The following is a 450,490-nucleotide window of genomic DNA, read 5'->3' on the forward strand; positions in this document are numbered from 1 at the left end:
GCGTAGCGCAGCAGCGACCGCGCGTGGCCGAGCAGGTCGAGCGCGATGTTGCCGAGCGCGACGTCCTCTTCGAGCTCGGGAGCGCGCGAGATCCAGCCGGCGAGCTGCTGAGAGAGGATCAGAGCGTCGTCGCCCAGCCACAGCGCGTACTCGGCGGCATCGGCCGACGGGGCGCGGCCCTCGCCGCCGGCGAGCTCGTCGGAGAGGCGCAGCTCCTCGACGGAGACATGGACGTCATGGCTCATAGGTGCGGCACCCCCTCGGAGGCGGTGTAGTAGACCGCGTGCCGGTAGTTCTTGCCCTCTGAGGTCTCGAAGTAGGCATCCTTGGCATCCGGGTCGCTGGTGGTGATCGCGTCGGCCGGGACCACCCAGATCGACACCCCCTCGCCGCGCCGCGTGTAGAGGTCGCGTGCGTTGCGGACCGCCATCTCGGCATCCGGAGCCACGAGCGAGCCGACGTGGACGTGGCTGAGGCCGCGGTTGGCGCGGACGAAGACCTCCCAGAGAGGCCATTCGCTCGTCTCTGACATCACGCCACCTGCCCATCTGCTCGCGCGGCCTGCTTGCGGGCGTACGCGGCCGCGGCCTCGCGCACCCATGCACCTTCTTCGTGTGCGGTGCGGCGCCGCTCGAGACGCTCGGCATTGCACGGGCCGTTGCCCTTCAGCACCTCGAAGAACTCGTCCCAGTCGATCTCGCCCATGTCGTACCGCTGGGTCTCGTCGTTCCACTTCAAGTCGGGATCGGGCAGGGTGATCCCGAGGATCTCGGCCTGCGGCACGAGCATGCCGACGAAGCGCTGGCGCAGGGCATCGTTCGAGAAGCGCTTGATCTTCCACTTCATCGACTGCGCGGAATTCGGGGACTGGTCATCGGGCGGGCCGAACATCGCCAGGCTGGGCCAGTACCAGCGGTTCACGGCGTCCTGCGCCATCTCGCGCTGCTCCTCGGTGCCCTGCATCAGGCTCAGCAGGATCTCGAATCCCTGCCGCTGGTGGAACGACTCCTCCTTGCAGATGCGCACCATCGCGCGTCCGTACGGACCGTACGAGGCGCGGCAGAGCGGAACCTGGTTGACGATCGCGGCACCGTCGACCAGCCAGCCGATCGCTCCCATGTCGGCCCAGGTGGGGGTCGGGTAGTTGAAGATCGACGAGTACTTGGCCTTGCCGTCGATGAGCTGCCGCATCATCTCATCGCGGCTGATGCCGAGGGTCTGGGCTGCGGAGTAGAGGTAGAGCCCATGACCGGCCTCATCCTGCACCTTGGCCATCAGGATCGCCTTGCGCTTGAGGCTCGGAGCGCGGGTGATCCAGTTGCCCTCGGGCTGCATGCCGATGATCTCGGAGTGCGCGTGCTGCGAGATCTGCCGGATCAGCGTCTTGCGGTAGGCGTCGGGCATCCAGTCGCGGGGCTCGATGCGCTGCTCGTTCTCGACGAGCTCGTCGAAGCGCCGCTCGGCGTCTGAGACGTCGCCCTCGACGAGCGTGAGATCTGCGGGGCTGGTCATCGTCGACTCCTTTACTGACCGATCGTACGGTAATTCTCGCACGCTGCGGCCGGACGATCAAGACGATCGTCAGCGAGCGCGGCGCAGCAGGGCGAGAAGGGCCTGTCCGTAGGCCTCGGCCGGTTCGGGATGCTCGAATCGCATTCGCTCACCGGCGATCTCGATCTCGACGACGAAGGCGTCGGGCAGGCGCGTCAGCATCCGGAACGTGCCACGCAGCAGCTCGCGCAGCTGATCCTCTCGGGGAAGCCAGACGGCCTGCGACAGCTGCACGGCATCGAGCGCCCATTCGGTGGTCCCGTTGAACGCGAGATCGGTTCCCGACGGCGTCGTGCGCGCCTCGATCGTCATCTCGCTGACGGTGAAGATCTCCGCTTCGGCCTCGAGCTCGATCTCCTCAGGGAGATCGAGTGCGAAGCGGTCGCCGCTGCGCGGATGCCAGGTCAGGCCGGCATCACGCAGGGCGACGGCCAGTTCACGGCTGATCATGCCTCTACGGTAGGCGACTCGTGTGCGACGGGGACGGTGTCGGCGACGGTGTCGGCGACGTGAGGCAGAGTGGATGCATGACCTCTGCCACCTCGACCGACGTTCGGGATGCCGCGCTCGCCGCGCTGCGTGATCTGGTCGGGCGACCGGATGCCGTGTTCCACGACGGGCAGTTCGAGGCGATCGAAGCGCTTGTCGCCGGCCGTCGTCGGGCGCTCGTGGTGCAGCGCACCGGATGGGGAAAGTCGGCGGTGTACTTCGTCGCGACTCTGCTGCTGCGCCGGCAGGGCGCGGGGCCGACGGTGCTGGTCTCTCCGCTGCTCGCGCTCATGCGCGACCAGATCGCCGCGGCCGAGCGCGCTGGTGTGCGCGCCGTCGCCATCAACTCGACCAACGCCCACGAGTGGGCCGACGTGATCGCGAGGCTCGACCGGGACGAGGTCGATGTGCTGCTCGTCTCTCCGGAACGGCTCAACAACCCGGCGTTCCGCGAGAACCAGCTGCCCGCGCTGGTGCGCCGGATCGGCATGCTCGTGGTCGACGAGGCGCACTGCATCAGCGACTGGGGCCACGACTTCCGGCCGGATTACCGCCGGCTGCGCGAGCTGATCGCCGAGATGCCGCCGGGCGTGCCCGTGCTCGCGACCACGGCTACCGCCAACAGCCGGGTCGTCGCGGATGTGGCCGAGCAGCTGGGCGGAACGGGCACGGCGGCGGATGCCGGGGATCCGGATGCCGGAGTGCTGACCATCCGCGGGCCGCTGGCCAGGGCATCTCTCCGCCTGGGGGTGCTGCAGCTGCCGGGCTCCGCGCAGCGGCTCGCCTGGCTGCTGAGTTACCTGAACGATCTGCCCGGCTCTGGCATCATCTACGCGCTGACGGTGTCGGCGGCCGTCGACACCGCCAGGCTGCTGCGCGAGCACGGACACGAGGTGCGTGCGTACACAGGCCAGACCGACGCCGAGGAGCGCGAGGAGTCTGAAGGCATGCTCAAGCGCAACGAGGTCAAGGCCCTCGTCGCGACCAGCGCGCTCGGCATGGGGTTCGACAAGCCCGACCTCGGCTTCGTCGTGCACCTCGGAGCACCGTCGTCACCGGTCGCGTACTACCAGCAGGTCGGTCGTGCCGGGCGAGCCAGCGACAGCGCAGACGTGCTGCTGCTGCCGGGGCCGGAGGATCGCGACATCTGGCACTACTTCGCCACCGCGTCGATGCCCGACCGTGAGCGGGCGGAGCGCGTCATCGCGGCGCTGGGTGATCAGCCGCTCTCGACCCCGGCGCTCGAGGCGATCGTCGACATCCGCCGCACCCCGCTCGAGCTGCTGCTGAAGGTGCTCGACGTCGACGGTGCGGTGCGCCGCGTGCAGGGCGGATGGGTCGCCACCGGTGAACCGTGGGTGTACGACGCTGAGCGCTACGAGAGGATCGCCGCGGAGCGCGTCGCCGAGCAGCAGCACATGCTCGACTACCAGCAGACCGACCGCTGCCGCATGGAGTTCCTGCAGCGTTCGCTCGACGACGCGACCGCGGCCCCGTGCGGGCGGTGCGACAACTGCGCCGGCGTCTGGTTCCCGACCGAGATCGGCTCGGATGCCGGAGCTGCGGCGTCGGGGGCTCTCGACCGTGTCGGCGTGCCGATCGAAGCGCGCAGGCAGTGGCCGACAGGCGGAGATCGCGTCGGCGTGCCCGTGAAGGGGCGGATTCCCGCCGACGAGCAGGCAGGGGAGGGGCGGGCGCTGGCGCGCCTCACCGATCTCGGCTGGGGAGGCACGCTGCGGCAGATCTTCGCCGCCGGTGCGCCGGACGCCGAGGTCACCCCTCAGGTGCTCGACGCGTGCGTGCGCGTGCTCGCAGGGTGGGGCTGGGAGCGTCGGCCGGTGGCCGTCGTCGCCATGCCGTCGCGCTCGAAGCCGCTGCTGGTCGACTCGCTGGCCCGCGGCATCGCCGGCATCGGACGGCTGCCGTACATCGGCGCGCTCGATTTCGCGAACGGCGGACCGAGCGGTGGGCCGGGCGGCAACAGCGTGTTCCGCCTCGGCGGGCTGTGGGACCGCTTCACCGCAGACGGGCTGTCGATCCCCGAAGGGCCGGTGCTGCTCGTCGACGATCAGGCCGACAGCCGGTGGACCCTCACCGTGGCTGCGCGCGAACTGCGGCGGGCCGGCGCGACCGAGGTGCTGCCGTTCGTCCTGGCGCTGCGCGGCTGAGGCGGACAGGCTGAGATGCGCACCAGCAGCGCGGTCGTCGCGGCCATCGCCCTGACCCTCGTCGGATTCTTGGGCGTCATGATGCTCGCGGCATCCGGACTCAGCTGGGCCGGATCCGGATTCACGATCGCTGAGTACCCCGATTCGGACGATTCGGAGCGCGTCATCGGCCTCACCCTCGGCGCCCTGGGAGTGGCCCTCTGGGCGCTGGTGTCGGCTCTGATGGTCTGGGGCGGTGGACCGGCGGGCCAAGGCGACCGGCGCGCGGTGCGGGTTGTGGTCGGCGCAGGGGCGGTTCTCGTCGTGGCGCTTTTCGTCGCGGTTGTTCCCGTCCGCCCTTGACCCGGAAGCGCGCCGGTCATCGGGGTCCCAGATCGCCCCGAAAGGGGTCTTGACCGGGGCAAACGCGCGCATCGATGTCGGTGACGCTCGCCAGGATGGAGGTATGAACAGCCCCGCCGACGCTCTCGCGCAGGTCGCCGTCGACCTGCGCGAACTGCTGTGCGGCGATGCTCTCGCGGAGTTGTCTGACGCGGGGCGCGCGGAGGTGCTCGCCGGGCTGGGCGAGGTGTCGCGGCTGGCGGACGCCGGCGTCGTCGAGACCATCGCCACGGCAGATGCCGAGTTCGGACACCGGTTCGGATGCCGTGGCATGAACGAGATGCTTCGACGTACCGTGCTCGTCGAGGCGTCCGCGGCGGCGCGGATCGTACGCGCGGCAGAGGCCGTGCAGCGCGAGACGAGTCTCGTCTCGGGAGAGCGCATGCCGGCCCGCTGGCCCGCCATGCGCGAGGCTCTGCTCGACGGAGCCGTCGGTGTCGCCGGGCTGCTGAACGCCGTCGCGCCTTTCGACCGCGCGCGCGATCGCATCACAGCGGAGCAGCGGGTCTGGGCGGACGAGAACCTCGCGGCGTTCGCGCGCGGCGACGAGCTCCCGGATGCCGATGAAGATGGTCGGGGTCGGGCTCCGCGGGCGTCGGCGGAAGACCTCACGCAGTTCGCGGCCGCCCTTGCGATCGCACTCGACCCTGACGGCGCGGAGCCGGCGGATGAGCAGGCTCAGGCACGCCGATCGATCACGGTCGGGCGGCTGCGCGACGGTGTGCACCCGTTGCGCGGAAGCCTCACACCCGAGGTCGCTGCCCAGTGGAAGCTCATCGAAGACGCGTACAACAACCCGAAGGTGGGCGGCGCACCCGACGCCGGGGTCCGCTTCACTCTCGATCCCGCCGATGCCGATGCCGATGCCGATGCCGACGCCGATGCCGACGACGGCGACCTGTTCAACTGCGACCCGCGAAACGTGATCGACCCGCGCACCTCCGCGCAGAAGCGACACGATGCGTTCGCCGCGGCGCTGGGTATCGCTGCCCGACACAGCGATATGCCGTCGCTCGGAGGTGCGGCCCCGACCCTCGTGGTGCACGTCGACGCTTCTGACCTCGCAGCCGGCACCGGCTGGGCGACGCTGCCCCACGCCGAGGCAGCCGTCCCGCTGCACGTCGCGACTCACACAGCATGCACCGGAGCAGTTCAGCGAGTTCTCTTCGACGAAGGTCGCATCGTCGGGATCACGACCACCGATCGGGTCTTCACTGTGCACCAGAGACGTGCGATCGTGGCCCGAGACAAGGAGTGCCTGATCCCCGGATGTCATGTTCCGGCGACCTGGTGCGAGATCCACCATGTGACCGAGCATGCCCGAGGCGGCCCCACCCACACCGACAACGGCGTGCCGCTCTGCTGGTGGCATCACCGGTCTCTCGGTCAGTCGGGGTGGGAGATCCGCACGGACGGCGGGTTGCCGCAGATCCGCGGCCCCGCCTGGTGGGACACGGAGCAGAGATGGCGCACGCCGCAGCTCTCCGGTCTTGAGCGGAAGCGGAAGCGGAAGCAGAAGCGGGAGCAGAAGCGGGAGCGGAACCGCAGCGCGGTGCTCCAGCGATAGCTCTCGCAGGCACGCGCACGACAGACGCGTGCTGAGGGCGGATACCATCACGTGATGCCGAATCGATCACGACGCAGTTCCGCCAGGCAGCTGCTTCTGATGACGGTCGGGGTCGGCGTGCTCATGGTGGCGATGTGGATCGTGACCCTCTCCTTGCCCGATCCGCGTCCAGCGAGTGTGGGAGCGGCCGCATCGAAGATCGAGTCCTACTTCGACCGGATCGAAGGGTCGCTGCCTGCGGACGCCATCCTCGAGCGTTCGGAAGACATCGCGGAGAAGCCCTGTCCACTGGATGATCTCGGCGATCGAGCCTCGGTCCGGCGAAGCCTCCACATCGACGGCGACCTCGATCGCGTGGCCTGGGTGGCGAGCCTCGACGAGGTGTTTCCCGAGACGGACGGCTGGACGATGCGCATCAGAGCACTCGATTCTCGCGAGAATCTCAGCGTCCGGTTAGTGGCCGACGATCTAGCCATCATCGACATCACGGCCAGCGCGGCCAGCGGAGAGGCACGGATCACGTTGCAGTCCACGAGCGAGTGCGACCGGCCCAGCTGAGGTCGCTCGAAGTAGAGTGTCGGGATGCCGCGGATTCTCATCACCGGAATGTCGGGTGCAGGCAAGTCCAGCGTGCTCGCCGAACTCGAACAGCGAGGGTGGCGAACGGTCGACACCGACTACGACGGCTGGACCGACGGCGATGGCGGTGAGTGGGATGAGGCTCGAATGCGTGATCTGCTGGCGCGAGAGCTCGACATCGTCGTGTCAGGGGCCAGCGAGAATCAGGGCCGGTTCTACGACAGCTTCGAGCATGTAGTGCTGCTCAGCGCGCCCGTTGAAGTGCTGATCGAACGGGTGCGACGCAGAGCCAGCAACCCCTACGGGCAATCGCCAGAGCAGCAACAGCAGATCCGCTCTCTGGTGATCGAAGTCGAACCCCTTCTGCGACGCGGGGCAACCGCTGAACTCGATGCTCGGCTCTCGGTCGGGCAGCTCGCCGACGCCATCGAAAGCTTGTGAAGGTGCGCCCCGGCGATGGGGCTACCGGACGCTCGACCGATTCGTCGTCACCGAGCGTCCACGGAACTCCGCCACCACGTCGCCGAGCTCATCGCGCACGGTCACGTCGTACAGGCCGGTGCGGCCGTTGACCGCGCGCCGCACGGCGGTCGCGCGCAGCGTCTGCCCGGCCGTCGTCGATTTCAGGAAGGTGATGTCGGCGCCCGCGGCGACCGTCACCCGCTCGTCCTCATTGCAGGCGATGGCGAACGCCGTGTCGGCGAGAGCGAACACCAGCCCGCCGTGCGTGATCGCGAAGCCGTTGAGCATGTCGTCGCGGACGAGCATTGACACCACGGCGCGACCCGGCTCGTCGACCTCGACGCCCATGCCGAGCATCGCCGACGCCGCATCGCGCCGCATCATCTCCCTCATGCCGCGACGGGCTCCTTGCGCACCAGCGTCAGCACGTCGTAGGTCGCGACGATGTCGTCGTTCTGGTTGCGGATGACCGCATCCCAGCGCACCTCGCCATACTCGTCGGTCTCGCGCGGCGTGATCTGCTTGGCCGTCAGCTGCACCCGGATGCTGTCGCCCGGCGAGACGGGGGTGATGAAGCGCAGGTTCTCGAGACCGTAGTTCGCCAGCACGGGACCAGGCTCAGGGTCGACGAAGAGCCCCGCCGCCCACGACACGAGCAGGTAGCCGTGCGCCACGCGACCGGGGAAGAACGGGTTGGCGGCCGCCGACTCCTCGTCCATGTGCGCGTAGAAGGTGTCGCCAGTGAAGTGCGCGAACGTCTCGATGTCGTCGAGCGTCACCTCCCTGGCCGCCGAGGCGACCTGGTCGCCGACGCGCAGCTCGGCGAGCGACTTTCGGAACGGATGCCTGCCATCGGCGTTCGCGGTCGCGCCCGCGTGCCATACGCCGGTCAGCGCCGTGAGCATCTCGGGAGAGCCCTGCACGGCCGTGCGCTGCATGTGGTGCAGCACCGCGCGGATGCCCCCGAGCTCCTCGCCGCCGCCGGCGCGACCCGGGCCGCCGTGCACGAGCCCGGGCAGGGGAGAGCCGTGGCCCGTCGACGACCGGGCGTCGTCGCGGTCGAGCAGCAGCATCCGGCCGTTGAAGGGAGCTATGCGTGTCGCGAGCTCGACGGCCTGAGCCGGGTCGTGCGTGGCGATGCTCGTGACCAGCGATCCGCCGCCGCGGGCGACGAGCTCCGCCGCCTCCACGGTCGTCGAGTACGTGAGCAGCGACGACACGGGACCGAACGCCTCGACGTCATGCACGGCCTCGGTCGCCGCGTCGTCGAAGCGCAGCAGCATCGGCGCGACGAAGGCGCCGTCGGGGGCATCTCCGGTCGTGCCGTCCGCGCGACGCACCGACGGGGCGTCGGTGGAACCGACGACGACCTGCCCTCCGGCATCCTGCAGCTTCTGCACCTGCCGCAGCACTTCGTCGCGCTGCGCGGTCGATGCGAGCGGACCCATCGTGACGCCTTCAGCACGGGGATCGCCGAGCACGGTCTTCTCGGCGATGCGCTGCTGCACCGCGGCGACGACGGCGTCGGCGGTGCCCGCGGGAACGATCGCCCTGCGGATCGCCGTGCACTTCTGCCCGGCCTTCGTGGTCATCTCGACGACGAGCTGGCGCACATAGGCGTCGAACTCGGGAGTGCCTGCCACGGCATCCGTGCCGAGCACCGATGCGTTGATCGAGTCGGTCTCTGCGGTGAAGCGCACACCCCCGGTCTGCACGCTCGGGTGCCGGCGCAGCTTCTCGGCCGTCGACGCGCTGCCCGTGAAGCCAACGAGATCGCCGAGGCGCAGATGGTCGAACAGAGTCGGCACGCTGCCGCTGACCAGCTGCAGCGAACCATCGGGAAGCAGCCCTGACTCGACGAGGATGCGAACCATCGCCTCGGCGAGGTATCCGGTGGGCGTCGCCGGCTTCACGAGCGTCGGCATGCCGGCGAGGAAGGCGGGCGCGAGCTTCTCGAGCGAGCCCCACACCGGGAAATTGAACGCGTTGATCTGCACCGCGACGCCGGGCAGGGTCGTGTACACGTGCCGTCCGAGGAAGCTGCCGTCCTTCGACAGCGGTTCGACGGGGCCGTCGACATGCACGCGGCTGTTCGGCAGCTCACGCCTGCCCTTGCCGGAGTACGAGAACAGCACGCCGATGCCGCCGTCGATATCGACCCAGGAGTCGGTCCTCGTGGCTCCGGTGCGAGCCGACAGCGCGTACAGCTCGTCTTTGCGCTCGGTGAGCGCGAGCGCGAACTGCTTGAGCAGCAGCGCCCGCTGGTGGAACGTCAGCTCGGCGAGCGAGGCGTGGCCTGTGGTGCGGGCGTACTCGAGGGCCGCCGCGAGGTCGAGTCCCTCCGTGGACACCCGCGTGATGATCTCGCCGGTCGACGCATCGCGCACCTCGGATCCGTCGCCTCCGGCAGACGGCGTCCACCACTCGCCCTGGACCCAGCTCGGCAGGAAGTCAGTCATCTCTCCTCGTTCCACACGTAGAACCCCTCGCCGCTCTTGCGGCCCAGCCTTCCGGCATCCACCATCCGTCGCAGCAGCTCCGGCGGCTCGAAGCGCGGCCCCAGCTCACGGGCGAGCTCCTCGGCGATGCCGAGGCGCACGTCGAGTCCGACGACGTCGGTCGTGCGCAGCGGCCCCATCGGATGCCGGTAGCCGAGCTCCATGGCTGCGTCGATGTCGGCGGCGTCGCCGACGCCCTCCTCGAGCATCCGGATCGCCTCCAGCCCCAGCAGCACCCCGAGCCTGCTCGACGCGAAGCCGGGGGAGTCGCGGATCACGACCGGGGTCTTGCGCAGGGTCGCCACCCATTCGCGGGCGGCGTCGACGACGGAGCGCTCGGTGCGGGATCCGACCACCAGCTCGACGAGCTTCGACGCGGGAACCGGGTTGAAGAAGTGCAGCCCGAGGAAGCGCTCCGGCCGGGTGAGGGATGCTGCGAGCTCGTCGATCGAGATCGACGACGTGTTCGTGGCGAGCACCGCGTCGCGGGCGACCAGCTGCTCGATGCGGGCGAGAGCCTCGGTCTTGAGCTCTCGGTCCTCCGGCACGGCCTCGATCACCAGACCGGCGGTCGCGAACGTGGCGGGGTCGGTGCTCACCGCGAACGACTCGATCGCGTGCCCGGGATCGGGCAGCTCGCCGCGGTCCACCGACCTGCGGATGCTCGCGAGCACGCGCGCACGTGCGGCATCGGCCGAGGCATCATCGCGCTCGACGAGGCGCACGCGTGCTCCCGCCAGCAGGAACGCGTGCGCTATGCCGGCGCCCATGCGGCCGCCGCCGAGCACTCCCACGGTTCCGGGCACGCTCATCGGTCCTCCTCGGTGGGTGATGGTGGTGTGGTTCGCGGCGGGTCGGTTCGTCGCGCTCGACGCTCGAGGAACTCCGTCATGCGCCGGTGCTTCTCGTCGCTCTCGAACAGCTCGGCCTGCAGCTCGCGTTCGATGTCAGGATGCTCGCGTCGCGGCGCGCGCAGCGCCCGCTTGCTGTGCCGGGTGGCCAGTGGGTCGTTCGCGGCGATGCGGTCGGCCATCGCGTGGGCTGCGTACAGCAGCTCGTCGGCGGGGTGGATGCTCGAGATCAGACCCCAGTGGAGAGCATCGTCGGCGTCGAGGATGCGACCGGTGAGCAGCAGCTCGCTCGCGCGGGCGTGGCCGACGATCTCGGGCAGTCGCCAGGTGGCGCCCGCTGCGGCGATGATGCCGAGACCCGTCTCGGGGTTGCCGATCTTCAGGGTCGGCGATCCGATGCGCAGGTCGGCGGCGTACGCGAGCTCGGCGCCGCCGCCCAGGGCGTAGCCGCTGATCGCCGCGATCACCGGCATCGGCAGCTCGGCGATGCGAATGAAGGCCGTGGCGTTGATCGCGCGTCTCGCGTCCGCTGCGCGGCGGTCGCGCAGCTGCGCGATGTCGGCGCCGGCGGCGAACACCTCGTCGCCGCCGGTGATGATCAGCGTGCGCGGCTGGGCCTCCAGCTCTGAGCAGACGGCGTGCAGCGCGTCGATCATCTCCTGGTCGATGGCGTTGCGCTTGTCCGGCCGGTTCAGCGTCGCCACGACCCGGTCGGTACGGCTCTCGACGAGCAGAGGAGCGCCGGTCACGAGACTCGCTCCACGATCATCGCGGTGCCCTGGCCGACGCCGACGCACATCGTCGCCAGGCCGTAGCGCACGTTCTCGCGCTCCATCCGTCCGAGCAGGGTGACCAGCAGGCGGGAGCCGCTGGAGCCGAGTGGATGCCCGAGGGCGATCGCGCCGCCGTCGGCGTTCACGATCCCGGGGTCGAGCCCGAGGCGGCGGATGCATGCGAGCGACTGCGAGGCGAATGCCTCGTTCAGCTCGACAGCGCCGATGTCGGCGATGCTCAGCCCGGCCTTCTGCAGGGCCTTCTCGGCGGCGGGGACGGGACCGAGGCCCATGATCTCGGGCGCCAGCGCGGCGGTGGCCGACGCGACGATGCGCGCGCGTGGTCGCAGCCGGTGCCGTCGCACGGCATCCGCACCCGCCACGACGATGGCCGAGGCGCCGTCGTTGAGCGAACTGGCGTTGCCGGCCGTCACGACCTCGCCGCCCGCGACCACGGGGCGCAGCGCCGCGAGGGCCTCGAGCGAGGTCTCCCGCCGGGGCCCTTCATCGGTGTCGACGATGCCGCTGCGGCCGGTGTCGACGGCGACGATCTCGGGCGCGAGGCGCCCGGCGTCGATCGCCGCGAGGGCGCTCTGGTGGCTGCGGAGGGCGAAGGCATCGGCATCCGCCCTGCTGATCCCGTCGACGCGCGCGACCTCCTCTGCGGTCTCGGGCATCGAGAAGGTCGCCTTGTCGCGCGCGAGCAGGCGGGGGTGGGCGAAGCGCCAGCCGATCGAGGTGTCGTACGCCTCGCCCGGCTTTCCCCAGGCACGGGCGGGCTTCGCCTGCACCCAGGGAGCGCGGGTCATCGATTCGACGCCCCCGGCGATCATCACCTCTGCATCGCCCGCGCGGATCGCCTGCGATGCGATCGCGATGGCCGTCATTCCCGAAGCGCAGAGGCGGTTGACCGTCAGACCCGGGATGCTGTCGGGCAGCCCCGCGAGCAGCACCGCCATCCTGGCCACGTTGCGGTTGTCCTCGCCGGCCTGGTTCGCGGCCCCGAGGACGACCTCGTCGATGGCATCGGCAGGAAGTCCCGCCCGCGAGACGACCGAGCCGACCACGAGCGCGGCGAGGTCATCGGGCCGCACCGAGGCGAGGGCGCCGCCGTACCGGCCGACCGGGGTGCGCACGCCGTCGACGAGGAACGCGTCTGTCATCAGATCCTCCCGAAGGCCTGCAGTGGATGCTCGATCAGCTCGACCACTCGCCGCAGGAATCCGGCCGTGTAGCCGCCGTCGCAGACGCGGTGATCGAACACGAGCGAGAGCTGGGTCACCCGCCGGACGACGATCTGGCCGTCGACCACCCACGGCCGCTCGATCATGCGGCCGATACCGAGAATCGCGACCTCGGGGTGGTTGATGATCGCCGCCGAGCCGTCGACCCCGAGGCTGCCGTAGTTGTTGAGGGTGAAGGTCGACCCGCGCAGACGCTCGGCCGGCATGCGGCCCTCTTTCGCCGTCGCCGCGAGCTCGCGCAGCTGCGCGTCGAGCTCATCGATCGTCAGCTCGTGAGCCCTGGTGAGCACAGGCACCACCAGGCCGCGCTCGGTGTCGGCGGCGACCCCGAGGTTCACCCCGTCGAAGGCGATGATCTCCGACGCGTCGTCGCTGAGCCGTGACGCGAGCAGAGGGTACTCGCCGAGCGCCATCAGGGTGAAGCGCGCGACGAGCGCGGTGATCGACGGCGCCTTGCCGCCTTCGGGAGCCATGCGCGAGCGCGCCTCCCAGAGCTCGGTCGCGTCGACGTCGACCCACACCGTCGCCTCGGGGATCTCGGCACGGCTGCGGCTCAGCGTCGCGCCGATCGCCTTGCGCATCGGCGAGAGCCTGTCCCGAGAGGCCACGGCGAGTCCGTCCACGGTCTCGCGGGAGGTTCCGGACGCCGGCGCGCCGGTTCCGGATGCCTGCGGCTGCGCTCCTTCGAGCGCGTTCGCCGCGCGCAGGACATCAGCGCGCGTGACCGCCCCGTCGGCTCCCGTCGCCTCGATGCTGCGTACGTCGACACCGAGGTCGCGCGCCAGCCGCCGCACGATGGGCGAGCGCACGGCGACCGTGTGCGTCGCCCTCGCCTGGGACTCGGATCGCGGCTGCGAGGTGCCGGCGGCGGTCGCGTGGGAGGCACGGGCGCGGCGGCGACCGGTCGATGCGCGCTCTGTGGTGCCATAGCCGATCAGCACGTTGCCTGAACCCGCGCGCTCCTCGGACCGGTAGGCCTCTTTCTCGGGGTCGCCCGCTGCCTGCTCCGAGGCCGGGGGAGCGGCATCCGGAGCGGCGTCCGCGACCTCCAGCACCGGAGCGCCGACAGCGATCACATCTCCTGCCTCACCGTGCAGAGCGGTGATCACTCCGGCGAACGGAGAGGGCAGCTCGACCACGCTCTTCGCGGTCTCGACCTCCGCGATCACCTGGTCGGTGGTGATCGTGTCGCCCACCTTCACGAGCCACTGCACGAGGCCGGCCTCGGTGAGGCCCTCACCCAGATCGGGCAGCCGGAACACCTGCGCCGTCGCGGTCGTCATCGTGCCGTCTCCTCGTCGTCAGGGTAGAGCGAGTCGATGGCATCCAGCACCCGATCCGCGTCCGGCAGGTACCAGTGCTCGAGTTTGGGTGGCGCGAACGGCGTGTCGAATCCGGTGACCCGGCGCACCGGGGCCTCGAGGTGCGCGAAGCAGCGCTCGAAGACGCGCGCCTGGATCTCGCTCGCGACGCTCGCGTAGCCCGGGGCTTCTGCGACGACCACCGCGCGGCCCGTGGCGCGCACCGCCGCCGTGACCGTCTCGTCGTCGAAAGGCGAGAGCGAGCGCACGTCGATCACCTGCACGCTGCGGCCCTCTTCTGCGGCGATCTCGGCGGCTTCGAGAGCGACCGGAACCATGGCGGCATAAGCGAGGACGGTCACGTCGGTGCCCTCGCGCGCGATCCGGGCGGTGCCGAGATCGGTGGTGATCGACGTGTCGACCTCGCCCTTCGACCAGTACAGCTTCTTCGGCTCGAGGAAGATCACCGGGTCGGGTGAAGCGATCGCGGCACGCAGCATCGAGTAGGCGTCCTGCGGCGTCGAGGGTGAGACGACCGTGAGCCCCGGCGTGTGCGCGTAGTAGGCCTCGGACGAATCGCAGTGATGCTCGACGCCGCCGATGCCACCGCCGAACGGTATGCGGATGACCAGCGGCATCCGCATCCTTCCCCGCGTGCGGTTGCCGAACTTCGCGACCTGGCTGACCACCTGCTCGAACGCCGGCAGTGCGAACGCGTCGAACTGCATCTCGACCACCGGGCGCATGCCGTTCATCGCCATGCCGACCGCGGTGCCGACGATTCCCGCCTCGGCGAGAGGCGTGTCGAAGCAGCGATCCTCGCCGAAACGCTCGGCGAGTCCGTCGGTGATGCGGAAGACGCCGCCGAGCGCGCCGACGTCCTCGCCGTAGACCACGACCGCCGCATCGTCCTGGATCGCGTCGGCGAGGGCCCGGTTGAGGGCTGCGGCCATGGTCATGGTGCCCACCACGTGCGGGGCGGCGGGCATCTGCCGAACGTCGTGGGCGAGGGTCATGAGCGTTCTCCCGTCTTTGTCAGGGCATCGCGTTCCAGCTCGCTCTGCAGCATCCGCCACTGCTCCTCCAGCTGCGGCGACCGCTCGGCCGTGACGAAGCGGAACAGATCCTCGGGATCGTGCTCCGCATCGGCGTTCAGCGCCGCGCGCAGCTCGGCGGCTATGCCCTCGGCGCCCTCGGCGACGCGCTGCTCGTCTTCGTCGGAGAGTGCGCCCTGCGCGACGAGGTGCGCGCGCAGTCGGGTCAGCGGATCACGTTCGACCCAGGCCTGCACCTCCGCACGCTCCCGGTAGCGGGTGTCGTCGTCGGCGTTGGTGTGCGCCTGCATCCGATACGTGTGGGCCTCGACGAGCGACGGGCCGCCGCCCGAACGAGCGCGCTCGACGGCCTCGCCGAGCACCGCGAGCACGGCCGCCACGTCATTGCCGTCGACGCGCTGACCGGGCATCCCGTATCCGATCGCCTTATGCGCGAGCGACGGCGCGGCGCTCTGCCGCGACAGCGGCACCGAGATCGCGAACTCGTTGTTCTGCACGAAGAACACCACGGGCACGTGGAACACCGCGGCGAAGTTCATCGCCTCGTGGAAGTCGCCCTCGCTCGTGGCTCCGTCGCCGCACAGCGCGAGCACGACGGTGTCCTCGCCGCGCCGCTTGGCCGCCTGCGCGAAGCCGACGGCGTGCAGCAGCTGCGTCGCCAGCGGAGTGGCCTGGGGTGCGACGTGGTGCTCGGCCGGGTCGTATCCGCCATGCCAGTCGCCCTTGAGCAGCACCATGGCGTCGACCGGCGAGACGCCCCGCCCGATCACCGCGACCGAATCGCGATAGGTGGGGAAGAGCCAGTCCCGCTCGCCGAGCACGAGCGCCGCGGCGACCTGGCACGCCTCCTGCCCGTGCGAAGACGGGTAGACCGCGAGCCGCCCCTGGCGGACCAGCGCGCTGGCCTGATCGTTGAGGCGTCGTCCTTCGACGAGCGCGCGATAGGCGGTGCGCAGCCGATCGAGGTCCGGCGCCTGGTAGCGCTCGTCGACCATGCCCTCGCCGTTCTGGTCGATCAGACAGACGGGAGTGTCACGGGGGAGCAGATCGTCATGCATCATCCGGTTCGCCTTCCTTGCCGAACGTGGTGCCCTCAGCATGCCTCCGCTTCTGCAGTCGTCCAACCGATCCAGCAAATTCCTGAACGAATGGTCAACTATTGCGATCGGTGCAGCCAAAGTGTCAGGATGCACTGACAGAACGAGTGCTCCGATGTGACGAAGGAATGCCATGGCCGAGCTGGATGCCACGGATCACGCAATCCTCGCCGAGCTGCGTCGTGACGCGCGCGCATCGATGACGCACATCGCCGAGAGCGTGCACATCTCCCGGGCCGGTGCGCACGCCCGCATCAAGCGGCTCACCGAGACGGGGGTCATCTCGGGCTATACGGTGCGCACCGACCCCGTGCAGCTGGGCCACCACGCATCCGCGTACGTCATGCTCGCGATCGAGCAGGCGAGCTGGCAGGAGGTGCAGGCGCGCCTGCGCGCGATCCCCGAGGTCGAGCACATGGCGCTCGTCGGCGGGGACTTCGACGTCATCCTGCTTGTACGCGCGAGCGACGCGCGAGATCTGCGCCGCATCGTGCTCGAGGACATCCAGGCGATCCCGTCGATCCGCTCGACGCGGACGACCCTGATCTTCGAGGACTTCAGCCGCGAATGACGGTCACGACAACGTCAGGGTGAAGCCGTCCTCGGCGGCGGTGACGCTCACCTGCGTGAGATCGGCGACGGAGTAGGTGGCTCCGTGCGAGGCAGCGTGAGCACCGACGCCGATGACGCGCATCCCCGCGGCGAGCCCAGCCTGGACTCCCGCCTCGGAGTCCTCGAACACGACGCAGTCGGCCGGATCTATGCCCAGCGTCGAGGCCGCCGTCAGGAACCCCTCCGGGTGGGGCTTGGAATCGGTGACGCTCTCGGCCGTGATCGCCAGAGCCGGCACGGTGAGCCCGGCGGCCTGCATCCGCGCCGTCATCAGCGGCACGTTCGCCGAGGTGACGATCGCGTGCGGCAGCTCGCGCAGCGCGTCGAGGAAGGCCGCGGCTCCCGCGATCTCGACCACGCCCTCGACGTCTCCGCTCTCTCGCGCCAGCATCTCGTCGTTCTCGCGCAGGTTTATGGCGTGGTCGCGGTCGGGGAGCATGATCGCCATGCTCTGGTGCCCCTGACGCCCGTGCACGACACTCAGCACCTGCGCCGGATCGAGGCCGTGCGGCTTCGCCCACTCGAGCCACAGCCGCTCGACGACGGCGGTGGAGTCGACGAGCGTGCCGTCCATGTCGAGCAGCACGGCGCGGGCGTGAAGAGTGTGAGGCATGAGGCCAGGCTATCCGTGCATCCCGGACCGGCGGCCACCCTGGTCCTAGAGTTGGCGTGGAGCGGCCGCTGAGGGCGGTCGAACGCGAATGCGAGAGCTGAGAGTCCGCGCCGCGACGGCGCTGAAGGTCGTCAGGCGCCTCGCGCGATCCGGCGAATCGATCGAGACCGCCGCGCTGATCGCCGGTGCAGCGGCGTTCATCCTCGGATTCCCGATCTCGTGGCTGATCTTCGCCGGATCGCAGCTGTCGATCACCGGACCGGGGTCGATCGGCTGGTACGCAGCCGTCGGCGGGGCGGTCGTCGCGGGGCTGGCCTTCGCTCTCGGGCGGCTCGCGGTGCGCCCGGACGGAGGCAGCCGCGACCAGCAGCGCGACGGCTTCGTCGGACCGCCCGACAGGCTGCGCTGGTACGACCTGTTCGCGATCGGCGCCGCTTACGCCTCGATCGCCCTGCTCGGGTGGCTCGGCATCGCGCAGCTGCTCGAGCTCAGCTTCATCGGGGCCCCCGTCTACCCGTTCCCCGGCGCGATCCTCGTCGGCGTCGCCTTCGCGCTCACGGCATACGTGGCCTTCCTCGGGGCGCTGAGGCTGACGCCGATGTCGCTGTCGATGGACCTCGCGATCTTCCTCGTCGTCGGGGCGTTCTCGGCGATGCTCACGTCGAGCGATCCCCAGTGGTGGCAGAACAACCTCTCGGCGCTGGGGCAGAGCAGCAACAGCGCGGCGCCCGCGTTCAACGTCACCCTGATCCTGTCGGGCACCATCGTCACGACCATCGCGCGTTACGCCACAGCGGGTCTGCCCTTCGGCTCGCCGGCAGAGCGCCGCTCACGCCGGCTCACCCGGGGCGGACTCGTGATCGTGGGCATCTTCCTCGCACTCGTGGGCGTGTTCCCCGTCGACCGGTTCTTCGTCCTGCACAACACGGTCGCCACCGGCATGGCGGTCGTGTACGCGCTGCTCGTGTGCGCGCTGCCGAAGCTGCTGCCGGGCCTGCCGAAGGTGTTCTACGCTCTCGGCTACATCTACGTCGGGGTGGTCGCACTGCTCGGCGTGTTCTTCGCCACCGGCTACTACAACCTCACCGCCGTCGAGCTGATCGCCGGTGTGCTCATCTTCAGCTGGATCATCGTGTTCCTGCGCACGGTGAGCGTCGCGGTCACGCCGTCGGATGCCGTCGGCGACACCTCGCAGCGGGATGCCCTGGCCTGACGCCTCGCCGGCGCCGGCGATTCACGACAGCAGGGCGACCACCGCGATCGCGCCGATCACGATGATCAGGGCGCGCAGCAGCCAGCCGGGCAGGCGGCGGCCGATCATGGCGCCCAGCGCGGAGCCGGCCAGCGATCCGACCGCGATCGTCGCGATCGCGACCCACGGCAGCGGGCCCGCGAAGATGAAGATCACGCTCGCCACCGCGCCCGCGACAGTCTGCAGCACGTTCTTCATGGCGTTGACGCGCTGCAGGTTCTCTCCCGTGGTGAGCTCGAGGAAGCCCACGATCAGCACACCCTGCGCCGCGCCGAAGTAGCCACCGTAGACACCGGTGCCGAAGATGAGCGGGAACTGCAGCCAGCCAGGCCACAGGCCGCCCGGCCGTGACACGATCGAGCGGCGGTTCATCAGGGGCTGGATCGCGACGAGAGCGCAGCCGATCACGATCAGCACGGGAGCGACGATGCGGAAGACCTCGGCCGGCAGCACGAGCAGTGCCAGAGCGCCGATGACCGCGCCGATCGCGGTGAGCATCACGAGCGGCAGCAGCGGCCGCCAGTGCCCTCGCAGCTCCCGGCGATAGCCGACGACCCCGCCGATGTTGCCGATCGCCAGGCCGACCGTGTTGGCCATGTTCGCGGCCACCGGCGGCAGCCCGAGCGCCAGCAGGGTGGGGAAGACGATCAGGCTCCCCGACCCGACGACCGTGTTGATGACGCCGGCACCGAGGGCGGCGAGGGCCAGCAGGGCCAGTTCGAGAAGGGAGAAATCGGTGATCATCTGTTCAGCTCGTTCGTTAAGAATCGGGTTTCATGACTCAGAGACAGTCTGGCCGATTCTGCATGCCGGAATCGTCCTCTCGCTCCGAACGCCACCCTTTAGCCTGATTGAGGCGGATCCGCCCCCCTCAATCACCGCAGCGCCTGACCCGATGGCGCTCGAGCATCACGCAAGGACGCACATGGACGATGTCGTGACACACCGCGACGACTGGAAGGCACGTGAAGAGCTGGCAGAGCGGATGATCCCGCTCATCGGCGGACTCAACCGGGAGCGCGATGTCGTGACATCGCTGCACGGGCACCGGCTGCTCGGTCTCTCGACCACCGGCATCCTCGAGGTGCACGAGCGGGTGGCTCAGCTCGGCCATCAGCAGATCGCCCTCACCGACACGCTCGCCGTGCTCGAGGCACTTCGCGACCTGGCGCCCGGCGCCTCGTCTCTCGACGTCGCCCGCCTCATCGAGGGCCACGCCGAGAGCGGCGACGACCTCGCCGTCTACCTGCGGAACACGCTCGCTCCCGCCCTCGGCGCCGAGCTGTCCGAGCCCGTCGACGTGGTCCTGTACGGCTTCGGTCGCATCGGACGCCTGCTCGCCCGCATCATCATCGCCCACACCGGCGGCGGCAGCGGCCTGCGCCTGCGCGCCATCGTCGTGCGCCGCGGCTCTGACAACGACATCGTGAAGCGGGCGTCGCTGCTGCTGCGCGACTCGGTGCACGGCCGCTTCGCCGGCACGGTCACGGTCGACGAGGAGAACTCGCAGATCATCGCCAACGGAAACCGCATCCAGATGATCTACTCCGACGACCCGGCCACCGTCGACTACACCGCGTACGGCATCGACGACGCGATCATCGTCGACAACACCGGCCGCTGGCGCGACGAAGAAGGTCTCAGCCGCCACCTGCAGGCGAAGGGCGCAGCCCGCGTTCTGCTCACCGCCCCCGGCAAGGGCGAGCTGAAGAACATCGTGCACGGCATCAACGACGGCACCATCGAGCCCGGCGACCGCATCCTGTCGGCCGCATCCTGCACGACCAACGCGATCACCCCTGTTCTCGCCGCCATGGACGAGGCCTACGGCATCGTCCGCGGTCACGTCGAGACCGTGCACTCGTTCACGAACGATCAGAACCTGATCGACAACTTCCACAAGGGCGACCGCCGCGGCCGTTCGGCGGTGCTGAACATGGTCATCACCGAGACCGGTGCCGCGAAGGCCGTCTCGCGAGCGCTGCCGCAGCTCGCGGGCAAGCTCACCGGCTCCGCGATCCGCGTGCCGACGCCCGACGTGTCGCTGGCTGTGCTGCACCTCACGCTCGAGAACCCCGCCACCAAGGACGAGCTCAACGACTACCTGCGTCGGGCCTCGCTGCACTCCAAGCTGCGTCAGCAGATCGACTACGTCGAGAGCCCCGAGGTCGTCTCGACAGACTTCGTCGGCTCGCACCGCGCGGGCATCGTCGACGGTCTCGCGACCATCGCGAACGACAAGGACGTCGTGCTCTACGTCTGGTACGACAACGAGTACGGCTACTCGTGCCAGGTCGTGCGCGTGCTCGAGGTGATGGCGGGAACGCATCCGGTCGTGCTGCCCGCACGTCGCGAGGTCACGCTGCACGCCTGATCGCACTGGCGACGGACGGAGGCCGCGGGCGATCATGGAGATATGGATCCCCGCGGCCTTCTCGCTGCCCGCCTGAGCTCGCACCGGCTGACCGCGCCTGCGGCGACGATCGTCGACGCGGCACGGCACATGCTGGCCGTGCAGAGCCAGGACCTCCTGGCTGGCCGATGGGCGCTGGGCGTGCGCACCAGGAAATCGCCCACTCTCGATGCCGCCGACGCGGCGTTCGCGCGGGGAGAGCTGGTGCGCGCGTGGACGCAGCGCGGCACCCTGCACATCATCCCCGCTCGCGATCTCGCGTGGGTGCTCTCGGTGACCGCCGATCGTCAGCGGCAGCAGGCCGCAGGGCGGCACCGCGCACTGGGGATCGACGGAGACGTGCTCGACGCCGCCTGGAGAGTCATCGGTCCGTCTGCGCGCGACGGCGGATGCACGAGAGCCGAGATCTTCGCCCTTCTGCAGTCGGCGGGCATCGATCCGACGGGGCAACGGGGCGTCCATCTGCTCTTCGCGCTCACCGTCGCCGGACTCATCTGCCAGGGCCCGATCGAGGGAGGGCGGTCGTCCGGAGGAAGAGGCCCGATCGCGCGCGAGCAGCGGTTCGTCGCCGTCGAGGAGTGGATCGCCGCACCGGCGCATCCCGACGATCCGCTCGCCGAGCTGTTCGTGCGCTACGTCGACGGTCACGGACCGGCCGGCGTGCGAGATTTCGCGTGGTGGTCGGGTTTGACCATCGGAGCAGCGCATGATGCGGCCGAACGCGCGGCCGGCCGGGTCCGCGAGGTCGACCACGGCCTCTTCGCCGCGCTGCGCGCACCCCGGCGAAGCCTCGACGAGGCGACGGCGTTCGCGCTGCCGGCATTCGACGAGTACTACATCTCGTACGCCGACCGCACCCCTGTGTGCGATGCCCATCGGCTCGACACCGTCGGGCCGGGCAAGAACGGCATGGTCCGTCCGACGCTCGTCGAGCGGGGCCGCGTGGCCGGGGTCTGGTCGCACGCCGATGCCACGCGAGGGGCGCCGGCCGAGCTGTTCGATCCGGATGCGGACCCCGCGGCAGCGGCATCCGCCCTCGCGCGGTTCACGCGCTTCGTCGGCGACTGAGCCGCCGCCGGTCGTCACGCGTCCGTCAGTCCCGTCGGAATCCTTGGACCGGATGCCCTGCCCGAGGCGTGTCCCGCCGGGACGCGCCGTCGTCTGCTCGGCCCGTCCGGCATCTCCGACGTCGATCCCGTGCCTTGGCATGATGGACGGGTGCCGAGCTACTTCCTGCGCCTGTCCGAGACCTCTTTCGAACCCACCCAGCACGTCGGCGGGGCGTGGAATCCCGATGAGCAGCACGTCGCTCCCGTGCTCGGCCTGCTCGCCCATCTGGTCGAAGCCGAGCACGGCCGACGCCGGCCGGAGACGCCCCTGGCGCTCGCCAGGACGAACTTCGACATACTCGGCGTGATCCCCATGGACGCGTTCGACGTCGACGTGCGCGTGCTGCGGCCCGGGCGCACGATCGAACTGGTCGAGGCGACGCTCACGCATGGCGGCCGCGCGGCGCTCGTGCTTCGCGCCTGGATGCTGCAGCAGGGTGACACATCGGCGCTCTCCGGCAGCCCTCTGCCGCAGATGCCGCCGCGCGAGACGCTGCCGGAGTGGTCGCCGGCAGACGTCTGGCCCGGCGGCGCGATCCGCTCGATCGACGCCAGGCGCGAGCACATCGCACCAGGGCGTGCTCGTTGCTGGATCCGCCCCCGGCATCCGCTTCTCGCCGATGAGCCGGTCTCGAACCGGGCCCGGATGCTGGGCATGACCGACTTCGCCAACGGCATCGCCACGCGTGTCGCGCCCGAGGCCGCGCTCTACCCGAACGTCGACCTGACGGCCAGCATCTTCCGCGAGCCCGCCGGCGAATGGTTCGGCCTCGATACCTCGGTGTCGTTCGGCTCCGACGGCACCGGTCTCACCGAATCGGTGCTCAGCGATGAGAACGGACCGCTCGGCACCGTCTCGCAGACGCTCACCGTGCGCCCGCGAGTCGGCTGAGCGCGCTCAGCGACGCATCACTCGCCGGCGTGGCTGTCGAGGAACGCGTACACCTCGCTGTCGTCGACGCCGGGGAACGCACCACGAGGGAGTGGACGGAACATGTGCGTGTGCACGCGCGCACTCGGCCAGGCGCGCCCTTCCCACCTCTGGCTGACGGAGGCTGAGGCGCGGCGGCAGCACGATTCGTCGGGACACGTCGACTGCGCGCGGTTCTGCGTCTCGCGACCGCGCCACCAGCGCGCATCGTCGAACGGCACGCCGACGGTGACGGAGAAGCCCCCGTCGGTCGATGAGCCGGTCTGCGTGGCGCACCAGAACGTGCCCGATGGAGTGTCGGTGTACTGGTAGTGCTCGGTGGTGCGGTTGCGCTGCTCGAAGGCGGCGCGCGCGCCGAACCGCCGGCACGCGGGCTGACCCTCCACCGCCCCCGTGACGTCCATCGGCAGCGGCAGGTCGTCGTTCTCGTAGACCCGGGTGATGGCGCCGGTCTCATCGACGCGCAGGAAGTGCAGCCGCATGTCCAGGTGATGGGTCATCAGGTTGGTCATGCGCATGCCGGCGGCTTCGTGCGTGACGCCGAACGCGTCGCGGAAGTCCTCGACGGCCAGGTTGCGATCCTTCTTCGCCTGCTGCAGGAACGCGACGCCGGCTGTCTCGGGGATGAGGCAGCACGCGGCGAAGTAGTTGATCTCCAGGCGCTGCTGCAGGAAGTCGGCGTAGTCGGTCGGGGGCGTGTGACCGAGTATCCGGTGCGCCATGGCCTGGAGGGCCATGGATCGCAGGCCGTGGCCGCCCGGGATGGAGGCAGGGGGAAGGTAGATGCGGCCGTGCTCGAGGTCGGTGATCGAGCGCGTCGAGTGCGGCAGGTCGTCGGCGTAGATCAGCTCGAAGCCGAGCTTGGCTGCCATCAGCGTCACCGTGCGGTGCGTGAGCGCGCCTGACACGTGGCCGGCGGCCTTGAGATGCTTCTCGGCGAGAGCCTCGATCTCGGGCAGGTAGTTGTCGCGCGCCCGGGCGGTGAGGCGCATCTCTGTATTGGCGCGGCGCGCCTCCTCCGGAGTCGCGATCGCCTCGGTCTCCCGGCGATGCAGCTCACGGTGCAATCCGAGGATCGCCTCGATGGTCTCGTCGCTCATGGTCTTCGAGACGCGGACACCGGCGATGCCGAGCTGGCGGAAGATGGGACTCGACTGCGCCCGTTCCAGCTCGATCTCGAGGGCCGCGCGCCGGTTCGGCGGCTCTCCCGAGATCAGGTCCGCGACATCGGTGCCGCACGCCTCGGCGATGGCCTGCAGCAGCGAGAGCTTCGGCTCGCGCTTGCCGTTCTCGATGAGGCTCAGCTGCGAGCCGGCGATGCCGACCTTCGCACCCAGCTCGTCGAGCGTGAGATTCCTCGCGGTGCGGTGATGCCGGATGCGATGCCCGAGAGTGCTGAGTTCAAGTCCGCTGGTGGCCATTCCTTGATCATATCCGAAACTTTGCATTTTCTTTCAAGCCGATTGCGCCGCAAACAGCGCAAAACCTCGCGGAAGATAGAGATACCGCAATGCTTGAAGGAGCTCACACATGGCACTCGCCGAGACGTTCACCCCGCAGACAGCATCCGCCGCGCCGGCGCGGAGCTACGGGGACGTGCCCGCGTACGACACTCCGGCGATGGCCGAGCTGCGCGCGTGGGTCGACGGCATCGCCGCGCTGACCCAGCCCGAGCGGGTGCACTGGATCGACGGGTCGCGCGCGGAGAACGACGCGCTGCTGCACGAGCTCGTCGACGAGGGCAAGCTCATCAAGCTCAACCCCGAGTGGCGCCCCGGTTCGTACCTCGCCCGCTCGCACCCCAGCGATGTCGCCCGCACCGAGGGGCGCACGTTCATCGCGTCCGAGAATGAGAGCGACGCCGGGCCGACCAACAACTGGGCCGACCCCGCCGTCATCCGCGAGACGCTGAACGGCCTGTTCGAGGGCTCGATGCGCGGACGCACGATGTACGTCGTCCCCTTCTCGATGGGGCCCGTGGGTGGCAAGCTGTCGCACATCGGCGTGCAGGTCACCGACAGCGCCTACGCCGTGGCATCCATCGGCATCATGACCCGCGTCGGCGACGCGGTCACCCGCCAGATCGCCGATGGTGCCCCGTGGGTCAAGACCGTCCACTCGGTGGGCGCTCCGCTCGAGCCGGGCGAGCCCGATGTCGAGTGGCCGTGCAACGACGAGAAGTACATCGTGCACTTCCCCGAAACGCTCGAGGTCTACTCCTACGGCTCCGGTTACGGCGGCAATGCCATCCTCGCCAAGAAGTGCTTCGCGCTGCGCATCGCCTCCGTGATCGCGCGCGACGAGGGCTGGCTGGCAGAGCACATGCTGCTCATCCGCGTCACCGACCCCCAGGGCCGCGCGCACCACGTCGCCGCCGCCTTCCCCTCGGCCTGCGGAAAGACCAACCTTGCCATGCTGCGCCCGACCATTCCCGGCTGGAAGGTCGAGACGCTGGGCGACGACATCGTCTGGATCCGTCCCGGCGAAGACGGGCGCATGTACGCGATGAACCCCGAGGCCGGCTTCTTCGGCGTCGCGCCGGGCACCGGCGAGTCCACCAACGTGACGGCCGTCGAGACGCTGTGGGGGAACACGATCTTCACGAACGTCGCTCTGCGCCCCGACGGCGACGTCTGGTGGGAGGGGCTCACCGACACTCCTCCGGCCGAGCTCATCGACTGGCAGGGCAAGCCGTGGACTCCCCAGTCCGAGGGCCCGGCCGCGCACCCCAACTCGCGGTTCACGGTCGCGGCGGCGCAGTGCCCGCAGATCGCCGACGACTGGGAGAACCCAGAGGGCGTGCCGCTCGACGTCATCCTGTTCGGCGGCCGCCGTGCGAGCAACGTGCCACTCGTCGTCGAGGCGACCGACTGGAGCCATGGCGTCTTCATCGGCTCGACGATCTCGTCGGAGCGCACTGCGGCAGCCGAGGGCACGCTCGGAGAGCTGCGCCGTGACCCGTTCGCCATGCTGCCCTTCTGCGGTTACAACATGGGCGACTACTTCGGTCACTGGCTGAACGTCGGCCGGGGGCTGCGCTTCGACCGTGCGCCGCGGATCTTCCAGGTGAACTGGTTCCGTCGCGGCGCGGACGGCCGCTTCCTGTGGCCTGGCTTCGGCGACAACTCGCGCGTGATCGACTGGATCATCCGTCGCATCTCGGGCGAGGTCGACGCCGTCGACAGCCCGATCGGCCGTCTGCCGAAGCGCGAGGACCTCAACCTCGAAGGTCTTGATATCACCGACGCCGATCTCGATGAGCTGTTCGACGTCGACATCGACGCCTGGCTCGCCGAGGCGGACTCGACGGAGAAGTTCTACGCCATGTTCGGCGACGCGCTGCCCGCGGCGCTGCGCAGCGAGCTGGAGGCCCTGCGCTACCGGCTCAACGCCGCGCGCTGAGCGCTCGAGCTTCTTCGGTATCCTCGGGCGTGAGCTCAGAGGAGGGCACGTGATGCACATCAGCTCCCCGACTTCGGCGGATGCATCCACGACCGGCCGCACAGGCGTCGATGTCGTGCGACGCAACGCCGTCACGATCACGGGGGCAGAGGGCGCGCCTGTGATGGTCTTCGGTCATGGCTACGGCACCGATCAGACGACCTGGCGGGCGGTCGCCGACCGCTTCGCCGATGATCATCGGGTCGTGCTGTTCGACTACGTCGGGTCGGGCCGGTCGGACATCTCGGCATACGACGCCCGGCGATACGACTCGCTCGACGGGTACGCCGACGATCTCATCGAGGTGATCGACGCGGCCGGAGCGCGAGACGTGGTGTTCGTGGGGCATTCGGTCAGCGGCATGATCGGCGCTCTGGCGTCGATCCGCCGCCCCGATCTGTTCTCACAGCTCATCATGATCTGCCCCTCGCCGAGGTACCTGAACGACGGCGACTACATCGGCGGCTTCGACCGTGAGGACGTCCTCGATCTGCTCGCTGCGATCGAGACCAATCAGCCCGGCTGGGCGGCATCGCTGGCCCCTGCCGTCACCGCCCGTGACGACCTTCCCGAGGTCACGGAGCGCGTGCGCGATCTCTTCGCCACCACGGCCCACGAGGTGGCGACGCACTTCGCGCGTGTGGTGTTCCTCAGCGACGTGCGGCACAGGCTGGGCGAGATCTCGGTGCCCACCACGGTCGTGCAGTCGGTGGGTGACATCATCTGCCCGCCGCACATCGGCGAGTACCTCAGCGGGCGCATCGCGCAGTGCACGCTGGTGCGCCTCGACTCCGCCGGTCACTTCGTGCACCTGACCGAACCCGATCTGGTCGCTGAGCAGATCAGCCGGGCGCTGTGACCGGGGCCCGCCTGGACGATTCCCTCGATCTGCTGGAGCACACGCCGGTCGCGGTGTTCGTGCTGGGCGTCGACGGCACGATCCTCTCTCACAACATGGGGATGCAGGTGTGGCTCGGCCTTGGCGGGGTGACCGGCGATCGCGGGCTGCGCGGACGCAACATCGTGGAGTGGCTCACCGCGCCCTCGCGCATGCTGTACGAGACCCAGGTGATGCCGAGACTGCTCGAGACAGGACGCCTGCGAGAGGTGATGCTCGAGATCCGGGATGAGGCGGGCACGCGACGCGCGGCGCTCGTGGGCGCCGAGCTGCGTCACGACGGCGAAGGCCGGCCCGTCGCGTACGTGGCCGCGGTGGAGACCACCGCGCGAGCCGCGTTCGAGAGGGAGCTGGTGGCGGCGCGACGCGAGGCCGAACTCGCCCATCGCCGGCTCGTGCTTCTGCAGGACGCCACCAGCGCGCTGGCGGTGGCGAACGGGCTCGCCGATCTGGGGGACACACTCGTGACCGCTGCGGCCAGGGCCACCGCTGCTGCATGGACGGCCGTGAGGATCGTCGACAGCTCGGAGGGCGCGGACGCCGCGGTGCGACAGTGGGGCGATTCACCCGCGGGAGTGGTGCTCGACGGCCGGCCGGCTGCATCCGGCCGGCAGCTCGTCTGCCGTGATGCCGCGGAGATGGCCGATTTGGTCCCGGAGGACGTCGACGCTCTGCGGGCGGCAGGCATCGAGGCCCTGGTGACCACCCCGATCGTCCGCAACACGGGGGAGCGCACCGTCATCCTCGGAGAGATCCACTGCTGGTTCCGTCGTGCCCGCTCGCTCGAGGCCGACGAGCTCGAGAGCCTGCGAGCCCTCGCCGCCCAGGCCGAGCGGGTGGTCGACCACCTGAGGCTGAGCGACCAGCTGCAGCATCACGCCCTGCATGACGGTCTGACCGGGCTTCCGAATCGCGTGCTGTTCGCAGAGCGCCTGCAGCGCATGCTGCGCCGTGCCGAGGAAGCCGGCGAGCCATGCGCCGTGCTCTTCCTCGACCTCGACGGGTTCAAGGCCATCAACGACAGGCTCGGGCACGGCGTCGGAGACGAGGTGCTGCGCATCGTCGCGTCGCGCTTGCGGAGTGTGTGCCGCATGGGCGACACCGTGGCCAGGCTCGGCGGTGACGAGTTCCTCATCGCCACGAGCGGGATGGACGAGGGATCGACGGAGCATTTCGCCGAGCGAGTGCGGAACGTGGTGCGAGAGCCGCTGGACGGCGCCGCCGCGGGGTCGCACCTCTCGGCGAGCGTGGGGGCCGTGCACCTGCGGCCGGCTCCCGGGGCCGACACGCCTTCAGCAGACGAGGTCGTCGCCGCTGCTGATGCCGCGATGTACCGCGCCAAGCGGGCAGGCAAAGACGCTGTGCAGGTGACCGTTCTCGAGCGCTGAGCCCGCCGGCCTCACAGTCAGCCGGGTGCCCGCAGCTCGCCGGTCACACCAGAAGCTGATGCCGGGCGAGGTCGCGGTACAGCGGAGTCGACTCGATGAGCTCGGCGTGCGTGCCCTGGCCGACGACGACCCCGCCCTGAAGCACGACGATCAGGTCGCTGTCGACGACGGTCGACAGGCGATGGGCGATGACGACGAGCGTGCGGTCGGCGGCAGCGGCGTCGATGGCCTCGCGCATGCGCTGCTCGTTCACCCCGTCGAGCGACGAGGTCGACTCGTCGAGCAGCAGGATCGGTGCCTCGGTCAGCAGGGCGCGCGCGATCGCGAGCCGCTGACGCTCGCCGCCCGAGAGCATCACCCCGTCTTCGCCGACGGGAGCGTTCAGGGCGAGAGGGCTGCGCTCGAGCACGTCGCCGAGGTTGACCGAGCGCAGCACGCGCTCGCAGTCGGCATCCGTGGCATCCGGCGCCGCCAGCCGCAGGTTCTCGCCCAGGGTGCCGGCGAGCGTCGGAGCATCCTGCTCGACGTAGCCGAACTGCGCCCGCAGCTGCTCGCGCGGATACGTGCGCACGTCGTGACCGGCGAGGCGGATCGATCCACCGGTCGGGTCGTAGAAGCGTTCGATGAGCGAGAGGATCGTGCTCTTGCCCGCACCGCTCGGGCCGACCAGCGCCACGCGGGCGCCACGCGGGACGGCGAACGAGACGCCCTTCAGCACGTCGCGGTCGACCTCTGCCTGGTCGCCATCGGCCGGACGCTCCAGATGCGCATCGACCAGCAGGCTCTGCGCCTCGCGAGCCGCAGCCTCGCGGGCGGCGATCACGGCGTCGGGGTAGCGGAAGCGCACGTCGCGGAACTCGATCGCCGGGGCGCCGACGACGGCGGCGGCGGTCGCGTCGGCATCCGGCTCATCGCCCTGCGTCTCGGTCGGCAGGTCGAGCACCTCCTGGATGCGGCCCAGAGCGCCCAGCGCCTGATTGACCGAGGTGATCGCGCCGAACGCCTGCCCGAGGGGCATCACGAGCATGAACAGGAACATGACGAAGGTCACGAGCGACGCGATCGTGAGCGCCCCCGACGCCACGCGGAAACCGCCCACGCCCAGCACCACGAGCAACGACAGCTGCAGGGCGATGCCCGCCACGGGAACGACCATCGACGAGATCTTCGCGATGCGCACGCCGAGGCCGTACGCCTCGCCGGCGATGCCCTCGACCGCCGTCGTCTCGCGCTCGGTGGCGCCAGACGCGCGCACCGTGCGGATCGACGAGATGCCGCGTTCGACTCCGGATGCCAGCTCTCCCACCTTCTGCTGCTGCGCGGCCGATGCGGTGCGGATCCGCCCGCTCAGCAGCACGACCACGACCACCGACGCCCCGATCACGAGCACGATGAGCAGCAGAAGAAGCGGGTCGATGATCAGCATGGCGATGAGCGCGCCGACGAACAGGATCGCACTGCCCACCGCATCCGCGAGTCCCTGGGTGAGCACCGCGTACAGCAGCGTCGTGTCGGTGCCGACGCGCGAGACCAGGTCGCCCGTGCGCCGTGCATCGAACTCGCTGATCGGAAGGTGCAGGATGCGGGCGATGAGCTTGCGGCGACTGGAGTAGACGACCGCCGTGCCGGTGCGCTGCAGCAGGTAGTGCTGGTAGCCCGAGATGATCGAGGCGATGATCACGAAGCCGATCAGCAGCCAGACCAGCGAGCCGAGCCCGTCGCCCTTCTGCACCCGGTCGATGACCTGTCCGACCAGCAGCGGCTGCACCAGTGAGGCCGCAGCGCCGATGATGCTGAGCACAGCGACGACGATGAGCACCTTCTTGTGCTCGAACAGGAACGGGAGCAGCTGGCGGAACGTCGCGCGCGGGCCGTCCGGCTGCGCGCCGCGCCCGCGTCGGCGTGACGGCGCCGTGCGAGACATGAGGACCTTCTTCGGGGATGGGGACCGGTCCCATTCTGCGCCGCGCGGCTTATGCGTCACCTGTTCGCCCGCGGATGGCGACAGGATGGACGGATGCTGACCCCCGCCAAGCTCCAGCCCGGCGACCGCGTCGCCGTCCTCTCACCAGCCTTCGCCGCTCCCGCCGCAGGCCCCGAGGTGCACGATCAGGCCATGCGGCGTCTGCACGAGATCACCGGTCTGACGCCGATCGAGTACCCGACCACGCGGCAGCTCGATGCAAGCCCCGAAGCACGGGCAGCCGACGTGAACACGGCGCTCGCCGATCAGGGCATCCGGGCGATCCTGGCCACCATCGGCGGCAGCGACCAGATCCTCGTCACTCCTCACCTCGATGCGGCGCTGGCCGCAGCGGATCCCAAGCCGTTCCTCGGGTACAGCGACAACACCAACATCCTGAACTGGCTGTGGCGCAACGGCGTCGCCGGCTTCTACGGCGGATCCACTCAGGTGCATCTCGGCCCCGGCCCCGCGGTCGACGACGTGCACCTGCGCTCGCTGCGCGCGGCGCTGCTCGACGGCGGCGAGGTCGAGATCACCGAGCCGGGGGAGTCGGAGGACTTCGGGCGGCACTGGGACGACCCTGCCGCCCTGACCGAGTACGGCGACCGCGAGCCGACCGAGCCGTGGACGTGGGCCGGCCCCTCTGCCGCGGTGACGGCGCGCACCTGGGGCGGCTGCCTGGAGGTCGTGAACCAGCTCGCCCTCGCCGACCGGATGCCGTCGAACGAGGAGCTCGCCGGCACGATCCTGCTGCTCGAGACCAGCGAGCGGCTCACCCCTCCGCATCGGGTCGCCGAGCAGCTTCGCGCCTACGGCGAGCGAGGACTGCTGGCCGCCGTGGCCGGGGTGCTCTTCGCGCGCCCCGCGGTGAGCTCCTTCGACGTGCTTCCGACGGAGGCCGAGAAGGCCTCGCTGCGCGACGCGCAGCGCCATGTCGTACTCGAGACGGTCGGCCGGTACAACCCGGATGCCGTGGTGTGCGTCGGCGTGCCATTCGGCCACACGCGTCCGCAGTGGATCCTGCCCTATGGCGGCGAGATGACGCTAGACGGGGCGGAGCGAAAGGTCACCGCCAGGTTCTGACTGCTTGTAGGCGCTCCCTAGGATGGTGCCCATGCCCGCGAGGAAGTGGATCCTGTTCGACATCGGCGGCGTTCTCGAGATCGTCGACGACGACGCCTGGCAGGACCAGTGGTGGTCTCGATGGTGTGAGCGCACAGGGCTGGAGCGGCCAGAGTTCGACGCGCGAGTCGAGGGTGCCGATCTGCCGCCGATCGACATCACCGCCGGGCACGAGGCCGTCTTCTGGCAGCGTCTGGCAGTGGCGCTCGATCTCGAACCGGATGACAGCGATGCGATGCGGGCTGACTTCTGGGACGCCTACTGCGGCACGGCGAACACCGAGCTGATCGAGTACGCCCGGTCGCTGGCGCCTCGGGCCGGCGTCGCGATCCTCTCCAACTCGGCAGACGGCGCGCGCGAGGAGGAGGAGCGGCGCTTCGGCTTCTCGAGCATCTTCGACCCGATCTGCTACAGCCACGAGCAGGGCGTGAACAAGCCCGACCCCCGCGCGTACCGCGAGGCGCTGCGCAGGATGGGCGCCGACCCCGCTGACGTCTTCTTCGTCGACGATCGGCGGATGTCCATCGACGGCGCGGCGGCCGTGGGCATCCGGGGAATCCTGCACCGCGAGAACGCCGCGACGATCGCCGCCGTCGACGCGTTTCTCCTCGGGTGATCGCCCGGCGGCCTCAGGACTGGGCAGCGACCCCGAGATCCGCCTCGTAGTCGTGGTCCTTGGTCTCGGGAGAGAGCCAGAGGGCGATGAACGTCAGCACGGCCATCGCCGAGAGGTAGACGCCCACGAGCCACGGTGAGCCGTCACCGATCCGCCACAGCTCGACGGCGATCAGGGGAGCGACCGCGGCGCCGAGGATCGATGACACGTTGTAGGCGATCGCCGATCCCGAGTAGCGCACATTGGTCGGGAACAGCTCGGGCAGCAGGGCGCCCATGGGACCGAACGTGGCGCCCATCAGCAGGAAGCCGAGGATCAGGAAGCCCTGCACGACAGCCGTGGTCAGAGCCGGGTCGCCCTGCGGAGCCAGGAAGAGCCCGAAGGTGAGGCCGAAGGCGATGATGGCCCCGGTCACCCACAGCAGCAGCTTGCGGCGGCCGATGCGGTCGGCCCACGGGCCCGACAGGAGCGTGAAGATGCCGAAGAACACGACGCCGACGATCTGCATGATCACGAACTGGGTGTAGCCGAAGCCGAGGCCGGGGTAGAACTGCTCGGCGAACGCGGTCGGGTCGAACGGCTTCCCCGCGGCCTCCGCGGCCTTCTGCGCTGCGGCCGACGCGAGCTCGAGCGATGCGGGCTTGGTGCCGTACGCCAGCGTGAAGTTCGTCATCAGGTAGAACAGCACATACGTCGCCAGCATGATGAACGTGCCGAGGATCAGCTGCTTCCAGTGGTGGCGGAAGACCGTCGCGAGGGGAAGCTTGCGGATGCGGCCCGTGTCGGCGGCCCGCGTGAACGTCTCGGACTCGACGAGCTTCAGACGCACCCAGAGGCCGATGATCACCATGACGGCCGAGAAGAGGAACGGCACGCGCCATCCCCAGCTGAGGAAGGCCTCGGACTTCAGGGTGGGGTCGGACTCGTGGGGGAGCAGGGCGTTGATGCCGAGGAAGATGCCGTTGGCGATGATGAAGCCGAGCGGGGCGCCCAGCTGCGGGAAGGAGCCGTACCAGGCGCGCTTGCCTGCCGGGGCGTTCTCCGTCGCGACCAGGGCCGCTCCCGACCACTCGCCGCCGAGGGCGAAGCCCTGGGCGAGCCGAAGCACCAGCAGCAGCAGAGCAGCCCACCAGTTGATCTGCTGGAACGTCGGGAGCAGTCCGATCAGGAACGTCGCGATGCCCATCGTGAGCAGAGAGGCGACCAGGGTGGCCTTGCGGCCGAACTTGTCGCCGAAGTGACCGAAGACGACGGCCCCGATGGGGCGCGCGATCATCGCGGCACCGAACACGCCGAACGATGCGAGAAGAGACGTGGTGTCGTTCCCGGTGGGGAAGAACAGCACGGGGAACACGAGCACCGCAGCCGTCGCGTAGACGTAGAAGTCGTAGAACTCGATCGTCGTGCCGACGAGGCTGGCCAGGATCACCCGCGAGCGCGGGTTGGCCGGGGCGGTGGTCGTTGTCATGTGCTGCTCCTCCGGTGAGCGGTCGTCAGAACCTCCCGGAGTCTAGTTGCTCACGCAGCCCAGCGCGGACGGCGCGTCACCAGATGACGGCGATGCCCGCGTTCACCAGCGTCAGAAGACCGATGCCCCAGAACAGCGCGGGGGGCACGTGGCCGCTCTTGCGCTGGCGAGCCTGGCCGATGCCGAGGAACGCGCCGATGATCAGCAGCACGACGAGCTTGGTGCCGATCTTCGCGTAGTTCATCTCGGCGCCGTCGGGCAGACCCCACGGCGCCGCGAGAGCGAGTCCTGCGACGGCGGCGATCGAGATGCCGATGTGCATCAGACGCGTGATCTCGCGCTTGCCGCCGAAGGCCTGCACCGCCCATGCTCCGAACAGCACGGCGAAGCCGATGAGGTGCACGAGAAGGACGATGTGGCGCAGGGTCTCCATGACCCCAGGCTAGCCGGTCTGCCGCGTGCGGCGCGAAGGCCCGGCCGTTCTCGCTGGATGCGTCAGCCGCGCAGCGCGCGGATCACCTGAGCCGTGCGCAGGGCGGCGTCCGCTGCCTCAGCGCCCTTGTCCTCCTTCGAGCCCTCGAGGCCCGCGCGGTCGAGGCCCTGCTTCTCGTCGTCGAGGGTCAGCACGCCGAAGCCGACGGGCCTGCCGGCATCCAGCGCCACCCGGCTCAGTCCGTCGGTCGTCGCCGCCGACACGTACTCGAAGTGCGGGGTGCCGCCGCGGATGATCACGCCGAGAGCGACCACGGCATCCGCTCCTCCGGCGAATGCCGCCTGAGCCGCGACCGCGAGCTCGAACGAGCCCGGCACTCGCACCAGGGTGTGCGCGGCGCCTGCCTCGTCGAGCACGCGCTGCGCACCGGCGATCAGGCCGTTCGAGATCGTCTCGTGCCACGTGCCTGCGATCACGACGACGCGCAGTCCGCTGCCGTCGATCGGGGTGGTCGGGGTGGGGGCTCCGGCGCCGCTCATGCGTTGTCCTTTCCGAGGGCTTCGGCGAGTTCCGCCGCGCCGATGATGTGACCCATGCGGTCGCGCTTGGTCTCGAGGTACTGGTGATTGTTCGGGCCGACGCCGACGATCAGGGGCACCTGCTCCACCACGTCCAGGCCGAGGGCGCGCAGCTTCTCGACCTTGTCGGTGTTGTTCGTGAGCAGCCGCACCTTCGAGATGCCGAGATCCGTGAGGATCCCCGCGGCCGCCGCGTACTCGCGGGCGTCGGCTGGCAGCCCGAGGGCGAGGTTGGCGTCGACGGTGTCGAGGCCCTCCTCCTGCAGGGCGTACGCACGCAGCTTGTTGATCAGCCCGATGCCTCGTCCTTCATGGCCGCGCATGTAGATGACCACGCCGCCCTCCTGGTCGATGCGCTCGAGAGCGGCTTGCAGCTGCGGACCGCACTCGCACTTCTGCGAGCCGAACGCCTCGCCCGTGAGGCACTCCGAGTGCACGCGCACCAGCGCCGTCTCGCCCGGTGTGCCGGAGACGACCGCGATGTGGTCGGTGCCGCTGATGCGGTCCTTGTAGGCGAGGAAGCGGAAGGTGCCGTGATCGGTGGGCACATTGGCGTCTGCGCGCAGGCTCACCCGGCGCCCGGTGCGTTGCGCGAGGCAGTCGGCCTCGTCGCGAGGGTCGATCTCGTTCAGGTGCGCGATCAGCTGCTCGATGGTGATGACGGGCACGCCCTCCCGCGCCCCGAGCTCCATCAGCGCAGGCAGGCGCATCATGCTCCCGTCATCGGCGACGACCTCGGCGATGGCGCCGACGGGCTGCAGGCCGGCGAGGCGCATCAGCTCGACGGCGGCTTCGGTGTGGCCGCCGCGCTCGCGCACGCCGCCGTCGACGGCGCGCAGCGGCAGGATGTGGCCGGGCCGGATGAGGCTGGCGGGAGTGGATGTGGGGTTCGCCAGCACATTGAGGGTCAGCGCGCGGTCGTGGGCGCTGATGCCGGTGGTGACGCCTTCGGCCGCGTCGACGCTCACCGTGTACGCGGTGGTGCGGGCGTCCTCGTTCGTCTCGACCATCGGCGGCAGGTTCAGCTGGTCGGCGAGGTCGGCGGGCATCGGCGCGCAGATCAGTCCTGACGTCCAGCGCACCATCCAGGCCATCGTCTCTGCCGTGGCGAGCTCGGCGGAGATGATGATGTCGCCCTCGTTCTCGCGGTTCTCGTCGTCGGCGACGATGATCGGCTTGCCGGCGCGCAGCGCGTCGAGGGCGTCGGAGAGAGGGGAAAGGCTCACAGCGAGCCTCCTTCCGTGAGGGAGCGGAACGCGAGCAGGCGCTCCACATGACGGGCCAGGATGTCGGTCTCGAGGTTGACCACGTCGCCGGGCTCGAGCGCGCCGAGGATGGTCGCCTCGAGCGTCTCGGGGATCAGCGACACCTCGAACCAGTGCTCGTCGGGCGTGCCGATGGCGGGGCTGACGGCGCTGACGGTGAGCGAGGTGCCTGCGACGCTGATCGAGCCCTTGTCGACGACGAGGGGCGCGAGGTCTGCAGGCAGGCTGATGCGCAGCACACTCCACTGCTCGCCGGGCCGCACCTCGAGCACGGTGCCGACCCCGTCGACATGCCCCTGCACGATGTGGCCGCCCAGGCGCGCGCCGACCGGCATGGCCTTCTCGATGTTCACACGCGACCCGACCTCGACGGCGCCGAGCGCCGAGACGTCGAGGGTCTGCTTCATGACGTCGGCGTCGAAGGTGGTCTCGGTCGACCCGACCACGGTGAGGCACACACCGCTCACGGCGATGGACTCGCCATGCACGGCATCCGCCGCGGCCCTGGGCGCGTGCACCGTGAGCCGCCATCCGTCGCCCGATGCCGCGATGCCGGCGATCTCGCCGATCTCCTCGATGATTCCGGTGAACATCAGCTTCCTTCCTTTCCTGCGACGGCATCCGCCGCAGGACGTGCGATCGCGAGCAGGTCGTCGCCCAGCGGCATCCACTGCTCGACCTGAAGGCGTCGGGCGTCACCGATCGAGGCGACGCCGATGTCGGTGAGGGCGAGGCGGTCGCCGCCCAGCAGCACCGGTGCGAGGTACGCGAGCACGGTGTCGGCGAATCCCGCGGCGATGAACGCGCTCGCGAGCGTCGGCCCGCCCTCGATGAACACCCGCTGCACGCCTCGTTCGCCGAGGTCTGCGAGCACGGCGGCGAGATCGCGGGTGCCGTAGAAGAGGGGAGGGCGCGGATGCCGGTGGACCGCAGCGCCGGCGGGCGTCGCGCGCGATCCGATCACGATGGGGATCGGCTGACGCTCGTACAGAGACTGTCCTTCGCGGGCGGTGAGCGCGGGGTCGTCGGCAAGGATCGTCCCGGTGCCGACGACGATCGCATCGGCCTCCGCGCGCCGTCGGTGCACGTCGGCGCGCGCCTCGGGTCCGGTGATCCACTGGCTGGATCCGTCGGATGCCGCGGCGCGGCCGTCGAGGCTCTGTGCCCACTTCACGGTGACGTGAGGGCGGCCCAGCCGCTGCACGGTCAGCCATCCGTCGATGAGGTCGCGGGAGGCACCGGCCTGCTCGCCCGGCACGACGTCGACGCCGGCTCGGCGGAGGCGATCCGCTCCGCCGCTGGAGGCATCGCCCGGGTCGTCGAGCGCGTAGACGACGCGGCTGATGCCGGCATCGATCAGGGCCTGGGCGCACGGGCCCGTGCGCCCGGTGTGGTTGCACGGCTCGAGGGTGACGACCGCGGTCGCCCCTGCCGCCTGGCCCGGAGCCAGCTTCGACAGTGCGTCGACCTCGGCATGCGCGGTGCCCGCGCCGCGATGCCAGCCCTCGGCGAGCACGTCGCCGGCGGGGGAGAGGATGACGGCGCCGACCTGCGGGTTCAGGCCTCGAGGACCGTTCGCAGCGAGTTCGAGGGCGCGAAGCATTGCCTCGCGTTCGGCCTCGGTCACTGCCATCGGTCATCCTTCTCTGGGTTCCCGGGGTCTGCAGCGCACACGTACGCCACGTGCTGCCTCTCTTCCGGACTAGCGAGCAGATGCTCGCATCACCGTCGGTTCCGGATTTCCACCGGATCGGCGCCTATCGCCAGGCGTTCGCGGACTGTCACCGCCGGTTCGGATTCACACCGACCCCGGAGCACGTTGATGCTCAGAGTCTACTCAACGCCGGCTCCTGCGATTCATTCCCGGTAATGCATCTCGCTCACTTCAGCAGGCGCGAGAGTCTGCGGTCCGCGAGCACCTTCCCCCCGGTCTGGCAGGTGGGGCAGTACTCGAGCGACCTGTCGGCGAAGAACACGCTGCGCACGGTGTCGCCGCAGACGGGGCACGCTTCGCCGCGGCGGGCGTGCACCTGCATGCCGCGCCGCTTGGCGTCCTTCAGATCCGCGGGCGGCTTGCCTGCGGCCTCGTCGATCGCCTCACGAAGAGTGCGCTGCATGGCGTCGTAGAGCCGGTCGATCTCGGCGTCGTCGAGCTTCGCGGCCGGAGCGTACGGCGACATCTTCGCGGCATGCAGGATCTCGTCGCTGTACGCGTTGCCGATGCCCGCGATGAGTCCCTGATCGCGCAGCAGGCCCTTGATCTGAGTGCGGCGACCCGCGAGCAGGGCCGCGAACGCATCGCGGGTGAAATCGGCGTCGAGCGGATCGGGGCCGAGCCTGGCGACCCCCGGCACGTCCTCGGGGTCGCGCACGACGTACACGGCGAGTGACTTCTTGGTGCCGGCCTCGGTCAGATCGAAACCGCTGCCGTCGTCGAGTGCCACGCGCATCGCGATCGGGCTGCGTCCTGGCTTGATGAGGGTGGTCGGCAGCTCGTCGTACCACCGCAGCCAGCCGGCTTTCGCCAAGTGGAAGACGAGGTGAAGATCGTCGCCGAGGGAGAGGTCGATGAACTTGCCGTGCCGCGAGGCCGCCGCGATCCGGGCATCCTGAAGCGCCGTGACCGGCGGATCGAACGTCTTCAGGGCGGCGATGGCCGCGACGCTCACGCGCGTGATGGTGCGCCCGGCCGCTCGCGCGGCGAGGAAGTCGACCAGTCCCTGTACCTCAGGCATCTCGGGCATGCCGACATCCTGTCACGGGTGGGCGACATCGGGGCCGGTGCGGGAGATCTCGGACGATCCGGTGCACGGGCGGCGCGTCAGACCGCGGCGCGCCGCGCGACAGGCATCCGGTCCGAGATTCCCGACCGGTCCCGGATGCCGGATGCCGGATGCCGGATGCCGGAGTGCCCTGCTCAGAGCACCGGCCACTCCATGGGCGTGCGGTCATCGGTCGCGAGCAGGCCGGCGATCCAGCCGTCGTCGCGGCCGCGTGCCCCCGTGAGGGCCTGACGCAGCATCCCCTCGTACCGGAACCCGAGCGATCGCGCCGTGCGGGCGGAGGGGATGTTGCCCACTACGGCGCGCCAGCCGAGCCGGGCGAGCTTCAGCTCGTCGAACGCGTAGTCGACCACGGCGCGTGCGGCCTCTCCCATCACTCCCTGTCCGCGCAGCTCGGCGACTCCCCAGAAGCCGATCTCGGCATCGCCGCCGTGCGGGTGCTCAGTGATCCGGTGCAGGCCGATCATCCCGGCGAGCACCTCGTTCTTGCGGATGGCCCACACGGTCTCGACGCCATCGGCCCACCACTTCGCCACCAGCTCGACGAAGTCGACGGCGTCTTCACGGGTGTACGGGCTCGGAACGGTCGTCCACCGCGACACCTCCGGATCCTGGCAGGCGGCCGTGATCGCGTCGATGTCTGCTTCGGTCGGGATGCTGAGCACGAGCCTCTCGGTGTGCAGGGCGACAGGTTGCATCGCACCAGCGTAGTGAGCCGGTCGGTAGGCTGGTGCCGCGGCCGTTCGCTGTGGCAGCAGAGGAGGACGAGCCGTGACCGTGCAGCGCTCATCGCCGAGAGGCGTCGTGGCTTCGCTGGTGGCATCCGCGATGTTCGGCGCGATCTTCTACATCGCCGCTCAGCTGCAGTCATCGGCCGAAGTCGTCTACGCGTGGCGGGTCGTCGTGACCCTCGCCCTGTACGCACTCGCTCTGCTCCACCCTGCTGCCCGGCTGGGTGTCGCGATGATCTGGCGTCGACTGCGCGCCCGGTGGTGGATGCCGCTGCTGGCCCTGCTGCTCGCCTCGATCATCGGCATGCAGCTGTGGCTGTTCATGTGGGCGCCGATGCACGGCCATGGTCTCGACGCGGGGCTGGGCTATCTGCTGCTGCCCATCAGCCTGGTGCTGAGCGGACGGTTCCTCATGCGGGCTCACGTGAGCTCGATGCAGTGGGTGGTGGTCACGCTCGCCGCGATCGCGGTGGTGATCAAGGTCATCGCGACACCGCAGCTGTCGTGGGTGACCTGGGCTGTCTGCATCCCCTACGCGGTCTACTTCGTCCTGCGTCAGCGCTTCGGTCTCGACGGGCCGATGGTCTTCGGGTTCGAGCTGACGGCCATGATGCCGCTGGCCGCGTGGTTCCTGCTCTCGGCCGGCTCGGGCCCCGGATCCGCCGGCGAGCTCACGGGTCTGCTGGCCGTCGGGGTGATCGGCGGCGTCGCCATGGTGCTCTACCTCGCCGCATCGAACCTGCTCTCGATGCCCGTGTTCGGCCTGCTCAGCTACGCCGAACCCGTGCTGCTGGTGGTGGTCGCGGTGCTGCTCGGAGAGCGGATGCAGGGCGCCGACCTGCTCGTGTACGGCATCCTCGCCGTCGCGCTCGCACTGCTGGCGTTCGAGGGGTTCCGTGCGGGGCGCCGTCGCCGCTGAGCCCGCGCGGGCGCCGCGCGCACATCGTCGCACGGCTGCACTCCTCTGCTGAACCGCTGCGCGAGGGCCCATGTCGGTGGTCGGTGAGTAGACTTCTCCGGTGACTGTCCCAGGGATTCTGCGCGCCTTGGAAGAGGCGAACCTCTACCGCGACGCCCTCACCTGGGCGCAGACCGATGCCGAGATCTCGGCCGTCGACGGCCTCGACGCCCCGATCATCGCGGGACTGCTGCGCAAGCGCGCATCAGCGGGGCGTCCGGCATCCGCTCTCGTCGTCACGCCGACCGGCCGACGCGCAGAGTCGGTCGCGGCCGCGCTCGGCGCCTACGTCGACGACGCCGAGATCCTGACCTTCCCGGCGTGGGAGACGCTGCCGCACGAGCGGCTGAGCCCCAGTCCCGACACGGTCGGCAAGCGCCTCGACACTCTCCGTCGCATCGTGACGTGGACGGGCGAGAAGCCGCTCGTCGTGGTCGCCTCAGTGCGGGCGGCTCTGCAGCCTCTCGCCGCGAACCTCGGCGACGCCGCCCCTCTCGAGCTGCGGATCGGCGGGCGCGGCATCGAGCTCGAAGACGCTGTCGAGCAGCTGGTCGAGCGCGCGTACTCCCGCGTCGACATGGTCTCGCGCCGCGGCGAGTTCGCCGTGCGCGGCGGCATCCTCGACGTCTTCCCTCCGACCGCAGATCACCCGCTGCGCGTGGAGTTCTTCGGCGACGAGGTCGACCAGATCCGCGCGTTCTCGGTCGCCGACCAGCGCTCGCTGCCCGGTGACATCGAGTCGGTGTCGCTCGCCGCGAGCCGCGAGCTGCTGCTGACGGCAGAGGTGCGCGAGCGCGCAGGCGAGCTGATCGCCCGCTTCCCGGCGATGTCGGCGATGCTCGAGAAGATGTCGCAGGGCATCCCGGTCGAGGGCATGGAGTCGCTGCTGCCGGCAGTGGCCGGGCCGCTCATGACCCTCGTCGAGTACCTGCCCGAGGGTTCGGCGACCGCGATCGTCGATCCCGAGCGCGCCAGCACCCGCGCGCAGAACCTCGGTGAGACGAACCGCGAGTTCCTCGACGCGGCGTGGAGCGCTGCGACGTCGGGGGCCTCGGCTCCCATCGACCTCGGCGCCGGAGACTTCATCAGCCTCGGCCGCATGCGCGAGCTCGTGCACGAGCGCGACGGCGTCTGGTGGCGCGTCACCCCGTTCGCCGTCGACGACGACGCCGCCGAGAATCTCGATGCCTCGATCATCCCGTCGTTCCACGGCAACGTCGACGGTGCCATCGCGTTCGTCGAGGCGCGTCTCGGCGAGGGCTGGCGAGTCGTCGTCATCTCATCCGGCCACGGCCTGGTCGAGCGAGCGCGCGACGTGCTCAGCGATCGCGGCCTCGCCGCGCGCATCGTCGAGAACCTGGTCGACGAGCCCGAGGGCGGAGTGGCGACGCTGGTCGCCGGATCCGTCGAATCGGGCTTCCAGGTGCCGGATGCCCGGATCGCCGTGCTCACCGACAACGAGTTCTACGGTCGGACGATCGGTGGCGACCAGCGGATGGTCAAGAAGCTCGCCTCGCGTCGTCGCAACGTCGTCGACCCGCTGCAGCTGAAGCAGGGCGACTTCGTCGTGCACTCCACTCACGGCATCGGCCGCTTCGTCGAGATGACCAAGCGCGAGGTGTCGTCGGGCGGGCGCAATGCCGTCAAGACCACCCGCGAGTACCTCGTGCTCGAGTACGCGCCGTCGAAGCGCGGGTACCCGGGCGACAAGCTCTTCGTGCCCACCGATCAGCTCGACATGCTCTCGAAGTACGTCGGCGGTGAGGCGCCGAACCTGTCGAAGATGGGCGGCAGTGACTGGGCCGCCGCCAAGGGCAAGGCGCGCCGGGCCGTGCGCGACATCGCCGTCGAGCTCGTCAAGCTGTACTCGGCGCGGATGAGCTCGAAGGGCCACGCCTTCGGACCCGACACCCCCTGGCAGCGCGAGCTGGAAGAGGCGTTCCCCTTCGCCGAGACCCACGATCAGCTGCAGACCATCGAAGAGATCAAGGCCGACATGGAACGGCCGATCCCCATGGACCGCCTGCTGTCGGGCGACGTCGGCTTCGGCAAGACCGAGGTCGCGGTGCGGGCCGCGTTCAAGGCGATCCAGGAGGGCAAGCAGGTCGCGATGCTCGTGCCGACGACGCTGCTCGTCAAGCAGCACTTCGAGACCTTCACCGAGCGGTTCGCCGGATTCCCCGTGAAGGTGCGCCCGCTCTCGCGGTTCCAGACCGACAAAGAGGCCCGCCTCACCCTGCAGGGCCTCGTCGACGGCTCTGTCGACATGGTCATCGGCACCCACCGCATCCTGACCGATCAGGTGATCTTCAAAGACCTCGGGCTCATGATCATCGACGAGGAGCAGCGCTTCGGCGTCGAGCACAAGGATGCGCTGAAGAAGATGAAGACGAACGTCGACATCCTGGCGATGAGTGCAACGCCCATCCCGCGCACCCTGGAGATGGCGGTGACAGGCATCCGCGAGATGTCGACGCTGCAGACGCCGCCGGAGGACAGGCATCCGATCCTCTCGTTCGTCGGTCCGCGCAGCGACAAGCAGATCGCCGCCGCGATCCGCCGCGAGATCCTGCGCGAGGGTCAGGTGTTCTTCGTGCACAACCGCGTGCAGTCGATCCAGCGCGTCGCCTCCGAGCTCGCCGAGCTCGTGCCGGAGGCGCGCATCGCGGTCGCGCACGGCAAGATGGGCGAGCACCAGCTCGAGCAGGTCGTCGACGACTTCTGGGAGCGCAAGTACGACGTGCTCGTCTCGACCACCATCATCGAGACGGGCCTCGACATCTCGAACGCCAACACGATCATCATCGACCGGGCCGACAAGTACGGGCTCTCGCAGCTGCACCAGCTGCGCGGACGCGTCGGTCGAGGTCGCGAGCGCGCGTACGCGTACTTCCTCTACGACGACATGAAGCCGCTGAGCGAGACCGCCGCCGACCGCCTCCAGACCATCGCCGTGAACAACGACCTCGGCTCGGGCATGCAGGTCGCGCTGAAAGATCTCGAGCTGCGCGGAGCAGGCAATCTGCTCGGGGCGGAGCAGGCGGGGCACATCGCGGGCGTCGGCTTCGACCTGTACCTGCGCATGATCGGCGAGGCCGTGGCCACGTTCCGCGGTGAAGACACCAGCACCGAGGTCGAGCTGCGACTCGAGCTGCCGGTGGATGCCCGCATTCCCGAGCACTACATCGACAGCGAACGTCTGCGCCTCGAGGCGTATCAGAAGCTGTCGTCGGCGGCCACGGCATCCGCAGCCGACGACGCGATCGATCTCGTCGTCGAAGAGCTCGTCGATCGCTACGGTGCCTTCCCCGACGAGGTGACCACGCTGGTGAAGGTGGCACGTCTGCGTCGCCGGGCGGCGCGGGCCGGCCTCTCAGACGTCGTCGCCATGGGGTCGAACCTGCGCATCGCGCCGGCTCGCTTCGAGGATTCGATGAAGGTGCGCCTGCAACGGCTGTACCCGAAGGCGAAGCTCGTCGGCGGGGGAGAGGCGCTGGTCGTGCCGATGCCCGTCGACTCCGATCTGATCGAGTGGGTCGGCCAGCTGTTCACCGCGATGTTCCCCGAGCCCGTGAAGGCGGAGGCCGTCGACGTCTGATCGGGGCTGACTGGTTCTCGACCTGCCCGCCGTGCTCTCAGCGCCAGAGCCAGCGCAGCGGTTTCGGCGCTCCGACGGCCCACTCGGCGCGAAGCAATTTCTACGGCCGGTAGAATTGATGATGTGAGTGCTGACCAGAACGACCCGTGGGTGCTCGAGGCATCGCGTCCGCATGCGCCGGCGCGTCGCCCCGACCTCTCCCAGATTCCCAGGTCCGCCCTCTACGGCCTCGGCGTCCTTGCCGCCGCGCGGGCCCTGGGGCTCGTGCTCATCGCCGAAGCCGTCGCCAGGGGGATCGCCGGCCTCGCAGCATCCGGCGGGGCAGCATCCGGCCTCACGCCCGACGCCACCCGAGCGATCCTCATTCTCGGGGTGGCGGGCGCGCTTCTGCGCGCCGGGGCGGAATGGGCCAGCTCCGTCGTCTCCCGCCGCGTCGCGACCCGGGTCAAGCACCGCCTGCGGCGCCGGTTGTGGCAGCGCATCGCCGACGGCGATCCCGCGGGTGGCGGCACCGCCGTACTCGCCGCCGACGGCCTCGACGACCTCGACGACTACTTCATCCAGTCCCTGCCCGCACTGATCGCGGCGGCCATCGTGCCCCTTCTGGTCGGCGCCCGGATCCTCGGGGCCGACTGGCTCAGTGCCCTCATCATCGTGGTCACGGTTCCGCTGGTGCCGCTGTTCATGATCCTCATCGGCAAGCACACCCAGCAGCGCACCGACGCGGCGCTCACCGCGCTCACCCGCCTCGCCGACCACCTCACCGAGCTGGCGCGCGGGCTGCCCGTGCTGGTGGGCCTGGGCAGGGTCGAGGAGCAGACCCGCGCGCTCGACGGCATTCAGCGACGGTACCGAGAGCGCACGGAAGAGACGCTGCGCTGGGCGTTCCTCTCGGCGCTCGCCCTCGAGCTGATCGCCACGATCTCGGTCGCGGTGGTCGCGGTCTTCCTCGGGCTGCGCCTGCTCAACGGCACCATGGCGCTGGAGCCCGCCCTCATCGCGCTCATCCTCGCGCCCGAGTGCTTCACCGCGCTGCGCGATGTCGGCACCGCATTCCACGCCTCGCAAGACGGCCTGTCGGCGCTGGAGCGCGCCAAAGCGCTGCTGACGAGAGCCTCGCGTCGCGACGTGCGAACTCCTGCCGCTCGGGTTCGACTCGACGGACTGGCCGTCACCTACCCGGGCCGACGTGCGCCTGCTCTGCGCGCGGTGACCGCCGACCTCTCCGGGATCACCGCCGTCACCGGACCCAGTGGCGCGGGCAAGTCGACACTGCTCGGCGCCCTCGCCGGAGTGCTCCCCGCCGATGCCGAGATCGCCGGCGCGGTTCGCGGCGTGGACCCGGATGCCGTCGCCTGGGCTCCGCAGGCTCCGCGAGCGTTCGCGGCGACGCCGCGGGAGGAGCTCGCGCTGTACGGCGCCGGTCCCGACGCGCTCGATGAGCTCGGCCTCGGCCGCCTCGCGGATGCGGCGGTAGCCGAGCTGAGTCCTGGGGAGCTGCGCCGGCTCGCCGTCGCGCGCGCCCTGGCGCGGGTGGATGCGGGCGCCCGCCTTCTCGTACTCGACGAGCCGACCGCGCACCTCGACTCCGTCGCCGCCGCACTGGTGCGCGATGCCGTGCAGCGTCGCGCAGACAGGTGCGTCGTCGTGCTCGCCAGCCACGAGCCCGAGACGCTCGCTCTCGCCGACCATTCGATCCCCGTCGCCTCGTCGGATGATGACATCCGCGTCGACGAAGAGCCGTCAAGCATTCAGGACGATCCCACTTCTGAAGGACCCTCCGAGCTCGGGCATCCTTCAGAATCGCCATCCTCCTTCAGAAGTGAGCAGGCCCCGGCCGCCCGCACGCTCACGCTCGCCTCGCTGCTCCGTCCGCACGGATGGCTCTGGGCGGGGTCGATGGTGCTGTCTGCGCTCGCCGCGGGGCTCGCGGTCGCACTGACGGCGGTATCGGGGTGGCTGATCGTGCGGGCCAGTGTCGAGGAGTACATCATGTACCTGCTCGTCGCGATCGTCGGTGTGCGGGCGTTCGGCATCGGCCGCGCTGTCGGGCGATACGCCGACCGCCTGGTCACGCACCGTGCGACCTTCCTCGTGACCGACGCTCTGCGCCTCAGGCTGTGGCGGGCGATCGCTGCCCGAGGCGCCGGTTCCCGTCGGCTGCTCGAGGGCGGCGCCCCGCTCGATTACCTCGTGACCCTGGTCGACGATCTGCGTGATCAGCTGCCTCGGGTCGTCCCGCCGATCGGCGGGGGCCTGCTTGTGGTCGCCGGCACGATCGTCACGGCCGCGTTCGTCACGCCGCATCTCACGGTCTTCGTCGCCGCGGTGCTCATCGGTGCTGTCGCCGTCGCGTCGGCTCTCGCGGTCCTGAGCGAGCGCGATGCCTCGGCTGCCCGTGTCGACGCACGCTCGGCGATTGTGCGTCAGACGGCCTCACTCGCATCCGCCGCCGCCGATCTGCGCGGCAACGGGGTGACCGACGGTGCCCTCCGGCAGCTCGACGCGCACGGCCGGCGCCTCGCGATCGCTGAGCGACGATCCGCATGGTCAGCCGGGCTCGGCGCCGCAGTCATCACCGTCGCCACCACGATGCTCGCCGTCCTCGTGCCGGTGCTGTCGCCGGGTCTGCCAGCCGAGTCCGCATCGGTCGTCGCACTGCTCTCGCTCGCCCTGCTCGAGCCCCTCGCTGCGCTCGTGGCGGCCGTGTACCGCGCACCTGCTCTGCGCGCGCTTCTGGGCCGTCTCGACGCCGTGCTCCGCCCCGTCCCGGCGCCGGAGTGGGGTGCGTCGAACCCGGATGCCATCACGCGGCTCGCCCTGGATGAGGTGACGATCCGGTATCCGGGAGCGGCCGCTCCGGCGGTCGAGAACGTGACCGCCGAGGTGCACCGCGGCGGCTGGCTGGTGCTCGACGGACCGTCCGGCTCCGGCAAATCCACGCTGCTCTCGGCGATCATGGGCGCTCTGCCTGTGGCATCGGGAGCGATTCTCGCCGACCGGCAGCCGATCACCGGTTTCGCGGAGCGTGCGTGGCGTGACCGCGTCGCCTGGTGCCCTCAGGATGCGTACGTCTTCGACTCCACGCTGCGCGGCAACCTGCTGCTCGCCCGTGAGCGCGATGACGTGCCGGACGACGCGGCTCTGCGCGAGGTGCTCGCCCAGGCGGGTCTCGCAGAGCTTCTCGGAGCCCTGGACGGCGACCTCGATGCACCGGTCGGGCCGGGCGGCTCGGCGCTCTCGGGCGGCGAGCGTCAGAGGCTCGCCGTCGCGAGGGCGCTGCTGACCCGCGCCGAGCTGATCCTGCTCGATGAGCCCACCGCGCACCTCGACAGACCCACGGCGGCGGCGATGATGTGCGACGTGCGCGCGGCGATGGCCGACCGGATCGTCGTGCTCGTCTCGCACCGCTCCGCCGACCGAGGTGACGGCGACGCCGTCGTCCGACTGGGCGGTCAGGTCGCGCCGGTGGCGGACTGACCGCGAGGCGCGCTCACCGAGAACAGGAGAACACACGAACGCAGGCCGATCTCAGCCGAATTCTCCTGTTCTCGGGAATCCTCCTGTTCTCGGGTGGGCGCGCTGCCGCGACCCGGGAGATCGCGTGTGCGCGTGTGCGCGTGTGCGCGGGTGCTCGCGACCTCGGGCGCTCGCTCGCTCCCGTGCGGCTGCGGCGGCTGCGGCGGCTGCGGCGGCGGGCAGGCTGTGCGCAGAGCGCTCAGCCGGCGAGCCTGCGGAACCGGTCGCTCACGCGCATCGACCCTGAGACGGGCTGATCCGCGCCGGGAACGCCGCTCGCGCCGACCTGAAGGATCGCGCGAGCCAGCACCTCGTCGCGCACCTCGCGGCGCGCGTGATCGTCGGCGAGCATCTCGACCAGAGCCGCGACCTCGACCTCGGCCCGTGCGGCCGTCGGGAACCAGGGGAGCGCTGAGCGCCATGCGCGGAAGGCCAGCAGCAGCAGGTCGTGACGCTGCTCGACGTGCGCACGTTCGTGGGCGATGACGGCGACGAGCTCGTCGGCATCGAGACGGTCGAGCAGTCCCTGCGACAGCACCGTCACCGATCGCGGTCCGTTGGGCAGGCAGTAGGCCATCGGCACTGCGTCGTCGATCACGCGCGTGCGCGCGCGGGTGGGGTGCGGCGAGGTGAGCATCTCGAGCAGCGCGAGATGACGGTGTCGCTGCCTGGTCACCTGCACGATCGTCACGCCGAGGTGCGTGAGCAGGTAGATGGTGAACAGCACGGCGGGGATGGGCGCGAGCCACGGATGCCCTGGCAGGGCCGCATATCCGGCCAGGCCGAGCGCGCCGATCATCGACAGCCCGCCCGCGAGGCCGATCGCCTGCCACAGCAGCAGCGCCATCACGGGCGCGCGCATCGGCCATGATGCGCGCGAGAGCGCGACCGGTACGGGCCAGGCGAGTGCGATCGCGATGAGCCCGAACACGACCGCGCCGACGATGACGACCCCGTGCGGGATCACCAGCGCGCCGCTCTGCGCGGCGTCGGTCGCGGCCGTCAGCATGGCGGTCAGCCCGAGCGGCCCAGCAGCTGGCGCAGCACGGCGGCGTCTTCAGCGGACACGCCGCCGACGAAGCGCTCGAGCACCGCGGTGCGGTCGCCGGCGTCGCCGAGCACCGAGTGCATGAGTTCCGCGACGTGGTCGGCGCGCGAGGCGACGGCGGTGTAGCGGTGCGGGCGCGCCGAGCGGTCTGAGGCGACGAAGCCCTTCTTCTCGAGGCGCGACAGCACCGTGAGCAGCGTGGTGACGGCCAGTGCGCGTCCGCCGGCTTCGAGCTGCGCCTGGACGTCGTATGCGCTGAGTGCGTCATCGGCGTCCCAGATGGCGTCCATCACGGCCCGTTCGAGTTCTCCGAGCGTTCCCATGCGAGCATCCTTCCTTCGCCGAGATTTTGTCCGGCGCTTCGATTCTACTCTGTGTCGAATTTGTTCTATCGTGTGTCGAAGAAGTTCTACGAAGCGTAGAATAGCCGTGGCGGACGACCGCCCACCCCCTTCGCGAACGGAGAAACCCGTGGACGTTCTCGACATCGCCCGCTGGCAGTTCGGCATCACGACCGTCTACCACTTCCTGATGGTGCCGCTGACGATCGGCCTTGGCATGATGGTCGCGATCATGCAGACCCGCTGGGTGCGCACGGGCGACGAGCGATTCCTGCGCATGACCAAGTTCTGGGGCAAGGTCTACCTGATCAACTTCATCGTCGGCGTCGCAACCGGCCTCGTGCAGGAGTTCCAGTTCGGCATGGCGTGGAGCGAGTACTCCCGCTTCGTGGGCGACGTGTTCGGCGCACCCCTCGCCATGGAGGGCCTGCTCGCGTTCTTCGTCGAGTCGACGTTCCTCGGCGTCTGGATCTTCGGCTGGGGACGCCTGCGGAAGGGGGTCCACCTCGCGGCGCTCTGGTGCGCGGTGATCGGCTCATGGATCTCGGCGTTCTTCATCATCGTCGCGAACTCGTGGATGCAGCACCCTGTCGGCGTCGAGCTCGGCGCCGACGGCCGCCCCGTCATGACCGACGTGTGGGCAGTGCTCACGAACAACACCGCGATCGCCGCGTACACCCACACGATCTTCGGCGCCCTCGTGGTCGCCGGCATGTTCCTGCTCGGCATCTCTTGGTACCACCTGTGGCGCCGCCGCCACGACGGCATCGACACGGTCGATGAGAGCGGCCGTGTGATCGTCGGAGAAGCGGATGCTGCGCCGGGCCGCGACCGGAAGGACCACGGCGTCTGGCTCTGGTCGCTGCGCTTCGGCGCGGTCGTCGCGATCCTCGGCTTCCTCGGCACCGTGGCATCCGGAGACATCCAGGGCAAGCTCATGTACGAGCAGCAGCCCATGAAGATGGCGGCGGCGGAAGCCGCCTGCCACACCGGCTCGGCCTTCTCGGTGCTCTCGCTCGGCGACCCCGGCTCCACCGACTGCGCCGATGTCATCACGCTGATCGAGGTGCCCGGCGTGCTCGGCTTCCTCGGCACGGGGGAGTGGGGTGCCGAGATGCCGGGGATCAGTGACCTCGAGCCGCAGTACGTCGACCAGTACGGCAAGACGATCCCCGACGACGCGCTCTACGGCGACATGGCGGGAACCGACGTGCAGTACGTGCCGGTCATGTGGGTCACCTACTGGGGCTTCCGGCTGATGATCGGCCTCGGCGGTGTCGTCGCATTCGGCGGCGTGGTCGCGCTGTGGCTGACGCGCAAGGGCACCGTGCCGCGCTCGCCGTGGATCATGCGGCTCGCCCTGCTGGGGATCATCGCGCCGTTCGCCGCGAACATCGCCGGCTGGATCTTCACCGAGCTCGGACGCCAGCCCTTCGTGGTCGCGCCCAACCCTGACGCCACAGGCGTCGACGGCGTGTTCATGTACACCGCGGCCGCCGTGTCGCCAGGAGTGACCGCCGGTGAGCTGCTGTTCTCGGTCATCACGCTCAGCGCCGTGTACGGAGTGATGCTCGTGATCGAGCTGTACCTGATGGTCAAGTACGTGCGCGGCGGCGTCGCTGCATCCATGCCCGAGCTCGCGGCCTCCGGGCATCCCGGCGGCGGCCGTGACGATGACGACGAGACCGGCACCCACCCCGACAAGCGCGACGACGTGCTCGCCTTCGCCTACTGAGCCGTGCGTGCTGAAGACCTGAGAGGAATGACCTGATGGAACCGCTTCCCGTCGTCTGGTTCATCGCGATCGCCGTGCTCTGGACCGGCTACCTTCTGCTCGAGGGCTTCGACCTCGGCGTCGGCATGCACATGGTCTTCTCCACCCGATCCGAGCGCGATCGCCGCGTGATGCTCAACACGATCGGCCCGGTGTGGGACGGCAACGAGGTGTGGCTGATCACGGCGGGCGCCGCGATGTTCGCCGCGTTCCCCGCCTGGTACGCGTCGCTGTTCTCGACGCTGTACGTGCCGCTCACGATCGCGCTCGTCGGTCTCATCGTGCGCGCGGTGGGCATCGAGTACCGCGGCAAGATCCACACCGAGCGCTGGCGCACCTTCTGGACGTGGATGATCGGCCTCGGCTCGCTCATCGTCGCGTTCTGCATCGGCGCGGCGCTCGCGCTCACCTCGACGGGCCTGCCGATCGATGCGAACGGCGACCGGGTCGGCGGCCCCTTCGTGTGGCTCACGCTGCCCGCGGTGCTCGGCGGACTCGCGGTGGTCGGCTTCGCTCTGCTGCACTCGGCGACCTTCCTCGGGCTCAAGGCCGATGGTCCGGTGCGCGAGCGCGCCGGCGCCTTCGCCGCGCGCTGGGCGCCGGTGTGCATCGCACCCGCGGCGGTCTGGGCGATCTGGGTGCAGCTGGCGCATGGCGGCAGCGTGCTCGCCTGGGCGTTCATCGCGCTGGCTGTTCTCGCCGCGGCGTTCGGCTGGCTGGCCGCCCAGCGTCGGCACGAGGGGCGTGCCTTCATCGGGTTCGCCGGGTTCGGGCTGTTCGGCGCCGCGGCGATCTTCGCGGGTATGTTCCCGCGGCTGCTTCCCTCGACGGTCGACGCCGCCTTCGACCTCACGGTGTGGAACGCCGCCAACGGACCCTACACGCTGGGCGTCATGACCGTGGTGGCGGCCGTGTCGCTGCCGGTCATCGTGCTCTACCAGGCGTGGAGCTACTGGATCTTCCGCAAGAGGGTCACCCCCGGCATGATCCCCGAGGTGCACATCGTGCTGCCCGCGGTGCTGCGCGCCCGCTGACGCCGTGCGCAGCCGGCATCCCTCCTCCGGTCCGGATGCCGGCTGCCGGATGCCGGGCGCGACTCCGGCGATGCAAGGCGCCGGAGTCGCCAGACCGGATGCTGTGCGACCGGCGCGTCGCCGGCCGACACACCGCGCGACGACCGGATGGTCTGAGATTCCCGACAGTCCCCGGCGCCGCGAACCCACACGGGGCTAGTCTGTCCGCATGATGTACGAGCACCTCGGGGCTCGGCCCCGCATCCACGACACCGCCGTCGTGGCGCCGACAGCCGTGATCTCGGGCGATGTCGAGATCGGACCCAGCTGCCAGGTGCTGCACGGCGCAGTGATCACCGCCGAGGGCGGCCCCATCACGCTCGGAGAGCACGTGATCGTGATGGAGAACGCGCTCATCCGGGCCACCGCGGCCAACGCCGTTCACATCGGCGATCACACACTGGTGGGGACGCTCGCCAGCATCGCGGGCGCGATCGTCGGCGAGGAGGTGTTCCTCGCATCCGGCGCGCGCGTCTTCAACGGCGCGCTGATCGGACCGCGCTGCGAGGTGCGCGTCAACGCGATCGTGCAGCGCCGGGCCGTGCTGCCCGAGGGCAGCGTCGTGCCGATCGGCTGGGTCGCGGTCGGAGACCCGGTGCGGCTGCTCTCACCCGACCAGGCCGACGAGATCGCCGCCGCGATGCCCGACCTCGACTTCCCGGGGCACGTGTTCGGCGTCGACCGGGACACCCCCGACCTCATGGTGCAGCTGACCGAGCGCTACGCGAGCTCGCTGGCGCGGCACGCAGGCGATCACCGGCTCTGACCCGGGGTGACCCGGGCCAGAGCAATCGGGTCAGATGACGCCCTGGGCCAGCATCGCGTCGGCCACCCGCTCGAAGCCGGCGATGTTGGCGCCCGCGACGTAGTCGCCTGGGGTGCCGTAGCGCTCGGCGGCGCGGAACGATGCGTCGTGGATGTCGGCCATGATGTCGCGCAGCTTCTGCTCGCTGTTCGCGAAGTTCCAGCGCTGACGGGAGGCGTTCTGGCTCATCTCGAGTGCAGACGTCGCGACGCCGCCGGCGTTCGCGGCCTTGCCGGGGGCGAACAGCACCTCGGAGTCCTGGAACGCGCCCACGGCCTCGGGAGTGGAGGGCATGTTGGCGCCCTCGGCGACCGCACGCACGCCGTTGGCGATGAGCATGCGGGCCGACTCCTCGCTCAGCTCGTTCTGGGTGGCCGAGGGAACCGCGATGTCGACCGGGGTCTCCCAGACGTTGCCGCCCTCGACGAAGCGGGCTCCGGGGCGACGGTTCGCGTACTCGACGATGCGGCCGCGCTCGACCTCCTTGATCTGGCGCAGCAGGGCGAGGTCGATGCCGGCATCGTCGACGATGTAGCCGGACGAGTCGGATGCCGTGACGGCCCGCGCACCGAGCTGGGTTGCCTTCTCGATCGCGTAGATCGCCACGTTGCCCGAACCCGACACGGCGACGCGCTTGCCCTCGAGGCTCTCGCCGTGCACCGCGAGCATCTCCTGCACGAAGAACACGGCGCCGTAGCCGGTCGCCTCGGTGCGCACCTGCGCACCGCCCCAGCCGATGCCCTTGCCGGTGAGGATGCCCGACTCGTGACGGTTCGTCATCTTGCGATACATGCCGAACAGGTAGCCGATCTCGCGGCCGCCGACGCCGATGTCACCCGCGGGCACGTCGGTGTGCTCGCCGATGTGGCGGAAGAGCTCGCTCATGAACGACTGGCAGAAGCGCATGACCTCGGCCTCGCTCTTGCCGTGCGGGTCGAAGTTCGAGCCGCCCTTGCCGCCGCCGATTCCCTGACCGGTGAGCGCGTTCTTGAAGATCTGCTCGAAGCCGAGGAACTTGATGATCGAGATGTTCACCGAGGGGTGGAAACGCAGTCCGCCCTTGTACGGACCGAGGGCCGAGTTGTACTGCACCCGGTAGCCGCGGTTGACCTGGAGCCTGCCTGCGTCGTCGATCCACGGCACACGGAAGATGACCTGGCGCTCTGGTTCGACCAAGCGCTCGAGCACGCCGTTGTCGAGGTACTTCGGGTGCCGATCGAGAACGGGGCCGATCGAGTGCAGCACCTCGTGCACCGCCTGGTGGAACTCCGGCTCATTCGGGTTGAGGTCGCGCACGGCGTCGAAGACGGGCTGGGCGGCATCGCTGAGCGGATGGAAGTCGGCAGTGTTGTCGGTCACGCGGGGAAGCTTTCTGATGAGGGATAGAGGAGTGCGATCGTGTCGCGTGATTGCTTCGCCGGATCAGGCGGGAGCCTTCACCTTAGCTGGCGACCCGTGCCGTCTCCGACGAGAAGTCGCCGGGGGATGCTATCACCCGGTGTTCTGCAGGCCGGCGGCGACTCCACTGACCGAAAGCAGCAGCAGCCGCTGCAGATCGGGGTCGGTCTCGCCCTGGTTGTCGGAGCGCAGCGAGCGCAGTGCCCGCAGCTGCAGCAGCGAGAGGGCGTCGACGTAGGGTGTGCGCAGCTGCACGGCCCGCTGCAGCACGGGCTTGTTGCCGAGCAGCCGGTCGCCGCCCGTGAGGCGGATCACCCAGTCGCGCGTGAGAGCAAGCTCATCGAGCACGATCTTCGCCAGATCGTCCCTGTCGCCGAGCGAGAGGTATTCGCGGGCGATGCGCTCGTCGGTCTTCGCCAGGCTCATCGCGACGTTGTCGACCATGGTGCGCAGCAGCGGCCAGTCGCGGTACGCCTCGATCAGCCTGGCCTCGTCGCCGACAGCCGCCAGTGCCGTGCCCAGACCGAACCACCCGGCGAGGTTGATGCGCGCCTGTGTCCATGCGAACACCCACGGGATGGCGCGCAGATCTTCGAGCGACTCGACGGAGAGCCCGCGGCGTGCCGGGCGCGAGCCGAGCGCGAGCAGACCGATCTCCTCCATCGGGGTGACGGTCGCGAACCACGGCGCGAAGCCGTCGGCGGCGACGAGCGAGAAGAACCGATCGCGAGAGGCGGCGTCCATGGTCTCGGCGACGTCGGCGAACCGCTCGGCCGCACCGCTGGTGCGCTGCTCGTTGCTGGGTGACGAGGCGAGCAGCGTCGCGGCGGCGACCTGGTCGATGTGCCGCATCGCGATCGCCGGCTCGCCGTAGCGCGCGAAGATCACCTCGCCCTGCTCGGTGAGCTTGAAGCGTCCGTCGACGGAGTGCGGCGGCTGCGCGAGGATCGCGGAGTTTGCGGGTCCGCCGCCACGGCCGAGGGCACCGCCGCGGCCGTGGAAGAGGGTGAGCCGGATGCCCGATTCCTTCGCCCACGAGGCGATCTGGCGCTGCGCCTCGTACAGGGCGAGGTTCGCGGCGACGGGGCCGACGTCCTTCGACGAGTCGGAGTAGCCGAGCATGACCTCGAGGCGGTCTCCGGTGGCGTCCAGCCGGGCGCGGAACTCGGGGAACTGCACGACCTCGGCGAGGATCGAGGGCGCCGCCTGCAGATCGGCGAAGGTCTCGAACAGGGGTACGACGTCGAGCACGGGCGCCTGGTCGCCGAGTGCGTATGCGGCGAGGCGATGCACGTTGGCGAGGTCCTGCGCCGACTGGGTGAACGAGACGACATAGCGGCCTGCGGCGCGAAGACCGTAGCGCTGCTGGATGTCGGCCACCGCGCGGAAGACGTCGAGCACCTCCTCCGTCTGCGCGCTGAGCTCTGCGCCGGCGTCCAGCTCTTCGAGAGCCTGACGGTGCACCTTCGAGTGCTGACGCACCTCGAGCTCGGTGAGGTGGAAGCCGTAGGTCTCCACCTGCCAGATCAGATGCTGCAGCCCGCCGAACGCGTGCCGGCGTGCGCCGGCCTCCGCCAGCGACGACTGCACGGCGCGCAGATCGGCGAGAAGCTGCTCCGGGGCGCCGAACGCGCCGGGCTGCTCGGTGCGGGTCGCGTGCACGCGGTGCACGAGAGCGAGCATCACGCGACGATGCGGCTCGGAGGGCGAGCGGGTGGCGATGTCGTCTGCCAGTTCGGGATGCTCGTCGGCGAAGCGCTGCCAGATCGCGCCGACCTCGGCGCTCGGCGGCGTGTCCTCGGCATCGAGCGTCAGCGTCCGTCCGATGCGATCGAGAGCGCGCTCAAGGCCGCGCAGCACGTGCTCGGATGCGATCGCGGCCGCCTCGCGGGTCACCGCAGCGGTGACGAAGGGGTTTCCGTCGCGGTCGCCGCCGACCCACGATCCGACGCGGACGAACGCGGGGACGACCGGGGCGCTCGCGCCTGATTCCGCGCCGCGCAGCGCGTCGTCGATGCGGCGATAGACGTGCGGGACGGTGCTGAAGAGCGTCTCGTCGAACACGCCCATCACCGTGCGCACCTCGTCGGTCGGCGTGGGCTTCTGGGCGCGCAGGGGAGCCGTGCGCCAGAGCGTGTCGATCTCCTCCAGCATCCGACGGTGCGCGCGCCGCTGGTCGGCCCCGCCCTCGCTGGCTGCATCGTGCTCGCTGAGCAGGTCGGAGAGCCTGCGGATGCTGCCAGACACGGCACGGCGGCGCGCCTCGGTGGGATGCGCGGTGAACACCGGGTGGAATCGCAGTTCGGCGAGGCGCTCGCGAGCGGCATCCTCCCCGATCTCCTCGGTCAGCTGCGCGAAGGCGGTCGCGACCGTGTCGGTCGAGCCTTCGCGCGGCTTGCCGGAGCGCTCGCGAAGGATGCGCACGCGCTGATGCTCCTCGGCGAGATTGACGAGGTGGAAGTAGCAGGTGAAGGCGCGCGCGACCTCGTCGGCACGCTCGATGCTGAAGGAGTCGGCGATCTCCGCCGCGCGGTCGAAAGCGTCGTCGTCGGCGTCGGATGCCTGGATCGTGGCCAGGCGCAGCCTCTCGACGTCCTCGAAGAGGCCGGGGGTTCCGGATTCGCGCAGAACCTGACCCAGCAGGCCGCCGAGCATCCGCACGTCCGCGCGCATGGCGTCGGGAATGCCGTGCGAGGCTTCGAATCGGGTGATGACGCGGATGGCTTCGGTGTTCGTGGGCTCTTGCGACATGCTTCGAGGGTAGACCGCCCCATCGCGTGCTCCGTCCCCTGTGACAGAGTGGAGGGGATGCGTATCTCGGACAATCCTCTTCGCGGTCAGCAGTTCCCTGCGGCGCTCCTGCTCGCGGCCGCCGCGCTCGGTCTGCTGCTCGCCAATCTGCCCACGCACGACGCCATCGCCGACATCCTGCACGCGCATATCGCGATCCCCGGCACCGGGCTCGATCTGTCCGTGCACGAGTGGGTGGCAGACGGCCTTCTCGCCATCTTCTTCCTCGTCGTCGCGATCGAGCTGCGTCATGAGCTCACCCACGGTGAGCTGGACTCGCTGCACAAGGCGGTGCAGCCCGCGATCGCCGCGACCGGCGGCGTGATCGTGCCGATCGCGGTCTACCTGCTCATCGCGGGTCCTGCGGCGGGCGCGGGCACGACGGTCGGATGGCCGATCCCCACCGCCACCGACATCGCCTTCGCGCTCGGCGTGCTCGCCATGTTCGGCAAGGGGCTGCCGTCGGCGGTGCGCGTGTTCCTGCTGGCGCTCGCGATCCTCGACGACATCATCGGGATCATCTTCATCGCCGTGCTCTTCGCCCATGACGTGAACTGGGTGATGTTCGCGGCCGCGGTCGCATGCGTCGCGGTGTTCGCCGTTCTCAGCCGGATCGTCGCGAAGGGCGGCTCCTCGGGGATCGCGGTGCTCATGGGCGTCATCGGCGTGTTCGCGTGGGGCTTCATGGCGCTCTCGGGCATCCATGCCACCATCGCGGGCGTCATGCTGGGGCTGGCGATGTCGCCCGCGCCGGCCGAGAAGACGCGACACGCGCTCGAGCCCACCGTCAACGGCGTCATCCTGCCGATATTCGCGTTCGTCGCGGCGTTCGTCGTGATCCCGCAGGTGTCGCCGGCCCAGCTGTCGCCGGCGTTCTGGGGCATCCTCATCGCCCTGCCGGTCGGCAAGATCATCGGCATCGGCCTCTTCGGATGGCTCAGCATGCAGTTGCGCCCGAAGGGCACCGAGCCCGCTCTGCGCCTGCCAGACATCCTGGCGGCGGGAACCCTCGGCGGCATCGGCTTCACGGTGTCGCTGCTGCTGGCGAACCTGGCGTTCGCCGGCGCGGACGAGGTGCGCGACCAGGCCATCCTCGGCGTTCTCGGTGGCTCGCTGATCGCGCTGCTGCTGTCGGCGGTGATCGTCTCCTCGCGTGCCAGGGCCTACCGCACCCTGGCCGCAGCGACGGAGTGATGCGATGACCGATCCGCTGACGGAGACAGACGCGCTGCGCGCCGCCGCTGAGACCATGCGGCAGGTGCGCGAGCGATGCGTGTGGTCGCAGCGGATCACGCACCGCGACCTCGTGCCCTACCTGATCGAGGAGGCGCACGAGGTCATCGACGCCGTCGAGCGCGACGACAGGGCGGAGCTGCGAGAAGAGCTCGGCGACCTGCTGTGGCAGGTGCTGTTCCACTCGGCGGTCGCGGCACAGCATCCCTCCGCGCCGTTCGACATCGACGACGTGGCGCGCGGCCTGACCGAGAAGATGGTCCGCAGGCATCCGCATGTCTTCGCGGATGCCGTCGCGACGACGCCAGAAGAGGTGCTCGTGCACTGGAACGCGGCCAAGGCGGCGGAGAAGCGCGAGCGGACCAGCGTGCTCGACGGCGTTCCGGCAGGCATGCCGGCTCTCGCCCGCGCGCAGAAGGTGCTGGGTCGCGCCTCGCAGGTCGTCGAGATGCCGGTGCCGGCGCCGGCACCCTCTTCCGAAGCAGAGCTCGGTGACGTCCTGCTCGCGCTGGTCGCGCAGGCGCGGGCGAGCGGGTGGGATGCCGAGCGCGCGCTGCGAGAGAGGCTTCGCGCGCTCGAAGACGAGGTCCGTGCCGCGGAGTCCGCCTGACCGTCTCGGTCGAGAGGTCGAAAAGGCACCGGAGAGCGCCTGCAGCGGTGCTCTTCTGACCTCTCGGGCGCGTCTCCGCTTCGGGCGAGAAACGCACCCGTGCGCGACCTGGAAAGATGGACGGGTGGCAAACGTGAACCCGCCGCGCGGCATGCGCGACTTCCTCCCCGCTGACAAGGCCCGTCGCGAGCGCGTGCTCGCCGTCATTCGCGAGCGCTATCGCGCGCACGGCTTCGATGAGATCGAGACGCCGGTGGTCGAGGAGCACGGGCGCCTGCACGCGGGCATCGGCGGAGACAACGAGAAGCTCTCGTACAGCATCCTGCGCCGCGGGCTCGATGCCGACGGCATCCGTGCTGCGGCGGACGACCCGGCCGCGCTGAGCGATCTCGGCCTTCGCTACGACCTGACCGTTCCGCTGGCGCGCTTCTACGCGACCAATCGAGGTCAGCTGCCGACGGTGTTCCGCTCGATCCAGATCGGTCCGGTCTGGCGCGCCGAGCGCCCGCAGAAGGGGCGCTACCGCCAGTTCGTGCAGTGCGACATCGACATCATGGGCGACGAGAGCGCCCGCGCCGAGGCCGAGCTCATCGTCGCCTCGCTCGACACGATCGACGCGCTGGGCCTCGAAGGCGGCATGGTGCGGGTCAACGACCGCCGGGCGCTGGACTGGATGCTCGACAGCTTCGGCTTCACCGAAGACGAGCGCCCTGGCGTGCTGATCACGATCGACAAGCTCGACAAGGTCGGCCCGTCCGGCGTCGCCGCCGAACTGCGCGAGCGCGGCGTCACGGCATCCGCGGTCGACGCGTTCGAGGCGTTCCTCACTCGTCCGCAGACCATGGAGTACAACCCCTACGGTGAGCGGCAGATCCGCAAGGCGCTGCCGGACGGGGCGCCCGACGAGATCGTCGCCCACCTCGTCTCGCTCGGTGACGCGGTCAGCGCCGCGCGTCCGGATGCCGGTGAGCCGCCCCTCGTCTACGACCCGTTCCTCGTCCGCGGCATGGGTTACTACACGGGCACGATCTTCGAGCTCGCGCACCCCTCCGTCGGCTACTCGCTCGGTGGCGGAGGTCGCTACGACGGAATGATCGGCCGCTTCCTCGGCCAGCAGGTGCCTGCGGTCGGGTTCTCGATCGGCTTCGAGCGCATCGTCGACCTGGTCGCAGAGCACGAGGCCGAGCAGGCTCTGGCGGTCGTGCTCGTGCACGACGCCGACGTACCGGTCGCCGAGCTGCTCGCGCACAAGACGGCGCTGCTCGGAGCCGGCGTCGCACGCGTGCGTCTCGAGCGTCGTGCGAAGAACATGAAGGCGCTTCTCGAACGCTCGGCCGCAGACGGATACACGGGCTTCGTCTCGGTGCGCACCGGCGAGGCGCTCGGCGAGGTCAAGCCGCTCGCCTGACCCCGCACCCTCGGGCCGCGAGGCAGGCCAGCGGGATGTTCACGCGGCGTTCACGCCGACCGGCTGGGATCGGCATATGAACAGCGTCCGCTCTGTGGTCGTGCCCGTCGTCTTCTTCGTGGCGGCGGCGTTCGGCATCCGCCTCGGTCTCGCTCGTCAGGCGGCCATCGCCCGCCGCCGCATCGGCAAGCCGCTGGGAGAGGATGCCCTGGACGCCGAGCGCGTCTGGCGGCGCAAGCTGCCCGGCGACGCGGTGCGGCTGCTGATGGTGGGCGATTCGCTGGCCGCCGGTCTCGGTGCCACCAAGCCAAAGGAGACGCTGGGCGGACGCCTGGCTCGGGCACTGGCGAAGCAGATCGGTGCGCCGGTGGTGCTGCGCTCCGTGGCGGTCGTGGGCTCGGAGTCGTCCGACCTGGCCGCTCAGCTCGAGACCCTCACCCACGAAGACGAGGTGGATGTCGCGGTGATCGTGGTCGGCGGAAACGACGTCACGCACCGTATCTCTGCCGTCGATTCCGCCCGGCACCTGACCGAGGCCATCATCCGGCTGCACGAGCGCGGCGCGCGCGTCGTGGTGGGCACCTGCCCCGACCTCGGAGCGCTGCGCCCGGTGCCGCAGCCGCTGCGCGGATTGGCCTCGCGCCTCTCTCGGCGGCTCGCCGACGTGCAGGCCGAAGCCGCCGAGCGTTCGGGTGCGGCGCACGTCTCACTCCGGCGCACGGTCGGCCCGCTGTTCTTCGACGAGCCCGAGCAGATGTTCAGCCTGGACCGGTTCCATCCGAGCGCTCTGGGTTATCGGCGCACTGCAGACGCTCTGCTTCCGGCCGTCGTCGCCGCGCTCGGCGAACGCCGACGCGTCAGCGTGCGGTGACGCGCAGCCGCAGCATCCGGTAGCCCACGCCGGCCAGCACCACGCCCGTGCCGATCAGCGAGGCCACGACCGGCAGGGTCGAGACCAGCACGAGGCATCCGATCGCGCCGATCACCTGCAGCGAGCGAGGGTAGCGCCGCACGTCCGCCTGCTGACGGAAGGCCGCCGCGTTCGCGATCAGGTAGTACAGCAGCACCCCGAACGACGAGAAGCCGATCGCGCCGCGCAGGTCGGCGAGCACCACGATGCCGATCACGATCATCGCCACGACGATCTCCGCCCGCTGCGGCACCTGCCAGCGCGGGTCGATCACGGCGAGGAACCGAGGCAGATCCGATTCGCGCGCCATCGCCAGAGTCGTGCGGCCGATGCCGGTGATCAGCGCGAGCAGGGCGCCCAGCGATGCCGTCGCACCCGCGACGCGCACCACAGGTTCTGTCCAGCCCCAGCCTGCGACGGCGGCGACGTCGGCGAGCGGGTGCGCGCTGCCGATGGCATCCGCCCCCAGAGTCAGCATGACGGCCAGGGCGACGAGCACGTACACGACGACGGCGCCGCCGAGGGCGAGCACGATCGCGCGGGGGATGGTCCGTGCCGGGTCGACGACCTCCTCGCCCATGGTCGCGATCCGCGCGTAGCCGGCGAAGGCGAAGAACAGCAGCCCGGCGCCCTGCAGCACGCCGTACGCGGTCGCGTCGGGCAGGGGAGCAGGTGCGGCAGCGGGTGCGGCAGCGAACGCGGATGCCGTGACAGCGGCGAGCCCGAGCAGCGAGATCGCCACGAGGATGCGCGTGAGAAGCGCTGTTCGCGTGACGCCGAAGCAGTTGACGGTGGCGAGGGCGGCGACGGCGAGCACGGCGACGGTCGTGCGCCAGCCCTCGGGAGCGGCGTACGCCGCGAACGTCATGGCCATTGCGGCGCAGCTGGCGATCTTGCCGATCACGAAGCACCACCCCGCGATGAAACCCGACCATGGCCCGATCTCGGCTCGTGCGTAGGCGTAGGTGCCGCCGGCGACCGGATGCACGGTCGCCAGCTGCGCGGAGGAGGTGGCGTTGCAGAACGCGACCAGCGCCGCGATGCCCAGCGCGACGAGGATGCCCGATCCGGCGACGCCGAGTGCTGGGGACCACACGGCGAACACGCCGGCTCCGATCATCGATCCGAGTCCGATCGCGACGGCGTCGGTGAGGCTCAGGCGGCGGGCGAGGGGCATCCGTCCATGCTGGCACCCGACGGTGAACGGCGGGTGACGCGGCGCGCCGTGCGGTCGAGGGTCGCCCGGTGCAGACCGGCCGGGCGGTCAGCAGGCGATGACCACTCCATTGATCTAGTTGCGATAGTTGATCTAGTTTGATTAGAATAAGTGTCATTGGAGGTAGAGATGCTCATCAGAGTCGACCCGGACAGCCCTCGCCCGCTGTTCGAGCAGATCGCGGCGTCAGTCCGCGGCGAAGTACTTGCCGGACGGATCGGGCCGGGTGACCGGCTGCCGGCTGCGCGCGATCTCGCGGAGGCCGTCGAGGTCAACGTGCACACGGCGCTCCGCGCCTATCAGGAACTGCGAGACGAGGGGCTCGTCGAGCTGAGACGGGGCCGCGGAGCCGTGATCTCGGCCTCAGCGGCGCCCCTAGCCGACCTCGCCGAAGAGATCGCCGCGCTCGTGCGACGCGGAGCCGAACTCGGCGTTACCCCCACCACCCTCGCCGCTTTGATCAAGGAGATGAGTTCATGACCTCGCCTGCCCTCGACCCCGCCACGCAGCCCGAAGCCGCAGCCGAGGTGCGTCGCGCCCGGCGTGCACTGATCGTCGTCGGACTGATCATCCCCGCCGTTCTCACCGCGGCGGCCGTCGCCCTCGTCGCCCTGTGGATGCCCGAACTGCCCGACCCTGCAGCCATGCACTGGGGCGCCGATGGGGTCGACGGCTTCGCCCCGCCGGCCGCATATCTCTGGCTCGCCTCGGTTCTCGGACTCGGCCTGCCGCTGCTTCTTGTGACGGCCACCCTGTCGATGGCGCGCACGCAGTGGGGTGTGACGGCGCGTTTCCTCGGCGCTCTCGCGCTCGGTCTCTCCGGCTTCAGCGCAGTGATCGCCGCCGGGTCCGTGTGGATGCAGCGTGGCCTCGCAGACGCCGCGGCGGCGACGAATGTGCTCCCCGTCATGATCGGAGCGTTCTGCGCGCTGCTCGTGCTGTCCGCCGTGGGCTGGGTGCTGCAGCCTGATGTCGCGGCCACGCCGGCGCTGACGCTGAAGACCGCCCACCTGAGGTCGATCGCGGCGGGTGAGCGGGTGGTCTGGATGGGCACGGCGACCATGGCGCGCCCCGCTGTGCTCGTGATCGGACTGGCCGGCGTGATGCTGATCGGGGTGACATGGGTGATGCTGCTGCAGGCGCCCGACAAGGTCTGGATCCCCCTGCTCGTGCTGGTCGTAGTGGGAATCGCCCTCGCGGCGACGGCATCGTTCCGGGTGCGCGCGGGCGCAGATGGGCTGACCGTGCGCTCGCAGCTCGGCGCGCCACGGCTGCACGTGCCGCTCGAGGAGATCACCTCGGTGCGCGCGATCGAATGCCACCCGTTCGCGGAGTTCGGCGGCGTGGGCTGGCGCGTCGCGCTCGACGGCCGCACCGGCGTCGTCCTGCGCAGCGGACCGGCGATCGAGGTCGGACGCCGAGGCAAGGGCGCGGTGGTCGTGACCGTCGACGGCGCCGAGACCGCCGCCGCGACCCTGCAGGCGCACCTCGAGCACAGGGGTGCGGCTCGCTGACACCGCATCGCCGTCGGGGATCTCGGACCACTCGGCATCCGGCCGGCGTGTCGTGCGACTGAGTCGCGCGACACGCCTCCGTGCAGCCGGACGATCCGAGATCTCCGACGCGCAGGTGCCTTGACCGCAGCCCGCGGCCCCGGTTGGCTTGGGTCATGGTCGAATCCACCCCGCAGAACTGGCGCGCCGCAGACGAGTACCTGTCCGACCTGCTGGTCGGGCATGACCCGGAGCTGGAGGCCGCACTCGGCGCGCAGCGGGCGGCGGGGATGCCCGACATCGAGGTCGCGCCAGTCGCGGGAAAGCTCCTGAACCTGCTGGTGCGGATGAGCGGCGCGCGGCGTGTGCTCGAGATCGGCACGCTCGGCGGCTACTCGACGATCTGGATGGCGCGCGCGGTCGGCGAGCACGGGCGCGTGGTCACGATCGAGGCGGAGCAGGACAACGCCGACATCGCACGCGCCAGCATCGACGCGGCCGGCGTCGGCGACCGGGTCGAGATCCGCGTCGGACGCGGAGAGGATGTGCTGCCCACGCTCGTGGGCGGATTCGACCTGGTGTTCATCGACGCCGACAAGGAGTCGAACACGCTGTACCTCGACTGGGCCGCCAGGCTCGGGCATCCCGGCACCGTGATCGTCCTCGACAACGTGGGGCGCGACGGGGAGATCGTGAACGATGCGACCGAGGACACGAAGGTCATCGGCACGCGCGACGGACTGCGGATGCTGGGGGAAGACCCCCGGTTCGATGCGACGGCCCTGCAGACGGTCGGCGTCAAGGGGTGGGACGGCGTCGCTCTCGCGCTGGTCGTCTGACATGCGCCTGAGTCGCCACGGCGGTCACGGCTAGACTGAACCGCGGATCGACGTCGCTCCACCACCACCCTTTCCTCCCTTTCGAAGGAGCACTTCTGTGGCACTGATCGAGGCTGTAGGCGCACGCGAGATTCTCGACTCGCGCGGAAACCCGACCGTCGAGGTGGAGGTGCTCCTCGATGACGGCGTCGTGCAGCGCGCCGCCGTTCCCTCCGGTGCATCCACCGGTGCCTTCGAGGCGTACGAGCTGCGTGACGGCGACAAGAGCCGCTACGGCGGGAAGGGCGTGCTGAAGGCCGTCGAGGCCGTCATCGACGAGCTCGGCCCCGCCATCGAGGGCGTCGAGGCGAGCGAGCAGCGCATCGTCGACGAGATCCTCAACGAGGTCGACGGCACCGACAACAAGAAGCGCGTGGGCGCGAACGCGATCCTCGGCGTCAGCCTTGCGGTCGCCAAGGCTGCGGCCGACTCGGCCGACCTGCCCCTGTTCCGCTACCTGGGCGGCCCCAACGCGCACCTGCTCCCCGTGCCGCTGTTCAACGTCATCAACGGCGGCGAGCACGCCGACAACGGCATCGACATGCAGGAGTTCTTCCTCGCGCCGATCGGCGCCGACACCTACTCCGAGTCGCTGCGCTGGGGCGTCGAGACCTACCACGTGCTGCGCAGCGAGCTGAAGGCGGCGGGTTACGCGACCGGCCTCGGCGACGAGGGCGGTTTCGCCCCCGACCTGCCCAGCAACCGCGAGGGCCTCGAGTTCCTCATCAAGGCGATCGAGAAGGCCGGCTTCACCCCCGGCAAGGACATCGCACTCGGCCTCGACGTCGCAGCGACCGAGTTCTTCAGCGACGGCGTCTACCGCCTCGACAACAAGGACTGGACCGGCCCCGAGCTGATCGAGTACTACCAGGGCCTGGTCTCGGACTTCCCGATCGTCACGATCGAGGATGCCCTCGCCGAGGACGACTGGGACAACTGGAAGCAGCTCACCGACGCGCTCGGCAGCAAGGTGCAGCTCGTGGGCGACGACCTGTTCGTCACGAACCCCGAGCGTCTCGGCGACGGCATCGCTCGCGGTGTCGCGAACTCGCTGCTGGTCAAGGTCAACCAGATCGGCACGCTGACCGAGACCTTCGACGCGGTCAGCCTCGCGCAGCGCTCGGGCTACACGGCGATGCTGTCGCACCGTTCGGGTGAGACCGAGGACACGACGATCGCCGACCTCGCCGTCGCGACCAACGCGGGTCAGATCAAGACCGGTGCGCCCGCTCGCAGCGAGCGCGTCGCGAAGTACAATCAGCTTCTGCGCATCGAAGAGGAGCTGGGTGACGCCGCCGTGTTCGCGGGCGCATCCGCCTTCCCGCGCTTCCAGGCCTGAGCCGGAGCGCACGCGCTGATCTGAACGAACGAAGGAGGGGGAGCATGGCCAGACGACCGGTTCCCCCTCCTTCGTCGTCCCGGCCCGCGCCGCAGGAACGCAGTCGCACCACCGCGCGCCGCGCCGGCTCGGGTCGCTCGGTCGATGTGCGCGAGTGGGCGAGCGGCATCCGGCTGTCCGGCTTCGCGGTCATCATGCTCTCGCTCGTCGTGCTCGGCACCTGGGTGCTGGTGCCGACGATCGGCACCTACCTCGGACAGAAGCAGAAGATCGCGGCCCTCGAGCACTCGGTGCAGGTGACCCAGAGCCAGATCGCCGAGCTCGAGCGCGAACGCGAGCGATGGGACGACCCGGCGTACATCACCACCCAGGCGCGGGAGCGCCTGTACTACATCAAGCCCGGTGAGGTCGTGTATCTCGTCGACGATGATCTCGACCCCGCCGATCTTCCCCCCGAGCAGCAGCAGGTCAGCGACGAGCTCGAGGAGCGCCCGGCCGACTGGATGCCGCAGCTGCTGCGCGGTCTCACCTCCGCGGGGCTCTCGAAGACCGCTGTCGAGGCGCCGAACCGCTAGGGATAGGGTCGCACACAGCGACGCTCCCGTACCCTGGAGAGGTGACGACACCTCCCTTCCCGACGCCGACCGCCGCTGAGATCGACGTGGTCTCGAGCCAGCTCGGACGAGCCGCCCGCGGTGTCATCGGCATCGCCGCGCGCTGTGTCTGCGGCAACCCGACCGTGGTCGCCACGGCGCCCCGTCTCGACGACGGGACGCCCTTCCCGACGTTCTACTACCTGACGCATCCGGCGGCGACCGCCGCCATGTCGACTCTCGAGGCGACGCAGGTGATGCCGGAGCTGGCCGGGATGCTGGAGGACGACGCAGACATCGCAGCCGCCTACCACCGCGCCCACGAGGCGTACCTCGCCGATCGTGCCCAGTACGGCGAGGTGCCCGAGATCGACGGCATCTCCGCGGGCGGCATGCCCACCCGCGTCAAGTGCCTGCATGCGCTCGCCGGCCACGCTCTCGCCGCAGGCCCGGGTGTGAATCCGATGGGGGATGCCGCACTGCAGCGCTCCAGCTGGTCGCCCGAGCGCTGCGCGTGCGTCGACCCGGAGCCGCGCGGGGAGACAGCGCGGAATGACCGCTTACCGGGTGCTGCGAGGCATCGCCGCGGCCGCGGCGGTGACGGCATCCGTGATGCTCGCCGCCTCCTCGGCCGGCGCGGCGCCCGCGTCACCGGCGACGGCGCCCTACACGGCGACCCAGACCGCGACGCCCTCGCCCACTCCTCCGCCGATCCCCGACGACCCCAATGATCCGGAGCGGGCACGCGAGTACTGGCTCGACGGCGCGAAGATCCGCCAGGCGTGGAGCGTCACCCGCGGCAAGGGGGTCAAGATCGCCATCATCGACACGGGCATCGGCAAGCCGCCGGTCATCTTCGACGGTGCGGTCGCAGGCGGCACCGACGTGTCAGGCGTCGGCAGCCCCGACGGCCGCACGCCGGTCGGCGTCCGTGATCCGAACCACGGGTCCTGGGTCGCATCGCTCGCGGCGGGCCGCGGCAACCCCGACGGCACCGGCATGATCGGCGTCGCCCCCGAGGCCGAGCTGCTGTCGATCTCGCTCGGCTTCCCCGGATCGGCGTCGACCGTGCCGTTCGCCGACCAGGTCGTCAAGGCCATGAAGTGGGCGGTCGACAACGGCGCCGACGTCATCAACCTCTCGTTCACGACCAACACCCTCGACTGGGACGAGAGCTGGGACGAGGCGTTCCTCTACGCTCAGGAGCACGACGTCGTGGTCATCGTCGCGGCAGGAAACCGGGGCAGCGGCACGGCCATGATCGGTGCTCCCGCCACGATCCCGGGCGTGCTCACCGTCGGCGGCGTCGACCAGACCGGCGTCGCCAGCACCGGAGCATCCACCCAGGGCATCACGATCGGCATCTCCGCGCCGAGCGAGTCGCTGCTGGGGATGTCGGCCGACGGCACCCTGCGCTCATGGGACGGCACGAGCGGCGCAGCTCCCATCGTCGCCGGCGTCGCAGCCCTGGTGCGCGCGGCGCACCCCGACCTCGACGCGGCCAACGTCATCAACCGCCTGATCAGGACGGCGGTGAAGGTGCCCGACATGACCCGCACTCCTGATCCGCTCTACGGCTTCGGACTGCTCGACGCGGAGGCGGCGGTCACCGCATCCCTTCCCACGGTGAGCAGCAACCCGATGGGCGACCTGAAGGAGTGGATCCGCGTCTACCGGCGCGCCGACGCGCCTGAGCCGTCGCAGCCGCAGCCCACGTCGACACCGGTCGCCGTCCCGCCACTGCCCGCCGTCGAGCAGCCCGCCGAGCGCGGATCCCCCCTGCTGCCCACTCCCGAGTCGCTGCGGTACGGTACCCTGCCGCTCTTGGCCCTCACCGTGCCTGGTATCCTGATAGCGCTTGGCGTCACCGCAGCTGCCCGGCGCATCCGATTGGAGCGCGGTCGACGCACTCCCAACCCCTGACGACGAGGAGTTGTCCCCCTGTGCCTCAGAACAGCACTGCACCCCGCATTCTGATTGTCGGTGGAGGCTACGCAGGTTTCTACACCGCATGGAAGCTCGAGAAGCACCTTCGCAAGGGTGAGGCCGAGGTGACGATGGTGGATCCGCTGCCGTACATGACCTATCAGCCGTTCCTGCCCGAGGTCGCGGCCGGATCGATCGAGCCGCGCCACGCGGTGGTCACCCACCGCCGCCACCTCAAGAGCACGAACGTGATCACGGCGAAGGTGACGGGCATCGACCACGCCAACAAGGTCGCCACGATCACGCCCCCGATCGGCGAGCCGTACGAGTTCGCGTACGACCAGATCGTCGTGACCGCCGGCGCCGTGTCGCGCACGTTCCCGATCCCCGGCATCGCCGACAACGCGATCGGGCTCAAGACCATCGAAGAGGCCGTCGCCGTTCGCGACCGCCTGCTGTCGAACTTCGACAAGGCCGCTGCGATTCCGGCTGGCCCCGAGCGCGACCGCCTGCTGACCGTCGTGGTCGTCGGCGGTGGCTTCGCGGGCATCGAGGCCTTCGCCGAGCTGCGCTCGTTCGCCTCGTCGCTGATCTCCAAGTACCCGCAGCTGTCGTTCGATGACACGCACTTCCACCTCATCGAGGCGATGGGCCGCATCATGCCCGAGGTCTCGCTCGAGACCAGCAAGTGGGTCATGAAGGACCTCGGCAAGCGCGGCGCGTTCATCCACCTCGACACGCAGGTGACCAGCGCGGTCGACGGCAACGTCGAGCTGTCGAGCGGCGAGGTGATCCCGTCCGACCTGATCGTCTGGACCGCGGGTGTCATGGCGAACCCGACCGTCGTCCGTGGCGGCGACCTGCCCACCGAGCCCCGCGGACGCATCGCGGCGCAGGCCGACCTGCGCGTCATCGACGCCGACGGCAACCCCATCGAGGGCGCCTGGGCCGCGGGTGATGTCGCCGCTGTGCCCGACAAGACCGGCGGACTGCCCGACGGCACGTGCGTGCCGAACGCGCAGCACGCGGTGCGTCAGGCGAAGCTGCTCGCGAAGAACCTCGTGGCCGTGCTGCGTGGCGAGGGCACCAAGGACTACTTCCACAAGAACCTGGGCGCTGTGGCCGGACTCGGTCTCTACAACGGCGTCTTCCAGTCGGGCAAGATCGCGCTCAAGGGCTTCATCGCCTGGGTCGCGCACCGCGGCTACCACGGTCTCGCGATGCCGACCTGGGAGCGCAAGTGGCGCGTGCTGTGGGGCTGGTGGCACAACCTGTGGCTCGGCCGTGACTTCGCGAACCTGGCCGCTGTGCAGCACCCGCGTGCCGCGTTCGAGGAGTTCGCCGCGCGTCCGCGTCCGGCGGTCACCGAGACAGCTGCACCGGCCGCTCAGAAGGACGCCGCGAAGTCGGACGCGGGCAAGCCCGCGAAGCCGGATGCCGTGAAGCCGGCCGCGAAGGTCGACGCCGCGAAGCCGGCTGCCAAGAAGGCTCCCGTCAAGCCGGCGGCCAAGAAGGCCCCCGCCAAGAAGGCGCCGGCAAAGGCCGAGAGCGTTGAGGTCGAGGCCTGATCTGAGTCAGCGAAAAGGGTCCGTCCGAGTGTGAACTCGGGCGGACCCTTTCTGCATCCGGCTCTCAGCCGTGGAACTCGTCGGGGGTGCGGGCCGGTCCGGCCCACGCGCCGCTGCGCGTCGGCCGCAGCGGACCGAGTAGCTGAGATCCGGCGTGTCTCTGAGTGGCACGCCGCTTCGGGATCAGATGGTCCGAGAACTCCGACAGGCGCCCAGTGCGGTCACTCCGTGCCCCCACTGGGACTCGAACCCAGACTGAAGCGTGTTTAAGACGCCTGCCTCTGCCGTTGGGCTATGGGGGCCCGCGTGCTCAGCCTATCCACGGGCTGCGACCCCTGCGTCGTAGGGTAAGGGAGTGCTCGATCTCACTGCAGGCCGGCGCCCGGCATCCGAATCAGATGCACCCTGGCGTTCGCCCGACCGGTACTGGACCTCTCTGACCGAGGCGACCGCCCACCTTCCTGCACCGGTTGCGGTGATCGAGCGGGAGGCGCTGCGCCACAACGCCATGGACCTGCTGGTGCGCGCAGGTGGCATCCCGATCCGCGTCGCGACGAAGTCAGTGCGTGTGCGGGCGGTGCTCGATGCCGTGCTCGAGATCCCCGGGTACCGCGGGATCCTCGCCTTCACACTCGCCGAAGCACTCTGGCTCGCCGAACAGCACGACGACATCGTGCTCGGCTATCCGACCGCCGCCCGTGCAGCGCTGCGCGCACTGCTTGCTGATGACCGAGCGGCGTCGCGCATCACCCTGATGATCGACGACCTCGCCCACCTCGACCTGATCGACTCGGTCGCGGCCCCCGCGACGCGCCCCGAGGTGCGGGTCGCGATCGATGTCGACGCGTCGCTGCGCTCTGCGTCTCTGGGACATATCGGCGTGCGGCGTTCGCCCCTGCACTCCGCCGCCGACGTGGCGGCGTTCGCCCGCCGCGTCGTCCGACGCCCCGGTTTCCGTCTGGTCGGCCTGCAGATGTACGAGGCGCAGATCGCCGGCCAGGGGGATGCTGCGGGAGCCGACGCCCCCGTCATCCGCATGGTGCAGGCGCGTTCCCGCGACGAACTTCGCCAGCGTCGTGCCGAGATCGCCGACGCGGTGACGCAGGTGGCGCCGCTCGAGTTCCTCAACGGGGGAGGGACGGGCTCGCTGGAGTTCACCGGCAGCGACGAGTCGCTCACCGAGGCCACCGCAGGCAGCGGACTGCTCGCCGGTCACCTCTTCGACGGATACCGCTCATTTCGGCCCGCACCCGCCACGGCTTTCGCCTTCGACGTCGTCCGCAAGCCCACCGACGAGATCGCCACCGTCCTGGGCGGCGGGTGGATCGCGTCCGGCCCCGCTGCAGCATCCCGCCAGCCGCTCCCTGTCTGGCCCTCCGGGCTCCGCACGCTCGCCCGCGAGGCCGCAGGAGAAGTGCAGACGCCGCTGAGCGGTGCCGCCGCACGCGATCTGAAGATCGGCGACCGGGTCTGGTTCCGGCACGCGAAGAGCGGCGAGCCAGCGGAACGGGTCGATCGCTACCATCTGGTGTCGGAGGGCGTCGTCGTCGCCGAGCTGCCCACGTACCGAGGAGAGGGAAAGGCGTTCCTATGACTCGTCCGGGCGGAACCTGGCAGAACTGGGGTCGTACGGCGGCCGTACGTCCGGTGCGAGTGGAGCGCCCGCGCTCGCCGGAAGGCGTACAGCGCGCTGTCAAGGCGGCGTCGGCCCAGGGCCTCACGATCAAGGCCGTCGGCGCCGGACACAGCTTCACCGGCATCGCCGCGGCTCCAGGAGTGCTGCTCGAGCTCGACGACCTGCAGGGGCTCGTCTCAGCCGACACTGAGACCGGGATGGTCACCCTGCTCGCAGGCACGCGGCTGCACCGCATCCCTGCGCTGTTGAAGCCCTACGGGCTCGCGATGCAGAACCTCGGCGACATAGACAGGCAGTCGATCAGCGGCGCCATCTCGACGGGCACGCACGGCACCGGCGCCCGCTTCGGCGGGATCGCCACTCAGGTACGCGGTCTCACCCTGATCACGGCCGACGGAGAGTTCTTGCGCATCGACCAGCAGCACAACACCGAGCTGCTGGCCGGTGCCGTCGTCGGTCTCGGCGCGCTGGGCATCGTGGTCGACGTGACCCTGCAGTGCGTTCCGGCGTTCGTCTTGCAGGCGGTCGACGCCCCCGTTCCGCTCGACGGCACGCTCGGTTCGCTGACCGAGCGCGTGGCGGATGCCGACCATTTCGAGTTCTACTGGCATCCGCACACCGACGTCGCGCTGACAAAGACGCAGACCCGGATGCCCGAATCCACCCGTCGCCGTCCCATCCCGCCGTTGAGGCGCTGGCTCGACGAGAGCCTGCTCACCAACGGGGTCTTCGGTGCTTTCTGCGGCGTCAGCAGAGTCGTGCCGGCCGTCATCCCTCCGTTCAACCAGCTCGCCGTGCGTCTGACGGGCGACGCCGAGTACGCCGATCAGTCCCATCGCGTGCTCATCCATCACCGTGACGTGCGGTTCCGCGAGATGGAGTACGCCCTGCCGGCTGAGAACGTCGTCTCCGCGTTCGACGAGGTGCGCCAGCTGATCGCCCGGAGAGGGTGGCGCATAGAGTTCCCCGTGGAAGTGCGCTTCGCGGCGGCCGACGATCTGTGGCTTTCGACAGCCTTCGGGCGCGACACCGCGTACATCGCTGTGCATCGCTACTGGCGCGTCGACCCTCGCGAGTACTTCGACGCGGTCGAGCAGATCATGCTCGCCCACGATGGCAGGCCGCACTGGGGCAAGCTCCACGGGCTGACAGCGGCGCAGCTGCGCGAGCTGTACCCGCGGTTCGACGACTTCGTCGCGCTGCGTGATCGCCTCGATCCTGACCGCCTGTTCGGAAACCGTCATCTCGAGCGGATCCTCGGGGTCTGAGCCTGGCCAGTCATCCAGCCGACGCGCAGTGATCCGCGCATAGGATGGATGTCGATTCAAGAGGGGGGTCTGCATGGAATGGCTGTGGCCGGTACTGATCGTCGTGGGAGTGCTGCTGCTCGTCGGCATCTATCTGTGGTCGACGTACAACTCGCTGGTGCAGCTGAACGTGCGCGTCGATGAAGCGTGGAGCGGCATAACCGTCCAGCTCAAGCGTCGAGCGGACCTCATCCCCAACCTCATCGAGACCGTGCGCGGGTATGCCGCGCATGAGAAGGAGGTCTTCGAGGGGGTCACCCGCGCCCGAGCCGAGACTCTGGCTGCCACCGGGCCGGCCGAAGCGGGCGTCGCCGAGGGGCACTTGCAGCAGGCGCTTCGGAGCCTGTTCGCGGTAGCCGAGGCGTACCCGCAGCTGCAGGCCAGCCAGAACTACCTGCAGCTGCAGCACTCGCTGGTCGACACGGAAGACAAGATCCAGGCCGCGCGTCGCTTCTACAACGGCGGGGTGCGGGAGCTGAACACCAAGATCAAGGTATTCCCCAACAACCTGTTCGCCCGCGGCCTCGGCTTCACGGAACGTGAGTTCTTCGAGGTCAGCGATGACGGCGCTATCTCCGAACCGCCGCGCGTGCAGTTCTGACACGAAGAGGCTCGATGCGACGAAGTCGCGTTGAGCCTCTTGCGTGTCAAGGGTCGAGCGAGTGCGGGAATCGCCACGCGGGAAGCAGTGACGCCCCGTCCACGGACGGGGCGTCAGTCATTCCCTCGGGTGCACGTGCCGCCCGACAGCGGTGTCGGCGCCGTGCAGAGCGTGCGCGAGGGCATCCGCCGCATCTCCCCACCCCGACACGCTGATCCGCTCGAGGCCCTGCCAGAGAGCCGCACGCACGAGCTCCTCCGCGATCCGCTCTGCATCGGCCTCGGGGCGGGCGTGCGCCTCCCACCAGGCCGACTGCACACGCAGCGTCGAGGCGGCGCGGTCGGCCTTCAGATCGGCACGCCCCACGACACGGTCACCGACCAGCAGCGGCAGTGAGTAGTACCCGTAGCGTCTCTTGTCGGCGGGCACGTAGATCTCGATCCGGTAGTCGAAGTCGAAGACGCGCAGCGCGCGGTCGCGGAACCATACGACGGGATCGAAGGGAGTCAGCAGCGCGGCGCGGTCGATGCGCCGCGGCAGCACGGCCTCACGATGCCGCCAGGCCGCGATCGGTCTGCCGCCACGCTCCCAGCCGCGCACGACGACGGGCTCCAGCTCACCGGCGTCGACCAGATCCGACACCGCCGCACGCACAGCCGCCTGGTCGCGCAGGCGATAGTAGTCGTTGAGATCGGCGATCGTCGCGACACCGTACGAGCGCGCCGCGCGACGCACCAGCTCACGTTCAGCCTCGTCACGCGGGATCACGCTATGGCGCACCGGTGCGGGGATGATCTGCTCTGCGAGCCCGTAGCGGCGCTCGAAACCCACGCGGCCGGCGATGGCGACCTCGCCGCAGCGCCACAGGTGCTCCAGCGCGATCTTCGACTCGTCCCAGTCCCACCATGAGCCGCGCTCGCGTGGGGCGTCGTCGCGCAGGTCGGCCGGACGCAGCGGGCCGCGGGTGCGCAGTTCATCGCGAACCCAGTCGAGCGTGCGACGGTGCGCGTGCATCCAGGCGTCGGGGCGCGACGCACGCTCCTGCCAGTCGCGCATCCGAAAGCCCCACAGTGCCCAGTCGGCGATCGGCATGAACGTGGCCTCGTGGGCCAGGTACTCGACATAGTGAGTGGTGCGCGAGAGGAAGGTGCGGTCCAGCACGGCCGGGTCGTACGCGCCCAGCCGTGAGAACATCGGCATGTAATGCGAGCGGGCGAACACGTTCACCGAGTCGATCTGCAGGACCCCGAGGTGATCCATCGCCCGATGCAGATGGCGGGGCGCCACAGCATCCGGTCGGCGTCGGGAGAAGCCCTGGGCCGCCAGCGTCATACGACGGGCTTCGGCGGCGCTCAAGGTGTTCGAACCGAGGGTGTTCACGGGGCGGGACATCACCGCGTCAGCGTATCGGCAGCCGCGGACACGCAGCGCAGCGGGCATTCGGCGCGAACGTAGAATTGCACAATGAGCGACGACCCCAGACCGAGGTTCCGCAATCCGTTCCGCCAGTATCCGCCCGTCCTCGACCGCACAGTGACCACCGCGGCCGACGAAGCCGTGCCCGCGCCACTGCGCGTCACGGCCGCCTACTCCTGGCGACTGCTCGTGATCGCGGGCATGGTCGCGCTGTTCATCTGGCTGGTCATGCTGCTCAAGCTGCTGGTCATCCCGCTCATGGTCGCGATCCTCATCACCGCACTGCTGTGGCCGGCGTTCCAGCTCATGCTGCGCGCGCGGTTCCCTCGCTGGCTGGCGATCGCGCTGACCGTGCTGGGCACGCTCGGCGTCGTCACCGGTCTGCTCTGGCTCGTCGTCTGGCAGGTGCGCGAGCAGCTGCCGGACGTGCAGGCGAAGACGGCGGATGCCATCGCCCAGCTGCGCACCTTCCTGCTCGAGGGCCCGATGCACCTCACCGAGAAGCAGATCGACGGCTACATCCAGCAGGGCATCGGTCTGCTGAACGAGCAGGCCGATCTGCTGCTCAACGGAGCGCTGGCGGTGACAGGCACCGCGGCGCACATCCTCACCGGAGCGCTTCTCGCGCTGTTCATCCTCATCTGCCTGCTCGCCGACGGCGCCGGCATCTGGAGGTGGACCCTCAAGCTCTTCCCGCGCACGGCGCGGCCCGCGGCCGACGCGGCCGCGCGCAACGGCTGGGCCACCGTCGTCGACTACGCCCGGACGCAGATGTTCGTGGCCGGGATCGACGCCATCGGCATCGGCCTCGGCGCCGCGCTTCTTGGCGTCCCGATGCCCATACCTGTCGCCGTGCTCGTGTTCCTCGGCTCGTTCGTGCCGATCGTCGGAGCCGTGGTGACGGGCGCCCTCGCGGTGTTCCTCGCCCTCGTCTACAACGGCCCGCTCATCGCGCTCGCCATGCTGGGGGTCGTGCTGCTGGTGCAGCAGCTCGAGGGGCACATCCTTCAGCCGATCCTGATGGGCTCGGCAGTGAAGGTGCACCCGCTCGCCGTGGTGCTCGTCGTCGCAGGAGGAGCCATGATCGCGGGCATCCCCGGCGCACTCTTCGCGGTGCCGCTCGCCGCGTTCGTCAACGTCGCAGCCGTGACCATCGGCTCGGGCGCATGGCGCACCGGGCGTGAGCCCGCAGCCGAAGATCTCATCTGGAGCACAGTGCCGCGTGAGCGGCAGAGGAGGAATCGATGACCGCAGTCCCGAGCCTTGCCGCAGTTCCCAGCCTGGCTGAGTTCACCGCCGCAGCCGACAGCCTCTCCGGAGTGATCTCGCGCACCCCGACCGAGCTCTCTCGCGCGCTCAGCGACAGTCTCGGGTCGACGGTGATGCTGAAGATGGAGAACCTGCAGCGCACCGGGTCGTTCAAGGTCCGAGGTGCGACCTACCGGCTCTCCCGGCTGACCGCTGAGGAGCGGGCCAGGGGAGTGGTGGCCGCGTCCGCCGGCAACCACGCCCAGGGAGTCGCCCTGGCGGCGCAGATGCTCGGCATTCCCGCGACGATCTTCATGCCGCTCGGTGTGCCCGTGCCAAAGCTGCTCGCCACACGAGGCTACGGAGCTGAGGTCGTGCTCGAGGGTGAGACGGTGGCGACGTCACTGCGCCTCGCAGCCGAGTTCGCCGAGCGAACGGGCGCTGTTCTGATCCACCCCTTCGACCACCGCGACATCGTCGTCGGTCAGGGAACGCTCGGCCTCGAGGTCATCGAGGACGTCCCGGACGTCGACACGGTGATCATGGGCATCGGAGGCGGCGGTCTCATCGCCGGTGTCGCCGCCGCGGTGAAGGCGGCGGCAGCCGCAGCCGGTCGCACGGTGCGAGTGATCGGCGTGCAGGCCGAGAACGCCGCAGCCATGCCGCCGTCGCTCGCCGCCGGAAGCCCGGTCGAGATCCAGACGCATCCCACGATCGCCGACGGCATCCTCGTCGCGAGGCCGGGTGACGTGCCGTTCGAGATCATCCGCGAGCTCGTCGACGAGGTGGTCACCGTCTCCGAAGACGACATCGCCCGTGCGCTGCTCGTGCTGCTCGAGCACGCGAAGGTCGTGGTCGAGCCGGCAGGCGCCGTCGGCGTCGCCGCCATCCTCGCGGGGAAGGTGCATGGCACGGGCGTCACCGTGCCGATCCTCTCCGGCGGCAACATCGATCCCATGCTGCTGCAGCGGGTCGTGGCGCACGGTCTCGCAGCATCCGGTCGGTATGCGACGGTGCGCATCCCGCTTCCCGACCGCCCCGGTCAGCTCGCCAAGGTGTCGGACCTGCTCGCGCAGGCCGGGGCCAACGTCATGGAGGTGCTGCACACCCGCCACGGGCACGGACTGCAGATCAGCGACATGATCCTGCAGCTCTCGATCGAGACCCGCGGCCCGGAGCACACCGAACTGGCGCTCGACACCCTGCGGCAGGCCGGTTTCGAGCCGGTCATCGTGCCGGATTGAGACAGCCCGAGACCGCTGAGACGAAGAACGGCGGGATGCCCCATCCGGAGCATCCCGCCGTTCGCTGTCTCTGCGGCTGAAGCTGCCGCTCAGCCGGTGTAAGTCTCGACGCCGGTGATCTCGACGCTGATCGAGCGGCCGTTGGGGGCCTCGTAGCTGGACTTGTCGCCCACCTTCAGCCCGATGATCGCCTGCCCGAGCGGGCTCGCCTCGCTGTAGACGTCGAGGTCTCCGCCCGCGGCGATCTCGCGGCTGCCGAGCAGGAAGACCTCCTCGTCACCGGCGACGAGCGCGGTGACGACGGTCCCGGGTTCGACGATGCCGCGGCTGGTGGGCGCCTCGCCGACCTTGGCGGTCTTGAGCAGCTGCTGCAGCGTGCGGATGCGCGCCTCCTGCTTGCCCTGCTCGTCCTTCGCGGCGTGGTATCCGCCGTTCTCCTTGAGATCGCCTTCTTCGCGCGCCGCTTCGATGCGGGCGGCGATCTCATCACGACCGACGGTGGAGAGGTGCTCGAGCTCTTCGACCAGCCGGTCGTAGGCCTCCTGCGTGAGGAAAGGTACCTGAGCGTCTGTGGACACAGCGTGCTCCTTCGTAGCGGGCCCCTTCAGGGGCTTGTGGGACATCGGGTCTTGCGGCCCGAGGGATATGCGAAGACGCCCCGGCGTTGCCGGGGCGTCGGTCATCTTTCGGATGATTCTAGGTGACCCAGCAGGACTTGACCAAACCCGTGGTCGCCTCGGCGACTGTCGGGATGCTGACGGCGACGCCCTTCGTATGATGCTCGCCACCCGGGATCTCGACGATCTTCCAGCCGACGATGCCGAACTCCTCGTCCTGCGCCTCCACGGCGCAGGCGACGTCGGCGCCCTGGGGAGCGGTGAACTGGAAGTGCAGTTCGACGCTGTGCGCGTCGACGACGGTGAAGCCGAGGTCATCGGCATCCACCGCGCTCATCTGCTTGGCCACGATCGTCCAGCCGAGCGCCACGACGGCGGCCACGACGATCGCGCCGAAGACGATCCAGGGGAGGCGACGCGTCGGCGTGCGGCCGTATCGCTCATCGAGCTCGCGTGCGGTGGTCACGTCTCTCCCTGGTGTGGACGGCGGATAGGCTGGACTTCCAGGTTATTCGACCTGCGAGGAGAAGGCGGACCATGATCCTGTTCGGTGAGACCACCCCGATGCCGACGCCGTCGATGACGGTCGACCCGAACTCGGTGACTCCCGGATTCGCCGGGTTCGCCATGATCGTGCTGATCGTGGTCGCCGTCGTGCTGCTGATCTGGGACATGAACCGCCGCATCCGCCGGGTCCGCTACCGCGAAGAGGTGCGGCAGGAGCTGGATGCCGAAGAGGCGGCGCTGCGCGAGCAGACCGACCGCGACGACGACAGGCGCTGAGACCCGCCGACCTCAGACGCCGACGCGCTCGAATGCGTCGAGACTGATGCCCTGATCGAGGATCGTCTTCGACCACTCCTTGGCGCTGTGCAGGCTGTGGTCGCGGTAGTTGCCGCACTCCACGGCAGACACTCCTGGCACGTCGGCCCACTCGGCGTTCTCTGCGATGAACTGCAGGCCGCCGCGAACAGCGCCCACGACGTCCTCGACGGCCGGCTCGCCCCAGAAGATCGCGTGGAATCCGGTGCGGCAGCCGAACGGAGAGATGTCGATGAGACCGTCGATGCGGTCGCGCACCACGCTCGCCAGCAGATGCTCGATGGTGTGCAGGCCAGCCGTGGGGATCTCGCCCTCGTTGGGCTGCACGAAGCGCACGTCGAAGTTAGAGATCGCATCCCCCTTCGGTCCGCGCTCGACGCTGATCAGACGCACGTAGGGCGCCTTGACGGCGGTGTGGTCCAGGGTGAAGCTCTCGACTTCGGCCATTCTCGCTCCTCGGTTCTGATGGTCGTTTCGAGCGTATCCCGGGCTCGGGGCGGCGGGGTTCTCGCGTTACCTCGCGCGACGCGTCAGCGCACCCCGAGTGAGGGGGAGAGGGGCTCGAGGGAGATGAGCAGGCAGGCCGTCCAATGGCAGAGGAACGCGAGCACGGTGCAGACATGGAAGATCTCATGGAAGCCGAAGTGGCCCGGCCACGGGTTGGGCTTCTTCATCGCGTAGACGATCGCCCCGGCCGTGTACAGCAGACCGCCCACGCAGACGAGCACCATCATGGCGACGTTGGCCTGCAGCAGGTCGGCCATGTACATCACTGCTGCCCAGCCGAGGGCGAGATACAGGGCGACGTAGAGCCACCGCGGCGCGTTGATCCAGAACACGCGGAAGAGGATGCCCAGCACGGTGCCGCTCCAGACGACGATGAGCAGCACCAGGCCCTTCTGAGGGGGCAGCGCGAGCACGGCCAGCGGCGTGTACGTGCCGGCGATGAGAAGCAGGATGTTCGCGTGATCGATGCGCTTGAGCAGCACCTTGGTCTTCGGGCCCCAATCGAAGCGGTGGTAGAGCGCCGAGTTGCCGAAGAGCAGCAGCGACGTGGTCATGAAGACTGCTGCCGCGATCTTCGCCGGACCGCCCTGGGCGAGCGCGATGAGCACGATTCCTGCGACGATCGCGACCGGGAAGGTGCCGGCGTGGATCCAGCCGCGCCACGTCGGCTTGACCTCGACCGCGGCATCGACGGCCGCGGCGTCCATCAGGGGGAGCTGGGGGACATCTGCGTCGTCAGAGGCTCGGTTGCTCACTCGCTCACTCTACGTTTCGGCGCATGCCGCTGGCGGTACATGACCTGAGTGCTGCGGCGGCCTCGCGGCTCATGAGGGTAGCGTAGGCACGTGACTGCACGCGAGAGCTCGGGGCGGGGGCCCCTCTACTGGCTCTACGGGAATCGCCTTCGACGGCGCATCGACCCGGCGAAGGCTCCCCACCACGTCGCGATGATGATCGACGGCAACAGGCGATGGGCCCGGCAGCTCGGCTTCGACAGCGCAGCGGCTGGCCATCGGGCCGGAGCCGCGAAGATGCGCGAGTTCCTCGGATGGTGCGACGACCTCGGCATCGGTGTCGTCTCGCTGTACCTGCTGTCGGCCGACAACCTGCTCAAGCGCGACTCCAAGGAGATCGGCGACCTCATCGAGATCATCGCCGAGCTCGCTGACTCTCTCGCCGAGCACGGCGAGTGGCGTGTGCAGCACGTGGGCCGATCCGACATCCTGCCGACGGAGCTCTCGCGGGTTCTCGCGGAGGCGCAGACGCGCACGAGCGGGCACACCGGACTCCATGTGAACCTCGCGGTCGGCTACGGCGGCCGGAACGAGATCGTCGACGCGGTGCGCAGCATCATCGGCAAGCACAACGCGTCGGGAGGCACGCTCGAGGACCTCGCCGAGCAGCTCACCCCCGAGATGATCGGCGAGCACCTCTACACCGGCGGCCAGCCCGACCCCGACCTGGTGATCCGCACGAGCGGAGAGCAGCGACTGAGCGACTTCCTGCTCTGGCAGAGCGCGCACAGCGAGTTCTATTTCGTCGAGGCGCTCGGACCCGATCTGCGCGAGGTCGACTTCCTGCGGGCGATTCGAGACTTCGCCGACCGCGACCGTCGCTTCGGGCGATGAACGCGGTCCGTGACTACGTCGCCTCGTTCGCGGGCGAGACCGGGTACCTGAACTGGGCCGCGTTCGGCCCGCTCTCGCCGGCGGTGCGCGCGTCGCTCGGCGACGCATCGGATGCGCTGGCCTCGTTCTCGACCGCTGATCACGGCCGAGCCCATCTGCGCAGCGCCGCTGCCGTCGCCTCGCTCGCTCACCTGCTCGGCTCCCGATCCGACGAGGTGGTGCTTCGCCCGAGTTCGACGGATGCCCTGCAGCACGCCCTGTACGGACTCACCGGAACGGTGATCGCGGCCGCCGCAGACTTCCCGAGCATCACCCTCCCGCTGCAGCGGGCAGCAGATCAGTCGGATGGTCGGCTCTCGCCCCGGTGGATCGACCCGATCGGCGGATGGGTGACTCCGGATGCCGTCTCCGACGCGCTCACCGAGTCGGTGACCGCAGTCGCCGTCAGCCATGTCGACTATCGCACCGGGTACCGGGCAGACCTCGGGGCCTTGCGGGAGCTGATCGGTGGGAACCGGATGCTGATCGTCGATGCCGTGCAGTCCTTCGGCGTCGTCGACGAGGACTGGTCGGTCGCCGACGTCGTGGTCGGACACGGATACAAGTGGTTGCGCGCCGGTCGAGGCACCGGTTTCGCGCGGTTCTCCGACACGGCGCGTGAGCGCATCGGGCCCGTGCTGAGCGGCATCACCGGCGTCGCAGCCGACGGTCCGTTCCGCGGGGACGTGCCTCCACCCGCTGACGGGGCGCGGGCGTACACCACCAGCGTCCCCGATCACCTCGCATCGGCGCGGCTCGCGGCAGCGCTCGAAGAGCTGCAGCGCGTCGGTGTCGCCGCGGTCGAGGCGCGTGTCCGCTCGAATGTCGAGGTTCTCATCGACGTGGCGGCCCGCCACGGCATCCGCATCGAGACGCCGGTCGATCCCCGGAGGCGGGCGGGCATCGTCTCCCTGGTGCCCCATGATGCCGAGGCCCTCGGCCGCGTGCTCGCTGATGCCGGACTGGTGGTGACGGTGCGAGGCGGTGCCGTCCGGCTGGCTGCCCACGCCGGTACGAGCGCGGAGACGCTCGAGCTGTTCGAGCGCGCGCTCGCGGCATACGGTCGCTCCTCGTTCACCGCTTCTTAAGAGATCCGTCCTGCGTGTCGCCGCACGCGTGGGCGAGTGCGGACGTACGTTCATGGCATCGGACACCGTGTCCGGTCGGGTCGGCCTCAAGGTTCGCGACTCGTGGCCCCTGGTCGACTCGCTGCAGAGCCGGGAATGCGTCCCGGGTGGGAGTGGATCGTGACCACACGTACAGCACAGCAGCAGTCCACATCAGCAGTCGGAGCCGTGTCACACGATGACACGGCTCTTCGCACATATGTGCTCGACACATCGGTGCTGCTGAGCGACCCGCAGGCCCTGTTCCGTTTCGCGGAGCACTCGATCGTGCTTCCGGTGGTGGTGATCAGCGAGCTGGAGGGCAAGCGTCACGACCCCGAGCTGGGGTACTTCGCGCGGCGCGCGCTGCGTCACCTCGACGAGCTGCGTGTCGAGCACGGCCGGCTGGACTTCCCCATCGAGGTGGGCGACGGCGGGACGCTGCGCGTCGAGCTCGCCGGCGCCGATCTGTCGCTTCTGCCCGCTGGCATCCGGCTCGGCGACAACGACAGCCGCATCCTCGCGACCGCGGCCCAGCTCGCGAACGACGGCCAGAACGTCACCATCGTGTCGAAGGACCTGCCGATGCGGGTCAAGGCGGCATCTCTGGGACTGGCCGCGGAGGAGTACCTGGCGGAGCAGGCGGTGGATTCCGGGTGGACGGGCATCGCGACGCTCGACCTCTCGGGCGACGAGATGAGCGATCTCTACGAGAGTGAAGTCGGCCTCAGCGACGAGGTGCGGGGCGTGCCGGTGAACACGGGACTGATCATCCACTCCGAGCGGGGTTCGGCACTCGGTCGCGTCGTGGCCGACGGGGAGTTCCGGCTGGTGCGCGGCGATCGTGAGGTCTTCGGAATGCACGGCCGCTCGGCCGAGCAGCGTATCGCGATCGACCTGCTGCTGGATCCGGAGGTGGGGATCGTCTCGCTCGGTGGGCGAGCCGGAACCGGCAAATCGGCGCTGGCGCTGTGCGCGGGTCTGGAGTCGGTGCTCGAACGGCAGCAGCAGAAGAAGATCATCGTCTTCCGTCCGCTGTTCGCGGTCGGCGGGCAGGAGCTCGGCTACCTGCCGGGTGACCAGGGCGAGAAGATGGGCCCGTGGGGTCAGGCGGTGTTCGACACGCTTGGCTCCGTTGTGTCGGGCAACGTCCTGGAGGAGGTCGTCGCGCGAGGGATGCTGGAGGTGCTGCCGCTCACGCACATCCGCGGGCGTTCGCTGCATGACGCGTTCGTGATCGTCGACGAGGCGCAGTCTCTGGAGCGCAACGTGCTGCTCACCGTGCTCAGCCGTATCGGCCAGAACTCGCGGGTCGTGCTGACGCATGATGTCGGGCAGCGTGACAATCTGCGTGTCGGCCGGTACGACGGCATCGCCAGCGTCATCGAGACGCTCAAGGGCCATGACCTGTTCGGACACGTGACTCTGCAGCGCTCGGAGCGCTCGGCCATCGCGGCTCTGGTGACGGAACTGCTGGAGCGCGGGGAGCTGAGCTGATCTGCGGCGTTCCGGGGCCGGCGCTCTCAGTGCAGGACGTTTCGTGAGAATCGTCCGCCATCTGGGCGGCGGCCCTGGTGCGCGCCGCCGAGGTAGGACAGAGGTGTCACGGGCGCGGGAAGCCCGTGGCCTCGGCTGAGCGACGGTGCCCGCGGGGACGCGCGCTTCGTGGACCCTCTCGGTGTCAGCAGCCCGGAGCGGAGGGCTGCTCCGCGCAGGTGCGGGCGACAAGGGCGGTGTGCGCCTCGAAGATGCGGATCTGCTGCGTCGGTCCAGGGATGTCGAGTTGTCCCTCGATGGGGAACCATCCGACTCCGAGGTCGATCTCGGCGGTGTACGCGATGTCTACACGAGCATCGTAGGTTCCCCGCTCGGAGTAGGTGTGACTCGTGCCTGTGGGCGTGAACTGCGCCTGCCCGAGGCTCTTCCAGCTCGCCCCGGGCGAGGAGCTGGTCGTGGACTCGCCGTCGCCGTAGTGGAACGTGTACGACACCGGAGTGAAACGCACCTCGACAGGGAAGCCGAACAGGTCGCCGGAGCGCACATGCGGTGAGGCCTCGGTGACGAAGTTCGCCGGAAGACCCACCACCCCGAGGCTGTCGGGTTCACCCACGATCGTGCCCTCGGCGGGTGAGAAGGTCGCGAGATCCGTGATCGTGATCGGCGGCAGGCCTGGCGAATCCTCGCCCTTCTTGGGCTCTGCCTCTTCGCCGGGAACGCTGTTCTGCCAGCATCCCCGGTACGAATCCCAGTCGACCAAGCAGTTCTCGAACGGTGAGGGTTCGTCGTTAGGACTTACAACCGGCCGGTTGCTCCCGCCAGCATCAGAGCCAACGCTGTTCGGGTCGTCGCCGCCCTTCGACGATTGCCCTCCTGTGCTCTTGCTCGTAGTCGCGCTCACGCTGTCCCCGTGGTTGCCCAGCAGCACATCGCCTCCGCCGATCCCGCCGTCTCCTCGCTCGCCCATCGCGCCGGACGCGGCGACCAGTGAAAAGGACGCAAAGACGAGCAGGGCGAATCTCCCTATGCCGCGTCGCATTTGATGTTCTCGTCTCGCTCCGCGCGTGAGATCAGCATCGCGTCGCCTTGCGCCTCGAAGTCGACGTGCAGGGGGTTCATGTCTGATCGATCTGGGGCGACCCTCGAGTTGCCGCTTGAGTCAACTACATCGGATCGGCTGACGTCGATGCATACGTCAGCCTCAACACGTGCAGTCTTGGCGTCGAAGTCCTTCCCGCGAAACTTGACCAGCACAACTTGACCACTCATGCGGAGCCCTTCGGCGTGAAGCTGCGAAAATGTCTCCCTGTCAGCAGTCTCGAAGCCTCCGGTCGAGTACGCATAAAGGGATTCGAACGTCGCGGGATCCGCAAGGTCGACCTTGTTCATAGCGTCCGTGTACGCCTGATACGTTGCCTCCGCCGCGGCAAACGCCTCTTCATCCGTGGCGAAAGCTGCGGACGTCGTCGGCTTCGGTGTCGGCTCCGACTCCGGGGCACAGGCGGACAGCATCCCGACCAGCAAGCCGGCGGCGGCGAAGGCCGAACCTGTGCGCAGAAGCGTGATCGTCGTTTTCACGGCACCACGCTAGCCCGGATCGCGGAACCGCCTCTGGAGTTATCCACAGTACTCGACGACTGACGGTGCGCTCGGCGACGCGACAGCCGCCTGCACGCAGAAATCCCCGCCCTACATGCGGAATCAGGCGATCCGTATGCAGAACGGGGAGATCTGTGCAGGCGCCTCAGAACGCGACGCCCGAAAGACTCAGCCGGCGTGCGTCATCGACAGCAGGTCGAGCTTGGCGTCGAGCTCCTCTTCCGAGATCTCGCCGCGCTCGACGTAGCCGAGGTCGATGACCGCGTCGCGCACGGTGATGCCCTTGGCGACCGAGTGCTTGGCGATCTTCGCCGCGGCCTCGTAGCCGATGACCTTGTTGAGGGGAGTCACGATCGACGGGCTCATACCCGCGAACGCGGCCGCACGCTCGACGTTGGCCTCGAGGCCGTCGATGGTCTTGTCGGCCAGAACGCGCACGGCGTTCGAGAGCAGACGGATCGACTCGAGCAGCGCGGTGCCCATCACGGGGATCGCCACATTCAGCTCGAACGAGCCCGACGCGCCGGCCCAGGCGACCGTCGCGTCGTTGCCGATCACGCGCGCGCAGACCATGAGCACGGCCTCCGGAACGACCGGGTTGACCTTGCCGGGCATGATCGACGAACCCGGCTGCAGGTCGGGGATGTGCAGCTCGCCGAGGCCCGTGTTGGGGCCCGAGCCCATCCAGCGCAGGTCGTTGTTGATCTTCGTCAGGGAGACGGCGATGGTGCGCAGTGCGCCCGAGGTCTCGACGAGGCCGTCGCGGTTGGCCTGAGCCTCGAAGTGGTCCTTCGCCTCGGTGATGGGCAGCTCGGTCTCGGCTGCGAGCAGTTCGATGACCTTCTGCGGGAAGCCGAGCGGCGTGTTGATGCCCGTGCCCACTGCGGTGCCGCCGAGGGGCACCTCAGCGACGCGGGGGAGGGCCGACTGCACGCGCTCGATGCCGAGACGGATCTGGCGGGCATAGCCGCCGAACTCCTGCCCGAGGGTGACGGGCGTGGCGTCCATCAGGTGGGTGCGGCCCGACTTCACGACGCCCTTCCACAGCTCCGCCTTCGCCTCGAGGGCGACGGCGAGGTGGTCGAGCGATGGGATGAGGGTGTCGATGAGCGCCTGGGTGACGGCGATGTGCACCGACGTCGGGAAGACGTCGTTCGACGACTGCGACGCGTTGACGTGGTCGTTGGGGTGCACGGCCGAGCCGAGGATGCCGGATGCCAGGTTCGCGAGCACCTCGTTCATGTTCATGTTCGACGAGGTGCCGGAACCGGTCTGGTACGTGTCGACGGGGAACTCTGCGTCGTGCTTGCCCGACGCGACCTCGTCGGCGGCCTTCGCGATGGCGTCGGCGATCGCACCGTCGAGCGTGCCCAGCTCCTTGTTGGCGAGCGCAGCCGCCTTCTTGATGCGGGCGAGCGCGGCGATCTGGGTCGACTCCAGCCCCTTGCCCGAGATCGGGAAGTTCTCGACGGCACGCTGGGTCTGAGCGCTGTACAGCGCCTTGGCGGGCACGCGGACCTCACCCATGGTGTCGTTCTCGATGCGGTACTCGATGTCGGTCATGCCGATCCTTCCTCGAAAGCGGGCGCTGTGCCCTCGGTGTCGATGCCCACAGTGACGACGGGCACGGCCGTGCCCTCTGCGAGACGGTAGTTGGCGCCGACGATGCCCAGACGGCCCGCGGCGACCGCGTTGCTGATCATCTCGGACGAGTGCAGCAGGTCTGCCACGGTGTTGCGCAGGTGCTCGCGCCCGACGACCTCGGCGTCGATGTCGGCGACCGTGGTGCCGCCGGTCTCGGCGAGCACCTTGCGGGCGGCGGGAACGATCGGCGCGATGAGCTTCCAGATGCCGGCAGGCAGCGGAGCGGAGTCGATCGCGGTTCCGTCGATGGCTGCGCGCACCGCGCCGCACGAGTCATGTGCGAGCACGACGATCAGCGGGACGTTCAGGATGCCGACCGCGTACTCCAGGCTCGCGACGATCGACTCGCCGAGCACCTGTCCCGCATTGCGGACGACGAACAGGTCGCCCAGGCCCTTGTCGAAGATGATCTCGGCTGCGAGGCGCGAGTCCGAGCATCCGAACAGCGTGGCGATCGGCGCCTGTCCGTCTGCCAGCTCGTGCCGCTTGGAGACGTCCTGATGCGGGTGCGCGGGTTCGCCGGCGACGAATCGCCTGTTGCCGTCGAGCATCTCCCGCCAGGCCTCAGCGGGGGTGAGCGTTGCGGTCATTCGGCCTCCTTCAGGTCGTCGATCTGTGCAGACAGGCTCTTTGCGAGCTCGGCGGTCGCCTCAGGCGACTGCGAGCCGTACAGCAGGAGGTAGTCAGGGCCGGCCTGGGTCCCGATGGCGTAGGAGATGTTCGCGGTGCCGCGGTCGCGCAGGTCGAACTCGTCCCATTCGCGGCCGTCGATCGTCGTGGTGCCGTTGGGTGCCATGCCGTCGAGCACCTGCGGCGCCCAGCCGACGTCGGTGCTGAACGCCTGGGCGACGCGGATGAATCCGCGCTCGTCATCTGCGGCTGGTGCCAGCGTGATCGTCCAGACCCGCGTGCTGCCGCCGGCGAGATCAGCCTCGTTGACCCGCCAGTAGTCGTCTGCCTCGACGACCAGCGCAGGGCGCTGCATCGAGGTCTCGACATCGGCCGCGATCGCGGCGACGTCGATCTGGGGCCGGTCGGGCACCTTGCCCCGTGGCACGCCGAGCACGACGATGGCGACGACTCCGACCGTCACGATCAGCGCCGCGATGAGGTTGCGGAACGTCTGACTCGACCGGTAGACGCGGCTGGCCTCGGCCTTGCGGTCGGCGGTCTCCTGAGCGGTCTCGGGGCGACCGAGCCCGGCGACCACACGCGGCTCGCGGCTCATTCTCCTGCTCCGGATGCGGCGTCGCGGGCGGCATCGAGACGACGCTTCGCGCCGAGCAGCCACTCCTCGCAGCGGGCGGCGAGAGCCTCGCCGCGCTCCCACAGGGCGAGCGAATGCTCGAGGGTGGGGGAGCCCTGTTCGAGCTCGGCGACAACGCGCACGAGTTCATCGCGTGCGGCCTCGAACGACAGTTCTTCGACAGGGGAGTCGCTGGGGGCAGTCACGCCCCCATCCTACCGGCGTGTCGGACGCCGCCGATCCCGTCGCTCAGCCGTCCTCCGGTACCTGACCCTCGGACACCGCGCGCACCGACCCGCGGTCGACGGTGACGGTCATCGGGGTGCCGGCTGGGGCATCGACGGCATCCGTGAGGATGCGCCCGTCGTCGAGGTGCGCGATCGCGTAGCCGCGCGCCAGCGTCGCGGCGGGGGAGAGCGCCCGCAGCGAGGCGCGCAGCTCTGCGGTCGACCGGTGCGCGGCGTCCAGCGCTCGGGTGACGGTGTCGCGCCCGCGGGATGCGAGAAGCCACACCTCCTGCGCGCGGTCGTCGATGATCGGGTCGGGCGAGCGCAGCACCGGGCGCGAACGCAGCTGCTCGAGTTGCGCGATGTCGTGCGAGACACGCTGGGTCAGCCGGGTGGTCGCGCGCGCTCTCAGCTGCGCGACGATCGCACGCTGCTCTCCGACGTCGGGCACGACCCGCTTGGCGGCATCCGTCGGCGTCGACGCTCGAAGGTCAGCGACGTCGTCGAGCAGCGGATGGTCGTTCTCGTGACCGATGGCGCTCACGACGGGGGTGGATGCCGCTGCCACGGCGCGCACGAGACGCTCGTCGCTGAAGCCGAGAAGGGTCTGGGGGTCGCCGCCGCCGCGGGCGATGATGATCACATCGACGTCGGGATCGGCATCCAGCCGCTTCAGGGCGGCGAGCACCTCGGGTACGCAGCGATCGCCCTGCACCGCGACGTGCTGGGTGCGGAAGTGCACCTGGGGCCAGCGCAGCTCGGCGTTCCGATGCACGTCCTTCTCGGCATCCGACCGCTCCCCGGTGATCAGGCCGATGCAGTGCGGCAGGAAGGGCAGTGCCTTCTTGCGTGAGGAGTCGAACAGGCCCTCCTGGCGCAGCTGGACGCGCAGCTTCTCGAGCTTCTCGAGCTGGTCGCCGAGCCCGACGTGCTTCATCGCCGAGACGATGAAGCTGAAGTCGCCGCCCTTGACGAAGTAGTCGGCTTTCACCGCGGCGACGACATGGTCGCCGACTGCGATGTCGGAAGGGATGCGCGGACGCACGCTCGACCACACGCGGATGGAGATCTGCGCGTCGGAGCGCGTGTCCTTGAGGCGGGCGAACACGTTGCCGCCGCGCTGGTTCCACGACGTGATCTCGCCCTCGACCCAGACCGTGTTCCAGCGGGCGATGAAGTCGCGGATCGTCCCGTTCAGCCGTGCCACGGAGGTGGGGGCCGCGGGCGTAGAGTCACGCGGCGCCACCGAGTCGGCGGGCGGCGGCTCACCGGGGATCGCGGCGGCTTCGAAGACGGTCATCTTCTCATTCTTCCGGATGCCGCCGACGCCGCGCGTGCGGCAGGTGCCGCTCCCGGCCCGCGAACAGGTGGCGCCGGTAGACTGGAGGGGTGAGTTCAACCGCTGTCTCGCTGCCCGTGCCGCACATTCCGACCCGCCGTCGCGCCGCTGAGCGCGCGCGCCTCGAGAACCGTCCGGTCGGCGGTGACAAGCGTGTTCTGCTGGCTGCTCCCCGTGGGTACTGCGCCGGAGTCGACCGCGCTGTCGTCGCGGTCGAGAAGGCCCTCGAGCGCTACGGCGCCCCGGTGTACGTGCGCAAGCAGATCGTTCACAACATCCACGTCGTGACCGAGCTCGAGCAGAAGGGCGCGATCTTCGTCGAAGAGGTCGACGAGGTGCCAGAAGGGGCTCACGTCGTCTTCAGCGCGCACGGTGTCTCGCCGGCTGTCGTCAGCGCCGCATCCGACCGCGGCCTGCACGCGATCGACGCGACCTGCCCGCTCGTCACCAAGGTGCACCGCGAGGCCGTGCGCTTCGCGCGCGACGACTTCGAGATCCTGCTGATCGGCCACGAGGGGCACGAAGAAGTCGAGGGCACCGCCGGCGAGGCGCCCGACCATGTCACGATCGTCAACTCCCCTGAAGAGGCCGACACCGTCGTCGTGAAGGACCCGAACAAGGTCGTCTGGCTGTCGCAGACCACGCTCTCGGTCGATGAGACGATGGAGACGGTCAACCGCCTGCGCACCCGCTTCCCCGAACTGCACAACCCGCCGTCGGACGACATCTGCTACGCCACGCAGAACCGGCAGGTCGCGATCAAGAAGATCGCCAAGGACGCAGACCTCGTGATCGTCGTCGGCTCGGCGAACTCGTCGAACAGCGTGCGCCTGGTCGAGGTCGCCCTCGAGTACGGAGCCAGGGCCGCGTATCGGGTCGACTATGCCGACGAGGTCAAGCAGGAGTGGCTCGACGGTGTGCGGACGGTCGGAGTGACCAGCGGCGCGTCGGTGCCCGAGGTGCTCGTGCGCGAGGTGCTCGCGGCACTCGACGAGGCCGGCTATGCCGATGTCGAAGAGGTTCGCACGGCTGAGGAGGACCTCATGTTCTCCCTGCCGAAGGAGCTGCGTCAGGACACGTCGGGCAAGCGCGACGAGCGCGCGCTGGGCGGTCGAGTCTCACGCGCATGAGCGCCGACCGGCCGCAGTACGGCGAATATGCGTCTCCCGAAGAGCAGCGTGCACGCGCGGGGCTGCCCCCGCTGAACGCAGAGCCCACAGCATCCGCACCGCCGGCGGCACCGACGACGCCGGCGCCGGGCGCCGTCACGCCCGCCCGCCCCGTCGGCAGGCTCGTGACCTTCGTGCTGCTCGGTTTCGGCCTCGTGAACGTGCTCTCCTCGATCCCGCAGTTCGTGAACATGGCATCGACCCTCACCGAGTCGATGGAGATGCTCGGCCTCGACGGCGAGTTCACGAACTTCGCGGCCGCGCGCACCTGGGGCATCGTCGCCGTGGTCGTGCTGCTCGCCGGCTACGCGGCCACCGCCTGGCTGTCTCTCCGTCAGCTCAAGCGCAACAGGGCAGCGTGGTGGATCCCGCTGGTCGGCTTCGTGGTGACGATGTCGCTGGTGTCGGCTTGCATCTCGGTCGTGATGTTCAGCGACCCGGCGTTCACGGCCGGGCTCCTCACACCTCCTGCCCGGTAGCCTCAGAGGGTGTCAGCAGAGCAGATCGCCTTCCACGTCAGCTACGCCTCGGTCGAATCGGCGACGGGCGACGACCCGACCGTGCTCGCCGCAGAGCTCCTGCGGGAGGAGCGCGTGCTGGCGGCGTCGCGCGGCTTCGACGGCGACGAGTCCGTCTTCCTGATCCCGGTGACCGAGAGCGGTCACATCGTCGCGCTCGACGGCGACGATCGGCTGCGTTTCGAGTTGAGCACGCTCGCCCTGCAGCAGAGGTTCGAGGCGGCCGGTCTGACGCTTCACCTCGGGATGTCCGACGATGCCATCGAAGAGGTCGACCAGGAGCTCGACGAGGAGTTCGGAGCCGCTTTCGAGCAGCTCGACGATCCGGCGGCCGCCTCGGACGACCTGGGCGGGTTCGGGATGCCCGATTGGGGCGACTCCGATGACGACGCCTTCGCGATGCAGCCGGTGCGGGTCGCGGAGTTCTCGCGGCGCGGTCCGTGGGGTGCACGGATCACGGCGCAGATGACAGGTGCGGAGGTCGACTACCTCGAGGCGGGGACGTGGTCGCTGTATCGCTACGCGACCGATCAGCCGCACATGGCGGTCTCGGGCGGCGGCGCCGATGAGCCGATCATCGAGGTCAACCTGCCGCAGCATGGCGAGGCGTGGGTCGAGGTGAGCGTGCGCGGCCGCACCGGCATGTTCTGGCCGAACATCGAGCGGCTCACGCAGCCGGTGCTCGATCTCGACGCCATCACCGTGCCTGAGAGCGCGGATGTCTACCGTCGCATGATGCTCGAGGCCGACGGAGCAGATGAGGAGCTGCGCGGACTCGGTATGGGCGAGCAGATCGACCTCGAGACGGCTCGACGCGCGTGCGCTCCCGAGGCTCTTGGCGGCACTTCAGGAGAGCTCGAGCGCGTGCGAGCCTTCGTCTCGGCGTTCGGCGTGCCGGCCGCGCTGATCTCGGCCGGCGTCGACGACGTGGCGGCCGGCCGTCGGTTCACTCCTCGTGGCTGGCCGCGTACCGTGGCCGACCTGGCGGTGGGCGGAATCGGCGAGATCACCGCACTGACGAGCCGCGAGCGACCGCTGCCTCGCGCCGCGCGATTCCTGCGGAAGCGCCCGGGGATCGCCGCCGCTCTGAGCGTCGCCGAGCTCGCCGTCGGACTCGCGACGAGCAGGGCGAGGTCTCCGCTCGTGCGCGGACTGGGCGTGCTGGTGATCATCGACGCCGCACTCGACCTCGTCATCTGGGTGCGTCGCTCTCTCTCGCGCTGACGGCATCCTGCAGACGACGAGCCCGGTCCCGCAGCGCGGAACCGGGCTCGGTCTGTCAGTCGTCGATCAGTGGGCGTTGCCGTTGTTGAAGTGGCCGCCGCCGTGACCGAGCGCCTTGCCCTGGCCGCTGTTCACGCCGGGTCCCTTCGCGTCGGTTCCGGGCTCGACGTGATTCGTCTTCGTGTGCACGATGTCGTAGTAGGTGCTCGTGTCGCCTGCGGTCGGGAACACGCGGTAGGTGAACACGTTCTTGGTCAGCTCGGTGATCGGCACCACGCGCTGGAACAGCACGTCGCCCGCGGCGTTCTTGGCGTTGATCCAGCGCTCGGAGCCGTCGGGGGTGACAGTCCAGTCGCCGCGCAGCTTGGGGCTGTCGTCGAGGTTGTACATCGTGTAGGTGCCGTCGGCGTCGAAGTACGCCCAGCCCACGAAGCTCGACACCGCCGGGTCGTCGAGCGCGATGCGGTCGCCGTCCTGGTCGAACGCCGCGGTGGTCTTCCACGGCGTCGACGCCAGCAGGTCAGACGGGGTCATGGTGGTCTTCGAGAACGGGTGGGCGGATGCTGCGACGGGCGTGTCCGCGGCCATGGCCGAGCTCGGAACGACGGCGGCCACGGCGAGAGCGATGGCGGATGCGCTGAGGACGGAGCGTCGGGAGATCCGGGTGGTGATGTTCATGTCCTCAACGCTACGAAGCCGGGACGGACGCGCACATCATCCGATCGGCCAGGGATGCCCGGACCGATGGGCTGAGTGCTCAGACGCCCTCCCAGACAGCTCGGGCACCGGCGTCGCCCGTCAGCACCGTCACGGCGATCGTGCCGACGGCTGTGACCACCGCGAGAACCGGCACGATGATCGCGACAGCACGGGCGGTGGACGTATGGCGCAGCCGCGGCAGCATCCGGTCGCTCGCTGCCACCGCGACCGCGGCGACCAGCAGGGCGATCGTCCAGGGTATGAGCATCTCGCCCAGAGCCTCGTGACGCTCGATCGCGGGTGTCATGCCCACCGAGTCGGCGAGTTCTTCGCCTGCCAGAACCGTCACGGGAACGAGTCCGGCGACCAGCAGCGCCGCCACGGGCGGCGCGTAGCCCAGCCGGTGGCGCGCCGCCGGCCACACCCCGGCGATGGCGACCGCGAGGGCGGTGAGAGGAGTGAGCACCACGACGGCGTGCACCAGCAGCGGGTGCAGGGGAAGGCCGGCGATGCGGAACGCGTCGGCGTCGGCGAAGATGTCCATACCAGGAGAACGGCGTTCGCGCCGTTTCGGTTCATCGGTGAACCGAAGAGCTCTCCGCCTCGTTTCCCTGGTGAGGAGGCGATCTGTGACCCGAGACGACGACGAGCGGCTGACCGCGCTCTACGAGCTGCACGCGGGCCCGATACGGCGCTACGTCGTGAGCATCACCGGCAGAGGAGGCGGAGCGGATGACGTGGTGCAGGAGACGCTGCTGCGCGCGTGGCGCACGCCCCGCATCCTGGAGCAGGACCCGGCGACGTCCCGGGCATGGATGATCACCGTCGCCAGGCACATCGTCATCGACGAGGCGCGCAGTGCCAGACGGCGTCACGAGAGTCCTGTCGCCGAGCTGCCTGAGCGGGTCGCCGACGACCAGACGGATCGGCTGTTCGACGCTCTGCTTATCCAGGATGCGCTGGCGACTCTGAGCGCTGAGCACCGCGCCGTCGTCGTGGCGGCCTACTATCGGGGCCGCAGCGTCGCCGAGGTGGCATCGGAGCTGGGCATCCCCGCCGGAACGGTGAAGTCGAGGATGCATTACGGATTGCGGGCGCTGCGACTCGCGCTGCAGGAGAGAGGGGTGACCCGGTGAACGCGGAGCACGAACGATACGCCGCGTGGGACGCCGCCTACGCGCTCGGCGCTCTGTCGATCGCGGAGCGCGAGGAGTTCGAGCGCCATCTCGCTGACTGCGGGCGCTGCAGGGACGCGGTGGCGGAGCTCACGCCGACGCTCGCGCTGCTCTCCCGGCTCGATGCCGACGAGGCAGAGCGGGCGGCGACGAGCGGGAACGCGGGACCTATGCGCGTCCTGGCCGCCGCACGGGAGAGGCGCCGGATTCGCAGGCGGATCGGCGTGTGGGCGGCAGGGATCGCCGCCGCCGTGGTGGTGGCCACGATCGTGTCGGTGTCGGCGCTGTCCCCCCGGCCTGCGGAGATGATCGCCCTCGAGCCCGTCGACGGTGCCCCCGTGACCGCGACCGTCGCTCTGAGCGCGGTGCCGTGGGGTACGAAGCTCGACGTGGAGTGCGAGTACGACGGCAGTGCCCGGTACGCGGCGAAGCGCTCATACGCGCTCGCGGTCATCGATGCCGACGGAGAGACGACACTGCTGTCGAACTGGACGGTGACCCCGGGCGCAAGGGCGAAGCTGTCGGCCGGCACGGCGCTCACGACGTCGGAGATCAGTGCGATCGAGATCCGCGATTCCGATGGCCGGGCGATGGTCCGACACGATTTCGGGTGAACCGTCGCGCCGTTCGTCTCGTGTCACAGGGGAGCGCCCGGCAGCAGGCCAGGCAGACGAAGGGACGTCATCATGCGCAAGGAACTCGCGATCGGGGGCATCGCCCTCGTACTTCTGCTGTCTGGCTGCGGCAGCCCCGGCGCGTCAGGGCCGGCGTCGGACGGCGGCGACTCGGGCTACAGCGCCCCCTCGAGCGATCCGTCGGGCGAGGCGTCGGAGCCCGCGGCATCGGGCGCCGACCTCATGGTCGCCGAGACCTCCCTCGGCGAAGTCGTCGTCGATGGCAAGGGTATGACGCTGTACATGTTCGACAACGACACCCAGGGCGGCGACACGAGTGCCTGCACGGGCGCCTGCCTGCAGAACTGGCCGCCACTGATCGCGTCCGGCGACGAGCCGAAGGCTGACGGCGTCACGGGCGAGCTGGGCACGATCGAGACGGCCGACGGCAAGATGCAGGTCACCCTGAACGGCTGGCCTCTGTACTACTTCGCCGGCGACAGCGCGGCCGGTGATGTGAAGGGCCAGGGAGTCAAGGACGTCTGGTGGGTGCTGAGCCCGGCGGGTGAGCGCATGGCCGGCTGAAACGGGAAGAGGGATGCCGCGGACCGGCGGCCCGAGGCATCCCTCTGATCTCGTCGGAGTCGATCAGCTGCGCGACTGGCCGTGGGAGCCGAGCTGGCGGGTCGACTCGACGACGCGGGCGGCCATCGCCGACTCGGCGATCTTGCCCCAGGCGCGCGGGTCGTACTGCTTCTTGTTGCCGACCTCGCCGTCGACCTTCAGAACGCCGTCGTAGTTCTTGAACATGTAGTCGGCGATGGCACGCGTGTAGGCGTACTGCGTATCGGTGTCGATGTTCATCTTGATCACGCCGTTCGCGACGGCGAGAGCGATCTCGTCGTCGGTCGACCCCGAGCCGCCGTGGAAGACGAGGTCGAGCGGCTTCGGGCCGGTTCCGTACTTCACGGCGACCTCGGCCTGGATCTCACCGAGCAGCTCGGGGCGCAGCTTCACGCCGCCGGGCTTGTACACCCCGTGGACGTTGCCGAAGGTGAGGGCGGCGATGTAGCGGCCCTGCTCGCCGAGGCCGAGAGCCTGGATCGCCTGGTCGACGTCGGCGAAGGTCGTGTAGAGAGCCTCGTTCGAGCCCTCGTGCGCGACGCCGTCTTCCTCGCCGCCGACGACGCCGATCTCGACCTCGAGGATCGCGTTGATGGCCTTCATGCGAGGGAGCAGGTCCTTGGCGATCTCGATGTTCTCATCGAGCGGCACCGCAGAGCCGTCCCACATGTGCGACTGGAAGATCGGGTTGCGGCCGGCCTTGACCTCTTCCTCCGATGCCGCGATCAGCGGCTCGACGAAGCCCGCGAGGGCATCCTTCGGGCAGTGGTCGGTGTGCAGCGCGACCGTGATGGGGTAGTTCTTGGCGACCTCGGTCGCGTAGCGGGCGAAGGCGAGGGCGCCGGTGGCGCGAGCCTTGACGGTGTGGCCGGCGAAGTAGTCGGCGCCGCCCGTGGTGACCTGGATGATGCCGTCGGAGCCGGCTTCGGTGAGCCCCTGCAGCACGGAGTTGATCGTCTGCGAGCTCGAGACGTTGAAGGCGGGGTATGCGAAGCCACCTGCCTTCGCGCGGTCGAGCATCTCTGCGTACTGTTCCGGAGTGGCGACGGGCATGAGTTCTCCTGCTTCTGTCGGTCGGGGTGCATGCTCACTTTAGCCCGGAGGGGTGCGGAATCAGCCGTCGTTACGCGCGCTCGGGCGCGTATCTTTATCACGCGATAAGAACCGCTGTTTCTTCGTCGCCATATCGTGAAAACTCCCGATTTCCGACACGGTTCGTCACTAAGCTGACCGCATGGTGAGCCTCTCAGCCGATCTCAGCCCTCTGCACCCCGACCGCAACCTCGCGTTGGAACTCGTCCGCGCCACCGAGGCCGCCGCGATCCGCGCGGTGCCGTTCATCGGCCGAGGTGCGAAAGAGGCCGCTGACGGCGCGGCGGTCGACGCCATGCGGGCCTTCCTCGGCACGGTCGACTTCCAGGGCCGCGTCGTGATCGGCGAAGGCGAGAAGGACAACGCCCCGATGCTGTTCAACGGCGAGGTCGTGGGCACGGGGCGGGGGCCCGAGTGTGACATCGCCGTCGACCCGATCGACGGCACCACGCTGACCGCCGACGGAAGGCAGAATGCGCTCTCCGTGCTCGCGGTGTCCGACCGAGGCACCATGCTCGACGCCTCCAGCGTCTTCTACATGGACAAGCTCGTCACGGGTCCCGCCGGTGTCGGCGTCGTCGACATCCGCAAGCCCATCGGCGAGAACATCCGCCGGCTGGCGAAGGCCCTCGGCAAGCCCGTCGACGAGATGGTCGTGTCGGTGCTGAACCGCCCCCGCCACGAGAAGCTGATCGCCGAGATCCGCGAGGCCGGCGCCGGCACCCGCCTGATGAGCGACGGCGACGTCGCGGGCGGCATCAACGCGGCTCGCCACAACGCGCGCACCGACATGTGCGTGGGGGTCGGCGGCAGCCCCGAGGGCATCGTCACGGCCTGCGCGATCAAGGCGCTCGGTGGTCACATCCAGGGCGTGCTCTGGCCGCGTGACGACGACGAGCGCCAGCGTGGCATCGATGCGGGCCTCGAGTTCGACAAGGTCTACGAGGCGGACGACCTGGTGAAGGGCAACAACACGATCTTCGTCGCCACCGGCGTCACCGACGGTCAGCTCGTGCGCGGTGTGCGCCGCGAGGGCAACTACCTCTACACCGAGAGCGTCGTGCTGCGCGGCGCATCGGGAACCCTCCGCCGTATCACCTCGGACCACCTCGTCTCGAAGTGGCTCTGACACGGGCGTCCGCACCCCGCGTCCCTCGTTTCCCAGCGAGCGCTGGCAGAATGGTCGAGTACCGGCGTGATCTGCACACCGGCATGGTCATGAAGAGGAGTGCTCGGGATGCCGTCAATCGAGCCGTCTGAGAACGCGAGCCGCATCGAGCACATCACCACCAAGACCGGTCGCATCGTGCGGGTCACGGAGGAGCAGATCATGGCCGCGCAGCAGGCGAAAGCCGCTGTGCAACCGGGCTTCGACCCCGCGCGCCGCGCCGACGTTCTCTTCCGCGTGCGTCGCGAAGAGGGCCACGAGCTGAGCTCGTGGTGGTTCATCGGAGCCTTCCTGGCGACGTCGTGCGTCGTCATCGCGCTGCTCTCGTGGGTGCCCGGCGGCGCCTGATCGACTCTCGGGAGCTCTGAACAGAGCACCCGACCTCCCTGCGGCGGTATTCAGTCGGCGGGGTTCAGGCGACGGCGCGCTCGAGCGCTGAGACCAGCGGTGCGGTGCGGGCCACCCCGAGCGCATCGCCCAGGGCATCCACATCGCTGACGGCGGCACGACGGGCCGCGTCGATCACGATCTGGGCGCACGCGCGGGCATCGGCCAGCGCGTCGTGGTGCGGAAAGTCGCCGAAGCCCGCCGCGGCTGCCGCCATCGGCAGCCGGTAGGAGTCGAGGCTGTACGTCTTGCGCGCGATCGCCAGCGAGCAGAGCGAGCGGTACGGCGGAGCATCGAGACCGGTGACCTCGCACGCACGCCGCAGCACGTTCAGGTCGAAGCCCGCGTTGTGGGCGACGAGCACGTCGGCGCCGGCGAAGCCGCAGAGCCGATCGAGCTGCTGCGCCCAGGTGGCGGCTCCCATGACGTCCTGCGGACGGATGCCGTGAATGCGGACGTTCCACTCGTTGAACTCGTCGTGCCCGGCGGGCGGCTGGATCAGCCATCCGGTCTGCGCGACGACCTGGCCGTCACGCACGCGCACGAGTCCGACCGAGCAGGCGGAGGCGGGGCTGGAGTTCGCGGTCTCGAAGTCGATCGCAGTGAAGTCCAGGGGCACGGAGCCAGCTTCTCGCGGCATCCGGATGCGGCGCGGCAGACTCGCCGTAGGCTGGCGAACATGAGCGACTCACGTGCGACGTCCTTCGGTGCGCAGGCCGACAACTACGAGGCGGCACGGCCGGACTATCCGTTCGAGGCGGTCGCCTGGATGCTCGAGCGGCTGCCCGAGGGAACCCGTCGTCTCGTCGACGTCGGGGCCGGCACCGGCAAGCTCACGCGGGTGCTCGCCGAGGCTCGCGATGCCGAGGTCGTCGCGGTCGATCCGGATGCCATGATGCTCGCGAAGCTGCGCGACCACGTTCCCGGAGTCCCGACGTTCGTCGGCACCGCCGAAGCGCTGCCGCTTCCGGATGCCAGCGTCGACGCCGTCGTGCTGGGACAGGCGTGGCACTGGGTGGATCCCGTTTTGGCATCCGCCGAGATCGGGCGCGTGATGCGGCCAGGCGGAACCCTGGGGCTGATCTGGAACGCCCGCGACAACCGTGTCGACTGGGTGCGCAGGCTCACCGCGATCATGAACGCCAGCGCGGCGGAGGAGATGCTCGATGCGGGCGGCCCGACGGTCGCTGCTCCGTTCGGTGAACCGGAGTCTGAGCGGTGGGAGTGGCGGCGCCCGATGACGCGCGAGCAGCTGCATCGGATGGCCGCCTCGCGCAGCCACCTCATCACCGCATCGGAGGCCGAGCGCGGCAGCATCCGGAGCGACATGGACGACCTCTTCGACGAACTGGGCCTCGAGGGTGACGCGACCATCGACGTACCGTATGTGACCTGGGCCTTCCGCGCCCTTCGCGGCTGAACCGACCGGCTCACCGGGCGGCGCCGCGCCGGTAGACTCGTGTCCCGTGGCTCTCACTATCGGAATCGTCGGCCTGCCCAATGTCGGCAAGTCCACCCTCTTCAACGCGCTGACCAAGAACGACGTGCTCGCGGCGAACTACCCGTTCGCGACGATCGAGCCGAACGTCGGCGTCGTCAACCTGCCTGATCCGCGTCTGCAGGTGCTGGCGGGCATCTTCGGCAGCGAGCGCATCCTGCCAGCCACGGTGTCGTTCGTCGACATCGCGGGGATCGTGCGCGGTGCGAGCGAGGGAGAAGGTCTGGGCAACCAGTTCCTGGCGAACATCCGCGAGGCCGATGCGATCGCTCAGGTCGTGCGTGGCTTCGTCGACGACGATGTCGTGCACGTCGAGGGGACCGTCGACCCCAAGGGCGACATGGAGACCATCAATGCCGAGCTGATGCTCGCCGATCTGCAGACGATCGAGAAGGCTCTGCCGCGCTTCGAGAAGGAAGTGAAGCAGAAGAAGACCGATCCCGCGGTTCTCGACGCGGCGAACGCCGCGAAGGATGCGCTGGAGCGCGGTCAGCTGCTCTCGACGGCTGGCATCGATCTCGCGCCGATCAAGGAGCTCGGTCTGCTGACGGCGAAGCCCTACATCTACGTGTTCAACGTCGATGAGTCGGTGCTGACCGACGACGGGAAGAAGGCGGAGCTTGAGGCCCTCGTCGCGCCCGCGCAGGCGGTGTTCCTCGACGCCAAGATCGAGTCCGAGCTGATCGGCCTCGACCCAGAGGACGCCCAGGAGCTGCTCGAGGCGACGGGCCAGAGCGAGTCCGGTCTCGACCAGCTGGCCCGCATCGGATTCGCCACCCTCGGCCTGCAGACGTACCTCACCGCGGGGCCCAAGGAGTCGCGCGCGTGGACAATCCCCCAGGGGGCCAAGGCGCCGCAGGCAGCGGGTGTGATCCACACCGACTTCGAGAAGGGCTTCATCAAGGCCGAGGTCATCTCGTTCGAGGATCTCGTCGCGACGGGTTCGGTCGCAGAAGCGCGCGCGAAGGGCAAGGCCCGCCTCGAGGGCAAGGACTACGTCATGCAGGACGGCGACGTCGTGGAGTTCCGCTTCAACGTCTGAGGTCTGGCCGGCCGCTTCGCTCGAAGGCTGAGACGTCACGGCTGTACATTCGATCGAGTGAGCCCGTCGATCCGCGTCATCCGCCACGACGAGCTGACGCGCGACGACCTCGACGGACTGCGAGCCCTGTTCGATGCCGAGTACCTGAGCGCGTTCGGCGACTGGCATCCGGACCAGCCCTACGGCTACGCGCCACACGATGTGCACCTCATCGCGAGCCACGGCGGCACGACCGTCGGGCACGTCGGATGGGCGCGCCGCGTCATCGGCGTCGGGGCGCAGGAGATGGTGATCGCCGGCGTCGGTGGGGTTCTCATCGCCGAGAGCGCTCGCGGTCTGCGGCTGGGGGAACGGCTGATGCGCGCGGCAGCCGCGTCGATGAGCGAAGCGGGTGACATCGAGTTCGGCTACCTCGGTTGCCGGGAAGAGGTCGTGCCGTTCTATCGCTCCTGCGGGTGGACGCGTGTCGCGGCCGCTGAACGATCTCTGAACCGGGCGGGCCAGCCTGTCGACGATCCACCTGGACAACCGCTCCTCGTCCTGCCGGTCGACCCGTCGGCAGAATGGCCCCGCGGTGACATCGATCTTCGAGGGCGGGCGTGGTGAGCGGCGGCCAGCTTGCCGAGCTCCCTCAGACGCTGTGATCGGCTGAGAGCTCGGCCCTCGGGCGGTGGCGACCCAACGGAATGCGCCCGAGGGAGGCGATCCGGTGCGAGGATCTACGCATGCCCGAGTCTCCGGAGGTTCAGGCGCTCGTCGAATTCCTCGACGAGCGGATCATCGGCCGCGTCATCGCTGCAGTCGACATCGCCGAGTTCCGGGTGGTGAAGACGCGGGCTCGGCCGCCGGAGTCGCTGATCGGCGCGACGATCAGCGGGCTGCGCCGCTTCGGGAAGCACGTCGGCGTCGAGACGACCTCCGGCTGGCTGATGATCGGGCTCGGGCGCAACGGGTGGATCCGGTGGCAGGGCGTCGGTGATTCTCCTGCGGATGAGCCCGTGCCCGAGGTCATCCGGATCGGGCTGGATGACGGCGCATCCATGCAGATCGTCGACGCGGGTGATTTCCTCGGCGTCACGGCATCGGTCGTCGACGCACCGGCCGACGTCTCCGGCATCGCCGCTCTCGGACCCGATCCGCTCTCCGCGGACTTCATCCGGGACGACCTCGAGCGTGCGCTCGGCTCGCGCCGCAAGCAGATCAAGGCACTGCTGCAGGAGCAGTCGTCGCTCGCGGGAATCGGCAACGCCTACTCGGACGAGATCCTCCACCGAGCTCGTCTGCCGCTCGCCACGCACGCCGTCGCGCTGGATGCTGACGCGAGGGCGCGCCTGTTCGACGCGATCCGCGACGTCATGCGCGGCGCCGCCGATGACCGCCGGGGCCTGGCGCCTGACGTCCTCAAGCAGGCGAAGGTCGAGGCCATGGTCGTGCACGGCCGCGCTGGAGAGCCCTGCCCCGTGTGCGGTACGAGAATCGTCGACCAGACGTTCGCCGGAGCATCCGCCCAGTCATGCCCCCACTGCCAAGCCGAGGTCGTCGATGACTGAGGGGGAGAAGACCCGTCTCGTCGCCTGGGGCGCGGAGCTCACGGCTGTGCATGCGCGGCTGCGGCAGGCACTCGCCGTCACGCGGCAGGCGCTTGCCGAAGGCACGGCTCCTGACGCGGCGAGCCGCGACCTTCTGCTGTTCTGCCACGGATTCTGTGCGGCGCTCACCGGCCATCACCTGGCCGAGGACCGCGAGCTGTTTCCCGCCATCGCCGCAGATCATCCCGAGCTGCGCGAGACGCTGCGAAAGCTCGAACAGGATCACTCGATGATGTCGCACCTGATCGGCGGGCTGCAGGCCGCAGTCGACTCGCACGCGGCGCCCGCGGAGCTGACCCGGCATCTCGAGGGTCTTGCCGCGATCATGGAGAGTCACTTCCGCTATGAGGAGCGGGAACTTCTCACCTTGCTCGATGCCCTGCAGCTCGACGCCGATCCGACGCGCGTGCTCGGTCCGCTCTGAGCGCCCGTTGCAGATCCTCTGCAACGGGGCGACCATGAGGCATGGGAACTCTGAGCTTCACCGCGACCGTCTCACTCGACGGCTTCGCCGCCGGACCCGACAACGATTTCCAGTTCGGAGCGCCGAGCGAGGAGGTCTTCCGCTTCCACGTCGAGCGGATGGATGCCGTGTCCACCGAGATCCTCGGACGCAAGACGTACGAGCTCATGCGCTACTGGGAGTCAGAGCCCGACGGGGAGAACTGGGGTGCGGACGAGCACCAGTTCGCGCGGCGCTGGAACCAGCTCGAGATCGTCGTCGCGTCGTCGACGCTCACCCCAAGGGAGCTGACCCACGCGCGAAGCAGCGTCGTCGACGACCTGAACCTCGGACGCATCCGCCGCATCGTCGACGAGGCGGCTGGCGAGGTCGAGATCTTCGGCCCGACCACGGCGGCGCCGGCGATCCGAGCGGGTCTCGTGCGCGACTTCCGTTTCTTCGTCGTGCCGCGGATGCTCGGGGGCGGCCTCCGCGCGCTCCCGGATGGCGTGTCGCTGCAGCTCGATCTCGCCGAGAGCAGGGTCTTCGAGAACGGCTTCACGTTTCTGCACTACCGCGCGTCGTAGCCGCCCCGCGCTGCACGTGTCAGCGTTCGCAGGTCTCGTAGACATAGCCATGGTCACCCGGCACGACGAGGTTGCGGTCGCGCAGGATCATCGCCCTCGGCGAGGCAGGTTCGGCGCACATTGCAGTGAAGTCCCGCGTAAGCCGATCGACGTACTCGATGTCGATGACCTGATCGCCGTACACCGCCGTGTACGCACCGCACTCGTCGTACGCTGCGCATTCCTCGGCGATGGCGAAGTCGAAACGCGCCTCGTCGTGCAGAAGCCGGGCGAACTCCGCAGCATTCTTCTGCCCGGCCGACAGCCCTGCGTCGTGCGCCAGACGGGCGAGCCGGGTGGCGAGCGCCAGGTTGTCGCTCATCGTCAGGGCGCCATCCGAGCGCGTGAAGCTGTCGAGATTGTCGAATTCCACCCCGTCGAACCCGTCGGCAGCGCATCCCTCGATCCACGGAGTCAGCATCCGCGTGATTGCCTCGCGGTTCGTCGCTGTCGAGGTGTCGAGCAGGATCTCATCGGGCCAGTCGGGGTCGGTGACCGGTCCCTCCTCGTTCACGAGCAGCGTCTCGCGCAGCCAGAGATCCTTCTCTCCCGGCTGCGTCTGGAACGCGTTCACGTAGCAGATCGAGTACGCGCCGTCGGCAGGTTCCGCCGTGCGATCTCGCACCACCAGCGACACCCCCGGAGGCGGCGAGTAGGCACCGCCCAGCTGATAGTCGACTGACCCGTCACTTGGGAGGGCCGCCACCGCTTCGTCCTCAGGGGCAGAGGCAGCCGGACCGCATCCGACTGCCAGCACCCCCGCCGTGCACAGGACCGTGAGTGCGATCGCGCGACGCAGCGTCGGCGCTGAACGCGAAGTTTCGGGCATCCGGCCAGCATACGGACCGACGCTCAGGGCGTAGCCTGGCGGTGTCGACCCCAGGGAGCAGCCATGTCTGATCAGTCGCAGAACACCACCGACACGCACGGGCCCACCATCCCCGAGCTCGAAGAGGACGAGACCATCGCGCCTCGACCCGAAGAGGAGATCGCAGACGTGCTCAGGGCAGAGCCCGATGTCGCGGATCACTCGGCGCATCGACCGGACGAGAACTGAGGGCAGGGACGAACAACGCCTTCGGATGCAGCTCATCAGCGCGCCCCGGTACGCTGGTTCGTGGCCGTCTTCGCGCCGACCGCAGACCGGAAGTGAGCACTCATCGTGACCCAGCCCAGCATCTTCGAGCCCGAAGGCCGCGCCGTCCCCTTCGTCGATGAGGGTGAAGGCCCCGTCACGCTCGTGCTGGTCACGAACCGCAGCCTCGAGGCAGACGGCCTCGGCGTCATCTCCCACTACCTCGCGGAGGAGGCCGGATTCCGCGTCGTGCGCATCGGCTCCCGCGAGGCGAACGACGGCCTCACCGCGAGCGACCGCGCTGCGGATGCCGCTGCGGTGATCGAAGACCTCGGCATCGCCGACACCTGGATCGGCGGCCACGGACACGGCAGCACCATCGCCCGGACCTTCGCCGTCGAGCACCCGGAGCGCGTCAACGGCCTGCTGATGCTCGGTGTCGAAGACGAGCAGATCCCGCTCGCCGGTGGCATCCCCGTGCTGATCATCCAGGCAGAGAACGACGAGGTCACCCCCGCAACGAACGCCGAGGCGCTGCAGGCGACCGCGCCTGAGCGCGCGACCATCACCCGCATCCCCGGTGCCGACCACTACTTCGTCGCAACGCACCCGATCGAGACAGCCGTGGTGATCGAGGAGTACCTCGACTGGGACTGAGCGGGCTCAGCCCGCGCGCAGATCCTTCCGCATGAAGATCTGCTCGGTGCCGTCGTCGTGCGGCACCCGTTCGCTGATGCGGTAGCCGCAGCTCTCGTAGAGACGGATGTTGGCCTCGCTGAGGCTGCCCGTGAACAGCTCCGCCTCCTTCGCGCCGCTGTGCTGCTCGGCGGTGTCGAGCAGGCCGCGCCCGATGCCCTCGCCCTGCATGTCGGGGGCGATCGCGATGCGGCCGACGAGCAGCAGGTCTCCGTCGATGCGTCCTCGCAGCGCACCCACGAGCCTGCCGTCCACGCGCGCAGTCCAGCCGTAGCAGTCGGCGAGCTCCGCCTGCACCGCCTCGAGGGTCTGGGTCAGGGGAGGCATGTCGACGCTGCCGTAGATCTGCGCTTCTGAGACGAACGCCGCTCGCTGCAGGGTGAGCACCTCTCCGGCGTCATCTGTCGAGATCGGGGCATACGTCACTTCGGGGGAGGCCATGCCTCCATCATCCCTCTTCGCGCAGGCGCGGCTCGACGCGGTGCTCCGGCCGCAGTCCCGCCTTGTCCGCGTAGAACGCGCGGATGCGATCCATGTCAGCGCGGATGTCGCCGCTCAGGTCCATGGTCGGTCCGAGCCCGGACGTCATGGTGGTGCGGTCGACGTAGCCGAGGGTCACCGGCATCCCGGTCTCGCGGGCGATGCGGTAGAAGCCCGACTTCCAGTGAGTGTGGCCGCTGCGGGTGCCGTCCGGCGTGACCACCAGGCCGAAGACCTCCCCCTGCCGAGCCATCTCGACGACGTCGCCGACGACGCGACCAGGATCGTCGCGGTCGACCGGGATGCCGCCGAGCGCCCGCATGATCGGACCACGCCACCCACGGAACAGGCTCTTCTTTCCCAGCCAGCGCACATCGATGCCCAGGCGCCAGGCGATCGCGAGCATGAGCACGAAGTCCCAGTTCGACGTGTGCGGAGCCCCGATCAGCACCGACGGCCGCTGCGGTGCCGGTTCTGACCGCAGCGTCCAGCGGCTGAGACTCCAGAACAGACCGGCGATCACGCGACGAAGCATCCCTCAACGCTAGGGGAGCGACCATACTCAGGACGGCATGCAAATCAACCCCCTCGGGGCGGTCGCCGTCGCGATGGTACTTTCGCGACGCGTCCACAGCGCGGGCGCAGAACGGATGAGGTGATACGCATGGCAGAGAAGCGAAGCAGCAGCACGTCGACCAAGAAGAGCGGTGGCGGCAAGAAGGCCGCCGCTGTGACCACGACTCCGCGTCAGAACGCCGAGAGCGGCTTCAAGGCATCTGGCGAGCTGACGAAGAACATGCAGGCGGTGCTCGTCGACCTGATCGAGCTGTCGCTGCAGGGCAAGCAGGCCCACTGGAACGTCGTCGGCCGCAACTTCCGCGACACGCACCGTCAGCTCGACGAGATCATCGAGGCGGCACGCGAGTTCAGTGACGAGGTGGCGGAACGGATGCGGGCGCTGCACGCCGTGCCGGACGGACGCACCGCGACCGTCGCGAAGTCCACCACGCTGCCGGCCTACCCGACGGGCGAGGTGTCGACCACCGACACGATCGATCTGATCACCGAGCGGCTGGACGCCACGGTCGCCACCATGCGCGACGTGCACGACCAGGTCGACGAAGAGGATCCGACCTCGGCCGACATCCTGCACGGGATCATCGAGAAGCTCGAGCAGTTCGCCTGGATGGTCAGCGCCGAGAACCGTACGCCGGCTGTCTGACCTCCGCTGTCATACGACGAGGGCCGTCACCCACTGGGTGACGGCCCTCGTGTTGCGTGGATGGCGCTCAGGCCGGCTGCGGAAGCAGGCTGAACGACACGGCGCCCTGCTCGTCGACCGAGGCGTCGAGCACCTTGTCGTCGAGCGCGTCGGCGGCGGCCTTCTCGAGGAACACGCGGATGTCCTCGTCGCCGATGATGGAGTCGCCCGGTTCGGGCGTGGGGGCGACCGTCACCGCGAACCGCGGCTCGGTCTCGGTGCCGGACGAATGGATGCGGAGTCCGGCATCCGGCGTCGTGCTCTGCTGGGCGACGATGGTCGCCGCGATCGTGTTTGCGTTCTCGGTCAGGGTGAGCATCGGCTCTCCTTCCGGTTGCGGACACCACACCGTACGGCGCGATGTCCGTGCCACGATTCCGCACCTGCCCTGCGGGTTCAAGCTCAGAGCGTCACTCTGAGGGGTTTCACACCGAGCGCTTGCACGCCTCACAGAAACGCGCGAGGTCAGCGCTCGCGGCGCAGGAGCATCGGCAGTCCTAGCCAGAGCAGCAGGATGACGACCAGACCGATCCCGCCCGCGATGAAGGCGAAGACGTGGTTGAACGTGAAGTCGATGATGAGCACGGTGACCCCGACCGTGAGGGCTGCGATCACGACCATGTTCGCCTTGACGATGCGGTGCGCGACGTGGACCAGCTCGGGCTTTCGACCCTTGGCGAACAGGATCCGATGCATGCCCACGGGGGTGAGGGCGAGGATGGTGGCTGTCGCCGCGAGCAGCACGAGCACGATGTAGAGCAGGCGCTGCAAGTCGCTCAGGTCGCGGAACAGCGGCTGGAAGGCCACCGCAAGAAGGAAGCCGGTGAGTATCTGCGTGCCGGTCTGCATGACCCGCAGCTCCTGCATGAGCTCTTCCCAATTGCGATCAGCGCGCTCGGTCGTGGTCTCGTCACGTCCATCGTCCTTCGCGTCGGCATGTGGGTCCTTCATGACATCGGACGCTACACGGATGCACCGTGATGCGACGAGGGGCTTGCGCACGGTCCCGGGCTCGCTCCCGCGTCACTGCAGCGGGCGTACGATCGAGGGATGTCAGAGAACCAGGCCCCCGAGATCCCGTCGCGCGTCCTCTCCGCGCCGCCGGGTCTGCAGCTGATCGGCGCCGATGCCGCCGGGCTGTGCGCTGACGGCCACTGCGTGGTCCCCGCCGCGGGTCAGGATGCCGGATCGGCAGAGGCTGCGACGGCTGATAAGGCCGCTGCGTCGGCGCACCAGGAGCCGGATGCCGGCGCATCCGGTACGCACTCGGACTGACGAGGGTCTACCCGGCACCGCGCTCGGCGCGATGCTGCAACGCAGTGGCCAGCTCAGTCGCGATCAGAGGATCGTCGTCGAGCGGCACGGCGAGGGCGAGCAGTGATCGGCTGAAGTGGTTGCGCAGCCCTGCGGCGAGGGTGATGTCGACGATCTGCCGATCGGTGAACCCGTGTTCGCGGAGAGCCGCAGCATCGGCATCCGTCATCTCACGCGGTGACGACGAGAGCCGTGCGGCGTAGTGGATGACCGCCTGCTCGGCCGCAGTGAAGGCGGAGTCGTCGTCTGCGGCGAATGCGCGCAGGCCGGCCTCATCAGCCACGCCCGCGGTCATCGACTTGCGGGCGTGCGCGACGAGGCAGTGCGATGAGCCGATCGCGCGGGCAGCGCCCAGGGTGGCGGCCTCGTAGACGCGGATGCCTATCGACGGCACAACCGCCTTCACGAGGGCGACGAAGGCGTCATGCGCCTCGGGATTCACCGCCATCGCAGCGGTGTAGGAGTGCACGAAGCCGTCGGCGGCGATGTCCTCTTCGTACATCGCCGCGACGGCTCCGCTGGCGTCGTCCGACGCCGGGGTGCGGATGATCATGAACGGACGGTACTCCGCTGCGCACCCCGGCGGAAGAGGTGTCAGTGACCGCCGTGGACCGACGCGCCCTCGGTGTCATCCTCGGGCTTGCGAATGATGAACGCACCGATGATCGTCACGGAGGCGATGATCGCGCCGATCGTGACAGAGGTGCGCGTTCCCGCTGCGACGGCGGCGGGCACGTCCGTGCCGCCGCCGGCATTCACGACGGCCGTGAAGACGGCCATCATCACGGCGATGCCTGCAGCGCCCGCGACCTGCTGGATGGTGCCGATCACCGCGCTGCCGTACGAGTAGAACTTCGGCTTGAGCGAGGCGAGCGACGCCGTGAACAGCGGTGTGAACGACAGCGCCAGGCCGACCGAGAGCAGTGTCTGCGCAACCAGAACCAGCCAGATCGAGCTCTCGACGGTCAGAGTCGTGAACAGCCACAGCATCGACGCGGCGAGGATCGACCCGGGGATCAGCAGGATGCGAGTGCCGTGACTGTCGTAGATGCGGCCGATCACCGGCCCGAGCAGGCCCATGGCCAGGGCGCCCGGCAGCACGACGAGGCCGGCGTCGAGAGCCTTCAGCTGCAGGGCGTCCTGCAGGAACAGAGGGATGACCGTGATGCTGCCGAAGAACGCCAGCGACAGCAGGAACATCTGGATCATCGAGAGCGTGAAGTCCTTCGAGGCGAACACGCGCAGGTCGAGCAGTGCGTCATCGTCACGCTGGAGGCGCACCTGACGTGCCAGGAACAGCGCCAGACCGACGGCGCCTACCGCGAGGGCGATCGCCATCGGAGCCCAGCTGGCTCCCTTGCCCAGACCGCCGATCTGGCTCAGGCCGAACACCAGGCCGCCGAAGCCGAAGGCCGAGAGCACCACCGAGACCAGATCGATCGGGGCGTGCATGGTCTCGCCGACGTTCGTCAGCCAGCGCCATCCGATGAACATTGCGATCAGCGCGATGGGCAGCACCACGACGAAGATCGCACGCCAGCCGAAGTGATCGAGCAGGAACCCCGACATCGTCGGGCCGATCGCGGGGGCCAGCGACATGACGATGCTGACGCGGCCCATCATGCGCCCGCGCGAGGCGGCGGGCACGAGGTTCATGATCGTCGTCATGAGCAGGGGCATCATCACTGCCGTGCCCGAGGCCTGCACGACGCGGGCGACGAGCAGCACGGCGAAGCCGGGCGCGAGGGCGGCGATCAGCGTGCCGGTCGAGAAGAGCACCATCGCGCCGAGGAACATCTGCCTGGTCGTGAAGCGGCGCAGCAGGAAGCCCGTGATCGGGATCACGACGGCCATCGTCAGCATGAATGCGCTGGTCACCCACTGGGCGGCGATGGGAGTGATGGCGAGATCGCTGATCAGGTGCGGGATCGCCATGCCCATCGTCGTCTCGTTGAGAATCGCGACGAACGCGGCGGTGAGCAGCACCCAGATCACCGCCATGTCCTTCGCGGGGATGAGGCCGGCGGAGGGCGGGGAGACGGGAGTAGACCCGGTGTGAACGGCAGACATGAGTCTCCTCGAAGGTGATGCAGAAGGCGAATGGCCGCGCGAGACGGCAGGCGGCTGGCTGAGCGGCCGGCGGCGAAGGTCAGCCGTCCATCCTAACCTTTGCCGGCGGGACGGTATTCCCGCATCATCCGCGGACTAGCCTGAGGGGATGAGCATGGGTGGTGGCGCAGGCCGCGGCGGAGGATTCCGCGGCGTGGACGAAGCGGCACAACGGCGGCTCAACGCGGCCGCTCCGAAGGTGCCCGGTCTCGGGCGTCGCGTCATCGCGCTGTTCAGCCCGTACCGCGGACGTCTCGTGTTCACCGCGCTCCTGGTCGTCATCGGCGCGGGCCTCGCCGTGATCCCGCCGCTGCTGGTGCAGCGCATCTTCGATGACGCGCTGTTCCCGCTCGACGGCGGGGGTCCGCGCATCCCCCTGCTCACGATGCTGGTGAGCGTCACGATCGGCCTGTTCCTGCTCTCGGCGGTGCTGGGGGTGATGCAGACGTGGCTCACGTCGACCGTCGGAAACGAGGTCACGGGTGACCTGAGGGTGCGGCTGTTCGAGCATCTGCAGGCGATGGAGCTCGGCTTCTTCACCCGCACCAAGACCGGAGTCATCCAGTCGCGTCTGCAGAACGACGTCGGCGGCGTGTCGGGTGTGCTGACGAACACCGTCACCAGCGTGCTCGGCAACACTGTGACCGTCATCGCATCGCTCGTCGCGATGGTCCTCATCGACTGGCGCCTGACGCTGATCGCCGTGATCCTCATGCCCATCCTCGTCCTCGTGCAGCGACGCGTGGGCCAGGTACGGGCGCGGATCGCCGGTGAGACTCAGGAGTCGCTGTCGGAGCTGACCAGCATCACCCAGGAGACGCTGAGCGTCTCGGGCATCCTGCTGTCGAAGTCGTTCAACCGGCAGCGCACCGAGTCGGTGCGATACCAGAACGAGAACCGCAACCAGGTGCGTCTGCAGGTGCGCCGGGCCATGAGCGGTCAGGGATTCTTCGCGGTGGTGCAGGTGATCATGGCGAGCGTGCCGGCGATCATCTACCTCGTCGCGGGGTTCTTCCTCGTCGGCGATGCACCCGAGATCACCGCCGGGGCCATCGTCGCGTTCACCACCGTGCAGGCCAGGCTGCTCATGCCCCTGATGGGGCTGATGCGCGTGGCGCTGGACCTGCAGACCTCGGCCGCGCTCTTCGCCCGCATCTTCGAGTACCTCGACATGGTGCCGCAGATCCAGGACGCCCCTGGTGCGATCGACGTCGCCGACGCTCCTGGCCCCCGCGGTCGCATCGAGTTCAAGGATGTCGTGTTCCGGTATCCGGATGCCGCCGCAGACGCCCGCCCGACGCTCGACGGGGTCTCGTTCGTCGCCGAACCAGGCACGCACGTCGCCTTCGTCGGCCCCTCAGGCGCGGGGAAGACCACGATCCTGTATCTGGCTCCTCGTCTCTACGAGGCGACGGACGGCACTGTCGAATTCGCCGGGGCCGACGTGCAGAAGCTCACGCAGGAGTCGATCATCGATCAGATCGGCATCGTCTCGCAGGAGACATACCTCTTCCACGCCACCATCCGCGAGAACCTGCGGTACGCGAAGCCGGATGCCACCGACGAGCAGCTCGAGCGCGCGTGCCGCGCCGCGAACATCCACCACGTGATCACATCGTTCGAGCAGGGCTACGACACCGTCGTGGGGGAGCGCGGATACCGGCTCTCGGGCGGCGAGAAGCAGCGCATCGCGATCGCTCGGGTGCTGCTGAAGGACCCGCCCGTGCTGCTGCTCGATGAGGCGACCTCCGCCCTCGACACCGTCTCGGAGCGCGTCGTGCAGGAGGCTCTGGATGCCGCGGCGCAGGGCCGCACCACCCTGTCGATCGCGCATCGACTGTCGACCGTGATCGATGCCGACATCATCCATGTGGTGGAGGCGGGCCGCATCGTCGAGTCGGGCACCCATGCTCAGCTGCTCGCCGGGGGCGGACTGTACGCGACGCTGGCCGCGCAGCAGATGGCATCGACGCGGGTGCTCGAGGACGGGCAGCATTGACGGGCGCGCTGCCGCCCGTCAGTGCACCGACAGACCACCGTCGACGAACAGCGACTGGCCGGTGACGTAGCCCGATGACCGTCCGGCGAGGAACACCGCGATGCCCGCGAAGTCCTCGGGCACACCGTTGCGACCGACCATCGTCCGTGCCGCCAGCTGCCGCACCTTCTCCTGATCCTCCTGCAGGCGGGCGTTCAGGGGAGTGAGCACGAAACCGGGCACCAGGGTGTTCGCGGTGACGCCCTGGGATGACCATGCCTCGGCCTGCGATCGGGTGAGCGACTCGAGCCCGCCCTTCGAGACGCCGTACACCCCGCTGGTCACGAAGGCACGGTGCGCCTGCTGAGAGCTGATGTGGATCAGTCGTCCGAAACCGCGCTCGAGCATCCCCGGCGCGTAGCGGCGGCTCAGCAGGAAGGGCGCCTCGAGGTTGACGGTCATCGTGGCATCCCAGACGTCCATCTCGATCTCGTTCATCGGCGGACGCAGGTTGATGCCCGCCGAGTTCACGAGGATGTCCGGCTCGCCGAACGGCTCGGCTGCGGCGTCGGCGGCGGCGAGGATGCCGTCGCGGGTGCTGAGGTCGCCGACGACTCCGGCGGCTTGCCCTCCCGCCTCCGTGATCTCGCGCACCACCTCGTCGATCCGCTCGCCGCCTCTTGCGACGATCACCACCGACGCGCCCGCGCCCGCGAGAGCGATCGCGATACCCCGGCCGATTCCGGAGGACCCGCCGGTGACGACGGCGGTGAGGCCGTGCAGCGAGAAGAGACCGTCGAGGTTCACCACGCCAGCGCCTCCGCCATGGTCGGGTCGGGTGTCATATCGTCATACCCCGGCAGGGCTCGCATCGACGCCTCGAAGGCGTCGAGTGCAGCAGCGTAGGCGGGGTCGGGATGCTCGGAGGCGATCGTCTGCAGCGAGGGTAGATCCATGGCGAGGATGAGCGCGACCCGGGCGCGGACGGCGGCGTGCTGACCGGCGGCCATGAGCACGTCGATGCCGCCGAGCAGAGCCGCGAGGTAGTCGTGCAGCACCGGCAGCCGGGCCTTGCCCTGCGTGATCGAGGAACCGTCGTCCCGCACGCGCCAGTGCACGGCGACATCGGGGATGACGTCGAACGCGCGGGCCTCGGTGTACATCCGCTGCGCGACGACCTGGTCCTCGTAGGCGACGTTCTCGGGGAAGCGAAGTCGTTCCCAGAGAGAGGAACGGCTCAGCTTCGACCACGCGACGATGTTCGCCGAGGCCTGGGGATGCTCGGCGAGCGTCACGCCCAGTCGTCGCGGCGCAGTGGCGGCGGCCACCCATGGCTGCACACGGCCGGCGCGATAGGCGCCGTCGACGAGACGTGAGCGCACATAGGCCGCCGCAGCGAAGTCGCTGCCCGACTCCTCGAGTGTGCGCAGCCAGGTCTCGATGGCGTGCGGTGTCAGCTCGTCGTCGCCGTCGAGGAACCCGACGAAGGGCGTGTCCACGCGATCGAGGGCGACATTGCGGGCGGCGCCGAGGCCGCGGGCCTCGTCATGACTGAGCACCTCGAACCGGGCGTCGCGTGCCGCGGCCGCCGTGAACACGGCACCCGTGTCGTCGTGGGAGCCGTCATCGATGAGAAGAGCCCGCCATCGGCCTTCGGTCTGCGCCTGCAGGGAGGTGAGGGCGGCGGGAGCGAAGGCGGCGATGTCGCGTCCGGGCACGATCATCGTCGCGAGCGGGTTCACGAGCCGAGTCTACGGCGCGGAGCGCGACTCGAGACCGGCCACGGGCATCCGGAGCCTGTGCGCCTGCCGCGCACATCACGCCGCTCGCGGGTCGGGCCACGGCGCCGCTCACGCCCCGGCTACCGCCGCGACGGCGTCCGCGACGAGCGCCGCGAGGTGCTGCGCGGCACCTTCGGGCAGCGGTGCGCGACCGAAGGTGAAGCGCACCGAGGTCTGCGCCACCTCGGGAGCGACGCCTATCGCGAGCAGCACGGGCGAGGGGTCGTCGCTGCCGGCGGCGCACGCCGACCCGCTCGACGAGATCACCCCACGGCGCTCGAGCTCGAGCAGCACCGACTCGCCGCTCGTGCCGGCGAACGTGAAGCTCGCGAGGTTCGGCAGCCGCCGATCCGGCGATCCGGTCAGCGACGCCCGAGGCAAGGCATCCAGAACCGAGGTGATGAAGGTCTCGGTCTGAGCGGCCACCCATGCGACGCTCTGCTGGCGCTCCGCCTCGGCGAGGTCGAGCGCGGTGGCGAGACCGACGGCTCCCGCGACGTTCTCGGTGCCGCTCCGGCGGCCGCGCTCCTGACCGCCTCCGTGCAGCAGTGGCTCGAGCGGTACGCGCGAGCGCACGGCGACCGCGCCGATGCCCTTCGGCGTCCCGAGCTTGTGCCCGGCGATCGAGATCGCATCCGCTCCCAGCGTCCGCAGGTCGAGCCATCCAGCCGACTGCACAGCATCGACGTGCACCGGCACCTGCCGGGCATGGGCTGCGCTGATCAGCTCGGCCACGCTCTGCACGGTGCCGATCTCGTTGTTCGCGTGGCCGATGCTCACGAGAGCGGTGTGCGCGGCGTCCAACGCGGCGCGCAGATCCTCGACAGACACCGCGCCGGCGCCGTCGACCGGCAGCAGCCTCACCGGCACACCGTGCAGACGGCGCAGATACTCGGCCGACTGCAGGATGGATTCGTGCTCGATAGGGGTGGTGATGAGCCCGGCGGGCTCATGTGCCGCCTGCATGGCGCCGAGCACGATGCCCTTCACAGCGAGGTTGTTCGCCTCCGTGCCCCCCGAGGTGAAGATCACTTCTGACGTGCGCACGCCGAGCGCTGCGGCGACGCGCCCGCGCGCCCATTCCAGCGCCTGCGCCGCCGCCTCACCGACGGTGTGGTGGCTCGAAGGGTTGCCGAAGACGCCCGTCAGGTACGGGCGCATGGCATCGAGCACCTCGGGACGCACCGGCGAGGTCGCGGCGTGATCCAGGTAGAGCACCTCAGCCGACCCGGAGGTCGAGCCCGAGATCGAGCGCACGCGCCGAATGCGTCAGCGCGCCCACCGAGATGACCTGCACACCGGTCTCGGCGATCGCCCGAACCGCGTCGAGGCTCACCCCGCCCGAGGCCTCGACCGTCGCGCGCCCGGCGATCAGCGCGACTCCCGCTCGCAGGTCGTCGAGCGAGAAGTTGTCGAGCAGCACGGTGTGCGCCCCGCCGTCGAGCACCGCCTCGATCTGATCCAGCCGATCGACCTCCACGACCACGTGGGTGGTGTGCGGCAGTCGCGAGAGTGCCTCGCGCAGCGCGGTCGCGAGATCGTGTCCGCTCTGGCGGAGCACGGCGAGGTGATTGTCCTTCGCCATCACGGCGTCCGACAGCGAGCGCCGGTGGTTGCCGCCCCCTCCTGAGACGACTGCGTGCCTTTCGAACTCTCGGAGCCCCGGTGTCGTCTTCCGCGTGTCCGCGATGCGCGCGCCGGTGCCTGCGACCGCATCGACGTACGCCGCGGTGAGGGTCGCGATGCCGCTCATGCGCTGCGTGAAGTTCAGTGCCACGCGCTCGGCGGTGAGCAGGCTGCGGGCGCGTCCGGTCACGGAGGCGAGGGCGTCTCCGGGCTCGAAGCGGTCGCCGTCGGCGACGTGCAGATCGACCCGCACCTCGGGGTCGGTGAGGCGGAACGAGGCTGCGAACACCTCGCCGCCGCTGAACACGCCGGATTCGCGTGCGATGAGATCAGCGGTGGCGTCGGCCGACGCGGGCAGCAGCGCGGTGCTGGTCAGGTCGCCCCACGGGGCGTCTTCTTCGAGCGCGGCCGAGACGGTGCGTCGCAGAGTGGCTGGCGTGATCATGCGGCTCCGATCAGGGCGCGGGAGAGGATGAAGTGTGCGCCCAGCGAGTCGGTGCGGGCGAGTGCGGCGGATGCCATGGAACGCGCCACCGTGAGCAGATTCGCGTCCTCCTGATCGGCGGGCGATGCCGCGACGGGTATCCGCCACGCGTGCAGGCGGGCGAGGGCATCCCGCAGACCCTCCTCCGTGCGGATCAGCCCTACCTGCTCCCACATCAGCTCCTGCAGGGCCCTGCGCGAGAATCCCGAGGCCGTTCCGGCGCGGTCGGGTTCGCGACCGTGCACGTGCCGGGGCCCGGAACCCGGCCACCGGGCCGGCGGCGCAGGCAGCGCGAGCGACTCGGCGGCCCTCGCCCCGAACACGGCGCCTTCAAGCAGGGAGTTCGACGCGAGCCGGTTCGCACCGTGCACGCCTGTGCGCGCCGTCTCGCCGACGGCCCACAGACCGGGCAGGGTGGTGCGTCCGTCGACGTCGGTGACGACGCCGCCCATCAGATAGTGAGCGGCCGGCGTCACCGCGACCGGCTGCCGAGACCAGTCGATGCCGCGTCGGCGCAGCTCGGCATCGATCGTGGGGAACCGCTCGGCCAGTGCGGTGGCGCCCAGCGCGGTCGCATCCAGCACGATCGGCTCGCCCTGCTCCTCAGCACGGCGAGCGATGGCCCTCGCGACGACGTCGCGCGGAGCGAGTTCAGCATCCGGATGCTCGTCGAGCAGGAATCGGCGACCCGCGGCATCCCGCAGAACGGCGCCTGCGCCGCGCACCGCCTCCGAGACGAGGAACGAGCCGCCGTCGACCAGCACCGTCGGGTGGAACTGCATGAACTCGAGGTCGGCGACGGCGGCGCCCGCGCGCAGGGCGACGGCGATGCCGTCGGCAGTCGTACCCCGGGGATTGGTGGTGTGAGCGTACAGGCCCCCGGCGCCGCCGGTCGCGAGTACCACGGCATCCGCCCGCAGCGTCTCGCCGTCGATCGAGCGGATGCCGGCCACCCGGCCTTCGTCGACGATCAGGTCGGCGACGAACAGTCCCTCACGGACGGTGATGGGCGACGTCCGCACCCGGTGCGTCAGCGCCGCGGAGATCGCGGCGCCCGTCGCATCACCGCCGGCGTGCGCGATGCGCGGACGACTGTGCGCAGCCTCGAGTGCTCGGGCGACCTCGCCGTCGGGCGTGCGATCGAATGGCACGCCCGACGCGATCAACGCGTCGATCGCGGCGGGCGCGCCGTCGACGAGAGCGGTGATCGCCAATGAGTCGCCGTGTCCGTCACCGGCCTGCAGGGTGTCGAGAGCGTGCAGCGCGGGGGAGTCCCCTGGGCCGTAGACCCCGGCGATGCCGCCCTGGGCATGCGCCGTGCAGCCATCGCCAAGAGCTCCTTTGGACACGAGCGTCACGTCGTGCCCCAGCGCATCGGCACGCAGGGCGGTCGTGAGACCGGCGATGCCGCCGCCGGCGACGATGACGTTCATCGCGGCTTCGCCGCCAGCATGCGCTGCAGGGCCACCCTCGCGGGCTGCGCGACGGCATCCGCAACCCGGATCCGGTTCTGCACCCGTCCGGCGACGAGCTCTTCCAGCACCCAGGCGAGATATCCGGGGTGGATGCGGTACATCGTCGAGCACGGGCAGACGACGGGATCGAGGCAGAAGATCTCATGCTGCGGGTGCTGGGCTGCCAGGCGACGGACGAGATTGATCTCGGTGCCGATCGCGAACGTGGTGGGTTCGGTCGCCGCGGCGATCGCCTTGCGGATGTGGTCGGTCGAGCCCGCTTCGTCGGCCGCGTCGACGACCTCGGCGGGGCACTCCGGATGCACGATCACCCGTACGCCGGGATGCTCGGCGCGAGCCTTCTCGATCTGGTCGACGGTGAACCGGCGGTGCACCGAGCAGAATCCGTGCCAGAGGATCACCTGCCCGTCGCGCAGGTCAGCGGCGGTGGATCCGCCCAGTGGCCTGCGCGGGTTCCACATCGGCATCCGATCGAGCGGCACCCCCATCGCCTTGGCGGTGTTGCGGCCGAGATGCTGATCGGGGAAGAACAGCACTCGGCGACCGCGGGCGAACGCCCATTCCAGCACGGTCGCGGCGTTCGACGACGTGCACACGATCCCGCCGTGGCGTCCGACGAAGCCTTTGATCGCGGCGGAGGAGTTCATGTACGTGACGGGCACGACGGGCAGCAGGCCGTCGCCGTCCGGCTCGTCGAGCGGACCGAGGACCTCGGAGAGCTGCTCCCAGCAGTCCTCCACCTGGTCGATGTCGGCCATGTCGGCCATCGAGCATCCGGCAGCGAGGTTGGGGAGGATCACCGACTGGGCTGGGTCCGAGAGCAGATCGGCGGTCTCGGCCATGAAGTGCACGCCGCAGAACACGATCGCCTCGGCATTCGGATGCTCGAGGGCGGCGTTCGCGAGCTGGAAGGAGTCGCCGACGTAGTCTGCGTGCCGCACGACCTCCTCTCGCTGGTAGAAGTGCCCGAGCACGACCACGCGGTCGCCGAGGGCCTGCTTGGCCGCGCGGATGCGCGCATCGAGCTCGTCCTCGCCGGCTTCGCGATACTCGGCCGGGAGCTCGCCCTGGCGGGGAGCCCCGACCGGGATGACGTCGCCCATCGACGAGCCTGGTCCGTATCCGGGGCGGCTGTCGAAGTTCCAGGGGCCGTCCGCGAGGTCAGTGGTGCAGGTGGGATCGAGAGACGCGCCCGTGACGATCGCCTGCATGGCGTGATCCACGGAGGGGTCGATGGTGCGGAGGAGGGACACGCGGGACCGCCTTCTGGTCGATATGACATTTACTGTCTGTCGCTCAGATTAGGTCGATCTGACCAGAAGTGCAATCGGATGGCGGCTCTGTGACGAGCCGCCCGGGTCAGGCGCGGGCGACGTAGCGGTACAGGCGCGCCGGGCGGTGCTTGCCCGTGCGGAACGACTCGGTCGGCACGAGTTCGTCCGAGCCTTCGAGCAGACGACGGAAATTGGACGGGTCGAGACGCTGACCGAGCACCGCCTCGTACACCTCGCGCAGCTCGGTGAGCGTGAACTCATCGGGAAGCAGACCTGCCGCGATGCGGCTGTAGCCGACCTTGTTCCGCAGGCGCCACAGCGCATAGTCCGCGATGCGATTGTGGTCGAAGGCGAGGGGAGGCAGGGCGTCGACGTCGAACCACTCGACGTTCTTGGGCGCCCCCGCCCGCGAGCGCTGCGCGTCGACGAGGTCCGAGCGAAGCAGCGCCCAGTAGACGACCGAGATGGTGCGCGCGGGCGAGCGGTTCACGTCACCGAACGTGTAGAGCTGCTCGAGATAGCTCGGTTCGAGGGCTGTCGTCTCCGACAAGGTCCGGGACGCCGCGGCATCCAGGTCCTCGGCGGGGTCCAGCCAGCCGCCGGGCAGCGCCCACGATCCCCGATGCGGTTCGCGCGTGCGGCGCACGAGTGGGAGCATGAGACGTTCGCCGTCGTCGGCGCTGCGCAGCGAGAAGATCACGGTGGACACGGCGACGCCGATCGCATCGCCTCGTCCGGTCGTGACACTCACATCGACGAGCCTAGGCCGTCCACGCGGCGACGGCCTGCCATATCGCCATGCCGGCGCCGATGATCACCGCCCACATCAGCAGGGCCAGAGGCACCGCGAAGACGATGCCGCGAACGGCGTCCGGCGGACGGTGAGGGGGTCCGTCCGCCGGACCAGGGCATCCGAGAACGTCGTCCGATTCCGGGCGGGACGCGTCGTCCCGGCCTTCGGGTGTCGCGCGCGCCGGGTCGTGGAGGGGGTCCATCGAGTGCCCGGGGTGCGACGACGCGGATTCGACGCTCACTGTTGCCTTCCGTTCGGACGAGCGCACGGAGGGCACGGAGGGCGGAATCGCTCCTCGGTGCGGGCGCTGGGGAACGCCACGTCGCATCGTCCGCAGTCTATTCTGTTCGAAACCTCGTCGTACGCGGGCGAGGCAGGGGGTGAAAGTTGGTGTGAAATGCGCCGGCGCCCATGCCCAGCGTCCCCGTAGGGGAGTCGGCTAGATTGCACGGCGGGGAGACAGTCCCGGGTGACCGGCGGAAGAACGGAGAAGCGGGTGACCGACCAGCGGCGCGCGTCCTCACCTGCCGATCCGCCCGAACTGCCCGCGGCGTTCGTCGATGCGATCGCTCGCGGCGATGAGGTCGCCGCCGAGGCGGCGGCGCGCCTGACCTGGTTCGAGCTGTGCGGCCGATGCTCGACCGCTGCCGGTGCCGCGCTTCAGCAGCTCGACCAGAGGGCATACGAGCGCAGCCCGCTGCTGGGGATGCTCGCCGGCCTGTGCGCTGTCGAGGCGGGGCTCGATCCGGAGCGAGCTGAGCGACTGATCGGCCGCGCGGTCGCCGCCGCGCAGAGCGACAGCTCCGGACTCATGGCGATCGACCGAGCGCTCATCCTCTCCGCAGACAGTGCGCGACACCAGCGTGCGGGCAGCGCCGACCACGCGAGCAGCTCCGCGCGGGCGGCGATGACGTACGCCCGCGAGGCGACGAGTCGTCTGCAGTCCGTTCCGCTGGCCGATCTGTACACGCAGATCGGCGTCGCGCTGCACTACACCGGCGAGGTCGACCTCGCCCTGGAGGCGTTCGCGGCGGGCCAGGCGGTCGCGCCGACGGTGCCAGGGCCCGCCGACCCGACCGAGATCGCGGGCCTCGCGGCGGTGTTCGGCTACGAAGGAGACATCCGGCTCGCGAGCCGCTATCTCGAACATGCCCGGGCCGTGGCCGGTGCGGAGGCTCTCGGCTCGACAGGCGCGGTCAATGACTGGATCGCCGCCTCGATGATCGACCTCGAGAGCTTCGACGGAGAGGGCGTGCTGGCCCGGCTCGAGACGGTGGACACGGCCGTGCCCTTCGAGCAGCGCGTGGCGCTCGACACCGTGGCGGCCATGGCGCGCATGGTCTCGGGCGATCCGGCGACAGGTCTCGCGGAACTCGAGACGCAGATGCGCTCGATCGAGTTGCACACCGGACGCGCGGTGCCGTCGAGCGCGGTCGCCTTCGCGAGGTCGATGCTGCAGCTCAGCCTCGGAAACGTGCGCGTGGCATCGGCGATCGTCGAGTCCGACTTCGCGATCGGACCCACGCGCGAGGTCGCCCGGGCCCGCATCGAACTGATGAGAGGGCATCCCGGCTCAGCGCTCCGGCGGCTCGCCGCGTTGTCGACCGACCCGCTCCCGCTTCGTACGGCCGCGGAGGCGTCGTCGATCGAGGTCGCCACGCTGCTTCGCCGCAGCAGCGCCGCACGGGCTGGCTCCGCGGTCGACTACCTCGGCGCACTGCTGGCTCGCACCGGACTGCGGATGCCGCTGGCGTTCCTGCCGAGATCGGATTTCGACCGCGTGGTCGCGGCGCTCACCGCAGGCGGTCACAGCTCCCTCTTCGACGGCATCAGCGCCCGATCCGTGCTGCCCGACCTGGCATCGGCGCAGACCCTGACGGCACGTGAGCGCACGGTGCTGTCGGCCCTGATGGACAGCGGATCTGCGGCCGCCATCGCCCGCGAGCTCTACGTGTCGCCGAACACCGTCAAATCGCAGCTTCGCAGCATCTACCGCAAACTCGGAGCGGCCAACCGCCAGGAGGCCATCATGGTCGCCGTCGAGCGGCAGCTGCTCGCCGCTGACGGCGAGTCGGACATCGAGGACGACGCTCCGCGCTGAACCGGCGAGAGCGTGCGCAACCCGCCTACCGGAGCGCCTCCGTCCCGCTATGCTGGAGGCCTAATCGAACACAGGCCGCATGACCCGTGCGGGAGAGCCCGATGATGATGGTCGGGCACCGAAGGAGCAAGCCTCCCCGCCAATCTCTCAGGTACCCCTACCGCCCTGGTCCGGCCGCTCTGAAAAGAGATGCTCACGCATCCGCCGACGGTGAAAACCCCACCTCGAACGGCCTTGTGCCGGCCGAAGGGGCGAAGCTCTCAGGCCCGATGACAGAGGGGGAGTTCCGAGGATGCCGACGACGTCGTCCTGCCCGACCCTGACCGGGAGAACTCCGTGACCGAACCCCGTTACACCCCGCTCCGCGCGCGCCATGAGGCGCTCGGCGCGTCCTTCACCGACTTCGGCGGCTGGCAGATGCCGGTTCGCTACACCTCCGACCTGGCCGAGCACCACGCCGTGCGTCAGGCCGCGGGTGTCTTCGACATCTCGCACATGGCCGAGTTCACCGTACGAGGCGGTGCGGCTGCCGAGTACCTCGACTACGCGCTGGCCGGGCGGCTGTCCGCCATGAGCATCGGCAAGGCGAAGTACTCGCTGCTGCTCTCCGAGGACGGCGGGATCATCGACGATGTCATCGTCTACCGCCTGCAGGCCGACGACTTCCTGATCATCTCGAACGCAGGCAACCGCGACGCCGTCCGCGAGGCTCTGACCGCTCGCGTCGGGGAGGTCGAGGGCGATGTCGCCGTCGCTGACGTCTCGGACGACTACGCGCTGATCGCCGTCCAGGGGCCGAAGGCGGCCGAGATCGTCGCGTCGATCGAGGGCATCGACGACGTGAGCGTGCCGTGGGATGAACAGAAGTACTACGCGTGGGCGAGCGCCGTCTACCGCGGCAAGCCGCTGCTTCTCGCGCGCACGGGCTACACGGGTGAAGACGGCTTCGAGCTGCTCGTCGATGCCGCCGATGCAGCCGACCTGTGGGACGCCGCGCTCGCCGCGGGGACAGAGCACGGGCTCGTCCCCGCCGGTCTCGCCGCCCGCGACACGCTGCGCCTGGAGGCGGGGATGCCGTTGTACGGCAATGAGCTGAGCCGTGAGACGGTGCCGGCTCAGGCGGGACTCGGTCGCGTCGTCGTCTCAGACAAGGAGCGCTTCGTCGGCAAGGCCGCCCTCGCGGACGGAGCAACAGGCACCGGAACCCAGGCGGGCCGCACCCTCATCGGGCTCTCGGCCGAAGGCCGCCGCGCCGGCCGCGCCGGTTACCCCGTCGTGCTCGAGGATGGCACCGTCGTCGGCGAGATCACCAGCGGTGCTCTCAGCCCGACGCTCGGCCACCCGATCGCGATGGCCTACGTGAACCCGTCGCACGCCGAAGAGGGCGCCGACCTGTTCCTCGACGTCCGGGGGACGAAGATCCCCGCAACCCGCACCGCCCTGCCTTTCTACCGGAGGAAGAAATGACCGATCTCAACACCCTCAAGTACAGCGAAGAGCACGAGTGGGTCGCCCTCGACGGCACCACCGCGACGATCGGCATCACCGACTTCGCCGCCGACGCTCTCGGTGACATCGTCTTCGTCGAGCTTCCCGAGGTCGGCGCCGAGTTCAGGCGTGGCGACGTGTTCGGCGAGGCCGAGTCGACCAAGTCGGTCTCGGAGCTCTACGCCCCGGTGACCGGCACGGTCGTCGAGATCAACGACGCGGTCGTCGACGACCCCGCCCTGCTGAACTCCTCGCCTTTCGGCGACGCGTGGCTCATCAAGGTCGAGGTCGCCGACGGCGCACTCGACGGTCTGCTCGACCGCGACGCGTACGTGGCGCACACGGAGGCCTGAGAGTGACCTCATTCGCAGATCGCCACATCGGCATCACCGCCGACGCGCGCGAGCAGATGCTCGCCGCGCTCGGGATCTCCGCTTCGCCCGACGCTTCAGATGACCCGATGGCCGAGGCGCCGGTCGAGGCGCTCATGCGTCAGGCCGTGCCGGCATCCATCTTCACCGGCCCCTCCGAAGAGTCCGTGATCCCCGCCGCCGCGAGCGAGGCCGAGGCTCTCGCCGAGCTGCGCGCTCTCGCGAGCCGCAACACGGTGAACCGCCCGATGATCGGCCTCGGCTACTACGGCACTCTCACGCCGTCGGTCATCCAGCGCAACGTCCTCGAGAACCCCTCCTGGTACACCGCCTACACGCCGTACCAGCCGGAGATCTCGCAGGGCCGTCTCGAAGCGCTCATCAACTTCCAGACCATGGTCTCCGACCTGACCGGGCTCTCGACCGCGAACGCGTCGATGCTCGACGAGTCGACCGCCGTCGCAGAGGGCATGCTGCTCGCGCGGCGTGCGTCGAAGTCGAAGTCGAACGTCTTCGTCGTCGACGCGGATGCCCTTCCGCAGACCAAGGCGCTGCTGCGCACGCGTGCTGACGCCGTGGGCATCGAGCTCGTCGAGCGCGACCTCGCCGGCGGCGAGAAGCTGCCCGACGAGCTGTTCGGCGTGCTCGTGCAGTATCCCGGCGCCTCCGGTCGCGTGTGGGACCCCAGCGCGGTCATCGATGCCGCGCACCTCGCGAACGGCATCGCCGTCGCCGCCGCCGACCTGCTCGCCCTGACCCTGCTGCGCTCGCCCGGGTCGCTCGGCGCCGACGTGGGCGTGGGCACGACGCAGCGCTTCGGCGTTCCCATGGGCTTCGGCGGACCCCACGCCGGCTACATGGCCGTGCGCGCGGGTCTCGAGCGTCAGCTTCCCGGTCGACTGGTCGGTGTCTCGGTCGACGCGGTCGGCTACCCCGCCTACCGTCTGTCGCTGCAGACCCGTGAGCAGCACATCCGTCGTGAGAAGGCGACGTCGAACATCTGCACCGCACAGGTGCTGCTGGCCGTGATGGCGTCGATGTACGCGGTGTACCACGGTCCGGACGGTCTGCGCGCGATCGCCGCCGAGGTGGCGGGCAAGGCCGCGCTGCTGCGGGACTGGCTGGTCGAGGCCGGCGCCGAGGTCGTGCACGACGCGTTCTTCGACACGCTGAACGTGCGGGTCGAGGGAGGCGCGGAGGCTCTGGTCGCCCGGGCGCACGCCGACGGCATCCTGCTTCGCCTGGCGGATGCCGACACCGTGGGCATCGCGATCGACGAGACCACCTCGTTCACCGACCTGCACCGAGTGGCGGTGCTGTTCGGCGGCAAGCAGGAGCGGGTCTTCGGCTTCTTCGGCGCCGGTTCCGCGGGCGCCCTGCCCGAGGCACTGCTGCGCGACGACGAGTACCTCACGCACCCTGTCTTCCACGCCCACCGCTCCGAGACGGCCATGATGCGCTATCTCAAGCAGCTCGCCGACCGCGACTACGCGCTCGACCGCGGGATGATCCCGCTGGGCTCGTGCACGATGAAGCTCAACGCTGCAACAGAGATGGCCGCGATCACCTGGCCGGAGTTCGCCCAGCTGCATCCCTTCGCTCCCGCGGAGGACGTCGAGGGCTCGCTGGCCATGATCGACCAGCTCGAGGCGTGGCTCGCCGAGGTCACCGGCTACGACGCCGTGTCGCTGCAGCCGAACGCCGGCTCCCAGGGTGAGCTGGCAGGTCTGCTGGCTATCCGCGGCTACCACCTCGCCAACGGCGACACGCACCGCGACGTGTGCCTGATCCCGAGTTCGGCTCACGGCACCAACGCCGCGTCCGCGGTCCTCGCGGGCATGAAGGTCGTCGTCGTCGCCACCGACGAGCTCGGCAACGTCGACCTCGACGACCTGCGCGCAAAGATCGCCCAGCACGCCGAGACGCTGTCGGCGCTGATGATCACCTACCCGTCCACGCACGGCGTGTACGAGCAGCAGGTGGTCGACATCACCTCGGCCGTGCACGACGCCGGCGGGCAGGTCTACGTCGACGGCGCGAACCTCAACGCCCTGCTCGGCTACGCGCGCTTCGGCGATCTGGGCGGCGACGTGTCGCACCTCAACCTGCACAAGACGTTCGCCATCCCGCATGGCGGCGGCGGACCCGGCATCGGACCCGTGGCGGCCAAGGCGCACCTTGCGCCTTACCTGCCCGGTCACCCGCAGGCGCAGAAGAGCGAGCACGCGGGCGGCTTCGTCTTCGACGGCGGGCCCGTCTCGGGCGCTCCGTACGGATCGGCCGGCGTCCTGCCCATCTCCTGGGCCTATGTGCGCATGATGGGCGCAGAGGGGCTGCGCAGCGCGACCGCTGCCGCCGTGCTCTCGGCCAACTACATCGCGCTGCGTCTTCGCGATCACTTCCCTGTGCTCTACACCGGTGAGAACGATCGCGTCGCGCACGAGTGCATCCTCGACCTGCGCCCGCTCAAGGAGGCGACCGGCATCACGGTCGACGACGTCGCCAAGCGGCTGATCGACTACGGCTTCCACGCGCCGACGATGTCGTTCCCCGTCGCGGGCACGCTCATGGTCGAGCCGACGGAGTCGGAGGACCTCGCCGAGGTCGACCGGTTCGTCGAGGCGATGATCCAGATCAAGGCAGAGGCGGATGCCGTGGCCGCGGGCACCTGGCCCGCCGACGACAACCCGCTCGTGAACGCGCCGCACACAGCAGCGTCGCTGATCGCGGGGGAGTGGGACCACGCGTACTCGCGCGAGGTCGCCGCGTATCCGGTTCACGCGCTGATCGCGTCGAAGTACTGGCCACCGGTCCGACGGATCGACCAGGCCTACGGCGACCGCAACCTCGTGTGCGCCTGCCCTCCGATCGAGGCTTTCGCCTGATCACCGGCACCTGCCGCATCGCCCCTGTCGCTTCGCGACGGGGGCGATTCGGTTAAGGCTGGATAACAGTTGCCGCGGTGTGCTGTTGAGGCCCGCGGGGGGTCTTAGGATCGTAGGCGAGCGCGTTCGACGACGAACGCGTGCTTGTCCCGGTCCACAGGAGGACACTGTGAAGCACAAAAAGATCACACTCACGGGCGTCGCGCTGCTCGCGGCGGGTGCCCTGGCACTCACCGGCTGCTCCACCAGCAGCAACGAGAAGCCCGATGCAGAGAAGGGCTCGTCGAACGTCGACGCGTCCGCGATCATCAAGGTCAACGGCTCCGAGCCGCAGAACCCGCTGATCCCGACCAACACCAACGAGACCGGTGGTGGCAAGATCCTCGACGCCATCTTCGTCGGCCTCATCGGCTACGCGGCCGACGGTGCGGTGTTCAACGAGGTCGCTGAGGACATCAAGGTCGACGACCCGCAGAACATCACGGTCAAGCTTCGCAAGGGCCTGAAGTTCACCAACGGTGAAGAGGTCACCGCTGACAACTTCATCAAGGCATGGAACTACGGCGCGCTGGCGTCGAACGAGCAGCTCTCGAGCTACTTCTTCGAGGACATCGAGGGCTTCAGCTACGAGAAGGACTCGGAGCTGACCGGCCTGAAGCAGGTCGACGAGCACACCTTCACCATCAAGCTCAACAAGCCGGCCTCTGACTTCGCGCAGCGCCTGGGCTACTCGGCGTACTACCCGCTCCCGGACGTCGCGTTCGAGGACATGGAGGCGTTCGGCCAGAACCCCATCGGCAACGGGCCCTACATGCTCGACGGTGAGGGCGCCTGGCAGCACGACGTGGGCATCAACCTCGTCACCAACCCCGACTACGACGGCCCGAGCAAGCCCGCCAACGGCGGCCTGAACATCGTCTTCTACGCCTCGCAGGACAGCGCCTACGCCGACCTGCTGGGCGACCAGCTCGACGTGCTCGACGCTGTTCCGGACTCCGCGTTCGGCAGCTACGAGGCAGACCTGGGCGACCGCGCCGTCAACCAGCCGGCAGCCATCTTCCAGTCGTTCACCATTCCGGAGCGCCTCGAGCACTTCAGCGGCGAAGAGGGCAACCTGCGTCGCCAGGCCATCTCGATGGCGATCAACCGCAAGGAGATCACCGACGTGATCTTCCAGGGCACCCGCACCCCGGCCAGCGACTTCACCTCGCCCGTGATCGACGGCTGGACCGACGAGCTCAAGGGCGCCGAGGTTCTCGACTACAACGAGAAGAAGGCCAAGGAGCTGTGGGCCGAGGCTGACAAGATCAGCCCGTGGAGCGGCACCTTCCAGATCGCGTACAACGCCGACGGCGGCCACCAGGCCTGGGTCGACGCGACGATCGACTCGATCAAGAACACGCTCGGCATCGACGCCTCGGGTGCCCCGTACCCGACGTTCGCAGAGCTGCGCGGCAAGGTCACCGACCGCACCATCGAGACCGCCTTCCGCACCGGATGGCAGGCCGACTACCCGGGTCTGTACAACTTCCTCGGACCGCTGTACGCGACCAACGCGGGCTCGAACGACGGTGACTACTCGAGCAAGGAGTTCGACAAGCTCCTCTCCGACGGCATCTCCGAGACCGACCCGGCCGCGGCGAACAAGCTGTACCAGGAGGCTCAGGAGGTTCTGCTCAAGGATCTGCCCGTCGTTCCGCTGTGGTACTCGAACGTCGTCGGCGGCTACGGCAAGACCGTCGAGAACGTGAAGTTCGGCTGGAACTCCGTTCCGATCTTCTCGGAGATCGAGAAGACCAAGGCGGAGTAACCCTTCGCAGCGAGGCGGTGGTGCAACACACCACCGCCTCGTTCTCTTTGCCCTCGGGGCGCTCGATCCGCGCCCCGCACCCGAAGGGAGGTAGAGGATGGCCGTATACATCCTCAAGCGGATCCTGCAGGCGATTCCGGTGTTCTTCGGAGCGACCCTGCTGATCTATTTCATGGTCTTCGCCATGCCGGGCGACCCGATCGCCAGCTTGTTCGGAGACAAGCAGCCGAACCCCGCTCTGCTGGAGCGGCTTCGTGCGCAGTACCACCTCGATGAGCCGTTCATCGTGCAGTACGGCTACTACATCGCCGGCATCTTCCGCGGCGACTTCGGCACGAGCTTCTCGGGCCAGCCGGTGGGAGACGTCCTCGCCCGCACGTTCCCCGTCACCCTGCGCCTCGCCGTCATGGCGGTCGGGATCGCATTCGTGCTCGCGATCGTGATCGGCCTATTCTCGGCCCTCGACAAGGGCGGCATCTTCGACAACTCGATGCTCGTGCTCGCCCTCATCTTCATCGCCGTGCCGATCTTCGTGCTCGCGTTCCTCGCCCAGTACTTCCTCGCGATCCAGCTGGGATGGTTCAAACCCACGGTGGGAGCGGACAACGACTGGGGTGATCTCTGGCTGCCCGCCTGGGTGCTGGGCTTCAGCGTCTACGCGACCAGCATGAGGCTCACCCGCGCATCCACCATCGAGACGCTCGGCCAGGACTGGGTCCGAACCGCGTACAGCAAGGGTCTGCCGCGTGGACGCGTCATCCCCGTGCACGTGCTTCGCAACTCGCTCATCCCGATGGTCACCGACCTCGGCACCGTGTTCGGCATCCTCATGGTCGGCGCGACCGTCACCGAGGGGATCTTCAACGTCCCCGGCGTCGGCAACACCCTGTACCAGGCGATCATCCGCGGTGAGAACCCGACGGTCGTGTCGTTCGTGACGGTGTTCGTGGTCGTGTACGTGCTCATCAACCTCGTCGTGGATCTCATCTACGGCCTGCTCGACCCGAGGATCCGCTATGTCTCGTCCTGACCTCGACCGCGGCCACTACGTCGCACCGGCCGACACCACCTCGGTGCCGGTCGATGTCGTGCGCATCGACGCCAAGCCCAGCAATCTCTGGCTGGACGCCTGGCGCGATCTGCGTCGCCGCCCGCTGTTCTGGATCTCGGCAGCCTTCGTGCTGCTGGTGATCGTCGTCGCCCTGGCGCCGACACTGTTCACCCAGGTGCTGCCGAACGACGGCTGCGTGCTGTCGAAGAGCAACGCGGGGCCTGAGGCCGGGCACCCCCTTGGCTTCACGCGACGCGGATGCGACGTCTATGCGCGCGTCATCTGGGGAACGCGCACCTCGCTCATCGTCGGCGTGCTCGCGACTGTGATCAGCACCATCGTCGGCATCGTCATGGGCGCGCTGGCCGGCTTCTACGGCGGCTGGCTCGACTCGGTGCTCTCGCGCATCGGCGACATCTTCTTCACGATTCCGTACATCATCGCGGGCATCGTGGTCATGTCGGTCATGCCCGAGCGCAACGAGCTCGTGCTCGCGTTCGCGATCGGCGGCTTCGCATGGGCATCCACGGCGCGCATCATGCGGGCCGAGGTGCTGCGCGTGAAGCAGGCCGACTTCGTGATGGGTGCCGAGTCGATCGGCATGTCGAGGTTCAAGACGCTGCTGGTGCACGTGCTCCCCAACGCCATGGCGCCCGTCATCGTCGTCGCGACGCTGTCACTCGCCGGTTCGATCGTGGCCGAGGCGACCCTGTCGTTCCTCGGTGTCGGTCTCGGCAGCGACACGATGTCGTGGGGGCTCGACATCGGACAGGCGCAGACCACCGTCCGTATCGCGCCGATGGCGCTGTTCTGGCCGTCGCTGGCCCTGACCCTCACCGTGCTGGCGTTCGTCACGCTCGGTGAGCTCATGCGCGACGCCGTCGATCCGAAGGCGAGGGCTCAGCGATGACCGAACCTCTGCTCAGAGTGCGCGACCTGCACGTCGCGTTCCGCAGCGGCAAGCAGATCCGCGAAGTGCTGCACGGCGTCAGCTTCGACATGATGGCCGGCGAGACGCTGGCCATCGTGGGCGAGTCCGGCTCCGGCAAGTCCACGACGGCGGCGGCCATCATCGGCCTGCTGCCCGGCACCGGACACGTCACCGAGGGAAGCATCACGCTCGACGGGCGCGAGCTCACGACCGCGAAGCGGGCCGAGCTCGAGCACATCCGCGGACGTGAGATCGGCTACGTGCCTCAGGACCCGATGTCGAACCTCAACCCGGTGTGGTCGATCGGCTTCCAGGTCAAGGAGGCCGTCCGCGCCAACGGGCTGGCCCAGGGGCGCCAGGAGGTGCACGACCGCGCCGTCGAGGTCCTGCAGCAGGCCGGTCTCGCTGACGCGGCTCGCCGCATGCACCAGTTCCCGCATCAGTTCTCGGGAGGCATGCGGCAGCGTGCGCTGATCGGCATCGGCCTCGCGGCCGATCCGCAGCTGCTGATCGCCGACGAGCCCACCAGTGCGCTCGACGTGACGGTGCAGCGGGTGATCCTCGATCACCTGGCGAGCCTGACCAGCGAGCGCGGCACCTCGGTGCTGCTCATCACGCACGACCTCGGCCTCGCGGGCGACCGCGCCGACCGCATCATCGTGATGAACAAGGGCGAGATCGTCGAGGCCGGTCCGAGCGCCGAGATCCTCTCGCGTCCTCAGCACCCGTACACCCAGCGTCTCGTCGCCGCGGCTCCCAGCCTCGCGTCGAAGCGCATCGGCGCCACCACGACGCGTGAGGCGGAACCTGTCTCGACCGCACCCGCGGTCGTCGAGGTGCGCGATCTCGTCAAGGAGTACTCGATCCGCGGCGGTGGACTGCGCAGCGAGAAGTTCCTCGCTGTCGACGGCGTCTCGTTCTCCATCCCGCGCGGCAAGACGCTCGCGCTGGTGGGAGAGTCGGGATCCGGCAAGTCGACTGTGGCGAAGATGCTGCTGCAGCTCGAGAAGCCCACCGACGGCGAGATCCTCATCGACGGCGCTGCGACGAGCACGATGTCGCGAGCCGACGTGTTCAAGCTGCGTCGCCGGATGCAGCCGGTCTTCCAGGACCCGTACGGGTCGCTCGACCCGCTGCGCAGCATCGGGAGCCTCATCAGCGAGCCGCTGCACGTGCACGGCATCGGCACACGCGACGAGCAGCACAAGCGGGCACTCGAGCTGCTCGATCAGGTCGCGCTGCCGCGCGAGCTGGCCGAGCGGTATCCGAACGAGCTGTCCGGCGGACAGCGTCAGCGCGTGGCGATCGCCCGTGCGCTGGCGCTCAAGCCCGACATCGTCGTGCTCGACGAGGCGGTCTCGGCGCTCGATGTGCTCGTGCAGGATCAGATCCTGCACCTGCTGTCGGATCTGCAGAGCGACCTCGGGCTGACCTACCTGTTCATCACGCACGACCTGGCGGTGGTCCGCGTCGCCGCCGACCTCGTCTGCGTCATGGAGAAGGGGAAGATCGTCGAACAGGGCACGGTGGACTCGATCTTCACCAACCCGCAGGAGGAGTACACACGCCGACTGCTCGACGCGATCCCGGGTGCGTCGCTGCCCCTGGGCGGCGTGGGTCTGTGACACCCGAGAATCCCGCGACACCTGCCAGCGCCGCCTCGCCCCGTAACCGGGGCGGGGTGGCGCTGCTGGTGATCTGCTCGGTGCTGTCGGCGGTGATGCTGATCGACGCGGCGGTGCGAGCCGACGTCGGCACCGCGCTGCTGCTGGCGCCATGGATGCTGCTGGTGCTGTGGTTCGTCTACGTCGTCGGCGTCGCGTCACGCGTGCGGGCGCAGCGCGACGGTGTCTTCGTGCAGAACCTGCTGCGCACGACGTTCGCTCCGTGGGCGCGCGTGCAGAGGATCGACATGCGGTGGCAGATCGAGATCGCGCTCGATGACGGATCCCGGCTGACGTGCTTCGGCGGTCCGTCGCGGCGTCGGCCGCAGCGTCTCGGCCCCGGTCGCACCAAGGAGGACGCCAACGGCGACGCCGATGACGCAGTCGCGGCTCTGCGTCGTGCGAAGGCGAATGCCGAGAGCGTGTCGCCGGTCCCGCCCATCCGGCGCGGCTGGGACATCCCCGCGGTCGTCGCTCTGCTGGCGATCGTCGCGTGGGCTGTCATCGCGGTGCTCGTCACGCGCGGCTGACTCGCGCTCACCCCGGCAGGCCGAACAGCGCCGGCCAGGCGGCCGCCGCCCAGGGGTATCCCACGAAGGCGATCGCGTCGATCAGGAAGTGCGCCACGAGGAAGGGCAGCAGACGCCCCGTGCGGGCGTAGAGCCAGCCGAAGAGCAGCCCCATCGCCAGGTTGCCGAGGAACGCGCCAGGCCCTTGATACAGGTGGTAGCTGGCGCGCAGCACGCTCGTCGCGATGATGACCGGCCACGCGCCCCAGCCGAGCTGCGTGAGGCGGGCGAACAGGTAGCCGAGCACGACGAATTCCTCCTGGACGGATGCCCGAGCCGCTGACAGCAGCAGGATCGGCACCGTCCACCAGTGCGCGTCGAGACCGGCCGGATCGACAGCCACGAACCACCCGAGTCCGCGTCCGACGAGGTAGAGCCCGATGCCGGGGATGCCGATCGCGGCGACGAGCCCGATTCCCCAGCCGATGTCGCGCACCGGACGCGTGCCGTCCAGCCCCAGCATCCCGAGATGCGGCCTGTGCGACTGCCAGAGCAGGAAGCACACGAGAAGGACGGGCACGATGCCGAAACCGATCGACAGCAGCTGGTAGATGAGATCGAACACCTCGCGGTCGCTGCGCGACGGGTTCAGCGTGGCGGTCTGATCGGCCAGGGGAGTGGAGTCGGTGAGGCGGTAGGCGAGCTGCACGATCGCATAGACCGCCGCCTGCCCGAGCCCGAGCGCGAGCACGATCCCGATCTCCCACCACAGGCGCTTCCGATTCACCCTTCCGATGCTAGGTGCCTGCTCCCAGGTACGACGTGCGGCCATACGCTATTCTGGAACGTCGCTCACGTTCATTCGGTGCACGAACCGTCTCGCTGACGCTCGTCCGGTACAGCGGCATCTCTCACCTACGACTCCGCATTGGACTTCTTGAATGGCGCACGCCCTCCGCTCTGACCTCCGAAACGTCGCGATCGTCGCACACGTCGACCACGGCAAGACCACCCTCGTCGACGCGATGCTCCGCCAGACCGGCTCGTTCGGCTCTCACGAGCACATGGAAGAGCGCGCGATGGACTCGAACGACCTCGAGCGTGAGAAGGGCATCACGATCCTCGCCAAGAACACGGCGATCACGTACAACGGTGTCCACACCGAGACTCCGATCACGATCAACGTGATCGACACCCCCGGCCACGCCGACTTCGGCGGTGAGGTCGAGCGCGGTCTGTCGATGGTCGACGGCGTCGTACTGCTCGTCGACGCCTCCGAGGGGCCGCTGCCGCAGACCCGCTTCGTGCTGCGCAAGGCGCTCGAGGCCAAGCTCCCCGTCATCCTGCTGGTCAACAAGACCGACCGCCCAGACGCCCGCATCGCCGAGGTCGAGGAAGAGGCGCACGACCTGCTGCTCGGACTCGCCTCCGACCTCGTCGACGATGTTCCCGACCTCGACGTCGACGCGCTGCTCGACGTGCCGGTGGTCTACGCCTCCGGCCGCGCCGGCGCCGCGTCGCGCAACCGCCCCGCGAACGGCGACCTGCCCGACAACGACGACCTCGAGCCGCTGTTCGAGGCGATCCTCGAGCACGTGCCCGCGCCCTCGTACGACGACGAGGCGCCGCTGCAGGCTTGGGTCACGAACCTCGACTCCTCGGCGTTCCTCGGTCGCCTCGCCCTGCTGCGCGTGTTCAACGGCACCCTGAAGAAGGGCCAGACGGTGGCGTGGGTCCGTCAGGACGGCACCACGCAGAACGCTCGCATCACCGAGCTGCTCATGACCAAGGCCCTCGACCGCTACCCCGCCGAGTCGGCGGGCCCCGGCGACATCGCCGTGATCGCCGGCTTCGCCGACATCATGATCGGCGAGACCATCGCCGACCCCGAAGACGTGCGCCCGCTGCCGCAGATCACGGTCGATGAACCGTCGATCTCGATGACCATCGGCACCAACACCTCGCCGCTCGTCGGCAAGGTCAAGGGCCACAAGCTCACCGCCCGCATGGTGAAGGACCGCCTCGACCGCGAGCTGATCGGCAACGTGTCGCTGCGCGTGAACGACATCGGCCGCCCCGACGCCTGGGAGGTGCAGGGCCGTGGTGAGCTGCAGCTCGCCATCCTCGTCGAGAACATGCGTCGCGAGGGCTTCGAGCTCACCGTGGGCAAGCCGCAGGTCGTCACCCGGAAGATCGACGGCAAGGTGCACGAGCCCTACGAGCACCTGACCATCGATGTGCCCGAAGAGCACCTCGGCGCGGTCACCCAGCTGATGGCGAATCGTCGTGGCCGCATGGACAACATGATCAACCACGGCACCGGCTGGATCCGCATGGAGTTCATCGTGCCGTCGCGCGGTCTGATCGGCTTCCGCACGGAGTTCCTCTCGATCACGCGCGGCACCGGCATCGCGAATGCGATCTCGCACGGCTACGACGAGTGGGCCGGTTCCATCGTCGCGCGCCAGAACGGCTCGATCGTCGCCGACCGCGCGGGAGTCGTGACTCCGTTCGCCATGATCGCCCTGCAGGAGCGCATGTCGTTCTTCGTCAAGCCCACCGAAGAGGTCTACGAGGGCATGGTCGTGGGTGAGAACTCGCGCGCCGACGACATGGATGTGAACATCACCAAGGAGAAGAAGCTCACCAACATGCGCTCGGCGACCGCAGACTCGTTCGAGTCGATGACGCCCCCGCGCATCCTCTCGCTGGAGGAGTCGCTCGAGTTCGCTCGCGAGGACGAGTGCGTCGAGGTGACGCCCGAAGCCGTGCGCATCCGCAAGGTGATCCTCGACCAGACCACTCGCGGTCGCGAGGCATCGCGTCTGAAGCGCCAGGACGCGAACGCCAACGCCTGATCAGGCTGATCTGCGCGAAGACCCCGGCCCACGGCCGGGGTCTTCGTCGTCCGGCCCTCGCAAGGAGGGCGGGTGCAGGGGCTGAGATAACGAACTCATAACATACTTTCCCGAGAGCGATGAGGCGGCATTCTCGGGAAGCGGGCATGTTCTGCCCAGGTGGGCGCAGGGTTTCATCCAGGTGGGGCAGTCAGGCTTGTTCCTCGTGCCCGGGAAACGACGCTCCCATGAGCGCGCCCCGCGAGGGTCCGGGCCATCGACAACCCGAAGGTCGAACCCCCTCCCATGATCGATACCCTGAACACCCGCGCGTCTCAGCGCGTCTCCCATGTGGCAACAGCCCACTCCCGTATGCGTCGCCCTCTCATCGCCGTGGCCATCGGCGCGGTGCTCGCGGCCTCCGCCGCTGCTGGCGCAGTCTTCGCTCCGGCCGCTCTCGGCGCGATCCCGTCGGAGCAGGCGCTTGATCAGGCGGCGGACGCCGCGGATGACGGCAAGATCGCCCTGGTCAACGCGGAGTCTCTGAACAACGTGGTCGCCGGCGTCGACTTCCCGATGCAGACCGAGACGACCCGTGTCGACCTGACCGACCTGAGGACCGACGTGAAGCGTCTCGGCCGAGCAGATCAGCTGTCGTCGGAGCAGGTCTCCGAGCTGACCGCCGAGGTCGTGCTCGGCACGGTCATCGTGCAGTCCAAGACGTCTGACCTGCAGGACGCCCTGACCGCTGCGAAGGCCGCGGAAGCCGCCCGGGTCAAGGCGGAGGCCGAGCGCATCGCCGCTGAGAAGGCGGCCAAGGAGGCTGCAGAGAAGAAGCGCCGCGCGGCAGCGGCCCTCGCTGCGGCGAACACCCCCGACGGTGCGAAGGCCGTGGCCCGCGCCATGGCGGCAGAGCGCTACGGCTGGGGTGAGGGCGAGTTCTCGTGCCTCGCGAACCTCTGGACCAAGGAGTCGGGCTGGAACTACAAGGCCTACAACGAGAACGGTGGCGCCACGGGCATCCCTCAGGCCCTTCCCGGCAGCAAGATGGCCACGGCAGGAGCCGATTGGCGCACGAACGCCGCGACGCAGATCGCCTGGGGCCTCGGCTACATCGATCGCGCCTACGGCTCGCCGTGCGCCGCCTGGGGCCACTCGCAGGCCGTCAACTGGTACTGAGGCCAGCGGCCGCGGCGGTCAGCGCAGCTCCGACACCAGCACCGCGCTGGTGCCGGGGCTGCGCGCCTCGAAGATGTGGGCCGCGTCGCCCGCGTACGACAGGTAATCGCCGGGGTGCAGCAGCTCCGGAGCGTCGGCCGGGCCGATCAGCGCCTCGCCGCTGACCAGCACGACGTGCTCTGTCGTGCCGGTGTGGTGGGGGAGCGATCGCCTCGGCTCTCCTGGCTCGGCCTGGATGAGGTAGATGTCGCGACGTGTTCCGGGGGCCGCAGCCGAGAGCAGGGTGGCGAGGTAGGGGGATGCCGCTGACGGCACTCCGGCGTGATCGCCGAGCCGGATGAGCCGCGATGCCGGCGCACGGTCTTCGACCAGGGTTGCGAAGGGGACGCCCAGTGCATCGCCGATCGCCCAGAGCGTCTCGACGCTCGGGTTGCCTGCGCCGCTCTCCAGCTGCGAGATCGTCGCCTTCGACACGCTCGCGCGTCGTGCGAGCTCGGACACCGACAGTCCTGCCCCCTCTCGTTCGCGACGAAGAGAGTGGGCGAGGCGCTCCCGCAGTTCCATGCGTTCAGTATGTCAAACGATCGTTCAACTTGACTGCACGACGGTAGCTGTTCAGAATGATGATCATGCGTTCATCAGAGCGAACAGTGGTGCATGACCAGGCCCGCAGAGAGGTCTGGCGCGAGGGGCTTGGCGTGGCCATCGCCACGAGCGCCTATGGCATCTCTTTCGGCGCCCTGTCAGTGGCATCCGGACTCGACGTCTGGCAGACGTGCGTGCTCAGCCTGCTGATGTTCACCGGGGGATCCCAGTTCGCCTTCATCGGCGTCTTCGGTGCAGGTGGCGTCGCCGCCCTCCCGTCGGCGATCGCTTCGGCCGCTCTGCTCGGGGTGCGCAACGTCGCCTACGGCATGCGGATGTCGTCGATCATCGGCGACGGCTTCTGGCGTCGTGCTGCAGCTGCCCAGGTGACCATCGACGAGTCGACCGCCGTCGCGATCTCCCAGGAGCGCCCGCACCTGCGTCGTCTGGGGTTCTGGCTCACCGGGCTGGGGGTGTTCATCGGCTGGAACCTCATGACCCTCGCCGGGGCCCTGCTGGGCGACGTGCTGGGGGACCCGAAGACGTGGGGGCTCGATGCGGCCGCAGCCGCCGCCTTCCTCGCTCTGCTGTGGCCCCGCCTCAAACAGCGGCAGGCCATCGCGGTCGGTGTGGCTGCGGCCGTGGTGGCGGCCAGCCTCACGCCGTTCCTCATGCCGGGCCTGCCCGTGCTCGTGGCAGCGTTCGTCGCGATCCTCGTCGGGTGGTTCAACTGGCTCGGGCGTGACGCCCCGCAGCAGCCGCTGCAGGGGGTCGACGCGTGACGGTCTGGAGTGCGGTGCTGCTCGCCGCGTGCATCTGCGTGGGGCTCAAGGTCGCCGGCTACCTGGTTCCGGCGCGGCTGCTCGAGGCGCCCCGGCCGGCGCGGATCTCGGATCTGCTGACGGTGGCGCTGCTCGGTGCGCTGGTCGCGGTGCAGACGCTCGGCGCGGGGCAGGCCGTGGTGGTGGATGCCCGGGTGCCGGCTGTCCTCGTCGCCGCAGGCCTCCTGTGGATGCGGCAGTCCTTCCTCGTCGTCGTCTTCGCTGCAGCGGCCGTAGCCGCCCTGCTGCGGATGCTCGGGCTCGCGTCTTGACTCCGTCCCGTCGGCTTTCCCCCGCACAGCCGGGGGAAAGCACCGCGCAGTAGGCTGAGTCCGTGCGCAGAATGCTCTCTCGCGGCCTCTCATGGCTGGCCGCCGCCTTCGTCGGAGCCGTCTACGGCATCGCCGCGACCATCGCGCACAGCTTCACGATCGGACCGATCCCCGTCGGCATGATCCTCGGGTCGATCGCCTGCGCCGCACTGCTCGTCGCCCTGCGTGCCCTGACGCGCGATCGCTGGGCCGCACTGGCCGCGGGCCTCGGCATGCTCGCTCTGCTGCTCGTGATCTCGCAGCGGGGGCCCGGCGGGTCGATCATCGTGCCGAACACCCCGCTCGGCAACATCTGGATGTACGTCGCCGCAGGCATCGTGATGCTCGTCGTGGCCTGGCCCGACACGTCGCGGCTGCGTGCGCTGTCGGCGGGCACGGCCGCTCCTCGGGGCGAGGCGCGCTGAGGGGTCGTAGACTGATCACGTGACGTACGTGATCGCCCTTCCCTGCGTCGATGTCAAGGACCGCGCCTGCATCGACGAGTGCCCCGTGGACTGCATCTACGAAGGTGAGCGGATGCTGTACATCCACCCCGACGAGTGCGTGGACTGCGGCGCCTGCGAGCCCGTCTGCCCCGTCGAGGCGATCTACTACGAAGACGACCTGCCGGAGGAGTGGGCCGACTACTACAAGGCCAACGTCGAGTTCTTCAACGAGATCGGCTCTCCCGGCGGCGCCTCGAAGGTCGGCGTGTACGACTTCGACCACGCGGTGGTCACCGCGCTCCCCCCGCAGGGGGAGTAGGTGGGGGTCCGGGATCTCGCGGATTACCCGTGGGACGCGGTGGTGCCCTACCGCGAGCGGGCGTCCCAGCATCCGGATGGACTCGTCGACCTCTCGATCGGCTCGCCGGTCGATCCGACGCCCGAGGTGATCCGCCGTGCGCTCGCCGAGGCGACGGACGCGCATGCCTACCCGCAGACCGTCGGCACCGTCGACGTGCGACGCGCCATCGTCGACTGGTACGCCCGCCGGCGCGGCGTGCCCGATCTGACCGATGCCAACGTCATGCCGACGATCGGCTCGAAGGAGCTCGTGGCGCTGCTGCCCCTGCTGCTCGGCATCGGACCCGGCGACATCGTCGTGCATCCGCGAGTCGCCTACCCGACTTACGCGGTCGGCGCTGCCGTCGTGGGAGCGGCTGCCGTCGCCGCCGACGACCCCGCCGAATGGCCGGAGGGCGCCAAGCTCATCTGGATCAACACGCCGGGCAACCCCGACGGCCGCACCTGGAACGTCGAGGAGCTGAGTGCCGCCGTGCGTCGTGCGCGCGAGCTGGGTGCGGTGCTCGCGAGCGACGAGTGCTACGCCGAGCTGGGATGGGATGGACCCTGGCGGACCGAGTCGATCCCGTCGGTTCTCGACCCTCGGGTCACCGACGGCAGCCGGGCGAACCTGCTCAGCGTGTACTCCCTCAGCAAGCAGTCGAATCTTGCGGGGTACCGCGCGGCGTTCATCGCCGGATGCTCGAAGCTCATCGCCGAGGTCCTCGCGGCGCGCAAGCATCTCGGCCTCATGCCACCCGCCCCTGTGCAGCACGCCATGGCCGTCGCACTGCGCGACGACGAGCACGTGGAGACGCAGAAGCGGCTCTACCGTGAGCGGCGCGAGGTGCTGCTGCCCGCGCTCGTCGCCGCCGGCTTCCGCATCGACGGGTCAGAGGCAGGACTCTATCTCTGGGCCACGGAGGGGCGCGACGCCTGGGAATCGATGGACCGCCTCGCCTCTCTGGGCATCCTCGCCGGTCCAGGACACTTCTACGGCGATCACTCGGGCCGGCACGTGAGGCTCTCGCTCACCGCACCCCTAGAGCGGGTGCAGCAGGCGGCCGCCCGACTGGCGTCCGCTGCGCAGTGAGGTTTTTGTGCGCATCAGCCTCTGATGGCGCCGATCTCTTGGCGGATGTCACAGTAGGCCGACGGCACGACTAGGCTGTAGGGGCGATGGGGTCCCACGCGACCCGGCGCTGCGTGCGTCTCACATCGCCTACGACGATACGAACGCAGCAGGAGGTTGGCGTGAGCGCAGCTCAGCCCGAGAAGGCTACTCTTTCGATCGGCGACACCACAGCGGAATTCCCCGTGGTCCGCGGGACGAGCGGCACCGACAGCATCGACTTCTCCACGCTCACGCGTCAGACCGGCTACACGGGCCTCGACTACGGGTTCGTGAACACGGCGTCGACCAAGTCGGCTGTCACCTTCATCGACGGTGATCAGGGCATCCTGCGCTACCGGGGGTACCCCATCGAGCAGATCGCCAAGAACTGCAGCTACCTCGAGGTGGCGTGGCTGCTGATCTACGGCGAGCTGCCGACCGCGACCGAGCTCGCCGAGTTCGACGAGAAGATCCGTCGGCACACGCTGCTGCACGAGGACCTCAAGCACTTCTTCTCCGCCCTCCCGCACACCGCGCACCCGATGGCGGTGCTCTCATCGGCGGTGGCTGCGCTCTCGACGTACTACGAGGGCCAGACCGACCCGAACAACCCCGAGCACGTCGAGCTCAACATGGTGCGCATGCTCGCCAAGCTTCCCGTGATCGCGGCGTACGCGCACAAGAAGAGCGTCGGACAGGCGTTCCTGTATCCCGACAACTCGCTGAGCTTCGTCGACAACTTCCTCAAGCTGAACTTCGGGGTGCACAGCGAGCCGTACGAGGTCAACCCGGTCATGTCAAAGGCGCTCGAGCTGCTGCTGATCCTCCACGAGGACCACGAGCAGAACGCGTCCACCTCGACCGTGCGACTGGTCGGATCGACCGGCGCCAATCAGTTCGCGTCGATCTCGGCCGGCATCCAGGCGCTGTCCGGTCCGCTGCACGGCGGGGCGAACGAGGCTGTGCTGACCATGCTCGGACAGATCCGGGACTCGGGCCAGAGCGTGCAGCGTTTCGTCGAGAGCGTGAAGAACAAGGAAGCCGGCGTCAAGCTGATGGGCTTCGGACACCGGGTCTACAAGAACTACGACCCGCGCGCCAAGCTCGTGAAAGAGGCCGCAGACGAGGTGCTCGCCGAGCTCGGCGTGACCGACCCCCTGCTCGACCTCGCCAAGGAGCTCGAGGAGATCGCCCTCGCGGACGACTACTTCAAGGAGCGCCGCCTCTACCCCAACGTCGACTTCTACACCGGCGTCATCTACAAGGCGATGGGCTTCCCGACGCGCATGTTCACCGTGCTGTTCGCGATCGGCCGTCTGCCCGGCTGGCTCGCGCAGTGGCGAGAGCTGAACCTCGACCCGCAGACCAAGATCGGTCGCCCGCAGCAGCTCTACGTCGGCTCGCCCGAACGCAGCTACCCCGGGCGCTGAGTCGCCGCGAGAAGGGACGTCGACGCGCTGCGTCGGCGTCCCTTCCGCTGTCCCGGCCGGTCAGCCGACCTGAAGGCCGCGCACCACGCAGAGCGGCCCGCCGAAGAACCAGGTTCTTCAGCGGGCCGCTCTGCGGTCGGTGTCCTGTCGGTCAGCGTCCCTGGGGGCGGCTTGCACGACGCGAGCCGGCGCGCGCCCGGGCGGCACCCTGGTCGCCTTGACGCGAGTGGGTCGCCGGGGCGCCGGTCTGCGTGGAGTACCGGGCCTGGCTGCCCTGCGAGCGTGAGCGACCGGCGTCCGCACGGCCCGCTTCGTGACGCGATGATCCGCCCTGGCGCTGGCCTGCGTTCTGCCGCTGACCGCTGTCCGCCCGCTGAGCGGTGTCGGTGCGGCGGGCGGCGTCGCCGCCGTTCCCGCGGCCGCGACGGCGACGGCCGCCGTCACGTGAACCGGGCTGCGAGGCATCCGCTGCACCGCCCCTGGCGGCCGGCTTCGACTTCGGCTTGTTCTGCTGCTGCGCGACCGGAACCGTCTTGATCTTCGGTGCTCGCTCGCCGACGAGCTCCTCGACGATCGCCGGGGTCACGTCTTCGAGTCCGACGGTGATCTGGGCCTTCCGCAGAATGTCCTTCACGTCACGACGCTGCTCGGGCAGCATCAGCGTGACGACCGTGCCTGCGGCTCCGGCGCGCGCGGTGCGGCCCGAGCGGTGCAGGTACGCCTTGTGCTCGACGGGCGGGTCGACGTGCACGACGAGCTCGACGTCATCGACATGCACGCCACGGGCGGCGACGTCGGTCGCGACGAGAACCCGCACCCCGCCGTTCGCGGGGTCGGCGCCGAAGGCTGCGAGGTTGCGCTCACGCGCGTTCTGGCCGAGGTTGCCGTGCAGGTCGACCGACGGGATGCCCGCGGAGGTCAGCTGCTTGGCGAGCTTCTTGGCGTGATGCTTGGTGCGCGTGAACAGGATGCGGCGGCCGACGCCGGACGCGAGGTCCTCGACGAGCTTCTTCTTGGCATCCGCGTCCGAGGCGATGAGCACCCGGTGGGTCATCTCGCCCACAGGCACGCTCGCCTCGTCGACCTCGTGGCTGACGGGGCTGCTGAGGAAGCGCTTGGCGAGAGCGTCGATGCCCCGGTCGAGCGTCGCGCTGAAGAGCAGACGCTGGCCACCGGCGGGAGTCGCGGCGAGGATGCGGGTGACGCCGGGCAGGAAGCCCAGGTCGGCCATGTGGTCTGCCTCGTCGAGCACGGCGACCTCGACGGCGCCGAGCGAGACGACGCCCTGCTTCATGAGGTCCTCGAGGCGGCCGGGGCAGGCGACGACGATGTCGACGCCGCCACGGAGAGCCTGCTCCTGGGGACGCTGGCTGACACCGCCGAAGACAGTGGTGACGCGCATGCCGACGGCTTCGGCGAGAGGCTTGATCGTCGCGGCGATCTGGGTGGCGAGCTCGCGGGTCGGTGCGAGCACCAGACCGCGCGGGCGGCCGGCCTGGCGGCGGGCACCTGATGCGGAGAGGCGAGCGACCAGGGGCAGCGCGAACGCGATCGTCTTGCCGCTGCCGGTGCGGCCGCGGCCGAGCAGGTCACGACCGGCCAGGGAGTCGGGAAGGGTGTCGCGCTGAATGGCGAACGGCTCGGTCTTGCCGTCGGCGGCCAGCACGTCGGCCAGCGCGGCGGGCACGCCGAGATCGATGAAGGAAGGCATAGGAGTATCTCCGGGAAAGGCGCAGCGGGGCTGCGGGAATGGGCGACGGCGCTGGTTCACGCATCGGTTCGCCGCTCGAGATGTCCGCATACCGGATGCCGGTGCGGAAGGGTATCGACGACGCAGACGTCTCGCTTCGCGAGGGGCGTCGAGTCCACCCTAACAGTCGCAGCCCGCGCCGACCTGGACGAACGCCCGTTCCGGGTGCCTCGCCCGCTGCGTCAGCCCCTCTTCCGGGTGCTGTGGCGTATCAGGCGTGCAGCATCTCGTTCAGGGTCACACCGTGGCCCGAGCGCTGCACGACCTCGACCGCGCCGCTCAGCGAGTTGCGGCGGTAGAGCAACCCGCTGCGGCCGGACAGCTCGGCGGCTTTGATGGTCTGCCGAGCGCCGTCGGGGGTGACGGGAGCGTCGGCGATGACGACCTTGGTGCCGGCGGTGATGTAGAGGCCGGCTTCGACGATGCAGTCGTCGCCGAGCGAGATGCCGATTCCCGCGTTGGCTCCCAGCAGGGTGCGCGCGCCGATCGACACACGGTGCTGCCCGCCGCCCGAGAGCGTGCCCATGATCGATGCGCCGCCCCCGATGTCGCTTCCGTCGCCGACCACGACACCCTGCGAGATGCGTCCCTCGACCATGGACGCGCCGAGCGTGCCTGCGTTGAAGTTCACGAAGCCCTCGTGCATGACCGTGGTGCCGGGCGAGAGATGCGCGCCGAGGCGCACCCGCGAGGCGTCGGCGATGCGCACGCCCGCCGGCTGCACGTAGTCGGTGAGGCGGGGGAACTTGTCGAGCCCCTGGATCTGAATGGCGTGGCGCTGCAGCACGGGGCGAAGTCGCGCGGCGTCGTCGGGGTGCATGGGGCCTGCGGTCGTCCATGCGTTGTTCGGCAGGTGCGCGAAGATGCCGTCGAGGCTGAGCTCGTTCGGGCGCACGAGCAGACGCGACAGCGCGTGCAGACGCAGGTACGCGTCAGGGGTCGAGGTGACCGGCGCGTCGAGGTCGATGCTGAGCTGCACGAACTCGATCGTCACGCCGCGGCGCTCGTCCTCGTCGGCGAAGGCGCCCCATGTGGCGGCGGCCGCCGCGGCGTCATCGGGCTCCTGGGCTCCGAAGCCGGCCTCGGGGTACCAGGCGTCGAGGACGGTGCCGTCCGACGCGATCGTGCTCAGTCCGATGCCCCATACCGTGCGTGCAGTGCTCATGCCTCTACGGTACGCGGCCCGACACACGGCCGAGGAGTTGTGACGACGTGGCTAGGCTGGGGACATGGCGCTCGATCTGACCGCAACCTCTCTCGAACTCACTCGCACGATCTGCGACATCCCGAGCGTGTCGGGCGGTGAGGCGCGTCTCGCAGACGAGATCGAGGCGGCCGTGCGCGCGTACCCGCACCTCGAGGTCGTGCGCCACGGGAACACCGTCGTGGCCCGCACGGATCTCGGCAGGGCGCAGCGGGTCGTGATCGCGGGTCACATCGACACGGTGCCGATCAACGACAACGTGCCCACCCGCGACATCGAGATCGACGGAGTGCCGTTCCTCTGGGGACGAGGCACCGTCGACATGAAGGCAGGCGTGGCGGTGCAGCTGAAGCTCGCCGCCGAGCTCACCTCGCCCTCGGTCGACATCACCTGGATGTGGTACGACAACGAGGAAGTCGACGCCGCGCTGAACGGACTCAACGTGCTCGCGCAGGCTCGGCCAGACCTCTTCGAGGCGGACTTCGCGATCCTGGGCGAACCCTCGGACGGGCGCGTCGAGGGCGGCTGCAACGGCACGCTGCGCGCTGTGGTCCGCGTGCGCGGCGTTCGCGCGCACAGCGCCCGCTCGTGGATCGGCGAGAACGCGATCCACGCGGCGGCTCCGATCCTGTCGCGGCTCGCCGAGTACCGGGCGCGGGAGGTCACGGTCGAAGGACTCGGGTACCGCGAGGGACTCAACGCCGTCAGCATCCGCGGAGGTGTGGCGGGCAACGTCATCCCTGATCTGTGCGAGGTCGACGTGAACTACCGCTTCGCCCCGAACAAGAGCGTGGCCGACGCCGAGGCGCATGTGCGCGGCGCCTTCGCGGGCTTCGAGGTGGAGATCGTCGACGCGGCAGGCGGCGCGCGGCCAGGACTCGACGCCCCGATCGCCCAGCAGTTCCTTGCCGCCGTCGGGGGAGAGGCGCACGCCAAGTACGGATGGACCGACGTCGCGCGGTTCTCGGCGATGGGCGTACCAGCGGTCAACTACGGCCCCGGCGACCCGCACCTCGCGCACCACGACGAGGAGCGCGTACCCGTCTCGCAGATCGAGGACGTCGAACGCGGACTCCGCGCGTGGCTCAGCGGCTCCTGACCCCGGCCCTGCGCACCTGGATACGGATGCCGGTCGCCGGCCGCATCGCGATCATCTATCTGCTCGCGCGGCTGACCACGACCGGTTTCTTCGCGATCGCCGCCGCGTCATCCCCGCCGGGGTCGCGGTTCGGCATGCAGCCGACGCTCGGCGACTACGTTCTGGGCTGGGACGCGCAGTGGTACTGGACCGTCGCCGTGTTCGGCTATCCGTCGACGCTTCCGCTGAACGACGCCGGGCAGGTGACCGAGAACGCGTGGGCGTTCATGCCCGTGTACGCGTACCTGTCGCAGTTCGTCGGACTGGGGGACTGGGGCGCGGGTGCCCTGGTGGTGTCGCTCGTCGCCGGATTCCTCGCGTGCCTTGCCCTGCACAGGCTGCTCCGTCGCAGGATCGGCTCGACGGCGGCGCTGTGGGCCGTCGCCTTCTTCGCCTGCGGGCCGCTCGCGGCGCTCTTCCAGGTGGGATACGCCGAGAGCCTGTTCGTGCTGCTGCTGCTCATCGCTCTCGACCTCGCGTCTCGGCACCGGTACGGGTGGCTGTACCTGCTGATCCCGGTGATGGGCTTCACGCGGCCCGGTGTGCTCGCTTTCGCGCTCTTCCTCGGACTGCACGGAATCGCACGTTGGGCCGCACGAGAACGCGAACCGCTGCCGGCGAGGGATGTCGTGCACATCGTGGCCCTCGGCGCTCTCACCACAGCGGTCGGCTTCTCGTGGCAGGTGATCGCCGCAGCGGTGACGCGCGATCCCGGCGCGTACCTGAAGACCGAGCTCTCGTGGCGCCGGAACTGGCTGGTCGACCCGAGTGCCGACTTCGTTCCCTTCGACGGGTTCGTGCGCGGCGCCGAGTTCTGGGCCGCGCAGTGGGGGATGCCTGCATGGGCGGGCTGGGTGATCCTGGCGGTCCTGGTGATCGGCGCGGCATACGCTCTGCTTCGCGCCAGGAACGTGCGCAGCCTCGGCGTCGACATCCGGCTGTGGAGCGCGAGCTATGTGCTCTACCTTCTCGCGGTGTTCTTCCCGCAGTCGAGCACGTTCCGTCTGCTGTTCCCGCTGACGCCGCTCGCGGGAGCGCTCGCCGTGCCGCGCTCGCGGGCATACAGATGGGGTGTGCTTCTCGTCTGCCTGCTGCTGCAGCTGCTGTGGATCCTGGCGATGTACGGCTCGGCGCAGACCTTCTGGCAGGTGCCGTGACGTCCCGGTGACTCGCGGACGCCGAACCTGTGAGCCTACCGATAAACTTGACGCATACCACCGAGGGAAAGGGTGCCACGATGGCAGCGATGAAGCCGAGGACCGGCGACGGACCGATGGAGGCCGTGAAGGAGGGGCGACTCATCATCGTGCGGGTTCCGCTCGAGGGCGGCGGCCGACTGGTCGTCTCCGTGAACGACGCCGAGGCGAAGGAGCTTCACGACGTGCTGGCAGCCGTCGTGAACGCCTGACCTGCTTGACGAGAAGGGCGGTGGATCTTCGGATCCACCGCCCTTCTGCTGCGTCCTGAGGCCGCTGCGGGTCTACTCCGCGATGCGGGTGAGCTGCAGCAGCCCCTCGCCAACGGTCGACAGCGCGGCGAGCACGGCCTGCGATTCCTGCGTCTCCTGCACCAGTGAGCGGTACGCCGTTGTCACCGCGTCCCGCTGCACGGGGTCGGCCACGCGGCCGCCGTGCAGAACACGCGGCACCAGCACGAGCCCGCCCGTGCGCACGAGCCGCAGACCGTGCTCGACGTACTCGATGACGTTCTCGGCGTCGGCGTCGATGAGGACGATGTCGTACGCGCTCTCGTTCATGCGCGGCAGCACGTCGGCGGCTCGACCCGTGATGAACCGGCCGCGGGCTGCGGGGATGCGTGCGTCGGCGAACGCCTGGCGGGCGGCCGCGAGATGCTCGGGCTCATTGTCGATCGTGGTCAGCACCGCCTGCGGCGCGCCGCGCAGCAGCCACAGTCCGGAGACGCCGGCACCCGTGCCGATCTCGACGATCGAGCGCGCAGCGGTCGCCGCGGCGAGCACGGCGACCTGGGCGCCGACCGCCGGACTGATCGGGGCTGCTCCGAGTTCGAGTGCGTGGGCTCGCGCACGGGCGATCGCGGCGGGTTCCACGATGGTCTCGCGCGCGAATCGGGCGTTCGCGTCGTGCTCGCTCATGGTGTCTCTCCTCGGAAAAGCCGGTCATGACAAGCGTAAGCGGCCGAAGCGACTCGGAAGGGGAGGCGCGGCGGGTAGCCTGGGGGGATGGAACTGGGGTTGACCTTCGACAAGCTGCTGCTGATCGGCCTTGTCGCTGTCATCATCATCGGCCCTGAGCGGCTGCCGAAGGCGGCAGAGACGTTCGCGAAGTTCGTGCGACGCGCGGGGGAGTACCTGCGCGAGACCAAGAGCAAGATGCGCGATGAGCTCGGTCCTGAGATCGACGAAGTCGATTGGCGCAAGCTGGATCCTCGTCAGTATGACCCCCGACGGATCATCCGCGACGCGCTGTTCGAGGAGCCCGAGTTCGACGCGCATCCGGCTCCGGCGCCGACCGCCGTCGCGACCGATCCGGTCGCACCGGTGCGGCAGCGGATGGCCCGCACTCACTTCTCACGGCAGACTCCGCCGCCCTTCGACGTCGAAGCCACCTGACCGTCGGCGCGTGGCCGGTGATCAGCCGAGCCGCAGCGGCAGCGCACGGCCCGAGAGACCGCGCCCACGGTGGGCGATCCCCTCGGCGAGCGATGTGATGGCTCGGGCCGCGACGTCGTCGGGCTCTCCGAGCACGATCGGGATGCCCTGGTCACCGCCTCGGCGGAGGGCAGGGCTGAGCGGAATGGATGCCAGCAGCGGCACGTCCTCACCGTCGGCGCTGAGTGCCGACGCGACCTTGGCGCCTCCGCCTTCGCCGAAGAGGTCGAGCAGGGTGCCGTCGGGCAGGGCGAACGCGGCCATGTTCTCGATCACGCCGATGACGCGCTGGCCGGTCTGCCTGGCGACGAGCCCGCTGCGGATCGCCACGTCGGCGGCGGCAGGCTGCGGGGTGGTGACGACCAGCACCTCCGCGTGCGGCAGGATCTGGCCGATCGAGATCGCGATGTCGCCGGTGCCAGGTGGCATGTCGATCAGCAGCACGTCGAGGTCGCCGAAGAACACGTCGGTGAGGAACTGCTGAACCGTGCGGTGCAGCATCGGTCCCCGCCAGGCGACCACGGCTTCACCCTCGCGCAGGAACATCCCGATCGACACGGTCTTCACATCGTGGGCGACGGGAGGCAGCATCAGGTCGTCGATGCGCGTCGGCTGCGTGCCGGGTGCGATCCCGAGCAGACCGGGGATCGAGAAGCCGTGCACATCGGCGTCCACCAGGCCGACGCGCAGACCCTGCCGGGCGAGCGCCACGGCCAGGTTGGCGGTCACGGTCGACTTGCCGACGCCGCCCTTCCCGCTGGACACGAGGATGACGCGGGTGAGCGAGTCGGGGCCGAACGGCATCTGGCGTGCGGGGCGGCCTTCGCGGAGCTTCTCGGTGAGCGCGCGACGTTCGTCCGGCGTCATGACGCCGACGTCGACCGTCACGTCGTCGATGCCCATGACGGATGCTGCGGCATCCCGCACATCCTGCTCTATGCGCTGAGCGGCAGGGCATCCGACGATCGTGAGCACGATCGCGACCCGGGCGGTCGAGCCGTCCACGGCGATGTCGCGCACCATGTCGAGGTCGCCGATCGGACGTCGCAGCTCGGGATCGGTGACGGCGGCGACGGCGGTCCGGACGCGGTCAGCGAGCGTCATGGCTGTTCTCTGCTGCGCCCTCATCGTCGTTGAGCTCGGCGAGCAGCGCCTTCAGCTCCTGGCGCAGCACGTCGCGGGTCACCTGCTGGTTCGAGCGCTCCTCGAGCGACATGCGCAGCGCCACGATCTCGCGCGCCAGGTATTCGGTGTCTGCGAGGTTGCGCTCGGCGCGCTGCCGGTCCTGCTCGATCTGCACGCGGTCGCGGTCGTCCTGCCGGTTCTGTGCGAGCAGGATGAGGGGAGCAGCGTACGACGCCTGCAGCGACAGGATCAGCGTGAGCGCGGTGAAGCCGAGGGCGGCGGAGTCGAAGCGCCACCAGCCGTTCTGCTCGGCCAGCATCGTGTATGCGATCCAGAGCGCGCAGAACAGCGTGAGGATCGTGAGGAAGGTCGGCGTTCCCATGGCCCGCGCGACCCACTCGGTGAAGCGGCCGAAGCGGTCGCGCGACGGCGCCTGCGTGCGCGTGGTGCCGAGGGTGCCTGGAGTGTCGAGACGCGCCGCGCGCGACGGACGCGCCATCATCGGGCACCAGCCGTCGGCTCGTCGGCGTCATGGGTCCGCCAGTCGTCGGGCAGCAGGTAGTCGAGCACGTCGTCGACGCTGATCGCGCCGACGAGGCGGTGCGCGCTGTCGATCACCGGCAGCGAGACGAGGTCGTAGCTGGCGAGCATGCGGGCGACCTCGGCGGCCGATGCGGTCACGGCGACCGGCTCGACGGACTCGTCGAGGATCGCACCCAGGCGCTCATGCGGGGGATAGCGCAGCATCTTCTGGAAGTGCACCACGCCGAGCAGGCGCCCGGTCGGCGTCTCGAACGGCGGCAGCGTGACGAACACGGCCGCCGCGAGAGCCGGGTGCAGCTCGTGACGGCGGATGAGGGCGAGCGCCTCGGCGACCGTCGCATCGGCGGACAGGATGATCGGCTCCGGCGTCATCAGACCGCCGGCGGTGTCGGCGCCGTAGCGCAGCAGCGTCCGGACGTCCTCGGCCTCCTCCGGATCCATCAGGGCGAGGAGGTGCTCGAGGCGCTCTGGCGGAAGCTGGGCGAGCAGGTCGGCGGCGTCGTCAGGCTCCATCTCGTCGAGCACGTCGGCGGCGCGTTCGTCGCCTAGCCTGTCGAGGATGCCGACCTGATCGTCTTCGGGCATCTCCTCGAGGGCGTCTGCGAGCCGCTCGTCCGGCAGCTCCTCCGCGACTTCGATACGGCGCTCCTGCGGCAGGTCGAGCAGGGTCGTCGCCAGGTCGGCGGCGTGCAGTTCCGAGTAGGTGGCAACCAGCTGCTCGGCCGACTGCGCCTCGCCTGGTTTGCGCAGCTCGGCGACCTCGTTCCATGCGGCGAAGGCGGTGGGGCCCTTGGCGAACGGCGACGCGCTGGTCTTCGCCTTCCGAAGGAACAGCTGGGTGATGCCCCACTCTCCGTGGCGGTCCTGCTCGATGGCGACGTCTTCGATGACCGCAGTGCCACCGCCGTCGATGAGACTGACGCGGCGGCCGAGGAACTCTGCGACCACGCGCACCTCGCCGGGGCGGGGCTGGAAGCGACGCACGTTGATGAGGCCTGTCGTGATGACCTGGCCGGAGCGGATCGAGTTGACCCTCCCGATGGAGAGGAACACATGTCGGCGCCCGGGGATCTCGATCACGAGGCCGATCACGCGGGGCGATGCGGTCTTGCGATAGACGATGACGACGTCGCGGACCTTGCCGAGGCGATCACCGGCCGGATCGAACACGGCGCAACCTGCCAGACGTGCGACGAAGACCCGTTGTGTGCTCACTGTTCCAGCGTAGTCCGCGAGCATCGTGTCGTCCCGGCGGGTGACGACTCGCCGCCGTCGATGGGACAATGGCGGCATGAGCATGCTGAATCGACCGGTGAACGGGAACGACCTCGGCGAGGTGATCGCCTCGACGAAGGACTACGAGGCGGCCCAGAAGATCGTGTCGAAGCTGATCGCGGGTGAGGTGCCGGCGCGCGACATCGCCATCGTGGGCGAGGGCGTGCGCACGGTGGAGCGCGTGACGGGGAAGCTCGGGTACGCCGCGGCCGCGCGGTCAGGTGCGACGAACGGCGTGCTGATCGGGCTGCTGCTCTCGGCCATCATGCTGTTCGGCACGCCCGATGCGCCGATCTCGCTCTTCCTCGGGTTCCTGCTGATCGGCGTCGCGCTGGGCATGATCATGAGCCTGGTGACGTACTCGATCGTGCGTCGGCGCCGCGACTTCGCGAGCATGATGCAGATGCTCGCCGAGCACTACGAGGTGCGCGTGCAGGCTGCTTCTCTCGCCAAGGCCCGCGGGGTGGTCGGTCCCGGGCGGCCGCAGTCCGTGCGCCCGCCCGTCGACCTGAGTGAACCGCCCCGCTACGGCGAGCGGGTGCCCCCGGCGGGGCAGGGCGTCCCCGCGGCTCCGGTCGCGCCGCCCGTGGCCGACCCCGCACCGGCACCGCAGCCGCCCGTCGAGCCGGAGCAGGGCCCTGGTACGGAGCCGGCCCCCGGACAGGCGGGTGGCCCGGTCATCCCGCCGAAGCCGCCGCTTCCCGGCACCGAGCCGGGAGACGGCGCCCCGGCATCAGGAACCTCCGCGCATCCAGGAGCGGCTGCGGGCCCGGCATCCGGACCTGAATCCGGTTTCGAGGGTGAGACGTCGCCGCCGACCGATCTGCGATGACGGCGGAAGGTCGCGTGGCGACCGGCGCGTCGGCGTGGGCGCTGGGGATGCTGGTGCTCGTGCCGATCCCGTTCCTCGGCGCGCTCGCCGCAGGCGGCGGCATGATCGCGGCCTACGGCTCGCTGTCGAGGCAGGGGCCGCTGGCGAAGCGGAATGCCGCCGCGGCGCGTGCGTGGGGCCGGCTGTTCCTCGTATCGTCCACAGTGCTGCTGCTGGCCCAGCTGGTGATCGGGCTGGTTCGGCTGACGACGCCGAGTGCGCCCGCGACGGGTTTCTTCCCGCAGGGCATCCCGTTCGCGCTGTACATCGTCGTGTGCGTGACGCATCTGGTCGTCGTGCTCGTGGCGCTGCGTCGTGCGCGCCGCGGTGAGGTGGTGCGGGTGCCGTTCGTGAGGAGTGCGTGATGGGTGTCGAGGTCGACCTGCCGTCGGGGGCCGTGTCTGTCACCACCGCGTGGTCCGAACCCGACGATGACTCGCGTGGCGTCGTCGCGATAGCCCACGGGGCGGGTGCGGGCATGGATCATCCGTTCCTGGTCGGATTCGCCGAGGCGCTGCGCGTCTCGGGCTTCACGACGGTGCGATTCAACTTCCCGTACGTCGAGGCGGGTCGACGGATGCCAGGACCCGCAGCCCACGCCGTGCTGACCTGGCGTGCGGTGGTGGACAGCATCCGGGCGGAGCGACCGGATGCTGCGATCTGGGCGTGCGGCAAGTCCTACGGCGGCCGGATGGCATCGATGGCCGTGGCCGAGGGGCTGCAGGTCGATGGGCTGGTCTACCTGGGTTACCCGTTGCACCCGCCGGGAAAGCCCGAGAAGCCGCGAGTCGAGCACCTTCCCGCCGTGCGCCCGCCGCAGCTGTTCGTCGAGGGCACGAACGATCCGTTCGTGCAGCCGCTCTCGCAGCTCGAAGAGGCGGTCGCGTCGTGTCAGGATGCCACGATCGCCTGGATCGACGGCGGCGGGCACTCGTTCGAAGTGAAGGGCAGCACGCGTCCAGCGGATGCGGTGGGGGCAGGGCTTGCCCCGGTGGTGGTCGATTTCATCGCGGAGGTGCGCTCAGGAGGGTGAGGGCCGACGGTCGGGCGGGAGACTCCCTCAGGGGGCCCTGGCGACGTCCTGGTCTTCGAGCACGCGCCGCACGGTGCTGCGTCCCAGTCGGGCCATCGCCGGATTCGACTCCCGGTAGTACCAGACCAGACCCATCGCCTGCTGCAGCGCCCAGGCGGCGCCGCGTCGCCACTCGTCCTCGGATGGGGCGATGGCCGCCCGCAGGGCGCTCCGCGGTGCGGCATCCAGAAGATGCCAGGCGCACACGAGGTCCAGAGACCGGTCCGCGGGTCCGAACGAGCCGCCGTCGAGCACTCCGGTCAGTCGTGCGCCTGCGACAAGCAGGTTCGCGGGCGTGAGGTCGCGATGACTCATCACATGGTCGCCTGCGACGGGCACGGAACGAAGGGCTTCCCAGGCTGAAGCGACGCGGCCGACGTCCACGATGCCGGCGCTCTGAGAAAGACAGTGCGTCATCCACGCGTCGTGGTCGGCGAGCACTCCGCCACGACCATGTCCGTCGAACACGCGCCCGCCCACCGGAACCGCGCGCAGCGCGAGGATGAGTCCGCCGAGATCCGCGGCGAGCGACGACGAGCGCGCGGAGCGGATCGGATCGGCCACGTCGCCGGGCAGCCATGTCTGCAGCGACCACGCCGACGGGTACCGCTCATCGCCCTGGCCCACGCCGAGAGGCTCTGGCGCGGGGAGGGGGCAGGCCAGCGCGAACTCCGTCAGCGCCGCCGCCTCGGTCTCGAGATCGGCGGCGGACGCGGATGCCAGCGGGAACCGCGCCGCCGCGTCCGCGCCCACACGGAAGATCGCGTTCACCGTCCCGGCACCGGGCAGGGCGACGACGGGCAGCCCCCGGAGACGCGGGAACTCGCGGGCGATCAGTTCGCCCGCGAGTTCCTCGTCGACGGCCAGCTGGCCCTCATGCATCCGGATGCCGGTCAGCCCTTCAGCCGGGCGATCCAGGCCTCGACGTCCTCGACGGTGCGCGGGATGTCGGCCGACAGGTTGACGGCGCCGTCGGCGGTCATCAGGATGTCGTCCTCGATGCGCACGCCGATGCCGCGCAGTTCCTGCGGGACGGTGAGATCGTCGATCTGGAAGTACAGGCCGGGCTCGATGGTGAAGACCATGCCCTCCTCGAGGACGCCGTCGTAGTACATCTCACGGCGCGCCTGAGCGCAGTCGTGCACGTCGATGCCGAGGTGGTGCGAGGTTCCGTGCACCATGTAGCGACGGTGCTGGCCGCCGTTGTCGGCGTCCAGCGCCTCCTCTGCGGTCACCGGCAGCACACCCCACTCGGCGGTGCGCTTCGCGATGACCTCCATGGCGGCCTCGTGCACGGTGCGGAACCTCACGCCCGGCTTGGCGGCGGCGAACGCCGCATCCGCCGCCTCGAGCACGACCTCGTACACCCGGCGCTGCACGTCGGAGAACGTGCCGTTCACCGGCAGGGTGCGGGTGATGTCGGCGGTGTACTGGCTGTCGACCTCGACACCCGCGTCGATCAGGATGAGATCGCCCGGCACGACGGCGCCGTCGTTGCGCGTCCAGTGCAGGTAGCACGCGTGGTGACCAGACGCGGCGATCGTGTCGTAGCCCTCCCAGTGCCCATCGCTGCGGGCGCGCTGGTGGAACACGCCCTCGACGATGCGCTCGCCGCGGGGATGCGCGACCGCCCGGTCGAAGTCGCGGATGATGTCGTCGAATCCGGAGGCGGTGACAGCGACCGCGTGACGCATCTCGGCGATCTCGAACTCGTCCTTGACGAGTCGCAGCTCCGAGACGAAGCGGGTCAGCTCTTCGTCCCCGTCGACGACGAGGTCGTCGTCAGCCGGGACGAAGGTGTCGACGTGCGCGGTGGCGAGGTCGAGGTCGGCGGCGACGCCCGCGAGCGAGGGGCGGGGGCCGATCCAGAACTCGCCGATCGTGGCATCCGAGTAGAACTCGCTCGTGGTGCGGTCAGCGCGCTCACGGAAGTACAGGGTGATCTCGTGGCCGTTGTCGGTCGGCTCGAAGACGAGCAGCGAGTCGGGCTCCGACTCGTTGGCCCAGCCCGTCAGATGCACGAAGGCCGAGTGGGCGCGGAACGGGTAGTCGGTGTCGTTGCTGCGCTGCTTGAACGATCCTGCCGGCACGACCAGGCGCTTGCCGGGGAAGGCCGCCGACACCTTGGCGCGGCGGGCGGCCGCGAACGGCGCCTGGGCCCGCGGCGCGGGCATGGACTCGGGGCGGTCGGCCCATCCGGTGGAGATGGTGTCGAGGAACCCGCGGGGGAACGGCTGCTTGCGGGGATTCTTCTCTTCGGCGACGGCCTCGGCGGGGGTCTCGACGGCGGCGTCGTTGTCTGCGCTGGTCATGTGTCCATTCTCGCACCGGAGTACCGGCACCGGCATCCGAGGCGGCGCAGCGGTTGGCGATCGGGAGGAGTTCGGCTATCGTGAGCGCGTGTCCTTCACCTGTCGCTGTTGTCGCTGAGCGCCCCGCGCTCATCTTCGACGACCCCGACGGCATGCCGCACTCGCGCAGCGCTCCCGCTGCGCGCGGCCACACATCCAGGACCTTCTCATGCGTTACGCATCGCACATCGCCGACCTCGTCGGCGGCACGCCCCTCGTCCGCCTGAACCGCGTCACCGACGGCGTCGCCGCCACGGTGCTCGCGAAGGTGGAGTACTTCAATCCGGGCGGATCGGCCAAAGACCGCATCGCCCGCGGAATCATCGACGCGGCCGAGCGTGACGGGCTGCTGCGCCCCGGGGGCACCATCGTCGAGCCGACGAGCGGCAACACGGGCGTCGGTCTCGCGCTGGTCGCTCTGCAGCGCGGCTACCGGATGGTCTTCGTCGTGCCAGACAAGTTCGCAGGCGAGAAGGTGGCGGTTCTCCGCGCGTACGGCGCTGAGGTCGTCATGACACCCGCGAACGTGCCGCCAGAGCATCCGGAGTCGTACTACAGCGTCTCCGATCGCCTCGCTCGCGAGATCCCGGGTGCCTTCAAGCCGAATCAGTTCGCGAACCAGAATGGTCCACGCGGACACTATGCGACCACCGGCCCCGAGATCTGGCAGGACACCGACGGCAGGGTGACGCACTTCGTCGCCGGCATCGGCACCGGCGGCACGATCAGCGGCACCGGACGCTTCCTCAAGGAGCAGGGCGACGTCGTCGTCGTCGGCGCCGACCCCGAGGGGTCGATCTACTCCGGCGGTCCCGTGCACGGCTATGCGGTCGAGGGCGTCGGCGAGGACTTCGTTCCCGAGACCTTCGATCCGTCGGTCGTCGACCGCTTCGAGCGGGTGCCGGACGCCGAGAGCTTCGCCATGACGCGCAGGCTGGCCCGCGAGGAGGGTCTGCTCGTCGGCGGCTCATCCGGCATGGCCGTCGTGGCGGCCCTGCGCACCGCTCGAGACCTTCCCGCCAGCGCCGTGGTGGTCGTGCTGCTGCCCGATCACGGCCGCGGCTATCTCTCCAAGATCCACGACGACGGCTGGCTCGCCGATCACGGCTTCGCCGGTCTCATCCCATCCCAGACCGCACGCAGCACCGCCCCCGCAGGCACCGACCCCACCAGGAGCACACGATGACCACCGCAGCCCGCGCCTTCGCCAGCCTCGCCGTCCATGCGGGGCAGGAGTTCGACCCCACCACCGGTGCGGTCATCCCGCCCGTGCACTTCTCGACCACGTACGCCCAGGACGGCATCGGGGGTCTTCGCCAGGGCTACGAGTACGGCCGCAGCGCCAACCCCACCCGCACCGCGCTGCAGACCCAGCTGGCAGCGATCGAGGGCGGTGCGCATGCCTTCTCGTTCGCATCGGGGCTTGCGGCCGAGGACACCCTGCTGCGAGCAGTCCTCTCGCCGGGCGACGAGGTTCTGCTCGGCAACGACGTCTACGGCGGCACGTACCGCCTGCTCGCCCGGGTGCTCGGCCCGTGGGGAGTGCGCCTGCGCGTCGTCGACATGAGCGACGCCGAAGCCGTGCGCACCGCGGTAGCCGAGCGCGCACCCCGGATGCTCTGGGTCGAGACGCCGTCGAACCCTCTGCTGCGGATCACCGACATCGCCGGCCTCTCCGCGATCGGCCGCGAGGCGGGTGCGCTCGTCGTCGTCGACAACACGTTCGCGACTCCGGCACTGCAGCAGCCGCTGCTGCTCGGCGCAGACGTGGTCGTGCACTCGACGACGAAGTACCTCGGCGGCCACTCCGACGTGGTCGGCGGCGCGCTCGTGATGAACGACGATGCGCTCGCCGAGCGGGTGGGCTTCCTGCAGTTCGCCGTCGGCGCGGTGTCAGGCCCTCTCGACGCCTGGCTCACGACTCGCGGCATCAAGACGCTCGACGTGCGCATGCAGCGGCACAGCGAGAACGCGGTGAGGATCGCAGAGTATCTGGCCGGGCACGAGCGCGTCGCACGCGTGCACTATCCGGGCCTGGCCACCCACCCCGGCCACGAGATCGCCGCGCGGCAGATGTCGGCGTTCGGCGGCATCGTGTCGGTCGCACTGGAGTCGGGCGAGGCCGCGCGGCGCTTCGCCGAGTCGACGCGCCTGTTCCAGCTCGCAGAGTCGCTCGGAGGTGTCGAATCGCTGGTGAACTACCCCGACGCCATGACGCACGCGTCCGTGCGCGGAACCGATGCGGCCGTTCCCGAGGAGGTCGTGCGTCTCTCGGTCGGGATCGAGGACTCCGCCGATCTGCTCGCGGACATCGAGCAGGCCCTGCGCGCCTGATCCGCGCCGTCGGTGCCGTTCAGCGCTCGGCGCCGGCCGGCTCCAGCTGGGCGACGAGGGCGCGGTGATCGCTGCCGCCCGCGTCTGCGAGCACCAGGGTGCCGGTGGCCTTCCACTGCGGGCTCGACATGATGTGGTCGATGGGCGCGCCGGCCAGGCGCGGAAGCGTGGCGGGCCAGGTGCCGACCATGCCGTTGCCGGTGCGCGATGCGGCGTCGACGCAGCGTCCCATCGTGCCGCCGTCGATGCCGAACGACGACATGTGATCCAGCGTCGCATTGAAGTCGCCGGCGAGGATGAACTCGCCTTCCGGGCACTGATCAGCGATCCATTCCAGGTCGGAACGCCACTGGGCCATCGCGTCCTCGCGTGGGGCGACGGCGTGCACCGCGACGATCGTGGGGCCTGTGCCGTCGACCGGCATCGCGACGGCGCTCGGCACGGACCCGGTGTTGCTCGAGCCGTCGCGCGACGAGTCGATCACCGAGTACTCGCCGAGCTCGGCCGAGATGAGGATCGTCGTCTGCCATGCCTGCGGGCCGTTGGGCACGTCGGGACGGATGTTCACGTGGTGCACCCACATCGGCCGTCCGGACTCGCGCATCATGATCGCGATCTTCTCGCCGACCTCTTCGGATGTCTCCGGAAGGGCCACGATGTCTGCCCGCTGCTCGTCGATGACGCCGGCGATGGTCTCGGCCGACACCGCGGCGCCCGCGGTGTTCCAGCTCAGCACCCGGACGGCATCGTCGGTCTTCTCAGGCAGGGCGTCTGCACCGTACCCGCGCAGCGCGCCGATGAGGCCGATGGAGCCGGCGCCGACCAGCGACACGATGAGGATCGATGCGGCGAGACCGCGCAGCGGCCTCGCGAACAGCAGAAGCGCGGCGAGCACGGCGACGACCAGCAGGGCCACCAGGGCCGCTGCGCGTGAGGCGACGACCTGAGCGATCGGGTAGGTCATCTCGAGCTGGAAGAACTGCGGCCAGATCAGAATCGCCGTCGCGATGGCGAACAGCACGGTGAAGAGGATTCCGACGAGTCGTAGCATCGCCCGAAAGCCTAGGGGAGACGGCTGTGATGCCGCTGGCGGTACCCTCGGAGGATGACCACAGGCCCCTCCGCCCGCTTCGAGGGCCCGAGCGACCTGCATCTGCATTCCAACCACTCCGACGGCACAGAGCCGCCGGCTGAGGTGATGCGTCAGGCGCACGCCCACGGCATCCGCACTGCCGCCCTCACCGACCACGACCGCACGACCGGGTGGAGGGAGGCGGGAGATGCCGCCGTCGCCCTCGGCATGACGTTCCTGCCGGGGATGGAGTTCTCCGCCAAGCACGAGTGGCGCAGTGTGCACGTGCTCGGGTACCTCTTCGACCCCGACGACCCCGATCTCGTCGCCGAGACCGATCGCATCCGCAGCGACCGGATCGGTCGCGCGGAGCGGATCGTGCGCAGCATCGGCCGCGACTACGACCTGCACTGGGACGACGTGCTCGCGCAGACGACACCGGATGCCACGGTCGGCCGTCCGCATATCGCGGACGCGCTCGTCGCCCGGGGCATCGTCCGCGACCGAACAGAGGCGTTCGACGGCATCCTGCATCCTCGCGAGGGCTACTACGAACCCCACTACGCGCCCGACCCCCTCACCGCCGTCCGGCTCATCACCCGGGCCGGGGGAGTGGCGATCATCGCACACCCCGTCACCGCCGGGCGAGATCGCATGATGCCGTTGTCGTACATCGAGCGGCTCATCGGCGAAGGGCTCGCCGGTTTCGAGATCGATCACCGGGAGAACACGCCGGACGGCAAGCGACTGCTGCGCGGAATCGCCTCACGGCACGATCTCGTCGTCACGGGCTCGAGCGACTACCACGGCGCGGGCAAGCCGAACCGGCCCGGCGAGAACACGACCGCCGACGAGATGGTCGCGCGCATCGTCGAACGCGCGACCGGAACGCCGCCTCGCACGCCCTGACCCCGGACGCCCGATCGAGATGCTCGGCGTTCTGTCGGGCTTCTCCCTGCGCTCGCCCGGGCCCGGTCGATAGCGTCGCGGCATGCGATGGGGGACGCCGCTCGAGCAGCGGATCGACGAGACCGCCGACCGTATGCTGCGCGACGCCGCCGCAGGCGGTGTGCGAGCCGGAGCGATCGAGCTCGTCGTATTCGTGCTCAAGCAGGCGTGGGCGTGCGCTTTCGGCGCTGCGCTGCTGCTGGTCATCGTCGCGGCTCGGCTCTTCTATCCCGATGGCGCCGCGCTGGCGCGCAACGACCTGCTGACCCTCGCTGCAGTGCTGATCCAGATGCTCATGCTGATGCTGCGTCTCGAGACGCTGCGCGAGCTGCGCGTGATCGTGCTCTTCCACATCACCGGCACCATCATGGAGCTGTTCAAGACCGACGTCGGATCATGGTCGTACGCTGCTGAGGGCATGCTGCGCATCGGGGGTGTGCCGCTGTTCAGCGGGTTCATGTACGCGGCCGTCGGCTCGTACATGGTGCGGGTGCACCGGCTCTTCGATCTGCGCTTCGATCGGTACCCGCGCCGCTGGATGACTGCCGTCGTGGCGGCCGCGATCTACATCAACTTCTTCACGCATCACTTCTGGTGGGATGCCCGCTGGGTGCTGCTGGGCGCCGTGGTGCTGCTCTGGGGGCGGACCGTCATGCACGCGCGCATCCGCAGAATGGTCATCCGTCTGCCGCTGCTGGCGGTGTTCGCGGGAGTCGCATTCTTCATCTGGCTCGCCGAGAACATCGGCACATGGGCCGGGGCGTGGGCGTACCCGGGTCAGGTCGACGGGTGGGAGCTCGTGTCGATCAGCAAGCTCGGGTCGTGGTTCCTGCTGATGATCATCTCGGTGGTGCTCGTGACGTGGGTGTACCCGCCGCAGAAGCCGGAGCCCACGAGCCGCGAGACGATCGAGGCCCCTCCTGCCCGGCAGGAGAGGCCTCGATGAGCTGATCGGATCAGGCGCCGCTGGGAGCGGCACCACCGCTCCGGCGGCGTCGGCGACGGCGCTGCGGGGCCGGCTTGCCGTCGCGGTGCTCGCTGGTCGCATCGCCGTCGTGCGTGCCCGCGCCGTCCGCGTCCCGGTCGACGGCGGCTGCGTCCGAGTGGCCCGAGGCCTGCTGCTCTGCGCCCTCGGCGAAGGTCGAGCCGACTCTGTCCTCAGCCGAGCCGCGACGGCGGCGGCGACGACGACGGGTGGTGCCCTCGTCGGTGCCCTCGGCTGCGGCATCCGCTGCCTTCTGCGGCTGTCGCTGACGACGCTCGGTCGCGGGCTTCTCGGCCTTGGGTGCCGTCACGAGACGACCCTTCGTGCCGGCCGGGATGTCGAGGTCGCTGAACAGGTGGGGGCTCGACGAGTACGTCTCGACGGGCTCGGGCTGCCCGAACTCGAGAGCGCGGTTGATGAGAGCCCACTTGTGCAGGTCCTCCCAATCGACGAAGGTCACGGCCGTGCCCGTCTTCCCCGCACGGCCGGTGCGGCCGGCGCGGTGCAGGTAGGTCTTCTCCTCGTCGGGGATCGTGTGGTTGATCACGTGCGTGACGTCGTCGACGTCGATGCCTCGAGCGGCGACGTCGGTCGCGACCAGCACGTCGCGCTTGCCGGCCTTGAACGCCGCCATCGAGCGCTCGCGCTGCTCCTGGCCCATGTCGCCGTGCACGCCTCCGACGTTGAAGCCGCGGTCGCCGAGCTCATCGACCAGCTTCTGCGCGGCGCGCTTGGTGCGGGTGAAGATCACGGTCTTGCCGCGGCCCTCGGCCTGCAGGATGCGGGCGATGATCTCGTCTTTGTCGAGCGAGTGCGCGCGGTAGACGATGTGCTTGATGTTGGCCTGCGTCAGCCCCTCGTCGGGATCGTTGGCGCGGATGTGGATGGGGTTCGACATGAACCGTCGCGCGAGGGCGACGATCGGACCGGGCATGGTCGCCGAGAAGAGCTGCGTGTGGCGCACCGGGGGCACCTTCGAGAAGATCTTCTCGATGTCGGCGAGGAAGCCCAGGTCGAGCATCTTGTCAGCCTCGTCGAGCACGACCTCGGTGGCGTTCGACAGGTCGAGCAGACGCTGGTTGGCGAGGTCGATGAGGCGACCGGGCGTGCCGACGACGATCTGCGCGCCGGCCTTCAGCTGATCGATCTGGCCCTCGTACGCCTTGCCGCCGTAGATGGCCACGACGCTGGTCGAGCGGTTCGAGGTGAGCAGGTCGATGTCTTCATAGACCTGCACGGCGAGCTCACGGGTGGGCACCACGATCAGCGCCTTCACGCCGTGCTCGGGGTCCTTTCCGAGACGCTGCACCACGGGGATGCCGAAGCCGAAGGTCTTTCCCGTGCCGGTCTTGGCCTGTCCGATGATGTCCTGGCCGGGAAGCCCGAGCGGGATGGTCTGCTCCTGAATGGGGAACGCGTCGACGATGCCCTTCGCAGCCAGCGCGTCGATGATGTCCTGATCGATTCCCAGATCAGCGAATGAAGTCACGGTGTTCTCTTGCCTGTCCGGCGCGTGCGCGGTGCATGCCGCGCGAGCGGCGCCTCGTTGTGGATCCACGCCGTCTCATTGCATGCCACAGGCGCGGGGCCCTGCTCCGATGGCAGGACGGGACAAGCCTACCGGAGGACGGCCCTGGGCCCAGTAGTCTGGGCGGGTGGTCAACTGGTTGTGGAAGCGCAAGCCGCAGCGGCGCCCCCTGAAGCTGCGCAGCCGCGGCGAGACGGGCGACACCACGCGGGTCGACTTCGCCGAGCTCGCTCCCGAGCTGAACCGCTTCCTCGGTCAGGCCGCCTACCTGCAGCTCGGCTACTTCGAGACGCTCAGCCGCGGCATCAGGGGCACGCAGGAGCTTGGTCGCAAGGAGGCGCTGTCGCGCGCCGCCGGAGCAGCGCTCGACAAGCACCGCGCGATCGTGCAGGTGATCTCCGAACGCGGTGACGATCCGACCCAGGTCATGCTCCCGTTCCGGGAGAACCTCGACGAGTTCCGCCGCAAGACGATCGGCGAGCGACAGGAGGAGACGCTGCTCGCGGTGTATCTGACCGCCGGCATGCTCGACGACTTCTACCTCGCGCTCGCCGCGAGCTACGGCGAGACCGGGGAGCGCGTCGCGGCGATCCTCCGTCAGGATGACGGGGGCGAGGAGATCGTGTCGATCATCCAGCAGACCATCGAGAGCGACGATGAGTGGCGCTCGCTGCTGTCTATGTGGGGCCGTCGCCTCGTCGGCGACACCCTGCTGGTGTGCCGTGACGCGCTGCGGCCCGACCGCCTCGTCGCCGACGACCAGCGGATCGAGCCCGTCTACACCGAGCTGATGGGCGCGCACGCGCGGCGCATGGATGCCATGGGGCTCGCCTCGTAGCATCCGGACCCGGACGGGCCTCCGGCCCGCCTCGCGTCAGATGCCGAGCGACTGCTTCTCGGCGGCATCGCGACGCACGCGCCGGGCAGTGAGCGCCGCGGTGGCTGCCGCGGCGACGAGGATCCCCGACCCGATGCTCGCCACCCAGAGCAGGACGTCACCTTCGGTGACTCCCGTCCACTGCATGATCGTGTAGATCGCTGCGGTCGTCGCCGTCGCGATGGCCGGGGTCACCGCGGCGCCGCGCAGCTCGCGCCGCGGCATGGCGAAGTGCACGACGACGCCCAGCGAGCACGCCGCGATCACGGCGAGCAGGATGTACATGTCAGGCGACGAAGCCGACGCGGCGCGACTCCTCGGTGCCCAGCTCGATGTAGGCGAGGTTCGCGGTGGGCACGATGTACGAGCTGCCCTTCGCGTCGGTGAGGCTGATGTGGCTGGCGTTCTGCTCGAGAGCCGAGGTCACCTGGGCGCGCACCTCGTCGGCGCTGCTGGACGTGTCGAAGCTCAGCTCACGACCGGTGTTGATGATGCCGATGCGGATTTCCACGCGATCTCCTCAGGTTGGGCGAACACCGGCAACTCTACCCGCAGGCCCGACGGCGAGGCGGGCCCGCTGCCCGGATTTCGCCGTGGGCGCACACGGCGCGTCGCCGGAGCACGATGCGTGTCGGCAGCCGGATATAGCGTGGATGACATGACCCCGGATGCAGCTCAGCAGGCCGTCGTGGACGCCGACGCCGCGGCATCCGGCGTCATCATCGGGGCACCGGGCACCGGCAAGACGAGCACTCTCATCGCCCGGGTCGTGCGTCTGCTCGCGACCGGCGTCTCTGCGGACGAGCTGCTCGTGCTCACCCCGAGCCGCCAGGCGGCCACCGCACTGCGCGACCGCGTGGGGGTGCTCATCGACCAGGCGACCCCGGGGCCGCTCGCCCGCTCGCTCGGATCGTTCGCCTTCCAGCTCGTGCGCGGCGTGATGGTGCACCAGGGCCACGAGCCGCCGGCGCTGCTGACGGGGGCCGACCAGGACCGCATCCTCGCCGACCTGCTCGCAGGCGATGCCGAAGACGATGTGCGTCGCTGGCCCGACGCGCTGAGTCCTGCTGTGCGGGCGTCGAAGGGATTCCGCTCGGAGCTGCGCGCGTTCCTCGCCGAGTGCACCGAGCTCGGGGTCCGGCCGGGAGAGCTCGCCGCCTCAGGACGCGAGGTCTGGCGCGCCGCCGACGACTTCCTCGACGAGTACCGCGAGGTGATGGGCGGCATGCGCGTCGCGCATCGCGACGTGCCTGAACTCCTCGCTGAGGCGACGGCGATCCTGCGCACGGCCGACCCGGCAGCACTCGGCCCTCTCGCCAGGCTGCGCGTCGTGCTGATCGACGATGCACAGGAGCTCACCCGCGGCGGGGTGCGACTCGTGCGGGCGCTGCGATCGCGCGGGGTCGCCGTGCTGGCCTGCGGCGACCCCGACATCTCGTCGGGCGCCTTCCGTGGTGCGAGTCCCCAGCTGTTCGCCGACCTCGCCCAGGCTCTGGGAGAGGTGCACGTGCTCGACGGCGCGCACCGTCAGAGCCCTGCGCTGACCGCTCTGACCCGCACCGTCACGCAGGCGATCGGCGTCGCAGGACGCGTCGACCATCGTCGTGCCCCCGGCGAGACGAACGGGGCCGGCGTCCGCACGTTGATCGCGCCCTCGCCGCATGAAGAGGTCGATCGCATCGCCGCCGTGCTGCGCGACTGGCACCTCACCGAGGGCATCCCATGGAGCCGACTCGCCGTCATCGCGCACGACACGCGCCAGATCGTGATGCTCGAGGCAGAACTCGCAGCGCGCGAGGTGCCCACCAGGGCGGCGGGCGTGCCCCGTCCGCTCGGCAGCGAGGGCATCGTCCGCGAGATCGTCGAGATCGTGCGCCTCGGTCTCACCCCGCCGGACGAGCGTCCCTCCGATCTGCTGTCCGAGGCGCTCACCTCGCCGTTCGGCGGCCTTGATGCCGTTGGACTTCGGCGTCTGCGTGCGCGGCTGCGGCACGTCGAGCTCGAGCAGGGCGGCTCGACTCCCGCCCGTGAACTGCTTCGCGAGGCCATGCAGTTCCCCCATCTCTTCGACCGGGTGGACGCACCAGAGGCCCGCATCGCGCAGCGCTTCGCCGAGACCCTGCGAATGCTGCACGAAGAAGGATCCGCCGGGCGAACCATCCATGAGCTCCTGTGGACCGTCTGGGATCGTGCGCGCTCGGTCGCCGGCGGCTCGCTGCAGGCGGCATGGCGAGCGGAGGCCGATCAACCGGGCGGTGCCGAGATCGCGCGGTCGCTCGACAGCCTGGTCGCCCTCTTCGACGCCGCCAAGCGCTTCGTCGAACGCTCGCCGCAGGAGAAGCCGGCGCTCTTCATCCGCGACATCCTCGACAGCGAGGTGCCGGAAGACACCCTGTCGACGCCAGACCGGCCGGGCCTGGTGACGCTGCTGACGCCGGCCACGGCGCTCGGCACCGAGTTCGACGCGGTCGTCGTCGCCGGCGTGCAGGACGGCGTCTGGCCGAACGTGCGCCTGCGCGGCGGGATGCTCGAGACCTGGCGCCTTGCCGAGGCGATCTCGGCCGCGAGATCGGGGGAGCCGGAGACGGTGCCAGGCGTGCTGGACCGGCGCAGATCGGCACTGCACGACGAGCTCCGGCTGTTCGTGCGAGCGATCTCACGGGCGCGTACTAGGCTCGTCGTGTCGGCGGTGGACGACGACGATCTGACACCGAGTCCGTTCTTCTCGTTCCTGCCGGCGCCGCCTCCCGCCGAGGAGGACGAGCTGCGCTTCGCGCATCCGCTCACGCTGCGCGGGCTCGTGTCCCGCCACCGGCGCACGCTGACGACCTCGACCGATTCTGCGGATCGCGCCTTCGCGGCCGGGCAGCTGCGGATTCTCGCCGAGGAGGGGGTTCCTGGTGCGCACGTCGACGACTGGTACGGCGTCACAGAGACATCGAGCACAGCACCGCTGCACGACCTCCATCTCGCGCCGGTGCGCGTCTCGCCGTCGAGGCTCGAGGCCTTCGAGGAGTGCGGGCTGAACTGGGTCGTCTCCTCGCTCGGTGGTGACACGGTGATGCCGCCGTCCGCCGGCATCGGCACCATCGTGCACGAGGTCATGGAGAAGGTGCCGGACGGCGACCCCGATGCAATGCGCGCGATCATCGACGAGCACTGGCCGGAGCTCGACTTCGAGACCGCGTGGATCGGCCGCAAGGAGCGCAGGCGAGCGGACCTCTACCTCGAGCGGCTGCGCTCGTACCTCGGCGAGGTGGCGAGGGACGGCGGTCGGGTCGTGGGGGCGGAGGCGCCGTTCCGTTTCGCCGTCGACCTCGAACGCGGGGACGTCATGCCGGCCGACGCGGAGACCGGGGAAGCCGACGGCGCTCGTCCGCGGGCGCTGATCAGCGGGGTCATCGATCGTGTCGAGGTCTACCCGGCGGGTGCCGGTGAGCATGAGGGCGCCAGAGGGCAGAAGTGGGAGCGGATGGGCGGCGGAGAAGCCGAGCGGGTCGTCGTCGTCGATCTGAAGACGGGAAAGTACGAGCCCGACACCGAGGCCAATGTGCGCGAGCACGCGCAACTAGCCGCCTATCAGATCGCGGTGCAGGAGGGCCTGCTCGAGGGAGCACCCGCCGCGGCGCTCGCGGGCGCCCGCCTCGTGATCGTGTCGAAGACCGTGGGCAAGGCCCAGTACCGCGTCGCCCACCAGCACACGCTCGGCGAAGATGCCCGAGCGGCCTTCCTGCAGCGGGTGACCGCCGCCGGCCGAGGGATGGCGGCGAGCAGCTTCACCGCCCAGGTCGATGCGCACTGCGCCGACACCCAGGTGCGTGTCACGCCATGCCACATCCACACGGTTCCGGCGGTGAGCTCGTGACGATGACGACCACGGAGACGATCTCGGCCGAGACCATCGCACTCGCACTCGGTCTGCCCGTACCCACCGAGGCTCAGCAACGGGTCATCCAGGCGCCCCCGGCCCCGGCGCTCGTCGTCGCAGGTGCCGGCAGCGGCAAGACCGAGACGATGTCGGGGCGCGTGGTGTGGCTCGTCGCCAACGGTCATGTGCGCCCTGACGAGGTGCTCGGCCTCACCTTCACCCGGAAGGCCGCCGGCGAACTCGCAGAGCGCATCGGCATGCGCCTCGAGATGATCGACCACTTCGCGCGGCGCGGGCTGCTGCCGCACCTCACCGAGATCGTCGCCGATGGCGCCCTGCGGCGCATCCACGACGCCGTCGCGGGCGCGCCTCGCGAGGCCGTCCGCGTTCAGGTGCTCGACGAGCTCGCCGAGCGCTTCATGACGGGGTGGGACCCACGTACGCCGCGCTCGGCCGAAGACCTGCTGGTCCGGCCGAAGGTCTCGACGTACAACGCGTTCGCCGACAGCATCGTGCGTGAGCACGCGGCACGCATCGGGCGCGATCCGGAGGCGGCGATGCTGAGCCAGTCGGCGTCGTGGCTGATCGCGCGTGCCGTCGTGCTGCGCGCCGACATCCCCGACCTCGAAGAGATCGATCGCTCTCTGGGCGGCGTCATCGACGCCGTGCAGAAGCTCGCCGCCGAAGTGCTCGATCATCGAGTCGATATCTCCGCCGTCGAGCGCCTCGCCGCCGAGCAGGCAGCGGCCTTCGAGCCATACCGAACCAATCGCGACGTCGACACGGCGGCCGTCAACCTGCGCAGCATCCCGGTGCTGACGAGGCTCGTTCGCGACTACATGGCCGAGAAAGAGCGCCGTGGCGTGCTCGACTTCGCCGACCAGGTGGGTGGGGCGTTCGACATCGTCGAGAGCGCCCCCGATGTGCGGGCGGACCTGCGCGAGCAGCACCGGATCGTGCTTCTCGACGAGTATCAGGACACCTCGGTGATCCAGACCCGCTTCCTCGCGGCGCTGTTCCGCGACAGCGCCGTCATGGCCGTCGGCGACCCCCATCAGTCGATCTACGGCTGGCGCGGCGCGAGCGCCGACAACCTGTATGCCTTCAGCCGCGCGTTCGCGCATGACCAGCAGGCGACCACCTACAGCCTGATGACGAGCTGGCGCAACGACAACCGCATCCTCGATGTCGCCAACCGCGTCCTCGAGCCGCTCAAGAGGCCGGGGCTCGACGTGCCGGCTCTCGAACCGAGGCCAGGTGCGGGGCAGGGACGAGTCGAGATCCGCTTTCCGCACACCGTCGACGACGAAGCGGATCAGGTCGCCGAATGGTTCGCCGCACGGCGCCGGGAGCACGACGAGTCCCACCCCGATCGTGCGCATACCGGCGCGATCCTGTTCCGGTCGAAGCGGCACATGCAGACCTTCGCCGCCGCGCTGGCACGACAGGGCATCCCGCATCGCATCCTGGGCCTCGGCGGGCTCCTCTCCACACCCGAGGTGGTGGACGTCATCTCGATGCTGCGAGTCATCCATGACCCGACCGCGGGGTCGGCGCTCATCCGCGTGCTCGTCGGCCCCCGGTTCGCGATCGGGGTCGCCGACATGGCCGCCCTCTACGACCTCGCCACCGCGCTCGCCGGTCGCGATGCCGATCTCGCACCGCTGGCCGATGACGTGCAGCAGCGGGTGCGCTCGTCACGAGGAGCGGATGAGGCCGTGTCGATCGTCGACGCGGTCGACTTCCTGCGCGCGGCCCCTGATGACTACCGGCTGATCTCCGCGATCAGTCCGGAGGGACGCAGGCGCCTTCGGGCCGCGGGGGAGATCCTCGAGCGGCTGCGGCGCTCGGCGGGTCTGCCGATCCCCGAGCTGATCCGCCTCATCGAGATCGAGCTGCGTCTCGACATCGAGCTCGCTGCGAACGAATCCCGCGGACCCGCCCGTGTCGCGGCGACGCAGCTGCGGGCGTTCGCCGATGAGGTGCGGGCCTTCCTCAGCGCCGACGACCGCGGCACGATCGGCAGTCTGCTTGCCTGGCTCGACAAGGCTGAGAGCACAGATGAGCTGATGCCGCGCCCGGAGCCGCCCGAGCCGGGTGTGGTGCAGCTGCTCACCATCCACGGGTCCAAGGGCCTCGAGTGGGATGCCGTCGCGGTGGTGCGGCTCGTCGACGGCGAGCTGCCAGGTCGACCGCAGGACACCTCCGGGTGGTTCGGCTTCGGCGTCGTGCCCTTCGCCCTGCGAGGCGACCGCGACGCGCTGCCGGTGTTCCGCTGGGATCCGCAGGCCGAGATGGACGCTGCCGGCGACGAGCCGGCGAAGCGGCACAAGGCTGCGCTGGATGCGCTCGCTGCGAACGTGACGAAGGCCTTTCCACACGGCGGGGCACTGCGGAGATTCAAGAACGAGTACCGCGACTATCAGCAGCAGGAGGAACGTCGCCTCGCCTATGTCGCCTTCACGCGGGCGCGCAACGACCTCCTGCTCTCGGGCGCGCACTGGGCCGGACAGGTCAAGCCGCGCCAGGCGAGTCCGTACCTGCTCGACGCGATCGACGTGCTGGGCCTCGACCCGATCGCCGGGGTCGACCCCGATGACAACCCGTACGACGGCCCTGGCATGACCCGCTCATGGCCGATGGATCCGCTGGGCGACCGACGTGCCCGTGTCACCGCTGCCGCGGACGACGTCAGGGACGCCCTCGCGTCGGCAGAACGCCCAGAGCCCACCGCTCAGCTGCAGAGGCTGCTGGCGGAGCGCGCGGAGCGGCAGGCGGGGATCGTCGGCGAGGCGCCGACGCGCGTTCCCGCCTCCCGCTTCAAGGACTGGGTCACCGACTACCGGGGCACGCTTCGCGATCTCGGCCGGCCGATGCCCGAGAGACCTTTCACACAGACGAGGATCGGCACTCTCTTCCACGCCTGGGTCGAGCATCGCTCCGGCCTCGTGGGTGCCGGCTCAACGGTCGAGAGCGCGCTATGGGAGGTCGACGACGACGGGCATGACACGGCGCAGTCGGCCGAGACCGGCAGCGACGACGAACGCGCACTCGCCGAGCTGCGCGCGGTGTTCGAACGCAGCGAGTGGGCGCAGCTGCAGCCCATCGCTGTGGAGATCGAGATCGACTTCGCCTTCACCGGCGGGCATATCGTCATCTGCAAGCTCGACGCCGTGTACCGCCGTGATGACCGGGGCGGGCGAATCGAGATCGTCGACTGGAAGACCGGCCGGGCGCCCCGCACGGCCGCCGAGCGCGAGGAGCGGATGCTGCAGCTCGCCCTCTATCGGCTCGCCTACCACCGTCGGTTCGGCGTTCCGCTGGAGGACATCGACGTGGCGCTGTTCTACGTCGCCGACGATCTCATCATCCGGGGCGACCGGGTCTACTCGGAGTCCGACCTGGTCCAGCGCTGGAGCGCCGCTCGAGCAGCGCGCTGAGCCTCGTCGGCCGAGTCCATGTCGCTCGGCGCCGTGTCGCCGGCGGGGCGGGTCTTCGCCGACGCATCGGACTGATGCGACGATCCGCGCACGCCGCTGACATCGGTGAGGTCCTGCGTCGCCTCGTCCCACGACGCGGTCCCCGATCCGGTCACGGGGCCGGCGCGCCTGTCGCCCTGCTGATCGGCGGAGACGTCGATCGAGCCGGTCTCGTCGTCGTCGGCGAGACCGGTGTGCGACGCGTCGCCCGCTCGCTCAGAGGCGCCTTCGCCGGACGACGCGTCGTCCGCGACGTTCGCGGTCTCGTCGGGCTCGTCCTGCCAGAGGTCTTCCGGCCGGTACGCATCGGTCTGCATCGAGGTGTCGATGTCGGTCGCCCGCGTATCGGGCACACGGTCGAGCACGTCGAGCGCCGAATCCACTCCACCGGTGTACGACGCGACCACGCGCAGGTCGTCGCTGCGCAGCCCGGCGCTGAGCGACTCGAGCAGGCCGGCCGCGTCATCGACGATGTCGGGTCGGCGCAGTTCGTCGCCGTGCACCAGCCACCGGGCGAACTCGAGCTCGGCGTGCAGGCGGGCGCGCACCTGCAGCGCGTCGTCGGCCGCGCGCTGCGAGGCGGCGGCGTATGCGGAGAGAACGTCGGATGCCGCCTCGGGGGCACCCGAGAGCCAGCCGAGATCCTCGGCGGGGTCGCCCACCGAGAGACCGCGCCAGCCGAGCACGGCGACGACCTGCGGGCCGTCCTGCGGGTCGTCCTCGAACAGGAACGACAGCGCCTGGATGCCGCCCAGTGTCACGGCGCTCTCGAAGCGCCAGAGATCGTCTGCCGCCACAGCGTCCCGCCAGCGAGCACTCAGACGGGCAGGGACGCGGCCGGTCGCCGATGCGCGGTCGACGAGCTGGTCGGTCTCGGTGCGAACGGCCGCGGCGTCGCGCACGCCGAGGCCTGCCGAGCGCACGACCGACGGCGGAAGCGCATGCACAGCCGCGATGGCCTCTCCGATCGAGTGCGCGGCTCCGCGCCCGGCCGGGATGTCGGACGCCTCGATCTGGAACCCGGGCATGAGGTCGGTCACCAGTGCGCGGGCTTCGCCCACCCGGGTCTCGCCCATGGCGATCGGCACGCGGAAGCTCAGCATCTCTCTGGCACCTGCGGTCAGCGCCCTCAGAGCGAGCGCCTCCTCGGCAAGTTCGATCGCCGCGGCGTCGTCGGCGGCGACGCGGATCACGAGCTCGCTGCCGTCGGCGAGCGTCGCGACGGCCGAGTCGAACCTCCCGTCTCCGTCCGCGGTCAGAGCGCGAGCGCCCGTGACCTCCGCCCCGGGCACAGCGGCCGTGACCGCCGCCACTAGAGTGAAAGGAGAGCGTGCCATGCTCCCCAGCGTAGGTCTGCCCCCGCGCAGTTGGCGTCCACGCCACGCCCGTGCCGCGGCATACGTCACGCTCAGGAAGCCGAGCACGAGAGCAGGAGGACGCATGAGCCCCGGGTCCGACATCCTCGACAGGGCAGCCGAGCTGCGTACCGAGCCGGGCGTCATCGATCGGCTGCGCGCCGCCGCTGACACCCGCGTCGTCGTCGTTCGTGATCGTCGGCTGCGTGTCGCCGGGCGCTCGGTCGTGCGGGTCGGTGCCGCCGAAGTCGGTGAAGCCGAATGGGCGCTTCTGGGCCGGGATGCCGACGGTGCGGCCCTGCTGCTGGCATCTGTCGCGCCTGAGAGCGGAAGCATCGACGCGGCGCCCGAGGAGAGGTGGCTGGGGCTGCGCGAGGTCGGGGGTCTGCTCGACCCGCATGAGGGGGAGATCTTCGTGACCGCGGTCGCGGTCGCCGCCTGGCTGGCCGATGTGCGGCATTGCGGCCGCTGTGGCAGCCGCCTCGAGCTGCGCAGCGCGGGGTGGTCGCGGCACTGCGCCACCTGCGACACCGAGCACTTCCCGCGCACCGACCCGGCGGTGATCGTCGCGGTCGAGAGCCCCGACGGCGAGCGGCTGCTGCTGGGGGCGAACGCGGCGTGGCGGGGCACCATGTACTCCTGCTTCGCCGGTTTCGTCGAGGCGGGGGAATCGATGGAGGCGACGGTGCATCGTGAGCTCGCCGAAGAGGCCGGCGTGCGCGTGCGCGATCTGCACTATGTCTCGTCGCAGCCGTGGCCCTATCCCCGTTCGCTCATGGTCGGGTTCCGCGCCGTCGCCGCCGACGAGGACGTCCTCGCCGACGGCGAGGAGATCATCGATGTGCGATGGCTGACCCGCGACGAGATCGGGCAGGCGCTCGCCGGCACCGGTCCGGTCGGGCTGCCCAGCCGGTCGTCGATCGCCCGCCGCCTCATCGAGGACTGGTACAGGGATGCGCAGGGGAGCGCTGCGAAGTGAGTGCCCTCGACACGCTCGACGAGCGCCAGCGCGAGGCGGCGTCCGTGCTGCGCGGCCCCGTGGTCGTGCTGGCGGGTGCCGGCACGGGGAAGACGCGCGTCATCACCCACCGCATCGCTCACGGGGTCGACACCGGTGCGTACTCGCCGCAGCGCGTGATGGCCGTGACGTTCACCGCGAAGGCTGCGGGCGAGCTGCGCGGACGGCTCCGCGCCCTCGGTGTCGGCGGCGTCGCGGCCCGAACCTTCCACGCGGCGGCTCTCAAGCAGCTGAACTTCTTCTGGCCCACCGTCGCCGGCGACTCGGCGCCGTCGCTGATCGACAACAAGGTGCGAATGCTCGGGCAGGCGGCCGACGCGATGCGGCTGCGCCCCAGCACCGCAACGCTGCGCGACATCGCGTCGGAGATCGAGTGGCGCAAGGTCTCGATGCTCTCGATCGAGCAGTACGCCGAACTCGAGCGGCCGATCAGCGGCATCCGGCCGGATCAGCTGATCGAGCTGCAGACGGCATACGAGGCGCTGAAGGATGAGCGCCGTCAGCTGGATTTCGAGGATGTGCTGCTCGCGTGCGCCGGGATGCTCGAGGCGGAGCCGCGTGTCGCCGCAGCCGTTCACGAGCAGTACCGGCACTTCACCGTCGACGAGTTCCAGGACGTCTCTCCGCTGCAGAATCGCCTCCTCGAGCTCTGGCTCGGCGACCGGCGCGACATCTGCGTCGTCGGCGACGCGAGCCAGACTATCTACTCCTTCGCCGGCGCGCAGCAGCGCTACCTGCTCGAGTTCGAGCGCCGCTTCACCGATGCGACGGTCGTGCGGCTCGAGACCAACTACCGCTCGAAGAGCCCCATCCTCACCGCGGCCAACGCGCTGATGAAGGGGCGGCCCGGCGCGCTCGCGCTCACCCCCGCCGACGCTCCGGCCGACGCCGATGAGGCGCCGACGGTCACGGCCTATGACAGCGAGACCGACGAGGCGGCCGGCATCGCGGAGGCGATCGTGCGGCGCATCGCGGCCGGCGCCGATCCATCGGATATCGCGGTGCTCTATCGCGCGCACGCGCAGTCGGCGGTGCTGCAGCAGGCGCTCGCCGCACGCGGCATCGCGACCAGCGTGCTCGGCGGCACGCGCTTCTTCGACATGCCCGAGGTGCGTCAGGCCGTGCTCGCCCTGCGCGGGGCCGCCGTCGCACCGACGGACGCCGGGTTCCTGCCGACGGTGCGCGACGTGCTGCGCGGGCTCGGGCTCACCGACGAACCGCCGCAGGCAGGCGGAGCGCAGCGCGATGGGTGGGAGGCGCGTCGCGCCATCCTGCGCCTCGCCGAGGAGGCCCCGGCCGGTACGACCCTGCGCGTGTTCGCCGACGACCTCATGGCGCGGGCGAAGGACCAGCACGAGCCGACCCTGCAGACGGTGACGCTCTCGACGCTGCACGCGGCGAAGGGCCTGGAATGGCCGCACGTCCTGCTCGCCGGGTGGGCGGAAGGCTCCCTGCCGATCTCCTACGCCACGTCGTTCGAGAACATCGACGAGGAGCGCCGCCTCGCCTACGTCGGCATCACGCGAGCCGCGCGAACTCTTGCGGTGTCGTGGGCGCGTTCAGCGGGACGGGGGGAGCGGTCGCCGTCTCGCTTCCTGGCGGAGATCGGAACGACAGCTCGCGGCACGGGCATTCTCCGTGATGTCGCACCGACATCCAGGCGTGCCGTCCGTCAGGGCTGACCCGCACGATCAGGCCCGCCGAGGGCGTCGGCGTGCGCAGGATGCGCGCGGCGAGGGAGGCCGCCAGAGCGATGCGCGCCGACGTCACCGGCGACGCGCCGCCCACGAGCTGCGCATGCAGGCGAGGCCATGCGGGATCGCGATCGCGTTCATGCGCGTCGCGACATGACAGGCAGGGTGTGCGGCCGGGAACCACGAGCGGCCCGACGACGGCGGCATCCTTCTCGAATCCGATCGGCAGGTGGGGCAGATCGTCGCGCAGGAACGGCGCCAACTGCAGGGCGGCGGCCGCTCCGCCGACCATCACCACCGCCACCGCACCGTCGGAGCGAGGGTCGGCCTCGTCGAGACCCTCATCGACGAGCGACTGCCGCAGCCGATCCTGACCCCGGCCGTCGACCAGGTTGATCCCCTCGACCCAGAACGGCGGCGCGGGCAGGGCATCCTCGATCAGCACGGGTCGCAACGCAGCCAGCATCCGCCGCGCGTCCTGGCGCGGCGCTCCGACGCCGTGCGCGACGACGTCGAACGCGCTGAGCCGGATGCCAGCCTGCAGACGGTTGAGCAGCAGCTCGACCCACGCGCCGACGACTTCGACGCGGGCGATGCCCTCGAGTCCGAACTGCACCGTGTTCTCGTCGCGCCACAGCAGCGGATAGCGAGGATCGAGGCGGGTCAGAGTCGTCGGGCTCATCGGGCTCATGACCCGATTGTGTCCTGCGCGCTGCGGCCGGCGAGCGCAGTACGGCGATCTGTGGACGGATCGCCGATCGTCCGCTGCTGTGCAGGATGAGCCGCCGCGTCCGGCGCTCAGACCGGGCGGTCGCCCTCGGGCCGCCCCTCTCCGTCGCCGTCTGGCGCGGAGTCGTCGCCGTCGAAGCCATCGCCCTCGAGCAGGCGGGCCAGCGCCTCGTCGAACTCGTCGGCCACAGGCGTCTCGCCGCGCTGGAGAGCCTCGAGCCGAGCGATCAGGGTCGATGGGTCGTCGATGTCGGATGCGAGCGGCATGATGTCGGGGTAGTCCCACAGGGCGTCGCGGGCGGCGATGCCGACCGCATCCGTCACCGCTCGCCACATGGCCGAAGCCTCCCGGAGGCGACGGGGACGCAGCTTCAACCCGACGAGGGCGCCGAGGGCATCCTCTGCCGGACCGCCCACCGCACGGCGGCGGCGAGCCGCCTCCGCCAGGCGTGCGCCGTCGGGCAGGCGAGCAGTGGCCTCCTCGGTGACGACGTCGACCCAGCCGTCGATGGTCGCGATGAGGTTCTCAAGCCGCGCGAGGGCCTCGCGCTGCGTCTCGGTCTGCTCGGGAAGGAGTGCGCCGCCCTCGATCGCGGCGCGCAGCTCTTCGGGGTTCGACGGGTCGAGACGGGACGCGAGTCCCTCCAGTGCCTCGATGTCGACGGTCACTCCGCGGGCGAAGTCCGTGATCTGCGACAGCACGTGCAGGTGCAGCCACTTCGCATGGCGGTAGAGCCGGGCGTACGCCAGCTCGCGCACCGCGAGATACAGCGCGATCTGGTCTTCGGGGATCTCGAGTCCCTCGCCGAAGTCGGCGATGTTCTGCGGGATCACGGCTGCCGTCCCCGCGGGAAGCACGGGGATGCCGACGTCGCCACCGGAGACGACCTCGAGCGACAGGCGGCCGAGCACCTGGCCGAACTGCGCCGCGAAGAGCGAGCCGCCCAGTCCCCGCATCAGCTGACCCGCTCCCTGCACCATGCCCAGCATCTCGGGCGGCACCTGGGTCTGGAGGGCGTCGGTCAGGGCGTCCGCGATCGACGTCGAGACGGGATCAGCGATCTCCTTCCAGACCGGCAGAGTCTTCTCGACCCACTCGCCGCGCGTCATCGCCTGGGGCGGTGAGGCGAGCTCGGAGATCGTCGTCGCCTCGCCCAGCCACAGGTTGGCCAGGCCGAAGGCATCGGCCAGAGAGCTGCGGGAGCCGTCAGCGATGCCCATGCCGTCGCGGTTCGCGATGTGCAGCGCCTGCTGCCTCGCGCTCTGCCACGGGTCACCGCCGAACATGCCCTGCAGCTGCGACATGAATCCCGACATCTGCGCCGGGTCGATAGACGCGCCCCCCATGCCGGACAGCGCGTCGCGCAGCGCTTCGGGGTCGACCTGCCCGCCCGACATCATGCGCCGGAGCATCTCCTCGAAGTCGGACGGATCCCGATCGTCATCTGTCATGCGAATAGCCCTCTCAGCATGCCCGTAGCGTGTGCGCTCTACGCTAGTCACACGATCCTGTGCTCGTACCCGATGCGCGCGGATCCCTGTACGCCGCTCGCGAACGCCCCGGAGGTTCCGTGTCATCACGCCCCAGCAACGGCACGGTCACCGGCGTCGTCGCCCTCAGCGTCTCGCTGATCGCCCTCGTCGCCCTCACGTTCGTGCCGACGCCGTACGTCATCCAGCGACCTGGTCCCGTCTACGACACACTCGGCACCGCTCGCAGCGCAGACGGGGCGAAGGTGCCGCTGATCGAGGTGAACGGCGCCGAGACGTACCCCACAGCCGGAACGCTCGACCTCACCACCGTGCAGGTCGTGGGCAACCGCGAGCGCACTCCCACCTGGTTCGAGCTCGCCATGGCGTGGACGGACCCGACTCGGGCTGTCGTGCCCATCGACACCGTCTTTCCCCAGGGCGTCACCTCCGATGAGCGAGACGAGCGCAACGCGGCGCTGATGGTCGATTCGCAGCACGAGGCGACCGCAGCCGCTCTCACCGAGCTCGGCTACGACGTCGGGGCCACGGTGCGCGTCGTCGAGGCTGTCGACGACAGCCCAGCCCAGGGCCAGCTGGAGGCCGACGACCTCGTCCTGGCGATCGACGGCACCGCAGTGGATTCGGCCACTCGTCTGCGCGACGCCATCCAGAAGGCCGAGGGCGCCGAGGTCACCCTGACGATCGAGCGCGACGGTGAGGAGAAGGAGGTCGCCGTCACTCCCGAGGAGTCGACCGACGCGGCGGGCGGGGAGGTGTGGCTGATCGGCATCGTGCTGACCACCGACTACGACTTCCCCGTCGACGTGCGCCTGCAGCTCGACAACGTCGGCGGTCCGAGTGCGGGGATGATGTTCGCGCTCGGGATCATCGACACCCTCAGCCCCGGCGAGCTCAACGGAGGCGAGCAGATCGCCGGCACCGGCACCATCGACGCAGCGGGCACAGTGGGGCCGATCGGCGGCATCCGACAGAAGCTGTACGGGGCCCGCGACGCGGGAGCCACCGTGTTCCTCGCCCCGGAGGACAACTGCGACGAGGTCGTCGGGCATGTGCCGGACGGGCTCGAGGTCTTCCGCACAGGAACGCTGCAGGAGTCGCTCGACATCCTCGAGGTGGTGGCCGAGGGCGGCGACACGTCGAAGCTCCCGGTCTGCACGACGAAGCGCTGAACCGCCGGGCCGTCCGGGTCGACGTTTCCGCCCTGCGCGGATCCGGGGCCGCGTCATAGGCGGCCTGCCTAGGATGGAACGGTGACCTCGACCTCCGCGCCGCAGCCGGCCACACCCAGCACCTCACGTCGGATCCTCGCGATCTCGGTGGCGATCATCGCCGCCCTCATCGCGGCGTTCTTCGTGTTCTCCTCCCTCTACACCGAGTTTCTCTGGTTCGACCAGCTCGAATTCTCCTCGGTGCTGACGACCCAGTGGATCGCCACAGCCACGATGTTCGCCGTGGGGTTCCTCGGCATGGCGCTGCCGATCTTCCTCTGCATCCAGCTCGCGTACCGGCTGCGTCCGGTCTACGTGCGGCTGAGCTCGCAGCTCGATCGCTACCAGGAGGTCATCGAGCCCCTGCGTCGTCTGGCGATGTGGGGGATGCCGGTGTTCTTCGGCGTCTTCGCCGGCTTCGCCGCCGCCGGCAACTGGAAGACCGCCTGGCTGTGGGCGAACGGTGTCACCACCGACACGCTCGATCCGCAGTTCGGCGTCGACACCGGTTTCTATCTCTTCGCGATGCCGTTCTACTCTGCGCTGCTGGCGTTCGCCTCGGCGGTGCTGCTGCTCTGCCTCGTGATCACGGCGCTGGTCTCGTACCTGTACGGCTCGGTGCGCATCGGTCAGCGCGAGCTCCGGATCTCGAAGCCCGCCCGCATCCAGCTCGCGGTGCTGGCAGGTCTCTACCTCGCGGTGCAGGCGGTCAGCCTGTGGCTCGACCGGTACCTGACCCTCGTGCAGCCGGAGGGTCGCATCACCGGTGCGGCGTACACCGGTGCGAATGCGACCATTCCCGGTCTCGCGATCCTGTCGATCATCGCGGCCGTGGTCGCGGTGCTCTTCCTGGTGACGGCCGTCATCGGCCGCTGGCGCTTCCCGCTCGTGGCCACCGCCCTGTTCGTCGTCGCCTCGCTCGTCGTCGGCATCGGCTACCCGTGGGTGGTCACCACCTTCCAGGTGAAGCCGAACGAGAACGCCTATCAGGCAGAGTTCTACGATCGAAGCATCGAGAGCACGAAGGAGGCGTACGGGGTCGCCGACATGGAGGTCACGCCGTTCGCCGCCGCGACCGACACCGAGCCAGGCCAGCTGCGCGAGGACGCCGAGACCACGGCATCCGTCCGCATCATGGACCCCGCCATCATCAGCCCCACCGTTCGGCAGCTGCAGCAGTACCGCTCGTACTACCAGTTCGCACCCGAGCTCGATGTCGACCGCTACGAGATCGACGGCAAGTCGCAGGACACCGTCGTCTCGGTGCGAGACCTCGACATGACCAAGCTCGGTGGCGGCGACAGCTGGAACAACCGCGCCGCGGTGTACACCCACGGCTACGGTCTGGTGGCTCTGGCCGGAAACCAGCGCACCAGCGACGGCGAGCCCGTGTTCCTCGAGCAGGGCATCCCGTCGTCGGGATTCCTCACCGACAGCGAGAAGTTCCAGCCGCGCGTGTACTTCGGCGAGTCGTCGCCCGAGTACTCGATCGTCGGCGCACCGAAGGGCACTGAGCCCGTCGAGATCGACTACCCGCGCGGTCAGGACGGCGCGAGCGACACGAAGACGACCTTCGAGGGCGATGGCGGTCCGCGCATCGGCAACACCTTCGTCAAGCTGCTCTACGCGATGAAGTTCCAGTCGGAGCAGATCCTGTTCTCGAACCTGGTCAACCCCGAGTCGCAGATCCTCTACGACCGCGACCCGAAGACCCGTGTGGGCAAGGTCGCGCCGTATCTGACGCTCGACAACGACCCGTACCCGAGCGTGGTCGACGGTCGCATCGTGTGGATCGTCGACGGCTTCACCACGAGCGCGACCTACCCGTACTCGAAGACGGTGAGCCTGAAGGACGCCATCGCGGACTCCCGTACGCCGGCATCCGTCGTCTCGTTCGACAACATCAACTACATCCGCAACTCGGTGAAGGCCACGGTCGACGCCTATGACGGCTCGGTCAAGCTGTATGCGTGGGATGCCGAGGACCCGATCCTCAAGGCATGGCAGAAGGTGTACCCCTCGACCGTCGAGCCGATCAGCGAGATGTCGGGCGACCTGATGAGCCACGTCCGCTATCCGACCGACCTCTTCAAGGTGCAGCGCGACGTGCTCGGCGTCTACCACATCGACGATGCGCGCTCCTTCGCTCAGGAGGACAACCGCTGGCAGACGCCGGATGACCCGCGCGCCAAGGACCGCCTGCAGCCGCCGTACTACCTGTCGATGAAGATGCCCGGCCAGGAGGAGCCGCGCTTCTCGATGTTCTCGACCTTCATCCCGGCCTCGGCGCAGGGCGACACCCGCGAGGTGCTGATGGGATATCTCGCCGTCGATTCGGATGCCGGCAACAAGAAGGGCGTGAAGGCCGAAGGCTACGGGAAGATGCGTCTGCTCGAGATCGACACGAACACCACCGTGCCCGGCCCTGGCCAGGTGCAGAACACGTTCGACTCGGATACCGAGATCGCCAACAAGCTGAACGTCCTGACGCTCGGAAAGTCGGATGTGAAGTACGGCAACCTGCTGACGCTGCCGGTCGGTGGAGGCCTGCTGTACGTGCAGCCGATCTTCGTGCAGTCGTCCGAGGGCACCAAGCTGCCGAATCTGCGCAAGGTGCTGGTCGCGTTCGGCGACCGGGTCGCGTTCGAGGACACTCTGACCGAGGCGCTCGATGTGCTCTTCGGCGGTGACGCGGGTGCGTCCGGCGGTGACGGCGATGTCGAGCCGACCGATCCCGAGACGCCGGCCGATCCGGATGCTCCGGCCGATCCGGACGAGGGCGGCACGCCTCCGACCGGCGAGGCCGCGACCGCGCTCGAAGAGGCACGCGCCGCGCTGTCGGCCCGTGAGGCCGCGCTCAAGTCCGGAGACCTGGAGAAGTTCGCCGCAGAGGACAAGAAGCTCACCGCGGCGATCGAGAAGCTGCTCGCTCTCGAAGACGAAGCCGCGAAGGAGTAGGGGAGTGCCGGCAGGCGCGACACGCCCGTGTGCGCCTGCCGGCGGCCTCGATTCGCCCTCTGTCCGAAGCCGTGTTAGGCTTTAAGACGTGCCGCGGGGTGGAGCAGTTCGGTAGCTCGCCGGGCTCATAACCCGGAGGTCGCAGGTTCAAATCCTGTCCCCGCAACAAGAAGAAGGCCCGGTCCGAAAGGACCGGGCCTTCTGCATTTCGTGCTGCGATCGTGTCGCAGCGTGGCTGGATATCTGGGATCTCAGACAGAAAAGCCGCCGATCCGCCTGGAAGGCGATGAGTCGTGAGCTTTCATCGATGGAGCCGGTCGCCCTGCGACCGTCCGATTCCGTTCGAAGGAGAAGCGTGAGCATGACAGAGACGACCGGAGGCGGCCTCCGCCGCGGGCTCACCGCCCGGCACATCCAGTTCATGGCTCTCGGGTCCGCGATCGGCACCGGCCTCTTCTACGGTTCGTCGGCGGCCATTCAGACCGCCGGCCCCGCCGTGCTCATCGCCTACATGATCGGCGGCGCGGTGATCTTCCTGGTCATGCGCGCGCTGGGCGAGATGGCGGTGCGGCACCCGGTCGCGGGGTCCTTCGGTCAGTACGCGTCCCGCTACGTCGGACCCTTCGCCGGCTTCCTCACGGGGTGGACGTACACCTTCGAGATGTTCGTGGTGGCGCTCGCCGACGTCACGGCGTTCGGGGTGTACATGGGCTTCTGGTTCCCCGAGGTGGAGCGGTGGGTGTGGATCCTCGCCGTCGTCTTCGTGATCGCCGCGGTGAATCTCGCCAGCGTCAAGGTGTTCGGCGAGCTCGAGTTCTGGTTCGCCCTGATCAAGATCGTCGCCATCGTGGCGATGATCGCCGGAGGAATCGCGATCATCGTCTTCGGCTTCTCGAACCCGACGGGCCACGAGACGGGCGTGTCCAACCTCTTCGCCGAGGGCGGCTTCGCGCCCCACGGCCTGTGGGGTCTGCTCGCGTCGCTCACGATCGTCATGTTCGCGTTCGGGGGCACCGAGGTCATCGGCATCACCGCAGGCGAGGCGGAGAATCCGAAGAAGATCCTGCCGAGGGCGATCAACTCCGTGCCCGTGCGCATCCTGCTGTTCTACGTGCTCGCACTGGCCGTCATCATGATGATCCAGCCGTGGCACACGATCGACGGCGAGGCGAGCCCGTTCGTGTCGATCTTCAGCGGATTGGGCCTCGAAGGCGCGGCCAACGTCCTCAACCTCGTCGTGATCACCGCCGCGCTCTCGGCGATCAACGCCGACATCTTCGCCGCCGGCCGCATGCTGCACGGGCTGGCGGAGCAGGGGCAGGCCCCACGCGCCTTCGCGCGCACCACGAAGTCGGGCGTGCCCTTCCTGACGGTGCTGGCCATGGTGTGCGCACTGCTGCTCGGTGTGCTGCTGAACATCTGGTTCCACGACCAGATCTTCTTCCTCATCGCCGCGCTCGCGACCTTCGCGACCGTCGTGGTGTGGCTGATGATCCTGATCTCGCACGCGAGGATGAAGGCCGAGATCAGACGCCGGAACAGCCCGCCGTCCGAGTTTCCCGCGCCGCTGTGGCCGGTCGGCAGCTATCTCGCGATGGCCGTCATCGCCCTCGTCATCGTACTGATCGGGGTGATCCCCGACACCAGAGCCGCACTCGTGGTCGGCGCCGTGTGGATCGTCCTGCTCACCGTCGTGTACCTCGGATTCGTACGTGGTGCGGGGCGCCGTCGCATGGAGCTCGTCGACGAGACCGCCGCGATACCCGTGATCGGCGAAGCCTCCGCATCCGGAGACACGCACGCCACCGCCGACGACGGTCGAGACGGGCAGAAGCATCCGGATCGACGACGCTGACGACTGCTCGCGAATGCGGGAAGATGAGGACATGTCCGCACTCGTCGCCGTCTGCCAGTTCGCCCCCGCCGACTCGTCAGAGCAGAACCGCGGGCGGGTCGCCGAACTCGTCGCGCAGGCCGCAGCCCGGGGTGCCGGCGTCGTCGTGCTGCCGGAGTACTCGAACTACTTCGTGAACCCGATGGACGACACCCTCGCGGCGAACGCCGAGGGGCTCGACGGCGAGTTCGTCACCGTTCTGCGTGCGCTGGCCGCAGAGCACGGCGTCGTCGTGGTCGCCGGAATGGTCGAGACGGCCGATGCGGGTCGCGTGCGCAACACCGTCGTCGCGATCTCGGATGCCGGTGTGCAGGCGGTGTATCGGAAGCAGCACCTGTACGACGCGTTCGGACAGCGCGAGTCGGACTGGATCGAGCCGGGAGAACTCGGGGACGCCGCCGTCTTCGACGCATTCGGGATGCGATTCGGGCTCATGACCTGCTACGACCTGCGTTTCCCCGAGGTGGCTCGGACGCTGATGGACGCGGGCTCGGATGCCCTGATCGTGCCGGCCGAATGGGTGCGCGGTCCGCTCAAGGAGCATCACTGGAACACCCTGCTCACTGCGCGCGCCATCGAGAACACGGCCTACGTGATCGCCGCAGACCATCCGGCGCCCATCGGGGTGGGCTACTCCCAGGTGGTCGACCCGCTGGGCGTGGTCGTCGCCGGCGTCAGCGCGGGGGAGGGAGTGGCCGTGGCATCCCTGGACCCCGGCCTCGTCGCCCGCACGAGGGAGACGAATCCGTCGCTGCGGCTGCGCCGCTACCGGGTCGTGCCCCGCTGAACGCGTGCGAGCGTCATCGGAGGCCGGAGAGCCGCCTGGCGGCCTCTTCGATCACCTCGACGCGCTTGCACGCGGCGAACCGGACGAGCCCTGAGTACTGCGCCTGGTTCTCTCGAGCGACGAAGGCGCTGATCGGGATCGCCGCGACGCCGGCGCGCTCGGGCAGCGCGCGGCAGAAGGCGGCCGCATCCGCTCCGCCGAGCGCACTCGCATCGGCCACCGTGAAGTAGCCGCCCTGCGGGGCGAAGACCTCGAGACCGGCGGCGCGCAGCCCGTCGCCAAGAAGCTCATGCTTGCGCAGCATGATCGCCGCCGCGTCGTCGAAGTACGAGTCGGGCAGGCGGAGGCCGACGGCGATCGCCGGCTGGAAGGCCGACCCGTTCACGTAAGTGAGGAACTGCTTCACCGTCAGCACGGCGGTGATGAGGGCGGCGGGGCCGTGCATCCAGCCGATCTTCCACCCTGTCGTCGAGAACGTCTTGCCGGCCGACGAGATCGTCAGCGTCCGCTCGGCCGCACCGGGCAGCGACGCGATCGGCACGTGCGGCGTGTGGAACGAGAGATGCTCGTAGACCTCGTCTGTGACGATGACAGCGTCGAACCGGGACGCGAGACGAATGACTTCCGTCTGCACCTCGGGAGTGAACACGGTGCCGGTCGGGTTGTGCGGATCGTTGACCAGGATGACCCGCGTGCGGTCGTTCACGACCCCGGCCAGCTGGTCGAGATCGGGCTGGAAGTCCGGTCGTCGCAGGGGCACGGTGCGCAGCCGTGCGCCGGCCAGTGCGACGATCGCGGCGTACGAGTCGTAGTACGGCTCGAAGACGACGACCTCGTCGTCGGGCCCGTCGATCAGTGCGAGAAGCGTCGCGGCGAGTGCCTCGGTCGCCCCGGCGGTGACCAGGACCTCGGTGTCGGGGTCGACCTGCAGCCCGTAGAAGCGCCGCTGATGCTCGGTGATCGCAGCGAGCAGATCGGGGATGCCACGGCCCGGTGGATACTGATTCGCGCCGTGCGCGATCGCCTCCCTCGCCGCCTCCAGCACCTCGGCCGGCCCGTCTTCATCGGGGAACCCCTGGCCGAGGTTCACCGACCCGGTGCGGGCCGCGGCCGCCGACATCTCGGCGAAGATGGTGGGCGCGACCCGGCCGTCAGGGGACAGCAGGCCCGCGCCCGCTGCCGTGCGGCGCCAGGCACCTGAGATGACATCCATGCAAGACAGGCTAAGACCATAGGCGAATTTCATCCGCGGCATACGAAACGCACAGACTCGGTTGTCACTCTGATAGGGCCTTGAGAAGGAGCAGAAGATGAACGACAACAGCACCCCAGACCAGCCCTCGAACCCCGAGGCGGCGAACGCAGCTCAGACTCCGCCGTCGGCCGCGTCCGGGCAGCACGTCCCCCCGCATTTCGGCTCCGAACCGACCGCTCCCCGGACCGAGCCGGGGCCGGCCGGATCGGCTCAGCCTGGTCCGGCGCAGCCCGGCTCAGGGCAGGCATGGCAGCCGCCGGTTCCGGCGCAGCCGGGCACCTCCGCGCAGTACGGCACGCCGCCCACCGCTCCCGCCCAGCCGGGAGCGGGCGCGCGGCCGGGAGCGGGCTTCGGCCCCGCGCCGCATTCCGGACAGCCCTATGCCGGACAGTTCCACGGCGCGCCACGGCCGCCGCACGTCGGCGGGTTGGCCCCCACCGGCGAGCAGCAGACGCTCACCCTCGATCCGACGCTCATCGCGGCACCTGATCCCTCCGCCTCCTCCGGTCAGAGGAAGGGCGGCGGGCCGGTCAAGGTCGCCGGCCTCATCCTCGCCGCAGCGCTGGTCGGCGGTGTGGCCGGTTTCGGCGGCAGCGCCCTCGGCAACGCCGTATTCGACCAGCCCGCCTCGCAGTCGGCATCCGGCCCGCAGAGCGTCACCGTCAACAACCCGGGATCGGTCAACGAGACCACTGCGATCGCCAGCGAAGTGCTGCCATCCGTGGTCACCATCGAAGTCGCGGGCTCGAATGAATCCGGCAGCGGCTCGGGAGTCATCCTCGACAAGGAGGGGCACGTGCTGACCAACACGCACGTGGTCACCCTCGGCGGCGCCGCCGCCGACCCGACTGTGCGCGTCACCACGTCGGACGGGCGGATCTACGAGGCCAGCATCGTGGGCACCGACCCCGTCTACGACCTCGCCGTCATCAAGCTGAAGAACGCCAAGGATCTCACTCCGATCGAGTTCGCCGACTCCGGCAAGCTCAACGTCGGCGACACCGCCGTCGCGGTGGGAGCGCCCCTGGGGCTGTCGAACTCGGTCACCACGGGTATCGTCAGCGCGCTGAACCGCAGCATCGAGGTCGCGTCGTCGGCACTGCCCGACAATTCGGCGCAGCAGCCGGACAGCGAGGGCGAGCAGGGTGACAGCGGCAACCCGTTCCAGTTCGACATCCCCGGCATGGGCCAGCAGCAGGCGAAGCAGTCGATCTCGATCGCGGTGATCCAGACCGACGCGGCGATCAACCCCGGCAACTCCGGCGGAGCGCTCGTCGACAGCAAGGGCAGCCTCATCGGCATCAACGTCGCGATCGCGACGGCAGGCGGGTCGTCCGCGTCGAGCGAGGCCGGCTCCATCGGTCTCGGCTTCGCGATCCCCTCCAACATCGCCCAGCGCGTGGCTGACGAGATCATCGCAGACGGTGCGGCGACGCACGGTCTGCTCGGGGCGACCGTGCGCGACGCATCGACTGTCCAGGACGCCTCGGTCGCCGGTGCGGTTATCGACACCCCGACGCCGGGTGGCGCTGCCGCAGACGCGGGTCTCAAGCGCGGCGACATCGTCACGAAGTTCAACGGCGTGCCGATCACCGGAGCGAGCGACCTGACCGCACAGGTGCGTGCGGCGGCCGCAGGAAGCGACGCGACGCTGAGCTACGTGCGCTCGGGAAAGACCTACGAGGCAGAGGTGACGCTGGGCGAACTGCAGCTCTGAGCTGCGCTCAGCCGGCTCCCCGGTCAGGACGCCACCCCGCGATAGGCTCGCGGGGTGGCGTCCTTCTCTTTCGGCACCGGAAACGCGGCGAAGCTGCTCCGGATCCCGCTGTATGCCGCCGGACGCATCGCGGCGCTGCTGATCCCGCGCGGCGACCGGTGGGTGTTCGGCTGCGGAGCCGGCATCGGCGATGGCGCTCTCGCCCTGTACCGCGTCGCGACCGAGCAAGGGCACAGGGCGCTGTGGCTCGCGCGCTCCTCCCGGGATGCGGATGACGCCAGCGCCATCGGCATCCGCACGGTTCCGCGCGACAGTCTGCGCGGCTGGTGGGCGACCATCAGGGCAGGGGTCGTCGTCGTGACGCACGGTCTGGGCGACGTGAACCGCTACGGCAGCAGCGACGCCTTCGTCGTGCAGCTGTGGCACGGCATCCCGCTCAAGCGGATCGGACTCGACTCGCCGATCACCGCGCAGGTGCCGCAAGGGATACCGGGCGCAGCGGTTCTGCGCAGGCTGCTGACGGTGCTCTACCGTGGCGCCGCCCAGCGCATCCAGGTGCTGCCGGCCGCTTCGCACCGTTCGCGAGGTCGACTGGAATCGGCCTTCGGCCTGGGCGATGATCGCGTCGTCGTCACAGGGGAGCCCCGGGTCGACGTGCTCTCCGTCGGCATCCCTCAGCAGCGACGCGGGGATGCCGCACAGCTGCTCACCCGCACCGGGCCGGTCCTCGCGCACCAGCGGGTGCTGCTCTACGCCCCGACCTGGCGCGATGGCGCCCCGGACCCCGCCGTCCCCACGGCCGCGCAGTGGGTGGACATCGTGCGCCTCCTCGAGAAGCACGACGCGATCCTCTTCATCCGCTCGCACCCGCTGGGTGAGGGGGCGTACGCCCCGCCGTGGTCGAGCGGCCGGGTGCGGATGCTGAACTCGGACCTGCTGGCCGACGTGACGCCGGCACTGCCGCGCGTCGACATCCTCATCACCGACTACTCGTCGATGGCGTACGACGTAGGGCTGCTCGCGATGCCCGTCGTCTATCTCGCCCCGGATGCCGACAGGTACGCCCTCGAACGCGGATTCTACGGTCGGTACGCCGACGTCGCCGGCGACGACAGCGCGACCGACTGGGAGACGGCGCTCGATCAGCTCGACGCCGTGCTGTCGGATGACGCGGTGCGGGCCGAGCGCTCGGCGCGATCCGCTGAGCTCAGCGCTCACATGCACGCATACCGCGACGGGCAGAACGCCCGGCGCGTGTACCAGGCCATCCGCGCGCGCGGCATCCCCGCGCCGAAGGGAGCACGATGACCACCGCTCGGATCGATGAGCAGACGCAGACCCTGATCATCTCGGGAACGGGGGCACGCCCCGCATCCGCCGCACTCGTCGGGCCGCGTGCCCGGGTCTCGGCCCGTCTCACGGGCGGAGGGAAGACCTGGAAGGCGACTGTGCCCCTTCGGATCTCTCGTTGGGGAGGAGCGGAGCTGCCGCTGCCGGCCGGTCAGTACGAGCTGACCGTCGACGGCGCGGACATCGACGGAGCCGAACTCGAGCCCACCCTGCTTCCCGGGTTGCGCATCGAGGTGCGAGGCGCCGTCGTCACCATCGCGCCGCCGATCGCCCCGATCTACGAGACCATCGAGGGGCAGCGGACCCTCGAGCAGCGGTACGCGTCCCAGATCGGCGCCGGAGAGAACGCGGTGTTCTTCGAGAGCTTCTACGGCCAGACCGCCGGATGCAATCCCCGTGCGATCGACCGCGTGCTCGCCGAGCGCGCGCCATCGGTGGCCAGGTACTGGAGCGTCACCGACCTGTCGGTGGAGGTGCCGGAAGGCGCGATCGCCGTAGTGGAAGGCGGCCCCGAGTGGTGGCGCGCCCGCGCCGAATCACGGATCCTCGTCGTCAACGACTGGCTGCGACGCAGGTTCGTGCGCAAACCCGGTCAGATCGTGCTGCAGACCTGGCACGGCACGCCGCTCAAACGACTCGCCCTGCACCGGCCCGGCTTCGATCCGCGGCGCATGGCGGCGGTCGTGAAGGAGTCCCGACGGTGGGATGTGCTCCTCGCGCAGAACCCGTACGCCTCGCGCATCCTCAAGAAGGCGTATGCGTTCTTCGGCAAGCCGATCTGGGTCGAGGGGTATCCGCGCAACGACGTCCTGGTGAACGGTGACCCGCGGCCCGTCCGGAAGGCCCTCGAAATCGGCGCTGACGAGCGGGTCATCCTGTATGCGCCCACGTGGCGCGACGATCGCTCGGAGATGGTCGACTTCGTCGATCCGCAGCTGCTGGCAGAGCAGACCGACTCCGTCGTTCTCGTGCGGGGGCATTCGCGGACGATCCGCCCTGGGCGCGACCACGCGGGAGCGCGCGTGATCGACGTCACGGGCTACCCCGAGACGGCCCGCCTTCTGCTCATCGCCGACGTTCTCGTCACCGACTACTCCTCGGTGATGTTCGACTTCAGCGTGACCGGCCGGCCGATGTTCTTCCTCGTGCCCGACCTCGAGCACTACCGTGGCCAGCTGCGCGGGTTCTACTTCGATCTCGCCGAGCGGGCTCCCGGCCCCCTCGTGCACAGCCAGGATGAGCTCGTGCGCGCGCTCGACGACCTCGAGGTGCCCGAGGCCTTCCGTGAGCGCTATGCGGCCTGGCGATCGCAGTTCAATCGTCGTGACGACGGTCAGGCGGCCGATCGCGTCGTCTCGCGCATCCTCGATCAGGGCTGGCTGACCGTCTGATCGCCGAGCGTGCGACCCCTGACCCGCACGGCGGTCAGGGGAGAGGCGGCGGTCAGGGGAGCGGCGTGTTGCGCGAGCCGAGTCGTGAGGCGTCGACGGTGTCACGAGCCCCTCGAAGCGCCCCGCCGATGAAGCCCAGGCCCCAGGAGAAGTGCATCGTGGGCAGCACCGCCATGGTCCACAGTCGCTGGCGCACACCGCCTGGACCGGCGAGACCGACGCCGATGACGAGCAGCGCGTACGCGATCAGGGGCAGATAGACGATCGAGGCGACCAGGCCGGCGACGCCGCGCAGCAGGCCGACGAGCTGCAGGACGCCGACCAGCGCTGCCGCGGCGGTCACGATGACGAGCGCAGGCGGGGCGAAGTACCGCAGTCCGTTCCTGCGACCGAAGCGGCGCACGAGTTCACCGCGCCAGGCGCCGGTCGCACGGAACTGCCGTGCCAGTCGCACCCAGCTCTCCCGTGGCCAGTACGTGACCGACAGCGCGGGATCGAACCACACCAGGTGCCCGGCCTGTCGGATGCGCAGGTTCAGCTCCCAGTCCTCGCCGCGACGGATCGTCTCGTCGAAGAGGCCGACCTGTTCGATCACCTCACGGCGCATCACGCCGAGGTACGCCGACTCGGCCTCGCCCTCATGATCGCTGCCGTGGTACGCACCTCCGCCCAGCCCCACGGGCGAGTTGTACAGGCGTGCGACCGCGCGCTGGAACGGTGTGCGGCCATCGGCCCGCATCACACCGCCGACGTTCGCGGCTCCCGTGCGCTGAAGCGTCTCGAGAGCACGCCGCGCGTACCCGGGCGAGAGCTCGGAATGAGCGTCGACCCGGATGATCGTCGCGTGGGTGCTGGCGCGGATGGCCGCATTGAGGCCGACGGGGATGTGCGCCGCGGGATTGTCGACGAGAAGGATCCGCTCGTCCTCGGCTGCGAGGCGGCGTGCCAGCTCGGTCGTGCCGTCGCTCGACGGACCGAGGGCGAGGACCAGCTCGGTCGGTCCGTCGACGTCCTGCTCGAGGACCGAGCGCACCGCGTGCTCGAGGTACGCACGCTCGTTCAGCACGGGCATCACGAACGAGACGCCGGCGGAGGTGATCCTGTCGTCATCGTGCACGTGTCGATCATGTCATGCGCCCTCGGCAGCCCGGTTCGGACGATTCGGAGGTTCGACGGCTAGCGTCCCCCGGATGGACGCACTCCGAGATGCGAAGAAGGCGTACCGGCTGCTGCGCCGCGCGATACGGATCCGCGCGGCGCGTGAGAGCGTACGGCACATGCTGGCCGAGAGGCCGCCGCTGCCTGCGCACCGTTTCCGGATCGCGGTCTACTTCGCCGACACCGACGTGAACATGTACCAGATCCGTCAGTGGTACCGGCCGCTGCGACGGCTCACCGAGCGGTACCCCGTTGTCGTGATCTCGCGCTCGCCGCTGGGCGCCGAGGCGCTGCTGCGCGACGACGCGCTGCCCGTCGCCTTCGTGCCGGAGATCGCTGAGCTGGAGGCCTTCCTCGCCGAGCAGGACATCAGGATCGTGCTCTACGTGAATCAGAACACCCGCAACTTCCAGATGTTCCGGTATGGCCGCCGCACGCACGTGTTCATCAATCACGGCGAGTCCGACAAGGTCTACATGATCAGCAATCAGTACAAGGCGTACGACCATGCGCTCATCGCAGGAGAGGCTGCACGCGACCGCCTCGCGGATGCCCTGTGGGACTACGACGTCGATACCCGCACGACCATGATCGGCCGCCCGCAGGCGGATCACTTCACCGGCGAGCTGCCGTTCGCACCGGATGAGCGGACGGTGGTGCTGTACGCGCCGACGTGGGAGGGCGACAGGGCATCGATGGCATACGGGTCGGTGCGCACGCACGGAGTGGCGCTCGTCGAGGCGCTGGTGGCCACCGGCCGGCATCGTGTGATCTACCGCCCCCACCCCCGTACGGGGGTGATGGACGACGACTACCGGGCCGCGAGCGAGCGGATCGTGGGGCTGCTGACGGCGGCCAACGAAGCGGACCCCGCCGCGCACCACGTGCACGATGACGGGCCCGAGATCGGCTGGCAGCTGACGGCGGCCGACGTGGCCGTGCTCGATGTGTCTGCCATGATCTACGACCGCCTCGCCACGGGGCGCCCCCTCCTCGTGACCCGCCCGACAAGCTCCGAGGCGGAGATCGACGCGAGTGGATACCTCTCGGCGTGCGAATGGCTCACGGCCGAGGAGGCCGCCGGGGACGGGGCGGCGGCGATCGAGCGCGTGCGCGTCGACGCTGAGGCGATCGACAGGCTGAGCCGCTGGTCGGCACGGTATTTCGGCGATACGACGCCGGGGGCAGCGACCGCCCGGTTCGAGGCGGCGATCGACCGACTCTGGGAGGCCGCTGCCGGGCGTCCCGAGGCCTGAGATGCGCCGTCGTCGCCGGTATCCTGGAGGGATGGGTGTGGTCTCAGATGGCAAGAAGGCGTATCGACTGCTGCAGAAGGCCCTCGCCTCGCGTTCAGCCGTGCAGCGGGTGCGTCGACGGCTCGCCGCGCAGGGGCCGCATCCGCATCAGCACTACCGCATCGCGGTCTACTTCGCTGACGGGGCGGTCAACATGTACCAGATGCGTCAGTGGTACCGTCCGCTCGCGGAGCTCGCGAAGCGCTGGCCCGTCGTCGTGCTCTCGCGCAGCGCGACCGGCGCCGAGAAGCTGATCGAGGAGGACGGCCCGCCCGTGGCCTTCGTGCCCACGGTGCGCGATCTCGAGAAGTTCATCGCCAAGCAGGACATCCGCATCGTCCTCTACGTGAACCAGAACACCCGCAATTTCCAGATGTTCCGCTACGGCCGTCGCTGGCATGTGTTCATCAACCACGGCGAGTCCGACAAGATGTACATGACCACGAATCAGTACAAGGCATACGACTACGCGCTGATCGCGGGTCAGGCGGCGCGGGAACGGCTGAGCCGCACTCTGTGGGACTACGACCTCGACAAGCGCGCGATCGAGATCGGCCGGCCGCAGGCCGACCATTATTCGGGCACCCTCCCGTACACGCCGGATGAGCGTCAGGTCGTTCTCTACGCACCCACCTGGGAGGGGGACCGTCCGTCGGCGCACTACGGCTCGATCGTCTCGCACGGTGAGAAGCTCGTCACCGAGTTGCTGGCCACAGGGCATCACCGGGTGATCTACCGTCCGCACCCGCGCAGCGGCGTGGTCGACGACGAGTACGGCGCCGCGCACCGGCGGATCCTGGCGGCGATCGCGGAGGCGAACGCCGCAAATGCCGCAGCGCAGCACGTGTACGACGACGGACCGGAGCTCGGCTGGCAGCTCGCCGCCGCCGACGTCGCAGTCGTCGACATCTCCGCGATGGTCTACGACCGTCTCGCCGCAGGCAAGCCGCTGCTGATCACGCGGCCGGCCGACGAGCGCGCATCCATCGACACCACGGGGTACCTCTCGGCGTGCGAATGGCTCACCGTGGACGGCGCCGCCGACATCGTCGCCGAGGTCGAGCGGGTCGCGGCCGACGACGAGGCGGTCACGCGCCTGCGGACCTGGGTGCAGCACTACTTCGGCGACACGACGCCGGGGGCGGCGACCGCGAAGTTCCATGGCGCCATCGAGCAGCTCATGCAGAAGTGGGACGAGTGGCACGCCCGGGATGCGGGTGGCGACGCCCCCGACGATGACGACCAAGACGCCCCCGAGGACGACGACTGATGCAGCTGCCGCGCACACGCGCGCTCGCCGATCCGCTGATCGTCCTCGACACCTGCGGTTCGACCAACGCCGAGCTGCGGGGTCGTATCGAGGCGGGGGAGCGCCTGGGACACCCCGCCATGCTGCTCACCGACGCGCAGACGGCCGGCCGTGGCCGGCTGGATCGCACCTGGGCGACCCCGGCGGGCTCGGCGCTCGCCGCGTCGACACTGCTGCGCGACCTGCCGGCCGACATCGACGCATGGGGGTGGGTCCCGCTGGCGGCAGGTGTCGCGATGACGGATGCTGTGGCTGCGCAGCTTCCCGGGCGCGACGTGGGGCTCAAGTGGCCGAACGACGTGCTCGTCGACGGACGGAAGATCTGCGGCATCCTCGCCGAGGTCACCGCGCAGGGGATCGTCGTCGGCACCGGCGTGAATACATCGATGACCGAGGCCCAGCTGCCGGTGCAGACCGCGACCTCCTTCGCGGTCCTGGGCGTGAGCGTCGACGCCGACAGGCTGCTGGCCGAGTACCTGTCCGAGCTCATCGCTCTCGTCGACGGACTCATCAAGAGCGCCGACGCCGTCGCGTCCGGCCTGCACGCCGAAGCCGAACGGCGCTGCCTCAGCATCGGCCGGGATGTGGACGTCACGCTGCCCGGCGGAGACGTGCTGCACGGACGCGCTGTGCGGCTGCAGCACGACGGATGCCTGGTGGTGGACATCGGCGGGACGACGAGGGCAGTGGCATCCGGAGATGTCGTCCACGCCCGCCTCGCCTGAACGCGAGCGGGCACGCCCCGATCCGGCACGCCCGGCGGGCCTGCCGCGCCGACGCCGGGTCGCGGGCACAATGGAGGTGTGACCCAGCCCGTGACTCTCGGTGGTCGGCCGAAGATGCCGCCCCCGGGTGCGCCTGTCGAAGAGCTGCTGGTGGCGCGTTTTCGCAGCCACGCACGGCGGCTGTTCTGGCCGGCCCTGCTGCTCATCGCGACGACGGGTGCGACGGCGTACCTCTACGGCAATCTGCCCGCTCCGTTCGAGGACTGGATGCTGCTGGCCGCCGCTGGAATCGTGATCCTGCTGTTCGTCGTGCTGCCGTACCTGTTCTGGATCTCGCGCACCTGCACGATCACCACGCGCCGGGTCATCCTGCGCGAGGGACTCGGCTCTCGGCGCAGACGGGAGCTCTCGCACATGCGCGGCTACTCGATCGGCGTGCGCCGGGGCCCGCTGCAACGACTGTGGGGCGCAGGGACGATCACGCTGAGCAACGGCGTCGACGCACCCATGCGACTGCAGAACGTTCCGATGGCCAACCTCGTGCACGAGGTGCTCGCCGACCAGGTCGAGGTGAACCAGATCCTCGCTCATCGCGACGCCCAGGCGGCGAGTCCGTCCGTCTGACCTCGGGGCGTCCGAGGGCACTCGCGGAGTGCGCGAGAATGGATGCGACGAAAGGGGCGCTGCATGACCGTGCGCGTGGGTGTGATCGGCGGAGGACAGCTTGCTCGGATGATGATCGCTCCTGCGGTCGAACTCGGGCTCGACATCCGGGTGCTCGCCGAGGACGAGGGCATGTCGGCCCAGCTCGCGGCCACGGCGGTGGGCGACTACCGCGACCTCGAGACCGTGCGTGCCTTCGCCAATGACGTCGACGTCATCACCTTCGACCACGAGCACGTCCCGCAGGAGGTGCTTCGCGCGCTCGTCGCTGACGGTGCGCAGGTGCATCCGGGCCCCGACGCCCTGCAGTACGCGCAGGACAAGCTGGTCATGCGAGCGCGGCTCGCCGAGCTCGGCGTGCCGCAGCCCGACTGGGCGCCGGTGCGCGATGCCGACGAGCTGCAGCGCTTCATCGACGAGCACAACGGAGGCGCGGTGGTGAAGACGCCGAGGGGCGGTTATGACGGCAAGGGCGTGCGGGTCGTGCGCTCGGGCGCCGAGGCCGCCGACTGGTTCGACGCCGCAGCCGGCGAGGCCCTGCTCGTCGAGGAGCTCGTTTCCTTCCGTCGCGAGCTGGCGCAGCAGATCGCCCGTCGCCCGAGCGGCGACATGGCCGCCTACCCGGTCGTCGAGACCGTCCAGCGCGACGGCGTGTGCGCCGAGGTCATCGCGCCGGCGCCCGACACGACAGAGCGGCTCGTCGAGGTCGCCGAGCAGATCGGCCGGCGGATCGCCGAGGGCATCGGCGTGACGGGGATGCTGGCGGTCGAGCTCTTCGAGACCGATGACGAGCGGATCCTGGTGAACGAGCTGGCCATGCGTCCGCACAACAGCGGTCACTGGAGCCAGGACGGCGCCGTCACCGGGCAGTTCGAGCAGCACCTGCGGGCCGTCGCCGACCTTCCTCTCGGCGGCACCGAACCTCGTCAGCCGTGGACGGTCATGATCAACATCCTCGGGGGCCCGCAGGACGGAACCCTCGCGGAGCGATTCGCCCCCGCCATGCAGCAGCACCCCGAGGCGAAGATCCACACCTACGGCAAGGCTCCGCGCCCTGGTCGCAAGGTCGGTCACGTGAACGTCTCGGGCGACGATCTCGACGATGTCGCCTACATCGCACGGGTCACCGCGTCGCTCTTCCTCTGAGCCGATCGGGGGTGCCGACGAGCCGACGCGGCGCGTGCCGCTGCGAACTTCTCACAGAGGCGCCCCGTAACCTGTCATGGTGACTGAGCCACTGCACTCCTCGAGCTCGCCCCTGGTCGGCGTCGTGATGGGATCCGACTCCGACTGGCGCGTGATGGGCGACGCCTCACAGGCGCTCACCGACTTCGGCATCGCGCATGAGGTCGAGGTCGTGTCGGCGCACCGCACGCCAGACAAGCTGATGAGCTACGCGCGAGAGGCACGCAGCCGCGGTGTCCGCGTCATCATCGCGGGCGCCGGGGGAGCAGCGCACCTGCCCGGCATGATCGCCTCGATGACCGCCCTGCCGGTCATCGGCGTCCCGGTGCCGCTCGCATATCTCGACGGCATGGACTCGCTGCTGTCGATCGTGCAGATGCCCGCCGGCATCCCCGTCGCGACCGTGTCGATCGGTGGTGCGCGCAACGCCGGCCTGCTCGCGGCTCGCATCCTGGGCACCTCCGATGCGGCTCTCGCGGATCGCGTCGAGGAGTACGCGGCCGAGCTCGAGCGTCAGGTCGAGCAGAAGAACCATCGGCTGAAGGACTCCCTGTGACCTTGGCCGCTCCGCACGCCTCCGCGCGAGGCGGGCGGCCGCTCATCGAGACGCGCCCGCTGCGCTACCCCGACACCGCCGACGAGGCCACGATGGCGCGACGGGGCTGGTGGCTCGTCGTGCTGAACGCGCTCATCCCCGGGTCGGCGCAGGTGCTCGCCGGAAACAGGCGTCTCGGGCGCTTCGGCCTCGGCGCGACCCTGTCGGGCTGGCTCCTCGTGCTCATCGGCGCGGGCCTCGCGCTGTTCGGCCGCGGTGCGCTCGTCTGGCTCGTCGTCGGCCCGCTGTCGTGGTTCGTGCTCACCCTCGTGCAGGTGCTGCTCATCGGCTACGCGATCCTGTGGGTCGTGCTCACGATCGACGCCCTGCGCCTGGTGCGGCTGATCAGGGTGCCGACCGTGTCACGCTGGGCGCTGCCCGTGGCATCCGTCCTGGTGCTCTCACTGGCAGCATCCGGCGCCGTCTACGGGTCGACCGTCGCGGCCTCCAGCCGCGGCGCCATCGGAAGCATCTTCGGCGGCGGAGGACCGAGCCTGCCGCCCAGCGACGGCTACTACAACATCCTCCTGCTCGGTGCGGACAGCGGCGACGGCCGGGACTCCATGCGCTTCGACAGCATCTCCGTCGTCTCGGTCAACGCCGAGAGCGGTGCCGTGACGATCACCGGCATCCCGCGCGAGCTGCCCAACGCGCCCTTCAGCGAGGGCAGCCCCATGCAGGAGCTGTACCCGAACGGGTTCGAGGGCCACTCGAGCCGCACGTGCGGCTGGAACCCGTGGATGAACCACATCCGCAATGCCGCTGAGGTCTGCCGCGAGGATCATGGAACCGGGCTGTATCCGGACGCCGCGAAGCACGACTCCGCGCCAGGCATCGAGGCCACGAAGGACGCAGCGGAGGGTGCGCTCGGGATCGAGATCCCGTACTACGTCTTCGTCGACATGGATGCCTTCGCGGAGCTGATCGACGCACTCGGCGGTGTCGACATCGAGGTCACCGAGCGCCTGCCCAAGGGCGGCGGACCAGGTGACACGGGCCGCCCGGTCGAGGAGTGGGCGACCGGCTGGATCGAGCCGGGCATGCAGCACATGGACGGGGATACCGCGCAGTGGTACGCGCGGTCGCGCTACACCACCAGCGACTGGGACCGCATGAAGCGTCAGCGTCAGCTGCAGGTGGCCATCCTCGATCAGTTCACTCCCGAGAATGTGGTCGCGCGCTTCAACGAGATCGCGGCCGCCGGAACGGCTCTCGTCGAGACGGACCTGCCGCAGGACAAGCTGCCGGAGTTCTTCGGCCTCGTGATGAAGGCCAAGGAGCAGAAGGTCGCGCAGATCGAGCTCACACCCGAATCCGGTGTAGACGAGCACGAGCCCGACTACGCGCGCATTCGCGACATGATCCAGCAGACGCTGCATCCGCCGACGCAGACGCCGGCGACGGACGGCTCCTGATCCCGGCATAGGGGCTGCGCGGTTCGCCACGCAACCCCGTGGCGTCACCCGCCGAGCTGCGGTCGACTGGGGCAGTGAGCGCAGATGACATCGACCGTGTCGCACGGGACTCCTTCGGAATCGATCGGCTGAAAGGCGCGCAGCGGGATGCCATCGCGGCAGCCGTGCGCGGTCGGGACGTGCTCGGGGTGCTGGCCACCGGATACGGGAAATCGGCGATGTACCAGGTCGCGGCGACCCTTCGTGAGGGCGTGACCGTCGTGGTGTCGCCGTTGATCGCGCTTCAGGAAGACCAGCTGGTCGGCATGGAGAACTCTCCGGACGCCCCGGCCGGGGTCGTCCTGAACTCGGCAGGCGGGGTGCGCCGCACGCGCGAGGCATGGCGGATGCTGCGCAGCGGCGGCGCTCGGATCGTGCTGCTCGCGCCCGAGCAGCTGGCCAAGGATGACGTCCTCGAGGCGCTTGCTGAGCTCGACGTGACTCTTCTCGTGGTCGACGAGGCGCACTGCATCGCGTCATGGGGGCATGACTTCCGCCCTGACTACCTCACGCTCGGCGCCGCGGCCGACCGCCTCGGACGGCCGCCGATCATGGCGCTCACGGCGACGGCATCGACACCTGTCCGCGCGGAGATCGTGCGGCGACTGGACCTTCACGATCCTCTCGAATGCATCGGCGATCTCGACCGACCGAACATCTCGCTGGAGGTTCGCAGGCATACCGACGATGCCGCGAAGAGGGCTGCTGTCGTGGACGAGGTCGTGCAGCTGGCGAAGCCAGGGCTCGTCTACACGGCCACCCGGCGCGACACCGAGAGCTACGCCGAGCTGCTGCAGGCGCGGGGTCTGCGCGCGGCGGCGTACCACGCGGGCATGGCGGCGAAGCGCCGCGATCGGGTGCACGAGGACCTCCTCGAGGGCAGGCTCGACGTCGTCGTCGCCACCTGCGCGTTCGGGATGGGGATCGACAAGCCGGATGTGCGGTTCGTGGTGCACGCCGATGCTCCGGAGTCGCTGGACGCGTACTACCAGGAGATCGGTCGAGCCGGCCGCGACGGGCAGCCGGCAGTCGCCGTTCTGCACTTCCGCCCGGAGGATCTCGCGCTGCGCAGGTTCTTCACCGGGGGCGGGCCATCGGCGGGGGAGCTGCGAAAGGTGCTGCGTGCGCTGGGCGGCGGGGTAAGCAAGCGCACGGAGCTCGCTGAGGCATCCGGGCTGTCGAGCCGTCGCGTCACCGCCCTGCTGGCGCTGCTGTCCGACACCGGGCACGTGCGCATCGGCAGGCAGGGTGTGCGGCTGCTCACGCCGGGGGACCCCGCCGAGGCTGTCTCGGACGCGCGGGAGCGGGCGGACGAGCGCGAGCGCATCGAGCAGACCAGGATCGAGATGATGCGCTCGTACGCCGAGAGCCGCAGGTGCCGGCGTCGAACCCTGCTGCACTACTTCGGCGAGGATCTGGGCGAGAAGTGCGGCAACTGCGACCTGTGCGAGGAGGGCGAGCCCTCGACCCCGGACGGCGGGTGGGCAGAGGGCGCGTTCGGCGTGGACGATCGCGTGCGCCACGAGGAGTGGGGGCCGGGCACCGTCATGTCGGTGGAGGAGGACCGGATGACCGTCTTCTTCGAGGCGGAGGGGTACCGGGTGCTCTCTCTCGAGCTGATCGCCGAGAAGGATCTCGTCGAGCTCGAGAAGTGACAAGCGCTGCCGAGTGCGACGATCGCCGGTGGGGCGACCCGGGTGGCCGTGGCCGCGAGGTTAGGCTGACCTCATGAGTGTGCAGCTGCGTGTCGTGTTCGACCAGATCGGCGTCGATGCCGACCTGGCGAGAGCAGGGCTCGGACTCGCTGAGGGGCTGATCCGCACCGCGCCGCGCGGTTGCGGCGTCTCTGCCATCGCGCCGAGCGGCACGTCGGTGACGATGCCCGGCCTGCACGAGATCCGCACCCTGCCTCTGGCTCGGCGCGAGCTGGCCGGCGCCTGGCAGATGGGCATCACCGCCGGAGTCGGCGGCGGTCTCATCCACTCGCCGACGCTGCTGGCTCCGCTGGTCCGTCATGACCGCGTGCACGATCACGACCAGACCACCGTGACGCTCTGGGACCTGTGCGCCTGGGAGAGTCCGGACACACTGTCGAAGGCGAGTGTGGTGTGGCAGCGGTCGATGCTCAAGCGCGCCGTCAAGCACGCGGATGCGGTGATCGTGCCCTCCCATGCCATGGCGGAGCGCCTCGACGAGATCGCGCCACTGGGCGACCGCATCCGGGTGATCGCCGGTGCAGCGCCGACCGGGTTCCGCTCACCTGATGATGCCGCGGCGCTGCGCGCCGGCTTGCAGCTGCCCCGTGACTACGTGGTCCTCACAGGGGACGCCGCATCGCTCGAGCAGGGCTTCCGAGCGACGGCGCACGCCGGGACGGATGCGGTGGTGGTGGATGCCGAGGAGGGCACCGAGCCCACGCTCGCCGACCTGGCCGCGGCGGCGGGGCTGCCTCACGGACGCGTGCACATCAGGGGCGTGCTCGACGATGCATCGCGAGCGGCGACGCTCGCCGGGGCCCGGGCGGTCGTCGCCTCCTCTCCGGCGATGTGCTGGCCGTGGCGTCTGATCGAGGCGATGGAACTCGGTGTCCCGATCGTGGCGGTGGAGTCGGGCGTGCACCGCGACGTCCTCGCCGACGGGGGAGCGGTCGTGGCCTCGGACGAGTTGTCCGACGCGCTCGTCGATGCGCTCGGATCGGGTCGGGAGCGCCTGCGGGTTCTCGGGTCGGATCGGGCCAGGGCGTTCTCCTGGCCGAGCTCGGCCGAACGCGTCTGGGCCCTGCACGCGGAACTCTGAGAGAACGTTCAGAGTCGCGCGACACGCCGAGCGAGATCCCGCAATATACCGCCCCAGTGGCATCATCTCGCAACTTCAGTCACACTATTCACATGCATTCACGTGGATTGCGCCCCCGAATGGTGTCAAGGACGGCTCGTTGGGCGACGACGATCGTCGCCGTGCTCGCGCTGCTTCTCGGCACCGCCGTGCCTGCGACGGCCGCTGCGGCTCCTGTGGCGGCCGGCGTCAACGGCCCCGCGAAGATGTCGCTCAGCGGCTGGTCGGCGGGCAACATCATCAGCGATGCGGTCTTCACCGACCGCACGACGATGACCGAGGCGCAGATCCAGAGCTTCTTCAACTCGAAGGTCAAGACCTGCCGGGGCGGCACCGACAAGTACGGGCCGATCATCTGCCTGAAGGACTACAAGACGGATTCGGTGTCCCGCTCCGCGGATGCGTACTGCAAGGGCTACACGGGGGCCCGCGGCGAGTCCGCGGCGCGGATCATCCACCGCGTCGCGCAGTCGTGCGGCATCAACCCGCAGGTGCTGATCGTCATGCTGCAGAAGGAGCAGGGTCTGGTCACGCACACGTATCCGAGCAAGTGGCGGTACGACAAGGCGCTCGGCCAGGGCTGCCCAGACGACGCTCCCTGCAATCCCGCGTATGTCGGCTTCTTCCACCAGATCTACGGCGCAGCGCGCCAGATGCAGATCTACATGGAGGGCAGGTACTTCACGTGGTACAAGCCCGGCAACACCTGGAAGATCCGCTATGACGTCGAGATCTCCTGTGGCTCGTCGCCCGTCTACGTCGCCAACAAGGCGACCTCGGCCCTGTACTACTACACGCCCTATCAGCCCAACGCGGCATCGCTCAGGGCCGGCTACGGCACGGGAGACGGCTGCTCGAGCTACGGCAACCGCAACTTCTACAACTACTTCACCGATTGGTTCGGGTCGACGCAGAAGCCTGCCGTGACAGTCGACCCGCTGCGAGACATCAAGGCGCTGTACACCTCGCTCGGCGGATCCACCGGCGTCCTGGGCGCGGTCAAGACGAATCCGTCGTGCACGGCGACCACGGCGCGGTGCACTCAGACCTATGCCAACGGGATCATCACCTGGACGAAAGCACGCGGTGCGCTGACGGTCTACGGGCCGATATACAAGGAGTACCTCGTGCAAGGCGGCCTGGGCGGTGCGCTCGGGTACCCGAAGGAGACGCCGCGCGCCATCACGGATCCGAACGGGAACGGCGTCGGCCAGCAGTTCGACAGCGGATGGATCCACCAGTCAGCCGCAGGGACATTCGCCTCGTCGACCCGCTTCATGACGGCGTACAGCGCAGCGGGCTGGCTGCGCGGCTCGCTGGGCTGGCCGACCAGCCGCGAGACGTGCACCAGCGCATCGTGCGTGCAGGACTTCACCGGCGGTTTCATCGGCGCAGCCACGGGCAAGCCGGCATTCGCGACGCTGAAGGCCACGTCGAAGTCGATCGATGCGCTGCACGCCGCGCAGGGAGGATCGGCTGGCGTGCTCGGGGCGCAGGCGGGGGACAGGACCCTCGTCACCGACCCCAACGGCCATGGCCTCGCCCAGCACTACCAGAACGGGTACATCCATGCGTCGGAAGCAGGGACGTTCGCCACATCGGCGACCCTCATGACGACGTACAGCAAGGCCGGCTGGCTGCGCGGAGCCCTGGGATGGCCCGTGAACGCGGAGCAGAGGATCACCGACCCGAACGGCAACGGCGTGGTGCAGGGCTTCCAAGGCGGGTGGATCCACTCCTCGGCCTCGGGCACCTTCAGCACATCGAGCAGGATCATGACCGCATACAGTGCAGCGGGGTGGCTGCGCGGTGCGCTCGGCTGGCCGGCCAGCGCCGAGGTCTGCACCGGCGCGGTATGCGCGCAGGCGTTCGCAGGAGGCCTCATCAGCTTCTCCGGTTCCAGCCTGGCAGCCTCCACCATCGGCGTCAGCGCCGCCGCGATCACGAAGGTCCACACCGCCTCCGGTGGCATCAAGGGCCCGCTGGGCGCCGCCACCGAGAGCGCCGGTGTCGTCGCCAGCGAGAACGGCAGCGGTCTCACCCGTGGCTTCGCGGGCGGACGCATCCATTCCTCCGCATCCGGGACGTTCGCATCCTCGGCGACGATCATGACGGCGTACAGTGCGGCGGGGTGGCTGCGCGGCAAGCTCGGCTGGCCGACGGGCGCGGAGAGCTGCGCGGGAACGTACTGCTCGCAGGCGTTCCAGGGCGGTTCCATCGCCTACACCAAGGGCAAGGCGGCAGTGGCGCTGGTCGGCGTCGCGCCTGGCGCGATCGATGCGGCCTACAAGGCTGCCGGCGGTTCTGCCGGTGCGCTGGGGAACGCGGTGGCGGATGTCTCTGTGGTGTCGGATCGCAACGGCAACGGTCTCGCCAGGAAGTACCAGCGAGGCTTCATCCATGCATCCGCGGCGGGGACGTTCTCGTCGTCGACGACGATCATGACGGCGTACAGTGCGGCGGGGTGGCTGCGCGGCAAGCTCGGCTGGCCGACGGGCGCGGAGAGCTGCGCGGGAACGTACTGCTCGCAGGCGTTCCAGGGCGGTTCCATCGCCTACACCAAGGGCAAGGCGGCAGTGGCGCTGGTCGGCGTCGCGCCTGGCGCGATCGATGCGGCCTACAAGGCCGCCGGCGGTTCTGCCGGTGCGCTGGGGAACGCGGTGGCGGATGTCTCTGTGGTGTCGGATCGCAACGGCAACGGTCTCGCCAGGAAGTACGAGCGAGGCTTCATCCATGCATCCGCGGCGGGGACGTTCTCGTCGTCGACGACGATCATGACGGCGTACAGTGCGGCGGGGTGGCTGCGCGGCAAGCTCGGCTGGCCGACGGGCGCGGAGACCTGCTCGGCGACCTCGTGCTCGCAGGCCTTCCGCGGCGGCTCCATCACCTACGCCATCGGCAAGCCGGCCACCGTCTCGTACCGCTGACGGGCCGGCCATGAGAAGGCTCGGGACCGCCGTCAGATAGACTCGAGAGCATGAGAGTACTGCTCACGGGAGCTGACGGATTCATCGGATCGCACCTGGCGGAGCAGCTGGTTCGGGACGGACACGATGTGCGAGCCCTCGTGCTCTACAACTCGTTCGACTCCCGCGGCTGGCTCGACGGCATCTCCGACGATGTCGCGAGCGAGATCGAGTTCCTGCCGGGCGATGTGCGTGATCCCGCGCTGATGATGTCGGCAGTGCGTGACCGGGATGCTGTGCTGCACCTCGCAGCGCTGATCGCCATCCCCTACTCGTACGCGGCTCCGGATCTGTACGTGCAGACGAACATCCAGGGCACCCTCAACCTGCTCAACGCCGCACGCGCGGCGGACGTCTCGAGGTTCATCCACACGTCGACGAGCGAGGTGTACGGCACTGCCCGCTACGTGCCCATGGACGAGGGGCACCCGCTGCAGGGCCAGTCTCCGTACTCGGCCTCGAAGATCGGCGCCGACCAGATGGTCAAGGCCTTCCATTCCTCGTTCGGCCTTCCCGCTGTGACCGTGCGTCCGTTCAACACCTTCGGCCCGCGCCAGTCGGCGCGTGCGGTGATCCCGACGATCATCAGCCAGCTCGCCGCGGGCAAGCGGGAGGTGCAGCTCGGAGCACTCACCCCCACGCGCGACTTCACCTACGTTCCCGACACCGTCTCCGGGTTCACCGCGGCGCTCACCAGCTCCGCCGGGGCAGGCGAGGTCATCAACCTGGGCGTCGGATTCGAGGTGTCGATCGGTCAGACGTTCGATCTCATCGCGGAGGTGATGGGCGTCGACGCCGTCGCGACCGAGGACCCGGCGCGTCTGCGACCGGCCAACTCGGAGGTCGAGCGCCTGTTCTCGGACAACACCAAGGCTCGCGAGATCCTCGGGTGGGCGCCGAAGTACGACGGTGCAGACGGATTCCGGGAGGGTCTGCGCGCAACCGCCGAGTGGTTCACCGACCCCGCCAACCTGGCCCGCTACCGCACCGACGCGTACGTCGTATGAGCACCCCCGAGGACCTCGTCCGCACCATCCGCAGTGTCGTGGGCGACGAGCCCTTCGTCGGGCTGCACGTTCCCGACATCGGGGAGCTCGAGAAGCGGCGGGTCGAGGAGTGCCTGGACTCGACATTCGTCTCGAGCGTCGGCGCCTTCGTCACCGACTTCGAGCGAGGCATCGCCGATTTCACGGGGGCCGGGCACGCGATCGCGGTGTCGAACGGCACGTCGGCGCTGCAGGTCGCCCTGCAGCTGGCTGGAGTAGGTGCGGGTGAGGACGTCATCGTGCCGACGCTGTCCTTCGTGGCGACGGCCAATGCGGTTGCGCACACGGGCGCGCGGCCCTTCTTCGTGGACAGCGATGAGGCCACGCTCGGGCTTTCCGTCGAGGCGGTCGCAGACGTGCTGCGGTCGGCGCGCGTCACGTCCGAAGGTCTCATGAATGCGGTAACCGGTCGTCGCATCGCCGCGATCGTCCCGATGCACACCCTCGGACATCCCATGCGCATCGCCGAACTGGTGTCGCTCGCGGCCGAGTACGACGTGCCCGTGGTGGAGGACGCAGCCGAGTCGCTGGGCAGCCGTGTTGACGGGGTGCACACCGGAACCTTCGGCCGCCTGGGCATCGTCAGTTTCAACGGCAACAAGATCATCACCACCGGCGGTGGAGGCATGATCCTCACCGACGACGACGAGCTCGCCGGGAGGGCGCGACACCTGACCACGACGGGGAAGCTCCCGCATCGGTGGGAGTTCGAGCACGACGAGGTGGCCTACAACTACCGGATGCCGAACCTGAATGCAGCGCTGGGGGTGGCGCAGCTCGAACGGCTGCCCCGGTTCCTCGCCGACAAGCGGCGGCTGGCAGCGCGGTACCACGAGGCATTCGCAGACGTATCCGACGTCGAGTTCCTCTCCGAGCCGACGGGAAGCACGAGCAACTACTGGCTCTGCGCGCTGCGGGTGAGCGGCGGCGTCGCGCGTCGCGATGCGATCCTCGAGGCGACGAACGACGCGGGCCTGCAGTGCCGGCCGTTCTGGAACCTCCTGCATGCTCAGGCTCCGTACCGTGGGCTGCCGCACGGCCCGGTGCCGATCGCGGAGGCACTTCATTCGTCGGTGGTGTGCATCCCGAGCTCCCCGGCGCTGGCGACCGCATGAGGACGATCGCCGTCGTCACCGGAACGCGCGCGGACTACGGGCTGCTGCGCGGACTGCTGCGGGCGATAGAAGACGATGCGCAGCTCGATCTGCGACTGATCGTCACGGGTACGCACCTCAGCGACGCCTTCGGCCGGACGATCGGCGAGATCCAGAGCGACGGGTTCGAGGTGGCCGCATCCGTTCCGATCTGGAGCGGTGTCGACACGCCGCTCGCGGCGGCCGAGGACATCGGTCGGGCTCTGCCCGGCTACGCCAGGGCTCTGGTCGAGCTCGCCCCTGACGTGGTCGTCGTCCTCGGAGATCGGCTGGAGGCCTTCGCGGCCGCCGCGGCCGCGACCATCCTGTCTGTGCCGGTCGCCCACATCCACGGCGGAGAGCTCACCGAGGGTGCGATGGACGACGCCCTTCGGCACTCGATCACGAAGATGTCGTATCTGCATTTCACGTCGACGGCGGATCACCGTCGCCGGGTGATCCAGTTGGGAGAGGACCCCGAGCGCGTGTTCTTCCACGGGGCGCCGATCGTCGACATCCTCGACACGTTCGATGCGATGCCGCGCGAGGAGCTCGAGTCGCAGTTCGGCATCCGGATGCCAGATCCGACGGCGCTCGTGACCTTCCATCCCGCGGTCATGGACGTCGCTCCCGCGGAGCAGCTGGCCGAGGAGCTCCTCGAGGGCCTGCTCGCGGTCGAGGACCTGCACATCATCATCACGGGTTCCAACTCCGACATCGGCACCGAGGCCGTTCGCGAGAGGATCGCGCGCTTCGTCGCCGAGCATGCGGAACGCGTCGACTACGTCGAATCGTTCGGACAGCGCGGGTACCTGAGCGCGATGCGATGGGCCTCGGTCGTCGCGGGCAACTCGTCGAGCACCGTTCTCGAGGCGCCGGTACTGGGGACCCCCTCAGTGCTCGTCGGGGATCGGCAGAAGGGCAGGCCGATCGGTGCGAGTGTCGCCGTGCCGGACCCCACCGCTGGAGCGATCACCGCGGCGATCCGTGGCCAGATCGCCGCAGCATCCGGTTCCGACGGCGACACCCCCTTCGGGACGCCCGGCTTCGCCGTCCGCACGGCGGCCACCCTGAGGGACGCGCGTCTGCCGAGACCGCCGAAGAAGACCTTCCACGACCTGCCGGAGGAGCAGCATGATTCGCACTGAGCACGAGGTGTTCGTGATCGCCGAGGCCGGCGTGAACCACAACGGCAGCATCGACGAGGCGCTGGCTCTGGTGGACATCGCGGCGGACGCGGGTGCGGATGCCGTGAAGTTCCAGACCTTCTCGGCCGACGCACTGGCTCTCGAGACGGCAGGACTCGCCGAGTACCAGCGTCAGGCGGTGCCGGAGCGGTCGTCGCAGCACGATCTGCTCAAGGGCCTGGAACTGACTCACGACGAGTTCCGCCGGATCCGCGAGCACTGCGGTGCACGCGGCATCCAGTTCCTCTCCACCGCTTTCGACCTGGCAGGACTCGACTTCCTCGTCTCCGAACTCGGCATCCCGCTGGTGAAGATCGCCTCGGGCGATCTGACCTTCGCGCCGATGCTCGTGGCGGCGGGACGCAGTGGCCTGCCGGTCATCCTGTCGACAGGGATGGCCGACGTGCAGGAGATCTCGCGGGCACTGCGCTTCATCGCCGCCGGCGTGCAGCAGCACGACGGCAGGATCCCCCGCGACGCGCGTCTCACCGATGATGTGCTGGCGGATGCCTGGGAGCACCGCGACGACGTGCGCCCCTTCGCTGAGCACGTCACGATCCTGCACTGCACCACGGAATACCCGGCGGCCGATGAGCAGCTGAACCTCCGCGCTCTGCAGACGATCGCGACCACGTTCGGACACAGGATCAGCTATTCGGATCACTCGCTCGGCTCGCTGGCCTCCGTCATCGCCGTCGGACTGGGCGCTACCGTCATCGAGAAGCACTTCACACGCGACACCACCGCAGAGGGACCCGATCACGCGGCGTCGCTGACTCCGGAAGGACTCGAGCACCTCGTGAAGGAGGTGCGTCGCACCGGCGTGATGCTCGGCTCGCCAGAGAAGAAGGCGCAGTCCGTCGAGGAGGGCAACCGCGCAGTGGTGCGGCGCAGCCTGGTCGCGGCGCGGGACCTGACGGCGGGCGAGCTGATCGGCGAGGCCGATGTCGTGTGCTTCCGGCCGGCATCCGGACGAACATCGTTCGACTTCTGGGAGGTGGTCGGGGCACCCGCCCACCGCGACTACCGCCGTGGTGAGCTCATCGATGACTGAGCTGATCCTTCTCGGCGGAGGCGGGCACGCCAGATCTGTTCTCGCGGCGCTGCGCGAGCAGGGCAGGACCGTGCTCGGCCACCTCGCACCGCAGCCGGGAGACCTCGGCGACGACTGCCCGCACCTCGGCGATGACGAGTCGATGGACGCCTTCGACCCCGGCGCCGTCCTGTTCGTGAACGGGCTGGGCTCGGTAGCCTCCACCGACTCCAGACGCGCGCTGCACGAGAGGGCGGTGCGACGAGGCTTCCGAGCGGCGCGGGTCGTGCACCCGCGGGCATTCGTCGATCCCGGTGCGCGCCTGGGCGACGGCGTGCAGGTGCTCGCCGGAGCCATCGTCAACGTGGGGGCGGTCGTCGAGGAGGGCGCCCTGATCAACACCGGCGCGATCATCGAGCACGATGTGGTCGTCGGCGCCCATTCGCACGTATCGCCTGGAGCCGTCATCGCCGGAGGCGTCCGCATCGGAGACGGTGCGCATGTCGGTCTCGGCGCCCGCGTGATCCAGGGGGTGAGCGTGGGTTCCGGTAGCCTCATCGGGGCCGGCGCTGTCGTCATCGAGGACGTGCCCGAAGGGGCGGTGGTCGTCGGCGTCCCAGCCAGGGCGATCGCATCCGAGAAGAAGGGGCCGGCATGACCTCGAGCACCGATCTGTCCGTGCGCCCCGGCACGAGCATCCGCGACGCACTCTCCCGGCTCGACCGCAGCAGAGGCCAGGTGGTCTTCGTGGAGGATGCCGATGGTCGCCTCGTGGGCGCGGTCAGTGACGGCGACATCCGGCGGGGACTGCTGGCCGGCGCGACCCTCGAGGACGCGGTCGACCGGGTCATGAACATCTCCCCGGCCACCGTTCCGCCCACGGCGACGCAGGAGGCCGTCGACGAGCTGAAGGCCACGCGCGGCATCCGGGTCGTCGCCGTCGTCGACGACGGCCGCATCGTCGACATCGTCGGGGAGGGCGAGCGCATCGCCACGCCCCTGCCCACTCCTGTCGTCCTCATGGCCGGAGGGCGGGGTCAGAGGCTGTATCCGATCACCAAGGACATTCCGAAGCCGCTCGTGCCCCTGGGGGAGACCCCCATGATCGACATCATCCTCGGACGCCTGCACGGCCAGGGATTCCGCAGGGTGCACGTGTCGGTGAATCACCTCGGTCACCTCATCGAGGAGCACCTCGGTGACGGCAGCCGGCACGGTCTGGACATCACCTATCTGCACGAGCCGATGCCGCTCGGCACGGCCGGTGCGATGGCCCAGCTCCGCGACCAGATCGACTCGCCCTTCGTCGTGATGAACTCCGATCTGCTGACCGACGTCGACCTGCGCCGGATGCTGGGGTTCCACCGCGACGCCGCGGCCCATGCGACCATCGGCGCACGCGAGTACGGCTTCGAGATCCCCTATGGCGTGATCCGCCGAGACGGGCACCGGGTGACGGGCCTGGCGGAGAAGCCGTACCACAGCGAGCTCGTCAGCGCGGGCATCTACGTGATCGATCCGTCGGCGCTGCAGCTGCTCGAGCACGACGAGTACTGCGACATGCCCACGCTGCTGTCGCGGTTGATGGACGACGGCAGGTCGGTCACCGCATACGAGATCCACGAGGAGTGGATCGACGTGGGGCGGCCCGAGGACCTGGAGCGCGCCAGGGTGGCGTGGGAACGGAGAGGTCGATGAGAATCTGCACGATCACGGTGCGCGCCGGTTCGAAGGGAGTGCCGGGTAAGAACCTGCGCCTGGTCGCGGGCCGTCCGATGTTCGGGCACTCGGTCGCGCAGGCGGCGGCGACCGGCCTCTTCGACGAGATCGTCGTCTCCAGCGATTCGGAGGAGATCCTCTCCCTGGCGCCCCGGTTCGGCGCCACGGGCGTCGTGCGCCGCCCAGCCGAGATGGCCACGGACACCGCGGGCAAGGTGCCCGCCATCGCGCACGCCGTGAGCACCACGGAGCAGCGCACCGGAGAGACCTATGACGTCTGCGTCGACCTCGACGCCACCAGCCCTCTGCGGACGGTCGACGACATCCGCGTCGCCGTGCGCATGTTCGAGGAATCCGGTGCTGAGTCGCTGATCACCGGCGCCGAGGCCCGTCGCAATCCGTACTTCAACCTGGTCGAAGAGCAGCCGGACGGCACGGTCGCCGTCAGCAAGCAGCCCGATGATGCGGTTCTGCGACGCCAGGACGCGCCGCGCTGCTTCGACATGAACGGGTCCATCTACGTCTGGCGGCGGGCGTCGCTGCTGGAGGATCAGGTCGTGTTCCTCCCGTCGACGATCCTGTACGAGATGCCCGCGGAGCGGTCGATCGACGTGGACAGCGAATTCGACTTCCGCATCGTCGAATGGCTCATGGAGCAGCGGGAGGACCTGTGAGCTCCTCGGGGGCGTCCGACCGACGCGGCCCGGCCGTGCGTGCGCTGCTGGAGCTGGAGGATGCCTGCCCCGACGAGCTCTTCGAGACGCTGCCCGGTGCCACGGTCCCGCTGTGGGCGATCGTCCGGATGCGCTTCGCCTGGGCGCTCTCGGAGGCGCAGACCGGGAGCGTGGATGTCACGTCCGACAACTGGTCGCGCCGGGCCGAGGCGCGGCGGCTGGTGAAGGCGTATCTTCCGAATCGCTGGGATGCGGCCCGACGAGCGCGACCCCACGAGGTGCTCTTCTATGTGGGCGGCGGCACACTCGCCGCGAGCGACGGGCGAGCCCGTAACTGGCTGATCCACGATTTCGCAGAGGCTGCGGACGACGCGCTGGTGGTCCAGCGGCTCCCGCTGCCCGCCCCACTCGGCCCGCCCGAATACCGGCCCACTCTGAGCATGGAGGCAGGCATCGCGAGATCTCGGCTGCGCTCGCGTGGACAGCGGCCGTCCGACGAACTCGTCAGGGCTGCCGATCGTCTGCTCGGCCGGTTCGCCACCCATCTGCGCGTGCCCGAGTCGAAGGTCGCGGCTATCAGAACCCGTGTGCTTCGAACCGAGGTGGCCCGCCCGCACGAACAGGATGAGCTTCGCCGCATGCTCGAGCGCGTCCGACCACGGGTGGTGGTGATGGATACGGCTGCCTACACCTACAACGGAGAGACCGTGGGGCTGTTCAAGGACTTCGGCGCCTACGTGGCCGAGCCGCAGCACGGCTGGATCGGCCCCTCGCACGCGGCCTACAACTACGGCAGGGCCTTCCAGGATGAGCGGCTGCGCCGCGCGCTTCCCGATGAGGTGCTGACCTTCGGGCGACGCTGGTCCGACTCCATCAGCTTCCCCGGCGTGGCCACGGCCATCGGCAAGCCCCACCTCGAGCGGCTCGCCGCGAACGCGGGCCGTGAGCGGCGGCGCCAGGTGCTGGTCGTGTCGTCCCGAGCACGGCCGGAGGCGACCGACGAGTTCGTCACGCGGCTGCGAAGGGAGCTGGACGAAGGCTGGACGGTCGTGTTCCGCCCGCACCCGGCTGAGCGGGATGCCGCTGCTGCTCGCTATCCGCTCATCGCCTCTGCCGAAGGCATCTCGTTCGACACCGAGCCGGATGTATACGCGTCACTCGCGCGTGCCCGCGTCGTGGTCGGGGTCGCGAGCACCGTGCTCTTCGAGGCCGCGGCGTTCGGATGCGCTGTGATCGCGCGCGATGATGAGTTCGCTGAGAGGGTCATCGGGGACTCCTTCGGAGAGCGCGTGCAGTCGGCTGAGGCGGCGGCGCTGCGCATACGGGCCCTCGACGCCGATTCGGCTGCTCAGCCGGAAGCGGATCCTGCACTCTGGTCGCAGGGTGCCACGAAGAGATTCTCCGCGTGGCTGGATGGCCGCCTCCGGGCCGATCAGGAGGGTGTCATAGGATGATGACGTCCGCGACAGCGCCCGCTGTCGCCGCTGAGTGAGTGGGACCGTGACCGACACCCGAGATCTTTTCGACGTCATCCCGCGTGACCAGTTCGAGGTTCCAGGCAAGAGCCATGGGCTGATCGACGTGGTGCGCTGGCGTTATCTGCTGCGCTTGCTGGTGCATACCGGAGTGACCACCCGCTACCGGAACTCCGTTCTCGGCTGGACCTGGTCGTACGTGCGTCCGGCGGCGCAGTTCATGGTCTTCTGGGTCGTGCTCGGACTGTTCCTCAACATGAACAGGGGGATACCGAACTACGCCGTCTACCTGTTCTCCGGCATCGTCGTGATCAACCTCTTCTCGGAGGGGTTCAAGAACGCGACGACGTCGATCGTGGGAAACGCGGCCCTGGTTCGCAAGGTGTTCCTGCCCCGTCAGCTGTTCGCCGTGTCCGCCATTGCCGTTGCGTTCGTGCACTTCCTTCCGCAGGTGGGGCTCCTTCTGCTCGTGTGCCTGCTCATGGGGTGGGCGACGCACGTGTCCCTTCTCGCGGTGGGCGCCATCCTTGCGGGAATGCTCATCGTCATGCTGTTCTCGCTCGGCCTCGGATTGTTCTTCGGGGCGGTCAATGTGCGGTTCCGCGATGCCGAGAACATCGTCGAGCTGATGCTGCTCCTCGCCACCTGGGCATCCCCGGTGCTGTACGCCTGGACCATGGTCGAGACAGCTGTGGTGGAGAAGCTGCACTGGCCGTCCTGGCTCGTGGAGCTGTACATGCTCAACCCCATCACCCAGGGCGTGGAACTCTTCCACTTCGCGTTCTGGCTCCCGGTGTCCGAGGGAATGGGCGGAATGGTTCCCGTGCCCCCGGATCTGGCGTGGAACACGCTGTGGACCTTCCTGATCTCGGTCGGCACGCTGCTGCTGGGGCAACTGGTGTTCCGCCGTCTCGAGGGAAGGTTCGCACAGGATCTATGACAAGCAAGACGGCTGACAAGCCCAGCATCATCATCGACGGTGTCCGCAAGACGTTCACGCTCAACCATGCCTTCTCGTTGAAGGACACCGTTGTCGCATGGATTCGCAGGCGTAAGACGACCAGCACCTTCGCGGCGCTCAAGGGCGTCGACCTCGTCATCGGGGAGGGCGAATCGGTCGCCATCCTCGGGATGAACGGCTCCGGCAAATCGACCCTGCTGAAACTGATCTCCGGCGTGATGGAACCGGACGACGGCGAGGTGCTGACCCGCGGACGAGTCGCCGGTCTCATCGAGGTCGGCGCGGGGTTCCATCCCGAGCTGTCGGGGCGCGAGAACGTCTTCCTCAACGCCGCGATCCTCGGCATGAAGAAGGACGAGATCGAAGCGCGCTATGACGACATCGTCGCATTCAGCGAGATCGAGCAGTTCATCGACCAGGAGGTGAAGCACTACTCCTCGGGCATGTTCATGCGTCTTGCGTTCTCCGTGGCCATCCACGTCGAGCTGGACGTGCTTCTCGTCGACGAGATCCTCTCCGTCGGCGACGCCCCGTTCCGGGAGAAGTGCCGCCTCAAGTTCGAAGAGCTCATCGCCGCAGGCAAGACCCTCGTGGTCGTCAGTCACGATATGGAGATGGTGCGCGAACTGTGCACCCGCGGCGTCGTGATCTCCAAGGGCGAGGTCATATACGACGGTGAAGTCGAGGGCGCGATCGCGCTGGTGGACGCGTGATGGGGGAGTGGGTGGCCGCGCTGCCCGTGTCGATCGTCATCCTGCTGCTCCTCTTCGTTCCCGGTGTCGCCGCGTTGCGCGGTGCCGGGGTGCGCGGATTGGCGCTCTTCGCCTTCGCTCCGCTGCTGTCGGTCGCGGGGATCGCTGTTGCGGCGCTCGCACTGGGCGCCGCGCGGATCCCCTGGTCGCCGGTCAGCCTCGGCGCGTTTCTCCTCCTGCTCGTCGTGCTCGCGTGGATCCTGGGGCGCGTGCTCGGTCGCCCGGCGGATGACGCGGGCAGCCGCACCGAGACGCGCCGCTGGTTGCTTCCTCTCGGTCTCGGTCTGGGCGTCCTGTTCGGGGCGTGGAGACTGATCGCCTACATCCAGGACCCCGTCGGCATCTCGCAGACGAATGATGCCGTGTTCCACATGAACGCGATCCGCTACATCCTCGACAGCGGCAACGCCTCGTCACTGCACATCAGCGGAGTCATCGGCGGCGAGGGCTTCTACCCCGGGGCCTGGCACGCTGTGGTGTCAGCCGCAGTCGCCGTCACGGGCGCGCCGATTCCTCTCGCCGCGAACTCGTTCACGGTGGTGATCGGCGCGGTCATCTGGCCGCTCGGACTCGCGTGGCTGACCCGAGCGCTCACAGGATCGGCGCGCATTGCCGGGATCGCCGCCGTCCTCTCCGGTGCGCTTCAGCTGTACCCCCTCCTCATGTTCCAGTGGGGCGTGCTCTTCCCCAATGCGCTGTCGGTGGCGCTGCTTCCCGCGGCGGTGGCCGTCGTGATGGTGCTCCCGTTGTGGCATCGGCCCGGTGATGCGCTGCGATCGTGGGTCAGGGGCGTGCTGTTCGTCGGCATCGCGCTTGCTGCGCTCGCCCTGGCGCAACCGGCGGCACTGCCCGTGTGGGGCCTCGTCTGCGTGATCTGGTTCACGGATCGGCTGCTCCGTGCCCGGATCGGCCTTCGCCTGGCTACCCGGATCGCACTCATCGTCATCGGCTGGGTGGCAGTGGGCGTCGCGTGGCTGCTCCTCGCAGGAGGCACAGGCGGATCGCATTGGCCGCCCTTCCGTTCGAAGTTCGAGGCGATCGCCGACGTCCTCCTGAACTCTCAGCTGCGGGTCGCGCCGGCATGGGGCATCACCCTGCTGATGCTGGTGGGCATCTTCTTCGTCGTCCGAGCACCGGCACTGCGGTGGTTCGGTGTCGTGTGGCTCGCGCTGTCGGTCCTCTACGGACTGGTCTCGTCCGTGGGCATGCCGCTGGTCAGAGACGTGCTGCTCGCTCCGTGGTACGCCGACCCGTATCGTGTAGCGGCGTTCGCGCCGCTCGCGGTGATCCCGCTGGCCGCGCTGGGGCTGGATCTTCTGGTGGGCTGGGCCGCTCGCGCTCGCCGGCACGACGAGGGCCCGGTGCGGTCCGTCGCCGGCATCGCCGTCGCGGCCGTGGGCATGCTGCTCATCGTGTGCCTCAGACCGGTGCCGATGCCCGCATTCCTCGAGGGCACGTACGACGCGGAGTCGCGCTACATCACGGCCGACGACACCTACCTGAACGTGGATGAGCGTTCGCTTCTCGAAGCGCTTCCCGAATACGTCGAGCCGGGCTCACGAGTCATCGCCAACCCGAGCAGCGGAGCCGGGTTCGGGTACATGCTCAGCGGCGTCGATGTCTTCCCCCGCACCTGGTCGCCTCCGCGGAGCGCTGCCTGGGCCACCATCGCGTCCTCGCTCCGGGACGTCGGCACGGATGCCGAGGTCTGCGCAGCGCTGGATGCGTACGGGCACCCGGAATACGTCCTGGACTTCGGACCGGGCGAGAGGGCTCCAGGCCGATTCCGTATGCCCGGCATGACGGACTTCTCGGGCAAACCCGGATTCGAGCAGGTCGCCGAGCGCGGTGACGTGTCGCTCTGGCGGATCACCGCCTGCGCACGCTGACCGCACCTGCGTCAGTCGTGCGGGCGACGGCGGTCCGACTCGAGCTGCTCGGCCTCCAAAAGCGCGATCTTCCGTGCCAGCAGAGTCAGCTGGCGCTGCAACGCGATGTTGCGGCGGTACTGCGTGTAGACGAACGCCAGGAAGATCATGATGAGGCCGTAGAGGACGAGGTCCGTGCCGCGTCCGACGCCGACCAGGTTCGCCAGCCAGGACAGCCACTGCGGGAAGAGCACGGATGCCACTGCGACGACGACGAACAGCATCATGAGCAGTCGACGGATCGCCAGGTGGCTGTCGGCGCCCGTGCGGCGCATCATGAAGGCGGCGAGGACGACGATCGCCGTGATCAGGAGGATCTGGATCCACATGGGTCACCTCACCACCAGATCTACGAGGATGTTGACGGAGTTGAGCACGCTCTGACCTTTGGCCTTCGAGTAGTCGGTGTACAGGAGTTCGACCGGATACTCCCTCCAGGGGAGGCCGGTGCGACCCAGCTCCAGCACGATCTCCGTTGCATGCGCCATGCGGTCCTGCTTCAGATCGAGATGCTGAGCCGCGTCCCTTCGGATCACTCGAAGGCCGTTATGGGCATCGGTCAGCTTGAGGCTGGTGGTGAGATTCGTGACCCACACCGCCGTCTTCAGCACGACCTTCTTGATCCATCCCGGATCTGTCCTGTCATCGAGGAAGCGCGAGCCGAAGACGATCGCCATACCGTCTTCGCGGGCCAGGTGCAGCATGCCGAGGGCGTCTTCGATCCGATGCTGGCCATCCGCATCGAAGGTGACGATGAAGTCGCAGTCGGGGTGCTGAAGAGCGAAGGAGATACCGGTCTGCAGCGCGGCGCCCTGGCCGAGGTTCACGGGGTGTTCGACGAGGATCGCACCCGCCTGGGCGGCGGCCGCCCCTGAACCGTCGGTGGAGCCGTCGTCCACGCAGACGACGTGCGTGAACCTCTCTCGCAGCGCGGTGATCACGCCGCCGATCACCGAAGCCTCGTTGTAGAGAGGGATGACGACCCAAGCGCGATCGTCTGGGGTGTATGGCGCGGGAACGCTCGAGGACATGATTCCATTGTGTCAGGTGTGCTCGTGGACACCGTGAACGTACCGGTGAGGCGGAATGACGAGAAGACGACGCGTGGCGGTTGCGACCAGGCTGTTCACGCCCGAGGTCACAGCGGCGAGTTTTCGGATGGATGCTCTGGTTCGCGCACTCGCGGCGGAAGACGACGTCACGGTCCTGACGACCCGGCCCCCATCCGGCGCAGGCACGTCGACCGAGTATGGGCCGGACCGCGTGCGGGTCCGCAGGTGGCCGGTGCTCCGTGACGCCTCTGGAGCGATCCGCGGCTACGTGCAGTACATGTCCTTCGACGTCCCACTCGTCCTGCGGCTGCTGCTGAGCAGGTCCGATGTCATCGTGGCCGAGGCGCCGCCGACCACCGGATGCGTCGCCGCGATCATCGGTGGGCTCCTGCGTCGGCCGTTGGTCTACTACCCGGGAGACGTGTGGTCCGATGCCGTCGCCTCGACGGACGCGCCTGCGTGGGTCGTTCGTGTGATGACGGCGGTCGAGCGCTTCGTGATCCGTCGATCGGAGCGAGTGATCGCCGTCTCGCCCGAGGTGCGCGACAGGCTCGTGGCGCTCGGTGCGGCGGCATCCGCCGTGCGCGAAGTGGGGAACGGCATAGACACGGCCGTGTTCCATCCTGGCGTGGAGTCCGCGCGGGCTGACCGTCCGTACTTCGTCTACACGGGGACGATGTCGGAGTGGCAGCGGCCGGACGTCTTCATCCGGGCGCTCGCCGCGATTCCCGAGGCCGACGCGGAGATCCGCTTCTTCGGGCAGGGTTCTGCCGAGAAGGATCTGCGCGTGCTCGCGCAGGAGCTGCTGCCCGGCCGGGTTCATTTCGGAGGCGTCGTGCCGCCGCAGGCGTCCGCCTCATGGATCCGCGGCGCGGTCGCGGCTCTGGTGAGCATCGTGCCCGGCATCGGATACGACTTCGCTCGGCCGACCAAGACCTACGCGGCTGCGGCAGTCGGCACGCCTGTGCTCTTCGCCGGCCCGCGGACCGGCGCCGAGCTGGTCGGCTCGGCCGGTCTCGGAGAGGCCAGTGAGTTCACCGTCGAGGCCGTCGCCTCGGCGATGAGAGCTCTGCTCGCGCAGGCGGCCGACGGCACGACAGAGCGGATGCGAACACGGCGCGCGGAATGGGCTGCCGAGAACGTGTCCTGGACCAGGGTCGGAGCGCGGGCGGCGGAGGTCGTGCAGGGCGTCCTCCGAGGAACGGCAGACGCCGGCAGGTAGAATCGAGGGCGGTGCCACTCGGCGCCGATAGCGCTCAAGGAGCAGAGTGACTGAGAATTCCCGTGTGCGGATCGTGGACTCCGCCGACGTCTCCGCCGACGCCACGATCGGCGACGGCTCCTCCATCTGGCACCTCGCACAGGTCCGCGAGGGAGTGCAGATGGGACAGAACTGCATCGTGGGACGCGGCGCGTACATCGGCACCGGCGTCGAGATGGGCGACAACTGCAAGGTGCAGAACTATGCGCTCGTCTACGAGCCGGCCAAGCTCGCCGACGGAGTGTTCATCGGGCCCGCCGTCGTGCTCACCAACGACACCTACCCACGGGCCATCAACGCCGACGGCAGCCTGAAGAGCGCGCACGACTGGGAGCCGGTCGGCGTGACGATCGAGAAGGGCGCCGCGATCGGCGCACGCTCGACCTGCGTGGCACCCGTGACCATCGGCGCCTGGGCGACAGTCGCCGCGGGCGCCGTGGTCGTCAAGGACGTTCCCGCCTACGCCCTGGTCGCCGGCGTGCCGGCGCGCCGGATCGGATGGGTGGGGGAGTCGGGCGTCCCGCTCGTCGCGGGCGACGACGCAGGCACCTGGGTCTGCCCGGCCACGGGTGACCGCTTCATCGAGATCAACGGAACACTGACCAAGGAGGCCGCGTGAGCGAGTTCATTCCCCCGGCGAAGCCGATCATCGGCGACGAGGAGCGCGACGCCGTCGATCGCGTCATGCGCAGCGGCATGGTCGCACAGGGACCGGAGGTCGCGGCATTCGAGGCGGAGTTCTCCGCCCATTTCGTGCCGGGGCGCCCCTCGGTCGCGGTGAACTCCGGCACCGCCGGCCTTCATCTCGGTCTGCTGGCGGCCGGTGTCGGTGCGGGGGATGAGGTCATCGTCCCGTCGTTCACCTTCGCGGCGACGGGCAACTCGGTCGCGCTGACCGGCGGCACGCCGGTGTTCGTCGATATCGAGCCCGAGACGTTCACTCTCGACCCCGAGGCGGTTGAGGCGGCGATCACTCCTCGGACGAAGGGCATCCTGCCCGTCCACCTGTACGGTCACCCGGCGCGCATGCGCGAGCTCGAGAAGCTGGCTGCCGACCGTGGAGTCGCGCTGTACGAGGACGCCGCACAGGCGCACGGCGCCTCGCTCGACGGCCGTCCCGTCGGATCGTTCGGCGAGTTCGCGATGTTCAGCCTCTACCCGACCAAGAACATGACCAGCGGCGAGGGCGGAATGGTCACGACCGCGACCGACGACATCGCGCGCCGGGTGAAGCTGCTGCGCAACCAGGGCATGGAGCGTCAGTACGAGAACGAGGTGATCGGGTTCAACGCCCGCATGACCGACATCCACGCCGCGATCGGCCGCGTGCAGCTGACGAAGGTGGATGCCTGGACCAGGACGCGTCAGCAGAACGCCGCCTTCCTCGACACCAATCTGCAGGGCGTCGTTGTCCCGCCGGTCGCCGACGGAGCCGTGCACGTGTACCACCAGTACACCGTGCGCGTCTCCGAGGACCGGGATGGCTTCGTCGCGGCGCTGAAGGCCGAGCACAACGTCGGCGCGGGTGTCTACTACCCGATCCCGAACCACCGTCTGCCCTCACTGGCGCCGTACGCCCCGGGTCTCGATCTGCCCGTGACCGAGCAGGCGGCCAGGGAGGTCGTGTCGCTCCCTGTCCACCCGTCGCTGTCGCAGGCGGACCTCGAGCGCATCGTCACCGCGGTCAACACCGTCGCGAAGGCAGGCGCCTGATGGCGCTGCGCGCCGGTCTGCTCGGCGTCGGCATGATGGGACGTCATCACGCCCGCGTGCTGCGTGAGCTCGAGGGGGTGGACCTCGTCGCCATCGCCGACCCCGGCGGCGACCCTCATGGTGTCGCCGGCGACCTCGAGGTGCTGCCGGACATCGACGCGCTGATCGCCGCTGGCATCGACATCGCCGTCGTCGCCGTGCCGACTCGTTTCCACGAGGACGCGGCGCTGAAGCTCGCCTCCGCGCGCGTGCACACGCTCGTCGAGAAGCCGATCGCTCACTCGCTCGAAGCCGGTCAGCGCATGGTCGATGCGTTCGCCGCGGCCGGTCTGGTCGGAGCGGTAGGGCACATCGAGCGCTTCAACCCGGCGCTGCAGGAGCTGCGTCGCCGTATCGAGGGCGGAGAGCTGGGGGGGGTCTATCAGGTCGTCACCCGGCGCCAGGGCCCCTTCCCCTCGCGCATCGCCGATGTCGGCGTCGCAAAGGACCTCGCCTCGCACGACGTCGACCTGACGGCGTGGGTCGTGCAGTCCGACTACGACCGCGTCTTCGCGCAGACGGCCTTCAAGTCCGGACGCGAGTTCGAGGACATGATCACCATCACCGGGCGGACGAAGTCCGGGGTGATCGTGAACAACATCGTCAACTGGCTGTCGCCGATGAAGGAGCGCGTCACCGTCGTCACGGGCGAGAAGGGCGCGTTCGTGGCGGACACGTCCACCGGAGACCTGACGTTCTACGCCAACGGCACGATCCCTCTCGAATGGGAGTCCGTCTCTTCGTTCCGCGGCGTGTCGGAGGGTGACGTCACCCGGTACGCCTTCGCCAAGCGCGAGCCGCTGAAGGTCGAGCACGAGGCCTTCCGCGACGCCGTGCTCGGGCAGCAGACCGACGTCGTCACCATGGAGCAGGGGCAGCGCACCCTCGCGGTCGTCGAGGCTGCGCTGGAGTCCGCGCGCGCCGGGGAATCGGTAACCCTGTGACCTCCGACGGGTACCCCGTCGGACGCAGTGAAGGTGGATCTGAAGTGAGCGCCGCGGACAGCCGCACCGCCCTCGTGCTGACATACTCAGACGTCGCGTCCGACCCGCGGGTCCGCCGCGAGATCGACTGGCTGCTGGGCGACGGCTGGACGGTCGACACCCTGGGTCTCGGGGCAGACGGAGCCGCGGATGTGCGTCAGCACTTCACCCTGCGGGACCCGCTGAAGTGGACGACGGGGCGCCTGGGCACGCTTGTGGCTCACATTCTGCTTCCCGCTCGCCTGCGCTTCCGAGCGCTTCTCGTCTCGAGGATTCCGACTGAGCTCAGGGCCGCCGTGCGTGCCGGAGCCTACGACCTCATCGTCTTCAACGAGTGCGAGTTCACCCCGTGGGTCGAGGAGGGACGGGATTTCGGGCCTGAGGCCCTGCGGGGACTGAGGCATCTCGATCTGCACGAGTATCACAACCCCGACGTACGTCGGAACAGCCTCGGCGGGCGGATCACGGGCGCCCACTATCGTTGGGTGCGCGGTCACATCGCCTCCGACAGGTTCACCAGCCGAACGGTGGTGAACACGCCGATCGGCGAACTGTACTCGAAGGAGTTCGGCATCTCCGTGCCCGTCCAGGTGCGCAACGCTCCACCCTTCGTCGCCGGGCTGCAGCCGAGCACGGTCGATCCGGCAGAGATCCGGATGCTGTTCCACGGGCTGCCCAGCTGGGCGCGAGGGTTCGACGAGATCCTCCAGGCCATGCGCGAGCTCCCTGACCGATTCACGATGACTTTCATGCTGACGGCGAATCCCGCCGTTCACGCCAGGCTCCGCGCGGAACTAGAGACACACCCGGCTCGGGATCGCATCCGCATCGTTCCGCCCGCTCCCATGCGTGAGATCGCGCAGCGCATCAACGAGTACGACCTCGAGATCGTGTTCTACCGGCCGAACGGAACGTACAACATCAAGTACGCCATGCCGAACAAGTTCTTCGAGGCAGCGCAGGGACGTCTCGCGCTCGTCGTGGGGGAGACCCCGACGATGGCGCCCATCGTCCGCGAGTTCGGGAATGGCGTGGTCGTGCCGGAGTTCACCTGGGAGTCGCTGCGAGACACCCTCGCGGGGCTCGACGCCGAGGCCATCGCTGAGATGAAGACGAGGTCGTCGGTCGCAGCCGAAGCGATCAACTCGGCGTCCGAAGGAAGATCCTTCATACGGGCGATCACCGAGCACGGTGCACCGAGGGGTGTCGAATGAAGGCCAACTGGCGGCTCTACCGTGAGGTGCTGACCGTCCTCCCGCAGAGCGCGAGTCGATTCCTCGTCATGTACGCGGCCGTCATGGGTGCTCTGGCGCTCATGGACGGTCTGGCCCTCGGCCTCCTGGCAGTCGTCATCGCACCGCTGGTGAGTCAGAGCCCGGTCAGCCTGCCCATCGTCGGCACGCTCGAGGGTGCTCAGGTGCTGATTCCACTGGCGCTTGTCTGCGCGCTGATCGTGCTCAAGGGAGCAGGAGCCCTGACTCTCCAGTGGGTCGCGACCCGCCGATTCTCTCGGTACGAGCTCGAACTCGGGGTCCGGGTCTTCGACGGATACATCCGAGCGCCGTGGGTCGAACGACTCCGACGGAACTCATCGGATCTCGTGCGGATCAGCGACGGCAGCGTGAGCACCACGATCTCGGGATTCCTGCTGCCAGGAGCCTCGCTGATCGGCGAGTTCATGAGCTTCCTCTCCTTGATACTCGTGCTCGCATTCGCTCAACCCTTCGTCGGCGTCGTGACGCTCGTCTATCTCGGTCTGATCGCTCTGCTGCTGCAGTTCCAGATCTCCCGACGGGCCAAGCAGGCAGGGCAGGTCGCGCTGCGATACTCCATGCGCTCATCACGGCTCATCACGGAGATGATCGGCGCTCTCAAGGAGATCACTCTGCGCGGCAGCGCCGCCGAAGTCGCGGAGGTCGTGCGCTCGAACCGGGCGCGGTCGACGCGCGCCCGCGCGAACTCGCAGTTCCTGGCGCAGATCCCCCGGTACGTGCTCGACGTCGCTCTGATCGGCGGTTTCCTCGTGGTGGGCGCCGCCGGATTCATCACCGGCGGGGGCGATGTCACCGGCGCTATCGGCTCGATCGCCCTGTTCGGCCTGGCAGGCTTCCGGCTGGCACCGTCTCTGGTCCGGTTCCAGGGCGTCCTGCAGCAGCTGCACGTCAGCGCGCCGCATGCGAGAGCGGTCGTGGACGAGGTGCGGCGAGGCGATCGCTACACCGAGGTCGCCAACGCGAAGGACACGGGGGTCATCCCCGCTCGACCGAAGGCTCTTCAGCTGCGCGGTGTCAGCTTCCGGTACGCGCCCGAGGCTGCCGATGCTGTGCGCGACGTGACGCTGGACATCCCGTTCGGGTCGCAGGTGGCGTTCGTGGGAGCGTCGGGTGCGGGCAAGTCGACGATGATCGATCTGCTGCTCGGACTGGTCGATCCCACCAGCGGATCCATCGAGGTCGACGGGGTGCCGCTGCGGTCGGTGCTGAATGCCTGGCGCTCGCAGATCTCCTACGTCCCCCAGGAGGTATCGCTGTTCGATGCGACGGTGGCGCAGAACGTGGCGCTCACCTGGCGGGCGGACTTCGACCGCGATCGGGTGACGACGGCGCTCGACCGCGCCCAGCTGCTTCCGCTTATCCAGGCACGCGAAGGCGGGATCGACGGCCGCATCGGGGAGCGCGGCCTCGCCCTCTCCGGAGGACAGCGGCAGCGGCTCGGCATCGCCAGGGCGATGTACAACGATCCGCAGGTGCTGGTCATGGATGAGGCGACGAGCGCTCTGGACACCGCGACGGAGGCTGCTGTCACCAGGGCGATCGAAGAGCTGCGCGGCCGCGTCACCACGATCACCGTCGCCCATCGGCTCTCGACCATCCGCAACGCGGACATCGTGTTCTTCATGCGCGACGGCGAGGTCGCAGCGTCCGGCTCCTTCGAGCAGGTCGTGGCGGCCGAACCCGAGTTCGCGCTGCAGGCGGCCCTTGCGGGATTGATCGATCCGGACAAGGGAGTGGTCGATCAGGATGCCTGATCTGATGGTCGATGTGATCGTGGCGGTGCACAACGACCGACGACCGGTCGAGCGCGCGGTCGCCTCGGCGTTGCTGACCTCGCGCGAGGTACGGGCGACGATCGTCGCTCACAACGTGGACGCGGCTCGCATCCGAGAGCGACTGGGCGACCTCGGTCAGGACTCCCGCGTGCGGATCCTCGAACTGTCGGACGGAGTGCGTTCGCCCGCGAACGCGTTCAATCGTGGACTCGATGCTTCGACGGCGCGATACGTGGCGATCATCGGCTCAGACGACAGCCTGGAGCCCGGCGCCCTGGACGCCTGGGTCCACCTGGCAGAGTCCACCCATGCCGATGCCGTGATCGCGCCCATCGTCCGAGATGGCGGGCATGGTGTGCCGACTCCTCGTATTCGTCGCTCGCGGGCGCCACGCCTTCTCGACGCGGACCGTGACCGCCTCTACGAGAGGACTGCACCGCTGGGTCTGCAGCGTCGCTCCGCCACCGGCGCGCTTCGGTATGAGCAGGGCCTGGCGCGCGGCGTGGACCAGGTGTACGGCCTGCGGCTCTGGGCGAACCACCGAGTCGTCTTCGACCCCGACGGCCCCGCCTATCGCGAGCATGCAGATCAGGATGACCGGGTGACGCACGCCTTCGGTCCGATCGCTGACGACTTCGCCTTCCTGGCGACCTATCTCGACGAGATCCGACTCCTTCCGGCGGCCCTTCGCCGAGCAGCGGTCGCGAAGACCATTCGCGTGCACGTCGTCCCCGCCGTACGCAACCGCATCTCCGTCGGCACGCTCTCGCACGCTGACCTGGCGGCCGCAGCGGAGATCTTGTCCGCCCTCGAGAAGAGCGCTCCCCGAGCTCGAGGTCTGCTCCCTCGAACGGTGGGCGCAGACCTTCGTGCCATCGAGGCGATGTCGTCCGAGCGACTGTCCTCTGGTCGCGGGATCGCGCAGCGGATGGCCGAGCTGCTGCCGATGGATCTCCGTCTCGTCCTGCACAGGCATGGGCCATTGCGGAACGCCCTGGCCGGGCGCGCGCTGGCGCGCCGTGTGACCAGAGGATTCGCGACGCGCGAGGCCACTCGCGCCGGCGCCGTGACGTCGCCCGACGGAGGGGTGGTCGTTCTCTCGCCAGAGGCGACGTCAGCCGCACGCGACCTCAGCGACGAATGCGGTGGCATCGTGATCGGGTGGCGAGGAACGGCGGCGCACATCACCGTCGAGCGCCCGAGTCGATGGTCGATCCGCGCACAGCGCCTGCTCGGTGGCGGTTTCCCTACTCGGATCCTTCTCAGAGTGCTCGGAGCCGATGACGCCACTCAGTTCGCTCGTCGACTTCGGGGGACGCCCGCCGAGGCTGCTCTCCGTCGCGCGACGCTGATCGTCGCCGCGGAGGAAGATGGCGTCCTCGCCGCGTGGCGGGCGCAGCGCGCGAGCGGTGGGTCCGTGCGAGCGGTCCATGGGCTCGCCGCGGCACGGGAGATGCTGCAGAGACAAGGAAGACCATCATGACCCGTCCGCATCTGCTCTACACGGCGTGGAGCTTCCCGCCCAGCAGAGCGGGCGGCGTGTACCGAGCCGTGGCGACGGTGAACGCGTTCGCCGCCGCCGGCTGGGATGTCACCGTGCTGACAGTGCCGGAGCAGCTGTTCCGGATGTCGACCGGGATCGATGCTGAGCTCGCAGCGCAGGTCGACGACAGCATCCGGGTGATGCGTGAAGACCCCGATGTGCCGGCGTTCCAGAACGACCTGGCGAGCTGGCCGTGGCTGCGAGCACGGCATCCTGAGCTGTTCAAGCTCGTGGATCTGAGGCGCGACTTCCGAAGCTTCCCCGAGCCGAACTACGGTCGCTGGCGCAGGGGTCTCGAGGCGATGGCCGAGAGGGCGCATCGCCTCAAGCCTGTGGATCTCGCGATCGGCACGGCGAATCCTCACGTGGACTTCATCCCCGGGTGGCATCTGCACCGCACCCACGGGGTGCCGTACGTCATGGATTACCGCGATGCCTGGCAGCTCGACGTGTTCTCGGGAAGACGGCTCGTCACCGCCACCCCGGCCGTTCGTCGCTGGGAGCGCAGGCTGATCGGTTCAGCCGCTGAGGTGTGGTTCGTGAACGACGCGATTCGTTCCTGGCATGCGCAGCGCTATCCGGACTTCTCCGACCGCATGCAGGTCGTCGCGAACGGGTTCGACGAGTACAAGGAGTCGCTCCGGGTCCCCGTCCGTCCCGGTCGCGAGCAGGGGCTCACCTTCGGCTACATCGGCACCATCACCCCGAACGTGCCGCTCGATCTCATGCTCGAGGGATGGAGCCGGGCGCGCGCCACGGAACCCGAGCTCGCGGGGGCGGAGCTGGTGCTGCGCGGATACATCGGCCATTTCGGATCCGGCGATGCGACGGCGGCCAAGCGCATCGAGGCCGCAGCCGCAGACGGTGTGCGCTACGACGGGCCGGTCGGCAAGGCCGACATCGCGCGCACATACCGGGAGTTCGATGCGCTCGTGCTGGCTCTCGGCACGGGCCGATACGTCACCAGCGGCAAGGTGTACGAGTACGCCGCGACGGGCATACCCGTGGTCTCGGTGCATGACCCTGGGAACGCAGCGACGGATGTCATGGCCGGCTCACCCGCGTGGGTGCGCACGGAGACGATGACGGCTGACGGGATAGCGGCCGCCTTCGCGCAGGCCGCCAGAGTGGCACGCAACCAGGACATGGCTGCTCGCGAGGCGGCGCAGGAATGGGGAGCGAAGTACTCTCGTATCTCGCAGCTCGCCCCTCGCATCGAGGCTCTTTCGCCTGGGCGGACCTGAACCGGCTCGCCATCGCCCCGTGGCTCGGCAGCTGACAGCCGATCGGGTCAGCTCGGCCGGCTCTCGTCGATGGCGGCGATGGAGGTCACCCAGATCCCGACCTGATGCTCTGAAGAGAGTTCGGCGGCGGCTGCTGCTGCCGCGTTCTTCCAGGTCATCACGGTCGTCGGGTCAAGCGAATCCAGTACGTCCGTGAGGTCCTGAGCTGAGAAGCCCGCGGTCACCGCCCCGAAACCGTGCGTGCGCGTCATCCCCGCCATCGCCGCTGTCGGGCCCACGATCACCCCGAGCCGCGCCTGCACGAAGTCGAAGAACTTGTTCGGAAGGGCGAGTCGGTGATTCGTCGAAGTGGCAGGCAGGATGTGGATGCCGATGTCGTGCTGCGCGAGCGCGTCGGAGAGCTGGGAATGCGGGACCGGGTCGAGGATGCGGATGTTCGGCGAGTCCGATGCCCGCTCGCGGAGCTGCTGGATGTAGCCAGGGTCGTTGGGCATCAGGTGCATCGTGAACTCGATGTCGGCGCGGCTGCCGCGGACGCCGTCGATCATCGTGTCGAGATGCCGCCCGGCGAGAGCCGCGCCGGAGTGCACGAGGCGGATGGGAGAACCGACGGGACGAACGGGACGTTCCTGATAGGGGGACGCGTTCGTGACCACCTGGGGCTGCAGGCCGAGATCGCGGTATCTCTCTGCGATCTCGGGAGCGACCGTCGTGGTCGAGGCCGCCGGCGCGGCGAACTCCCGCACCTGCCAGGAGTTGAACGGAGCGCGCAGCGCAGCCCAGCGACGGTTGTCGTCGTGCAGGCCCGGAAAGTACTCGTGAAGATCGACATGGACCCTGTCGGGGGAGACGATCTCGTAGGCCAGCGGAGCCGCGTCGATGTCATTGGCGAGAACGATGTCGGCCCTCACGCCGCGCAGCGCCCGACGGGCGCCGCGGAACAGCGGAGAGGTCACGTGGATGAGGCGATATGCGCGCAGTCGCAGCAGCGCTGCCTCGACCCGCATGCGCCACTTCCGCCTGGCGCCGGTCGGCGCCTGCGGAAGGACGATGTGCTCATGGACTCCGTTCGGCGTCGTTCCCCACCCCGCCGTCACGACCTCGTACCGGTCAGCGAACGCAGCGATCTGCCGTTGGAGACGTGCGTCCGAGTTGAGATCCGAGAACGAGATGATCAGAAGTCGGGTCATGGGGCGCACCGGATTCACGAGGTCGAGGCAGGGGCGATCCACCTGCCGAGAAGGGCATCCGCGCTGAATCGGCCATCATGCACGGCGGAGACGAAGGCACGGCCTTCGTCCGCAAGTCTCTCACGTCGTCCTGGATCCGCGGCGAGGTCGAGGAGCACGGACTCGAGATCGGCGGCGGTGCTCTCGACGATGGGCAGTTCGAGGCCCGTCACGAGCTGCACGCGCTGGCGCACCGACGAGTGCACGTGGCTGACCACGACCTTCCCTGCAGCCATCGCCTCGCATGCTGCGGCGCCGTAGCTGCCGAGCCGGAACTGATCCAGCACGACATCCGCATCGGCATAGATCTGCGGCATCTCGTCGTGCGGCACGCCAGTGATCTCGGCGTACTCCACCGCGCCGGCCTCGGCCATCCGGGTCATGATGGGCCTGATCGCTGCTGTTCCCTTCACCGCGGCGCTGCTCGGTGCGTGCACGACACGGAGGCGACCGGCGGACGGCACCCTCTCGATGCCGGAGGACCACCGCTTCACGTCGATAGCGACGGGGACCCAGGTGGCCTCGGGCACGTCCTGCAGCAGGTCGGGTGTCGAGACGAACACGGGAAGCCCCAGTTCTGCGAGCAGAGCGCGGTTGCGTGCGGTCACGCGTACGGCGACGCGGTATGCGCGCTCGTTCGCGAACGCTTCGGGGCGGGGGCTCCGGATCTCCGTACCGTGGCACAGGATCGCGGCTGAGACCTGGGGACCGAGCAGCTCCAGCTGCACCTTCAGATCGCGGCCGCCCAGACGCCCGAAAGGAGGGATGAGGGACTCCACCAGGACGTGGGTGAAGGCGCGAGCGGCGTGCAGCTGGGCGCGCTGCCACGAAGCGGAGTTCTGGAACACGCGTCGTGCGACCACTGCATCCGCTGGATACCGGAAGGACGACTGCACCGCGAGGGTCCTCGCGCCGACATCCGGCGCCGCCTCCTCGAGTGCGGCAGCCCACCGGCCGGCCTGCCCGGCGTAGTTCGCCGGGGTGATCAGGATACGCGTCAGCGTGCTCGGGGCCTCGGATACATCGCGGCTGTCCGACCGGCGCGGAATCCCGAAGCGCAGAGCCGCGAGCCTGCCGGGGATGCTCGACGGATGAGTGGCGAGCCAGTCTGAGGCGCGTTCTCCGAGACCCTGGCGGTCGGGCGACCGGCGCTCCCGGCGTTCCATGAGGATGCGGGCGTATATGTCGGTCAGCTGCGCGGTCACGGTCTCGGCGCTGAAGCGGCCCTGGACCGTCGCCGCGATGGCCGTCGCCGTCATCTCACGCGTGGCGTCGTGGAGGTCTTCGACGGCGTCGGCATATGCCTCGCCGGTCTGCGTGGAGACGAACCTGCTCACCGTGGGGTCGGAGTAGTCGACAGCGCCGCTGGCGGCTCCGCTCACGATCGGCCGCCCGCTCGAGAGCGCCTCCGCCGCGACGATGCAGAAGTTGTCCCCCTGGGTGGGCAGGATGAACATGGTCGACGCAGCGAGCTCGCGCGCGACGCCGTCGTCGTCGAGCGCACCGGTCAGCCGTACGCGGTCAGCCACACCTCGTCGAGACGCCACCGTGAGCACCTCGTCGCGTTGCGCTCCCTCGCCGACCCAGGTGAGCTCGGCGTCGACGCCGCGGTCGACGAGTTCGGCGAGTGCGTGGACGGCGAGCACAGGACCCTTGCGCGGGATGATGCCGCCGATGCCGATCAGTCGGGGTCTGCTGAGATCGGTCCGCTCCTGCGGATCGACGCGGCGCACGATGCAGGGAACGACCTCCACCGCCGCGGGGCGGTAGCGGGCGATGCCCTCAGCCAGGCGGGTGCTCTCCGCGATGACGGCATCGGCACCGCGCAGTCGCGGGCCCAGGAGCGAGAGCGCGATCCGCTCGCCGCGCGCGAGCGTATCCGGTGCGGTGATCCCGGACCAGTGCTCCGAATGGACCCAGGCGGAGTCAGGGCCACCTGGACGACCTGTCAGCCACGGGAGGAGACCGGTGAGAGCGTGCGTGTGCACGACATCCGCTCCCGCCGACAGCTCGCCAACCAGGCGACGCGCCCGAAGATAGGAGCGAGGATCGCTCCTATTGAGCGGGACGTGGCGGTAGTCGTGGCCGCCCGGCGCTCTCGTGGCTGCCAGGGGTGCACCTCGCTGCCAGTCGAGATGCAGCACCGTCACGTCGTGGACCGTCGAGAGGGCCTCGACCTCGCGCCGGACGAACACCCCGGACACGGGTGAATCGGCGGTGGGGAACCACGGCGTGACGACCAGAATACGCACCGCTCAAGCGTATCCCGGGCCGAGAGGGAAGCATGCGGTGCGATACGATGCCGCGGTGAATCTGACCATCGGGATACCTACTTACAACCGTGCGGATGACGTCCGGAAGACCGTCCTCGACGTCCTGTCGCACGCGGATTCCGACTTGGTGCAGATCGTCGTCATCGACGACGGCGGAACCGATGGCACCTACGAGAGTCTCGTTCAGGAGTCCGAGATCGCGAGCCGTGTCCGTGTTCTGCGCAACGCCGAGAACCTCGGCTATGCAGGCACCTTCGCTCGTCTCTTCCGCGAGTGCACCACCGAGTACCTGATGCTGACGGCCGATGATGACCGCGTGATGATGGAGAACATTCGAGAGCTGATCGCGCACCTCGCCCATGTCGGACCGGCGTTCGTCTCGCCGCAGTTCATGCGCGGCGCACGAGTGGCTCGGGGTCGTGCCGCGACCGCAGAGGTCGCGCCGAAGGATTTCCTCCGAGCATCCGCGCACGCACCCGGTCTCGTCTACCGCGTCGCCGATTGTCTCCCGGCGCTCGACGAGCTCATGACGCGGGTCGCTGCGGAGAAGGTCGACGCCCTGGTCTACCCGCAGGTGCACGTCGTCATGCGGCTGCTGCTCGCGGGGCTCCGCTGCGAGTGGCTGGCCCTGCCCACCGTCATGGAGGGCGAGTATCGCCCGTCCGGAATCCGCGATGCCTCGGGTGGTGCGTACTGGTCGGTGGAATCGCGCTGGAAGCAGCTGAAATCCTACGATGCGCTGCTGGCGGAGTGGTCGGCAGACGATGAGACCGGGCGGGCGCAGGAGATGCTCGCAGCCCAGCGCGACCGTGCCTTCCACCTCATCGCCAGCGCAGTCCGTAACGAGAATCCGGCACTGGGCGACGCATTGGAGGCCGGAGCACGACGGCGCTACGAGCGCACGGTCCGCCAGTGGCTCGGCCAGGTGCCGGTCATCGCCTGGGCGGCACGTCGCAGCACGCGACTCCTGCGCCGCTGACCGTTCGTGCCGGCGCACCGACGTTCTTCTCAGAAGGGGAGCAATAGGATCGTCTCCGTGAAGATCGTCAGTGTCGTGGGCGCGCGCCCGCAGTTCGTCAAGCTCGCCCCGATCCACAAGGCCGCGCTGGCTGCCGGTGTGGAGCACATCATCGTTCATACCGGTCAGCATTACGACCCCATGCTGTCCGACGTCTTCTTCGACGATCTCGGCATCGGTGCCCCCCACGTGCACCTCGGAGTGGGAAGCGGCTCGCACGGCGTGCAGACGGGCGCCATGCTCGCCGCGCTGGACGGCGTGTTCGACGAGCACCGCCCGGACTGGGTCCTCGTGTACGGCGACACGAACTCGACGGTCGCCGCCGCGCTCAGCGCGGTGAAGATGCACATCCCCGTCGCCCATCTGGAGGCGGGACTGCGAAGCTTCAACCGTCGTATGCCCGAGGAGCACAACCGGGTCATGACCGACCACGCAGCAGATCTGCTGCTCGCGCCGACCCAGGTCGCCGTCGACCACCTTCGGAACGAGGGTCTCGAGGCGCGCACCGCACTGGTCGGGGACGTGATGACCGACGTGCTCTACGAGGTGCGCGACCAGGTCGGCTCTCAGCCGTCGGTGCTCCTGGAAGAGATGGGCCTGCAGGCCGGTGAGTACTACCTCGCGACCATCCATCGTGCGGAGAACACGGATGATCCCGCACGCCTCGCAGAGATCGCTGCAGCCCTGGGCGGTCTGGACCGTCCGGTCGTGCTCCTCGCCCATCCGCGCGTCGTCGCGAAGGCGGCCGCTCACGGCATCGAGCTGAATCAGGGAACGCTCATCGCGCATGCGCCGCTGGCGTACCCGGATCTGATCGCGGCGGCGCTGTCGAGCGCCGGAGTGGTGACAGATTCCGGCGGCCTTCAGAAGGAGGCCTTCCTGCTGGGTGTGCCATGCACGACCGTGCGCACCGAGACCGAATGGGTCGAGACGATCGAGCTCGGCTGGAACGTGCTGGCGAACACCGCCGAAGAGATCGCCGCAGGCGTGACCCGGCCCCGTCCGGTGAGCACGGATGCCGCTCCATACGGCGACGGGCGCGCGGCGCAGCGGGTCGTCGAAGTGCTCGGCGCACAGGCAGAGGGCTCTCAGCCGCGGTGACGACGACGACGGCGGAGGCGGGGCCTCTCGCGTCGCGTCGAGACCGCTTCCGGGCAGACATCCAGGGTCTTCGCGCCATCGCAGTGGGCGCAGTTCTGCTGTACCACGCGGGAGTGCCGTTCATCACCGGCGGCTACGTCGGCGTCGACATCTTCTTCGTGATCTCCGGCTTCCTCATCTCGACCCACCTCCTGCAGAGCCTCGAGCGTGAGGGGCGGATCGGTTTCGCGGATTTCTACGCGCGGCGCATCCGCCGGATCCTTCCGGCGTCACTCGTCGTCGCCATTCTGACGGCTGTCGCCATCGTCGTCTGGTACCCGCCACTGGGGGTCGAGCGCGTGCTCCGTGACGGCCTGGCCACAGTGCTGTACGTGCCGAACATATGGTTCGCCATCCAGAACACCGACTACTTGGCCGACCATTCGCCCTCGCCCTATCAGCACTACTGGTCTCTGGGAGTGGAGGAGCAGTTCTATCTGCTCTGGCCCCTGATCCTTCTGCTGATGTATCGAATCCTGCGCCGCACCCGCATGGCTCTCGTGATCGGCATCGCGGTGCTTGCCGCCGCGAGCATGGTCGCCGGGATCCTGCTCACGCCAGCGAATCAGCCGGCGGCCTTCTTCCTGCTGCCGACGCGAGCGTGGGAACTCCTCCTGGGCGGGCTCGTGGGGATCATGCTGCTGCGTGACCGCATCCCGTTGCCGGAATGGGTCCGCGCCGCAGGGGGTTGGGCCGGCCTCGCTCTCGTCGCAGCCAGTGTCCTCGTCTACGACGAGGACACCGTGTTCCCCGGCACTGCGGCGATCCTGCCGGCCCTCGGTACCGCGGTCGTGATCCTGTGCGGTGCCGCGCCCGCTCGATTCGGGCCGTCAGCGGTTCTGTCGATCAGGCCGATGCAGTTCGTGGGACTGATCTCATATTCCCTGTACCTCGTGCACTGGCCGCTGCTGGTCGTCACGCAGGCTGCCGTAGGGGAGCAGCACCCCCTGAGCCTGACGGCGCGGGTCGGGATGGGGATCGTGCTCGCTCTGCCACTGGCATGGCTGCTGTTCCGGTTCGTGGAGACACCGACGCGGTCTCCTCGCATCCTCACGTCCCGTCGCCCGCGCGTGACCCTGTGGACTGCTCTGGTCCTCACCGCCGCGCTCGCCGCGGGGCTGGGCGGTTCGGCGCACTGGGCGTCAGTGCGCGATGTGGGCACCGGGCCCGCCGTCGCTGAGGCTCCTGCCTTCCCTGATTCGCCTCCGCAGGCCACGGAGTACGTGCCCCGCAACATGCGCCCCGCGCTCGACCGCGTGTCCGCGGACGTGCCCGCTGTGTATGCAGACGGCTGCCACTGGGACGTGGCGCAGGAGGAGGTTCAGGAGTGCGTGTACGGAGACAAGGACGCAGACCATCGCGTCGCGGTCTTCGGGGACTCGCATTCCGCGCAGTGGCTCCCCGCGGTCCAGCACTTCTCGGACACCGCAGCGGGGATCGCCGTGTCCTCCTACACGAAGTCATCGTGCCCCGCGGTCGACGTCACCGTCCTCGATGACGGCGTTCCCTACCAGTCCTGTGACCGCTGGCGTGCATCTGTGCTCGAGCACCTCACCAACGCCCCGCCCGATCTCGTCGTGATCTCCAGCTACGCCTGGTACACCCTCGCCGATGCGACGGAGAGCAAGACGCGGGAGCAGGTGTGGGCGGCCGGCCTGTCGAAGACGGTCAGGCGTCTCGAGGATGCAGGCAGCGCAGTACTGGTGATCGCCGACACCCCGAGATTCTCGGTGCCCCCGGCGACCTGCGTCTCGGCATCCGTCATGGACGTGAGCGAATGCGACGGGAGGCGCGCAGACGCCCTCGATCCGGCGATGACCGAGACAGAGCGAGCGGCAGTGGAAGCCGAGGGTGGCACCTACCTGAACCTGAATGACGCGATCTGCGGCGCCGATCGCTGCCCGGTCATCATCGACGACCTGTTCGTGTACCGGGATGTCAACCATCTCACCGCGACGTTCGTGTCGTATCTGGGCCCAGCGGTGGCTGAGCCCATGGCATCCCTGCTGGGCGTCGCACCGCCGCCCGCCCCGTAGACTGGACCCCATGCGTATCGCCGTCGTGGCCCTCGGAAAGATCGGGCTTCCCCTCGCCGTCCAGTTCGCCTCCTCCGGTCACGACGTGATCGGCGTCGACGTCAATCAGAAGGCCGTAGACACGATCAACGCCGGCATCGAGCCGTTCCCCGGCGAGGCGCACCTGCAGGAGAAGCTCTCCGAGCTGATCCCGGCCGGCCGCCTGCGCGCGACCACCGACTACGCCGAGGCCATCCCCGGAGCGGATGCTGTCGTCCTGGTCGCTCCGGTCTTCGTCAACGACGAGACCTGGGAGCCCGACTTCAAGTACATGGATGCCGCGACCCGATCGCTCGCCGAGCACCTCACGCCGGGCACCCTGGTGTCGTACGAGACCACGCTTCCCGTCGGCACCACTCGCACGCGCTGGAAGCCGATGCTGGAAGAGGGATCCGGGCTGACCGAGGGCGTGGACTTCCACGTCGCCTATTCGCCCGAGCGGGTGCTGACGGGCCGGGTCTTCGAAGACCTGCGCAAGTATCCCAAGCTCATCGGCGCGCTCTCCGACGAGGGCAACCGCCGCGCCCGGGAGTTCTACGAGGCTGTGCTGCAGTTCGACGAGCGCCCCGACCTTCCCCGCCCGAACGGCGTCTGGGACCTCGGGTCCACTGAGGCGTCCGAGATGGCCAAGCTCGCGGAGACCACTTACCGCGACGTGAACATCGGCCTCGCGAACCAGTTCGGCGTCTTCGCCGCCAACCACGGGATCGACGTCTACAAGGTGATCGAGGCCTGCAACTCGCAGCCCTACAGCCACATCCACCGCCCTGGCATCGCGGTGGGCGGACACTGCATCCCCGTCTACCCGCGCCTGTACCTGTCGACCGACCCGGATGCCGACATCGTGCGCGTCGCGCGGCTGTTCAACGCCTCGATGCCCGAGCGCCTCGTCGCACAGGCGGCCGACATGCTGGGCGACCTGACGGGACGCCGCGCTGTTGTTCTGGGCGCCGCCTACCGTGGGGGAGTGAAAGAGACCGCCTTCTCCGGGGTCTTCCCGACGGTCGCCGCTCTCGCGCAGCGCGGGGCAGAGGTGTTCGTGCACGACCCGCTGTACAGCGACGACGAGCTGCGTGCGCTCGGCTTCGAGCCGTTCACGATCGGAGACGCGGCCGAGCTCGCCATCCTGCAGACGGACCACGCCGACTACAAGACCATCGCTCCCTCACAGATCCCGGGCATCAAGCTCCTCGTCGACGGCCGAAACGCCACAGATGCCGCCCTGTGGGCAGGTACGCCGCGGATCGTCGTCGGCACCGCTGGCTCGCGTCCCTGAACGGTCTTCGCTGGTCGCCCGGCTACGATTGACGCATGGATCTTCTCGTCGTAGGGTCGGGTTTCTTCGGCCTCACCATCGCTGAGCGTGCCGCAGAAGCCGGCCGTAAAGTCACCGTCATCGACCGTCGTGCACACATCGGCGGCAATGCCTACAGCGAGGCGGAGCCCGAGACGGGCATCGAGGTCCATCGTTACGGCGCGCACCTCTTCCACACCTCGAACGCCACGGTGTGGGAGTACGTCAACCGCTTCACGACCTTCACCGATTACGTGCACAGGGTGTACACGAACCACAACAGCGTCGTGTACCCGATGCCGGTCAACCTCGGCACGATCAACCAGTTCTTCAGCGCCGCCTATTCGCCCGCCGAAGCGCGTGCGCTCGTCAAGGAGCAGGCAGGCGAATTCGATGTGAAGACGGCCCAGAACTTCGAAGAGAAGGGCATCGCCCTCGTCGGGCGGCCGCTGTTCGAGGCGTTCTTCCGCGACTACACGGCCAAGCAGTGGCAGACCGACCCGCAGAAGCTCTCGGGCGATATCATCAGCCGTCTCCCCGTGCGGTACACCTACGACAACCGCTACTTCAACGACACGTGGGAAGGTCTGCCGACTGACGGATACACCGCGTGGCTCGAGCGCATGGCCGACCACCCGAACATCGAGGTCAAGCTCGGCGTCGACTACTTCGATGAGACCCAGCCGCTGAACAAGCGGGCCACCGTCGGTCAGCTCCCTGTGGTGTACACCGGTCCCGTCGATCGCTACTTCGACTATGCCGAAGGAGAGCTCAGCTGGCGCACGCTCGACTTCGAGCAGGAGGTGCTCGACATCTCCGATTTCCAGGGCACCAGCGTCATGAACTACCCCGACCTCGACGTGCCGTTCACCCGCATCCACGAGTTCAAGCACTTCCACCCCGAGCGTCGCGAGGTGTTCAACTCCGACAAGACGGTGATCATGCGCGAGTTCTCGCGGTTCGCGAGCCGCGGCGACGAGCCGTACTACCCGGTCAACACCGCCGCCGACCGCGACGGTCTGCTCGCGTACCGCGAGCTCGCGAAGGGCGAGTCCGACGTGCACTTCGGCGGTCGCCTCGGCACGTACCAGTACCTCGACATGCACATGGCCATCGGCTCCGCGCTGTCGATGTGGCGCAACGAGCTCTCGGGCGAGAGCGTCTGACGTGGCGACGACGGTGGGAGCGGCGGGGACTCCCCGGCGCTACCTCCACTCGCTGTGGCTGCTGTCCGCCCGTGATCTGAAGGTCCGCTACTCCACCAGCGCGCTCGGATACCTGTGGTCGATCCTCGACCCACTGGTGATGAGCGCCATCTACTGGTTCGTGTTCACGGTGATCTTCCATCGCGGATCGATCGGGGCTCAGCCCTACATCGTGTTCCTGATCGCGGCCCTGCTCCCGTGGGTGTGGTTCCAGACCGCCGTGACCGATTTCACCCGGGCGTTCAAGAAGGACGCCCGCCTCGTACGGTCGACCGCGATTCCGCGGTCGATCTGGGTGATGCGCCCGGTGCTCTCCAAGGGGATCGAGTTCCTCTTCTCGATGCCGGTGCTGATCGTCTTCGTCGTCGGCACGCGGATCTGGGGTGAGGGCGACAACGTCGCCCATGTGGGGTGGGGCATCCTGTGGCTGCCCGCGGCGATCGCGCTGCAGGCGGTCCTGCTCACAGGCCTGGGCCTGCTCGTCGCTCCGCTCTGCGCGCTGTACACCGATCTGGAGAGAACAACCGCGCTCATCATGCGCGCCCTGTTCTACGCCTCCCCGATCATCTACTCCGTACAGGACATCCCGGGCGTGCTCAGCGACCTCGCGCCGTTCAATCCGCTGGCCGGCATCTTCACCCTGTACCGGATGGCCTTCTTCCCCGACATGTGGGACGGGCGCACCGTGCTGATCAGCGTCGCGATGAGCCTGATCATCCTCGTAGTGGGCGTCTGGGTGTTCCGCAAGCTCGAGCGCCCCGTCCTGAAGGGACTGTGATGACCGCTGCGATCCAGGTCGACGGGCTCGGGGTGCGGTTCCGCCGCAACCGCCGAGGAACCCGCAACTTCAAGGACATCTTCGCGGGTGCGAGCCGGCGCGCTCGGCCCGGGGAGTTCTGGGCGCTGCGGGACGTCTCCTTCGACGTCGCGCCCGGTGAGTCGATCGGCGTCGTGGGCCGCAACGGCCAGGGGAAATCCACCCTTCTTCGTCTCGTCGCGGGGGTGCTGCTGCCGGACGAGGGCAGTGTGCGGGTGAACGGCGGGGTGGCGCCGCTGATCGAGCTCACCGGGGGTTTCGTCGGCGATCTGACGGTCCGTGAGAACGTGCGGCTCACGGCGGGCCTGCATGGCATGTCGAAGGCCGAAGTCGCCCGCCGCTACGACGAGATGATCGCGTTCGCCGAACTCGAGGACTTCCAGGAGACGCCGTACAAGCACCTGTCCAACGGCATGAAGGTGCGGCTCGCCTTCTCTGTGGTGTCTCAGCTCGACGAGCCGATACTGCTGGTCGACGAGGTGCTTGCGGTCGGCGACAAGGCCTTCCGTGACAAGTGCTACAAGCGCATGGACGAGCTGCTCGCCGAAGGCCGCACGCTCTTCTTCGTCAGCCACAACGAGCGTGATCTCCGTCGCTTCTGCAGTCGAGGACTGTACCTCGACAAGGGGCAGCTGGCCATGGATGGTCCGATCGAGGCCGTCCTCGACCGCTACAACGCCGATCACGGAACGTCATGAGTGAGACCGCCGCGCCGATCTGCGCGGCGGGACTTCGCCCGGCGAATCTCAGCCGGCGATGAGTTCGTTCAGAACCGCGAGCTTCGCGCGCGCGGTCGAGAGCTGGCTGCTCGTCGACCCACCCTGCACGAAGGCCGCCCGCAACGCGTCAAGAGCCTGACCGTACTCCTGCACACTCGCTCGCCACTCGCGGGCGATGGAGCTCGGGGCGACCACGTCCGACAACCGGCCGGCGTCGTCTCGCAGCTGATCGGTGATCTGCACGCCCTCGTCACCTGAGGCATCCTGCGCGTAGGTCAGGCCGGTCGACGCGTCGTCGAGCCGAGGCTGCACCTTATCGCGGAAGACCGGAAGCGCCGGGTCCGAGGGCGCCGGTGGTGACGTCGGTGCAGGCGACGCCGAAGACGGGGCGGGCGTCGGGCTGCTCGAGGACGTCGGGGTCGTCAGCGGCGTCGGCGAGGCGGAAGGGGAGGAGGGCGCCGACGCCGACGGTGTCGGCGACTCGGTGGACGAGGGACCCGCAGCGGTCTCCCACGGGCGCACGACGGCGAGGACGACAGCGACCGCCACGGTGATCGCGACGACGGCGAGGCCGATCATCAGCCACATGCGCGAGCGACGCGGTTTCTCTTCGGGAAAGGCCCAGACGTACTCGGGCTGCGGTTCGGTCATCGCTTCGCCAGCGCAGGCATCGGACGCCAGGTTCGATCGCGGCTGATCCGCGCGCCGTCCCGGAGGCCACGGAACAGGTTGCTCGTGCCACGCACGGTCCGCTCGACGAAGAACAGCCGGATCAGCTCCTTGACGAACGTGGCGGTCGTCCCCAAGCCGAACAGCACGGGGCTGTACGCGTCGTGCGTCCGGTAGTAGTGCTTGATATATGCACGGTTGCGCATGATGTAGTAGCGGTAGGCGTTGCTCGAGGCGTTCATGTGCCGGATGCCCATATCCCACTGCTTGATCTCGCGGGTGCGGCGAAGCACGAATTCGTCGACGATCACTGCCGTCGTCAGCCGCGACGCCAGCCAGCCGTACATCTGGTCGTCCCAGTAGATGAAGAATCGCGGGTCAGGCAGGCCGATGCGCTCGACGATGGAGCGGTGGATGAACATGCCCTCGAAGCAGCCGCTGTTCATCTGCTTGAAACCGGAGGAGTCGAACTTCGACGGCGCGAACGGGATCGGGATGCCCATGCGCTCGGCGATGCGGTACTGCCAGTAGAACTCGCTGCCGTCGTAGTCGTAACGGCGGCCCTGGATGCTCTTGAAGCGACGCGACCAGCGGCCCATCTTCGCCAGGCCGTCGGGGATGACCTCGACATCGTCGTCCATCATCCAGATCCACTCCGAGCCGAGGTCGTATGCGGTGCGCATGCCCTCGCTGAAACCACCGGATCCGCCCGTGTTGGTCTCGAGGCGTCGGTAGACGATCTCGGTGCCGATGCTGTCGCGGAACGACTCGACCACGTCCGTCGTGTCGTCCGCGGAGGCGTTGTCGACGATGACGACCCGACCCGGCTTCGGATCCATCGAGCGGATGCTGGTGAGCAGACCGGTCAGCAGGTGCGAGCGGTTGTAGGTCACGATGACGATCGCCGCGGTGGACGGATCGAAGCCCGCAGCGGTCATGCCTGCTCCTCGAAGATGGTGCGCCAGGAATCGTCGGACACGAGCTCCGGGAGGGCGGCGCGGTACTCGGACTGCAGCTTGGACCAGTTGCGTCGGAGCTTTCGATGCAGCCTGATGCTCTCGGTCAGCATCCTGCGGTACTGGGCGCGGTCGCGAGTGTAGACGTTCTTGCCCGAACCGTCGGCCGAGCTCACCAGCACGCTGTCGTACCGTGGCACGCGCCACCAGTGCGCGTCTCCCTTGCCGAATTCCACCTCGGGCTGCATCCTGTTGGCGGGGTCCGGGGTGCGCAGCCAGTGCGCGAGCAGGGTCCGCAGGGTGAACCAGCGCAGCATCAGACCGGCCGGACTGTCGAACTCGTGCTGCTTCATCCGCTTGAAGACCTGCCGTCCCTTCCGCGAATGCAGCACGCGGCTCGGGTCGCGGTGCACGACGGTCTCGGGGAAGTCCGCTGCGAGCTTGCGCGCAGCAGGCATCGCGGTCGCGAGGTTCTGCTTCATGTGCGCCGGTCCCGACAGCACATCGTGCAGAGCGCGGGCTCGCAGCGCCACGGGGTAGTACTGCATCATCATCAGGTGCTTGAGATCGACGCGGAGGCTGTGCTTGAGCAGCCGCCCGCCCTGCGGCGCATTGGAGTGGAGCAGCCCGGCGACGATGCGGTTGCGGGCGTGGAAATACGCCTGCCAGTCGATCGAATCGTCCTTGTTCACCCATGAGACGTGCCAGAGTGCGACACCGGGAAGCGAGACGGTCGGGAATCCGGCCGCTCCGGCTCTGAGACAGAACTCCGCATCGTCCCACTTGATGAAGGCGGGCAGCGAGAGCCCGACCTCGCGGATCGCGTCCAGCGGGATGAGGCACATCCACCAGCCGTTGTAGTCGGCATCCATCCGCATGTGCAGCAGCGGCGACTGGCGCAGGTTGGCGGCGCCGAAGTCGTGCGGCATCTTCTCCTGGTACAGGTTGCGCCACATGAACGGGTGCTCGTCCACGACCTCTGCCCAGCCGTGCAGCTTCGGGCGGTCGAGCAGGTCGAACATGTGCCCGCCGACGAGCACAGGGGTGGTCGCGTAGCGGGCGAAGACGATCGACCGCCGCAGCGACTCGGGCTCCAGGCGCACGTCGTCGTCAAGCAGCTGGACGAAATCGCTCTCGGGGCGCTGGAGGGTCTCGAGCATCGACCGTGCGAAGCCGCCTGAGCCGCCGAGGTTGGGCTGACGGATGACCTGCAGCGTCTCGCCGAGCCGCTCGGCGACGTCGTCGTAGCCGTCCTGCTCGGCCACGAGCTGAGTGCCCTGGTCGATGAGGAAAATGCGGTCGACGAACTCCAGTGCATCGGGCGATGCCGCCAGGGCGTTCAGCGTCTCGACGCAGTAGTCGGGCTTGTTGTAGGTGGTGATGCCGAGTGACGCCTTGCCGGCACGCGCCGGCTCCTGCTCGGTGGTCCACTGAGCGCCTTCGAGCACCGCGTGCTTCTCATCGGCGACCACATCGAACCAGATCCAGCCGCCGTCGCTGTACTCGGTGAGCGACAGGTCGAAGGAAGTCGTCGCGTGACCGGTCACCTCGCGCGTGTCGATGCGCTGCCGCACGCCCTGACCGTTCGAACGGTAGACGAGAACCGTGGCCGGTCCCGAGGTCTGGACGGTGAGGCGCACCTCGCGGACACCCGTCCAGTGCTGCCAGTACGAGGCCGGGAAGGCGTTGAAGTACGTGCCCAGCGACACTCGGCGGCCCGAGACGATGCGCGCGCGGTGACGACCGAGGATATTGCCCAGGTGCGCGCGGTTCGACACCCGCACGGGCTCTTCATCGATGACCGACCAGGTCTCGGGGTCCGCGTACAGGGGGAGCAGGTCGGGGTCGCGGTCGAGCGGGAAGACGACGTTCTGCAGCACGTGGGTCACGAGGGGAAAGCCTACCGGTCGCGCCTTGGGAACTCCGGTGACGGCCCGCCGTTCGCGGCTCAGCTGCGTCCGTGCTCCGGCCCGAGCGTCGGGATGGCACCGGTCTGCGCCGAGTCGATGCTCTCTCGCCACGATCGGGTCTGACCGGCGCGCAGGGCGCACAGGACGAGCAGCAGCCAGCCGATCCCCGTGAGCGCGAAGCTCTCGAACATCGACTCGACGGCGAGGGTCATGAGCACCAGGGGCGTCCACGCGTAGAGGACCGAACGACGCACGCTGGCCACGAGCCATGAGCGCACGATCGCGACGCCTCCCAGTACGAGGAAGAGCGCAAGGCCGGCCCAGCCGAGCTGCAGCAGAGTGTCGAAGTAGGCGTTGAGCGCCGACTGGTGGTGGTCGGAGAGCTGGAAGTTGATGTACGTGAACGGGAATTCGCCGCGAGGCCAGGGGCCGAACCAGCCATAGCCGGTGATGGGCCGCTCGGCGATGAAGTCGAGCATCATGTTCCACAGGTCCGCGCGGGTCGAGAAGTCGGAGCCCGCGTCCAGAAGGCGGATGATCTGATGCCGCAGCGCGAACGCGACGATCAGCCCGCCGACCACCAGGCCGCCCAGGACCCATTGCATGGCTGCGCGTCGATGGGCAGAGGTGTGCCGGACGATCGTCAGCGCGGTGGTGGCGACTCCCACTGCAGCGGCCAGCACGACGACCGAGGGCGATGCCGAGAGGAGGGCGAGGAATCCGCCCAGCGCGACCGACAGGATCCCTGCAACGCGGCCGATCGACTGAGTTCGCCACTCGATGACGAAGGTGATCAGCGCGACCACCGCGATGAACCCGAGCATGTTGCGGGTCCCGAAGACGCCCTGGATCGGGCCGCCGGCGGCGAGGTTGCCCTGGATCCCCAGCGCGGTGAACGGTGTGTCGAGCAGGATGCCCGAGAGTATCTCGAGACCGAGCGAGATGCTCAGCAGCCAGCGGAGGGTGTCGCCGATGGCGCGGACCGTCTGCAGCGTGTCGCGCACATGACCGATCGTGATGGCGATCAGTGCGTAGCCGAGCAGCGTGATCCAGCCCGCGATCGTCCCGGTGCGATCAGACGACCACAGCGCACTGATCAGGGCGAGCATCAGGAAGCCGAGCAGCGACGTCGGCGCGAAGCGGAGCGGGGTCAGCTCCTCCCGGCGCACGACGAGCACCGCGAGACCGAGAAGCGCGAGGGTGCCGATGATCACGGCGAGGCTGACCGGCGACATCATCCGCTCGATGAGCGCCGAGGTGAACGCGGCGGTCAGGGCCGTGAGGGTGTAGGCACGCGCGAACAACGCCGTGCCGAGCAGCGAGACGACGTATCGCCGCGGCGTCATGGCACCTGCCGCGACTGCGGACCGTGCGAGATGACAGGAGTGCGCTCGCCGACGCCGACGCCGATCAGAGGCACCGCCTTCATCTTGAACGACAGGAGGATGAGCAGCAGCCAGCCCCACAGCATGATCGGCGCCGATTCTGCGAGGCCCTCGACGAGCAGCACGGCCGCGAGCAGCACCGGCAGCAGAGACAGGGGGGAGTAGGGCCGTTCGGCGTCGAGGTCCCAGCGAGGACGGTCGACGGCGAAGAACCACGCGCGCCAGGTCAGCGCGAGCCAGGCGACGGCCATCAGGACCACTCCCACCACGCCGAGCTGCAGGAAGACGTCGAGCCACATGTCATGGGCGTGGAAGACGCTGAGGCCATGGTTCAGGATCCATCCGTCGAACGCCGGATCCCAGGGCACCCACGGTGACGAGAAGCCGTTCCCGAGCACAGGGCGGGTGATCGCCCGATCCCATACGGCCTGCCAGATCTCGATGCGACCGGTCAGGTCGGATCCCTTGCCCAGCAGCGCAAGGAGGCTGTCGCGCAGCAGCACCGCTGCCGTCACGCCCACGGCCGCCACGACTCCGAAACCGAGGTACAGCAGACCGCGTCGCCGGGTGACACGGGCGACCAGCGCCGCGATCAGCACGGCGACGACCACGGCGATGCTCAGATACACCGTCGCCGAGGCCGCCTTGACCAGCAGCACGACGGCCAGCGCGGCCCAGACGATCAGCATGGTGCGGCGGCGCACCTGCGTGGCGTAGAGCACGCCGAAGACGATCAGAGCGAAAAGGCACATCATTGCGAGGGTGTGGGCGTTGCCGACCACCCCCTGGATCCGTCCGCCGTCGAACAGGTTGCCGCGCACCCAGTAGAGGTGGGGATCGACCTTGCCGTCGGGGAGGTCGACGAAGTTGGGCAGCAGCGGGTGCCTGATCACCAGGGCCACCCACAGCTCGATCGCGAGCGAGAGACCGAGGATGAGCTTCAGCACGGTGGACAGGGCCCGCGCGATCTCCTGCCACGTGAGCATGGTCGCGATGAGCAGGGCCGTGACGGTGATGGCCGCGAGAAGCGACCAGGTGAGCAGGGTGGCCGTGGGCCAGCGGGACCACAGAGTGGAGACGAGGGCCAGGGCCGCATAGCCGAGCGCGGCCCACGGCAGCCGGCGCCAGGGGAATCTGGTCGGACGCTGCGCCACCACCGCGGGAACCCAGATCGCGAGCGCTCCTGCAGTGAGGATGGTGAGCAGGATGCCCGAGCCGACGGGTCCGACGAGGTTGTAGACGGCGGTGTGAGCGAAGATGCAGAACAGCGAGAGCACGCTGTATGCGCGCACCATCAGGTGCGCGGTCGTCTCCCGCGGCGGCGCCGCAGGAAGAGCGGCGACTGGATGCTTGGTGTACACGGCCATCGGGTTCAGGCTATCGCGCCGAAGCGGCGTCGTACCTGTCTCGACCTACGCTGGGATCATGCTTCTCTCGATCGCGAATGACCCCCGTGACTACGCCTGGGGCTCGACCACTCTGCTGGCTGCGCTCGAAGGGCGCGCACCCTCGGCATCCCCCGAAGCGGAGGTGTGGTTCGGAGACCACCCCGGCGATCCCGCCGACGTCAGCACGGGCGGCACCCTCGACGCCGTCACCGGCGGATCGCTGCCGTACCTCCTCAAGCTGCTCGCCGCCGCCGACCCGCTCTCGATCCAGGTGCACCCGACTCGTGAGCAGGCTCGCGAGGGGTTCGCCCGGGAGACCGGGATGGATGCCGGTGACCCTGCGCGCAACTACCGCGACGCGAATCACAAGCCCGAGCTCATCGTCGCGCTGAGCGACCGCTTCGAGGCGCTTGCGGGGCTCCGCCCGATAGCAGAGACCCAGCGGCTCCTGGCATCCCTTCCCGACTCGGACGGCGCGCGCGAGGTGAGCGAGCGCCTCGGCGCGGGTGACGAGGCGACGGCGCTGCGTGCCACGATCGGCTGGCTGCTGTCTGGCGACGCCGCCGACGAGGTGGCGGAGATCATCGCCGGTCTGCGGGCAGCCGAATCGGCGGAGTTCGCCGACGCTCTGCACGCTCTGCGCGGAATCGCCGAGCGCTGCCCCGACGACCCGGGGGTGGTCGTTGCGATGCTGATGAACTTCGTGGTGCTGGCCCCCGGCGAGGCGATCTTCCTTCGAGCAGGGCTGCTGCACGCGTACGTGTCGGGTCTCGGCGTCGAGATCATGGCGGCCAGCGACAACGTGCTTCGTGGTGGACTGACGCCGAAGCACATCGACATCGACGAACTGCTCGCGATCGTCGACACCACCCCGGGCGTGGTGTCCGTGCAGCCGAGCAGCGGGGAGGTCACCACCTATGACGTGCCGGTGAGCGACTTCGCGCTGCGCCGTGTCCTCGTCGACGGCGAGTACCGAGCTGAGGTCAGCGGACCCACGATGGTGCTCGCCACGCGCGGTGAGCTGACGGTCTCGGGAGTGTCCGACGCGGGTGTCCCCGTCGCTGTGGGCAGGGCGGTGTTCGCGACAGCAGACGAGCCCGAACTGCTGCTGCGCGGGACCGGGGAGGCATTCATCGCACAGCCGGGTGCCGTCGTCTGAGGGCCGCGACACGCCGATGCAGGTTCAATGAACCTTAAACGCACCCTTGAGGGTTTACGATCCGCGACTTGACCACGGCGAATGACACGGGTGTAATTAGTCGTGCACGGCCCGAGGGGGGCACGAGCAGGGTTGGGAGATCGAGATGACGGGTTACCGGTCAGACGTTCCCGAGAATTGGTTCGTCGATCCAGTGAATCTCGGCGTGCCCGGCGTACGCCGAGCAGACGCCGAGGATGACGGCGCACTCGCATGGCAGGCGGACGCGCTCTGCGCGCAGACCGACCCCGAGGCGTTCTTCCCCGAGAAGGGCGGCTCGACGCGAGATGCCAAGCGCATCTGCACGTCATGCGACGTACGGGGCGAGTGCCTCGAGTACGCGCTGAACAACGACGAGCGCTTCGGCATCTGGGGCGGTCTGAGCGAGCGCGAGCGCCGCAAGCTCAAGCGCCGCGCAAGCTGACGGCTTCGCGGGCGCGCCGAGTCCGATGACCGGCGCCCCGCGCATGCCTGTCTAGGCTGGCTCTGCCATGCCATCCCGAGTACACGCCATCGTCGTCGCACGCACCGGCGAACCCGCAGCCGCACAACTCGGCCGCACTCTCGAAGCCCTTCGCAGACAGTCCACCCCGCCCGATGCCGTCACGGTCGTCGTGCTGGGAAGCGGCGCGCAGGTGCGCGCGGTCGACGGGATCGGCCACAGCGTCGAGGCGATCGTCGAGGCGCGGGCGACCACGACCTTCGCGGAGGCTGTCGCGCTGGCGCAGCCGCGCATCGCACCGGGCTCCTCGGTCTGGATGCTCACGCACGACTCGGTACCCGAGCCGAGAGCTCTGCAGCTGCTCGCCGGCTCGCTCGAACGCTCGCCCTCCGCGGCCTTGGCCGCCCCGAAGCTCGTTCGTCATGACGACGACCGCGAGATCGTGTCGATGGGCATCAGCATCAGCCGGTTCGGCCGGACGGTCGAGCTGGCCGCAGGCGAACTCGACCAGGGGCAGCACGATTCCGACGAGGACACCCTCGGAGCCGACGTGCGGGGCATGCTGATCCGCGGAGCGGCACCGGTGGTGCTGCGTCCCGATCCCGGACTCGGCGGCGCCGACGAGGGTCTCGATCTCGGCGTGCGCGCCAGGCTCGGCGGCGCCCGAGCGGTTCTCGTGCCGGGAGCGCGAATCGGCGTGCGGCCCGACGGGGTGGCCGCCGCACCGCAGCGGGAAGCCGCTCGCGCATGGATGAGCAGGCGCGCTCAGCTGCACCGGCGGCTCGCGTATGCCCCCGCGATCGCGGTCCCGCTGCACTGGCTGAGCCTGCTGCCCCTCGCCCTCTGGCGGTCGATCGTGCATCTCATCGGCAAGCGTCCGGGCGCTGTCGCCCCCGAATGGGGTGCGGCGCTGGCAAGCATGGTCTCGGTCGGCGCGATCCTGCGTTCGCGGCGTTCGATCCGGTCCTTCCGGTCCGCTTCGTGGGCGAGCATCGCCCCTCTCCGCGTGAGCGCGAGGCAGCTGCGGCATCGGCTCGACGATGGTCACGGAAGCGAGCGCGGTGCGGTGAGCGAACTGCGCTTCTTCAGCGGGGGAGGCGCATGGGCCACTCTCGCGGCGCTCGTCGTCGGCATCGCCGTGTTCTTCCCTCTGCTGGCGTGGCCGAGCATCGGCGGTGGCGAGCTGCTGCCGATGCGACAGGACGTCGCCGACCTCTGGAAGGACGCGGGCTGGGGCCTTCGCGACCTCGGGCTCGGGGTCGTCGGACCTGCTGATCCCTTCGCCGGCGTGCTCGCGGTGCTCGGCACGCTCTGGCCGGGTGAGCCGTCGTTCGCGGTCGTGCTCCTGTGGCTCTGCGCGCTGCCGCTCGCTGTGCTCGGCGGATGGTTCGCCGCGACGCGCGTCACCGACCGGGCGGGCCTGCGCATTCTCGGCGGTGTGCTGTGGGCCCTGGCGCCGACCTTCCTCGCAGCGCTCGTGCAGGGCCGTCCCGCGGCTGTGCTGCTGCACCTGCTGCTGCCGTGGCTGTTCCACTCGGCAGCGGTCGCGCACCGCTCCTGGGGTGCGGCGGGCGCGGCATCGCTCATCGCCGCGGCGTCTCTCGCGTGCGCGCCGTCGCTGGCACCCGCTCTCGTGCTGCTGTGGTCGCTGACACTGGTCTTCATGCTCTCCACCGGAAGGGTGCGAGGGGCCGTGCGCGTCTTCTGGCTGCTCATCCCCGCAGCAGCGCTGTTCGCCCCCCTCATCCATCGACGGGTGAGTGACGGTGATCCGTGGGCGCTTCTCGCCGATCCGGGAGCGGTTCAGCCGCTCGCGCAGGCCACGGCGGATGCTCTGGGACGACTGCACATCGCGCAGGGGTTCCCCGCCCCTGGATTCGGCGGCTGGGACTGGCTGGTCGGCGACAGCCTCGCCCCGTTCGCGGCGCTGCTGCTCGCGCCGCTCGGGCTTCTCGCGCTCGTGTCGGCGCTCTCTCCGCGCTGGCGAGCGGGATTCGCGCTTCTCTTCACCACCGTCACCGGTCTCGTCGCGGCGATGCTCGCGGTTGGTGTGACCGTGTCGTTCGTGCACGGCGAAGCCGTGGCGATCTGGCCCGGCACCGGCCTGAGCCTCGCCTGGCTCGGCGCAGTGGGGGCGGCTCTCGTCACGCTCGACACCGTGGTGGCCATGACGGCCCTGCGCTCGGCGGCCGCACTCATCGCAGGCATCGCCGTCGCCGCCTGCGCGGTCCCCGGACTGCTGGCCGTGAATCTGGGCGAGGCGCAGATCCGCAACGGTGCGACCAGCACTCTGCCCGCACTCGTCGCGGCGCATGCGGTCGACGACGTCGAGAGCGGCACGCTCGTCATGACCCCGCTCGACGACGGATCCCTGGGTACTCAGCTCGTATGGGGCCCGAGCTCCACACTGAGCGCGCAGACGACGCTGCTCAGCACGGCGACACGGGTGCAGGGCGACGACATCGCGACTGACGCCGTCGATCTGCTGTCTGCGCGGGACTTCGATGCCGCCGCGGCGCTGGGAGACCGGGGCATCGGCTTCGTGCTGCTCACCTCCCGCCCCGGACAGAGCGACCAGGCTCGCAGCATGGTCGACGCTGCGATCACCGCGATCGACCAGCGAGCGGGATTCGTCAAGGCGGGCGAGACGCCGAACGGGATGCTCTGGCAGATCGACACCGCCGTCGGCACGCGCGTCCAGCCCTCCGAGGTGCAGAGCACGGTGGGGCGCCTGGTCGGACTCGCGCAGCTGGTGGTGATCCTGGCGGCTCTGCTGCTCGCGATCCCGACCAGAGCCTCCCGCCGTGAGGCTCGCGCGCGCTCACGGGTCGTGGGACGAGCGGCTGATGAGCCGCTTGTTCTTCCCCGACGCCGGAGTGAGAACCTCGCTGTCCGCACGGAACGCGGATCGGCAGCGTCCGCCGATCTGGAACAGCGTGACGCCGCCGCCGTGCCGGCGGAACCCGCGGGGGACACCGACGACCCTGACGCGCCCGCTGATCCGGGGCAGCCGGTCGCTGAGAAGGAGAGCCGATGAAGCAGCGCACCATCCATCTCGCCGCCACCGGAGCGCGGATAGCCACCGGAGCGGCCGTCGCGACGGCCTGCGTGCTCGGTGTTGCAGCGTCCGTCGCCGCGCCCTGGCCCGTGCTGCAGAGCACTCCCGCGTCCACGACGGTGACCCCCATGCCCGGTGACTCCACGATCGTGTGCAACGGCTCGTTCCGGGCTCTCGGACGCGATTCCAGCAGGGCGGATCTGCTGGTATCGGCTGGTGTGCCGCGTCTCCGTCTCGATGCCGGCGACCATCAGACCAGCACGGCACCGCTGCAGATGCCGGATGTGCTCGGCGGCGAGGGGGCGCAGAGCATCACGGGCGCCGTCTCAGACCGTACGGCCCCGCTGATCTCGGCCTCCGAGTCGCTCACCCTCGACGACGAGGACCTGCGCGGCTTCGCTGCCGCCCCCTGTCGCGAGGCGACCATGCGCTCCTGGCTGGTGGGCGGTGACGGATCCACCGGCTCCTCAGACGTGATCGTGCTGTCCAACCCCGCCGACGTGCCCGCGACCGTCGATCTCAACGTCTACGGGTCGCAGAAGGCGAGCACGGTGAGGATCGTGCAGCCGAAAACCCAGATGACGCTGTCTCTCGCGTCGGTCGCGGGGTCCGAGCCCCGCCCGGTCATCGAGGTGATCGCCTCCGGCGCCCCGGTGCGCGCGGCGATGCAATCGGCGCATGTGCGAACCCTCGACGCGGTCGGCATCGACGTGCAGGACGGCACCGGCGGCGCTCAGGAGAGCCTGAGGCTGCTCGGCGTGCAGTCGCAGCCGATCACCGAGGGCGACGATTCCACGGGCATCCTGCTTCGCATACTCGCTCCGGCCGACGACGCCACCGCGACAGTCCGAGTGCGAGGCGCTGCCGGCGCTGCGGGTTCGGACGAGTACACCGTGGAGCTGACCTCGGGCGTCCCGGCGGAGATCTCGCTGACCGGTATTCCCGCCGGGGCTCAGGACGTCGAGATCGATGCGACGGCGCCCATCGTCGCAGCCGCTCGCCAGGCCGTGCGAGCGGAGGGCCGCGAGGACTTCAGCTGGATGCTTCCGGCTCCGCAGCTGAGCGGCACCGTGCCGTTCACGGTGCCGGCGGGCGCTGCCGCCACCCTGTACCTCCGGAACACAGGCTTCGATCCTGTGTCAGTGACTCTCGAGGGGCCCAGCGGGCAGACCATCGAGCTGCCCGCTGACGGCGTCGAGACGGTCTCTCTGCGCGCCGGCGGTCATCGACTCCGCACAGAGGGGGCTGTGCACGCCGCGGTGGGACTGCTCGGGGATGGGGCGATCGCGGGGTGGCCGCTCTGGTCGCCGCCCGCGACGCAGAAGCCGATCGTCGTGCGTCCCTGACGGCGACAGGTCAGTGATCGCGGCCGTCCGGGCCGAGTTCCCATGGCTCTCGACCGACGTACTCCGCCGCCGCGTGGAACACAGCGCTCTCGATAGCCATCCGGCGGTGCGACGCGTCGTCGTGTCCTTTCGGCAGCAGACGCTCGATCGGCACTCGGTAGAGCGTGACCCGCTGTGTCGTCGTGTCGGCGCGCCAGAGGGGGATGCCGTCGCCGCGATCGTGCGCGGGCATCGCCGCGATCTCGAAGCGGACCTCTCGCAGCTCCTCCCACGCGCCCCGCAGATACTCGACAGCGCTGCCGACGGTGATCTCGAATCGGTCGAGACGGCCGTCGAGCGGTGGCAGGGGAGGGCGGACGACCTCACTGCGGCCGAGGCGACCGTGGCGCCCGTGACGTGCGCCGCGTCGCGGGACGGGGGTGGAGCGTCGGCCGGGCATGCCGAAAGTCTATGCGCTGCCGCGCGGCTGCGGAGCCCGCGGCCGGTGCGGTCGTAGGGTGGATGCGATGGATGAACCACTCCGGCTCGACGCGCACCTCGGCGTCGACGAAAGGCTCTGCTCGAAGGTCGCCTGTGCCCGTGAGGCCGTCGCGACGCTCACCTTCGACTACGGCGACCAGATGGCCGCCCTCGGTCCGCTGGGGCCCGGCGGCGACCCGCACGCCCACGACCTCTGTGCCGCGCACGCCGAGCGGCTCTCGGTTCCCGCCGGCTGGCTGGTCATCCGTCACGAGGCGCTGCGCGCCTGAGGTCGTCCGGGCTCGCGCGCCGCGCGGTCAGACCCCGATGCGCCGCCCGCTGAGTCGTTCCGCTCGCTCGTCGGCGATTCGCAGAGCCCTCTGCTCGCGCTCGCGACGCAGCACGGTGATCCCCATCAGCAGCTCCTCAGCCGAGACCGCCGGAACCGGGGAGATGAAGGGCCGAGCCTCGGCGGCCAGTTCCTGGGCGACGCTCGATCGCGCCGAGGGCGACAGTCGCTGCGCGTTGGCGAGGAACTGCGAAATGCGCCGCGCGAGCCGATCCGGCATGCGGGCGACATCGGCGATCGTCGCCCATCCGGTCAAGGAGGGCGGCAGATGCGGATGGTGGGAGGGCAGCGCGGGTGTTCGCACGCGCTGCGAGTACGTACCGGCGACGAGATCGCCGAGGCGCTGAGAGCGTGCGGTGAGCGCGCCCGTGATGACTGCAGCGCCACCGAAGGTCATGTAGATCTCGAGGACTCCGACGAGCGCGCGGATGAACGTGTGCCGGAAGGTGATCGCCCCGCCGTCGATCCGCACGATCCGCCCGCCTACCGCGAGCTTGCCGACGCTGCGGCCGCGCATCGCGACCTCGATCGTGATGGGCAGCACCAGGAAGCTCAGCACCGCGGCACTGATCATCAGGATGCGGAACGTGTGCTCGCTCAGCAGGCCCTCGGACATCAGCCACACCTGCACCCACGTCACGGCGAGGAACAGCGCGAAGCCGATGGCCATGTCGATCAGGGCTCCCGCTGCGCGAAGCACGAACCCGACCGGCTGAACATCGATCGCGACGGCTTCTCCGGACAGGATCTCCTGCTCGTCGGTGACCGTGCTCATCATGAGTACAGTAAATCAGCCCCGGCTGTCGTTGCAGCGCCGACAGTGCTGAGCAGGAAGCTCCCCTCCGCGGTCGGATGTCCACCGCAAGGGGGATGGCCGCCGTGGTCGGCGGTCCTAGGGTTGCGAACATGCGAGTGAGAATCGAAGATGGCGCCACGTACACGATCACCAGGAGAACGCGACCCGCCTCCGGCCAGAGCGAGTACTACTGGCTCGGCGACAACGGGCGAGAGCTCGACCTCAGCGAACAGGAGCGCAGCGAGCTTCGTCTTCGCTGATCCGGTCCGAACTCATGGCGACACCGCGTTGTGAGTACAGTGAATCAGGTGGATGCCGATGCCCTCACCGACGCCCGCCGCCCGGAATGGCAGCGGCTGGATGCGCTGAGCCGAAAGCGCAGGCTGAGCGGCGCCGAGGTCGACGAGCTCATCGTGCGCTATCGCGCAGCATCCGCCGATCTCGCCGAGCTGAAGACCTCTATCGGCGATTCGCCACAGGGCGCCTACCTCTCGACGATCCTCGCTGCAGCGCGGCTGAGGTTCACCGGGGCGGGTGACAACGTCCTCACCCAGGCAGCCCGGTTCTTCGCGCTGCAGCTGCCGGCAGCGCTCTATCGCATCCGCTGGACGACCGGGGTCATCGCGGTCGCCTTCGTGCTCGCCGTCCTGATAACCGGAGCCTGGATCGCCTCCGACCCTGCGCTGATCGCGACCCTGGGGCCGCCCGAGGTGCTGCAGAAGTATGCCGAGGAGGACTTCGTCGGCTACTACGGGCCGATGGCCTCGTTCGCAGGCATGGTCTGGCTCAACAACGCCTGGATCGCCATGCAGTGCGTGCTGTTCGGCGTCACAGGTCTCTGGCCTGTGTGGATGCTCATCCAGAACGCCTTCGGTCTCGGCGTCGCCGCAGCGGTCATGTCGGCGTACGGCCACCTCGACACGATGATCCTGCACATCCTCCCGCACGGGATGCTCGAGCTCACCGCGATCTTCGTCGCCTCCGCCGCCGGCCTGCACATCTTCTGGGCGTGGGCGGCACCCGGGCGTCGCACCAGGGCGGAGTCGCTCGCAGCGGGTGGTCGGTCGCTCGCCACTGTCGCGATCGGGCTGATCTTCGTGCTGCTGCTGTCAGGGCTGGTCGAGGGGTTCGTCACAGGTTCGAACCTGCCGTGGCCGGTGAAGATCGGCATCGGGGCGCTCGCACTCGCCGCGTTCCTGTTCTACATGCTCGTGATCGGCCGTCGGGCGGCGCGACGCGGGGAGAGCGGCGACCTCATCGAATACGAGGCCGGCACGCCGACGCTCACCGCAGGTTGAGGGCTGCGGGTTCGCCGCCATCCGAGCCTGCGGCGCCGTCGAACAGCGCCCGATAGGCGATCCCGATGGCCGCCGCACCCAGAGCGGGGAAGAGGAGGAAGACCCACAGCTGCGCCAGCGGGTCGATCCCGCCGTAGATCGCCGTCGCGATCGAACGTGCGGGATTCGCGGCTCCACCCGCGATCGGGATGGCGACGAGCTGGACCGCCGTGAACGCGAGTCCGATCGTCACCCCCGGGGAGCGGGTGGCGCGCTCGGGGTGCGTCACGCTGAGGTAGACGAGCACGAGCAGCACGGTGAGGACGAGCTCGATGACGATCGCCGCGGGCATCCCGAATCCGCCGGGGGAGAGCGAGCCCCAGCCCGTGCTCGCGAAGCCTGAGTCCTGCGCACCCTCCAGCCACGCGTCGGGCCCGAAGAGCCCGACGACGATCAGGGCTGTCGACGCGACCACCGCGCCGACCACCTGCGCGAGCAGGTAGGGGAGCACATCGCGCCACGGAAGGCGACCCGCGGACGCAGCGCCGATCGTCACGGCCGGCGTGAAGTGGCCGCCCGAAAGAGAGGCGAACGAGCTGAAGGCGGCGGCCATCGCAAGGCCGAATGCGAGCGCGACGGCGACGTATACCGCGGATCCGGCGCCCGGATCAGGGAAGAGGGTGGCCGTGAAGAGCGCGGCGCCGACACCGATGAACACGACCATGAAAGAGCCGAAGCCCTCTGCCGTGAGTCGGGCGCTCAGCGACGGAGCAGACGGGGGCGGGTTCACAGTCATCGCACTCTCCAAATCACACAGCAGTGCGCTTCATGATCCCTCCAAAGATCGCGTTTCGGGGTCAGGCTCGCCGGGTCGCGCCCGGGAGCGCGGGTGCGCCGGCGGTAGATTGTCGTCCGCGCGGCTTGTGCCGTGCGGACGACGGTGTGCGCACCGTCTCCTCGACCCGACACAAGAACGGATCCACTCATGAACGGCACCGCCCGTAAGGCAGTGGCAGAAGCACTCGCCACCTTCCTGTTCGTCCTCAGCATCATCGCCGCGGTCAACAGCGGCAGCCCCCTCACGCCCCTCGCCATCGGTATCGCGCTCGCCGTACTGGTGTACGCCACCGGCCACATCTCGGGCGCCCACCTGAACCCCGCGGTCTCGGTCGCCGTCTTCATCCGCGGCGGTCTCGCCGTGGTCGACCTCGTCGCATACATCGTGGCGCAGCTGGTCGGTGCGGTGCTGGCGGCTCTGGTCAGCTTCGCCGTGTGGCCGGCTGCCGGGAAGGCCGTCGAGATCGACCTCGGCAAGGCCTTCGTCGTCGAACTCGTCTTCACCCTCATCCTCGCCTACGTGGTGCTCAACGTCGCGACCTCCAAGGACACCGACGGCAACTCCTTCTACGGTCTCGCGATCGGCGGCGTCGTCTTCGTGGGCGCCACGGCGGTCGGCTCGATCTCGGGCGGCGGATTCAACCCGGCAGTCGCACTCGGACTGTCGGTGAGCGGCCAGTTCGACTGGGTCAACCTGTGGCTCTACGTCGTCGCACCGATCGTCGGCGCCGCGATCGCAGCTGTGCTGTTCCGTGTGCTGAACGCAGACGACAAGGTGTCTGTCTGATCGGCTCGCAGCCGCGCCATGGGGCCCTCGCTTCATCAAGCGGGGGCCCCTCTGCGCTCCGACACGCCAGAAGTCCCGTGCTCTTTTGAATTGATCAAATCAAAGTTAGGGTGGTGTGCATGACCGCACAGCAGCTCATCCCCGCCGAGGTCGCCATCCGCGCCCGCGGCCTGCGGGTGACCGAATCGCGTCGTGCGGTCTACGACGCGCTCGCCGGGCACGCCCATGCCAGTGCCGACGAGGTGTTCGAGCGCGTGCGATCGCAGCTCGAATCCACGAGCCGGCAATCGGTGTACAACGCGCTCAGCGACTTCACGACCGCGGGCCTTGTGCGACGCATCGAGCCCGCCGGGCATCCGATGCTCTTCGAGCTGCGGGTCGACGACAACCATCACCACCTCGTGTGCACCGGCTGCGGTGCGGTCAAGGACGTCGACTGCGCCGTCGGCCCCTCGCCGTGCCTGACGCCGGCGGACACACACGGCTTCGCGATCACGACGGCGGAGGTGACGTACTGGGGACTGTGCCCCGCCTGCTCCGCGAAGAACTGACCATCCACGAAGAAGGAGACCGATGACGGACGCGATCCAGAACCAGGCCGACAGCGCGCAGTGCCCTGTGGTGCACTCGTCCCCGCGCGAGAAGAGCACCAGGAAGGCGAGCCACGACTGGTGGCCCGACCGGCTGAACCTGCGGGTGCTGGCGAAGAACCCGCCGGCGACGAACCCCTACGGGCCCGAGTACGACTACCGTGCGACGTTCGCGACCGTCGACCTCGACGAGCTGCGCCGCGACATCGAGCAGGTGCTCACCGACTCGCAGGACTGGTGGCCGGCGGACTTCGGCAACTACGGGCCCGCGTTCATCCGCATGGCCTGGCACAGCGCCGGAACCTACCGTGTCACCGACGGCCGTGGAGGCGGCAGCACCGGTCAGCAGCGCTTCGCGCCCCTCAACAGCTGGCCCGACAACGCAGGCCTCGACAAGCCGCGTCGCATTCTGTGGACCGTGAAGAAGAAGTGGGGCGACCGCATCTCATGGGCCGACCTGATGATCTTCGCCGGCAACGTGGCGATGGAGCAGATGGGCTTCACCACCTTCGGCTTCGCCGGCGGACGGGTGGATGCATGGGAACCGGACGCCGACATCTACTGGGGTTCGGAGACGACCTGGCTCGCCGACGACCTGCGCTACTCGCCCGAAGGGCGACGTGAGCTCGAGAGCCCCCTGGCCGCCGTGCAGATGGGTCTCATCTACGTGAACCCCGAGGGCATCGGAGGAAACCCCGACCCCGTCGAGCTCGCGCACGACATCCGCGAGACCTTCGCTCGCATGGCCATGAACGATGAGGAGACCGTCGCCCTGATCGCCGGCGGCCACACGTTCGGAAAGACCCATGGCGCCGGCCCGGTCGATCTGGTCGGCCCGTCGCCCGAGGACTCGCCCATGGAGCACATGGGAATGGGGTGGAAGAACACCCACGGCACGGGGATGGGCGACGATCAGACCGCCAGCGGTCTCGAGGTCACGTGGACGTATCACCCCACGCGCTGGGACAACGAGTTCTTCCACATCCTCTTCGCGTACGAGTGGGAGCTCATGGAGAGCCCCTCGGGCGCGAAGCAGTGGAGGCCGCAGCACGGCGCCGGTGCCGACATGGTGCCGATGGCGCACGATGCGACCAAGCGCCGCGAGCCGCGGATGCTCACGAGCGACCTGTCGCTGCGGTTCGATCCGATCTACGGCCCGATCTCGAAGCGATTCCGTGACGACCCCGAGGCGTTCGCCGACGCCTATGCCCGCGCCTGGTTCAAGCTCACCCACCGTGACATGGGCCCGTCGAGCCGGTACCTCGGCAAGCTCGCTCCCACCGAGGAGCTCATCTGGCAGGATCCGGTTCCCGCGGTCGATCATGACCTGGTCACCCCGGAGCAGGCCGAGCAGCTCAAGAAGAGCATCCTCGAGTCCGGCCTGACGGTGTCGGAGCTCGTGGCCACCGCCTGGGCCGCCGCCGCATCCTTCCGCAGCAGCGACAAGCGCGGCGGCGTGAACGGCGCCCGCATCGCCCTCGAGCCGCAGCGGTCGTGGGCAGCGAACAACCCGGAGCGCACCGCGAAGGTTCTCGACGTGCTGCGCGGCGTCAAGGCGTCGTCGGAGGAGTCGGGCGTCCGCGTCTCGCTCGCCGACCTCATCGTGCTCGCGGGCAACGCCGGAGTCGAGAAAGCTGCTCGGGACGCCGGCCACGAGATCACGGTGCCGTTCCGTCCAGGCCGGACCGACGCCACGCAGGACAAGACGGACGTGCACTCGTTCTCTTTCCTCGAGCCGATCGCCGACGGATTCCGCAACTACGTCGGGCCGCTCGCGACCGCTGCGGAGGTGCCGGCCGAGAAGCTGCTGGTCGACAAGGCGAGCCTGCTCGACCTCACGGCACCGGAGATGACCGTGCTCGTCGGTGGCCTGCGCGCCCTCGACGCGAACTGGGACGGCTCGAAGCACGGCGTGCTCACCGACCGCCCGGGTGTGCTGACCAACGACTTCTTCGTGAACGTGCTCGACATGGGCTACGAGTGGACGCCGCTCGACCCTGGTTCGCACGCCTTCCTGGCGACCGAGAGGGCGAGCGGCGAGCGTCGCTGGGTCGGCACTCGCGCTGACCTCGTCTTCGGCTCGAACTCCGAGCTGCGCGCCGTGACCGAGGTATACGCCGCCGACGGATCGGGCGAGAAATTCGTCACGGACTTCGTCGCCGCATGGACGAAGGTCATGGAGCTGGATCGCTTCGATCTCGTCTGACCTTCTGTGACAGAACGTCGGCCCCCGTCCGCGAGGACGGGGGCCGACGTTCGTCATGCGGTCAGAGCCGCCCGGCGGCCTTCAGCTCGAGGTAGCGGTCGGCGATCCGCGGCGGCAGCTGCTCGGGGTCCGAGGCGATCGCCTCGCCGCCGGCGCGCCGGATCGCGTCGGCAACGACCTGGGCATCCGACATGGTCTGCTCGGCCGCGGCCGCGAGGTACACATCGGCGCGCGAGTCGCGTCGGCGAGCGAGCTCGCCGATCGCTTCATCGGTCACCGACCCCACGAGCACGGTCGTCGCCCTGGAGGCGCGCGGGAAGGCGCCGAGGAAGCCGCGCGCGGTCTCGGCAGCATCCTGCGCAGTGAGCACGACGATGAGCGATGGGCGGGTGGTGAGCGTGCGGATCGCCGCGAAGGCCCCTCCCCAGTCGGTGTCGACCAGTCGCGCGTGCACCGGCGCCATGGCATCCGTCAGCGCGGGAAGGAGCGCGGCGCCATCGACGCCAGTCACCCGGGCCCGAGCCCCCCGGTCGTACATGAGCAGATTGATGTGGTCGCCGGCCCGTGCGGCGAGCGCCGCGAGCAGCAGCGCGGCCTCGAGCGAGGCATCCAGACGGGTGCTGTCGCCTACCCTGGCGGCGGCCGTGCGACCGGTGTCGATCAGGATGACGACCTGACGGTCGCGCTCAGGACGCCACGTGCGCAGCATCGTCGTGCCTGCGCGTGCGGTGGCCCGCCAGTCGATCGAGCGGATGTCGTCGCCGCGCACATACTCGCGCAGCGAGTCGAACTCGGTGCCCTGACCGCGCACCTGGATCGACGTGTTGCCGTCGAGCTCGCGAAGACGTGCGAGTCGCGACGGAAGGTGCTTGCGGGAGCTGAACGCGGGCAGAACCCGCATGGTGCCGCGCACGTCGTGGCGAGCCTGGCGACCGGCGAGGCCGAGCGGACCGCGCGAGCGCACCACGACGAACTCGCTCACCAGCTCGCCACGGCGACGCGGATGCAGCAGCACCTCGACACGCCGTCGTTCGCCTGCCGGGATACTGATGCGGGGACGCTCGGCTGGGGCCCCCGCAGTCGGCTGCCACGCGTCGCGCAGCTGGCCGCGAAGAGTGCGCGAGCCGATGTTCTGCACGGCGACGCTCGTCAGCACAGGTTCGCCGAGACGGCCTCGCGCAGGGATCGAGCGCGTGACGATGAGAGCGCGCGGGCTCGGAGCGACGATGACGTCGATCGAGACCAGGACGACGCACAGCAGCATCCAGACCCCGAAGATCGCCCACGGCGGCGCGCCGGCGGTGCCGAGCAGCACCGTCGGCACGACGCCCAGCGCGATGAGCGGGGCGAGAAGCGCGGTGACGAACATGTCAGATCGGCACTCGCGTCTGCTGCACGACGGACTGCAGCACGGCGTCGGCCGACACGCCCTCCATCTGCGCATCCGGTCGCAGCTGCAGGCGGTGCCGCCACACGGGCATGAGCATGGTCTGCACGTGATCAGGTGTGACGGCACTCGAGGCGTTCAGCCATGCCCATGCCTTCGCCGCCGCCAGCAGTGCGGTCGAGGCGCGGGGGCTGGCGCCGAGTTCGACCGAAGGCGACTGACGCGTGGCGCGGGCGAGGTCGACGACGTACCCCAGCACGTCGTCGTTGACCTGCACCCGCGCCGCAGCGTCCTGCGCGGCGCGGATCTCGTCGGCCGTGACGGCCGCCTCGACGCCGGTCAGCAGCCGGGGCGAGAAGCCGCTCGCATGCAGACGCAGCACAGACACCTCCGCGTCGCGCTCTGGCATCCCGACGACGAGCTTCATCAGGAATCGGTCGAGCTGAGCCTCGGGCAGCGTGTAGGTTCCCTCATGCTCGACGGGGTTCTGGGTCGCGGCGACGAGGAAGGGGTCGGGCAGCGGACGGCTGAGGCCGTCGGCCGACACCTGGCGCTCCTCCATGGCCTCGAGCAGGGCGGCCTGCGTCTTCGGCGGAGTGCGGTTGATCTCGTCGGCGAGCAGGATGTTCGTGAACACGGGCCCGGCGCGGAACTCGAACTCGCCGGTGCGGGCGTCATAGACGAGCGATCCGGTGACATCGCCGGGCATGAGGTCGGGGGTGAACTGCACGCGCTTGGTGTCGAGGCCCACCGCGCGTGCGAAGCTGCGCACCACGAGGGTCTTGGCGACACCGGGCACACCCTCCAGCAGCACGTGACCGCGGGCGAGCAGGGCGACGAGCAGTCCGGTGACGGTGCCGGCCTGACCGACGACCACCTTGTCGACCTCGCTGCGCACGCGGTGCATGGCCTGGCGCAGCGCGTCATCCGACGGCGGTGCGGGGGGAGTGGTGCTCTCGTCGCTCACGGGCGGTTCCTTTCGGTATGGGCGGTGTCGACCGCCGTCTCGAGTTCGGCGAGTCGTCTGGCGAGCTCGATGAGCTCGCGGTCGTCGGCGGGCGGTGCCCCGTCGAGCAGGTCGTGCAGCGATCCGCGGGGGACGCCGAGGCGATCGGATGCCGCATCCGCGATCTCGACGGGCGTCGCGCGGGGGCTGAGGGCCAGACGACGTGCGAGTCTGGCGCGGGTGCCGGATCGGATGGCTGCGGCTGCATGCGGGGCATCCGCGGCTTTCGCGGTGAGGCGGGCGCGGCCATGCATGGTCTCGGATGCCCTGACGGTGACCGGAAGCGACTCCGAGACCAGTGGTCCGAAGCGAGATCCGCGCCACCAGATGGCCGCGATGCCGGCGAGGAGCAGGAGGAGGATGGCGGGTGTCAGCCACGTCGGAGTGAGATCGCCGAGCGAGGCAGGCTCGTCCGCGACGCGGTCGCCATCCTCGAAGGACCCCGCGTACCAGACCACGTGCTCCGTCTGCGCGAGCAGGGCGAGCCCGAGAGCGGCGTTGCCGTTCTCCGCCAGATGGCGGTTCGAGAGCATGCGTGAGGCCTCGATGAACGCCAGCTGCGCTCCATCGCGTTCGGCGAGAAGCAGGGCAGCACCGCCGTCCGCGCTGCGGAAGCAGCCGACGACGTCGTCGGCTGGAAGGAACATCCGCTCGGCCTCGATTGCTCCGGTCGCGGCGAACTCCGGGCGGTCGCAGCGGGCTGCTACGGAGCCGAGGCCGCTGGTTCCGGCGCCCAGGTCGAGGAGGTCGAGCATGCGCGTGCTCGTGCTGAGGAGCACCACGCGGTCTGCTTCGCCGATCAGGGCGAGCACCGCCTCATCACTGAGCGCGACGGGGTCGGCGAGCACCAGGGTGCCGCCCGGGTCGAGCGCAGTCGTCGCTGCGGCGCGGCTGCGCACCACCTCGACCTCAGTGCCCTGCTGGCGCACCAGTTCGGCGATCGCCTTGGCACCGCCCGGACCGGGCGACTCCGGGTTGAGGACGCCCGCGAGCGAAGGCGCCGTCGTGACCAGCCGAAGCGACAGCAGGGCGATGCCGACGAGCAGGACGGCCACGAGCAGCCAGCCCAGCACGCTCGTCCGTCGTCCGGGACGCCGCGGCGCTGCTGTGCTGCTGGTCACGTCGTCGCCCACCGCGGCAAGGGCGCTCATGCGGGCACCTGCCCGGCGAGGCGGTGCACGTGCGCCGCGAGCTGCGGTGTGGCGGCCTGGACGGCATCGTCGGTCGCTGCGAGGGTGCGGTACTGAGCCTCGTCCGCATCGGAGCCGAGGTACCGGACGGAGTCGAAGAGCGAGGCGGCCTCGTGCAGCGCATCTGCCATGCCGGGAAGGGCAGGAGCCGCTTCGCGGGCGATGCCCTGCGCGGTCGCGCCAGGTGCCGGGTCGATGAGATCCCTCTCGAGAAGGCCGCGGGCGAGCGCGCGGAAGCGCAGCACGACGGCCCCGCTCCAGTCGCCCTCGCGGGCGCGTCGTTCGGCGTCTGCGCGCAATTGAGCCGCCGTGCGGTCGTTCTTCTCGCCGAGCAGGTCCCCGCGACGACGAATCGTTTGCGAGGCGCGCGGGCGGCCCCAGACCAGCAGGGCGACGACCAGGGCTGCGACGACGGCGATGGCGATCAGCGTCAGCGCGAGGGGCGCGACCGAGCCGGCTCCGTCACCGGTGAAGAGCCCGAAGAACCACTCGGCGACATCGGCGGCGAACTGGTCGAACCAGTTCGGCTTCGCCGCCTGATACTCGGTTTTCGACAGCTCCTCCTGCGCCCACTGGCGTGCGTCGTCGCCGTCGGGGACGAAGACCTCTGCGGGAAGAAGCACTGCGATCATTCGGTTCCGCCCGGCGCAGCCCAGCCGCCGGGCGACGGCTCTGCGGGGGCTGCGGTCGCGGATGCGTCATTCGCCGTGTGCGGCTGACCGGGCGCCGGCGGCTGCGGAGCGTACGGCGACTGCTGCGGCCCGCCGGGGTACGACGTCGCCGGGTGCGGCTGCGCTGGGTAGGGCTGCGCCGGGTAGGGCTGCGCCTGGTAGGGCTGGGCGGGGTAGGGCTGGGCCTGATGCGGCTGACCTGTGAAGGGCTGGCCGGCGTGAGGTTGGCCGGGGTGCGGTGCGGGGTAGCCATTGGCGATGAACGAACCCGGTGCCGCAGACGGCTGGGCTGCGTACCCGGCCGGCTGCTTCGGCGGGGGAGTCTTCGTCACTGCGCGTGCGGGGTCGACGATGTAGGGGTCGCCGAGGTCGGCATCCGATGCGCCGAGGGCGCTGCGTTCGATGTGCCTGATCAGCGTCTGGTCCAGGCCTTCGTAGCGCATGCGGCTGTCGAGGTAGATGAGCGTCGCGCCTGTGCCCTGCACGACGAGGGTGATCGCCTGCACGGCGAGCACGAGGATCTGCGGGAGCACGGTGAGCGCGATGAGTCCGATGACCTGGCTCTCATCGGTCGAGCCTGTGGGTGCCATGACACCGCCGATCACTCCGGAGAGGATCGAACCCGGCACACTGACCACCTGCGCGGCGAGCCCCATGATCGCCCCGATGAGGAACATCACCCCGAGCGCCGGCCAGAAGCGTCCGCGGATCAGGCGCCACGACCGCACCAGAGCGCCGCCGATCGTCGCCTGCTCGAGCACGAGCGCCGCAGGCACGACGAGCAGCTTGGTAGTCAGCCAGACGGCCAGCGGGATGCTGGCGAGAACGAGCAGCACCACGAGACCGACGGCGACGCCGATCGAGCCGTCGGCGAATCCGCCGCCGGCCATGATCGCGATGGCAGCGCCGCCGATCGCGAGCATCCACAGCAGGGCCGCGAGACCCTGCAGCAGCGCGTACGCGAAGAGCCGCCAGAAAGCGGGACGCACACGGGTCCAGAGTGTGCGCAGCGGCGCTCTGCGCCCGACGGCCGCGAACGAGACGTCGGCCGCGACCAGTCCCTGCACGATCGAGGTGAAGGCGACGCTGGCCAGAGTGAGGACGACGCCGAGCAGGATGCTGAGCGCGATGGTTCCCGCGATGATCGGGCCCTGGTCGGGAGAGCCGGCAGGAACGCTCGCGATCCGCGCCGCAGCGAATCCGGCCACGAGGACGATCACCACCACCGCTATCGCCGTGATCCCGAACTGCACCGCGACCGCGAACCCGAACAGGACCTTGGGGTTGTGGCGCAGGGCGCTGAAGGATCGCCCGAGGATCATCCCGAACGTCATCGGGTGCAGTGGGATCGCACTCTTCCTCGGCGCGGGAGTCCAGGTGTGACCGCTCATTCGCATTCCCTCCGTGTGCTCCTCCATCGTGGCACACCGCCCGGCTGAGGCGGAGCGCGCACGCCTCCGCGCGTGCGCGGCAATCTCAAGTAGGCTGATCCGAGTCGCGCGGCTGGGGGGAAGCAGGTGGCGCGCAGGACAGAAAGCTGAGGCGGAGCGGAACATGACCTCTCGTATCCTCGTGGTCGACGATGACACAGCGCTCGCCGAGATGATCGGCATCGTGCTGCGAACCGAGGGGTTCGAGGCGCTGTTCTGCGCCGACGGCGCACGAGCGGTGGATGAGTGGCGCGCGACGCGTCCCGACCTCGTGCTGCTCGACCTCATGCTGCCCGGCATGGACGGCATCGAGATCTGCACGCGCATCCGCGCCGAGTCCGGTGTGCCGGTCATCATGCTGACCGCGCGCAGCGACACCGCCGACGTCGTGCGCGGGCTCGAGGTCGGCGCCGACGACTACATCGTGAAGCCCTTCAATCCGAAGGAGCTGGTCGCTCGCATCCGCACGCGCCTGCGGCCAGCACCTCAGGCCGAGACCGAGGTCCTCCGCGTCGGCGATCTGACGATCGACGTCGACGCACACGAAGTGCGCCGCGGCACGGCGCCCATCGCGCTGACGCCGCTCGAGTTCCAGCTGCTCGTCGCCCTGGCGTCCAAGCCTCAGCAGGTCTTCTCTCGCGAGATGCTGCTCGAGCAGGTGTGGGGCTACCACTACAAGGCCGATACCCGGCTGGTGAATGTGCATGTGCAGCGGCTGCGCGCGAAGGTCGAGCTCGACCCCGACAATCCGCGCATCGTGATGACCGTGCGCGGCGTGGGCTACCGCGCCGGCAGCGTCGGCTAGGCGCCGATCATGGCCGCGAACCCTCCGACGCGGGCCGTGACCGCGCTCCGGGGCGGCCCGAGCGCATGGTCGGACGCGATATCAGCATCATGGCGCAGCTCCATGCGTTTCAGGGCGACGGCGATCACGCTGATGGCCACCTCGCTGGCCATCTTCATCATCTGCGTGGTCATCGCCCTCGTGATCAGGAGCGATCTCTTCGAATCGCGTAAGGACGAGGCGCTGCACAACGCCCGTGCTGCGGTGTCGGCGGCGCAGAAGCAGCTCGACTCCGGGCAGACCGGTGACGATCGTGCCACCATCGCGGCAGTGTGGGGCGAGGCGCAGCGAGTGCTCGGGCGCACCGCATCGTCGAGCCGCATCGTCGGCTTCATCTCCGAGACCCAGGGAGACGGATACACTCCGACCGGCTTCCGAAGCCTGGAGTACTCGTCGAATCAGATGACCATCAGCGATGAGCTGCACACCCGCGTGACCCAGGTGCGCAATCGTCAGGCGTGGCAGTCGATCCCGCTGCCGCAGCCAGACGGCTCCGAGGCGGCGGGCATCGTCGTCGGGCAGCTGCTCGAGTTCCGCGGCGTCGGCACGTACGAGGTGTACATCGCGTATGACCTGATCGATGCCGATGAGACTCTGCTCTTCGTGCAGCGCACGCTGTGGTTCGCCGGCATCACCCTGGTCGCCCTCATCGCAGCCATCTCGTGGCTGGTGCTCAGATCCGTGTCGGCGCCGATCATCGAGGCGGCCGAGACCAGTGAGAGACTGGCGGCAGGAGACCTCGAGGTGCGCCTGCCGGTGCACGGCGAGGACGAGCTGGCCAGCCTGGGCCGATCGTTCAACGCGATGGCCGACAGCATCCAGAGCCAGATCAAGGAGCTCGCGGAGCTGTCACTCGTTCAGCAGCGGTTCGTCTCCGATGTCTCGCACGAGCTGCGCACGCCGTTGACGACCATCCGCCTCGCCGCCGAGATGATCAACGACACGCGCGACGAATTCGATCCGGTCACCGCGCGAACCGCCGAGCTGCTTCACACGCAGGTGCAGCGGTTCGAGACGCTGCTCGCCGACCTGCTCGAGATCAGCCGTTACGACGCCGGCTCGGTGCAGCTCGAGGTGGAGGCCACGAGCCTCGCGCAGCTGGCGGAGGAGATGGTCGAGCAGCTGCGTCCACTCGCCGCCGCGCACGACACCGAACTGCGCCTGGTCGCGCCGGGAGGGTACTCGCCGGTGGACATGGATCCCCGACGAGTGCGCCGCGTGCTGCGCAATCTCATCGGCAACGCCATCGAGCACGGCGAGGGCGAGCCGATCGTCATCACGGTCGACAGCGACCAGCGGGCAGTCGCCGTCGGCGTGCGTGATTTCGGACTCGGGATGCGGCCGGAGGATGCGGAGCATGTGTTCGACCGCTTCTGGCGCGCCGACCCGTCCCGCAAGCGCACCATCGGCGGCACCGGGCTCGGACTGTCGATCGCGCTCGGCGACGCCAAGCTGCACCGTGGCACTCTCGAGGTCTGGTCCGAACTCGGCGTCGGGACGAACTTCGTGCTGACCATCCCGCGCAGCGCGGATGTCGAGATCGGACGAGGTCCGGTGCCGCTGGAGCCGGAGGATTCGGTGGTCGATCTGGTCGACGTCACCGAGCCGATCACGCTGCGCGGCGTGCGCGATCTGATCGATGACCCGGGGCATGCGGACCGGGATCATGCAGCACCGGGTTCTGCAGCCGAGGACGTGGAGGACACCCACTCCGACCCCGCAGGGAAGAGGGAGCAGAGTTCATGACCGCGCGTCTCGGCATCCGCCTCTCCGCGATCGCCGCGGCCCTCGCGAGCGCCCTCGTCCTCGCCGGCTGCACGGGCCTGCCGACGGCCGGCCCGCCCAACGCCGGTCTCGAAGTGGGCGGCGAGGAGACCGACGAGCGACCGTTCTCGGCGATCGCAGAGGGCCCGGAGCCGGGCGGCAGCCCCGCTCAGATCGTCGAGGGCTTCCTCGACGCGTCGATGTCGCCTACGAACTCGTGGGAGACCGCGCGGAAGTTCCTCACCGAGGACTTCAGCCGCGAGTGGAAGCCCGAGGCTGCCGTGACGATCGACTCCTCGGTCGACGAGCGCGACTACGACTCGTCGGTTCAGCCCGACGATGAGGATGCGACTTCGGCAGAGGTGGGCGTCACCCTGGATCAGGTCGCGAGCGTCGGCGCCGACGGCGCGTACAGCGCCGACACCGGAACCGCGAAGGCCATGTACCGGCTGGTACGCGAGAAGGGTGGCGAGTGGCGGATCGCCGAAGCGGCTCGTGACGGCATCACCCTCGATGTCGAGACCTTCACCCAGGTGTACGAGAAGTTCTCGCTCAAGTACTTCGACCCGACCTGGACCCACCTCGTCCCTGACGTCCGCTGGTTCCCGCGTCGAGCCGCCATGGCCACCACCGTGGTGCGCGCTCTGATGTCGGGCGAGCCGAGCGAGTGGCTGGCTCCGGCCGTCCGACCGTTCTCGTCGGACGTGGAGATGGTCGGCGACGCCGTGACGGTCGACGAGTCGCAGGTGGCGTCGGTGCCGCTGAGCCGCGCGGCGCTCTCGGCCTCGCCGACGGATCTTGCCCGCATGCGGACGCAGCTCGAGGCGAGCCTGGAAGGAGCGGGGGTCACCCAGGTGCGTCTGGTCGTCGACGGTGTGCCGCTCGATGCGGGCAGGGTCACGGTCGAGGAGCCGATCGTCGATCCCGGCGTGCTGGTGCTCGACGACGAGACCTTCGGAACTGCGACGTCTGGGGGTGAGATCACCCCGGTCGCCGGGCTCACGGCGCAGATCGCCAAGATCGTCGATCCCATCGGCGCGATCGATGTCTCGGCCGACGCGCAGCTGGCCTCGGTGCAGCTGCGTGACGGCCGCGTGTTCGCGGTCAGTGACGGCGACACCAACCAGGTCGACGGCCGCCCCGGCCTGATCGCGCCGTCTCTGGACCCCTTCGGCTTCATCTGGACCGTGCCGGCATCGAGTGCGTCGAAGCTGCAGGTGGCGACCACGAAGGCCGAGCCCATGGCCGTCGCCGATGCCTGGCCCGGCGCCGAGTCGATCAGCCAGCTTCGGGTGTCGGCCGATGGTGCGCGAGTCGCCGCGGTCGTCAGTGCGGGGGGCGGTCGCCGTGTCGTCGTCGCGGCCGTCATCCGCGACGACGAGCAGCAGCCCATCGGGCTCGGTGCGCCCTACGAGGTCGCGCAGCTGGCGGGGCCGGCGCAGGGGCTCTCGTGGGTGGGCGCCGACTCGGTGGCCGTGCTGAGCACCGTCCCGGATCCGACTCTCACGATGCACATCATCGGAGGACCGTCGACCGTGTCATCGGCGCTCGCGCCCGCCGGAGCGATCACGCTCGCCGGGGCGAAGACCGTCACCGGTCTTCGAGTGCTGTCGTCTGACGAGTCGGTGTACGCCCAGCGCGGGTCCTTCTGGCAGGAGGCGGTCTCGGACGTTCGGGTCCTGGGCACCAGAGCCGGGTACTGAGTCCTTCTGCACGCACCGCCCACGCCGCGGGTTCTCCACAGAGGCGGACGTCGGCACCTCCCGTCCCCCTCGCGGCGCGGCAGAGTCGGGGGATGACATCGGATGCCTGGCAGCGGATCTCCCGCGACGTTCTTGCGCTGCTGCTCGCGTCGAGCTGCCCAGGCTGCGACCGCGTCGGAACTCTGCTCTGTGACGACTGCCGGATGCTGCTGCGGTCCGACCCGCACCGCAGCCGCACACCGCAGGGTCTGCTCGTGCATGCCGCACTGCGCTACGAAGGAGTGCCCGCACGCACGATCAGGCGGCTGAAGGAGCAGGGCGCGACCATGCTGTCCTGGCCGCTCGGGGCCGCGCTGCAGTCCGTCCTGCATGCTCAGGCGCGTGAGGCGCTGATCGTCCCGGTGCCGACGAGCCGGGGCGCGTTCCGGCGTCGCGGCTACCGCGTACCCGAACTTCTCATCCGTCGGACCGGTCTCGCCTCGCACCGTGTGCTCGTTCCCGCCCGCCGTACCCGTGACCAACGGGAGCTCGGTCGCGCCGCGCGTGCCCGGAACGTCGCCGGCAGCATGCGCGCGCGGGTCCATGGGCGCGGCGCGGTGGTGATCGTCGACGACGTGGTGACCACGGGGGCGACCCTCGACGAAGCGGCGAGGGCTCTGCGCGCCGCCGGATTCACGCCCGTCTGCGCTGTCGCGCTCGCAGCAACGCCTCGTCTTCACGACACGGCGAATTCATGATGAACGGATAGTGACATGTCGGTGTGCGAGGACTAGCGTAGGTGGTCACAAGGCGACCACGGTCCGCCCTTGGCCGGGAGGACCGGGACAAGGAGACACTGATGGAAACGAGCATCGTCGGCGTCGGAGTGAGCATCTCCGACCGATTCCGTACCGTTGTCGAAGAGAAGACAGCCCGTATCCAGACCCTCGCCCCGCGCGCGCAGCGACTCGAGATCAAGGTCACCCATCGCGCGTATCGCAACGGCCGACTGCCCGATGAGACGGTCGAGCTCACTCTCCTCGGCAAGGGGCCTGTGGTTCGCGCCGAAGCGATCGATCCCGACAAGTTCGCGGCATTCGACATGGCGCTCGACAAGCTCGCCGAGCAGCTGCGCCGTGCGAAGGAGAAGCGGATCGACGGCCGTAACCACCCGCGCGGGGCACACTTCGAGAAGGGCAGCGGCGCGCTCGAAGGCATCGACGTCCAGCCTGCCTCAGTCGATGTGCTGCGCGCCGTAGCCACGGGCGCGATCCCCGTGCAGCAGGATGAGGAAGAGACGTACTCGCCCGTCGTCATCCGCACCAAGAGCTTCGACCCGGAATGGATGACCGTCGAAGAGGCGGTCGACCGCATGGAGCTGGTCGGCCACGACTTCTTCCTCTTCGTCGACGCCCGAACCGATCACCCCAGCGTCGTCTATCGCCGCAAGGGCTGGGACTACGGCGTCATCGCGCTCGAGACCGCCGCTCCGCCGGCGGAGGAGGAGCTGGCGTCCTGACCCGCTGAACACGACAAGAGAGGCTCCCTTCACCGAAGGGAGCCTCTCTTGTCGTGTGTGCTTGGATGGTCGTCAGTCGAAGAATCCGTCCAGCATGCTGCCGATCACCAGTCCGCCGAGGACACCGCCCATGATGTCGCCGCCGCCCATGCCACGGCGACCGCCGCCGTAGACATCGTTGCCCCAGCCTTGATTCTGAGGGCGGGAGGAGTCGATGTCGCGCTGCGCGAGCTGGAGCGCTTCCGAGGCCAGCAGCGCCACGCGCCTCGCCGAGGAGAGCGCCTGCTCTCTGGTGTCCTCTGCGGGCAGCAGGTTCGGCACATCGATGCGCAGCCGCTCGGCCTCGGCCAGTCGTGTTCTAGCGTCGGCGCCGATCCATCCCCGGTGCCCGGCGATGAGACCTCGCGCGACACCGAGCTGGCGATCCGCGTCGTCGAGGGCGTGCTGAACGTGCTCGAGTGAGGGGAGCGGGTTCTGCGCGCGGTACTGCGCCTTGGCGATGGCCTCGTCGAGCGCGGTGTTGGCGCCGCGCAGCTGCGTGAGCTCGGCGAACGGGTCGTTGCGGGTTCCTGACGGGGTGAGCGCCAGCAGCGCCGCCTCGAGTTCGCCGGTCGCCTTGGCCACTTCGGGCGTCTGCGGCGCGTTGCGCGCGGCCAGGATGTCGGCCCGGGAATCGGCCACGACGTCAGCGAGTGTCGACTCGGCTCTCAGAGCCTGGATCTCGAAGTCCTCCACGGCATCCAGCATCGCGCCGGCCCGGCGCACGGCCTCTGTCGCCGTCTCGAGTGCGAGGTTCGCCTCCTCGTTCTGACGCGCGGCGCGGCGGCGCTCGGAGACATCGGCACCGTGCGTGGCGAAGGCGAGCAGCTGCTCGGCCTCATCGCCCGACGAGGCGATACGGCGCATGGCGGTCTCGGAGTATCGCGACGACAGACGGTCGATCGTCGAGCGGGCCTGCGGGATGCGCGACGCCAGCGCCTCGGCATCCCGTCGCACCTGCGCGATGATCTCGGGAGCACGGCGCACCTTGGCGACCGTCTCGGCGAGTTCGCCGGTCTTCTCGTCCAGCAGGCTCTCGGCCCACTCGCACAGCTGCATGATGCGCGCGTTGCGGGTGCGCAGCTCTTCGACGGTGTCGGGAATCTCGTCGTGGTTCAGCTGGTGCAGCTGGAAAGCCTCTCCGAGGTGCGTGCGCACCGACCGCAGCGCGTTGTCGAGGTCGGCGGTGAGGGAGTCACCGAGCTCGGCCTGCGCGAAGGCGAGCTCGTCGGCCGTCGTGCGGATGCGCTCGTCTGCGGCGACCAGCGCCTGCTCGGCGCGGCGCGCGAGATCCGCGTCCTGCGCGGCGAGTGCCTCATCTTCTCGTTTACGTCTGCCCCAGAAACCGGCCATGCTCTTGATCCTACGGTCGCCGGACGATGCGCAGGCTGTGCATCTGGTGCGCCCGCGGCGAACAGCGCGAGCGCAAGCGGATGCGCGGGGCTCACGCCATCGCGGTGCGGCGCATCAGCGGGTCAGGAGGAGCTGAGCTTCGCCGGGCGGCCACGCTTGGGGCGCTCGGTCGAGAGCTCGAGGCGGAGGCCGGGCTGCGGGCGCCCGCTCAGCCGCTGCTCTGCGTGGTCGAGCCATCGCAGCTCTGCTTCTGCGGCGATGATCATCGAGTCGACGACGAGCGACCAGGCGAGCTCCTCCGGTCCGTCAGGGTCAGGACCTGCGTACTCGGCACGGTTCAGCTCCTGCAGCTGCGCGAGCGACGCGCGGCGCTGCCGGTGGATGACATCAGCGACATCCGCACCGGGAAGGGTCGCCGCCATGGCCAGTTTGATCACCAGCTCGTCTCGGGTGCCCTGCGTCCGCTCGACAGGGGAGTCCAGCCAGGCGCGCACCTCGACGCGCCCCTGCTCCGTGATCTCCCAGTAGACATGCCCCTGCTCGTCGACGTCGCCCTTCGCGACGAAGCCGTCGCGCTCGAGGCGTTCCAGGGTGTTGTAGATCTGACCGACGTTCAGCGGCCAGGTCGATCCGGTGCGCCGATCGAACTCCGCGCGCAGCTGGTAGCCGTAGCAGGGCCCCTGATCGAGGATGGCGAGCAGACTGTTGCGTACGGACATGCGGACTCCTCGACGGTTCCCTGTATTGGGTTTCTGGGTATATGCATATCGGGAAAAGCGGGGCTGCGCGTCATCCGCACCGGCGTGTCTGTTCGCCGCGAGCGTGGCAGAAGGATTGGCCGACGCACAGCGTGCGCAGGTCACGCGCCGGTAACATGGCAAAGCATGCCCGGCGCTGACCCATGCGCGGGGACGAGAAATCCAAGGGAGACATCCGTGGCGAATCCTCTCGAGAAGCTGCTGCGTGCGGGCGAGGGTCGCATCCTCCGCCGGCTGAAGCAGGTCGCGAAGGCCGTGAACGCGCTCGAAGACGAGTTCGAGAAGCTCACCGACGACGAGCTGCGGAACGAGACCGCCGAGCTGCGCGCCCGGTTCGACAAGGGCGAGACCCTCGACCAGCTGATGCCCGAGGCCTTCGCCGCCGTGCGTGAGGCGGCTCGCCGCACCCTCGGCATGCGCGCCTACGACGTCCAGATCATGGGCGGCGCGGCACTGCACTTCGGCAACATCGCCGAGATGAAGACCGGTGAAGGCAAGACGCTCGTCGCCGCATTCCCCTCGTACCTGAACGCCATCGCGGGCAAGGGCGTGCACGTCATCACGGTGAACGACTTCCTCGCCTCGTACCAGTCCGAGCTGATGGGGCGTGTCCATCGCGCCCTCGGCATGACCACGGGCACCATCGTGTCGGGTCAGTCGCCCGAGGTGCGCCGGCAGCAGTACGCCGCCGACATCACGTACGGAACGAACAACGAATTCGGCTTCGACTACCTCCGCGACAACATGGCGTGGCGCAAGGAAGACCTCGTGCAGCGCGAGCACTTCTTCGCGATCGTCGACGAGGTCGACTCGATCCTCATCGACGAGGCCCGCACCCCGCTCATCATCTCGGGGCCCTCGTCGGGCGAGGCGAACCGCTGGTTCACCGAGTTCGCGAAGATCGCCCGCACCCTCGAAGCCGGCGTCGACTATGAAGTCGACGAGAAGAAGCGCACGATCGGCGTGCTCGAGCCCGGCATCGAGAAGGTCGAGGACTACCTCGGAATCGACAACCTCTACGAGTCGGCGAACACCCCGCTGATCTCGTTCCTGAACAACTCGATCAAGGCGATCGCCCTGTTCAAGAAAGACACCGACTACGTCGTGATGAACGACGAGGTCATGATCGTCGACGAGCACACCGGCCGCATCCTCGTCGGTCGACGGTACAACGAGGGCATCCACCAGGCGATCGAGGCGAAGGAGGGCGTGCCGGTCAAGGCCGAGAACCAGACCCTCGCGACCGTCACGCTGCAGAACTACTTCCGCCTGTACGAGAAGCTCGCCGGCATGACGGGTACCGCCGAGACCGAGGCGGCCGAGTTCATGTCGACCTACAAGCTGGGCGTCGTTCCCATCCCGACCAACCGGCCCATGATCCGCAAGGATCAGCCTGACCTCGTATACAAGAACGAGCAGGCGAAGTTCGCGCAGGTGGTCGAAGACATCGCCGAGCGTCACGCGGCCGGCCAGCCCGTGCTCGTGGGCACGGTGAGCGTCGAGAAGAGCGAGTACCTTTCGCGACTGCTCGCCAAGAAGGGCATCAAGCACGAGGTGCTGAACGCCAAGAACCACGCACGGGAGGCCGAGATCGTCGCGCTCGCCGGAAAGCTCGGCGCCGTCACGGTCGCGACCAACATGGCCGGTCGAGGCACCGACATCATGCTCGGCGGCAACGCCGAGTTCCTCGCCGTGCAGGAGCTCAAAGCCAAGGGACTCGACCCCGAGGAGACTCCGGAGGAGTACGAGGCCGCCTGGGACGAGACCTATGAGGCGATGAAGAAGCGCGTCGCCGAGGACGGCAAGAAGGTCGCGGAGGCGGGCGGACTGTACGTGCTCGGCACCGAGCGTCACGAGTCGCGCCGCATCGACAACCAGCTGCGCGGTCGATCGGGCCGTCAGGGCGACCCCGGCGAGAGCCGCTTCTACCTCAGCCTCACCGACGACCTCATGCGACTGTTCCAGTCCGGTGCGGCCGAGGCGATCCTGGCGCGCACCAACTTCCCCGACGAGGTTCCGATCGAATCGGGGCTGGTCAGCCGCGCGATCCGCAGTGCGCAGTCGCAGGTCGAGGCGCGCAACGCAGAGATGCGGAAGAACGTCCTCAAGTACGACGACGTGCTCAACCGCCAGCGCGAGGCGATCTACGCAGATCGTCGCCACATCCTGCACGGCGACGACATCGCCGACCGCGTGCAGCACTTCATCGAGGACGCGATCGGCGGGATCGTCGACGACCACACCAGCACGGGCCACACCGAGAGCTGGGACTTCGACGCGCTCTGGGCCGAGCTGAAGACGCTGTACCCCATGGACGTCACGATCGACGAGGTGGTGGCTGAGGCGGGCGACCGCAAGGGCGCCATCACGGCGGAGGGGCTCAAGCGGGAGCTGCTCTCCGATGCGAAGATCGCCTACGAGAAGCGCGAAGAGGCCCTCGGCGAGGCCGCGACCCGCGAGCTCGAGCGCCGCGTCGTGCTTCAGGTTCTCGATCGCCGCTGGCGCGACCACCTCTACGAGATGGACTACCTCAAGGACGGCATCGGCCTGCGGGCCATGGCGCAGCGCGACCCGCTGATCGAGTATCAGCGTGAGGGCTACGCGATGTTCCAGGCGATGATGGGCCAGATCAAGGAGGAGTCGGTCGGCTACCTGTACAACCTCGAGGTCGAGGTGCGTCGCGCAGGCGACGATCAGACCGAGGTCGAGGCCAAGGGACTGGTCGACGAGCAGCCGGTCCAGAAGCTCGAGTACTCAGCTCCTAACGATTCGGGCGACGTCGAGGTGCGCAACGAACGCGGACAGGTGCAGCAGGCGGCGACCCAGCGCGCCGCCGCCGCACGCGGCTCGTTCGGCCAGCAGGTGGATGCCGAGGAGCAGCCGTCGGGCAACCGCGAGCAGCGACGGGCGCAGAGCAAGAAGAAGAAGTAGTCTCGCCGTCAGGCGCGACGACGCAGAAGGCCGGTCCTGTCGGACCGGCCTTCTGCGCGTCGGAGGGCGTTCAGGAGTTGAGCGCGCGGAACTCCGCCCAGATCGACGCGCAGTCGTCGCGGCCGGCGTCCAGGTGGATCATGTCCAGCGTCGAGGTGTCGCTGCCGTCGAGGTACCGCCGCAGGTGCACATCGCTGAAGCCGTGCTCTCCGGCATCCACATGAGTCGATGCGTAGTAGCAGGTCGTGATGCCTGCCCACATCATCACCGAGACGCACATGGGGCACGGCTCGCAGGTCGCGTACATCACGTGACCCGAGAGGTCGAGCGTGTTCAGCTTGCGACAGGCTTCACGCACGGCGACCATTTCGGCGTGCCCCGAGATGTCGGTGTCCTTGATGACGGTGTTGCCGACGGCGACGACGATCTCGCCATCGGGATCCACCAGGGTCGCGCCGAAGGGCCCGCCGGTGCCGGAGCGCATCCCCTCGATCGTGACCTCGACGGCCGGGGTGAAGTACTTCTCGAGCGTCTCTGCGCCGGGGATGGGGTGAGTCATGGTGTTCTCCTTGGATGTCCGCGTCAGCGGGCCTTGCGTGCGGTGAGGGTGAGGAGGGCATACCCGCCGAAGCCGATGATCAGGCCGGAGAAGAAGGCCAGGTTGTTCACCTGCGCCAGGAACTCGACCGACGCGACGCCGGGAAGGCGCCCGATCATCGTGATCGCGAAGCTGGCGACGAGCACACCCAGCGCCCGCCAGTTGTAGGCGGGCAGCGAGCCGTGCTGACCGCCGCGGTAGTCGGCGTAGATGCCTTCGATGTCGAGCGTCTTGCGTCGCTCGACGAAGTACGAGGCGAGCATGATGCCGGCGATGGGGCCGAACATCGAGCCGATCAGAGAGTAGAACAGGAACAGTGCGTCGGTGTTCTCGACGAACTGCCAGGGCAGGATGAGCGTGCCGATGATGGCAGCGAGGATGGCACCTCGCCTGAGCGTGAAGAGCTTCGGCAGCTGAGCGGTGAGTTGAAGGCCGGCAGGCAGCATGTTGCCGAACACGACGAAGGCGATCGCGCCGACGTTCATCGCGAGGATGAGGAGCACGACGACGAACGGGTTGCCGACTCCTTCGCTGATGGCCTGGATGAACACCCCGGGGCGGTTGATGTCGAAGCTCCCGCCCGAGACGACCTGCAGGGCGGCGACGAATGACACGGTGACCAGCGCGAAGAGCAGGTACGAGCCGATCACACCGATCGGGAAGCCGATCGCGGGCGCCCGCATCGACGTGGCGTTGCGTGTGTAGTCGCCCGTGTTGACGATGGGCCCCGCCCAGTTCGACACGAGGATGGATACGCAGGTGATGAAGATCAGCGGCGTGACAGGGGTGTCCACGACCCGTGTCGAGAACACCGCGCCCATACCGCCGGCGTTGACGACGGCGAGCACCACGGCGATGACGACCAGGATGAAGACGGCCGGGTTGGCCCAGTTGCTGAACCTGCCGAGGAACGCCTGCCCGCCGACGAAGAGCCCGACGGTGAGCATCCAGGTGACCAGGTACGAGATGGCCGTCGGCACGGGCAGACCGAGTATGTCGGCGCCGCCGCCGATCTGCGTGAAACCGGGCCAGATCGTCTCGAAGACCACGTCGAAGGCCTGCGCCGATGACACGCTCGTGATCCCGAAGAACATGAAGCCGGCGATGATGCCGCGCACCCAGGTCGGCACCAGGGCGCCCTTATGGCCGAAGGCCTCGCGCAGCTGCATCGCGAACGGCACGCCGTACTTGGCGGCCGCCTGTCCGTTGAGGATGTAGCCGACCGAGACGATGACCGCTGCGGTCATGATGGCGCCCACCACCTGCCAGGCGTTGAGGCCCAGTGCGAAGAAGGTCATCACCGTGAAGTACGACAGGATGTTGTGGATCGGGCCCATCCACACCGTGATGAACTGCGGGGTCTTCCACGTGCGGTCCTGCGGGCGGATCGGGAGCACTTCGTCGGCGTAACCACGCGACGCGTACTCGGCGACCCGCTCTGCGCCCGGGTCGACGAGGAGGGGATCGATTGCGGGGGTGGACATGGCCATCCGTTTCTCTGTGCACACCGGGTCTGGGGGAGAGGCGGGCTCGGAGGGGGTGCACCTCCGAGCCCGCCGGGTCGGTCAGCCCTTCGTGGACTGGATGAGGGACGGCGAGACGGCGCTGCTCAGCGTGATCTCGTCATTCGGACCGAAGGTCACCGTGTCACCGGTGATGCGATCCTGCACCCATTTGGCAACGAACAGCGCGGCGACCATGAGGTAGGCGACGAGGAACAGCACATGCGTGTCGCTCAGCGCCCAGGTCTCCGGAAGGCTCGGCTTCGCCGCATGGATGATGCCGAACAGGGAGAGCAGCGCTGCCAGCGCGCCGACGATCGCACCCAGCAGCGGCTTGTTGCGGATCGCGAAGATCGCGATCATCCCCCACAGCAGCGAGGACAGCGGTGCGCCGTTGCCGAGAGTGGCGATGCCGGAGAAGTACGTGCCGGCCTGGTTCAGAGCATCCGCTCCCACCTCTCCCGCATTCGTGCCGACCGCCTTCAGCGTGTTGTTCACGAGGCTGTTCGCCCAGTTCGCGATCCACGGGAACAGTGCGACGAAGATCACCGGCAGCTCGACCTTCGGCGTCTCGCGAACCGACTGGGCGGCTGTGACGATGCCGATGTAGATCAGGATCGGGGCGATCGCCGCCATGGGCACGATCGACAGCAGCAGCGCGCTCATGCCGAAGAGGCCGACGGCGAACATCGTGACGCCGTTCAGCATCGTGTAGCCGATTCCCGCGCCCATCTCCTTGTACGCGGTGTGGCCGATGTACACGGTGACGGGGTACGGGTTGCCCATCAGCGCACCGACCATGGTCGCGCCGCCGTTGACGAGCATGACCGGTCGTGCGCTGTAGTGGTCACCGGCGGCCTCTGCGGCCTCGATGTTCTCGAGGTCGAAGACGTAGTTCGCCAGCGCCAGCGGCACGGCCGAGGCGAGGAACGGCGCGGAGTGCGCGATGCCGTCGAAGAAGCTGCCGATCGACACCTGGGGCGGATGCCATCCGGCGTGCACGAGGGCGGCCTGCACGGCCTCGGGCGTCTGCAGGCCGAACGCCCACGCGGCCGCCGTGCCGACGATCAGCAGCAGCAGGCCGGTCGGCACCTTGCCCAGGAACGGCGAGCGGCCGAACCAGTTGATGAACACGATGACCAGCACGAGGAACGCGACGACCGGGAACTGGAAGCTCTGCAGCATCGGGTTCATCGCGAGCAGCAGCAGACCCAGACCTGCGAGGCACGCGAGCAGCACCGACCGAGGGACGGCGCGGCGCAGCAGATCGCCGAAGAACGACCCGACCACGAGGATCAGGCCCTCGAGGAAGCCCCAGACCAGTCCGATGCCGACCGCCAGCTCTGCGTCCTGTGTGGTCGAGTAGACGGGCAGGATCACGAGGAAGGTCACCGTGAAGATCGACGGCGCGCTCGGACCCGACGGCAGAGCCACGACGTCGCCGCGTCCCTCCTTCGCCGCCAGACGGCGGGCGAACCACACGTACATCGACGAGGTGATGAGGATCGCGAGCCCGAACGCGGGGGCGATCCGGCCGACCACCATGTCGACGGGCAGGCCCGCCATGGTGAGCAGGGCCGTGAAGGTGATGATGTTCGTCAGGTTGTTCGTGAACAGGGCGAAGAAGGCCGCGATGTCGCCCTTCTTCCACCACTTCAGCTGCGTCCCCGCGGCAGCGGGCGCCGGGGCGGTCACGGCTTCACCGTGTCTGCAAGGGCGCGCAGCGCCTTCTGGAACGCCTCGACAGGCGGGTGCATGATGCCTGCGCCGATCATGCCGATGCCCGGCTCCTTGTGCGCGATCGCGGTGTTGATGACGGGCAGGATGCCGGTCTCCATCACCTTGCGCACGTCTATGCCGGAGGGAACCCCCATGAAATCGAGCGCGGGGATCGTGATGTTCGGGTTGTTGCCGGTGGTGATCGCGTTCATCGTGCGGGAGTAGCCCATGGCCTCGTCCACCGTGCCGCCGACGAGCGCGACGATGGCGGGAGCAGCCGCCATCGCGAAGCCGCCGATGCCGAACGTCTCGGTGATGGCCGAGTCGCCCATGTCGAGACCGGAGTCCTCGCGCGTGTAGCCGGCGAACATCGGACCGATGACCTCCTGCGCCGGCCCGGTGAACCACTGACCACCGGTGCCGGCGACGCGGATGCCGAAATCGACGCCGTTGCGGGCCATGGTCGTGACGATCGTGGAGTTCTCGACTCCGTTCGCAGCATCCATCGATGCCTTCGCCGCCACCATCCAGGTGGGACCGGAGAAGTAGTCCGACGAGGCGACGAAGTCGAAGACCTCGCGCTTCTCCTTGGTGGTGAAGTCGGTCTCGAGGATGTACGGCGCGAGCGCCTGGATCAGCAGCGTGGTGCCTGCGACGTTGCGGTTGTGCGCCTCGTCTCCCATGTGCAGCGCCTGCGACAGCATCAGGCGGAGGTCGAGCCCGTCCTCGTTCAGCGACATGGCCGCCGAGAGGATCGGACCGAACACGTCGCGCATCCAGTTGAGCCTGTCGATGACCGACTGGTCATTGGCTCCGAAGCGAAGGATCTTCGACAGCTGCTCGGACAGGTTGGTGAACGCGGTGTTGCCGTGCGTGCGGTTGGTGACCTTGTGCACCCACATGCTCGCGCTCGTCACACCCGCCATCGATCCCACGGACTGGTGCTCGTGACACGGCGAGAAGGTGATCTCGCCGGACGCGGCGAGCTCGAACGCCTCGTCGATGTTCTTCGCAAGGCCCTCGAACACGAGCGCACCGGTGACGGCGCCCTTCATCGGGCCCGACATCCGGGTGAACTCGATCGGGGGGCCCGCATGCAGGATGGTCTTCGCGGTCATGCCGGGCACGGTGTCGATCGCCTGGCCGAAGCCTTCGAGGAACGGCTGCGACGACAGGATGCGATCGAGTGCCACCTGGTTGGCGGCGTCGATGCGCTCGGCCACAGCGGGGTCCTCGAGCCGGCTCAGCGCGGCGATGACGTCGGGGTCACCGCCGCCCGGTGGGGTCCAGTCCATGAGGACCGGCTCGACGCCCTGCTTCTTCAGGTCGTCGGCGAACATGTCGAGGCCGAGGTTGACCGGCTTCAGGTTCGCGGAGAACAGGTCGTTGACGCTCATCAGTTGTCACCCTTCGCGACGAATTCACGGGCCAGCAGCCCGAGGTTGGTGGAGGAGGAGGCGATGGTCACACCGGCGGCCTCGAGCTGAGCGATCTGCTCGCCGATGGCGGGGGTGTCGAGATCGGTGCCCAGCACGTAGCCGAGGATCTCGAGGTGGTGACCGCGCTCCGCGGCGATCGACTTCGCCTCGGTGATGGCGGGGATCGTGACGCCGACGGGGTCGTCGTGCGCGCCGAACCCGAGCACGAAGTCCATCGCGATGACGCCGACAGACGGATCCTTGGCCTCTTCGACGATGCGCTGCAGGCGCAGCGACGGGTCGATCATGGGGTGCGGGCGGCCGTTGGTGAAGTCGTCGTCGCCCATGTCGAGGAAGGTGTGCTCGCGCGACTCGTCCATGGCCCCGATCCGGTAGGCAGGGTCCTTCTGGATGTTCGAGTACACGTTGTCGTACTTCGCGAGGGCCGCGAACATCGACTCGTCGCACAGGGTGCCGCCGCAGAACAGGCCGCGCACGTACTTCTGCTCAGGGGCGAGCTTGGCTCGCACCTCCTCGATGAGGGGGATGTTCAGCGGGTGCTTGTCGAGTGTCGATTCGTCGATGCCAGAGGCGACGACCGCGGCGATCGCCAGCGGCTTGGTGCCGGCGGTCACCATCGTGACGTTGTCGAATCCTGATTCGGTGCGGTCGGAGCCGAGGAAGGTCACGAACACCGGCTTGGATGCCTGACCGGCGACCTCCAGCACCTTCGTCGCGACATCCTCTGCAGGCGGCTTGGAGATGATGACGATCACCGAGGTCTCGGGGTCGGCGTCGAGGGCGCGGATGCCGTCGATCATCGAGATGCCCCCGATCTCGGTGCTCAGGTCACGTCCGCCGGTTCCGATCAGCTGCGAGACTCCGCCGCCGAAGTCGTGGATGCGCACCGACACCTCCTGGCTGCCGGTGCCAGAGGCCCCCACGATTCCGATGCTGCCGCGGCGCACGGCGTTCGCGAAGGCGAGACCGGTGCCGTTGATGATCGCGGTGCCGCAGTCGGGCCCCATGACGATGAGGCCCTTCTCGTGGGCGAGGTTCTTGAGGGCGAGCTCGTCCTCGACCGAGACGTTGTCCGAGAAGATCATCACGTTCTTGCCCGCGTTCAGCGCCTTGCGCGCTTCACGGGCTGCGAACGCGCCGTTGACCGAGATGATCACGAGGTTCGCGTCGGGTGCCTCCTGGAATGCGCCGTCGAGGGTGCGATAGCGCACCTCGCGGGCATCCGCCGCCTTCTTGTCCTTCCGGGCGAGGATGCCGTCGACGGCTGCGATCGCCGCTTCGAGCGCGTCGTCTGCGGCGTCGATCACGATCATGAGGTCACTGGGGCGCGCTTCGTCGACGGACGGATCGTCGACCCCGACGTTGGCGAGCACCTCCTTGTTCATGGGGGTGGCCATGCCGAGCAGAGCCTGGGTGACGCCCTCGACGGCGTTCGCCTTGGTGCTCATCGACATGAGCGAGACCGAGTCGAGGTACGTGTTCTTCCTGATTTCGATGTGTCTGGTCATCGTCGTCCTTTCGGGTCTGTCAGGCCTGGTGGTTCTCGAGGATGGCGACGATCTCGTCGTAGCCGCGTTCGCGAGCGAGGTCGGCGGGGGAGGTGCCCCACGGGTCGGGCATGCCGGGCTTCGCACCGTGCGCGAGCAGCAGCTCGACGATCTGCTGCCGCACAGGTCCGCCGTCGCCGAGGATGATCGTCTCGATGAGCGCGGTCCAGCCGAGGTTGTTGGTGAGGTTCACATTGATGCGGGTGTTCTCGAGCAGATAGCGCACGACCTCGAGGTGGCCCTTCTCGGCGGCCGGCGTCAGGCCGTTTCCGCCCATGCGCGTCAGCCGCTTGAGGTCGGCACCCGCCTCGGCCATGATCTTCACCAGCTCGAGCTGGTCGTTGATGCATCCGAAGAGGAAGGGATTCGAGCAGGTCTGGTCCTGCGCGTCGATATCGACGCCCTCGGCGATGAGCGCCCTGACCACGTCGAGGTGACCGCCACGGGCGGCCAGAAGGATAGCGGTCGCCTCTTCGCGGTCGACGGCGTTCGTGTCGGCGCCCTCTGCGAGGGCTGCCTTGACGCCCTCGAGGTCGCCCGCGGCGGCGCTGGCGAGGTAGCGCTCGTCGATCGTGGGTGCAGTGCTCATCGATGATCTCCTTGATCGGATGGGGTTGGTCGGCTGGTGGCGGATGCGGAGAGCTGCATCCCCAGGCGGATGCCCGTGAGGATGTCGTGTCCGGAGGTGTGGCCGATCTCGGCGGTCCTGGCCACCGCGATGCGCAGGTCCTTCTCGGCATGCGCGATGACGGCGTCGACGAGGTCATGCATGCGTCTGCGCGCACGTCCTGTGAGCGCGGCGCGCAGTGTCACTTCGCTCAGCTGGGTGGTGCGGCGGTCTGCAGTGGCAGCGGCGGCCCGCAGCGGGGGAACGAGTGCGGTCAGGCCGAAGCCGGGATGGGCGCAGACGAAGGCGAGGCCGGTGAGCACATCGTCGCCCGAGGGTGTCAGCCCCTCGCCCAGACCGAGCAGCCGTTCGGCCGCGGTCGTGACGGACGCCCTCGTCGTCCGTCCGCTGGACCCGAGCAGCACTCGTGCTGCGGTGTCGAGGCGGCGGATGCCCGCGTTGAGGGCGTCCGCCGCGAGGGCGCCGAACGGCGTCGTCGGTGCGGGTGAGGACATGCCGTCGAGCACGGAGAGCGCCAGGAGAAGCGAATCGGCAGACGGGATGCCTGTGCCGGCGCGGAGCACCACGGCATCCACCCTCGCGAGAGTGATCCGCAGGTCGTCGACCTCGGGACGCAGGACGACGCCATCGGCTGCGAAGGCGACCCGGTCGCCGACGCGGGCCGAGGCGATCATCGGCCAATCGCGCTCGACGATGCGGATCGTCCAGGGAGCGTCATCGAGATCCTCGTGGGCGAGAGCGACGAGCATCGCTCCGCAGCGGATGTTGACCACACGTGCGTGCACCGAGTGGACGGCGGCAACGCCGGCGGCCGGGGCATCGCTGCCGCCTGAGAGCGTCTCCTCAAGCGCAGCATCCCAGGTGTGCGCGCGAAGCGCGACAGGGGTGGCGACGGGGGTCATCGTCTTCTCTCCGAGGCATTCGCGCCCGTCGAGGTGACGACTGGCGGAATGCTGTGAAATGTCTTCACCACAGGTATACCATTTGTTCAAATGGAATACCATCCATGAACCTGGAGTACCAGCTCCGCCTCAACAAAGGAGACAGAATGCGCATCGTGGTGGCCCTGGGCGGCAATGCCCTCGCTCGTCGTGGCGAGCCGATGACCGCCGAATACCTGCGGGCGAACGTCCGCTCCACCTGCGAGGCGCTCGCCGCTCTGGCGAGTGAGAACGAGATGGTCATCACGCACGGCAACGGTCCTCAGGTGGGTCTGCTCGCGCTGCAGAACCTCGCCTACCAGGATGTCGCCGCCTACCCGCTCGACATCCTGGGCGCCGAGACCCAGGGGATGATCGGCTACGTCGTCCAGCAGGAGCTCTCGAACGCGCTGAACGGCGCACGCGAGGTCGCCGGCATCATCACCACCACCGTCGTCGACGAGTCGGACCCGGCGTTCGAGCGCCCCACCAAGCTCATCGGCCCGCAGTACTCGGCGCACGATGCGGCCGAGGCCGCCGCAGAGTACCGCTGGACGATCGCCAAGGACGGAAACGCGTTCCGCCGCGTCGTTCCGTCGCCGACCCCGATGTCGATCGTGCAGGCACCGCTCATCCGCCGCCTGCTCGAGGCAGGAAGCCTGGCCGTCTGCGTGGGTGGCGGCGGCGTCCCCGTCCGCGTCGACTCGAAGGGCCGCCACGTGGGAGTGCAGGCCGTGGTCGACAAGGACCTCGCGTCGGCTGCTCTCGCCGCCGACATCGGCGCCGACACGCTCATCATGCTCACCGATGGCGACTACGTCAGCGAGAACTGGGGCACCCCGGAGCAGCGCGACATCCACACGGCATCGGCCGATGCGGTCGCCGCGATGAAGTTCGCCGAGGGTTCGATGCAGCCGAAGATCGACGCGGCCATCCGCGTCGCCCGGGCGGGGGGACGAGCCCTCATCGGCCCGCTCGATCGCCTGGACGATCTGCTCGCACGCCGAATCGGCACCGAGATCGTGCCTGCGCTCAAGGAGGGCATCCGCTGGGTGGAGAGCACGCCGACCAAGTCCGCCTGATACGGTACGGGCCGACTTGGTGCGAGGATGAAACTGTGAGCAGATCAGACGACCGCGGGCTGGAGTCGGAAAGAGTCGCGGCATGGCTGCGGGATGCCATTCTCGACGGAGTCCGCAAACCGGGCAGCAAGCTGATCGAGCGCGACCTCGCAGGCGAATTCGGCGTCAGCCGCGTACCGGTGCGCGATGCCCTGAAGGTGCTCGAGACCGAGGGGCTGGTCGAGCTGCGTCCGCGCACCTGGGCCATCGTCCGGGAGTTCACCGCCGCCGACCTCGCCGACCTGGATGAGGTTCGCGAGGTGCTCGAGCCGATGGCGTTCCGCCTCGCGGCGGAACGCCATCGTCGCGACGGACTCGACCGGCTGCAGCTGGCGCTTCGCGAGGAGCAGGACAGCGCGGCCGAGAGCGACAGCATCGTGTCGCGGCGCGCAGCCGCCGACTTCCACGAGATCGTCGTCGAGCTGGCGGACAACCGCCTGCTCGCGGCGCTCATGCAGAGCATCCGCAGCCGACTGCGCTGGTCGCTCGTGCAGCACGACGACCTCGTTCACATAGCCGACGAGCACGTCGCGCTGTTCGAAGCCATTCGCGACCGCGACGGCGACCGCGCGAGCCGGCTCGCTTACGCCCACGTCGAGAGCAGCCGCCGCGAGCGGCTGTCGCACGCGGCATCGATGCATTCCGCCCCCGGTATCCTTGCGGAATGACCCGCCGCACCCTTGACCAGTCATCGAAGCTGAGGAACGTCCTCTACGAGATCCGTGGCAAGGCGCTGGTCGAGGCGGCGCGCCTGGAGTCCGAGGGACACCAGATCCTCAAGCTGAACACCGGCAACCCGGCCACCTTCGGATTCGAAGCACCGCACCAGATCGTGCGCGACATGCTCGCGGCCCTGCCGACCGCGCACGGCTACAGCGACAGCAAAGGCGTGATCACAGCCCGTCGTGCCGTCGTCAGCCGCTACGAAGAGGTCGAGGGATTCCCGCGTTTCGATCCCGACGACGTGTTCCTCGGCAACGGCGTGTCCGAGCTGATCACCATGGTCATGCAGGCGCTGCTCGATGAGGGCGACGAGGTGCTCATCCCCGCACCTGATTACCCTCTCTGGACGGCGATGACCTCGCTCGCGGGCGGCACCCCCGTGCATTACATCTGCGATGAGGAGAACGGCTGGCAGCCCGACCTCGAGGATGTCCGCTCGAAGGTGACGCCTCGCACCAAGGCGATCGTCATCATCAACCCGAACAACCCGACCGGCGCCGTCTACTCCCGAGAGGTGCTCGAGGGTCTCGTTCAGATCGCCCGTGAGAACGATCTGCTGCTGCTCTCGGACGAGATCTACGACCGCATCCTGTTCGACGACGCTCAGCACATCCCGACCGCGACGCTCGCTCCGGATCTGCTCTGCCTCACGTTCAACGGCCTCTCCAAGACGTACCGCGTGGCCGGCTATCGTTCGGGCTGGCTGGTGATCACAGGGCCGACCTCGCATGCTCGCGGATTCCTCGAGGGCATCACGCTGCTGGCATCCACCCGTCTGTGCCCGAACGTGCCAGCGCAGTACGCGGTGCAGGCGGCACTCGGGGGAGTGCAGTCGATCGACTCGCTCATCGGTCCGACGGGGCGACTGCACGAGCAGCGCGACATCGCATGGAAGGGCCTGGAGGCGATCCCCGGCGTGAGCTGCGTGAAGCCCGCAGGTGCACTGTACGCGTTCCCGCGCCTCGACCCCGAGGTGCACGAGATCCGCGACGACGAGAAGCTCGTCTACGACCTGCTCGTTTCGGAGAAGATCCTGCTCGTGCAGGGCACCGGCTTCAACTGGGCGACGCCTGACCACCTGCGCGTGGTGACGCTTCCCGAGGCGCGTGTCCTCAGCGAAGCAGTCGAGCGGCTCGGGAACTTCCTTTCGGGCTATCGGCAGTGACCGTGCCCCTCGCACCCAGTCCCGCGGCGATGCGCCGCACCGCGCTCACGAGCTGAGACCGCGGCGAGACGTCGGCGATCGCTCTCGCGTGCAGCGCGGCAGCATCCGCCGCCCGCTGATCCTGCGGCACGAACGCCACCTCGTCCAGACCGGCGAAGCGGCTCAGGGTGCGGCGGATCTGCCCACGCGCATCGACGCCGAGCGGACCAGGGCGCACGCGATTGGCCACGACCGTCACGGGAGTGTCGCCCACGAGATGACGCAGCTCGGCATACCCGCGCAGGAACCGGCTCACCCCTAGCGGGTCGGCGCTCAGCACCGCCACCACGGCGTCGGCCTCCAGCAGGACCGCCGCCGTCGCGGCGTGGCGTTGAGGACCTTCAAGGCCGAGCAGGTCGTCGTCTTCGTCGAATGCCGCTGCGACGTCGACCACGGTCTCGTCCTGCCAGTCCCGCGCCACGGCGAGCGTCGCCCGCAGCCGTCCCGGTGCGAGCTCAGGCCACCTGCTCGGTCGGTTCAGGCCGCCGAGCACGTCGAGCATGCCCGCCGAGGTCTCGACCGGCGTCGCGAGCCGTACGAGCTCGGCCACATCGAGGCTGCCGAGCTGCGCACGACGGCATGCGGCTGCGAGACCCGGCGACTCATCGCCCAGCCCGAGCTGCAGAGCGACGGAGGGGGCGACGCTGTCAGCATCGACGAGCGCGCATCGGCGGCCGGCGCGAACGAACTCGACAGCGAGCTGGATCGCCACCGTCGTGCGTCCAGGAGCCCCCTGCGGACCCCATACCGCGATCACCCGGGGCGGTGCGGCAGGGGCACCGGCCTCCGCCATCGCCCGCTCAGCGACTACGGCGGCCATGACCTGCGCCGCAGGCGTGTCGAGAGCGAGCGACGCGGGCAGTCCGAACCGTGAGGCCACCCGTGAGTCGGCCGGCCCGATCGGCACGAGCCGCACTCCGGCGCGGTCGCACGCACCGACCAGCTCGGCCGTCAGCACCGAGCGGAGCGGCGGGATCAGCAGCGCGTCGATGCCGGACAGATCGAGTTCCGCGACCGCGTCGGGCGACACGATCGTCACGCGGGCGCCCTCGAGCTCCAGATCGGACGCCATCAGCGTCGAGCCCGCCCCGGCGTCGACGACGATGAGTCTCGTCACGATCCTGCTCCCGTCGGCACCAGCGAGATCGCGTCGCCGCCGGTGATCGCCGCGAGCACATCGGCGACGTCCGCGCGATCGACGATGACCTCGACGTCGGTGCGTCCGCCGGCCAGCATCCCCGCTTCCTCGGCGACATCGGCGACCACCGCGTCCGCGATGAGGATCCGCGGCTTCTCGAACGCACGCCCGTCGTCGAGGGGCGGCGCGTGCCACAGCTCGACCGCCGCGCCGGTCTTCACATCCGCAGGGATCGCGCTGCTCGCGATCACCACGGACGTCGAGCGGAGCTCGTCGGCGTCGCCGACCGCGGTGAGGGGGACGATCTCGCCCGCGCTCAGCGTGCGCACCGCGACGGCACCGGGCTCGAGACTCTGCGGAGCGAGGTACTCGCCGGCCACCGGACCGAGCCCGACGTCGACAACCTGAAGCTCGGCCGAGCTGATGGTTTCACCGGGCAGTACCGTCCGCGTCGCCTGCAGCACCGGTGAGGTCTGCCGGGACGATGCAACGAGGAGCCACACTCCCGCGACGGACGCGATGACGAGCAGAACGCCGACGACGAATCGGAGGTCGCCGTAGAAGCGTCGGTGAGCGCGCGATCGGATCATGCACACATCGTCACAGAAGACCGGGACATCGCGGGGGAGTTATCCACAGCGATCGATGGGGACTGCTTTTTCGCCGCTCTCGGGGGACAATGAGGACATGCCCGAAGCTTCCCCCACGGAGCCGCGCTTCCTCGCCCCCGCGCAGGTCGCAGAGCTCCTCAGCATCGAGGTCGATGAGGTGATCGCCCTCGTACACCAGGGCCGACTGCGCGGTGCGCAGTTCGGCTCGCCGCCGCGCTGGCGCGTCGAGCACTCGAGCCTGGCCGAGTATCTCGAGGCGCAGACCGAAGAGGCCCGCCGCATGGCGCTCTGGCGCCAGTCCAACGAGGCCAGCTTCCCGGAGGTGTGGGGCACGACCCCGCTCAGACGCGACTGACGGTGATCCGTTCGGGGTCCCGTCACAGCACGCCTGACGCGTCCTCCAGGCGCACCCAGCTGAGCGCCGAGAACGGGATGCTGCGGAATCCGCGGACCGAGCGCATGCGTCGCGCTTCGGACGCGTCGTGCAGGGCGAGATCGAGGTGATCCGCACCAGCTCGATCGATCGTGCCATGCTGCGGGTCGCCGGAGCGTCGACCGACCGTCACCGGCACCCGTCGCCGGGCGAGGTCGCGCAGGACGAATCCGACGGTCATGCGTCCGCGCAGCCCCGAATCGGGCGCGTCGGAGGCGAGGCTGGCGAGCAGCGAGCCGTGATCGACCCCGACGGATTCGATCGCGTTCAGCGGCGCGATCCGCAGCCGGGGGTCACCACCGGCGCTGACGCCCACCCAGTCGGCGCCGATGACCCGCAGCGCGGCGTCCCAGCACTCGCCACCGACGAGCTCGAGGACGACCCTCGCACCGCGCGCGTTCATCGTCCGCAGCCGGTCGTGCAGCGTCAGCTTCGAGATCCGCAGTCTTTCGGACTCGGCGTCGAGAGCAGCGCGCTCGGACTCCCACTCCGCCGCGAGCTGACCCTCGAGATCATCGAAGAGGTGCTCCCATTCCACGTGGTCGAGGCTAGAGGAAGACGGAGGGTGGTGCGTCGGGTTATCCACAGGTGTAGGAGGGGCGATGGCGACCGCACGACCCTGTGTTACCTTCGGGGGGTTCGCTGCGATGGGGGCAGCGCCACGACCGGGGGGATCGCGGACATGACGACGACGTTGCACGAGTACTTCGCTCGGCAGCCGACTTCGGCAGCACAGCTGCCGGATCCGGTGCCCTTGCTGCGCAGCCTGACGCAGGGGGCGCTGGAGGTCCTTGCCGGAGTGCGCGAGGTCGACCAGCTCGCGAGATGGTTCAGCGAAGACGCGTTCCGGGCCCTCGTCACGCGAGCCAACCTGTCCGCACGCGCTCGCAGCGCCCGGAACCAGGCTCCGACGCGACCGAGCTTCCAGATCCTCTCGATTCGCTCGAGTGCGCCCGCAGACAACGTGATCGAGGCGGTCGTTGTGGTCGCAGGACCAGGACGCACCCGCGCCGTGGCGATCCGGCTGGAGGGGTTCGACGGCCGGTGGCGGGCTAGCTCGCTCGCCGTCCTGTGAACGGCATACGGATCCTCTCCGACGGTCCGGTCGCCCGGAGGGGTGCCCAGTAGGCTGAATCCGTGTCAACACTCAGCGACCTCGTCCACGCCCAGGGTCTTCTCACCGACGCCGACGTCGAATGGCTGCATCGTCTCGCCGGCGACGGCCAGCTGCTGGCGGACCTCGCCTCCGCTGACATGGTGATCTGGATCAAGACCTCCGACGGATCGTTCATCGCGGTCACCCATTCCCGCCCCAGCGGTGCCGCCACGCTCTTCTACCGCGATCTGGTCGGCGAGAAGGTGCGACCCCAGTGGCGTACCCAGGTGCAGTCGGCCTTCGAATCCGGAGCCATCGTCGACTCCTCGTCACCTGACTGGTTCGAGGAGACGCCTACTCGAGTGCGCGCAGTGCCGATCCGGCGTCGTGAGGGCAACAGCGATGAGGGGCGCATCATCGGCGTCCTCACCAGGCACACCAACCTCGGCGAGGTGCGGATGCCCTCCCGCCAGCAGATCAGCTTCGACGAGTGTGCGAACGAGCTGTTCCAGATGATCACCTCAGGCGAGTTCCCGGATCTCGCCGCTCCGACAGCACCGCGGCGGGGCGCGCCGCGTGCATCCGACGGTCTGATCCGCCTGGACGTCGACGGCATCGCGACCTTCGCGAGTCCGAACGCGCTGTCCGCCTTCAACCGGATGGGCTTCGACGACGAGCTCGAGGGCGAGTCCCTGGCGGAGGTCACGACCCGGCTCGTCCCGCCGTCACGGCAGGTCGACGAATCCCTGCCGGTCGTCGTCACCGGCCGCGCTCCCTGGCGCACCGACATGGAAGCTCGCGGGGTCACTGTCTCTCTTCGCGCCATCCCGCTGAAAGACCATGGCACTCGCATCGGCGCGATCGTGCTCTGCCGCGACGTGTCCGAGCTCCGGCACCAGGAGCAGGAGCTGATCACCAAGGATGCCACGATCCGTGAGATCCACCACCGGGTGAAGAACAACCTGCAGACCGTCGCGTCGCTGCTGCGCATCCAGGCGCGACGCACCCACTCGGAGGAGGCCCGCGAGGCGCTCACGCAGGCGATGCGCCGCGTCGAGTCGATCGCCGTCGTGCACGACACGCTCGCGAGCGGCCTCGCTCAGACGGTCGACTTCGACGAGGTGTTCGACCGCGTGCTGAAGCTCGTGGCAGAGGTGGCGGCGGCGCCCAACACGCGCGCGCGCACGCAGCTCGAGGGCCGATTCGGCGTGCTGCCGAGCGAGTACGCCACGCCCCTGGCGCTGGCACTGACCGAGGTGGTCACGAATGCCGTCGAGCACGGCCTCGCGGGCCAGGAGGGCATCGTGCGCATCGAGGCGACCCGCACCTCGGAGCTGCTGCGGGTGACGGTGGCGGACAGCGGACACGGCCTGCCGGAGGGGCGCGTGGGCCAGGGACTCGGCACGCAGATCGTGCGCACCCTGATCCAGGGCGAGCTGAGCGGCAGCATCGAGTGGAAGGGCGCCGAGGGCGAGGGCACCGAGGTGATCATCGAGATCCCCATGCGCTGGATCTCGGTCTGACATCCGACCGCTGAGACGACGAAGCGCCGGTCCCCATCAGGGGCCGGCGCTTTCGCGTGGTCGGTTCAGCCTGCGCGGCGGGCGCGGGCTGCGCGGCGCTTGAGAGCGCGGCGCTCGTCTTCCGAGAGACCGCCCCACACGCCCGAGTCCTGGCCGGACTCCAGGGCGTACTGCAGGCAGATCTCGGTGACGGTGCAGGTGGCGCAGACGGCCTTCGCCTTCTCGATCTGGTCGACCGCCGGTCCGGTGTTCCCGACGGGGAAGAACAGCTCGGGGTCGACGGTCAGGCAGGCTGCTTTGTCGCGCCAATCCATACGGGGGGCTCCTCAGAGATAGGTGTTCGGTGTGGGGCGCCGTTGTCGACGCGCGGGTCGGGCTGCGGATCGGGGTCGGCTACCCTGGTGATGCGGGCTTCCGCCCGCCCCACTCCGATGTGGGAGCACATGGCTTTGACTATTGTGTTACAGATATCTACTGAAATCAAGGGTTTTCTGACAGCTCTTGAGAGGAGCACGCGTGCGCCCGTCCGGACCGGCCATCGCCGCCGCCATCGTCCTTGCATTCGAGGCCATCGCCCTCGGGGTCGTCTGCCTGTTCGAGCTTCTCGCCCTCGGCGCAGGTCAGGCATCGTCCGACATCGGCGGCATCGCGCTCATCGTCCTCACGCTGCTCGCCGCAGTCGCGCTCGGCGCCTTCTCATGGGGCACGCTGCGACGCGCGTCGTGGGCCCGATCAGGGGGAGTGTTCTTCCAGGTGCTCGGGGTCGCGCTGGGCCTCGCGTCGCTGACCATCGAGCCGAAGGTGTGGCTGTTCACTCTTGCGGTCGGGGGAACCGCGCTGATCGGCCTCGTCCTGCTGATCAGCGCGACCCGCCTCGACGGAGCATCCGACCCCAGGCTTCGGCGCGGCGAGGATCCGCGAGACGAAGTGTGATGCTCAGGCGTCGATGCCGAGCGTCTTCCGCAGTCGCGCGACGTGTCCGGTGGCCTTGACGTTGTACTGCGCGAGCGTGATCACGCCGTGCTCGTCGATGACGAAGGTCGAGCGGATGACGCCCTCGACGACCTTGCCGTAGTTCATCTTCTCGCCCCACACGCCGTAGGCGGTGTGCACGGCGTGGTCTGGGTCGCTGAGCAGCTCGAACGTGAGCCCGTCGCGCTCGCGGAACGACGCCAGCTTCGCGGGCTCGTCGCGAGAGACGCCGATCACCGTGTAGCCGGCGCCCTGCAGCGACGAGATGCTGTCGCGGAAATCGCAGGCCTGCGTGGTGCAGCCCGGCGTCATCGCGGCCGGGTAGAAGTACAGGATGACCTTCTCGCCGCGCAGATCCGCGAGCGAGACAGACTCGCCATCCTGGTTCAGGAGCGAGAAATCAGGGGCGGGCGTACCGGGTTCGAGGCGTGTCGTCACCCGTCAAGCCTATCCGGCGAACGTGGCCAGCAGACGCTGCAGCGACTCCAGCCTCGCCTTGCCGGTCTCGCTGAGCGTGCCGTCTGACGCGGCCTCGTTCAGGGCGCAGTCCTCGGCGTCGGCCAGATGCGTGCAGCCACGGGGGCAGTCCTCGGCGATCTCAGCGAGCTCGGTGTACGCGGTGAGGATGTTGGCCGGATCGACGTGCCCCAGCCCGAATGAGCGCACGCCGGGGGTATCGATGACCCACCCGCTGCCGTCTGCGCTCATGTAGCGCAGCGACACAGTCGACGAGGAGGTGTGTCGGCCGCGGCCCGTCACCTCGTTGACGTGACCCGTCGCGCGTCGCGCTTCGGGAACCAGAGCGTTGACCAGGGTGGACTTGCCGACGCCGGAGTGCCCGACGAAGACCGTGGAGTGGCCGACCAGGGCCTCGCCGATCTCGTCGACGGGCATCTGGCCGCGAGCGCTGGTGAAGACGGTCAGGTCGAGTCCGTCGAAGTGCGAGAGGAACTCCGCCGGATCGGCGAGGTCGGTCTTGGTGACGACGAGGAGGGGGCGGATGCCGGCATCCAGGGCCGCCACGAGGTATCGGTCCACGAGTCGGGCGCGTGGCTCCGGGTCGGCTGCGGCCACCACGACCAGCATCTGGTCGGCGTTCGCGACGATGACCCTCTCGACCTGGTCGGTGTCGTCGGCGCTGCGACGCAGCAGTGAGGTCCGATCGACGATGCCGACGATGCGCCCGAGCGTTCCCTCATCCCCGGAGCGGTCGCCGACGACCCGCGCTCGGTCGCCGGTCACGATCGGCGTGCGTCGCAGCTCACGCGCCCTGGCGGCCGTGATCATGCGCTCCTCGGGGGTGTCCTCGCCGAGCAGCACGCTGTAACGGCCCCGGTCGACTCCGAGGATGCGCCCGATCTCGGCATCGTCGTGCGCAGGACGGCGCTTCGTTCGCGGACGGTTGGCCTTCGGATTCGGCCGGGTGCGGATGCGGCTCTCGTCGAACTCCTCGAGCTCGTCGAGGTCGTCGTCGCCGAGCCAGCTCACGCGATGGCGCCCTTCAGCATCCGCTCCCACAGCAGGGCGAACTCGGGAAGCGTCTTCGCGGTCGTGCCGATGTCGTCGATCTCCACGCCAGGCACGCGAAGTCCGATCAGCGCGCCCGTCGTCGCCATCCTGTGGTCGTGGTACGCGGGCCAGACGCCGCCGTGAAGGGGGCGCGGCGTGATGCGCAGGCCGTCCGGCAGCTCTTCAGCCTCGCCGCCCAGCGCGCGCAGGTTGTTGACGAGCGCCGCGATGCGGTCGGTCTCGTGTGCCCGGATGTGGGCGACGCCGTGGATGGTCGTGGGGCCGTCGGCGAAGGCGGCGAGGCCGACGATGGTCGGCGTGAGTTCGCTCGCCGCCGACAGGTCGATGTCGAGGCCGCGGATGCCGTCTCCGGCGCGCACGGTCAGAGCACCGCCGTGTCTGCTGGTGTGGGCGCCGAGGGCGTGCAGGATCTCAGGCAGCAGGGCACCAGGCTGGGTCGAGTGCAGCGGCCAGCCGGTGACCGTCACCTCGCCGCCGGTCACCAGGGCTGCCGCCAGGAACGGTGCAGCATTGGAGAGGTCGGGCTCGATCGCGACGTCCTTCGCCCGCGGGATGCCGGCCTCAACCAGCCACTCGCCCGTGGCCGGTCGTTCGATGCGGATGCCACGGCGGCTGAGCGATTCGATGGTCATGTCGATGTGCGGCAGGCTCGGGAGCCGATCGCCGGTGTGCACCAGATGCAGGCCCACGTCGAAGCGCGGTGCCGCGAGCAGCAGGCCGGAGACGAACTGGCTCGACCCTGAGGCGTCGATCTCGACGCGGCCGCCGCGGATGCGTCCGTGCCCGCGCACGGTGAAGGGCAGCGACCAGGTGCCTTCATCGTCGATGTCGACGCCGAGGTCGCGGAGGCCGGTGATCAGGGCCCCCATCGGCCGGTGCAGCGCGCTCTCATGCGCGGTGAGGTGGATCTCATCGTGGGCGAGACCGGCCAGCGGCGCGATGAAGCGCATCACGGTGCCGGCCTGGCCGCAGTCAATGGTCACGCCGCCGTGGAGGTGAGCGGGGGTGACGAGGAGGTCGGGCCCGAACTCCCCGTCGGACGGCTCCTCCTCGATCCCGACGCCCAGCAGCCGCAGCGCGTCGATCATGCGCCGCGAGTCGTCGGAGTGCAGCGGGCGGATGAGCCGGCCAGGACCGTCGGCGATCGCGGCGATCACCAGCTCGCGGTTGGTGAGCGACTTGGAGCCGGGGACGGTGACGGACGCGTGCACAGCATGGTCTACGTCCGGCGCGAGGTAGCGACCTCGAGCGGGTGCGGGGGAATACCGTTCAGTGCTCATCGGTTCTAAGCCTAGTGAAGCCCGCGACACACGGAGAGGAGAAGACGCATGACGGCGACCCTGCTGCCTGACCGCACCGACGAGAACGCTGTAGACGTGCTCTCCCGCCTAGACTGGCCCGTGATGGACGAGACAGCTCCCAGCGATCCTCGACGCGATTTCGAGGAGCAGGCGATCCCCTTCATGGATCAGCTCTATGCCGCGGCGATGCGCATGACGCGCAACCCGGCCGACGCAGCCGACCTCGTCCAGGAGACGTTCGTGAAGGCGTACGGCGCGTGGTCGACGTTCTCGCAGGGAACGAACCTGAAGGCGTGGCTGTATCGCATCCTCACCAACACGTACATCAACATCTACCGCAAGCGCCAGCGTGAGCCGTTCCAGGGCACGATCGACGAACTCGAGGACTGGCAGCTGGGCGGGGCCGAGTCGACGACCGCGTCGCACAGCCGCTCCGCCGAGGCGGAGGCGATCGACCGGATGCCTGCATCCGTCGTCAAGGATGCCCTTCAGGAGGTGCCCGAGGACTTCCGCCTCGCGGTCTACCTGGCTGACGTCGAGGGATTCTCGTACCAGGAGATCGCCGACATCATGAAGACCCCCATCGGCACCGTGATGAGCCGCCTGCACCGTGGCAGGCGCATGCTCCGCGAGCTGCTGGCCGACTACGCCGCTGAACGAGGAATCCGTGCGGCCGAACCGAGGAGCAGGAAATGAGCGACTGCGGCTGCGAGAAGGCGCGCCGGGATCTCGAGGAGTACCTTCGCAACGAGGTGTGCCGCACCGGGCACACCGAGATCCGCGAGCATCTCGAGAACTGCGAGTCCTGCAAAGACGAGGCGCTCGTCGCGAAGACCCTCACCGAGGTCGTCGCTCGCGCGTGCAAGGAGACCGCGCCCGAAGAGCTGCGCGATCAGGTGATGGCTCCCCTGCGAGCCGCCCAGGCCACTCACTGACCTCGGGAGCGCTCGCGGTCCGACGCTGCGCATAGGGTGGGGTGCATGACCGCGACGAATCCGAGTCCCGTTCCCGTCGACCCCCGGTCCGCGCAGCGCTTGAGCGCGGCCGGACTGCGATACCGTCTCGTCGACATGGACGACGCCGTCGACGGAGAGGCATTCCTTCGCGCTGATGCCCGCGGCTTCCTCGATGAGGAGCCCACCGATGCCCAGGTCGAGCAGATGCGAGCCACTATGCGGCTCCGCCGCAACATCGGCGTCTTCGATGAGGCCGCAGGTATCTGGCCGGTCGCCACCGTCAACAGCTGGGTCACCCCGCTGACGGTGCCAGGCGGCGAGATCGGCATGTGGGCGATCAGCTCCGTCACGGTCGCGGGCACGCATCGCCGCCGCGGCATCGCACGCAGCCTGCTCGAGGGCGAGCTGCGCGCGGCCGATTCATCGGGCGTCGCCGTCGCGGGTCTCACCGCGTCCGAGGCGACGATCTACAGCCGCTACGGCTTCGGCGCGGCGGTGCCGGTTGTGCGGTTCACCGTCGACACGGCTCGCGCGGGGTGGGCGGCGGCATCTACGGCCGAAGGCCGCGTGTCCTACGTCGACAAGCAGACGCTCGCAGACGATCTGGAGCGCCTGCACGAGGCATCCCGCACCGTGCGCTCCGGTCAGGTCGCGGGGTGGCGCGGCCGATGGCTGCGTATGGCCGGACTCGCCGCGGGAGACAAAGAGGCTGCTGCCGTCCGGGGTCTGCGTTTCACCGACGGTGAGGGCGTCGTGCAGGGTGCGATGGCGTATACGCTCTCGGAGCTGCCCGGCGCCTTCCGCTCGGAGATGAAGATCCGATCTCTCATCACGACCTCGGACGAGGCGCTCCGCGCACTCTGGCAGTTCGTCGTGCAGCACGACCTGGTCACGAACGCCCGTGTCGACCTGCGGCCGCTCGACGACCCGCTGCCCTGGCTGGTCGCCGATCAGCGAGCCGTCACCGCCGAGACGCACGACCACGGATGGCTGCGCATTCTCGACGCCGAGGCGGCTCTGACCGCACGCACCTACAGCGCACCGCTCGACATCGTGCTGAGCGTGACCGACCCGCTCGGCTTCGCGGAAGGCCGCTGGCGGGTTCGCGTCGATGCAGAGGGACAGTGCTCGGTCGAGTCCACCGATTCCGACCACGACATCAGTCTCGGAGTCGTCGAGCTGTCGGCGCTCTACGCCGGGGGAGTGCCCGCGACCCAGCTCGCCGCAGCAGGGCGCATCGGCGGCGATGTCGAAGCTGTCGCCGCGGTCTCGGCCGCTTTCCGAGCGCAGCGCGCCCCTCATCTCGGCATCTGGTACTGAACCGGGCCGCCGGGAGGGGCGGAACAGCCGGCGCCGACGGCGGTATCCGGACGAAGTGCGGAGCATTACCGCCAATCCGCGGCGGTGACCCGCTGTGCCGCCGAACAGGTGCGCACCCCAGCGCTAACGTGAGCGGGTGAGCACCAGGGACTCCGCGCTGATCGCCCCGCATCTCGATGCGCCGCGCGCCGGCGGACTCGGGCTGCTGCCGGGGATCGCGCTGTATCTCGCCTCTGTGCTCGGCACAGGCCTGCTCGTGCTGCCAGGACTCGCCGCTCGCACCGCAGGCCCGGCCAGCGTTGTGTCGGTTCTCGCGGTCACGCTGCTGGCGATCCCGCTCGCCGGAGCATTCGCGGCGCTGGCGGCCAGGCATCCCGACCCCGGTGGAGTCGCCGCGTACGCCCGACGCGCGCTCGGACCGATCGCGGCCCGGGCCGCCGGATACTGGTTCCTCTTCGGCGTCGCCGCCGGAGGGGCCGTCGTGGCCATGCTGGGTGCGCGGTACATCTCGATCGTGGTGGGCATCGATGATGCCGCGGAGCCTCTGATCGCGCTCGGATTCCTGGCCCTGCCGTTCGTCTCGAACCTCTTCGGAGTCCGGATCGCCGGCTGGCTCCAGCTCGGGCTCACCGCTCTGCTCATGGCCGTCGTCGTGACGGTGATCGCTCTCGCCGCTCCCGCCGTCGAACCAGCGCATTTCCGACCCTTCCTGCCTCATGGCTGGGGTGGGGTCGGCACCGCCATCGTCATGTTCGTGCGGGCGTTCGCGGGCTGGGAGGTCGGGACGCACATCTCGGGCGAGTTCCGCCGGCCACGTCGGACGATACCGATCGCGACCGCGGTGACGCTCGTGGTCTCGGGGACGGCATATCTCGTTCTGCAGATCGTCACGGTCGGAGCGCTCGGCGACCGCGCCGGCGAAGGCGACGTGGTGCTGCTCGAACTCGCCAGGACGGGTGATCTTGCCGCTGCCCCCGCCCTGGTCGGCGCCGCGGCGGGCATCGTCGCGCTCGGAGTCATGAACGTCTACATCGCTGCATTCGCGAAGCTCGGCGCGTCACTCGCCGCGTCGGGAGACCTGCCCGTCTGGTTCTCCAAGGGGGCCGCGAACGGCGAGGTCCCGCGACGCGCCCTGCTGCTCACCGGTGGTGTGGTGTCGGTGTACTTCATCGCCGCGCTCGCGATGGGTGGGGACCTCCAGCCGTTCATCCTCGTGCACACGGCGAGCATGGTCGCGATCTACGTGATCGGGATGGTCGCCGCGGTCCGGCTGCTGCCGCGCCGAACTGCAGGCCACCGGTGTGCGTCGATCGCCGTCGTGCTCACGTTCGCGCTCCTGCCTCTCGCCGGTATCGCCCTCATCGTCCCCGCCTTCCTCGCGCTGACCGCATGGGGTGTGCAGAAGCTGCGGAGCCGCAGGACGCTCTGATCTCGAAGAGCCCACGCGCCTCGGTACGCAGAACCGCCGCCCTTCGCGAGGAGGAGCGGCGGTTCGAGTGCGATACGACGACCGTCAGCCCACGGTCAGGGCGGTCTTGAGCAGAGCGACCTGCTCGGCGGCGTGCACCTTCGACGAGCCGGTCGCCGGCGAGGCGGCGGCAGGACGGGTCACGGCGTGGAACTGACGGTCACCTGGCACCTCGGCGAACTGCAGCGCCAGGAACGGCCACGCGCCCTGGTTCTCGGGCTCGTCCTGAACCCACACCAGCTCGGCGTTCGGATACGAGTCGGTGATCGCCTTGAGCTCGTCGATCGGAGTCGGGTAGAGCTGCTCCAGCCGCACGAGCGCGATCTCGGGGTTGGGGTTCTTCTCGAGCTCGCTGCGCAGGTCCCAGTGGATCTTGCCCGAGTGCACGAGCACGCGCGTGACGGCGTTGCGGTCGAGACCGCGGTCGTCGTCGATCACCGGCTCGAAACGACCCTTGGTGAAGTCCTCGACCTCGCTGGTCGCGCCTCGCAGGCGCAGCATGGCCTTCGGAGTGAAGACGATCAGCGGCTTGCGTGGGCGGGCATACGCCTGGCGGCGCAGCAGGTGGAAGTGGGATGCGGGGGTCGACGGTCGCGCCACGATCATGTTGTCCTGAGCGCACAGCTGCAGGAAGCGCTCCATCCGCGCCGAGGAGTGGTCGGGTCCCTGGCCCTCGTAGCCGTGCGGCAGCAGCATGACCACGCTGGACTGCTGGCCCCACTTCTGCTCGGCCGCCGAGATGTACTCATCGATCACCGACTGCGCGCCATTGGCGAAGTCGCCGAACTGCGCTTCCCACAGCACGAGGGCGTCGGGGTTCTCGACGGAGTAGCCGTACTCGAACCCGAGCGCCGCGTACTCGCTGAGCAGCGAGTCGTAGACGAAGAACCGGCCCTGGCTGTCGGACAGGTTCGCCAGCGGCAGCCATTCCTGGCCGTTGCGACGGTCGTGCAGCACGGCGTGCCGCTGCACGAACGTGCCGCGGCGCGAGTCCTGACCGGCGAGGCGCACGGGGGTGCCCTCGACCAGCAGTGAGCCGAACGCCAGCAGCTCGCCGAAGCCCCAGTCGATTCCGCCCTCGCGGCTCATCGCCACGCGCTTGTCGAGCTGCTGCTGCAGCTTGGAGTGCACGGTGAACCCGTCGGGCTTGTTCGCGTGCGCGTCGCCGATGAGGTGGATCACCTCGAGCGGGACGCCGGTGACCTCGGGAGAGCCCACCTGCTCTTCGACGGGAGTGAGCTCGGGTGCGATCGGCGTCGCCCCGGTCTCAGCGGCATGGGTCTCGGCGAATGCGATCTCGAGGCGGTTCTGGAAGTCCGCCTTCGCCTGGTCGTACTCCTCCTCGGTGATGTCGCCGCGGCCGACGAGGCCGTCGGTGTAGAGCTTGCGCACCGAGCGCTTCGCCTGGATCAGGTCGGTCATCAGCGGCTGGGTCATCGAGGGGTCGTCGCCCTCGTTGTGACCGCGGCGCCGGTAGCAGACCAGGTCGATCACGACATCGCGGTGGAACCGCTCACGGTATTCGAATGCGAGCTGTGCGACGTGGATGACCGATTCGGGGTCGTCGCCGTTCACGTGGAACACCGGAGCCTGGATGGTCTTCGCGACGTCGGTGGCGTACACCGAGGTGCGCGAATCCGTGGGCAGCGTGGTGAAGCCGACCTGGTTGTTGACCACGATGTGCACGGTGCCGCCTGTGCGGTAGCCGCGCAGCTGCGACATCTGCAGGGTCTCGACCACGACGCCCTGGCCGGCGAAGGCCGCGTCGCCGTGCACGAGGATCGGCAGCCAGGCGAACGTGCCGATCGGCTTGCGGTCCTGCTTGGCGCGCACGATGCCCTCGAGCACGCCGTCGACGGTCTCGAGGTGCGAGGGGTTCGCCGCGAGGTAGACCGGCAGCTCGGCGCCGTCCTCCGCGACGAACGTGCCCTCGGTGCCGAGGTGGTACTTCACATCTCCCGAACCGCGCTGGTTGCCCGGCGTCAGCGATCCCTCGAACTCGCGGAACACCTGACCGTAGGTCTTGCCGGCGATGTTGGTGAGCACGTTGAGACGCCCGCGGTGCGCCATGCCGATCGCAGCTCCGTCGAGTCCGGCGGTCGCTGCCCCTTGCAGGATCTCATCGAGCAGCGGGATGAGCGATTCGCCGCCTTCCAGCGAGAAGCGCTTCTGGCCGACGAACTTCGTCTGCAGGAAGGTCTCGAACGCCTCGGCCTCGTTGAGCTTGCGCAGCACGCGCAGCTGCTCGTCGTGGCCGGGCTTGACGTACTTGACCTCGAGCTTCTCCTGGAACCACCGACGCTGCTCGGGGTCCTGGATGTGCATGTACTCGATTCCGAGCGTGCGGCAGTACGAGTCGCGCAGAACGCCGAGGATGTCGCGCAGCTTCATCACTCGACGGCCGCCGAAGCCGCCCGTCACGAACTCGCGGTCGAGGTCCCAGAAGGTGAGTCCGTGGCTCTCGATCTCAAGGTCGGGGTGCGAGCGCTGCACGTACTCGAGCGGGTCAATGTCGGCCATCAGGTGTCCGCGGACCCGGTACGAGTTGATGAGTTCCTGCACGCGCGACTGCTTATCGACGCGCTCGGCGAGGTCTACCGCGATGTCGGCGTTCCAGCGGATCGGCTGGTAGGGGATTCGCAGCGAGGCGAAGATGTCCTCGTAGAAGCTGCGCTCGCCGATCAGCAGCTCGTGCACCTTCTTGAGGAACTCGCCCGAGCCGGCGCCCTGGATGACGCGGTGATCGTACGTGCTCGTGAGCGTGATCGTCTTGCCGATGCCCAGCTCGGTGAGCGTCTTGGTGCTCGAACCCTGGAACTCGGCGGGGTAGTCGAGGGCGCCGGCGCCGATGATGCAGCCCTGGCCCTTCATGAGGCGCGGAACCGAGTGCACGGTGCCGATCCCACCGGGGTTGGTGAGAGACACGGTGGTGCCTGCGAAGTCGGCGGCCGTCAGCTTGTTGCCGCGCGCCCGGGCGATGAGGTCCTCGTAGGCGGTGAGGTACTCGCCGAACGTCATCGTGTCTGCGCGCTTGATGCTCGGCACGAGCAGCGCGCGGGTGCCGTCGGGCTTGGGGATGTCGACGGCGATGCCGAGGTTGACGTGCGCCGGGGCGACGACCGACGGCTTGCCGTCGATCTCGGCGTAGAACACGTTCTGGCTCGGGAACTCCTTGAGGGTGCGGATCAGCGCCCAGCCGATCAGATGGGTGAAGCTCACCTTGCCGCCGCGCGTGCGCGACATGTGGTTGTTGATGACGATGCGGTTGTCGATCATCAGCTTGGCCGGCACCGTGCGGACGCTCGTGGCGGTCGGGACCGACAGGGACTGATCCATGTTGGCGGCGAGCGTCTTCGGCATGCCGCGCAGCGGCGTGACCGTCTCCTCCTCAGCAGGCGCCTCGTCCTTTGCCTCGCGCTTGGGCGCCTGGGCGGGGATCGGGGCCTGCTTCGCGGGCTTGGCGGTGGTGCGTGCGACAGGCTGCGCGCCGATCACCGGGATGGGGGCCGTCACCGGATGCGCCGGCTGAGCGGGTGCAGCAGGTGTCGCGGCAGGCTGAGCCGCGGCATCCGGCGTGTACTGCTCGAGGATCGGCCACCACTCCTTGTCGACCGAGTTGCGGTCCTTCTTGAACTGCTCGTAAAGCTCGTCCACGAGCCAAGAGTTGGCTCCGAACCCCCCGTCGCCACCGACGCCGGTCACCTGGTTCGACACGCTCTATCGCCCTCTTTCGTCGCTGAAGCTCACATGCGACCGGTCGCTGACTGCAGCGCTCGGGTCGCACTTGCGTAACAGTCATCAAGCCTAACGCCAAACAGATTCCGAAATGCCTGTGACGGCGCCCGTTTCGCCCGACCTTTCCGGAACGGCGGCGACAGGATGCGACGATGCGCGAGCACAGCCGGATTCTGTAAGATCGGGCGCACCATGGACGACCCTCCTTCTTGTAGTACATCGCCCCACTGCCCGCTCCTCGCGAATGCCGAGGGACACAGCTGATGGAATTCCTGCTGTTGGGCGTGGGGCTGCTGCTCATCGTGGGGACAGGTCTCTTCGTCGCGAGCGAGTTCGCTCTGGTCAATCTCGACCGCGCAGAACTCGAAGCGCGTCAGGCGCGGGGGGAATCCCGCCTCAGCCTGACGATCCGCGCGCTGAAGATCACCTCCACGCACCTGTCATCGGCGCAGCTGGGGATCACGCTGACCACCCTGCTCACCGGGTACACGATGGAACCGGCGATCTCGAAGCTGCTCTCGCCGGTGCTCGAGGACTGGGGACTTCCGGATGCCGCGGTGACGCCGATCTCGGTCACCGTGGCGATGTTCGTCGCCACGATCCTGTCGATGATCCTCGGCGAGCTCGTGCCGAAGAACTTCGCCCTCGCGCTGCCCCTGGCGACGGCGAAGCTCGTCATCCCCTTCCAGACGGTGTTCACGGCTGTGTTCAAGCCCGCCATCGTGCTGCTCAACGGCAGCGCGAACGGCGTGCTGCGCAGCATCGGCATCGAGCCGAAGGAAGAGCTGTCTGGTTCGCGCAGCGCTGAGGAGCTGTCGTCGCTGGTTCGGCGATCGGCCAGCCAGGGTGTGCTCGAGAAGGACACGGCCACCCTGCTCGACCGCAGCCTGAACTTCGCGCGGCTGACCGCCGACGACATCATGACGCCGCGTCCGAGCATGCACGCGATCGCGGTGGGCGATTCCGCCGACGACGTCATCAGGCTCGCCCGTCGCACCGGTCACAGCCGTTTCCCGGTGTATGACGACGACCTCGACGACATCACCGGCGTGGTGCACGTGAAGGCCGCCGTGTCGGTCCCGCGCGAGAAGCGGGCCGAGGTTCCGGTCGGCGCTCTGAGCACCGAGCCCCTGCGGGTTCCCGAGACCGTGCACCTCGACGTGCTCGTCGCTGAGCTGCGTACGAAGGGCTACCAGATGGCCGTCGTCGTCGACGAGTACGGGGGCACGGCAGGCATCGTCACCCTCGAGGACCTCATCGAGGAGATCGTCGGCGAGGTGTCGGACGAGCACGATCGCTCGCGTGCCGGCATCGTCCGCCGCGTCGACTCAATCACCTTCCCCGGTGAGCTGCGCCCGGACGAGCTGCTCAGCCGCACGGGCATCGAGGTGCCGGCCGGTGAGGTCTACGACACCGTCGCCGGATACATGATGAGCGTTCTGGAGCGCGTTCCCGTGATCGAAGACGAGGTGCGCATCGAGACAGGCACCCTGCGCGTCGTGCGCATGGACGGGCGGCGCATCGACCGCATCCGGTACACCGCCGACCCGGTGGACGCGACGACGGAGGAGGAGCGATGAGCGACTGGGCAGGGCTCGTGTGGCTCGTCGTGCTGCTGGCGGCGAACGCCTTCTTCGTCGGCGGCGAGTTCGCCGTCATCTCGGCTCGTCGCTCGCAGATCGAGCCCTTGGCCGAACGCGGCTCTCGCGCCGCCAAGACCGCTCTGTACGCGATGGAGCACGCGACGCTCATGCTGGCGACATCGCAGCTGGGCATCACGATCTGCTCGCTGCTGATCCTGAACGTGTCGGAGCCCGCCATCCACCACCTGCTGGAGGTGCCGATGCACGCTCTGGGCTGGGACCCGGGCGTCATCAGCGTCAGCGCGTTCGTGATCACGCTCGCACTCGTGTCGTTCCTGCACGTGGTGTTCGGCGAGATGGTGCCGAAGAACCTCGCGTTCTCGATCCCGGATCGCGCCGTGCTCGTGCTCGCCCCGCCTCTGGTGTGGGTCTCACGGGTGTTCAAGCCCGTCATCTGGACCCTGAACGGCATCGCCAACGGGGTGCTGCGCCTGTTCGGGGTCGAGCCCAAGAACGAGGCGGCGTCGACGTTCACCCTCGAAGAGGTCGCCACGATCGTCGACCGCTCTCGACGGGAGGGCGTCCTGGCCGACTCGTCGGGTGCTGTCGCCGCGGCGGTGGAGTTCACCGACAAGAAGGCCCGCGACATCGCGGTGCCTCTCGCCGAGCTGATCACCCTGCCCGAGACGGCCACGCCGGATGACGTAGAGCGGGCCGTCGCGCGCTATGGCTTCTCGCGCTACGTGATCGTCGACGACGAGCAGATGCCGATCGGGTACGTGCACCTGAAAGATGTGCTGCGCGCGGCCGAGGGACCGGGGCCGGACGAGAAGATCTCGCAGCCTCTGCCGTCGAAGCGCATCCACCACATGCTGCCGGTGCAGGAGGAGACTGACCTCGAGGACGCGCTGGCGTCCATGCGCCGGGCTGGTCGCCACCTCGCCAAGGTCCGCGACAGCTCGGGTGAGACCACCGCGGTGCTGTTCCTGGAGGACATCCTCGAGGAGCTCGTCGGCGAGGTGCAGGACGCCACACGGCGAGGCCACGGACGCTGATCAGAGGCTGAGCCGCTCACGACGCCGGCACCGCGGAGGCCCCGCGGTGCCGGCGTCGTCCGTTCAGCGCCAGCGAGCGCGGAGGTACTGCGGCGGCCAGGGGACCTCGGCCCCGAGCTCATGTGCGGCGCGAAGCCCGAAGTGCGGGTCGCGCAGCCACTCCCGCCCGGCGAAGATCGCGTCGGCGGCACCCGATGAGAGGATCTCCTCGGCCTGGCCGCCGGTGGTGATCAGGCCGACCGCTGAGACCGGGATGCGCCCCGTCTGCCGGACGGTCGCGGCGAGCGGAACCTGATAGCCGGGGTGGACGTCGATCCGCTGGTGGGCGACGAGACCGCCGCTGGAGACGTCGATCAGATCTGCGCCGTGCTCGCCGCACCAGACGCCGACGGCGGCGGCCTCCTCCGGTGTGAAACCGCCCTCGGCGTGATCCGTGGCAGAGATGCGCACGAAGACGGGAACCCCGTCCGCCGCCACTGCGCGGACCGCGTCGAGCACCCGCAGCAGCAGCCGGGCCCGGTTCTCGAGCGAGCCTCCGTACTCGTCCGAGCGCAGATTCGACAGGGGGGAGAGGAACTGGTGCAGCAGGTATCCGTGCGCCGCGTGGATCTCCAGAACATCGAACCCGGCGTCGATGGCCCTCCGCGCCGCCGCGGCGAACGCCTCGACGACTCTGTCGATCCCCGCGGAATCGAGGGCGTCCGGCGTCGCGAACCCCTCGAAGGCGACGGGGGAGGGCGCCGATGTCACCCACCCGCCGTCCTCCGCCCGTACCGAGCCGGCCGCTGCCGCCCACGGCCACCAGGTCGAGGCCTTCCGCCCGGCGTGTGCCAGCTGGATGCCGATCAGGCCGCCCCGTTCGTGCACTTCGCCGACGATCCGCGACCAGGCGTCGCGTTGCTCATCGTTCCAGATGCCGGTGTCGCGCGGGGAGATGCGCCCCTCCGGGACGATTCCCGTCGCCTCCGCCATGATCAGTCCGGCGCCGCCGGAGGCGAACTGGGCGAGGTGCGTGCGGTGCCAGTCCTGCGGGACGCCGTCTATGGCGCTGTACATGCACATCGGAGACACCCACAGCCGGTTGGGGACGGTGAGCGATCGGATGGTCAGGGGAGTGAAGAGTCGAGGAGCGGAGAGCGCAGTCACATCACGACGCTATCGTCCGCACGGGGGAGCAGGGCCGCTAGCGTGGTGTCCATGCTGCGGGAGTGGACGAGAGCCGACACCGAGTCGATGCTGCGGGTGCCCACCGCGGACGACGACAAGTACTCACGGGGCGTGGTGGGGCTGCGCACCGGATCGCTCGCCTACCCGGGCGCGGCTGTTCTCGGAGTCGAAGCCGCCTGGCGCGCGGGCGCCGGCTACGTGCTGTACGCAGGCGATGCCAGGGACGCCGTGCTCGCCCGCCGCCCCGAGACCGTCGCGAGGACCGAGGCAGGCAGAACCCGCGTCGGGGCATGGGTTATCGGCTCGGGGACGGATGCCGAGCATCGCGACTCCGCGGAGCGCGACGCCCTCGACGCGATCCTCCACGGCGACGCGGCCGCGGTGATCGACGCGGGTGCGCTCGACCTCGCCGCGGAGGGAACAGCGCCCAGGGTGCTCACGCCGCACGCGGGTGAGTTCGCCCGGTTGCGCGCCAGGCTCGGACTCGGTGACCACGACCTCGACGACGAGAGCGCCCGGGAGGACGCCGTGCTCGAGACGGCACAGCGGGTGCGCGCCACCGTGCTCCTCAAGGGCGCCCGCACCCTCGTCGCGGACCCGGGCGGCGATGCGATCGTCGTGGGGAACGGCCCGACCTGGCTCTCGACCGCCGGCACCGGTGACGTTCTCGCGGGCGTTATCGGCGCGCTCATCGCCGCTGACACCGGCCGCCCGCTGGCCGAGTCCGCGGCGGCGGCGGTCTGGGTGCACGGGCACGCCGCGGCACGTGCATCCGGAGCCGTGGCGGACGACGGCAGCCGGGCACCAGGGCATCCGATCGTCGCGCTCGACGTCGCAGAGGCGCTGCCGGGCGCGATCGGACAGCTGCTGTCTGGGCGCCGCACGTGACCCCGCGCGCCGGGGCGATCTGGACCGCGTTCCTCCTCGCCCATGCGCTCGTCGCGATCGCGGGATGGCTGCTGCCGAGCCAGCCCATGGGCGATGTCGTGCTCGTGTACCTGCCGTGGTCGCACTCTGCGCTCACCGGAGGGCCGATCGTCGGCATCTCCGAGAGCTGGGTGTATCCGCAGCTCGCGCTGGTGCCGATGCTGCTCGCCCAGGCGCTCGCACTGCCCCTGGCGGGGCTGCTGGGCACCGCGCCCGCCTATCTGGTGGGCTGGGCGCTGCTGGTTACCCTCTGCGACGCGCTCGGACTCGCCGCGCTGCTGCGCCGACGCGGGAGGGGGCGCGAGGTCGCAGCATGGTTCTGGATCGCAGCCCTGCTGCTGCTCGGGCCCATTGCGATGTACCGGATCGACGCGATCACCCTGCCCCTTGCGCTCGCCGGAGGACTCTGGCTGGTGGCGCACCCTCGACTCGCCGCTGCGGTGCTCACCGTCGGGGCCTGGATCAAGGTCTGGCCGGGGGTGCTGCTGCTCGCGGCGACAGCTTCGGGCCGCAATGGTTTGCGGCTGCTCGTGACGGCGGCTGCGGCGTGCGGCGTGATCGTGCTGCCGCTGCTCGCCCTCGGCGCCGGTGAGAACCTGCTCGGCTTCCTGACTGCGCAGAACGGACGCGGGCTGCAGATCGAGGCGGTCTTCGCGACGCCGTTCCTCTGGGCAGCGGTGCTCGGCGAGGCGAAGATTCAGTACAGCTTCGACATCCTCACCTACCAGGTGGTCGCTCCGGCCGCGCAGGCCGTCGCCGCCGCCACCACCCCCGCGATGGCGATCGTCGTCGCGGCCATCGTGATCCTCGGTCTTCTGCGGTCGCGTCGAGGCGCGCGCTGGCAGCTGCTGGTGCCGCCGCTCGCGCTCGCGCTGACCGTCGCCCTGATCGTGATGAACAGGGTCGGCTCGCCGCAGTTCACGGTGTGGCTGATCGCGCCCGCAATGCTCTGGATCATCTTCGACCGTACCCGCGCGCACACGGCGGCCGCGCTCGTTCTGCTGCTGTGCGCGCTGACCTTCTGCGTCTACCCGCTCACGTACGACGGGCTTCTCGCCGCTCACGGCCTGCCGGTTCTGCTGCTGAGCCTGCGCAATGCGATGCTCGTGGTGCTGCTCGTCGTCGCGGTGCGCGCGGTGGCGCGCACCCCCTTGCCCACCCGGTGAACCGCTCGACCATCGAAAACAGGAGGAACCATGCTCGTCGCATTCTCTGTCGCCCCGTCCGGCGACGGCCGCTCGGATTCCGTGCACGACGCCGTCGCCGCAGCCGTGAAGGTCGTGCGGGAGTCCGGACTCGCTCATCGCACGACGAGCATGTTCACTGAGATCGAGGGGCCCGACTGGGACTCGGTGATGGACGTCGTCAAGCGCGCCACCGAGGCCGTGATGCCGTTCGGGTCGCGGGTCTCGCTCGTGCTGAAGGCCGACATCCGGCCGGGGTACAGCGGCGAGCTGGATGCCAAGATCGAGCGCCTCGAGAGAGCCATCGACGACGCGTCGTAGGGTGGCCGGATGAGCGACCTCGCAGACGACATGCGCGTCGCGGGCACCGCGGTGGTGCTGCGCGACGGCGACGAAGGACTCGAGGTGCTGCTGCTTCGGCGACCGGCCACGGGGTCGTTCCCGGGCGCCTGGGTGTTCCCGGGCGGTCGCGTCGATCCCGGAGACGAATCGGCCGGTGATGGCGAGGAGCAGGCGGCCCTCCGGGCAGCGGTGCGCGAGACTCGTGAGGAGGCGGGGATCGGCATCCGCGACCTGGCGACGCTGTCGCGCTGGGTGCCTCCGGTCGAGACGCCCGTGAGGTTTCGCACCTGGTTCTTCCTCGCCCGTGAATGCGGCGACCAGCTGAAGCCGAACGCGGGCGAGATCGAGGAGGCCGTATGGATGACTCCACGCCGCGCCTTCGACCGGCACGCCACAGGGGCGCTCACGCTCTTCCCGCCGACCTGGGTCACACTGCACGCGCTTCTCGAGCACCGAAGGGTCGACGACGCATTCGCCTCGCTGAGCGCGGTCGCGCGCTACGAGACGCACATGCAGAAGCTCGAGAGCGGGATGCGCGCGCTGTGGGCAGGTGATGAGGAGCACCCTGGCGCCCCTGGTGCCGCGGGCGCGCGGCATCGCCTCACGATGGGCACGCCGCCCTGGACCTACGAGCGCGACTGACCTGGCATCCGGAGTCCGCGCGGGATCGGCTCACGAAGCGAGCAGACGCTCCACGTGTGCGCCGACCGGATCCGTCTCGATGAGGAAGCCGTCATGGCCGAAGTCGCTCGTCAGCACGACGGCCTCGTCGTCGATGAGGTTGGGCACGCTGCGCGCGATGCGCTGCTGCCCGTCGACCGGGAACAGCCGGTCGGTGTCGATGCCGAGCACGAGAGTCTTCGCTGTGATGGTGTGCAGAGCCTGTTCCACCCCGCCGCGGTCGCGCCCGATGTCGTGCGAGTTCATCGCCTCGACCACCGTCAGGTAGCTGTTCGCGTCGAAGCGGCGGGTGAACTTGTTGCCGTGGAAGTCGAGGTACGACTCGACGGCGAACCGGCCGCCGCGGCCGAGCGGAGAGACGTCGGACTGCCATGAGCGCTGAAAGCGCTGATTCAGCTCGATCGGGCTCCGGTAGTTCAGCAGCGCCATCCGGCGGGCGAGTGCGAGGCCACGGTGGGGCCCCTCGCCCAGCGCCGCGTCGTAGTACTCACCGCCCGCGAAGCGGGGGTCCATGCGCACGGTCTCGAGCTGCACGAAGTTCAGGGCCAGCTGGTCGGCGGTGGTCACGGGCGGAGACGACAGCACCGCAAGGCGCTCGACGCGCTCGGGCTGCATGACCGCCCACTCCAGCGCGTGCATGCCGCCCATGGAGCCGCCGATCACGGCGGCCCAGCGCTCGACGCCGAGCGCGTCGGCGAGGCGGATCTGTGCGGCCACCTGGTCGCGGATGGTCAGGTAGGGAAAGCGCGAGGCCCATTCCCGGCCGTCGGGGGCGATGCTCGCGGGACCCGTGGAGCCCTGGCATCCGCCGAGCATGTTCGGAGCGATGACGAACCACCGGTCGGTGTCGATCGCGGCGCCTGGGCCCACGATGTCGTCCCACCAGCCGGCAGTGGGGTGCCCTGCACCGGCCGCACCGCGCACGTGACTGTCGCCGGTCAGGGCGTGCAGGATCAGCACAGCGTTGTCGCGGGCCTCGTTCAACTCTCCCCACGACTCCCAGGCGAGCCGGGTGGCGGGCAGCAGGTCGCCGTTCTCTGTGCGGAAGTCGCCGAGGAAGGTGAAGCGCCGTTCGCCCACAGGGTCGCCATCGCGCCAGGCGCCGGTCGCAGGGGGACGGGCACGCAGCAGGCGCACGTCGGCCTCGGTCACGGGCGCCGAGGGCACCGTGTCCTCTGAGGTCGTCTGCCAGTCCATCACCCCATTGTCGCCTGTCCCCGCCCGGTGCCCCCGAACGTTACGGGTGAGGCACGTCGCGACCCGACGACGTGAGGGGACGGAGAGACGCAGGATGCCCCGGGCCGTGCGGTCCGGGGCATCCTGCGTCTGAGGAGGACGGGGGGTCAGGCGCGAGCGGCCTCGGCGACGCGACGAGCGGCGCTCAGCGCGTTCTCGAGGTCGGCCTTGAGGTCGTCGATGTTCTCGATTCCGACCGACAGCCGCACGAGGCCCGGCGTGACGCCGGCCGACAGCTGCTGCTCGGGCGAGAGCTGCGAGTGGGTGGTCGATGCGGGGTGGATGACGAGCGAGCGCACGTCGCCGATGTTCGCGAGGTGGCTGAACAGCGTCAGGCTGTTCACGAACTCGCGACCGGCTTCCACGCCGCCCTTCAGCTCGAACGACAGCACCGCGCCGACGCCCTTGGGAGCGTACTCGTTGGCCTTCGCGTACCAGGGCGACGAGGGCAGGCCGGAGTAGTTCACCGACGCGACGTCATCGTGGTTCTCGAGCCACTCGGCGATCTCCTGCGCGTTCTGCACGTGGCGCTCGATGCGCAGCGACAGGGTCTCGATGCCCTGGATGAGGTTCCAGGCGCTCTGGGGCGAGATCGCGGACCCGAGGTCGCGCAGCAGCTGCACGCGGGCCTTGATGACATACGCAAGGCCGTCGCCGACCGCGGTCGTGTACGACGCGCCGTGGTACGAGGGGTCGGGCTCGGTGAGGCCGGGGAACTTGTCGACGTGCTGCGACCAGGCGAACGTGCCGCCGTCGACGATCGCGCCGCCGATCGTGGTGCCGTGACCCCCGAGGAACTTCGTGACCGAATGGATCACGATGTCGGCACCGTGCTCGAAGGGACGGATCAGGTAGGGGGTCGCGATGGTGTTGTCGACGATCAGGGGCACGTCGTTCTCGTGCGCGATGTCGGCGACGGTGCGGATGTCGAGCACGTTGATCTTCGGGTTGCCGATGGTCTCGGCGAAGAACAGCTTGGTGTTCGGACGCACAGCGGCGCGCCACTCCTCGGGGTCGTCCTGGTTCTCGACGAACGTCACCTCGACGCCGAGCTTGGCGAGGGTGTACTTGAAGAGGTTGTAGGTGCCGCCGTAGATCGAGCTGGAGGCGACGAAGTGGTCGCCGGCCTCGGCGATGTTCAGGATCGCGAAGGTCGATGCGGCCTGGCCGCTCGAGAGCACGAGCGCGCCGGTGCCGCCTTCGAGCGCGGCGAGGCGCTGCTCGAGGACGTCCTGGGTGGGGTTCTGGATGCGGGTGTAGATGTTGCCGAACTCGGCCAGCGCGAACAGGTTCGCGGCGTGGTCGGCGTTGTCGAACACGTACGACGTCGTCTGGTAGATCGGCGTGGCGCGAGCCTTGGTGACCGGGTCGGGCGCAGCGCCCGAGTGGATCTGCTTGGTCTCGAAGCGCCAGTTCTCGGCTGCGGTCATGACGTGCTCCCAGGTGTCGGGTGGTGGAGTCGTTCGGCTGGATGCCTGGAAGCGACACTACGAAGAGGCGTCGCGCGCGACAACCGAGGGGAAATGTTACGTAACACAGCCCAGTGGCTGGATCTGGGGCGTGTTGCGTTTACGGTGGAGGGCATGGTGATCAGACGAGCCGTGGTGACCGGAGCCAGTTCAGGTATCGGGGAGGCGACCGTGCGCGTGCTGCGCGCGCAGGGCTGGGAGGTCGTGGGCGTCGCACGGCGCGAGAAGCGCCTCGCGGCGCTCGCCGATGAGACAGGGGCATCTGCCGTCGCGTGCGACCTGACCGAACCAGAGGCCGTCGACGCACTCGTGGCCGAGCTCGAGCGCACCGGTCCCGTGCATGCGCTGGTGCAGGTGGCCGGCGGCGCGCGCGGCACCGACAGCGTCGAGCACGCCTCGATCGACGACTGGCAGTGGATGTACGACGCCAACGTGCTCGCGTCGCAGCGCCTCGTGGCGGCCCTGCTGCCGATGCTGCGCAAGGCGGCGTCCGCCGACGGGCACGCCGACACGGTGTTCGTGACCTCGACTGCGGCGCAGAACCCCTACCCGGGTGGTGCGGGATACAACGCGGCCAAGGCAGCCGAGGCGATGCTCGTCAAGGTGCTCCGCCAGGAGCTGCACGGCGAGCCGATCCGCGTCGTGGAGGTCGCGCCGGGAATGGTGCACACCGAGGAGTTCGCCCTCAACAGGCTGGGCGGTGACGCGGCCGCCGCGGAATCGGTCTACGAAGGCGTCGCCGAGCCCCTGATCGCCGAGGACGTGGCAGAGCTCATCGCGTATGCGCTGAACGCGCCTCGTCGCGTGAATCTCGACCTGGTCACGATGCGTCCGCTCGCGCAGGCGGCGCAGCACCTGCTGGCCCGTGGGCCGCTGCACGTGCGCACGGACGACTGATGCGGCGAACCCTCGCCCAGCTCGCCGACGCGGGCATGATCGACGGCGGATGGGCTGAGGCGCTGCAACCCGTGCAGCCGCTCATCACCGAGCTCGGCGACCGGCTGCGTGCAGAAGAGGCTGCGGGACGCAGCTACCTGCCTGCCGGTGCGAACGTGCTGCGTGCCTTCCAGCGGCCCCTCGCGGATGTGCGGGTGCTGATCACCGGGCAGGACCCCTACCCCACGCCGGGGCACCCCATCGGCCTGTCGTTCGCAGTGGAGCGCGACGTGCGCCCGCTGCCGCGCAGCCTGGGCAACATCTACAAAGAGCGGCACAGCGATCTCGGCATCCCGCCGGCTCCCCACGGCGATCTCACCGCCTGGAGCGATCAGGGCGTGCTGCTGCTCAACCGCGTCCTCACGGTGCGGCCCGGTGCGCCAGCATCTCACCGTGGCTGGGGCTGGGAGAAGGTGACCGAGCTGGCGATCCGCGCCCTCGTCGCACGTCAGCAGCCCCTCGTCGCGGTGCTGTGGGGCAGAGACGCTGCAGGGCTGAAGCCGCTGCTGGGCCAGACGCCGATGATCGAATCGGCGCATCCCTCGCCGCTCTCGGCGAGCCGGGGCTTCTTCGGCTCGCGTCCGTTCTCGCGCACGAATGCGCTGCTCGAGGCCATGGGGGCCGATGGCGTCGACTGGCGCGTGGAGGGTGAGGCGTGAGCGACCTGCGGATCCGGCCGGTGTCGGATGCTGATCTCCCGGCGATCCGTGACATCTACAACCACTACGTGCGATCGTCGACCGTGACCTTCGACGAAGCGGACTCGACGCTGGCCGACTGGGAGGGCAAGGGCGCGCGCATCGCCGCCGCCGGCATTCCGTTCCTCGTGGCCGAGACCGAGGAGGGCGAGCTGCTCGGGTATGCGCTGGGCCAGCCGTGGTCTCCGAAGTCGGCGTATCGCGTCACCATCGAGAACTCGATCTATCTCGCCCCGTCTGCCGCGGGCAGGGGAGTGGGGTGGGCGCTGCTGGCGGTGTTCCTCGACCGCTGCCGCGATGCCGGCCTGCGGCAGGTCATCGCGGTCATCGCCGATCGAGGAGCGGAGGCGTCGATCGGCCTGCACCGCAAGGCGGGGTTCGTCGATGCGGGCAGGCTCGTCGAGGTGGGAGAGAAGTTCGGCGAACGGCTGGGAGTGCACTTCCTGCAGAAGTCGCTGTGAGCACGGCAGGGCGCCGGCGGGGTCCGGCGGGCCGGAGATGCTGAACACGATAAAGGCGCCGCCCCGATGCAGGGGCGGCGCCTTTACCGCCGTCGTGGTCAGCCGGCGGAGTAGCGGGCCCACAGATCGGCATGGTCGGCGCGGAAGCGCGTGACCAGATCGATGCAGGCCTGATCGTCGAGGACCTCGACGTCGACGCCCTCTGCGCGCAGCTGCGACACGTGTCCTGCGAAGTGGTGCACCTCGCCGACGACAGCCGCATTGAAGCCGGTGATCAGCGCGGCTCCCGCGCACATCGCGCAGGGCCCTTCTGTGGCCACGAGCACAGCCCCCTCCGGCACCCGTCCGTGACGGCCCAGGCAGTCGCGGATCGCCTCGGTCTCGGCGTGCGCGAGGAAGTCACCGCGTTGCACCTGACGGTTGCGCCCGACCGCGATCACCTCGCCGTCGTGCAGGATGGCCGCGCCGAACGGCATCCCTCCCTCGGCGATTCCCTCCTCCGCTTCGCGCACGGCAGCGGCGAGCCCTGCCTGCATCCACTCAGCCCGCATCGGTCGCCGCCCGAGCCCTGTCCTTCGACAGCAGCCAGTGGAATGCGATGCCGAACGCGCACCCGAAGAACCACGAGAACGGCGCCAGCGCGCCGAGCGCCGGCACCTGCGCGATGATCGTCGCGAGTCCGCCGGCCAGCAGCAGAGCCGCGATCGCCCGGGGATTGAACCCGCGCCGGTACCAGTACTTGCCGCGAGGATCCGCTGTGTACAGGTGATCCATGTCGATGTGCTGACGGCGCACGAAGAAGTACTCGCAGATCACGATGCCGAAGATCGGGCCGATGAACGCCGAGAAGGTGCCCAGGGTGTACTGCACCATGGCTGCGTTGGAGTAGAGGTTCCACGGCATGATCAGCACCGACACGACGGAAGCCACCAGGCCCGCCCTGCGGAAGGTGAAGATCTTGGGTGCGAGGTTCGCGACGTCCATGGCTCCTGAGACGAAGTTCGCCACGATGTTGGTGGCGATGGTCGCGGTCATGAAGGTGAGCGCGCCGAGCAGCACCGCGGTGGTGTCATCGATGCGGGCGACGAGCTCGACCGGGTCTGTGATCAGCTCGCCGAAGACAGCCAGACCACCAGAGGTGGTGACGACGGTCGCGACGGCGAACAGCATGAAGTTGACGGGCAGACCGAGGAAGTTCCCCTTGCGCATGGCCGCGGGTGACCGCATGAAGCGGGAGAAGTCGGCGAAGTTCAGGGTCGTGCCCGCGAACCACGCCACCGTGAGGGCGACGGCGGTCAGCCACATTCCCCACGCGGCACCGCCTGACAGGTCCTTCGAGCCGAGGGTGAAGCTGATCGCGCTCGGGCCACCCGCCTTGACCACGATCCAGATGGCGAGCGCGAACATGACCACGTAGATCGCGGGCCCCGCCCAGTCGGTGAAGCGACGGATGGCCTCCCATCCGTAGAAGAACACGATGAGCTGCGCGAGCCACATGAAGGCGAAGCACCCCCAGCCGAGGGTCGACAGGCCGAGGATCGAGTTCTCGGCGAGCGGCTGCAGGTCGGGGAAGAACCGCAGGACGACGACGACCAGCGCGGTCGATGACACCCACGTCTGGATTCCGTACCAGGCGGTCGCCGTCGTGGCCTTGATCATGCTGGGGATGTTCGCGCCGTACACGCCGAACGCGGGGCGGCAGAGAGCGGCGAAGGCGATGCCGTACTTCTGGCCGCCGCGCCCGGCGAGGTTCGTGAAGAAGTAGATCAGGGTGATCCCGACGAGGAGGGCTGTGAAGACCTGCCAGCCGGCGAGGCCCAGTGTGAAGAGCCCGGCGGCGAACACATACCCGGCGACGGAGTGAACGTTCGACATCCACATCGCGAACAGGTTGTACACCCCCCAGGTCTGATGGGTCACCGGGCTGATGTCGGAATTGCTCAACGTGGGGCTGGGTTCGAATCGAACCGCACGCCTGTCGGGAGGCTGAGTGTGCTCACGGATCTCGGACATGGGGTCTCGCTTTCCGCACCACGTCAGTGTGGCGCAGTTGGGCTCAAGCCATCATCGGCGTCGAGCGAGGGGCATTTCGGTATACCATAGCGAGAAATGGTATACCGCGCGAGCGCTATTTCAGGATGCGGATGATCAGGCCCTCGGTATCACCGGAACTGCCGCGAGCAGGCGCTTCGTGTAGTCGTCGGCGGGATGCTGCAGGACGGCGGCTGTGGCTCCGTGCTCCACGATGCGGCCGTCCTTCATCACGGCGACGGTGTCACTGAGGTGCTGCACGAGTCCGATGTCGTGCGAGACCGTGATCATCGTCAGGCCCTCCTCGACGCGCAGGCGCGAGAGGAGGGCGAGGATCTGCGCCCGCACAGTGACATCCAGCGCTGACATCGGCTCATCCCCGATGAGGATCCGCGGGCGGTGCACGATGGCGCGTGCGAGCGCTATGCGCTGACGCTGGCCGCCGGAGAACTCGTGCGGATGGCGATCGGCCATGTCCGCGTCGAGGCCGACCTGAGCAAGCACCTCGCCCACGCGCGCGCGATGGTCCCCGGGGATGTCGAGAGCCCACAGCGGTTCGGCGATGATCTGTCCCGCGCTCATCCGGGGATCGAGTGACGCGTACGGGTCCTGGAACACGAGCCCGGTCTGCCTGCGCAGCCAGTGCAGCGACCTGGCTCGCGCGGTGGCATCCACCTCCCGGTCGTCGACGACGACCCGTCCGCTGGTCGCACGGTCGAGCCCGAGCAGCAGGCGCACGAGCGTCGATTTGCCCGAGCCCGACTCGCCGATCAGCCCCAGCGATTCCCCCTCCGCGATCGCGAGGTCGGTCGGATGAAGCGCCACGCTGGTGCGGGCGCGTTCGAACATGGTGCGGCGACGCACGGGGAAGCGGCGGCTCACTCCTTCGGCGACGATGAGCGCGCGGCCGGCGTCGAGGGGGAGGGTCACGATGCAGTCCCTTCGTCATCGGCGCGCCACAGCGTCACGACGGCGTCGCGCAGCAGGGCCTGCGTCACCGGAGAGGCCGGCGCACTCAGCAGCGTCGAGACGGGAGCCTGCTCGACGACGCGACCGTGCTCGAGCACGACGCCGTGGGTCGCGACCTGTGACAGCACCGCGAGGTCGTGCGTGATGAACACGAGCGACATGCCCTCGTCGGTGACCAGTCCCAGCAGCAGCTTGAGCACCTCGGCCTGGATCGTGACGTCGAGCGCCGTGGTCGGCTCATCGGCGATGAGCAGCCGGGGTCTGCAGGCGAGAGCCATCGCGATCGCGACACGCTGTCGCTGACCGCCGGAGAGCTGGTGCGGGTAGCGATCGACGATGGATGCCGGATCGGGGAGCTGCACGCGGGCGGCCTCGGCGACGGCCCGCTCGCGCGCCTCTCGTCGGCCGACACGCTCGTGGATGCGCACCGACTCCGCGATCTGCCGCCCGACGGTGCGGATGGGGTTGAGCGCGGTGCGCGGCTCCTGGAAGACCATCCCGATCTCATCGCCGCGCAGACGCGCGAGCTCGCGATCCGGCATCCCCACCAGCTCGACGCCGTCCCACCGGATGCTGCCGCTGACCTCGGCGCCTTCCGGGAGCAGGCCGAGGATCGCCAGCGCCGTCATCGACTTGCCGGAGCCTGACTCGCCGATCAGGCCGAGGCGCTGACCGTCGGAGACGGCGAACGACACGCCGTCCACGACGCGCGCGCCGTCGATCTCGACGACGAGGGAGTCGACCTCGAGGCTCATGCCACCACCTCCGGGACGTGCACCTGCGCCGATCGGCGCGAGAGCGTCGGGTCCGTCGCCTCGCGCAGCGCGTCGCCGAGCAGATTGAGTCCGAGCACGGTGAGGGTGATGGCGACGCCGGGCCAGACGACCGTGAGCGGATGCACACCGATGTAACGCTGCAGGTCTGCGAGAAGCGTGCCCCATGACGCCTCCGTGAGGGATGCGCCGAATCCGAGATACGACAGGCCGGCCTCGGCGAGCACGGCCACCGCCATCGACCACGACAGCTGAACGATGAACACCGGCGCGATGTTCGGGAGCAGGTGGCGCACGAGGTTCTGGCCCGCGGTGAGGCCGGAGGCGCGCCCCGCGAGCACGAAGTCGCTCTGCTGCACCCGGCGCAGCTCGGGTCTGGTGACCCTGGCGATGCTGACGCCGAAACCGATGCCGACCGAGAAGACGACCACCCACAGCGATCCGCCCCACACCGCGGAGATCATCATGGCGATCATCAGCACGGGGAAGGCGATGAGGATGTCGACCAGCACCGCCACGCTCTCGCGAACCCAGCGCGCGGTCAGTGCACCGAGAGCGGCGAGCGAGATCCCCACCAGCGTGGCGACGGCACCGGCGCCGACGGCGACGAAGGCCGTGGTGCGCGCTCCCGCCATGAGCAGGCTGAGGATGTCGCGCCCCGTGCCGTCTGTGCCGAGCACATGCGGCCATCCGGGCGCTGCCCAGCGGCCACGCACATCCGACAGCATGGGGTCGAACGGCGTCCAGAAGACCGAGACCGCAGCGACCAGGGCGATCGCGAGCACGACCAGCACGGCGAAGCGGCCGGTCCACGACGACAGCAGGGCGCGCATCCAGCGAGGCATCAGCCTTCCTCCGCTCTCTGCCGGGGATCGACCGCGTGGTGCACGAGGTCGACGACGAATCCGATGACCAGCACGAAACCGGTGAGCACGAGCAGTTCGCTCTGCACCTTCACCAGATCGCGCGTGCCCACGTCGGCCACGAGCATGCGGCCGATGCCTGGCAGTGTGAAGAGCTGCTCGATGACCACCGAGCCGACGACGATGCCGGCGATCTGCACGCCCAGCACCGTGACGATCGACAGACCGACGGCGGGGATGCCGTGGCGGATGAGGGCCTGGCGCCGTGTCAGCCCCTTGGCTGCCGCCGTGCGGACGAAGTCCTGCCCCGCGGCCTGCAGGGTCGCACTGCGCACGAACCGCATGAGCATCGCGCCCTCGACGACGCCGATGGTCAGCGCGGGCAGGAGCAGCGACTCGAAGGCCTTCGCCGGCGTCGCCCATCCTGAGCGGGGGAAACCCTGCGCCGGCAGCCAGCCCAGCCTGTGAGCGAAGACGACGACGAGCATCATTCCTGCCCAGATCACGGGCACGGCGGCGAGGGTCTGCGCGCCGATGCTCAGCGCGGTTCCGCCAGCGCGCCCGCGCAGGAGGGCGGAAAGAACCCCGAGCGGCACGGCGATGAGCAGTGCGATGGCCAGAGCCATGAGACCGAGCGGCACGGTCACGCGCGACTTCTCTGCGAGCTCGGCCCCCACCGATGCCCCGCTGAGCTGCGAGGTGCCGAGATCGCCGCGCAGGATGCCTGCGATCCAGTCGCCGTACTGCGCGAGCAGGGGCTTGTTGAGCCCGAGTGATTCGCGCAGGGCCTCCACGGTCTGCGGATCGGCCTGTGTCCCCGCGATCAGCTGGGCGACATCGCCGGGGAAGACGCGGAGGGTGAGGAAGATGATCGCGCTCGAGACAAGGAGCCCCGCGATCAGCAGGGCTCCTCGAGTCAGCGCGTACCGGATCACTCCGCGGACTTCGTCACGCCGGCGAGGTCGATGCGCGAGTTGATCGAATCGGTCGGAAAGCCGGAGACCGCAGCGGTGTGGGCGGTCAGGGTCGCGCCGTTGTACAGCCAGTCGGCGGCGTGGTCCTCCGACACGAGGCGGGCCGCCTTCTTCAGCAAGCCGGCGGACTTGTCGGGGTCGATCTCGGTCTGCGACTGCTCGTACAGCTTCTGCACCTCGGGGTTGTCGTATCCGAAGTAGTAGTCCGGGTTCGCGAAGTTCACGAAGTCACGAGGCTCGACGTGCAGCACGAAGCTCAGTTCGTAGTCGTGGTTGGTGTAGACGTCCTCGAGCCACGTCGGGAACTCCACGCGCTTCACCTCGAGTGAGACGCCGACCTTCGCGTAGTCCGACACGAGCACCTGGGCCGCGGTCGTGCCGTAGAACGAGGGGATGGTCAGCGTGAGCTCGAGCTTCTCGTGGCCCGACTCCTTCAGCAGCTTCTTCGCCTTCGCGGGATCGTAGGGTGCGACGTCGCTGAGGTCCTCATACCCGGGGTCCAGCTCGGGGATCGGCCCATACAGCGTCTGCCCGGCGCCGATCGCCTCGACGAGGGCCTCGTGATCCACTGCGAGGCGCAGCGCCTCGCGCACTCTGACGTCGTCCAGGGGGGCCTTCGCGTTGTTGAATGCCAGAGTCGCCTTATCGGTGGTGCGACCCGTCGTGACCGTGAAGTCGCCGGTGCCCTCGAGCTGCGACACGAGGTTGGGGTCGACCGCGGTGAGCACGTCGAGTGTGCCGTCGAGCGCCGCGTTCACGCCCGCAGTGAAGTCGGGGATGTACTGGAAGACCACCTCGCCGATGGTCGCCGCATCTCCCCAGTAGTCGTCGAAGCGGTCGAACGTGATGGCGCTGCCTTTGGCCCAGCGCTCGAGCGCGAACGGGCCTGTGCCGTTCTCGGCGGTCTTCAGGTCCGTCGTGTCGCCCTTCTTGAAGACCAGGCCGGCGGGCCCCGTGAGGGTGAACAGGAAGTTCTGATCGGGCTTGGTGAGCGTGATCGTCACGGTCTGGGCATCCGGCGCAGTGATGGAGGCGACGTCAGCGAACTCGGCGTGGCCCTGCACGCTCGCGTCGGACTTGACCGCCTGGTATGAGGCGACGACGTCGGCCGAGGTGAGGGCAGTGCCGTCGTGGAAGGTGATGCCGTCGTTGAGCGTGAAGGTGTAGATCAGCCCGTCGTCCGAGATCTCATATGCGCTCGCGAGGCGCTCCTCGATGCCGTTGTCCTGAGTGCGGGTGACGAGTCCTTCGTAGATGTTGTCGACGAGCACCTGCTCGAGCGCGGCACCGCTCGTGTGCCGGATGTCGAGGTTGGTGGGCTCGAGCACGAGTCCGACGGTGAGGGTCGCGTCGGGCTCTGCCGCGACGGATGCGGTCGGCTTCGGCTCACCGGACGGGGAGCACGCGCTGAGGGCGAGGGCGCCGACGGCGAGCAGGCCCACCGCGGCGAGTGCGCCGCGGCGTCGGGGGTATGGTGCAGACACGGGTTGTCCTCTCGAGGGGAAGCGGAACGCGCGGTCAGCGCGTTCCGCGGATCAGTGCGCCGGTGGCGATGGCGGCAAGTGCGGCGGGTGCGGTCTCCTGCACGTTGTGGCCGGCGTCCACCATGACGACGGCGGCCTCCGGCAGATGCTCGGTGAAGGCCGCGACATCGGCATCCTGAAGGAAGCCGCGCTCTCCGCGGACCAGTGTGACGGGCGCGGAGACGGATTGGAGCGGCATCCACGGGTCGGCGCCGGATGCCGAATGCGCCGCCTTGAGCGAGTCGAAGGCCGATCCGATGATGTGAGCGAAGTGATGCTTCCACTCGACCCGCCCGTCGGCTCGCACTCTCGTGTTGAAGAACACGCCGCGCTCGGTGTCGCTTCGGCTGCCGCCGAACCCGAATTCCTGGGCGCGGTCGACTGCGTCGTCTCGCGAGGCGAAGTCGGTGACTGCGTAGAAGTCGCGGAGGATGGCGGGCGCAGCGTCGGTGTCCAGCCCGGGAACGATATCGACCAGCACCAGCTCGCGCACGAGTTCGGGATGCTCGGACGCGACGCTCGATGCGGTCAATCCGCCCAGCGAGTGCCCGACGAGCACCTGCGGACGTGATGTCCAGACGGTCATCGCGCGGGCGACGTCGTCGGCGAGGACGGCGGGGGAGTAGTCGAGGTCGTCGCGCCAGGATGAGTCGCCGTGTCCGGCGAGGTCGATGGCGAGCACTGGTCGTTCTATGAGCAGCGCGACCGTGTCCCAGGTGTGCGCGTTGAGCCCGGCGCCGTGCAGCAGGGTGACCTCCGGCTCGCCGCCGCCGAACAGCAGGGCGCTGAGCACGCGGCCGTCGGGCAGGGTGAGAGCGATACGCTCTGCGGAGGGCGCACGGGTGCCGAGGGCCTGCGCCTGGGCGGGCAGGTAGCGGAACTCGCTGTCGTCTTGGACCACGGGCATATTCTGCTCTGATGGCGCCGACACAGGAAATGCGGGACCAATCTGCATGTCTTTCGGCGTCACGAAACACGAATGTGCTTACATTTTCGATGATCTAGTACGCAATCTGCATTTCGCCTGTTCTCGTGGCGATGTCCGAGTGGACATAGGGTGGACGTATGGCACACCTGCGGATCCGAGGTCGCGCATGACCGTTATCGACGTAGACGGCGTCGCCAATGTGCGCGACGTGGGCGGTATGCGCGCCGGTTCATCGCGTGTGCGCTCCGGCGTGCTGCTGCGCTCGGGTCACCTCGCTCAGCTGACCGCGCAAGGCAGTGCGGTGCTGTGCGAGCGTGTACGACACGTGGTCGACCTGCGAGATGACGTTGAAGTCGAGCGGGAGCCCTCCGCCCTCATCGGCGTGCGGACGACCCGCATCCCGCTCTTCCTCGGATCGGTCGGATCGTTCTTCGCGCAGAACATGGATCTGGCGGCGATGTACCGCCATCTCGTCGACGAGTCGGCGCCCCGCTTGGTCGAGGCGGTGCGCGTCATCGCGGCAGGCGAGCCGACCCTCGTGCACTGCACGGTGGGCAAGGACCGCACCGGGGTCACGGTCGCGCTCGCGCTCAGCGCGGTCGGCGCCGACCGGGATGCCGTGATCGCCGACTACGCACTCACCGCCTCGCAGCTGCCGCCCGAGCGCAACCGGGCCATCGTCCAGTACCTGCGCACTCATCTCCCCGATGCGACGAATGCGGTGCAGCTCGCGACCGAGTCGCCGGCGCCGGTCATGGCTGCGCTGCTCGCCGACATCGATGAGCGTCACGGCTCCGTTGCCGACTATCTGCGTGCCGCGGGGATGAGCAGCACAGAGCTGGATGCGCTGGCCTCAGCGCTGCTCGAGTGACGAGCCGGTGAGGTTAGGCAACCCTATATCGGTGATAGAGTGGATGCATCATGAGCACCACGCAGACGTCCGCAGGCAGCCGTGCCGCGCGTCGTCCGCAGGTGCAGCACCTCATCACGGCCGACGAGCACTCGCTCGCCGATCTCGAGCTGGCCCTCGCCACGCTGCCGATGTGCGCCGTGGGCCGCGTCTTCATCGAGGTCCCCGAGCAGTCTGATGTGGGTATCGTCGTGGCTCCGCCCCGCATGACCGTCACGTGGCTTCCGCGCGCCCGGCGTCAGGCTGCGCCGCGTGCGGTCGGAGAGGCACTCACCCGGGCGGCTGTCGCATGGTCCGACGAGATGCTCTGCGACGGCTCCGCAGAAGGGCTGCGCACCGAGGCCATCCTTCTCGGCGGGTGGCTGAGCACGGCTGACATCGCCGAGCACCTCACCGCTGCGCATGCTGTGCCCGCAGAGGCCATCCAGGCTCCCGAGAGCTACGGCCTGTCGCTCGACTGAGCAACGCTCCTGCCACCGCGGCTGCGTGCCGCCCGCTGCACGTAGCCGCCGTCCTCGAGGCCCGCTTCGACCTCGAACCTGTTGCGCAGCGGATCGCGCCCCGCGAACAGGTACAGCACGGGCATGAGAAGGCCGTAGCGCCGCCATTGACGTGTGTGAACAGCCTCATGCCTGAGAACGGCGTCCGACGGGGCGCGGTCGCCGGTGAGGAAGCAGGCTCCGACGCAGACGCCGCCTCGCGCGTACGACCACCCCGGCAGTCCGCGGAACACCCAGAGTCCCTCTCGCCGCTCCACGGCACCCGTGCTCCACAGTGAGCCCCACACCCAGCCGACGGCCGTGCCCCACCAGAAGCCGACACGGCTGATGGGCGAGTCGAGCAGCACCGAGGGGATCAGGCGGTCGAACCTGCGGCCGCGCTCCAGGGCTGTCTCTGCATCTGCTCGCCAATCGACGCTCATGCCACCGCGCCGATCAGGCGCAGGATGGCGCCGAGATCGAGAACGGCGTCGGCCGGGCTGCGTGGCGCGAACCCGGCGATGGTCGCGCCCGCCAGCGGCACCTCATCGCGGAGCGTCTTCAGGGCAGCGGCGAGACCGGCGGCGCTGACACCGAACGGCGCTGCCTCCGACACGCCCTCGAACTCGGCGGGGTCGAGCACGTCGACGTCGATATGAACCCACACGCGGCTCGCCCCGGTCGCGCGGACGGCGGCGGCGACGGCGCCGGCGTCGTCGAGCGCTCCGGGGGCCAGCTGGGTGATTCCGTGCAGGGCATCCTGCTCGCCCGAATCGATGCTTCGAGCGCCGAGCAGGACCACGCGCTCTGCAGGGATCCCGGGGGAGAGCACGAGCTGCGGTTCGCCTTCGCCCATCAGCGCACGCAGCGCCATGCCGGCGAAAGCACCGGAGGGGGAGGTGGCGGGCTCGTTCAAGTCGGGATGGGCGTCGCACCAGAGCACCGCGAGGTCGGAGGTGTCGAGAGCTGACAGCGCGAAGACGCTGACGCTGCAGTCACCGCCGACGACGACCAGCGGCTCCTCCGCGGCGGTGACCTGGCCGGTCACCAGCTCTCGCGTGCGCAGCAGCGCGCTCAGACGGCGGATGCCCGTACCGAGCGAGTCTCCTGCTTCGAGGGGAACATCGAGCACGGTGGTGTCGCGACGCGGCAGGTCGCCGGCGATCGCTGCGGCGCCGTCGGTGAGCAGCATCGCGCGAGCCGACGGCGAGCCCTGCCACTGCGGAACGATGAGGAATCGGGTCATGGTCTCTCCGGAGGGAGAAGGCGGGGTGGATGCCGGCCGGCGGCACCCACCCCGGATTTCACTCTGCTTCGAGGGCGGCCCGCGAGGTGCCGCCCGACTTGAGCTCAGCGAGGCGGGCCTCAACCTCGGTCAGCTCACCGAGGTCCTCGAGGCTCTCGAACTGCGCGTCGAGCGACGAGGCCGCGATCTCGGCCTTGCCCTGGGCAAGAGCCTCCTGGCGGCGGATCTTGTCTTCGAAGCGGCCCAGCTCGCTGGTGGGGTCGAGCACGTTGATCGAGCCGATCGCGTCCTGAACCTTGGTCTGAGCCTCGGCGACCTTGGCGCGGGCCAGCAGCTCGCTGCGCTTCGTCTTGAGCTGACCGAGCTTCTCCTTCATGCCGTTGAGGCCGCCCTTGAGCTTCTCGACGATCTCGGTCTGAGCGGCGATCTGCGGCTCGGCTGCCTGTGCTTCGCGCTCCTCGCCGATCTGGCGCTGCAGCGCGATCTTCGCGAGGCTGTCGAACTTGTCGGCATCGGTCGTGTTGCCGGCTGCGCGCAGTTCGTCTGCCTTGCGGCTGGCTGCCAGCGCCTTGTTGCCCCACTCGCGTGCAGCGCGGACGTCCTCTTCGTGGTCGCGCTCGAGCAGGCGCAGGTTGCCGATGGTCTCGGCGATGGCCGACTCCGCGTCGGCGATGTTGTTCGTGTAGTCGCGGACGAGCTGGTCGATCATCTTCTGCGGGTCCTCGGCCTGGTCGAGGAGGGAGTTGATGTTCGCGCGGACGAGGGTCGAGATGCGTCCGAAGATTGATTCCTTGGCCATTGTGGTTCCTTTCGTCAGGGAAGAAGCGTGTCAGGGTTGTCAATGCGGGAGATCAGAAACGGCCACCTCCGCTGCGTCCGCTGCGTCCACCGCCGCTGCGTCCGCCGCCGCCGAAGCCGGAGCTGCGGAAGCCGCCGCCTCCGCTGGAGCGCCAGCCACCGCTGCGTGACGAGCCGCCGCCTCCGGAGAGCAGGCCGCCGATGATGCCGCCGAGGATGTCACCGGCGAGTCCAGAGTCGGCGCGTGCGCGAGAACCGCCGCCGAACAGGCCGCCGTCCCAGCCGCTGTCGTCGTACTGGCTGCGTGGAGCCTGGTACATCGCCACGTCGTTGCGGGCCTGCCCGCCCGCCTGGCGGATGAGCTGAAGTGCGCGATTGGCCTCCGCCAGCGCGGCCGGCTCGTCGGCGGACTGCAGCGCGATCGCCTGATTGAGCGACGCCTCGGCCTGCGCCAGACGCGTCCTGGCGTCGGGGCCGATCGTGCCGCGCCTGGTCTCGATGAACTGGCGCGTCGACGCGATCTCCATGGCGGCCTGATTGATGGTCTGCACGAGCAGCTGGCTCTGCCGACGGGCATTCTCGGCGCGTTCGCGTGCTTGCGCGATCGCCGTGTCGATCTGCGTGTTCGCGGCTGTCAAGGCGTCCAGTGCCCGCTGCGGGCTCCGGCGTGCGCCGGTGATGCTGCTCTCTGCCTGCCGCACCTGTGCGTCGACCGACGACACGATCGCCGTGATGGCACCGTCGGGGTCGGGCAGCTGCCTTGCGGTGGAGAGGTCGTTCTGCAGCTCGACCAGCAGGGTGCGCGACTGATTCTCGGCTTCGGCGAGCTGAGCGCCCAGCGCCGTGATCGCGGTCGCGAGCTGGCCGGCCTGAGCGACCGCCTGCTCTGCGGTGCGGATCGCGAAGGCCGCCCTTCCCGTCTCGCCCGACGCGATCGCCGCACGGGCCGCCTCGATCGAGCGGTCGGCGAGCGCCACGCGCTCCTGCGCCTGGGCAGGGTTGTCGATGACGGTCGCTAGCGCCTGTTCGTCGTACTCGTCCGCCAGCGCTGCGAGAGCGTCGGCGGCCGGCGTGATGACCCCGTCCACGGCCGCGCGCTCACGGCGCACCCTCTCGAGTTCCTGCGGGGCGTTCTGCTGCAGCGCGCGTAGCGCATCGAAGGCCTCGGTGTTGTCGTCGAGCATCGCGTCGATCTCATCGCAGAGGCCGATGATGCGGATGTGCCAGGCACGCCGGTCGTGCACCGAGTCCTCGACCTCGTCGTCGAGCTTCTGCTTGAGGTCGAACGCCTCTGCCATCTTCGCTTTCGCGGCCTCGATCACCTCGGTGAACCCGGCCGTAGCCTCTTCACCGAACTGGGCGATGGCGAAGCCGAGCTCCTCTCGGCTCGACGTGATCGCGTCATCGGCACGAACGATGGCGGATCCCGCCTGCGTCTCCACCTGGTCATCGGTCAGGGTGGAGAACGGGTCGTCCGGGTCGGGATGCTCGGGCATGGCTCCTCGGGCGCGGATCGCTGCTTCACGGCGCCGCCTGGCCATGAAGCGGATCACCAGCCAGACCACGGCGATCGCGGCGGCGACGCCGACGAAGATCAGCACGCCCCGCATGAGTCCTGCGCCGCCGTCGCCCTGGATCTCGTCCGCGGCGAGCAGCACGGCGCCATCCCAGTCCTCCTGGCCGAGGAGGGGCTGGATCTTCTGCTCGATGTCGTCGAGTCTGCTGTCGCTGAGCGGGCCACCGGAGGCGGCCGAGATGTAGTACGCGCGCTGCTCGACGGCGACGGCCAGCAGGTACTGCTCGGGTCCCAGGTTGTTGCCGGTGGCGACCTGATCCGCCCAGGCGACGCGGTCGGACGGCGAGGTGAACTCGTCGACGAACACGACGTAGAGATCGGATGAGGAGTTCTGCGCCAGCTGCTCGAGTCGGGACTCGACGGCGTTCTCCTCAGAGGACGACAGCACGCCCGCGTGATCCGTGACGTGGCCTGGGTCGAGCTGGACGGGATCCGTAGCGGACGCCACGGAGGCGGTGGCGATGCTCGCGGTCGCGGCCAGCAGCAGTGCGGCCGCAGTCAGCCACCGATTCCTCATAGTGATCCCTCCGACCGGCAGCCGTGCCCCCATGGGACGAGTCTATGCACTGGGCCGTGGCGACGACAGCACCGGCGGCGGGTTCGCCGTTCGCCCTCAGCGCAGACGCATACGCTGGAGGGCATGGACGACATGTACGGCTCAGACGTGCTCGCAGACGGCTGGCGCCAGCGCGGCGTCGCGAAGACGCCCGAGGTCGCCGCCGAGAAGGACCTCGTCGTCGAGGTCGCGCAGGACGGCTACTGCGGTGCGGTGACCCGAGTGGAGGCCGGCATGGTCGAGCTCGAGGACTGGAAAGGCCGTCGGCGCAGCTTTCCGCTGGGCGGCGGCTTCATGATCGACGGCAGGCCGGTGAAGCTCGTGGTGCCGGCCGCCAAGCAGGCAGGACCGCGCCGCACGGCATCCGGGTCCTTCGCGGTCGCCGACAGCCGCGCCCGCACCGCGCTGCCCAGCCGCATCCTCGTCGAGGGACGCCATGACGCTGAACTCGTCGAGAAGGTGTGGGGCGCAGACCTGCGGGTCGAGGGCGTGGTCGTCGAGTACCTGAAAGGCCTCGACCTGCTCGACGAGCTGCTCGCCGAGTCACCGCCATCGACCACGAGACGCTACGGCGTCCTCGTCGACCACCTCGTGCCTGGCTCCAAGGAGACCCGCATCGTCGAGCAGATCATGCGCGGACCGCACGGGCGCCATCTGAAGATCGTGGGGCACCCCTACATCGACGTCTGGCAGTGCGTGACGCCCGCAGCCATGGGCATCCGCGCCTGGCCGACGATCCCGCGCGGCACCGACTGGAAGACGGGCATCTGCCGCGCCTTCGGCTGGCCCGCCGAAGACCAGACCGATATCGCGCACGCATGGAAGCGGATCCTCTCCCGCGTCACCACCTACCGTGACCTCGAACCGGCGCTGCTCGGCCGCGTCGAGGAGCTGATCGACTTCGTCACTGAGCCGCGGCGATGAGCGGCCGGTCGCGGGGCATAGCGTCGGAGTCGACGGGGCGGCGCCGGTATCCTGAAGGGATGCCTGAACCCCGCACCTTCCGCGATGAACCGGTCTCGTTCGTCCGCCGCAGCGGCCGCATGTCGGAGGGCCAGGAGCGGGCGTTCGAGGAGCACGCACCCTTCTACCTGCTCGACGTGCCCCGCGACGTGGCGTTCACCTCCGTGCATCCGGATGCGCGGCTCGATGTGGCGGCCGAATACGGTCGCACGGCACCGCTGATCGTCGAGATCGGCTCTGGCCAGGGACATGCCATCATCGCCGCCGCGTCCGCGGCGCCGGAGACCGACTTCCTCGCGGTCGAGGTGTTCAGAGCAGGACTGGCCCGCACCATGCTCGACGCCGACAATGCGGGCGTCCGCAACCTGCGTCTGATCGAGGCGAACGCACCGGAGGTGCTCTCGACCTATCTTCCCGAGGGCTCGGCGGCCGAGGTGTGGATCTTCTTCTCGGACCCGTGGCACAAGAAGCGCCACACGAAGCGGCGGCTGATCCGGCCGGGATTCCCGGCGACCGCGGCGCGGGCGATCGCCGATGGCGGTCTGCTGCGCCTGGCGACCGACTGGGAGGACTACGCGCTGCAGATGCGTGAGGTGCTCGACGGCGCGCCGGAGTTCGAGCGCGCTTTCGAGGGCGAGTGGGCCGAGCGCTTCGACGGCCGGGTCATGACCGCCTTCGAGCGCAAGGGCATCAGCAAGGGACGCGAGATCCGCGACCTCACCTATCGGCGGGTGCCGCGGGTGTGACGAAGTCCACCTGGCACAGCATCCCGCCCGCCGCGCTCGTCTGCGCGGCCGCGCCGGCCTTCTTCGTGCTCGGCTGGACGTGGGTCGGATGGCTGCTGCTCGCCGCAGGGATCGGTGCGGCCGCGCTGGTCGAGCGCGGAGCGGAGCGAACGGTGACCGTCTTCGCCGGAACGCGCCCGGACTGGGCGGTCGGTGAGCGACGTGCGCCCTCGCTCACGCGAGACCTGTCGCTGATCGGGATCGGGATGCTGATCGTGCACGCGATCTCGCTCGAGGCGAAGCTCGATGACCTGTCGATGGTGCGCTTCACGCTGGCACTCGGGGGAGCGGTGCTCGTGCCCTATCTCCTGTCGCGCTTCGTGTTCCGCGACCGCGCGATCTCGTTTCCGTGGCGCACGCGCCGCCGATGGACGCGCTGGCAGTGGATCTGGCTGTTCGCCGTGCTCGTGCTCGGCTGGCTCATCCTGCCCTACTACTTCATCACGAGCGGCGTCTACCAGAACTGGCCGGTCGTCGACACTCCTTCGCTGATCGCGCGACTGTTCGTGGGCGTCGGCGCGGTCGGCATCTGGGACGAGCTGTTCTTCATCTGCACGGTCTTCGCCCTGCTGCGCAGGCACATGTCTGCCGTCAACGCGAACGTGCTGCAGATGATCGTGTTCGTCTCGTTCCTGTGGGAGCTCGGGTACCGGGCCTGGGGGCCCGTGCTCACGATCCCCTTCGCGCTGCTGCAGGGGTGGATCTTCCTGCGGACGCACTCGCTCGCCTACGTCGTCACCGTGCACCTGCTCTTCGACGCGGTCGTGTTCGCTGTGCTCGTGCACGCACGCAACCCCGGCCTGCTGCCGTTCTTCCTCGTGTGATGCCCTGCGCCGTCATGGGCAGGACTGCCCATCGCGGCCCTCGACGGCGGTCGATAGCCTCGGTCTGGTCGCACGTAGAGGAGGACGCATGTCGATCAAGCCGGTGATCCGCGAGATGCGGCAGGCCGTGATGCACGGCATGGGGCATGCGAACCTGCGTCTGCACCACCTCGCAGACAACCTGGGTGATCACATGGACACCGTCGTCCGCGAGGTGCGCGAGATCGACGACCTCGATGCCGTCTCGCGCGGCTGGCTCAAGGACCGCAAGCTGCGAAAAGGTGAGAAGACCGACGTCGGCTGGCACTTCCTGCCGGAGAAGGACCGAGAGTTCTCCTCCGACGTGCCCTCCTACAAGGGCGAGTACGTGCTCGACCTGCACGGCGCGCCGAACCAGGTGCAGGGCGGCGACGGGAACATGCTCGATGCTGAGCAGTTCGCCGCGCTCGTGAAGAAGCGCACCGATTGGGACGGCGAGACGCCGATACGCTTGTTCTCGTGCCACACCGGTGCAGACCCCGATGGTTTCGCCCAGCAGCTGTCGAACCACCTCGGCGTCGACGTCACCGCGCCGACGAAGCCGGTGTGGTCGCGAAGGAACGGCGAACCCTTCGTGACCGACATCGACCCCGTGACGGGTCGCCCGGTCAAGCCGCACAACGGCACCTGGGTGCTGTTCCAGCCGAATGGAGAGTGAGCGCAGATGGTCAGAGAAGTCTCGGTGTTCCAGCCGGACTGGGTGCAGAGCCCGTCGCAGCTGCGACCCCCGCTGAACGACGAACGGCTGTCTCCTGAAGAGACCGAGCGCATCGGCGCCTACCTCGAATCCGGCGCAGTGGTGATGCATACCACCGCGCGCGGCATCGACGTGCTGGCCGACGACGCGCCGGTCGTTCCCCTCACGATCAGGACCGACGGGGAGTTCGTCTGGACCGGCCCCGTAACCTATTACGTGCAGAACTACGGTGTCGCACCAGACGCGGATTTCCTTGCGCACGTGCGCGAGCGCGACTACGTGCCGCGCGTGCCCACTGACGACGAGATCGACGCAGCGACCGCCCTGTTCGCCGACGACTGAGCGACGCGCTGCGGCCTGCCGACGTGCATTCGGCGGGCTTCGCAACTGGTAGGCTCGACCGGTACGCCTCCGTAGCTCAGCGGATAGAGCGCCGGTTTCCGGTACCGTAGGTCGCAGGTTCGATTCCTGTCGGGGGCACACTCATCAGAAGACCGCCCATAGGGCGGTCTTCTCTCATTTCCGGCAGCTCGATGATCGAGAGGAGCACCGGATGGCCAGACGATACGAGGTTGGAGACCACGTCAGCTGGAACTCCGAGGCGGGCCGGGTGCGCGGGCGGATCATGAAGGTCCACACCGCCGATTTCGAGTTCATGGGTCGCACCCGCCGAGCAGACGACGACGAGCCGCAGTACGAGATCAAGAGCGACAAGACCGGGCACGTCGCAGCGCACAAGGGGAGTGCTCTGACCCTCCTGAAGGGCTGAGCGGTGATCCTCACCGTCGGCCACTCCACGCATCCCTTCGACGAGTTCGCGGATCTGCTCTCGCGCGCACAGGTCGGCGCCCTCGTCGACGTGCGCCGACTGCCTGGTTCGAACAGGTACCCGTGGTTCAACGAGGATGCGCTCACCGCGTCCCTGCCTCGCAAGGGCATCGTCTACCGGCGCATCGAGCAGCTGGGCGGACGGAGGAACGTGCAACGCGACGTTCCGGATGAGGTCAATGCGCTGTGGCGCAACCGCAGCTTCCACAACTACGCCGACTACGCGATGGGCGAAGAGTTCGGGGAGGGGATCACCCGGCTGCTCGCCCTGGATGATGCCGCCACCGGGCATGTGGCCGTCATGTGCTCCGAGGCGGTCTGGTGGCGCTGCCATCGCCGGATCATCGCGGACAGCCTGCTGGCGCGCGGCATCGCCGTCGGCCACCTCATGCCAGACGGCAGGGTGAGCGAGGCTGCTCTCACGCCCGGAGCCGTGGTGAAAGACGGTGCGGTGGAGTACCCGGCGCGCGAGTGACTACTTGGCGGGCTTCGGCTTCGCGCCGTCGGCCGCGGTCACGGGGGCTGTGCTGAAGCGTTCGAGCGCGCCGGCGACCTTGTCGGCGAGATAGGCGTGCCCCGCGTCGGTGGGGTGCTTGCGCCCCGCGCCGACGTCGATCAGCTGCAGGTAGTTCGCATCGGTGATCCAGTTCTCCTGCACGGGGGAGATGTACCACCAGCCCCTCGACGCGGCGAGACTGCCGAGATCGCGGTCGATGCGTGCCGTGGACGCGGCCACCGGGAGCTCATGCGGTGCGGGACCGAGGATGACGACCGGCGTCTCCGGGTACTTTGCGACCACAGCATCCCAGACCGCGTTGACGGCAGCGGGGTAGGCCGCAGCATCCGACCGACGATCGTTGATCGATCCCTGGAGGATGATGAGGTCGGGGTCGATCCACTTCTCCAGCGCCGCCACACGTGTGAGGAAGTCGGGGCCGTCGATGCCCGGCTTCTGGTAGCCGCTGCCGCGCACCCCGCGCACGACGGTGTCTCCGTCTATCAGCCCCGCGAGCCGGTGCGCGTATCCGTTGGTGGGCACCGTCGCGGCTGAGCCGTACGTCCACGAGTCGCCGAAGATCAGAACCTCCGGGTCTTCGGGGAGCGTCAGGGCAGCCGGGGAGATGCCGTTCTCGGCGGCGGCGACCGGAGCGGTCTCTGCAGGCGGCAGCCAGGGACGGGCGATGCCCAGGGCGACGGAGGTTGCGACCGCGAGCGCGCCCGCGATTGCGAGGGCCGTGCGGCGCCGTCGGGTCGGCGGGAGCAAGGTCATGAGAAGAGCGTAAGCGAACGCGCAGGATGCTGAGTTCCAGCGAGGTCACAGTGCGACAACGCTCGTTCTTGTGACATGACGATCGCCCCCTCGCGCCGAGGCGGGAGGGGGCGATCGGAGAGCGGATGCCTACTTCGAGGTGCCCTGAGCCACCGAGCCCTGCAGCTGGCGCTGGAAGAGCACGTAGACGACCAGCACCGGGATGATCGTGATCATCACCGCAGCGAACATCTGGCCGAAGTCGAGGGCGTAGCCGGCCGATGAGGCATAGGCGGCCATACCCTGCGACAGCACCCAGTTGTCCTTCTGGGGGTTCAAGGCGACCGGGAGCAGGAACTGGTTCCACAGTCCGAGGAAGTTCATGATCGCGACTGCGGCCATTCCGGGCTTGGCCATCGGCAGCATCACCGTGAAGAACGTGCGCCACTCGCTCGCACCGTCCATGTACGCGGCTTCCTGGATCTCGTACGACAGGGACTTGAAGAACGAGAAGAGGAAGAACACGGTGAACGGCAGTGCGAATGCCACGTAGGTGATGATCAGGCCGAACAGCGAACCGAGCAGCTGCATGTTCTGCAGGATCATGAACAGGGGCACGATCGCGAGGAAGACCGGGAACGTGAGGCCGGCCAGCATCAGGTAGTAGATGATCCTGCTGCCCGGCACCGAGAATCGGGCCAGCACATAGGCGCACATGGCGCCGAGGATCATCACCGAGACCAACGCTACGCCGACGACGATGACTGTGTTGAGGAACATCCCGCCGAAGTTGTTCTCGACCCAGGCGCTGATGTAGTTGTCGAGGTTCCAGTTCTCCGGCAGCCCGAACGGCGACGCGAAGATCTCCTTCGTGGTCTTGAAGGAGCCGAGCAGCGTCCACAGCATCGGCAGGATCACGACGAGCGACCAGATCGCCATCACGACGTGCGAGGTGATGCCGACGGCCTTGTCGCCTGCCGTCGACTGGACCCCTACCTGAGGCGGGCGCGGCGTCGAGCTGCGACGGTTCACGGTCACGGCCGCGCGGGTGTCGGTGCTCATGAGCGTCCTCCTTCGTCCTTGCCGCCGATGAGGCGGAACACGCCGATGATCAGCGCTGCGAACAGGAGCGTGATGATGGCGAGCACCACTCCCATGGCCGTGGCGAGACCGAACTGGCCCTTCTCGAAGGCGGTGCGGTACAGGTACTGGCTCATGACCAGGGTGCTGTTGCCGGGGCCGCCGGTCGAGTTGAGGCCGGCCATGTAGACGAAGGCGTCCAGCGCCATGATGCCGAGGTAGATGTATGCGGTCTGCACGTTGTCTCGGATCTGCGGGAGCAGGATCGAGATGACGGTGCGCCAGCGGCCGGCGCCGTCGATGCGGGCGGCCTCGAGCGTCTCAGCCGGGATGCCCTTGATCGCGGCGATGAACAGGATCATGTAGAAGCCCACCATGCTCCACACGATCACGAAGATCGTGGCGCCCATGGCGGTGCGCTCGTCGCCGAGCCAGGAGGGCTGCTCCGTGACGCCGAAGAGGCCGAGCACGCCGTTCAGCAGGCCACCGCTGGGCGTGTAGATCATGTTCCAGAGGATCGCGATGACGATCGCGGGGATCACGTACGGGAAGAACGAGATGACGCGGTAGAAGCTCGAGCCCTTGAGCCCGCGCACCTGACCGTGACTCGGGCCGCCGACCGTGATCATGCTCGCGAAGATCAGGGCGATCACGATGGTGATCAGCGGCACCACCAGCGCGAGGACGATGTTGTTGCGCATCGCCTGCATGAAGGTGGGATCGTTCAGCAGCCTCACGTAGTTGTCGAAGCCGACGAAGTCCATCGTGTCCGAGAACCCCGTCCAGTTCGTCGACGCGTAGTACAGCGCCTGCGCGAACGGGGAGATCACGAAGATCAGGAAGATCGCCAGCGGAAGCCCCAGGAAGACCAGGAGGAAGGAGACATAGTCGAATGTCAGCTTGCGCCCGCCGAGGCGGAGCGACCTGCGTCGCCCCGCCCCGGCCGCGACGACCGCGGCTGTCTCCAACCCCGGTCCACCGCTGACGGTGGAATTACTCATGGGTCACTTGATCTCGATCTTGGTGACCGAGCTGTCGTTCGCGATCTTGTCGGTCAGTGCCTGCAGCTGCTTCGTGATCTCGGCGACCGTCATCTTGCCGTCGAGGAACGAGTTCCAGATGGGCAGCTGGTCGGAGTTCATGCCGTACAGGTTGAACGACTTGATGGTGAAGACGTTCTCGCCCGCCGACGCCAGCAGCTCGGACTGCGACACGAGGGCGGTCGAACCGAAGCCATCGGCAGGAACGGTGTCCTTGACGATGGTCGGAGCGAGCTTCGCCTTGGCGAACGCAGTGGCCGACTCCTTCGACAGCATCGTGCGCAGCAGCTCCTTGCCGCCGGCCGGGTTCTTCGCCTTGGACGGGACGATGAACGGCTCGCCGGCCTCGGCGCGCATGGTGCCCTTCGGCGTGGTCTGCTTGTCGTCGAGGGGGAGTTCGGCGATGCCCTTCATCTTGAAGTTGTCGGCTGTCGTCTTCTTCATCTCGTTCTCGATCCACGAGCCCGACGGGTACAGCAGGGCCTCCTGGTCGAGGCTCCACTGCGACTGCGCCTGCGTGAACTGCGTGCCGCCACCGCCGGGCTTGACGTAGCCCGACTTGATGAGGTCGTGCAGGATCTCGAGGATGCCCTGGACGGCCGGGTGCGACCATGCCTTCGGGTCGAGGTTCTCGAGCGGCAGACGGAAGTCGTCACCGGCCTGGATGACAGCGGAGTCCACGACCATGGTCTGGTAGTAGGTCGCCGCCTCCTTGCCCCAGAGGAAGAGGTACTTGCCCTTGGCCTTCGCCTTCTCGCCGAGCGCCTTGAGGTCCTGCCACGAGGTGGGGACGTCCCAGCCGTTCTCCTCGAACAGGCTGGACGAGTACCAGATCCCGTAGACGGTCATGACGTAGTTCAGCGCGACGAAGCGGCCGTCGAACGTACCGGGAGCCTCGACGCCGCCGAAGAGCGTGTCGCGGATCTTCTCGCCCTCGAGGTTCTCGGAGTCGAGCACGTCGTCGAGCTCCTCGAGCTGCTCGAGGATGGTGTTCCATCCGATCGAGTTGGCACCCGAGTTGTCGATGAGGTCCGGCGGGTTGCCGCCGACGAAACGGGGCTGCAGCTCCTGCGCGATCTTCGTGGACGACGAGACCTTCACGGACACGCCGTCGAGGTTCTTGTTGCCCTCCATGATCTTCGCGGCGCTCTCGACGTAGTCGATGCCGTAGCCGCCGTCGAAGATGACCGCGTCGACCTTGGCGTTGGCTGCGACGCCGAACGGGTTGTCGGCGCTCTTCTCTCCGCCGCCGGTGTTTCCGCCGCCTCCGCCGCCCGGCGCCGCGCACGAGGCGAGGGTCGCGCCGAACGGCAGCAGGATCGCTGCAGCGGCTGCGCCGCGCAGCAGGTTGCGACGGCTGATGGATGCTTCGTTGAGGTCCATCTCATTACCTTCCGTAGTGATTGATCGGTGTTCAGGGTCGGGTTCGTTGACGAGCTCAGGAACCCAGGTCGAGCTCGGAGGTCAAGCTCCCCGTCGCATTCGGCCCGCGTAGCGGTCCTCAAGGACGGAGTTGTGCTCATCGCCGCCGGGGATGTTGGCGGAGATGTACATCGGTGGGGTCTCGCCGCGGTCCGCGATCGTGCGCGCGACGCCGAGCGTCAGCAGCTGCGCGATGAAGGCGGCGGTGATCGATGAGATCGCGCCGGCGCCGATGCCGTCGGCGACCTCGAGGGTGGCGTCGCCGTACGGTGCGAGATTGTCGATCACGACGTCGGCGACCTCGCTGAGGCGCTTGCCGCTCGGATGCTTGGGCTCGACACGGGCGGTGTGCTCGAGGCTGGTGACGGCGATGACGGAGTGGCCGCGCTCCTTCGCCCACAGCGCAGTGCCGACGATCGAGCCGTTCACGCCGGAGTTGGAGGCGATGAGGAACACATCGTGCTCGTTGACCGGAACTGTCGCCATCAGCTCGTCGACCACCCATGGCTCCCTCTCGAGGGAGCCGGTGAGCACCTCGACCTCGCGGTCGCCGTGCATGACGATGTCGCGGAGCGCGAAGCGGTTGGTGGGGATGAGGCCTCCGGCGCGACCTGCGATCTCCATCGCGAAGGCCTCGGAGTGTCCGGTACCGAAGGCGTGGAGGACTCCGCCGCAGTCGAGCGCGGTGACCATGAGCGCGATCGCGGGGTCGAGGGCGCCCTGCTCGGCGTCCGCGGCCAGTCGTTCGAGACGGGTCGTCGCTTCATGCAGCAGCGCGGTAGGGGTGGCGCTCATCGGTTCTCCTGGGTGCCGGGGGCGGGCTTGGTGGTGCGCGGTGCGCGGCGGTGCGGGGCCACGGCCATCGCGCTGGCGGCGAGGCGGGTCGATGCGACGCCGAAGGTCTGCTGCGCGGCGAGCACGTAGAGCAGGTCGAGCACGAGCAGCTGCGAGTGCTTCACCGAGAGGTCGTCGGGGCGCAGATAGGCGGTCGGCTCTGCTGTGGCGAGCGAGATGTCGGCGAGGGCGGCCAGAGGCGACTCAGCGTCGTGGGTGATGGCCACGGTGAAGGCGCCCGCGGAGTGCGCCTGGGAGAGCATCTGCACGGTCTCCTCGGTGCGACCGGTGCTCGATATGCCGATCGCGATCGACGACTGGTCCTGCAGCACCGCGCTGGTGAGCCCGTCGTGCACGTCCGACCAGCTGTGGGCGTTGACCCCGATCCGGTACAGGCGCCCCTGGAACTCGCGGGCCATGACGCCGCTGCCGCCGACGCCGTAGATGTCGACGTGGCGGGCGGCCGTGATCGCATCGGCGGCGCGCAGCACCGAGTCGAGGTCGAGTCGGGTCGCCGTGCTCTGCAGGCTCTCGACGTGCAATGACAGAAGGGTGTTGAGCACCTTGCCCGGCTCGTCCGATGCGCTCAGCTCGCGGCCCATGTCGGCCTGCCAGCTCTCGTCCGCGTCGCCGCGGCCGATCTCCGAGGCGACCCCGACGCGGAACTGCGTGTACCCGTCGAAGCCGAGCGCTCGGCAGAACCTGGTGACGGTCGCGGCAGAGGTTCCGGCCCGGTCTGCGAGCTCGGTGATGGTCAGCTCGACGGGGGCGGCGGGATGCTCGGTGACGACGTCGGCGATCTTGCTCATCGCTGCGGGCATCGCGCGTCGACGGTCTGCGATGCGCCGTGCGATCGTCAGGCCGTTGCCGATGTCCCGGGTCCGTGGCACCATTGCCTCCAACTTCTTCCGCGGTTCCGGGCGAGTGCTCTCGCCCGGCGATCTCCGTTGCAATGAAAACTATTCTCACGCGACGAAAACGTCAAACAGGACAAGATCACAAATGAATCACGAACCGCTGCTCGTCGGCGTCGACGCCGGGGGCACATCGACCCGGGCTGTGCTCACAGACCCCGCAGGTCGCTGTCTCGGCTACGGCGTCGGGGGCCGGGGAAACCCCATCTCCGCCGGCCCCGATCGAGCCGCGGCCGGTGTTCTGGATGCGATACGCGGCGCTCTCGCGACCACCGGGCGCGATCTCGCCGACGTCGACGTCATCGTGCCCGCCATGGCCGGCATGCGGGCATCCGGTGGCGGCGACTGGCTCATGCAGCGGCTCGCCCCCGCGGGGTTCCGGGGGACTCTCCGCTTCGAGTCCGACCTCCTCGCGGCGTATTTCAGCGGGGCGGCGGCGCCGCTGGGCTACGCGCTCGTCTCGGGTACGGGCGCGTGCGTCATCCGCGTGCAGGACGGCCGCATCGACGGTGCCGGTGACGGCCTCGGATGGCTGCTCGGCGACCGGGGGAGCGGGTTCTGGATCGGCCACGCGATCGCGCGCGCAGCGGTGCAGGATCTCGATGGCACAGGGCCTGCCACCGCCCTCACCGATCGCGTCCTCGCGCACTACGAGCTCGCACGCACCGAGGTTCGCACGGACGGTCGTCAGCTCGAGCTCGAAGAGCTGATCGGCCGGCTGTACGGGCATCCGCCGATCGAGCTCGCCGGTCTCGCCCCGTACGCCTTCGACGTCGACGATGCGGTCGCGCACGGCATCCTCACCTCGGCAGGAGCGCACCTGGCCGACACGCTCTCGGCCGTGCTGGCGGGTCCGGGGCCGGTGGTGATCGGCGGCAGCGTGCTGACCCGCTCCGGTCCGGTGCGCGACGCCTTCCTCGCACGACTCGGGGCCGCCGGTGAAGGCCTGGACCTGAGGTCGGTCAGCGACGGTGCCGTCGGTGCCGCGGTGCTCGCCGTGCGCGCTGCCGGAGGCGCCGCGGACGACGCCGTGCTCGGGCGCCTGACCGAGTCGGTGGCGGCGTTCCGGTAAGAGGTTCTGGCGAGCCGTAGACTTGGCCGTCTATGAACCCTGAAGCTCTCTCCGCCGCAGTCCTCGCCGTTCTCGACCCCATCGCGGTCTCGCTGCGACCGGACGAGCAGCTCGCGCTCGAGGCAGCGGACATCGTGCTGGAGCGCCCGCGCAACCGCGACCACGGCGACTGGTCCACCAACATCGCGATGCGCCTTGCCAAGCGGCTCGGCACGAACCCGCGCGACCTGGCCCAGCGCATCGCCGACGGACTCACGCAGTCCGACGGCATCGCGGGGGTCGAGATCGCCGGCCCCGGGTTCATCAACATCCGCCTCGAGGCGGGCGCCGCCGGCGCGCTCGCGAAGACCATCGTCGACCAGGGCTCCGCCTACGGCACCAACGCCTCGCAGGCGGGCGTCTCGGTCAACGTCGAGTTCGTCTCGGCGAACCCCACCGGTCCGCTGCACATCGGCCACACCCGCTGGGCGGCGCTCGGCGACTCGATCGTGCGCCTGCTGCTGGCCAGCGGCGCCCAGGCGGTGCGCGAGTACTACATCAACGACGCCGGCGCTCAGATGGAGCGCTTCGCGCGTTCGGTGCTCGCCGCGGCGAAGGGTGAGCCGACCCCGGAGGACGGCTATCCGGGTGCATACATCGCCGAACTCGCCCAGCGCGTGCTCACCGCGCACCCCGGCCTGCTCGATCTGCCCGAGGCGGAGCAGCTCGTCGTCGCCCGCGACCAGGCGTACGAGTATCAGCTCGCCGAGATCAAGGCATCCCTCGACGCCTTCAACGTGCCGTTCGACGTGTGGTTCTCCGAGCGCACGCTGCACGCAGACTCCGGGGGCCCGAGCCTCGTCGACCAGGCCGTCGACCGTCTGCGTGCGCAGGGCCATGTCTTCGACGAAGAGGGCGCCGTGTGGGTGCGCACGACCGACTTCGGTGACGACAAGGATCGCGTGATCCGCCGCTCGAACGGCGAATACACCTACTTCGCCGCCGATGCCGCCTACTACCTCAACAAGGGCGACCGCGGCTTCCAGAACAAGATCTATCTGCTCGGGGCCGACCACCACGGTTACGTGCACCGCCTCAAGGCGGTCGCGGGCGCGGCGGGAGAGGACCCCGAGAAGAACATCGAGGTGCTCATCGGCCAACTGGTCTCGGTGCGGGGCGCTCGCCTGTCGAAGCGCGCGGGGAACATCATCGAGATGGACGACCTTCGCTCGTGGATCGGCACGGACGCGCTGCGCTACGCGCTCGAGCGCTCACCAGCGGACTCGCCGCTCGACCTCGATCCCGAGCTGCTGCAGAAGCGCACCAATGACAATCCCGTGTTCTACGTGCAGTACGCCCACGCGCGCACCCACAACGTCTCCCGCAACGCCGCCGACTCCGGCGTCGATCGCTCGGAGTTCGCCCCCGAGCTGCTGACCCACGAGACCGAGAGCGCGCTGCTCGGCGCCCTGCAGGAGTTCCCGCGACTGGTGGCGTTCGCCGCCGAGGTGCGTGAGCCGCACCGCATCGCTCGCTACCTCGAGGAGCTCGCGGGGCTGTACCACCGCTGGTACGACAACTGCCGTGTCATCCCCAAGGGCGACGACCCGATCGAGTCGGTGCACCGCACACGGCTGTGGCTGAACGACGCCACAGGACAGGTGCTGCGCAACGGACTCGACCTGCTCGGCGTCTCGGCTCCCGAGAGGATGTGACCGGATGACGAGCGCATCGTCCGCCAGGCGCAGGGCGCGCTGGCCGTGGGTCGTGCTCGTCATCGTGCTCGTGCTGGCCGCACTCGGGGTGGCGGCCGAGTTCATCGCCCGCTCGGTCGTACCGAGCACCGTCCGCTCACTCGTGATCGACAACCTCGACCTTCCCGCTGACCAGCAGCTCGACGTGCAGGTTCCGGGCATGATGCTCCCGCAGCTGATCGCCGGCACGTTGGACGAGGTGCGACTCGCCTCCGACGAGGTGACTGTGGGCGGGATCAGCGGGTCGGCTCGGGTCACCGCCACTGACGTGCCCGTCAGCGGCGGGGCGCTGGGAGCGGCGAAGGGCACGGTCTCCATCGATCAGGACGAGTTCAGCTCTCTGCTCGACAGTGCCCAGCTGCCGGTCTCGCGCATCGCGCTGGCCGCGCCGAACGCCACCGTCGAGGGCGAGGTCGACCTGTTCGGCCGGCAGATCCCGGTGGGCATCACGGTCACCCCCGGCGCCGAAGACGGGGACCTGCTGCTCACGCCCGTGTCCCTCTCCCTGAACGGCATGGATGTGAACCTCGATGCGGTCTCCGGCATGATCGGCTCGGCAGGCGACACCATCACCCAGCCGCAGCGCGTGTGCATCGCCGACCGGCTGCCCGTGGGAATCACCCTCACCGGACTGCGCATCGAGGGGACCAGCGCCGTAGCCGACATCTCAGCCGACGGTCGGATCACGGTCGACCAGAAGCTGCTCGAGAACGGCACCTGCCCGCGGTCCTGAGCGTCAGGGGTGATCGGGGGCCGCGGCCTTCTGGGCCGCTCGCAGAGTCGCCGTGGCGGCGCGCACGTCGTCCTCCGCCCTGCGCAGCGCGAACTCGGGCAGTGTGTCGGCACCGAAGCGCTCAGCCACCCTGTCGCTCTGCTCACGATGCGACACCGTGATGAGTGAACTCGCGAGCAGGATCACCTGCGTCGACAGGTTCAGCCAGAGCAGCAGCGCCAGCAGCGAGGCGAAGGAGGCGAGCAGGGGGTTGGACTTCGCGCCGCCGACGAACAGGCCTGACAGCTCCTGCAGCACCAGCAGTCCGGCCGCGCCGACGAGTGCACCGCCCCAGAGGGCCCCGCCCGAGGCGCGTACGCCCGACAGCATCCGGTACACGGCGGCGATCAGAAGTGCATCGAGGGCGAACACGATGACCAGAGAGAGAAGCCGCACCGTCCAGAACACAGCGGGGGAGTCGTCAGGCACGCCGAAGAGCCCTGCCATCCAGCTCACGACCGCATCACCGGCGAACGTGAGCGCGGCCGCGCCGACGAAGCCGCCGCCGATGATCAGCGCGAGCAGGATGCTGCGCAGCAGCACCAGCCACCACGCCACGTCGGTCGATTCTGTGCCGGCGATCGTGCGGACGGCGTTGCGCATCGACCCGATGGCGCCCAGCGCCGAGCCGATGAGGCCGACGAGCGAGATCACACCGGCCACGGACAGCCCGGCCGGGGCGGTGATCTCGTCGAGGTCGATGAGACCCTTCTCCTGGTCGGTGCTGACGAGCCCTGGCACAGCCGAGTCCACCGCCGAGACCACGGCTGTCCAGGCGACCGCGTCCTGCGACAGCCACAGGGCGGCCGCGGAGAATCCGAGCAGCACTGCGGCGAAGACGCTGAACAGGGCTCGATATGTCACGGCGTCGGCGAGCATCGGGCCGCGCCTGCCGGTGTACAGCAGTGCGGCGCGGACGATCCGGAACCGCAGCAGCCTCCGGATGACGTCCGCGGACGTCCGTGCGAACCATCCCTGCTGCGCCGGGTGCGTGGTCGAATCTGCTTCTGAACTCATCGGCCTCTCCATCCTCTCCACACTATTCAGCACATCGGAATGTGAGCAGGGGTTGACGCGGAGGTGTCTTAGAATCAGGGGCGACGTCGCCGACACGGCGAGACCCCGTGACCCGATTGGTGCTGCGTGCATTCCGCTGATTCCCCTCCCGCCCCCGGATGGCTGTCCGTTCCCGACGACGCCAACGACCTGGTCGAGGCGGTGTGGCCGCAGTCCGCAGAGCGCGATGCCTCTGGCGAGCTGCGCATCGGCGGTGTCGGGGTCGGGGAGCTCGCCCGCACCTACGGCACGCCGCTGCAGGTTATCGACGAGAACGAGGTGCGTCGCCGTGCGTCGGTGCTGCGCGCCGCGTTCGACCGGGCGGCGACCGCGCACGGCACGTCGGCCCGCGTCTACTATGCGGGCAAGGCGCTGCTGACCACGTCGATCGTGCGGTGGGTTCTCGACGAGGGACTGAACGTCGATGTCTGCACCGGTGGCGAGCTCGAGGTGGCGCTCGCCGGGGGAGCGGATGCCGGAAGGCTGGGCTTCCACGGCAACAACAAGTCGGTCGCCGAGCTCGAGCGTGCGGTGCAGGTCGGTGTCGGCACGATCATCATCGACAGCGTCATCGAGATCGAGCGTCTCGCGGCGATCGTCTCGCGCACGGGGGCATCGCAGAGAGTCATGCTGCGCGTCAACAGCGGCGTGCACGCCGAGACCCACGACTTCCTGGCGACGGCGCATGAGGATCAGAAGTTCGGCTTCCCGCTCGACCATGCGGCTGCTGCCGTCACGCGCATCCGTGAGGTGGACGGTCTCGTCTTCACCGGTCTGCACTGCCACATCGGCTCGCAGATCTTCGGCGTGGCCGGTTTCCGAGAGTCCGCGTCGCGCGTGCTCGATCTGCACCAGCAACTGCTCGAGGGCGGTGAGATCCCTCAGCTGAACCTCGGCGGCGGCTTCGGCATCGCGTACACCCGTGTCGACGACCCCACGCCGATCGCCGACCTCGCCGAGGCGATCGTGTCGACGGTCGCCGAGGGCTGCGCGGCGCGCGGCATCCCGCTGCCGGACCTGTCGTTCGAACCCGGCAGGGCGATCGTCGGCAACGCCGGCGTCACCCTCTACGAGATCGGCACCACGAAAGACGTGACCCTCGACAGCGCGGTGCGACGCTACGTCAGCGTCGACGGCGGCATGAGCGACAACGCCCGTCCTGCGCTCTACGGCGCGCAGTACTCGGCGCGACTGGCCTCTCGAACCGGTACGGGTGAGCCCGTGCTCGTCCGCGTCGTCGGCAAGCACTGCGAATCGGGTGACATCGTGGTCGATCACGAGTACCTGCCCGCCGACGTCACTCCCGGTGACCTGCTCGCCGTCGCCGCGACCGGCGCCTATTGCGCGCCGCTGTCGAGCAATTACAACCACGTGCCCCGCCCGCCCATCGTCGCCGTCGCCGACGGCGTCTCGAGGGTCATCGTCCGCGGCGAGTCCATCGCCGACCTGCTCGCGCGCGACGCGGGCATCTCGCAGTGACCGGCCTTCTCGGCCAGAACTTCCCTACCCGACGTGCTGAGGAGCGCAGATGACTGACTACCGACGACTTCGCGTTGCGCTGCTGGGAGCCGGAGCCGTTGGCTCTCAGGTGGCGTCGCTGCTGCTGCGTCACGGCGACGAGCTCGCCGACCGCGCCGGCGCCCGCCTCGAGCTCGCCGGGATCGCCGTGCGCGATGTCGACGCGCCGCGTGACGTCGACCTTCCTCGTGAGCTGTTCACGACGGATGCCGAGACGCTGATCACCGGTGCCGACATCGTCATCGAGCTGATGGGGGGCATCGAGCCCGCGCGCTCGCACATCCTGCTGGGTCTCGGCTCGGGCGCGGATGTGGTGACGGCGAACAAGGCGCTGCTCGCCACCCGCGGTCCCGAGATCTTCGACGCGGCGAGCCGCGTTGGAGCGTCGGTGTACTACGAGGCGGCCGCCGCGGGCGCCATCCCGATCATCCGTCCGCTGCGGGACTCGCTGGCCGGCGACCGGGTCGTGCGGATCATGGGCATCGTCAACGGCACCACTAACTACATCCTCGACCGCATGGACGGCGAGGGCGCCGACTTCGCCGACGTGCTCGCCGATGCGCAGCGTCTCGGCTACGCCGAGGCCGACCCCACCGCCGACGTCGAGGGCTACGACGCGGCGCAGAAGGCAGCGATCCTGGCATCGCTCGCGTTCCACACCGCGGTGCCGCTCGAGGCCGTGCACCGCGAGGGCATCACCACGATCACGGCCGACATGATCGAGGAAGCGCGCGAAGCCGGTTTCGTCATCAAGCTGCTCGCGGTGTGCGAGCGTCTCGGAAACGGCGGCGACGAGTCGATCTCGGTGCGCGTGTATCCGGCGCTCGTGCCGAGGGACCACCCGCTCGGCGCTGTGCACGGAGCCAACAACGCGGTGTTCGTCGAGGCAGAGGCCGCCGGCTCGCTGATGTTCTACGGTGCGGGCGCCGGTGGGGTGCAGACTGCGTCCGCCGTTCTGGGCGACGTCGTATCGGCAGCGCGGCGCCACATCGCGGGCGGCACCGGCGTCGGCGAGTCGACGCGCGCGAACCTGCCCGTCGTCTCGATCGGGCACGTGCTCACCCGCTACCAGATCACCCTCGAGGTGGCGGACGAAGCGGGTGTGCTCGCCACGATCGCGGGTCTTCTCAGCGACGGCGACGTCTCGGTGGCGACCCTCGTGCAGACCGTCATCCCCGCAGAGGACGGAGCCGACGGCGAGACCGCTCGGCTCATCATCGGCACGCACCGCGCGACCGATGATGCGCTGAGCGCTGCGGTCGATCGTCTCGCGGCGAGCGACGTCGTCGAGCGCGTGGTGTCGGTGCTTCGCGTCGAGGGGGAGTGACGTGGGAGTGACCCTGGTACCGGCTGAGCCGGTCACCGGCGAGGCACCGCTCGTCGACGGGGCGGTGCGCACGGTCATGGTCACCGTGCCGGCGACCAGCGCCAACCTGGGGCCCGGCTTCGACACGCTCGGTCTGGCTCTGAGCGTCTATGACACGCTCACGGCGTCATCGTTCGACGACGACCGCCTCGTGATCGACGTCGCCGGGTCCGGCGCAGACGAGATCCCCACCGACGCCAGCAACCTCGTGGTCAGGTCGATCGCGCACGTGTACGCGGACGCCGGCCGTCGGATGCCCGGTCTGCACCTGCACGCCGAGAACGGCGTGCCGCACGGTCGCGGACTCGGGTCGTCGGGCGCGGCCGTGACGGCGGGCATCCTCATCGCGAAGGGGCTGCTCGCGGGCGATGTCGACCTCGACGATGAGACCCTGCTGCGCCTTGCGACCGAGCTCGAGGGCCATCCCGACAATGTGGCGCCGGCCCTGTTCGGCGGACTCACGATCGCCTGGACAGGGGAGCGCGGGCCGCAGCACAAGAAGCTGCTCGTGCATCGCGGCGTCGCTCCGCTGGTCTTCGTCCCCGGATTCACCATGTCGACCTCGCTGGCCCGCTCGCTGCAGCCACCGCAGGTCTCACGTGAGGACGCCGTCTTCAATGTGTCGCGCTCGGCCCTGCTGATCGCCGCGCTCACGCAGAGCCCCGAGCTGCTGCTCGACGCGACCGACGACCGGCTTCATCAGGACTACCGCGGCCCCGCGATGCCCGAAACGCTCCGCCTGGTGCAGGCGCTGCGCGCAGAGGGCTTCGCCGCCGTCGTATCGGGCGCAGGCCCCAGCGTTCTCGTGCTGGCAGACGGCCCCGGTGCACGACAGCGCGCGGTGGAGGTCGCGGATGCTGTGACGGACACTCCGTGGCAGGCGCACATGCTCGCCGTTGACGTGCAGGGTGGTACAGTGAGGGAACGAGCGGAGGGCACCACGTAACTTCGTGATTCTCGCCCTATCGCAATTCTGCGAAGTCCGCACGCGATCCCCAGGAACATCCAGGTACTGGCTGGCAGGCGCTCTGCGTCGGCGCGTGTGATGCACGCGGCATCCGCTGCGTGCTCGTCGGACTGCTCGTCTTCCCACGACATATGAGGGAGTACTCGTGGAGAACCTCTCCGAGACCCAGAACGACACCACGGCTACCGAATCGGTGGCGACCCAGGCTGCGGCACCGGTGCGCAAGCGCGCGCCGCGTCGCGCCACCACAGCCTCCGCTGCGGCCGCCACCGAGGCGTCCGTGGCCGAGACGCCCGCCGCGTCGTCTTCGGACGCTGCTCCCGCTGAGGAGCAGCCGAAGGCCAAGACCCCGCGCCGTACGCGCGCCAAGAAGGCCGACGCCGAGACGCTCGACCTGCCGGTCGCCGACGCTCCGGCCGAGGCCGCACCGGCGACGCCCGCCGCAGAGAAGTCCGACGACGCCGAGGCGCCGGCGAAGCCTGCGCGCAAGCGCGCCGCTCGCCCCAAGAAGGCGGATGCCGATGCTGCGACTGCGGTGGATGCGGACGGTGCCGCCGAGGCTCCCGCTGCTGACGCCGGTGCCGCCGCAGGCAAGAAGGAGAAGGGCAGCAGCGACGAGCAGTCGGCAGAGGCCCCCTCCGAGCCCGCGAAGCGTCCCGCACGTGGCCGCCGCGGTGCCAAGGCCGCCGAGAACGAGGCTCAGGCTGAGGCGACTGCCGACTCTGCACAGAGCGAGCAGGCGCAGGCATCGGCCGATCAGAGCAACGGCGAGGGCGAGACCGACGGCGAGGGCTCGGGCCGCAGCCGCAGCCGGAGCCGCAGCCGCAGCCGTGGTCGTGGAGGCAACGCCCAGAACGGCCAGAGCGCCAACGGACAGAACGGCGGGTCGCAGAGCGGCAGCGGTCAGAACGACCGTCAGAACGACTCCGACGACGATGGCGGTTCGGGCCGCGGGCGTCAGCGCGGCAGCAAGCGCCGCGGCGGCGCCAACGCGACATCCGACGAGTTCGAGACCGAGATCGGCGAGGATGATGTGCTCATCCCCGTCGCGGGCATCCTCGACGTCCTCGAGAACTACGCCTTCGTGCGCACCACCGGCTACCTCGCGGGCTCCAGCGATGTGTACGTCTCGCTCGGGCAGGTCAAGAAGTACAACCTGCGCAAGGGCGATGCCGTCGTCGGTGCGATCAAGCAGCCTCGCGAGGGCGAGCAGCAGGGGCGTCAGAAGTACAACGCGCTGGTGAAGGTCGACTCGATCAACGGCCTCTCTCCCGACGACGCCGCGAACCGCGTCGAGTTCGGCAAGCTGACGCCGCTGTACCCTCAGGAGCGCCTGCGGCTCGAGACCGCTCCCGAGAAGCTGACCCAGCGGATCATCGACCTGGTCGCCCCGATCGGCAAGGGCCAGCGCGGACTGATCGTCGCACCGCCCAAGGCGGGCAAGACGATCGTCCTGCAGCAGATCGCCAACGCGATCGCTCAGAACAACCCCGAGGTGCACCTCATGGTCGTGCTCGTCGACGAGCGCCCCGAAGAGGTCACCGACATGCAGCGCACGGTCAAGGGCGAGGTCATCGCCTCGACCTTCGATCGCCCGGCGGAAGACCACACGACGGTCGCGGAACTCGCCATCGAGCGGGCCAAGCGCCTGGTCGAGCTGGGCCGTGACGTCGTGGTGCTGCTCGACTCGATCACCAGACTGGGACGCGCGTACAACATCTCCACCCCCGCGTCGGGCCGTGTGCTCACCGGAGGCGTGGACGCCGCGGCGCTCTACCCGCCCAAGCGCTTCTTCGGCGCTGCCCGCAACATCGAGAACGGCGGCTCGTTGACCATTCTCGCTACCGCTCTCGTCGAGACCGGCTCGAAGATGGACGAGGTGATCTTCGAGGAGTTCAAGGGCACCGGCAACAGCGAGCTGCGTCTGTCTCGTCAGCTCGCCGACAAGCGCATCTTCCCGGCGGTCGACGTGAACGCGTCCAGCACGCGCCGCGAGGAGATGCTGCTCTCGGCAGACGAGGTCAAGATCACGTGGAAGCTGCGGCGCGCCCTTGCGGGCCTCGACCCGCAGCAGGCGCTCGAGGTCGTTCTGGGCAAGCTCAAGGAGACCGGCTCCAACGTCGAGTTCCTCTTCCAGATGCAGAAGTCGGTGCCGACGCCGGGCTCGAACGGCGGCTCGCACGCCCACGAGAACAGCATCCGCTGATCCACCGCTGAGCGGAGCAGAGGCGTGTTCGATTCGGTCCGGGCCCTCATCGAGGAGCATCGCCGGGTGCAGGAGGAGCTCTCCGACCCGGCGGTGCACGCCGATGCCGCTCGCGCCAAGCGCGTGAATCGGCGCTATGCGGAGCTGAACCGCATCGTGGCCGCTCATGAGGCATGGACGGCCGCATCCGACGACCTCGAGGCGGCCCGTGAGCTCGCCAGGGAGGACGACGCGTTCGCCGACGAGGTGCCTGTTCTCGAGGAGGGGCTGCGTGTCGCTCAAGAGAAGCTGCGCCGCCTGCTGATCCCTCGCGATCCCGATGACGCGCGTGACGTGATCATGGAGATCAAGGCGGGGGAGGGCGGGGCCGAGTCGGCGCTGTTCGCCGCCGACCTGCTGCGCATGTACGTGCAGTACGCCGCCTCAAAGGGCTGGAAGACCGAGCTGCTGGAACGCAACGAGTCCGATCTGGGTGGCTACAAGGACGTGCAGGTCGCGATCAAGGGGTCATCGACCGATCCGTCTCAGGGCGTCTGGGCGCACCTGAAGTACGAAGGCGGAGTGCATCGCGTTCAGCGCGTTCCCGCGACCGAATCGCAGGGCCGTATCCACACCTCGACGACGGGTGTCCTCGTCTTCCCCGAGGTCGACGAGCCGGAGGAGATCCAGATCGATCAGAACGATCTGAAGATCGACGTATATCGCTCGTCCGGCCCCGGCGGCCAGTCGGTCAACACGACCGACTCGGCGGTGCGCATCACGCACGTGCCCACGGGGATCGTCGTGTCGATGCAGAACGAGAAGTCGCAGCTCCAGAACCGCGAGGCGGCCATGCGCGTGCTCCGCGCGCGGCTGCTCGCCAAGCAGCAGGAGGAGCTCGACGCCGCAGCATCCGACGCCCGTCGATCGCAGATCCGCGGCATGGACCGCTCCGAGCGCATCCGCACCTACAACTTCCCCGAGAACCGCATCGCGGATCATCGCACCGGCTACAAGGCGTACAACCTCGATCAGGTGATGGACGGGGCTCTCGAGCCCATCATCGAGTCAGCGATCCACGCTGACGAGGACGCCCGCCTGGCGGCCCTTGGCGGCGACGACTCGTGAGTGCGAACGGACGCGACCGGATGCTGATCCGCGACGCCACCGCTGCCGACTGGCCTCAGATATTCCCGTTCTTCGCCGCCATCGTCGAAGACGGCGAGACGTACGCCTACCCGGACGGCCTCAGCTCCGAGCAGGCGTCGGCGCTCTGGATGGAGCAGGCTCCCGCCCGCACGGTCGTCGCCGTGCTCGACGGGCGCGTCGTCGGGTCGGCGAAGATGGGTCCGAACCGCCCCGGCCGAGGCTCGCATGTCGGCACCGCGTCCTTCATGGTCGACCCGTCCGTGCGCGGAGCGGGTGTAGGCACGGCGCTGGCACGCCACATGATCGACTGGCACCGCGCCCAGGGATTCTCGGCCATCCAGTTCAACGCTGTGGTCGAGACCAACACCGGCGCGGTGCGCCTCTGGCAGTCGCTCGGCTTCGAGATCATAGGCACCGTGCCGGCAGCGTTCGTCTCGCGCAGGCACGGCCTGGTCGGCCTGCACGTGATGCATCTCGCTCTCTGACCCCCGCACAGCAGGGCTTTCGCCGATCTCAGATCACGTAGTCGGCCGCGGTGAGCAGAGCGCGTGAGTCATCGCTCTCGGTGCGCCGGCGGGGCTTCGCCGGCACGCCAACCAGAATGCTGTCGGCCGGAGAATCCTTCGTCACGACGGCATTCGCGCCGACCACGGAACGCGCGCCGATGCGCACGGGACCGAGGATCTTCGCACCGGCACCCACGGACACGCCGTCCTCGAGGGTCGGGTGCCGCTTGCCGTGATCGCGCGTGCGACCGCCGAGCGTGACTCCGTGATAGAGCATCACATCATCGCCGATCTCAGCGGTCTCGCCGATCACCACGCCCATGCCGTGGTCGATGAAGAAGCGCCGCCCGATCCGCGCACCGGGGTGGATCTCGATGCCGGTGAGCCAGCGGGTCACCTGCGATCCCATCCTCGCTACGAAGCGCAGGTCACGTCGCCACAGAGCGTGCCAGAGCCGGTGGCTCCACACGGCGTGCAATCCCGGGTACAGCAGAGCCACCTCCACCCCGCTGCGGGCGGCGGGGTCGCGGCGGCGCGCAGCGGCGAGGTCTTCGCGGACCCGGGAGAAGATGCGCACGGCGGGGATCAGTCCTCGCGCAGGTCTTCGAACAGCGCGGTGCTGATGTAGCGCTCGCCCGTGTCGGGGGCGATGACGACGATCGTCTTGCCGGCGTTCTCGGGGCGGGCGGCGACCTTGAGCGCCTGCGCCACAGCGGCACCGCATGAGATTCCGACCAGCATGCCCTCCTTGGCGGCCAGCGCCCTCGCGGTCGCGATGGACTCGTCGAACTCGGCGGTGATGATCTCGTCGATCACGTCGCGGTCGAGCACGGGAGGAACGAAGTTCGGGCCGATGCCCTGGATCTTCGCGGGTCCAGTGCGTCCCTCGGAGAGCAGGGGGGAGTCCTTCGGCTCGACGGCGATGACCTTGATGCCGGGAATGGCAGCCTTCAGCGCCTGGCCGGTGCCGGTGACGGTGCCGCCGGTGCCGACGCCTGCGACGAAGATGTCGACGTCGCCATCGGTGTCGCGGAGGATCTCCTGCGCGGTGGTGTCACGGTGGATCTGCGGGTTCGCGGCGTTCTCGAACTGACGCGCCCACACGGCGCCTGGGGTGCTCTCGATGATCTCCTTGAGAGTCTCGATCGCGCCGCTCATGCCCTTCGTGGGATCGGAGAGCACGAGCTCGGCACCGAATGCCTTGAGCAGAACCCGTCGTTCCTTCGACATCGACGCGGGCATCGTCAGGATGACGCGGTAGCCGCGCGCGGCGCCGACCATCGCCAGCGCGATGCCGGTGTTGCCGCTGGTCGCCTCGACGATCGTTCCGCCCGGCTTGAGCTCGCCCGATGCCTCGGCGGCATCGACGATCGCGATCCCGATGCGGTCCTTCACGCTGGACGCCGGGTTGAACGACTCGAGCTTGACGAGCACGGTGGCATCGATGCCCTCGGTCAGGTGGTTCAGTCGCACGAGCGGAGTGTTGCCGAAGGTGCTCGTGATGTCGTTGTGGATGCCGGTCATGACAGACCTTTCGTATGCGGGGTTCAGCGAGATCAGCCTACGGTGCGGGCCTCGTCTGATGACGGAATGTGACCGCATCCGCCAACCGCCTACGCTGAGAGGATGCCCATCCTCATCTCAGCGCAGCTGCGCGCCGTCGCGCAGCGGCTGGCGGACGCCGGCGTCCCGGATCCGCTCGTCGATGCCGAGCTGCTGATCGGGTACGTGCTCGGACGGGGGCGCGGCGAGCTGCAGGCTGCCGTCGTCCGTGGCGATGAGATGGCCGATCCGGATGCCGAGCGGCTGGCATCACTCGTCGACCGCCGTGCCGCTCGTGAACCGCTGCAGCATCTGACCGGGCGCGCCGCGTTCCGTCACCTCGAGCTCGCCGTCGGACCTGGCGTCTTCGTCCCGCGGCCCGAGACGGAGACGGTCGTGCAGTTCGCGATCGACGCGCTCCTGGAGAGCGCTTCGCCCGCACCGACCGCGATCGATCTCGGAACGGGCAGCGGGGCCATCGCCCTCGCGATGGCGACAGAGGTGCCGCATGCGCGCGTGCACGCCGTCGAGCGCTCCGCCGAGGCCCACGCCTGGGCGGCTCGCAACGTGCGGGGGGTCGAGAACCTGACCCTCGTGCACGGTGACCTCGCGACAGCGTTCGACGAGCTGCGGGGCGCGGTCGACGTCGTCATCTCCAACCCTCCGTATGTGCCTGACGCGGCGATCCCCCGCGATCCCGAGGTGCGTCTGCACGATCCGGCGCAGGCGCTGTACGGCGGCGCCGACGGGCTGGACGTCGTCCGTGTGATCAGCCGCCGCGCGCAGGAGCTGCTGCACTCCGGCGGCCTCCTGGTGCTCGAGCACGGTGAACTCCAGGGCGCGGCCATCCGGGACATCCTGAGCGCAGACGGCTGGTGCGCAGCGGCGACGCACCAGGACCTCACTCGACGCGACCGCGCGACGACCGCGCTGCGCGCCTGACACGCCTGCCGGGCCGCGCCCTGCCAGGTGGTCACAGGGCTGACCGACGTAGACTGGGCATGCCATGTCAACTGTCTTCGATTGCCGCGACGATTCTCAGATCCTCGCCGGCATGCGCCACGCCCGCCAGGCCATCGCCCGCGGTGAGCTCATCGTGCTTCCCACCGACACCGTGTACGGCATCGCCGCCGACGCCTTCTCGCCGGCTGCGGTGCAGCGGCTGCTGGATGCGAAGGGCCGCGGGCGCGACATGCCGCCGCCCGTGCTGGTGGCAGGCCCGGACGTGCTCGCAGCACTCGTCGAGGAGGTGCCCGCGGCGGTGCAGAAGCTCGTCGACGCGTTCTGGCCAGGCGGACTCACGATCGTCCTGCCCGCTCAGCCGTCGTTGACCTGGGACCTCGGCGAGACCAAGGGCACCGTCGCCGTGCGGATGCCCGACCGTCGCGTCGCCCTGGAGCTGCTCGCCGAGACCGGCCCGCTCGCCGTGTCGAGCGCCAATCTCACGGGTCGCGACGCGGCGATCATCGCCTCTGACGCTCAGGAGATGCTCGGCGACAGCGTCGCGGTCTACCTCGAGGAGGGCTATAGCGAGAACGGCATCCCGTCGACGATCGTCGACGCCACCTCGCTCGTAGCGACGCCCGAGGGCGAGGTTCCGGTGGTGCGCATCCTGCGTGAGGGTGCTGTCAGCCGCGAGCAACTGGCCGAGGTGCTCGGAGACCTGCTCGAGCCGGAGGAGGAGCCCGCCGAGGTCGATGAGAGCCCGGTCGACGAAGAGTGAAGCAGTACCTGTTCACGATCATCCTGACGGCGGCGATCACCTTCGCGCTGTCCTGGGCGGTGTGGCGCCTGAGCCTGAGGTTCAAGCTCTACCCTGGCATCCGTGAACGCGATGTGCACAAGACCCCGACACCGCGCCTGGGCGGGGTGGCGATGTTCATCGGCATCGCCGCCGCGATCCTGATATCGGCCGCCAACCCCTTCTTCGAGCGCATGTGGTCACCGCCGAACACCCTGTGGGCGATCCTCGCCGCGGCGCTGCTGATCGCGGTGGTCGGAGTCGTCGATGATCTGATCGATCTCGACTGGATGATCAAGCTCGCCGCACAGTTCCTCGCGGCCGGCATCATCTCGGTCGGGGGAGGGCTGCAGATCCTGTCCCTGCCCGTCGGCGACATGATCCTCGTGTCGAGCTGGGTGAGCATCTCGATCACCATGTTCGCGATCGTGGTTGTGATGAACGCGGTGAACTTCATCGACGGGCTCGACGGTCTCGTCGCCGGGGTGTGCCTGATCGCCAACGGCGTGTTCTTCGTGTACGCGTACATCCTGACCCGCGACTCCGGCGCCACGAGCTACTTCAACCTCGCGACGTTCCTCGCCGCCGTGCTCATCGGCGCCTGCCTCGGATTCCTTCCGCTGAACTGGAGCCCGGCGAAGCTGTTCATGGGGGATTCCGGTGCGCTCGTGCTCGGTCTCCTGATGGCGACGTCGACGATCGCGCTCACCACCCAGGGCGATGTGAACGCCTTCGATCCCGAGCGCTTCGGCCGCTCCCAGCTTCTGGGAGCATTCATCCCGATCGTCCTGCCACTGGTGATCGTGATGCTCCCGCTGCTCGACTTCGGTCTCGCCGTCTTCCGTCGTATGCGCGCCGGCAAGTCGCCCTTCTCACCGGACCGCAAGCATCTGCATCATCGGATGCTCGATCTCGGACACCGTCATCGCGATGCGGTGCTGATCTTCTACGCATGGAGTGCGGTCATCTCGCTGACCGTGCTGCTGATGTACATCGCCGGCCGCCAGGACTGGCCTGGCGGCTACTTCGCCGCTATCGCGTTCGGGGTCGTCGGCATCATCGCGTGCCTCATCGTCACGCGCACACCGCCGCGAGCCCGCCTGGCATCCACCTCCGCGTCCAGCCTGGACGAATCCGACTCCGAACCGCACAGGGAGCCCTGATGACCCCGAGCCCCGTCTCGAGCACACCCATTCTGCGCCGCACGCTCGCGTGGTCCGCAGGAGCCGCCCTCGTACTCGCCCTGGCCGCAGCAGGGATCGGATATGCCGTCGACGGCATGAGCGGGATGTGGAGCGGGCTGATCGGCGTGCTTCTCGCATTCCTGTTCCTCGGGATCACGGCGGGCAGCATCCTGTTCGCCAATCGCTGGTTCGGCGATCCGATCTATGTGCAGCTGTTCTTCGCGATCGTCCTGGGCGGCTGGCTGCTCAAGCTCGGTGTCTTCCTCGTGGTGATGATCATCCTCGGCGGGCAGCCGTGGATCTCGCCCATGGTGTTCTTCCTGTCGATCGTGGCCGGCGTCGTGCTCTCCCTCGTGGTCGACATGATCGTGCTCATGCGCATGCGCCTGCCCAATGTCAGCGACATCGACCTCCCGACCACCAATCCGGAGGACGAGCCCGACGTCGATGGCCGGCAGGGCCGCGCCGCGGCGGATGGCGACCGCTGAATCTGGTAGTGTTTACCCGTGCCCGCCGCTCGTCTCGCGAGCGCTTGCGCTGATGCACACCGTCCCTCGTCGCCCCGGTTCCGACCGGTGACCCGAAGCTGGAGCCCGCGCTTTTGAATCCCGTTGCGACCCTGACCGTTCGTCCGATCGCCGGTGACGGTGAATTCCACGGCCCCTCGATGGACGAGTTCTTCCCGGAGATCCTGTTCAACGCGTTCGGCGTCGTGCCGATGCACCGCATCCACCTCATCCAGCTGCTCTCGGTGATCGCCGTCGTGCTGATCATGTGGCTCGGAACCCGTCGCATGACGGTCGTGCCCGGACGGTTCCAGAGCCTCGTCGAGATGGGCATCGGCTTCGTGCGCAACGGCATCGGCCACGACCTGCTCGGACGCAAGGACGGCGAGCGGTTCGCGCCGCTGCTCGTGACCATGTTCTTCATGATCCTGTTCATGAACATCACGGGCATCATCCCGTTCCTCAACATGCCGGGCACCGCGATCATCGCCGTGCCTCTCACGCTGGCCATCATCAGCTACGTGACCTTCATCTACGCCGGCATGAAGAAGAGCCCGCTCGGGTTCTGGAAGAACTCGCTCTTCCCCGCCGGAGTGCCGTGGCCCGTCTACATCATCGTCACCCCGCTGGAGTTCATCTCCACCTTCATCATCCGCCCGGTGACGCTCACCCTCCGTCTGATGATGAACCTCGTCGTCGGTCACATGATCCTCGTGCTCTGCTTCGCAGCAACGCACTTCTTCTTCTTCACCGCAGGTGGCGGCTGGGCGGCGCTCGGCGTCGGCACCCTCGCCTTCGGCGGCGCCTTCACTCTCTTCGAGATCCTGGTCGTCGTCCTGCAGTCGTACGTCTTCACCGTCCTCACCGCGATCTACATCCAGCTCGCGGTCGCAGAAGAGCACTGAGCGGGTCGGCAACTGCCGTCCCACCCAACGAAAGGAAAAACCCGTGGACGCTACTACGGTTCTCGCTGAAATCAACGGTCACATCGGTGCAGTCGGCTACGGCCTCGCCGCCATCGGACCGGCCATCGGCGTGGGCATCGTCGTCGGCAAGACCATCGAGGGTGTCGCCCGTCAGCCCGAGCTGGCCGGTCGTCTCCAGGTCCTCATGTGGATCGGTATCGCCTTCACCGAGGCGCTTGCGTTCGTCGGCATCGCCGTCGCATTCATCCCCTTCCCGTAATCCGCACCGACTTCTGAAGGAGACAGGATGCTGAACGCTCTTGTCACGAACCTCGCGGCGGCGGAGACCGAGGCGCAGAACCCGCTCATCCCCGCGTGGTACGACATCATCTGGTCGGGCCTGTGGTTCCTCATCATCCTCATCGTGGTGTGGAAGGTCGCCCTTCCTCGCCTGACCGCGATCCTCGACGAGCGCTCGGCCGCCATCGAAGGCAACATCGCCAAGGCTGATGAGGCCCAGAAGCAGGCTGAGGCAGCGCTGGAGGAGTACACCCGCCAGCTCGCCGAGGCACGCACCGAGGCCGGTGAGATCCGCGAGGCCGCCCGTGAGGACGGCAAGAAGATCGTGACCGAGGCCAAGGAGACGGCGGTCGCCGAGGCGAACCGCATCACCGCGGCTGCTCACACGCAGATCGAGGCGGAGCGCCAGGCGGCGTTCGTCTCGCTGCGCAGCGAGGTCGGCACGCTCGCGATCGACCTGGCCGGCGGCGTCGTGGGGGAGACCCTCAGCGATGACGCTCGTGCGACGGCGGTCGTGGACCGCTTCCTCGCCGACCTCGAGAAGGCCAAGTAATGGGCAGCGCGACCACTCAGGCACTCGCGGCATCGACGGACGCGCTTGCCGCAGCGTCGGGCCTGAACCTCGACAGCGCGGCCGAGCTCTTCGCTTCGGCTCGCGCCATCGGGGAGTCGGCCCAGCTGAGCGGCGCGCTCGCCGATCCCGCGGCTCCGGCTGAGGCGCGCAGCGCGCTCGTCTCAGCTGTGTTCGCCGGTGTCTCGGCTCCGGTGCGCTCGCTGCTGACCACGGTCGCCGCACAGCGCTGGTCGTCGGTGTCCGATCTGATCGACGGTGTCGAGGAGCTCGCCATCCGTGCGGCCGCGAAGGCGGCCCCCGGTGACGACATCGCGGGTGAGCTCTTCGGCTTCTCGCGCGTCGTCGCGGCGAACCCCGAGCTCGAGCTCGCTCTCGGCAGCCGCCTCGGCGGTGCGTCGGCGAAGGGCGATCTGGTCGAGAAGGTGCTCGGCGGCTCCGCGTCGCCCGCGACAGTCCTGGTCGCCTCGTCGCTGGTGCGCATGCCGCGCGAGCGTCGCGTGCGTCAGGTGCTGAGCCGTGCGACCGACATCGTCGCCGCACAGGCCGGCCGCGCGGTGGCGACGGTGTACACCGCGACCGCTCTCTCCGCTGCTCAGGAGACGCGCCTGCGCGATGCGCTGGCACGTCGCTATGGCGGCGAGATCTCCATCAACCAGGTGATCGACGCGACCGTCGTCGGGGGCCTGCGCGTGCAGATCGCCGATGATGTCATCGACGGCAGCATCTCCGCCCGACTCGCCGACCTTCGCCAGAAGCTCGCGAGCTGAACAACTTGACGCGGGGAACCGCGCCCACCCAGACACACAAAGGGAAGACAATGGCAGAACTATCGATCAGCCCCGACGTCATCCGTGACGCGCTGAAGAACTTCGCCGACGCCTACGAGCCCACCGGCGCCGTGGCGACCGAGGTCGGCACCGTCATCGACGCGGCCGATGGCATCGCGCACGTCGAGGGACTGCCCGGCGTCATGGCCAACGAGCTCGTCACCTTCGCGGACGGCACGAAGGGCCTGGCCCTCAACCTCGACGAGCACGAGATCGGCGTGGTCGTCCTCGGCGACTTCACCGGCATCGAGGCCGGCCAGGAAGTCACCCGCACCGGCGAGGTCCTCTCGGTCCCGGTCGGCGACGGCTACCTGGGTCGCGTCGTCGACCCGCTCGGCAACCCGATCGACGGACTCGGCGCCATCGCGACCGAGGGGTCGCGTGAGCTCGAGCTGCAGGCGCCAGGCGTCATGCAGCGCAAGTCGGTCCACGAGCCGATGCAGACCGGAATCAAGGCCATCGACGCCATGATCCCGGTCGGTCGTGGCCAGCGTCAGCTCATCATCGGCGACCGCCAGACGGGCAAGACGGCCATCGCGATCGACACGATCATCAACCAGAAGGCCAACTGGGAGTCGGGCGACGTCAACAAGCAGGTCCGCTGCATCTACGTCGCGATCGGCCAGAAGGGCTCGACCATCGCCTCCGTCAAGGGTGCGCTGGAAGAGGCCGGTGCCCTCGAGTACACGACGATCGTCGCCGCGCCCGCGTCCGACCCGGCCGGCTTCAAGTACCTGGCGCCCTATACCGGCTCGGCCATCGGCCAGCACTGGATGTACGGCGGCAAGCACGTCCTGATCATCTTCGATGACCTGTCGAAGCAGGCCGAGGCCTACCGTGCCGTGTCGCTTCTGCTGCGTCGCCCGCCGGGCCGCGAGGCATACCCGGGTGACGTCTTCTACCTGCACTCGCGTCTGCTCGAGCGCTGCGCGAAGCTGTCCGACGAGCTGGGTGCGGGTTCGATGACGGGTCTGCCGATCATCGAGACCAAGGCCAATGACGTCTCGGCGTACATCCCCACCAACGTGATCTCGATCACCGACGGCCAGATCTTCCTGCAGTCCGACCTCTTCAACGCCAACCAGCGTCCGGCGGTCGACGTGGGTATCTCGGTCTCGCGAGTCGGTGGTGACGCTCAGGTCAAGTCGATCAAGAAGGTCTCCGGAACGCTGAAGCTCGAGCTCGCGCAGTACCGTTCGCTCGAGGCGTTCGCGATGTTCGCATCCGACCTCGACGCGGCTTCGCGTCGTCAGCTCGCCCGTGGTGCCCGTCTGACCGAGCTGCTCAAGCAGCCGCAGTACTCGCCGTACCCCGTCGAGGAGCAGGTCGTCTCGATCTGGGCCGGAACCAACGGCAAGCTCGACTCGCTCGAGATCGAGGACGTGCTGCGCTTCGAGCGCGATCTGCTCGACTACCTGCGTCGCAACACGTCGATCCTCGACACGCTGCGCGAGACCAACGTCCTCGACGACGCCACGGTCGCAGAGCTCGACAAGCAGACCGACGCCTTCATCCTGGAGTTCCAGGGCGGCAAGGGCCAGTCGATCGGCGCTCCGGGCAACGAGCAGGTTTCGGCGGAGGATGCCGGCGACGTCAGCCAGGAGAAGATCGTCAAGGGTCGTCGCGCGTAATCGCGTGAGGTACTGATTCATGGGCGCTCAACTCAGGGTCTACAAGCAGAAGATCTCTTCTGCTCAGACGACCAAGAAGATCACGAAGGCGATGGAACTCATCGCGGCTTCGCGCATCCAGAAGGCGATGGCACGCGTCAAGGCGTCCAGCCCCTTCGCGCAGGCCGTGACGAGGGCCGTGTCCGCCGTCGCGACGCACTCCAGCGTCGATCACCCGCTCACTCGCGAGGCAGAGACGATCCGCCGCACGGCGGTCGTCATCTTCTCGAGCGACCGTGGTCTCGCAGGCGCGTTCAACTCCCAGGTGATCCGTGAGGGCCTGGAGCAGGGCGAGCGTCTGCGCGAGCTCGGCCGCGAGCCGGTCTACTACCTGGTCGGTCGCAAGGCCGTCGGGTACTTCCAGTTCCGTCGGATCGAGTCCGCAGCCGAGTGGATCGGCGACACCGACACGCCGTCGTTCCACACGGCCGAGGAGATCGCGCACACGCTGCAGCAGGCATTCCTGCGCGGCGGCGAGTCCGAGGGCGTCGACGAGATCGTGCTGGTGTACAACCGCTTCGTCAGCATGATGACGCAGGAGCCCACGGCTCTTCGTCTGCTGCCGCTCGAGATCGAAGAGGCCGAAGACACCGCGAGCGCGGCCGTCTACCCGCTCTACGAGTTCGAGCCCGACGCAGAGACCGTGCTCGACGCGATCCTGCCGGTGTACATCCAGAGCCGCGTGTTCAACGCCCTCCTGCAGTCCTCGGCAGCCAAGCAGGCCGCGACGCAGAAGGCGATGAAGTCGGCAAGCGACAACGCCGACAAGCTGATCACCGACTACACCCGCCTGCGCAACAACGCTCGCCAGGCGGAGATCACCCAGCAGATCGCAGAGATCGTCGGTGGAGCCGACGCCCTCTCGTCGAGCAAATAAGACCATCAGGAGAAGAGACGAGATATGACCACCACCGCCACGGCTGAGCAGCCGGCGACCGCGGTCGTCGGACGCGTTGCACGCGTCAACGGTCCGGTTGTCGACATCGAGTTCCCGCACGACTCGATTCCCGAGATCTACAACGCCCTCAAGACCACGATCACGATCGGCGAGGACTCCACCGAGATCACGCTCGAGGTCGCGCAGCACCTCGGCGACGACCTCGTGCGCGCCATCGCCCTGAAGCCGACCGACGGCATCGTCCGCGGCCAGGAGGTTCGCAACACCGGTGAGGCCATCTCGGTCCCCGTCGGCGACGTGACCAAGGGCAAGGTCTTCAACGTGATCGGCGAGGTCCTCAACGCCGAGCCCGGCGAGACCATCGAGGTCACCGAGCGCTGGCCGATCCACCGCAAGGCACCCAACTTCGACCAGCTCGAGTCGAAGACCACCATGTTCGAGACCGGCATCAAGTCGATCGACCTCCTGACCCCCTACGTGCAGGGTGGAAAGATCGGTCTGTTCGGTGGTGCAGGTGTCGGCAAGACCGTGCTCATCCAGGAGATGATCCAGCGCGTCGCGCAGGACCACGGTGGTGTGTCGGTGTTCGCCGGTGTGGGCGAGCGCACCCGTGAGGGCAACGACCTCATCCACGAGATGGAGGAGGCGGGCGTCTTCGACAAGACCGCCCTCGTCTTCGGCCAGATGGACGAGCCGCCGGGGACCCGTCTCCGCGTCGCGCTCTCGGCCCTGACCATGGCGGAGTACTTCCGCGATGTGCAGAAGCAGGACGTGCTGCTCTTCATCGACAACATCTTCCGCTTCACGCAGGCCGGTTCCGAGGTCTCCACGCTGCTGGGCCGCATGCCCTCTGCCGTGGGCTACCAGCCGAACCTCGCCGACGAGATGGGTCTCCTGCAGGAGCGCATCACCTCGACGCGTGGTCACTCGATCACCTCGCTGCAGGCGATCTACGTGCCGGCTGACGACTACACCGACCCGGCTCCGGCGACCACGTTCGCGCACCTCGACGCCACCACCGAGCTCTCGCGTGAGATCGCGTCGAAGGGTCTCTACCCGGCCATCGACCCGCTGACCTCGACGTCGCGCATCATGGACCCGCGTTACCTGGGTGAGGACCACTACCGTGTCGCCACCACGGTGAAGCAGATCCTGCAGAAGAACAAGGAGCTGCAGGAGATCATCGCGATCCTCGGTGTCGACGAGCTCTCGGAAGAGGACAAGATCGTCGTCTCCCGCGCACGTCGCATCCAGCAGTTCCTCTCGCAGAACACCTACATGGCGAAGAAGTTCACCGGTGTCGAGGGTTCGACGGTTCCGCTCAAGGAGACCATCGAGTCGTTCGATGCGATCTGCCGCGGTGACTTCGACCATGTCGCCGAGCAGGCCTTCTTCAACGTCGGTGGCATCTCGGACGTCGAAGAGGCCTGGGCGAAGATCCAGAAGGAGAACGCCTGACCATGGCGCTGCACGTGAGCCTCGTCTCCGCTGATGCGGAGGTCTGGACGGGGGAGGCGTCGCTCGTCGTCGCCAAGACCGTCGAGGGCGAGATCGGCATCATGTCCGGTCACGAGCCGGTGCTGGCCATCCTTGCCCAGGGCGAGGTCCGCATCACTCAGACCGACGGCAGCAAGGTGCTCGCGAACGCGCAGGATGGGTTCCTCTCCATGGAGGGCGACACCCTGACGATCGTGGCAGGCAACGCCGCTCTGATCGCCTGACAGCAAGACAACCCGGCGTCCGCCTCGGTTCGTGCCCTGCACGTGCCGAGGCGGACGCTTCGTCTGTGTGGAGCCCATGAGAATCCTTCTGCCCCCGTCCGAGACCAAGCGTGCTGGTGGCACCGGCCGCCCGCTGCGCCTCGACGCGCTCGCTCTGCCGTCGCTGACCTCGCAGCGCATCGAGGTCGTCGATGCCCTCGTGGAGCTCAGCTCCGACTCGAGCGAGGCGCGACGCGTCCTCAAGCTCAGCGAGCGTCAGGCGGGTGACGTCGAGCACAACCGGATGCTGCGAACGGCCCCCACGATGGCCTCGATCGACCGCTACACGGGAGTGCTCTACGACGCACTCGACGCGGCGTCGCTCGACGCGGCCGCACGGCGGTGGCTCGGATCGCACGTGATGATCCATTCCGCTCCGTTCGGACCGATCGGTGCGCTGGATGAGATCCCCGCCTATCGCCTGGCAGCGGGGACATCGCTCCCTGGCATCCGCCCGCTGAAGCGGCATTGGGCCGACGCGACCTCCGCCGCGCTGTCGGGCTGCGGGTTCGTCCTCGACCTGCGCAGCGAATCGTATGTGGCGCTCGGGCCCGTCGCCGGAGTCGTCGCCTCCGCTTACGTGAGGGTGGTCACAGACAAGGGGCGCGCGCTGAATCACTTCAACAAGAAGGCGAAGGGCGCGTTCGTGCGTGCTCTCGCCACGACACGCCCGAGAGGGAACTCCGTCGGCGCGCTGATCGCGTGGGCCGATGAGCAGGGCATCCGTCTGCGAGAAGCGCAGGATGCCGGTGTTCTGGAGCTCGTGGTCGCCGGCTGAGTCCCCACGGCCGCCCCCGGGAGCGAGGATGCATCGTTGCCCGCGGTGCGGACGCTTCGCTAGCATGACCGTGCGCGAGATGCGCACGGGGGAGCGAAACCGCTTCCTCTCTACGAGGGAAGTGGTTCACTCATGGACTATGGCGACTACGGGGGCTACGAGGGCCTCGCCGCGCTGTTCGCCCTTCTGGGCATCCTGCTCTTCATCGTCGGACCGATCATGTACGTGCTCTCGTCGATCTTGATGATGAAGATCTTCGAGAAGGCCGGCGTCGAGGGCAAGTGGCGGGCCTGGGTGCCTGTCTACCGGGAGATGATCTTCTTCAAGCTCGGCGACATGAGCCCCTGGCTCGTGCTGTATGCGCTCGGCGCCACGCTCCTGCTGTCGTGGACCGGCATCGGCAGCATCTTCGGCCTGGTCTTCACCGCTCTCTTCGCGATGGCCGGCTGGCGCGTCGGCCTCAAGCTGCAGAAGGAAGCGGCCTGGGTCATCCTGTTCGTGCTGCTCAACATCGTCTGGATGGGCATCCTCGCATTCGACCGCTCGCGCTGGAACCCCAACATCGCGCCGGCTCCATGGGCGGGCAACAGCTTCCTCGGCGACAACACCGTGTGGGACGGAATCCCCGTGCAGCCTGGCCAGAGCGCGGCCCCGGCAGCCGGCTACGCAGCGCCCCAGGGCTACCAGCCTCCTGCGCCTCAGGGATACCAGCCGCCTGCTCAGCCCGGCTATGCTCCGCCGGCACAGCCCGGTCTTGGCCAGCCGACGCAGCCGGGGTACGGCGCACCTCACAACCCGGGTGCTCCTGTTCCGCCTGCGCCCGGCGCCCCGGTGCCTCCCCCCGCCACTCCGCCGGCGCCGCCCGCAGCGCCGCCGACCGCGCCGCCCGCGCCTCCGGCTCCGCCTGCGTCGCCGAACGATCCGACGCAGCCGCCCGCGTGAGCTGATCTGACGAAGAAGCCCTCGACGACGTCGGGGGCTTCTTCGCATGGTGTGGCGAACGACGTGTCCGGGCGCCCCGATAGTGTGGATGCATGGCTACCTCGCAGCGCCGCGTCGGCGCATCCGGACTCGTCGTATCCACCGCCGGCCTCGGCTGCAACAACTTCGGCCGAGCCGGCACCGTGACCGAGACGCTCGAGGGCACGCGCGCGGTCATCGACGCGGCGCTCGCGAACGGTGTCTTCTTCTTCGACACCGCCGATATGTACGGGGCTGAGGCCGGACGCAGTGAGGAGCTCATGGGGGAGGTGCTCGAGGGGCGCCGCCACCGCGCAGTGCTCGCGACCAAGTTCGGTCACGAGCGCGATATGGGCTACGACTTCCCCGGCGGGCGGGGCTCGCGTCGATATGTGCGTCATGCGGTGGAGCAGTCGCTGCGGCGTCTGCGCACCGACTGGATCGACCTGTACCAGCTGCACCTTCCCGATCCGCAGACGCCGATCGCCGAGACCATCGACGCGCTCGACGAACTCGTCGACGAAGGCAAGATCCGCTACTACGGCCATTCGAACTTCACCGGCTGGCAGATCGCCGAGGCCGAGTTCGCCTCGCGAGCCCGCTCGACCGGGCGCTTCATCTCCGCGCAGAACCACTACTCGCTGCTCGCCCGCGCCTCAGAGCGCGAGGTGCTTCCCGCCGTGAACAGGTACGGGCTGGGCTTCTTCCCGTTCTTCCCGCTGAAGAACGGCCTCCTGACGGGTAAGTTCACGCGCGAGGGCGGGCCGTCGGGCACCCGGATCATGGACACGCGGCAGCACATCTGGGCGGACGCCCCATGGGACGCGCTCGAGCGGTACCAGGAGTTCTGCACTCAGCGCGACATCTCGATGCTGCAGGCGACATTCGGGTGGCTGCTCGCCCAGCCGGGCGTGTCGAGCGTGATAGCCGGGGCCACCAGGCCGGAGCAGGTCGAGGCGAACGCCGAAGCGGCCGACGCGTGGACCCCCGATGCGGCTGACCTGGCTGAGATCGACGCGCTGTTCCCGCTCGTCGACGACCCGGCCGACCGGATGTGAGCGCGCGCACCACTACGATGAACATGAACCCTGCGGCGTCCCCGCCGCTCAGCAGTCCGACGGAGAACCCACGTGCCTGAGACCACGACGCAGACGTTCCGCGTCAGCGATGAGCTGGAGCTCACCTGGGCGGGGGTCACGGACCGCGGGCGTCGCCGCGAGAACAATCAGGACTCCTTCCTCGCGAAGTACCCGCTGTACATCGTCGCCGACGGCATGGGCGGCCATGCCGGCGGCGAGATCGCCAGCCAGGCGACGGTCGACCGGCTCTCCGACATGGTCGACGCGGGCCACATCGACGACGATCGCATCCTCGCGGCGCTGCAGCTCGCGGTCGACGACATCCACCAGCATCCGGACACCACCGACGAGGGAACGGGCACGACCCTCACGGGCGTCTATCTCGACCGTGGCGAAGACGGCTGGCGCTGGATCTCGCTGAACATCGGCGATTCCCGGGTGTACCTCGAGCGTGACGGACGGCTCATCCAGGTCACGACCGATCACTCGGTCGTGCAGGAGCTGATCTCCTCGGGCAAGATCAGCCCGGAAGAGGCCGACGCCCATCCGTACAGCAACGTCATCACGCGCGCCGTCGGCGCGAACGAGCTGGTCTCACCCGACTACGTGGCGATCGACGTCGTCGACGGTGACCGCTTCATCATCTGCTCAGACGGTCTCACCAAAGAGCTGACCGACTACGGGATCCTGCATTTCCTCCGCGAGAACTCCGAACCTGCAGCAGCAGTGAACGCGATGGTGGAGGCTGCGCTGGAGAACGGCGGGCGTGACAACGTCACGCTGATCGTGCTGAACGTGCGGTACACGGGCGCTTCCGAAGACGAAGTGGATGACGGCGCGGCAGGGGAGGAAGCCGAACCGGCCGAACCCGAGCACTCTTCCTCCACAGAGGCCGCCACCGCGGAATGATCACTCCCCGCCTGTGGAGAGGCCAGATCTGATTCCGTCGATGGTCTGAGATGGACGGATGGATGCCACGACCATCGTCCTCCCCGCAGCCCCGGCCGAGCCGGCCCGCCCCCAGCTCCCCTTGCTGGCGGCCATCGTCCCCGTCATCGCAGGCGTCGTGCTGTGGCTCGTCACAGGTTCGCTGTTCGCTCTGTGCTTCGCCGCCATCGGGCCGCTGATGCTGCTCGCGTCGTTCTTCGACGGAATGCGGGCTCGGCGCCGTGGCCGGAGACGGGCGGAGAGCGAGGCTGATCTCGCCTGGCTGCGCGCTGACGAGGAGCTCGCGCGGCTGCACGATCAGGAGCATGAACTGCTCTGGCACCGGACTCCCGACGCGGCGCGCTGCCTGCTCGACCCGCCCCTGCGCGGACGCGTGCCGCTGGGTTCAGCCACCGAGGTCGTGATCGGGCGCGGGGATCGCCGCAGCACCGTGCGCGCCTCGGGCGGTGATGACGAACGGGCGCGTTCCTTCCGCGAGCGTGCGGAACGGCTCGCAGACGGGCCGGTCGTCGTCGAACTCGGTGGCGGCATCTGCGTCCGCGGTCCCGAACCCGTAGCGGCTGCCGTCGTCCGGGCACTCGTGACGCAGCTGTGCCTTCGGTTCGGGCCGGCCGAGCTGAGCCTGCACGGCGCGGGCGTCGCCCCCTGGGGATTCGACGCGTTCCCGCACGCAGGACGGCGTCGTGCACGCTTCCGGCTGCGTCTGGGGGAGGGCGCGGATGCCGCGGACGCCGTGATCTGCATCCGGAGCCCCGGCGACGAGCCCCCGGGAGGAATCACGACGGTGCTGGATTTCGCGGTGCCCGGTCAGGCGCGGGTGCGCACTGCGGATGGCGTTCGCGAACTCGCCCTGGAGGGACTGTCGGCGCAGCAGACGGCAGTGATCGCGGTGGAGATGACACGACGCAACGATGAAGGATCCGACGTGCCCGACGCGGTCGCTCTCGCCGAGATCGAGCCGACCTCCGGCGGCGACGGGCGGCTCACCGCTCGGTTCGGCCGCGGACCGCATGGCGATGTGGTGATCGATCTCGTCGACGACGGACCGCACGCGATCGTGACCGGCATGACAGGCACAGGCAAGAGCGAACTGCTCACCAGCTGGCTGGCGGCCATCGCCTCAGGGCACAGTCCGAGCGAAGTGGCGTTCGTGCTGATCGACTTCAAGGGGGGAACGGCGTTCGAGCCGCTGCGCACCCTGCCCCACGTTGTGGCAGTGGTGACCGATCTCGACTCAGTCGGAGCCCGCCGCGGCGTCGGCAGCCTCACTGCTGAGCTGCGACGGCGTGAAGCCGCTCTCGCTGTCGCCGGTGCTCGTGACGTGCGTGAATGTCCCTCGCTCGGGCGCCTCGTGATCGTCGTCGACGAGTTCGCCGCACTCGTTCAGGAGCACCCGGATCTGGCGCAGATCTTCACCGACATCGCCGCGCGCGGGCGGGCGCTCGGGATGCATCTCGTGCTCGGCACGCAGCGAGCCGGAGGAGTGATACGGGAGGCCCTGGCCGCGAACTGTCCGCTGCGGCTCAGCCTCCGCGTCGCGGAGTCGGCGGACAGTCGTCTCGTGATCGGCTCGGACGCAGCCGCCGATCTGCCGGGCGGGCTCGAGACCAGAGGGCTCGGCTACGTCCGGCGCCCCGAGGACGTCGAGCCTCATCCGATGCGGGTGGCGCTCACGTCACCCGCCGACCTCGCCACCGTCGCGCAGCAGTGGGCGGGAGCACCCAGGCTGGCCAGCCCGTGGCTGCCGCCGCTGCCGTCCGTGATCGATGTGCCCGTGACCCGTGATGCCGACGACGGACCGCATGCGGTGATGCTCGGTCGCGCCGACCACCCCGATCAGCAGAGCCAGCCATGGGTCCGCCTCGCGCCAGGCGAGGGACTGGGCGTCGTCGGCGGCCCGGCTTCGGGCAAGAGCACCTTGATCCGGGCGCTGCACACCCAGCAACCGGATGCCGTCATCGTCCCCACCGACGCGGAGGAAGCGTGGGACGCCGTAGCCGAGCTGTCAACCGGTCGTCATGGCGTGGTGCTGTGCGACGATCTCGACGTGCTCGTCGCACAGTATCCGCCCGAGCACGCGCAGCTCTTCCTCAGCCGCTGGGAGACGATCGTACGAGCGCCGGCCGGCGCGGTCATCACCGCCTCGCGCGCGTCCGGCCCCGTCGGTCGGCTGCTGGACGGACTCGCGCGCCGCGCCCTGCTGCGGGTGAGCAGTCGGGTCGAGCACGTCGCGGCAGGCGGTGATTCCGCTGCGTTCGATCCGCATCGCCCGCCCGGGCGCGCCTGGATCGACGGTCGCGACGTCCAGCTGTGCTGGACGGATCGCACTCCCGCTGCCGGTCTCGTCGCACCCGTTGCCGGCTGGCATCCGCGCAGGGGTCGCTCCGGGGTGGTGACGCCAGCAGTCGACGGCACTCGGGCTGCGCTCGCAGCCGCTCACCCAGGCTGCCGGGTGACGACCCTCGCCCAGCTCGCCGGGACGTCGGGTGATACGGATGCCACTGATGCGCCCGTGGTGATCGTGGGCGACCCCGAGGAGTGGCGTTCGCAATGGGCGAGGCTGCAAGGCATCCGGACCGAGGGGGAGCTGGTCATCGCCGCCGAGTGCGCGCCGGAGCTGCGTCAGCTCGCCGGCGTGCGCGAGACGCCGCCCTTCGCCAGGCTTCACGAAGGCAGGGCCTGGGCGGTCGAGCCGGGGCGTCGTCCCCGGAGGGTTCGGCTGGGGTGATCGCCGCGGTCAGATGCCCGAGCCGGGGCGGATCATCCCGACCGGCTGGCCGCCGCCGAGCACCTCCAGAGGCAGGGCGCTCGCCAGGGTCGCGACATCCGACTCGCTGAGGGCACCGGCGCGCGCGAGCAGGGTCGCGGCGACGATCGCCGAAGCGCGGCTGCTGCCGTCGAGCATCTTGCTGGCGACGGTCGTGCCGTCAGGGGCGACCATGACCATCACGCCCTCCGCGCCGTGCTTGGCGAACACGCCGAGGGTCTCGATGGCGATGGTGTCGGGCTCGCCCGGTCCGGCAATGGTCCACGGGTTCTCGCGCACAGCGCGGACGAGCGCGCCGGCGACACGATGCAGAGCGAACGGCGAGCGCTCGGATGCCGAGCCGATCCGGTGGATCGCGCGCGCGAGGCCGAGCAGCGTGATCGCGTGGACTGGCGCTCCGCAGCCGTCGATGGAGGTGTGCGCGATCTTCTCGCCGGCAAGGCGCTCGACGACGTCGCGGATGTGCACCTGCAGCGGGTGGGCGGGGTCGAGGTAGCCCTCGGTGGGCCAGTCGGTCGCGACGCACGCGCGCAGCATCAGAGCGTGCTTGCCCGAGCAGTTCATCCGCACGCGCGCCTTGTCGGCGTGGTCGCGGATCATGTCACGACGAGCCGTCGCATCGGAAGGCCATGCGGTCGGGCAGCCGAGGTCGTCCTCGTTCAGACCGCCGGCGGCGAGCATCTCACGTACCACCTCGACATGGCGGTCGGTGCCGCTGTGGCTGGCGGTGCCGAGCGCGAGCTGCTCGCTATCGAGGGCGGCGCCGGCTGTCACGCTGGCGATCGCCTGCAGCGGCTTGAGGCTCGAGCGCGGCAGGATGAGCGCCTCGGCATTGCCGTGCTGCGCGACGACCTCTCCTTCGGGGGAGAGCACGACCGCAGCACCCGCATGGCGGGACTCCACGAAGCCGTTGCGCTCCACGATCGCGAGTTCGACAGCGTCAGCGATGGTGAGAGTCTCGAGCACCAGACAAGCCTAATGCGCCGCGCAGTGGCAGACTGGCGCAATGGCCCCGCTCGGCGAACACCACTACGCGCTCACCACCACCTGGACGGGAAATCGCGGCTCCGGCACGAGCGGATACCGGGATTACACCAGAGACGTGACGATCAGCATCCAGGGCAAGACCGAGCTGCTGGCATCGTCCGACAAGCCTTTCCGCGGCGACCCGGCACGCTGGAATCCAGAGGATCTTCTCCTCGCCGCTCTGTCGGAGTGTCACCTGCTCTCGTACCTTCACGCATGCGTCACCGCGGGCGTCGTCGTGATCGACTACTACGACGACGCTCAGGGCGTGATGCGGGAGGATGGCCGCGGTGGCGGCGCATTCGCCGAGGTCACTCTGCGGCCGCAGGTGACCGTCGCAGACGAGTCGATGCTCGAGGCTGCCCGCGATGCCCACCGCACGGCGAACGAGTGGTGCTTCATCGCGAACTCGGTGAACTTCCCCGTGCGCCACGAGGCCACGATCGTCGTCGCGTCGGCGCCTCGTGACTGAGATCGCCGAGGCTCAGCGGCGCTCGTGCGGGAACGCCTGCTTGATCTTCTCGATCGGCGTCTGCGCCGGAGGCTCGTTGTACACGCCGGCGAGCTCCTGACCGCTCAGGGCGTGGATGGCGGCCATGATCTCGTCCGTCGCGAGCCGACGGGCCTTGCCACTGGTCGCAGGGCCGTGCTTCGAGACGTCGATGGGTGTCCCGAACCTGACTGTCACCCGCTCGCTCGTCGACGGCATCTTCGCGCCGACCGGCATCACCTTGTCGGTGCCGATCAGACCGACCGGCACGACGGGCGCCCCGGTCTGCAGGGCCAGGAAGGCGACGCCGGTGCGGCCCTTGTACAGGCGGCCGTCGGTCGAACGAGTGCCCTCGGGATACAGCGCGACCGCGAGGTCCTGCTCGAGCAGCTGTCGCTGCTGGTCGAGCGCGTCGAGAGCGGCCTGGCCTGCGCCGCGGCGCACGGGGATGGCGCCGACAGAGGTGAAGAACTGGCGTGAGAGCGCACCCTTGAAACCAGTGCCCTCGAAGTAGCTCGACTTCGCCAGAAAGTGCACAGGCCGGGGAGCGGCCACCGGGATCGCCATCGAGTCGATGAAAGAGAGGTGATTGCTGGCGAGGATGACGGCGCCGCTGAGGGGCACGTTCTCGCGTCCCTCGATGCGAGGACGGTAGACCACCCGAGCGAGGGGAGCGGCGATCATCCGTCCCAGCTTGTACTTGAACCCCGCGCGCTTCGGCGTGGTGTGCTCGGCCTCCCCGGACTCGGGATCGACGGGGGTGACCGAATGCTCAGAACTCACCGGATGAGCTTATCTTTCCGTGCATGCCGAGCGTGGAATGGCTGCTGAGCCGGACGGCACTCAGCGGCAGCAAAGCCAGGTGGTTCACTATGGAAGATCCCTGCCCTGCGAATCCGAGGTCTCATCTTGCGCCTGCGCCCCCTCACCTTTGTCTCCACCGTGGCTCTCGCCGCGCTCGTGCTCACCGGATGCTCCGGTTCGCCGAAGCCCTCGGAGTCGGCCGACCCGACCGGCAGCGCCGATGCGTGCGCACAGGCGGCTGCGCCCGGATCGTACACCGACGGCGTCAAGGTCGACGGGGAGGTCGGCAAGCCGGCGAAGGTCACCGTCGACAAGAGCAAGAAGGTCGGCGAGGTGCAGCGCACGGTCGTCAGCGAGGGCGACGGCGAGAAGGTCGCCGAGGGCGACTACATCGCCTACGCGATGAGCGCGTTCGACTCGAAGACCGGAGACCACCTCGGCGACCTGGGGTACAAGGAGGGCGAGCTCCTGCCACAGAACGCGCTCGCGAACCAGGCGCTCGCCGAGGCGATCGGCTGCGCCACCATCGGAACCCGCGTCGCGTTCGCCTTGCCTGCGGCGGAGGGTGCGGAATCGCAGCTGTACATCATCGACGTGCTCGACAAGGTCCCCACCGCCGCGTGGGGAGAGAAGCAGAAGCCGGTCGACGGCATGCCGACGGTGAAGCTCGCGAAGGACGGCGAGCCCGATGTCGACGTTCCCGCCGGCGACGCTCCCAAGGAGCTGAAGATCTCTGTGCTGAAGGAGGGCGACGGTCCTGAGGTCGCCGACGGCGACACCACGCTGCTGCAGTACTACGGCGTCGACTGGAAGGACGGCAAGAGCTTCGACTCGTCGTGGTCGAAGGGCGCACCGTACGCAGCCCCCGGCAACACCTACGTACCGGGATTCGTGCAGGCGCTCGCGGGCCAGAAGGTCGGCTCGCAGGTGCTTGTCGTCATCCCGCCGGCGCTCGCCTACGGCGAGGACCCCGAGGCTCATGAGCTCGGAGGTCAGACGCTGGTGTTCGTCATCGACATCCTCGCGACGCAGCACGCGCCCGCCGGGCAGTGACCGACTGACGAGAGGGCGGCGATCCGGCAGGGTCGCCGCCCTCTCGCATAGGCTGGCGGCATGCGTCGCGTCATCGTCCTCGGCTCCACCGGCTCCATCGGCACACAGGCGCTGGACGTGATCCGCGGCAATCCGCGCCGCTTCGAACTCGTCGGCATCGCCGCAGGCAGCAACGCGGAGATGCTCGCAGAGCAGGCTGCCCAGTTCCAGCTCGAGCACACCGCACTCGGCGCCGCAGAGGCGGAGCAGATGGTGCGGGACGTCGAGGCTGATGTGGTGCTCAATGCGATCACCGGCTCCATCGGGCTCGGATCGACCCTCGCGGCGCTGAAGGCGGGGCGCACGCTCGCCCTCGCCAACAAGGAGTCCCTCATCGTGGGCGGCGAGCTGGTGCGTGCGGGCGCCGCCCCCGATCAGATCGTGCCGGTCGACTCAGAGCACTCCGCCCTCGCACAGGCGCTGCGCGCCGGAACCCGCGCCGAGGTCGGCAGGCTCGTGGTCACCGCATCCGGTGGGCCCTTCCGAGGCCGTGCCAGGGCGGAGCTCGCCGACGTCACACCCGCCCAGGCTCTCGCCCATCCCACCTGGGACATGGGGCGCATGGTCACCACGAACTCGGCGACGCTGGTGAACAAGGGCCTCGAGGTCATCGAGGCGCATCTACTGTTCGACGTGCCGTACGACGACATCGAGGTGGTCGTGCACCCGCAGTCGATCGTGCACTCCATGGTCGAGTTCGTCGACGGCTCGACCATCGCGCAGGCGTCGCCGCCCGACATGCGCCTGCCGATCTCGCTGGGTCTGGACTGGCCTCACCGTGTCGGCGGCGTCGGACGCCCGCTCGACTGGCGCACTGCGACCAGCTGGACCTTCGAGCCGCTCGACGACGAGGCCTTCCCCGCGGTCGCGCTGGCCAAGGCCGTCGGCCGCGCCGGCAGCACGTTCCCCGCGGTCTACAACGCCGCGAACGAGCAGGCCGTGCACGCCTTCCACGACGGCCGGCTCACGTTCCTCGGCATCGTCGACACGATCCAGCGGGTCATCGATGCTCATGACGCTCCCGACGAGCTCACGATCGAGGCACTGGCCGACGCCGAGGCCTGGGCGCGGGCGAAGGCGGATGCCCTGATCGCGGCATCCTGACCATCGAAAGAGCCGACCCCCCGGAATGGGCAGCCGGCTCTCGTCGCCGAAGCCGGCGTCAGTCGGTGTACGGGACGGGCCAGTGGGATTCGGGGGCCTGCCATCCCGCGGCGATGAGCGCTCGGCGGGCGAGTTCGCGCGCGGAGTACGGGGTGCGCACGCCGCGGATGTCGCGGTAGTCCTGGTGCCCCGGTCCCGCCCAGAGAATGGCGTCTCCGTCTCCGACCAGGCTCACGGCCGTCACGATCGCGTCCTCAGGTGGAGAGACCTCGTGGATCTCAGCATCCGGGCGCGCACGGCGCGCGCCCTCGACGAGGGTGGCGCGTATCGACGCGGGGTCCTCGAATCGGGGGTGGTGGTCGGTCACCACGAGGATGTCGCTGCCCTCGACAGCCGTGCGGGCCATGTCGAAGCGCTTGGTCGCGTCGCGGTCACCGTCGGCGCCGAACAGCATGAGCACCTTGCCCGGGGTCACGCGGCGCACGGCTGCGAGGGTCTTCTCGAAGGCATCCGGAGAATGGCCGAAGTCGACGTACACGGCAGGTCCGCTCTCGCCCGAGATGAACTGGGTGCGGCCGGGCAGATGCGCGACGATGTGGCCGTCGCGCCCAAGGGCGTCGGTGATGCGCTCCCACGTGTAGCCGCCCTCGAGCAGCATGACGATCGCCAGCCCCGCGTTGGCCGCCATGTGCGGACCGATCACTGGCACGACCGTCGACAGGGTGCGTCCTCCGGGGCCGGTCAGAGTGAATGCGGTGCCGCTGGGGCGCTCGTCGTCGATCGTGACGACCCAGTCGGCTGACGCGGCGGTTTCGGGGTCTGCCGCGATCGCCGGCGTGCCGACGGTCACGACAGGAACAGTGGCACGATCGACGACGACTGCTCCTGAGGGTGAGTCGACGCTCACCACGGCACGGCGCGAGCGCACCGGCGTGAACAGGGGCAGCTTCGCCTCGAAGTACTCCTCCATGTCGGCGTAGTCGTCGAGGTGGTCGTGCGAGAGATTGGTGAACCCGGCGACGTCGAACATGATGCCGTCGACGCGGTGCCGCGAGAGCGCCTGAGCGCTGACCTCGACCGCGACGGCCTCGACCTGCCGCTCGCGCATGAGGGCGAGCAGGGCGTGCATCTCGGACGCTTCGGGGGTTGTCAGCCGCGAGACGATGACCTCGCCGGCGATGTGCCGCTCGGCCGTCGACGACAGGCCAGACACGACTCCGATCTGGTCGAGCAGTCCCTGCAGCAGGTGCGACACGCTCGTCTTGCCGTTGGTGCCCGTCGTACCGAAGAGCAGCGGAAGAGGATCGCCTGCACCCGTGCCGTATACCCAGGCGCTGAGCGCGCCGAGCACTGCACGGGGGTCGTCGACGACGACGACCGGCAGTCCGGACGAGGCGGCGATCTCGGCGCCCGCTTCATCGGTGATGACCGCGACGGCGCCCTGATCGGCGGCGGTCTGCGCGAACTCGGCGCCGTGCTTGTTCACGCCCTGGATCGCGACGAATGCCTCGCCGGCGCGGAGGTCGGCGGTGGCGAGGGTGATGCCGCTCAGCTCGACGTCGGCGATGTCTCCGCGGACGTCTCGGGCGAAGCGGTCGGCCAGCTCGGCCAGAGCACGACGGGGTGGGTCGGCCGGACGGAGCACTGGGGGCAGTGATGTCGTGGTCATATCCCGTCCATGATCTCACGCGACCCGCTCGCACCGCTCTGGCGCGGATCCAGGCGATTCCTCAGCGCTGCCGTTAGCGTGGTCGGGTGGAGATCCTGCTGTACCTGGGCGGCGTCGTGTTCATGCTGATCGGCCTCGGCCTCTCGATCGGGCTGCACGAGGTCGGTCACCTGCTGCCCGCGAAGCTCTTCGGCGTTCGCGTGGGGCAGTACATGATCGGATTCGGACCACGTCTGTGGTCGAGGCGGATCGGAGAGACCGAATACGGTTTCAAGGCCCTCCCGCTCGGCGGCTTCATCTCGATGTCGGGCATGTACCCGCCGTCGGCCAGGAGTTCGCCGGCCCGCGGGGTCTTCGCTTCGCTGGTGCAGGATGCCCGCACCGCCAACGACGAGACGATCGCCGACGGCGAGGAGCATCGGGTCTTCTACCGCCTGCCGGTGTGGAAGCGCGTGATCGTCATGCTCGGCGGGCCGGCGATGAACTTCCTGCTCGCGATCGCGATCTTCACGGTCATGGCATCCGGAATCGGAATCCAGCAGGCGAGCACGACCGTCAGCGCCGTCACGGAGTGCGTGCTGCCCGCAGGCAGCACGCAGCAGGCCTGCGCGGCCGACGACCCTGTGGCGCCCGCCGCCGAGGCGGGCGTCGAGGCGGGAGACGTGCTCGTCAGCGTCGGAGGCCAGCAGGTGCAGACATTCGCCGACGCATCCCAGATCATCCAGCGCTCGCCGGGCGAGCCGCTCGACATCGTCGTCGACCGCGACGGCGAGAACGTCGATCTGACCCTCACCCCCGTTGCAGCCGAACGGGCAGAAGTGGATGCCGAGGGCCGTCCTGTGGTCGACGCGAACGGCGACCCCGTCACGCGCACGGTCGGCTACGCGGGCATCTTCGCGCAGCAGGAGTACGTGCCGCAGCCGCTCGGCACCGGCACGGAACTCGCTGTGCAGCAGACCGGCGCCGTCGCATCGCTGGTCGTGAATCTTCCGGTGAAGCTGTGGAATGTGGGAGTCTCGCTCGTCACAGGGGCCGAGCGCGACCCTAATGGTCCGCTCAGCGTGGTCGGCGTCGGTCGACTCGCGGGAGAGGTGGCGGCGACGGATGCTCCGGTGCTCAACCGCCTGGTCGTTCTGATGAACCTGCTCGCAGCGCTGAACATCGCCCTGTTCGTGTTCAACCTCATCCCGCTTCTGCCGCTCGACGGCGGACACGTCATCGTCGCGCTCTGGGAGGGCGTGAAGCGGGCGTGGGCGAAGCTCACCGGACGTGCTGAGCCCAAGCCCGTCGATGCAACAAGGCTGGTGCCCGTCACCGTCGTCGTTGCGGTGCTCCTGATCGGTATGGGCGCTCTGCTCATCATCGCCGACCTCGTGAAGCCGATGAACCTGCTGGGCTGACGCCCTCCGCCGCCCGGGATCAGACGAGGGCGTGCGCCGTGAGGCGCTCGAGGGTCTCGAGCCCGTCGCGCGACAGGATCGACTCCAGATGGCCCTGCACCGAGGCGAAGCGCTCGCCGCGAAGCGCGTAGACGTCGCCGCTGTCCGCATCCGCGGACACCTCGGCATCCCGCACCCGGGTCGTCCCGGGGGCGACGCGAGCGGTGAACGTGTTGTAGAACCCGACCGACGCGTCCTTGCCGAACACCGGCACCGTCTTCTGCACGCCCTGGTGCGGGACGTCGAGCGGAACGAGGGAGATGCCGAGGCGATCCGCGAGGATCTGGTGACTGAGGCACACGGCCAGCAGCGGGGCACCGGCGTCGCATCGCCGCGCGACCACATGCTGCATCCGCGCGATGCGCTCAGAGGCGGCGTCACGGGGATCGCCGGGACCTGGGCCTGCGACGACCAGGTCCGCAGCATCGATCGCGGCGTCGGTCACGGCATCCCAGGTCGCGATCTCGACGTCCAGCCCGAGGTGACGCAGCTGATGGGCGAGCATCGTCGTGAAGCGGTCTTCGGCATCTACGACCAGTGCGTTCCGACCCGAGAACCGACCCCCGGGATGGGCGTCCTGCGGCTGCACCCAGAAGTCGGCGAGTCGGGTGTTGCGGGATGCCAGCAGCGCGGCGATCTCGGGATCGTCGGCCAGGCTCGCGTCTGCCGGGGCGTCGTCGTCGCGCGCCTCCGCGGAGCGGTCGCGCTCGATGGCGCCGATCGCCCCCAGGACGCCCGCGGCCTTCCCGTGGGTCTCGTTCACCTCGCCCTGCGGATCGGAGTGGCGCACCAGCGTGGCGCCGACCGGCACCCGCAGACGGCCGCCGTCGAGGTACACGGTGCGGATCAGGATGGGGGCGTCGAGATCGTGCCCGCCCTCCGCATTCGGAGTGAACAGCGCGGCGACGCCGGAGTAGTAGCCGCGAGGCGACTGCTCGTGCCGGCGGATCACTGCGCATGCGTTCTGCATGGGAGAGCCCGTGACGGTGGGGGCGAACATCGTCTCGCGCAGGATGTCGCGCGGGTCGAGGCGGCTGCGCCCCCGCAGCATGTACTCGGTGTGAGTCAGCCGCGACATCTCCTTCAGATGCGGGCCGGTGATGCGGCCGCCGTCTGAGCAGACCTGGCTCATCATTTTGAGTTCTTCATCGACGACCATGAACAGCTCCTCTGTCTCCTTCGTCGACGAGAGGAATTCGGTCAGCGACTCGCGTGTCGACCCGCCTGCGGGGTGACGGAAGGTCCCGGAGATGGGATTCATGGTGACGACGCCGTCGCGCGCGACGACGTGTGCCTCGGGGCTCGCCCCGACGGCGATCTGTCCGGGGGTGATGACGGCGAAGGTCCAGTACGCGCCGCGCTCGTGCTCGAGCAGGGCGCGGAACCAGGTGAGCGCGGCGGTGCGGTCGTCGGCGTCGAACGCGGCGCGGTAGTCGCGGCGGATGACGAAGTTCGCGCCCTCGCCGTGGCCGATCTCGTCGGCGATGACCCGTCGGACGATCTCGGCGTAGTCGGCATCGGAGATGTCGAACCCGCCGTCGGCCAGCGTGATCTGCGCATCCGGGAGCGCCGCGATCAGGTCGGCGCGGTTCAGCTGCTCGTGCTCGGAGACCACGATGCATCGCAGCGGGGTGCCGTCGTCGTCGGCGTCGAATCCGCGCTCGCGAACCTGGCGATAGGGCACCATCGCGAAGACTTCGCGTGCCTCCACCCCGTCGCTCAGCGGGATGTCGGCGAGACTGTCGACGTCTAGGACATCGCCGGTGAGCAGATCGACGCTCCCGTCGCGCGCGATGAGCACGAAGGATGCCTCGTGGTCTGCGGCGAGCTCTGCCAGACGGGCGAGCGGAAGTGCGGTCATCGGTGTCTCCTCGGTCGGGGATCCGGTGCGGACAAAAAAAGACCGCCCCGGGAGGCGGTCTGATCTCGTGGGTACGCGAATCACCGCCTAGAAGGCGGGCCACCAGGAACGGGTCGCGGACATACCGTGAAAAGTAGCACATCGTGCTTCGCCGGCCGGTGCGTGTGACGCAGGGGAGCGACGCTCCGTCACCAGACGGCACCGCCTGGCACGGGGCGCTCGGGCTCGAAGACCAGGTCTACGCAGCGCCGCACAGCGCGCGCGATCACGTCGTCGGGCAGACTCGGTGCACCAGCCGGTGCCGTCGACGTCGACCAGGGCAGGTGCACGAATCCGGTCGGCACCGTCGCCGGCACCGCCCCCAGGGCCGTGTAGAGCACGTGATTGCACACATATGCTCCGGCAGACAGAGAGGCACGGGCAGGTATCCCCTCCTCTTCGAGCGACGCGACCACATGCTTGACGGGCGCCGTCGCGAAACGCGCCGCCGGTCCGTCGGGTTCGCAGGGCTGGTCGATCGGCCTCGCCCCATCGTTGTCGGCGATCCTGGCATCCATCAGATTGATACCCACCCGCTCGACGGCGACCCGGTCGCTGCCGCCGGCGAGACCTGTCGCGATCACCGCGTCGGGGTCGTGGTCGGCGATCAGCGAGCGCAGCCGCAGTGCCGAGCCCTCGTACGACACCGGCAGAGTCGCGGTGATCAGCCGGTCGGGGCCGTCGTACGACGCGGCGACCGCCGCGACCGCATCGGCCGACGGGTTCCGGCTGTCGCCGCCGAAGGCTTCGAACCCCGTGAGCAGGATGGTGCGCATGGAACACGAGCCTACGGACATCCAGCCGACCCCGATCCGGCGACGGTAGCCTGGAGTCGTGCCTGCAGTGAATCTTGGGATGCCGCGCGTCCCCGAAGTCCTCGCCCCGCGTCGCAAGTCCCGTCAGATCCGGGTCGGCAAGGTGCTCGTCGGTGGCGACGCTCCTGTCAGCGTGCAGTCGATGACCACCACGAAGACCACCGACATCAACGGCACGCTGCAGCAGATCGCCGAGCTGACGGCCTCCGGATGCGAGATCGTGCGCGTCGCCGTTCCATCTCAGGACGACGCGGATGTGCTGCACATCATCGCGAAGAAGAGTCAGATCCCCGTGATCGCCGACATCCACTTCCAGCCGAAGTACGTCTTCCAGGCCATCGACGCGGGTTGCGCGGCCGTGCGCGTCAACCCGGGCAACATCCGCAAGTTCGACGACCAGGTGGGTGCGATCGCGCAGGCTGCGAAGGCCGCCGGAGTCTCGCTGCGCATCGGCGTGAACGCCGGCTCGCTGGATCGTCGCCTGCTCGAGAAGTACGGCAAGGCCACGCCCGAGGCGCTCGTCGAGAGCGCGGTCTGGGAGGCGTCGCTGTTCGAGGAGCACGACTTCCACGACTTCAAGATCTCGGTCAAGCACAACGATCCCGTCGTGATGGTGAAGGCGTACCGCCAGCTCGCCGAGCGCGGCGACTGGCCCCTGCACCTCGGCGTGACCGAGGCCGGCCCCGCATTCCAGGGCACCATCAAGAGCGCCACCGCCTTCGGCATCCTGCTCGGCGAGGGCATCGGCGACACGATCCGCGTATCGCTGTCGGCTCCGCCCGCCGAAGAGGTGAAGGTCGGCCACCAGATCCTGCAGTCGCTCAACCTCCGTGAGCGCAAGCTCGAGATCGTCTCGTGCCCGTCGTGCGGTCGCGCTCAGGTCGATGTGTACACGCTCGCCGAAGATGTCACCGAGGGCCTGAAGGACATGACTGTCCCGCTGCGCGTCGCCGTGATGGGCTGCGTCGTGAACGGCCCGGGCGAGGCCCGCGAGGCCGACCTCGGCGTCGCGTCGGGCAACGGCAAGGGCCAGATCTTCGTGAAGGGCGAGGTCATCAAGACCGTGCCCGAGGCGGACATCGTCGCCACCCTCATCGAAGAGGCCAATCGCATCGCGGCCGAGATGGGCGCCGACGCCCCGCTCGGCACCGCACAGGTCGTCACCGGCTGACGCCCCGACAGGAAGAACACATGCAGTCGACGCTCGTCTCCTTTCCTGATGGCGCTCTCACCGGCGAGGGCGAGGTGCTGCTCGTAGATCAGGCCGCGTCCGTCGTGATCGTCGACGCGACGCCGTTCCACCCCGTCGATCACACCTGGCCCGACCAGCCTGGCGACGCCGGCGTGATCACAGCCGGCGACGTGCAGGTGCGCGTGACCGAAGCGGTGATGGCGGCGATCAGCGACGAGGGTGCGCTCGCCGTCGGATCCGATATCCCGGTCAAGCGCGGCGGCGAAGGCTGGACCTGGATGGTCGGCCATCGGACCGACGGCGCCATCCCCGCCGCTGTCGCGGTCGGGGCGCGGGTCGCGCTGGAGGTGGATGCCGATCGCCGGGCGTCGCTGAGCCGCGGGCACACCGCGTGCCACCTGGCATCCCTCGCGCTCGACACCGCGCTGGCCGACCTCTGGCGCAAGGAGATCGGCGCAGACCCGCTGGGCAATCCGGACTTCGAGGGCAAGGCGAACCAGTCGAGCCGCATCCACGCGGACGGCAGCGTCGACGAGTACCGGCTCGGCAAGAGCCTGCGCAAGGCCGGCTTCGACTCCGAGGGCTTCGCGTCTTCGCTCGCCGAGCGCGAGCAGCGGATCAACGAGCTGCTCGCGGGCTGGGTCGCATCGGGCGGGCAGAGCCGCATCGACGTCGACGGGCCGAGCATCATCGACCGCCGCACGTGGCGCTGCGCTCTGCCCGAGGGGGAGGTCGGCTTCCTCTGCGGCGGCACTCACGTGCGCTCGCTCGCGGAGTTCGAGTCGATCACCGTGTCACTCGATCTCGGCGACCCGCAGCTGCTCGTCATGACGACCACCGCTGTCGCGGCCTGATCGCCGCTGATCACCACATGGCGCGGACGATGCGCACCGCATCCTCTGTGGTGAGCCCCTCACGGCGAGCTGCCGATGTGAGCGCCCGAGCGGCGCGCGCCACCTCCTGCGAGACGGGGGCGGCGGATCTGCTCACTCGGGTGCCCGCTCCCTCGGGCACCGCTTCCATCACACGACGAATTCGACGGTGCCCTCGGAGACGTCGACCGCGGCGACCCGCAGCTTCACGGTCGCGCCAGGCTGGATGCCGACGGTGACGGGCGCCGTCGCCGTCACCGCGGGTTCGGCGATCTGCACCGAGGCACGGTCCTCGCCGCGCAGCTCGATGACGGTGGCATCGATGGTCCGGCCCACCAGCGGCTGCAGCAGAGCCGCCTCGACGCGGTTGATCGTCTCGGCGTCCAGTCGCGATGCCCGCTGCGCGGAGTCCTGCATCAGGCCGGGCAGCAGGGGCAGCGACTCCCGAGCCCACGCGGGCGCTGCCTCACCGCGAGACACGGCGAGGCAGATGGCCAGCGACCAGCGGTCGACCAGGCGACGCAGGGGAGCGGTCGTGTGGGCGTAAGGGGCCCCGATCGCGGCCTGCGTGAGGTCGCCTTCGGGGAGCTGCCCGTCGAAGGTGATGTAGCCCGCACCGCGGAACAGGGCTGCAGCCGCTTCGAGCACCGGCAGCGCCACAGGGTCGGCGGTGTCGAGTGCACGCAGATAGTCGCCATACCGACCCGCGGTCCATGGGCGGCCGAGAGCCTCGGTCTGCCGTCGGAATCTGTCGAAGGCGCGCTCGTCCGGCTGCGGCATGGTGCGCAGCACGCCGACCTTCGCGTCGATCATCAGCTCGGCGGCAGCCATGCCTGTCATCAGCGACAGCTGCGCGTTCCAGTCCTCGATCGGCAGGGGGCGGCGGCGCTCTATGTCGTAGCGCCCGTCCTCACGCACCACGACCTCCTCATCAGGGAGGTTGAGACTCGCGCCCCCTCGCTGGGCCTCCTGTACTCGTCGCAGCTCGCCGATCTCCCGCAGCAGCGAGAGGTGGTCGTCGTCGCCGCGGTCGATGGCTGCCTGTGCTGAGGCGTAGTCGAGCTGATCGCGCGAGCGGATGAGCGCGCGCTCCAGCCGGAACCCGGTCTTCGCCCCCTCAGCGTCGAGCGCGAAGGTCCAGACGAGTGCGGGGCGCTCGACACCCGCCAACAGCGACGCGCGATCCTCTGACAGCACCCGCGGATGCAGCGGGATGTTCCCGTCGGCCAGATACAGGGTCTGACCGCGCAGACGAGCCTGCGCATCGAGCGCACCTCCCGGCTCGACGTAGCCCGGCACATCGGCGATCGCATATCGCACCTGATATCCCGAACCCGCGCGCTCCAGCTGGAATGCCTGATCGAGGTCTTTCGAGCCCAGCGGATCGAGCGTCACGAAGGGCACGTCTCGCAGGTCGAGGTCGGGCGTGGGGGCGCTCGCCGCCTCGGCTTCGGCGATCGCCTCGGGCGGGAACTCGACCGGCGCCTCGATGCCGGCCCGAAGCGCTGCGAGCGCTTCGGCGAGCTCGCTCTGCTCGGCGGAAGAGGAGACATGTGATCGACGCTGAGGCATGCACCCACCCTACGCACGGCCCCCGCAACCTCGGGTAACAGCGGCCCTCCGCTCGCCCACGCCCAGTAGCGTGAAGACATGACGAACGCTGACAAGGCCCGCACCCTCATCGACCTCTACGAAGCGCCGGAGATCCTGCGCGTCGTCAACGTCTGGGACGTCGTCTCGGCGAAGGCCGTCGCCGCCCTGCCCGAGACGAAGGCTCTCGCCACCGCCGGCCACTCGATCGCTGCGACCTTCGGCTATGCCGACGGCCAGATCCCGCGCGACATCATGATCGATTTCGTCGGCCGCATCGCCGCCGCCGTCGACCTGCCGGTCACGGCCGACCTCGACGACGGCTACGGTGACGCAGGGGAGACCACTCGCCTGGCGATCGGCGCCGGGGTCGTCGGCGCGAACATCGAAGACCGCCTCGCGCCCTTCGCGGAGTCGCTCGCGAAGGTGGAGGCCATCGTGAAGGCGGCCGAAGCCGAGGGCGTGCCCTTCGCGCTCAACGCCCGTACCGACGCGATCGTGCGCGGTGGCGACAAGGCGCTCGCCGACAAGCTCGCGGACGCCGTCGAGCGCGGCCGCGCGTTCCTCGACGCCGGCGCGACCGCAGTGTTCGTGCCTGGCGTCCTGGATGCGGACGCCACCCGCATGCTCGTCGAGGGGATCGGGCACAACAAAGTCAGTGTCATCGGCCTCCCTGGTGCGCTCACGGCTGCGGAATACGAGGCGCTGGGAGCATCGCGCATCTCATACGGCCCGCTCACGCAGCGCGTGGCGCTCACCGCCCTGCAGGACCTCGCCACCGACCTGTACGCGAACGGCGTCATCCCTGAGGGCACCCGCGCGCTGAACTGACCCACGACGGAACGGGTGATCACGGGTCACTAGACTTGGCCCGTGATCACGCGTCTGTCGAACTTCTTCCTCCGCACGCTCCGCGACGACCCGGCCGGCGCCGAGGTCGCCAGCCACAAGCTGCTGATCAGAGCCGGGTACATCCGTCCGCAGGCGGCGGGCATCTTCGCCTGGCTGCCGCTGGGTCTGCGCGTCAAGGCGAAGATCGAGGCCATCGTGCGCGAGGAGATGGCTGCGGCCGGAGCACAGGAGGTGCACTTCCCTGCGCTCATGCCGCGTGAGGCGTACGAGGCGACCGGCCGCTGGGACGAGTACGGCGATCTGCTGTTCCGTCTGAAGGATCGCAAGGGTGGCGATTACCTCCTCGCTCCCACGCATGAGGAGGCGTTCACCCAGCTGGTGAAGGATCTGTACTCCTCGTACAAGGACCTCCCGCTGACGATCTTCCAGATCCAGGACAAGTACCGCGACGAGGCGCGGCCCCGCGCCGGTCTCCTGCGCGGACGCGAGTTCACGATGAAGGACGCGTACTCGTTCGATGCGTCGGACGAGGGGCTCGACGCCAGCTACATGGCGCAGCGCGATGCGTACGAGCGCATCTTCCAGCGACTCGGCCTCGAGTACGCCATCGTTCAGGCCGACGCCGGTGCGATGGGTGGCTCGCGCAGCGAGGAGTTCCTGCACCCGACTCCTGTCGGCGAGGACACCTTCGTGCGCAGCGAAGGAGGGTATGCGGCGAACGTCGAGGCCTACACCACCACCGCTCCGGATGCTGTCGGCTGGGACGGTGTGGGGCCGGCGACGATCTTCGACTCGCCCGACACCCCGACCATCGACACGCTCGTGGCTCACGCGAACGCCGTGCTCGACGGCGAGTACACCGCTGCCGACACGCTCAAGAACGTGGTCCTCGCTCTGTCGCACCTCGACGGCTCTCGCGAGCTGGTGATCGTGGGCATCCCGGGCGATCGCGAGGTCGACATGAAGCGCGCCGAGGTCGCCTTCGCGCCCGCCGAGGTCGAAGCGGCAACCGACGCGGACTTCGAGCGCAACCCGCTGCTCGTGTGCGGATACATCGGCCCGTGGTCCGAGACCGGCGCGGTGCTCGGCGAGGAGTCGGCGACCGGCATCCGGTATCTGGTCGACCCGCGCGTCGCCGATGGCACCCGGTGGATCACCGGCGCCAACATCGACCAGAAGCACGCGCACACCGTCGTCGCGGGGCGGGACTTCATCGCCGACGGAGCGGTGGAGATCGCGAACGTCCGCGAGGGCGACCCGGCGCCGGACGGCTCAGGCCCCGTCTCACTGGCTCGCGGCATGGAGATCGGCCATGTCTTCCAGCTCGGACGCAAGTACGCCGAGGCTCTCGGTCTGAAGGTGCTCGACCAGAACGGCAAGCTCGTCACGGTCACCATGGGCTCCTACGGCATCGGAGTCACGCGCATCCTCGCGATCATCGCCGAGCTGAACAACGACGACAAGGGTCTGATCTGGCCGGCATCCGTCGCTCCCTTCGACGTCCAGGTCGTCGCCGCAGGTCGCGACCAGATCGCCTTCGACGTCGCGGAGGACATCTCGAACCAGCTCGAGGCGGCCCGCCTCGAGGTGCTCTACGACGATCGAAAGAAGGTGTCGCCCGGCGTGAAGTTCGGTGACGCCGAGCTCGTCGGAGTCCCGAAGATCGTGATCGTCGGCCGTGGAGCGGCCGACGGCCAGGTCGAACTGTGGGACCGCGCATCCGGTGAGCGAGAGGCGCTCTCGGCGGCCGAGGCCGTCGCACGACTGACCCGCTGACCGCGCCTGCGGCCCATGCTTCCACCCTGTGCCAGGGTGGAAGCATGACGGACGCCACGCTGAACGACGACCTGCGCCACGAGCTCACCGCGCTTCTCGACAAGGCTGGCATCCGCGCCGAGCGCGGTCTCGTGGCCAGGCTGCTGCAGACCTCGTTGTCGCTGGGGATGGAGAACACCGACCGTCTCGATCTGAAGATCGCCTCGGCCGCCCTGCAGGAGATGCACCTGGCGTTCCGGCTGTTCCAGCCGTTCCACCACGTGCCCAAGGTCACCGTGTTCGGCTCAGCACGGACCGCTGAGGACGACCCGCTCTACCTGCAGGCCCGAGATGTCGCGTCTGCGCTCGCAGACGACGGCTGGATGGTCGTCACTGGCGCGGGGCCAGGGATCATGCAGGCCGCCGCCGAGGGCGCCGGGTCGAAGATGTCACTCGGCGTCTCGATCCGCCTGCCGTTCGAGGAGCGCGCGAACACGATCGTCGCGGAGAGCACCCAGGTGGTGTCGATGAAGTACTTCTTCACCCGCAAGCTCATGCTCATCAAGGAATCGCGCGGGTTCATCTGCCTTCCGGGCGGGTTCGGCACGATGGACGAGATGTTCGAGCTGCTCACCCTGCAGCAGACCGGCAAGGCCGAGCCGATGCCGATCGTGCTGCTGGATGCCCCGAACGGCACCTTCTGGGGCGGCCTCAAGCGCTTCGTCGACGAGCACCTCGCGCCCGCCGGCGTGATCTCGCCGCACGATCTCGATCGCGTGCTGATCACCGATTCCGTCGAGGAGGCAGCGGCGAGCGTCACCGGATTCTGGCGCAACTACGACTCCCTGCGATGGGTGGGAGATCGACTGGTGCTGCGGCTGGTGCACACGCCGACGGATGCCGAGGTCGAGAGCCTGAACGAGCGCTTCGGACATATGTGCGCGTCCGGCCGCATCGAGCGCACCGAGCCGCTCGATGTCGAGCGAACGGCGGGCGACGTCGTGGACCTGCCCCGTCTGGCGCTTCACCTCGAGCAGCGCAGCGTGGGCGGTCTGTATGCGCTGATCCGCGCGATCAACGAGCTGCCCTCGGCGGGCTGACCGCATCAGCGGTCGGCGGATCGCTCCCTGTCGAGGATCGCGGCGGCGAAAGCCGCTCGATCGACGGGATGCCCGAGGACGCTCTCGGCAGAGCGGCGGCCGGAGGCGTAGGCGGCGCCGACCGTCGCGGGTTCCTCGCCCCATGTCGCCTCGCCCGCGAAGCGCAGCCCGTCTGCGAACGGTCCCGCGAGCGCGTCATGATCGTGATGCGAGGCGCCGATCGGCAGGTGGGAGTACGAACCACGGGAGTACGGGTCGTCGCCCCATCGCGTCACCCACGATCTCGTGGGCTGTCCGATCGCATCACCGTACAGTGCGCGGAGCGCGTTCACGGAGTCGGCCACGATCTCGGCATCCGGGAGGGTCTGAAGGTGACGCCCCAGCGGACCGGCGGCGAAAGTGAGCAGAGTCGGGATACCGCTGACCGCGGACACGTCGTACCAGGAGTGCCACCGTTCACCAGACTCGCCCAGAGCGCGGATCACGTATGAGCCCTCGTTCCAGAATCGCTCGGCGAACTGCACGAACACTTTGTTGAACACGCCCATCCCGAGCTTCGAGATGCTCTCGGACGCCCGGTCGGGCAGCGGAGGATCGAAGGCGATGGCTCCCGCCTGCAGGACCCCGAGCGGAACCGTGACGACGACGTCCGCGCCCTCGAACGAGCCATCGCCCGTGCTCACGAGCCAGCCGTCGCCGACGCGGCGAATGCCATCGACCACCTGTTCGAGCCGCACATCCAGGCCAGTGGCGATCCGCCGAGGCAGTTCGTCATAGCCCCGCGGAAAGATCACCTCGTCCCCGTCGATGGCATCCTCGTCCAGGCCGTGCGCGTCGAGGTCGCCGATCCACGCGCCGCACTGCTCCTCCACCCGGTGGCGGAAGAACTCCCGGATCTCGTCGATCCGCTCGGGGCTCAGCCCGGAGGCATCCAGCGCTCTCTCCGTGACGTCGAGATAGCTCTCGCCGGGAGAGGAGCAGGCGATGAGGGCGCTCAACGAGCGGTCCACGGTCTCCACATCGGAGACCCACCGTGCCTCCGCGGCCGCGTCCATCCGTGCACCCGAGCCGTCGAAGTGCTCCATCGGCCGCCCCCCGACCTGGAAGCTGCCGACCGTGAACTCGATCGTCGGGATCGCGAGCGCCCGCACCAGCTCCCACAGCTCCGAACCCCGGATGCCGTGGACCCATGACGCCCCGAGGTCGACGGGAAACCCTGCGCTGCGGTCGGTCGACATGCGGCCACCGATTCGATCACGGGCCTCCAGCACCACGACCCTCCGGCCGGCATCCGCCAGCATTCGCGCGCAGGTCACGCCCGCCATCCCCGCACCGACGACAACAGTGTCGAATCGCTCCATGCACCCAGTATGCGCATCAGGTGCGCGGATCATTAAAGCTGCGTTCACCTGCTCGTCAACAGGTCCCGGCATCCTGGCACCGATCCGCACCGACGAGGAGGACAGATGTCCCTGACCGAACCCACCCGACGCAGCCTGCCGATGGCCGACCATGTGCGCGGCAAGCGCTCGGCGGTCACCTGTCAGCTCAAGTGCGCCAACGCCTGCCTCGGGGCCGAGTGCAACACCTCGGCCAACGAGGACTTCCGCTCCATCGCTTCGGCCGTCTTCTCACGCCGTGCGCTGTTCGGCCTCGGTGCCGCCGCGGCGGTCGCCGTCGCGGTGGGCGTCGGGCGGACCACCCCAGTCTCCTCGCCGACGGCGGCCGGACCGACCGGTGCCGGTGCGGCGTTCGCCCGCCCCGGCCGCGCCGGACTCGCGTTCAATGCCATCCCGCCTGTGCCTGCGGACGTCGACGCCTTCACGGTGCCCTCCGGTTACACGTGGAAGCCCATCATCCGCTGGGGCGACCCGCTCTTCTCTCGCACGCCCGCATTCGACATCCGGAATCAGACGCCGAAAGCTCAGGCGGAGCAGTTCGGCTACAACAGCGACTACCTCGACATCGTCGCGGATCCGAGCGGCAAGACCGGAGTGCTCGTCAACAACCACGAGTACGTCAACCCGAACCTCATGTTCCCGGCGACGACCGATGCAGCGGAGCTGCGCCGCAGGGGTGACATCTACAAGGCCGCGCAGGGCATGTCGGTCGTCGAGATCCGCCGCCGCAAGGTCGGCGAGCCCTGGGAGTACGTCGTCGACGGCCGTCGCAACCGACGGCTCACGGTCGAGACGGTCTTCGAGCTCACGGGTCCTGCAGCAGGATCGGACCTGGTCAAGACCGCGGCGGATCCGGAGGGTCGCTGGGTGCACGGCACCCTCGGAAACTGCGCGGGCGGCACCACGCCGTGGGGGACCATCCTCTCCGGCGAGGAGAACTTCAACGGCTACTTCGCCTGGGCTGCCGACACACCTCAGCAGAAGCGGTACAGCAGCTCAGCCACGACCAGCACCTCGACGGGGTGGGAGGCCTACGACCCGCGCTTCGACGCGCACTCGCCCGAATACGTCAACGAACCCAACCGCTTCGGATACATCGTCGAGGTCGACCCCCAGGATCCGACGTCGACTCCGCGCAAGCACACCGCCATGGGCCGGTTCAAGCACGAGGGCGCCAACGTGCACGTCGCGGAGGACGGCCGTGTTGTCGCCTACATGGGCGATGACGAGCGCAACGACTACCTCTACAAGTTCGTGTCGAAGAACCGCATCTCGGGCTCGCGCAAGAAGAACCTCACTCTGCTCAGCGAGGGCGACCTGTACGTCGCCAAGTTCCGCGGCAACTCCCCGGCGGCGGAGATCACGGGCACCGGCTCACTGCCGGCAGACGGTGCGTTCGACGGGTCGGGCGAGTGGCTCCCCCTGACGCAGCGTGGCGAGAGTGTCGTCCCGGGGTTCACCACCGAAGAGGTTCTGGTCTACACGCGTCTCGCCGCCGACGCGGTCGGTGCGACGAAGATGGACCGGCCCGAGGACGTCGAGCCGAACCCCGTCACCGGCAAGGTGTACGTCGCCCTCACCAACAACTCCCGCCGCACCGCCGTCGACGAGGCGAACCCCGTGACGGGCAATCGGTACGGACACGTGCTCGAGCTCACCGAGACCGAGGGTCAGGCCGGCCGCCGGTTCGGGTGGAGCGTGCTGCTGCTCTGCGGCGACCCGAGCACGTTCGAGAACGCCTACTTCGCGGGATTCCCGAAGGAGCTGGTCTCGCCGATCTCGTGCCCGGACAACGTCGCGTTCGATTCGAAGGGCGACCTGTGGATCTCGACCGACGGCGCGCCGAGCACGATCGGCTATGGCGACGGACTCTTCAAGGTGCCGCTGACCGGCTCCGAGCGCGGACACGTGCAGCAGTTCCTGTCGGTTCCCCGCGACGCCGAGACCTGCGGGCCGGTCATCCACGACCAGGAGGGCCTCGTGTTCGTCGCGGTGCAGCACCCGGGCGAGGACGGCAGCTTCGAGCAGCCGCGCTCGCTGTTCCCCGACTACGGATCGAGCGCTCCTGGCGACGTCGCCGACGCACCGCGACCGTCGGTCGTGCAGGTGCACCGGATCTGATTCCGCCAACGAGACCCGGCCCGGGCGAGAGCGCCGGGCCGGGTCTCGTGCTCGCCCCCGAGTAGCGCGTCATCTCGAGGTTTCGGCTATTCTGGTCTGATGCCCGCGGAGCACTCTTCCGCGGAGAGAGCTGAATAGAGGAGACCGCTGATGGACATCGAACTCGGACTGCTGCGCGGAATCGAGAAGGAGAAGGCGATCCCCTTCGACGAGCTCGTGTCGATCATCGAGCAGGCGATCCTCACCGCATACGGCAAGCACGTGTCTGAAGACGGTGCGGTTCCCGCCGGCGTGCGCGTCGAACTCGATCGCAAGACCGGTCACGTCGCCGTGCTGCAGCCTGTCACCGACGAGGACGGCGCGGTCATCGGCGAGGAGGAGGCGACTCCCGAGGACTTCGGCCGCATCGCCGCCTACGCAGCCAAGCAGGTCATCAGCCAGCGTCTGCGCGACATCGCGGACGACGCCGTGCTCGGAGAATTCCGCGGCAAGGAGGGCGACATCGTCGCCGGCGTCATCCAGCAGGGTCCCAACCCCCGCATGATCCACGTCGACCTCGGCACCGTTGAGGCGATCCTTCCGCCCGAGGAGCAGGTGCCCGGCGAGGAGTACGCCCACGGTCGCCGGCTTCGCGTCTACGTCACCAGCGTCGCCAAGGGCGCCAAGGGCCCGCAGATCACCGTCTCGCGCACCCACCCCGGTCTCGTCCGCAAGCTGTTCGCGCTCGAGGTGCCCGAGATCGCGGGCGGTCTCGTCGAGATCGTCTCACTCGCGCGCGAGGCAGGGCACCGCACGAAGATCGCCGTCAAGGCCAACGATCCGTCGGTCAACGCGAAGGGGTCGTGCATCGGTGAGATGGGCCGTCGCGTCCGCGCAGTGACCGAGGAACTCGCGGGGGAGAAGATCGACATCGTCGATCACCACCCCGACCTCGCGACCTTCGTCGCGCACGCTCTCTCTCCGGCCAAGGTCACCTCTGCGTTCGTGCTGGACGCGAACACGAAGGCCGTCCGCGCGCTGGTGCCCGACTATCAGCTGTCGCTCGCGATCGGCAAGGAGGGGCAGAACGCCCGTCTGGCCGCGAAGCTCACCGGCGCGAAGATCGACATCCAGCCCGACAGCGTGATGGAGTGACGCACCGCGGCCTGTCCGCCCGCGGTGCGGCGGGCATCGGTCTGCGTGGCGAGGTGTAAGATGGACCCTGTACGAACGTGCGTAGGTTGCCGCGGTCGTGCCTCTCGAACCGCCCTGATCAGGGTGGTCGTGCAGAACGACCGGCTCGTCATCGACGAGCGGGCAGCTCTGCCAGGGAGGGGCGCGTGGCTGCATCCCTCGCCCGAGTGCCTCGACACCGCCCTGCGGCGACGGGCCTTCGCACGAGCACTCCGCGTGCCGCCGTCCATCGGTTTTCCCGATGCGGAGGACGCGCAGACCATCCAACGGCACTTCCACCGGAACAAAGGCTGAACGGCTATGGAAACAAAGTGAACGGCTCGAAATGAGACCCGTCCGCGACTAGTGGTCTGCCCTGCCTGGGCGGACCGACCCAGACAGGAGAATTGTGGCTGCCAAACCACGTGTGCACGAGATCGCCGCTGAACTCGGCGTCGACAGCAAGTTCGCGCTCGCGAAGCTCAAGGAGCTCGGCGAGTTCGTGAAGAGCCCGTCTTCGACGGTGGAGCCCCCGGTGGCGCGCAAGCTGCGCGCCGCGATCGAGGCCGACCCGAACGCGAAGCCGGCTGAGAAGACCGAGGCGAAGCCGGCATCCAAGCCCGCCGCCTCGTCCAAGGCCCCGACGCCTGGCCCGAAGCCCGGCCCGGTCAAGAAGGCGGCTCCCGCCGAGGCGCCTGCGGCCGCGGAGGCCTCTGCTGCGCCTGCGGCTCCCGCCGAGTCCGCGCCGAAGTCCGGCGCGCCCACTCCCGGCCCCGCAAAGCCCGCGGCTCCCAAGCCCGGCGGCAGCGCACCGGCTGAGAGCACCCCGAAGCCCGGCGGTGCCCCGAAGCCCGGCGCTCCGCGTCCCGGCAACAACCCGTTCTCTTCCGCGCAGGGCATGGGACAGCGTCCCGCAGGCCCACGTCCTGGCAACAACCCCTTCGCCTCGGCGCAGGGCATGGGGCAGCGTCCGACGCCGGGCAACATCCCGCGTCCGCAGGCTCCCCGTCCCGGTTCGCCCCGCGTCGGCGCTCCGCGCCCCGGTCGCCCCGGCGGCGCCGGAGCACGAGGCGGCCAGGGCGGTCGTCCCGGTGCACCCTTCCAGCAGCGTCCCGGCGGCCCCGGCCGTCCCGGTGGTGCAGGTGCAGGTGCCGGTGCCGGTGGTGGCTTCCAGCGTCCTGGTGGTGGCTTCGCCGGTCGTCCCGGTGGTGGCGGCGGTCGCGGCCGCGGTCCCGGCGGTGGTACCGCCGGCGCGTTCGGCAAGGGCGGCGGCAAGAGCAAGCAGCGCAAGTCGCGTCGGGCGAAGCGTCAAGAGTTCGAGATGCGGTCGGCGCCGGTCGTCGGCGGCGTCAACGTCTCCAAGGGCAATGGCGAGATCATCCGTCTGCGTCGTGGTGCCTCAATCGCCGACTTCGCCGACAAGCTCGAGGCCCTGAACGGCTACACCGTGCAGCCCGGCACCCTGGTCACGATCCTCTTCAACCTCGGCGAGATGGCCACGGCCACCGAGTCGCTCGACGAGGCGACCTTCGAGGTGCTCGGTGCCGAGCTCGGCTACAAGATCCAGATGGTCTCGCCCGAGGACGAGGACAAGGAGCTCCTCGAGGGCTTCGGTCTCGACCTCGAGGCCGAGCTCGAGGCTGAGAGCGACGAGGATCTCGAGATCCGCCCGCCCGTCGTCACCGTCATGGGCCACGTCGACCACGGTAAGACGCGCCTGCTCGATGCGATCCGTCAGTCGAACGTCATCGAGGGTGAGGCCGGCGGCATCACCCAGCACATCGGTGCGTACCAGATCTGGACCGAGCACGACGGTATCGACCGTGCGGTGACGTTCATCGACACCCCGGGCCACGAGGCGTTCACCGCCATGCGTGCTCGCGGTGCGCAGGTCACCGACATCGCGATCCTGGTGGTCGCCGCCGACGACGGCATCATGCCGCAGACGGTGGAGGCGCTGAACCACGCGCAGGCGGCCGGTGTGCCGATCGTCGTCGCGGTCAACAAGGTCGACAAGCCCGAGGCCAATCCGGCCAAGGTCCGTCAGCAGCTGACCGAGTACGGTCTGGTCGCCGAGGAGTATGGCGGAGACGTCATGTTCGTCGACGTGTCGGCCCGCAACGGCACCGGCATCCAGGAGCTCGTCGACGCCGTCCTCCTGACGGCAGACGCAGGTCTCGACCTCACGGCCAACCCGAACAAGGCAGCCCGTGGCGTCGCCATCGAGGCGAAGCTCGACAAGGGCCGCGGTTCGGTCGCCACCGTGCTGATCCAGTCGGGAACGCTGCGCGTCGGTGACGCGATCGTCGCCGGCACTGCGTACGGCCGCGTCCGCGCCATGCTCGACGAGAACGGTGAAGCCGTCGCCGAGGCAGCGCCCTCGCGTCCGGTGCAGGTGCAGGGTCTGAACTCGGTGCCGCGCGCCGGTGACGTGTTCATCGTCACCGACGAGGACCGCATGGCTCGCCAGATCGCCGAGAAGCGCGAGGCCGTCGAGCGCAACGCCCTGCTGGCCAAGGCCCGCAAGCGCATCTCGCTCGAGGACTTCACCCGCGCTCTCGAAGAGGGCAAGGTCGAGACGCTCAACCTCATCATCAAGGGTGACGTGTCGGGTGCCGTCGAGGCGCTCGAGGAGTCGCTGCTCAAGATCGAGGTCGATGACTCGGTGCAGCTGCGCATCATCCACCGCGGTGTCGGTGCGATCACCGAGTCGGATGTGAACCTGGCGACGATCGACAACGCGATCATCGTGGGCTTCAACGTCCGTCCCGACACGAAGGCGCGCGAGGCGGCTGCCCGCGAAGGCGTCGACGTGCGGTTCTACTCGGTCATCTACTCGGCGATCGACGAGATCGAGAACTCGCTCAAGGGCCTTCTCAAGCCCGAGTTCGAAGAGGTCCAGTCGGGCGTGGCAGAGATCCGCGAGGTGTTCCGCTCTTCGAAGTTCGGCAACATCGCCGGTGTCATCGTCCGCTCGGGAACGATCACGCGCAACGCCAAGGCACGCGTCATCCGCGACGGCGTGGTCATCGCCGATGGCTTGGCCATCGAGTCGCTGCGCCGCTTCAAGGACGACGTCACCGAGGTGCGCACCGACTACGAAGCCGGTATCGGCCTCGGTAAGTACAACGACATCCAGATCGGCGACGAGATCGAGACGACCGAGCTCGTCGAGAAGCCTCGCGGCTGATCACAGCGATACGGTGAGGGGCGCCCGCGGGCGCCCCTCATCTGTCCCCAGAAGGAAGAGAACATGGCTGGAGAACGACAGGCACGACTCGCGGACCGCATCCGCGTCATCCTCGCCGAACGTCTCGAGAAGGGTCTGCGCGACCCTCGTCTCGGGTTCGTGACCATCACGGAGGTGCGCGTCTCGGGCGATCTGCAGCACGCCACCGTCTTCTACACCGTGCTCGGCACCGATGAGGAGCGCGTCGCCAGCGGCGCAGCGCTCACCTCCGCGACCGGGCTGCTGCGCAAGGAAGTCGGTCGTCAGCTCAACGTGCGGCTGGTGCCGACCCTCGAGTTCATCCCCGACGCCCTGCCCGAGAGCGCAGGACACATCGCCGACCTGCTCCGCGAGGCGCGGGAACGTGACGCCGAGGTCGCCAAGCTGGCCTCTTCGGCCACGCACGCGGGCGAAGCCGATCCCTACCGTCGCGACGACGAGGACGAGGACTGACCCGATCTGCTCCCGCGCTCAGCGGGGGAGCAGCAGCACGCCCCCAGCCGCCTCGATGAGGCCGTCGACGATGAGCGAGTCGATCGCCCGATCGCGCTGTGCGGCATCCGGCCAGTCGGCGACGACCTCGGCAGCCGGGATCGTGTGACCGGGCGCCTCGCGCAGGCTGCGCAGCACAGCGCCCCGCGCCTGTCGATCGGAGCCTTCGAAGCGTGCCTGCCGGCGACGTGTGTCGCCTGTGTCGGGTCGGCCGGCGGCCAACCAGGCGCAAGCGGAAGCGAGAGGACAGGCGTCGCACCGCGGCGTGCGCGCCGTGCAGATGACCGCGCCGAGTTCCATCATCGCGGCGTTGAAGACCGCTGATTCCGCCACGGGATCCGGTAACAGCTCGCTCATGCGGGTCAGGTCGTGCTTGGCGGGCGGGCCCGGCTGCGAGCGGCCGTCGACCGCACGGGCGATCACACGGCGGGTGTTCGTGTCGACGACGGGGTGCCTGTCGCCGTAGTGAAAGACAGCGACGGCGCGCGCGGTGTACTCGCCGATACCCGAGAGGGCGAGGAGCGCAGGCACATCCCGCGGGACGATCCCGCCGTGCCGCTCGACGATCTCGATCGCCGCGCGATGCAGCCACAGCGCGCGTCTCGGGTAGCCGAGGTTCGCCCACTGGTGCACCACTTCTGCCGGTGTCGCCCGAGCCATGGCCGCCGGTGTCGGCCATCGGTGCAGCCAGGCCTCGAGGTGGGGGATGACCCTGTTCACGGGCGTCTGCTGCAGCATGAACTCGCTGACCAGGGTTCCCCAGGCGCCATAGCGGACGGAGAACTCGGCGCGTCGCCAGGGAAGATCGCGCGCTGACCCGGCGTACCATTCCACCAGGGTTCGACGCCACTCTGCTGCGGGGGACATCGGCGGGGGCGTCGGCACCACGCCAGCCTATTCGGCTGTTACGGAGGGTGAGCACATGACCAGCACGACGACGCGCAACATCCTGCTTCTGGGAGCGGTGGTGATGACGACCGCGCTCGGCGGCTGTGCGTCCACGTCAGACCCGGCCGGGTCCGCAACCCCGACCGACCCGCCGGTGACATCGAGCGCGTCGCCGTCGCCGTCCACGTCGCCTTCGGATGAGCCCACGCTCGACCTGAACGATCCCGCATCCTGGATCGTCACGGAGAGCTCGATCGGGCCGGTGCAGCTCGGAGAGCCCTTCTCGCAGGCGCGAGAGGCGGTGCCGACCTGGACGGTCGACGAGACCTGCTCCTGGGCCGCTTTCTGGAACGCGCCCGACCACTCGCTGACGGCGTACTTCGTGCACGACAGCGCGGAGCAGGACGGCGAGGTCACCACTATCGACGTCGCGGCCCTCGTGCCGCTCGCGCCATCGGACGGCCCTCGCACGTCAGACGTCCTCGGCTTCGGATCGACTCGCGCAGAGGTGCTGGCCGCGCATCCGGATGCCGAGGAGCAGACCTCGACCATCGGCGAAGCGAAGATGCTGCGAGTGGACGGTGCCGGCGCAGGCTCGCTGTTCTTCACCTTCGCCGAGGACCGCGACGCGGTGAGCGCCATAACGCTCACCGTTCTGGACGAACCGCCGTACGAGGTCTGCGGGTGACACGCTCTACGCTGGAGGGATGGTCTCACCCGGCATCCTGCTCGTCGACAAGCCCGGCGGGCTGACCAGCCACGACATCGTCGCCCGCACTAGACGCGCCTTCGGCACGCGCAGAGTAGGGCACGCGGGCACTCTCGACCCGATGGCGACGGGCCTCCTGGTGATCGGCATCGAAGGCGCGACCCGGTTGCTGACGTACATCGTCGGCGCCGACAAGACCTACACCGCGACGATCCGCCTCGGTGCCGGCACCACGACCGACGATGCCGAGGGCGAGACCATCGAGACGGCTCAGCCGGCAGCCCTCGAGGCGGCGACCGATGACCGCATCGGCGCGGGTATCGTCGCGCTCACCGGTGCGATCTCGCAGGTGCCCAGCTCAGTGTCGGCCATCAAGGTGGACGGCCGACGCGCCTACGACCGGGTGCGCGCCGGTGAGGAGGTCGAGCTCGCCGCCAGACAGGTGACCGTCTCGCGCTTCGACGTGCTCGAGACCCGACGCGACCAGGACGTCATCGACCTCGACGTCGTGGTCGACTGCTCGTCGGGAACCTACATCCGCGCCCTCGCCCGTGACCTCGGCGCGGCACTCGGCGTCGGCGGTCACCTGACCGCGCTGCGGCGTACCCGTGTGGGCGGATTCGACATAGGCGGCGCCGTGACCCTCGATCAGCTCGACGGAGCTCCGATGCTCACTCCCGCCGCCGCAGCCGCCCGAACCATGCCCGTGCTCGACGTCACGGCGGACGAGGCCCGCGACCTCCGGCACGGCAAGCGTCTGAGCGGGCAGGCGGACCGCCTGGAGGCATCCGAAGTCGCGGCGATCGACCCCGACGGCGTGCTGGTCGGCGTCGTGGAGGCGCGAGGCAGAGACATCAAGAGCGCAATGAACATGCCGGAGGCGCAGCGATGATCCTGTGGTTCACGATCACTCAGATCGCCGTGGCGTGCGCGGCAGGACTCTTCTGCGTGGTCGCCGGCCTCGCGGGCCGGCGGCCGAGCGACTGGACCGTCGGCAGCCTGCTGCTGGTCGAGCTGCTGCTCATCGCCCAGGTGGTCGTGGCGATCATCGCCCCGCTCGCCGGCAACCCGCCCACCGGCGATCTGCTCGAGTTCTGGGTGTACCTGGTCTCGGCCGTGCTGCTGCCCATCGGCGGCACAGCCTGGGCGCTGCTGGATCGCACGAGGTGGAGCACGGTCATCCTGGGCGTGATCGGACTGTCGCTGGCGATCATGCTGTGGCGCATGCAGGCCATCTGGACGCTGCAGGTCGCGTGAGGCCGCCGGCCGACCGTGTCGTCGCGCGTAAGATGGACGACGCAATGTCCCACACCGTTTCGCGCACCCGGATGACGGGCATCGGTCGAGTCCTCGTCATCGTCTACGCCGTGATGGCGCTTGCTGCCACCGGCCGCAGCTTCGTCCAGATCGTCCGCCGCTTCGACGAGGCACCTCTCGCGTACAGCCTCTCGGCGCTGGCCGCTGTCGTGTACATCCTCGCGACGCTCGCCCTCGTGCTCGCGCACCGGCGCGGCTGGTACACGGTGGCCTGGGTGGCGATCGTCTTCGAGCTGACCGGCGTGGTGGTGGTCGGGGCGCTCAGCCTGCTCGCGCCGGCGCTGTTCGGGCATGACAGCGTGTGGTCGTATTTCGGGATGGGGTATCTCTTCGTGCCGCTCGTGCTGCCGGTCTTCGGGCTGTGGTGGCTGCGCACGCACCGCCCCGAAGGGGAAACGGCATGATCGTCTTCCGGGACCCGTCCGAGGTGCCCGCCGATTTCGGCCGGTCGGTCGTCGCCATCGGCAAGTTCGACGGAGTGCACGTCGGACACCGCGCCGTGATCGATCGCATGCGTGAAGACGCCCGGGCCGTGGGTGCGCGCACCGTTGCGGTCACCTTCGACCGCAACCCGCTCGAGGTGCTTCGACCCGAGCTGTGCCCCGAGAACGTCGTTGCGACCGAGCGCAAGATCGAGCTGCTCGGCGAGCTCGACCTCGATGCCACGCTGGTGCTGACTTTCGACCGCGCTCTTGCATCGCTGCCCGCCGAGGACTTCGTCCGCGACATCCTCGTCGACGCGCTGCACGCGACCACGATCCTCGTCGGCCGTGACTTCCGCTTCGGGCGCGGGGGCGCCGGTGACCCGGAGCTGCTTCAGAAGCTCGGACCGCAGCACGACTTCACGGTCGATGTCGTGGATGACGTCACCCCCGAAGGCGGAGGGCGACGAGTGTCCTCGACCTGGGTACGCGAGCTGCTCGCCGCAGGAGACGTGGATCAGGCCGCCGCCGTCCTCGGGCGTCCCGTCAGCGTCGCCGGCGAAGTGGTGCACGGGCTCAAGCGCGGCCGCGAGCTCGGATTCCCGACCGCCAACCTCTCGGAGGTCATCGACGCCCTCGCGCCCGGAGACGGGGTCTACGCCGGCTGGCTCGTCGACCACGACACGGGCATCCGGCACCCCGCGGCCATCTCGGTGGGAACGAACCCCACCTTCGATGACGTCGACCGGCGACAGGTCGAGGCGCACGTGCTCGACGCGACCGGGCTCGACCTGTACGGCCACCGGGTGACGGTCGAGTTCACCCATCACCTGCGCGGAATGGTCGCTTTCGCCGGCATGGAATCGCTCATCGCGCAGATAGCCGACGACGTCGCGGTAGCTCGTGATCGCCTCGCGCTCGGCTGAATTCGCGGTGCACTCCGCGTCTCATCCGGGCGTTACCGGGCCGGATGGCCTAAACTCGAAGCAGTGCTCGTCGACAGCCGCCATGTGCGCGCAGCCGAGCACGCATATCCGCACGGTCCTGGCTGACGCCACACGCGGATGACAGCAACGAACCGAAGGCCGCTTCGGCACTTCGGCACTCACGCTCAGGAGGAGCATGCCGAGCACGGCGACCGCCGCCCCGCGGCGAAAGAAGACGTCCCGTCGAGATGAAGAGGCGCCCCTGATCCCGATCCTCGCCCGCAAGGTGCGCGAGATCGAGGCCAAGGCGCAGCGCGCGAAGCTGGGGCCGACGAACCGGGTCAAGTTCCAGGTGATCGCGTTCCTGGTGCGCGAGGAGCGCGCCCGGGTGAAGGCCGACGGCGAGCTGACCGATGCCGCCCGGGCCGAGCTGCTCAAGCGGCTCGACGGTGTGGCCACCATCCTCGCCAAGACGGCTGCGCGAGACACCTCGCTCATCCAGCTGCTCGAGGCGGATCAGGCGACCTCCCCGGTCGCCAAGCGCATGCGCCGTGACTGGCTGCTCGAGTCGGGTGCTGAACTCGCGCCCGAAGAGCTCGTGATCACCGACATCGCACCGATCGTGCAGACGCCGGTCGTGCCGGCGGCCCTCGCCGAGAAGCAGGTCACTCCGCCCTCGGTCGAGTCGCGTCTGCTGGCGTCCCCGTTCCTCGAGCCCGACCTCACGCCCCGCGCGACCTCGGTGCCTCGGCGCCGTCTCGATGGCTGGGAGCTGATGGGGCCGCTCTACAAGGCCGTCGAGTCCGGCGCAGGCGGGGGAGCGGCCAGCATGGAGCTGCCGCCGACCCCCGAGTACGACCACATCTCGCCGAAGGGGCGAGAGGTCATGGTTCACCAGTCGCGCTTCGTCGAGGCGGTTCGCGGCGGACACCGCAGCTTCCTGCTCGCAGACGAGCCCGGTCTCGGCAAGACCGCCCAGTCGGTGCTCGCCGCGTCGGTCGCGAACGCGTACCCGCTGCTCGTCGTCGTGCCCAACGTCGTGAAGATGAACTGGGCGCGCGAGGTCGAGCGCTGGACGCCGCAGCGCCGCGCCGCGGTGATCCAGGGTGACGGCGCCGACATCGACGCGTTCGCCGATGTCTTCATCGTCAACTACGAGATCCTCGACCGGCACCTCTCGTGGCTGGGCTCGATCGGCCTGAAGGGCATGGTCGTCGACGAGGCGCACTTCATCAAGAACCTGTCGTCGCAGCGCTCGCAGAACGTCCTGGCGCTCGCGGGCCGGATCCGCGATCGGGAGCGCAACCCGCTCATGCTCGCGCTGACCGGAACCCCCCTGATCAACGACGTCGAAGACTTCGATGCGATCTGGCGCTTCCTCGGCTGGACCAACGGCGAGAAGCCCGAGCCGGCGCTGATGGAGAAGCTGGACGCGACGGGGCTGACCCCCGCCGACAAGTCGTTCTACGCCGAGGCGCGCGACGCGGTCATCTCGATGGGCATCGTGCGGCGCAAGAAGAAGGATGTCGCGGCAGACCTGCCCGACAAGCTGATCGCCGACCTGCCGGTGCAGCTGGACGACGAGTTCGGCCGCGGCATCCGGGCGGCCGAACGCGAGCTCGGAGAGCGGATGGCGGCCAAGTACCGCCGTATTGTCGAGGCGCGCACGGCGACCCATGGGCAGTCGCTGGGACCGGGGGAGATCGACGACGACATCGTGCGTCTCGTGGCGCACAACGAGCTCGAGGAGTCGAAGGCCGCAGGGGCCGGTGGAGACAACGTCTTCACGATGGTCCGCAAGATCGGACAGGCCAAGGCTCTCCTGGCCGCCGACTACGCCGCCCAGCTGCAGCGGTCGGTCGAGAAGGTCGTGTTCTTCGCCAAGCACGTCGACGTGATGGATCAGGCCGAGGCGCACTTCGCCGCAGCAGGGATCAAGTCGGTGTCCATCCGCGGTGACCAGACCACGCCCGTGCGTCAGCAGGCGATCGATGCCTTCAACACCGACCCGGAGGTCGGCGTAGCGGTCTGCTCGCTCACGGCCGCCGGCGTCGGGGTGAATCTGCAGGTCGCCTCGAACGTGGTGCTCGCCGAGCTGAGCTGGACGGCAGCCGAGCAGACGCAGGCGATCGACCGGGTGCACCGCATCGGCCAGGACGAGCCCGTCACCGCATGGCGGATCATCGCGGCGCACACGCTCGACACGAAGATCGCTGAGCTCATCGATCAGAAGCAGGGCCTCGCTGCCCGCGCTCTCGACGGTGAGGCCGTGACGGACGAACCCGGCGAGTCGGTGCAGCTGGCCGCTCTTATGCACCTGCTGCGGGAGGCTCTCGGCGCCGAGTGACGCACTGCCGAGAATGGGCGTTAAGAACTTCTGTTCTTAGCGCCCATTTTCCGTTGTAGAGGCACGTTTCGACCAAGAACCTGTGATCGGCGCCCCTCGTGCGGCAAGATCCGTCATTTTCGCGCTGTTCGAATGGCTTCTCGGCGCGATCAGCACTAGGGTCGACAACGGGCAGCGTCGCCTCCTCTACCCCTTTCCCTTGAAGCGCGAAGGCACCAGCATGAAGATCGGCATCCTCACCAGCGGCGGCGATTGTCCCGGGCTCAACGCGGTCATCCGCGGCATCGTGCTCAAGGGCACGACCAACCATCACCTGGAGTTCGTCGGCATCCGCGACGGCTGGCGAGGTGTGGTCGACGGAGACTTCTTCCCCCTCACCAGGCATGAGGTGAAGGGCCTGTCGAAGGTCGGCGGAACGATCCTCGGCACGAGCCGCACCAATCCGTACGAAGGCCCGCGCGGCGGCGCCGACAAGATCGCGAAGACCCTCGCCGCTCACGGCATCGACGGCGTGGTCGCGATCGGGGGAGAGGGCACCCTCGCTGCCGCCGACCGCCTGTCCAAAGACGGGATCAAGGTGCTCGGCGTCCCCAAGACGATCGACAACGACCTGCATGCGACCGACTACTCGTTCGGCTTCGACACGGCCGTCAACATCGCCACCGACGCCATGGACCGCCTGAGGACGACGGGCGACTCGCACCAGCGCTGCATGGTCGCCGAGGTCATGGGGCGGCACGTGGGATGGATCGCCCTGCATGCCGGTATGGCATCCGGAGCCCATGTGATCTGCATCCCCGAGGTGCCCATGTCGATGGACGAGATCTGCGATCTCGTCACCAGCGCCCATGACCGTGGCCGCGCTCCGCTCGTCGTCGTGTCGGAGGGCTTCACCCTGACCGGTATGGACGAGGCGTACAGCGACAAGGGCCTCGACGCGTTCAACCGTCCGCGGCTCGGCGGGATCAGTGAGATCCTCGCTCCCGAGATCGAGCGCCGCACCGGCATCGAGACCCGCTCGACCGTGCTCGGTCACATCCAGCGCGGCGGTTCGCCCTCCGGCTTCGATCGCGTGCTCGCGACGCGACTCGGCCTCAACGCCGCCGATGCACTGGTCGAGGAGTGCTGGGGCCAGATGGTCGCCATGCGCGGCACCGACATCGTGCGAGTGCCCTTCGCTGATGCACTCGGAGAGCTGAAGACGGTGCCGCGCGAGCGCTACGACGAGGCCGCCGCGCTCTTCGGCTGACGCTGGGCCGCTGTGCGCAGATGTCTCCGCGAACCGGATGCCCGGCACACGGGCATCCGGTTCCGCCCAGGTCGCCGGATCCGGCGACCTGATCAGTCGGCCAGGTCGAGCACGTCGAGCAGCCAGGCGAGCTCGAACGCGCGCTCCCGCCAGGAGTTGTAGCGTCCGCTGACGCCACCGTGGCCTGCGGACATCTCGCACTTCATCATCACGTCCGCTGCTCCCGCATAGCGCAGTGCGGCGACCCACTTCGCCGGCTCGACGTACAGCACGCGCGTGTCGTTGAGCGAGGTCATGGCGAGGATCCGGGGATAGGCCGCGCCCTCGCGGATGTTCTCGTACGGGGTGTACGACTTCATGTACGCGTATACCTCGGGGTCGTGCAGCGGGTCGCCCCACTCGTCCCACTCCACGACCGTCAGCGGCAGCGAGGGGTCGAGGATCGAGGTGAGTGCGTCGACGAACGGCACACCGGCGAGGATGCCCGCGAACAGTTCGGGGGCGAGATTGGCCACGGCGCCCATCAGCAGGCCTCCTGCACTGCCGCCCTCTGCCACCATCCGCTGCGGCGTCGTCACACCGGTGTCGACCAGGTGCTGCGCGCAGGCGATGAAGTCCGTGAAGGTGTTGCGCTTGTGCAGCTCCTTGCCCTGCTCGTACCAGTCACGGCCCATCTCGCCGCCACCACGCACGTGCGCCACCGCGAACACGACGCCGCGGTCGAGCATCGACAGCCGCATCGTCGAGAAGCCAGGGTCGATCGAGTGCTCGTACGAGCCGTAGCCGTACAGGTGCAGCGCCCGCGGCTCGTCGCCTGGGTCGCCGAACGAACGATTCCAGACGAGCGAGACGGGCACCTGCGCGCCATCGGGCGCAGTCGCCCACACCCGCTGCTGACCGTAGTCCGCCGAGTCGTATCCACCGAGAACCGCCATCTGCTTGCGCAGGTGCTTCTCGCCCGTGGCCACCTCGAGATCGAGCACCTGCGACGGCGTGACGAAGGAGGTGTACGTCATCCGCAAGAAGGGCGAGTGCCACTCCGGATTGCCACTGAAGTACGCGTCGAACAGCGGCTCGTCGAACTCGACCTCGTTCAGAGCGCCCGTGGCGAGGTCCATCACTCCCGCGCGCACCAGGCCCTCGCTGCGGTACTCGAGAGTCGCGAAGTCGCGGAAGCAGTCGACGTCGATGATGCGCCTGCCGGGCCGGTGGGGCATCAGCACCTGGCGATCGCCCTGCGGGTCCGATGCCGCCACCGAGACCAGCTCGAAGTCGAGGGCGTGTTCGTTGTGCAGGATGAAGAGGCGGTCTTCCCCGTCGACGACAGCGTGGTCGACCGAGTACTCGACGCCTTCGCGCCGAGGCCATACGACATGCGCTTCGGCGTGCTCCGGGTCGGCGCCGAGGTCGGCGAGATCGATCAGCAGCTCCTCGCTGGTGACCTTCGACCCGAGTCCGATCACCAGATAGCGGCGGCTGCGGGTGATGCCGGCGCCCATCCAGAACCGCTCGTCGGGCTCATGGAACAGCTTGACGTCGGCATCGACCGGTGTGCCGATGCGGTGCAGCCAGAGGGTGTCGGGTCGCCACGCCTCGTCGCGCGTCGTGTAGAGGATGGCGGTGCCGTCTGGAGTGAAGAACGCCTGGCCGGTGTCGGGGATGACATCGTCGAGCTTCTCACCGGTGACGAGGTCGCGAACGTGCACGGTGTAGAGCTCCGACCCCTCGACGTCGACGGCCCAGAGCAGCCTGGTGCCGTCGTCGGACACGTCGAAGGCGCCGAGGGAGAAGAACTCGTGTCCCTGTGCCTCGATGTTGCCGTCGAGAAGCACCTCCTCGCCAGGGACCGGAACCCCGGGCTCGAGGACGGGGGGAGTCCAGTCGTCTCCGGTGACCGCTGTGCGGCAGTGGATGCCGTACTGGGCGCCCTCCTCGGTGCGGCCGTAGAACCACCAGTCGCCGCGTCGGGTGGGCACAGACAGGTCGGTCTCCTGCACCCGCGACCTGACCTCCTGGAACAGCTTCTCCCGCAGCGGCTCGAGGTGTGCGGTCCGCGCTTCCGTGTACGCGTTCTCGGCCTCCAGATGCGCGATGACCTCGCCGTCCTCCTTGGCACGGAGCCACTCGTAGGCGTCGTCGAAGCGGTCGCCGTGATGGGTGCGGGTGATGATGCGGCGGGCGGCCTCGGGCGGCCGGATGCTGGTGTCGGTCACCCTGCCACGCTACCCGGCGAGTTGACCCTGGCGGAGCAGGGTGGGAGGATTCATGAGGGTCCTTTAACGGATGACAAACCCACGGTGAACTCTTCGTTCGTCACAGCCGAGCTCTCGGCCCCTCCCTGGCAGTCCCAACGAAAGAGACCGGTGGAAACCGCAGCCCTCGTCGTCGTGCTGGTCATCGCGCTGGCACTCTTCTTCGACTTCACCAACGGATTCCATGACACCGCGAACGCGATGGCGACGCCCATCGCCACCGGCGCGCTCAAGCCGAAGACCGCGGTGCTCCTGGCAGCAGTCCTGAACCTGATCGGCGCATTCCTCTCGACTGAGGTGGCGAAGACGGTCTCCGGCGGCATCGTCCGCGAGGACGCGATCAGCAAGATGGGTGCGGAGGTGTTCCTGCCGCTGATCTTCGCCGGCCTGATCGGCGCGATCACCTGGAACATGCTCACCTGGCTGCTCGGCCTCCCCTCGAGCTCGTCGCACGCCCTCTTCGGCGGCCTGATCGGCGCGACCCTCGTCGGTGTGGGAGCGACGGGCATCGACTTCGGCATGGTGCTCTCGAAGATCATCCTCCCGGCCCTGATCGCACCGCTCACCGCGGGACTCATCGCGTTCGCGGCGACCAAGATCGCCTACGGAATCACCCGCCGGTACGACGGGAAGCCCGACGGCCGCTCCGGCTTCCGCTGGGGACAGATCTTCACCTCCTCCCTCGTCGCGCTCGCGCACGGCACGAACGACGCGCAGAAGACGATGGGTGTCATCACCCTCGCCCTGATCACGATCGGGTGGCAGTCGGGGGTGCATCATGAGCCGCAGCTGTGGGTCATCATCGCCTGTGCCTTCACGATCGCGCTCGGCACGTACCTGGGCGGCTGGCGCATCATCCGCACCCTCGGCAAGGGTCTCACCGAGGTCAAGCCCGCGCAGGGCTTCGCGGCTGAGAGCTCGACCGCCGCGACCATCCTCGCCTCGAGCGCTCTCGGCTTCGCCCTGTCGACCACGCAGGTCGCGTCCGGCTCGGTCATCGGTTCGGGGCTGGGTCGCCGCGGCGCCACCGTGCGCTGGGCCACCGCCGGCCGCATCGCGATCGGCTGGCTGCTCACCCTCCCCGCGGCCGGCGGCGTCGGCGCGCTCGCCGCGCTGCTCGTCATCTGGCTCGGCACCTGGGGTGTCGCGATCGACGCCGTGCTGGCCCTGGTCATCATCGTCGGGCTGTTCCTGTACTCGCGCCGCAATGAGGTCACCCACGCCAACGCGATGAGCGACGTCGCCGAGTCCGGTCTCGCGGTCGATCAGCCCGAAGTGCCTGGGCCCACGCGCCGCGCGACGCGCATCGAGCTGATGCGCGCCCTCGAGCGCGCAGAGCGCAAGGCGGACGAGGCCGAGCGCGCCGCCCGCCGCGCGAAGAAGCTGAAGAAGGTCGGTGCCTCGCCCGCGGAGGTGAAGGCCGCCAAGCGGGCAGCGCAGAAGGCCGCCGACAAGTTCGCCGAGGCCGAGCGCGCAGCGCAGGAATGGGAGCTGCTCAGCGCGAGCCGCAAGGAGCGCGCGAAGCTCGCCGAGTGGGACATCGCCGTTGACGAGCAGGAGGATGCCCGATGATCTCGATCGACTGGATCGCCTTCCTCAACGTCTTCGGCGCCGCGCTGCTCGGTGCCGGATCGATCGTGCTCTTCTACGCCCTTGGTCTCCGGATGCTGGTGCGCGCGGGTCGTGTGCCGGTCGTGACCCCGGTGGAGTTCACCGACGCCATCACGGTGCTCTCCGAGAAGGAGATCAGGCGCGCCGCGAAGCAGGCCGAGAAGGCCGCTCGGAAGAGCCCGCTGAGCGAGGGCCAGAAGACGCTCGCCTTCATCGCCGCGATCGCGTGCTTCGCGCTGTGCACGCTCGCGGTCATCGGCGGCATCCTGCTCATCGTCCTCGGTCACTGACGCGCCCGCGACCGCTGGGCGACGCGGCGCCGGCAGCTCTAGGCTTGGGCCATGTCAGCCCCGTTCGCCTTCGGCAGCCACGACCCGGCCTCCCACGTGATCGTGCACCTCAGCGATCCGCATCTGCTCGCAGACGGCGGCCGGCTGGGGGAGCGCTACGACGTCGAGCACAACCTGGCGCGTACCCTCGACGCGATCCGGGCAACCCACTGCGAGGCCGCAGCCATCGTGGTGACCGGTGACCTCGCCGATCTCGGTGAGCCGGATGCGTATCGCCGGCTTCGGGCCGCCGTCGAGCCCTTCGCGATCGACCTGGGCTGCCCCGTGATCTGGGTGGCGGGCAACCACGATGAGCGCCCGGCGCTGCGACAGCACCTTCTCGACCTGCCGCCCACAGAGCAGCCGGTCACAGGCGTCTGGGATCTGAGCGGACTGAGGCTGGTCGCACTCGACACCAGCGTGCCGGGCTGGCACCATGGCGACCTCGATGCCGGCCAGCTCGACTGGCTGGGCGACGTACTGAGGGAGCCCGCGCCGCACGGAACGATCCTCGCGATGCACCACCCGCCGGTGCCGAGCCACATCCCGCTCTTCGACATCCTCGAGCTGCGGAACCAGGACGAGCTCGCGCGCGTCATCCACGGCACGGACGTGCGAGCGATCCTGGCGGGTCACCTGCACTACTCCTCTCACGGAACGTTCGCAGGCATCCCAGTGAGCGTCGCGTCGGCTACCTGCTACACGATGAACGTGGCGCGACCGGCGGTGGACGTCAATGGCATGGATGCCGCGCAGGCATTCCAGCTCGTGCACGTCTACCGCGACACGATCACGCACACCGTCGTGCCCGTCGTGGAGGCGCCCACCGGAGACTTCTTCACGCGCGAGTGGGCCGAGCGGATGGCATCCCTCACCCCCGAGCAGCGACTCGAGGTGTTCTCTCGCAAGCCCGGTCGCTGAAGCGTCATAGACTGGAGGCATCCCCCGAATCACTGATCGCCACTACCCCCACAAGGATGTGACATGGCCTCGTCTGAGCCTGTTGTTACCCGCACAGAGACCGATTCGATCGGAAGCCTCGAGATCCCGGCGGATGCGTATTACGGCGTCCACACGCTGCGCGCCGAGCAGAACTTCCCCATCACCAAGCGCCCCATCTCGGTGTATCCCGACCTCGTGCGCGGCCTCGCGATGGTCAAGCAGGCCAGCGCTCGCGCCAACAAGGAGATCGGGGTCCTCGACCCCGAGAAGGCCGACCTGATCGATGCCGCCGCGCAGCGAGTGATCGACGGGGAGTTCCACGACCAGTTCATCGTGGGCGTGATCCAGGGCGGCGCGGGCACCTCGACCAACATGAACGCGAACGAGGTCATCACCAACATCGCGCTCGAGATGGCGGGCCGCGAGAAGGGCGACTACTCGTTCCTGTCGCCGATCGACCACACGAACCGCAGTCAGTCCACCAACGACGTCTATCCGACCGCAGTGAAGATCGGCCTCTCGCTGAACCTCGTCTCGCTCCTCGACGAGCTCGATCTGCTGCGCAAGTCGTTCCTGGGCAAGGCGAACGAGTTCCACGATGTGCTCAAGGTCGGTCGGACGCAGCTTCAGGACGCGGTGCCGATGACGCTCGGTCAGGAGTTCAACGGATTCGCGACGACCCTCGGCGAGGACCACAGCCGACTCACCGAGAACGCGTCCCTCCTCACCGAGATCAACATGGGCGCCACCGCGATCGGCACGGGCATCACGACTCATCCCGACTACGCGCCGACCGTGCTCAAGCACCTGCGTGAGATCAGCGCCCTCGATCTCAGCACCGCCACCGACCTCGTCGAGGCGACGAGCGATACCGGTGCCTTCATGTCGTTCTCGTCGTCGCTGAAGCGCAACGCCATCAAGCTGTCGAAGATCTGCAACGACCTTCGCCTGCTCTCGTCGGGTCCGCAGGCCGGCATCGGCGAGATCAACCTGCCCGCCATGCAGGCGGGCTCCAGCATCATGCCCGGGAAGGTCAACCCGGTCATTCCGGAGGCGGTCAACCAGGTCGCGTTCGCCGTCGCCGGCGCCGATGTCACGGTCACCATGGCCGTCGAGGGCGGCCAGCTGCAGCTGAACGCGTTCGAGCCGGTCATCGCGCACTCGATCTTCCAGTCGATCACCTGGATGCGTCAGGCGATGTGGACTCTTCGCGTCAACTGCGTCGACGGCATCACCGCCAACCGCGAGCGCCTCGGTGCCATGGTGGGCGCATCGGTCGGCGTGGTCACGGCGCTGACTCCGTTCATCGGCTACGCGGCCTCCGCCGCACTCGCCAAGACAGCGCTGCTCACCAACCGCAACGTGGCCGATCTGGTCGTCGAAGCGGGTCTGATGTCGCGCGAAGAGGTCATGAAGCAGATCTCGCCGGCGCGTCTGTCGGGTCTCGAGACCGTGACGGCGGCGATCCCCGTGATCGCGGCGGAGGACCTCCCCGAGAGCTGAGCCCGGACCAGACGAAGAGAGGTGGATGCCCGCGGGCATCCACCTCTCTTCGTGTATACGCCGGGCGATCAGCCGAGCATGCGGCAGTGCGTGGTCAGTTCGCCGATGCCGTCGACTCCGACAGTGACCGTCGATCCGTCGCGGAGGAAGATCTGCGGGTCGCGCGAGTACCCCGCTCCGCCGGGGCTGCCCGTGGAGATCAGAGTGCCCGGCTGCAGCGTGGCCGAGGAGGAGAGATGAGAGATGAGCGTGGCGACGCTGCGCACCATCTGCCCGGTGCTGGCGTCCTGCACCGTCTGTCCGTCGACGACGGCCCAGATGTGCAGATCCTGCGGGTCGGCGATCTCATCCGCGGTGACGACCACAGGGCCGGTCGGGGTGAACCCGTCGAACGACTTGCAGCGCGACCACTGCGCCTCGGCGAACTGGATGTCGCGGGCGGTGATGTCGTTGACCACGGTGTAGCCCCAGACGCTGTCCAGCGCCTCATCGGTGGAGAGGTCCTTCGCGGCGCGCCCGATGATCACGCCCAGCTCGGCCTCGTAATCGACCGACTCGCTGAGCGCCCGCGGCCACGACGTGGTCGCGCCGTGCGCTCCCAGCGAGTTCGGCCACAGCGTGAACACGGTGGGTGCGGTGTCGGTCTTCAGCCCGAGCTCACTGGAGTGGGCGGCGTAGTTCAGGCCGACGGCCAGGATGATCGGCGGGGCGATGACTGCGGGACCGAAGCGCAGGTCTGCTACGGGATGCCGGGGCGCCCCGCCTTCGGCGAATGCGCCGCGGAGTCGCTCGAGCAGTTCGTCACCGCCCTCGATGAGCTGCTGAAGGGTGGTGGGGGCGGGAGAGAGGAGGTCGCTGACGAGGATCGCCTCGTCGCCGTCGATGACGGCGAGCTGCAGGGCGTCGGAATCGCGAGCGCTCAGGTGGGCGAAACGCATGTCTCTACGGTACCGGGCGCGGTGCCGCCCGTGGCGGAGGCGGCCAATAGGCTTTGAGCATGAGCTTTGGAGGACAGCCCCCGGCCGCGCAGCCGTCGGATCCGGTGTACGGACAGCCCCCGCGGCCGCTGCACCCGCAGCGGGGCGACTCTCGAGGGCCGTCGCGCGAGCCGTTCCCCACTCTGCTCGCTGGTCCGTCGGCGTATGCGCCGCCCACACCGGCCGCGCCCGCGCCGGCCCCGGCGATGCCCGCTCTCCCCATGCCCGCACGCCGAGGCCGCAGCGCGTCGGTCTGGGCGTTCGGCGCTCTGGGATTCGCGATGCTCGCGCTCATCGCCTACTTCGCGCTCTTCCTCGGCGCGGGGGCCTCGATCGTCGGTCTGGTGCTCGCGCTCGTACCGCTCACGATCGTGCTCACCGGCGTGCGACTCATCGATCGATGGGAGCCCGAGCCCAGGAGCCTCGTGATCTTCGCGCTCGCGTGGGGTGCGGTCGCAGCGGTCGGCATCACCCTGCTCGTCGACCTCGCGCTCACGCTCGCTGTCGGGCTGCGCACCGAGTTCTTCAGCGCGGTGATCCAGGCCCCCGTGATCGAGGAGATCGCGAAGGGACTCGGAGTGCTGCTGGTGTTCGTCATCGGCCGCAGAGCCTTCGACGGGCCTGTAGACGGGGTGGTCTACGGTGCCCTCGTCGGCGCAGGATTCGCCTTCACCGAGAACATCCAGTACTTCGGCACGAGCCTGATCGACGGCGGAGCGGGTCAGCTCACCCTCACGTTCGTGCTGCGGGGACTGGTGTCGCCGTTCGCTCACGCCATGTTCACCGCGCTGACGGGCTTCGCGATCGGCCTGGCCGCGCGCCGCGGTGCGACGACCGCAACGGCCCTGGGATCGGGTGCACTCGGACTGCTCGGCGCGGTCGCGCTGCACGCCTACTGGAACGGATCGTCGCTCCTGGGCGACTTCCTCGCCCTGTACCTGAGCACGCAGGTGCCGCTGTTCATCGGCTTCATCGTGGCCATCCTCGCGCTGCGACGGGAAGAGGCGCGCCTGACGCGCATTCGGCTCGGCGACTATGCCGCCGCGGGCTGGTTCACTCCGCAGGAGGTCGAGATGCTCGCCACGCCAGGGGGCCGGCGGACGGGTCTGCAATGGGCATCCGGTCTTCGCGGCGATCGTCGCGACGTCATGCAGCAGTTCATCCGCGACGCGGCCGCGCTGGCGGCCGTGCGGCAGCGCGCGATCACGGGTCGTGACCCACTCGCGGCGGCCGACGAGCACGCGCTGCTGATGCGGACCCGGGATGCCAGGGCGCGCCTGCTGGCGTACTGACAGCCTGTGACGGCTGCCGCAGACAGACTCAGCGCCCGGTGCTGCGGCGATGCCTGCGAGTCTCCCGGGCGCTGAGTTGATCTACAGACAGGGTGCCTCGCGCACTGTTCGAAGTCAAGACCCGCACGTGAATCCGGGGGTCAGACGCTCTCCACGATCACGTCGAGCGCGACGCCTGCACAGGACACACGGGGCAGCTCGGCGAGGCGGCTTCCCCGCACGGAGTCACCCGTCGCGCATCGCGGATCGGTGGACACCACCACGCGTCCGACGCCGTTGGTGAGGGTGACCTGATGCCCGAGAGCCGCGAATCGAGGAGTCAGCTCGCGCTCGACCTCGGAGACAAGGAGGTCGAGCCCGGCGACGCCGAGAAGCCGCCCGCCGGCGACCGCCGGGACGGCGATCGTGATGGTGTATTCATCGCTGCACAGGTAGTCGACGTAGGGTCCGGCGACGTGCGGCTGGCCTGTGCTCATCGGCACGCGGTACCACTCGAGTTCGCTGTAGTCGATGTACTCCTTGTTCACGGTCTGTGAGGCGAGCACGAGCTTGCGGCCGTCTTCCCCCTGCCACCATGCCAGGTGGCTGTGCGCATCTGTGAGCAGGTCGATCGCCGCGATGAACCCGGCGCCGTACACGGGCACGTCGTCGAGCGCCAGGGTGCGTGCGGCGTACGGCTCGACGACGGCGTCCAGGCGGGGGCGCGTCAGAGATCCCTCGCTCAGAAGCTGGGCGAGCTCCTGCGCACAGGGACCGACCCAGCTGTCGAGCATGCGGATAGGAGCGCCGAAGTAGTCCTCGACGATCCGGGCGGCGTCGGCGGGGGCTGTGGTGGTCTGGGTGCTCATCGCGTCCTCCAGTGCACGTCGATGGAACTGCTTGAGGGGATAGGGCGGGTCGAGGGGGACCGATCCGTCCGAGAGAGGGAATGGGTCATGGGATGCCAGGTGGCGAGCTCTGCAGGTGGATCAGCGCGTCGATGACATCGGCGACCAGCTGCTCGGTTCGCGAGCCCGCCGCCTCCGGATCGTTCTGCTCGACAGCGGCGATGATGCCCGCGAGAGAGGCGGACTGCGTCTGAAGGCCGGCATCATCGGGGGCGGCGAGCCGCAGATACGGCGAGAACTCGGCCTGCAGCTTCATCTGCTCACGGGTGAGCCTGGCCGACTGGCTCAGAGAGACGAGCTCGACCAGTACGTCGTCGAGCACGCGACGCTGCTGGTCGACATCGAGATCCTCGAGCCGCTCCAGCCGCCGCAGAACCCTGTTCGCCTCACTGGGATCGGCGCGGCGGGCGGCGAGGCGGACGGCCGCGGCGGTGATGGCGCTGTAGTGCGCGCCCATGTCGCGCAGCGCCAGGCGTGAGGTGTGAAGCAGGGCGGTGTGGGCGAACGCGAGAGGGTCGGCGTCGTCGACGACGAAGCTGCCGCCGTTGCGTCCGCGCCGGGTCACGATCAGCCCCTGTCCTCGAAGGGTGAGCAGCGCCTCGCGCACGGTGACGGGGGCGACGCCGAAGCTGCGGGCGAGCTCGGATTCAGAGGGGAGGCGCTCTCCGGCCCGCAGGTGTCCGCGGTGGATCGCGTCGACCAGACGCCGCTCGACGAGCTCAGCCCTGCCCTCGTCGCCGATGGGCTGGAAGAGGGCGCCCTGCAGACGATGCGGATGACGGCTGCGCTGAAGATCCTGCTCGGTGCGGGCACCGGGGGAGGAGGTCAGCGATTCCATTCCTGGATTCTTCCACGAGTGCGCGTCGAGAAGAAGACTTGAAATATGACCTACGGTTTTATATGTTTAGTCCACCTTCCGAGTCGATGAGGATCGAGGAGCACGATGACGACTGCCGCGATGGCCACTGATGCCGCGAGCGACACCTCCGCCGAGGGCAGCGTGTCGCTGACCGGCCTTACCAAGTCCTTCGGCGAGTTCACCGCCGTGCGCGACCTCGATCTGCACGTGGCGCCGGGGGAGTTCCTCTCGATGCTCGGTCCATCGGGGTCCGGCAAGACCACGGTGCTGCGGATCATCGCAGGCTTCGAGGAGGCGACCTCTGGCATGGTGCGGCTCTCGGGTGTCGATGTCACCCGTACTCCGCCCCACGCCCGCGACGTCAACACGGTCTTCCAGGACTACGCCCTGTTCCCGCACATGACCATCGCCGAGAACGTCGGCTACGGCCTGCGGGTCAAAGGCACGAGCAAGAGCGAGCGCACAGAGCAGGTGGCCGAGTCGCTGCGCCGCGTGCGCCTCGACCACGTGGCCGAGCGCCTGCCCCACCAGCTCTCCGGCGGCCAGCGACAGCGGATCGCCCTCGCCCGCGCACTGATCCTGCGACCCCAGGTGCTGCTGCTCGACGAGCCGCTGGGCGCCCTCGACAAGCAGCTGCGCGAGCAGATGCAGATCGAGCTCAAGCAGATCCAGCGCGAGGTCGGCATCACCTTCATCTTCGTCACGCACGACCAGGAGGAGGCCCTGACGCTCAGCGACCGCGTCGCGGTGTTCAACAACGGTCGCATCGAGCAGGTGGGCAGCGCCCGTGAGGTCTACGAGGAGCCGCAGACCGAGTTCGTCGCGCGCTTCCTCGGCCTGTCCAACCTCATCGGCGCCGAACTCGCAGACGAGCTCACGCGAGATCGACGCACCATGAGCATCCGGCCGGAGCGCGTGCGCCTGCACGCAGCATCCGACGCGCTCGCGGACGGCGATGTGGGACTCGTCGGCACGATCTCCGAGGTCGTGTACACGGGACCGGCCACCCGCTACCTCATCACCTCGGACGCCGGCGTCGACATCATCGCCGAGCGCCCGAACGCGCACCACCACGCCTCCGGCACCGGCGAACCCGGCCGAGGCGATCGGGTGCGCGCGACCTGGAACCCCGCGCACGCCGCGCGGCTTCCCTGAATCCACCCCCCGCAGTACCGACACACTCGCGCACCGCGATCACGAAGGAGAGATCCATGCGAAACAAGATCCTGGCCATCTCGGCCCTGGCCGCAGCTGCAGCCCTCGCGCTGTCCGGCTGCTCTGCCGCCAGCGAGCCCGGCGGCGGCGACGGCGGCCTCTCGATCGACGTCCCCGACGTTCCCATGATGGAGAAGCTCGGAGACAACGAGAAGGAGGTGAACATCATCGCCTGGTCGGGGTTCGTGGAGCCCGCCTGGTCGGACGCCTTCACCGAGGAGACCGGCTGCACGGTCAACCGCCGCGTCGCGGGAACCAGTGATGAGATGGTTCAGCTCATGCGCACCGGCGACTATGACCTGGTCTCGGCCTCCGGCGACGCGAGCCTGCGCCTCATCGCCGGCGGCGACGTGCAGCCCCTCAACCTCGAGTTCATCCCGAACTTCGGCGACGACATCGTCGAGGGCATGAAGGGTCAGATCTACGACACCATCAACGGCAAGTCGTACGGCATCCCGATCGGCCGCGGAGCCAACATCCTGCAGTACAACAGCGAGGTCGTCACCGAGGAGCCCACCAGCTGGGACGTCGCCTGGGAGAAGGACAGCCCGTACGCCGGCAAGGTCATCGCGTACGACGCGCCGATCTACATCGCCGATGCGGCCGTGTACCTGATGGCGCACGAGCCCGACCTCGGCATCGAGAACCCGTACGCGCTCGACGAGAAGCAGCTCAAGGCCGCTGTCGACCTGCTCAAGCAGCAGAACGAGATCGTCTCGGAGTACTGGGCCGACCCTGCTGCGCAGATCACGTCGTTCGCCGGCGGAACCACTGTGCTGGGCACCTCGTGGGAGGTGCTGCGCAAGCTCACCGAAGACGAGAAGTTCAAGAGCGTGCTGCCGGAAGAGGGCTCCACCGGATGGTCGGATGCCTGGATGCTCGCCGCGAAGTCGAAGAACCCCAACTGCGCGTACGCATGGATGGACTACGCCTCCTCGCCGGAGGTCAACGGCGCGATCGCGATGAACTTCGGCATGGCGCCAGCCAACGCCGCGTTCTGCGACACCAGCGAAGAGGCGAAGGCGCACTGCGAGTACTACAACGCCACGAACGAGGAGTACTTCAAGAAGGTGTGGTTCTGGACCACGCCGATCGAGCAGTGCATCGATGGTCGCACGGACGTCAAGTGCACCAACTTCCAGCAGTGGACCGACGCCTGGACGAGCGTCAAGGGCTGATCCGCCCCGCCTGAACCCCGGGGCGGGGGAGGCATCTCCTCCGCCCCGGACCACCCTCTCGACGACGACAGGAACGACATGACGCGCCGCGTTCGCATCGCCGGCCTGCTGGCCCTGCCGATGGCCTGGCTCATCGGCATCTACATCTTCTCGCTCGTCATGCTGCTGGTGACGGCGTTCTGGGTGACCGACCCGTTCACCTCGAAGGTCAAGCCCGGCTTCACCTTCGGCAACTTCGAGCAGCTGGTCGCCAACCCCGCCTACGCCTCAACGGCGCTGCGCACGTTGGGCATCGCTCTCGGGGTCACCGTGCTCTCGATCCTCATCTCTGTGCCGCTCGGCATCTTCATGGCGAAGGTCGCCTCGCCCTGGCTGCGCGCGGTGCTGGCCGTCTCGATCACGCTGCCGCTCTGGGCCGGCTACCTGGTGAAGGTCATCGCGATGCGCATCACGTTCACCGAGCAGGGCTTCTTCAACTGGATGCTCGCGCCCTTCGGCATCCGCGGTCCCGGCTTCACCGTGTTCACGGTCGTGCTCACGCTCACCTACCTGTGGCTGCCGTACATGGCCGTTCCGGTGTACACCGCGATCCGTCAGCTGCCCGCGAATCTCTTCGACGCATCGGCAGACCTCGGCGCCGGCTCGTGGCGCACCATCCGCACCATCGTCCTTCCGCTCATCAAGCCGGCGATCATCGCGGGCTCGGTGTTCACGTTCTCGCTGAGTCTCGGCGACTATCTGGTCGCGAAGTTCGTCGGCGGCGACACGCAGATGATCGGAAGCGTCATCGCCTCGAACATCAACCTGAACCCGCCTCTCGCGGCGGCGTTCTCGGTGGTCCCCATCGCCTTCGTCGTCATCTACCTGGTGAGCGTGCAGCGCACCGGCGCCCTGGAAAGGATGTGAGCCGACCATGCTGAGACTGTCGCGAACCTCCAAGATCGTGCTCGGGATCATCGTCGCGGTCATCCTCGCGTTCATGTATGTCCCGCTCATGCTCGTGGTGATGAACTCGTTCAACTCTGCCCGCATCGCCAGCTGGCCGGTCAGCGGGTTCAGCCTCGAGTGGTGGGGCCGCGCGTTCACGAGTCAGCCCGTCAGGGACGCGCTGCTCAACTCGGTGCTGGTCGCCACGGGCGCTACGGCCATCGCGCTCGTGCTGGGCACGCTCGTGGCCTTCGCTCTGCAGCGGTACCGCTTCTTCGGACAGCGAGGGGTCAACCTCCTCGTGGTGCTGCCGATCGCCCTGCCCGGAATCGTGACCGGTGTCGCGCTGAACAACACCTACAACCAGATGCTCGAGCCGATCGGCATCCAGGTCGGATTCTGGGGCATGATCATCGCCCACGGCACCTTCTGCATCGTCATGGTCTTCAACAACGTGCTGGCACGTCTGCGGCGCATGAACCCGAGTCTCGAGGAGGCCTCGCAGGATCTCGGAGCGACTCCGTGGCAGACCTTCCGCATGGTGACGTTCCCGCAGTTCCGCAGCGCGCTGGTGGCCGGTGCCATCCTCGCCTTCGCCCTGAGCTTCGACGAGGTGTACGTGACGATCTTCACGGCTCCGCCGGGCGTCGACACGCTGCCGCTGTGGATCATGAATCAGATGGCGCGTCCCAACGAGGCGAACGTCGTGAACGTCGTCGCGACGGTCGTCATCCTGGCATCCTTCATCCCGGTGTGGGTCTCGCAGCGACTCTCACGTGACGTCGCCGACCGAGACTGAGCGGCACGGACGGTCGCGGTTACGCGCTCAGCGGACGTCTCGCATTGACCACGGCCCGGGATGCGGGGTTGGATGGACTCATGACTGAACGCACGAAGCCCGAGTTCGACGCGCCCACCGGACCCGCTCCCGCAGAGCTCGTCATCCGCGACATCATCGAGGGCGACGGCGCCGAGGCCAAGCCCGGCGACACCGTCACCGTCCACTATGCCGGTGTGGAGTACGACTCCGGTGAGGAGTTCGACTCGTCGTGGGGCCGCGGCGAGACCATCCAGTTCCCGCTGCGCGGCCTGATCCAGGGATGGCAGGACGGCATCCCCGGTATGAAGGTCGGCGGTCGCCGCGAGCTCGTGATCCCCCCGCACCTGGCCTACGGTCCGGCGGGCGCAGGTCACTTCCTCTCGGGCAAGACCCTCATCTTCATCATCGACCTCGTCGCCGTCGGCTGATCGACAGACGCTCTGAGAGAACCCCTGTCCGCCTCGGCGGACAGGGGTTCTCTCATGTTCTCGGACACGCCGGGAATACATGCGTGTGAATGTAAGTTATCCTCGGTACTGCGCGAGAGCGCCCCGATGAACGTCAAGGAGAACACTTATGTCGATCGAGATCCCCGGCTACCGTCCCGGCACCTGGGTCCTGGACCCCAGCCACAGCGAGGTCACCTTCAGCGTGCGCCACATGATGATCTCGAAGGTGCGCGGCTCCTTCGGCATCAAGAACGCGACCCTGATCGCTCCCGAGAACCCGCTCGAGGCCAAGGTCGAGGCCACCGTCGACGTGAGCTCGATCGACACCAATGATGAGGGACGCGACACCCACCTGCGCTCGGCCGACTTCTTCGACACCGAGAACTTCCCGACCATGGAGTTCGTGTCGACCGGTGCCCGCGTCGACGGCGGCGACTTCTATGTCGATGGCGACCTCACCATCCGCGGCATCACGAAGCCGGTCAGCTTCGAGTTCGACTTCGGCGGCTTCGGCGCCGACCCGTGGGGCAACTACAAGGCAGGCGCGTCGGCCAAGACCGTCATCAACCGCGAGGACTTCGGCCTGACCTGGAACGCCGCTCTCGAGACCGGCGGCGTGCTCGTCGGCAAGGAGATCACGATCAACCTCGACCTGCAGGGTGCCCTGCAGGCCTGAGACATCCGGCCCAGGACCCGGGGGCTCGAGTCGCTGCCTGCGACTCAGGCCTCCGGGTTCAGTGCGTCATAGGCGCGGAAGCGCGGGGTGAGGCGCGCGATCATCGCGGCGAGGCCGATCACGAGCAGCCCGCCCAGCAGCGGCGGGAACCACAGAGTGGTGATGGTGGCCAGCGCACCCGCGTACAGGGCGCCCAGTCGCGGACCTCCGGCGACGACGATGATGAACACGCCCTGCAGGCGTCCGCGCATCGCGTCGGGCACAGCCGCCTGCATCATCGTGTTGCGGTAGATCGAGCTGATGTTGTCGGCGGCGCCTGAAAGGGCGAGCGCCACGCACGCGCCGACGATGAGCGGCACATCGGGGGTGTGCTCGGATGCCGGCGGCAGGAATGCCCCGATCAGCACGATCGCTCCGAAGAGAGCTATCGTCGCGCCGTACGCCTGGACCGCACGGGCGATGCCGGCGCCGTGCCAGCGGTACTGGACGATGCGCCCCGAGAACAGGCTCGACACGAAGGTCCCGACGGCGACCGATGCCGTGAGCAGGCCGGTCGTCACCGCGCCTCCGCCGAGAAGGACCGTGCCGAGGGCGGGGTAGAGGGCGAGAGGGTTGCCGAACGTCATCGCCGCGATGTCGAGCAGGTACTGGGCGCGGATGTTCCCGGCACGGCGCAGGAAGCGCCAGCCGTCGACGAGCGATGCCAGACCAGGACGCACGACGGCGCCCTCGGGCAGCAGTGCGGGCAGGGTCCAGAGGCCCAGGAACATGCACAGCATGAGGATCACGTCGATCGTGTAGGTCCACCCGAATCCGGTGAGCGCCACCAGCATCCCGGCCACGGCGGGGCCCACCATGACCGTGAGTCCGAAGGCGACGCCGTTGAGCGCGGACGCTGCGGCGAGCTGAGTGAGCGGGATCAGCCGCGGCACGATGGCGGTCCGCGTGGCCATTCCGACCGAGTTCGCGGCGGCGATGATCATGCTGAGCCCGTACAGCCACCAGATCGTCTCGGTTCCGGTCCAGGTCAGCACCGTGAGAAGGGCGGTCGCCGCGAAGGCGATCGTCGCCGCGATCAGCGCGACGCGGCGCCGGTCGAACGCGTCGGCCAGCATGCCCCCGTAGAGTCCGGCGAGGACCATCGGCACGAGTCCCGCGACGGCGATCATCGAGACGGCGAACGTGCTGCCGGTCAGCTCGAAGACGTGCAGCATGACGGTGACGATGGTCAGCTGTCCGCCGATGCCGGCCAGCGCCGAGCCGATCCACATGCGGGCGAATGCGGGGCTGGTCCTGAGGGGAGTGAGATCGATCAGATGAGCGCGGGAGAACTGCACTCACCGAGGCTATCGGTGCGCGTTCCATGCGGCTGGATGCTGTAAGCTGTTCAGGTTGCCGTTTGATCGGCCGCGGATAAAGAGAGCCCACGCATTCGGCGTCGGGCACCGCGCAACAAGCAGAGAGGGGATCGAATCTATGGCACTGGAAGCAGACGTCAAGAAGGCGATCATCGAAGAGTACGCGACGCACCCCGGTGACACCGGATCCCCCGAGGTGCAGGTCGCAATGCTGACGCAGCGCATCAAGGACCTCACCGAGCACCTCAAGGAGCACAAGCACGACCACCACTCGCGTCGTGGTCTGTTCCTGCTCGTCGGTCAGCGCCGTCGCCTGCTGGGTTACCTGCAGGACGTCGACATCAACCGTTACCGCTCGCTCATCGAGCGCCTCGGTCTTCGTCGGTAATCGACCAGCGTTCAATCGCGCAGAACATTCTTGGAGAGCCGCCCACGGTGTGGGCGGCTCTCGTCATATGTGCGGGCGCCTGCCCCTCGAAAGGGGCAGGCGCCCGCCGCAGGCTCAGAGCCCGACGACCTGCAGTCCGTCCGCGACCACTCGTCCGTCGTGGATGACCGTGCGGTCGTCGCCTCGATCCATCACCGCGCTGGTGGGCGTCTCGCCGTCTACCAGCAGCAGATCGGCGCGGTCGCCGACCGCCGCACCCGGTCGCTCACCGGGGCCGGTGGGGCGGGGTGAGTCGTGCGACATGATGCTCGCGCCGCCCATCGTGCCGACGGCGAGGGCCAGTTCGATCAGGTCATCGCGACGGAAGCCGTTGACGAAGGCGAGCTGCCATGTGCGATCCAGCATGTCGCAGTTGCCGTACGGGCTCCAATAGTCACGCTGGCCGTCCTCGCCGAGGCCGACGCGCACGCCCGCTTCGACGAGCTGTACGAGGGAGAGGTGGTTGCTCGTCGACGGGGCGACGGTGGCCATCGAGATGTCGAGCTCGGCGAACGTGTCGATCAGCCGGCGGCTGGTCGCCTCGTCGACAGCGCCCAGGTCATACGCGTGCGACATCGTGACCTTGCCCTGCATGCCCAGGGCGCGGGTGCGCTCGATCACGAGGTCCGTGCTGAACACCCCGAGATGGCCGGGCTCATGAAGATGGATGTCGACCTCGACCTGGTACTTCTCTGCGAGGCCGAACACGATGTCGAGATGCCTGGCGGGATCGCGGTCGAGCATCGACGGGTCGATGCCGCCCATCACCTGCCTTACGATGGTCGGAGGCCGGGTGGTGATGCGCGACGGTCTGATCGACGGCATCGACCTCGAGACCGTGCGCGCCGACACGCAGGCTCTGTTCGCGAAGATGCGGGCCGCCTACCCGCGTCGCGCGTACCGGCAGGGCACCGTCGATGAGCTGTTCCCGCCGGTGTTCCCCGTGCGCGAGCAGGTGTGACGCCGCCGGATCGGGGCGACGAGTCGGAGCAGGCGGGAGAAGGAGACACCAGATGAGTCTGATGGCGACGAGTGCTGACGGATCCGCCGTCGCGGATCGCGTGTATCGCGACCTCCTTCGCACGATCATCCAGGGCGAGCTCAAACCCGGCGAATGGCTCAAGGAGCGCGAGCTCTCCGAGCGGTTCAACGTGTCTCGCGTGCCTGTCAGGCAGGCGCTGCAGCGGCTCGAGGGTGAGGGCTTCGTGCTGATGTCCCGCCATCGCGGTGCGACCCTCACTCCCATCACCCGCGGCGACGTCGAGGAGATCTTCGACGCGCGGCTGTGCATCGAGCCGTACGCGGCGCGCCGGGCGGCTCAGCGTGTGGGCGGCGGCCTCGACAGCGCCGACCGCCTGCGTGAGATCTTCGACGCGGTTCACCCGGCCGCCGGAGGCGTCAGCGAGTCGAGCCTCGCCTTTCACCTCGAGATCGTGCGTCTCTCAGGCAACCGCATCCTCGAGCGCAGTCTGCGGCCGATGCTGGGGCGCATGGACTGGATCTTCCACGTCGCTCAGACCACCATGGCCAGCGAGCACGCCGAGGATCACCGGCAGATCCTGGCGTCCATCGTCGCGGGGCGGGGAGAGGTCGCGGCGGCCCAGTCGTACGCGCATCTCGATCAGGCCAGGGGTCAGATCCTCGACGCGCTCGCCGTTGAGCTGGCCTGGGACTGAGCCGGCCTCAGGCGGTTTCCGCGGCCGCTCCGATGAGCTCGGCGTGATGGATGGCTGCGACGTCGGGGTGCGCACGAAGGCGCGACTTGAGGGCGTTCTCGCCGTAGAGACTGTGGATCGGGTTCCCGGGATCCTGCGTGACGCCGCGCGCGTGCACGGCGAGCTCAGCGGGAAGCTCGATCAGGGGCAGTTGGGTGTCGAGTGCCGGGTTGAAGAAGAACGGGATCGACAGGCGGTCGTGCGGTGCGCGCGGAGACACCACGCGGTGGTTGGTCGCCTTGAGATAGCCGTTCGTCGCATACTCGAGCAGCTCGCCGATGTTCACCACGAAAGCGCCATCCACGGGCGGGGCGTCGACCCACTCGCCGTCGCGCTCGACCTGAAGCCCGCCGCGGCCGGGCTCGACCCAGAGCAGGGTGAGCACACCGCTGTCCTTGTGCGCGCCGACGCCCTGCTGGGGCAGTGGATCGTTCGTTCCGGGGTAGCGCACGATCTTGATCAGGGTGGAGGGCTCACCGAAGTGGTCGTCGAAATACGACTCCTCGGCACCCAGCGCGAGTGCCCAGGCGCGAAGCAGCCGGCGGGAGATCGCTGACAGGGCCGCGTGCCACTCTGCGACGATCTCACGCAGTTCCGGCTGGGCTTCCGGCCAGAGGTTGGGCCCGATGAGCCGGTTGAACGCGGGGCCGCCTTCGACGGCGTCGCGCTCCGGCCCGATGTCGATCTGCTCTCGCCAGTCGACGGCGCCCTTGGTGCGCTCGCCGCCGACGCGCGTGTACCCGCGGAAGTGCGGGCTCTTGATGTTCTCGATCGCGAGCTTGTCGTCGTCGGGCAGGGCGAAGAAGTCTCGCGCGGCTCGGTGCAGTCGGTGCTCGAGTTCGCTCGGGATGCCTGTCCCCGTGAGGTAGAAGAAGCCGACATCACGGGTGGCGGCGCGCAGGTCGGCGCGGAAGCGTGCTGCGGCTTCGTCGCCGGCATCCAGCTGGGAGAGGTCGAGGACGGGAAGGTTCAGCTCGGTCATGGGTCGACGGTAGAGCGCACCGCCATGACGGTGCAGGAATGTTGCCTTGTCTTACCTGATGACAGCGGTCAGCGACTGCGCCTCGACCCGGTCGGGTCGTTGCGGTGGTCGCCGCCGGCGGTGAGCTCGGCGTCGCGGAACATCCATCGGGGGCGCGGCTCGATCAGCGGGCGGAAGAGCCTGCGTACCGGCTTCGACGACAGTGCGAAGGCGATGCCGACGGAGATGACGATGATGAGCGGAAGCCAGATCCACGTCGGGTCGAGACCGCGCAGAACGCCCGATTCCCGGAAGGGGTACAGCACGAAGGAATGCAGCAGATAGACGTACATCGTGTACTGGCCGAGCGTCGTCCACCGCTGCTGCCTGCGAGGCAGGAGCGCGAAGAAGCTGGCGCTGAGCAGGATCGCGAGCGCGATCAGCCCGAGCCGGATGCCGCCGGCCCACCACTGCTCGCCTGCGAGATCGGCGTAGGAGTCGTCGTAGAAGAGCCAGTGCCGCAGATCGATCGCCACCCAGACGTCGAGCCAGCGCCAGCACGCGAACCCCCAGGCGGCGAGCAGGGTCACCGCGACCGCTCGCACCCACCAGGGCCGGTTCTCGATCAGGTTCAGACGCCGTACGACATCGCGTTCTCGGAGCCACCAGCCGAGGGTGAAGAAGAACATCAGCCCGAGCGTGCGCGAGAGGGAGAACGTGCTGTCGATGTTGGTGAGGTAGCCGACGCCGATCGAGATCGCCAGCGCCCAGGCGAGCGGCCAGCGCAGCAGCGCCAGATAGGGGAGGACGAGGCGGAAGATGCCGAGCGCGATGAGGAACCACAGTGTCCAGGACGGCTGAGTGAGGTTCGGGTCCGCCCGGCCCTCGACCAGCCACTTCGTCAGCGTCCACAGTCCTTCGAAGATCACGTACGGCACGAGGATGTCGGTGATCACGCGGGCCATCTGCCGCCTGGTGGGGCTGCCGGCCTTCGAGAAGTAGCCGGAGATGATGGCGAACGCCGGCATGTGGAAGGCGTACACCCAGAGGTAGAAGGCATACGACACGCCGGAGTCGTAGATGAGTCGCTGCGTGCCGTGGCCGATCACGACCAGCACGATGCATGCGAAGCGGGCGTTGTCCCAGAAGGGAACCCGACGACGGGGGCGGCCGATCGTGCCGGTGGAGGTCGTCACGGGCGGATGCTGATCGGCACTGCTCATGGGTCGAGGCTAGCGGCTGCGGATATGCGGGAATACTGTTGCGGCTTCGGCGTTTCACCAAGTACATTCAAATGAATAGAACGGAAGCCCCAGGGCATCCGGAGCGGAGAGAGAACAGTGAACGAGCAGACCGCCGTGCAGTTCGGCATCATGTCCGTCAGCGACATCACGCAGGACCCGACCACCGGCGTCACGCCGAGCGAGGCCGAGCGCATCAAGGCGACCGCGACGATCGCCAAGCACGCCGAAGAGGTCGGACTCGACGTCTTCGCCATCGGCGAGCACCACAATCCGCCGTTCTGGTCGTCGAGCCCCACGACCTTCCTCGCGCACGTCGCCGCCCAGACCGAGCGTCTCATCGTCTCGACCTCGACGACGCTGATCACGACCAACGACCCTGTGCGCATCGCCGAGGAGTACGCGATGCTGCAGCACGTCTCGGACGGACGCATGGACCTCATGCTCGGACGCGGCAACACCGGCCCGGTCTATCCCTGGTTCGGAAAGGACATCCGGCAGGGACTGCCGCTCGCCATCGAGAACTACGCCCTGCTGCGCAAGCTGTGGGATGAGGACGTCGTCGACTGGGAGGGGAAGTTCCGCACTTCGCTGCAGGGCTTCACCGCGACCCCGCGCCCGCTCGACGGCGTGGCGCCGTTCGTCTGGCACGGTTCCATTCGCACCCCCGAGATCGCCGAGCAGGCGGCCTACTACGGCGACGGCTTCTTCGCGAACAACATCTTCTGGCCCAAGGAGCACTACCAGCGCCTGATCGAGCTGTACCGTCAGCGCTTCGCGCACTACGGTCACGGCACGCCGGAGCAGGCCATCGTCGGAATCGGCGGACAGGTGTTCATGGCGGCCAGCTCGCAGGACGCCGTGACGCAGTTCCGCCCGTACTTCGACAACGCGCCGGTCTACGGCCACGGACCGAGCATGGAGGACTTCGCCGAGATGACCCCGCTGACCGTCGGTTCGCCGCAGCAGGTCATCGACCGCTACGCGTCGATGCGCGACACCTTCGGTGACTTCCAGCGGCAGCTGTTCCTGATCGACCACGCGGGTCTTCCGCTGAAGACGGTGCTCGAGCAGCTCGACATCCTGGGTGGCGAGGTGGTTCCCGTGCTTCGCCGGGAGCTGGCGAAGAACCGTCCGGAGACGGTTCCGGATGCCCCGACCCACGCCGCACGGGTCAAGGCGGTCTATGGCGATGGTCCGGCCAGGCAGGCCCGTCCGTCGGCGAACCGCGGAGACAACCTCACGGCCGGTTCCCCGTACCAGGACGCGCCGGCCCCTGCCGGTGCAGCATTCGGCCTGAGCCGGAAGGGAGCCTGACATGAGCGAGCGTCGCATCGCCGTAATCTCCGCCGGCCTGTCGAACCCCTCGTCGACTCGGATGCTGGCCGACCGACTCGCGGCGGAGACCGCCAAGGCATTGCGCGAGCGTGACATCGACGTGAAGGTCGACGTGATCGAGCTGCGCGATCTGGCGCACGACATCACCAACAACCTGCTCACCGGCTTCGCTCCGGCACCGCTGGAAGAGGCGATCAACCGCGTCGTCTCGGCAGACGCCGTGATCGCCGTCACGCCGATCTTCTCGACGAGCTATTCGGGACTGTTCAAGTCGTTCATCGATGTGCTCGACCCGGACGCGCTCACCGGCAAGCCGGTGCTGATCGGGGCGAACGCCGGAACCGCCCGGCACTCTCTCGCCATCGACTACGCGATCCGGCCGCTGTTCACCTACCTGCACGCCGAGCCCGTCTCGACCGGGGTGTTCGCGGCTTCCAGCGACTGGGGCGCGAACGCCGACGAGGTCGCGCCGCTGAGCTCCCGCGTCGAGCGCGGCGCACGGGAGCTGGCTGAGGCGGTCGCGCGCCGTGAGCCGACGGGCAGCACCGACCCCTTCGATCCGGCGAATTACCTGGGTGAGGGCCGCTCGTTCGGACATCTGCTCGGCGGCCTCGCCGGCGAGTGAGCCCACGAGGGCTGCGACGACGAAGGGCTGCGACATGACGTCGCAGCCCTTCATCGTGGATGGGGGAAGCCCCGCTCAACCGCTCTTGCGACGGAACTCGCGCTTCATCTGCGGCGCGTGCGTGGCGTGCACGGCGGAGTCGCCGTCCAGGTGCGCCTCGCCGCCCCTGCTCTGCGCGTTCTTCTTGTCGAGCGCTTCCTTGAACTTGCGCTTCATCTCCTCAGAAGAGACTGCCTTGTCTTCGCTCATGCCCGTCAGCCTAGCCGCTGCGGCGGACGGAACGGGAGGAGCGACTCCGCCGCGTCGTGACCGCGTCGACCAGCATCCCGAGTCCGACCGCGACGGCCACCGAGACGACGATCGCCGGTACAGGACCACCCGGCACGATGCTGGCGACGATCGCGCCGACGACGGCCTGGTAGACGGCCCAGCCGGTCGCGGCGATCGCAGCAAGACACAGGTACCGCCCGGGTCTCACCCCGGATGCCCCGGCCACGACGTTCACCGCCAGGCGCGCGAACGGCACGAAGCGCGCCGTGAAGAGGACGGTGGCTGTTCCCTGCCGCAGTCGTCGCCTCGCCCAGGCGAACGCGGTCTGCACTCGGGCGGTGCGCATCCACGGCCAGCGGTCTGTGCCCACGAGCCGCCCGATCAGGTAGCAGCAGGCGTCGCCGCACCATGCGGCCGCAGACGCCACCACGATCACCGCTCCGAGGGGAGCGGAACCGTGCACGGCAGCCGCCGCACCCATCGCGGTCACAGCGATCTCACCCGGCACCACGACGAGAAATGCGTCGCCGAGCACAAGCAGAGCCATGGCCGCGAGCCCCCACGGGCCGGTCAGCATCTCGAGCAGCGCGTCGGACGTCACAGCCGAAGTCTCGTCGCCGGCGGTGAACGGCGACCATCCGGCGGATGGCCGGTGACGGGCATCCGTGCATCGGGTGAACTCTTCTCGCGCATCCTCCGACACGTGCTCCGCGCCAGGGTCAGCGGGCCATCCTGGCCTGGTGAGAGTAGCGATCGTGACCGAGTCCTTCCTCCCGCACATGAACGGCGTCACCGGATCCGTGCTGCAGATCCTGCGACACCTCGACCGCTCAGGACACCAGGCGCATGTGATCGCGCCCGCGGCGCCCGACGCGCCCATGCGCACAGGAGCAGCACGCATAGAGACGGTCGCGTCGGTGCCGCTGCCCGGCTATCGGAACGTCCGGGTCGGTGTGGCATCGACACGACAGGTGCGGGAGGGGCTGCGACGATTCCAGCCAGACGTCGTGCATCTCGCCTCGCCCTTCGCCCTCGGGTGGAGGGGTGCGCTCGCGGCGGGCGGCCTCGACCTGCCGGTCGTCGCCGCCTACCAGACCGATGTGGCGGCCTACGCCGCCCGGTACGGCGTCAAGATGACCGCAGCGCTCGCAGAACAGCACCTCGCCCGGCTGCATCGTCGCGCGACGCTCACCCTCGTCCCTTCGGCGGAGTCCGAGGACCAGCTCGCCCGCCTCGGCATAGATCGGCTGCGTCGCTGGGGCAGGGGAGTGGACGCCGAGCTCTTCCACCCCGCAGCCCGCGACGAGAACGGTGAGCAGCGCAATCCCGGCGACGTGACGGTGGGGTATGTCGGCCGGCTCGCACCCGAGAAACAGGTCGAGGACCTCCGCGTGCTGAGCGGGATGCCCGGTGTCCGTCTCGTCATCGTGGGCGACGGACCGTCCCGTTCGCGGCTGGAGGCGCTTCTGCCCGACGCGACGTTCCTCGGGCACCTGTCGGGGGCCACTCTCTCGAGAGCGATGGCGTCGTTCGACATCTTCGTGCATCCGGGGGAGAGCGAGACCTTCGGGCAGACCCTTCAGGAGGCGCATGCCTGCGGCATCCCGGTGATTGCGACGGGACGCGGCGGACCCGTCGATCTGGTCCGCGCGGGAGTCGATGGCTGGCTCTACCGGCCGGGGGACCTCGACGACCTGCGCATGCGGGTGCTCGATCTCGCGGGCGATGCCCGCAGGCGTCGGGCATTCGGTCGAGCCGGAAGAGAGGCCGTCGAGGGGCGGTCCTGGTCGGCCGTGTGCGAGCAGCTGCTCGGGCACTACGAGGAATCGACCGCCTTGCATGCTCTCGATCGATCGCTGCGCGCCCCGCGGGCGCGGCGGCCCGAGCTCGTCGAGCCGGTCCGCGGCCGGCGCTGGGAGCGCTACGTCGCGCTGGGTGACTCGCTCACCGAAGGACTGTGCGACCCGGCGCCGGACGGCGGGGAGCGGGGGTGGGCCGATCGGCTCGCGCTCCTGCTGGCCGCACGCGGTGGTATCGGCTACGCGAACCTCGCGGTGCGCTCTCGCCGCGTGGCCGACGTCTGCGGCCCCCAGCTGCGGCGTGCGCTCGAGCTGCGGCCCGACCTGGTCTCGGTGTTCATCGGCGCCAATGACCTCGTGCTCGTACGCGCCGACGTCGACGCGCTGGTGGCCCAGCTCGAGACGGCCGTCGTCCTGCTGCGCGAGAGCGGCGCCGATGTCGTGCTGGTCACCCCGTTCCTGCCCCGCCGTGCCGCATCCGCGGTCTACGTCCGCCGCTTCGCCGCCTTCGCCGCAGCGCTCGCCGCGGTGGCAGAGCGCACCGGGGCGATTCTCGTCGACGCCGACCGCCACCCGGGGCTCGGGGCGAGGGAGAACTGGGCCGACGATCTCGTGCACCTGTCGAGCCGCGGGCACCGTCTGCTCGCCTACCTCGTCGCCCAATGTCTCGGCGTGCCCCACGCCGAGACACTGGGCGAGCTGGATGCGGCTCTTCACGAACACGAGCGGATCACCCGTGGCCTGTGGTGGCGTCGCCATGCGCTGCCGTGGATCTGGCGGCGTCTGCGCGGACGCACGGCGGGCGACGGCCGCGTGGCCAAGCACGACGACTATGTGGTCCTCGACCGCAATGGCGCGCCGGAGCCCGGCATCCAGGCTGTCCGGCGACACGCCGGCTGATAGGATCAGCGGTGGTGCAGTCTGCGCCGCACAACTGAACAAGGTACGGAGCGGTCGGCTGAGAAGCTGGTCCCCTGTGGTGGATTCCTCGTCGCGCACGGCGCCGGGTGGTCTTCTACTGGTGGCCAGCGCTTGCGAGATTCGCGGGATGCCCGCGCGCTTATATCTGCCCGCATCCGCTCCTTCGCGAGAACTCGCGCGCCACACGGGTGCGCGAGCCTAAACAAAGAAGGAGAGACCTCTTGGAAGGTCCTGAAATCACCGCCACCGAGGCCGTTCTCGACAACGGCCGCTTCGGCACCCGCACCGTCCGCTTCGAGACCGGACGCCTCGCCCAGCAGGCGCAGGGCTCGGTCGCGGCCTACCTCGACGACGAGACCATGCTCCTGTCGGCCACCAGCGCAGGCAAGCACCCGCGCGAAGGGTTCGACTTCTTCCCGCTGACGGTCGACGTCGAGGAGCGCTCGTACGCCGCCGGAAAGATCCCCGGCTCGTTCTTCCGCCGCGAGGGCCGCCCCTCGACCGAGGCGATCCTCGTCTGCCGTCTGATCGACCGTCCACTGCGCCCGTCGTTCGTCGACGGCCTGCGCAACGAGGTCCAGATCGTCATCACCGTGCTGTCGATCGCCCCGGGCGAGTACTACGACGCTCTGGCGATCAACGCGGCCTCCGCCTCGACCCAGATCTCGGGTCTGCCGTTCTCGGGCCCGATCGCCGGCGTCCGCCTGGCCTTCATCCCCGGTCACGGCGAGCACGCCGACCAGTGGGTCGCGTTCCCGACCGCGGAGCAGGTCTCCGAGGCCGTGTTCGACCTGATCGTCGCCGGTCGCGTCGTGACCAAGGCCGACGGCACCGAAGACGTCGCGATCATGATGGTCGAGGCAGAGGCGACCGAGGGCAGCTGGAACCTGATCAAGGCCGGCGCCACCAAGCCGAACGAGGACGTCGTGGCCGCGGGCCTCGAGGCCTCGAAGCCGTTCATCGCGCAGCTCGTGAAGGCTCAGGCCGAACTGGCAGCGACCGCCTCGAAGGAGCCGGGCGTCTACCCGGTCTTCCCGGCATACAGCAGCGAGGTCTACGACTTCGTGGCCGGCCGTGCGTACGACGAGCTCGTCGGCGTCTACCAGATCGCCGACAAGCAGGAGCGCCAGAGCGCCGATGACGCGATCAAGGACCGCGTCAAGGCGGAGCTCATCGAGGCGACCGAGGCGGGCGACCTGCCCGCGGCGGCCCCGCTGGAGTTCTCGGCGGCGTACAAGTCGGTCACCAAGAAGATCGTGCGCGGACGCATCCTCACCGATGGTGTGCGCATCGACGGCCGCGGCCTGGCGGACATCCGTCCGCTCGACGCAGAGGTGCAGGTCATCCCGCGTGTGCACGGCTCGGCGATCTTCCAGCGCGGCGAGACCCAGATCATGGGCGTCACCACGCTGAACATGCTCAAGATGGAGCAGCAGATCGACTCGCTGTCGCCCACGACGAGCAAGCGCTACATGCACCACTACAACTTCCCGCCCTACTCGACCGGTGAGACCGGCCGGGTGGGCTCGCCGAAGCGACGCGAGATCGGGCACGGCTTCCTCGCCGAGCGCGCCCTCGTGCCGGTGCTGCCCAGCCGCGAGGAGTTCCCCTACGCGATCCGTCAGGTCTCCGAGGCGCTGAGCTCGAACGGCTCCACCTCGATGGGCTCCGTCTGCGCGTCGACCCTCTCGCTGCTGAACGCCGGTGTGCCGCTGCGCGCACCTGTCGCGGGCATCGCGATGGGCCTCGTGTCCGACGAGGTCGACGGTGAGACCCGCTACGCGGCGCTCACCGACATCCTCGGTGCCGAGGACGCCCTCGGCGACATGGACTTCAAGGTCGCCGGGACCAGCGAGTTCGTGACGGCGATCCAGCTCGACACCAAGCTCGACGGCATCCCGTCGTCGGTGCTGGCCGGTGCGCTGACGCAGGCGCGCGACGCCCGCCTGACGATCCTCAACGTGCTGAACGCCGCGATCGACGCCCCCGACGAGATGGCGCCCACCGCGCCGCGCGTCATCAGCGTCCAGATCCCGGTCGACAAGATCGGCGAGCTGATCGGCCCCAAGGGCAAGACGATCAATGCGATCCAGGACGAGACCGGTGCGCAGATCTCCATCGAGGAGGACGGCACCGTCTACATCGGCGCGACCGACGGCCCCTCGGCCGAGGCCGCCCGCGCCCAGGTGAACGCGATCGCCAACCCCACCAACCCTGAGGTCGGCGAGCAGTTCCTCGGCACCGTCGTGAAGATCGCCACCTTCGGCGCCTTCGTCTCGCTGCTGCCAGGCAAGGACGGCCTGCTGCATGTCACCGAGGTGCGCAAGCTGGCTGGTGGCAAGCGCGTCGAGAACGTCGACGACGTGCTCTCGGTCGGGCAGAAGCTGCTCGTGCGCATCACGAAGATCGACGACCGCGGCAAGCTGTCGCTCGAGCCGGTCATCGACGACGCACCCGCCGAGGGTGCGGCAGAGGCCGTCTCGGCGGAGACCGCCGAAGCCTGAGCCGATCGGATGCCGGTGATCGGCATCCGTGACTGAAAGACCCGGGATCGTCCGCCATGGCGGTGATCCCGGGTCTTTTCGTATCCGATGTGATCGAACCGTTACGAGAACTTCGCGATCGACCTCCTGTCGTGACCGGAACGGCCCGCGCGCTCACCTAACCTCGAAGTACGCACCGGGGGGTGCGCCAGCGCAGCAGTTGCGGGGGTGGGGATGTGAAGCTCTTCGGCACAGGCGCAGCCGACACGCCGACGAGTACCGCGCCCGGACTCGACTCGCATCCATCCGCTCCGATCCCGGTGATCGGCCCTGGAGTAGGAGAGGGCATCCGTGTGCCGCTCGGGGAGACGGGCCACTCGATCTTCCCTCTCATGCTGGGAGCCGCCGAGTTCGGCTGGAGCACCGACCAGCACACCAGCGGCGGCATCCTCGACCGCTATGTCGAATTCGGCGGCAACGCGGTGCACACCGCCGACGGCTTCTCGGGCGGCCGCAGTGAGCACATCATCGGCCAATGGATGCGTGCGCGGAGGATCCGCGACCAGATCACGCTCAGCGTGCGCATCGGCTCGCACGCCGACAACCCCGGGCTCGGTTCGGTCAACCTCGTGCGCGCGGTCGAGGGATCTCTGACGCGGCTCGACGTCGACTGCATAGACGTGCTCTACCTCGACGCCTCTCTCGACGGCAGCACTGTGCTGGAAGACACTCTCGCCACTGTGGAGTGGCTGCGCGATGCCGGGAAGATCCGGTCGGTCGGCGCCTTCCGCTTCGCGCCGGAGCGACTCGTCGAGGCACGCATCCTCGCCTCGGCGGGCTACCCCCGCATCGAGGTGGTCGATGAGCCGTACAACCTCGTGCGCCGCGCTGGCCTCGAGGGCGATCTGCGACTGGTCGCGGCCGCCCAGAATCTCGCAGTCACCCCGTCGCACGCGCTCGAGCACGGCTTCCTCTCCGGGCAGCACCGGCGCAAGTCGTCGGTCAGCGGCGTGCGAGGCGAGCAGATGAAGGGAAACCTCAACCGCCGCGGCATCCGCGTGCTTCGCGTGCTCGACAGGATAGCCGAGGAGCTCTCGGTGCCCGTGGCGGCGGTGTCGATCGCCTGGCTGCTGGCGCAGCGCACGGTTGTGGCGCCCATCGTCAACGCCTTCGCTCCGCAGCACGTCGAGGAGCTCATGCAGGGCGCAGGGGTGTCGCTCCTGCGATCGCACGTCGCCGAGCTCACCCGCGCGGGCGATTGAGCGCACGTTCTTTTCGGCATGCGTCGCGCATCCGCGTCTCGTCGGTGGCGTGACCTAAGCTGGAGACGCCCCTCTGACACGACGGGCTGAAGCGAGCGAGCAGTGACGCACTACATATATCTGGTCAGACACGGTGAACATCAGGATGCCGAGCACGGCGTCGATGACGGACCCCTCTCGCCTCGCGGTCAGCGTCAGGCGGAGTTGATCGCAGACCGCCTGTCGGGGCTGCCGCTCGACGCAGTCTGGCATTCTCCGCTGCTGCGTGCGGCGGAGACCGCGCGCACCATCGCGGCGCGCCTTCCCTCCGTCGACCCGGTGCCGTCGGCTCTGCTCTTCGATTGCGTGCCCAGTGGCATGAGCGAGGATGTGCCGTCGGTCTACGAGCCCTTCTTCGGCTCGGTGAGCGACGCCGAGATCGAGGCGGGCTCAGCCCAGATGGCGGACGCTGTTGGCGAGTTCCTGCGTCGTCGCAACGGCGACGTGCACGAGGTGCTGATCACCCACAACTTCGTGATCTCGTGGTTCGTGCGCGAGGTTCTGGGTGCGCCGGACTGGCGCTGGATGACCCTCAATCAGGCGCATTGCGGGCTGACTGTGATCGCGCAGAAGCAGGGACGCCCGTGGACACTCCTGAGTCACAACGATCTCGGTCATCTGCCGATGGAGCTGCGCACCGGCCTGCCCGAGGGCGCTCTGGTCTGAACCCGTCACGTCGGCCGGCCGGCATCGAGTGCGAATCTAGACTGGAGTCATGACGACACAGGTCGCCCTCGTCGGCGGTACAGGCTCACTCGGTCGCATCATCCACGGGGTGATCGACCAGCTCGACGGCTTCGAGGTGCGCTCGGTGCTCGGATCCGCGAGCGATCTCGACGAGATCGACGGTGCGGACCTGGTCGTCGATGCCTCGACCCCCGCGGTCAGCATCGACGTCGTGCGGGCGGCGATCGAACGGGGGATCAATGTGCTGGTGGGCACCTCGGGGTGGTCGCAGGAGCGCATCGCGCTGGTCAGGCCGCTGGTCGAGACCGCCGGCACCGGAGCGGTCTTCATTCCGAACTTCTCGCTGGGCTCGGCGCTGGGTTCGGCCCTCGCCGCAGCAGCTGCGCCGTTCTTCCCAACCGCGGAGATCATCGAGGCACACCACGACCGCAAGATCGATTCGCCCAGCGGCACCGCAGTGCGCACCGCCGAGCTGATGGTCACCGCGCGGGAGGCGCAGGGCCCGTTCCAGGCTCCCCATGTCGACCAGCGCGCTCGGGGACAGCAGGTCGCCGGCGTGCCCGTGCATTCGCTGCGTCGTCCCGGAGTGATCGCCAAGCAGGAGGCGATCCTCTCCGGACCGGGGGAGTCGCTCACCATCGTGCACGACACCATCGACCCGGCCGCGGCTTACGCGCCGGGGATCCGTCTCGCCGTGCCGTTCGCGAGGGATGCGCGCGGTGTCGTCGTCGGCCTCGAGAACCTCGTCGACATCGGCATCCGGACGCGTTCATGAGTTCGCGCATCGGTGTCGTCGTCATGGGAGCGGCGCTGCTGCTCTATGTGGTGATCGCGGGCTGGCTCGCCGTGATGTTCCTGAAGGTCGCGACTCCGGTGTCGATAGGCATGGCGATCGCGCTGATCGTGATCGCGCCGATCGGCGCGTGGGCGCTCGTGCGCGAGCTGGCCTTCGGCTTCGCGGCTGATCGGCTGGGGCGCGCTCTGGATGCCGAAGGAGGGATGCCGGAGGCGCCGGAGCGGGTGACGCCGAGCGGGCGTCTCCTGCGCGACGACGTGGATCCGTTCATCGCGCGATACAGCTCGGCGGCTGACGCCGAGCCGGGCGATTGGCGGGCGCGCTACCGTCTCGGGGTCGTTCAGGACGCCGCGGGACGGCGAAAGGATGCCAGGGCCAGTATCCGCGAGGCGATCAGGCTCTCACGCATCCGGCCCTGACATCCGCCGGGGTCAGGCGAGGCTCGCCTCGAGGGTGATGTCGATTCCGGCGAGAGCCTGCGACACCGGGCATCCGGTCTTGGCGCCCTCGGCGATCTCCTGGAACTTCTCCGGGGTGAGGCCGGGAACGGTCGCATTGACGTTCAGGTGGCTGCCCGTGATGCCGACGCCGGGCTTGAAGGTGACGGACGCGGAGGTGTTGACGCGCTCCGGCGGGGTGCCGTTCTCGGCCAGGGCGTGCGAGAGAGCCATGCTGAAGCAGGAGGCGTGAGCCGCGGCGATGAGCTCCTCGGGCGTCGTGGTGGAATCGGACCCCTCGCTGCGCGACTTCCAGTCGATGGGGAAGGTGCCGAGGTTCGAGCTCGAGAAGGCGACGGTGCCCGAGCCCTCCATCAGGGATCCGGTCCAGGTGGTGGCGGCTTCACTGGTGACGGTCATTGTTCCTCCGAGAATCGCTCTTGGCATCGCGTCGCGGGTTCGCGTCGCCTGGCCAGCCTATCCAGAGCCGGCCCGGGTCGGAACAGCGATCAGGCGGCCGCTCCGCTGCGCCCCAGCACGCCGGCGCGCTGCAGCAGCAGATACATCTGGCAGCCGAGGCAGAAGCCGAATGCGGCGTTGAGGAAGGCGGCCGTGAACGCGGCTGCTGCGGCGATCGGAAGGGCCAGGGGAACACCGGCGAGGTGCAGCACCAGGCCGAGGCCCACCACGAACAGGCCGACACCCTGGGCGAAGCGCGGCGGACGCGGGTCCTCGAGCTCAGCGGGCGGCGCGAGGCGAGGGCGCACGACCGTGCGGAAGAGCACCGCCCACGGCGACGTGGCGGGTGACACCACGCCCCAGACGAAAAGTGCGGCGACGATCGACGCCACCACGAAGCCGGGGTCGGCGGCACGTTCGCCGATGGGTGCAGCCGTGATTGCCCACCCGCCGCCCGTGAAGGCGGAGGAGGCGAGCGGCTGGTAGGCGAACCACCCGAACGAGGCGCTCGAGCTCGCCGCGGCGATCCCGGTGAGGGCCAGGACTGTGGCGGTCAGCAGCAGCGCCGATGTGATCCCCGCGGCGAACCGGGGGCCTCTGGGGTCGATTCCGTCCGGAGCGGTCATGCGGTCTCCTGCAGTGCGGGCAGCTCGTTCAGAGCGGCGACGATGTCGTCGCGGCGGGGCACGCCGACGAAGCGGGCGACGACCCGCGCATCCGGGCCGATGAGCAGGGTCGTGGGGGTGCTCAGCACGCGGTTGTCGGATGCCAGGTCGGCGCGATGGGTGAGGTCCACCTCGTGCACGTCGACCGCACCTCGCTCGGAGGCCAGCGCGTGCAGCATCCGGCGCACCTGCGGACAGCGCGAGCAGGTCTCTGTGCTGAAGAGCACGAGTGCCGCGCGATCGCGCAGCAGGCCCAGCCGAGCGACGTCGACGACGCCCGACGCGCGACGGCGGCGGCCGTCCCTGAGCCGCCACAGCGCGCCTGCGGCCACCGTGATCACCAGCAGGATGCCGGCGGTGAGCAGAGCGGTCGAGAGGGGCATGCGTCGAGGCTACGCCGAACGACGTCGACTCCGCCGAGTGTGACATCCGGTGACGTATCGTTGCAGGCATGAGTGCAGTCGTACCCACGCCTTATGAAGACCTGCTCCGCGATGTGCTGGAGTCCGGCACTCACAAGGACGACCGCACCGGCACTGGCACCACGAGCGTGTTCGGCCGACAGATCCGGTTCGACCTCTCGAAGGGCTTCCCGCTCATCACGACCAAGCGGGTGCACTTCAAGTCGATCGCATACGAGCTGCTGTGGTTCCTGCGTGGTGATTCGAACGTGCGATGGCTGCAGGAGAACGGCGTCACGATCTGGGACGAGTGGGCGGATGCCGAAGGCGACCTCGGCCCCGTGTACGGCGTGCAGTGGCGGTCGTGGCCCACGCCCGACGGCGGCCATATCGACCAGCTGTCCGAGGTCATCGAGCAGATCAAGGCGACGCCGGACTCGCGTCGGCTGATCGTGTCGGCGTGGAATCCCGCCGACATCCCCGATATGGCGCTCGCCCCCTGCCACGCGATGTTCCAGTTCTACGTCGCCGACGGCCGGCTCTCGTGCCAGCTGTACCAGCGCAGCGCCGATCTCTTCCTCGGGGTGCCTTTCAACATCGCCTCATACGCACTGCTGACTCTGATGGTCGCGCAGCAGACAGGGCTGGAGCCCGGTGACTTCGTCTGGACGGGCGGCGACTGCCACATCTACGACAACCACGTCGAACAGGTGCGAGAGCAGCTCACCCGCGAGCCGTATCCGTACCCCACGCTGTCTATCGTCCGCACCCCTTCGTCCATCCTCGACTACCGGTACGACGACTTCGTCGTCGAGGGCTACCAGCACCACCCGGCCATCCGCGCGGCGGTGGCCGTATGACCTGGGCGGGCCTGATCTGGGCTCAGTCGAAGAACGGCGTGATCGGTGCCGGAGGAGGGATGCCCTGGCACGTCCCCGAGGATCTCGCGCACTTCAAGGAGGTCACGCTCGGAGCGCCCGTGGTCATGGGCCGGCGCACCTGGGACTCGCTGCCCGAGCGGTTCCGGCCGCTGCCGGACCGCGAGAACATCGTCATCACGCGCAGCCAGGGCTGGAGCGCAGACGGTGCGCGTCGCGCGTCGGGCGTGGAGGACGCGGTTCGGGGCCTGGAGCGGGTCTGGATCATCGGGGGAGCGGAGATCTTCCGCCAGGTGATCGGCGATGCCGACCGCCTCGAGATCACCGAGCTTGACCTCGAGGTCGACGGTGATGCGTTCGCGCCGCCGATCGACGACTGGCGTCTCGTCGACGAGGGGAAGTGGCAGACGTCCCGCACGGGCATCCGGTACCGCTTCCTGGGGTACGAGCGCTGATGCCCACCGCGCTCATCACGGGAGCCAGCGCCGGACTCGGCGCCGAGTTCGCACGTCAGCTCGCAGCCCGCCAGGCCGACCTGGTGCTCGTCGCACGCACCGCAGACGCTCTCGAGTCGCTGGCGCAGCGGCTGCGCGACGAGCACGGCGTTCACGTCGAGGTCATCACCGCCGATCTCGCCGTCGAGGCGGAGGTGCAGCGCGTCGCCGATCGGCTCTCCGATCCCGCGGCCCCGATCGATCTGCTCGTGAACAACGCGGGCTTCGGTCTGCCGCTGCAGTTCGCCGACAATGACATCGATGACGAGGTGCGCCACCTGCGTGTGCACGTCGAGGCGTCGATGCGCCTCATGCACGCCGCCCTCCGCAGCATGCGCGGCCGCGGAGGTCGGATCATCAACGTCGCCTCTGTCGCCGGTTTCATCTCGCGGTCCACGTACTCGGCGTGCAAGTCGTGGCTCATCGGCTTCAGCCGCTGGGCCAACGCGGAATATGGCAGGGAGGGCGTCAGCGTCACCGCGCTCTGCCCTGGATTCACGCACACGAGCTTCCACGAGCGCATGGGCCTTGCGCCCGGCCAGGAGGGCGTGCCCGCGGTGCTGTGGCTCGACGCTGCCCGCGTCGTCCGCGTCGGGCTGCGCGACGCCTCGCTCGGCCGGGCCGTCTCGGTCCCGTCGATCAGGTACATGCTCATCGTCGCGCTCGCGCGGGTGCTTCCGAGCGGGCTCACCTCGGGCGTCGCCCGCCGCGGTCGCGTGTGACGCACCGTCCCGATCCTCGGCCCCGAAACGCTACGCTGAGAGGATGACGCACGCGGACAACCCCTTCGGGCAGGTACTCGTCGCACTCGTGACGCCGATGACCGCCGACGGCGAGGTCGACTGGCCCGCCACCGAGCGGCACATGGACCGCGTCATCGCCGATGGAGCAGACGGCATCGTGGTCACCGGCACCACGGGTGAGACCTCCACCCTCACCGACGATGAGAAGATCCGCCTGGTCGAGGTCGGCAAGGACGTCTCGGCCGGCCGGGCCAAGATCATCACCGGCGGCGGATCCAATGAGACCGCGCACGCGATCGAGCTGTACAAGGCGAGTGAGAAGGCCGGCGCAGACGGCATCATGATCGTCACGCCGTACTACAACAAGCCCACACAGGCGGGCATCCTGACCCACTTCCGGCTCGTGGCAGATGCGACGGACCTGCCTGTCATCCTCTACGACATCCCCGGCCGCACCGGTGTGCCGATCAAGTACGAGACGATCCTGCGCCTCGCCAAGCACCCCAACATCCTCGCCGTCAAAGATGCCAAGGGTGACTTCAGCGAGGTCAGCCGCGTGCTGAACCAGACCGACCTGATGTACTTCTCGGGCGATGACGCGAACGTCCTCCCGCACCTGTCGATCGGCGCCACGGGAATGATCGGCGTCACCGCGAACATCACCTCCGCTCCGTACCGCACCATCGTCGACGCGGTGAACCGCGGCGACCTCGCCACCGCCACGGCTGAGCACAAGCGTCTCGAACCGCTCGTGCGCGCGGCGATGACGCACGTGCCGGGCACGGTCGCGGCCAAGTACATCCTGCACGGTCTGGGGCGCATCACCAGCCCCCGCGTGCGCCTGCCTCTGGTCGGCCCGGAGGAGTGGGAGGCCGCCCTCATCGAGGACGAGCTCGCGCTCGTCAAGGACGTCGCAGGAGCCGACTTCTCGAACTTCCGCCCTGACCGCAATGCGGCCGCGGGCGGAGCACTGCCCAAGGTGCACGGCACCACACGATGAGCGCGTCCTCGCGCTGACAACGACATGACCGGGCACCGCGTGCCCGCCTGAGGAGACTGAATGTCCTTCCCCCTCGCCGAACCCGAACCGCTCGCACATGGAACGCTGCGGGTCACCCCGCTGGGCGGTCTGGGCGAGGTCGGTCGCAACATGACCGTCTTCGAGTACGAGGGCAAGATCCTCATCGTCGACTGCGGCGTGCTCTTCCCCGAGGAGCACCAGCCGGGCGTCGACCTGATCCTGCCGGACTTCGAGCCCATCAAGCACCGTCTCGATGACGTGGTCGGTGTCGTGCTGACCCACGGTCACGAAGACCACATCGGCGCCGTGCCCTACCTCCTGCGCCTGAAGCAGGACATCCCCCTGATCGGCTCCGGCCTCACTCTTGCGCTCGTCGAGGCGAAGCTCAAGGAGCATCGCATCAAGCCCTTCACGCTCACGGTGAAGGAAGGGCAGGAGGAGAGGGTCGGACCGTTCGACCTCGAGTTCGTCGCGGTCAACCACTCGATCCCGGATGCCCTGGCCGTCGCGATCCGCACCCCCGCCGGACTGGCGCTGGCCACCGGCGACTTCAAGATGGATCAGCTGCCGCTCGACGGGCGCATCACCGATCTGCGCGCCTTCGCCCGCCTGGGCGAGGAGGGAGTCGACCTGTTCCTCGTCGACTCCACCAACGCCGACGTCCCGGGCTTCACGCCCACCGAGCGCTCGATCGGACCGGTGCTCGAGCAGGTCATCGGCAAGGCGCGTCGCCGCGTGATCGTGGCCAGCTTCTCGAGCCATGTGCACCGCGTGCAGCAGGTCATCGACGCTGCGCACGCGCACGGTCGTCGTGTCGCCTTCCTCGGTCGCAGCATGGTGCGCAACATGACCATCGCCGAGCAGCTGGGCTACCTCAAGGTGCCTGCGAACGTGCTGATCGACTACAAGAAGGCTCGCGATCTGCCCGACGACAAGATCGTGTACATGTCGACCGGGTCGCAGGGCGAGCCGATGGCGGTGCTCAGCCGCATGGCGAACCTCGACCACGCGATCGAGCCGGGCGAGGGCGACACCGTCATCCTCGCGTCGAGCCTGATCCCCGGAAACGAGAACGCCGTCTACCGCGTGATCGACGGGCTCACCAAGCTCGGCGCCGACGTCGTGCACAAGGCCAACGCCCAGGTGCACGTCTCCGGCCACGCCGCCGCGGGCGAGCTGATCTACTGCTACAACATCCTCAAGCCCAAGAACGTCCTGCCCGTGCACGGCGAGTACCGCCATCTCATCGCGAACGCGAAGCTGGCGCAGGCCACGGGCATCCCCGAAGAGCGCACGATCGTCGGCGGCAACGGCACGATCATCGACCTGCGCGACGGCGAGGCCCGCGTGGCAGGACAGCTCGACATCGGATTCGTGTACGTCGACGGCTCCACTGTCGGCGGCATCACCGACGCCGACCTCAAGGATCGCCGGATCCTCGGCGAAGAGGGCTTCGTGTCGATCATCGTCGTGGTCGACTCGTCGACCGGGCGGATCGTCTCGGGTCCGGAGATCCACGCGCGCGGCGTCGCCGAGGACGACCGTGTCTTCGACGACATCACTCCGAAGATCGTGGCGGCGCTGGAAGAGGCTGCCCGCAACGGCGTGCGTGACAACCACGCGCTGTCGCAGATCATCCGCCGCACCATCGGACGCTGGGTCAACCAGAAGCTGCGCCGTCGTCCGATGATCGTGCCGCTCGTCATTGAGGCCTGATCCCCGGCAACCCCGCGTCATTGCGGGCCGATGACGCTCATCGGACGTACCGTGTAAGACATGGCCAGGAGCACCACCAAGTCCGAGCGCGCGTCCGAGAGCGCGACCTCGCCGCGCCCGAAGCGGCAGACAGCCGCTCGATCGAGCGCGAAAGCCGCTCCTGCACCGAAGAAGTACATCGATGAGGCCGAGCGCGAGCCGCTCGGCGTGCGCGTCTGGCTGGGTCTGGCTCACGGCGTGGGCGGTCTGTTCCGCGCATTCGGACCCGAGAACCTCGAGAAGGACCAGCGTCGCGACGGCTTCCCCCTGCTGCTCGTGCTGTTCGCGATCATCGGCGGCGTCGTCGAGTGGTTCTTCATCGGCAACGAGGTCGCGCAGAACATCAGCGCGTTCACGTGGGGCCTGCTGGTCGGCCGCGTGGCGTTCGTCCTGCCCGTGCTCCTCCTGCTGCTGGCAGGCTGGCTCTTCCGGCATCCGTCGTCGGTGCACGACAACGGACGTATCGGCATCGGCTTCGGACTCTTCGTGCTCTCGATCGCGGGCATCCTGCACGTGGCTTCGGGAACAGCGGGTGCGACGGGGGCGGTGGTCCGCCCGCAGCCCCGCGACGGGATGCCCGAGCTCAGCGCCGCCGGTGGTCTCTTCGGCTGGATGCTCGGGGAGCCCCTCGCATTCCTCACTTCGGCGGTCGCCTTCATCATCCTCGGGCTCCTGGCCGGGCTCAGCATCCTGATCCTCACCAAGACCCCGCCCAACCGGATCGGCGAGCGACTCGGAGACCTCTACGCCTGGATGTTCGGCGCCGAGCGCCCGATGCGCCAGGCTGACGCCGACGCTGCTGCGACCGACGACGAAGACGGTGACGCCCTGCCCTGGTGGCGCCGTAACAAGAGCGGGCGCGAGGAGACTCCCGACGACGGGGTCGACTCGCAGGCGATCACCGCGCTGTTCGACGAGCCCGCCCAGAAGACCGCGTACGACCAGGCCGTCATCGTCGACGACGAACCGGCCGCACACGGCGGGGCCGACGCGGCGACCGAGGTGCTCTCGGACGTCAGCGCCCTCACCGGCCTGCTCGGTGAGCAGAACACCACGGCTCTCCTCGACGACGCCGGTTCGACGGGTGAGCTGCCGGGCCTCGACGGATTCGGCACCGAGGGTCCGGGGGAGAAGGGCATGCAGGCACCGGCCGCGCCCTACGTCCTCCCTTCCACGGCCGTGCTCAAGTCCGGACCGCCCCCGGTCGTGCGCTCGGATGCCACCGATCGCACGATCGAGCAGATCACCAGCGTGCTGGAGCAGTTCAAGGTCGATGCGAAGGTCACCGGCTTCTCGCGCGGACCGACGGTCACGCAGTACGAGGTCGAGGTCGGCCACGGCGTCAAGGTCGAGAAGATCCTGCAGCTGAGCAACAACTTCGCCTACGCCGTCGCATCCAACGACGTGCGCATCCTCTCGCCCATTCCGGGCAAGAGCGCCATCGGAATCGAGATCCCCAACGTCGACAAGGAGACGGTCGCGCTGGGCGATGTGCTGCGCTCGACTGCGGCGCAGAAGAGCACGCACCCGCTCACCATCGGCGTTGGCAAGGACGTGGGCGGCAACATCGTCGTCGCCAACCTCGCGAAGATGCCGCACCTGCTGGTCGCCGGTTCCACGGGTTCCGGTAAGTCCAGCTTCGTGAACTCGATGATCACGAGTCTGCTCATGCGCGCGCGCCCGGCCGACGTCCGCATGGTGCTGATCGACCCCAAGCGAGTGGAGCTCACCAGCTACGCCGGCGTGCCGCACCTGATCACTCCCATCATCACGAACCCGAAGAAGGCGGCCGAGGCGCTGCAGTGGGTCGTGAAAGAGATGGACATGCGGTACGACGATCTCGCGTCGTTCGGGTACCGCCACATCGATGACTTCAACAAGGCGGTCCGCGCCGGTGAGGTGCAGGTGCCGCCCGGCAGCGAACGCGTCCTCAAGCCCTACCCGTACCTGCTGGTCGTGGTCGACGAGCTCGCGGACCTGATGATGGTGGCCCCGCGCGACGTCGAGGATTCGATCGTCCGCATCACACAGCTCGCCCGCGCCTCCGGCATCCACCTCGTGCTCGCCACGCAACGTCCGAGCGTCGATGTCGTGACCGGCCTGATCAAGGCCAATGTGCCTTCGCGACTCGCGTTCGCTGTGACGAGCGTCACCGACAGCCGCGTGATCCTCGACGCACCGGGCGCCGACAAGCTGATCGGCCAGGGTGACGCGCTCTTCTCGCCGATGGGATCTTCGAAGCCATTCCGCCTTCAGGGCGCCTGGGTCGACGAAGCCGAGATCTCCGCGGTCGTCAAGCACGTCACGCAGCAGGCGCGGCCCGAGTACCGGCCCGACGTGCAGGAGTCGGCGGAAGCGCGCAAGAAGGAGGTCGACGAGGATATCGGCGACGACCTCGAGCTGCTTCTCGCGGCCGCAGAGCTGATCGTGTCGTCGCAGTTCGGCTCGACCTCGATGCTCCAGCGCAAGCTGCGCGTCGGCTTCGCGAAGGCCGGGCGCCTCATGGACCTTCTCGAGTCGCGCGAGATCGTCGGGCCTTCCGAGGGCTCGAAGGCCCGCGACGTGCTCGTGACCTCCGAGCAGCTGCCTGGCGTGCTCGCGAAGCTGCGCGGAGAAGATGCACCAGCACCTGCGTCCGCCCCGAGCGCTCCGTCGCCGGCACCCGCAGATCCGTACGGCGGAGACCCCGTCGCCCAGCAGTTCCAGGGGCTGCCCGTCGTCGAGAGCGACGACGACGGCGATGAGGACGCCTGGGGCCTCACGGGGCGCGACTGATGGCCATCCCGCGGCAGCTTCCCAACGCGATCACCGTCGCCCGCATCCCGCTCGCGGTCGTCTTCTTCGTACTTCTGCTGCTGGCAGGAACCTTCGGCGTCGACGACATCGTGTTGCGCTGGGTTGCAGCCGGTCTGTTCGTGCTCGCCATCTCTACGGACTGGGTCGACGGGTACCTGGCGCGCCGGTACGACATCGTCAGCGACTTCGGCAAGCTGTGGGACCCGATCGCCGACAAGCTGCTCACGGGCGCGGGCTTTCTCGGGCTCGCGATCCTCGGCGAGGTGCCGTGGTGGATCATCATCGTGATCCTCGTGAGGGAGTGGGCGATCACGATCCACCGCTTCACGCTGGTCCACGAGCACGTCGTGGCCGCGGCGTGGATGGGCAAGGTGAAGACCATGGTGCAGGGCGTCGCACTGAGCTGGGCCCTGCTGCCGTTGCAGGTGCTCGTCGGGCACACGCCGTGGGTCGTCGTCACCCAGGTGCTGATGGTGCTCGCGCTCGTGCTCACCGTCGCCAGCGGCATCGACTACGTCGTGGCCCAGGTCCGGGGCCGACGGAGTGCCGCATGACCCACGTCGGGCAGCTGATCGATGCTCTGCGCGAGCGCGGCTGGACGCTCGGGGTGGCCGAATCCCTCACCGGCGGTGCCGTCGCATCTGAGGTGGTCTCGGTGCCAGGGGCGTCAGCGGCGCTGCTCGGGGGAGTCGTCGCCTATGCGACCCCCGTCAAGCACACGCTGCTCGGAGTCGACAGCCGTCTGCTCGCAGAGTACGGCCCGGTGCATCCCGACGTCGCGGTGCAGATGGCGGAAGGGGTGCGGCGGGCGGTGGCGGTCGACGGGCGCGCGGCCGACGTCGGCATATCGACCACAGGCATCGCGGGACCTGAATCGCCGGACGGACAGCCCGTGGGCACGGTGCACGTCGGGATCGCCACTCCGTCGGGGGTGCAGAGCGTTCCGCACCTGTTCTCGGGAACGCGCGCGGAGATCCGTCGGCAGGCGGTCGAAGCAGCCATCGCCGCGGCACTCGACGCCGTCCGGGAATAGCTCCTTCGGCGGCGATGTTCTCCTGTATGTGACAAGTGGCTCACTCACAACTCAAGCACAGCGAAGAACAGTAGATTCAACGACACCCAATCGGGTTAGACTGGCGATCCCCTCGGAGCAGCTTCCGGGTGGCGCGACGGAAGGGAGGTTCCGATGATCCTCGTCAGACAGGAGATCGGCGATGTGCTGCGGGACTTCCGCCTGCAGAAGGGGCGCACCCTCCGACAGGTGGCGAGCAAGGCCTCTGTGGCCCTTGGCTACCTGAGCGAGGTCGAGCGCGGTCAGAAAGAGGCGTCCAGCGAGATCCTCGCCTCTGTCGCAGAGGCGCTCGACGTGCCCATCTCGACCATCATGCGCGAGGTCGGCGACCGCATCTCGGTGCTCGAGGGCCTGAGTCCCTTCCCGGACGTCGTTCCCGACGACCTCGTCGCCGAGGTCGAGCCCGAGCTGTCGCTGCGCTGAGCGCGCGGGCACGCTCTTCTCATGCGACGCAGTGAATTCCTCCGCGCGGTCGACGACGAGTTCGGCGGCCGCGCGGACTCGCTCACGCGCGACCTGATCCTCGGTCGACTCGGCCGCACGGCGCTTGAGGCCCTAGACGCGGGCGTGCCGCCTCGAGAGATCTGGCTCGCCCTGTGCGACGAGACCGACGTGCCCGCCGCTCGTCGCTACGGCGTCGGCAGGCTCGATCCGCGCGAACGCTGATCGAAAGTCTGGCCGCTCGCGTCGGCGTGTCGTCGAAAGTGTGTTCGATGTGCGCGTAGTGTTCTGCACAAGTGGTTCTGACGTCATCTTCTCCACATCTGACGCCGTCGCCGATCGAATGTCGGTGGCTGCTCCTACGGTGAGGAATGTGGCACAGAGCCATACGCCTTGTCGCAGAGTCACTCCGAACCGGAACGGCCGCGACAGCCTACAGGCGGCAGAACTTCGAATAGAGGAGCACGTCATGCCATCCACCGACGACCGCGAGAAGGCACTGGATTCCGCACTCGCGCACATCGAGCGTCAGTTCGGCAAGGGTTCGATCATGCGACTGGGCAGCGACGAGCGCGCTCCTGTCGAGGTCATCCAGACCGGGTCGATCGCTCTCGACGTCGCCCTCGGCATCGGAGGGCTGCCGCGCGGACGCATCATCGAGATCTATGGTCCTGAGTCGTCCGGTAAGACCACGCTGACCCTGCATGCCATCGCGAACGCGCAGCGCGCCGGCGGCATCGCCGCCTTCATCGATGCCGAGCACGCCCTCGACCCCGAGTACGCGCGCAAGCTCGGGGTCGACATCGACCAGCTGCTCGTTTCGCAGCCCGACACCGGTGAGCAGGCTCTCGAGATCGCCGACATGCTGATCCGCTCCGGCGCCATCGACCTGGTCGTGATCGACTCCGTCGCGGCTCTCGTGCCCGAGGCCGAGATCAAGGGCGAGATGGGCGATTCCCACGTCGGCCTGCAGGCGCGACTGATGTCGCAGGCCCTGCGAAAGCTGACCGGTGGTCTGAACCAGACCAAGACGACGGCCATCTTCATCAACCAGCTGCGCGAGAAGATCGGCGTGTTCTTCGGATCGCCCGAGACCACTGCCGGCGGTAAGGCGCTGAAGTTCTACGCGTCGGTCCGCCTTGACATCCGTCGCATCGAGACGCTGAAGGACGGCACCGAGGCTGTCGGAAACCGCACCCGTGTGAAGGTCGTCAAGAACAAGATGGCCCCGCCCTTCAAGCAGGCCGAGTTCGACATTCTCTACGGCATCGGCATCTCGCGCGAAGGCAGCCTGATCGACTTCGGCGTCGAGCACGGCATCGTCAAGAAGTCCGGCTCCTGGTACACCTACGACGGTGACCAGCTGGGGCAGGGCAAGGAGAACGCCCGCAACTTCCTGATCAAGAACGACGACGTCGCGATGGCGATCGAGACACAGATCAAGCAGAAGCTGGGCGTGGGCGTCAAGGCGGAGGCGACCGTCGACGAACTCGCCGAGCGCCGCCCGGCCTGATGTCCTCGTCCGACGTGTTTCGACGTCGCTCAACAACCGTGTTTCGACGTCGCTCAACAACCGTGTTTCGACGTCGCTCAACAACCGTGTTTCGACGTCGCTCAACAACCGTGTTTCGACGTCGCTCAACAACCGGGGTGAGCTGTGCAATCCGCTGATGATGACGAGCTCGCACCGATCATTCCGCTGTTCGGCGGCCGAGGCGCCGACCCTTCCATGGGGTCGGCGCTGCCGGCCGGCGCGCGGTTCAGGGATGCGAGCGACGATGTCGACGTGATTCAGGCCGAGCCGGACGCCGACGAGGTGCGTCGGCGGGCCGAGGAAGCGCTGGTGCGCAAGCTGCGCGCCAAGCAGCTGTCGGTGTCGGAGGCCAGGTCGGTACTGCGCGAGAACGATCTCGACCGCGACTCCATAGAAGACGTCATCGACGACTTCCAGCGTCGCAGCTACCTCGACGACCACACCCTCGCCTCGCTGCTGGTGACCTCCGGGTCCGAGCGCAAGGGGCAGGGGCGCATCGCCCTCGCGCGCTCACTCGCGCAGCGGGGCATCCCGCGCGACATCATCGATGACGCGCTGGAAGAGCTGCCGGACGATGATGCCGAGCGCGCGCTGGAGTTCGCTCGAAGCAAGGCGGCGGGTATGAGCCGGCTCGACTTCGATACCGCACTGCGACGGCTGCACGGCCAACTCGCACGACGCGGCTACGGCGGGTCGGTCGCGATGAGCGCGGCCCGCACCGCTCTCGGCGAGGTCGGGGTGCGCCGCGCAACCGCTCGTCCGAGCGGCGTCCGATTCGTCGAATCCGACTGAGCATCCGTTCTACGAGCCGCCCTGCCAGTGTGCTCGGCGGCTCGTAGAATGGACTCACCATGTCTTCTCTCTCCTCCGAACCGACGATCATCGCGCCCTCCGACGCGGCGATCACCGCCGACGGGCGCCGCCGCTCCTACGAGGTGCGCACCTTCGGCTGCCAGATGAACGTGCACGACTCCGAGCGCCTGTCGGGCTCGCTCGAGAGCGCGGGCTACGTGCCAGCGGATGCCGGCGACGAAGCCGACATCGTGATCATCAACACGTGCGCCGTGCGCGACAACGCCGCGGGCAAGCTGTACGGAACGCTCGGCCACCTGAAGTCCCGCAAGGACAAGCACGAGGGCATGCAGATCGCGGTCGGCGGCTGCCTCGCGCAGATGGACCAGCAGGCCGTGCTCGACAAGGCACCCTGGGTCGACGTCGTCTTCGGCACGCACAACATGGGTTCGCTTCCCGGTCTGCTCGAGCGCGCCCGCCATAACGGCGAGGCCGAGCTCGAGATCCTCGAATCGCTCGAGATCTTCCCCTCGACGCTGCCGACGAAGCGCGACTCCGCCCACAGCGGATGGGTGTCGATCTCGGTCGGCTGTAACAACACGTGCACGTTCTGCATCGTGCCCAGCCTCCGCGGCAAGGAGAAGGACCGGCGACCGGGCGACATCCTCAACGAGATCCGCCTGCTGGTGGAGGACGGCGCCATCGAGGTCACTCTGCTCGGACAGAACGTCAACTCGTATGGGGTCGAGTTCGGCGACCGCCAGGCGTTCAGCAAGCTGCTGCGCGCTGCGGGTGAGATCGAGGGACTCGAGCGGATCCGCTTCACGAGCCCGCACCCGGCGGCGTTCACCGACGATGTGATCGACGCGATGGCGGATACGCCGAATGTCATGCCGCAGCTGCACATGCCGCTCCAGTCCGGCAGCGACAGCATCCTCAGGGCGATGCGCCGCTCGTATCGCAGCTCGCGCTACCTCGGCATCATCGAGCGTGTGCGCGAGCGCATCCCGCACGCCGCGATCACCACCGACATCATCGTCGGATTCCCCGGTGAGACGGATGAGGACTTCGAAGACACCATGCGCGTCGTCGAGCAGTCACGGTTCTCCGGCGCCTTCACCTTCCAGTACTCCATCCGCGAGGGCACACCCGCCGCGACCATGGAGAACCAGGTGCCCAAGGAAGTCGTTCAGCAGCGGTATGAGCGACTGATCGCCCTGCAGGAGCGCATCTCGCTCGAAGAGAATCAGAAGCAGGTCGGCCGCGAGGTCGAGGTGCTCGTCTCCGTCGGTGAAGGCAAGAAGGACACCGAGACGCACCGTCTCACGGGGCGTGCGGAAGACAACCGTCTCGTGCACTTCGAGGTCACACCCGGATCAGAGCTCCCGCGTCCCGGCGATGTGGTCACGGTCAGGATCACTCACGGCGCGCCCTTCCACCTCCTCGCCGACGATCCCACTGGCGCTCCGCTTCGCATCCGACGCACCCGCGGCGGTGACGCATGGGATCGTGCGCAGGCGGCCTCCTGCGGTGTTCCCGCACCCGCGTCGGACTCAGGGGCACCCCGAGCGGTCTCTCTGGGCCTTCCCACGCTGCGTCCCGTCGGCTCTTGACCGAGGGTTCGCCGCGTCTCTGGGCCGTCGTCGGGGCGACCGGCACCGGCAAGAGCGACCTGGCGCTCGATCTCGCCGAGCACCTGCGTGCGCAGGGCAACACGGCCGAGATCGTCAACGCCGACGCGATGCAGCTGTACCGCGGAATGGACATCGGCACGGCGAAGCTTCGCGAAGACGAGCGGCGGGGCATCCCGCACCACCTGTTCGACGTCCGAGCGGTGACCGACGAGGCCGCGGTCGCCTGGTACCAGCCGATCGCCCGTGACGCGATCGCCGCGATCCATGGGCGCGGGGGCGATGCGATCCTCGTGGGCGGATCCGGTCTGTACGTCTCCAGCGTCATCTTCGACTTCCGATTCCCGCCCAGGGATGCCGCGGTCAGGGCGCGTCTGGAAGCCGAGCTCGAACAGGGCGGCGCCGCGGCGCTCTTCGAGCGGCTCAAGGAACGCGATCCGGCGACCGCCTCACGGATCGATCCGAAGAACGGCCGGCGGATCGTGCGCGCGCTCGAGGT

General features: G+C 68.9%; 422 protein-coding genes, 3 tRNA genes, 2 pseudogenes and 3 riboswitches (2 of these 430 running past the window's edge). Of the genes and pseudogenes, 267 read left to right on the forward strand and 160 right to left on the reverse strand.

The genetic code is table 11. From position 1 onward, the window contains the following. The 4 genes from paaC to JOE67_RS12655 form a co-directional block, all read right to left on the reverse strand. Positions 1 to 245, reverse strand: the start of a protein-coding gene (paaC, locus tag JOE67_RS12640; protein WP_204975895.1) for a 1,2-phenylacetyl-CoA epoxidase subunit PaaC. 571 nt of this gene lie to the left of the window's left edge; 245 of the gene's 816 nt are visible here — the first part of the coding sequence; the start codon lies at positions 243 to 245; its stop codon lies off the left edge, out of view. Next, complete coding sequence (gene paaB / locus JOE67_RS12645) at positions 242 to 532, reverse strand: 1,2-phenylacetyl-CoA epoxidase subunit PaaB (RefSeq protein ID WP_204975896.1); 291 nt, start codon at positions 530 to 532, stop codon at positions 242 to 244. Before paaB ends, paaC begins: the two co-directional genes overlap by 4 nt. Next, entirely contained in the window at positions 532 to 1,512 is a 981-nt protein-coding gene (paaA, locus tag JOE67_RS12650; RefSeq protein WP_204975897.1) for a 1,2-phenylacetyl-CoA epoxidase subunit PaaA, read from the reverse strand. Before paaA ends, paaB begins: the two co-directional genes overlap by 1 nt. 69 nt (positions 1,513 to 1,581) lie before the next feature. Continuing rightward, positions 1,582 to 2,001 (reverse strand): pilus assembly protein CpaE, encoded by a 420-nt coding sequence (locus tag JOE67_RS12655; RefSeq protein WP_204975898.1) that lies wholly within the window; start codon positions 1,999 to 2,001, stop codon positions 1,582 to 1,584. A 77-nt stretch (positions 2,002 to 2,078) separates the two neighbouring features. Between JOE67_RS12655 and JOE67_RS12660 the strand changes: the two genes are divergently transcribed. The 5 genes from JOE67_RS12660 to JOE67_RS12680 all read left to right on the forward strand — a co-directional run bounded on the left by JOE67_RS12660 (position 2,079) and on the right by JOE67_RS12680 (position 7,176). Continuing rightward, a complete protein-coding gene (locus JOE67_RS12660) occupies positions 2,079 to 4,208 on the forward strand; it encodes a RecQ family ATP-dependent DNA helicase (RefSeq protein ID WP_204975899.1) in 2,130 nt (709 codons plus the stop codon). A 15-nt stretch (positions 4,209 to 4,223) separates the two neighbouring features. Continuing rightward, the gene (locus tag JOE67_RS12665; protein WP_204975900.1) at positions 4,224 to 4,550 is read left to right on the forward strand and encodes a hypothetical protein; all 327 of its coding nucleotides are present in this window, start codon (positions 4,224 to 4,226) and stop codon (positions 4,548 to 4,550) included. Between the two features lie 103 nt (positions 4,551 to 4,653). After that, positions 4,654 to 6,156, forward strand: a complete 1,503-nt coding sequence (locus tag JOE67_RS12670; protein WP_204975901.1) for an HNH endonuclease signature motif containing protein — start codon at positions 4,654 to 4,656, stop codon at positions 6,154 to 6,156. A gap of 123 nt (positions 6,157 to 6,279) precedes the next feature. Further along, the gene (locus tag JOE67_RS12675) at positions 6,280 to 6,714 is read left to right on the forward strand and encodes a hypothetical protein (protein WP_204975902.1); all 435 of its coding nucleotides are present in this window, start codon (positions 6,280 to 6,282) and stop codon (positions 6,712 to 6,714) included. A gap of 24 nt (positions 6,715 to 6,738) precedes the next feature. Then, positions 6,739 to 7,176, forward strand: coding sequence for an AAA family ATPase (locus JOE67_RS12680; protein WP_204975903.1), 438 nt, complete (start codon positions 6,739 to 6,741; stop codon positions 7,174 to 7,176). Between the two features lie 21 nt (positions 7,177 to 7,197). Here JOE67_RS12680 and paaI read toward each other — a convergent pair whose 3' ends face one another. Genes paaI through pdhA form a run of 8 tightly spaced genes read right to left on the reverse strand, consistent with a single transcriptional unit; the run spans position 7,198 to position 15,980 of the window. Continuing rightward, complete coding sequence (gene paaI / locus JOE67_RS12685; RefSeq protein ID WP_204975904.1) at positions 7,198 to 7,590, reverse strand: hydroxyphenylacetyl-CoA thioesterase PaaI; 393 nt, start codon at positions 7,588 to 7,590, stop codon at positions 7,198 to 7,200. Then, entirely contained in the window at positions 7,587 to 9,656 is a 2,070-nt protein-coding gene (gene paaZ, locus JOE67_RS12690; protein ID WP_204975905.1) for a phenylacetic acid degradation bifunctional protein PaaZ, read from the reverse strand. Before paaZ ends, paaI begins: the two co-directional genes overlap by 4 nt. Beyond that, the gene (locus JOE67_RS12695; RefSeq protein WP_204975906.1) at positions 9,653 to 10,507 is read right to left on the reverse strand and encodes a 3-hydroxyacyl-CoA dehydrogenase family protein; all 855 of its coding nucleotides are present in this window, start codon (positions 10,505 to 10,507) and stop codon (positions 9,653 to 9,655) included. The genes paaZ and JOE67_RS12695 overlap by 4 nt, the downstream gene beginning before the upstream one ends. After that, positions 10,504 to 11,295: an enoyl-CoA hydratase-related protein gene (locus JOE67_RS12700; RefSeq protein WP_204975907.1), complete on the reverse strand. Its 792-nt coding sequence runs from the start codon at positions 11,293 to 11,295 to the stop codon at positions 10,504 to 10,506. The genes JOE67_RS12695 and JOE67_RS12700 overlap by 4 nt, the downstream gene beginning before the upstream one ends. Continuing rightward, a complete protein-coding gene (locus JOE67_RS12705) occupies positions 11,292 to 12,482 on the reverse strand; it encodes a thiolase family protein (protein WP_204975909.1) in 1,191 nt (396 codons plus the stop codon). Before JOE67_RS12705 ends, JOE67_RS12700 begins: the two co-directional genes overlap by 4 nt. Next, positions 12,482 to 13,846 (reverse strand): dihydrolipoamide acetyltransferase family protein, encoded by a 1,365-nt coding sequence (locus JOE67_RS12710; RefSeq protein ID WP_204975910.1) that lies wholly within the window; start codon positions 13,844 to 13,846, stop codon positions 12,482 to 12,484. Before JOE67_RS12710 ends, JOE67_RS12705 begins: the two co-directional genes overlap by 1 nt. After that, a complete protein-coding gene (locus tag JOE67_RS12715; protein ID WP_204975912.1) occupies positions 13,843 to 14,880 on the reverse strand; it encodes an alpha-ketoacid dehydrogenase subunit beta in 1,038 nt (345 codons plus the stop codon). The genes JOE67_RS12710 and JOE67_RS12715 overlap by 4 nt, the downstream gene beginning before the upstream one ends. Then, entirely contained in the window at positions 14,877 to 15,980 is a 1,104-nt protein-coding gene (pdhA, locus tag JOE67_RS12720; protein ID WP_204975913.1) for a pyruvate dehydrogenase (acetyl-transferring) E1 component subunit alpha, read from the reverse strand. The genes JOE67_RS12715 and pdhA overlap by 4 nt, the downstream gene beginning before the upstream one ends. A 169-nt stretch (positions 15,981 to 16,149) precedes the next feature. On the opposite strand from pdhA, the gene JOE67_RS12725 reads away from it, so the two are divergent. After that, complete coding sequence (locus JOE67_RS12725; RefSeq protein ID WP_204975915.1) at positions 16,150 to 16,587, forward strand: Lrp/AsnC family transcriptional regulator; 438 nt, start codon at positions 16,150 to 16,152, stop codon at positions 16,585 to 16,587. 3 nt (positions 16,588 to 16,590) lie between these two features. Here JOE67_RS12725 and JOE67_RS12730 read toward each other — a convergent pair whose 3' ends face one another. After that, the gene (locus JOE67_RS12730) at positions 16,591 to 17,241 is read right to left on the reverse strand and encodes an HAD-IA family hydrolase (RefSeq protein WP_204975916.1); all 651 of its coding nucleotides are present in this window, start codon (positions 17,239 to 17,241) and stop codon (positions 16,591 to 16,593) included. Positions 17,242 to 17,329: 88 nt separating this feature from the next. Between JOE67_RS12730 and JOE67_RS12735 the strand changes: the two genes are divergently transcribed. After that, a complete protein-coding gene (locus JOE67_RS12735; RefSeq protein WP_204975917.1) occupies positions 17,330 to 18,454 on the forward strand; it encodes a DUF998 domain-containing protein in 1,125 nt (374 codons plus the stop codon). Positions 18,455 to 18,475: 21 nt separating this feature from the next. Here JOE67_RS12735 and JOE67_RS12740 read toward each other — a convergent pair whose 3' ends face one another. Next, positions 18,476 to 19,237 (reverse strand): sulfite exporter TauE/SafE family protein, encoded by a 762-nt coding sequence (locus JOE67_RS12740; RefSeq protein ID WP_204975919.1) that lies wholly within the window; start codon positions 19,235 to 19,237, stop codon positions 18,476 to 18,478. Positions 19,238 to 19,418: 181 nt separating this feature from the next. Between JOE67_RS12740 and JOE67_RS12745 the strand changes: the two genes are divergently transcribed. From JOE67_RS12745 to JOE67_RS12755, 3 genes are all read left to right on the forward strand, one after another. Next, complete coding sequence (locus JOE67_RS12745) at positions 19,419 to 20,867, forward strand: glyceraldehyde-3-phosphate dehydrogenase (protein WP_204975921.1); 1,449 nt, start codon at positions 19,419 to 19,421, stop codon at positions 20,865 to 20,867. Between the two features lie 42 nt (positions 20,868 to 20,909). Next, positions 20,910 to 21,974 (forward strand): winged helix DNA-binding domain-containing protein, encoded by a 1,065-nt coding sequence (locus JOE67_RS12750; RefSeq protein ID WP_204975922.1) that lies wholly within the window; start codon positions 20,910 to 20,912, stop codon positions 21,972 to 21,974. Positions 21,975 to 22,124: 150 nt separating this feature from the next. After that, positions 22,125 to 22,907 carry an acyl-CoA thioesterase domain-containing protein gene (locus JOE67_RS12755; protein ID WP_204975923.1) on the forward strand — a complete coding sequence of 261 codons (783 nt, stop codon included), beginning with the start codon at positions 22,125 to 22,127 and terminating at the stop codon, positions 22,905 to 22,907. A 17-nt stretch (positions 22,908 to 22,924) separates the two neighbouring features. On the opposite strand, the gene JOE67_RS12760 is transcribed toward JOE67_RS12755, so the two are convergent. After that, entirely contained in the window at positions 22,925 to 24,367 is a 1,443-nt protein-coding gene (locus JOE67_RS12760; RefSeq protein WP_204975924.1) for a helix-turn-helix domain-containing protein, read from the reverse strand. Positions 24,368 to 24,476: 109 nt separating this feature from the next. Between JOE67_RS12760 and JOE67_RS12765 the strand changes: the two genes are divergently transcribed. The 3 genes from JOE67_RS12765 to JOE67_RS15810 are packed head-to-tail and all read left to right on the forward strand — an operon-like array spanning position 24,477 to position 28,673. After that, positions 24,477 to 26,348, forward strand: coding sequence for a phosphoenolpyruvate carboxykinase (GTP) (locus JOE67_RS12765; protein WP_204975925.1), 1,872 nt, complete (start codon positions 24,477 to 24,479; stop codon positions 26,346 to 26,348). A 52-nt stretch (positions 26,349 to 26,400) separates the two neighbouring features. Beyond that, positions 26,401 to 27,246, forward strand: coding sequence for an alpha/beta fold hydrolase (locus JOE67_RS12770; protein ID WP_204975926.1), 846 nt, complete (start codon positions 26,401 to 26,403; stop codon positions 27,244 to 27,246). Continuing rightward, complete coding sequence (locus JOE67_RS15810; protein WP_204975927.1) at positions 27,243 to 28,673, forward strand: diguanylate cyclase domain-containing protein; 1,431 nt, start codon at positions 27,243 to 27,245, stop codon at positions 28,671 to 28,673. Before JOE67_RS12770 ends, JOE67_RS15810 begins: the two co-directional genes overlap by 4 nt. Positions 28,674 to 28,716: 43 nt before the next feature. Here the strand turns inward: JOE67_RS15810 and JOE67_RS12780 are convergent, their stop codons facing one another. Continuing rightward, complete coding sequence (locus JOE67_RS12780; protein ID WP_204975928.1) at positions 28,717 to 30,597, reverse strand: ABC transporter ATP-binding protein; 1,881 nt, start codon at positions 30,595 to 30,597, stop codon at positions 28,717 to 28,719. A gap of 93 nt (positions 30,598 to 30,690) precedes the next feature. Here JOE67_RS12780 and JOE67_RS12785 point away from each other — a divergent pair, with 93 nt between their 5' ends. Both JOE67_RS12785 and JOE67_RS12790 read left to right on the forward strand, forming a co-directional pair. Further along, a complete protein-coding gene (locus JOE67_RS12785) occupies positions 30,691 to 31,722 on the forward strand; it encodes an LD-carboxypeptidase (RefSeq protein WP_204975929.1) in 1,032 nt (343 codons plus the stop codon). A 31-nt stretch (positions 31,723 to 31,753) separates the two neighbouring features. Further along, entirely contained in the window at positions 31,754 to 32,377 is a 624-nt protein-coding gene (locus JOE67_RS12790) for an HAD family hydrolase (RefSeq protein WP_239528139.1), read from the forward strand. A 13-nt stretch (positions 32,378 to 32,390) separates the two neighbouring features. Here JOE67_RS12790 and JOE67_RS12795 read toward each other — a convergent pair whose 3' ends face one another. The 8 genes from JOE67_RS12795 to JOE67_RS12830 all read right to left on the reverse strand — a co-directional run bounded on the left by JOE67_RS12795 (position 32,391) and on the right by JOE67_RS12830 (position 39,602). Beyond that, positions 32,391 to 33,845 (reverse strand): MFS transporter, encoded by a 1,455-nt coding sequence (locus JOE67_RS12795; RefSeq protein ID WP_204975930.1) that lies wholly within the window; start codon positions 33,843 to 33,845, stop codon positions 32,391 to 32,393. A 76-nt stretch (positions 33,846 to 33,921) separates the two neighbouring features. Beyond that, positions 33,922 to 34,278, reverse strand: a complete 357-nt coding sequence (locus tag JOE67_RS12800; RefSeq protein WP_204975931.1) for a Fe-S protein — start codon at positions 34,276 to 34,278, stop codon at positions 33,922 to 33,924. Between the two features lie 62 nt (positions 34,279 to 34,340). Further along, entirely contained in the window at positions 34,341 to 34,817 is a 477-nt protein-coding gene (gene ribH, locus JOE67_RS12805) for a 6,7-dimethyl-8-ribityllumazine synthase (protein WP_204975932.1), read from the reverse strand. Continuing rightward, a complete protein-coding gene (gene ribA, locus JOE67_RS12810) occupies positions 34,814 to 36,082 on the reverse strand; it encodes a GTP cyclohydrolase II (protein ID WP_204975933.1) in 1,269 nt (422 codons plus the stop codon). The genes ribH and ribA overlap by 4 nt, the downstream gene beginning before the upstream one ends. Next, positions 36,079 to 36,714, reverse strand: a complete 636-nt coding sequence (locus tag JOE67_RS12815) for a riboflavin synthase (protein WP_204975934.1) — start codon at positions 36,712 to 36,714, stop codon at positions 36,079 to 36,081. Before JOE67_RS12815 ends, ribA begins: the two co-directional genes overlap by 4 nt. Further along, on the reverse strand, positions 36,714 to 37,754 hold the full coding sequence (gene ribD / locus JOE67_RS12820) for a bifunctional diaminohydroxyphosphoribosylaminopyrimidine deaminase/5-amino-6-(5-phosphoribosylamino)uracil reductase RibD (protein WP_204975935.1): 1,041 nt from the start codon (positions 37,752 to 37,754) through the stop codon (positions 36,714 to 36,716). The genes JOE67_RS12815 and ribD overlap by 1 nt, the downstream gene beginning before the upstream one ends. Positions 37,755 to 37,800: 46 nt before the next feature. Further along, a riboswitch (FMN riboswitch) is annotated at positions 37,801 to 37,943 on the reverse strand. A 58-nt stretch (positions 37,944 to 38,001) separates the two neighbouring features. After that, the gene (locus JOE67_RS12825) at positions 38,002 to 38,865 is read right to left on the reverse strand and encodes an Fpg/Nei family DNA glycosylase (protein WP_204975936.1); all 864 of its coding nucleotides are present in this window, start codon (positions 38,863 to 38,865) and stop codon (positions 38,002 to 38,004) included. Positions 38,866 to 39,038: 173 nt separating this feature from the next. Continuing rightward, the gene (locus tag JOE67_RS12830) at positions 39,039 to 39,602 is read right to left on the reverse strand and encodes a GNAT family N-acetyltransferase (protein ID WP_204975937.1); all 564 of its coding nucleotides are present in this window, start codon (positions 39,600 to 39,602) and stop codon (positions 39,039 to 39,041) included. Positions 39,603 to 39,675: 73 nt separating this feature from the next. Here JOE67_RS12830 and JOE67_RS12835 point away from each other — a divergent pair, with 73 nt between their 5' ends. The 3 genes from JOE67_RS12835 (at position 39,676) to cydC (ending at position 47,671) form a co-directional block, all read left to right on the forward strand. After that, on the forward strand, positions 39,676 to 40,554 hold the full coding sequence (locus JOE67_RS12835; RefSeq protein WP_204975938.1) for an EamA family transporter: 879 nt from the start codon (positions 39,676 to 39,678) through the stop codon (positions 40,552 to 40,554). A gap of 100 nt (positions 40,555 to 40,654) precedes the next feature. Beyond that, positions 40,655 to 44,191 (forward strand): transcription-repair coupling factor, encoded by a 3,537-nt coding sequence (gene mfd, locus JOE67_RS12840; RefSeq protein WP_204975939.1) that lies wholly within the window; start codon positions 40,655 to 40,657, stop codon positions 44,189 to 44,191. Positions 44,192 to 44,314: 123 nt separating this feature from the next. Then, a complete protein-coding gene (cydC, locus tag JOE67_RS12845; protein WP_338041604.1) occupies positions 44,315 to 47,671 on the forward strand; it encodes a thiol reductant ABC exporter subunit CydC in 3,357 nt (1,118 codons plus the stop codon). 238 nt (positions 47,672 to 47,909) lie between these two features. Here the strand turns inward: cydC and JOE67_RS12850 are convergent, their stop codons facing one another. Next, positions 47,910 to 48,719: a M56 family metallopeptidase gene (locus JOE67_RS12850; protein WP_204975940.1), complete on the reverse strand. Its 810-nt coding sequence runs from the start codon at positions 48,717 to 48,719 to the stop codon at positions 47,910 to 47,912. Between the two features lie 5 nt (positions 48,720 to 48,724). Continuing rightward, complete coding sequence (locus JOE67_RS12855) at positions 48,725 to 49,081, reverse strand: BlaI/MecI/CopY family transcriptional regulator (protein ID WP_204975941.1); 357 nt, start codon at positions 49,079 to 49,081, stop codon at positions 48,725 to 48,727. A 148-nt stretch (positions 49,082 to 49,229) separates the two neighbouring features. Here JOE67_RS12855 and JOE67_RS12860 point away from each other — a divergent pair, with 148 nt between their 5' ends. The 3 genes from JOE67_RS12860 (at position 49,230) to JOE67_RS12870 (ending at position 52,712) form a co-directional block, all read left to right on the forward strand. Further along, complete coding sequence (locus JOE67_RS12860; RefSeq protein ID WP_204975942.1) at positions 49,230 to 50,834, forward strand: cytochrome ubiquinol oxidase subunit I; 1,605 nt, start codon at positions 49,230 to 49,232, stop codon at positions 50,832 to 50,834. 35 nt (positions 50,835 to 50,869) lie between these two features. Continuing rightward, positions 50,870 to 51,907, forward strand: coding sequence for a cytochrome d ubiquinol oxidase subunit II (gene cydB / locus JOE67_RS12865; protein ID WP_204975943.1), 1,038 nt, complete (start codon positions 50,870 to 50,872; stop codon positions 51,905 to 51,907). 208 nt (positions 51,908 to 52,115) lie between these two features. Further along, positions 52,116 to 52,712 (forward strand): gamma carbonic anhydrase family protein, encoded by a 597-nt coding sequence (locus JOE67_RS12870; protein WP_204975944.1) that lies wholly within the window; start codon positions 52,116 to 52,118, stop codon positions 52,710 to 52,712. A 30-nt stretch (positions 52,713 to 52,742) separates the two neighbouring features. Here JOE67_RS12870 and gdhA read toward each other — a convergent pair whose 3' ends face one another. Both gdhA and JOE67_RS12880 read right to left on the reverse strand, forming a co-directional pair. Further along, complete coding sequence (gdhA, locus tag JOE67_RS12875; protein ID WP_204975945.1) at positions 52,743 to 54,110, reverse strand: NADP-specific glutamate dehydrogenase; 1,368 nt, start codon at positions 54,108 to 54,110, stop codon at positions 52,743 to 52,745. 132 nt (positions 54,111 to 54,242) lie between these two features. Beyond that, positions 54,243 to 56,900 (reverse strand): phosphoenolpyruvate carboxylase, encoded by a 2,658-nt coding sequence (locus JOE67_RS12880; RefSeq protein ID WP_204975946.1) that lies wholly within the window; start codon positions 56,898 to 56,900, stop codon positions 54,243 to 54,245. Positions 56,901 to 56,957: 57 nt separating this feature from the next. Here JOE67_RS12880 and JOE67_RS12885 point away from each other — a divergent pair, with 57 nt between their 5' ends. From JOE67_RS12885 to JOE67_RS12900, 4 genes are all read left to right on the forward strand, one after another. Then, positions 56,958 to 58,133, forward strand: coding sequence for a Na+/H+ antiporter NhaA (locus tag JOE67_RS12885; RefSeq protein WP_204975947.1), 1,176 nt, complete (start codon positions 56,958 to 56,960; stop codon positions 58,131 to 58,133). A gap of 4 nt (positions 58,134 to 58,137) precedes the next feature. Continuing rightward, positions 58,138 to 58,782 (forward strand): nucleoside triphosphate pyrophosphohydrolase, encoded by a 645-nt coding sequence (locus tag JOE67_RS12890; RefSeq protein ID WP_204975948.1) that lies wholly within the window; start codon positions 58,138 to 58,140, stop codon positions 58,780 to 58,782. 151 nt (positions 58,783 to 58,933) lie between these two features. Then, the gene (locus JOE67_RS12895; RefSeq protein ID WP_239528656.1) at positions 58,934 to 60,190 is read left to right on the forward strand and encodes a histidine--tRNA ligase; all 1,257 of its coding nucleotides are present in this window, start codon (positions 58,934 to 58,936) and stop codon (positions 60,188 to 60,190) included. 76 nt (positions 60,191 to 60,266) lie between these two features. Next, complete coding sequence (locus JOE67_RS12900) at positions 60,267 to 61,061, forward strand: SGNH/GDSL hydrolase family protein (protein ID WP_204975950.1); 795 nt, start codon at positions 60,267 to 60,269, stop codon at positions 61,059 to 61,061. Here JOE67_RS12900 and JOE67_RS12905 read toward each other — a convergent pair. Continuing rightward, entirely contained in the window at positions 61,048 to 62,277 is a 1,230-nt protein-coding gene (locus tag JOE67_RS12905; RefSeq protein ID WP_204975951.1) for an APC family permease, read from the reverse strand. The genes JOE67_RS12900 and JOE67_RS12905 overlap by 14 nt on opposite strands. 168 nt (positions 62,278 to 62,445) lie before the next feature. On the opposite strand from JOE67_RS12905, the gene JOE67_RS12910 reads away from it, so the two are divergent. The 8 genes and pseudogenes from JOE67_RS12910 (at position 62,446) to JOE67_RS12945 (ending at position 70,113) form a co-directional block, all read left to right on the forward strand. After that, a complete protein-coding gene (locus JOE67_RS12910; RefSeq protein ID WP_182252582.1) occupies positions 62,446 to 62,796 on the forward strand; it encodes a GntR family transcriptional regulator in 351 nt (116 codons plus the stop codon). Beyond that, positions 62,793 to 63,830 carry a DUF1648 domain-containing protein gene (locus JOE67_RS12915; protein ID WP_204975952.1) on the forward strand — a complete coding sequence of 346 codons (1,038 nt, stop codon included), beginning with the start codon at positions 62,793 to 62,795 and terminating at the stop codon, positions 63,828 to 63,830. The genes JOE67_RS12910 and JOE67_RS12915 overlap by 4 nt, the downstream gene beginning before the upstream one ends. Positions 63,831 to 63,985: 155 nt before the next feature. Beyond that, entirely contained in the window at positions 63,986 to 64,648 is a 663-nt protein-coding gene (locus tag JOE67_RS12920) for an O-methyltransferase (protein WP_204975953.1), read from the forward strand. A 97-nt stretch (positions 64,649 to 64,745) separates the two neighbouring features. Next, positions 64,746 to 66,026, forward strand: a complete 1,281-nt coding sequence (gene eno / locus JOE67_RS12925; protein ID WP_204975954.1) for a phosphopyruvate hydratase — start codon at positions 64,746 to 64,748, stop codon at positions 66,024 to 66,026. 44 nt (positions 66,027 to 66,070) lie between these two features. Beyond that, positions 66,071 to 66,601 carry an FtsB family cell division protein gene (locus JOE67_RS12930; RefSeq protein WP_204975955.1) on the forward strand — a complete coding sequence of 177 codons (531 nt, stop codon included), beginning with the start codon at positions 66,071 to 66,073 and terminating at the stop codon, positions 66,599 to 66,601. 41 nt (positions 66,602 to 66,642) lie between these two features. Continuing rightward, positions 66,643 to 67,146: pseudogene (locus tag JOE67_RS12935) on the forward strand (DUF501 domain-containing protein); the annotation flags it as partial. Positions 67,147 to 67,171: 25 nt separating this feature from the next. After that, positions 67,172 to 68,542, forward strand: coding sequence for a S8 family peptidase (locus JOE67_RS12940; protein ID WP_239528141.1), 1,371 nt, complete (start codon positions 67,172 to 67,174; stop codon positions 68,540 to 68,542). Positions 68,543 to 68,562: 20 nt separating this feature from the next. Continuing rightward, positions 68,563 to 70,113 (forward strand): FAD-dependent oxidoreductase, encoded by a 1,551-nt coding sequence (locus JOE67_RS12945; protein ID WP_204975957.1) that lies wholly within the window; start codon positions 68,563 to 68,565, stop codon positions 70,111 to 70,113. Positions 70,114 to 70,342: 229 nt separating this feature from the next. Here JOE67_RS12945 and JOE67_RS12950 read toward each other — a convergent pair. Next, positions 70,343 to 70,415: transfer RNA gene (locus tag JOE67_RS12950), tRNA-Leu, on the reverse strand. 53 nt (positions 70,416 to 70,468) lie between these two features. On the opposite strand from JOE67_RS12950, the gene JOE67_RS12955 reads away from it, so the two are divergent. The 3 genes from JOE67_RS12955 to JOE67_RS12965 all read left to right on the forward strand — a co-directional run bounded on the left by JOE67_RS12955 (position 70,469) and on the right by JOE67_RS12965 (position 73,657). Beyond that, entirely contained in the window at positions 70,469 to 71,707 is a 1,239-nt protein-coding gene (locus JOE67_RS12955) for an alanine racemase (protein ID WP_204975958.1), read from the forward strand. Beyond that, the gene (locus JOE67_RS12960; protein ID WP_204975959.1) at positions 71,704 to 73,017 is read left to right on the forward strand and encodes a D-arabinono-1,4-lactone oxidase; all 1,314 of its coding nucleotides are present in this window, start codon (positions 71,704 to 71,706) and stop codon (positions 73,015 to 73,017) included. Before JOE67_RS12955 ends, JOE67_RS12960 begins: the two co-directional genes overlap by 4 nt. Positions 73,018 to 73,090: 73 nt before the next feature. Next, positions 73,091 to 73,657, forward strand: a complete 567-nt coding sequence (locus tag JOE67_RS12965; protein WP_204975960.1) for a LemA family protein — start codon at positions 73,091 to 73,093, stop codon at positions 73,655 to 73,657. Positions 73,658 to 73,774: 117 nt separating this feature from the next. On the opposite strand, the gene JOE67_RS12970 is transcribed toward JOE67_RS12965, so the two are convergent. Further along, positions 73,775 to 75,049: a winged helix-turn-helix domain-containing protein gene (locus tag JOE67_RS12970; RefSeq protein ID WP_239528660.1), complete on the reverse strand. Its 1,275-nt coding sequence runs from the start codon at positions 75,047 to 75,049 to the stop codon at positions 73,775 to 73,777. Between the two features lie 72 nt (positions 75,050 to 75,121). Here JOE67_RS12970 and JOE67_RS12975 point away from each other — a divergent pair, with 72 nt between their 5' ends. Together JOE67_RS12975 and ilvA are read left to right on the forward strand one after the other, a co-directional pair. After that, complete coding sequence (locus tag JOE67_RS12975) at positions 75,122 to 76,321, forward strand: AI-2E family transporter (protein WP_204975961.1); 1,200 nt, start codon at positions 75,122 to 75,124, stop codon at positions 76,319 to 76,321. Next, complete coding sequence (gene ilvA / locus JOE67_RS12980) at positions 76,318 to 77,565, forward strand: threonine ammonia-lyase (protein WP_204975962.1); 1,248 nt, start codon at positions 76,318 to 76,320, stop codon at positions 77,563 to 77,565. The genes JOE67_RS12975 and ilvA overlap by 4 nt, the downstream gene beginning before the upstream one ends. A gap of 89 nt (positions 77,566 to 77,654) precedes the next feature. Here ilvA and greA read toward each other — a convergent pair whose 3' ends face one another. Next, the gene (gene greA, locus JOE67_RS12985; RefSeq protein ID WP_182252596.1) at positions 77,655 to 78,143 is read right to left on the reverse strand and encodes a transcription elongation factor GreA; all 489 of its coding nucleotides are present in this window, start codon (positions 78,141 to 78,143) and stop codon (positions 77,655 to 77,657) included. Positions 78,144 to 78,261: 118 nt separating this feature from the next. Beyond that, the gene (locus JOE67_RS12990; protein WP_204975963.1) at positions 78,262 to 78,648 is read right to left on the reverse strand and encodes a DUF4307 domain-containing protein; all 387 of its coding nucleotides are present in this window, start codon (positions 78,646 to 78,648) and stop codon (positions 78,262 to 78,264) included. A gap of 71 nt (positions 78,649 to 78,719) precedes the next feature. On the opposite strand from JOE67_RS12990, the gene JOE67_RS12995 reads away from it, so the two are divergent. Beyond that, positions 78,720 to 78,965: a hypothetical protein gene (locus JOE67_RS12995; protein WP_204975964.1), complete on the forward strand. Its 246-nt coding sequence runs from the start codon at positions 78,720 to 78,722 to the stop codon at positions 78,963 to 78,965. A gap of 12 nt (positions 78,966 to 78,977) precedes the next feature. Here JOE67_RS12995 and JOE67_RS13000 read toward each other — a convergent pair whose 3' ends face one another. After that, positions 78,978 to 79,451: an S-ribosylhomocysteine lyase gene (locus JOE67_RS13000; RefSeq protein WP_204975965.1), complete on the reverse strand. Its 474-nt coding sequence runs from the start codon at positions 79,449 to 79,451 to the stop codon at positions 78,978 to 78,980. An 83-nt stretch (positions 79,452 to 79,534) separates the two neighbouring features. Then, complete coding sequence (trhA, locus tag JOE67_RS13005; RefSeq protein WP_204977040.1) at positions 79,535 to 80,218, reverse strand: PAQR family membrane homeostasis protein TrhA; 684 nt, start codon at positions 80,216 to 80,218, stop codon at positions 79,535 to 79,537. A gap of 138 nt (positions 80,219 to 80,356) precedes the next feature. Here trhA and JOE67_RS13010 point away from each other — a divergent pair, with 138 nt between their 5' ends. From JOE67_RS13010 to JOE67_RS13020, 3 genes are all read left to right on the forward strand, one after another. Further along, complete coding sequence (locus JOE67_RS13010; RefSeq protein WP_204975966.1) at positions 80,357 to 81,139, forward strand: isoprenyl transferase; 783 nt, start codon at positions 80,357 to 80,359, stop codon at positions 81,137 to 81,139. After that, complete coding sequence (locus JOE67_RS13015) at positions 81,136 to 82,266, forward strand: aminotransferase class V-fold PLP-dependent enzyme (RefSeq protein WP_204975967.1); 1,131 nt, start codon at positions 81,136 to 81,138, stop codon at positions 82,264 to 82,266. The genes JOE67_RS13010 and JOE67_RS13015 overlap by 4 nt, the downstream gene beginning before the upstream one ends. 159 nt (positions 82,267 to 82,425) lie before the next feature. Next, the gene (locus tag JOE67_RS13020) at positions 82,426 to 83,781 is read left to right on the forward strand and encodes a PhoH family protein (protein WP_338041605.1); all 1,356 of its coding nucleotides are present in this window, start codon (positions 82,426 to 82,428) and stop codon (positions 83,779 to 83,781) included. A gap of 184 nt (positions 83,782 to 83,965) precedes the next feature. Here JOE67_RS13020 and JOE67_RS13025 read toward each other — a convergent pair whose 3' ends face one another. The 7 genes from JOE67_RS13025 to xseA all read right to left on the reverse strand — a co-directional run bounded on the left by JOE67_RS13025 (position 83,966) and on the right by xseA (position 89,797). Beyond that, entirely contained in the window at positions 83,966 to 84,541 is a 576-nt protein-coding gene (locus JOE67_RS13025) for a PKD domain-containing protein (protein WP_204975968.1), read from the reverse strand. Positions 84,542 to 84,804: 263 nt separating this feature from the next. Further along, complete coding sequence (locus JOE67_RS13030; RefSeq protein ID WP_204975969.1) at positions 84,805 to 85,359, reverse strand: hypothetical protein; 555 nt, start codon at positions 85,357 to 85,359, stop codon at positions 84,805 to 84,807. Between the two features lie 189 nt (positions 85,360 to 85,548). Then, the gene (locus JOE67_RS13035; protein WP_204975970.1) at positions 85,549 to 86,943 is read right to left on the reverse strand and encodes a class II fumarate hydratase; all 1,395 of its coding nucleotides are present in this window, start codon (positions 86,941 to 86,943) and stop codon (positions 85,549 to 85,551) included. Then, the gene (locus JOE67_RS13040) at positions 86,940 to 87,614 is read right to left on the reverse strand and encodes a carbonic anhydrase (RefSeq protein ID WP_204975971.1); all 675 of its coding nucleotides are present in this window, start codon (positions 87,612 to 87,614) and stop codon (positions 86,940 to 86,942) included. Before JOE67_RS13040 ends, JOE67_RS13035 begins: the two co-directional genes overlap by 4 nt. Next, complete coding sequence (locus tag JOE67_RS13045) at positions 87,611 to 88,252, reverse strand: DUF4245 family protein (protein WP_204975972.1); 642 nt, start codon at positions 88,250 to 88,252, stop codon at positions 87,611 to 87,613. Before JOE67_RS13045 ends, JOE67_RS13040 begins: the two co-directional genes overlap by 4 nt. Further along, positions 88,249 to 88,476: an exodeoxyribonuclease VII small subunit gene (locus tag JOE67_RS13050; protein ID WP_204975973.1), complete on the reverse strand. Its 228-nt coding sequence runs from the start codon at positions 88,474 to 88,476 to the stop codon at positions 88,249 to 88,251. Before JOE67_RS13050 ends, JOE67_RS13045 begins: the two co-directional genes overlap by 4 nt. 43 nt (positions 88,477 to 88,519) lie before the next feature. Then, positions 88,520 to 89,797, reverse strand: coding sequence for an exodeoxyribonuclease VII large subunit (gene xseA, locus JOE67_RS13055; RefSeq protein ID WP_204975974.1), 1,278 nt, complete (start codon positions 89,795 to 89,797; stop codon positions 88,520 to 88,522). A 125-nt stretch (positions 89,798 to 89,922) separates the two neighbouring features. Between xseA and JOE67_RS13060 the strand changes: the two genes are divergently transcribed. Genes JOE67_RS13060 through JOE67_RS13070 form a run of 3 tightly spaced genes read left to right on the forward strand, consistent with a single transcriptional unit; the run spans position 89,923 to position 92,747 of the window. Further along, a complete protein-coding gene (locus tag JOE67_RS13060; RefSeq protein WP_420827657.1) occupies positions 89,923 to 90,966 on the forward strand; it encodes a 4-hydroxy-3-methylbut-2-enyl diphosphate reductase in 1,044 nt (347 codons plus the stop codon). Beyond that, a complete protein-coding gene (locus tag JOE67_RS13065) occupies positions 90,963 to 91,484 on the forward strand; it encodes a DUF6264 family protein (RefSeq protein WP_204975975.1) in 522 nt (173 codons plus the stop codon). The genes JOE67_RS13060 and JOE67_RS13065 overlap by 4 nt, the downstream gene beginning before the upstream one ends. A 9-nt stretch (positions 91,485 to 91,493) precedes the next feature. After that, entirely contained in the window at positions 91,494 to 92,747 is a 1,254-nt protein-coding gene (locus JOE67_RS13070; RefSeq protein ID WP_204975976.1) for a hypothetical protein, read from the forward strand. A gap of 66 nt (positions 92,748 to 92,813) precedes the next feature. On the opposite strand, the gene JOE67_RS13075 is transcribed toward JOE67_RS13070, so the two are convergent. Both JOE67_RS13075 and JOE67_RS13080 read right to left on the reverse strand, forming a co-directional pair. Continuing rightward, positions 92,814 to 93,425, reverse strand: coding sequence for a DUF4822 domain-containing protein (locus JOE67_RS13075; protein ID WP_204975977.1), 612 nt, complete (start codon positions 93,423 to 93,425; stop codon positions 92,814 to 92,816). Positions 93,426 to 93,504: 79 nt separating this feature from the next. Further along, complete coding sequence (locus tag JOE67_RS13080; RefSeq protein ID WP_204975978.1) at positions 93,505 to 93,990, reverse strand: DUF2231 domain-containing protein; 486 nt, start codon at positions 93,988 to 93,990, stop codon at positions 93,505 to 93,507. Positions 93,991 to 94,075: 85 nt separating this feature from the next. Between JOE67_RS13080 and JOE67_RS13085 the strand changes: the two genes are divergently transcribed. The 3 genes from JOE67_RS13085 (at position 94,076) to JOE67_RS13095 (ending at position 95,820) form a co-directional block, all read left to right on the forward strand. Beyond that, the gene (locus tag JOE67_RS13085; protein WP_338041606.1) at positions 94,076 to 94,582 is read left to right on the forward strand and encodes a sigma-70 family RNA polymerase sigma factor; all 507 of its coding nucleotides are present in this window, start codon (positions 94,076 to 94,078) and stop codon (positions 94,580 to 94,582) included. After that, positions 94,579 to 95,235 (forward strand): zf-HC2 domain-containing protein, encoded by a 657-nt coding sequence (locus JOE67_RS13090; protein WP_204975980.1) that lies wholly within the window; start codon positions 94,579 to 94,581, stop codon positions 95,233 to 95,235. Before JOE67_RS13085 ends, JOE67_RS13090 begins: the two co-directional genes overlap by 4 nt. Positions 95,236 to 95,307: 72 nt before the next feature. Beyond that, positions 95,308 to 95,820 (forward strand): COG4315 family predicted lipoprotein, encoded by a 513-nt coding sequence (locus JOE67_RS13095; protein WP_204975981.1) that lies wholly within the window; start codon positions 95,308 to 95,310, stop codon positions 95,818 to 95,820. Positions 95,821 to 95,883: 63 nt separating this feature from the next. On the opposite strand, the gene fbaA is transcribed toward JOE67_RS13095, so the two are convergent. Further along, complete coding sequence (gene fbaA, locus JOE67_RS13100) at positions 95,884 to 96,912, reverse strand: class II fructose-bisphosphate aldolase (protein WP_204975982.1); 1,029 nt, start codon at positions 96,910 to 96,912, stop codon at positions 95,884 to 95,886. A 181-nt stretch (positions 96,913 to 97,093) separates the two neighbouring features. Here fbaA and glpX point away from each other — a divergent pair, with 181 nt between their 5' ends. Then, on the forward strand, positions 97,094 to 98,080 hold the full coding sequence (gene glpX, locus JOE67_RS13105) for a class II fructose-bisphosphatase (RefSeq protein WP_204975983.1): 987 nt from the start codon (positions 97,094 to 97,096) through the stop codon (positions 98,078 to 98,080). A 108-nt stretch (positions 98,081 to 98,188) separates the two neighbouring features. Then, on the forward strand, positions 98,189 to 98,467 hold the full coding sequence (locus JOE67_RS13110; RefSeq protein WP_239528146.1) for a hypothetical protein: 279 nt from the start codon (positions 98,189 to 98,191) through the stop codon (positions 98,465 to 98,467). A gap of 64 nt (positions 98,468 to 98,531) precedes the next feature. On the opposite strand, the gene JOE67_RS13115 is transcribed toward JOE67_RS13110, so the two are convergent. Beyond that, complete coding sequence (locus tag JOE67_RS13115; RefSeq protein ID WP_204975984.1) at positions 98,532 to 99,125, reverse strand: exonuclease domain-containing protein; 594 nt, start codon at positions 99,123 to 99,125, stop codon at positions 98,532 to 98,534. 60 nt (positions 99,126 to 99,185) lie between these two features. Between JOE67_RS13115 and JOE67_RS13120 the strand changes: the two genes are divergently transcribed. From JOE67_RS13120 to JOE67_RS13145, 6 genes are all read left to right on the forward strand, one after another. After that, positions 99,186 to 99,926, forward strand: a complete 741-nt coding sequence (locus JOE67_RS13120) for a class I SAM-dependent methyltransferase (protein WP_204975985.1) — start codon at positions 99,186 to 99,188, stop codon at positions 99,924 to 99,926. Between the two features lie 46 nt (positions 99,927 to 99,972). Continuing rightward, positions 99,973 to 101,046 carry a redox-regulated ATPase YchF gene (gene ychF, locus JOE67_RS13125; protein WP_204975986.1) on the forward strand — a complete coding sequence of 358 codons (1,074 nt, stop codon included), beginning with the start codon at positions 99,973 to 99,975 and terminating at the stop codon, positions 101,044 to 101,046. Positions 101,047 to 101,103: 57 nt separating this feature from the next. Then, positions 101,104 to 101,652, forward strand: a complete 549-nt coding sequence (locus JOE67_RS13130; protein ID WP_338041607.1) for a GNAT family N-acetyltransferase — start codon at positions 101,104 to 101,106, stop codon at positions 101,650 to 101,652. Between the two features lie 119 nt (positions 101,653 to 101,771). Further along, positions 101,772 to 102,596 (forward strand): DNA-formamidopyrimidine glycosylase family protein, encoded by an 825-nt coding sequence (locus JOE67_RS13135; protein WP_204975987.1) that lies wholly within the window; start codon positions 101,772 to 101,774, stop codon positions 102,594 to 102,596. Then, positions 102,589 to 103,059, forward strand: coding sequence for a hemerythrin domain-containing protein (locus tag JOE67_RS13140; RefSeq protein ID WP_204975988.1), 471 nt, complete (start codon positions 102,589 to 102,591; stop codon positions 103,057 to 103,059). The genes JOE67_RS13135 and JOE67_RS13140 overlap by 8 nt, the downstream gene beginning before the upstream one ends. Before the next feature lie 41 nt (positions 103,060 to 103,100). Next, a complete protein-coding gene (locus JOE67_RS13145; protein ID WP_204975989.1) occupies positions 103,101 to 103,664 on the forward strand; it encodes a dihydrofolate reductase family protein in 564 nt (187 codons plus the stop codon). A 19-nt stretch (positions 103,665 to 103,683) separates the two neighbouring features. Here JOE67_RS13145 and JOE67_RS13150 read toward each other — a convergent pair whose 3' ends face one another. Further along, entirely contained in the window at positions 103,684 to 104,532 is an 849-nt protein-coding gene (locus JOE67_RS13150; RefSeq protein WP_204975990.1) for an endo alpha-1,4 polygalactosaminidase, read from the reverse strand. A gap of 63 nt (positions 104,533 to 104,595) precedes the next feature. Between JOE67_RS13150 and JOE67_RS13155 the strand changes: the two genes are divergently transcribed. Further along, positions 104,596 to 104,760: a hypothetical protein gene (locus JOE67_RS13155; protein WP_204975991.1), complete on the forward strand. Its 165-nt coding sequence runs from the start codon at positions 104,596 to 104,598 to the stop codon at positions 104,758 to 104,760. Between the two features lie 105 nt (positions 104,761 to 104,865). After that, positions 104,866 to 105,435, forward strand: a complete 570-nt coding sequence (locus JOE67_RS13160; protein ID WP_338041608.1) for an alpha/beta fold hydrolase — start codon at positions 104,866 to 104,868, stop codon at positions 105,433 to 105,435. 6 nt (positions 105,436 to 105,441) lie between these two features. Here JOE67_RS13160 and JOE67_RS13165 read toward each other — a convergent pair whose 3' ends face one another. Both JOE67_RS13165 and JOE67_RS13170 read right to left on the reverse strand, forming a co-directional pair. Continuing rightward, positions 105,442 to 105,915 (reverse strand): GNAT family N-acetyltransferase, encoded by a 474-nt coding sequence (locus JOE67_RS13165; RefSeq protein ID WP_204975992.1) that lies wholly within the window; start codon positions 105,913 to 105,915, stop codon positions 105,442 to 105,444. A gap of 7 nt (positions 105,916 to 105,922) precedes the next feature. Further along, positions 105,923 to 106,489 (reverse strand): 1-acyl-sn-glycerol-3-phosphate acyltransferase, encoded by a 567-nt coding sequence (locus JOE67_RS13170; RefSeq protein WP_204975993.1) that lies wholly within the window; start codon positions 106,487 to 106,489, stop codon positions 105,923 to 105,925. 261 nt (positions 106,490 to 106,750) lie between these two features. Between JOE67_RS13170 and JOE67_RS13175 the strand changes: the two genes are divergently transcribed. Next, positions 106,751 to 107,176 carry a Dps family protein gene (locus tag JOE67_RS13175; RefSeq protein WP_239528668.1) on the forward strand — a complete coding sequence of 142 codons (426 nt, stop codon included), beginning with the start codon at positions 106,751 to 106,753 and terminating at the stop codon, positions 107,174 to 107,176. 67 nt (positions 107,177 to 107,243) lie between these two features. Here JOE67_RS13175 and JOE67_RS13180 read toward each other — a convergent pair whose 3' ends face one another. Together JOE67_RS13180 and JOE67_RS13185 are read right to left on the reverse strand one after the other, a co-directional pair. Beyond that, the gene (locus JOE67_RS13180) at positions 107,244 to 107,534 is read right to left on the reverse strand and encodes a Fe-S cluster assembly protein HesB (protein ID WP_204975995.1); all 291 of its coding nucleotides are present in this window, start codon (positions 107,532 to 107,534) and stop codon (positions 107,244 to 107,246) included. A gap of 146 nt (positions 107,535 to 107,680) precedes the next feature. Further along, entirely contained in the window at positions 107,681 to 108,166 is a 486-nt protein-coding gene (locus JOE67_RS13185; RefSeq protein WP_204975996.1) for a DUF6328 family protein, read from the reverse strand. Between the two features lie 99 nt (positions 108,167 to 108,265). Between JOE67_RS13185 and JOE67_RS13190 the strand changes: the two genes are divergently transcribed. Continuing rightward, positions 108,266 to 108,490: a hypothetical protein gene (locus JOE67_RS13190; protein ID WP_204975997.1), complete on the forward strand. Its 225-nt coding sequence runs from the start codon at positions 108,266 to 108,268 to the stop codon at positions 108,488 to 108,490. A 7-nt stretch (positions 108,491 to 108,497) separates the two neighbouring features. Here JOE67_RS13190 and JOE67_RS13195 read toward each other — a convergent pair whose 3' ends face one another. Together JOE67_RS13195 and JOE67_RS13200 are read right to left on the reverse strand one after the other, a co-directional pair. Beyond that, positions 108,498 to 109,082 (reverse strand): carboxymuconolactone decarboxylase family protein, encoded by a 585-nt coding sequence (locus tag JOE67_RS13195; RefSeq protein ID WP_204975998.1) that lies wholly within the window; start codon positions 109,080 to 109,082, stop codon positions 108,498 to 108,500. Positions 109,083 to 109,123: 41 nt separating this feature from the next. Beyond that, complete coding sequence (locus tag JOE67_RS13200; protein WP_204975999.1) at positions 109,124 to 110,599, reverse strand: DHA2 family efflux MFS transporter permease subunit; 1,476 nt, start codon at positions 110,597 to 110,599, stop codon at positions 109,124 to 109,126. A 154-nt stretch (positions 110,600 to 110,753) separates the two neighbouring features. Between JOE67_RS13200 and JOE67_RS13205 the strand changes: the two genes are divergently transcribed. Then, a complete protein-coding gene (locus tag JOE67_RS13205; RefSeq protein ID WP_204977055.1) occupies positions 110,754 to 112,637 on the forward strand; it encodes an ABC transporter ATP-binding protein in 1,884 nt (627 codons plus the stop codon). An 18-nt stretch (positions 112,638 to 112,655) separates the two neighbouring features. On the opposite strand, the gene JOE67_RS13210 is transcribed toward JOE67_RS13205, so the two are convergent. The 8 genes from JOE67_RS13210 to JOE67_RS13245 all read right to left on the reverse strand — a co-directional run bounded on the left by JOE67_RS13210 (position 112,656) and on the right by JOE67_RS13245 (position 120,290). Next, positions 112,656 to 113,426: an SDR family NAD(P)-dependent oxidoreductase gene (locus JOE67_RS13210; protein ID WP_338041609.1), complete on the reverse strand. Its 771-nt coding sequence runs from the start codon at positions 113,424 to 113,426 to the stop codon at positions 112,656 to 112,658. Next, positions 113,420 to 114,358, reverse strand: a complete 939-nt coding sequence (locus tag JOE67_RS13215) for a glycosyltransferase family 2 protein (RefSeq protein WP_338041610.1) — start codon at positions 114,356 to 114,358, stop codon at positions 113,420 to 113,422. Before JOE67_RS13215 ends, JOE67_RS13210 begins: the two co-directional genes overlap by 7 nt. Before the next feature lie 108 nt (positions 114,359 to 114,466). Further along, complete coding sequence (locus JOE67_RS13220) at positions 114,467 to 115,615, reverse strand: aminotransferase class V-fold PLP-dependent enzyme (protein ID WP_204977060.1); 1,149 nt, start codon at positions 115,613 to 115,615, stop codon at positions 114,467 to 114,469. A 1-nt stretch (position 115,616) separates the two neighbouring features. Next, positions 115,617 to 116,468: a carboxylating nicotinate-nucleotide diphosphorylase gene (gene nadC / locus JOE67_RS13225; protein ID WP_204976000.1), complete on the reverse strand. Its 852-nt coding sequence runs from the start codon at positions 116,466 to 116,468 to the stop codon at positions 115,617 to 115,619. Beyond that, positions 116,465 to 117,940, reverse strand: coding sequence for an L-aspartate oxidase (nadB, locus tag JOE67_RS13230; RefSeq protein ID WP_204976001.1), 1,476 nt, complete (start codon positions 117,938 to 117,940; stop codon positions 116,465 to 116,467). The genes nadC and nadB overlap by 4 nt, the downstream gene beginning before the upstream one ends. Continuing rightward, on the reverse strand, positions 117,937 to 119,193 hold the full coding sequence (nadA, locus tag JOE67_RS13235) for a quinolinate synthase NadA (protein WP_204977063.1): 1,257 nt from the start codon (positions 119,191 to 119,193) through the stop codon (positions 117,937 to 117,939). Before nadA ends, nadB begins: the two co-directional genes overlap by 4 nt. A gap of 148 nt (positions 119,194 to 119,341) precedes the next feature. After that, entirely contained in the window at positions 119,342 to 119,965 is a 624-nt protein-coding gene (locus tag JOE67_RS13240; RefSeq protein ID WP_420827658.1) for an NUDIX hydrolase, read from the reverse strand. A 52-nt stretch (positions 119,966 to 120,017) separates the two neighbouring features. After that, on the reverse strand, positions 120,018 to 120,290 hold the full coding sequence (locus JOE67_RS13245; RefSeq protein ID WP_204976002.1) for a hypothetical protein: 273 nt from the start codon (positions 120,288 to 120,290) through the stop codon (positions 120,018 to 120,020). Positions 120,291 to 120,545: 255 nt separating this feature from the next. Between JOE67_RS13245 and JOE67_RS15815 the strand changes: the two genes are divergently transcribed. From JOE67_RS15815 to JOE67_RS13290, 9 genes are all read left to right on the forward strand, one after another. Continuing rightward, positions 120,546 to 122,150, forward strand: a complete 1,605-nt coding sequence (locus tag JOE67_RS15815) for a LuxR C-terminal-related transcriptional regulator (RefSeq protein WP_204976003.1) — start codon at positions 120,546 to 120,548, stop codon at positions 122,148 to 122,150. A 79-nt stretch (positions 122,151 to 122,229) separates the two neighbouring features. Then, a riboswitch (glycine riboswitch) is annotated at positions 122,230 to 122,323 on the forward strand. A 1-nt stretch (position 122,324) separates the two neighbouring features. Continuing rightward, positions 122,325 to 122,433: riboswitch (glycine riboswitch) on the forward strand. A 53-nt stretch (positions 122,434 to 122,486) separates the two neighbouring features. Next, a complete protein-coding gene (gene gcvT / locus JOE67_RS13255) occupies positions 122,487 to 123,617 on the forward strand; it encodes a glycine cleavage system aminomethyltransferase GcvT (protein ID WP_204976004.1) in 1,131 nt (376 codons plus the stop codon). After that, entirely contained in the window at positions 123,614 to 123,991 is a 378-nt protein-coding gene (gene gcvH, locus JOE67_RS13260; RefSeq protein WP_204976005.1) for a glycine cleavage system protein GcvH, read from the forward strand. The genes gcvT and gcvH overlap by 4 nt, the downstream gene beginning before the upstream one ends. A 56-nt stretch (positions 123,992 to 124,047) precedes the next feature. Next, on the forward strand, positions 124,048 to 126,894 hold the full coding sequence (gene gcvP / locus JOE67_RS13265) for an aminomethyl-transferring glycine dehydrogenase (protein WP_239528673.1): 2,847 nt from the start codon (positions 124,048 to 124,050) through the stop codon (positions 126,892 to 126,894). Between the two features lie 169 nt (positions 126,895 to 127,063). Beyond that, positions 127,064 to 128,704 carry an ABC transporter substrate-binding protein gene (locus JOE67_RS13270; RefSeq protein WP_204976007.1) on the forward strand — a complete coding sequence of 547 codons (1,641 nt, stop codon included), beginning with the start codon at positions 127,064 to 127,066 and terminating at the stop codon, positions 128,702 to 128,704. A 97-nt stretch (positions 128,705 to 128,801) separates the two neighbouring features. Continuing rightward, positions 128,802 to 129,734, forward strand: a complete 933-nt coding sequence (locus JOE67_RS13275; protein ID WP_204976008.1) for an ABC transporter permease — start codon at positions 128,802 to 128,804, stop codon at positions 129,732 to 129,734. Continuing rightward, entirely contained in the window at positions 129,721 to 130,665 is a 945-nt protein-coding gene (locus tag JOE67_RS13280; protein WP_204976009.1) for an ABC transporter permease, read from the forward strand. Before JOE67_RS13275 ends, JOE67_RS13280 begins: the two co-directional genes overlap by 14 nt. Beyond that, positions 130,662 to 132,311, forward strand: a complete 1,650-nt coding sequence (locus tag JOE67_RS13285; protein WP_204976010.1) for a dipeptide ABC transporter ATP-binding protein — start codon at positions 130,662 to 130,664, stop codon at positions 132,309 to 132,311. Before JOE67_RS13280 ends, JOE67_RS13285 begins: the two co-directional genes overlap by 4 nt. 56 nt (positions 132,312 to 132,367) lie before the next feature. Then, the gene (locus tag JOE67_RS13290; protein ID WP_204976011.1) at positions 132,368 to 132,880 is read left to right on the forward strand and encodes a PH domain-containing protein; all 513 of its coding nucleotides are present in this window, start codon (positions 132,368 to 132,370) and stop codon (positions 132,878 to 132,880) included. 7 nt (positions 132,881 to 132,887) lie between these two features. Here the strand turns inward: JOE67_RS13290 and JOE67_RS13295 are convergent, their stop codons facing one another. Beyond that, the gene (locus tag JOE67_RS13295) at positions 132,888 to 133,646 is read right to left on the reverse strand and encodes a CPBP family intramembrane glutamic endopeptidase (RefSeq protein ID WP_420827648.1); all 759 of its coding nucleotides are present in this window, start codon (positions 133,644 to 133,646) and stop codon (positions 132,888 to 132,890) included. Positions 133,647 to 133,800: 154 nt separating this feature from the next. On the opposite strand from JOE67_RS13295, the gene typA reads away from it, so the two are divergent. Then, a complete protein-coding gene (gene typA / locus JOE67_RS13300; RefSeq protein ID WP_204976013.1) occupies positions 133,801 to 135,717 on the forward strand; it encodes a translational GTPase TypA in 1,917 nt (638 codons plus the stop codon). A gap of 285 nt (positions 135,718 to 136,002) precedes the next feature. After that, positions 136,003 to 136,875 (forward strand): aggregation-promoting factor C-terminal-like domain-containing protein, encoded by an 873-nt coding sequence (locus JOE67_RS13305; protein WP_204976014.1) that lies wholly within the window; start codon positions 136,003 to 136,005, stop codon positions 136,873 to 136,875. An 18-nt stretch (positions 136,876 to 136,893) separates the two neighbouring features. Here JOE67_RS13305 and JOE67_RS13310 read toward each other — a convergent pair whose 3' ends face one another. Next, the gene (locus JOE67_RS13310) at positions 136,894 to 137,439 is read right to left on the reverse strand and encodes a helix-turn-helix domain-containing protein (protein ID WP_204976015.1); all 546 of its coding nucleotides are present in this window, start codon (positions 137,437 to 137,439) and stop codon (positions 136,894 to 136,896) included. A 65-nt stretch (positions 137,440 to 137,504) separates the two neighbouring features. Between JOE67_RS13310 and JOE67_RS13315 the strand changes: the two genes are divergently transcribed. From JOE67_RS13315 to JOE67_RS13340, 6 genes are all read left to right on the forward strand, one after another. Continuing rightward, complete coding sequence (locus JOE67_RS13315; RefSeq protein ID WP_204976016.1) at positions 137,505 to 138,242, forward strand: AzlC family ABC transporter permease; 738 nt, start codon at positions 137,505 to 137,507, stop codon at positions 138,240 to 138,242. Beyond that, the gene (locus JOE67_RS13320) at positions 138,239 to 138,553 is read left to right on the forward strand and encodes an AzlD domain-containing protein (RefSeq protein WP_204976017.1); all 315 of its coding nucleotides are present in this window, start codon (positions 138,239 to 138,241) and stop codon (positions 138,551 to 138,553) included. Before JOE67_RS13315 ends, JOE67_RS13320 begins: the two co-directional genes overlap by 4 nt. 71 nt (positions 138,554 to 138,624) lie before the next feature. Next, a complete protein-coding gene (locus tag JOE67_RS13325; RefSeq protein ID WP_204977067.1) occupies positions 138,625 to 139,017 on the forward strand; it encodes a histidinol dehydrogenase in 393 nt (130 codons plus the stop codon). 19 nt (positions 139,018 to 139,036) lie between these two features. Beyond that, positions 139,037 to 139,357 carry a ferredoxin gene (gene fdxA, locus JOE67_RS13330; RefSeq protein ID WP_204976018.1) on the forward strand — a complete coding sequence of 107 codons (321 nt, stop codon included), beginning with the start codon at positions 139,037 to 139,039 and terminating at the stop codon, positions 139,355 to 139,357. Then, a complete protein-coding gene (gene dapC / locus JOE67_RS13335) occupies positions 139,358 to 140,470 on the forward strand; it encodes a succinyldiaminopimelate transaminase (RefSeq protein ID WP_204976019.1) in 1,113 nt (370 codons plus the stop codon). A gap of 161 nt (positions 140,471 to 140,631) precedes the next feature. Beyond that, a complete protein-coding gene (locus JOE67_RS13340; RefSeq protein WP_204976020.1) occupies positions 140,632 to 141,921 on the forward strand; it encodes a citrate synthase in 1,290 nt (429 codons plus the stop codon). 151 nt (positions 141,922 to 142,072) lie between these two features. On the opposite strand, the gene JOE67_RS13345 is transcribed toward JOE67_RS13340, so the two are convergent. Both JOE67_RS13345 and dapD read right to left on the reverse strand, forming a co-directional pair. After that, complete coding sequence (locus JOE67_RS13345) at positions 142,073 to 143,632, reverse strand: DEAD/DEAH box helicase (protein ID WP_204976021.1); 1,560 nt, start codon at positions 143,630 to 143,632, stop codon at positions 142,073 to 142,075. Between the two features lie 250 nt (positions 143,633 to 143,882). Continuing rightward, positions 143,883 to 144,836, reverse strand: coding sequence for a 2,3,4,5-tetrahydropyridine-2,6-dicarboxylate N-succinyltransferase (dapD, locus tag JOE67_RS13350; protein ID WP_204976022.1), 954 nt, complete (start codon positions 144,834 to 144,836; stop codon positions 143,883 to 143,885). Positions 144,837 to 144,900: 64 nt separating this feature from the next. On the opposite strand from dapD, the gene dapE reads away from it, so the two are divergent. The 3 genes from dapE to JOE67_RS13365 all read left to right on the forward strand — a co-directional run bounded on the left by dapE (position 144,901) and on the right by JOE67_RS13365 (position 147,421). Beyond that, the gene (gene dapE / locus JOE67_RS13355; protein WP_204976023.1) at positions 144,901 to 145,974 is read left to right on the forward strand and encodes a succinyl-diaminopimelate desuccinylase; all 1,074 of its coding nucleotides are present in this window, start codon (positions 144,901 to 144,903) and stop codon (positions 145,972 to 145,974) included. Then, positions 145,956 to 147,170: a hypothetical protein gene (locus JOE67_RS13360; RefSeq protein WP_338041613.1), complete on the forward strand. Its 1,215-nt coding sequence runs from the start codon at positions 145,956 to 145,958 to the stop codon at positions 147,168 to 147,170. The genes dapE and JOE67_RS13360 overlap by 19 nt, the downstream gene beginning before the upstream one ends. An 80-nt stretch (positions 147,171 to 147,250) precedes the next feature. Further along, a complete protein-coding gene (locus JOE67_RS13365) occupies positions 147,251 to 147,421 on the forward strand; it encodes a DUF3117 domain-containing protein (RefSeq protein ID WP_182252669.1) in 171 nt (56 codons plus the stop codon). Positions 147,422 to 147,493: 72 nt separating this feature from the next. Here the strand turns inward: JOE67_RS13365 and JOE67_RS13370 are convergent, their stop codons facing one another. Next, positions 147,494 to 148,126, reverse strand: a complete 633-nt coding sequence (locus tag JOE67_RS13370) for an O-methyltransferase (protein WP_204976024.1) — start codon at positions 148,124 to 148,126, stop codon at positions 147,494 to 147,496. Between the two features lie 87 nt (positions 148,127 to 148,213). On the opposite strand from JOE67_RS13370, the gene JOE67_RS13375 reads away from it, so the two are divergent. Then, positions 148,214 to 148,603, forward strand: coding sequence for a twin-arginine translocase TatA/TatE family subunit (locus JOE67_RS13375; RefSeq protein ID WP_204976025.1), 390 nt, complete (start codon positions 148,214 to 148,216; stop codon positions 148,601 to 148,603). Positions 148,604 to 148,624: 21 nt separating this feature from the next. On the opposite strand, the gene JOE67_RS13380 is transcribed toward JOE67_RS13375, so the two are convergent. From JOE67_RS13380 to JOE67_RS13390, 3 genes are read right to left on the reverse strand one after another with little or no spacing between them, the layout of a single operon-like run. Further along, positions 148,625 to 149,746 carry an Mrp/NBP35 family ATP-binding protein gene (locus JOE67_RS13380; RefSeq protein ID WP_204976026.1) on the reverse strand — a complete coding sequence of 374 codons (1,122 nt, stop codon included), beginning with the start codon at positions 149,744 to 149,746 and terminating at the stop codon, positions 148,625 to 148,627. Continuing rightward, complete coding sequence (locus tag JOE67_RS13385) at positions 149,733 to 150,266, reverse strand: DUF1003 domain-containing protein (protein ID WP_204977072.1); 534 nt, start codon at positions 150,264 to 150,266, stop codon at positions 149,733 to 149,735. Before JOE67_RS13385 ends, JOE67_RS13380 begins: the two co-directional genes overlap by 14 nt. Next, positions 150,266 to 151,525: a magnesium transporter MgtE N-terminal domain-containing protein gene (locus tag JOE67_RS13390; RefSeq protein WP_204976027.1), complete on the reverse strand. Its 1,260-nt coding sequence runs from the start codon at positions 151,523 to 151,525 to the stop codon at positions 150,266 to 150,268. Before JOE67_RS13390 ends, JOE67_RS13385 begins: the two co-directional genes overlap by 1 nt. Before the next feature lie 76 nt (positions 151,526 to 151,601). Between JOE67_RS13390 and JOE67_RS13395 the strand changes: the two genes are divergently transcribed. The 3 genes from JOE67_RS13395 to JOE67_RS13405 are packed head-to-tail and all read left to right on the forward strand — an operon-like array spanning position 151,602 to position 153,489. After that, positions 151,602 to 152,417 (forward strand): YflT domain-containing protein, encoded by an 816-nt coding sequence (locus JOE67_RS13395; protein ID WP_239528152.1) that lies wholly within the window; start codon positions 151,602 to 151,604, stop codon positions 152,415 to 152,417. After that, complete coding sequence (locus JOE67_RS13400) at positions 152,414 to 152,821, forward strand: magnetosome magnetite crystal formation protein family (RefSeq protein ID WP_204976028.1); 408 nt, start codon at positions 152,414 to 152,416, stop codon at positions 152,819 to 152,821. The genes JOE67_RS13395 and JOE67_RS13400 overlap by 4 nt, the downstream gene beginning before the upstream one ends. Next, positions 152,821 to 153,489 (forward strand): alpha/beta hydrolase family protein, encoded by a 669-nt coding sequence (locus JOE67_RS13405; RefSeq protein ID WP_204976029.1) that lies wholly within the window; start codon positions 152,821 to 152,823, stop codon positions 153,487 to 153,489. The genes JOE67_RS13400 and JOE67_RS13405 overlap by 1 nt, the downstream gene beginning before the upstream one ends. A 27-nt stretch (positions 153,490 to 153,516) precedes the next feature. Here JOE67_RS13405 and JOE67_RS13410 read toward each other — a convergent pair whose 3' ends face one another. Both JOE67_RS13410 and JOE67_RS13415 read right to left on the reverse strand, forming a co-directional pair. Next, entirely contained in the window at positions 153,517 to 154,410 is an 894-nt protein-coding gene (locus JOE67_RS13410; protein ID WP_204976030.1) for a phosphotransferase, read from the reverse strand. Between the two features lie 11 nt (positions 154,411 to 154,421). Further along, entirely contained in the window at positions 154,422 to 155,840 is a 1,419-nt protein-coding gene (locus JOE67_RS13415) for an aminopeptidase P family protein (protein WP_204976031.1), read from the reverse strand. A gap of 208 nt (positions 155,841 to 156,048) precedes the next feature. Here JOE67_RS13415 and JOE67_RS13420 point away from each other — a divergent pair, with 208 nt between their 5' ends. Continuing rightward, positions 156,049 to 157,065, forward strand: a complete 1,017-nt coding sequence (locus tag JOE67_RS13420; RefSeq protein ID WP_204976032.1) for a PLP-dependent cysteine synthase family protein — start codon at positions 156,049 to 156,051, stop codon at positions 157,063 to 157,065. Next, entirely contained in the window at positions 157,062 to 158,213 is a 1,152-nt protein-coding gene (locus JOE67_RS13425) for a cystathionine gamma-synthase (RefSeq protein WP_204976033.1), read from the forward strand. The genes JOE67_RS13420 and JOE67_RS13425 overlap by 4 nt, the downstream gene beginning before the upstream one ends. A gap of 19 nt (positions 158,214 to 158,232) precedes the next feature. On the opposite strand, the gene JOE67_RS13430 is transcribed toward JOE67_RS13425, so the two are convergent. Continuing rightward, complete coding sequence (locus JOE67_RS13430; protein WP_204976034.1) at positions 158,233 to 159,264, reverse strand: endonuclease/exonuclease/phosphatase family protein; 1,032 nt, start codon at positions 159,262 to 159,264, stop codon at positions 158,233 to 158,235. A 54-nt stretch (positions 159,265 to 159,318) separates the two neighbouring features. Here JOE67_RS13430 and JOE67_RS13435 point away from each other — a divergent pair, with 54 nt between their 5' ends. Further along, on the forward strand, positions 159,319 to 160,194 hold the full coding sequence (locus JOE67_RS13435; RefSeq protein ID WP_204976035.1) for a PHP domain-containing protein: 876 nt from the start codon (positions 159,319 to 159,321) through the stop codon (positions 160,192 to 160,194). Between the two features lie 82 nt (positions 160,195 to 160,276). After that, on the forward strand, positions 160,277 to 161,179 hold the full coding sequence (locus JOE67_RS13440; RefSeq protein ID WP_204976036.1) for a DUF817 domain-containing protein: 903 nt from the start codon (positions 160,277 to 160,279) through the stop codon (positions 161,177 to 161,179). Positions 161,180 to 161,189: 10 nt separating this feature from the next. Here the strand turns inward: JOE67_RS13440 and JOE67_RS13445 are convergent, their stop codons facing one another. Then, positions 161,190 to 162,707, reverse strand: coding sequence for a DEAD/DEAH box helicase (locus JOE67_RS13445; protein WP_204976037.1), 1,518 nt, complete (start codon positions 162,705 to 162,707; stop codon positions 161,190 to 161,192). 166 nt (positions 162,708 to 162,873) lie between these two features. Between JOE67_RS13445 and JOE67_RS13450 the strand changes: the two genes are divergently transcribed. Next, positions 162,874 to 163,584: a ferritin-like fold-containing protein gene (locus tag JOE67_RS13450; RefSeq protein WP_204976038.1), complete on the forward strand. Its 711-nt coding sequence runs from the start codon at positions 162,874 to 162,876 to the stop codon at positions 163,582 to 163,584. Positions 163,585 to 163,620: 36 nt separating this feature from the next. Here the strand turns inward: JOE67_RS13450 and JOE67_RS13455 are convergent, their stop codons facing one another. Both JOE67_RS13455 and JOE67_RS13460 read right to left on the reverse strand, forming a co-directional pair. Next, complete coding sequence (locus tag JOE67_RS13455; RefSeq protein WP_204976039.1) at positions 163,621 to 163,908, reverse strand: hypothetical protein; 288 nt, start codon at positions 163,906 to 163,908, stop codon at positions 163,621 to 163,623. Position 163,909: 1 nt separating this feature from the next. Next, entirely contained in the window at positions 163,910 to 164,134 is a 225-nt protein-coding gene (locus JOE67_RS13460; RefSeq protein WP_182252702.1) for a DUF3107 domain-containing protein, read from the reverse strand. A 147-nt stretch (positions 164,135 to 164,281) separates the two neighbouring features. Between JOE67_RS13460 and JOE67_RS13465 the strand changes: the two genes are divergently transcribed. Together JOE67_RS13465 and JOE67_RS13470 are read left to right on the forward strand one after the other, a co-directional pair. Next, complete coding sequence (locus JOE67_RS13465; protein ID WP_204976040.1) at positions 164,282 to 167,488, forward strand: ATP-dependent helicase; 3,207 nt, start codon at positions 164,282 to 164,284, stop codon at positions 167,486 to 167,488. 2 nt (positions 167,489 to 167,490) lie between these two features. Next, a complete protein-coding gene (locus JOE67_RS13470) occupies positions 167,491 to 170,931 on the forward strand; it encodes an ATP-dependent helicase (protein WP_204976041.1) in 3,441 nt (1,146 codons plus the stop codon). Here JOE67_RS13470 and JOE67_RS13475 read toward each other — a convergent pair. Beyond that, complete coding sequence (locus JOE67_RS13475) at positions 170,877 to 172,307, reverse strand: phosphotransferase (RefSeq protein ID WP_204976042.1); 1,431 nt, start codon at positions 172,305 to 172,307, stop codon at positions 170,877 to 170,879. The two genes, JOE67_RS13470 and JOE67_RS13475, sit on opposite strands and share 55 nt — an antisense overlap. Before the next feature lie 103 nt (positions 172,308 to 172,410). On the opposite strand from JOE67_RS13475, the gene nudC reads away from it, so the two are divergent. Both nudC and JOE67_RS13485 read left to right on the forward strand, forming a co-directional pair. After that, positions 172,411 to 173,304 (forward strand): NAD(+) diphosphatase, encoded by an 894-nt coding sequence (gene nudC / locus JOE67_RS13480; protein ID WP_204976043.1) that lies wholly within the window; start codon positions 172,411 to 172,413, stop codon positions 173,302 to 173,304. Further along, the gene (locus JOE67_RS13485; RefSeq protein WP_204976044.1) at positions 173,301 to 175,025 is read left to right on the forward strand and encodes a UvrD-helicase domain-containing protein; all 1,725 of its coding nucleotides are present in this window, start codon (positions 173,301 to 173,303) and stop codon (positions 175,023 to 175,025) included. The genes nudC and JOE67_RS13485 overlap by 4 nt, the downstream gene beginning before the upstream one ends. Positions 175,026 to 175,835: 810 nt before the next feature. Here the strand turns inward: JOE67_RS13485 and JOE67_RS13490 are convergent. Beyond that, positions 175,836 to 177,218 carry a zinc-dependent metalloprotease gene (locus JOE67_RS13490; protein ID WP_204976045.1) on the reverse strand — a complete coding sequence of 461 codons (1,383 nt, stop codon included), beginning with the start codon at positions 177,216 to 177,218 and terminating at the stop codon, positions 175,836 to 175,838. Positions 177,219 to 177,337: 119 nt separating this feature from the next. Between JOE67_RS13490 and JOE67_RS13495 the strand changes: the two genes are divergently transcribed. The 5 genes from JOE67_RS13495 (at position 177,338) to JOE67_RS13515 (ending at position 184,107) form a co-directional block, all read left to right on the forward strand. Beyond that, positions 177,338 to 178,429: a YlbL family protein gene (locus JOE67_RS13495; RefSeq protein WP_338041614.1), complete on the forward strand. Its 1,092-nt coding sequence runs from the start codon at positions 177,338 to 177,340 to the stop codon at positions 178,427 to 178,429. A gap of 81 nt (positions 178,430 to 178,510) precedes the next feature. After that, positions 178,511 to 181,426 (forward strand): UPF0182 family protein, encoded by a 2,916-nt coding sequence (locus JOE67_RS13500; protein ID WP_204976046.1) that lies wholly within the window; start codon positions 178,511 to 178,513, stop codon positions 181,424 to 181,426. A gap of 92 nt (positions 181,427 to 181,518) precedes the next feature. Continuing rightward, a tRNA-Met gene (locus JOE67_RS13505) sits at positions 181,519 to 181,592 on the forward strand. A 195-nt stretch (positions 181,593 to 181,787) separates the two neighbouring features. Further along, complete coding sequence (locus JOE67_RS13510; RefSeq protein ID WP_204976047.1) at positions 181,788 to 183,281, forward strand: amino acid permease; 1,494 nt, start codon at positions 181,788 to 181,790, stop codon at positions 183,279 to 183,281. Positions 183,282 to 183,312: 31 nt separating this feature from the next. After that, positions 183,313 to 184,107 (forward strand): carbon-nitrogen hydrolase family protein, encoded by a 795-nt coding sequence (locus tag JOE67_RS13515; RefSeq protein ID WP_204976048.1) that lies wholly within the window; start codon positions 183,313 to 183,315, stop codon positions 184,105 to 184,107. 13 nt (positions 184,108 to 184,120) lie between these two features. Here the strand turns inward: JOE67_RS13515 and JOE67_RS13520 are convergent, their stop codons facing one another. Further along, positions 184,121 to 185,320 (reverse strand): aminotransferase class I/II-fold pyridoxal phosphate-dependent enzyme, encoded by a 1,200-nt coding sequence (locus tag JOE67_RS13520; RefSeq protein ID WP_204976049.1) that lies wholly within the window; start codon positions 185,318 to 185,320, stop codon positions 184,121 to 184,123. Between the two features lie 97 nt (positions 185,321 to 185,417). Between JOE67_RS13520 and JOE67_RS13525 the strand changes: the two genes are divergently transcribed. The 3 genes from JOE67_RS13525 to JOE67_RS13535 are packed head-to-tail and all read left to right on the forward strand — an operon-like array spanning position 185,418 to position 189,820. Beyond that, positions 185,418 to 187,079, forward strand: a complete 1,662-nt coding sequence (locus JOE67_RS13525) for a S1C family serine protease (protein WP_204976050.1) — start codon at positions 185,418 to 185,420, stop codon at positions 187,077 to 187,079. A gap of 54 nt (positions 187,080 to 187,133) precedes the next feature. Further along, a complete protein-coding gene (locus JOE67_RS13530) occupies positions 187,134 to 188,387 on the forward strand; it encodes a CDP-glycerol glycerophosphotransferase family protein (protein WP_204976051.1) in 1,254 nt (417 codons plus the stop codon). Further along, the gene (locus JOE67_RS13535; protein ID WP_204976052.1) at positions 188,384 to 189,820 is read left to right on the forward strand and encodes a CDP-glycerol glycerophosphotransferase family protein; all 1,437 of its coding nucleotides are present in this window, start codon (positions 188,384 to 188,386) and stop codon (positions 189,818 to 189,820) included. The genes JOE67_RS13530 and JOE67_RS13535 overlap by 4 nt, the downstream gene beginning before the upstream one ends. A gap of 52 nt (positions 189,821 to 189,872) precedes the next feature. Here JOE67_RS13535 and JOE67_RS13540 read toward each other — a convergent pair whose 3' ends face one another. Further along, positions 189,873 to 190,937, reverse strand: coding sequence for a glycosyltransferase family 2 protein (locus tag JOE67_RS13540; protein ID WP_476737661.1), 1,065 nt, complete (start codon positions 190,935 to 190,937; stop codon positions 189,873 to 189,875). Positions 190,938 to 191,010: 73 nt separating this feature from the next. Here JOE67_RS13540 and JOE67_RS13545 point away from each other — a divergent pair, with 73 nt between their 5' ends. From JOE67_RS13545 to JOE67_RS13645, 21 genes are all read left to right on the forward strand, one after another. Continuing rightward, positions 191,011 to 192,234 carry a hypothetical protein gene (locus JOE67_RS13545; protein WP_204976053.1) on the forward strand — a complete coding sequence of 408 codons (1,224 nt, stop codon included), beginning with the start codon at positions 191,011 to 191,013 and terminating at the stop codon, positions 192,232 to 192,234. A gap of 31 nt (positions 192,235 to 192,265) precedes the next feature. After that, on the forward strand, positions 192,266 to 193,543 hold the full coding sequence (locus JOE67_RS13550; protein WP_204976054.1) for a CDP-glycerol glycerophosphotransferase family protein: 1,278 nt from the start codon (positions 192,266 to 192,268) through the stop codon (positions 193,541 to 193,543). Next, entirely contained in the window at positions 193,543 to 194,307 is a 765-nt protein-coding gene (locus tag JOE67_RS13555; protein ID WP_204976055.1) for a biotin--[acetyl-CoA-carboxylase] ligase, read from the forward strand. The genes JOE67_RS13550 and JOE67_RS13555 overlap by 1 nt, the downstream gene beginning before the upstream one ends. Before the next feature lie 78 nt (positions 194,308 to 194,385). After that, the gene (locus JOE67_RS13560; RefSeq protein WP_338041615.1) at positions 194,386 to 194,931 is read left to right on the forward strand and encodes a PH domain-containing protein; all 546 of its coding nucleotides are present in this window, start codon (positions 194,386 to 194,388) and stop codon (positions 194,929 to 194,931) included. A gap of 63 nt (positions 194,932 to 194,994) precedes the next feature. Continuing rightward, positions 194,995 to 196,116 (forward strand): 5-(carboxyamino)imidazole ribonucleotide synthase, encoded by a 1,122-nt coding sequence (locus JOE67_RS13565; protein ID WP_204976056.1) that lies wholly within the window; start codon positions 194,995 to 194,997, stop codon positions 196,114 to 196,116. A 127-nt stretch (positions 196,117 to 196,243) separates the two neighbouring features. Next, positions 196,244 to 196,711 carry a 5-(carboxyamino)imidazole ribonucleotide mutase gene (purE, locus tag JOE67_RS13570; protein ID WP_204977080.1) on the forward strand — a complete coding sequence of 156 codons (468 nt, stop codon included), beginning with the start codon at positions 196,244 to 196,246 and terminating at the stop codon, positions 196,709 to 196,711. Beyond that, entirely contained in the window at positions 196,708 to 198,165 is a 1,458-nt protein-coding gene (locus JOE67_RS13575) for an LCP family glycopolymer transferase (RefSeq protein ID WP_338041616.1), read from the forward strand. The genes purE and JOE67_RS13575 overlap by 4 nt, the downstream gene beginning before the upstream one ends. Before the next feature lie 74 nt (positions 198,166 to 198,239). Further along, on the forward strand, positions 198,240 to 199,859 hold the full coding sequence (locus JOE67_RS13580) for a RecQ family ATP-dependent DNA helicase (protein WP_338041617.1): 1,620 nt from the start codon (positions 198,240 to 198,242) through the stop codon (positions 199,857 to 199,859). Positions 199,860 to 199,932: 73 nt separating this feature from the next. Then, positions 199,933 to 201,000 (forward strand): glycosyltransferase, encoded by a 1,068-nt coding sequence (locus JOE67_RS13585; protein WP_204976058.1) that lies wholly within the window; start codon positions 199,933 to 199,935, stop codon positions 200,998 to 201,000. A 92-nt stretch (positions 201,001 to 201,092) separates the two neighbouring features. Then, positions 201,093 to 203,966 (forward strand): LGFP repeat-containing protein, encoded by a 2,874-nt coding sequence (locus JOE67_RS13590; RefSeq protein ID WP_204976059.1) that lies wholly within the window; start codon positions 201,093 to 201,095, stop codon positions 203,964 to 203,966. Between the two features lie 50 nt (positions 203,967 to 204,016). Next, the gene (locus JOE67_RS13595; protein ID WP_204976060.1) at positions 204,017 to 205,012 is read left to right on the forward strand and encodes a GDP-mannose 4,6-dehydratase; all 996 of its coding nucleotides are present in this window, start codon (positions 204,017 to 204,019) and stop codon (positions 205,010 to 205,012) included. Continuing rightward, on the forward strand, positions 205,009 to 206,166 hold the full coding sequence (locus JOE67_RS13600) for a LegC family aminotransferase (protein ID WP_204976061.1): 1,158 nt from the start codon (positions 205,009 to 205,011) through the stop codon (positions 206,164 to 206,166). The genes JOE67_RS13595 and JOE67_RS13600 overlap by 4 nt, the downstream gene beginning before the upstream one ends. Continuing rightward, positions 206,163 to 207,332, forward strand: a complete 1,170-nt coding sequence (neuC, locus tag JOE67_RS13605; RefSeq protein ID WP_204976062.1) for a UDP-N-acetylglucosamine 2-epimerase — start codon at positions 206,163 to 206,165, stop codon at positions 207,330 to 207,332. Before JOE67_RS13600 ends, neuC begins: the two co-directional genes overlap by 4 nt. Beyond that, entirely contained in the window at positions 207,319 to 208,425 is a 1,107-nt protein-coding gene (locus tag JOE67_RS13610; protein WP_204976063.1) for an N-acetylneuraminate synthase family protein, read from the forward strand. The genes neuC and JOE67_RS13610 overlap by 14 nt, the downstream gene beginning before the upstream one ends. Then, complete coding sequence (locus JOE67_RS13615; protein ID WP_204976064.1) at positions 208,418 to 209,062, forward strand: acetyltransferase; 645 nt, start codon at positions 208,418 to 208,420, stop codon at positions 209,060 to 209,062. Before JOE67_RS13610 ends, JOE67_RS13615 begins: the two co-directional genes overlap by 8 nt. Next, positions 209,059 to 210,102 carry a nucleotidyltransferase family protein gene (locus JOE67_RS13620; protein ID WP_204976065.1) on the forward strand — a complete coding sequence of 348 codons (1,044 nt, stop codon included), beginning with the start codon at positions 209,059 to 209,061 and terminating at the stop codon, positions 210,100 to 210,102. The genes JOE67_RS13615 and JOE67_RS13620 overlap by 4 nt, the downstream gene beginning before the upstream one ends. After that, a complete protein-coding gene (locus tag JOE67_RS13625; protein WP_204976066.1) occupies positions 210,099 to 210,797 on the forward strand; it encodes an acylneuraminate cytidylyltransferase family protein in 699 nt (232 codons plus the stop codon). Before JOE67_RS13620 ends, JOE67_RS13625 begins: the two co-directional genes overlap by 4 nt. Beyond that, entirely contained in the window at positions 210,794 to 212,251 is a 1,458-nt protein-coding gene (locus tag JOE67_RS13630; RefSeq protein ID WP_204976067.1) for a hypothetical protein, read from the forward strand. Before JOE67_RS13625 ends, JOE67_RS13630 begins: the two co-directional genes overlap by 4 nt. 46 nt (positions 212,252 to 212,297) lie before the next feature. Next, complete coding sequence (locus tag JOE67_RS13635; RefSeq protein ID WP_338041618.1) at positions 212,298 to 213,212, forward strand: ABC transporter permease; 915 nt, start codon at positions 212,298 to 212,300, stop codon at positions 213,210 to 213,212. Continuing rightward, entirely contained in the window at positions 213,209 to 213,946 is a 738-nt protein-coding gene (locus tag JOE67_RS13640) for an ABC transporter ATP-binding protein (RefSeq protein WP_204976068.1), read from the forward strand. The genes JOE67_RS13635 and JOE67_RS13640 overlap by 4 nt, the downstream gene beginning before the upstream one ends. Then, positions 213,946 to 215,874, forward strand: a complete 1,929-nt coding sequence (locus JOE67_RS13645; protein WP_204976069.1) for a DUF6541 family protein — start codon at positions 213,946 to 213,948, stop codon at positions 215,872 to 215,874. The genes JOE67_RS13640 and JOE67_RS13645 overlap by 1 nt, the downstream gene beginning before the upstream one ends. A gap of 11 nt (positions 215,875 to 215,885) precedes the next feature. On the opposite strand, the gene JOE67_RS13650 is transcribed toward JOE67_RS13645, so the two are convergent. Both JOE67_RS13650 and JOE67_RS13655 read right to left on the reverse strand, forming a co-directional pair. Beyond that, on the reverse strand, positions 215,886 to 216,242 hold the full coding sequence (locus JOE67_RS13650) for a DUF2304 domain-containing protein (protein ID WP_204976070.1): 357 nt from the start codon (positions 216,240 to 216,242) through the stop codon (positions 215,886 to 215,888). A gap of 3 nt (positions 216,243 to 216,245) precedes the next feature. After that, positions 216,246 to 216,944 carry a glycosyltransferase family 2 protein gene (locus JOE67_RS13655; protein WP_204976071.1) on the reverse strand — a complete coding sequence of 233 codons (699 nt, stop codon included), beginning with the start codon at positions 216,942 to 216,944 and terminating at the stop codon, positions 216,246 to 216,248. Between the two features lie 127 nt (positions 216,945 to 217,071). On the opposite strand from JOE67_RS13655, the gene JOE67_RS13660 reads away from it, so the two are divergent. Genes JOE67_RS13660 through JOE67_RS13695 form a run of 8 tightly spaced genes read left to right on the forward strand, consistent with a single transcriptional unit; the run spans position 217,072 to position 226,797 of the window. Further along, positions 217,072 to 218,187: a glycosyltransferase gene (locus JOE67_RS13660; RefSeq protein ID WP_239528154.1), complete on the forward strand. Its 1,116-nt coding sequence runs from the start codon at positions 217,072 to 217,074 to the stop codon at positions 218,185 to 218,187. A 46-nt stretch (positions 218,188 to 218,233) separates the two neighbouring features. Continuing rightward, on the forward strand, positions 218,234 to 218,845 hold the full coding sequence (locus tag JOE67_RS13665; protein ID WP_338041619.1) for an acyltransferase: 612 nt from the start codon (positions 218,234 to 218,236) through the stop codon (positions 218,843 to 218,845). Continuing rightward, positions 218,842 to 219,939: an aminotransferase class I/II-fold pyridoxal phosphate-dependent enzyme gene (locus JOE67_RS13670; RefSeq protein WP_204976073.1), complete on the forward strand. Its 1,098-nt coding sequence runs from the start codon at positions 218,842 to 218,844 to the stop codon at positions 219,937 to 219,939. The genes JOE67_RS13665 and JOE67_RS13670 overlap by 4 nt, the downstream gene beginning before the upstream one ends. Next, positions 219,936 to 220,922 (forward strand): Gfo/Idh/MocA family protein, encoded by a 987-nt coding sequence (locus JOE67_RS13675; protein WP_204977088.1) that lies wholly within the window; start codon positions 219,936 to 219,938, stop codon positions 220,920 to 220,922. Before JOE67_RS13670 ends, JOE67_RS13675 begins: the two co-directional genes overlap by 4 nt. A 44-nt stretch (positions 220,923 to 220,966) precedes the next feature. Beyond that, on the forward strand, positions 220,967 to 222,175 hold the full coding sequence (locus tag JOE67_RS13680; protein WP_204976074.1) for a glycosyltransferase family protein: 1,209 nt from the start codon (positions 220,967 to 220,969) through the stop codon (positions 222,173 to 222,175). Then, positions 222,172 to 223,989 (forward strand): ABC transporter ATP-binding protein, encoded by a 1,818-nt coding sequence (locus tag JOE67_RS13685; RefSeq protein WP_204976075.1) that lies wholly within the window; start codon positions 222,172 to 222,174, stop codon positions 223,987 to 223,989. Before JOE67_RS13680 ends, JOE67_RS13685 begins: the two co-directional genes overlap by 4 nt. Positions 223,990 to 223,993: 4 nt before the next feature. Continuing rightward, the gene (locus JOE67_RS13690) at positions 223,994 to 225,493 is read left to right on the forward strand and encodes a glycosyltransferase family 2 protein (RefSeq protein WP_204976076.1); all 1,500 of its coding nucleotides are present in this window, start codon (positions 223,994 to 223,996) and stop codon (positions 225,491 to 225,493) included. Further along, positions 225,490 to 226,797: a glycosyltransferase gene (locus tag JOE67_RS13695; RefSeq protein WP_204976077.1), complete on the forward strand. Its 1,308-nt coding sequence runs from the start codon at positions 225,490 to 225,492 to the stop codon at positions 226,795 to 226,797. The genes JOE67_RS13690 and JOE67_RS13695 overlap by 4 nt, the downstream gene beginning before the upstream one ends. Before the next feature lie 47 nt (positions 226,798 to 226,844). On the opposite strand, the gene JOE67_RS13700 is transcribed toward JOE67_RS13695, so the two are convergent. Both JOE67_RS13700 and JOE67_RS13705 read right to left on the reverse strand, forming a co-directional pair. Continuing rightward, the gene (locus JOE67_RS13700; RefSeq protein WP_204976078.1) at positions 226,845 to 227,987 is read right to left on the reverse strand and encodes a glycosyltransferase family protein; all 1,143 of its coding nucleotides are present in this window, start codon (positions 227,985 to 227,987) and stop codon (positions 226,845 to 226,847) included. Positions 227,988 to 228,001: 14 nt separating this feature from the next. Next, positions 228,002 to 230,278, reverse strand: a complete 2,277-nt coding sequence (locus tag JOE67_RS13705) for a glycosyltransferase (protein ID WP_204976079.1) — start codon at positions 230,276 to 230,278, stop codon at positions 228,002 to 228,004. A gap of 55 nt (positions 230,279 to 230,333) precedes the next feature. Here JOE67_RS13705 and JOE67_RS13710 point away from each other — a divergent pair, with 55 nt between their 5' ends. From JOE67_RS13710 to JOE67_RS13740, 7 genes are read left to right on the forward strand one after another with little or no spacing between them, the layout of a single operon-like run. After that, positions 230,334 to 231,278, forward strand: a complete 945-nt coding sequence (locus JOE67_RS13710) for a glycosyltransferase (protein ID WP_204976080.1) — start codon at positions 230,334 to 230,336, stop codon at positions 231,276 to 231,278. Positions 231,279 to 231,335: 57 nt separating this feature from the next. Beyond that, positions 231,336 to 232,418 (forward strand): non-hydrolyzing UDP-N-acetylglucosamine 2-epimerase, encoded by a 1,083-nt coding sequence (wecB, locus tag JOE67_RS13715; RefSeq protein WP_204976081.1) that lies wholly within the window; start codon positions 231,336 to 231,338, stop codon positions 232,416 to 232,418. After that, entirely contained in the window at positions 232,415 to 234,493 is a 2,079-nt protein-coding gene (locus JOE67_RS15820) for an acyltransferase family protein (RefSeq protein ID WP_204976082.1), read from the forward strand. Before wecB ends, JOE67_RS15820 begins: the two co-directional genes overlap by 4 nt. 10 nt (positions 234,494 to 234,503) lie before the next feature. Beyond that, positions 234,504 to 235,808, forward strand: a complete 1,305-nt coding sequence (locus JOE67_RS13725) for a nucleotide sugar dehydrogenase (RefSeq protein WP_204976083.1) — start codon at positions 234,504 to 234,506, stop codon at positions 235,806 to 235,808. Between the two features lie 35 nt (positions 235,809 to 235,843). Beyond that, positions 235,844 to 236,992 carry a UDP-galactopyranose mutase gene (glf, locus tag JOE67_RS13730; protein ID WP_204976084.1) on the forward strand — a complete coding sequence of 383 codons (1,149 nt, stop codon included), beginning with the start codon at positions 235,844 to 235,846 and terminating at the stop codon, positions 236,990 to 236,992. 1 nt (position 236,993) lies between these two features. Beyond that, on the forward strand, positions 236,994 to 237,809 hold the full coding sequence (locus JOE67_RS13735; protein WP_204976085.1) for an ABC transporter permease: 816 nt from the start codon (positions 236,994 to 236,996) through the stop codon (positions 237,807 to 237,809). After that, positions 237,809 to 238,546, forward strand: coding sequence for an ABC transporter ATP-binding protein (locus JOE67_RS13740; protein ID WP_204976086.1), 738 nt, complete (start codon positions 237,809 to 237,811; stop codon positions 238,544 to 238,546). The genes JOE67_RS13735 and JOE67_RS13740 overlap by 1 nt, the downstream gene beginning before the upstream one ends. A gap of 48 nt (positions 238,547 to 238,594) precedes the next feature. Here the strand turns inward: JOE67_RS13740 and JOE67_RS13745 are convergent, their stop codons facing one another. From JOE67_RS13745 to JOE67_RS13765, 5 genes are read right to left on the reverse strand one after another with little or no spacing between them, the layout of a single operon-like run. After that, on the reverse strand, positions 238,595 to 239,218 hold the full coding sequence (locus JOE67_RS13745; RefSeq protein WP_204976087.1) for an APA family fibronectin-binding glycoprotein: 624 nt from the start codon (positions 239,216 to 239,218) through the stop codon (positions 238,595 to 238,597). Then, a complete protein-coding gene (locus JOE67_RS13750; RefSeq protein WP_204976088.1) occupies positions 239,215 to 240,174 on the reverse strand; it encodes a glycosyltransferase family 2 protein in 960 nt (319 codons plus the stop codon). The genes JOE67_RS13745 and JOE67_RS13750 overlap by 4 nt, the downstream gene beginning before the upstream one ends. Then, the gene (locus JOE67_RS13755; protein ID WP_204976089.1) at positions 240,171 to 242,081 is read right to left on the reverse strand and encodes a glycosyltransferase; all 1,911 of its coding nucleotides are present in this window, start codon (positions 242,079 to 242,081) and stop codon (positions 240,171 to 240,173) included. Before JOE67_RS13755 ends, JOE67_RS13750 begins: the two co-directional genes overlap by 4 nt. A gap of 59 nt (positions 242,082 to 242,140) precedes the next feature. Then, positions 242,141 to 243,448, reverse strand: a complete 1,308-nt coding sequence (locus tag JOE67_RS13760; RefSeq protein WP_204976090.1) for an O-antigen ligase family protein — start codon at positions 243,446 to 243,448, stop codon at positions 242,141 to 242,143. Beyond that, a complete protein-coding gene (locus JOE67_RS13765; protein ID WP_204976091.1) occupies positions 243,445 to 244,854 on the reverse strand; it encodes an O-antigen ligase family protein in 1,410 nt (469 codons plus the stop codon). The genes JOE67_RS13760 and JOE67_RS13765 overlap by 4 nt, the downstream gene beginning before the upstream one ends. Positions 244,855 to 244,912: 58 nt before the next feature. Between JOE67_RS13765 and manA the strand changes: the two genes are divergently transcribed. The 4 genes from manA (at position 244,913) to JOE67_RS13785 (ending at position 250,919) form a co-directional block, all read left to right on the forward strand. Then, on the forward strand, positions 244,913 to 246,034 hold the full coding sequence (gene manA / locus JOE67_RS13770; protein ID WP_204976092.1) for a mannose-6-phosphate isomerase, class I: 1,122 nt from the start codon (positions 244,913 to 244,915) through the stop codon (positions 246,032 to 246,034). 145 nt (positions 246,035 to 246,179) lie between these two features. After that, entirely contained in the window at positions 246,180 to 246,497 is a 318-nt protein-coding gene (locus tag JOE67_RS13775) for a WhiB family transcriptional regulator (protein ID WP_204976093.1), read from the forward strand. 67 nt (positions 246,498 to 246,564) lie between these two features. Beyond that, positions 246,565 to 249,552 carry a glycosyltransferase gene (locus JOE67_RS13780; RefSeq protein WP_204976094.1) on the forward strand — a complete coding sequence of 996 codons (2,988 nt, stop codon included), beginning with the start codon at positions 246,565 to 246,567 and terminating at the stop codon, positions 249,550 to 249,552. After that, positions 249,549 to 250,919, forward strand: coding sequence for a DUF5719 family protein (locus JOE67_RS13785; RefSeq protein WP_204976095.1), 1,371 nt, complete (start codon positions 249,549 to 249,551; stop codon positions 250,917 to 250,919). Before JOE67_RS13780 ends, JOE67_RS13785 begins: the two co-directional genes overlap by 4 nt. A gap of 10 nt (positions 250,920 to 250,929) precedes the next feature. Here the strand turns inward: JOE67_RS13785 and JOE67_RS13790 are convergent, their stop codons facing one another. Next, positions 250,930 to 251,358: a hypothetical protein gene (locus JOE67_RS13790; protein WP_239528156.1), complete on the reverse strand. Its 429-nt coding sequence runs from the start codon at positions 251,356 to 251,358 to the stop codon at positions 250,930 to 250,932. 67 nt (positions 251,359 to 251,425) lie between these two features. Here JOE67_RS13790 and JOE67_RS13795 point away from each other — a divergent pair, with 67 nt between their 5' ends. After that, positions 251,426 to 251,668: a DUF3499 family protein gene (locus JOE67_RS13795; RefSeq protein ID WP_204976096.1), complete on the forward strand. Its 243-nt coding sequence runs from the start codon at positions 251,426 to 251,428 to the stop codon at positions 251,666 to 251,668. A 27-nt stretch (positions 251,669 to 251,695) separates the two neighbouring features. On the opposite strand, the gene JOE67_RS13800 is transcribed toward JOE67_RS13795, so the two are convergent. Next, positions 251,696 to 252,505: an RDD family protein gene (locus JOE67_RS13800; protein ID WP_204976097.1), complete on the reverse strand. Its 810-nt coding sequence runs from the start codon at positions 252,503 to 252,505 to the stop codon at positions 251,696 to 251,698. Positions 252,506 to 252,633: 128 nt separating this feature from the next. Between JOE67_RS13800 and JOE67_RS13805 the strand changes: the two genes are divergently transcribed. Next, positions 252,634 to 252,783 carry a hypothetical protein gene (locus tag JOE67_RS13805; RefSeq protein WP_204976098.1) on the forward strand — a complete coding sequence of 50 codons (150 nt, stop codon included), beginning with the start codon at positions 252,634 to 252,636 and terminating at the stop codon, positions 252,781 to 252,783. A gap of 48 nt (positions 252,784 to 252,831) precedes the next feature. After that, positions 252,832 to 253,821, forward strand: coding sequence for a stage II sporulation protein M (locus JOE67_RS13810; RefSeq protein ID WP_204976099.1), 990 nt, complete (start codon positions 252,832 to 252,834; stop codon positions 253,819 to 253,821). On the opposite strand, the gene JOE67_RS13815 is transcribed toward JOE67_RS13810, so the two are convergent. Continuing rightward, a complete protein-coding gene (locus tag JOE67_RS13815) occupies positions 253,808 to 254,596 on the reverse strand; it encodes an aquaporin (RefSeq protein WP_204976100.1) in 789 nt (262 codons plus the stop codon). The two genes, JOE67_RS13810 and JOE67_RS13815, sit on opposite strands and share 14 nt — an antisense overlap. 189 nt (positions 254,597 to 254,785) lie before the next feature. Here JOE67_RS13815 and JOE67_RS13820 point away from each other — a divergent pair, with 189 nt between their 5' ends. From JOE67_RS13820 to katG, 3 genes are all read left to right on the forward strand, one after another. Beyond that, a complete protein-coding gene (locus tag JOE67_RS13820; RefSeq protein WP_204976101.1) occupies positions 254,786 to 255,424 on the forward strand; it encodes an MIP/aquaporin family protein in 639 nt (212 codons plus the stop codon). A 119-nt stretch (positions 255,425 to 255,543) separates the two neighbouring features. Beyond that, positions 255,544 to 255,975, forward strand: coding sequence for a Fur family transcriptional regulator (locus tag JOE67_RS13825; RefSeq protein WP_204976102.1), 432 nt, complete (start codon positions 255,544 to 255,546; stop codon positions 255,973 to 255,975). Between the two features lie 22 nt (positions 255,976 to 255,997). Next, on the forward strand, positions 255,998 to 258,220 hold the full coding sequence (gene katG, locus JOE67_RS13830) for a catalase/peroxidase HPI (RefSeq protein WP_204976103.1): 2,223 nt from the start codon (positions 255,998 to 256,000) through the stop codon (positions 258,218 to 258,220). 61 nt (positions 258,221 to 258,281) lie between these two features. Here katG and JOE67_RS13835 read toward each other — a convergent pair whose 3' ends face one another. From JOE67_RS13835 to JOE67_RS13855, 5 genes are read right to left on the reverse strand one after another with little or no spacing between them, the layout of a single operon-like run. Further along, positions 258,282 to 259,589 carry a DUF58 domain-containing protein gene (locus JOE67_RS13835; protein ID WP_204976104.1) on the reverse strand — a complete coding sequence of 436 codons (1,308 nt, stop codon included), beginning with the start codon at positions 259,587 to 259,589 and terminating at the stop codon, positions 258,282 to 258,284. Between the two features lies 1 nt (position 259,590). Further along, a complete protein-coding gene (locus JOE67_RS13840) occupies positions 259,591 to 260,514 on the reverse strand; it encodes an AAA family ATPase (RefSeq protein WP_204977092.1) in 924 nt (307 codons plus the stop codon). Between the two features lie 56 nt (positions 260,515 to 260,570). Next, the gene (locus JOE67_RS13845; protein WP_204976105.1) at positions 260,571 to 261,764 is read right to left on the reverse strand and encodes a DUF4350 domain-containing protein; all 1,194 of its coding nucleotides are present in this window, start codon (positions 261,762 to 261,764) and stop codon (positions 260,571 to 260,573) included. Further along, the gene (locus JOE67_RS13850) at positions 261,761 to 262,426 is read right to left on the reverse strand and encodes a DUF4129 domain-containing protein (protein ID WP_204976106.1); all 666 of its coding nucleotides are present in this window, start codon (positions 262,424 to 262,426) and stop codon (positions 261,761 to 261,763) included. Before JOE67_RS13850 ends, JOE67_RS13845 begins: the two co-directional genes overlap by 4 nt. Positions 262,427 to 262,431: 5 nt before the next feature. Continuing rightward, on the reverse strand, positions 262,432 to 263,808 hold the full coding sequence (locus tag JOE67_RS13855) for a hypothetical protein (protein WP_204976107.1): 1,377 nt from the start codon (positions 263,806 to 263,808) through the stop codon (positions 262,432 to 262,434). A gap of 220 nt (positions 263,809 to 264,028) precedes the next feature. Between JOE67_RS13855 and mtrA the strand changes: the two genes are divergently transcribed. Next, entirely contained in the window at positions 264,029 to 264,709 is a 681-nt protein-coding gene (mtrA, locus tag JOE67_RS13860; protein ID WP_204976108.1) for an MtrAB system response regulator MtrA, read from the forward strand. On the opposite strand, the gene JOE67_RS15865 is transcribed toward mtrA, so the two are convergent. Continuing rightward, positions 264,706 to 264,882, reverse strand: a complete 177-nt coding sequence (locus tag JOE67_RS15865) for a hypothetical protein (RefSeq protein ID WP_420827660.1) — start codon at positions 264,880 to 264,882, stop codon at positions 264,706 to 264,708. The genes mtrA and JOE67_RS15865 overlap by 4 nt on opposite strands. Here JOE67_RS15865 and mtrB point away from each other — a divergent pair. The 4 genes from mtrB (at position 264,812) to hpf (ending at position 269,713) form a co-directional block, all read left to right on the forward strand. After that, positions 264,812 to 266,494 (forward strand): MtrAB system histidine kinase MtrB, encoded by a 1,683-nt coding sequence (gene mtrB / locus JOE67_RS13865; RefSeq protein ID WP_420827649.1) that lies wholly within the window; start codon positions 264,812 to 264,814, stop codon positions 266,492 to 266,494. The two genes, JOE67_RS15865 and mtrB, sit on opposite strands and share 71 nt — an antisense overlap. Further along, positions 266,491 to 268,215: an LpqB family beta-propeller domain-containing protein gene (locus tag JOE67_RS13870; RefSeq protein WP_204976110.1), complete on the forward strand. Its 1,725-nt coding sequence runs from the start codon at positions 266,491 to 266,493 to the stop codon at positions 268,213 to 268,215. The genes mtrB and JOE67_RS13870 overlap by 4 nt, the downstream gene beginning before the upstream one ends. A 92-nt stretch (positions 268,216 to 268,307) precedes the next feature. Beyond that, on the forward strand, positions 268,308 to 268,952 hold the full coding sequence (locus tag JOE67_RS13875) for a ComF family protein (RefSeq protein ID WP_204976111.1): 645 nt from the start codon (positions 268,308 to 268,310) through the stop codon (positions 268,950 to 268,952). Between the two features lie 101 nt (positions 268,953 to 269,053). Continuing rightward, positions 269,054 to 269,713, forward strand: coding sequence for a ribosome hibernation-promoting factor, HPF/YfiA family (hpf, locus tag JOE67_RS13880; RefSeq protein WP_204976112.1), 660 nt, complete (start codon positions 269,054 to 269,056; stop codon positions 269,711 to 269,713). 72 nt (positions 269,714 to 269,785) lie between these two features. Here hpf and JOE67_RS13885 read toward each other — a convergent pair whose 3' ends face one another. Together JOE67_RS13885 and JOE67_RS13890 are read right to left on the reverse strand one after the other, a co-directional pair. Further along, positions 269,786 to 271,105 carry a coiled-coil domain-containing protein gene (locus JOE67_RS13885; protein ID WP_204976113.1) on the reverse strand — a complete coding sequence of 440 codons (1,320 nt, stop codon included), beginning with the start codon at positions 271,103 to 271,105 and terminating at the stop codon, positions 269,786 to 269,788. Positions 271,106 to 271,227: 122 nt separating this feature from the next. Continuing rightward, a complete protein-coding gene (locus tag JOE67_RS13890) occupies positions 271,228 to 271,824 on the reverse strand; it encodes a PadR family transcriptional regulator (protein WP_204976114.1) in 597 nt (198 codons plus the stop codon). A gap of 216 nt (positions 271,825 to 272,040) precedes the next feature. Here JOE67_RS13890 and secA point away from each other — a divergent pair, with 216 nt between their 5' ends. Continuing rightward, on the forward strand, positions 272,041 to 274,794 hold the full coding sequence (gene secA / locus JOE67_RS13895) for a preprotein translocase subunit SecA (protein ID WP_204976115.1): 2,754 nt from the start codon (positions 272,041 to 272,043) through the stop codon (positions 274,792 to 274,794). 70 nt (positions 274,795 to 274,864) lie between these two features. Here secA and JOE67_RS13900 read toward each other — a convergent pair whose 3' ends face one another. The 7 genes from JOE67_RS13900 to JOE67_RS13930 all read right to left on the reverse strand — a co-directional run bounded on the left by JOE67_RS13900 (position 274,865) and on the right by JOE67_RS13930 (position 283,129). Continuing rightward, complete coding sequence (locus JOE67_RS13900; protein WP_204976116.1) at positions 274,865 to 275,353, reverse strand: nucleoside deaminase; 489 nt, start codon at positions 275,351 to 275,353, stop codon at positions 274,865 to 274,867. Positions 275,354 to 275,376: 23 nt separating this feature from the next. Further along, positions 275,377 to 276,876, reverse strand: a complete 1,500-nt coding sequence (locus JOE67_RS13905; protein ID WP_204976117.1) for a cytosine permease — start codon at positions 276,874 to 276,876, stop codon at positions 275,377 to 275,379. Positions 276,877 to 276,957: 81 nt separating this feature from the next. Then, positions 276,958 to 278,589 carry a SulP family inorganic anion transporter gene (locus JOE67_RS13910; RefSeq protein ID WP_204976118.1) on the reverse strand — a complete coding sequence of 544 codons (1,632 nt, stop codon included), beginning with the start codon at positions 278,587 to 278,589 and terminating at the stop codon, positions 276,958 to 276,960. After that, positions 278,586 to 280,010 (reverse strand): YlbE family protein, encoded by a 1,425-nt coding sequence (locus JOE67_RS13915; protein WP_239528163.1) that lies wholly within the window; start codon positions 280,008 to 280,010, stop codon positions 278,586 to 278,588. The genes JOE67_RS13910 and JOE67_RS13915 overlap by 4 nt, the downstream gene beginning before the upstream one ends. After that, positions 280,010 to 281,560, reverse strand: coding sequence for an acyl-CoA synthetase FdrA (gene fdrA, locus JOE67_RS13920; protein ID WP_204976119.1), 1,551 nt, complete (start codon positions 281,558 to 281,560; stop codon positions 280,010 to 280,012). Before fdrA ends, JOE67_RS13915 begins: the two co-directional genes overlap by 1 nt. Before the next feature lie 19 nt (positions 281,561 to 281,579). Beyond that, positions 281,580 to 282,188, reverse strand: a complete 609-nt coding sequence (locus JOE67_RS13925; RefSeq protein WP_204976120.1) for an ankyrin repeat domain-containing protein — start codon at positions 282,186 to 282,188, stop codon at positions 281,580 to 281,582. After that, a complete protein-coding gene (locus JOE67_RS13930) occupies positions 282,185 to 283,129 on the reverse strand; it encodes an oxamate carbamoyltransferase subunit AllH family protein (protein WP_204976121.1) in 945 nt (314 codons plus the stop codon). Before JOE67_RS13930 ends, JOE67_RS13925 begins: the two co-directional genes overlap by 4 nt. 146 nt (positions 283,130 to 283,275) lie before the next feature. On the opposite strand from JOE67_RS13930, the gene JOE67_RS13935 reads away from it, so the two are divergent. Genes JOE67_RS13935 through JOE67_RS13945 form a run of 3 tightly spaced genes read left to right on the forward strand, consistent with a single transcriptional unit; the run spans position 283,276 to position 286,156 of the window. Further along, positions 283,276 to 284,229, forward strand: a complete 954-nt coding sequence (locus tag JOE67_RS13935) for a carbamate kinase (protein ID WP_204976122.1) — start codon at positions 283,276 to 283,278, stop codon at positions 284,227 to 284,229. 35 nt (positions 284,230 to 284,264) lie between these two features. Further along, on the forward strand, positions 284,265 to 284,936 hold the full coding sequence (locus JOE67_RS13940) for an FCD domain-containing protein (protein ID WP_204976123.1): 672 nt from the start codon (positions 284,265 to 284,267) through the stop codon (positions 284,934 to 284,936). After that, positions 284,933 to 286,156, forward strand: coding sequence for a pyridoxal phosphate-dependent aminotransferase (locus JOE67_RS13945; protein ID WP_204976124.1), 1,224 nt, complete (start codon positions 284,933 to 284,935; stop codon positions 286,154 to 286,156). Before JOE67_RS13940 ends, JOE67_RS13945 begins: the two co-directional genes overlap by 4 nt. Here JOE67_RS13945 and JOE67_RS13950 read toward each other — a convergent pair. Together JOE67_RS13950 and JOE67_RS13955 are read right to left on the reverse strand one after the other, a co-directional pair. Next, on the reverse strand, positions 286,104 to 287,312 hold the full coding sequence (locus JOE67_RS13950; protein WP_204976125.1) for a nucleotide-binding protein: 1,209 nt from the start codon (positions 287,310 to 287,312) through the stop codon (positions 286,104 to 286,106). The genes JOE67_RS13945 and JOE67_RS13950 overlap by 53 nt on opposite strands. Further along, positions 287,309 to 287,923, reverse strand: a complete 615-nt coding sequence (locus JOE67_RS13955) for an SAF domain-containing protein (protein ID WP_204976126.1) — start codon at positions 287,921 to 287,923, stop codon at positions 287,309 to 287,311. The genes JOE67_RS13950 and JOE67_RS13955 overlap by 4 nt, the downstream gene beginning before the upstream one ends. Before the next feature lie 97 nt (positions 287,924 to 288,020). Here JOE67_RS13955 and JOE67_RS13960 point away from each other — a divergent pair, with 97 nt between their 5' ends. Then, positions 288,021 to 288,299: a helix-turn-helix domain-containing protein gene (locus JOE67_RS13960; RefSeq protein WP_204976127.1), complete on the forward strand. Its 279-nt coding sequence runs from the start codon at positions 288,021 to 288,023 to the stop codon at positions 288,297 to 288,299. A gap of 22 nt (positions 288,300 to 288,321) precedes the next feature. On the opposite strand, the gene JOE67_RS13965 is transcribed toward JOE67_RS13960, so the two are convergent. Then, positions 288,322 to 288,915 (reverse strand): hypothetical protein, encoded by a 594-nt coding sequence (locus JOE67_RS13965; RefSeq protein ID WP_204976128.1) that lies wholly within the window; start codon positions 288,913 to 288,915, stop codon positions 288,322 to 288,324. Positions 288,916 to 289,059: 144 nt separating this feature from the next. On the opposite strand from JOE67_RS13965, the gene JOE67_RS13970 reads away from it, so the two are divergent. Together JOE67_RS13970 and JOE67_RS13975 are read left to right on the forward strand one after the other, a co-directional pair. Beyond that, positions 289,060 to 289,452, forward strand: a complete 393-nt coding sequence (locus JOE67_RS13970; protein WP_204976129.1) for an Rv3235 family protein — start codon at positions 289,060 to 289,062, stop codon at positions 289,450 to 289,452. Between the two features lie 62 nt (positions 289,453 to 289,514). Beyond that, entirely contained in the window at positions 289,515 to 290,996 is a 1,482-nt protein-coding gene (locus JOE67_RS13975; RefSeq protein ID WP_204976130.1) for a histidine kinase N-terminal domain-containing protein, read from the forward strand. 65 nt (positions 290,997 to 291,061) lie between these two features. Here the strand turns inward: JOE67_RS13975 and JOE67_RS13980 are convergent, their stop codons facing one another. Next, positions 291,062 to 291,310, reverse strand: coding sequence for a WhiB family transcriptional regulator (locus JOE67_RS13980; protein WP_071641453.1), 249 nt, complete (start codon positions 291,308 to 291,310; stop codon positions 291,062 to 291,064). Between the two features lie 202 nt (positions 291,311 to 291,512). Here JOE67_RS13980 and JOE67_RS13985 point away from each other — a divergent pair, with 202 nt between their 5' ends. Continuing rightward, positions 291,513 to 291,929, forward strand: a complete 417-nt coding sequence (locus tag JOE67_RS13985) for a hypothetical protein (RefSeq protein WP_204976131.1) — start codon at positions 291,513 to 291,515, stop codon at positions 291,927 to 291,929. A 3-nt stretch (positions 291,930 to 291,932) separates the two neighbouring features. On the opposite strand, the gene bcp is transcribed toward JOE67_RS13985, so the two are convergent. Genes bcp through aroA form a run of 3 tightly spaced genes read right to left on the reverse strand, consistent with a single transcriptional unit; the run spans position 291,933 to position 294,778 of the window. Then, positions 291,933 to 292,406: a thioredoxin-dependent thiol peroxidase gene (gene bcp, locus JOE67_RS13990; protein ID WP_204976132.1), complete on the reverse strand. Its 474-nt coding sequence runs from the start codon at positions 292,404 to 292,406 to the stop codon at positions 291,933 to 291,935. Positions 292,407 to 292,415: 9 nt separating this feature from the next. Continuing rightward, positions 292,416 to 293,456 carry a ribosome small subunit-dependent GTPase A gene (rsgA, locus tag JOE67_RS13995; RefSeq protein WP_204976133.1) on the reverse strand — a complete coding sequence of 347 codons (1,041 nt, stop codon included), beginning with the start codon at positions 293,454 to 293,456 and terminating at the stop codon, positions 292,416 to 292,418. Next, the gene (gene aroA, locus JOE67_RS14000; RefSeq protein ID WP_204976134.1) at positions 293,453 to 294,778 is read right to left on the reverse strand and encodes a 3-phosphoshikimate 1-carboxyvinyltransferase; all 1,326 of its coding nucleotides are present in this window, start codon (positions 294,776 to 294,778) and stop codon (positions 293,453 to 293,455) included. Before aroA ends, rsgA begins: the two co-directional genes overlap by 4 nt. A 48-nt stretch (positions 294,779 to 294,826) precedes the next feature. On the opposite strand from aroA, the gene JOE67_RS14005 reads away from it, so the two are divergent. The 4 genes from JOE67_RS14005 to JOE67_RS14020 all read left to right on the forward strand — a co-directional run bounded on the left by JOE67_RS14005 (position 294,827) and on the right by JOE67_RS14020 (position 298,504). After that, the gene (locus JOE67_RS14005; protein WP_204976135.1) at positions 294,827 to 295,495 is read left to right on the forward strand and encodes a sigma-70 family RNA polymerase sigma factor; all 669 of its coding nucleotides are present in this window, start codon (positions 294,827 to 294,829) and stop codon (positions 295,493 to 295,495) included. Then, complete coding sequence (locus JOE67_RS14010; protein WP_204976136.1) at positions 295,492 to 295,734, forward strand: zf-HC2 domain-containing protein; 243 nt, start codon at positions 295,492 to 295,494, stop codon at positions 295,732 to 295,734. Before JOE67_RS14005 ends, JOE67_RS14010 begins: the two co-directional genes overlap by 4 nt. Positions 295,735 to 295,779: 45 nt before the next feature. After that, positions 295,780 to 297,075: a GNAT family N-acetyltransferase gene (locus tag JOE67_RS14015; protein WP_204976137.1), complete on the forward strand. Its 1,296-nt coding sequence runs from the start codon at positions 295,780 to 295,782 to the stop codon at positions 297,073 to 297,075. Between the two features lie 136 nt (positions 297,076 to 297,211). Next, on the forward strand, positions 297,212 to 298,504 hold the full coding sequence (locus JOE67_RS14020) for an APC family permease (RefSeq protein WP_338041620.1): 1,293 nt from the start codon (positions 297,212 to 297,214) through the stop codon (positions 298,502 to 298,504). 84 nt (positions 298,505 to 298,588) lie between these two features. Here the strand turns inward: JOE67_RS14020 and JOE67_RS14025 are convergent, their stop codons facing one another. Then, the gene (locus JOE67_RS14025; RefSeq protein WP_204976138.1) at positions 298,589 to 302,257 is read right to left on the reverse strand and encodes a multifunctional oxoglutarate decarboxylase/oxoglutarate dehydrogenase thiamine pyrophosphate-binding subunit/dihydrolipoyllysine-residue succinyltransferase subunit; all 3,669 of its coding nucleotides are present in this window, start codon (positions 302,255 to 302,257) and stop codon (positions 298,589 to 298,591) included. 284 nt (positions 302,258 to 302,541) lie between these two features. Here JOE67_RS14025 and JOE67_RS14030 point away from each other — a divergent pair, with 284 nt between their 5' ends. Further along, positions 302,542 to 303,858, forward strand: coding sequence for a hemolysin family protein (locus JOE67_RS14030; protein ID WP_204976139.1), 1,317 nt, complete (start codon positions 302,542 to 302,544; stop codon positions 303,856 to 303,858). Next, on the forward strand, positions 303,855 to 304,916 hold the full coding sequence (locus JOE67_RS14035; protein ID WP_204976140.1) for a hemolysin family protein: 1,062 nt from the start codon (positions 303,855 to 303,857) through the stop codon (positions 304,914 to 304,916). Before JOE67_RS14030 ends, JOE67_RS14035 begins: the two co-directional genes overlap by 4 nt. 63 nt (positions 304,917 to 304,979) lie before the next feature. Here the strand turns inward: JOE67_RS14035 and JOE67_RS14040 are convergent, their stop codons facing one another. Beyond that, positions 304,980 to 306,062 (reverse strand): oxidoreductase, encoded by a 1,083-nt coding sequence (locus tag JOE67_RS14040; protein WP_204976141.1) that lies wholly within the window; start codon positions 306,060 to 306,062, stop codon positions 304,980 to 304,982. Positions 306,063 to 306,113: 51 nt separating this feature from the next. Between JOE67_RS14040 and JOE67_RS14045 the strand changes: the two genes are divergently transcribed. The 4 genes from JOE67_RS14045 to JOE67_RS14060 are packed head-to-tail and all read left to right on the forward strand — an operon-like array spanning position 306,114 to position 309,178. Further along, positions 306,114 to 306,971, forward strand: a complete 858-nt coding sequence (locus JOE67_RS14045; protein WP_204976142.1) for an ADP-dependent NAD(P)H-hydrate dehydratase — start codon at positions 306,114 to 306,116, stop codon at positions 306,969 to 306,971. After that, positions 306,968 to 308,176 carry a hypothetical protein gene (locus JOE67_RS14050; protein ID WP_204976143.1) on the forward strand — a complete coding sequence of 403 codons (1,209 nt, stop codon included), beginning with the start codon at positions 306,968 to 306,970 and terminating at the stop codon, positions 308,174 to 308,176. Before JOE67_RS14045 ends, JOE67_RS14050 begins: the two co-directional genes overlap by 4 nt. 30 nt (positions 308,177 to 308,206) lie before the next feature. Continuing rightward, entirely contained in the window at positions 308,207 to 308,515 is a 309-nt protein-coding gene (locus JOE67_RS14055; protein ID WP_204976144.1) for a thiamine-binding protein, read from the forward strand. A 9-nt stretch (positions 308,516 to 308,524) separates the two neighbouring features. Then, positions 308,525 to 309,178, forward strand: coding sequence for an NUDIX hydrolase (locus JOE67_RS14060; protein ID WP_204976145.1), 654 nt, complete (start codon positions 308,525 to 308,527; stop codon positions 309,176 to 309,178). 30 nt (positions 309,179 to 309,208) lie between these two features. Here the strand turns inward: JOE67_RS14060 and metX are convergent, their stop codons facing one another. Both metX and JOE67_RS14070 read right to left on the reverse strand, forming a co-directional pair. Further along, positions 309,209 to 310,414, reverse strand: a complete 1,206-nt coding sequence (metX, locus tag JOE67_RS14065; RefSeq protein ID WP_204976146.1) for a homoserine O-acetyltransferase MetX — start codon at positions 310,412 to 310,414, stop codon at positions 309,209 to 309,211. A 146-nt stretch (positions 310,415 to 310,560) separates the two neighbouring features. Next, positions 310,561 to 311,883, reverse strand: coding sequence for a bifunctional o-acetylhomoserine/o-acetylserine sulfhydrylase (locus tag JOE67_RS14070; RefSeq protein WP_204976147.1), 1,323 nt, complete (start codon positions 311,881 to 311,883; stop codon positions 310,561 to 310,563). Between the two features lie 153 nt (positions 311,884 to 312,036). On the opposite strand from JOE67_RS14070, the gene JOE67_RS14075 reads away from it, so the two are divergent. Genes JOE67_RS14075 through JOE67_RS14085 form a run of 3 tightly spaced genes read left to right on the forward strand, consistent with a single transcriptional unit; the run spans position 312,037 to position 314,017 of the window. Further along, the gene (locus JOE67_RS14075) at positions 312,037 to 312,819 is read left to right on the forward strand and encodes an SDR family oxidoreductase (protein ID WP_204976148.1); all 783 of its coding nucleotides are present in this window, start codon (positions 312,037 to 312,039) and stop codon (positions 312,817 to 312,819) included. Beyond that, positions 312,819 to 313,517, forward strand: a complete 699-nt coding sequence (locus tag JOE67_RS14080; protein WP_204976149.1) for a uracil-DNA glycosylase — start codon at positions 312,819 to 312,821, stop codon at positions 313,515 to 313,517. Before JOE67_RS14075 ends, JOE67_RS14080 begins: the two co-directional genes overlap by 1 nt. Then, a complete protein-coding gene (locus JOE67_RS14085) occupies positions 313,514 to 314,017 on the forward strand; it encodes a GNAT family N-acetyltransferase (protein WP_204976150.1) in 504 nt (167 codons plus the stop codon). Before JOE67_RS14080 ends, JOE67_RS14085 begins: the two co-directional genes overlap by 4 nt. 98 nt (positions 314,018 to 314,115) lie before the next feature. Here JOE67_RS14085 and JOE67_RS14090 read toward each other — a convergent pair whose 3' ends face one another. The 8 genes from JOE67_RS14090 to JOE67_RS14125 all read right to left on the reverse strand — a co-directional run bounded on the left by JOE67_RS14090 (position 314,116) and on the right by JOE67_RS14125 (position 322,057). Beyond that, positions 314,116 to 314,568 carry a nucleoside deaminase gene (locus JOE67_RS14090; RefSeq protein WP_204976151.1) on the reverse strand — a complete coding sequence of 151 codons (453 nt, stop codon included), beginning with the start codon at positions 314,566 to 314,568 and terminating at the stop codon, positions 314,116 to 314,118. Continuing rightward, the gene (locus JOE67_RS14095) at positions 314,558 to 315,961 is read right to left on the reverse strand and encodes an NCS1 family nucleobase:cation symporter-1 (protein WP_204976152.1); all 1,404 of its coding nucleotides are present in this window, start codon (positions 315,959 to 315,961) and stop codon (positions 314,558 to 314,560) included. Before JOE67_RS14095 ends, JOE67_RS14090 begins: the two co-directional genes overlap by 11 nt. Positions 315,962 to 316,165: 204 nt before the next feature. Continuing rightward, positions 316,166 to 316,897: an ABC transporter ATP-binding protein gene (locus JOE67_RS14100; protein WP_204977098.1), complete on the reverse strand. Its 732-nt coding sequence runs from the start codon at positions 316,895 to 316,897 to the stop codon at positions 316,166 to 316,168. Positions 316,898 to 316,974: 77 nt separating this feature from the next. Then, positions 316,975 to 317,772 carry an ABC transporter ATP-binding protein gene (locus tag JOE67_RS14105; RefSeq protein WP_204976153.1) on the reverse strand — a complete coding sequence of 266 codons (798 nt, stop codon included), beginning with the start codon at positions 317,770 to 317,772 and terminating at the stop codon, positions 316,975 to 316,977. Next, positions 317,769 to 318,635, reverse strand: coding sequence for an ABC transporter permease (locus JOE67_RS14110; protein WP_204976154.1), 867 nt, complete (start codon positions 318,633 to 318,635; stop codon positions 317,769 to 317,771). The genes JOE67_RS14105 and JOE67_RS14110 overlap by 4 nt, the downstream gene beginning before the upstream one ends. Then, entirely contained in the window at positions 318,635 to 319,588 is a 954-nt protein-coding gene (locus tag JOE67_RS14115; RefSeq protein ID WP_204976155.1) for an ABC transporter permease subunit, read from the reverse strand. Before JOE67_RS14115 ends, JOE67_RS14110 begins: the two co-directional genes overlap by 1 nt. Beyond that, positions 319,585 to 321,111 (reverse strand): ABC transporter substrate-binding protein, encoded by a 1,527-nt coding sequence (locus JOE67_RS14120; RefSeq protein WP_204976156.1) that lies wholly within the window; start codon positions 321,109 to 321,111, stop codon positions 319,585 to 319,587. Before JOE67_RS14120 ends, JOE67_RS14115 begins: the two co-directional genes overlap by 4 nt. 34 nt (positions 321,112 to 321,145) lie before the next feature. Next, positions 321,146 to 322,057, reverse strand: a complete 912-nt coding sequence (locus tag JOE67_RS14125; protein ID WP_204976157.1) for an alpha/beta fold hydrolase — start codon at positions 322,055 to 322,057, stop codon at positions 321,146 to 321,148. A 187-nt stretch (positions 322,058 to 322,244) separates the two neighbouring features. On the opposite strand from JOE67_RS14125, the gene JOE67_RS14130 reads away from it, so the two are divergent. Continuing rightward, complete coding sequence (locus JOE67_RS14130; protein WP_204976158.1) at positions 322,245 to 322,949, forward strand: tyrosine-protein phosphatase; 705 nt, start codon at positions 322,245 to 322,247, stop codon at positions 322,947 to 322,949. 50 nt (positions 322,950 to 322,999) lie between these two features. After that, positions 323,000 to 323,449, forward strand: a complete 450-nt coding sequence (locus JOE67_RS14135) for an SIP domain-containing protein (protein WP_204976159.1) — start codon at positions 323,000 to 323,002, stop codon at positions 323,447 to 323,449. Here JOE67_RS14135 and JOE67_RS14140 read toward each other — a convergent pair. From JOE67_RS14140 to JOE67_RS14155, 4 genes are read right to left on the reverse strand one after another with little or no spacing between them, the layout of a single operon-like run. Further along, positions 323,428 to 323,910 (reverse strand): Fe-S oxidoreductase, encoded by a 483-nt coding sequence (locus JOE67_RS14140; RefSeq protein WP_204976160.1) that lies wholly within the window; start codon positions 323,908 to 323,910, stop codon positions 323,428 to 323,430. The two genes, JOE67_RS14135 and JOE67_RS14140, sit on opposite strands and share 22 nt — an antisense overlap. After that, a complete protein-coding gene (locus tag JOE67_RS14145) occupies positions 323,907 to 324,713 on the reverse strand; it encodes an arginase family protein (protein ID WP_204976161.1) in 807 nt (268 codons plus the stop codon). Before JOE67_RS14145 ends, JOE67_RS14140 begins: the two co-directional genes overlap by 4 nt. 58 nt (positions 324,714 to 324,771) lie before the next feature. Then, complete coding sequence (locus JOE67_RS14150; RefSeq protein ID WP_204976162.1) at positions 324,772 to 325,512, reverse strand: PspA/IM30 family protein; 741 nt, start codon at positions 325,510 to 325,512, stop codon at positions 324,772 to 324,774. 52 nt (positions 325,513 to 325,564) lie between these two features. Continuing rightward, positions 325,565 to 327,604, reverse strand: a complete 2,040-nt coding sequence (locus JOE67_RS14155) for a TPM domain-containing protein (RefSeq protein WP_204976163.1) — start codon at positions 327,602 to 327,604, stop codon at positions 325,565 to 325,567. A gap of 123 nt (positions 327,605 to 327,727) precedes the next feature. On the opposite strand from JOE67_RS14155, the gene JOE67_RS14160 reads away from it, so the two are divergent. From JOE67_RS14160 to JOE67_RS14195, 8 genes are all read left to right on the forward strand, one after another. Next, positions 327,728 to 328,567 carry a DUF3097 domain-containing protein gene (locus JOE67_RS14160; protein ID WP_204976164.1) on the forward strand — a complete coding sequence of 280 codons (840 nt, stop codon included), beginning with the start codon at positions 327,728 to 327,730 and terminating at the stop codon, positions 328,565 to 328,567. Between the two features lie 59 nt (positions 328,568 to 328,626). Continuing rightward, a complete protein-coding gene (trmB, locus tag JOE67_RS14165) occupies positions 328,627 to 329,352 on the forward strand; it encodes a tRNA (guanosine(46)-N7)-methyltransferase TrmB (protein WP_204976165.1) in 726 nt (241 codons plus the stop codon). After that, positions 329,349 to 330,215: a CPBP family glutamic-type intramembrane protease gene (locus tag JOE67_RS14170; protein ID WP_204976166.1), complete on the forward strand. Its 867-nt coding sequence runs from the start codon at positions 329,349 to 329,351 to the stop codon at positions 330,213 to 330,215. The genes trmB and JOE67_RS14170 overlap by 4 nt, the downstream gene beginning before the upstream one ends. Before the next feature lie 88 nt (positions 330,216 to 330,303). Then, a complete protein-coding gene (locus tag JOE67_RS14175) occupies positions 330,304 to 330,912 on the forward strand; it encodes a hypothetical protein (RefSeq protein WP_204976167.1) in 609 nt (202 codons plus the stop codon). 6 nt (positions 330,913 to 330,918) lie between these two features. Beyond that, the gene (locus tag JOE67_RS14180; protein ID WP_204976168.1) at positions 330,919 to 331,293 is read left to right on the forward strand and encodes a hypothetical protein; all 375 of its coding nucleotides are present in this window, start codon (positions 330,919 to 330,921) and stop codon (positions 331,291 to 331,293) included. 65 nt (positions 331,294 to 331,358) lie between these two features. Next, positions 331,359 to 331,431 (forward strand) — tRNA-Arg (locus tag JOE67_RS14185). A gap of 73 nt (positions 331,432 to 331,504) precedes the next feature. Then, positions 331,505 to 331,720: a hypervirulence associated TUDOR domain-containing protein gene (locus JOE67_RS14190; protein WP_204976169.1), complete on the forward strand. Its 216-nt coding sequence runs from the start codon at positions 331,505 to 331,507 to the stop codon at positions 331,718 to 331,720. 3 nt (positions 331,721 to 331,723) lie between these two features. Continuing rightward, a complete protein-coding gene (locus JOE67_RS14195; RefSeq protein ID WP_204976170.1) occupies positions 331,724 to 332,254 on the forward strand; it encodes a DUF488 family protein in 531 nt (176 codons plus the stop codon). Here the strand turns inward: JOE67_RS14195 and JOE67_RS14200 are convergent, their stop codons facing one another. From JOE67_RS14200 to JOE67_RS14225, 6 genes are all read right to left on the reverse strand, one after another. Continuing rightward, positions 332,255 to 333,049, reverse strand: a complete 795-nt coding sequence (locus JOE67_RS14200) for an SGNH/GDSL hydrolase family protein (protein WP_204976171.1) — start codon at positions 333,047 to 333,049, stop codon at positions 332,255 to 332,257. A 129-nt stretch (positions 333,050 to 333,178) separates the two neighbouring features. Then, a complete protein-coding gene (locus JOE67_RS14205; protein ID WP_204976172.1) occupies positions 333,179 to 334,090 on the reverse strand; it encodes a carbohydrate ABC transporter permease in 912 nt (303 codons plus the stop codon). Next, complete coding sequence (locus tag JOE67_RS14210; RefSeq protein ID WP_204976173.1) at positions 334,087 to 335,109, reverse strand: carbohydrate ABC transporter permease; 1,023 nt, start codon at positions 335,107 to 335,109, stop codon at positions 334,087 to 334,089. The genes JOE67_RS14205 and JOE67_RS14210 overlap by 4 nt, the downstream gene beginning before the upstream one ends. Before the next feature lie 3 nt (positions 335,110 to 335,112). Beyond that, entirely contained in the window at positions 335,113 to 336,531 is a 1,419-nt protein-coding gene (gene ngcE, locus JOE67_RS14215) for an N-acetylglucosamine/diacetylchitobiose ABC transporter substrate-binding protein (RefSeq protein ID WP_204976174.1), read from the reverse strand. 81 nt (positions 336,532 to 336,612) lie between these two features. Then, positions 336,613 to 337,365 (reverse strand): sugar isomerase domain-containing protein, encoded by a 753-nt coding sequence (locus JOE67_RS14220; protein WP_204976175.1) that lies wholly within the window; start codon positions 337,363 to 337,365, stop codon positions 336,613 to 336,615. Continuing rightward, entirely contained in the window at positions 337,362 to 338,294 is a 933-nt protein-coding gene (locus JOE67_RS14225) for an SIS domain-containing protein (protein ID WP_204976176.1), read from the reverse strand. Before JOE67_RS14225 ends, JOE67_RS14220 begins: the two co-directional genes overlap by 4 nt. A gap of 112 nt (positions 338,295 to 338,406) precedes the next feature. On the opposite strand from JOE67_RS14225, the gene JOE67_RS14230 reads away from it, so the two are divergent. The 3 genes from JOE67_RS14230 to JOE67_RS14240 are packed head-to-tail and all read left to right on the forward strand — an operon-like array spanning position 338,407 to position 341,856. Further along, positions 338,407 to 339,390, forward strand: coding sequence for an N-acetylglucosamine kinase (locus JOE67_RS14230; protein WP_204976177.1), 984 nt, complete (start codon positions 338,407 to 338,409; stop codon positions 339,388 to 339,390). 32 nt (positions 339,391 to 339,422) lie between these two features. After that, positions 339,423 to 341,084 (forward strand): arginine--tRNA ligase, encoded by a 1,662-nt coding sequence (gene argS / locus JOE67_RS14235; protein WP_204976178.1) that lies wholly within the window; start codon positions 339,423 to 339,425, stop codon positions 341,082 to 341,084. Between the two features lie 4 nt (positions 341,085 to 341,088). After that, positions 341,089 to 341,856 carry an LmeA family phospholipid-binding protein gene (locus JOE67_RS14240; RefSeq protein WP_204976179.1) on the forward strand — a complete coding sequence of 256 codons (768 nt, stop codon included), beginning with the start codon at positions 341,089 to 341,091 and terminating at the stop codon, positions 341,854 to 341,856. A gap of 3 nt (positions 341,857 to 341,859) precedes the next feature. Here the strand turns inward: JOE67_RS14240 and JOE67_RS14245 are convergent, their stop codons facing one another. Then, positions 341,860 to 342,912, reverse strand: coding sequence for a YihY/virulence factor BrkB family protein (locus tag JOE67_RS14245; RefSeq protein WP_204976180.1), 1,053 nt, complete (start codon positions 342,910 to 342,912; stop codon positions 341,860 to 341,862). Between the two features lie 126 nt (positions 342,913 to 343,038). Here JOE67_RS14245 and lysA point away from each other — a divergent pair, with 126 nt between their 5' ends. From lysA to JOE67_RS14275, 6 genes are all read left to right on the forward strand, one after another. Continuing rightward, entirely contained in the window at positions 343,039 to 344,430 is a 1,392-nt protein-coding gene (gene lysA / locus JOE67_RS14250) for a diaminopimelate decarboxylase (RefSeq protein WP_204976181.1), read from the forward strand. A 49-nt stretch (positions 344,431 to 344,479) separates the two neighbouring features. After that, positions 344,480 to 345,796: a homoserine dehydrogenase gene (locus JOE67_RS14255; protein ID WP_204976182.1), complete on the forward strand. Its 1,317-nt coding sequence runs from the start codon at positions 344,480 to 344,482 to the stop codon at positions 345,794 to 345,796. A 76-nt stretch (positions 345,797 to 345,872) separates the two neighbouring features. Beyond that, positions 345,873 to 346,781: a homoserine kinase gene (gene thrB, locus JOE67_RS14260; RefSeq protein WP_204977100.1), complete on the forward strand. Its 909-nt coding sequence runs from the start codon at positions 345,873 to 345,875 to the stop codon at positions 346,779 to 346,781. A 166-nt stretch (positions 346,782 to 346,947) separates the two neighbouring features. Then, positions 346,948 to 349,008 (forward strand): transcription termination factor Rho, encoded by a 2,061-nt coding sequence (gene rho / locus JOE67_RS14265; RefSeq protein ID WP_204976183.1) that lies wholly within the window; start codon positions 346,948 to 346,950, stop codon positions 349,006 to 349,008. A 24-nt stretch (positions 349,009 to 349,032) separates the two neighbouring features. Beyond that, the gene (gene prfA, locus JOE67_RS14270; RefSeq protein ID WP_204976184.1) at positions 349,033 to 350,115 is read left to right on the forward strand and encodes a peptide chain release factor 1; all 1,083 of its coding nucleotides are present in this window, start codon (positions 349,033 to 349,035) and stop codon (positions 350,113 to 350,115) included. After that, entirely contained in the window at positions 350,112 to 350,621 is a 510-nt protein-coding gene (locus tag JOE67_RS14275) for a GNAT family N-acetyltransferase (protein WP_338041621.1), read from the forward strand. The genes prfA and JOE67_RS14275 overlap by 4 nt, the downstream gene beginning before the upstream one ends. 28 nt (positions 350,622 to 350,649) lie before the next feature. Here the strand turns inward: JOE67_RS14275 and epsC are convergent, their stop codons facing one another. Together epsC and cysK are read right to left on the reverse strand one after the other, a co-directional pair. Then, complete coding sequence (epsC, locus tag JOE67_RS14280; protein ID WP_204976185.1) at positions 350,650 to 351,219, reverse strand: serine O-acetyltransferase EpsC; 570 nt, start codon at positions 351,217 to 351,219, stop codon at positions 350,650 to 350,652. 8 nt (positions 351,220 to 351,227) lie between these two features. Next, entirely contained in the window at positions 351,228 to 352,166 is a 939-nt protein-coding gene (gene cysK, locus JOE67_RS14285) for a cysteine synthase A (protein WP_204976186.1), read from the reverse strand. Positions 352,167 to 352,268: 102 nt separating this feature from the next. Between cysK and prmC the strand changes: the two genes are divergently transcribed. From prmC to JOE67_RS14370, 17 genes are all read left to right on the forward strand, one after another. Continuing rightward, complete coding sequence (gene prmC, locus JOE67_RS14290; protein ID WP_204976187.1) at positions 352,269 to 353,126, forward strand: peptide chain release factor N(5)-glutamine methyltransferase; 858 nt, start codon at positions 352,269 to 352,271, stop codon at positions 353,124 to 353,126. A gap of 64 nt (positions 353,127 to 353,190) precedes the next feature. Continuing rightward, the gene (locus tag JOE67_RS14295; protein ID WP_204976188.1) at positions 353,191 to 353,907 is read left to right on the forward strand and encodes an L-threonylcarbamoyladenylate synthase; all 717 of its coding nucleotides are present in this window, start codon (positions 353,191 to 353,193) and stop codon (positions 353,905 to 353,907) included. Beyond that, positions 353,904 to 355,088, forward strand: coding sequence for an MraY family glycosyltransferase (locus JOE67_RS14300; RefSeq protein WP_204976189.1), 1,185 nt, complete (start codon positions 353,904 to 353,906; stop codon positions 355,086 to 355,088). Before JOE67_RS14295 ends, JOE67_RS14300 begins: the two co-directional genes overlap by 4 nt. Beyond that, positions 355,088 to 355,597: a Cg1360 family ATP-synthase-associated protein gene (locus JOE67_RS14305; protein ID WP_204976190.1), complete on the forward strand. Its 510-nt coding sequence runs from the start codon at positions 355,088 to 355,090 to the stop codon at positions 355,595 to 355,597. Before JOE67_RS14300 ends, JOE67_RS14305 begins: the two co-directional genes overlap by 1 nt. 179 nt (positions 355,598 to 355,776) lie before the next feature. Further along, complete coding sequence (atpB, locus tag JOE67_RS14310) at positions 355,777 to 356,520, forward strand: F0F1 ATP synthase subunit A (RefSeq protein ID WP_204976191.1); 744 nt, start codon at positions 355,777 to 355,779, stop codon at positions 356,518 to 356,520. Between the two features lie 43 nt (positions 356,521 to 356,563). Next, on the forward strand, positions 356,564 to 356,800 hold the full coding sequence (gene atpE / locus JOE67_RS14315; RefSeq protein WP_071642243.1) for an ATP synthase F0 subunit C: 237 nt from the start codon (positions 356,564 to 356,566) through the stop codon (positions 356,798 to 356,800). 27 nt (positions 356,801 to 356,827) lie between these two features. Next, a complete protein-coding gene (locus tag JOE67_RS14320) occupies positions 356,828 to 357,373 on the forward strand; it encodes a F0F1 ATP synthase subunit B (protein WP_182252890.1) in 546 nt (181 codons plus the stop codon). Beyond that, positions 357,373 to 358,161 (forward strand): F0F1 ATP synthase subunit delta, encoded by a 789-nt coding sequence (locus JOE67_RS14325; protein ID WP_204976192.1) that lies wholly within the window; start codon positions 357,373 to 357,375, stop codon positions 358,159 to 358,161. Before JOE67_RS14320 ends, JOE67_RS14325 begins: the two co-directional genes overlap by 1 nt. Before the next feature lie 50 nt (positions 358,162 to 358,211). Further along, the gene (gene atpA, locus JOE67_RS14330; protein ID WP_204976193.1) at positions 358,212 to 359,852 is read left to right on the forward strand and encodes a F0F1 ATP synthase subunit alpha; all 1,641 of its coding nucleotides are present in this window, start codon (positions 358,212 to 358,214) and stop codon (positions 359,850 to 359,852) included. 19 nt (positions 359,853 to 359,871) lie between these two features. Continuing rightward, complete coding sequence (locus JOE67_RS14335; protein WP_204976194.1) at positions 359,872 to 360,768, forward strand: F0F1 ATP synthase subunit gamma; 897 nt, start codon at positions 359,872 to 359,874, stop codon at positions 360,766 to 360,768. A 24-nt stretch (positions 360,769 to 360,792) separates the two neighbouring features. After that, the gene (gene atpD, locus JOE67_RS14340) at positions 360,793 to 362,247 is read left to right on the forward strand and encodes a F0F1 ATP synthase subunit beta (RefSeq protein ID WP_204976195.1); all 1,455 of its coding nucleotides are present in this window, start codon (positions 360,793 to 360,795) and stop codon (positions 362,245 to 362,247) included. A 2-nt stretch (positions 362,248 to 362,249) separates the two neighbouring features. Then, the gene (locus JOE67_RS14345; protein ID WP_182252895.1) at positions 362,250 to 362,510 is read left to right on the forward strand and encodes a F0F1 ATP synthase subunit epsilon; all 261 of its coding nucleotides are present in this window, start codon (positions 362,250 to 362,252) and stop codon (positions 362,508 to 362,510) included. A gap of 76 nt (positions 362,511 to 362,586) precedes the next feature. Next, positions 362,587 to 363,327, forward strand: coding sequence for a YaaA family protein (locus JOE67_RS14350; protein ID WP_204976196.1), 741 nt, complete (start codon positions 362,587 to 362,589; stop codon positions 363,325 to 363,327). A gap of 132 nt (positions 363,328 to 363,459) precedes the next feature. Next, entirely contained in the window at positions 363,460 to 364,269 is an 810-nt protein-coding gene (locus JOE67_RS14355) for a DUF5684 domain-containing protein (RefSeq protein ID WP_204976197.1), read from the forward strand. A gap of 92 nt (positions 364,270 to 364,361) precedes the next feature. Further along, complete coding sequence (locus tag JOE67_RS14360) at positions 364,362 to 365,345, forward strand: aldo/keto reductase (protein WP_204976198.1); 984 nt, start codon at positions 364,362 to 364,364, stop codon at positions 365,343 to 365,345. A 72-nt stretch (positions 365,346 to 365,417) separates the two neighbouring features. Next, positions 365,418 to 366,275, forward strand: coding sequence for a protein phosphatase 2C domain-containing protein (locus tag JOE67_RS14365; protein WP_204976199.1), 858 nt, complete (start codon positions 365,418 to 365,420; stop codon positions 366,273 to 366,275). 58 nt (positions 366,276 to 366,333) lie between these two features. Further along, positions 366,334 to 369,042, forward strand: coding sequence for an FtsK/SpoIIIE domain-containing protein (locus tag JOE67_RS14370; protein WP_204976200.1), 2,709 nt, complete (start codon positions 366,334 to 366,336; stop codon positions 369,040 to 369,042). A 9-nt stretch (positions 369,043 to 369,051) separates the two neighbouring features. On the opposite strand, the gene JOE67_RS14375 is transcribed toward JOE67_RS14370, so the two are convergent. Further along, a complete protein-coding gene (locus tag JOE67_RS14375; RefSeq protein WP_204976201.1) occupies positions 369,052 to 370,047 on the reverse strand; it encodes an asparaginase in 996 nt (331 codons plus the stop codon). A 40-nt stretch (positions 370,048 to 370,087) separates the two neighbouring features. Between JOE67_RS14375 and JOE67_RS14380 the strand changes: the two genes are divergently transcribed. Beyond that, on the forward strand, positions 370,088 to 370,579 hold the full coding sequence (locus JOE67_RS14380; RefSeq protein ID WP_204976202.1) for an OsmC family protein: 492 nt from the start codon (positions 370,088 to 370,090) through the stop codon (positions 370,577 to 370,579). A 12-nt stretch (positions 370,580 to 370,591) separates the two neighbouring features. Here the strand turns inward: JOE67_RS14380 and JOE67_RS14385 are convergent, their stop codons facing one another. Next, complete coding sequence (locus JOE67_RS14385) at positions 370,592 to 371,380, reverse strand: lysophospholipid acyltransferase family protein (RefSeq protein WP_338041622.1); 789 nt, start codon at positions 371,378 to 371,380, stop codon at positions 370,592 to 370,594. Positions 371,381 to 371,539: 159 nt separating this feature from the next. Here JOE67_RS14385 and JOE67_RS14390 point away from each other — a divergent pair, with 159 nt between their 5' ends. Continuing rightward, positions 371,540 to 372,454, forward strand: coding sequence for an FKBP-type peptidyl-prolyl cis-trans isomerase (locus JOE67_RS14390; protein WP_338041623.1), 915 nt, complete (start codon positions 371,540 to 371,542; stop codon positions 372,452 to 372,454). 60 nt (positions 372,455 to 372,514) lie between these two features. Beyond that, positions 372,515 to 373,597 carry a 1-deoxy-D-xylulose-5-phosphate reductoisomerase gene (dxr, locus tag JOE67_RS14395; RefSeq protein ID WP_204976204.1) on the forward strand — a complete coding sequence of 361 codons (1,083 nt, stop codon included), beginning with the start codon at positions 372,515 to 372,517 and terminating at the stop codon, positions 373,595 to 373,597. Between the two features lie 58 nt (positions 373,598 to 373,655). Here dxr and JOE67_RS14400 read toward each other — a convergent pair whose 3' ends face one another. Continuing rightward, positions 373,656 to 375,266: a Mur ligase family protein gene (locus JOE67_RS14400; protein ID WP_204976205.1), complete on the reverse strand. Its 1,611-nt coding sequence runs from the start codon at positions 375,264 to 375,266 to the stop codon at positions 373,656 to 373,658. Positions 375,267 to 375,352: 86 nt separating this feature from the next. Between JOE67_RS14400 and JOE67_RS14405 the strand changes: the two genes are divergently transcribed. Then, a complete protein-coding gene (locus tag JOE67_RS14405; RefSeq protein WP_204976206.1) occupies positions 375,353 to 376,666 on the forward strand; it encodes a site-2 protease family protein in 1,314 nt (437 codons plus the stop codon). Between the two features lie 19 nt (positions 376,667 to 376,685). Here the strand turns inward: JOE67_RS14405 and JOE67_RS14410 are convergent, their stop codons facing one another. Next, positions 376,686 to 378,566 (reverse strand): anthranilate synthase family protein, encoded by a 1,881-nt coding sequence (locus JOE67_RS14410; RefSeq protein WP_204976207.1) that lies wholly within the window; start codon positions 378,564 to 378,566, stop codon positions 376,686 to 376,688. Between the two features lie 188 nt (positions 378,567 to 378,754). After that, positions 378,755 to 379,381, reverse strand: coding sequence for a pyroglutamyl-peptidase I (locus tag JOE67_RS14415; protein WP_204976208.1), 627 nt, complete (start codon positions 379,379 to 379,381; stop codon positions 378,755 to 378,757). 79 nt (positions 379,382 to 379,460) lie between these two features. On the opposite strand from JOE67_RS14415, the gene ispG reads away from it, so the two are divergent. After that, a complete protein-coding gene (gene ispG, locus JOE67_RS14420; RefSeq protein WP_204977113.1) occupies positions 379,461 to 380,591 on the forward strand; it encodes a flavodoxin-dependent (E)-4-hydroxy-3-methylbut-2-enyl-diphosphate synthase in 1,131 nt (376 codons plus the stop codon). Positions 380,592 to 380,611: 20 nt separating this feature from the next. After that, positions 380,612 to 381,466 carry an alanyl-tRNA editing protein gene (locus JOE67_RS14425; RefSeq protein ID WP_204976209.1) on the forward strand — a complete coding sequence of 285 codons (855 nt, stop codon included), beginning with the start codon at positions 380,612 to 380,614 and terminating at the stop codon, positions 381,464 to 381,466. Between the two features lie 10 nt (positions 381,467 to 381,476). On the opposite strand, the gene JOE67_RS15735 is transcribed toward JOE67_RS14425, so the two are convergent. Then, positions 381,477 to 381,602 (reverse strand): hypothetical protein, encoded by a 126-nt coding sequence (locus tag JOE67_RS15735; RefSeq protein WP_274606827.1) that lies wholly within the window; start codon positions 381,600 to 381,602, stop codon positions 381,477 to 381,479. Positions 381,603 to 381,634: 32 nt separating this feature from the next. Then, entirely contained in the window at positions 381,635 to 383,056 is a 1,422-nt protein-coding gene (locus JOE67_RS14430; RefSeq protein WP_204976210.1) for an RNB domain-containing ribonuclease, read from the reverse strand. Positions 383,057 to 383,134: 78 nt separating this feature from the next. Here JOE67_RS14430 and JOE67_RS14435 point away from each other — a divergent pair, with 78 nt between their 5' ends. From JOE67_RS14435 to JOE67_RS14445, 3 genes are read left to right on the forward strand one after another with little or no spacing between them, the layout of a single operon-like run. Beyond that, positions 383,135 to 383,905, forward strand: a complete 771-nt coding sequence (locus JOE67_RS14435; protein ID WP_204976211.1) for an isocitrate lyase/PEP mutase family protein — start codon at positions 383,135 to 383,137, stop codon at positions 383,903 to 383,905. A gap of 42 nt (positions 383,906 to 383,947) precedes the next feature. Then, the gene (locus tag JOE67_RS14440; protein ID WP_204976212.1) at positions 383,948 to 385,702 is read left to right on the forward strand and encodes a proline--tRNA ligase; all 1,755 of its coding nucleotides are present in this window, start codon (positions 383,948 to 383,950) and stop codon (positions 385,700 to 385,702) included. Between the two features lie 44 nt (positions 385,703 to 385,746). After that, on the forward strand, positions 385,747 to 386,781 hold the full coding sequence (locus JOE67_RS14445) for an LOG family protein (protein WP_204976213.1): 1,035 nt from the start codon (positions 385,747 to 385,749) through the stop codon (positions 386,779 to 386,781). Positions 386,782 to 386,786: 5 nt separating this feature from the next. On the opposite strand, the gene JOE67_RS14450 is transcribed toward JOE67_RS14445, so the two are convergent. Further along, positions 386,787 to 388,142 carry a flavin monoamine oxidase family protein gene (locus tag JOE67_RS14450; protein ID WP_204976214.1) on the reverse strand — a complete coding sequence of 452 codons (1,356 nt, stop codon included), beginning with the start codon at positions 388,140 to 388,142 and terminating at the stop codon, positions 386,787 to 386,789. A gap of 105 nt (positions 388,143 to 388,247) precedes the next feature. On the opposite strand from JOE67_RS14450, the gene JOE67_RS14455 reads away from it, so the two are divergent. From JOE67_RS14455 to rbfA, 5 genes are all read left to right on the forward strand, one after another. After that, the gene (locus JOE67_RS14455; RefSeq protein ID WP_204976215.1) at positions 388,248 to 390,302 is read left to right on the forward strand and encodes a PhoX family protein; all 2,055 of its coding nucleotides are present in this window, start codon (positions 388,248 to 388,250) and stop codon (positions 390,300 to 390,302) included. 150 nt (positions 390,303 to 390,452) lie between these two features. Further along, positions 390,453 to 391,436 carry a transcription termination factor NusA gene (gene nusA, locus JOE67_RS14460; RefSeq protein ID WP_204976216.1) on the forward strand — a complete coding sequence of 328 codons (984 nt, stop codon included), beginning with the start codon at positions 390,453 to 390,455 and terminating at the stop codon, positions 391,434 to 391,436. 60 nt (positions 391,437 to 391,496) lie between these two features. Beyond that, positions 391,497 to 391,769 (forward strand): YlxR family protein, encoded by a 273-nt coding sequence (locus tag JOE67_RS14465; RefSeq protein WP_204976217.1) that lies wholly within the window; start codon positions 391,497 to 391,499, stop codon positions 391,767 to 391,769. A 94-nt stretch (positions 391,770 to 391,863) separates the two neighbouring features. After that, on the forward strand, positions 391,864 to 394,644 hold the full coding sequence (infB, locus tag JOE67_RS14470; protein ID WP_338041624.1) for a translation initiation factor IF-2: 2,781 nt from the start codon (positions 391,864 to 391,866) through the stop codon (positions 394,642 to 394,644). 63 nt (positions 394,645 to 394,707) lie between these two features. Continuing rightward, complete coding sequence (gene rbfA / locus JOE67_RS14475) at positions 394,708 to 395,136, forward strand: 30S ribosome-binding factor RbfA (RefSeq protein ID WP_204976218.1); 429 nt, start codon at positions 394,708 to 394,710, stop codon at positions 395,134 to 395,136. Positions 395,137 to 395,154: 18 nt separating this feature from the next. Here rbfA and JOE67_RS14480 read toward each other — a convergent pair whose 3' ends face one another. Continuing rightward, on the reverse strand, positions 395,155 to 396,042 hold the full coding sequence (locus tag JOE67_RS14480; RefSeq protein WP_204977137.1) for an HhH-GPD family protein: 888 nt from the start codon (positions 396,040 to 396,042) through the stop codon (positions 395,155 to 395,157). A 55-nt stretch (positions 396,043 to 396,097) separates the two neighbouring features. Here JOE67_RS14480 and JOE67_RS14485 point away from each other — a divergent pair, with 55 nt between their 5' ends. The 7 genes from JOE67_RS14485 (at position 396,098) to JOE67_RS14515 (ending at position 403,033) form a co-directional block, all read left to right on the forward strand. Next, complete coding sequence (locus JOE67_RS14485; RefSeq protein ID WP_204976219.1) at positions 396,098 to 396,751, forward strand: hypothetical protein; 654 nt, start codon at positions 396,098 to 396,100, stop codon at positions 396,749 to 396,751. A 19-nt stretch (positions 396,752 to 396,770) separates the two neighbouring features. After that, complete coding sequence (gene truB, locus JOE67_RS14490) at positions 396,771 to 397,664, forward strand: tRNA pseudouridine(55) synthase TruB (protein ID WP_204976220.1); 894 nt, start codon at positions 396,771 to 396,773, stop codon at positions 397,662 to 397,664. Further along, entirely contained in the window at positions 397,661 to 398,029 is a 369-nt protein-coding gene (locus JOE67_RS14495) for a hypothetical protein (protein WP_204976221.1), read from the forward strand. The genes truB and JOE67_RS14495 overlap by 4 nt, the downstream gene beginning before the upstream one ends. 71 nt (positions 398,030 to 398,100) lie before the next feature. Continuing rightward, complete coding sequence (locus tag JOE67_RS14500; RefSeq protein WP_204977139.1) at positions 398,101 to 398,493, forward strand: hypothetical protein; 393 nt, start codon at positions 398,101 to 398,103, stop codon at positions 398,491 to 398,493. After that, entirely contained in the window at positions 398,490 to 399,437 is a 948-nt protein-coding gene (locus JOE67_RS14505; protein ID WP_204976222.1) for a bifunctional riboflavin kinase/FAD synthetase, read from the forward strand. The genes JOE67_RS14500 and JOE67_RS14505 overlap by 4 nt, the downstream gene beginning before the upstream one ends. 196 nt (positions 399,438 to 399,633) lie before the next feature. Next, positions 399,634 to 401,784: a DEAD/DEAH box helicase gene (locus JOE67_RS14510; RefSeq protein ID WP_204976223.1), complete on the forward strand. Its 2,151-nt coding sequence runs from the start codon at positions 399,634 to 399,636 to the stop codon at positions 401,782 to 401,784. 220 nt (positions 401,785 to 402,004) lie between these two features. Next, positions 402,005 to 403,033 (forward strand): 6-phosphofructokinase, encoded by a 1,029-nt coding sequence (locus JOE67_RS14515; protein WP_204976224.1) that lies wholly within the window; start codon positions 402,005 to 402,007, stop codon positions 403,031 to 403,033. A gap of 92 nt (positions 403,034 to 403,125) precedes the next feature. On the opposite strand, the gene JOE67_RS14520 is transcribed toward JOE67_RS14515, so the two are convergent. Next, positions 403,126 to 405,246: a S9 family peptidase gene (locus tag JOE67_RS14520; RefSeq protein WP_338041625.1), complete on the reverse strand. Its 2,121-nt coding sequence runs from the start codon at positions 405,244 to 405,246 to the stop codon at positions 403,126 to 403,128. Between the two features lie 150 nt (positions 405,247 to 405,396). On the opposite strand from JOE67_RS14520, the gene JOE67_RS14525 reads away from it, so the two are divergent. The 4 genes from JOE67_RS14525 (at position 405,397) to JOE67_RS14540 (ending at position 409,670) form a co-directional block, all read left to right on the forward strand. Next, on the forward strand, positions 405,397 to 406,857 hold the full coding sequence (locus tag JOE67_RS14525) for an inorganic phosphate transporter (RefSeq protein WP_204976225.1): 1,461 nt from the start codon (positions 405,397 to 405,399) through the stop codon (positions 406,855 to 406,857). Further along, on the forward strand, positions 406,854 to 407,186 hold the full coding sequence (locus tag JOE67_RS14530) for a peptidase (RefSeq protein WP_204976226.1): 333 nt from the start codon (positions 406,854 to 406,856) through the stop codon (positions 407,184 to 407,186). The genes JOE67_RS14525 and JOE67_RS14530 overlap by 4 nt, the downstream gene beginning before the upstream one ends. A 51-nt stretch (positions 407,187 to 407,237) precedes the next feature. After that, a complete protein-coding gene (locus JOE67_RS14535; protein ID WP_204976227.1) occupies positions 407,238 to 408,146 on the forward strand; it encodes a phosphodiesterase in 909 nt (302 codons plus the stop codon). Positions 408,147 to 408,209: 63 nt separating this feature from the next. After that, complete coding sequence (locus tag JOE67_RS14540) at positions 408,210 to 409,670, forward strand: aspartate ammonia-lyase (protein WP_204976228.1); 1,461 nt, start codon at positions 408,210 to 408,212, stop codon at positions 409,668 to 409,670. Positions 409,671 to 409,738: 68 nt separating this feature from the next. Here JOE67_RS14540 and JOE67_RS14545 read toward each other — a convergent pair whose 3' ends face one another. Further along, positions 409,739 to 410,608, reverse strand: coding sequence for a fumarylacetoacetate hydrolase family protein (locus JOE67_RS14545; protein WP_204976229.1), 870 nt, complete (start codon positions 410,606 to 410,608; stop codon positions 409,739 to 409,741). 59 nt (positions 410,609 to 410,667) lie between these two features. Here JOE67_RS14545 and JOE67_RS14550 point away from each other — a divergent pair, with 59 nt between their 5' ends. Continuing rightward, a complete protein-coding gene (locus JOE67_RS14550; RefSeq protein ID WP_239528165.1) occupies positions 410,668 to 411,939 on the forward strand; it encodes a PrsW family intramembrane metalloprotease in 1,272 nt (423 codons plus the stop codon). A 140-nt stretch (positions 411,940 to 412,079) separates the two neighbouring features. Here JOE67_RS14550 and JOE67_RS14555 read toward each other — a convergent pair whose 3' ends face one another. Further along, positions 412,080 to 412,787 (reverse strand): cache domain-containing protein, encoded by a 708-nt coding sequence (locus JOE67_RS14555; RefSeq protein ID WP_204976230.1) that lies wholly within the window; start codon positions 412,785 to 412,787, stop codon positions 412,080 to 412,082. Between the two features lie 85 nt (positions 412,788 to 412,872). Then, complete coding sequence (locus JOE67_RS14560; RefSeq protein WP_204976231.1) at positions 412,873 to 413,664, reverse strand: FadR/GntR family transcriptional regulator; 792 nt, start codon at positions 413,662 to 413,664, stop codon at positions 412,873 to 412,875. Positions 413,665 to 413,769: 105 nt separating this feature from the next. On the opposite strand from JOE67_RS14560, the gene JOE67_RS14565 reads away from it, so the two are divergent. The 6 genes from JOE67_RS14565 to JOE67_RS14590 all read left to right on the forward strand — a co-directional run bounded on the left by JOE67_RS14565 (position 413,770) and on the right by JOE67_RS14590 (position 418,950). Beyond that, the gene (locus JOE67_RS14565) at positions 413,770 to 414,840 is read left to right on the forward strand and encodes an ABC transporter ATP-binding protein (protein WP_239528167.1); all 1,071 of its coding nucleotides are present in this window, start codon (positions 413,770 to 413,772) and stop codon (positions 414,838 to 414,840) included. A 56-nt stretch (positions 414,841 to 414,896) separates the two neighbouring features. After that, complete coding sequence (locus JOE67_RS14570) at positions 414,897 to 416,078, forward strand: extracellular solute-binding protein (RefSeq protein WP_204976232.1); 1,182 nt, start codon at positions 414,897 to 414,899, stop codon at positions 416,076 to 416,078. Between the two features lie 78 nt (positions 416,079 to 416,156). Beyond that, positions 416,157 to 416,984: an ABC transporter permease gene (locus JOE67_RS14575; protein ID WP_204976233.1), complete on the forward strand. Its 828-nt coding sequence runs from the start codon at positions 416,157 to 416,159 to the stop codon at positions 416,982 to 416,984. Positions 416,985 to 416,991: 7 nt separating this feature from the next. Continuing rightward, positions 416,992 to 417,804, forward strand: a complete 813-nt coding sequence (locus tag JOE67_RS14580; RefSeq protein ID WP_204976234.1) for an ABC transporter permease — start codon at positions 416,992 to 416,994, stop codon at positions 417,802 to 417,804. A gap of 80 nt (positions 417,805 to 417,884) precedes the next feature. After that, positions 417,885 to 418,253 (forward strand): FKBP-type peptidyl-prolyl cis-trans isomerase, encoded by a 369-nt coding sequence (locus JOE67_RS14585; protein ID WP_204976235.1) that lies wholly within the window; start codon positions 417,885 to 417,887, stop codon positions 418,251 to 418,253. Between the two features lie 148 nt (positions 418,254 to 418,401). Then, positions 418,402 to 418,950 (forward strand): YceI family protein, encoded by a 549-nt coding sequence (locus JOE67_RS14590; RefSeq protein WP_204976236.1) that lies wholly within the window; start codon positions 418,402 to 418,404, stop codon positions 418,948 to 418,950. A gap of 44 nt (positions 418,951 to 418,994) precedes the next feature. Here the strand turns inward: JOE67_RS14590 and JOE67_RS14595 are convergent, their stop codons facing one another. Then, a complete protein-coding gene (locus tag JOE67_RS14595) occupies positions 418,995 to 420,221 on the reverse strand; it encodes an MFS transporter (protein WP_204977147.1) in 1,227 nt (408 codons plus the stop codon). 205 nt (positions 420,222 to 420,426) lie between these two features. Here JOE67_RS14595 and rpsO point away from each other — a divergent pair, with 205 nt between their 5' ends. After that, positions 420,427 to 420,696 (forward strand): 30S ribosomal protein S15, encoded by a 270-nt coding sequence (gene rpsO / locus JOE67_RS14600; RefSeq protein ID WP_018187174.1) that lies wholly within the window; start codon positions 420,427 to 420,429, stop codon positions 420,694 to 420,696. 114 nt (positions 420,697 to 420,810) lie between these two features. Here rpsO and JOE67_RS14605 read toward each other — a convergent pair. Then, positions 420,811 to 421,503, reverse strand: a pseudogene (locus JOE67_RS14605) (amidohydrolase family protein); the annotation flags it as partial. Between JOE67_RS14605 and JOE67_RS14610 the strand changes: the two are divergent. Further along, positions 421,490 to 421,696, forward strand: coding sequence for a hypothetical protein (locus JOE67_RS14610; protein WP_204977175.1), 207 nt, complete (start codon positions 421,490 to 421,492; stop codon positions 421,694 to 421,696). The pseudogene JOE67_RS14605 and the gene JOE67_RS14610 sit on opposite strands and share 14 nt — an antisense overlap. A gap of 52 nt (positions 421,697 to 421,748) precedes the next feature. Then, complete coding sequence (locus JOE67_RS14615; protein WP_204976237.1) at positions 421,749 to 422,411, forward strand: GntR family transcriptional regulator; 663 nt, start codon at positions 421,749 to 421,751, stop codon at positions 422,409 to 422,411. 7 nt (positions 422,412 to 422,418) lie between these two features. Here the strand turns inward: JOE67_RS14615 and JOE67_RS14620 are convergent, their stop codons facing one another. Both JOE67_RS14620 and JOE67_RS14625 read right to left on the reverse strand, forming a co-directional pair. After that, positions 422,419 to 423,432, reverse strand: coding sequence for an isopenicillin N synthase family dioxygenase (locus JOE67_RS14620; RefSeq protein WP_204976238.1), 1,014 nt, complete (start codon positions 423,430 to 423,432; stop codon positions 422,419 to 422,421). A 68-nt stretch (positions 423,433 to 423,500) separates the two neighbouring features. Beyond that, a complete protein-coding gene (locus JOE67_RS14625) occupies positions 423,501 to 424,634 on the reverse strand; it encodes an acyltransferase family protein (RefSeq protein WP_204976239.1) in 1,134 nt (377 codons plus the stop codon). 135 nt (positions 424,635 to 424,769) lie between these two features. Here JOE67_RS14625 and JOE67_RS14630 point away from each other — a divergent pair, with 135 nt between their 5' ends. After that, positions 424,770 to 425,969, forward strand: a complete 1,200-nt coding sequence (locus tag JOE67_RS14630; protein WP_420827659.1) for an LLM class flavin-dependent oxidoreductase — start codon at positions 424,770 to 424,772, stop codon at positions 425,967 to 425,969. 1 nt (position 425,970) lies between these two features. Next, entirely contained in the window at positions 425,971 to 426,615 is a 645-nt protein-coding gene (locus tag JOE67_RS14635) for an FMN reductase (RefSeq protein ID WP_204976241.1), read from the forward strand. Between the two features lie 75 nt (positions 426,616 to 426,690). Here the strand turns inward: JOE67_RS14635 and JOE67_RS14640 are convergent, their stop codons facing one another. Together JOE67_RS14640 and JOE67_RS14645 are read right to left on the reverse strand one after the other, a co-directional pair. After that, positions 426,691 to 426,864: a DUF5302 domain-containing protein gene (locus JOE67_RS14640; RefSeq protein WP_204976242.1), complete on the reverse strand. Its 174-nt coding sequence runs from the start codon at positions 426,862 to 426,864 to the stop codon at positions 426,691 to 426,693. 10 nt (positions 426,865 to 426,874) lie between these two features. Then, positions 426,875 to 427,486, reverse strand: a complete 612-nt coding sequence (locus tag JOE67_RS14645; RefSeq protein ID WP_338041627.1) for a DedA family protein — start codon at positions 427,484 to 427,486, stop codon at positions 426,875 to 426,877. A 154-nt stretch (positions 427,487 to 427,640) separates the two neighbouring features. Between JOE67_RS14645 and JOE67_RS14650 the strand changes: the two genes are divergently transcribed. From JOE67_RS14650 to JOE67_RS14675, 6 genes are all read left to right on the forward strand, one after another. Further along, positions 427,641 to 429,584 (forward strand): GDSL-type esterase/lipase family protein, encoded by a 1,944-nt coding sequence (locus tag JOE67_RS14650; protein ID WP_338041628.1) that lies wholly within the window; start codon positions 427,641 to 427,643, stop codon positions 429,582 to 429,584. Between the two features lie 242 nt (positions 429,585 to 429,826). Then, positions 429,827 to 432,109: a polyribonucleotide nucleotidyltransferase gene (locus JOE67_RS14655; RefSeq protein WP_204976245.1), complete on the forward strand. Its 2,283-nt coding sequence runs from the start codon at positions 429,827 to 429,829 to the stop codon at positions 432,107 to 432,109. Between the two features lie 215 nt (positions 432,110 to 432,324). After that, positions 432,325 to 433,350 carry an aldo/keto reductase gene (locus tag JOE67_RS14660; protein WP_338041629.1) on the forward strand — a complete coding sequence of 342 codons (1,026 nt, stop codon included), beginning with the start codon at positions 432,325 to 432,327 and terminating at the stop codon, positions 433,348 to 433,350. Between the two features lie 102 nt (positions 433,351 to 433,452). Next, the gene (locus tag JOE67_RS14665; RefSeq protein ID WP_204976246.1) at positions 433,453 to 434,055 is read left to right on the forward strand and encodes a histidine phosphatase family protein; all 603 of its coding nucleotides are present in this window, start codon (positions 433,453 to 433,455) and stop codon (positions 434,053 to 434,055) included. A 49-nt stretch (positions 434,056 to 434,104) separates the two neighbouring features. Next, on the forward strand, positions 434,105 to 434,851 hold the full coding sequence (gene dapB / locus JOE67_RS14670) for a 4-hydroxy-tetrahydrodipicolinate reductase (protein WP_204976247.1): 747 nt from the start codon (positions 434,105 to 434,107) through the stop codon (positions 434,849 to 434,851). Then, on the forward strand, positions 434,848 to 435,291 hold the full coding sequence (locus tag JOE67_RS14675; RefSeq protein WP_204976248.1) for a hypothetical protein: 444 nt from the start codon (positions 434,848 to 434,850) through the stop codon (positions 435,289 to 435,291). The genes dapB and JOE67_RS14675 overlap by 4 nt, the downstream gene beginning before the upstream one ends. A gap of 12 nt (positions 435,292 to 435,303) precedes the next feature. Here JOE67_RS14675 and JOE67_RS14680 read toward each other — a convergent pair whose 3' ends face one another. The 3 genes from JOE67_RS14680 to JOE67_RS14690 all read right to left on the reverse strand — a co-directional run bounded on the left by JOE67_RS14680 (position 435,304) and on the right by JOE67_RS14690 (position 436,816). Continuing rightward, on the reverse strand, positions 435,304 to 435,729 hold the full coding sequence (locus JOE67_RS14680) for an OsmC family peroxiredoxin (protein ID WP_204976249.1): 426 nt from the start codon (positions 435,727 to 435,729) through the stop codon (positions 435,304 to 435,306). 89 nt (positions 435,730 to 435,818) lie between these two features. Beyond that, on the reverse strand, positions 435,819 to 436,394 hold the full coding sequence (locus tag JOE67_RS14685; RefSeq protein ID WP_204976250.1) for a DUF4395 domain-containing protein: 576 nt from the start codon (positions 436,392 to 436,394) through the stop codon (positions 435,819 to 435,821). Further along, positions 436,391 to 436,816: a thioredoxin family protein gene (locus JOE67_RS14690; RefSeq protein WP_204976251.1), complete on the reverse strand. Its 426-nt coding sequence runs from the start codon at positions 436,814 to 436,816 to the stop codon at positions 436,391 to 436,393. The genes JOE67_RS14685 and JOE67_RS14690 overlap by 4 nt, the downstream gene beginning before the upstream one ends. Before the next feature lie 68 nt (positions 436,817 to 436,884). Here JOE67_RS14690 and JOE67_RS14695 point away from each other — a divergent pair, with 68 nt between their 5' ends. From JOE67_RS14695 to miaA, 14 genes are all read left to right on the forward strand, one after another. Continuing rightward, positions 436,885 to 437,694 carry a thymidylate synthase gene (locus tag JOE67_RS14695; protein WP_204976252.1) on the forward strand — a complete coding sequence of 270 codons (810 nt, stop codon included), beginning with the start codon at positions 436,885 to 436,887 and terminating at the stop codon, positions 437,692 to 437,694. Beyond that, positions 437,691 to 438,167, forward strand: a complete 477-nt coding sequence (locus JOE67_RS14700) for a dihydrofolate reductase (RefSeq protein WP_204976253.1) — start codon at positions 437,691 to 437,693, stop codon at positions 438,165 to 438,167. Before JOE67_RS14695 ends, JOE67_RS14700 begins: the two co-directional genes overlap by 4 nt. Continuing rightward, a complete protein-coding gene (locus JOE67_RS14705; protein WP_204976254.1) occupies positions 438,167 to 438,928 on the forward strand; it encodes an SDR family NAD(P)-dependent oxidoreductase in 762 nt (253 codons plus the stop codon). The genes JOE67_RS14700 and JOE67_RS14705 overlap by 1 nt, the downstream gene beginning before the upstream one ends. A 43-nt stretch (positions 438,929 to 438,971) precedes the next feature. After that, positions 438,972 to 439,949, forward strand: a complete 978-nt coding sequence (gene dapA / locus JOE67_RS14710) for a 4-hydroxy-tetrahydrodipicolinate synthase (protein ID WP_204976255.1) — start codon at positions 438,972 to 438,974, stop codon at positions 439,947 to 439,949. Positions 439,950 to 440,009: 60 nt separating this feature from the next. Then, positions 440,010 to 441,686: a ribonuclease J gene (locus JOE67_RS14715; RefSeq protein ID WP_204976256.1), complete on the forward strand. Its 1,677-nt coding sequence runs from the start codon at positions 440,010 to 440,012 to the stop codon at positions 441,684 to 441,686. A gap of 60 nt (positions 441,687 to 441,746) precedes the next feature. Next, positions 441,747 to 444,500, forward strand: a complete 2,754-nt coding sequence (locus JOE67_RS14720) for a DNA translocase FtsK (RefSeq protein ID WP_204976257.1) — start codon at positions 441,747 to 441,749, stop codon at positions 444,498 to 444,500. Beyond that, complete coding sequence (gene pgsA / locus JOE67_RS14725) at positions 444,500 to 445,075, forward strand: CDP-diacylglycerol--glycerol-3-phosphate 3-phosphatidyltransferase (protein WP_204976258.1); 576 nt, start codon at positions 444,500 to 444,502, stop codon at positions 445,073 to 445,075. Before JOE67_RS14720 ends, pgsA begins: the two co-directional genes overlap by 1 nt. Then, positions 445,072 to 445,554, forward strand: a complete 483-nt coding sequence (locus JOE67_RS14730; RefSeq protein WP_204976259.1) for a CinA family protein — start codon at positions 445,072 to 445,074, stop codon at positions 445,552 to 445,554. Before pgsA ends, JOE67_RS14730 begins: the two co-directional genes overlap by 4 nt. Before the next feature lie 153 nt (positions 445,555 to 445,707). After that, positions 445,708 to 446,016 carry a helix-turn-helix domain-containing protein gene (locus tag JOE67_RS14735; protein ID WP_204976260.1) on the forward strand — a complete coding sequence of 103 codons (309 nt, stop codon included), beginning with the start codon at positions 445,708 to 445,710 and terminating at the stop codon, positions 446,014 to 446,016. 21 nt (positions 446,017 to 446,037) lie between these two features. Further along, positions 446,038 to 446,259 carry a DUF3046 domain-containing protein gene (locus JOE67_RS14740; protein WP_204976261.1) on the forward strand — a complete coding sequence of 74 codons (222 nt, stop codon included), beginning with the start codon at positions 446,038 to 446,040 and terminating at the stop codon, positions 446,257 to 446,259. A 244-nt stretch (positions 446,260 to 446,503) separates the two neighbouring features. Next, positions 446,504 to 447,547 (forward strand): recombinase RecA, encoded by a 1,044-nt coding sequence (gene recA / locus JOE67_RS14745; RefSeq protein ID WP_204976262.1) that lies wholly within the window; start codon positions 446,504 to 446,506, stop codon positions 447,545 to 447,547. 144 nt (positions 447,548 to 447,691) lie between these two features. After that, positions 447,692 to 448,360 (forward strand): regulatory protein RecX, encoded by a 669-nt coding sequence (locus JOE67_RS14750; RefSeq protein ID WP_338041631.1) that lies wholly within the window; start codon positions 447,692 to 447,694, stop codon positions 448,358 to 448,360. A gap of 59 nt (positions 448,361 to 448,419) precedes the next feature. Beyond that, the gene (gene miaB, locus JOE67_RS14755; protein WP_204976263.1) at positions 448,420 to 449,973 is read left to right on the forward strand and encodes a tRNA (N6-isopentenyl adenosine(37)-C2)-methylthiotransferase MiaB; all 1,554 of its coding nucleotides are present in this window, start codon (positions 448,420 to 448,422) and stop codon (positions 449,971 to 449,973) included. Beyond that, positions 449,970 to 450,490 carry the 5' portion of a tRNA (adenosine(37)-N6)-dimethylallyltransferase MiaA gene (miaA, locus tag JOE67_RS14760; RefSeq protein ID WP_239528169.1) on the forward strand. Its footprint extends 394 nt past the window's final position, so the window shows 521 of its 915 coding nt (coding positions 1–521); it begins with the start codon at positions 449,970 to 449,972; its stop codon lies beyond the right edge, outside the window. The genes miaB and miaA overlap by 4 nt, the downstream gene beginning before the upstream one ends.

The organism is Microbacterium esteraromaticum, assembly GCF_016907315.1.
GTDB lineage: Bacteria > Actinomycetota > Actinomycetes > Actinomycetales > Microbacteriaceae > Microbacterium > Microbacterium esteraromaticum.

What these genes read in the sequence shown, in the direction of transcription:
- JOE67_RS14740 (WP_204976261.1), top strand. Translation starts at nt 446,038, where the DNA reads ATGCGACGCAGTGAATTCCTCCGCGCGGTCGACGACGAGTTCGGCGGC.
- JOE67_RS13535 (WP_204976052.1), top strand. Translation starts at nt 188,384, where the DNA reads ATGACCACCGCTCGGATCGATGAGCAGACGCAGACCCTGATCATCTCG.
- JOE67_RS13285 (WP_204976010.1), top strand. Translation starts at nt 130,662, where the DNA reads ATGACCGAACCTCTGCTCAGAGTGCGCGACCTGCACGTCGCGTTCCGC.
- JOE67_RS14245 (WP_204976180.1), bottom strand. Translation starts at nt 342,912, where the DNA reads ATGAGTTCAGAAGCAGATTCGACCACGCACCCGGCGCAGCAGGGATGG.
- JOE67_RS14305 (WP_204976190.1), top strand. Translation starts at nt 355,088, where the DNA reads ATGACCCCGAGCCCCGTCTCGAGCACACCCATTCTGCGCCGCACGCTC.
- JOE67_RS14690 (WP_204976251.1), bottom strand. Translation starts at nt 436,816, where the DNA reads ATGCCCCTCTCGACCGCTCTGCTCACCGCCGGCATCCTGCTGGTGATC.
- JOE67_RS13875 (WP_204976111.1), top strand. Translation starts at nt 268,308, where the DNA reads ATGACATCGGATGCCTGGCAGCGGATCTCCCGCGACGTTCTTGCGCTG.
- JOE67_RS14155 (WP_204976163.1), bottom strand. Translation starts at nt 327,604, where the DNA reads ATGAGGAATCGGTGGCTGACTGCGGCCGCACTGCTGCTGGCCGCGACC.
- JOE67_RS14505 (WP_204976222.1), top strand. Translation starts at nt 398,490, where the DNA reads ATGATCGTCTTCCGGGACCCGTCCGAGGTGCCCGCCGATTTCGGCCGG.
- JOE67_RS13760 (WP_204976090.1), bottom strand. Translation starts at nt 243,448, where the DNA reads ATGACGCCGCGGCGATACGTCGTCTCGCTGCTCGGCACGGCGTTGTTC.
- mtrB (WP_420827649.1), top strand. Translation starts at nt 264,812, where the DNA reads ATGCGTTTCAGGGCGACGGCGATCACGCTGATGGCCACCTCGCTGGCC.
- JOE67_RS13700 (WP_204976078.1), bottom strand. Translation starts at nt 227,987, where the DNA reads ATGACCCGACTTCTGATCATCTCGTTCTCGGATCTCAACTCGGACGCA.
- JOE67_RS12890 (WP_204975948.1), top strand. Translation starts at nt 58,138, where the DNA reads ATGACCGATCCGCTGACGGAGACAGACGCGCTGCGCGCCGCCGCTGAG.
- JOE67_RS14230 (WP_204976177.1), top strand. Translation starts at nt 338,407, where the DNA reads ATGAATCACGAACCGCTGCTCGTCGGCGTCGACGCCGGGGGCACATCG.
- JOE67_RS13805 (WP_204976098.1), top strand. Translation starts at nt 252,634, where the DNA reads ATGCGAGTGAGAATCGAAGATGGCGCCACGTACACGATCACCAGGAGA.
- JOE67_RS15865 (WP_420827660.1), bottom strand. Translation starts at nt 264,882, where the DNA reads ATGACCACGCAGATGATGAAGATGGCCAGCGAGGTGGCCATCAGCGTG.
- JOE67_RS14550 (WP_239528165.1), top strand. Translation starts at nt 410,668, where the DNA reads ATGAGCTTTGGAGGACAGCCCCCGGCCGCGCAGCCGTCGGATCCGGTG.
- JOE67_RS12655 (WP_204975898.1), bottom strand. Translation starts at nt 2,001, where the DNA reads ATGATCAGCCGTGAACTGGCCGTCGCCCTGCGTGATGCCGGCCTGACC.
- JOE67_RS14450 (WP_204976214.1), bottom strand. Translation starts at nt 388,142, where the DNA reads ATGGAGCGATTCGACACTGTTGTCGTCGGTGCGGGGATGGCGGGCGTG.
- dxr (WP_204976204.1), top strand. Translation starts at nt 372,515, where the DNA reads ATGCGTCGCGTCATCGTCCTCGGCTCCACCGGCTCCATCGGCACACAG.
- JOE67_RS13785 (WP_204976095.1), top strand. Translation starts at nt 249,549, where the DNA reads ATGAAGCAGCGCACCATCCATCTCGCCGCCACCGGAGCGCGGATAGCC.
- rbfA (WP_204976218.1), top strand. Translation starts at nt 394,708, where the DNA reads ATGGCTGGAGAACGACAGGCACGACTCGCGGACCGCATCCGCGTCATC.
- JOE67_RS12995 (WP_204975964.1), top strand. Translation starts at nt 78,720, where the DNA reads ATGATCCTGTTCGGTGAGACCACCCCGATGCCGACGCCGTCGATGACG.
- JOE67_RS13765 (WP_204976091.1), bottom strand. Translation starts at nt 244,854, where the DNA reads ATGGCCGTGTACACCAAGCATCCAGTCGCCGCTCTTCCTGCGGCGCCG.
- JOE67_RS13795 (WP_204976096.1), top strand. Translation starts at nt 251,426, where the DNA reads ATGGATGAACCACTCCGGCTCGACGCGCACCTCGGCGTCGACGAAAGG.
- JOE67_RS12680 (WP_204975903.1), top strand. Translation starts at nt 6,739, where the DNA reads ATGCCGCGGATTCTCATCACCGGAATGTCGGGTGCAGGCAAGTCCAGC.
- JOE67_RS14015 (WP_204976137.1), top strand. Translation starts at nt 295,780, where the DNA reads ATGACCGCGACGAATCCGAGTCCCGTTCCCGTCGACCCCCGGTCCGCG.
- JOE67_RS14425 (WP_204976209.1), top strand. Translation starts at nt 380,612, where the DNA reads ATGCAGTCGACGCTCGTCTCCTTTCCTGATGGCGCTCTCACCGGCGAG.
- JOE67_RS14110 (WP_204976154.1), bottom strand. Translation starts at nt 318,635, where the DNA reads ATGCCTCGCTGGATGCGCGCCCTGCTGTCGTCGTGGACCGGCCGCTTC.
- JOE67_RS14675 (WP_204976248.1), top strand. Translation starts at nt 434,848, where the DNA reads ATGAGTTCGCGCATCGGTGTCGTCGTCATGGGAGCGGCGCTGCTGCTC.
- JOE67_RS13310 (WP_204976015.1), bottom strand. Translation starts at nt 137,439, where the DNA reads ATGGAACTGCGGGAGCGCCTCGCCCACTCTCTTCGTCGCGAACGAGAG.
- JOE67_RS12970 (WP_239528660.1), bottom strand. Translation starts at nt 75,049, where the DNA reads ATGTCCCGCCCCGTGAACACCCTCGGTTCGAACACCTTGAGCGCCGCC.
- JOE67_RS12745 (WP_204975921.1), top strand. Translation starts at nt 19,419, where the DNA reads ATGGACGATGTCGTGACACACCGCGACGACTGGAAGGCACGTGAAGAG.
- JOE67_RS14555 (WP_204976230.1), bottom strand. Translation starts at nt 412,787, where the DNA reads ATGAGCACCCAGACCACCACAGCCCCCGCCGACGCCGCCCGGATCGTC.
- JOE67_RS14010 (WP_204976136.1), top strand. Translation starts at nt 295,492, where the DNA reads ATGAGCGACTGCGGCTGCGAGAAGGCGCGCCGGGATCTCGAGGAGTAC.
- JOE67_RS13620 (WP_204976065.1), top strand. Translation starts at nt 209,059, where the DNA reads ATGACCTCGAGCACCGATCTGTCCGTGCGCCCCGGCACGAGCATCCGC.
- JOE67_RS13825 (WP_204976102.1), top strand. Translation starts at nt 255,544, where the DNA reads ATGACCGCACAGCAGCTCATCCCCGCCGAGGTCGCCATCCGCGCCCGC.
- JOE67_RS13370 (WP_204976024.1), bottom strand. Translation starts at nt 148,126, where the DNA reads ATGAGCGAGCACGACGCGAACGCCCGATTCGCGCGCGAGACCATCGTG.
- JOE67_RS13695 (WP_204976077.1), top strand. Translation starts at nt 225,490, where the DNA reads ATGACCCGTCCGCATCTGCTCTACACGGCGTGGAGCTTCCCGCCCAGC.
- JOE67_RS14205 (WP_204976172.1), bottom strand. Translation starts at nt 334,090, where the DNA reads ATGAGCACCGACACCCGCGCGGCCGTGACCGTGAACCGTCGCAGCTCG.
- JOE67_RS13405 (WP_204976029.1), top strand. Translation starts at nt 152,821, where the DNA reads ATGGGTGTCGAGGTCGACCTGCCGTCGGGGGCCGTGTCTGTCACCACC.
- dapB (WP_204976247.1), top strand. Translation starts at nt 434,105, where the DNA reads ATGACGACACAGGTCGCCCTCGTCGGCGGTACAGGCTCACTCGGTCGC.
- JOE67_RS12750 (WP_204975922.1), top strand. Translation starts at nt 20,910, where the DNA reads ATGGATCCCCGCGGCCTTCTCGCTGCCCGCCTGAGCTCGCACCGGCTG.
- JOE67_RS14560 (WP_204976231.1), bottom strand. Translation starts at nt 413,664, where the DNA reads ATGGAATCGCTGACCTCCTCCCCCGGTGCCCGCACCGAGCAGGATCTT.
- JOE67_RS12915 (WP_204975952.1), top strand. Translation starts at nt 62,793, where the DNA reads ATGACCTCGCCTGCCCTCGACCCCGCCACGCAGCCCGAAGCCGCAGCC.
- JOE67_RS13035 (WP_204975970.1), bottom strand. Translation starts at nt 86,943, where the DNA reads ATGACCGACATCGAGTACCGCATCGAGAACGACACCATGGGTGAGGTC.
- JOE67_RS14695 (WP_204976252.1), top strand. Translation starts at nt 436,885, where the DNA reads ATGAGTGCAGTCGTACCCACGCCTTATGAAGACCTGCTCCGCGATGTG.
- atpB (WP_204976191.1), top strand. Translation starts at nt 355,777, where the DNA reads ATGGACGAGTTCTTCCCGGAGATCCTGTTCAACGCGTTCGGCGTCGTG.
- JOE67_RS13775 (WP_204976093.1), top strand. Translation starts at nt 246,180, where the DNA reads ATGACGGGTTACCGGTCAGACGTTCCCGAGAATTGGTTCGTCGATCCA.
- JOE67_RS12850 (WP_204975940.1), bottom strand. Translation starts at nt 48,719, where the DNA reads ATGCTGACGGCCGCGACCGACGCCGCGCAGAGCGGCGCGCTGGTGATC.
- JOE67_RS14435 (WP_204976211.1), top strand. Translation starts at nt 383,135, where the DNA reads ATGACGAACGCTGACAAGGCCCGCACCCTCATCGACCTCTACGAAGCG.
- JOE67_RS14135 (WP_204976159.1), top strand. Translation starts at nt 323,000, where the DNA reads ATGAGCACCACGCAGACGTCCGCAGGCAGCCGTGCCGCGCGTCGTCCG.
- JOE67_RS12900 (WP_204975950.1), top strand. Translation starts at nt 60,267, where the DNA reads ATGAACAGCGTCCGCTCTGTGGTCGTGCCCGTCGTCTTCTTCGTGGCG.
- JOE67_RS13400 (WP_204976028.1), top strand. Translation starts at nt 152,414, where the DNA reads ATGACGGCGGAAGGTCGCGTGGCGACCGGCGCGTCGGCGTGGGCGCTG.
- hpf (WP_204976112.1), top strand. Translation starts at nt 269,054, where the DNA reads ATGGAAACGAGCATCGTCGGCGTCGGAGTGAGCATCTCCGACCGATTC.
- JOE67_RS13380 (WP_204976026.1), bottom strand. Translation starts at nt 149,746, where the DNA reads ATGACGCTCGCTGACCGCGTCCGGACCGCCGTCGCCGCCGTCACCGAT.
- JOE67_RS13365 (WP_182252669.1), top strand. Translation starts at nt 147,251, where the DNA reads ATGGCAGCGATGAAGCCGAGGACCGGCGACGGACCGATGGAGGCCGTG.
- thrB (WP_204977100.1), top strand. Translation starts at nt 345,873, where the DNA reads ATGGTCACCGTGCCGGCGACCAGCGCCAACCTGGGGCCCGGCTTCGAC.
- JOE67_RS14160 (WP_204976164.1), top strand. Translation starts at nt 327,728, where the DNA reads ATGGACGACATGTACGGCTCAGACGTGCTCGCAGACGGCTGGCGCCAG.
- JOE67_RS14445 (WP_204976213.1), top strand. Translation starts at nt 385,747, where the DNA reads ATGACGGACGCCACGCTGAACGACGACCTGCGCCACGAGCTCACCGCG.
- JOE67_RS14640 (WP_204976242.1), bottom strand. Translation starts at nt 426,864, where the DNA reads ATGAGCGAAGACAAGGCAGTCTCTTCTGAGGAGATGAAGCGCAAGTTC.
- JOE67_RS13425 (WP_204976033.1), top strand. Translation starts at nt 157,062, where the DNA reads ATGACCACCGCAGCCCGCGCCTTCGCCAGCCTCGCCGTCCATGCGGGG.
- JOE67_RS12695 (WP_204975906.1), bottom strand. Translation starts at nt 10,507, where the DNA reads ATGAGCGTGCCCGGAACCGTGGGAGTGCTCGGCGGCGGCCGCATGGGC.
- JOE67_RS14175 (WP_204976167.1), top strand. Translation starts at nt 330,304, where the DNA reads ATGTCGATCAAGCCGGTGATCCGCGAGATGCGGCAGGCCGTGATGCAC.
- JOE67_RS13835 (WP_204976104.1), bottom strand. Translation starts at nt 259,589, where the DNA reads ATGTTCGTCACCGCGCTTCTCGCCCCGCTCATCGCGCTGGGCGTCGTG.
- nudC (WP_204976043.1), top strand. Translation starts at nt 172,411, where the DNA reads ATGAGCCCCGGGTCCGACATCCTCGACAGGGCAGCCGAGCTGCGTACC.
- JOE67_RS13175 (WP_239528668.1), top strand. Translation starts at nt 106,751, where the DNA reads ATGCAGGCGGTGCTCGTCGACCTGATCGAGCTGTCGCTGCAGGGCAAG.
- JOE67_RS14565 (WP_239528167.1), top strand. Translation starts at nt 413,770, where the DNA reads ATGACGACTGCCGCGATGGCCACTGATGCCGCGAGCGACACCTCCGCC.
- JOE67_RS12855 (WP_204975941.1), bottom strand. Translation starts at nt 49,081, where the DNA reads ATGGGAACGCTCGGAGAACTCGAACGGGCCGTGATGGACGCCATCTGG.
- JOE67_RS14380 (WP_204976202.1), top strand. Translation starts at nt 370,088, where the DNA reads ATGGCCCCGCTCGGCGAACACCACTACGCGCTCACCACCACCTGGACG.
- JOE67_RS14045 (WP_204976142.1), top strand. Translation starts at nt 306,114, where the DNA reads ATGCTGCGGGAGTGGACGAGAGCCGACACCGAGTCGATGCTGCGGGTG.
- JOE67_RS12930 (WP_204975955.1), top strand. Translation starts at nt 66,071, where the DNA reads ATGGCCAGACGACCGGTTCCCCCTCCTTCGTCGTCCCGGCCCGCGCCG.
- gcvP (WP_239528673.1), top strand. Translation starts at nt 124,048, where the DNA reads ATGCTCGCCGCGCTCGGGATCTCCGCTTCGCCCGACGCTTCAGATGAC.
- JOE67_RS12895 (WP_239528656.1), top strand. Translation starts at nt 58,934, where the DNA reads ATGCGCGACTTCCTCCCCGCTGACAAGGCCCGTCGCGAGCGCGTGCTC.
- JOE67_RS12800 (WP_204975931.1), bottom strand. Translation starts at nt 34,278, where the DNA reads ATGGAGACCCTGCGCCACATCGTCCTTCTCGTGCACCTCATCGGCTTC.
- JOE67_RS14210 (WP_204976173.1), bottom strand. Translation starts at nt 335,109, where the DNA reads ATGAGTAATTCCACCGTCAGCGGTGGACCGGGGTTGGAGACAGCCGCG.
- JOE67_RS14030 (WP_204976139.1), top strand. Translation starts at nt 302,542, where the DNA reads ATGGAATTCCTGCTGTTGGGCGTGGGGCTGCTGCTCATCGTGGGGACA.
- JOE67_RS12735 (WP_204975917.1), top strand. Translation starts at nt 17,330, where the DNA reads ATGCGAGAGCTGAGAGTCCGCGCCGCGACGGCGCTGAAGGTCGTCAGG.
- JOE67_RS13315 (WP_204976016.1), top strand. Translation starts at nt 137,505, where the DNA reads ATGCGTTCATCAGAGCGAACAGTGGTGCATGACCAGGCCCGCAGAGAG.
- JOE67_RS14055 (WP_204976144.1), top strand. Translation starts at nt 308,207, where the DNA reads ATGCTCGTCGCATTCTCTGTCGCCCCGTCCGGCGACGGCCGCTCGGAT.
- JOE67_RS14620 (WP_204976238.1), bottom strand. Translation starts at nt 423,432, where the DNA reads ATGACCGAGCTGAACCTTCCCGTCCTCGACCTCTCCCAGCTGGATGCC.
- JOE67_RS12660 (WP_204975899.1), top strand. Translation starts at nt 2,079, where the DNA reads ATGACCTCTGCCACCTCGACCGACGTTCGGGATGCCGCGCTCGCCGCG.
- JOE67_RS13455 (WP_204976039.1), bottom strand. Translation starts at nt 163,908, where the DNA reads ATGTACATCCTGCTCGCCGTGATCGCGGCGTGCTCGCTGGGCGTCGTC.
- trmB (WP_204976165.1), top strand. Translation starts at nt 328,627, where the DNA reads ATGCCTGAACCCCGCACCTTCCGCGATGAACCGGTCTCGTTCGTCCGC.
- JOE67_RS14035 (WP_204976140.1), top strand. Translation starts at nt 303,855, where the DNA reads ATGAGCGACTGGGCAGGGCTCGTGTGGCTCGTCGTGCTGCTGGCGGCG.
- JOE67_RS13740 (WP_204976086.1), top strand. Translation starts at nt 237,809, where the DNA reads ATGACCGCTGCGATCCAGGTCGACGGGCTCGGGGTGCGGTTCCGCCGC.
- JOE67_RS13065 (WP_204975975.1), top strand. Translation starts at nt 90,963, where the DNA reads ATGAGCGCCGACCGGCCGCAGTACGGCGAATATGCGTCTCCCGAAGAG.
- JOE67_RS12880 (WP_204975946.1), bottom strand. Translation starts at nt 56,900, where the DNA reads ATGTCGCAAGAGCCCACGAACACCGAAGCCATCCGCGTCATCACCCGA.
- manA (WP_204976092.1), top strand. Translation starts at nt 244,913, where the DNA reads ATGCTTCTCTCGATCGCGAATGACCCCCGTGACTACGCCTGGGGCTCG.
- JOE67_RS12665 (WP_204975900.1), top strand. Translation starts at nt 4,224, where the DNA reads ATGCGCACCAGCAGCGCGGTCGTCGCGGCCATCGCCCTGACCCTCGTC.
- metX (WP_204976146.1), bottom strand. Translation starts at nt 310,414, where the DNA reads ATGGACTGGCAGACGACCTCAGAGGACACGGTGCCCTCGGCGCCCGTG.
- JOE67_RS13900 (WP_204976116.1), bottom strand. Translation starts at nt 275,353, where the DNA reads ATGACTCACCCCATCCCCGGCGCAGAGACGCTCGAGAAGTACTTCACC.
- JOE67_RS13305 (WP_204976014.1), top strand. Translation starts at nt 136,003, where the DNA reads ATGATCGATACCCTGAACACCCGCGCGTCTCAGCGCGTCTCCCATGTG.
- JOE67_RS12710 (WP_204975910.1), bottom strand. Translation starts at nt 13,846, where the DNA reads ATGACGACCGCGACGGCGCAGGTGTTCCGGCTGCCCGATCTGGGTGAG.
- JOE67_RS13690 (WP_204976076.1), top strand. Translation starts at nt 223,994, where the DNA reads ATGGTCGATGTGATCGTGGCGGTGCACAACGACCGACGACCGGTCGAG.
- JOE67_RS13585 (WP_204976058.1), top strand. Translation starts at nt 199,933, where the DNA reads ATGAGTGTGCAGCTGCGTGTCGTGTTCGACCAGATCGGCGTCGATGCC.
- JOE67_RS14090 (WP_204976151.1), bottom strand. Translation starts at nt 314,568, where the DNA reads ATGCGGGCTGAGTGGATGCAGGCAGGGCTCGCCGCTGCCGTGCGCGAA.
- JOE67_RS12830 (WP_204975937.1), bottom strand. Translation starts at nt 39,602, where the DNA reads ATGCAACCTGTCGCCCTGCACACCGAGAGGCTCGTGCTCAGCATCCCG.
- miaB (WP_204976263.1), top strand. Translation starts at nt 448,420, where the DNA reads ATGTCTTCTCTCTCCTCCGAACCGACGATCATCGCGCCCTCCGACGCG.
- JOE67_RS14335 (WP_204976194.1), top strand. Translation starts at nt 359,872, where the DNA reads ATGGGCGCTCAACTCAGGGTCTACAAGCAGAAGATCTCTTCTGCTCAG.
- JOE67_RS14080 (WP_204976149.1), top strand. Translation starts at nt 312,819, where the DNA reads ATGCGGCGAACCCTCGCCCAGCTCGCCGACGCGGGCATGATCGACGGC.
- JOE67_RS13625 (WP_204976066.1), top strand. Translation starts at nt 210,099, where the DNA reads ATGAGAATCTGCACGATCACGGTGCGCGCCGGTTCGAAGGGAGTGCCG.
- JOE67_RS13155 (WP_204975991.1), top strand. Translation starts at nt 104,596, where the DNA reads ATGTCTGATCAGTCGCAGAACACCACCGACACGCACGGGCCCACCATC.
- JOE67_RS13955 (WP_204976126.1), bottom strand. Translation starts at nt 287,923, where the DNA reads ATGATCCGATCGCGCGCTCACCGACGCTTCTACGGCGACCTCCGATTC.
- typA (WP_204976013.1), top strand. Translation starts at nt 133,801, where the DNA reads ATGGCGCACGCCCTCCGCTCTGACCTCCGAAACGTCGCGATCGTCGCA.
- gcvH (WP_204976005.1), top strand. Translation starts at nt 123,614, where the DNA reads ATGACCGATCTCAACACCCTCAAGTACAGCGAAGAGCACGAGTGGGTC.
- JOE67_RS14295 (WP_204976188.1), top strand. Translation starts at nt 353,191, where the DNA reads ATGTCAACTGTCTTCGATTGCCGCGACGATTCTCAGATCCTCGCCGGC.
- JOE67_RS14530 (WP_204976226.1), top strand. Translation starts at nt 406,854, where the DNA reads ATGATCTCGATCGACTGGATCGCCTTCCTCAACGTCTTCGGCGCCGCG.
- JOE67_RS13205 (WP_204977055.1), top strand. Translation starts at nt 110,754, where the DNA reads ATGGGTGGTGGCGCAGGCCGCGGCGGAGGATTCCGCGGCGTGGACGAA.
- JOE67_RS14345 (WP_182252895.1), top strand. Translation starts at nt 362,250, where the DNA reads ATGGCGCTGCACGTGAGCCTCGTCTCCGCTGATGCGGAGGTCTGGACG.
- JOE67_RS13640 (WP_204976068.1), top strand. Translation starts at nt 213,209, where the DNA reads ATGACAAGCAAGACGGCTGACAAGCCCAGCATCATCATCGACGGTGTC.
- JOE67_RS12905 (WP_204975951.1), bottom strand. Translation starts at nt 62,277, where the DNA reads ATGCCCCTCGCCCGCCGCCTGAGCCTCACCGACGCCGTCGCGATCGGA.
- purE (WP_204977080.1), top strand. Translation starts at nt 196,244, where the DNA reads ATGGGATCCGACTCCGACTGGCGCGTGATGGGCGACGCCTCACAGGCG.
- JOE67_RS14485 (WP_204976219.1), top strand. Translation starts at nt 396,098, where the DNA reads ATGACCAGCACGACGACGCGCAACATCCTGCTTCTGGGAGCGGTGGTG.
- JOE67_RS13165 (WP_204975992.1), bottom strand. Translation starts at nt 105,915, where the DNA reads ATGGCCTCCCCCGAAGTGACGTATGCCCCGATCTCGACAGATGACGCC.
- JOE67_RS13655 (WP_204976071.1), bottom strand. Translation starts at nt 216,944, where the DNA reads ATGTCCTCGAGCGTTCCCGCGCCATACACCCCAGACGATCGCGCTTGG.
- JOE67_RS14100 (WP_204977098.1), bottom strand. Translation starts at nt 316,897, where the DNA reads ATGTTCGAACGCGCCCGCACCAGCGTGGCGCTTCATCCGACCGACCTC.
- JOE67_RS14240 (WP_204976179.1), top strand. Translation starts at nt 341,089, where the DNA reads ATGACGAGCGCATCGTCCGCCAGGCGCAGGGCGCGCTGGCCGTGGGTC.
- JOE67_RS13545 (WP_204976053.1), top strand. Translation starts at nt 191,011, where the DNA reads ATGGACGCACTCCGAGATGCGAAGAAGGCGTACCGGCTGCTGCGCCGC.
- JOE67_RS13815 (WP_204976100.1), bottom strand. Translation starts at nt 254,596, where the DNA reads ATGACTGTGAACCCGCCCCCGTCTGCTCCGTCGCTGAGCGCCCGACTC.
- JOE67_RS14400 (WP_204976205.1), bottom strand. Translation starts at nt 375,266, where the DNA reads ATGACCACGACATCACTGCCCCCAGTGCTCCGTCCGGCCGACCCACCC.
- aroA (WP_204976134.1), bottom strand. Translation starts at nt 294,778, where the DNA reads ATGAGCACTGAACGGTATTCCCCCGCACCCGCTCGAGGTCGCTACCTC.
- JOE67_RS13140 (WP_204975988.1), top strand. Translation starts at nt 102,589, where the DNA reads ATGACTGAGGGGGAGAAGACCCGTCTCGTCGCCTGGGGCGCGGAGCTC.
- JOE67_RS14455 (WP_204976215.1), top strand. Translation starts at nt 388,248, where the DNA reads ATGTCCCTGACCGAACCCACCCGACGCAGCCTGCCGATGGCCGACCAT.
- JOE67_RS13015 (WP_204975967.1), top strand. Translation starts at nt 81,136, where the DNA reads ATGAACGCGGTCCGTGACTACGTCGCCTCGTTCGCGGGCGAGACCGGG.
- trhA (WP_204977040.1), bottom strand. Translation starts at nt 80,218, where the DNA reads ATGGACGCCGCGGCCGTCGATGCCGCGGTCGAGGTCAAGCCGACGTGG.
- JOE67_RS14150 (WP_204976162.1), bottom strand. Translation starts at nt 325,512, where the DNA reads ATGGCCAAGGAATCAATCTTCGGACGCATCTCGACCCTCGTCCGCGCG.
- JOE67_RS14545 (WP_204976229.1), bottom strand. Translation starts at nt 410,608, where the DNA reads ATGCGTTTCGCCCACCTGAGCGCTCGCGATTCCGACGCCCTGCAGCTC.
- JOE67_RS12795 (WP_204975930.1), bottom strand. Translation starts at nt 33,845, where the DNA reads ATGACAACGACCACCGCCCCGGCCAACCCGCGCTCGCGGGTGATCCTG.
- glf (WP_204976084.1), top strand. Translation starts at nt 235,844, where the DNA reads ATGGATCTTCTCGTCGTAGGGTCGGGTTTCTTCGGCCTCACCATCGCT.
- JOE67_RS12785 (WP_204975929.1), top strand. Translation starts at nt 30,691, where the DNA reads ATGCTGACCCCCGCCAAGCTCCAGCCCGGCGACCGCGTCGCCGTCCTC.
- JOE67_RS13750 (WP_204976088.1), bottom strand. Translation starts at nt 240,174, where the DNA reads ATGACCGCTGCGGGCTTCGATCCGTCCACCGCGGCGATCGTCATCGTG.
- fbaA (WP_204975982.1), bottom strand. Translation starts at nt 96,912, where the DNA reads ATGCCCGTCGCCACTCCGGAACAGTACGCAGAGATGCTCGACCGCGCG.
- JOE67_RS13080 (WP_204975978.1), bottom strand. Translation starts at nt 93,990, where the DNA reads ATGGACATCTTCGCCGACGCCGACGCGTTCCGCATCGCCGGCCTTCCC.
- JOE67_RS13800 (WP_204976097.1), bottom strand. Translation starts at nt 252,505, where the DNA reads ATGATGAGCACGGTCACCGACGAGCAGGAGATCCTGTCCGGAGAAGCC.
- JOE67_RS14070 (WP_204976147.1), bottom strand. Translation starts at nt 311,883, where the DNA reads ATGACCGCAGCCGAGAACTGGCGCTTCGAGACCAAGCAGATCCACTCG.
- JOE67_RS13685 (WP_204976075.1), top strand. Translation starts at nt 222,172, where the DNA reads ATGAAGGCCAACTGGCGGCTCTACCGTGAGGTGCTGACCGTCCTCCCG.
- JOE67_RS13375 (WP_204976025.1), top strand. Translation starts at nt 148,214, where the DNA reads ATGGAACTGGGGTTGACCTTCGACAAGCTGCTGCTGATCGGCCTTGTC.
- nadA (WP_204977063.1), bottom strand. Translation starts at nt 119,193, where the DNA reads ATGCAGGCGATCGTCACGGGCGCGTCTCTCGATCCCACCTGCACCACT.
- JOE67_RS13845 (WP_204976105.1), bottom strand. Translation starts at nt 261,764, where the DNA reads ATGAGCGCCCTTGCCGCGGTGGGCGACGACGTGACCAGCAGCACAGCA.
- nadC (WP_204976000.1), bottom strand. Translation starts at nt 116,468, where the DNA reads ATGATCACGCCAGCCACTCTGCGACGCACCGTCTCGGCCGCGCTCGAA.
- JOE67_RS12760 (WP_204975924.1), bottom strand. Translation starts at nt 24,367, where the DNA reads ATGGCCACCAGCGGACTTGAACTCAGCACTCTCGGGCATCGCATCCGG.
- JOE67_RS13935 (WP_204976122.1), top strand. Translation starts at nt 283,276, where the DNA reads ATGCGCATCGTGGTGGCCCTGGGCGGCAATGCCCTCGCTCGTCGTGGC.
- JOE67_RS13475 (WP_204976042.1), bottom strand. Translation starts at nt 172,307, where the DNA reads ATGGCACGCTCTCCTTTCACTCTAGTGGCGGCGGTCACGGCCGCTGTG.
- JOE67_RS13525 (WP_204976050.1), top strand. Translation starts at nt 185,418, where the DNA reads ATGAACGACAACAGCACCCCAGACCAGCCCTCGAACCCCGAGGCGGCG.
- JOE67_RS13870 (WP_204976110.1), top strand. Translation starts at nt 266,491, where the DNA reads ATGACCGCGCGTCTCGGCATCCGCCTCTCCGCGATCGCCGCGGCCCTC.
- JOE67_RS13510 (WP_204976047.1), top strand. Translation starts at nt 181,788, where the DNA reads ATGACAGAGACGACCGGAGGCGGCCTCCGCCGCGGGCTCACCGCCCGG.
- paaA (WP_204975897.1), bottom strand. Translation starts at nt 1,512, where the DNA reads ATGACCAGCCCCGCAGATCTCACGCTCGTCGAGGGCGACGTCTCAGAC.
- JOE67_RS14140 (WP_204976160.1), bottom strand. Translation starts at nt 323,910, where the DNA reads ATGAGCGTCGATTGGCGAGCAGATGCAGAGACAGCCCTGGAGCGCGGC.
- JOE67_RS14075 (WP_204976148.1), top strand. Translation starts at nt 312,037, where the DNA reads ATGGTGATCAGACGAGCCGTGGTGACCGGAGCCAGTTCAGGTATCGGG.
- JOE67_RS13440 (WP_204976036.1), top strand. Translation starts at nt 160,277, where the DNA reads ATGCGATGGGGGACGCCGCTCGAGCAGCGGATCGACGAGACCGCCGAC.
- JOE67_RS14730 (WP_204976259.1), top strand. Translation starts at nt 445,072, where the DNA reads ATGACCCACGTCGGGCAGCTGATCGATGCTCTGCGCGAGCGCGGCTGG.
- JOE67_RS13345 (WP_204976021.1), bottom strand. Translation starts at nt 143,632, where the DNA reads ATGCCTTCCTTCATCGATCTCGGCGTGCCCGCCGCGCTGGCCGACGTG.
- JOE67_RS13610 (WP_204976063.1), top strand. Translation starts at nt 207,319, where the DNA reads ATGATTCGCACTGAGCACGAGGTGTTCGTGATCGCCGAGGCCGGCGTG.
- rpsO (WP_018187174.1), top strand. Translation starts at nt 420,427, where the DNA reads ATGGCACTGGAAGCAGACGTCAAGAAGGCGATCATCGAAGAGTACGCG.
- JOE67_RS13745 (WP_204976087.1), bottom strand. Translation starts at nt 239,218, where the DNA reads ATGACCGAACCGCAGCCCGAGTACGTCTGGGCCTTTCCCGAAGAGAAA.
- ribD (WP_204975935.1), bottom strand. Translation starts at nt 37,754, where the DNA reads ATGGCAGTGACCGAGGCCGAACGCGAGGCAATGCTTCGCGCCCTCGAA.
- JOE67_RS13725 (WP_204976083.1), top strand. Translation starts at nt 234,504, where the DNA reads ATGCGTATCGCCGTCGTGGCCCTCGGAAAGATCGGGCTTCCCCTCGCC.
- JOE67_RS14580 (WP_204976234.1), top strand. Translation starts at nt 416,992, where the DNA reads ATGCTGAGACTGTCGCGAACCTCCAAGATCGTGCTCGGGATCATCGTC.
- JOE67_RS13490 (WP_204976045.1), bottom strand. Translation starts at nt 177,218, where the DNA reads ATGACAGATGACGATCGGGATCCGTCCGACTTCGAGGAGATGCTCCGG.
- JOE67_RS14515 (WP_204976224.1), top strand. Translation starts at nt 402,005, where the DNA reads ATGAAGATCGGCATCCTCACCAGCGGCGGCGATTGTCCCGGGCTCAAC.
- JOE67_RS14220 (WP_204976175.1), bottom strand. Translation starts at nt 337,365, where the DNA reads ATGAGCGCCACCCCTACCGCGCTGCTGCATGAAGCGACGACCCGTCTC.
- JOE67_RS13520 (WP_204976049.1), bottom strand. Translation starts at nt 185,320, where the DNA reads ATGGATGTCATCTCAGGTGCCTGGCGCCGCACGGCAGCGGGCGCGGGC.
- JOE67_RS12730 (WP_204975916.1), bottom strand. Translation starts at nt 17,241, where the DNA reads ATGCCTCACACTCTTCACGCCCGCGCCGTGCTGCTCGACATGGACGGC.
- JOE67_RS13890 (WP_204976114.1), bottom strand. Translation starts at nt 271,824, where the DNA reads ATGTCCGTACGCAACAGTCTGCTCGCCATCCTCGATCAGGGGCCCTGC.
- JOE67_RS12670 (WP_204975901.1), top strand. Translation starts at nt 4,654, where the DNA reads ATGAACAGCCCCGCCGACGCTCTCGCGCAGGTCGCCGTCGACCTGCGC.
- JOE67_RS13970 (WP_204976129.1), top strand. Translation starts at nt 289,060, where the DNA reads ATGACGACGACGTTGCACGAGTACTTCGCTCGGCAGCCGACTTCGGCA.
- JOE67_RS13395 (WP_239528152.1), top strand. Translation starts at nt 151,602, where the DNA reads ATGAGCATGCTGAATCGACCGGTGAACGGGAACGACCTCGGCGAGGTG.
- JOE67_RS13040 (WP_204975971.1), bottom strand. Translation starts at nt 87,614, where the DNA reads ATGACCGCAACGCTCACCCCCGCTGAGGCCTGGCGGGAGATGCTCGAC.
- JOE67_RS14510 (WP_204976223.1), top strand. Translation starts at nt 399,634, where the DNA reads ATGCCGAGCACGGCGACCGCCGCCCCGCGGCGAAAGAAGACGTCCCGT.
- dapD (WP_204976022.1), bottom strand. Translation starts at nt 144,836, where the DNA reads ATGAGCACTGCACGCACGGTATGGGGCATCGGACTGAGCACGATCGCG.
- JOE67_RS14325 (WP_204976192.1), top strand. Translation starts at nt 357,373, where the DNA reads ATGGGCAGCGCGACCACTCAGGCACTCGCGGCATCGACGGACGCGCTT.
- JOE67_RS14495 (WP_204976221.1), top strand. Translation starts at nt 397,661, where the DNA reads ATGATCCTGTGGTTCACGATCACTCAGATCGCCGTGGCGTGCGCGGCA.
- JOE67_RS13430 (WP_204976034.1), bottom strand. Translation starts at nt 159,264, where the DNA reads ATGCTACGACTCGTCGGAATCCTCTTCACCGTGCTGTTCGCCATCGCG.
- JOE67_RS14145 (WP_204976161.1), bottom strand. Translation starts at nt 324,713, where the DNA reads ATGACCCGATTCCTCATCGTTCCGCAGTGGCAGGGCTCGCCGTCGGCT.
- JOE67_RS14360 (WP_204976198.1), top strand. Translation starts at nt 364,362, where the DNA reads ATGGCTACCTCGCAGCGCCGCGTCGGCGCATCCGGACTCGTCGTATCC.
- JOE67_RS13960 (WP_204976127.1), top strand. Translation starts at nt 288,021, where the DNA reads ATGCCCGAAGCTTCCCCCACGGAGCCGCGCTTCCTCGCCCCCGCGCAG.
- JOE67_RS13275 (WP_204976008.1), top strand. Translation starts at nt 128,802, where the DNA reads ATGGCCGTATACATCCTCAAGCGGATCCTGCAGGCGATTCCGGTGTTC.
- JOE67_RS14705 (WP_204976254.1), top strand. Translation starts at nt 438,167, where the DNA reads ATGCCCACCGCGCTCATCACGGGAGCCAGCGCCGGACTCGGCGCCGAG.
- JOE67_RS13150 (WP_204975990.1), bottom strand. Translation starts at nt 104,532, where the DNA reads ATGCCCGAAACTTCGCGTTCAGCGCCGACGCTGCGTCGCGCGATCGCA.
- JOE67_RS14430 (WP_204976210.1), bottom strand. Translation starts at nt 383,056, where the DNA reads ATGCCTCAGCGTCGATCACATGTCTCCTCTTCCGCCGAGCAGAGCGAG.
- JOE67_RS13885 (WP_204976113.1), bottom strand. Translation starts at nt 271,105, where the DNA reads ATGGCCGGTTTCTGGGGCAGACGTAAACGAGAAGATGAGGCACTCGCC.
- JOE67_RS12770 (WP_204975926.1), top strand. Translation starts at nt 26,401, where the DNA reads ATGCACATCAGCTCCCCGACTTCGGCGGATGCATCCACGACCGGCCGC.
- JOE67_RS13555 (WP_204976055.1), top strand. Translation starts at nt 193,543, where the DNA reads ATGCAGCTGCCGCGCACACGCGCGCTCGCCGATCCGCTGATCGTCCTC.
- JOE67_RS13925 (WP_204976120.1), bottom strand. Translation starts at nt 282,188, where the DNA reads ATGAGCACTGCACCCACGATCGACGAGCGCTACCTCGCCAGCGCCGCC.
- JOE67_RS13945 (WP_204976124.1), top strand. Translation starts at nt 284,933, where the DNA reads ATGACCCGCCGCACCCTTGACCAGTCATCGAAGCTGAGGAACGTCCTC.
- JOE67_RS14180 (WP_204976168.1), top strand. Translation starts at nt 330,919, where the DNA reads ATGGTCAGAGAAGTCTCGGTGTTCCAGCCGGACTGGGTGCAGAGCCCG.
- JOE67_RS13420 (WP_204976032.1), top strand. Translation starts at nt 156,049, where the DNA reads ATGCGTTACGCATCGCACATCGCCGACCTCGTCGGCGGCACGCCCCTC.
- pgsA (WP_204976258.1), top strand. Translation starts at nt 444,500, where the DNA reads ATGGCCATCCCGCGGCAGCTTCCCAACGCGATCACCGTCGCCCGCATC.
- glpX (WP_204975983.1), top strand. Translation starts at nt 97,094, where the DNA reads ATGGTGAGCCTCTCAGCCGATCTCAGCCCTCTGCACCCCGACCGCAAC.
- JOE67_RS12815 (WP_204975934.1), bottom strand. Translation starts at nt 36,714, where the DNA reads ATGTTCACCGGAATCATCGAGGAGATCGGCGAGATCGCCGGCATCGCG.
- JOE67_RS13110 (WP_239528146.1), top strand. Translation starts at nt 98,189, where the DNA reads ATGCCGTCAATCGAGCCGTCTGAGAACGCGAGCCGCATCGAGCACATC.
- JOE67_RS12715 (WP_204975912.1), bottom strand. Translation starts at nt 14,880, where the DNA reads ATGACCCTCGCCCACGACGTTCGGCAGATGCCCGCCGCCCCGCACGTG.
- JOE67_RS13650 (WP_204976070.1), bottom strand. Translation starts at nt 216,242, where the DNA reads ATGTGGATCCAGATCCTCCTGATCACGGCGATCGTCGTCCTCGCCGCC.
- JOE67_RS12885 (WP_204975947.1), top strand. Translation starts at nt 56,958, where the DNA reads ATGCGTATCTCGGACAATCCTCTTCGCGGTCAGCAGTTCCCTGCGGCG.
- JOE67_RS12960 (WP_204975959.1), top strand. Translation starts at nt 71,704, where the DNA reads ATGACTCGTCCGGGCGGAACCTGGCAGAACTGGGGTCGTACGGCGGCC.
- argS (WP_204976178.1), top strand. Translation starts at nt 339,423, where the DNA reads ATGAACCCTGAAGCTCTCTCCGCCGCAGTCCTCGCCGTTCTCGACCCC.
- atpD (WP_204976195.1), top strand. Translation starts at nt 360,793, where the DNA reads ATGACCACCACCGCCACGGCTGAGCAGCCGGCGACCGCGGTCGTCGGA.
- JOE67_RS13790 (WP_239528156.1), bottom strand. Translation starts at nt 251,358, where the DNA reads ATGCCCGGCCGACGCTCCACCCCCGTCCCGCGACGCGGCGCACGTCAC.
- JOE67_RS14465 (WP_204976217.1), top strand. Translation starts at nt 391,497, where the DNA reads ATGGACCCTGTACGAACGTGCGTAGGTTGCCGCGGTCGTGCCTCTCGA.
- JOE67_RS12705 (WP_204975909.1), bottom strand. Translation starts at nt 12,482, where the DNA reads ATGACAGACGCGTTCCTCGTCGACGGCGTGCGCACCCCGGTCGGCCGG.
- cydB (WP_204975943.1), top strand. Translation starts at nt 50,870, where the DNA reads ATGGAACCGCTTCCCGTCGTCTGGTTCATCGCGATCGCCGTGCTCTGG.
- JOE67_RS14355 (WP_204976197.1), top strand. Translation starts at nt 363,460, where the DNA reads ATGGACTATGGCGACTACGGGGGCTACGAGGGCCTCGCCGCGCTGTTC.
- JOE67_RS13120 (WP_204975985.1), top strand. Translation starts at nt 99,186, where the DNA reads ATGAGCGACTCACGTGCGACGTCCTTCGGTGCGCAGGCCGACAACTAC.
- JOE67_RS13095 (WP_204975981.1), top strand. Translation starts at nt 95,308, where the DNA reads ATGCGCAAGGAACTCGCGATCGGGGGCATCGCCCTCGTACTTCTGCTG.
- JOE67_RS14350 (WP_204976196.1), top strand. Translation starts at nt 362,587, where the DNA reads ATGAGAATCCTTCTGCCCCCGTCCGAGACCAAGCGTGCTGGTGGCACC.
- ilvA (WP_204975962.1), top strand. Translation starts at nt 76,318, where the DNA reads ATGACCGCAGTCCCGAGCCTTGCCGCAGTTCCCAGCCTGGCTGAGTTC.
- JOE67_RS13185 (WP_204975996.1), bottom strand. Translation starts at nt 108,166, where the DNA reads ATGAAGGACCCACATGCCGACGCGAAGGACGATGGACGTGACGAGACC.
- JOE67_RS13550 (WP_204976054.1), top strand. Translation starts at nt 192,266, where the DNA reads ATGGGTGTGGTCTCAGATGGCAAGAAGGCGTATCGACTGCTGCAGAAG.
- JOE67_RS13200 (WP_204975999.1), bottom strand. Translation starts at nt 110,599, where the DNA reads ATGTCTGCCGTTCACACCGGGTCTACTCCCGTCTCCCCGCCCTCCGCC.
- JOE67_RS12870 (WP_204975944.1), top strand. Translation starts at nt 52,116, where the DNA reads ATGATGTACGAGCACCTCGGGGCTCGGCCCCGCATCCACGACACCGCC.
- JOE67_RS13170 (WP_204975993.1), bottom strand. Translation starts at nt 106,489, where the DNA reads ATGCTTCGTCGCGTGATCGCCGGTCTGTTCTGGAGTCTCAGCCGCTGG.
- JOE67_RS14320 (WP_182252890.1), top strand. Translation starts at nt 356,828, where the DNA reads ATGCTGAACGCTCTTGTCACGAACCTCGCGGCGGCGGAGACCGAGGCG.
- JOE67_RS13595 (WP_204976060.1), top strand. Translation starts at nt 204,017, where the DNA reads ATGAGAGTACTGCTCACGGGAGCTGACGGATTCATCGGATCGCACCTG.
- ribH (WP_204975932.1), bottom strand. Translation starts at nt 34,817, where the DNA reads ATGAGCGGCGCCGGAGCCCCCACCCCGACCACCCCGATCGACGGCAGC.
- JOE67_RS13385 (WP_204977072.1), bottom strand. Translation starts at nt 150,266, where the DNA reads ATGGCGCGTCCGTCGCGCGCGGCGCGTCTCGACACTCCAGGCACCCTC.
- JOE67_RS14680 (WP_204976249.1), bottom strand. Translation starts at nt 435,729, where the DNA reads ATGACCGTCACCAGTGAAGCCGCCACCACCTGGACCGGATCCCTGATG.
- truB (WP_204976220.1), top strand. Translation starts at nt 396,771, where the DNA reads ATGGTCTCACCCGGCATCCTGCTCGTCGACAAGCCCGGCGGGCTGACC.
- JOE67_RS12675 (WP_204975902.1), top strand. Translation starts at nt 6,280, where the DNA reads ATGGTGGCGATGTGGATCGTGACCCTCTCCTTGCCCGATCCGCGTCCA.
- JOE67_RS13565 (WP_204976056.1), top strand. Translation starts at nt 194,995, where the DNA reads ATGACCGTGCGCGTGGGTGTGATCGGCGGAGGACAGCTTGCTCGGATG.
- dapE (WP_204976023.1), top strand. Translation starts at nt 144,901, where the DNA reads ATGGCGCTCGATCTGACCGCAACCTCTCTCGAACTCACTCGCACGATC.
- JOE67_RS13045 (WP_204975972.1), bottom strand. Translation starts at nt 88,252, where the DNA reads ATGAGCCGCGAGCCGCGTGTGGTCGCCGGGCTCGGTCGCCCCGAGACC.
- JOE67_RS14575 (WP_204976233.1), top strand. Translation starts at nt 416,157, where the DNA reads ATGACGCGCCGCGTTCGCATCGCCGGCCTGCTGGCCCTGCCGATGGCC.
- JOE67_RS13325 (WP_204977067.1), top strand. Translation starts at nt 138,625, where the DNA reads ATGCTCTCTCGCGGCCTCTCATGGCTGGCCGCCGCCTTCGTCGGAGCC.
- JOE67_RS13590 (WP_204976059.1), top strand. Translation starts at nt 201,093, where the DNA reads ATGCATTCACGTGGATTGCGCCCCCGAATGGTGTCAAGGACGGCTCGT.
- JOE67_RS14105 (WP_204976153.1), bottom strand. Translation starts at nt 317,772, where the DNA reads ATGAGCCTCGAGGTCGACTCCCTCGTCGTCGAGATCGACGGCGCGCGC.
- JOE67_RS14255 (WP_204976182.1), top strand. Translation starts at nt 344,480, where the DNA reads ATGACTGACTACCGACGACTTCGCGTTGCGCTGCTGGGAGCCGGAGCC.
- JOE67_RS13615 (WP_204976064.1), top strand. Translation starts at nt 208,418, where the DNA reads ATGACTGAGCTGATCCTTCTCGGCGGAGGCGGGCACGCCAGATCTGTT.
- cysK (WP_204976186.1), bottom strand. Translation starts at nt 352,166, where the DNA reads ATGACCGGCATCCACAACGACATCACGAGCACCTTCGGCAACACTCCG.
- JOE67_RS13515 (WP_204976048.1), top strand. Translation starts at nt 183,313, where the DNA reads ATGTCCGCACTCGTCGCCGTCTGCCAGTTCGCCCCCGCCGACTCGTCA.
- nadB (WP_204976001.1), bottom strand. Translation starts at nt 117,940, where the DNA reads ATGAACGTCATCGTCGCCGGCGGCGGCATCGCCGGTCTCACGACCGCC.
- JOE67_RS12765 (WP_204975925.1), top strand. Translation starts at nt 24,477, where the DNA reads ATGGCACTCGCCGAGACGTTCACCCCGCAGACAGCATCCGCCGCGCCG.
- prmC (WP_204976187.1), top strand. Translation starts at nt 352,269, where the DNA reads ATGCCCATCCTCATCTCAGCGCAGCTGCGCGCCGTCGCGCAGCGGCTG.
- JOE67_RS13470 (WP_204976041.1), top strand. Translation starts at nt 167,491, where the DNA reads ATGACGACCACGGAGACGATCTCGGCCGAGACCATCGCACTCGCACTC.
- ispG (WP_204977113.1), top strand. Translation starts at nt 379,461, where the DNA reads ATGCCGCGCGTCCCCGAAGTCCTCGCCCCGCGTCGCAAGTCCCGTCAG.
- JOE67_RS14585 (WP_204976235.1), top strand. Translation starts at nt 417,885, where the DNA reads ATGACTGAACGCACGAAGCCCGAGTTCGACGCGCCCACCGGACCCGCT.
- JOE67_RS13645 (WP_204976069.1), top strand. Translation starts at nt 213,946, where the DNA reads ATGGGGGAGTGGGTGGCCGCGCTGCCCGTGTCGATCGTCATCCTGCTG.
- JOE67_RS12790 (WP_239528139.1), top strand. Translation starts at nt 31,754, where the DNA reads ATGCCCGCGAGGAAGTGGATCCTGTTCGACATCGGCGGCGTTCTCGAG.
- JOE67_RS13660 (WP_239528154.1), top strand. Translation starts at nt 217,072, where the DNA reads ATGGATGCTCTGGTTCGCGCACTCGCGGCGGAAGACGACGTCACGGTC.
- JOE67_RS13190 (WP_204975997.1), top strand. Translation starts at nt 108,266, where the DNA reads ATGTCAGAGAACCAGGCCCCCGAGATCCCGTCGCGCGTCCTCTCCGCG.
- JOE67_RS14370 (WP_204976200.1), top strand. Translation starts at nt 366,334, where the DNA reads ATGGATGCCACGACCATCGTCCTCCCCGCAGCCCCGGCCGAGCCGGCC.
- JOE67_RS13930 (WP_204976121.1), bottom strand. Translation starts at nt 283,129, where the DNA reads ATGACCCCCGTCGCCACCCCTGTCGCGCTTCGCGCGCACACCTGGGAT.
- JOE67_RS14635 (WP_204976241.1), top strand. Translation starts at nt 425,971, where the DNA reads ATGAGCGAGCGTCGCATCGCCGTAATCTCCGCCGGCCTGTCGAACCCC.
- JOE67_RS14125 (WP_204976157.1), bottom strand. Translation starts at nt 322,057, where the DNA reads ATGCCCGTGGTCCAAGACGACAGCGAGTTCCGCTACCTGCCCGCCCAG.
- paaB (WP_204975896.1), bottom strand. Translation starts at nt 532, where the DNA reads ATGTCAGAGACGAGCGAATGGCCTCTCTGGGAGGTCTTCGTCCGCGCC.
- JOE67_RS12780 (WP_204975928.1), bottom strand. Translation starts at nt 30,597, where the DNA reads ATGTCTCGCACGGCGCCGTCACGCCGACGCGGGCGCGGCGCGCAGCCG.
- paaZ (WP_204975905.1), bottom strand. Translation starts at nt 9,656, where the DNA reads ATGACTGACTTCCTGCCGAGCTGGGTCCAGGGCGAGTGGTGGACGCCG.
- JOE67_RS14610 (WP_204977175.1), top strand. Translation starts at nt 421,490, where the DNA reads ATGCCGCCCATCACCTGCCTTACGATGGTCGGAGGCCGGGTGGTGATG.
- JOE67_RS12920 (WP_204975953.1), top strand. Translation starts at nt 63,986, where the DNA reads ATGGTCGAATCCACCCCGCAGAACTGGCGCGCCGCAGACGAGTACCTG.
- JOE67_RS12740 (WP_204975919.1), bottom strand. Translation starts at nt 19,237, where the DNA reads ATGATCACCGATTTCTCCCTTCTCGAACTGGCCCTGCTGGCCCTCGCC.
- JOE67_RS14685 (WP_204976250.1), bottom strand. Translation starts at nt 436,394, where the DNA reads ATGACCGCTCCGGACGGAATCGACCCCAGAGGCCCCCGGTTCGCCGCG.
- JOE67_RS14540 (WP_204976228.1), top strand. Translation starts at nt 408,210, where the DNA reads ATGGCCTCGTCTGAGCCTGTTGTTACCCGCACAGAGACCGATTCGATC.
- JOE67_RS13415 (WP_204976031.1), bottom strand. Translation starts at nt 155,840, where the DNA reads ATGACCAGCGCAGACAACGACGCCGCCGTCGAGACCCCCGCCGAGGCC.
- JOE67_RS13195 (WP_204975998.1), bottom strand. Translation starts at nt 109,082, where the DNA reads ATGATCATCCGCACCCCGGCGTCGGACGACGCCAGCGGAGCCGTCGCG.
- JOE67_RS14735 (WP_204976260.1), top strand. Translation starts at nt 445,708, where the DNA reads ATGATCCTCGTCAGACAGGAGATCGGCGATGTGCTGCGGGACTTCCGC.
- JOE67_RS14590 (WP_204976236.1), top strand. Translation starts at nt 418,402, where the DNA reads ATGTCGATCGAGATCCCCGGCTACCGTCCCGGCACCTGGGTCCTGGAC.
- JOE67_RS13905 (WP_204976117.1), bottom strand. Translation starts at nt 276,876, where the DNA reads ATGTCCACCCCCGCAATCGATCCCCTCCTCGTCGACCCGGGCGCAGAG.
- JOE67_RS14190 (WP_204976169.1), top strand. Translation starts at nt 331,505, where the DNA reads ATGGCCAGACGATACGAGGTTGGAGACCACGTCAGCTGGAACTCCGAG.
- JOE67_RS14060 (WP_204976145.1), top strand. Translation starts at nt 308,525, where the DNA reads ATGAGCGACCTCGCAGACGACATGCGCGTCGCGGGCACCGCGGTGGTG.
- JOE67_RS12975 (WP_204975961.1), top strand. Translation starts at nt 75,122, where the DNA reads ATGAGCGACGACCCCAGACCGAGGTTCCGCAATCCGTTCCGCCAGTAT.
- JOE67_RS13600 (WP_204976061.1), top strand. Translation starts at nt 205,009, where the DNA reads ATGAGCACCCCCGAGGACCTCGTCCGCACCATCCGCAGTGTCGTGGGC.
- JOE67_RS14535 (WP_204976227.1), top strand. Translation starts at nt 407,238, where the DNA reads ATGTCAGCCCCGTTCGCCTTCGGCAGCCACGACCCGGCCTCCCACGTG.
- JOE67_RS12910 (WP_182252582.1), top strand. Translation starts at nt 62,446, where the DNA reads ATGCTCATCAGAGTCGACCCGGACAGCCCTCGCCCGCTGTTCGAGCAG.
- atpA (WP_204976193.1), top strand. Translation starts at nt 358,212, where the DNA reads ATGGCAGAACTATCGATCAGCCCCGACGTCATCCGTGACGCGCTGAAG.
- katG (WP_204976103.1), top strand. Translation starts at nt 255,998, where the DNA reads ATGACGGACGCGATCCAGAACCAGGCCGACAGCGCGCAGTGCCCTGTG.
- JOE67_RS13180 (WP_204975995.1), bottom strand. Translation starts at nt 107,534, where the DNA reads ATGCTCACCCTGACCGAGAACGCAAACACGATCGCGGCGACCATCGTC.
- JOE67_RS14200 (WP_204976171.1), bottom strand. Translation starts at nt 333,049, where the DNA reads ATGACCTTGCTCCCGCCGACCCGACGGCGCCGCACGGCCCTCGCAATC.
- JOE67_RS14615 (WP_204976237.1), top strand. Translation starts at nt 421,749, where the DNA reads ATGAGTCTGATGGCGACGAGTGCTGACGGATCCGCCGTCGCGGATCGC.
- JOE67_RS14700 (WP_204976253.1), top strand. Translation starts at nt 437,691, where the DNA reads ATGACCTGGGCGGGCCTGATCTGGGCTCAGTCGAAGAACGGCGTGATC.
- pdhA (WP_204975913.1), bottom strand. Translation starts at nt 15,980, where the DNA reads ATGATGCATGACGATCTGCTCCCCCGTGACACTCCCGTCTGTCTGATC.
- dapA (WP_204976255.1), top strand. Translation starts at nt 438,972, where the DNA reads ATGACGCACGCGGACAACCCCTTCGGGCAGGTACTCGTCGCACTCGTG.
- JOE67_RS13820 (WP_204976101.1), top strand. Translation starts at nt 254,786, where the DNA reads ATGAACGGCACCGCCCGTAAGGCAGTGGCAGAAGCACTCGCCACCTTC.
- JOE67_RS13840 (WP_204977092.1), bottom strand. Translation starts at nt 260,514, where the DNA reads ATGCACCGCGTGCGCAGCGAGGTCGACAAGGTGGTCGTCGGTCAGGCC.
- JOE67_RS13280 (WP_204976009.1), top strand. Translation starts at nt 129,721, where the DNA reads ATGTCTCGTCCTGACCTCGACCGCGGCCACTACGTCGCACCGGCCGAC.
- JOE67_RS13145 (WP_204975989.1), top strand. Translation starts at nt 103,101, where the DNA reads ATGGGAACTCTGAGCTTCACCGCGACCGTCTCACTCGACGGCTTCGCC.
- ngcE (WP_204976174.1), bottom strand. Translation starts at nt 336,531, where the DNA reads ATGGACCTCAACGAAGCATCCATCAGCCGTCGCAACCTGCTGCGCGGC.
- JOE67_RS14570 (WP_204976232.1), top strand. Translation starts at nt 414,897, where the DNA reads ATGCGAAACAAGATCCTGGCCATCTCGGCCCTGGCCGCAGCTGCAGCC.
- JOE67_RS13915 (WP_239528163.1), bottom strand. Translation starts at nt 280,010, where the DNA reads ATGAGCGTCAACGACCTGTTCTCCGCGAACCTGAAGCCGGTCAACCTC.
- JOE67_RS13135 (WP_204975987.1), top strand. Translation starts at nt 101,772, where the DNA reads ATGCCCGAGTCTCCGGAGGTTCAGGCGCTCGTCGAATTCCTCGACGAG.
- JOE67_RS12825 (WP_204975936.1), bottom strand. Translation starts at nt 38,865, where the DNA reads ATGCCCGAGATGCCTGAGGTACAGGGACTGGTCGACTTCCTCGCCGCG.
- JOE67_RS14005 (WP_204976135.1), top strand. Translation starts at nt 294,827, where the DNA reads ATGACGGCGACCCTGCTGCCTGACCGCACCGACGAGAACGCTGTAGAC.
- JOE67_RS13855 (WP_204976107.1), bottom strand. Translation starts at nt 263,808, where the DNA reads ATGACGTTCGGGATGATCCTCGGGCGATCCTTCAGCGCCCTGCGCCAC.
- recA (WP_204976262.1), top strand. Translation starts at nt 446,504, where the DNA reads ATGCCATCCACCGACGACCGCGAGAAGGCACTGGATTCCGCACTCGCG.
- JOE67_RS12965 (WP_204975960.1), top strand. Translation starts at nt 73,091, where the DNA reads ATGGAATGGCTGTGGCCGGTACTGATCGTCGTGGGAGTGCTGCTGCTC.
- mtrA (WP_204976108.1), top strand. Translation starts at nt 264,029, where the DNA reads ATGACCTCTCGTATCCTCGTGGTCGACGATGACACAGCGCTCGCCGAG.
- JOE67_RS14480 (WP_204977137.1), bottom strand. Translation starts at nt 396,042, where the DNA reads ATGTCCCCCGCAGCAGAGTGGCGTCGAACCCTGGTGGAATGGTACGCC.
- paaI (WP_204975904.1), bottom strand. Translation starts at nt 7,590, where the DNA reads ATGAGGGAGATGATGCGGCGCGATGCGGCGTCGGCGATGCTCGGCATG.
- JOE67_RS12725 (WP_204975915.1), top strand. Translation starts at nt 16,150, where the DNA reads ATGGCCGAGCTGGATGCCACGGATCACGCAATCCTCGCCGAGCTGCGT.
- JOE67_RS14715 (WP_204976256.1), top strand. Translation starts at nt 440,010, where the DNA reads ATGTCCTTCCCCCTCGCCGAACCCGAACCGCTCGCACATGGAACGCTG.
- JOE67_RS14720 (WP_204976257.1), top strand. Translation starts at nt 441,747, where the DNA reads ATGGCCAGGAGCACCACCAAGTCCGAGCGCGCGTCCGAGAGCGCGACC.
- fdrA (WP_204976119.1), bottom strand. Translation starts at nt 281,560, where the DNA reads ATGACCAGACACATCGAAATCAGGAAGAACACGTACCTCGACTCGGTC.
- nusA (WP_204976216.1), top strand. Translation starts at nt 390,453, where the DNA reads ATGGACATCGAACTCGGACTGCTGCGCGGAATCGAGAAGGAGAAGGCG.
- JOE67_RS13780 (WP_204976094.1), top strand. Translation starts at nt 246,565, where the DNA reads ATGCCATCCCGAGTACACGCCATCGTCGTCGCACGCACCGGCGAACCC.
- JOE67_RS14500 (WP_204977139.1), top strand. Translation starts at nt 398,101, where the DNA reads ATGACGGGCATCGGTCGAGTCCTCGTCATCGTCTACGCCGTGATGGCG.
- JOE67_RS13980 (WP_071641453.1), bottom strand. Translation starts at nt 291,310, where the DNA reads ATGGATTGGCGCGACAAAGCAGCCTGCCTGACCGTCGACCCCGAGCTG.
- JOE67_RS14415 (WP_204976208.1), bottom strand. Translation starts at nt 379,381, where the DNA reads ATGCGCACCATCCTGCTCACGGGGTTCGAAGCCTTCGGCGGCGACAGC.
- xseA (WP_204975974.1), bottom strand. Translation starts at nt 89,797, where the DNA reads ATGACCGTCTTCGAAGCCGCCGCGATCCCCGGTGAGCCGCCGCCCGCC.
- JOE67_RS14595 (WP_204977147.1), bottom strand. Translation starts at nt 420,221, where the DNA reads ATGTGGATCGGCTCGGCGCTGGCCGGCATCGGCGGACAGCTGACCATC.
- JOE67_RS12940 (WP_239528141.1), top strand. Translation starts at nt 67,172, where the DNA reads ATGACCGCTTACCGGGTGCTGCGAGGCATCGCCGCGGCCGCGGCGGTG.
- JOE67_RS13000 (WP_204975965.1), bottom strand. Translation starts at nt 79,451, where the DNA reads ATGGCCGAAGTCGAGAGCTTCACCCTGGACCACACCGCCGTCAAGGCG.
- JOE67_RS13410 (WP_204976030.1), bottom strand. Translation starts at nt 154,410, where the DNA reads ATGCATGAGGGCCAGCTGGCCGTCGACGAGGAACTCGCGGGCGAACTG.
- JOE67_RS13435 (WP_204976035.1), top strand. Translation starts at nt 159,319, where the DNA reads ATGACCACAGGCCCCTCCGCCCGCTTCGAGGGCCCGAGCGACCTGCAT.
- JOE67_RS14130 (WP_204976158.1), top strand. Translation starts at nt 322,245, where the DNA reads ATGACCGTTATCGACGTAGACGGCGTCGCCAATGTGCGCGACGTGGGC.
- JOE67_RS14625 (WP_204976239.1), bottom strand. Translation starts at nt 424,634, where the DNA reads ATGAGCAGTGCCGATCAGCATCCGCCCGTGACGACCTCCACCGGCACG.
- JOE67_RS14410 (WP_204976207.1), bottom strand. Translation starts at nt 378,566, where the DNA reads ATGACCGCACTTCCGCTCGCCCGTCTGGCAGAGCTCGCCGCAGACCAC.
- JOE67_RS13075 (WP_204975977.1), bottom strand. Translation starts at nt 93,425, where the DNA reads ATGAACATCACCACCCGGATCTCCCGACGCTCCGTCCTCAGCGCATCC.
- neuC (WP_204976062.1), top strand. Translation starts at nt 206,163, where the DNA reads ATGAGGACGATCGCCGTCGTCACCGGAACGCGCGCGGACTACGGGCTG.
- JOE67_RS13465 (WP_204976040.1), top strand. Translation starts at nt 164,282, where the DNA reads ATGACCCCGGATGCAGCTCAGCAGGCCGTCGTGGACGCCGACGCCGCG.